This window comes from Tianweitania aestuarii, assembly GCF_018457165.1.
In the GTDB taxonomy this organism is placed as follows: domain Bacteria; phylum Pseudomonadota; class Alphaproteobacteria; order Rhizobiales; family Rhizobiaceae; genus Tianweitania; species Tianweitania aestuarii.
The window spans coordinates 792,498-1,237,335 of sequence record NZ_JAFMNX010000001.1; the positions used below are offsets into that span (position 1 = coordinate 792,498).

A 444,838-nucleotide genomic window follows, 5' to 3' on the forward strand; every position below is an offset into this window, starting at 1 on the left:
AATGTCGTGGCCGTTGGTCTGCCGGCGTCGCCGGGCGCTGCCACTGGCGAAATCGTCTTCACCTCCGATGAAGCCGAAGACCTGAAGAAGCAGGGTCGCAAGGTTGTTCTGGTGCGCGTGGAAACGAGCCCGGAAGATATCCACGGCATGCATGCCTCCGAGGGCATTCTGACCACACGCGGCGGCATGACCAGCCACGCGGCGGTTGTCGCGCGCGGTATGGGCAAGCCCTGCGTTTCCGGCGCTGGCACGCTGCGTGTCGATGCGCGCGCGGGCACGATGATGGTGATGGGCCAGACCTTCAAGAAGGGCGACATCATCACGATCGACGGCTCCAACGGTCAGGTGCTGAAGGGCGCGGTTCCGATGCTGCAGCCGGAGCTGTCGGGTGATTTCGCGGCCATCATGGAGTGGGCCGACAAGATTCGCCGCATGAAGGTGCGCACAAACGCCGAAACGCCGGCCGATGCACGCATGGCGCGCTCGTTCGGTGCCGAAGGCATCGGGCTTTGCCGCACCGAACACATGTTCTTCGACGAGGAGCGGATCATCGCCGTGCGTGAGATGATCCTGTCGGATTCGGAAGACGGCCGCCGCAAGGCACTGGCCAAGCTCCTGCCGATGCAGCGCGCCGACTTCATCGATCTGTTCGAGATCATGGCCGGTTTGCCGGTGACGATCCGTTTGCTTGATCCGCCGCTGCACGAGTTCCTCCCCAAGACGGAGGAAGAAATCGCCGAAGTCGCCGCGGCCATGGGCGTAGAGCCCGACAAGCTGCGTCATCGCACGGAAGAATTGCACGAGTTCAACCCGATGCTCGGCCATCGCGGTTGCCGGCTTGCCGTATCCTATCCGGAAATTGCCGAGATGCAGGCGCGCGCGATCTTCGAGGCTGCCGTCGAGTCCGCCAGGAAGACCGGCAATCCGGTTGTGCCAGAGGTCATGGTGCCGCTGGTAGGATTGGTGACGGAACTCAATTACGTCAAGGCGCGCATCGATCAGGTCGCCAAGGATGTGATCGCCGAAGCGGATATGCCGATCGACTACCTTGTCGGCACCATGATCGAATTGCCGCGTGCAGCCCTCCAGGCCGACAAGATCGCGGAAAAAGCCGAGTTCTTCTCCTTCGGGACCAACGATCTGACGCAAACCACCTTCGGCATCTCACGTGATGATGCGGCAGGCTTCCTTGAGACCTATCGCCGGAAAGGCATCATCGAGCAGGATCCGTTCGTGTCGATCGATGTCGACGGTGTCGGGGAACTCGTGCGGATTGCAGCCGAGAAGGGTCGGCGCACACGCGGCGACATCAAGCTCGGCATCTGCGGCGAACATGGCGGCGACCCTGCGTCCATCCGCTTCTGCGAGGACGTCGGGCTGGATTACGTGTCCTGCTCGCCCTTCCGCGTGCCGATCGCGCGCCTGGCGGCGGCACAAGCTGCGGTGGGCAAGAAATAGCGCCACGCATTTGCCACAGGCTGAGCGCAGCGGGATCGGACTGCATTCCTCGAGTCCGTCCCATGCGCTTCAGCCTGTCTGCTTTCGCTGTTTTGATCTCACTCAGTGCGGCTTCGGCCGAGCCACTGGTTGAACCGTCCCTACACCTTCCACACAGCGGCCATCTGCGGGTCGCCGTGACGCTCGATGCCTGCGGCGGCAAAACCGACGCGCGCATTCTCGATACGCTGGTCGCCAATCACATTCCGGCGACGATCTTTGCGACCGGTCGCTGGTTGAAGCACAATGGTGCCGCTTTGGCGGTGCTGAAGGCGCATCCCGATCTGTTCGAGATCGAGGATCATGGCGCCAATCACATTCCTGCTGTTGATCATGCCTCGACGATCTATGGGCTGAAGGCCGCGGGCTCTCCTGCTGCTGTGGAAGCGGAAGTGCAGGGTGGGGCAGATGCTCTGATCGCTGCCGGCGTTCCGCATCCGCATTGGTTTCGTGGTGCGACTGCGAAATACAGCCGTGGCGCGATCAGCGAAGTTCACGCACTAGGCTTAAAGGTCGCCGGCTACTCGCTGAATGGTGACGGCGGTTCACTGCTTGGTGCGAAACAAGCGCAGAAGGTGATCGCCGCGGCCAAGGACGGCGACGTCATCATCGCGCATATCAACCAGCCCACGCATCAGGCAGGCTCAGGCGTCGCGGCCGGATTGCTCGCCTTGAAGGCGCGCGGCGCCGAGTTCGTCAAACTCGATGGGCTTAAAAGCGACGAGACTGGCCAACCCGCTGCTCAGGCCGCCTTCTGAGCCGCTGCGAGAATTTCGTCGAACAGGCCATGCAACTGCTGCACATAGCCGTTGCGGCCAGACGGCGCGTTGGGGTCTGAAATCATCACCGTGACGAGATCGGCTTGCGGAGCCACGAACAGCATCTGCCCGCCGTAACCCCAGGCATAGCGCACCGGCTGGCCGTTTACTTCGCGCAGGAACCAGCCATAGCCATATTGGTGGCCGGTCCAAGGCGATGCCGTTCGCGGCTGCCAGCTGAGGTCGATCCACTCCTGCGACACGACTTGCGTATCGCCAACCTTGCCGCCGTTGCGGATCATCTCGCCAAAGGCAAGCAGCGCGCGCGGTGACAGAACCATCTGGTTGCCGCCGAAATAGATGCCTTGCGGGTCCTTCGACCAGGAAGGGATCGTGATGTCGAGCGGCTCGGCCAGCCATTCGCGGGCCAATGCCAGTGTCGAGCGGCCGGTGACGCGCGTGAGAATGGCCGAGAGAAGATGCGTGTTGCCGGTGGAATAGAGCATCCTGCCACCGGGTTCGTCCACGAAAGGCTGTTCCAGCGCATAGCGAACCCAATTGCGGCTTTGCACCCAGCGGCCATAGTTCGGGCCGGATGTGCGCTCGAGGCCAGCCTGCATCGACAAAAGATTGCCGACCGTGACTTCACGCAGGCGCGGATCGGGATCGGATGGCACTGCATTGCCGAGCAGGGGAACGATCGTCTGATCTGGGCCTTCGAGCACCTTTTTGTCGATTGCGATGCCGACAAGCACGGACATAATGGTCTTCGATGCAGACTTGATGTTGACGCCCTGGGTAAGCGGACCACCGCGAAGAACCTCTTCGATCAGCGGCTCGCCGGCACGCGTAACGATCAGCGAGCGCATGGCATCAAAGCTGTTCGCCCGTTCCAGAATGGCGCTCTGCCAAGACGGATCCTGAGCGAAGGCGCTGCGCGAAAGCAAAGGCGTCAGCGCGGCTGAGCCGGCTGCGGCCAGGAATGAACGACGGGAAAGCGGCGAAAACGTATGAGCGGAATTCATGATCCAGGAAGTGGGCTCGAATTAATGCCGAAACAGGGCGGCAGGATCACATAGCCGCCCACAGCGATCACGATGAGCGGAGCGCCGTCATCGCGATCGTGGCAAGACATCAGAGAGCGACGGACTGATCGGTCTTGTTGTCGACCGCCTCGATGCGAACCTTCTTCGGGTAGAAGGCGGCATGACCCGCGATGGAAGAGACACCGCCCTTTGGCGTCTCGTAGGCCCACATCACATCATCGACGGCCTCGCCATTGGCGGTCACGCTCCAATGCGATGCGTCGCCCTTGTGCGGGCAATGGCTCACGGTAGGCGACTTTCTGAGGAACTCGAAATAGATGTCCTTCACGGGAAAATAGAACACGGGATCATGGTCTTCTTCACGAAGAAGCAGAGCTTCCTTCGTGGACCCGACGATCACGTCCGAAAAGGTGGCGGTGACCACGCCATCAAACGGCTCAATGGTGATACCGCCCGTTGCCGGCTGCTTGTTTGCGGTTGAAGCGTTGAAGCTGTCCATGATCCGCTCTCCCTGTTCTTTGCTGTGTGAGCGAGGAACGCAGTCAAAGGCGGCGTGTTCCACTGGTTGCGTAAGGCGAATGCTGAGGAAACTCGCCTCTACCCGCAAAGACAGCTTACAGGAGGATCGGCTCTTCTTCGCGCGCGGTGCTGACGTCAAAGGTGTCGAGCAAACCGGCCATCGAGCAAGCGAGATCCGCAACCGGATTGTTGCCGCTTGCGGCGTCCTCCACCTGCATCGTCTCGCCATCTTCGCCGAGCTTTACGAGCAGCAGCTTACGCCCGCCATCTTCGCCGGTCGGCATGGACACGGCCGCAACGGCAACAACGTTCTCTCCTGGTGTTGCTGGAAGACGAAACAGAAGCTGACCGCCGAGGCTGGTCAGCGCGACATCGACGGCGGCGTCGAAACCAAGCTTGGACACATCCTGAACCTGAAGGGCGAGTTCCAGCTCGATCGTTTCCAACGCATCGGAAAAGTCGAAGTCGTCCTGCAAAACCTGCTGCGCCTGCATCTTGGGTCTCCGCGCTTTTTGCCTGCGTGCCGCGGATGATCCTTGGCGGCCGGGATGTCACAAATAAGGCGCGCGCAGATTGGGATTGCGTCATGCGCCGGCAAGCGACTTCCAGAAACGGGACCGGTAAAAGGAAGTTCCGTAACGGAGCCGTGTTGCGGGCGGGGTGCTGGACATCGGCCGGAATCGTGGCTCTATAAGTCGTCTGTCATGGAGGAGATGACTTATGCTTGGTTTAATGCAGCAATGGCCGCTACTCTGCCATAAGATCCTTGATCACGCTGCCATTCAGCACCCGGGTCGCGAGATCGTTTCGCGCTCGTCGGAAGGACCGATCGTCCGAACGACCTATACGGATATCCATCTGCGCGCCCGCAAGATCTCGCAGCTGCTGGAGCGGGAGGGCTTCAAGCCGGGCGACCGCATTGCCACGCTGGCCTGGAACACCGGCAATCATCTGGAAGCCTGGTATGGCATCATGGGCATGGGCGGCGTTTATCACACGCTGAACCCGCGCCTCTTTCCCGATCAGATTGCGTGGATCATGAACCACGCGGAAGACCAGGCGGTCTTTGTCGATACTGCGTTTCTGCCGCTGCTGGAAAAGATTACGCCAGCCGTACCATCCCTGAAGAAGATCGTCGTGCTGACCGACGCGGCCAATCTGCCTGATACCAGGCTGCCGAACGTCGTGGCCTATGAGGCGTGGCTCGGCGGCGCGGATGGCGATTACACCTGGTATGACTGCAACGGCGACGAGAACTCGGCTGCCGGTATGTGCTACACCTCGGGCACGACGGGCGATCCGAAGGGCGTGCTCTACAGCCACCGTTCAAACGTGCTGCACGCCATGATCGCGGCCGCGCCGGATGCGATGGGGATCTCTTCGCGCGACACGATCCTGCCCGTCGTGCCGATGTTCCACGCCAATGCCTGGGGCCTTGGCCAAAGCGCGCCGATGATTGGCGCCAAGCTGGTAATGCCGGGCGGCAAGATGGACGGCCAGTCCATCTACGAACTGCTTGATACCGAAAAGGTGACCTTCTCGGCGGCCGTACCGACGGTCTGGCTGATGCTGCTCCAGCATCTGGAGGAAACCGGCAATACGTTGCCTCACCTCAAAAAGGTGGTGATCGGCGGTTCGGCCTGTCCGCGTGTGATCGTCAAGAAGTTCCAGGACAACTACGATGTTGAGGTCGTGCATGCCTGGGGCATGACGGAAATGTCGCCGCTGGGATCGCTTTGCACTCTGAAAGCCGACTTCGCAGATCTCGATGGAGAGGCCAAACTCGACATTCAGCAAACACAGGGCTACGCGCCGTTCGGCGTCGAGATGAAGGTGACGGACGACGAAGACCAGCCGCGTCCCTGGGATGGCAAGACTTTCGGGCGGCTGAAGGTGCGCGGTCCCGCCGTGGCCAAGGCCTATTACGGCGGCGCCGGTTCCGAGCAGTTCGACGAGGATGGCTGGTTCGATACGGGAGACGTCGCGCATATCAACCCCAACGGCTACCTGCAGATTACCGACCGTGCCAAGGACGTGATCAAGTCCGGCGGCGAATGGATTTCCACTATCGATCTGGAAAACCTCGCCGTCGCGCATCCCGATGTCGCCGAAGCCGCGGTGATCGGCATTGCCCATCCGCGCTGGGACGAGCGGCCGCTTCTGGTGGTCGTGAAGAAGCCCGGCAAGGAGCCGACGCGTGACGATCTGCTGGCTTTCATGGATGGCAAGGTGGCCAAGTGGTGGCTGCCTGACGACGTAACCTTTGTTGATGAAATTCCCCACACTGCGACGGGCAAGATCCAGAAGATCACCTTGCGCGAGCGGTTTAAGGATTATCGTTTGCCGACCATCTGAGGACCTGCATGGTTGCCGTTTATCCTGAGCGACAATCCCGAGCGGCGCGCTGGTCGCGCCGCAGCGCGATCTTTGCCGTCATTCTGTTTGCCGTCGCCGGTGCGACCCACCGCTACGGGCGGATTGATTCCGAAACGTTCCTGATGACGCTCGGCGTCGTGGCGGTTCTGATCGTGCTGTCGCTCTGCGCCTTTTGTCTCGCTTTCCACCGCATGTGGACGCGGGGCGACAAGGTCGGCACCAATCTCGTCGTTGCCGGTTTCTTCCTGACCGGCGCGCTGATCCCGTTCGGCTTTCTTGCCTATCGTGGCCTCACCACGCCTATGCTGCACGACATCACGACGGATACGGAAAGCAGGCCGCTCCTGAGCCCTGTGGCCGACCCGACCCGCGTGATGAACATTCCGCGCGCCATGAGCGAACATGAAGCGGAAGAGCAGCTTGCCGCCTATCCGACGGTGATCGGCCATTCCTATACGCTGCCGCCTGAGCGCATACGCCAGCTGATCACGACGCTGGTGGAAGATCGCGGCTGGCAGATCGTGCGCCCGTTTCCCAAGCTAAGCGGACCCGCCGCGACGCTCAACGCGGTGGCCGGCTCCTTCCTGCTCGGCTTTCCGTGTGACGTCGCCATCCGCGTCGCCGATGAGGAAACGATGGCCTATGTCGATATGCGCTCGGCATCGCGCTATGGCACGCATGACTTCGGCGACAATGCTGCCCGTATCGAGAGTTTCTTCGACGATCTCGATGCGGCGGTTCTGGCCGAGGCGGCGATGCCGCAAGTCAGCCAGTAGGTGGCTCGTTCAAGCCGGACGATAATGCGCGTCGAGCGCCAGATCGGGTTCCGCCTGCAACAAACCGCGTGCAACCAGATCCTCGACATGGGCATAAACCGACAAAGCCGCGGCTCCATGCAGGCGCGGATCGGTGTCGCGGTAGATGGCGGCCACCACCGCCTGGATGGTGCGATCGCCCGCCACGAAGCGCTCCAGAATTGCCCGTTCGCGCATCTTACGATGAGCCTTGAGGCCGCGCACGAAGCGATGCGGGTTTTCTACATTCCCGCCATGTCCCGGCAGATAAAGACGGTCGTCGCGCTGCAGCAGCCGGTCGAGCGAGGCCATGAAGTCTGCCATTGACCCATCCGGTGGTGCGACAACGGTTGTTGCAAAAGCCATGACGTGATCGGCTGAAAACAGGAGGCCGGTGTCTTCCAGCGCAAAGGCTGTGTGATTGGCGCAGTGGCCCGGCGTGTAGATTGCGCGGATCGCAAACCCGTCGCCTTGCACCAGCTCGGCATCAGCTAGGGCGCGGTCTGGTGCAAAGGCGTAATCCGAGCTTTCGCCGAAAGGGTTCACCTCGCCTTCGCGCAAAGGGCGGGCAGCGCGATGTGGCCCCTGCGCCAGCACCTCGGCCCCGGTTGCAGCCTTGAGCGCGGGTGTCAGCGGAGAATGATCGCGATGCGTATGGCTGACGAAGATATGGGACACGGGCCGGCCGTCGATCGCCTGGAGCAGGGCGCTGAGATGCGCCGGATCGTCAGGACCGGGATCGATCACGGCCAGCGTGTTGGTGCCGACGATGTAGCTGTTGGTGCCGTGAAACGTGTAGGGGCTTGGATTGTTGGCGGTGACGCGGACCACGTTGGGCGCCATGGATATGGCTTCACGCGCTTTGCCTTCGAAGGCCATGTTCAGTTCCAGTGACATTCGTCGACCTAACAAGTGTTCAAAGGCGGTTGCCGCTTAGCATGGAAGCCAATATACCGAAAGCCGAGCCGGCCTTGTGCCGGAAACTGTTTCGGGGAGTGGATATGGCCACGGCATCGCTAGCAAAACCCTTCATTTCCGGCATTCTGCCGCAGAACCGCACGGCACGCTTGGCGATGCAGGTCGGCATTGCCATTGTCGGCTCGCTGTTCCTGACGCTGACCGCCAAGACCAAGGTGTTCCTGGGTCCGGTCGACCTCAATCTCGGCACGCTCGGTATCTTCCTGATCGCTGCCCTGTTCGGCAGTCGACTCGGCCTCGCCACCATTCTTCTCTACATGGCCGAAGGTGCCGCCGGCCTGCCGGTGTTCCAGTCGAGCCCGGAAAAGGGCGTTGGCCTTCTTTACATGCTGGGCACCACCGGCGGTTATCTTGCCGGTTATGTCGTTGCAGGCGCGGTTGTTGGTTGGGCTGCCGATCGCGGCTTTGATCGCAATCCCTTCAAGATCGGCGCTGCGATGGCCGTTGGTGAAATTGCCATCATGGGCCTTGGCTTCGCCTGGTTGGCGACCTTGATCGGCTCGCAGGCCGCCTACACCGCTGGCGTCGTGCCGTTCCTGCTCGGTGACGCGATCAAGATCGCACTGGCCGCTTCGGTTGTTGCAGCGGTTCGTTCGCTGCGCGCCTGAGCCGTTCAGGACTGAACTTTGTGAAAGGCGGGACTTCGGTCCCGCCTTTTCGTTTGAAACAGAGTGACGCAACAGGTGATTTGCCGAATCTGAGGCGAGGGCTCTATCAACCCCGCAGTTTTAGACTGACCTTGGGGCACGCGAACGACCATGACCAACCCGACCATTCCCTTTATCGATCTCGCTACCCAGCAAAAGCGCATCCGCGACAAGGTCGATGCTGCCGTCGCCAAGGTACTGGATCATGGCCAGTACATTCTTGGGCCGGAAGTCGCGCAGCTCGAAAAAGACATGGCCGCGTTTTCCGGCGTGAAGCACGCGATCGCCTGCTCCAACGGCACGGATGCGCTCACGCTTTGCCTGATGGCGAAGAATGTCGGCCCGGGCGACGTCGTTGTCTGCCCGAGCTTCACCTTCGCCTCGACGGCTGAAGTGGTTGCTCAGCTGAATGCAACGCCGCTTTTCGTCGATATCGACGAAGACAGCTACAACCTCGATCCGGAGAAGCTGAAGGCAGCGTTGAGCGAAGCCAAGGCTGCGGGCCACAACGTCGTCGGCGTGATTGCGGTCGATCTGTTCGGTCAGCCTGCCGATTATGATGCCATCGAGACGATCGTGCGGGATGCTGGTCTTTGGCTGCTGTGCGATGCCGCGCAAGGCTATGGCGGCGTTTACAAGGGCCGCAAGGTCGGCACGATCGGCGACTTCACGACCACCAGCTTCTTCCCGGCCAAGCCGCTCGGCTGCTATGGCGATGGCGGCGCGATCTACACCAATGACGACGACACGGCCGATCTGCTGCGCTCGCTCCTGTTCCACGGCAAGGGTTCGGACCGTTACGACAATGTCCGCATCGGCATGAACGGTCGCCTCGATACGATGCAGGCGGCGATCCTGATCGAGAAGCTGGCGATCTTCCCCGATGAAATCGTATCGCGCAACGAAGTGGCGGAGCGCTACAGCAATGGCCTGTCGAATGTCGTGAAGGTGCCGCGGATTGCCGATGGCTCGACTTCGGTCTGGGCGCAATATGTGGTGCGCGCACCTGGCAAGGACCGTCAGAAGATCCTTTCCTATCTCAGCTCGAAGGGCGTGCCGACGGCTGTATATTATCCCAAGCCGCTGCATCAACAGACCGCCTATAAGGACTTCCCGCAAGCATCCGCTGGTTTGCCGGTAAGCGAGACGGTGGCGCAGGACGTGTTTGCGCTGCCGATGCATCCTTATCTTGATGAGGAAACACAGCGCTACATCATCGAGCAGGTCACCGAGGCCGTGCGTCTCGCCTGAGTTGTGAGTTGTCGCTGAAACGCGATTGATCGTTGGGATCGCTGCGTGTATAGGCCGGCGATCCTTTTCATGGCTCGTGTTTCATCGGCCATGATGGTGGGGCGTAGCCAAGTGGTAAGGCAACGGTTTTTGGTACCGTCATTCCCTGGTTCGAATCCAGGCGCCCCAGCCACCGCCTCCCAAGCTTGTCTCAGCGCCTAAAGGGACCTCTCTTTTCGGTAGACAAGCGGACCCAAAGGTCCGACGATCGGCTTGAAGATGAAAACGCGGCCGAGAATAGGGACGCCAGGTGGAAGATCCGCTGCGCGAACGGGATTGCGCCGAGACCATGATCCAGCCCGCGCCTACGCCGTGTGATGCGGATATCGTGGCCAGCCTCGAAGCGATGGCTCTGGAAGCCGGTCGTGCCATCATGGCGATCTTCAACTGCGAGTTTGCCGTTCAAACCAAGGCCGATGCTTCGCCTGTTACGGAAGCGGATGCCCGCGCCGAGGCAATCATCCTCAAGAGCCTTCGCACGCTTTATCCGCATATCCCATGTGTCGCGGAAGAAGAAGCGTCGGCTGGCATTTGTCCGCCCGATCTCGGTCAGGCGTTCTTTCTGGTGGATCCGCTCGACGGCACGCGTGAATTCGTCAATCGAAACCCGGACTTCACCGTCAACATCGCTTTGATCCGCAACGGCATTCCCGTGCTGGGCGTGGTCTATGCGCCGGCGCGCGACGTTCTGTACAGCGCCACACCCGACGGCGCTTTTCGCATCGATACGGTGAAGCATGAGCCTCGTGAACGGCGCAGGATCGTCGTGCGAACACCGGCGACCATTTTGACGGTTGTGGCGAGCCGATCACACCGCACGGAACAAACAAACAGCTACATCCAGACCTGCGGCGCCGTTGAGCTTTTGTCGGTCGGTTCCTCGCTGAAGTTCTGCCTACTGGCCGAAGGCGCGGCCGACATCTATCCGCGCTTCGGACCGACCATGGAATGGGACACTGCGGCCGGTGACGCGATTTTGCGAGCGGCGGGCGGCACGACCTGCCGCGTGGATGGCACGCCGCTCACCTATGGCAAGCGCGGCCAGGCTGGCGATTGTGACTTCGCCAACCCGTTCTTTATCGCCGAAACAAAGGCGCGCTGATCCCGACCTTACTGGATGGCAGCCGGCATCGCGGAGGGGAACAGCATCCAGACCGCCATGGCGATCATGATGACGTTTTCGGTCAGGGACACGAAGCCGAGCGGCACCTTGCTGCCGCCGCCCACACAAGCGCATTTGATTTCGCGCTTGTCGATATAAACGGCCTTGAACACCGACCATGCCCCGATGCCGCCAATGAACAAGGCGACGGGGATGGAGATCCATTTGAGCGCGCCTGCCACCATCAGCACGCCGGCAAGCAGTTCGGCAAAAGGATAGACATAGGAATACGGCACGTAGCGGCGCGCCAGAACGTCGTAATTCAGGAACATGGTCGAGAAGCTCTCGAGATCCTGCAGCTTGAGCATGGCGAGCAGGCACATCGTCATCGCAATGAACCACTGCACCACCATCAGCGTCCAGATCGTACCGAACACCGCGTAGGTTGCGGCGAGCGCCATCAACGCGGCGACGGCAAACACGGCGAGAACCGGTTTGTAGCTCACCGCGTTCGGATCGCGCACCGTCAGGCCGAAGAAGCGGCGCAGATCGTCATGGCCGCCGATCCGCTTGCCGTCGATAAAGGTCTGCGGCGTCGTCTTGACGTTGTGCTCGGCCTTGAACGCTTCCTGTTCTTCGCGCGTGCGGATGAAATGATCGTCGACCGTGTAGCCCTGCCGCTTGAGCAGATCGACCGACTTCAACCCGAAAGGGCAGATATGGCTCGGCATCACCATCCGGTAGATGGTGGCGGTCTTGGTGTTTGAAGCGGTGCTCATGAGCGCCTTCCTTCGCTGAGATCATCTGCAGCGCAGATGGGGGTTCCCCCTACTGGAAGGTCAAGAGCTGCAGGCCGCTTTTCAGGCGGTCAGTTCTTTGCGCCAGGGCGGATTGGCGCCCGCACGCGAAACAGTCACCGCGGCTGCACGGTTTGCGAAGGTAAGGGCTTCGCGCACCTGTTCTTCGTCGAGCTTGGCGATAGCCTCTTTGGTCAGGAGCTGGTGGTCGCGCAGATAGGCAAGCACCCCCGCATTCACCGTATCGCCGGCGCCGACCGTATCCTGAACCGTCACCTGCTCGCCTTGGATCTGTACGGCATGATTGCGGGAATAGCCTGCGATACCCTTTGATCCCATGGTGATGATGACGAGGCTCGGACCCTTCTGCAGCCAGCGCTCGGCAATGTCGGCATGCTCACCGGTTTCGCCGAACCAGGCGAGATCTTCGTCGGACAGTTTAACGATGTCCGACATTTCCAGCATCCGCATCATGCGGGCGCGGTGCGCTTCGCGATCCGGAATGAAGTCCTTGCGGATGTTGGGGTCGAACATGATGACTCGTCGATCCTTCTCACGCTGCATCAATGCTTCGTAGGTCGAGCCGCAGGGCTCGGGGATCAGGCTGATGCAGGAGAAGTGCAGGGCTTCCACATCCGACGAGAAGTTCGGCATGTCGTCCAGCGTCAGCATCCGGCCAGCCGTGTTCTCGTCGTAGAACATATAGCTGGCATGGCCATCCTTCAGGCGTACGAAGGCCATCGTGGTCGGACGGTCGGACAGATGGATGTAGCGCGGATCGACATGGCTGGCCGCCAGAGATTCCTGCAGCTGCTGGCCGAAGAAGTCGTTGGAAATGCCGGTGAAGAAGCCGGTCGGAACATCGAGCCGGCCAAGCGCAATGGCGGTGTTGAAGACCGCGCCGCCGACATAAGGCACGTAACCGTCTTCGCCCTCGGTGGACTTGCGCGGCAACATGTCGATCAAGGCTTCGCCGCAGCAAACGATCATCGTCCGGTCTCCCAATCATGCCGCACCGACGCGGCATTCGACGTTTCATGATGATCCGCATTTAGCGGAGCTTGATGCGCTCGGCCAGAGGCGTCGCCCTTGCAATACCGTTGCCAAACAGGTCGAATAGCTGGAATTTCGAACCTTTGGCTTCAGGTTGCGTTCACGCGCCGGGGCTATTTTCACGATTTGGGAGGCATGACGTTTGTCGGAGGAGCGGCAAACGCAAACGGGAAAAGGCGATGAGCGGACAGATACTTCCAAAGAAGCACCACCCGATCGCGCCGCAGGCGGCGCCGGGCACACTCGCAGACGAGATTCTCAAGGCGCTGATGTTTCGCGTCGGCAAGAATGCCAGTGTGGCGACCCGTCATGACTGGCTGGATGCTTCCATCAAGGTCGTGCGGGATCGCATCATCGCGCGCTGGATCGACACCACGGAACAAACCTACCGCGAGGGTGGAAAGCGCGTTTATTATCTGTCCTTGGAGTTTCTGATCGGCCGCCTGATGCGCGATGCCTTCTCCAACATGGGCATGTTGGAAGAAATGCGCGAGGCGCTGGCTTCGCTCAATGTCGATTTGGACGTCATCGCTGAACTGGAACCGGATGCAGCGCTCGGCAATGGCGGTCTCGGCCGATTGGCCGCGTGTTTCATGGAATCCATGGCGACGGTCGATGTGCCGGCGCATGGCTATGGCATTCGCTATGTGCACGGGCTTTTCCGCCAGGAAATCCATGACGGAAATCAGGTCGAGCTGCCGGAAACCTGGCTCGAACATGGCAATCCCTGGAATTTCGAGCGCCGCGAGCGCTCAATCGAAATCGGCTTCGGCGGGGCGGTAGAAGCGCTTACAGATGAGCTTGGCCGCCCGGCTGGTCATGTCTGGCGCCCGCAGGAACGCGTTCTGGCAACGGCCTATGACACTCCTGTGGTGGGTTGGCGCGGCAAGCGCGTCAACACGCTCCGACTGTGGTCGGCGATCCCGATCGATCCGATCCTGCTAGATACCTTCAATGCCGGCGACCACATCGGCGCGCTGAAGGAAAGCAACAAGGCGGAGGCGCTGACGCGCGTGCTGTATCCCGCCGACTCGCATCTTGCCGGCCAGGAACTGCGGCTGCGCCAGGAATACTTCTTTTCCGCCGCATCCCTGCAGGACATCGTCGACCGGCATCTCGGCGAATACGACGATCTGACGTCCTTGCCGGACAAGGCTGCCATCCATCTGAACGACACGCATCCAGCCGTTGCCGTGGCCGAACTGATGCGGCTGCTCCTGGATAATCATGGCTTCGCGTTCGAAGACGCTTGGGACATCACGCGCCGGACCTTCGGCTACACGAACCACACATTGCTGCCGGAAGCGCTGGAAAGCTGGCCGATCCATGTGTTCGAGCAACTGCTGCCGCGTCACATGCAGATCGTTTACGCGATCAATGCCGAGCTGCTGCGTGAAGCGCGCGACAAGGGCTTGGACGACAACCAGATCCGCAACATCTCCCTGATCGGCGAAGATGGCGAACGCCGCGTGCGAATGGGCAATCTGGCCTTCGCGGGATCGCATTCGATCAATGGTGTGTCGGCGCTTCACACCAACCTGATGAAGCAGACGGTGTTTTCCGACTTCCATCAGCTTTACCCCTCGCGCATCAACAACAAGACCAACGGCATCACGCAGCGCCGCTGGCTGTTCCAGTGCAATCCAGGTCTCACCGATCTCATCCGCGAAACGATCGGCGATCGCTTCATGGATGACATCGGGGCTTTGAGTGAACTGGATAAATTTGCGGACGACGCGTCGTTCCGCGAGAAGTTCGCGGCCGTGAAGCAGGCGAACAAGGAGCGGCTTGTGCGCGTCGTCAGCGAGCGCATGGGGCTCAGCCTCGATCCAACCGCGCTGTTCGACATTCAGGTCAAGCGCATCCACGAATACAAGCGCCAGCTCCTCAACATCATCGAGGCAGTGGCGCTTTACGACCAGATCCGTTCGCATCCCGAACGCGACTGGGTGCCCCGCGTCAAGTTCTTCGGCGGCAAGGCGGCGCCGAGCTATTTCAACGCCAAGAAGATCATCAAGCTTGCCAATGATGTGGGACGCGTCATCAACAACGATCCGGCGGTACGCGGGCTGCTCAAGATCGTGTTCATACCGAACTACAATGTCAGCTTGGCCGAGGTCATGATGCCGGCGGCAGATCTGTCGGAACAGATTTCTACGGCCGGCATGGAAGCGTCCGGCACGGGCAACATGAAGTTCGCGCTGAACGGTGCCTTGACCATCGGCACGCTCGATGGCGCCAATGTCGAGATGAAGGAGCATGTCGGCGACGACAACATCATCATCTTCGGCCTGACGGCGGCCGAGGTGAAGGAGGCCAAAGCCAATGGCTACAATCCGCGCGAGATCATCGAGAGCTCGCCGGAACTGTCGCAGGCTTTGTCAGCCATTCTGTCGGGCGTGTTCTCTCATGACGAGCCGGAGCGCTATCGCGGCCTTATCGGCGGGCTCTACGAGCACGACACGTTCATGTGCGCCGCTGACTTCGATTCTTATGCCGATGCTCAAAGGTGCGTGGATGATCTGTGGCGCGACAGCGACGACTGGTATCGCCGCGCCATCCACAACACTGCGCGCATGGGCTGGTTCTCTTCCGATCGCACGATCCGGCAATATGCCGACGAGATCTGGAACGTTGCGGCCTGATCCGAGAACCTGACGCAACGGGAAGGGGCTGGTGCATGCACTGGCCCCTTTTGTCATAGGCGTATTCCACAAAATAAAGCATAAAGGATCGCGACTTTCGCCATTCCCCCTCTAGCTACAATGGTGCAATTTGCACTGAGAATGACAATCGAGACTGGACGTGCAGGCGGGAGGAAAGATGGGCAGGAATCGTGAGCAGCCTTTGGCGCGCGACGCCATGGCTTATGTGCTTGCCGGAGGGCGCGGAAGCCGGCTGAAGGAACTGACGGATCGTCGCGCAAAGCCGGCCGTTTATTTCGGCGGCAAATCGCGCATCATCGATTTTGCGCTTTCGAATGCGCTGAATTCCGGCATCCGCCGCATCGGCGTGGCAACGCAGTACAAGGCGCATTCGCTGATCCGCCACCTGCAGCAGGGCTGGAACTTCCTTCATCCCGAGCGCAACGAAAGCTTCGACATCCTGCCGGCCAGCCAGCGCGTTTCCGAACACCAGTGGTATGAGGGCACGGCCGACGCCGTGTTCCAGAACATCGACATCATCGAGGATTACCATCCCGAATTCATGGTGGTCCTGGCCGGTGATCACGTTTACAAGATGGACTACGAGCTGATGCTGCGTCAGCACGTCGACCAGAACGCCGATGTGACCGTCGGCTGCCTGGAAGTGCCGCGCATGGAAGCCACCGGCTTCGGCGTGATGCATGTGGATGGCGAGGATCGCATCTCGGCCTTCGTGGAAAAGCCTGCCGATCCCCCGGCCATGCCGGACAAGCCCGACATGGCGCTGGCCTCGATGGGCATCTATGTGTTCCGCACCAAGTTCTTGTTCGACCAGCTGCGCCGGGATGCTGCGACCGCCGGTTCCAGTCGAGATTTCGGCAAGGACATCATTCCCTACATCGTCAGCCACGGCAAAGCCGTCGCGCATCGTTTCTCCACCTCCTGCGTGAAGTCGCGCTTTGAGGACAAGGCCTATTGGCGCGATGTCGGCACGATCGACGCTTATTGGGAAGCCAATATCGACCTGACCGATGTTGTGCCGGAGCTCGACCTTTACGATCGCGAATGGCCGATCTGGACCTATGCCGAAGTGCGGCCGCCGGCGAAGTTCGTGCATGACGAGGAGGGCCGACGCGGATCGGCTGTTTCGTCTCTGGTGTCGGGCGATTGCATCGTGTCCGGCGCTTCCTTGCGCCGCAGCCTTTTGTTCACTGGCGTACGGGTGAATTCGTTTTCATCGCTGGAAGAAGCGGTGGTGATGCCGGACTGCATCGTGAGCCGCAATGTGAATCTGCGCAAAGTGGTTCTGGATCGTGGCGTCGAAGTGCCGGAAGGTTTGACGGTCGGCTTCGATCCCGCTTTGGATGCGCGCCGCTTCAGGCGGTCCGAAGGTGGGGTCTGCCTCATCACCCAGGAAATGATCGACAGGCTCCCATACAGCTGATGCAAGTTCTCGCAGTCGCGTCCGAAATCTACCCGCTCGTCAAAACCGGCGGTCTGGCCGACGTGGCCGGTGCCTTGCCGCTGGCGCTCGATCGCCATGGTGTCGGCACCACCACGCTTGTTCCCGGCTACCCGCAAGTCATGGCACGCGTTCATGCATCGGGCACGGCGCGCAGCGTCTTTGCATGGGGCGAGTTCTACGGCGGCTGGGCTGAGATCATCCAGGCGCAAGTGGCCGGTCTCAAGCTGTTCGTGCTGAACGCGCCGCATCTGTTTGAGCGTGACGGCGGCATCTACGGCAATGGCGCAGTGGATTGGAGCGACAACTGGCGTCGTTTCGCAGCCCTGTCACGCGCTGGCGCCGATATCGCAGGCGGCCTTCTGGCCGATTACCGGCCCGACCTCGTTCATGTTCACGACTGGCAGGCGGCGCTGACGCTCGCTTACATGCGCTATGGTGCAGCGGTTGCAACGCCGAGCGTCATCACCATTCATAACCTGGCTTTCCAAGGTCAGTATGACGCCAGCATCTTTGCCGAGCTTGGCCTGCCCGACGAAGCCATGTCGATCCACGGCGTGGAATATTACGGCGGGGTGGGCTTCCTAAAGGCCGGCCTTCAGTCCGCATGGGCGATCACCACCGTAAGCCCCAGCTATGCGCAGGAGATCCGCTTGCCGGAATTTGGCATGGGGCTGGAAGGGCTTCTGAACAGCCGGTCAGCGTCGCTGATCGGCATCGTCAACGGCATCGACGTCGACCAATGGGATCCGCAAACCGATCCGCATCTGCCGGTGCATTACTCGGCGGACGATCTCGATGACCGGCGCTCGAACCGCCACCATGTGGAAGAGCGCTTCGGCCTTGATCGTGACGACAGCCTGCTTCTGTGCCTCGTAAGCCGCCTGACCTGGCAAAAGGGCATCGACGTTCTGGTTGACTGTCTGGACGACATCGTCGCCATGGGCGCCAAGGTTGCCCTTCTGGGTAACGGCGACGCCGGCTTCGAGGGCGAAATCCATGCCGCAGCCGGTCGCCATCCCGGCCGCATCGGTGTGGTGACCGGCTATGACGAAGCACTGTCGCATCAGCTGACGGCCGGCGCCGACGCCATCCTCGTGCCGTCTCGCTTCGAGCCTTGCGGCCTGACGCAGCTGCACGGACTGCGCTATGGCTGCGTGCCGATCGTGACGCGCACGGGCGGCCTGGCCGATACGATCATCGACGCCAACGAGGCTGCGCTCACTGCAAAGGTCGCGACCGGCTTCCAGTTCGAGCCGCTGGCCAAACAGCCTTTCCTGAACGCCATCCGGCGTGCCCTTAACGTGCATCGCGAACCTGACGCTTGGCGGCAGATGCAAACGCAGGCGATGAAGTCGGATGTCTCTTGGGACCACAGCGCCGAGTGCTATATCGACGTTTATCGCTCGCTTCTTCGGGGAACACACCTATGAAAACCGTTTCCACCACGCCGTTCCAGGACCAGAAGCCGGGAACATCCGGCCTGCGCAAGAAGGTGCCGGTTTTCCAGCAGCAGAACTATGTCGAGAACTTCATTCAGTCAGTGTTCGACAGTCTGGAGGGCTTCGAAGGCCAGACGCTGGTGATCGGCGGCGACGGTCGCTTCTTCAATCGCGAGGTCATCCAGATCGCGATCAAGATGGCGTCGGCCAATGGCTTTGGTCGCGTGCTGGTGGGGCAGGGCGGCATCCTGTCGACACCGGCTGCGTCCAACGTCATCCGCAAGAACAAGGCGTTCGGCGGTTTGATCCTGTCGGCCAGCCACAATCCCGGCGGACCGAACGAGGACTTCGGCATCAAGTACAATACCGGCAATGGCGGCCCGGCACCGGAGAAGGTGACGGAAGCGATCTATGCCCGCACCAAGGTGATCGAGACCTACACGATCTGCGAAACGCCGGACGTCGATCTCGATAAGATCGGCCGCGTTGAGGTCGGCAGCATGGATGTCGAGGTCATCGATTCCGTGGCCGATTATGCGGCTCTCATGGAGGAGTTGTTCGACTTCGCGGCCATCAAGGCAATGATCGCCGGCGGCTTTCGCCTGGCGTTCGACGCGATGCATGCGGTCACCGGCCCTTACGCCAAGGAGATCCTGGAGCGTCGGCTGGGTGCTGCGGAAGGCAGCGTGAAGAACTTCGTGCCGCTGGAAGACTTCGGTGGCCACCATCCCGATCCGAATCTGGTGCATGCCAAGGAACTCTACGACCTGATGATGTCGGATGACGCGCCGGACTTCGGTGCGGCATCCGATGGTGACGGTGATCGCAACCTGATCATCGGTAAGGGTATCTTCGTTACGCCGTCCGACTCGCTGGCCATGCTCGCCGCCAACGCACATCTGGCGCCAGCCTATGCCGGTGGCCTGAAGGGCATCGCCCGCTCCATGCCGACCAGCCGCGCTGCCGACCGCGTGGCCGAGAAGCTTGGCATCAAGGCTTACGAGACGCCGACCGGCTGGAAGTTCTTCGGCAATCTGCTCGATGCCGGTCTTGTCACGATCTGCGGCGAGGAAAGCGCTGGCACGGGCTCAGACCATGTGCGCGAAAAGGACGGTCTCTGGGCCGTTCTGCTGTGGCTGAACATTCTGGCTGTGCGCCGCGAAAGTGTGAAGGCAATCGCTGAAGCGCATTGGACGGAATACGGCCGCAACTTCTATGCGCGGCATGATTACGAGGATGTCGACACGCAAGCCGCCAACGGTCTCGTTGCCGAACTGCGCGAAAAGCTCGATCGCCTCGCCGGTACGAGCGTGCAGGGCATGACGATCGCGGCCGCGGACGACTTCTCTTATCTCGATCCGGTCGACGGTTCGACCAGCGCCAATCAGGGCATCCGCATCCTGTTCGAGGGCGGTTCGCGTATCGTGTATCGCCTGTCAGGCACCGGTACATCCGGCGCGACGCTGCGCGTTTATATCGAGCGCTTCGAACCCGATGCCGCGAAGCACGACGTACCAACCCCGGACGCGCTGGCCGACCTTATCACAGCCGCAGATGAGATCGCCGGCATTCGCGCCATGACGGGCCGCAACGAGCCGAGCGTGATCACATGATCCCACTGCGTCCGCGCGCATGAAGCTCGGCGCCGTTCCAGACAAACATGGAACGCGCTTCGCCGTTTGGTCCGGCGCGGCCGAGCGCATTTGGGTGTCATTGTTCGATGAAAGCGGCGAGCGTGAAGTTGCGCGACACGCGTTGTCGCGCGGGGAAGATGGCGTGTTCGCACTGCATCTTCCCGGTGTCGGCAACGGCGCGCGCTACGGCTTCCGCGCAGATGGTCTGTATGATCCTGCCGCCGGCTTGTGGTTCGACCCAGCCAAGCTGCTGACCGATCCTTACGCCCTGACGATCGACCGTACCTACCGCTACGATCCGCGTCTCGGTGCTCGCCGCGAGGAGGCGATCGATACCGCGAGCCTGTTGCCAAAGAGCATCGTCACAGAGCTTCCGTCTCCATGCGAGCCACACCCGCCGGTCTTCAAGCCAGGTGGGTTGATCTATGAGCTGAACGTCCGCGGCTTCACGATGCAGCATCCGGACGTGCCATCGGCCAAACGCGGCACGATTGCCGCTTTGGCCGAGTCCGTCGTCATCGAGCACCTCGTAAAGCTGGGCGTTTCCGCTGTTGAGCTTATGCCTGTTCACGCCTGGATCGACGAACGGCATCTGCCGCCGCTCGGGCTGAGCAATGCCTGGGGTTACAATCCCGTGTCCTATTTCGCGCTCGATCCGCGTCTCGCGCCCGGTGGATTGACCGAGTTGCGGGACACAGTCGCGGCGTTGAGAGAAGCCGGCATCGGCACCATCCTCGATGTCGTCTTCAACCATACGGGCGAAAGCGACGAGCAAGGGCCGACGCTGTCGCTGCGTGGCCTCGACGCGCGAACCTATTTCCGCCACGGGCCAGATGGCCGGCTGGTAAATGATACCGGCACCGGCAATACGCTCGCCTGCGACCAGCCGGTCGTACAACAGCTTGTTCTGGATGCGCTGCGCCACTTCGTTCTGTATGCGGGCGTCGACGGCTATCGCTTCGATCTCGCGCCGATCCTAGGCCGTAACGCGCATGGTTTCTCGCCAAAAGCCGCCCTGCTGGAGACGATGCGACAAGACCCGGTTCTGGCGGATCGGGTGCTGATCGCCGAACCGTGGGACATCGGCCCGGAAGGTTATCAGCTCGGTCGGTTCGCGGCACCATTCCTCGAATGGAACGACCGCTATCGCGACGATGTCAGACGGTTCTGGCGCGGCGACGGGTCTCTGGCCGATCTGGCTACGCGATTATCCGGTTCCTCTGACATCTTCGCCCGTGCCGATCGGCCGAACACGCGCACGATCAACTTCATCGCCGCGCATGACGGTATGACGCTGGCCGATCTCACCGCCTACACGCACAAGCACAATGCCGCCAATGGCGAAGATAATCGTGACGGGCACAACGACAATCTGTCGTGGAACCACGGTGTCGAAGGTCAAAGCGACGATCCCGCAATCCAGAACGTACGGCGCTGCGACCTCAAGGCACTGCTAGGCACACTCTTCGCCTCGATCGGCACGATCATGCTGACCGCTGGCGACGAGTTTGGCCGCACCCAGCGTGGCAACAACAACGCCTATGCTCAGGACAACGAAATCAGCTGGCTCGACTGGTCCCATGCCGATGCCGAACTGCTCGCGCATGCGCGAAATCTAACGCGCTTCCGCCGCTTGTTCATCGAGCCCGATGCCGCTGCGTTTCTGAACGATGCCGATGCCAATTGGCAGCGCCCCGATGGCGAGGCTTTTACCGAAGCCGACTGGCACGACGAGCAGAACCGACAGCTCGCTTTGATCCGTCGAACCGACGCTGGACGCATCGCCATCCTGATCAACGGTGCCGACCAACCCTGCGCCTTTGCTCTTCCGGCTCATGGGGAATTGGTCTGGCGGGCCGTCGATGGCACGAAAACCGAGGACGGCCGCATGACCTGCCCCGCCCGAAGCGTGGTGCTTGCTGCTCAAATTGGAGCATCCGAAACGCCTTACTGAACAAGCACAGGTTGACTGCAGTTCACGCCGTTGATCCACACATCCACCGAACCGAGCTTTACGCCGAGCGAGGCGAGGATCGTATCGAGCAAGGTGTCGAGGGACTTCACGGCATTGGCGAGAGTCGGTCTAACAACCGCGCTAACATCAACCCCGGCCTTAAACGGCTTGAGTTCTACGTTCAGGGCGAGGTTTTTGAGAAGACTTGCCGTCAATGTATCTGCGGCGTTTTGGGTCGACGCGGTCTTTATGGTGTGACCCTCGATGGCCAACGCGTTGAAGGTCAGCGGTGTATCGCGAACATTGCTGATCGCCGCGGTGACCCCCGAACCTTTCCCCGCGGTCACCTTCAAACTGACAAGATCGCCCAGAATGCCGGTGGTGCCGACGGTGACAAGCGTTGCGTCATTCAGCGTTGGCAGGTGCGTGAAGTCTTTGATCTCAGACGGGGTTCGCACATCGGCGATATACATCTGTGCAACTGCCGGACGCGCCGCAATCGATACGGACGCTGTAGTTACATCATTGTTGCGGCAGGACACGGCCGTCAATTCACCACGGGCACTGCCGATATCAAGCAGCAGCGGGACGGTGATCTCGGTCGTTGGAAGCGGCAGCAGGGGTATGTTTGGAAGAAGACCTACAGTGGCAACGATCCGCACACGCGTCTGTGCCGTATAAACGAATGCGCCGACTTTGCTCATGGTCAGATACGCAGAACTCTGCGGCGGCTCGCCGATGGCAATATCTGCAGTGACCTTCGATAAGCCCAGGATATCCAGCCCCGTATTCACCGCTACCTGGTTCTTGCCGTTGCTGAGTGCGGCCGCAGCATTGATGAGACTCAGGAGACGCACCTCCGGTGCTTTGTAAGCGCCAGGATGCACCGGTCGTGTGCCGATCTTGTTCGAAGCTGCCTTGTCCAGACTGATCAGCTTGCTGAGCGGCAGGGCAGGCGTTTTCGCAGGCAGCGCAGTGGCAATCGCAGAAAGCGCGGTCTTTGCATCGGCACTGAGCCCCGGAACCTTCGCAGCCGCCTTGAGGATCGTCCCGACCGACGCCGAACTGTCCAGAACCTGCTGATAGGTGCCTGCCGTCAGCTTCAGGTCACCGGCCAGGGCATCCATGAACGAGAAAGCATCGATCTCGGTGTTCAGCAGCGTACGATAGCCGTTGAAATCGAGCTTGAGGCTGGTTCCCAGCAGAGCGCCCAACACGCTGTTGATGACCGGGCTGGCGGTGCTATCCACATCCGCCAGTCGCGAGCCGATCGAGAAACTCGCTTCCGGCTCGATCAAGGCAACAGCGCTCGTGCCGATCACCGTATCGTTCAGCACCGGTGTCGGGAAATAAATCTCGCCTTCCTTATGCGCGGAAACGCGCACGGCATTGATCGCGACCGTGCCTGGCGAAAACCGTTGCTCCAGGGGCTTGGACGCAAGAAGATCGTAGTGTCCCGGCTCCACCTTCAGCGTGTCGACCGCCCCGACGCTCGAGGTCGCGAGGCTCATGCCGGTGATACCATTGTCGGCAAAGGTCATCATCGCGGCTTCACCAGACTTCGCCAGATGCGCCGCCGCCGTTATGGCCGCAAGATCGGTAACCGCCTGCTGGTTGCGCTTTTGCAGGAACAGGGTGCCCGCATTGAGGGTCAGCCCCACACCTAGGAGAAGAACGGGAAAGACGATCGCCGTCAGTGTGGAAAAATTGCCGTCTTGATTGCGCTTGAAGGCGCCCAGCCGCGACATGGCTCACAGGCCCCCAATCCGCACGACGGATTGCCGCACGATCGCCGTTTGCGGCAAAGGCAGGTCGCTCGCCAGCTGCCAGATCGGCAGGTCGGCGGCATCGTAAGTGAGTGTCACGACAAAATATTCGTCGCCGGCAGTCGCTTGGCTCACGGCGACGGATAACTTGTTCGGCTCCACGAAGGCGTAGCCTTGCGAATGACCCGACACGAAGTCGGTAACGAGCTTCTGGCGCTCCGCATTGTCAATCCCGCCCACGGCGATGCGGGCAGCATCGGCGGCTATCTGCTGAACGGAATGGGCCGCGGCAATATAAATGCCGTAGGCCAGCAAACCCATCAGCAGAAGGATGTAGAGGGGAGAGAGCAAGGCGAATTCAACCGCTGCAGTGCCATTCCTGCATTCGAAGAAATTGCCGAACCAGATCCGCAACTTTCCCTTCATGAAACCACATACACGCAGAGTTACTTTTGGGCTCATACAATCAGAAGATGTTTCCCGGGAATTAAGTATGCGATAATGAAATCGATGGTTGTTTTCTGGTCGAAAGAAATCCCAGAAGTGACCGCCTGGCCTCCACACAAAATGCAATGAAGCCCGCTTGCGAAGAGCGAACGGCAAAGTTATAAGCCCGCCACTGGTCACGGAGTGTAGCGCAGCCTGGTAGCGCACCTCGTTCGGGACGAGGGGGTCGGAGGTTCGAATCCTCTCACTCCGACCAGTTTGCTCAAGGGATCGAGCGGATGAACCAGCATCCGCAAAGACGATCTCAGAGCCTTCCCCCGCGTTTCAGCTGTTGCCTTCCCGCCACGCCGCTCGCCACGTAAGCAAGGGGCAGGGAACCGCTTGAGTTTACCTCCGTTAATCATCCACTCAACCAAGTGAATGATAACACCATGCGCCTATTTCTGATTTGGGGAGGCTTGTTCGCCTCTATCGTCCTGGTTTTCATTGCCGGTGGCAGCACGTCGATGTTCGACGACAAAGGCATCGTAGCCTCTGCCGACGCGGCAACCGAATAAACCGTCGCCGTTCAACGGGAACGAGGTCTTGCCCTTGCCTCGTTTTTCTGGCGGATAAGCGTGACGAGGGCGGGATCGAATCGCTTTGCCCGAACGAAACGCCGGGCCTCTGGTCGGCCGCGACGGAGACAAGGCAATGAGCGATTACGACAGGCACCGGGATGGTCCGCCCAATCTGCTGGGCTGGTTGCTGACCCTTGTACTGTTCGGGCTGATCATCGTCGTTCTGCTGGGCTACTTCCTTTAATCCTGCGCCCATATTTCAAAAGATCCTCCATTAAAAATGGAGCTATTGTCCTGCTTGATCGTTGAAGCTCGAAATCTCTAGAAGATGGTGGGCACGGTGATCTACAAGACAACGCTGAAACTAGCTACGATCCTTGCAATCATGCCAATGGCGGCATCCTTTGCCTATGCGGCGCCCATCGAGCCTGATGCCATTGCCAATGCCACTTTCCAGAGCTGGCAGCAGAGCAAGGAAAGCAAATCCGGTGATGAAACGAAGAAGGACGGCGAGCAACCTGTTCTCGAGATCGATCAGCAGTCCGGCGATGTCGAGGCGGCCGACACTGGAGAAGCAAAGCCGGACGCTGCGAAGATAGCAGTCCCAGGCCAGCCTGATGCCGTTGTGGAAACCCCCGAACAATCCACCGATGTGCCCGACGAGGCTGCTGCCCAGGTGTCTGCCAATCCAGAAGCCGAGGAGCAGTTGGATGAGGCCGAAAGAAAGGCCGCGAACGACGAAGGCGACGACAAGCCCGCCGCAAACGAGGCCGAAGCCGAAGCTGATCCGTTTCTGATCCGCGTTCAGGTGCTGCTTGATCGCGCCTATACGTCGCCCGGGGAGATCGATGGCATGCTGGGCGGGAACACCCGCAAGGCCGTTGCCGCATATCGCGCTGTGAACGGCCTGCCTGCCGGTGACGAGCTGGATGAGCAGCTTTGGGAAAGCCTTTCCCAGGATACCAAAAGCCCGATCCAGACCTATGAGCTGACGGCGGAAGACATCGAGGGACCTTATTTCCCCGACCTGCCGGATGACTATGCCGAATTGGCCGAGCTGGACCAGATCGGCTACCACAATGTCACCGAAATGCTGGCCGAGCGTTTCCATATGGATGAGGATCTCCTCAAGGCGCTCAATCCGGATGCGGATTTTGAAAAGGCTGGCACCGAGATCACCGTTGTAGCCCCGGGTGGCGCTCCGGAAGGGGAAGTCACGCGGATCCTCGTCGACAAGGCCAAAGGCGAATTGCGTGCCTATGCCGGCGATGCCGAAGAGCCGGTGTTCGTGGCGCCAGCCTCGATCGGCTCGGATGACACACCATCGCCGTCGGGCAATGTAGAAGTCGTCGCCGTTGTGAAGGACCCGACCTACACCTACAATCCTGAGGTCAACTTCAAGCAGGGCGACAACAAAGAGAAGATGGAGCTGCCAGCTGGTCCCAATGGTCCTGTCGGCAACGTCTGGATCGATCTGTCGAAGCCGACCTATGGCATTCATGGTACGGCCTTGCCGAACCTCGTCAGCAAAAGCGAAAGCCATGGCTGCGTCCGCTTGACCAACTGGGATGTCGGTCGTTTGGCCGAACTGGTGAAGGCGAAAGACACCAAGGTCGAGTTCGTCGACTAACCCATTGAGGACCTGCTTTCTTGTTGTACTCCTGACGGGCTGAGGCATACTCGGCCCGTCAGTCTTTGGGAGGAACGACAATGACGACGAGCCCAGAACTTCTTTCCGCCATCAACCAATATGTCGATGACGCCGCGGCCCATGGGGAGGTCATGATCCCGGTGAAGCAAGTGGCCACCGAACTTGCAGGCCGCTTCGATGAAAAGCCGGTCGATAAGATCGAGGAGAAAATCCGCGACCGCATCCGGGCGAAGGATCTTTATCCCACCGACTGAGCGACCATGACGCTCAAGCGGAAAAGCATTTCTTCGTTCTGCCTTTTCTTAGGCGGACATTCTATCGGAGGAGAGGAGTGCGCGAGCAGCTTACCTCCTCTCCAGGAGATGGGGAGGCTAGGGTGAAGCACGTTTCAGCTTCAGGACCCGCCTCATGCGTCTTCTCTTTCTCGGCGCCGCTCTTGCCGCGCTTCTCTCCGGACCGGCTTCCGCGCAGTCGCCCGACAAGATCCTCAATGCGTCCTACGACATTTCGCGCGAGCTCTTCGCGAGGATCAACGAGGCCTATGTCGCGAAAAACCCCGGCAAGTCCATTGACCAGTCACATGCCGGCTCATCCAAGCAGGCGCGTGCGATCCTGGAAGGGCTCGAAGCCGATGTCGTGACCTTCAATCAGGTGACGGATATTGATGCGCTGGTGAAGGGTGGCGCGGTATCCGACGATTGGCAGAGTGAGTTCGCCAACAATGCCTCGCCCTACTACTCCTTGCCGGCCTTCCTTGTGCGCGAAGGCAATCCGAAGGGCATCAAGAACTGGGACGATCTTGTTCGTGACGACGTGAAGGTCGTGTTCCCGAACCCGAAGACCTCCGGCAACGCGCGCTACACCTATCTCGCCGCAACCGCTTTCGCGAAAGAGAAGTTTGGCGACGACGAGGAGCAGGTCAAAGCCTTCGTCAAGAAGCTGTTCGACAATGTACCGGTGTTCGACACGGGCGGTCGCGCTGCCACCACGACCTTTGTTGAACGCAATATCGGCGATGTGCTGATCACCTTCGAGACCGAAACCCGCGGCATTGCCAAGGAGTTCGGCGATGACAAATTCGACATCGTCGTGCCGGAAATGAGTGTGCTTGCGGAGTTCCCCGTGGCGATCGTTGACCGCGTCGTCGACAAGCGCGGCTCGCGCGATTTCGCCAAATCCTATCTCGACTTCCTGTATTCGCCGGAAGGCCAGACCATCATCGCCGAAAACGGCAACCGCGTGCATGACGAGGCAACTGCCGCCAAGTTCAAGGACCAGTTCCCGCAGGTGCGCTTGGTCACGGTCGAGGATGTCTTCGGCGGTTGGGCCAAGGTGCAGGAAGAGCACTTCGCTTCCGGCGCTTTGCTGGATGAAATCTACGGAAGCCGCTGATCGAACGTCGCCTGGAGGCCGGCGTGCCACGCATGCCGGCTCTTGCTTTGTTCAAAGGATGATTATTTGAAGCGCCGTGTTCTGCCGGGCCTGCCTTTGACGCTCGGAATAACCCTTCTCTACGTCGGGTTGATCGTGGTCCTGCCGCTTGGCGCCTTGATCTACAAGGCGGGCACGCTGGGTTTTGCGGATTACTGGCGCATCGTCTCGTCCGAAAGAGCGGTGGCCAGCTACCGGGTCACGGCAGGTTCGGCGGCGGTCGCTACGGTCTTCAACCTTGTCTTCGGTCTGGCACTGGCCTGGGTTCTCGTGCGCTATCGCTTTCCCGGCAAGCGGTTGGTGGATGCGATCGTGGATCTGCCTTTCGCCCTGCCGACGGCGGTTGCCGGCATTGCGCTGACCACCTTGTTTGCCGCCAATGGCTGGTTCGGCGCCCCACTGGCCGCTATCGGCATTTCCGTTGCCTACACCCCGCTCGGCATCATGGTTGCCATGGCTTTCACCAGCCTTCCTTTCATTGTGCGAACCGTGCAGCCGGTTCTGGAAGACCTTGATCCGGCGCTGGAAGAAGCCGCGCAATCGCTTGGTGGTTCGGACTGGACCATCTTCCGGAAGGTGATCCTGCCGCTGCTCGCACCAGCGCTGATGGCAGGCGTATCGCTGTCTTTCGCCCGTAGCCTGGGCGAGTTCGGCGCGATCATCTTCATTGCCGGCAATCAGCCGATGCAGACGGAAATCACGGCACTGCTGACCTTCATCCGGTTGGAAGAATACGATTATCAGGCAGCGGCTGCCGTCGCCTCCGTGTTGCTTCTGACAGCCTTCGTCATGCTCGCGGTCACCAACCTCCTGCAAGCACGAGCTTTGCGCTATACGCAAAGGTCGTGAGATGAGCCTCCATCAAGCCAAGCCGCCACGTGTTGGCGACAGTCCAGCCGTTCGCCGCACGCTGATCGCGCTCGTTCTTCTTGTTGGTGCGGTGCTGGTTCTGGCGCCGCTGATCGTCATCTTCGTGCAGGCTTTTTCCCTTGGAATCCAAGCCTTTACTGCCGCCATCGGTGAGCCAGACACGCTGCATGCGATCTTGCTGACGGTGATCACGGCGCTCATCGCGGTGCCGATCAACACCGCCTTCGGCGTTGCCGCCGCATGGGCGGTGACCAAGTTCGATTTTCCCGGCAAGCGGCTCCTGATCGTCGTGATCGAAATCCCGTTCTCGATCTCCCCGATCGTGGCCGGTGTGGCCTATCTCTTCGTTTATGGTCTGCAGGGATTGCTTGGTCCGGCTCTGCAAGCCGCTGATATCAAGATCCTTTTCGCACTTCCGGGCATTGTGCTCGCATCCATGTTCGTGACGGCACCCTTCGTAGCGCGCGAGCTGATCCCGTTGATGCAGGCGCAGGGGCGCGATCTGGAGGAAGCTGCGACATCGCTGGGCGCTTCGGGCTGGCGGACGTTCTGGTCGGTGACCTTGCCGAATGTGCGATGGGCGCTGCTTTACGGGGTGGTTCTGTGCAATGCGCGCGTGATGGGCGAGTTCGGCGCGGTATCGGTGGTGTCCGGCAATATTCGCGGACAAACCAATACGTTACCCCTGCATATTGAACTGCTTTACCACGATTATCAGACCGCCGGCGCCTTTGCGGCGGCTTCGATCCTGACCGTTCTGGCGGTTGTTACCATCATCGCCAAGGTTGCGCTGGAAAGGCGCGGCGCCGGGCGGCGCAGTCGCGTCAGCATTGCCGCGCCGAGCATGATTGCCGAGGAACCAACATCATGAAAATCCGCCTCGATCAGGTCGTGAAGAGCTTCGACACGTTTCGTGCCGTGCATGGCGTTTCCCTGGAAGTGGCGAGCGGGGAACTGGTTGCGCTGCTCGGGCCATCCGGCTCCGGCAAGACCACGATCCTGCGTATGATTGCCGGCCTGGAATATGCCGATGGCGGAACGATTTCCTTTGGGAATCAAGATGCTACCACTATCCCAGTGAGGGAGCGCGGCGTCGGCTTCGTGTTCCAGCATTATGCCTTGTTCCCGCATATGACGGTGAGCGAAAACATCGCTTTCGGCATGAAGGTGTCGAAGGTGAAGCGCTCGAAAAAGGCGATTGCGGACCGCGTGGAGGAGCTGCTTTCTCTGGTGCAGCTCGAAGGGCTGGCGGATCGCTTTCCGAACCAGATTTCCGGTGGTCAGCGGCAGCGCGTCGCTTTGGCCCGGGCGCTGGCCGTGGATCCGAAAGTGCTCCTGCTGGACGAGCCATTTGGCGCTTTGGACGCAGCCGTTCGGCGCGATTTGCGCATTTGGCTGCGCGCAATTCAGGAAAAACTCGGCATCACCACGCTGTTTGTGACGCATGATCAGGAAGAAGCGCTCGATCTGGCCGACCGCGTCGTGATCCTGAACGGCGGCAAGATCGTTCAGGAAGGAACGCCGGAAGACGTCACGCGTCGCCCCAACTCGGCTTTCGTGACGCGATTTCTCGGTGACACGAATCGCCTGCAAGGACATGCGCGGGGTGGACAGATTTTTCTCGGCGGCGCGAATGTTGCGGCTCCTGACATCCGCGACGGGCAAGCCGAGATCTACGTACGGCCGGCCGATCTGGAATGGACCGGCGAGGGGGAGGGGGTCCATGCGACGGTCACGCGCGTGATCGACCGGCCGGATAATCGTCGCGTGCTGGCGAGACTGGACAATGGCGAGCCGGTTGAACTGGACGTTGCGCCCGAAACCCGCCTTGCGCGCGGAGATCAGGGTTATCTCAAGATCAGGCGCGCGAACGTCTTTGCCGGTTGAGAGATAGTTATCATGTTGCTTGGCTGACCAAGTAAACATCAGCATCGTTCTGTGATGGCGTAGAGTAACTCACTGATCGTGCGCGCAAGTCTTTGCCGGCAATTGGTTGTTTGCCGTAGCAAAACGCGGCGGGGTTCGGCATAAGGCGCAGTATCTGCCTGTGTGATCCCTGAGTCCGATATGCGCTTCAAGCCTGCCGACGACCTTCTGCCCAACACCTTCGCCTTTGAAACCACGCCGCTGGTGAAGCCGACCGGCTTTCGCGAATATGATGCGCGCTGGTGGTTCGGGCATCCGGCGAGCGACAAGGCCCCTGAACTGAACCTGATGGGCGTGCAGGCGCTGGGCATGGGGCTGGCGACGCTGATCCGACGGCGCGGTGTGGCGCCGGGCATCGTGGTGGGTCACGACTTCCGCTCCTATTCCATGGCAATCAAGATCGCGCTGACGCAAGGGCTGATGGCGGGTGGCGCCGAGGTGCATGACATCGGCCTGGCTTTGTCGCCGATGGCCTATTTCGCACAGTTTGCGCTCGACCTTCCATCGGTCGCGATGGTCACGGCGTCGCATAACGAGAACGGCTGGACCGGCGTGAAGATGGGCTGCGAACGGCCGCTGACTTTTGGGCCGGATGAAATGAGCGCGCTGAAGCGGATCGTGCTCGACGGCGACTTCGATCTTCAAGGCGGCGGCACCTATCGCTTCGTGGATGATTTCCGCCAGACCTATGTCGATGATCTCGTCCAAACCAAACGCATCAAGCGCAAGCTGAAGGTCGTTGCGGCCTGCGGCAACGGCACGGCGGGCGCGTTTGCCCCGGAGGTGCTGGAGCGGTTGGGCTGCGAAGTCGTACCGCTCGATACCGAACTCGACTTCTCCTTCCCGCGCTACAACCCGAACCCGGAAGACATGGAAATGCTCCATGCCATTCGCGACAAGGTGCTCGAAGTCGGCGCTGATGTGGGCCTCGGCTTCGATGGCGACGGCGACCGCTGCGGCGTGGTGGATAATGAAGGCAACGAGATCTTTGCCGACAAGGTCGGCGTGATGCTCGCGCGCGATATCGCCGGCCAGCATCCCGACGCACAGTTCGTGGTGGACGTGAAATCGACCGGCCTGTTCCTGTCCGACGAGGACTTGAGGGGCAAGGGCGCTAAGACCGATTACTGGAAGACCGGCCATTCCTATATCAAGCGCCGCGTGAAGGAGCTGGATGCGATCGCCGGTTTCGAGAAATCCGGGCACTTCTTCTTCAACCCGCCGATCGGGCGCGGCTATGACGACGGGCTGGTGACGGCGCTGGCCGTTTGCGAGATGCTCGACCGCAACCCCGATCGCTCGATGGCCGATCTTTATCGTGCGCTGCCGGTGACCTATGGCACCCCGACCATGTCGCCGCATTGCGACGACGACAAGAAGTATGGCGTGGTGGACAAGGTGACCGCCGATCTTACCGCCCTGCGCGAGCGCGGCGAGGCGTTGGCCGGACAGCAGATCGTGGACATCGTGACGGTCAACGGCATCCGGGTCACGGCGGAAGATGGCACCTGGGGACTGGTGCGCGCGTCCTCCAACAAGCCGGAGCTGGTCGTGGTGATCGAAAGCCCGGTGTCGTCGGAGCGTCGCCGTGCGATGTTCGAAGCCGTCGATGCGGTTCTGCGGAAGAACGACGCCGTCGGCGCTTACAACCAGACGTTCTAAGGAGATCGCGATCATGGATGCGCGCGCTTCCGATACAAAGAGCACAAACGCTTCGGCCGAGCGGATCGTCGGCTTCGTGATGAGCGGCGGCGTGGGCTCGCGCCTGTGGCCTTTGTCGCGCGAAGACAATCCCAAGCAGTTCCACGACCTGTCCGGCGGCGGCTCGATGCTGTTGAAGACGGTGAAGCGGCTGAAGGCGCGCACATCAGGCGAAACGCCGGTTTATCTCATCGCCTCCGAACGCCATGCCGAGCGCGTGCGCAATGATCTGGCGCCCATCGATCTCGCCGGCGGCGCGGCGATCTTCGAGCCAATGGGCCGCAACACGGCAGCCGCCGTGGCAGTCGCGGCACTGCGCGTGCTCGCCAAGCATGACGACGCGCTAGTGCTGATCCTGCCGTCTGACCACGAGATTTCCACCGAAGCGCAGTTCTGGGCGACGATCGAAAGCGGTGTGCCGGCGGCTAAGGCCGGCAGCCTCGTTGTGTTCGGCGTGAAGCCGACGCAGCCGGAAACCGGCTATGGCTATATCGAAGCGCCGGGTGCCCAGGGGGAAAATCCCGATGAGCCGCGAACGGTCAAACGGTTCGTGGAAAAGCCCGATCTCGCGACCGCCGAGGGCTATCTCGACGATGGCGGCTTCTACTGGAATGCTGGCATCTTCCTGTTCAAGGCGAGCGCCATGCGCGACGCCTTCGCCAAACTGGCTCCGGAAATCTGGAACAAGGCCGAGGCAGCACTTGTGCAGGCTTCGGACGAAGTGGGCGGCGTGTTCCTGCCAGCCGAGCTTTACGCCGACGTTCCTTCCGACTCCATCGATTATGCCGTCATGGAGCGCGCCGACGACATCACCATGGTGCCGGCCGGCTTCAAGTGGAGCGATCTCGGCTCCTGGCAGTCGTTGCTGGAAGTCTCGCAGGCCGACGAGAAGGGCAATGTGAAGCTCGGCGACGTCGTCGCGATCGATTGCGAAAACGCGTATTTCCGCAGTCATGGCCGCTTGCTGACCGCGATCGGCATGAAGGATGTCGCGGTGGTTTCGACGCTGGATGCAACCTTCGTGGCGCCCGTCACGCATTCGCAGCACGTCAAGAAGATCGTGGAGCAGCTGGAAAAAAGCGGCCGTCTCGAAACGCGTTTCACGCCGACCGAAGATCGCATCGTGGAAAGCGGTGCGTGGCGCAAGCGCGTTCGCCATTGGCTGTTCGAGGAAACGCTGCCGCTTTGGAGCGAGAACGGCGTCGATCGCACCCATGGCGGGTTTCATGAAGCGCTGTCCTTCGACGGTCAGCCGGTGATCGGCCGCGACAAGCGCGTACGGACCCAGGCGCGCCAGATCTATGCCTTCGCGATCGCCAAACAACAGGGCTGGAACGGCAATGCCGAGCAGCTGATCGCGCATGGCATCGAGTTTCTGGCGCTGAAGGCGCGCACGGTGCGCGGCGGCTTCGTGCGCACACTGTCGGTGGACGGCCGCGTGATCGATCCAACCGAGGACGCCTACGACCATTCCTGCGTTCTGCTGGCGCTGGCGCATGCCCACGCAGTCGGCAACCGAGATGCGATGCGGCTCGGCGATGCGACCTTCGAGTTCCTCGATGAGCATCTGGAAGACCAGCGCCTGACGGGCTTCCTCGAGACATCCGAAGGCAAGGGCCTGCGGCGCTCCAACCCGCATATGCATCTGCTCGAAGCGTTTCTCGCCTGGCATCAGGTGACCGGCAAACGCGCATATCTCAGACGGGCCGCGCGCATCGTCGACCTCTTCCGTTCCTCGTTCTTCGACGCCGATACCTGGACGCTTGGCGAGTTCTTCGAGGATGACTGGAGCCGCGCCGATGGAGAAAAAGGGCAGTGGACCGAGCCCGGCCACCATTTCGAATGGGCCTCGCTGCTGATCGATTTCGCCCATGCATCCGGCCAGAAGGACCTGATCCCCTTCGGCCGCAAGCTCTATGCCTCAGCCGTCGCCAATGGCCTTAACCGGGCGACGGGGCTGGCTTATGGCGCGGTGTCACGCGCGGGCCTGCCGCTTGATCGTTTGTCGCGCTCCTGGCCGCAGTCGGAAGCCATCAAGGCGGCCATCGCGCTCGACGGCACGGACGGCCCGGATCTCAAGCCCGAAATCGAACAACGCGTCGGCCGCCTGTTCCGCTGGCACATCGACCCCGCGCCAACCGGCATGTGGATCGACCAGATCGACGAAAAGGGCAGGGCGTCCGCCACGGAAGTGCCGGCGAGCATTTTCTACCATCTGGTCAGCGCGCTGACGCAGTATCTGGACCGGGTGGAGTAGGGGCGGCTACTCTGCCGCTATGCGGTGTGAAACCACAACCGGCTCGTTGAGCACGCGCAGCACGGCCTCGGGCTCCTGGTTCATGACGCGCAGCAGCGTGCGCGCCGCACCGCTGGGAACGCGCTGGCCTTGTTCCCACTTGCGGTAGCCGGAAGTGCTGGTGCCGAGCGCCAGCGCCATCTGGGTTTGCGTGAGCTTCAGCTTCTTGCGGACGATCTTGGGTTCGACGTCGTTGGTCTCGATGTGATGAACGACGAGACCGGGAACATGTTCGCCGCGCATGTGGGCGAGTGCTTCCAGCGCGCCTGCGATGATTTCGTCACCTGCTTTCGTCATGATCGCCTCCGTCTGGCTTCGGCTTTGATCGCCGCCGAAATCTTGCTCAATGTATTCACATCGGCGGCACTGATGTTGTCTTTTTCGTTCTTCGCGAAGCATGACACCAGATGAAGCGGCACGTCTTCGTCGAAGAAGAAATAGATCACGCGCGCGCCTCCGCTTTTGCCGCGTCCCGGCAGTGCATAGCGCAGTTTACGGAAGCCGCCCGTTCCCACAATCTCCACACCGGCACGCGGATTGAACGCGAGAAAGTCTACCAACGCGTCAAGGTCGTCCTGACTGAAAAGGCTTTCAGCCTTGCGGAGAAACTGAGTTGTGGTGACGACCGTCTGCACAGCCGAATATAACCCGTTGGGTCAGCGCGTTCAATACGGGCTGTCGACGTCTCCGGTCTCTACATAAACCGACTTCAGCTGGGAATAGTGGCCAAGCACGGCGGTGCCGTTTTCGCGGCCGATGCCGGATGCCTTGTAGCCGCCGAAGGGGAGTTCGACCGGCGTGAGATTGTAGGCGTTGATCCAGCAGGTGCCGGCTTGCAACTCGGCGATCACGCGATGGGCGCGCGGCAGGTCGCGGGTGAAGACGCCGGCGGCCAGGCCAAATTCGGTATCGTTTGCGCGCGCGATCACCTCGTCCTCGCTGTCGAAGGACAGCACGCTCATGACCGGGCCAAAGATTTCTTCGCGCGCGATGCGCATCTGATCGGTGACGCCGGTGAAGACGGTCGGCTCCACGAAGAAGCCGTTGTCGAAGCCCTGCATGGACGGGGCGTTGCCGCCAACAACCAGCGTCGCGCCTTCGGCCTTGCCGGCTTCGATATACTCCATCACCTTGGCGTGCTGCGCGCCGTTGACGAGCGGACCCATCTGCACGTTCTCGTCGAGCGGATCGCCCATGCGGATGGTCTTGGTGCGCTCCACGAGGCGCTCGACGAAGCGGTCGTGCAGAGCGCGCTGCACGAAGACGCGGGTGCCGTTGGAGCAGATCTGGCCGGACGAATAGAAGTTGCCGAGCATGGCGCCGCCGATGGCGTTTTCGAGATCGGCATCGTCGAACACGATGATCGGCGACTTGCCGCCGAGCTCCATCGTGGCGTGCTTCATGTGCGAACCGGCGACGCCCATGACCTTCTTGCCGGTCGGCACAGAGCCGGTGACGGAGACCTTGGCGGTGACGGGATGCGACACGAGGGCCGCACCCACATCGCCGAAGCCCTGCACGACGTTGAAGAGGCCGTCCGGCAAACCGGCTTCGGTATAGATCTCAGCCAGAGCCAAGGCCGTCAGCGGCGTGTTTTCCGACGGCTTGAACACGAAGGCATTGCCCATGGCGAGAGCGGGCGCGGACTTCCAGGCGGCGATCTGGATGGGATAGTTCCAGGCGCCGATGCCGACGCAGACGCCGAGCGCTTCGCGGCGCGTGTAGCCGAAGGAGCCGCCGAGATCCACGAGCTCGCCGTTGAACGACTGAACGGCGCCGGCGAAGAACTCCAGCGCATCGGCGGCGGACGCCGCGTCCGCCACCAGAGTTTCCTGCAGCGGCTTGCCGGTGTCGAGCGTTTCCAGGCGCGACAGTTCGGCATTGCGTTCGCGCAGGAGGTCGGAGGCGCGGCGCAGGATGCGGGCGCGCTCGACCGGCTTCATGCGTGCCCAGCTGCCTTGTGCTGTGCGCGCGGCTTCGAGCGCCAGTTCCACGATGTTGGGCGTGGCGGCGTGCAGCTTGGCGATGACCTCGCCCGTTGCGGGATACAGAACATCCAGCGCGCGGCCCCCTTCATCCTCGACGAAGCGGCCGTTGATGTAATGGGAGGCTTTGGGCTGGACATTCATGAGGTCTTTTTCCTGCGTTTAAACGAGTGGGCTTTCGGGACCCTGCAGCACGACGACGCGTGTGCCGGCGGGTACCCGGCTGTAAAGGTCGATGATGTCGGCGTTAAGGAGACGGATGCAGCCGGAGGAAACCGCGCGGCCGATCGACCAGTCTTCGGTCGTGCCGTGGATGCGGTACAGCGTGTCGACGCCGTCCTTGAAGAGATAAAGCGCGCGCGGGCCGAGCGGATTGGTCGGGCCGGGCTCCATGCCGCCGGACAGATGACCGTAGCGCTCGGGATCGCGCGCCATCATGTCCTGCGTCGGCGTCCAGCGCGGCCATTCGCGCTTGTATTGAACGCGCGCGACGCCCTGGAACTCGAGACCGGCCTTGCCCACGCCGATGCCGTAGCGCATGGCGCGACCGTTTTCGCCCACGAGGAAGAGGTGGCGCGCCTGCGTGTCGACCACGATCGTGCCGGGCATTTCCGTGGTCGGGTAATCGACTTCCTGACGATAGAATTCCGGCTCGACCTTGGTCAGGTCGGCGGCTGCAACGGGATACAGCTCGTCGGTCTTGGCCGCATACATTTCCTGGAAATATTGCGGCACGACACGCGGCGCAGGCTTCACGGAAGCAGTCTGCTGACGCGAAGACATGCAACCGGCCAGGAACACAGGTGCAGACAGCACGAAAAGGCGGCGCGATAGTTCAGGCATAGTGAAAAAGGTCCTTGGTGGCTGGCGGGAAGAGCCTTGGCGAATGGTTCTCCTTGTCGTCGCGCATTAGCGTTAACAATATGCCTCTTTTGCGGGTGCAATTGAGCGTTCTTGTTCAACACCGCGTCAATGAACGACAGACGATCCCCCCTTCCTCCGTCTAGCGGTCGCTTACCTCCCAGCGGGGATTGATCCACGGCTCCTGGTTGGATGCGCTGAGCGGCGCGCGGCCAAGAATATGATCGGCTGCCTTCTCGCCGGTCATCATGGATGGACCGTTGAGATTGCCGTTGGTGACACGCGGAAAGATCGAACTGTCGGCGACCCGAAGACCCTGAACGCCGATCACCCGCGTTTCCGGATCAACCACGGCGTGGGGATCGTCAGCCCGGCCCATGCGGCAGGAGCCGCAGGGATGATAGGCGCTTTCCACATGCTCTCGGATAAAGGCGTCGAGCTGCTCGTCGCTCTGGACATTCGCACCCGGCGAGATTTCGCGGCCGCTGAACTCCTTGAAGGCGTTCTGCCCGAAGATCTCGCGCGTCAGGCGGATGCAATGGCGGAAATCCGCCCAGTCTTCCTCATGCGCCATGTAGTTGAAGATGATGCGCGGCTTGTCCAAGGGATCGCCGGAGCGGAGCGACACCGACCCGCGCGACTTCGAGCGCATCGGTCCGACATGGGCCTGGAAGCCGTGCGCCTTGGCGGCGGCCTTGCCATCATAACGCATCGCGGCGGGCAGGAAGTGGTACTGGATATCGGGATATTCGACGCCCGCTTTCGAGCGCAGGAAGGCGGCGGACTCGAAGTGGTTGGTGGTACCGAGGCCGCTCTTCAGGAACAGCCATTGCGCGCCGATCAGCCCCTTGGAAAACCAGTTCAGCTTGGAATGCAGCGTGACGGGCTTGAGCGATTCCTGCTGGATATAAAGCTCGAGATGATCCTGCAGGTTCTGGCCGACGCCGGGCCGGTCTGCCACGACCTCGATGCCATGCTCGCGCAGATGCGCGGCCGGACCGATGCCCGAAAGCATCAGCAGCTTAGGGGAATTGATGGAGGATGCCGCCAGCACGACTTCGCGCCGGGCTTTCACGACCTGAACCTGATTGCGCGTCGTGATCTCGACGCCGGTAGCGCGACCGTTCTCGATCACCACGCGACGGGCGAGGCCGCGAACGACCTGGACATTTGGCCGCTTCAGGGCAGGGCGCAGATAGGCGTTGGCGGCAGACCAGCGCCGGCCCTTGTAGATCGTCTGCTCCATCGGGCCGAAGCCTTCCTGCTTGGAGCCGTTATAGTCGCTCGTCGTCTCAAACCCGGCTTCGCGCCCCGCTTCAACAAAGGCCTTGTAGAGCGGATTGGTGCGTGGACCGCGCTGGACGTGAACGGGACCATCCGTGCCGCGCCAGCCGTTCTCGCCGCCATGGCTGGTTTCCATGCGCTTGAAGTAGGGGAGAACATCGGCATAGGCCCAGCCGGCCGCGCCGCTTTTCGACCAGTGATCGAAATCCCTGGCGTGACCGCGTACATAAACCATGCCGTTGATCGAGGATGAACCGCCCAGCACCTTGCCGCGTGGCGTGGCGAGCACCCGGCCGCCGAGATGCGGCTCGGGCTCGGATTTGAAGCCCCAGTCATAAAACGGCATGTTCATCGGGATCGACAGGGCGGATGGCATCTGGATCAGCGGCCCGGCATCGGTGCCGCCGAACTCGATCACAACAACCGAATGCTTTCCGTCTTCCGACAAACGATAAGCGAGCGCGGACCCCGCCGAGCCGGAGCCGACGATAACGAAATCGGCTTCCATGATTACTTGGCTCGCAGGCTGTCGTAGTTAACCATGACGTGCTCGGCATAGGCCGGGCGTCCGGTCAGACGGTCATAATACGCACGCAGCTTCGGCGTTTCGGCGCGGTCGAAGTCGAGATCGAAATAGCGGAAGAGGTAGGTGCCGATCACCATGTCCGCCCAGCAGACCGTGTCGCCGCCGAAGAAGCCGTCTTCGGGCATGCCGGTTTCGAGAATGGCTGCGACCTGCTTCAGCTTGGCCGCCGCGGCTGCGAAACTGTCGGGCAGGGGCTGGCCCGGCTTGGTGCTGATGATCGGCCAGAATACGCCGCCGAGAAAGGCGGGAACGAAGGTCGTCTTGATCCACTCGGCCCACTTGTCGACGGGCGCGCGAACAGCCGGATCGGCGGGCCAGAAGGCTTCGTCGCCGTAACGGGCGCCGAGATAGCGCGTGATCGCACCGCTCTCCCACAAGGTGAGGCCATCGATCTCCAGAACAGGCACGAGGCCATTGGGGTTCAGCGCCTTGAACTCGGGCGTGGTGTTGCCGCCGAACGCGCCGCCGACATCCAGCCGCTCATAGGAAAGGCCGAGTTCGGTGAGCGCCCAGGCAACGATCTGGACATTGGAAGACGTGGCGCGGCCGTGCAGGAGGGTGTTCATGATCATTCGCCTCGCGGAAAGCGCTTGTTCTCTTCAAGCACGTTGAGATCCATGTGATTGCGCATGTAGCGTTCGGACGCTTTTTGCAGCGGCTGATATTCCCAGGGGTAGAAGGCGCCGTTGCGCAAAGCGGGATAGATGATCCAGCGCGCGGCCTGGCTGGCGCGCACATCGGCATCGAAGCGCGCCATGTCCCAGCGCGCGCGCACGAAGCGCATGAAGCGCTCGACGTCGCCGGCATGAGCGGGATCAGCGGCAAGGTTGGTCCGCTCAAGCGGATCCGATTCAAGATCAAACAGTTGCGGCGGATCGATCTCGCAATGCACGAACTTGAAGCGGCCTTCGCGGATCGCCACCATCGGTGCGTAGGTGCCTTCGGCGGCATATTCCATCAGCACCGGCTCAGGCCGCGTTTCGCCGCGGGTGAGCGGAAGAACGGACTGGCCATCGGTCCAGGCGGCGATGCCGGACAGGTCGAGGCCCGCCAGATCGGCCATGGTCGGCAGGATGTCGAGGTTCGAGGTCGGTGCCGTGATCAGGCCGGGTTCGATGCCCTTGCCGGCGATCATGAAAGGCACGCGCGCCGAGCCTTCAAAGAAGTTCATCTTGAACCACAGGCCGCGCTCGCCGAGCATGTCGCCATGATCCGAGCAGAACAGGATCAGCGTGTCATCGGCCATGCGGGTGCGCTCGAGCACATCCATGATCTCGCCGACCTTGTCGTCGAGATAGGAGATGTTGGCAAAGTAGGCGCGCCGCGAGCGCCGGATGTTTTCATCCGTCACGTTGAAGGCGGGATAATCGCTGGCGTGATACAAGCGCTGTGAATGCGGGTCCTGTTCCTCCTTGGGAATGAAGCCGACTTCCGGCTCGAGATGAGCGCAGTCCTCGTAGAGATCCCAGTATTTCTTGCGCGCGACATAAGGGTCGTGCGGATGGGTGAAAGACACGGTCAGACACCACGGACGGGCGGAGGTGTCGTCCGACGTGCGGCTGAGATCATACAGCTTCTGGATCGCGTGGAAGCAGACCTCGTCGTCATATTCCATCTGGTTGGTGATCTCGGCCACGCCCGCACCCGTGACGGATCCGAGATTGTGATACCACCAGTCGATGCGCTCGCCGGGCTTGCGGTAATCCGGCGTCCAGCCGAAATCGGCGGGATAGATGTCGGTGGTCAGCCGGTCCTCGAAGCCGTGCATCTGGTCGGGGCCGACGAAATGCATCTTGCCCGAAAGCGCGGTGTAATAGCCAGCCGCGCGCAGATGATGCGCATAGGTCGGCACGGATGACGGGAACTCGGCGGCATTGTCATAAACGCCGGTGCGCGAAGGCAGCTGGCCGCTCATGAAGGCGGCGCGGCCGGGCGCACACAGCGGCGAGGCCGTGTAGTTGTTGCGGAACCGCGCAGAACGAGCCGCAAGCGCCTTCAGGTTCGGCGCATGAAGAAAATCTGCGGGACCATCGGGAAAGAACTTCCCGTTCAGCTGGTCCACCATGATGATGAGGATGTTCGGCCGGCTCATGCCTGTGCTGGACCTTTATGGGAGTTTAAGGGAAAGGTAATCTTCAACCAGCGCGATGGCCGATGCGGCATCCGGCTCGCCCTGCTTGAGGGCGCGGCGGATATAAAGGCCGTCGATCAGGGCCGCAACGCCTTCTGCGGTCATCACCGCCTGGTCACGCGGAAGCAGCGCCGACAGGCCGCTCATCAGATTGGAATGCAGCCGGCTGGCATAAACGCGCAACAAGCGCCGCATGGGTTCGGCGCGCTGGGCTTCCACATAAAAGGCGAGCCAGGCCGCGATGATTTCGGGCCGGAACTGCTTGGCCGAAAAGTTGACCTCGAGCATGGCGGAAACACGGGCGCGCGGTGTCTTGGCGTTCTTCAGGGCCGTGCGCGCATCGCGGCCGAGTTCGGCCAGAATATGCCGCATCGTGGCAAGCAGCAGGTCGTCCTTGCCGCGAAAATAATGAAAGGCGAGCGCCGACGAAACGCCTGCGCGCCCGGCAATGTCGGACATCGTGACATCGAGAGTGCCGGCATCACCGATCGCCGCGATGGTCGCATCGATCAGGGCACGGCGGCGTAGAGGTTCCATTCCGAGCTTGGGCATGGCTCGAAACTAGCTTTTATTGATTGGTCAATCAAGCGGGTTCGCTATCGAAGTGTCGCGACGATCTCGTGACGATCGCCGGACAATCAGCCGAGGATAGACGCGTCGACGCGACCGAAGGCGGGGATCTTCAAGGCGGGTTCGGTGACATCGATGCCGGCAACGACGCCGAGAAAGTGCAGCTCGAAGCCGGATGTCGCGCCGATCGCCAGACCGACGAAGCCGCCAAGCGTGACATGCAAATCGCGGGTCTTGGGCGACCAGGCGATGTCGAAGAGCCCCGGCGCATAATCGCGGCCTGTCGCATTGGGCGGCATGCGCGCGCCGATTTCCGGCACCTGTTTGAGCACCCAGGCCACGAAGGAGTTCGAGTTCGGACCGGGCCACACCACGTAATCGCCGGCACGCGAATAGGGATAGGCATCCACCGCCGCTTCCACGCGCGGGATCAGCGCTTCGGCTGCCGCGCCCGTTACGGCATGCATGATCACCGGTTCGTTGGAATACCAGCGGCCATCGGCGGGATAGCCGTTGCGCCGCACAGGATTGCCCCAGCCGACAACGTCATAGCGGTTATAGCGCGGCGCGCCTTTTTCCTTGGTGACGATCCAAGAGTGAACGGAGATCGCACCCTTCAAGCCGCCGAGCCGTGCGGCCATGACATAAACGGCGGCGTCATCGGTGTCCTTGACCACGGGCAGCACGCCGCTTGCCGACCAATCGGCCGAGCGCCAGGAATTGGGACGATCCTGCAGCATCCACCACGCCACGGTCGCGGCGGTGGGAAGGATGAAGACGAGCAGAATGAAGAGAACAACGGCTTTCAGAACAGCCATGCAGCGGGTAAGCCTCGAAACGGGAACAGTCTCTATGTAGGAAGCGCTTGGCGTTTTTCGCGTTCACATTGGTGAGATCATGACAAATCCGGTTCTGGCAGACGTGCTGCGTGGCGATCAGGTGGAAAGCCGCCATCGCGGCTCCGTGGTGGTATGCGATGCGTCCGGCAAAACGATCATGGCGGTGGGCGACACGAACAAGCCGGTGTTTCCGCGTTCTGCCGTGAAATCGATCCAGGCGCTGCCTTTCGTGGAGTCAGGTGCGGCCGACGCATATGGTTTCGGCAATCGCGAACTGGCGCTGGCCTGCGCCTCGCACAATGGCGAGCCGGAGCATGCAAGCCTGGCGCAAAGCATGCTGGAGCGCGCGGGTTTGAGCGAAGCCGACATGGAATGCGGCGTTCATTGGCCGACGCTCCAGAAAAGCGCGCTCGACCTGGCTTCCAGCGGCCGACAGCCGAACCAGCTGCACAACAACTGCTCGGGCAAACATTCCGGCTTCCTGTGCACCTGCGCCCATGAAGGCATCGACCCGACCGGCTATGTCGGCGCCGACCACCGGCTGCAGGAAATGGTGCGCGATGCGATGGAAAACGTCACCGGCGCAAAACACGATCCTGCCCATCGCGGCACCGACGGCTGTTCCATTCCGACCTACGCTATTCCGCTGAAGAACATGGCGCTCGGCTTCGCTCGCATGGCGACCGGCGAGGGGCTGGCACCCCAGCGTGCCGCCGCCGCCAAACGGCTGTTCGAGGCCTGCATGGCCGAGCCATTCCTCGTCGCCGGCACCGACCGCGCAGACACCAAGCTGATGCAGGCTGCGCCGGGCAAGATCATGGTGAAGATCGGCGCGGAAGGGGTGTTCTGCGCTGCCATTCCCTCTATCGGCGTCGGCATTGCCCTGAAATGCGACGACGGTGCAGCCCGTGCCGCGGAGGCGATCGTGGCGCGCGTACTCGAAATCGTGCTGCGCGACGACAAGGATCTGGGTCCCAAACTGAAAGCGCTGGCCAATCCCGTGTTCAGGAACTGGAATGGGATCGAGGTCGGTGGGATCAGAACACCGGAGGCGTACGCCTAGTTCACCTGAGTGTCGGCGATCGTCAGATTGGCAAAGGGCTGATCCGAAGCGGTTGCGAGATCGTCGGTGGCGCGCTCCGTCCAGCGATGGCCGATGATCGCGCCGTTGCGGGTTTGCGACAGGACATTGTCGGCGATCACGGCACTTCCCGTGCCATCGACCACCGAAACCGAGATGCCAATCCCGGCCTCGCGGATCGTGTTGCCGGTGGCCGTGACATTGCGCATGAACTCGCCCCAGCCGATGTTGATGCCGAAAAGCGGTGCGTTCTCGATGACATTGCCGGTCACAGCCGTATCGGCCTCCACCGCGATGCCGATGCCGAAGCCAGGCGGATCGGCGGGATAAGGGCCGGTGGTGGAGAGATTGCGCACGATGTTGCCGGACACCGTCGCCATGCGGCCGCCGAAGTTGAAGTTGACGACCGAAATGCCGTTGGCCGCGCCATCCACGATATTGTTCCCGATCACCGCGCCTTCGAACGCGAACTCGACATAAAGCCCGGTTTCGCCTGAGCGCAGACAGCTGTTGCCGGTGATGAGCGCGTTGCTCGCTGAATTGGCGCGGATGGCGGAAAAGGCGCAGTCTGCAACCTTGTTGTTCGTGACGCTGACCGTATGGGCGCGATAAAGGTTGATGCCGTTGCCGAACTGCCCGGTGCCGCCGCTCTTGGCACCGATGCGGTCGACGCGATTGTTCGCAACGATCGTTCCGTCCTCGCCCGGCTCCCAGCGATGCACGAGAATGCCGCCATCGCCGCAATCGGCAACGGTGTTGTCGGCGATTGTGAGGCCGCGCGCCTGCACCGAATAAAGCGCGTATTCGGTAGCGTTGTTGATCGCGCTGCGCTCGACGCGCCCTGCCGCGCCTTCCAGTGCGAGGCCGGTTTTGGCGCTGTTCAGGATTTCACATCGATCGATGAAGAGCGTGCCCGGTCGGCGGAAATCGAGCAGCGCCTTGATGTCGTCGCCAAGCCACAGACCGGCACCGTCGAAGGTGATGCCGGAAAGCTCGACATGGTCGAGATCGGACCCAAACAGGAGATGCCCGCCGCCGCCATAGATGAGGCGCGTGGCACGGGGAATGCCGATCAGCCGCAGGCGGCGTGGGAGGGTGAGGTTGGCGGCGATAAAGCGGCCGGGCGGAAGAACAACCGGTTCGTTGCGCTCGGACGCCTGGTCGATGAGCCTTTGCAAAGCTGCGCTTTGATCAGTGGGTGCGTTCGGCTGGAGACCAGCTCGCGTTTGCGCCCGTGCTGTCGATGCGCCGGCCAGCAAGGGCAGGCTGGCCAGTCCGCTGGCGAGAAGGTGGCGTCGGTTCAGCATGGGCTGCGATCCTTGCGCACTGATGTTGCGCGTGAAGCCCAGCCTAGCGGGCTAATCGTAAGCAGAGCGTTCAGACGCGAAGACGATGCCAAACGCCTAAGTCAGTCCGAAGGTGCCTAGGTTCTTGGAGCTGAATGGTCGCGCAAAAATCGGATGATGCCTTCCTCGACAATCTCTCCGGCCGCGACATCCCGCACGAAGGTGATGACTTGCGCATCCGTTGCCTTGATGCGCAGGCCGTGCAGCAAGAGAAACGTGTAAGCCGCGAGGTAGGCGGTGCGTTTGTTTCCATCCGCGAACGGGTGGTTACGCGCGAGACCGAAGAGATAAGCGGCCGCGAGTTCGTAGACGTCGGGCTCGCCATAGGTGGCTTTATGCATGGGGCGAGCCAGCGCCGCTTCAAGCGCGTTCTCGTCCTTCAAGCCTTCCAGGCCGCCGTGCTCGGCAACCTGTTCGTTATGAATGATCTCGATGGCTTGGCGGCTAAGCCACTTCCAAGTCGTCACTTCGCCAATTCGCGAAGGGCGACACGATACTGTGCCATCCCTTCACGCGCCGCTTCCAGCTGTTCGGCGAGGCTGGTGGTGCTGGGCAGCAATTCGAGTGACTGCTCTCGCTGGATTACGGTGAGCGTGTCGCCTGCCTTCAGATTGAGACGCTCAAGCATCTCCTTCGGCAGGATCACGCCTTCCGAATTGCCGATCTTGCGGACGGTGATGTTCATCTGCGTTCCATTTTCCAACCGTTCGATTTCAGCCAGCTTGCTAAACGCTTCAGCATACTTGTCCATGAAGCGTCGAGCAGCCTGCATCTGGCGATCGAAGTGTGTGTGATCTACGACCATGGAGATGATCCAAGTTATAACTTCTGTATAACCTAGATCACTTTACGTTGCAACATCAGTTGCAACTCACGCCAGCAGCGCGTCCATTAGCCGATCCGCAGCCTCTGGGATGACCGTGCCGGGCGGGAAGATTTCGCTTGCGCCGGCTTGTCGGACGGCCTCGAAATCCTGCGGCGGGATCACGCCGCCGGCGACGATGATGATGTCCTTGCGGCCGAGGCGATCGAGGGCTTGGCTGAGTTCGGGGATGAGCGTGAGATGGCCGGCGGCGAGCGAGGAGGCGCCGACGATGTGGACGTCGTGCTCCACGGCGAGCTTGGCGATTTCTTCGGGTGTCTGGAACATCGCGCCGACGGTGACATCGAAGCCGAGATCGCCAAAGGCGGTGGCGATGACCTTCTGGCCGCGATCGTGGCCGTCCTGGCCCATCTTGGCGACGAGGATGCGCGGTTTTCCGCCGTTCTTCTTCGCGAACTGCTCGACCTTCTGTTGAACGCGATCGACGGTCGGGTTCTGACCCATTTCCTTGCGGTAGACGCCCGAAATGGTCTGAACCACAGCGGCGTGGCGGCTGAAGGTCTTTTCCAGTGCGAGCGAGATTTCGCCGACGGTCGCCTTGGCGCGGGCGGCGTTGACGGCGAATTCAAGCAGGTTGCCGTTTCCTTCCGCGGCTCTGGTCAGCGCCGAAAGCGCGTCTTCCACGGCAGCCACGTCGCGCGTGCCCTTGAGCTGCTGCAGCTTGGATAGCTGGCGGGCGCGGACTTCGGCATTGTCGATCTTGAGAACGTCGACCTCGATGTCGGTTTCTGGCTGAAAGGCGTTGACGCCGATCAGCGGCTGTTCGCCGGAATCGATGCGGGCCTGCGTGCGCGCTGCCGCTTCTTCGATGCGCAGCTTCGGGATGCCTTTCTCAACGGCAGCCGCCATGCCGCCGAGTGTTTCGACTTCCTCGATATGGGCGAGCGCCTTGGTGACGAGCTCATGCGTGAGGCGTTCCACATAGGCCGAGCCGCCCCAGGGATCGATCACACGGGTGGTGCCGGATTCCTTTTGCAGAAGAAGCTGCGTGTTGCGGGCGATGCGGGCGGAATGATCGGTCGGCAGGGCCAGTGCTTCGTCGAAGGCGTTGGTATGAAGCGACTGGGTATGGCCCTGGGTCGCCGCCATCGCCTCGATCATGGTGCGCATGATGTTGTTGTGCGGGTCCTGCGCCGTCAACGACCAGCCGGATGTCTGGCAGTGGGTGCGCAAGGACAGCGAGCGCTGGTCCTTTGGCTGGAAGTTCTTCTGCATGAGGGCCGCCCAGATCAGGCGCGCGGCGCGCATCTTGGCGACTTCCATGAAGAAGTTCATGCCGATCGCCCAAAAGAACGACAGGCGCGGGGCGAAACTGTCGATATCGAGACCGGCGGCGACGCCGGCGCGGGCATATTCGATGCCGTCAGCGATTGTGTAGGCGAGCTCGAGGTCGGCCGTCGCTCCCGCTTCCTGCATATGGTAGCCGGAAATCGAGATGGAGTTGAACTTCGGCATATTTTGCGACGTGTAGGCGAAGATGTCGGAGATGATCCGCAGCGAGGGCTTCGGCGGATAGATATAGGTGTTGCGGACCATGAACTCCTTGAGGATGTCGTTCTGGATGGTCCCGGCGAGGTCCTTCTGGGCGACGCCCTGTTCCTCGGCCGCCACGATATAAAGCGCCATGATCGGCAAAACGGCGCCGTTCATGGTCATCGACACCGTCATCTTGTCGAGCGGAATGCCGTCGAACAGCTGGCGCATGTCGAGAATGGAATCGATCGCCACGCCCGCCATGCCGACATCGCCGGCGACGCGGGGATGATCCGAATCATAGCCGCGATGGGTGGCGAGATCGAAGGCGACGGACAGGCCCTTCTGACCGGCTTCGAGGTTGCGGCGATAGAAGGCGTTGGACTCTTCGGCTGTCGAGAAGCCGGCATATTGGCGGATCGTCCAGGGCTGCTGGACATACATCGTGGGGTAGGGGCCGCGAATATAAGGGGCAAGACCAGGCACGGTGTCGAGGTAAGGCAGCTGCGCCAGATCGTCGGCACCATAAGCGCGCTTGAGCGCGATGCCTTCGGGCGTCGTCCAGCTTTCGTCCTTGACGCGCGACGGTGTGGCGGCGGGGGCGGACCAGTCGTGCTTGGAGAAATCGGGGATCATCGGGCTTCTCCCGCTACGCGGTCGAGGAAAAGGGGCGAAAGCTGGTCGCAGAACACGGCACCGTCGGTGGGCGCGGGGCGTGTGTCGGCGCGGATCACCTCAACGGGTCGCTCGACCTTGGCCGGATAAAGCGTGGTGCCGATCACGTCGCGCTTGCCGCCACGAATGTCTTCGCCGCGTTTGACCGCCGTTTCCCTGATGCGGGCCTGCAGCTGGTTGTTCTTCAAACTCTGGAGAATGCCGCCTTCGGCTTCGATCCGCTGGAATTCCGTCCAGGCCGCCTGGCACAATTGGTCCGTCAGGGCCTCGATCACGCCGGAACCGGCGGCGGGATCGACCACGAAGTCGAGCTTGCTTTCGCCGGCGAGGATCAGCTGCGTGTTGCGGGCAATGCGGCGCGCGAAGTTTTCGGGCAGGCCGTGGGTGATCGTGTGCGGCAGAACGGACAGGCTGTCGGCGCCGCCGACCGCTGCGGCGAAGCTGGCAATGGTGGTGCGCAGGATGTTGGTCTCGCAATCCTTGAACGCCATCATGCGATAGGATGTTTCGGCGTGGATCTTGGCCGGGCGCGGGGCGACCTTGGCCAGTTCCTGCACACGCGTCCAGAGCTGGCGCAGGGCGCGGATCTTGGCGATCGACAGAAGCTGGTCCTGATCCACGCTGAGCGCGAAGCCGAGATAAGGCACGGTGTGCTGCAGAGGTTGGCGGTTCGCTTCGATCATCCGCAGATGTGACACGGCGGCGGCCAGCATTGCGCCGAGTTCCTGCGCTTCGCTGGCGCCGGCATTGTGATAAACGCGGCCATCGGCTTCGATCAAAATCGCGGGAATGCCCATGTCGAAGAAATGGGCGAGGGAGGGCGGCATGGAGGCGGCGAGCGCCTCGATCGACATGCGCAGCCGACCCGTTCCGCCGAAGATCGCTGCCGGATCGAGCCCGAGCGCGATGTCGAGCTTGGCGGGATCAACCGAATTGCGGGTGAGATGCTCCACCAGCCAGTCAACCGACATGCGGCTTTGCGGATGCACGTCGATGCGCAGGTGGATCTTGTTGAGGGGAATGCCGGCAAGTGCTGTGGCGAGCGCGTCCGGCGTTGCGGGCAGGCCATAGCCGAAGGCGTTCGGCGCACCTTCGAACACGAGTGCGAGACCGGTCGCGCCCTGAGCGATATCATCCAGCGCCTGCTTGTTGGCGCGTGCGGGATCGACATCGTCGATGCGCTGCACGATCGTCCAGGGCTTGGCTGGGTTGGCGCGAGACAGGAGGTTCGGCTCGGCGCGCGGATAAAGCGGCGCGATCGGCAAGCCGTCGTCGGTATGCGAAAGGAGCGTTGCGTCGAAGTCGGCGCCCTTCAGCGCTTTTTCCGCAAGGGTGCGCCAAGTGTCCATCGAAGGATCGGGAAACGCAGCCTGCTTGATCGAGCCGTAGTTCATTCTCACTCCCGTATGTTCGCACCCTGAAATCTAGGGCACTCGCGCAAAGCTCGCAAACAAAAGCCTGCAAAGGCTCGGTCTCACGATCAACCGAACGCTTGTTAGGTTTTTGGCGCTCCTGCACCATCCTTGCAAGCACAAACACTCCGCGTCGTGCCAGATTGTGGTGGCACACGCGGCTGACTATAGAATGACATATGTCTGACTGGATCGAGGACCCTGGCTTTGGTGTGGGCTGCTGCTGCTGAAACGATCTTTCTTGGCGCAAGCCGCAATCCCGACGACAGCTACGCGAAAGCGGAAGAGTTGTTGCTGCGCTACGGCAACCGCCACGGGCTGGTGACGGGCGCAACCGGCACCGGCAAGACGGTGACGCTTCAGGTGCTGGCGGAAGGGTTTTCGCGCGCTGGCGTGCCGGTGTTCTGTTCCGACATCAAGGGCGATCTGTCCGGCATTGCGGTGAAGGGCACGCCGCAGGATTTCCTGCTCAAGCGGGCGGCCGAGGTGCGGCTCGATCCTTACGACCATGCGGCCTTTCCGGTGATCTTCTGGGACCTGTTCGGCGAACAGGGGCATCCGATCCGTGCGACCGTTTCCGAGATGGGACCGCTGCTTTTGTCGCGGCTGATGAACCTTTCGGAAGCGCAGGAAGGCATCATGAACATCGCCTTCAAGATCGCCGATGACGAGGGGCTTCTGCTGCTCGACATGAAGGACCTGCAGGCGCTGCTGGCCAACATCGCCGAGCGCGCCAAGGAGATCGGCGCGCGCTACGGCAATGTCAGCAAGGCGTCGGTGGGGGCGATCCAGCGCGCGTTGCTGGTGCTGGAACAACAAGGCGGCAACCACTTCTTCGGCGAGCCGGCTTTGCGCATCCAGGACCTGATGCGCACGACGCAGGATGGGCGCGGCGCCGTCAACGTCTTGGCCGCCGACCGGCTGATGATGAACCCGCGGCTTTATGCGACCTTCCTCCTTTGGCTCCTGTCGGAACTGTTCGAGGAACTGCCGGAAGTCGGCGATGTGGACAAGCCCAAGCTCGTTTTCTTCTTCGACGAAGCGCATCTTCTGTTCGACGAAGCGCCCAAGGTGCTCGTGGACCGCGTCGAGCAGGTTGTGCGGCTGATCCGCTCCAAGGGCGTCGGCGTCTTCTTTGTGACGCAGAACCCGCTCGATATTCCCGAAACGGTGCTGGCCCAGCTCGGCAATCGTGTTCAGCATGCCCTGCGCGCTTATACGCCGCGCGAACAAAAGGCGGTGCGGATCGCGGCTGAAACGTTCCGGCCGAACCCGGACTTCGATTGCGCGACCGCCATCACGCAGCTGGGTGTCGGTGAAGCGCTGGTGTCGGTGCTGGAAGCGAAAGCCGTGCCGTCGATCGTGCAGCGCACGCTGATCCGCCCGCCTGCGGGACGGATCGGTCCTGTTTCGCCGGAAGAACGCCGCGATCTCATCGCCCAAAGCCCTGTAGCCGGCCAGTATGATGAAGCGATTGACCGCGAGTCGGCGTTCGAAGTGCTGCAGAAGCGCGCCAATGAGGCGGCCGAGCGCGAGGAACAAGCGCAGGCGGAAGAGGGCGGCACGAAGTGGACGCTGCCCGATTTCAACCGCAAGGATGACGCGCCATCCCAGGCACCGACAGGGCGCACCCGAACGCGCTACGACGATGCGCCGCGCAAGCGGGCGCCGCGCGCATCGAACCGGCAAACGGTAACGGAAGCCGCCATCAAGTCCGTGGTGCGCTCAGCGGGAGCGTCGATCGGCCGTGCGCTGGTGCGCGGTATTCTGGGCGGGCTCAAGCGCGGTCTTTAAACAAAAAAGCCCTGGATCAACCGGGGCTTTTTCGATGGGATAGACCTTACATCACCACGATCGGCGTGCCGCTGGGAACGCGGTCGTAGAGGTCGATGATGTCCTGGTTCATCAGGCGCACGCAGCCCGATGACACGTTGCGGCCGATGGAGGCCCATTCCGGCGAGCCATGGAGACGATAAAGCGTGTCCTGGCCGTTCTGGAAGATGTAGAGCGCGCGGGCGCCGAGCGGATTGCGCAAACCGGGTTCCATGCCGCCGTTTTCGACGCTGTAGGGCTCGAGTTCCGGCTGGCGCGCGATCATTTCTGCCGGCGGCTTCCAGTGCGGCCACTTCTTTTTCCACTGGATCACGCCCTGCCCGGACCAGGCGAACCCTTCGCGGCCCAGACCAACGCCGTAGCGCATCGCCTGACCGTTGGGCATCGTGTAATACAGGAAGTGACCGCGCGTATCGACGACCACCGTACCCGGGCGCTCGCCCGTCGGGTTCGGCACGATCTGGCGATAGAATTGCGGATCGATCTTCTCATACGGAATCGCGGGGATCTCGAATCCCTCGTCGTAAACCGGGCCGTACATGGAAGCGGCATTGGAGGATTGGTAGGTCGGCTCGGCCGGGGCAAGCTCGACGACCTGATCAGCTGGACCGATGCGGGTTGCACAGGATGCCAGGAAAGAGGACGCCGCGAGCACACCGGCACCCATAAGGAAGCGGCGCCGGTCGGGACGGTCGGACGGGTGGTGAACGGACATAGACTTGAGATCTGCCTTTTCAACTCAACGCAAAACCAGGGGCACCGACGGCGCCTGGCTTTCAATGCAAGAACACGTGACTGCCTTAAGAAATCCGGCAGAACCGTGGAAATTCAACCGCTGCGAGCAAACTCCGCCACCACTGTGCCTTAATGGCAACAACATCGAAGGCGGCATCAGGCGCGGATCAGGCGCGGATCAGGCCAGTCAGATCGGGCAAAACGAGGCTCGGCTTCAGGTCGGGATATTCGTCCGGCATGGTGGCGCGGTTGATCCAGACGGTGCGAAAACCGAATTGGGCGGCGCCAGCGATATCCCACCGGTTGGAGGACTGAAACGACACCGCATCCGGGTAAAGACGCCACTGTGTGGTGACGAGATCATAGGTGCCGGGATCGGTCTTGAAGCGGCCGATCGCATCTACGGAAAACACGTCGTCGATGATGTCGTCCAAGGCTGCCGAGCGCACGGCGGCGGCAAGCATGGAAGGCGAGCCGTTCGACAGGATCGCAATGCGCGCGCCCGATGCCTTGAGGCTGCGAAGCACGGTCGGAACTTCGGGATAACAATCGAGCGTCAAATAGGCGTCGAGCAGTTTCTGGCGCAGGGAACGGTCGGCGCTCGGCACGCGGGCGAAGGCATAATCGAGCGCTTGTTCGGTCAGCGTCCAGAAATCCTGATAGGTGTCCATGAGGGTTCGCACCCAGGAATATTCCAGCTGCTTGGCGCGCCAAAGATCCGACAGGAGCTGGCCGTCCGGTCCGATCTCTTCGGCATGGCGGCGCACGGCGGCATGCACGTCGAACAAGGTGCCGTAGGCGTCAAAGACATAATGGGAATGAGGCATGGCTTTGTCCGTGTGGTTCCTGCGAAGGCTTTGGCGTTGCTGCGCCCGACGTCAAGCCAAGCTGGTTCATGGCCCCACCTGTTCAAGCCGGCTGGACCATCATTCCACAGGCTCGAGGGTGTTGACGCACCTGGAAAGAAGGTCCTTTGTGCGCACTCGAAACGACACGTGGGATCGCCCTGATTATGACTGAAAGCAAGCCAGCCAAGACCAAGACCTGGACCTATCTGGACGGCGACTGGATCGAAGGCAACCCGATGATCGTGGGTCCGCAAACCCATGCGATGTGGATGGCCTCGACCGTATTCGACGGCGCGCGCTGGTTCGAGGGCGTTGCGCCCGATCTCGACCTGCATGCGGCGCGCGTCAACGTTTCATCGGTCAATCTCGGCATGAAGGCGACGATGAGCGCCGACGAGATCATCGGCATCACCAAGGACGGTTTGAAGAAGTTCGACGGCAATACGGCTGTTTACATCCGGCCGATGTATTGGGCCGAGAACGGCGGCTATATGGGCGTGACGGCGGATCCGGAATCGACCCGTTTCCTTCTGTCGCTCTACGAATCGCCGATGCTGCCGCCGAGCGGCTTTTCGGTGACGCAGTCGCCGTTCCGCCGGCCATCGCTCGAAACCATGCCGACCAATGCCAAGGCCGGCTGCCTTTATCCCAACAATGCCCGCGCCATTCTGGAAGCCCGTTCGCGCGGCTACGACAATGCGCTGGTGCTCGATATGCTCGGCAATGTCGCGGAAACGGGCACGTCGAACGTGTTCATGGTCAAGGATGGCGTCGTTTATACGCCGATCCCCAACGGCAGCTTCCTGTCGGGCATCACCCGCATGCGCAACATCATGCTCCTGCGCGAAGCCGGCTACGAGGTCGTCGAAAAGTCGCTGAAGGTCGCCGATTTCGTGGATGCGGACGAAGTGTTCTCCACCGGCAACCATTCAAAGGTCGTGCCGATCATCAAGGTCGAGAACAAGGACTTCCAGCCGGGTCCGGTGGCCAAGAAAACGCGCGAACTTTATTGGGACTGGGCGCACTCCACGTCGGTCTGACCCGAGCAGAATTTTCGTCCGACGTTTTTTGACGCGTTGTCATCACGACGTCGGTGCCTATGTTTCATTTGTAATCCACACAGCCATTTAATTAGGGAGATTGACCAATGGCCTTCGAACTTCCCGAACTGCCGTACGACTACGAGGCGCTTCAGCCCTACATGTCGAAGGAAACGCTGGAGTACCATCACGACAAGCACCACAAGGCGTATGTCGACATGGGCAACACGCTGGCGGAAAAGGCCGGCATGGCCGGCAAGTCGGTGGAAGAGATCGTCAAGGCTTCCTATGGCAAGGACCAGCCGCTCTTCAACAACGCCGCACAGCACTACAACCACATCCATTTCTGGAAGTGGATGAAGAAGGACGGCGGCGGCAAGAGCCTTCCGGGCAAGCTGCAGACGGCTTTCGACAGCGATCTCGGCGGCTACGACAAGTTCCGCAACGACTTCATCGACGCCGGCAAGGGCCAGTTCGGTTCAGGCTGGGCCTGGGTTGCCGTCAAGGATGGCAAGCTCGAGATCATGAAGACGCCGAACGGCGAGAACCCGCTGGTGCACGGCGCCACGCCGATCCTCGGCGTCGATGTGTGGGAGCATTCCTATTACATCGACTACCGCAACGCCCGTCCGAAGTATCTCGAAGCCTTCGTCGACAACCTCATCAACTGGGACTACGTCCTGGAGCGCTACGAAGCCGCTTCGGCCTGATCCGTTCAGGTTGGTTAAACAAGCCCCGCTTCGGCGGGGCTTTTCTTTGCTCACGACGTCAATCGTTGAACGCTGTGTTCATGAACTCAGAACCAGCTTCACATTTGTTTGTCCGAGACTTTTCCTTCGTAACGTGCATGCTGCCGCTTAGGGACTGTCGATCTCTTGAGAGGACTGGATGAAGAAGATCGTACTCACCGCTGGTTTGCTGGCCATGTCTTTTGGAATGGCTCATGCTGACCCTATCGCCGACCGCCAGGCGCTCATGAAGGATATGGGCAAGGCTGTTGGCTCTGTTGCCAAGATCGCCAAGGGCGAGCAGCCGTTCGATGCTGCCACCGTCAAGACGGCGCTGGAAACGCTGGCAACCGATGCGCAGAAGCTCGATGCCGACAAGCTGTTCCCCGAAGGAACGGAAACGGGCGGCGATACGGAAGCCTCGCCGAAGATCTGGGAGGATCGCGACGGCTTCAAGGAGCAGATCGCCAAGTATCAGGCCGATACTGCTGCCGCAGTGAAGGCCGATCCGCAGGATCTCGAATCCTTCCAGATGGCGTTCAAGTCGATCACCGCCAATTGCGGCGCCTGCCACCAGACCTATCGCGTCAAGAAGTGATCGTGACGTGAGATGGCCAGCCAAGATCGGCTTGACCGTTGTCGGGCTGGGCATCGTCGCAGTAGGAGCCGCCTGGTTCCTGTCTGCGCCACAACGCGTGTCGGCGCAAACGCTGGCAGCGCTCGACGCGGGTGACGCGCAAGCCGGCCGCCGCATCTTCTTTGCGGCGGGTTGTGCGTCCTGTCATGCCAAGCCCGGATCCGAAGGCGATGCGCTGATGGAATTGCCGGGTGGCGTGAAGCTCGCCACCGACTTCGGCACGTTTGTCGCGCCGAACATTTCCCAGCATCCGACCGATGGCATCGGCAACTGGTCGGTTGAGGATCTGGCTAATGCGATGATGAAGGGCGTGACGCCGGACGGTACGCATCTTTATCCCGCCTTTCCCTACACATCCTATGCCCGCATGGAGCCCGGTGATATCGCCGATCTCTATGCGTTCCTGAAAACCACGCCTGCCGTGGCAGGTGCGGCGTCGCCCAATGAGGTACGCTTCCCTTTCAACATTCGCCGCGGTCTGGGTCTGTGGAAGCAGCTCAATCTCAGCGCGGAGCCGGTGATTGCCTTGGGTGACGATGCGTCCGAGCAGGTGCGTCTCGGGCAATATCTGGTGGAAGGTCCCGGCCATTGCGGGGAATGCCACACGCCGCGAAACATGACCGGCGGTTCGATCAAGACGGAGTGGCTGGCTGGCAGCGTGGCGGCGGAAGGTGAGGGCAGTGTCCCGAACATCACGCCGGACGGTGCTGTCGGTGACTGGTCGCAATCCGATCTCGTGAACTACTTCGAGACCGGCTTTACCCCCGATTACGATTCGGTCGGCGGTTCGATGGTCGAGGTTCAGAAGAACCTCGCGCAGTTGCGCCCGGAAGACCGCGAAGCGATCGCGGCCTATCTCAAGGCGATCCCGGGCAGGCCGAACGGCTATCCGGCGCGCTGATCAGTCCGCCACGGGCGCATGGTGAACTGTGCCATGCGCTTCTTTCTCCTTTGGTGCCTTCAAGAAGAAGGTCACGAGAATGGCGACGCTGCCAAAGGCCAGGAACTCGTAGGAGATGGCCGCGCGAATGGCTTCCGCATAGGCCACTCGATCGCCTGTGCCGCCTTGTCCATCCAGCACCATGAAGAAGATCTGGCCGACGATCGCCACACCGAAGGCAGCGCCCATCTGCTGGAAGGATTGCAGCGCGCCTGAGCCGGACCCCGCATCGCGCGTCGGCACATTGGCGAGAACGCTCTGGAACAAGGATGAGATCGTGCCGCCGAGGCCGACGCCGCCGAGGAACAGGCCGGGCGCGATCGTCCAATGATCGGCAAAGCTGGTGACTTCCGGCAAAACGATGCGCAGCCACAGCATGGCCCCAACCAGAAGCGTCGTGCCGGCCGCCACGCGCTGGCGCAAAAAGCGGCTGCCGAGGCGGTTGTTGACCAGCGAGATGAGCAGCACGCCGACGGGAAAGGGGATGGTGCTCAAGCCGGATTGCAGCGGCGTGAAGCCGAGGCCGCTTTGCAGAAACAGCGCCAGCACCATGAAGAAGCCGGCGACGCCTGAAAAGAACAGCACCACCATCAAACCGCCCAGCATGTAGTTGCTGTTCGACAGAAGATGGGCCGGCAGAAGCTGCGCCTTGTTCGTCTTTTCGCGCTTGTGCTCGAAGGCGTAGAAGCAGCCGAAACCGACCAGCGCCAGCGCAACGAGGCCGAAGATCCAGATCGGCCAGCCGAAACCGCGGCCTTCGATCAAAGCGAAGATGATCAGGAACACCGAAGCGCCGGCAAGCAGCGTGCCGCCGGTGTCGTTCTTGATCGTCCGGTCGCCGGGGATCGAGGGCACCACGATCTGCGCGGCGATCAGCGCGATGATGCCGACGGGAATGTTGACGAGAAAGATCGGCCGCCAGTCGAGGCCGGCAATATCGGCGTTGATCAGAAGGCCGCCGGCGAGCGGTCCGGCAACGGAAGCCAGACCTGCACTCAGGCCGAAGAAGGAAAACGCTGCGCCGCGTTCATGCGGCGGAAAGATCACCTGCACAATGGCCAGCACCTGCGGCATCATCATTGCGCCAGAAAAGCCCTGAAGCGCGCGTGCGGCAACCAGCCAGTTGATCGACGGAGCCATGCCGCACAGGGCGGAAAACAGCGTAAAACCCGACACGCCGAGCAGGAACATGCGCTTTCGCCCGATACGGTCGCCAAGCCGTCCGAAGGGAAGGAGGCCGATCGCAAAGGCCAGGATATAGGCCGCCACCACCCATTCGATCTGGCTTGGCGAGGCTTCCAGATTGCGCTGCAGGCTGGGCAGCGCGACGTTCACGATGTTCACGTCGATGAGGTTCATGAAGCCGGCGAGCAGCAAAATGATCAGCATCAGCCAACGCCGCTCATAGGGTTGCTGCGGCGAAACGGAATGCGGCGGCTGGGACATGGAAAGACTTTCGGAAACGCGACCGGTCAGCCGCGGCAGGGAACCAGACACAGAAGCTTCGAGCGCGCGGATGGTTGCCCCATCCGCGCCGCTTCGATCAAAGCTTCAGCCTTTTCCTGCCACCTTCAGCGCGAAGGCGTAGGAATAGGCGATCTCTTCCAGCCGCGAGAAGCGACCGGACGCGCCTGCATGACCGGCATCCATGTTGATGCGGAACAGCACGGGATTGTCGGAGGTCGAGCGGTCGCGCAGCCGCGCCACCCATTTCGCCGGCTCCCAATAGGTCACGCGCGGATCGGTGAGGCCGGCGACCGCGAGGATCGGCGGGTAGGGATGCGCGCCGACATTGTCATAAGGCGAATACGCGGCGATCGCCTTGTAGTCCGCATCCGAGGTGATCGGATTGCCCCATTCGGGCCATTCCGGCGGGGTGAGCGGCAGTGTGTCATCGAGCATGGTGGACAACACGTCGACGAATGGCACTTCGGCGATGATGCCGCCGAAATCTTCCGGGGCGAGATTGGCGATCGCCCCCATCAGCATGCCGCCAGCCGATCCGCCCTGCGCGACGATACGGTCATGGCCGGTGTATCCTTCGCCGACCAGATGCTTCGCTGCCGCGATAAAGTCGGTGAAGGTGTTCTGCTTGGCGGCGCGCTTGCCGTTTTCGTACCAGGCATAGCCCTTGTCCTTGCCGCCACGAACATGCGCGATGGCGTAAACAAAGCCGCGATCCACCAGGGACAGACAGTTGGTGTTGAAGCTGGCGGGAATGGTCATGCCATAGGAGCCGTAGCCATAAAGCAGGCAGGGCGCGGAGCCGTCGAGCTTCGTGTCGCGACGATACAGCAGGGACACGGGAACGAGCTCGCCATCGGCGGCCGGCGCCATCAAGCGGCGGGTGACGTAATCGTCAGGATTATGGCCGGACGGCACTTCCTGCGTCTTGAGAAGCGTGCGCTCGCGCGTGCGCATGTTGTAGTCGAACAGCTGCGACGGCGTGGTCATGGAAGAATAAGAGAAGCGGATCGTGTCCGTGTCATATTCCAGCGACCCGCCGAGGCCGAGCGAATAGGCTTCCTCGTCAAAGGCGATGCGATGCTCTTCGCCGGTTGAACGCTCGCGCACGACGATGCGCGGCAGGCCATCCTTGCGCTCCAGCCAGACAAGGAAGTCGCGGAAGGATTCGATCGACAGGATCAGGCGACCCGGCTCATGCGGCACGATCTCGCGCCAGTTTTCTCGGACCGGATCGGCAACCGGCGCTTCCATGATCTTGAAATCCTTGGCGCCATCCGCATTGGTCAGAATGAAGAAGACATCGCCGCCTTCTTCCAGATCATACTGCATGCCGGTTTCGCGTGCCGCGACGAGCTTGGGCGTGGCATTCGCATCGTCGGCCGGGAAGATGCGGTATTCGGAGGTCTCGTGATCGTGGATCGAGATCATGATCCACTTGTTGTCGCGCGTGCCGCCGACGCCGACGAAGAAGCCGTGATCGTCTTCTTCGAAGATCAGCCGGTCAGTTTCCGCTGCCGTGCCGATCGCATGATGGAAGACGCGTGAGGGACGATGATTGGCATCGAGCTTCGTATAGAAGAAGCCGTCGCTGCCGGCACTCCAGACGCCTTCGCCACCGGTATCGGGCACGACTTCGTCGAGGTCCTGACCGTTGTCGAGGGTACGCACGCGCAGTGCGTAGAACTCGGACCCCTTGTCGTCATTGCCCCAAAGCAGGCGGGCATGATCGGGTGAATGATCGACGCCGCCGAGGTGGAAATACGCGCGGTCGGCGGCTTCCTTGTCGCCATCGAGCAGGATCACCTGCTCGCCACCGTTGCGCGGGGTGCGGAAATAGCGGGGCTGTTCGCCGCCGAGCACATAGGACGAACCGTAAGCGAACGGCCCATCCTTCATCGGGACGGACTGGTCGTCTTCCTTGATGCGGCCGCGCATTTCCTTGAACAGCGTCTCGCGCAGCGCTGCCGTGTCCGCCATCATCGCCGTTTGATAAACGGTTTCGGCTTCCAGGTGAGTGCGGATTGCGGGGTCGAGCAGGGTCGGGTCGCGGAACACGTCCTGCCAGTTGTCGGCGCGCAACCAGGCATAATCGTCCTCGCGCGTGATTCCGTGACGCGTATCGCGCCAATCGCGGCGCATGGTGGATGGCGGCGTGATGGCGGGGAATTTGGGGTCTGTCATGGAGCTCTCTAACAAGAAAGTGAATGTTTACAAAGGCTTCTGCTCTGCACAAGAAGCGCGATATCGGTTGGCGTGTAAATCACGGGGAACATAGGCATTCCCGGCCGCCAAGTCACCGCGCCAAGGCCTCAGAAACCCGTGGATGAGGTGCTGGAGCTGCATTTCCGCTATTGTTTAGGGCATTTAGCGGGTGGCAGTTGGTCATGACACGCGATAGGCAGGCAAACCGACCGGGGCAGAGCCCGTTTTAACCTCCAGGGACAAGCATGAACCAAGGCACGGAAGCAGCACTGCTGATAGCGCTCGGCTTTCCCTTCGTGGGAGCCTTGCTCGCACCCCTGGTGATGCTGCGCTTCCCCCGAGGCGGCCCCTGGCTGCTCGCGCTTGCTCCGACCTTCGCCTTCATCACCTTTGCCGCGCAGATCGGAACGGTGAGCAGCGGCAACGCGCTTGTCGGCGGCCTTCCTTGGATTCCGAGCCTCGATGTCGGCCTGTCCTGGTATATCGACGGTCTGGCGCTTGCCTTTGCCTTGCTGGTTTCCGGCATCGGCATCCTGATCGTGCTTTACGCCGGCGGATATCTGAAGGGGCATCCGCATCACAGCCGCTTCATGAGCTTCCTTCTCCTGTTCATGGGCGCGATGCAGGGCCTGGTGGTGGCGGACGGGTTCCTGACGCTGTTCGTGTTCTGGGAACTGACCTCGATCACATCCTTCCTTCTGATCGGCTTCGATCATCAGCGCGAAGCCAGCCGCCGCGCGGCGTTGCAGGCGCTGGTTGTCACGGGAATGGGCGGTCTGGCGCTTTTGGCCGGTCTCGTCACCATCGGCATGGCCACTACGACTGATACGCTGTCGGGGCTTCTGGCCAATCCCGATGTCCTACGTTCGAGCGCGCTTTATGTGCCGGCGCTGATCCTGATCCTGCTTGCCGCCTTCACCAAGTCGGCGCAGTTTCCGTTCCACTTCTGGCTGCCCAACGCGATGGAAGCGCCGACGCCCGTTTCGGCCTATCTCCATTCTGCGACCATGGTGAAGGCCGGCGTTTATCTTCTGATGCGTTTGAACCCGGTTATGGGTGACACGGTTCTTTGGGAAACCATCCTGCCGCTGTTCGGTGGCGCGACGCTTCTGGTGGGCAGCGTGCTTGCGCTGCGCCAAAGCGATCTCAAGCTGATGCTGGCTTACACCACGATCGGTTCGCTCGGATTGCTGGTGATGCTGACGGGCTTCGGCACCGAAACGGCCGTGCTGGGCGCCGTGCTTTACCTCATCGCGCATGCTTTGTTCAAAGGCACGCTGTTCATGGTGGTGGGCATTCTCGACCATGAAACCGGAACGCGCCGGATCGAGGACCTGCGAGGCTTGCGCAGCGCCATGCCGCTGACCTTCGTCGCCGCACTCGGGGCAGGGCTGTCGATGGCCGGCATTCCGCTTTTCACGGGCTTCCTTGCCAAGGAAACGATCTACGAAGCGCTCCTTGCCGGCGGTGACGCCTGGTCGCTGCTTGTTCTGATCGTCATCATTCTCGGCAATGCCGCCATGGCGGCCGTTGGCCTGGCGGTGGGACTGACGCCCTTCACCGGTTCTCTGCGCCCGACGCCGCAAGCCCCGCATGAAGGCCCTGTTCTCCTGTGGCTGGGACCGGTGACACTGGCGACGTTCGGTCTTGCTCTGGCGCTTTTGTCGAGCGCGTTCTACGGCGCCTTTGCCGATCCGATGGCGAGCGCGGTGGCGGGCCTTGCCGTCGAAAACCACGCTTCGCCGTTCCCGCATGTCTCGCTCGCCTTTGGCCTGTCCTTGTTGACCTTGGCGATCGGCGTGGCGTTCTATCTCGGCCTTCAGGGCATGCGCCGCAGCATCGGCGGTGTGCTGACGGCGTTCGGCTGGGGACCGGATCGCGGCTTCGATCAGGTCATGCGCGGTCTGGTGACGCTGTCGGTGCGCGTCACGGGCGTGGTGCAGTCGGGACGGCTCGATGTGTATATCACCGTTGCCTTCGTTGTGGTTGCCGCCGCTCTCTGGATGCCGATGCTGCTTACGGGCGAACTGCCGGTTCTGCCCTCCATTCCGCAGCTTCTGCTGCATGAATGGGCCGTTCTTCTCGTGGCGGTGGTCGGGCTTTATGCCGTGGTGCGCACACGCAATCGCCTCACCGCCATTGTGTCGCTGGGGATCCAGGGCTTCGCCGTCGCGCTTCTGTTCCTTCTGATGGGCGCACCGGACCTGTCTTTCACCCAGTTCATGGTTGAAACCCTGTCGGTGGTGATCCTGGCGCTTGTGATGACGCGCATTAGACTGGAGCCGACCGATCACCGGCCTTGGAACGAAAAGCTGCTCGACGGTTCGATCGCGATCCTGTGCGGACTTGGCTTCGGCCTGCTGCTCCTGAAGGTGACGCAAGGCACGTTTGACGCGGCACTGAGCGCATTCTTCAGCGCCAATGCGCGGATCATCGCCCATGGCCGCAACGTGGTGAACGTGATCATTGTCGATTTCCGCGGCTTCGATACGCTGGGCGAGATCGCGGTGGTGACGATCACCGGTCTGGCGATCCTCGCCATCATCCGCATCGGCACGCCGCAGGCAAAGCAGGAGGATCGGACATGAGAACGCTGATCTTCCGGGCAATTGCGCCTTATCTGACCGCGTTGATGCTGCTGTTTTCGATCTTCGTGACCTTGCGCGGCCACAACGAGCCCGGCGGCGGGTTCATCGGCGGGCTTCTCGCGGCATCGGCCTTTGCGCTCTACGGCATCGCCTTCGGCGTCCCCGAAGCGCGACGGGCCATGTGGTTCCACCCGATCTCGGTGGCTGGAACGGGCCTGCTTCTGTCGGCGATCTCGGGCTTGCCGTCCTTCTTTCGCGGCACGCCCTACCTGACCGGTATCTGGACGACGGCGCCGGTGTTCCACTTCGACGTCGCGACGATCATCCTGTTCGATCTTGGCGTTTATCTCGTCGTGGCGGGCGCATTCGCGTCGATCGCGCTCGCGCTTGAAGACAACGGAGAACGTTGATGGAGGCCGTGCTCTCGATTCTGGTCGGCTTGTTCTTCACGGCCGGCATCTACCTGATGCTGTCGAAGGCAATCGTCCGCATTCTGTTGGGCGTCGTGGTGTTCGGCAATGCGGTGAACCTGCTGATCTTCACGGCAGGTCGCATCATGCGCGAAGTGCCGCCGGTGATGTCGCTCGACATGACGCAGCTGACCGGAGACACCGCCAATCCCTTGCCGCAGGCGCTGATCCTGACAGCGATCGTGATTTCCTTTTCCTTTTTCTCCTTCCTTCTGGTGCTGACCTTCCGCACCTATCAGGAGGTTGGCACCGACGACACGGTGAAGCTCAGGGTCGCAGAACCCGAGGGCAAGATCCTTCCGCCGATGGGATATTGACGTGGCCGGACCGATCGACATCACAGGCGCGATGATCACGACGCCGACACCTGCCGGCGACTGGCTGGCGGTTGTGCCCGTTGCGCTGCCCATTATCACGGGCGCCGCACTCCTGATGCTGCGCAAGCGCCTTCATTGGCAGGCGCCGATTGCGGTGGCCACGCTGGCGGTGGTCTTCCTGGCCACGCTCGCGCTTCTGGTGCGGGTCTGGACCTTTGGCACGGTGGTCATGACGATGGGGCGCTGGCTGCCGCCCTTCGGCATTTCCTTTACCGTGGATCTCCTTGGCGCATTGTTTGCCTGCACCGCCTCGCTGGTGGCGCTGGTTTGCAGCGTGGCGGCAGTGCAGTCGGTTGCGCGACCGGCGCGGCGCTACGGCTATTTCCCGTTCCTGCTTTTGACGGCGGTTGGCGTGAACGGCGCGTTTCTGACCGGCGACATCTTCAACCTCTATGTCTGGTTCGAAGTGTTCCTGATCTCCTCGTTCGGCCTGCTGGTGGTGGGCTCGACGCGCGCGCAGCTCGACGGCACGCTGAAATACGGCGTGCTGAACCTGATCGGAACGACCCTGTTCCTGATCGCGACGGGCTATCTCTACGGCATCTTCGGCACGCTCAACATGGCCGATGTCATCAGAAAGGTGCCGGCGGTCGAGGGCGCGCCGCTGATGACGCTGGCGACGCTTTATCTTGCGGCTTTTTCCATGAAGGCGGCGGCGTTTCCGGTGCAGGCCTGGTTGCCGGCTTCTTATCACACGCCCAATGTCGTGACCTCGGCCTTCTTCGGCGGCGTGCTGACGAAGATCGGCGTTTATGCGCTGCTGCGCGTTCTGGTGCTTTTGTTTCCACTCCAGCTTGCCGGCCTGTCGGGCGTAATCGGCTGGGTTGCGGCCGCAACCATGGTGCTCGGTGCGCTCGGTGCGCTGGCGCAAAGCGATATCCGCCGCATGGTGGGCTTTCTCGTGATCTCCGGCGTCGGCGTGATGCTCGCCGGGCTTGCGGTTGGCACGGGGCCGGCGCTGGCCGGCGGCATCTTCTACGCGATGCATTCCATGATCGCACTGACGGCGCTTTACCTGCTGGCCGGACTTGTTGCCGAACGCGCCGGCAGTTCGTCGCTGCATGTGGTTGCCGGCCTGTCTTCGGCACCGGTTCTGATCATCGCCGCCTTTATCCTGATGTTGTCCATCGCCGGCCTGCCGCCAGGTTCGGGGCTTTGGCCGAAGATCATGGTGGTGCAGGCGGCCCTGGAAGCGCAGCATGGCTGGCTTACGGCGGCAGTTCTTCTGTCCAGCCTGTTGACGGTGATCACGCTCGGACGCTTCTTCCTGTTCGTTTTCTGGCGTCCTCCCGTCGCCGATGGGCTGGGCGAACGGCCGAAGCGGCTGATGTCTCCCGGACCCATGCTGGCGCTGACCTTCCTGGCCGTCGTAATGGGGCTTTATCCTGAACCCTTCGTGCGGGCTGCCAGCCACGCTGCGGACGGGCTTCTTCAACCGGATGCCTATGTGCGCGCCGTTTTCGGAGAACAGGGCTGATGCCGATCTTGCTCGCCGGCTTGTTTACGCTGATCTGGCTCGGCATCACCGGAAGCTGGACGCTGCCGAACCTCATCCTCGGCCTTCTGCTGTCGATCGTTGCCCTGATGCTGGTGCGCTTCCAGCTCGGCACGCCGCAGACGGTTCGTCGCCCTGTGAAGATCCTGGCGCTTGTTGCGCTGTTTGTGGTCGAACTCATCAAGTCCGCCTGGCGCGTGCTTGTGCTGGTGACGAAGCCGCGCATGGACGTGAAACCGGGAATCATCGTCTATCCCTTGCGGGTGCAGAGCGATTTCCAGATCGCGCTTCTGGCCAATCTGATCACGCTGACGCCGGGCACGCTGACGGTGGATGTGACGGATGATCGAAGCCGCCTGATCATTCACGCGCTCGATGCGGTTGATCCCGATGCCGTGCGCGCGGATATCGAACAGGGCTTCGAGCGATTGATCCTGGAGGCGTTCGGATGAGCCTTTCCGCCGACTTTCTATGGGTTGCGATCCATATTGCCCTGGGTGTGCTGAGCCTTGCGTTCCTGATGGTGACCTGGCGCGTGTTGCGCGGGCCGACCTTGCCGGACCGGGTGGTCGGCCTCGACGCGCTCGTGGTGATCGCCATCGGCTTCATTGCCACGATCGGGATCAAAACCGGCTTCACCCTCTATGTCGACATCGCGCTGGCATTGGGGCTCGTGGGCTTCCTCGCAACCGTCGCCTTCGCCCGTTTCACGCTCAGCCTGCAGGGCAAGATCCAGCAGCAGAACGACGAGCAGGACGAAAGAGAAGAGAACGAAGGAAAGGGCGCATGATCGAGATCATCAGCAATACGGTTGCCGCGATCCTTTTGCTTGTTGGATCGATCTTTACTTTGACCGCAGCCATCGGATTGCTGCGGCTGCCTGATGTGTATTCACGCATGCATGCCGCCTCGAAAGTCGGCACGCTCGGCTCCTGCGTCATTTTGCTCGCGCTGGCGGTTGTGGAAGCCGATCTCACGGTTGCGACCCGTGTGGTGGCCGCCATTACGTTTTTTATTATTACCGCGCCGATTTCCGCGCATCTGCTCGCGCGCGCTGCGCTGACCGCAGGTTATCCGCTTTGGGAGGGCTCTGTGCGCAACGAAACCGATAAGATGACTGATATTGTCAGGCCTCGACGGGCGGATGCAGACGAATAGTCGCTTATTGGTGCAGCGGCATATTGTCAGATAAGCTGAGGCCCTTTCTTGCCGCTGCTGCAATACGGGCGTGCTTAACGCTCGCTTAGGCTCCTATATTAATGAATATTCATTTGACAGGCGTCTATGTCTTCACCAAATAGGGGGAATGCTTGAATGCGCTATGCCAAGCGTATGGCCATTTGCCCGATCCGCGCAGTTTGCGCTTGAAGTGATTTCACGACCCTTTTGGAACCGCCTGTTATGCAAGTTGAGAATACTCCCACACGTAATGACGATGCTTTGATGGAACTGACTGCCGATGTTGTGGCTGCTTATGTCAGCAACAATTCGGTTCCTGCTTCTGAATTGCCAAATCTAATTTCGGAAATTCACGCGGCCCTGGGTCGCGTTGGAAATGCTGCTGTCGCCGCCGAGCCGGTTGTTCAAGACAAGCAGAAGCCTGCCGTCAATCCGAAGAAGTCGGTGCAGGACGATTACATCGTATGTCTTGAAGACGGCAAGAAGTTCAAGTCGCTCAAGCGCCACCTGATGACCCATTACAGCATGACGCCCGAACAGTATCGCGAGAAGTGGGGTCTCGACTCCAACTATCCGATGGTTGCGCCGAACTATGCGGCAGCACGTTCGCAGCTCGCCAAGTCGATGGGTCTTGGCCGCAAGCCGAAGTCGGCACGCTAAGCTTACCCCTTCTGACCTGATCAAAGCGGCGCTTCGGCGCCGCTTTTTGATTCTGCGCCCTTTGCTTGGTGTTACGCCGCAAGCGGCTCGCTACCCTCAAGCCGAACCAGCCGATCCAGAGCCTGCTTCATCGCGATGTGGCGGTTGAGATCGTAGCTCCAGTGGCGGTTGATGCCGCGCAGCCGCTCGCGCTCGATCATGCGGCGCAGGCGGGCAGCAATCTTCAGGCGCTCCGGCCCGGTTGATCTCAGCGCTGCGGCGAGATCAATCCCGCTCAAGATGAACACGGCGGCGGTCTGCCTTGCGTGATCGCTATACTGCGCCTTGGCACGCAGAAACGCGGCCTTTTCCTGTTTGATGGTCATCGATGAACTCCGCTTCAGATTGGCGGAGATCATCACCTTGCCCGGAAGGGGGTGGGGATCGGATTGATGTGAGAAACACTGCCATTTCTCAAAAGGTCTCGCGAGATCAACTCGTTAGACCTTCGTCGTGTTCTCGGCTGTTCCTTTTTTGTTCACATGCGTCGCTGCGTTCAATATAAGAACGTATTCCTATATCGGGAGAGCGCGTGGTGGGAACGAGTGCTGCAAGACAGGTGGACGAGGCCGAGAAAGAGGTGGAATGCGCAACGGAGGAAGAGCGGCAAAAGAACGAAGAAACGATCGTGGAACTCTGTGACTGCGTGATCGATCTGACGTCGGCCTTTTACAATGTGTGCGGCAAGGAGATGCGGATGCCGGGGCGCTCGCGCGGGCAGGTCGCACGCATCCGGCAGATCGCCATGTATGTCGCCCATACCGTTCTCGACATGAGCATGGCCGAGGTTGGTCGCGGCTTCGGGCGTGATCGCACGACGGTGCTGCATGCCGTGCACCTGATCGAGGACCTGCGCGACGATCCCACCTTCGATGCGATTCTGGCGCGCACGGAACATCTCGCAAAAACGGTGATGCGCGGCCGCAAAGTCTGGAGCCTGCGATGAGCGATCAACTTCCTATGCAACAACAAAGCCGCCGGGTGATCATCTTCCTGGGCAAGCAGGGCGCGGAGCTGGAAACCACGGCAACCGGCAAGGTGATGCTGCGCAGCGAACGCGGGGTTATTGCGGTGGCGGCCAGTGTGGTTGCCGGCCTCATCGAGCAAGGCCTGGTGGCGCGCGATGGCGCTTCAATCGGTCTGACCGAGGCGGGCAAGATGGCGCGTCGCGATCAGGCCGAGGGTTTGGGGACGCAGCCGCGCGAACTCGGCCAGACCAACATGCAAACGGAGGATGGCTGGGAAAGCGTCACGATCAATCTGGCCGAGTCGCCGCTGGCGCAGATCGCGCGCCGACGGGGGAGGGATGGCCGGGCTTATCTGAGCGAGGCGGAACTACGCGCCGGCGAGCGCTTGCGCTCGGATTTCACGCGCGGGCAGCTGATGCCGAAGCTCGGCGCGACCTGGCAGGCGCTGGCGGGTTCGAGCGGACGTGGGAGCGGCGGGGCGGGTGGCGCTGTCGATCTGACGGATGCGGCACTTGCCGCGCGTCAGCGGGTGGAAAAGGCTGTGGATGCGACGGGACCGGAACTCTCCGGCGTGCTCCTTGATATCTGCTGCTTTCTCAAGGGGCTGGAACAGGTGGAAGCGGAACGCGGCTGGCCGGTGCGCTCGGGCAAGGTCATGCTGAAGGCAGCACTGGGCGCGCTGGCACGCCATTACGAGCCGGCACGCCAGTCAGGCACACGGCCGCGCAGCTTCCACTGGGGTGCGGAGGATTACCGGCCGGTGATCGGTTGAGGCTTAGCCTGCAGCGGCCTGCGCGTCCGAGCGGATGCGCTGAACCATGGAGCGCAAACCGTTCGAGCGCTGCGGGCTGAGATGCTCATTCAAGCCGAGCTCGCGCATCGTCTCGTCGAAGTCGACGGTGAGGATTTCGGATGCGTGCCGACCGGAATACAGCGCCAGAACGATCGCCACGAGACCGCGCACGATATGGGCATCGGAATCGCCCTGATAGGTCAGCACGGGATCCTGGTCGCCAGACTTCTCGCCGTGAAGCCAGACCTGGCTGGCGCAACCGCGCACCTTGTGGGCTTCGTCGCGCACAGCTTCCGGGTAGGGCGGAAGGTCCTGCCCGAGCTCGATGACATAACGGTAGCGATCTTCCCAATCGTCGAGAAGGGAAAAGTCGGAGCGGATCGTGTCGATGGAAGCGGTCATGGCGCGGGATATAGGACAGAGCTGGCCGAGCGTCATCAAGCTAGCGCGGCCGAAAGCGAGAAAGGTGCAGGCCGGGGTGGGGGGAGGTTTAGGAATGCGGCGCGTCGAGCGGGCGGGCGGACGGAACCGGGATCACGAAACTGTCGGCAGTCACGGCAGGCGCGGCTTCAGCCGGCGCGGGCAAAAGCGCTGCAGCTGGTTCGACAATGGCAGGGGCACCGCTGACCGGCGGCTTTGCGTGTGTTTCAGGCACTTCGGGATCCACCATTTCGATCGCGAGCCGCGCGCTTTCGCGGGCACGCACGCTGATCGTGTCGAAGGCGGCGCGGCCGGTTTCGCAGACATCCGGCTTGCGCTCGCACAGGCCCGCAACGTCGCTCATCGCTTCCTTGGCGGCGAAGAAGGTCTGGATCGGGCCGACCGAGGGCGCATCGCTATCTTCGCCGCCGAATCCGAAGGGCAGCGCCAGAAGCACCAGCGAGAACCAAAATCCTATCCGCAGCAGAAACGTCATCGCGACATCCCCAAGAAGGCCAGCATCCAGTGCCTCTACCTGATCGTTTCCCGCCGCAGTCACCCAAGGCGACAAGCGGCATTACCTTCTATTCTAGGTAAAGCCGGCTGGTTTGTCATGGGTATAAGATCGGCGAAAAGGCGAAATAAATCAGGTGGTTCGTCTAAACCTTTCATTAACCATGTAAGCTGCTGACTTTGTTTGAGCCGGACGAGAAGTGTCGCCTTCCGGAGGCGCAGCGCGGCGGAACTGCGCCTACAAGAAAAAGGCTACCTGTCGTTAACCATACGGGTAATCGGAACGCCGGGAATGCGCGGTTGCGCCATTTCGGTACGGCACAAAAGGGTCCCTTTAGCGCGAGCTTATCTCTTCCTTAAACGCTGGATGCGACCTTCCCCCTCGATGAAGTTTCGCTCCGGCGAATGAAGTGAGTGCGTTGTATTGAGTCATTCAGCCCGCAGTTCCGGCGATTGGAAAGCTGGCCTCGTTGCCGCTTGCCGACGGCTGGTGAACGCGCGCGCCTCCAAGGAGGACGCGAAGCGCCACTTGCGCCTGACCGGCCTCCTTCTGCTTGGACCACTGGCGTTGGCCGCTCTCGCAACGCCTTATCTTTCCGCGGTTTATTCCGCGCCCATCATGCTGGCGCTGATCTGCGTTGCGATTGCCGCATCGTGGACCACGGTTGCGGCGCTGGCTTCCACCGGGCGCTTCGCGCCGGCAGCTTTTGCTGCGCTGTTGCTGGGTGCGCTTGGGGTGATCACCGTCGTGGCTTGCGCCGGCGGCGCGGGATCACCGGCCGCCCTTCTTCTGGGTGCTTTGCCGATCGAAGCCTGGTGGGCCGGCCGCAGCCGCCGCGCCTTGCAGGCCGGCAGCATCGTAGGTGCGGCAGCGCTTGGCACGATCGTCGGACTGCATGCCTTCAATATGCTGCCTGACGTGCCCGGTGGTTTGTGGCACTGGCTGTTGCCGGTGGGCTATCTGCTGACGCTGGTTCTGCGCCGTGATGATTGGGTCGGCCCGAGCGTTGTTCTGCGCGATGAGGGCATGTCGGAGCTCGACACGCTGTCGGACTGCGCCGTGCTGCGGCTCGATACATCCGGCGAAGTGCTGAGCGCCAATGCGCGCTCGAAGGACATTCTCGGCCTGCCGACCGAGCATCTGCTGGGTTCGGCTTTGTTCGACCGCCTGCATGTGTCGGACCGCGTGATCTACATGACCGCGCTTGCGAACCTACGGTTGACGGGTGCGATGCAGTCGGTGGATCTGCGGATCCGCGTGCCGGATGGCGAAACGGGATCGGCGGTGCACCTCTTCACGGTGTCGATGACGCAGCGCGCAGCCGATCTCAGCGTTTTCCTGCTGATCCGCAACCGCCAGGATTATGCCGACCTTCTGCGCCAGGCGACGATCGCCACCGAGCGGGCGGACAGTCTGGATGTCGCCAAGAGCCGCTTTTTGGCAGCCGTCAGCCACGAACTGCGCACGCCGCTGAACGCGATCATCGGTTTTTCCGACATGATGATCCAGGGCATGGCCGGACCTTTCGCCGATCAGCGGCAGGCCGAATATGTCGGCATCGTGCGCGATAGCGGTCAGCATCTGCTTTCGGTCGTCAATTCCATCCTCGACGTGTCGAAGATCGAATCCGGCACCTATACGATCGCGCCTGAGCCGTTCCGCTTCGAGGAAGCTGTGGAATTCTGCCGCTCGATGATGGCGGGACAGGCGCAGGCCAAGCATGTTGCGCTTCGGGTTCAGATCGAGCGCAATGTGGGTGAGCTGTGCGGGGACCGCCGTGCGATCCAGCAGACCTTGATCAATCTCGTCGGCAACGCCATCAAGTTCACGCCCGAAGGCGGCGCGGTCACGGTTGGCGCGCATCGGCAGGGACGCAAGCTGCAGTTCTGGATCAGCGATACGGGAATCGGCATCGCCGATTGCGATCTGGCCCAGCTCGGTCGTCCATTCGTGCAGGTGCGCAACGATTACACCCGCCATCACGAGGGCGCGGGGCTGGGATTGTCGATCGTAAAGGGGCTGGTGGAACTGCATCACGGCACCTTTGCCGTTGCCAGCAAGCCAGGCGAGGGAACAACGGTAACGGTGACGCTTCCGGTCGATGGACCGGATCAAACCTCGATGAACGAGGGAATGGACTGGATGGTGGATCATGGCACGCAAAACGCAGAAACCTACCGCAAGAGCGCGTAAGCAGCCAGCAGCCCCGGAGCGGGCGCCGGTCGCCGACAGCTTCGTGCGGCGGGCTGCGGCTGCAGGCGGCGCTGCCGTTGCGCGCAACCCGATGATGGTTGGCGGCACGACGGCGTTCATGATCGCCCTGTTTTTCGTGTCGGCGAATGCGATGTGGTATCAGCCGCATTTCCACAAGGGCGCGTTCTTCCCCACGCGCGACCTGCCGCAAAACGCCTTGCCGCTAGAAGGCGAGGCACCGAGGCAAGCTGAGCCGACCACCGGCTCGGTGGAGCCCCAGGGCGATCCGACGGTGCTGCAGGTGCAGACGGTTCTGCAGGACCTCAAGCTTTATCGCGGCGAGATCGATGGGCGGCTCGGCACGGACACGGCCGAAGCGATCCTGACCTATCAGAAGATCGTCGGCCAGCCGATGACGGGTGAGATCGACGACGGACTTTTGTCGCAGCTCGGCGTTTCCACGAGCACGGCTTCGATCCGGCCAACCGCATCTCCCGCAGCACCGGTGTCAGACCCGACGACGCGTGCGCATGAAGCGGGGACGGACGCAGTCGTGGCCTCCGGACTGCCGACGCATGAACGCATCAGCCGGATCCAGGCGGGCTTGCGGGCTTTCGGCAATGAAAGTGTCGAGATCGACGGCATGGTCGGCACCAAGACCCGCAATGCCATTCGTGAGTTCCAGTCGCTGTTCGGTCTGGATGTGACCGGCGAGCCCGACGAGGAGCTCTACGCCAAGATGCGCGAGATCGGCCTGACCAGTTAAGATCAGGCCGACTGCCGAAGGCTGTTAAACCAGTTCGCCGAGGCTCGCGGCGTCGAAGTTCATCATGCCCGCTTCGTCCTGCGCGCGGATCTTCGTGACCCATTGCGGATCGGCGATCAGGGCACGGCCGACCGCGATCAGGTCGAACTCCTCGCGTTCCATCCGGCGCAGCAACTGGCTGATGTCGCTGCGCTGTGAGTTCTCGCCCTTGAAGGCGCCCATGAAGTCGCTGGACAGGCCGACCGAGCCGACGCTGATCGTGGGCGCGCCAGTGAGCTTCTTGGCCCAGCCCGCGAAGTTCAGGCCTTCCGCACCATCCACATCGGCGAATTCCGGTTCCCAGAAGCGGCGCTGCGAGCAATGCAGAATATCGGCGCCGGCTTCCACCATAGGCACGAGCCAGTCGCTCATCTCGTCCGGGGTGTGGGCGAGGCGCGTGGTGTAGTCCTGCTGCTTCCATTGGCTGAGGCGCAGGATCACGGGGAAGTCGGGACCAACGGCGGCACGCACGGCCTTGATGACCTCCACGGCAAAGCGCGACCGCTCCTTGAGCGTCGGGCCGCCCCAGGCGTCGGTGCGCTCATTGGTGCCGTTCCAGAAGAACTCGTCGATCAGGTAGCCGTGGGCGCCATGCACTTCGACCGTGTCGAAGCCGAGCCGCTTGGCTTCGGCTGCCGAGCGTGCGAAGGCGGCGATCGTGTCTGCGATCATTTCCTCCGTCATGGCAACGCCGTGCTTCTTGCCGGGAGCAAGCAGGCCGGATGGGCTTTCGATCGGCTCGGGCTGCGCCCAATCGAGGCCCTTGATGACCGTGGAACCGGTATGCCAGATCTGCGGACCCATCTTGCCGCCGGCAACATGAACCGTGTCGATGACGTTTTTCCAGCCAGCCAGAGCGGCGTCGCCGTGGAAGAAGGGAATGCCCGGATGATTGCGCGAGCCGGGACGGTCGATCACCGTGCCTTCCGACAGGATCAAACCGACATCACCCTCGGCGCGGCGGCGGTAGTAAGCGGCATTGGTCTCGCCAGGAATGCCTTCCGGCGCCATGGTTCGCGTCATGGGGGCCATGACGATGCGGTTCTTGAGATGCAGGGATTTCAGTTGAAACGGCTGAAACAGCACGTCGACATTGGGAAAAGACATAAAGCAAAAGCTCCGTGGATTAAGAGGCTGAGGTATGCACGCGAAATCAGGTGTCAATAATGACAATGTCGGGTTTGACGTCGAAGACGCCGATCACGGCGCATAATGGGGGAACGCAGAATCTCATGAATGGAACGGTCTGACATGCGGCTGACATCGGATTTCTTTGTTTCGGCCCTGACGCGGCGCGTGTTCGGCGATGGCGGCTTTGCGGCCGTTGTGCGCCGGGGCGCTACGGAAGCGGGGGCCGTGTTCGTGACGACGCGCAACCGCATGGGCGAGGTGAGCCTGTTCGGGCCGGCACCGCAAACGAGCTATGACGAGAAACAACCGAGCGATCGGCAGTTCTCGCTCATGCTCGCAGGATCGGATGATGCGGCCGTGGAAGCGCGGCTGGCCAAGGAAATGCGCTTCGATCCCGATATCTGGGTGATCGAGATCGAACCCGGCAGGCTGACGGTGGAAGAGCTTTTGTCCGTGGCTGTTTAAGCGACCTGATGGGCGCGCTGCGACTGCACAGCGTCGGTATTGCCGTTGCCGGCCATGCGGCGGCTGACGCCGGCGAACACGGCATCGGCCTGGTACAGGCGCAGCGTGGCCGCCGCTTCTTCCGGTGAGATCGCTTCATAGCGGGCCACGAAGGTCTGGATCGCCTGGGCATGACCGAAGCCGGCCGGATAGGTTGCGGCAACAAGCAGGAAGGCCTGTTCCGGAACGAGGCGCAGCGCCTTCAACACGCGCGACAGATCGCGCTTGTCGGTCGAGGCCACGATGGAATGGGCCTGACCGCCTTCGATCTCCAGCGCCTCGGCCAGTGCCGTTTCGAAGAAGGGAACCGAGCCGGTCAAAGCGGTTGCGCGAAGTTTCTCATAAGCAGGATGAGCGGAAGGCTTTTGCCCAGAAGCAGCGTCGACCGGCTGCATCATGGCGCGCAGGCTGTTGCGCGCGGCTTCGGCGATGTTGGGATTGGCGAGACGCTGGTGCGACAGCAGAGCTTTCTCGATCAGCACGGCGGTTGGCGGCGTGAGATCCTTGCGCTGGATGATGACGCGGGCATGGCTGGCGCCTTTGCGGCCGACAAGGGCAACGAGATCGACATCGGCCAGAGCCTTGGACTTCAGGAGCAGCGGCGCGGCGATCTCGATGCGTTCGCTGGCAAGGCGACGCACGAGGGCTGGCGGAGCGAAGCTGCTTTCGCTGAGAACGGCGGAAACGTAGCGCAGCGAGTCTTCCGAGACGCTGTCGTAGAGCTGCAGGCACAGCTCTTCCAGCTGGATGATGTCGCGCCGGCTTGGCCGCGTCAGCGCGCAGAATGCCGAGATCGCAGCACGAAACAGGCGATCCGCGCGGCTCGCATCGTGCTTCTCAGCAATATGGCGGAAATCCTGTGACGCGGGCATGTTCATGAGTTGAAAAAGGAGCCTGAAAGGCGACCGGGCGCCCATCGATCAAATTAGCTGCGAGGCGTTAGCAAGCCATTAACTGTCAGCTGGCTCCATAGAAAACGGAGGCGTTGCGTCACTTGCTCCTATCGAGATGAGAGGGCTTGCAGATCATGGCGAATATATTGGACTTCACACCACGTGCCCAGTTGAAGACGGGCATGAAGAAGGCGGATCGGCATCAGCCGGATGCGCCGGCAGAGATCATCATTTTTCCGGGCATCCGCTACGAGCGGATCAAGGGCGAGCAGGCGGGGTCTGCGCGGCGCGATGTGGCGCTGCGGCTGACCGGCACGGTGCCGGCCTTGTTGCAGCGCTGAGGCTTCAGCCCAGCGGCTCGCAGTCGAGGTCGCGGAAGAAGCGGTCGGCGACGCCGGTCCAGCTTTGGTTGGGCACAAGCGCGCGCACGAGCACGATGCCCTGGCTGGTCGTGCTTTCGATGAACACGGCACGCTCGAGCTCGGGCGGCATGGCGCGACGCATTTCGATCATCTGCATGGGCGACAGGATCACCACGTCGAGCGACCCGGTGGCGGAAGCGCGATCGGTGAGGCTGTAGGTGGTCTGGCCGGCGCGGTCGTGGATCGACAGGCTCCAGAACGGCAGCTGATGCGGCGTGGACAGTTTCAGCCCGCCATCATCCAGATCGAAGCGGCAGGCGGCGGCGCGAAACAGCGGATCGCCATCGCGCACCAGCGGCACGACATCGGCACCGGAACCCGTGGCCGGCGTGACCTGATAAAGCTCGCCGGCAGCTTCCAGCTGGCTCCAGGCATCGCGGCTGGTGGTGGTGGGAATGAGAAACAGGATCGCGATGTGGATGATCGCGGCACCCACCAGGCCAACGAGGATCGCGTAAAGCAGCTTACCCATCGCAGGCAATCCGGCGAATGGAAGGAAGCACGCTGTCGGTGAGGTCGGTTCGGTTGGCGATCGGCGTGTCGTAGAGCGTCAGAACGAGCTGCATCGAGCCGGTGCCGGAAACGGGCAGCCAGTTTCCGGCAACAGGCTCGGCGCCGACTTCCAGAACAAAGCGCGTCGTTTCGGCTTCGCGCAGAATGGCCAGCGAACTGGTCGCGGCGGCGCGCTCGCCGATGCCATCGAGCAGCGCGTGTTTTTCATCCGTGGCATAGAGCGTCCAGAAGCGAGCCGGCGGCGTTTCGCCTTCAACTCGATAACGGCACCGGATGCTGAGCGGCTGGTTCTCCGTATCTTCTGACGCGCGGAACTCCACGCCTTCGGCGCGACCAAGCGCCAGCCCGCCTTCGCGGGCATAACGCGCCTGCATGTAGGGATCGGCATCGGGCGTGCCGATATCGGGGAAGGCCACCCACGGGCCGACGTGGATCGCGCCGAAGCTCGCGCTGTGGTTGAGCGCATAAAGCACGCTGCCAGCACCGCCGCCGATGGCGATGGCGAGAGCGAGACAAACGAGAAGAACGGTTTTCAGCATGCAGACGCCGTGGCGAGGTGTCCCGCCTTAGCGTGAGCCGGGTTGCCGCCGCAAGCGGCGTGATGGGTCAAGCCGCAGGCCTCAAAGAGCGGACAGCTTGCCGCTGGCCGAGACCTGAGCCGGCGCCGCGCCCGAGAAGGCGGCTTCGATTTCGGCCAGAACCCGTGTCGTGTCGGGCGACAGAATGCGCGGGGGTTCGCCGATCGTGCTGTCGCCGGCCGATGATGCGATGCTGGCGATCGCCTGGTCGTCGGCGGGCTTGTCGATGAACGGCTTCTCAAGGCCGGGGATCGGTTTCACTTCCACATTGCGATGCGCATAGGCCATCAGGCGCTGCCAGACCATGGCGGGCAGGGAGCCGCCGGTCATCTCGTTGGAGGAGGTGAAGTCGTCATTGCCGAGCCAGACGGCGGCGAGATAGTTGCCGGTGAAGCCGACATACCAGGCGTCGCGATAAGCCTGCGTCGTGCCCGACTTGCCGCCCGAACGAATGCCGGGCAGGGCGGCGCGCCGGCCGGTGCCGATTTCCGGAACCTGCGCGAGCATCGTGTTCATCGACGCGGTCGCCTGTTCGGACAGAACACGGTGCGGCGGCGGCGCGTCACGGTCGTGATCGTAGAACACCTTGCCGGAATGGTTGGACAGCTGCGTGATGCCGTGGCGCATGCCGGCATAACCACCATTGGCAAAGACCTCGTAGCCGGTTGCCTGATCCATCACGGTCATGCCGGATGTACCGAGCACCATCGTCTTGTGGCCTTCGAGCTTCGATTCCACGCCGAAGGATTCCGCCATCGCCTTGATCGGCCCAATGCCGAGATGATCCTTGGCAAGACGCACGGGCACGGTGTTGATCGACTTCACCAGAGCGGTGGTCAGCGACATGCGGCCGTTGAAGGAACGGGCGTAATTCTTCGGCGACCAGCCGTTCCAGTTGATCGGACCGTCGGACACGACGGAGTCGGGCTTGAAGCCGTGTTCCATGGCCGTGGCATAGACATAGGGCTTAAACGACGAGCCCGTCTGCCGCAGCGCCTTGGTGGCGCGGTTGAACTGCGACGTGCCGTAATCGCGACCGCCGACAATGGCGCGCACGGCGCCGTTGGTTTCGAGCATCACCAGCGCGCCCTGGTCGACACGGTACTGCTTGCCGTGCTGGCGCAGCATGAATTCGAGCGACTCTTCGGCCGCATGTTGCAGGTTCAGGTCGATCGTGGTGCGCGCGACCATGGAGCGGATGCCGTAGGGTTCGGCGATCTGCTTGGCCTGTTCGAACGCCCAGTCGAGGAAATAATCGGGGCTCTGGCGTTCGCCGCGATCCACCACGCTTGCCGGATGCAAACGCGCGGACAGGACTTGGCCTTCGGTGAGGAAGCCGCCCTGAACGAGATTGCTCAGCACCTCGTTGGCGCGACCGCGCGCGGCCGGCAAATTGATGTGCGGCGCGTATTTGGCGGGCGCCTTGAACAGGCCGGCCAGCATCGCGGCTTCCGACAGGTTGAGGTCCTTCACCGACTTGCCGAAATAGAAATCCGCCGCAGCCGTGATGCCGAAGGTACCGCCGCCCATGTAGCCGCGGTCGAGATAGAGCTGGAGGATCTCCTTCTTGGAAAGGTTGGTTTCCAGCCAGATCGCGAGAAAGGCTTCCTTGATCTTGCGATCGAAGGTGCGCTCGTTGGTCAGAAACAGGTTCTTGGCGAGCTGTTGCGTCAGCGTCGAGCCGCCCTGCACCACGCCGTTGGCGCGCATGTTTTCGCTCATGGCGCGGGCGAGGCCGAGAAAATCGATGCCCCAATGGCTGAAGAAGCGGCGATCCTCGGTGGCAAGCAGCGCCTGGATCACGTGATCGGGCATCTCGTCCACGGGCACGGAATCGCGCTGGATGATGCCGCGCTGGCCGATTTCGTTGCCGAAGCGATCGAGAAAGGTGACGGCGAAATCGCCCTGATTGCGCCAATCGGTCTTGGTTTCCTCGAAAGCGGGCATGGCGAGCGCCAGCATCACCACGGCGCCGGCCGCGCCAAAGGTGAAGCCTTCGGACGCGATCTCGACCAGACCGCGCCGCCAGCCGCGCACGCGAAAGCGGCGTGAAAAGATGGTGACGTTTTCCCAGCCGCGAGCGAGATGAAACCGCGCCTCGTAAACGGTGGAATCGAGCCACGCATCTGCCGCAAGCATTGCGGCAGACAGGCGACCGCGATTTCCGCGGGGTTTGTTTGGCTCATCCATGGCGACGTCCGGCAAGCTTTTCGACGCGATACAAACAGGTGCATGCAGGTCAGGCGCGTCCCTTCGCCCGGACTTACGATGGCAGGCTTTCATGTCACACTTCAAGGAGAAACGGGACAGAGCAGCAGATCTACCTGAAAGGGATGAATCAACGATGATAGGAAAATAGTCCTTGACACCGTGACGGTGCTCGGGTAGGTTTCCCTTATCGTCACACAGTTGCGACCAAGGCGGGCGGCGCGCTCGATGCCTGGCAGTGTGGCACGACACTCAAGACACGTGGATGGATTTTCATGGGAGCAAAGGCCGAGAAGGTCTGGGCTGCCCTTCGTGCGCTTTACGAAGGGGAGACGGTGGGGTTTGGCCTGTTGGCGCAAGTGGCTGAAATGAATGAAGTCCGGCTCCAATGCCGGGCGGAGCGGGAAGGTTGGATCGAGGGTGGCGCCTTGGCGGTCCAGCGCAAGCAGAAGGGCCGTCTGCTGAAATCGATCGAAAAGCTGGAAGGTCAGGTCGACCTTCTGATCGAAGGCAGTGCCGAGAACGAGGGGAGGATCGACAAAGCCAAGCTCGACCTTCTGAACCTGCTTCTGCGCTCGGTCGAGAAGCTGAAGGAGATGCTGCCGTCCGAACCGGAAAAGGCAAAACTGAGGGTCAGGGATCGAGATGTCCGCGTTTCAAAAATATTGCAGCATCTCGATGGACGAATTTCAGAGCTCGCTCGGCATTTCGCTGCCGCGATGGTCGAAGCGGATCGGAGCAAGTGACGCAAGCCTGATCGCGGCCGAATGGGTGATGACCGCCCGGCCGCAGCAATATCCGCTGTTCGACGACAAGCCCGACACCTGGCTGGTGATCGGCGGGCGGGGGTCGGGCAAGACGCGATTGGGCGCAGAATGGGTGAATGCGATGGTGCGGGGCTTCCCGCCCTTCGCGGAGCTTGGCGACCGGCACGGACAGATCGCGCTGGTGGGGGAAACGCTGGGCGATGTGCGCGAGGTGATGATCGACGGGCCGTCCGGTCTGGTGACGATCGCCCGGCATGACCGGCCGCGCTTCGAAGCCACGCGGCGCAGGCTCGTTTGGGACAACGGCGCGGTGGCGCAGATCTTTTCGTCCGAGGATCCGGAAAGTCTTCGCGGACCGCAGTTCGCGGCGGCCTGGTGCGATGAAGTCGCCAAATGGAAGAACGCCGATGCGGTGTTCGACATGCTGCAGTTCGGGCTTCGATTGGGCAATCGGCCGCGGCAGATTTTGACCACGACGCCGAAGCCGACGCCGCTGATGAAGCGGCTGCTTGCTGATCCCACGATCGCCGTGACGCGGATGAAAACGAGCGACAATGCCGACAATCTCGCGCCGAGCTTCATGGCCACGATGAACAGGCTTTATGGCGGCACGCGGCTGGGACGGCAGGAGCTGGAGGGCGAGCTGATCGAAGATCGCGCCGATGCGCTTTGGACGCGCGCTCTGCTGGAAGGGGCGCGGCGGCCGGTTGGCGAGATCGGGCGCATCGTTGTGGCCGTCGATCCGCCGGCGGGTGGCCAGGGCAAGGGCAACCGCTGCGGCATCGTTGCGGCTGGCCTGGATGCCGAAGGGCATGCCGTGGTGCTGGCGGATGCGACGGTTTCGGGCGTCGGACCGAACCAGTGGGCGGCGGCGGTGGTGCAGCTTTACGCCAAACTCGACGCGGATTGCATCGTGGCGGAAGTAAACCAGGGCGGCGCGATGGTGGAAAGCGTGCTGCGCGCGGTGGATGCTGATGTGCCGGTCAAGCCGGTGCGCGCCAAACGGGGCAAGTGGCTGCGGGCCGAACCGGTCGCGGCGCTTTATGCGCAGGGTCGCGTGATCCATGCGGAGCGCTTTCCCGAACTGGAAGACGAAATGTGCGACTTCGGCGCGGATGGTTTGGCTGATGGCCGCTCGCCGGATCGGGTGGATGCGCTCGTCTGGGCGATCAGCGAACTGACCGCGGCCGAGAGTGCCGCGCCGCGCATCCGGCAGATGCGCTGACCTGAACTCAATAAAACAAGGCTGGGATGATGAAGGCTTGGAACTGGCCGTGGCGGAGCGTGGCCGTAAGCCCCGAGCGCAAGGAGGCCGGCGGGATCGGCTTCGTGGCGCTGCATGGGCAAGCCGCCGCACACTGGACGCGGCGCGATTACGGAGCGCTGGCGCGCGAAGGTTACATGAAGAACCCGATCGTGCATCGCTCGGTGCGCATGATCGCGGAAGCGGCGGCGGCGGTGCCGTGGCTGCTGTATCAGGGCGTCACCGAGCATGACGCGCATCCGCTGCTGTCGCTTCTGGCGCGTCCGAACCGGCGCATGGCGGGTGCGGCCTTCATGGAGGGGCTGTACGGGCACCTGCTCTTGTCGGGCAATGCCTATATCGAGCTGGTGAGCGCGGGCGAGCGGCATGAGTTGCATCTCTTGCGGCCGGATCGAACGCGGGTGGCGACCGACGAACGTGGCTGGCCGGTGGCGCTTAACGTCGGCGAAGGGCGCGACAAGCGCTCCGTGCCGTTGGGGTCGGACGGGGCGCTGCAGCTGCAGCTGTTTCATCCCGTGGATGATCATTACGGCTTCGCGCCCTTGGAGGCGGCATTGACGGCGCTCGATACGCATAATGCGGCGGGGCAGTGGAACAAGGCGCTGCTCGACAATTCGGCGCGGCCATCGGGTGCGCTGGTTTATGCGCCGAAAGAAGGCGGCAATCTCACCGACGAGCAGTTCGAGCGGCTGAAGGCGGAGCTGGAGGATGGCTATTCCGGTGCCAAGCGCGCCGGGCGTCCGCTGCTTCTGGAAGGCGGGCTCGACTGGAAGGCGATGGGCTATTCGCCCAAGGACATGGACTTCATCGAGGCCAAGAATGCCGCAAGCCGCGACATTGCGCTGGCCTTCGGGGTCCCGCCGATGCTGCTCGGGATCCCCGGCGACAACACCTATGCGAATTATCAGGAAGCCAACCGCGCCTTCTACCGCCTGACGGTGCTGCCGATGGTGGCGAAGACGGCGCGGGAGTTGTCGGCCTGGCTCGGGCCGACCTTTAGCGAAGGCTTGAGGCTCTGGTTCGATGCCGACCAGATCGAGGGTCTGGCAGCCGAGCGCGAGGCGCTGTGGTCGCGGCTGAGTGCGGCGACGTTCCTGACCGACGACGAGAAACGCGAGGCGGTCGGTTATCGGCCGCTGGCCTGAAGAGCGGGCCTTAAGGACAATCATCATGAATGATACGGCCATGATCTGGCTGGCGCGTGGGCTTGGTGCCGCGGCCGGCTCGGCGATTTCGCTCGCCTATATCCTGCCGCGCGGACGGCGCGAGGCGGCGGTGCGCTTTGCGGTGGGGCTCGTCAGCGGCGTCGTGTTCGGCGGCGGCGTGGGGCTGAAGATCGCCGGGGAACTTGGGCTCGGCGCCGATCTCGCGCAGTTCGAACTGATGCTGATGGGCTCGGCCGCTGCCAGCCTTTGCGCCTGGTGGGCGCTGGGCTTTTTGATGCGGCTGTTCGAGCGCGGCACCAAACCAACCAATACAAGCGAGGCGCAATGAGCGGGATCGAAACCAAGCGCGTGGCGCTCAGCGTGGAAGAGGTGGACGCCGAAGGCTCGTTCACCGGCTATGCCAGCCTGTTCGGCGCGCCGGACCTCGGCCGCGACATCGTGGAACGCGGGGCGTTCGCGAAGTCGCTGCGGGCGCGTGGGGCTTCTGGCGTGCGGATGCTGTTCCAGCACGATCCGGCGCAGCCGATCGGCGTGTGGACCGAGCTGCGCGAAGACGAGCGCGGGCTCTTTGTGCGCGGCCGGCTGCAGACCGAAGTGGCGCGGGGGCGCGAGATCCTGGCGCTGATGAAAGCGGGTGCGCTGGACGGTTTGTCGATCGGCTTTCGGGCCGTGAAGGCGCGCAAGGAAGCGGCGACCGGGTTCCGGCGCATTCTGGAAGCGGACCTCTGGGAAATTTCGGTGGTGACGTTTCCCATGCTGCCGGGCGCGCGCATCCGCCAGGTGAAGAGCGGAGCGCAAAGCCTTCCCACGGTCAGAGAATTCGAACGCTGGCTCACGCAGGATGCTGGGCTGTCGCGGGCGCAAGCCAAGCTGGTGATCGCCAAGGGCTTCGCCGAACTGAAGCGCGAGCGAGACGCCGCGCATGGAACTCCCATCGGCGTGGCGGACACGATCCGCGCCGCCGCAAACCTGTTTCAGATTTGAGGACAAGACATGCAGACCATGCAGAAGCCAACTATGACGGCTGGGCGTGCGCCGGAGATCAAGAGCGCCGGTTCCTATGACGTGAAGGGCGCGTTCGACGATTTCATGGGCGCCTTCGAGGCGTTCAAGGACGCTAACGACACCCGGCTCGGCGAGCTCGAAACGCGTATGACGGCCGACGTGCTGTCGACCGACAAGGTCGATCGCATTTCGAGGGCGCTCGATGATCAGAAGCGCAAGCTGGACGAGCTGCTTTTGAAGAAGGCCCGCCCGACGCTGGGGCGCAGCATTGAGGTTGGCGCCAGCGAACACAAGGATGCGTTCGAGGCCTATGTGCGTTCGGGTGACGAGCGCGGCATCCGCTCCGTTGAAGCCAAGGCGATGAGCCTGGGCACTGGTTCCGACGGCGGCTATCTCGTGCCGCGCGAAACGGAAACGGAGATCGCCAAGCGGTTGGCGGTTCTGTCGCCGATCCGCTCGATTGCGTCGGTGCGCCAGGTGTCCACGGCGGTTCTGAAGAAGCCGTTCGCCTTGACCGGTCCGGCAACGGGCTGGGTGGGCGAAACGGCGGCGCGCACGCAGACCGCAAGCCCGACGCTGGCCGAACTCGAGTTTCCGGCGGCCGAGCTCTACGCCATGCCTTCCGCCACGCAGGCGCTTCTGGAAGACAGCGCGATGGATCTCGACACCTGGCTGTCGGACGAAATCGAGCTCGCCTTTGCCGAACAGGAAGGCACAGCTTTCGTCCTCGGCAACGGCGTCAACAAGCCGAAGGGCTTTCTCGCCTATGACAAGGTTGCGGATGCCAACTGGTCCTGGGGTTCGCTCGGCACGATCGCGACGGGTACGGCCGGTGCCTTTGCCGCGACCAACCCGGCCGACAAGCTCGTCGATCTCATCTACGCGCTGAAGGCAGGCTATCGCGAAAACGCGTCTTTCGTGATGAACCGCAAGACGCAGGCCGCCGTGCGCAAGATGAAGGACGGCGACGGCAATTACCTCTGGCAGCCGCCGGCGGCTGTCGGTCAGAAGGCCTCGCTGATGGGCTTCCCCGTAGTGGAAGCCGAGGACATGCCGGATATCGCGGCGGATTCGACGGCGATCGCCTTCGGTGACTTTGCCCGCGGCTATCTGATCGTCGACCGCACCGGCGTGCGCGTGCTGCGCGATCCGTATTCCGCCAAGCCCTATGTCCTGTTCTACGTGACCAAGCGCGTCGGCGGCGGCGTGCAGGACTTCAGCGCGATCAAGCTCCTGAAGTTCGCGACGGCCTGATCGGGCCGCGCCTGAAGAAACACATGAGCCCCGGCATCATCTGCCGGGGTTCTTTTCTTTTCCGCCAGTTGCTTGAGGGATTTTCATGACTCTGTTTCGCACCGTCGAGCCGGCGGCCGAACCTGTAACCGTCGCCGATGTGAAGGCGCATCTGCGGCTCGATCACGCGAGCGAAGACGGGCTGATCGTCGACCTGATCCGGGCTGCGCGCGAAGAGGTGGAGCAGGCCACGGGCTGCGCGCTGATCGAGCAAAGCTGGCGGCTGACACTCGATCGCTGGCCCCAATCCAACCGCGTGCTCATCCACAAACATCCGGTGAAGCAGATCCTGTCGGTGACGATCTATGGCCGCGAAGGTGGTGCGGCGATCGTGGATCCGGCGATCATGCTGCTGGATGGTCGGTCGCGGCCGGCGCGGCTGCATTTTGACCAAGCACCGCAGCCGGGGCGGGCGATGAATGGGATCGAGGTGGATTTCACGGCGGGCTTCGGTCCGGCCGGAACGGATGTGCCGGATCTTCTCAAGCGCGCCGTGATCATGCTGGCGAGCCACTGGTTCGAGTTTCGCGCGGTGTTGTCTGCGAGGGATCAGCCGGCGTCTTACCCCAAGGGTTATGAGCGGCTGATCGGGCCGTATCGATCGCGGAGGCTCTAGATGGTGGATTTCATTGGGCCGGGAAGCCTGCGCACGGAACTGGCGCTGGAAGACGTGACGCTGACGCAAGACGGCGCAGGTGGGCATGTGGAGACCTGGGCGGAGGTGGCGACGGTGTTTGCGCGGCTGGAGCCGGTGCGGGCCGACGCTCGCTTTGCCGGCGATCAGACGCTGGAAAGCGTGACGCATCGCGTGACGCTGCGGTTTCGAGACACGGTGAAGAGCGGCATGCGCTTTCGATGGGGCGAGCGGGTGTTCGCGATCCAGACCGTTCATGATCCGGATGAAACCCGTCGCTACCTTCTTTGTCGAACGCGGGAACAGGGCCGATGAAGGTGGATTTTGCCCTGACGCTGGATGGCATGCTGCGCGCCTTGCGCACCAGACTGCATCATGTGCAGGATGAACTTCAATGGAACGGGCGAGAAGATGCAGTGGCGGGTCGCGCAAACACGAGGCGCGATCGTTCGATCGAGATGAGGGAGGAGCGCGATGGCAGCCGCGGCGGTTGAACTGCAAAGGGCTATCTTTGCTGCCCTGAAGGGGGATGCTGACGTGACCGCGCTTGTGGGCGAGCGCATCCACGACCATCCGCCGGCCAAGATCCGCTTTCCTTATCTCACCTTCGGGCGCTCCAACTCCTATGACTGGAGCACGGGCACGGAGATCGGCACCGAGCATCTGTTTTCGATCCATGTCTGGTCGAAGGCCACCGGCAAGACCGAGGTGCTGGAGCTGATGGGCCATATCGAAGCGCTGTTGCGCGAAGGCGCCTTCGACCTGGGCGAGCACCATCTGGTGAACATGACGCCGAGCTTTGCCGAAACGCGCTTCGATGAAGACCAGGCGCTGCATCATGGGCTGTTGCGGTATCGCGCCGTGACCGAGCCGGCGGCCTAGCCCTCAATCTAACGCACAATCTGGAGACTGTTTCATGGGTGCTCAACGGGGCAGGGATCTGCTTGTCAAAATGGATGCGGGAGGCGGCAGCTTCACCACGGTGGCGGGGCTGCGCACCAAGCGGCTCGCCTTCAACAGCGAAACGGTGGATGTGACCGACTCGGACTCGGCCGGACGCTGGCGCGAGCTGCTGGCGGCCGCTGGTGTGCAGCGGGCGTCGGTGAGTGGTGCGGGCATCTTCAAGGATGCGGCTTCGGATGCGGCGATGCGCGCGGCGTTCTTTTCGGGCGCGATCGGGCGCTGGCAGTTCCTGGTGCCGGACTTCGGCACCGTCGAAGGGCCGTTTCAGATCACCGCGCTGGAATATTCCGGCGCGCATGACGGCGAAGTGACCTTCGAGGTTTCGCTGGAATCGGCCGGCGCTGTCGGGTTCTCAGGCCTATGAGCGTGAACCGGCGACGCGGCGAAGTGGCCGCCGTTCTGGACGGGCGCGAGTATCGGCTGTGTCTCACGCTTGGCGCGCTGGCCGAACTCGAACATGCCTTTGCGGCGGATGATCTCGGTGCGCTGGTGCAGCGCTTTTCCGGTGGAACGCTGTCGGCCGGCGACATGATCGCGGTGATCGGCGCGGGTTTGCGCGGTGGCGGCAACGATGTGGCGGATGGTGCCGTCCGCAGCATGACGGCCGACGGCGGCGTGGCCGGCTTCGCGCAGATCGTCAGCGATCTCCTGCAGGCGACGTTCGGAGCGCCTTCGCCAAACCCTTGAAGGCCGCAGCAGGTGGGGGTGCGCAGCAAAGTGCTGCCTTTCCGTGGGACCAGGCGATGGCGCTTGGTTTCGGCCTGCTGCGGCTTGCACCCAGCCAGTTCTGGGCGATGACGCCGATCGAATTGGCAGTGGCGATCAAACCGCTGTTTCCTGCCGGCGGCGAGCCGCTTGGGCGGGCCGACTTTGACCGGCTGATGCAGCAATTCCCCGATGGAGGATCTTATGGCTGATGATGTTTCAATCCGCATCGAGGCGGATGCGGCGCCGTTTCTCCAGACGCTCGACCAGCTGCGCACGCTGTCGCAAGGTTTCGGGCGCGACCTGACCGGAGCGCTGAAAAGTGCGGCGGTGAGCGGCAAGTCGCTGGACGATATTCTGAGGCGGATGGGCTCGAACATGGCGGGCCGGGCCTTGTCGGCAGGCCTGGCCCCGTTGAGCCAGCTGACCGGCTCGTTGATGTCGAACATTCTTGGCGGACTGATGGGCGGCGTGACGCCGTTTGCCAAGGAGGGCGTGGTGTCGACGCCGTCTTACTTCCCGATGGCTGGTGGCACCGGGCTGATGGGCGAGGCGGGGGCGGAAGCGATCCTGCCGTTGGCGCGCGGCTCGGACGGGCGGCTGGGCGTCGCATCCGGCGGCGGGGGATCGGCGCCGGTGAACATCACCTTCAATGTGACAACAAGCGATGCGGCCTCGTTCCGCAAATCGGAAGCGCAGATCACCGGCATGCTGGCGCAGGCCGTGTCGCGCGGCGCACGCGGACGTTAATCAGGAGCGGAAATGGCTGAGTTTCATGACGTGCTGTTTCCCGCAGCCGTGTCTTTCGGTGCGACTGGGGGACCGGAACGGCGGGTCGAAATCGTACAGATGACGTCGGGCAAGGAGCAGCGCAATGCCAGGCTGCGCCATTCGCGCAGGCACTACGATGCGGGTACCGGCGTGCGCTCGCTCGGTGACCTCTACGAAATCATGGACTTCTTCGAAGCGCGGCGAGGATCGCTGCACGGGTTCCGCTTTCGCGATCCCTTCGACATGAAATCGTGCCGGCCGGATGGGGTGATCGGGGCGCGGGATCAGCGGATCGGCACCGGTGATGGTGTCGTGAAGGCGTTCCAACTGGCGAAGACCTATGGGGCTGGCGAGGACGCTTATGTCAGGCCGATCCGCAAGGTGTTGGCGGGCAGTGTGCGCGTGGCAGTGGCGGGTGGTGAGCTCGCTGCGAACCGGTTTGCGGTGGACTGGGCTACGGGCCTGGTGACGCTCGTCCAAGCGCCGGCTGCGGCTGCTGCGGTGACGGCCGGCTTCGAGTTTCATGTGCCGGTGCGCTTCGACACCGAGCGCATCGCCATCAGTCTGACCGCATTCAAGGCCGGGCAGATCCCTTCCATTCCCCTGATCGAGGTGAGCGCATGAATGTGAGCGACGAGTTTCGTGTCCATCTCGGAGGCGCCACGACGACGCTGTGCCATTGCTGGCGCGTCACCCGGCGCGACGGGTGGGTGGCAGGCTATACCGATCATGACGAGCGGCTCGTGGTGGACGGCACGGTGTTTCAGCCGGAAACCGGGTTCTCGGCCAGCGAAGCGCGCGACCGCTTGGGCCTGAGCACGGATACGGTGGACATCGACGGTGCCCTGTCTTCGCTCGACATTTCGGACGAGGAGATCGCGGCGGGCGCGTTTGACAGGGCGGGGGTGGAAACGCTGCTGGTGAACTGGAGCGATCCCGACCAGTGGACGCTGCTGCGCAAGGCGGTGATCGGCAAGATCACGAGGCAGGACGGTCAGTTCACGGCGGAACTGCTCAGCCCGACGGAAAGCCTCGACCGTGTGAACGGGCGATACATTCGCCGGGAATGCGATGCGGTGCTGGGGGATCAGCGCTGCAAGGTCGCGCTGGATCGGCCGGGCTTTCACGCCAGTGGTGTCGTGCTGGAGGTCGAGGGGCGCGATGCCGTGCTGGTTTCCAGGCTGGATGATGCGGAGGCCGGCTGGTTTTCGCACGGGCGGCTGTTCTGGACATCGGGCGCCAATGCGGGGCGAACGGAGCAGGTTCTGGATCATGCGCGCAGGCTGGACGGGGTGCGGCTCGTGCTTTGGCGCGACGGCACGATCGTTTCGGCACCGGGCGATGCGTTCACGGTGGAAGTAGGCTGCGACAAGCTGTTTGCGACCTGCAAGGCGAAGTTCGGCAACAGCGCGAACTTCCGCGGCTTTCCGCATCTGCCGGGCAATGATGCCGCTTACGGCTATGTCACGGACGGCGTCACCTTCGACGGCGCACCGATCGTGCCATGAGTGCTGATCGAATTGTGGCCGAAGCGATGACATGGCTCGGCACGCCCTACCGGCATCAGGGGCGAAGGCGGGGCGTCGGGTGCGATTGCCTGGGGCTCATCATGGGTGTTTGGGACAGGGTTTACGGCAACATTCCCGAACAGCCGGGTGCTTATGCGGCGGACTGGGCGGAAGCTGGCGGGGGTGATCCGCTGCTGGAAGCCGCGCGACGGCAATGCCGGGAGAAGCCGGTCGGTGAGATGGCGGCGGGCGATCTGATCCTGTTTCGATGGCGTCCGGATCTGCCGGCCAAGCATTGCGCGATCGCGGTCGGCGGAACCCGCATGATCCATGCCTATGAAGGCCATGCGGTTCTTCTTTCGCCGCTCGGCTCACACTGGAAGCGCCGCATCGCCGGCGTGTTTGTTTTTCCCGAACTGAAACACTGAGGTTTCGATGGCGACGATCGTTTTGCAGGCGGCCGGGGCGTTTCTCGGCGGCATGCTGGGGCCTGTCGGCGCGGTGGTGGGCCGCGCGGCCGGTGCCTTGGCGGGCTATGCCGTGGATCAGGCCGTCATCAACGGCACGCGGCGTCTGGAAGGTCCGCGCCTCAACGATCCGCGCCCGTTCACGGCGGAAGACGGAGCTGCGCTGCCGCGTATCTATGGCAGCGTGCGGGTGAACGGGACGCTGATCTGGGCGACGCGGTTCGAGGAAGAAACGACGTCCGAACGCGCTGGCGCCAAGGGCGGGCCGAAGGTCACCAGCTACACCTATTTCGCCAATCTGGCTTTCGCCCTGTGTGAAGGGCCGATCGCGGGTGTTCGGCGGATCTGGGCGGATGGACGCGAGCTCGACCAGACACGCTATGAGATCCGCTGGTATCGTGGCGATGAGGCGCAGGAGCCCGATCATCTGATCGAGGCAAGGCAGGGCGCGAACAATGCGCCGTCTTATCGCGGCACGGCCTATGTGGTGTTCGAGCGCTTTCCGCTCGCCGACTACGGCAATCGCGTGCCGCAGTTTTCCTTCGAGGTGATGCGGCCGGTCGGGGGATTGAGCGCCAATATCCGGGCGGTGACGCTGATCCCCGGCTCGACGGAATATGGCCTTTCGCCATCCTTGGTGACGCTGAAGCATCGACCGGGTGAAACGGAAGCGCTCAACCGGCATGTGCTGCATGCCGGAAGCGATCTGGTAGCGGCACTCGATGAGCTGCAGGCACTGTGCCCGAAGCTCGAACATATCGGGCTGGTGGCGACTTGGTTCGGCAATGATCTGCGCGCGGGTGATTGCACCATTCGGCCGATGGTGACGCAGAAAACGGCGGGCGGGCAATCACAGCCGTGGCGCGTGTCGGGCCTGGACCGAGCCGACGCGGCGGTCGTGTCGCGCCATGACGGGCGTGCGGCTTATGGCGGTGCGCCGTCCGATCGGTCGGTCATTGAGGCCATTCGCGAGATCAAGGCGCGCGGGCTGAAGGTGACGCTTTATCCGTTCATCATGATGGATGTGCCCGAAGGCAATGCGCTGCCGAACCCATGGGGTGGGGCGGGTCAGCCGGCCTATCCCTGGCGCGGGCGGATCACTTGTCATCCCGCGCCTGACCAGGCGGGAACGGCGCAGGGCAGTGCGGCGGCAGGCGTGCAGATCGCGACCTTTGTGGGAGAAGCGGCACGCGGGGCATTCCGGACGGAGAAGGACACGATCCGCTTTACCGGGCCGGCGGACGAATGGAGCTATCGCCGCTTTCTGCTGCATTTCGCGCATCTGGCGAAGGCGGCGGGCGGGGTGGAGGCGTTTCTGATCGGCTCGGAACTGCGCGGGCTGAGTTGCGTGCGCGATGGGTCGGGCGCGTTTCCCTTTGTTCATGCCTTGATGCGGCTGGCGGAAGATGTGCGGGCGATCCTCGGGGCGGACACCAAGATCAGCTATGGCGCGGACTGGAGCGAGTATTTCGGGCACCAACCGGCGGGCACCGGTGACATCCTCTTTAACCTCGACCCGCTTTGGGCACATCCGGCGATCGATGCGATCGGCATCGACAATTACATGCCGCTGTCGGACTGGCGCGATGCGGATGCCAGCGGTGGCAATCCGGATGGGTTCGGCAGCGCCTATGATCCCGATGGGTTGCGCAGCCAGATCGCGGGCGGCGAGGGGTATGACTGGTATTATGCCAGCCTGGATGATCGGCATCAGCGCAAGCGCACGCCGATCACCGATGGCGGTTACAACAAGCCGTGGGTGTATCGCTTCAAGGATCTCCGCAACTGGTGGGCGAATCCGCATCGTGATCGCGTGGGCGGTGTCGAGGTGCGGCAGGCAACGGGTTGGGTGCCTTGCTCGAAACCGATCTGGTTCACGGAGCTCGGTTGTTCGGCAGCCGACAAGGGGCCGAACCAGCCGAATGTGTTTCCTGATCCGAAATCGACGGAAAATGGTCTGCCTTATTATTCGACCGGAGGGCGGTCCGATGTGGCGCAGCAGAACTTCCTCCAGGCACATCAGGCGCATTGGGACCCGGATGTCGCGGGCTTCCGCGAGGCCGACAATCCCCTTTCGCCGCTTTATGGCGGGCGGATGGTGGATGCGGAACGCGTTTATCTCTGGGCCTGGGATGCCCGGCCCTTTCCGGCCTTTCCCCAGCGCGGCGATGTTTGGGCCGATGGCAACAACTGGCTGCTCGGGCATTGGCTGAACGGGCGGTTGAATGCCGTGACGGTGGCCGATCTGGTCAGCGCGATCCTGGCCGATCATGGTTTGCCGGCGGCGGATGTGGCGGGCGTGGATGGGTCGGTGCACGGCTTCATCGTGGAAGAGCCGGGCACGGCCCGGGCAGCGCTTGAGCCGATCGTCAACCTGTTCGGTTTGGGCGCGCGCGACGATGGCGAGCGCCTGCGTTTTGGCGGCACAAGCACGGCGGCAGCGGTTGATGTCACCGACTTCGTACTTGAGGACGGCGGCGCAATCCTGGAAACGAGCCGTGTGCCGGATGGCGAATTGCCGACGGAACTGACGCTCGCATTTCGCGATCCGTTCGCCGATTATCAGGCTGCAACGGTGCGCAGCATTGATCCGCGCGAAACGGAAACACGGCAGCAGGCGCTGGCAATGCCGGTCGTGCTGGAACCGGCGAGTGCGGCGGCGCTGGCGGCGGATCGGTTGCGCGATTTCTGGGCCGGGCGGGAAGAGGTGGCGTTTGCCGTTCAAAGCGGCGCGGTGGATCTTCAGCCGGGAACGGTGATCCGGCTGCCGGACACCAAGCCGGGGATCGAGTACCTCGTGACCAGCGCCGAAACGGGCGCGAAGCGCAGCCTGCGCGCCAAGCAGATCCGGCGTGTGCCGGCGTCGCCGTGGCGGGTGCAGAAGCCGGTCGAAACGGTGATCACACAACCGGTGGCGGGTGCGCCGTTCGTGGTGTTTCTCGATGTGCCGATGCTGCCGGGCGAAACGCTGCCCGAAAACCAGCTGCGGATCGCGGCCTATGCCAAGCCCTGGAAGACGCTGTCGGTGATGGCTTCGCCGGAAGGCAGCGGATTCGGCGAGCGCGGTATTGTGGCGGCGCCGGCGGTCATCGGCACGTTGGTGGCGGCGTTGCAGCCGGGCGTCGTGGGACGCCTGGACCGCGCCAATCGTATCGCGGTGGATCTGCTGGCAGGATCGCTTGCCAGCCAATCCATGGGGCAGATGCTGAACGGTGGCGGGACGGCGGCCGTGCAGGCGGATAATGGCGCCTGGGAGATCCTGCAGTTCAGCCAGGCCGAAGAAGTGGCGGCGGGGCGCTGGCAGCTCAGCAACCTTCTGCGGGCGCAGCTTGGAACGGAGGATGCGATGATTGTCGGTGCGTCTGCCGGACAGGCGTTCGTGCTGCTGGATGAACGCGTGAAGCCGGCTGGGTTGCGTTCCGCCGAGCTTGGGCTGGAGCGGCAATGGCGGGTGGGCCCGACGAGCTATCCCATTTCGGACGGGCTGTTCGTGACGCAAAGCCTGATCGGCGGTGAACGGTCGCGCCAGCCCTTGTCGCCGGTTCATCTTCGCTGCTCGCCGCAAATGGATGGCTGGCGCTTTTCGTGGATCCGGCGCGGTCGGCTCGATGCGGATGATTGGGCGGCGAGCGACATCCCGTTGGGCGAGACGACGGAGGCCTACGAGATCGCCATTGCCGACGCTGCGGGCGTGGTGAAGCGGCGTGTGCAGATGCAATCAGCCGCGCTTTTCTACGATCGAAACGATGCGGTTCGCGACTTCGGACGCGTGCCGGCTCAGCTGCGGGTGACGGTCCGCCAGATCAGTGCAGCGGTGGGTCTCGGCATGCCGGCAAGCGCCGCATTCGCACTATTGTGATGAACAAAGCAAAGGAGTTTGTAATGGAAAGCTCGAAACCCTGGTATCTCTCGCGTACGGTTTGGGCGTCGCTGGTCACGGTTGCCGCGGCGGCTGGTGGTTTGATGGGCATGTCGATCGGGTCATCCGATCAGGCTCTGATGACGGAAGCGCTGCTGCAGATCGTGACGGCGGTGGGTGGTGTGATCGCGGTGCTGGGCCGCTTGTCGGCAACCGAGAAAATCGGCTAGGCGCGTTTCTGGATTTGGCACTGACCAATCGGGGTGGTGAGGGTCGAAGGGCAACGGAAACGTTCATGACGCGTTCAGCCCTCCTGCGATAGGTTCAACGAAACTGGAGTGAAAGATGGCGGTGAACCGAGGCGAGAAGGTCCTTTTTCCGGATCGATTGCCGGGCAAAAAGCCTTTGCCAAATCGACTGCCGTCTTTGCTCCAACCATGAACTGCTTTTCCTCGACGGGAACCATGAAGCTCACACGCGCTCTCACTTTCGCATCGCTCGTCGTGCTCGGTTCGTTGGCGGCATCACCTTGGCCATCGACAGCCTATGCCGATGATTGCTATGCGATCGGGGTGAAGCTGGCAGCCGACAAGGATGGCCAGCTCGCCCGCGCCATGCCAGGCATTCAGGACGGGAAGCAGGTCTGCCGGATCGTGATTCTGCTTCCTGGCAAAGATGGCGCTCGTCCGCGGCGCGCGGAGTTTGTGGTGCCCGCCGACAAGAACTGATTTCTTGCGGCGTTAAGTGAAGTCGGGCCTGGGGTGAGGGCATGCGCATATTGGTCGTCGAAGACGACAAGGACTTGAACCGGCAGGTGTCCGACGCTCTCACGGATGCGGGCTATGTGGTCGATCGCGCCTATGACGGCGAGGAAGGACACTTTCTCGGCGACACGGAACCCTACGACGCCGTGGTGCTCGATATCGGCCTGCCGCAGATGGACGGCATCAGCGTGATGGAACGGTGGCGTCGCGCCGGTCGCAAGATGCCGGTGCTGATTCTCACCGCGCGCGATCGTTGGAGCGACAAAGTCCAGGGCATCGACGCCGGAGCTGACGATTACGTCACCAAGCCATTCCACATCGAAGAAGTGCTGGCGCGTGTACGCGCGCTGATCCGGCGTGCTGCCGGACATGCGTCTTCGGAACTGTCTTGCGGACCGCTGCGTCTGGATATCAAGGCGTCGAAGGCCGATGTCGATGGCGTTCCGTTGAAGCTCACCTCGCACGAGTTTCGGCTGCTCGCCTACCTCATGCACCACACCGGCGAGGTGGTGTCGCGTACCGAACTGGTCGAGCATTTGTATGATCAGGACTTCGACCGCGATTCCAATACGATCGAAGTGTTTGTCGGGCGACTGCGCCGCAAGATGGGCGTCGATCTGATCGAAACGGTGCGCGGCATGGGCTACCGAATGCGCGATCCCGGCCACGCGGCCTGATCGCTCGACCATGATCCGGCTTCCGCGCTCGCTGACAATCCGCGTTCTCGCGCTGTCGACGCTGTGGGCGGTGCTTTCGCTCGTGGCGATCGCGACCGTGATCTCCGCGCTTTACCGGCAAGCGAGCGAAAAGAGCTTCGACAGTCTTCTGTCGGCGCATCTGTTCAACCTCATCGGTGCGGTTGGCGTGAGCGACGAAGGTCGTTTGCAGGGCTCGCCCGATCTGGGCGATGTGCGCTACGTCATTCCGCGGTCCGGCTGGTACTGGTCGGTGGAGCCGATCTCCGAGAACCTTCAGGGCCGGCTGCGGTCGCTGTCCTTCAGCGGCAACATCGATTCGCCGACGCTGGTGCAGGTGCCGTTCGATGGCCGCTTCCAGCGCTCCTATGCCGCCAACGGTTTGGCCGGCGAGCGGGTCAAGGTTTTCGAAAACGAGTTCGTGCTCGATGACCAGAACCGCATCGCGCGCTTTCGCGTCATGGGCAACCTGACCGAACTCGAAGACGAGATCAGCGAGTTCGAGCAGCGGCTTTACTTCTACCTTTTCATGTTCGGCCTTGGTACGGTTGCGTTCAACGCAGCCGCCATCATCTTCGGTTTGCGGCCCTTGGCGAAAGTGCGGGCCGCCTTGTCGAAGGTGCGCGAAGGCTCGGCGCAGCGGCTTGAAGGTGCGTTTCCGCCCGAGATCGAGCCGCTTGTGCAGGAAACAAACGCGCTGATCGACAACAATCGCCGCATTGTGGAGCGCGCCCGCACGCAGGTCGGAAACCTCGCGCATTCCTTGAAAACGCCCTTGGCCGTGATCATGAACGAAGGGCGATCGATGGGGACCGAGCAGGGGCAGTTGCTGGGCGACCAGGCGACCGCCATGCGCCAGCAAATCGACAACTATCTTCAGCGTGCCCGGATCGCGGCGCAGCGCGACAGCGTGGTGTTCCGCACGCCGCTGCGGCCGTCCATGGAACGCTTGCTGCGCGTGATGGAGAAGCTCAATCCCGCCATCGCCACGCGTCTCGACATGCCGAACGGCGAGATCATCTTTGCCGGCGAAGAAGGGGACTTCGAGGAAATCTCCGGCAACCTGATCGAGAACGCCGTGAAGTGGGCGCGCTCAAGGGTGCAGGTTACCATGCGCGACGCCGTCAGCGATGAACGGGCGGAGCGTCTGGTGCTGATCATCGAAGACGACGGTCCGGGAATTCCCGACGAAGAACGGCGCGAGGCGTTGAAGCGGGGCAAGCGTCTGGATGAAACCAAGCCGGGTTCAGGACTTGGTTTGTCGATCGTGTCGGACTTGGTGGCGCAGTATGGCGGAGCCCTGACGCTCGATCGTTCGGAACTTGGCGGGCTCAAGGTGATTGTAGAACTGCCCCGCGCGCATTAGCTTATGATAGAAGCATGACGTGCATGGATGCACCTTTGCGATCGGCAGCACCTACGACCATGATGAAAAACGTTCTTTCGGCATTGCTTCTGACTGTTCTTGCTGGTTGCTCGACCAGCGGGCTGCGCGTGCCCGCGAGCAGCTTCGTGCAGCCGGCCGTTGCGGAAAAGCCGGTCGGTGCAGCGCTTCTCGATCAGATGGCGGGCGGCCTTGTCGGCGGAACGATCGGCAAGGAGCTGGACAATCGCGACAAGCGCAGCGCTCTGGAAGCCGAATATCGGGCGCTGGAATACACGCCGAGCGGTCAGCCCGTGACGTGGCGGAACCAGAAGGCCGGACATTACGGCGAAGTCGTTGCGGCTCAGCCTTACCGCGTCGGGTCGCAGGACTGCCGCCAGTATAATCATACCGTCTTTGTCGGTGGTGCTCCGCGCACGGCGCGTGGCTCGGCCTGCCGCAATGCGGATGGCAGCTGGACGCCGCTGACCTGACATCTGTGTGAGTTCCGTCTCCTAGACGGAGTGCCGCACCCGCCTGGTGTTGGCGAAGGCAAAGGCGCGGCGTAAAAGACGCGCATGTTGTTCTGGATCCTCGCTGCCCTGCTGACATTTGGCGCCTGCGTCAGCGTTCTGTTGCCGTTCATGCGGCGCACCGCTGAGGCTGCGCCCGACAGCGCTTTCGATCTGATGATCTACAAGGATCAACTCGATGAATTGGAGCGGGATCAAAGCCGCAACCTAATCGGCCGGGCCGAAGCCGAGCAAGCGCGCAACGAGATTTCACGCCGTATCCTCAAGGCGGATCAGACGCAGGATTCGGGTGCCGGTCGAACCGGATCGGCTGGCCGCTGGCTGGCTATGGCGGCCGTGCTTTCGGTTCCGCTGGTGAGCTGGGGCGTTTATGCCGCGACGGGTTCGCCCGACCAGCCATCGCAGCCGCTGCAGGCACGCATGCAGCAGAACCCGGCTGAAAGTCCCGTCAGCGAACTGGTCGCGCGCGCCGAAGCGCATCTGCAGGCCAATCCGCGCGACGGCAACGGCTGGGAAGTGCTGGCGCCGATCTATGTTCGCGTCGGCCGTGCCAACGATGCGGTGACCGCTTATCGCAACGCGATCGAATATCTCGGACCAACAGCGCCGCGCGAAAGCGGCCTCGGCGAAGCGTATGTAGCCGTTGCAGGTGGCGCGATTTCGCCCGATGCCAAAGCGGCCTTCACGCGGGCACTGGCGATTGCGCCGACCGACGGAAAGGCGCGTTTCTATCTAGCCTTGAGTGCCGCTCAGGACGGCCGGTTCGACGAGGCGAAGGCCACCTGGACTGCCATGCAGGCCGATCTTCCCGATGACTCGTCCTGGAAGAATGCGGCCACGGCTGCCCTTGCGCAAGCCGACAAGATCCAGGCCGAAGCGGCGGCTACGGGACAGCCAGGCCCGAGCACGGCTGATATCGACAATGCCAGCGACATGACGGCGGAAGATCGCACGGCCATGATCGAGGGCATGGTCGCCAGTCTCGATGCCAAGCTGAAGGACAATCCGAACGACCGCGCGGGATGGGAGCGGCTCATTCGATCCTACATGGTGTTGAACAAGCCGGATCAGGCGCGCGATGCCTTGCAGCGCGGCACGGCTGCCTTGGGCAACACGACGCGGGAGGCAGCGGCGCTGCAGACATTCGCAACGTCGCTCAACATTCCCGAAGTGAGCCAGCCATGACCCGCAAGCAAAAGCGTTTGTCCGTTATCCTCGGCGCGCTGGCCTTTCTAGGCATGGCAACCGGCTTGACCTTCTACGCGCTCGGGCAGCGCACATCGTTCTTTTACATGCCGGAAGACCTTCAAACCGCAGCAGTGCCTGCCGGCCAGCGCATCCGCTTGGGCGGTTTGGTCGAGGCCGGAACCGTTTTGCGCGGGCAGGGCACGGATGTTGCCTTCTCGGTCACGGATGGCACCGACTCGGTGAAAGTCGTTTATGCCGGCATTCTTCCCGACCTGTTTCGCGAGGAACAAGGCGTGGTCACAGAAGGCGCGTTTCGCGAGGACGGCACCTTTGTGGCCGACAGCGTTCTGGCCAAGCATGACGAGAACTACATGCCCAAGGAAGTCGCCGAGGGCCTGAAGGCCAAGGGCGTTTGGCAGGAAGAACAATGATGGGCGGACATGCCAATGGTTGAACTCGGCCACTTCGCCCTCGTTCTGGCCTTCGCGCTGACGCTGGTTCAGTCGATCATTCCCATTATCGGCAGTCAGAGGAACGATGCCCGCCTGATGGCGGTGGCAAGCCCTGTGGCCGTCGCCGTTTTCGCCCTGATCGCAATGGCTTTCATCGCGCTCACCTGGGCTTACGTCGTGTCCGATTTCTCGGTGCGCAACGTCTACGAAAACTCCCATTCCATGAAGCCGATGCTCTACAAGATCACGGGAACATGGGGCAACCATGAGGGCTCGATGCTGCTCTGGGTGCTGATCCTGACCTTGTTTTCGGCCCTGGTCGCCGTGTTCGGCCGCAATCTGCCCGCGACGCTTAAGACCAATGTTCTGGCCGTGCAGGGCTGGGTGGGTGCCGCTTTTCTCCTTTTCATCCTTGCGACATCTAACCCGTTCGCGCGTCTGGTGCCGGCGCCGTTCGAGGGGCAGGACCTGAACCCGATCCTTCAGGACATCGGCTTGGCGATCCATCCCCCGATGCTTTACCTCGGCTATGTCGGCTTTTCCGTCAGCTTCTCCTTCGCCGTGGCAGCCCTGATCGAGGGCCGCATCGATGCGGCCTGGGCGCGCTGGGTGCGGCCATGGACGCTTGGGGCCTGGATTTTCCTCACCGGCGGCATCGCGATGGGGTCGTACTGGGCCTATTACGAACTGGGCTGGGGCGGGTTCTGGTTCTGGGATCCGGTTGAGAACGCGTCCTTCATGCCCTGGCTGGCCGGCACGGCGCTGCTGCATTCCGCGCTCGTGATGGAAAAGCGGTCGGCGCTGAAGATCTGGACGGTGCTGCTTGCCATCATAACGTTCTCCTTGTCGCTGCTCGGCACCTTCCTGGTGCGCTCGGGCGTGCTGACATCGGTGCATGCGTTCGCGACCGATCCGACGCGCGGCGTGTTCATTCTGATCATCCTCAGCCTGTTTGTCGGCGGATCATTCGCGCTGTTTGCGTTTCGGGCGCCAAGTCTGACGGCAGGCGGCGTGTTTCAGCCGATCAGCCGCGAAGGCTCACTGGTGCTGAACAACCTGTTTCTCACCACAGCCACGGCAACCGTTCTGATCGGCACGCTCTATCCCCTGCTGATCGAGGCCGTCAGCGGCGATAAGATCTCTGTTGGCGCGCCGTTCTTCAACCTGACCTTTGGTCCTTTGATGATCCCGCTTCTGGCGCTGGTGCCGTTTGGGCCCTTGTTGGCCTGGAAGCGCGGCGACCTTTATGCGGCCGCGCAGCGCCTGTCCTGGGCGCTTGGCGGCGCGATCCTCGCCACGCTGGTGGTCATGATCTTCGTTGACCGCACCATGCTGTTTGCAGCGCTTGGCATCGGTCTTGCCGTTTGGTTGTTTCTTGGCGCACTCACCGATATCGCGCTGCGCTCCGGCTTCGGGAACACGTCCTTCGCCAATATGCGCCGCCGCTTCTTCGGCCTGCCAAGGTCGGCCCATGGTGGAGCTCTGGCGCATCTTGGTCTCGGCGTAGCCCTTCTCGGCATCGTTGCGACCACCGCGTTCCAAAGCGAACATATCGTCGCGTTGAAGCCGGGCGAGAGCGCCGACATTGCCGGCCGCACGCTGCGGTTCGAACGCCTGACGCCTTTCCAGGGACCGAACTACACCGAAGATCAGGCGCGCTTCACCTTGATCTCCGGCAATCGCGAAGTCGGATCGGTGATGTCTGCGAAGCGGCTCTACACCGCCCGCCAGATGCCGACCACCGAGGCCGGCATCATGACGCGCGGCTTCAGTCAGCTTTATGTCGCGTTGGGCGATCCGACGCCCGATGGCGGCATCGTGGTGCGCATCTGGTGGAAGCCGATGGTCACCATGATCTGGCTCGGACCGCTCCTGATGATGATCGGCGGCATCCTTTCGATCTCGGATCGGCGTCTGCGGATCGGCGCGCCAGCGCGTCGCAAGGTACCCACGACACTCCAGCCGGCAGAATAGGTGAGCGTGATGCGAGGCTGGCTGGCGACAATCCTGATCCTGATCGGCATGAGCTTCCCGGCCTTTGCCGTGCAGCCCGACGAAGTTCTGGCGGACAAGGAGCTGGAAGCCCGCGCCCGCACCATTTCCGCCGAGCTGCGCTGTCTGGTCTGCCAGAACCAGTCGATCGACGACTCGGATGCCGATCTCGCCAAGGACCTGCGCATCATCGTGCGTGAACGGCTGACCGCCGGCGACGATGATGAAGAGGTCATGAACTACGTCGTTGCCCGCTACGGCGAATTCGTTTTGCTGAAGCCGCGCTTTACGCTGCGAACGGCGCTGCTTTGGGGCGCGCCTTTGCTGATCCTGCTTGTTGGTGCGACCGTTCTCTTCATGAACCGCCGCCAGCAAACCACTGACGCCTCCGCCGAACTGAGTTCGGATGAACGCAAGCGGTTGGATGCCATCCTGAAGGACGGCTGAGCGGCGGCTGCCTGAAAAACGGTTCGGCTGCCGCAGATTACGAAAGTTTCATGCGCCGGACAGCGTCCTGTAAGGAACGCTACCCTATCTCTCTCCTCAACGAAGTACGGAACAGTATTTCGATGGCAAGGAGATCCGAGATCATGAGCAACTCCAGCAAATCATCCCTCAGCGTACGCAGCCGCTTCCTGGCAGCTGCCGCTTCGCTGGCAATCATCGCAGGCACGGGCTTCGGCGTCGTGACCAGCGGCACAGGTCAGGTGTTGGCGGAAGCGGTCACCGTTGCACCGCAGAACCAGACGACGGGCTTCGGCGACGTCGTGGAAAAGGTCAGCCCGGCCGTTGTCAGCGTGATGGTCAAGGGCAAGACCCAGACCGCCTCGAACAACAGTGGCCCGTCGCAGATCCCCGGCTTCGACGACCTTCCGGACAATCATCCGCTCAAGCGCTTCTTCCGTGAATTCGGCGGACCGGATGGTCGCGATCAGGGCCGCCGCTTCGAGCGTCGTGGCGAACGCCGTCACAACCCGGAACGTCCGATCGCACAGGGCTCCGGCTTCTTCATTTCCGAAGACGGCTATCTCGTCACCAACAACCACGTTGTTGAAGGCGGCGACGCTTACAGCGTCAAGATGGACGATGGCGCCGAGTACGACGCCAAGCTGATCGGCCGCGATCCGCGCACCGACTTGGCCGTTCTCAAGGTCGACAACAAGGATCGCAAGTTCACCTATGTCGGCTTTGCCGATGATTCCAAGGTGCGCGTCGGCGATTGGGTCGTGGCAGTCGGCAACCCGTTCGGTCTGGGCGGCACGGTGACGGCTGGTATCGTGTCGGCCCGCGGCCGTGACATCGGCGCTGGTCCTTACGACGACTTCCTGCAGATCGACGCTGCCGTTAACCGCGGCAACTCCGGTGGTCCGGCCTTCAACACCAATGGTGAAGTGGTTGGCGTGAACACCGCGATCTTCTCGCCATCGGGCGGCAATGTCGGCATCGCCTTCGCCATTCCGGCGACCACCGTGAAGGACGTCGTCACCACCCTGATGGAAGGCAAGTCGATCGAGCGCGGTTGGCTGGGCGTTCAGATCCAGCCGGTTACGCCGGAAATCGCCGAATCCATCGGTCTGGATGACGCGAAGGGCGCGATCGTTGCTTCGGCACAGGATGACAGCCCTGCAGCCAAGGCCGGCGTGAAGGACGGCGACGTCATCACCGCGGTTGATGGTGAAAGCGTTTCGACGCCGCGTGAGCTTGCCCGGGTGATCGGTTCGGCACGTCCTGGCAAGGATGTGAAGATCGACCTGTGGCGCAACGGCAAGGCTGAGACCATCAACGTGAAGCTCGGCGTGCTGCCAGGCGACGACAAGCTTGCTTCGCAGGGCAACGACGACCAGCAGGACGAAGACCAGACGAGCTCGCTCGACGACTTCGGCATGACCGTCGCTCCCGCTGACGACGGCAAGGGCGTGGTGATCACGCAGGTCGATCCCGACAGCGATGCCGCGTCCCGTGGTCTGGCTTCCGGCGACGTGATCGTGTCCGTGAACTCCAAGGAAGTCACGAGCCCGGATGATGTCGAAGCCGCCATCAAGGAAGCCGCCAAGGCCGGCCGCAAGCAGGTGCTGGTTCAGGTGACCCGCGACGACGTCAACCGCTTCGTCGCCCTTCCAACCGATCAGGGCTGATCGCCCTGTACGATCCGGCAGGCTTTCCCTTGACCCTGCCGGATCGTGACCAAGACCGCCTCCTTCGCGAGGCCGATGGCAGCAGCGGGCGTTCTGTTCGCTGCTGCACGCTTTTGGGGAAAGGATACGATCATGCTGAACGATTCTTCTTTCCAGCTTCCCGACCTGTCTTCATATACTGGTGGCATGAAAATCCTTCTCATCGAAGATGATCGCGAAGCCGCGGACTATCTGGAAAAGGCGCTGAACGAGGTCGGGCACACCGTTCATGTCGCGCGTGACGGCGAATCCGGTTTTGTGCTGGCCGACAATGGCGACTACGATGTCATGGTGGTCGACCGCATGTTGCCCAAGCGGGACGGCCTTTCGGTGGTCGCGGGGCTGCGTTCGCGCGGCAACGATACGCCCGCGCTGATTCTTTCGGCGCTCGGCCAGGTGGACGACCGCGTCACGGGCCTGCGGGCCGGCGGCGACGATTATCTGACCAAGCCCTATGCCTTTTCCGAACTGCTTGCTCGCATCGAAGTGCTGAACCGCCGCAGCGGCGCCAAGGAGGTCGAAACGACCTACCGCGTCGGCGATCTCGAGCTCGACCGTTTGTCGCATGTCGTGAAGCGGGCAGGGCAGGAAGTGACCTTGCAGCCGCGCGAGTTCCGCTTGCTGGAATACCTCATGCGCCATGCCGGCCAGGTGGTGACGCGCACGATGCTGCTCGAAAATGTCTGGGATTATCATTTCGACCCGCAGACCAACGTCATCGACGTGCATGTGTCGCGGCTGCGCTCCAAGATCGAAAAGGGCTTCGAAGGCCCCGTTCTGCATACGGTGCGTGGCGCCGGCTATATGCTCAAGGCGAGCTGAGTTTTTCTTATGTTTGCCCGCCTTTCGGCCACGATGAAGACCACTGCGGCCCGGCTGTCGGCGCTATATCTCCTCCTCTTCGCCGGCTGCGCCATTCTTCTCGTTGTTTATATGACGTCCTTGTCCGGCCGAATGCTGGTTGGGCAGATCCAGGACACGATCAACGAAGAAATGGCCGGGCTCGGTCGTGCTTACCAGCGCGGCGGCCTGACGACGCTGGTGCGGGTGATCGAGATGCGCTCGCGGCAACCCGGGGCCAATCTCTACCTCATCACCGATCCACAAGGGCGCATTCTCGCGGGCAACGTGCAGAGCCTGCAGCCTGGCGTTCTGGACGAACAGGGCTGGACGAACCGCCCTTTCAATTATCAGCGCTATGGCGAAGCGGAGGGTGAGGGACGCGCGCCGCGCTATGGCGAGGAAGCGGCCGTCGATGTTGATCCGAAGCTGCCGGTGCATTCCGCGACCGCGCTCGTGTTGCGCCTGCCCAACCAGATGATCGTCATGGTTGGCCGCGATCTCGGCGAACCGGAGCGCTTTCGTCAGGTGGTGCAGCGCGCGCTGATCGTGACGCTCGGCATCATGGGGCTGGGTGCGCTGTTGATCTGGTTCTTCGTCGGACGGACAGCGCTGCGCCGCATCGACCGCATCTCGGAAGCCAGCCGCCGCATCATGGGCGGCGACCTCAGCGGCCGTCTGCCGGTGGAAGGCAGCGGCGACGAATTCGACCGCCTGTCGGAAAACCTCAACGAGATGCTGGCAAAGATCGCCGCCTTGAACGAAGGGCTGCGGCAGGTTTCCGATAACATTGCCCATGATCTGAAAACCCCGCTGACCCGTTTGCGCAACCGCGCCGAGGCCGCATTGGCAACATCGAAGGACAGCGCCGAATATCGTGAAGTCCTTGAAGGCACGATCATCGAATCCGATCAGCTGATCCGCACCTTCAACGCCATCCTGATGATCTCGCGCCTTGAAGCCGGTTATTCCGCTGAAGCGATGGTGGATGTGGATCTGACCGCGATCGCCAGGGACGTGGCCGAGCTCTACGAGCCTGCAGCCGAGGAAGTCGGCGTCGTCATGGAAAGCGCTGTCGATGTTTCGGCGACCGTGCACGGCAATCGCGAACTGATCGGACAGGCGCTGTCCAACATCGTCGATAACGCCATCAAATATTCGGCGAGTGCCGATGGCGGCTCGCGGGTCGTAGTAACCCTGACCGCCGATGATGTCGAAGCAAGGCTGACGGTACGCGACACCGGTCCAGGCATCCCGGAAGACGATCGTGCGCGCGCCACCGAGCGGTTCGTGCGACTGGAAAAGAGCCGCTCGCAGCCGGGCTCGGGTCTGGGGTTGAGCCTGGCCAAGGCGGTGATGGGCTTCCACCAAGGTCGTTTGGAACTGGCTGACGCCGAGCCGGGTTTGCTGGTATCGATGATTTTTCCGATGATCAGGAAACCGGATGAAGCAGCGGACAAACCGGGATAGGCAAGCAGAAGACGGCACGATCTGGTTCAACCAACCCGTGCAGCCCCTGCCGCCGCTCGATGCCGAAGACGCCAGGGAAGCGCTTGGCGAACTGGCCTCTGCCGCGCAGGAGCAGGACGCTCTTCAACTCGCTCAGCTGTGTGCCGGCGAGAGCCCGCTTTCCACGTTCCTTGGCAGCGTCCTGTCGCTCTCGCCTTTTCTGAAGAGCGCCTTCCTGCGCCGGCCGCAGATCCTCGAAGCCTTGTTCACGCAGTCGCTTTTCGATCGCCTGGTTAAGATCGAAGCTGAAATCCTGGAACCGGTCGAGGGCGAGACGGAAAGCCGGTTAATGACGCGCCTGCGCCGGCTGAAGGGCGAAGCGCATGCGCTGATCGGTTTGGCGGATCTGGCGCGCACCCAGGACACGCAGGCCACCATCCACCAGCTGTCGAGCCTCGCCGATGCCTGCCTCCGTGCAGCGGTTCGATATCTGCTGCGGGATGCACACACCAGCGGCAAGCTGAAACTGCCGGACCCGGACAAGCCGGAAGAAAACAGCGGCTGGATCCTGCTCGGCATGGGCAAGCTCGGCGCGCGGGAGCTGAACTTCTCCTCCGACATCGATCTGATCGTGCTGTTCGATCCGGCAGCGCCCGCCATCACCGAGCCCGATGAAGCGGGTGAGCTGTTCATGCGGCTGACGCGCCGGCTGGTGCGCATTCTTCATGACCGAACCGGCGACGGCTACGTTTTCCGAACCGATCTGCGTTTGCGGCCGGACCCCGGCTCGACACCCCTCGCGATCTCCGTTGACGCCGCGCTTTCCTATTACGAAGCACGCGGCCAGAACTGGGAACGTGCCGCCATGATCAAGGCGCGGCCGGTTGCGGGCGACGAACAGGCGGGCACGCGCTTTCTTGGCGAGCTGCGCCCTTATGTCTGGCGCAAATATATGGACTACGCGGCGATCGCCGATGTGCATTCCATCAAGCGCCAGATCCATGCTCATCGCGGCCATGGCGATGTCGCCGTGCGCGGCCACAATGTGAAGCTCGGCCGTGGCGGCATTCGCGAGATCGAGTTCTTCGTTCAAACCCAGCAGCTGATCGCTGGTGGCCGCTTTCCCGAGCTGCGCGGACGCGAGACCGTCGCGATGCTGGACATGCTGGCAGACCAGAACTGGATTACGGCCGATGCAGCCGCGACCCTGCAAAGGCTTTACTGGTATCTGCGCGATGTCGAACATCGCATCCAGATCGTGGCCGATGAGCAAAGCCATGTTCTGCCCGAAGACGATGAGGGCTTTTCACGAATTGCCCGCCTCATGGGCTGCGAGCAGGACGAAGCCTTTGCCGCCGACTTTCGCGCTGCGCTGCACGCGGTCGAGCAGCACTACGCCGCCCTGTTCGAAACCGCGCCGAAGCTGTCGGACAAGGTCGGCAATCTCGTTTTCACAGGCGATGTTGACGATCCCGATACGCTGCACACCCTGACGGGCCTCGGCTTCGAGCGACCGTCCGACATGATCCGGCTGATCCGCGGATGGCACTTCGGCCGCTACCGCGCGACCCGCTCGGCCGAAGCGCGCGAGCGACTGACCGAACTGACGCCGGCCCTTCTGCAGGCTTTCGGCGAAACGCGGCGTGCGGATGATGCGGCGATCCGCTTCGATGCCTTCTTGTCCGGCCTGCCTGCCGGCATCCAGCTGTTTTCTCTCCTGCAGAACAACCCGTCGCTGCTGCGCCTGCTTGTCACGATCATGGGGGCGGCACCACGGCTTGCCGAAACGGTCACCCGCAGCCCGCATGTGTTCGATGGCCTGCTCGATCCCTCGCTTTTGTCCGAACTGCCCAACCGCGACTATCTGTCCGGTCGGCTCACGACCTTTCTTGAAGGCGCGATCAGCTTCGAGGAAGCGCTTGATCGGCTGCGCATCTTTGCCGCCGAACAGCGCTTCCTGATCGGCGTGCGGCTTCTCACCGGCTCGATCGATGCACCGCGTGCAGGTCGCACCTTTTCCGATCTGGCCGATCTCACCATCGGCCATGCCTTTTCCGCCGTGGAAGCCGAGATGGCGCAGAAGCATGGCCGCATCCCGGGCGCGCGTGCGGTGATCCTTGGCATGGGCAAGCTCGGCAGCCGCGAACTGACGGCAGGGTCCGATGTCGACCTGATCCTGATCTACGATCACGACGAAAAGGCCGACTGGTCGGATGGCTACAAGCCGCTGGAGCCGACACGCTATTTCGCTCGTCTGACGCAGCGACTGATCGCGGCGGTGTCGGCGCCGACCTCGAAGGGCATCCTCTACGATCTCGATTTGCGTTTGCGCCCGTCCGGCAACAAGGGGCCGGTGGCGACCCACCTCGATGCCTTCCGCAAATACCAGCAGCACGACGCCTGGACCTGGGAGCATATGGCGCTGACCCGCGCGCGCCCGATCTCCGGCGACACCACCCTGGCATCCGAACTGCAGGAAGACATCGTAGCCATCATTGCAACGTCGCGAAACGCAGCTGAGGTGAAGGCCGCGGCAACCGAGATGCGCGACCTGCTTGAGCAGGAAAAGCCCGCAACCGATCGATGGGACCTCAAGCTCGTTCCCGGCGGCGTGATCGATCTCGAATTCATCGCGCAGGTCGCGAGCCTGATTGGTGCCGTTCAGGATGACACCGAGCGGGAAACAGGCACGGCGGCGGTTCTCGCCCATATCGACCCGGTTTTCGCCGATGCCGGCGACGTCGACACGCTCGTCGCCGCCCATCAGCTCTACACAGCCGTCATGCAGGTCATCAGGCTTTGCGTCGTCGGTACCTTCGACAAGACCGACATGCCGCCGGCCCTGTCCGATATCCTTCTCCGGGCGACCGACACGCCTGAAATGTCGGTGCTCGATGCGCTGCTTGTTGAAACACAAACAAATGTGCGCGCCATCTTTGACCGGCTGCTTCGCTCGTAGCGCGATCAGGCGGCGCGCAGCTGTGCCTGATGCTGGGCAGGCAGGCGGACCGAAACCACCGTTCCCGATCCTTCAACCGACCGGATCTTGAGCGAGCCGCCATTGAGCTCGGCCAGCGAGCGCGAAATGGCAAGGCCGAGACCGGAGCCGGTATGGTTCTTCGACATCTGGTTCTGCACCTGCTCGAACGGCGTTCCGAGCTTGCTCAGCGCATCCTTCGGAATGCCGCAGCCATTGTCTTCGATCGTCAGCAGCAGGGCCCCGGACGCATGGCGTGCGCGCACCGAGATGCGGCCGCCCTGACCGGTGAACTTCACCGCGTTCGACAGAAGGTTGATCGCGATCTGCTTCACCGCGCGCTTGTCTGCGAAAGCCGTCAGCGTGTCGGCGATCTTGGTGTCGATGGTGATCGTCTTGGCCTGTGCCTGCAGCGCGATCACCTTGACGGCTTCGGTGATCAGCGGCGCGAGATCGACTTCCTCGCGGTCCACGGTGAAGTGGCCGGCTTCGATCTTCGACATATCGAGAATGTCGTTGATGACGCCCAGAAGATACGTGCCGCTCGAATTGATGTCGCGGGCATACTCGGCATAGCGCTCCGAACCCAGCGGTCCGAAGAAGCCTGATGCCATCAGTTCGGAAAAGCCGATGATGGCGTTGAGCGGCGTGCGCAGCTCGTGGCTCATATTGGCGAGGAATTCCGACTTGGCGCGGTTGGCGGCCTCGGCGCGTTCCGTTTCATGCATGTATTTTCGGTTGAGATCGGCGAGTTCCGCCACGCGCTCTTCTTCGGCGCGGCGTGCCAAGCTGAGATCGTGAATGGTCGCCATCTGGCGCCGCTCGCTTTCGGTCAGCCGTTCCTGATGCTGCTTCAGCTGCGTGATGTCCGAACCCACCGACACGATGCCGCCATCGCGCGTCCGCAGCTCGTTGACCTGCAGCCAGCGACCATCGGCCACCTGCCGCTCATAGGTCGCGCCGCCGAACGGACCGTTGGAGTTCACGAGCCGGCGCTCTGACACGAACTTCGTCATGCGCTGTTCGATCGCGCGGCGCTCGGTGCCTTCCGCCAGATCGTCCAGCGACAAACCGACATCGCCGGCGAATTTGCTGTTGCACATCACGAGGCGGTTGTCGGCGTCCCACAAAACGAAGGATTCCGAAATGCTCTCGATGGCCGTGCGCAGGCGCTGATCGGCTGCTTCCGATTGCTGCGCCAGCGTGCGCTGCTCGGTGACATCCACGGCAATGCCGATGAGGTGGATTTCGTCCGCGTCCGGATCGACAACCGTCGCACGCGCACGCATCCAGACCCAATGGCCTTCGGCATGGCGCATACGGAAGATGTGGTCGATCTGGTCGGTCTGCTTGGACACGATGCGATTGGCCAGCGCAAACAGGTCGCCATCGTCGGGATGGATGATTTCCGCGACATCGCCGAACGACAGCATCGTGTCGAAGGCCTCATAGCCCAGCATGTCATACATGGAGCGCGACCAGTACATGCGGCCGCGATGCAGATCCCAGTCCCACAAACCGCAGCGGCCGCGCACAAGCGCCAGATCGATGCGCTGATGCGCTTCGAGATAGATGCGATCGGCCGAGCGAGCGCGTGAGGACTGGCCGAAATAGGCGTACAGGATCACGATCATCACACCGGCGGTCAGCACATACAGCGTGACATTGAGCGACACCGTCTTGCGCCAGTCCGCAAAGACCGCGTCATGCGAGATCATGGAAATGGCGGCGGCCGAGCGATCCGGCATCAGGCTCATGGCGGCGAACCATTCTTCGCCGTTCATGGAAACGGTGAGAACGCCGGCGCGTTCACCGAACAGGAACAGCGGCTGGCTGCCGATCAGAACCTGTTCAAGCGAGCGGCCGAGCAAACCGCTCTGGTCGGGCGACGCAGCCGTGACCTTGAAGCGGGCATCGGTCAGAGCGAGCACATGATGGTTGCCGAGCGAGCTGAAGCCGCGCGAATAGTTGAGCGTGCTGTCCGATGCGGCCTTGCGCGCTTCGGGCGTATCGCCGGAATGCTCGTAGCCGCGAATGATGTCGGCAGCCGTCAGCGCGAGGATCGTGCGCGCATTGCGCTCGACCTCTTCTTGCGCGGTCATCAGCGAAAGAACACGCGTCGCGGCGACAACGATCAGAAACACCACGATCAGGCTGGGAATGGAGCGGCGTAGGATCGGTTCGGCCGCAAGCAGTCGCTGATACGCTGGATGCGCAAGCGAGCGGGCTGTTCCCGCCAATGCCGAGCGGTGCTTCGCTGCGCTTGCTCGCGCATGCGACCGCTTACCGTCCGCGCGCCACGCGTCCGCCTTTCCCATCAATGGGCCCCCGAATTGCTCTTGCTACTGAAACGATCCGAGAACGCCGCACTGCCGAATCTAACCTAAAGAATCAGACCTGATTCGCCGTGTCCAGCCCTTTGCGCGCCTTTGAAGACGAGCGTTGCAAAGAAGACTCAAGCCAGCGTTCGTTCCACGATGTCGCGCAGGTCCGACGACAGGTCCTTGTGCTGGCTAATCGCGACCAAAGCTTGGCGGGCTTTGTCCTGTCTTTCCGGCTCGAGCGAGCGCCACGACCGGAAAGCGGTGGCGATGCGGGCGGCCACCTGTGGATTGCGGCGCTCCACCTCGATCACGGCATCGGCAAACAGCGTGTAGCCGGACCCATCAGCCGCATGGAACGCGGTCTGGTTGGCCGCCGCAAACGCGCCCACCAGCGATCGCACGCGGTTGGGGTTGTCGATCGAGAAGCCTTCGTGGCGCATCAGGCGGCGCACGGCGTCCACGGTTGCAGCGCCAGGAACCGTCGCCTGGATCTGGAACCACTTGTCCATGACGAGCGGTTCGGTGCGGAAGCGGTGTTCGAAATCGGCAAGCGCGGCAACGGCTTCCGGTGATCCGCTCTGGCGATGCGCAAGCACAGCCAAAGCTGCTGCGCGATCCGTCATGTTGGTCGCGCGCTCATACTGGCTGGCAGCGCGCTCCACCGCGCCTGCCGGTGTCGAAAGGTAATCGAGCAGCACGTTGCGCAATGCGCGCTTGCCGGCACTGGCGGCGTCGGGGCTGAAGGCTCCGCTTGCCGCCATTTCCTCGTAGATCAGGGCAAAGCGGTCCGCATTGGCCGAAGCAATGGCAAGCACCAGCGCGTTGCGTGCGCCAAGAATGGCATCGGGATCGATGCCTTGTCCGATCTCGCGCGCGATATCGCCTTCACCCGGCAAAGACAGCGCCAGCGCGCGGTACGCAGGCTCGAGCGACGCATCGCTTGCCGTGTCGCCCACCAGGGCCAGCAGCGCTTCATCGAAAACCGGCGTGTCACCGCCGCGGATCGTGCGATAGGCCTGCGTCAAAGCCTGCGTGGCGAGCGTGGTCATGGATTGCCAGCGGGCAAACAGATCGCTGTCGTGGCGCGCAAGAAACATCCGGTCCTCCGCCGTTTGCTCCATCGCCAGCATGATCGGCGCGGAAAATCCGCGATTGATCGAAAGCACCGGCCGCTCGGCCACATCCGTAAAGCGAACGGTCTGCTGGCGCTTGCGCAGGTGGATGACGTCGCCCTCGACGCTGTCATCTGCGGCATGCACGGCCATGTCATGACCGTCCGGTCCCACTAGGCCGAACTGCAGGGGAATGTGCATCAGCCGCTTGCTGCTTTCCGTTGGCGTCGGTGCCAGCGCCTGTTCCAGATGCAGGGTCACTTCGCGCTTGGCGGCGTCATGGCGCAGGGCGACCTGAACGCTCGGCGTGCCGGCCTGATGATACCAGAGTGCGAACTGCTGGAGATCGCGGCCGGACACATCCTCAAAAACCTTCAGGAAATCCTCGATCGTCGCCGCGTCGCCATCATGGCGTTCGAAATAAAGATCCATGCCGCGCCGAAAGTCAGCGGCGCCCAGAATGGTGCGGATCATGCGCACCACTTCCGAACCCTTTTCGTAAACGGTCGACGTGTAGAAGTTGTTGATCTCGCGATAACGGCGCGGCCGCACGGGATGCGCGAGCGGTCCCTGATCTTCGGGGAATTGCTGTGCCCGCAGACCCCGCACTTCGGCAATGCGCTTCACCGCCCGCGAGCGCTGGTCGGCGGAGAACTCATGATCGCGATAAACCGTCAGCCCTTCCTTGAGGCAAAGCTGGAACCAGTCGCGGCAAGTGATTCTGTTGCCTGTCCAATTGTGGAAATACTCATGCGCGATCACCGCTTCGATGCCGGCGTAATCGGCATCCGTTGCGGTGACTTCGTCGGCCAGAACATATTTGTCGTTGAAGATGTTGAGACCCTTGTTCTCCATCGCGCCCATGTTGAAGTCTGACACGGCGACGATGTTGAACACGTCCAGATCATATTCCAGCCCGAACACCTCCTCGTCCCAGCGCATGGAGCGCTTCAGCGCGTCCATCGCATAGGCGGCACGCGCTTCCTTGCCATGTTCGACATAGATGCCGAGCTCGACCTCACGGCCGCTCATGGTCGTGAAGCTGTCGGTGATCACACCGAGATTGCCGCCAACAAGCGCGAAGAGATAGGACGGCTTGGGGAAGGGGTCATGCCACACGGCGTAATGTTGGCCGTCTGCCAGCGATCCGCTTTCCACGGGATTGCCGTTGGATAGCAAAAGCGGCGTTTCGCTGGCGTCGGCTTCCAGCCGCACCGTGTAAACCGACAGAACATCGGGGCGATCAAGGAAATAGGTGATGCGCCGGAAGCCTTCCGCTTCGCATTGCGTCGTGTAGTTGCCGCTTGAACGATAAAGGCCGGACAGTGCCTTGTTGTTTTCTGGCGCGATCTCCGTTTCGATCTGCACGGTGAACGTGTCGGCTTGCGGCAGCGCGTTGATGGTCAGGCGGTCCGGCGTCGCCTGATAGCTTGCCGCGTCTAGAACCGTTCCGTTGATCGAAAGCGAACGCAGTTGCAGTTCGTCGCCATCCAGAACGAGTGCTGCATTGCTCGGCCCGCCGCTGCGCGTGCGGATCGTCAGATCAGCCTGAACGAGCGTCCTGGTGGGGTGCAGCTTGAAGGTAAGCCGGGTTTCCGGGATCAGGAACTCGCTTGGCCTGTAATCCTCAAGCTTGAACACCTGACCTGTGTCGACGCGCATACCTGTTTCCTCGGGAAGGGCCGCGCCAGCTGAAACAAGGGCGGCGGGATCGCTGATCCGGCGTTCTTATTACGGATGCCGTTTTGAAACAAATCGGCAACAGCGTCTTGGCCTACCACTTTCGCCCTCATGAATGCTGGCTTGCTCCGGCGGATTCACTTAAGCGGGGTGCAACGCAAATTCGAGCCTGTTCAGCCTCGTTGTTCGAGCATGGCATTCCACCGACAGCCGCGGACGCGACAGTGAAATCTTCCAGCAAAGCCGCTTCCAGGCGCCACGAACCGAGCGACTCGCGACCCTTGCTGGCGATCGGGCTGAAGGTCGCGTCGATCCTGTTCTTTCTCGGCATGAGCATCTGCTTGAAGGCGGCGGGCGACGTGCCGTTGGGCCAGCTGGTCTTCTATCGCTCGGCTTTCGCCATAGTTCCGATCATGCTGATGCTGGCCTGGCACAGGAAGCTGTTGAGCGGGATCAAGACCAATCATGCCGCAAGCCACGTGCTGCGCGGTCTGGTCGGTGTCGCCTCCATGGGGCTGCAGTTCTTTGCCCTCATGCATCTGCCTTTGCCCGAAGCCGTGACACTGAACTACGCGCAGCCGCTTTTCGTGATCGTCTTCAGCGCGGTGTTCCTGGGCGAGGTCGTGCGCGCCTATCGCTGGGGCGCGGTGATGATCGGCCTGGTGGGCGTCATCATCATCTCCTGGCCGAGCCTGTCGCTTTTCACGTCCGGCCAAGGCTTCACCAACGGGCAGGCCGCAGGCGTGACCGCCGCGTTGACGGCAACGGCCGTTTCCGCCGTGGCGCTGTTGCTCGTGCGACGTCTGGTGAAAACCGAAGAGAGCGGCACCATCGTTCTCTGGTTTTCGCTGACATCCACCGTGGTCGGCCTTCTGACTTTGCCCTTCGGCTGGATTTCGCTCAGCTGGACCCAGTTCACCGTGCTCATAACGGCGGGGCTCTGCGGTGGTGTTGCGCAGATCCTGATGACCGAAGGCTACCGCCACGCCGAAGTTTCGACCGTCGCGCCATTCGAATACACGTCCATGATCTGGGCAATCGCCGCCGGTTACTTCCTGTTCGGAGAAGTGGCTTCGATCAACATGCTGGTCGGCGGTGTGATCGTGATCATCGCGGGACTGTTCATCATCTGGCGCGAGCGTCGTCTTGGACTGGAGCGCGCTGCCGCCAAGCGGGTCACGCCGCCGGGGCCATGAAGCAGGTCACGCCGCCCGGCCCATAATGCCGCAGCAACGGCTGATCGCCTGGTCCAATCTTTACTTCTGGATGAAGATGCTTCGATCTTGATCCCGTGTCGGGCGAGTGCCACGACAGTATCGCTAAGGCAGGGAAGACTTTGATCATGGCGGATTGCATTGTTCTCGGCGCGGGGATGGTGGGCGTCAGCACCGCGCTCGCTTTGCAGGCGAAGGGACGTTCGGTTGTTCTGGTCGATCGTCGCGGCGCTGGCGAAGAAACCAGCTACGGCAATGCCGGCATCATCCAGGGCGAAGCGGTCGAGCCTTACGCCTTTCCGCGTGATCTCGGCTCCATGGTATCGATCGCGCTCAAGCGCGGCAACGAGGTCAACTGGAACCTGTCCGCACTGCCGAACTGGGCCGCACCCGTTCTGCGCTACTTCCGCCATTCCAGCCCGTCGCGCTACAAGACGATCTCGCAGACCTATTCGCAGCTGATCCATCGGGCCACCGCCGATCATGCCCCGCTGATCAAGGCCTCGGGCTCCGACAATCTCATCCAGCGCGACGGCTTCCGTCAGGTGTTCCGCACGCCCAAGCGCATGGAAGAGGGCGCCCGCACGGCCGAGCGTTTGAACGAAGCCTACGGCGTCGGCATCAGCATCGAAACCGCAAGTGAGTTGAAGGCGGCCGAGCCCAATCTGCGCCGCGAGCTTCAGGGTGCCGTGCGCTGGACCGAGCCATGGACCTGCTCCAGCCCCGGCGGTCTGACGGCCAATTATGCGCGGCTGTTCCAGGAGCGCGGCGGGCGTTTCATCAGCGGCGATGCCACGACGCTTCAGCAGGTCGGCTCCGGCTGGCGGGTCAAAACGGATGACGGCGTCATCGAAGCGTCCGATGTCGTGGTGGCTCTCGGCCCATGGTCACCGCAACTGCTGAAGCATTTCGGCTACAAAATCCCCATGCTGTTCAAGCGCGGCTATCATCGCCATTACCAAGGCGGCAAAAGCCCGACCGTCGCCGTCATGGATGCCGAAAACGCTGCCATCATCGCCCCGATGATCGCCGGCTCGCGCGTGCTTACCGGCGCCGAGCTGACCCACTTCGACGCCGCACCCGCTCTGCGCCAGCTCAACCGGGCCGAAAGCAGCATCCGCGAACTGTTCGACCTCGGCGAGCCAGTGGAAAACGAACCCTGGTGGGGCAACCGGCCCTGCATGCCCGACATGCTGCCAGTTGTCGGCGCCGCGCGCCGTCACAAAGGCCTCTGGTTCAACTTCGGCCACGGCCATCAGGGCTTCACGCTCGGCCCCACAACGGCAGCGCTCCTTGCCGACAAGATGGCGGGCGAGGGCGATCCGGCGCTGGTGGATCGCCTGTCGCTGGATCGCTGATCAGGCTTCTTTAAGCCGCGCCTTGATCTCCAGAAGGTCGCGCCAGGCGAGCTTCTTGTGCGCGGGCGTTTGCAGCAAGCGCTCGGGGTTCAGGGTCGGCATGCCCGGAATCTCCACCCCACCGGCTGTCGGATGCACCGTCCACGTGCCGCGAGTGCGCATCAGGTTGGCCTTGGTGTGCAGGATCGTGCGCGCCGAGCAGTTGCCGAGCGTCACCAGGATCTTCGGCGCAACAAGCTCGATCTGGCGTTCGATGAACGGCCGGCAGATCTCGATCTCGAGCTGCGAAGGATCGCGATTGCCCGGCGGCCGCCACGGGATGAACGTCGCGAGATAGGCCTGATCGCGATCAAGCCCGATCGCCGCCAGCATGCGGTCGAGCAGCTGTCCGGCGCGCCCTAGAAACGGCAGCCCTTCCATATCCTCGTCACGCCCCGGCGCTTCGCCGATAAACATGATCGGCGCTTGCGGATTGCCATCCGAAAACACCGTCTGCTTGGCCGTGAATTTCAGATTGCAGCCGTCGAAACCGTCCAGCACGCCGCGCAACTCGTCCAGGGTGGACGCCGCTTGCGCCAGCTCCCGCGCACGTGCCGCCTGTGCTTCGGCCGGAATGGTCGGCTGGCCGGCGGGCGCGAAGATGGCAGGGGGAGCAACAGGTTGCGTTTGAACGACAGGTCGCGCTTGTTGCGTGCTAGGTTCGGCAGCGCTTTGCCGCGGCATCACCCGCTTGGCACTTTCGGCGAACCGATCATGCGGCTCGTCGTCCAGCGCATCGCTGTAGCCGGCATCGGCATAAAAGCGCAGCAGCGCTTCAATATCGGCTTCGATCCTGTCGGGCATGATCTCCTTTTCAACTTCTCTGTGTAAGGATGCAAGCGCCTGATCGTGACGGGCAGGACAGAGCGGCGCATTCGGTTTAGAAAACGGTCAAAGACGCGACGTTTTGCGCCGTGGGAGTTGCGAAAAAGACGTGCTTCCGCACCAAAACATGCGTTATGCACGATGAAACAGGAGCTTGGAGGCGCTTGGGACCTGCGCCCCGGAGGAAAATACATGGACGAGATCGAACGCGAAAGCATGGAATTTGACGTGGTGATCGTCGGCGCCGGTCCCGCCGGTCTCGCCGCCGCCATCCGCTTGAAGCAGGTCAATCCCGATCTTTCGGTCGTGGTGCTGGAAAAGGGCGGCGAAGTCGGTGCCCATATTCTGTCAGGCGCCGTTGTCGATCCAACCGGCATCAATCAGCTGCTTCCGGACTGGCGCGAAGATCCCGAGCATCCGTTCAAGACGCCGGTCACGAAAGACCAGTTCTTCCTGATGGGGCCGGCGGGCTCGCTGCCCCTGCCGAACTTCATGATGCCGCCGCTGATGAACAATCACGGCAACTATGTCGTGTCGCTCGGCAATATGTGCCGCTGGCTGGCCACGAAGGCCGAAGCGCTGGGCGTCGAAATCTATCCCGGCTTCGCGGCCTCTGAAGTCATGTATAATGACGAAGGTGCGGTTATCGGCGTCATCACCGGCGACATGGGCGTGGAGCGCAACGGCGAGCCCGGCCCGAACTTTGCGCCCGGCATGGCACTGCTCGGCAAATACGTGCTGTTGGGTGAGGGCGCCCGCGGTTCGCTGTCCAAGGTCGTGATCAAGAAGTTTGGTCTTGATGAAGGACGTGAGCCCGGCAAATACGGCATCGGCCTCAAGGAGCTCTGGCAGGTCAGCCCGGAAAAGCATCAGCCCGGCCTCGTTCAGCACTCATTCGGCTGGCCGCTCGATCGCGCTACCGGTGGCGGCTCGTTCCTGTATCACCTCGAGAACAACACCGTCGCCGTCGGCTTCGTGGTGCATCTCAACTACAAGAACCCCTACATCTCGCCGTTCGAGGAATTCCAGCGCTTCAAGGCGCATCCGCGCGTCCGCGACACATTCGAAGGCGGCAAGCGCCTGTCCTACGGCGCGCGTGCGATCACCGAAGGCGGCTATCAGTCGGTGCCGAAACTGTCCTTCCCGGGTGGCGCGCTGATCGGGTGTTCGGCCGGCTTCGTCAACGTCCCCCGCATCAAGGGTTCGCATAACGCCGTTCTGTCCGGCATGATGGCTGCCGAGCATGCGGCGGAAGCCATCGCGGCCGGTCGGACCAATGACGAACTGGTTGCTTACGAAAACGCCTGGCGTGGTTCGGCCATCGGCAAGGACCTCTACAAGGTTCGCAACGTCAAGCCGCTCTGGTCGAAGCTGGGCATCGCCGGCATCGCGCTGGGTGGCCTCGATATGTGGATGAACACGCTGTTCGGCTGGTCGCCGTTCGGCACGATGAAGCATGGCAAGCCGGACTACGCTTCCACCGAACCCGCTTCCAAGCACCGCCCGATCGATTACCCCCGCCCGGACGGTGTTTTGACCTTCGACCGCCTGTCGTCGGTCTTCCTGTCCAGCACCAACCACGACGAGAACGAGCCCGTTCATTTGCAGGTGCTCGATCCCGCCTTGCAGAAGCAATCCGAATTGGGCGTCTTTTCCGGACCTTCGACCCGCTACTGCCCAGCCGGGGTTTATGAGTGGGTGGATGAAGACGGCAATTCCGTTGCCGGTGGTCCAGGTTCGCCGAAGGGCGAAAAGGGCAGTGAAAACCGCGCTGACGGCGATGCCAGCCAGGCCCGCTTCGTGATCAACGCGCAGAACTGCGTCCACTGCAAGACCTGCGACATCAAGGACCCCAACCAGAACATCAACTGGGTCCCGCCCCAAGGCGGCGAAGGTCCGGTCTACGCCAACATGTAAATGCGAAAAGCCGGGCCAAACGCCCGGCTTGTTTGTCGATCAGCATTCGCATTGCCTCCTGGTGGACGGAGCATCATGATGTCAGACACTTCAACGGAGGAGAATGCGCATGATCAGCCAACAGGAAGTGAAGCGTGATGCGGCGTTGCGGGAAGGCGGCTGCTTGTGCGGACGCTTGCGCTACCGCGTGACAGGCGAGCCGAAAGCGGTGAACGCCTGTCACTGCCGCGATTGCCAGCGCATCACCGGTTCGGCCTTCGCAATCAATGCCATGTTTGAAACGGCTTCGGTGGAAACACTCGGATCATCCTGGTCTGGTCATGACCAGATCGGAAGCGAGTTCGGGCAGCGCAAGTGGCAATGCGCGGAATGCGGCGTGCTGCTCTTTGCCGATCATCCCTTCTACGGAGATGACATGCGGTTCATCCGGGTCGGGACGCTCGATCATGGAGAGCAAATCCAACCGGACGCACACTACTTCGTACGCAGCAAACATCCGTGGGTGGTGATCCCGTCGGGCCTGCCTCAATACGAGACGCTGCCGGACGGGGTCTGAGACCAAAAGGTTCTACTGAAACGCCGTTTCCGAAAATGAGCGCAGCTTGCGCGAATGGAGCCGTTCCAGCGGCATGTCGGCGAGCTTTTCCAGTGCGCGGATGCCGATTGTCAGGTGCTGTGACACTTGCCGCTTGTAGAAGTCCGTTGCCATGCCGGGAAGCTTCAGCTCGCCATGCAGCGGCTTGTCGGACACGCAAAGCAGCGTTCCATAAGGCACGCGGAAGCGGAAGCCATTGGCCGCGATGGTCGCGCTTTCCATGTCGAGACCGATCGCACGGGATTGCGACAGGCGCTGCACCGGCCCTTTCTGGTCCCGCAGTTCCCAGTTGCGATTGTCGATCGTTGCAACCGTGCCCGTGCGCATGATGCGTTTCAGTTCATAGCCGGACAGTCCGGTGACCTCAGCCACAGCCTCCTGCAGCGCGACCTGAACTTCAGCCAAAGCGGGGATCGGCACCCAGACCGGCAGGTCGTCGTCGAGCACATGGTCTTCTCTGACATAAGCATGCGCCAGAACATAGTCACCCAGCGCCTGCGTGTTGCGAAGCCCGGCGCAATGGCCCAGCATGAGCCAGACATGCGGCCGCAGCACCGCGATATGGTCGGTAATCGTCTTGGCGTTGGAAGGGCCGACGCCGATATTCACCATCGTGATGCCGGCATGGCCGGGCTTGGCCAGGTGATAGGCCGGCATCTGCGGCAAGCGGATCGGCATCGCGCCCTCGCGGGCCTCGCTCTGGCCCGGAAGCGTGACGAGGTTGCCGGGCTCCACGAAGCTCTCATAGCCTCCACCACCCTCGGCCATCAGCTTGCGGGCATAGGCGCAGAACTCGTCGATATAGAACTGGTAGTTCGTGAACAGCACGAAGTTCTGGAAATGCTGCGGCCCGGTTGCGGTGTAATGCGCCAGCCGATGCAGCGAATAATCGATGCGCTGCGCCGTGAAGGGCGCCAGCGGTGCGGGCTCGCCGGGGGCAGGCTCATAGGTCCCGTTGGCGATCAGATCGTCCGTCGCGTTCAGGTCCGGCACGTCGAACATGTCGCGCAGCGGCCGGGTGATCCGCTCCGCCGCAGCACCTTCCACATAGGTCCCTTCGAAGAAGGCGAAATGCAGCGGGATCGGCGTCTCCGATTCCTGAACGATGATCGGCACACCGTGATTGCGGATGATCAGATGCAGCTGCTCGACGAGGTAGTGCCTGAACAGGTCCGGGCGCGTCACCGTTGTCGTATATTGCCCCGGCGCCGGCATGTGACCATAGGCATGCCGCGAGTCGATCAGGGCAAAGGATGAGGTGGTGACCGAGATTTCCGGATAAAAGGCGCGATAGCGATGATCCGTGCTTCCGCCGTCAGCCAGTGCCGAAAAGCTGTCGCGCAGGAACCGGGTGTTGCGCTCGTAAAGCCAGATCAGCGCGTCCACGGCCTCTTCGGCATTGGTGAAGCTCTTGCGCCCGTAGGCTTCGGGACCGGAGATATCCTGGATCGGTGTCGGGTAGATTCGCTTTTCCATGCCTTTATATAAGACGACGCCCCTCTTTGTGGGAGAGGCGTAGCGGCATTAGATGGCGCTGGAATGACGCCTGGTTACGGCTTGTCCCATCGGCAAGCATAGTCGTTGAACCAGGTGCAGGAAATGCTGCCGTCGTTGACGCGCCCGCGCGTTGTTTCGGCCACCACCATGGAAAGCATCATCCCGAAGATCATGGTCATCAGACAAACGATGGCGAAGCGGCGGGCGAGCATGGTTGCGTTCCTCCAAAGGTGTTGGACCAACTATGAGGCTGGCGCGCTGAATTCTCCCTGAGATTGCCGTTCATCCTGCGTTCAACAAAATTGAGCCGCATTTCAGCCTTGGTGGCTCGAAACCTCTAGGGATGGCGCCATATCAGGTCGAACCGAAGGAGAGCTGCCATGCCCGAACAAACAAAGCCGATCGAACTCCATTACTGGCCGACGCCCAATGGCTGGAAGGTCTCCATCATGTTGGAGGAGCTCGGCGTCCCCTATGACCTGAAGCTCGTGAACATCGGCAAGGGCGAGCAGTTCGAGCCGTCTTTCCTGGCGATCTCCCCCAACAACCGCATGCCCGCGATCGTGGATCCGGAAGGTCCGGACGGTCAGCCGATTTCGGTGTTCGAGTCCGGTGCGATCCTGCAATATCTCGGACGCAAGTTCGGCAAGTTCTATCCAAGCGATGAGCGTAGCCGTGTGGAAGTCGACCAGTGGCTGTTCTGGCAGATGGGCGGTCTTGGACCGATGGCCGGACAGGCCCACCACTTCCGCCAATATGCGCCGGAAAAGATCGAATACGGCATCAACCGCTACACCAATGAGGTGAACCGGCTTTATGGCGTCATGAACAAGCGTTTGGCGGATCGCGACTATCTCGCCGGTGAGTATTCCATCGCTGACATGGCCTGCGTCGGCTGGATCAAGCCGTACAAGAACCAGGGTCAGGACCTGAACGACTTCCCGAACCTCAAGCGCTGGTTCGAGGCCGTGACCGCGCGTCCGGCCGTCGAGCGTGGTCTGGCAGTGGCTATTGAAGCGCGCTCCAACCTTGCCGATGACAAGGAAGCGCAGAAAATCATGTTCAACCAAAAGGCGCGCTGACGTCTCAAGAACGGCAGCGCGCGAAGCGTTGCCGTTCTTACAAACGCTTCCAGTTCTGGCCGCGGCAGATCAACCCGCCCAGAACGCAGCCCTTCATGGACAAGCCATTGCCGGACAGGGTCGCCTTGCCCGCATAGGTCTTGTCGTTGGTCGGATCGGTCACTTCACCGGAATAGCGGTTGTCGCCATCGGCATTCATGCGGCCGATCTGCTTGCCCTTATACTTGCCGCTGCGCACCGTGATGCAGAACGCTTTGCCACAGGACGCGATCTCGGCGGTCTCACCATTGTCGGTCTTCCACTTGCCTTCAATGTCATCGGCGAAAGCCAAGCCCGGCGCCGCGATCATTGCCAGCACAGAAACGATTATCAGACGCTTCATTCACTCCTCCCCAGACGCTTCCTCGAGAACGCTGCGGAGTGAGCTTAATGAGAACATCGCGCTTGCGGAAGCAGCGTTTTGTGCTGCGAGATGGGCAAGTCGCGTTCTGACATGTGCAAGTCACGGTTATCAAACCGTCACTCAGCGGCTGCCGGAGTTCCGCACGTTTTTACCGAAATGCCAGCATCCGCGCGGGTTCTCATCCTTAAGAATGAGTCACCTTTACTTCTTGTTTTATGTTTGTTTTCCGGGGGTTAAGCACATGGCTTAACGACAGATTCAAGCCGAAGGTGCATTCTCGAACCATCAGAAAGAGGCCGGAAAACAAGGTCTCAGGGGCTAACAGGGATCGAGACAATGGCACGCTTTGAAATCCTCGACGACCAACCATCTTCGATGGCCACCACCACCCACGCCGACATCCTTTTCGACCTCGGCTTGATGTACACCACCGGCCGCGATTGCCCGGTTGATCTGGTTGCCGCGCACAAATGGTTCAACATCGCGGCCATCAAGGGCTGCGAACGCGCCAGCAGCATGCGGGCTGAAGTGTCGGCCAGCATGAACAAGGCCGATCTCGCCAAGGCGCTTCGTCAGGCGCGCGACTGGATGACGGTGCACTAAAAACAAAAAGGGAGCAGCGCGTTATGCGCCGCTCCCCATCTTGATCTCGGTCCTGGGACCTCAGCGATCCTTACTGATCGTTGCGATCTTCGCTGGACATATCATCGTTGCTCAAGCGATCGAGCATGCCGTTGACGATGTCGGCACAAGCCTGCATCGGCTCATTGGCCGCGCAGCGCACATCAAGCTCGACACTGCCATCGTCCTTGGTGTTCAAGCGGAAGCGAGCGCCTTCGTTGCCGCGGGCATGTCTCGGACCACCGCGCCAGTGATGACGCCCGGGACGATCGCGATCCCAATGGTGTCGACCGGGGCCGCGGCGGGCTTCGTTCTTCATCGCATCGGGCTTGCCGTCATCGGAACCCATGCCATCCATTTCATCGTCCATCCCGTTGGAGGACTGCGAGTTCTGGCTACCGTTCTGCGCGTCGGCACCCGGAGCAAGTTCTTCCGGCGGTGCTGGCGGCATTGGAGCGGGTGCAGCTTGCGTCGGAGCAGGTGGTGGGGTGGGGGCAGCGTTCTGAGCATAAGCCGAGCTGGCGAGCAGGGTGAGCGCTGTTGCGGAGGCAATTAGATATTTCATGGGGCAGATCTCCTTGTTCCGATCTGCCTGACCAACCACCGGGACTCCCGATGGTTCCTGTAAAACTCTTCAACTCATTCCGACATAGCGCCCAGGACGATGATTGATCGCCAGGATCATGTTGAACATGACAGCACCGATCACGGACAGCACCACTTGCGGCAAGGTCAGCACGGTGAGCGCAATCAGCAGGATCACCAGGTCCACTGCGAGCTGGAAGTATCCGGCACGAATGCCGTAGCGATCCTGCAGGTACAGCGCCAAGATGGAAAAGCCGCCAAGGCCCGTTCGGTGCCGCGCCAGGATCAGCAAGCCCATGCCCTGCAACCCGCCGCCAACAAAGGCTGCGAATAATGGGTCGAGATGAGAAAAGCCGATGAACAGCGGAAAGATCCGGCTCATGGCGGAGATCAGCACCACCGCGATGAAGGTGCGCACCGCAAAAGGCCAACCCATGCGTGCGACCGCGAAAGCATAGAAGGGCAGGTTGATGACGAAGAAGATCGTCCCGAACCCGTAGCCGGTCATATATTGCAACAGCAAGGCCAGACCGGCAGCGCTGCCGGTGGTCAGATGCGTTTGCGTGTAGAAGGTCAAACCGAGTGCTGCAAAGCCGGTGCCTATGAGAAGTGCAAGCACATCCTCATACAAGCGGTGGCGGCTGGCACTCTCTTCGGTGATCGTCATGGCTGGACGTTATTCAGCAGAGGCGAAGGCAGCAAGGCTTACGTTCACGCTGCCCCCGCTTCTTCGAAAGTAACGAGCACTGTACGATCCTCGACCTGTTCGCCTTGACCAACGATGGAGGCAACCACAGCATCGCCCGGCGCGGTGATCGTGTGCTCCATCTTCATGGCTTCGAGCACGAGCAGCGGCTGACCCTTGCTGACCTGATCGCCCGGCTTGACGCGCACCAGCTTGACCAGTCCCGGCATTGGGGCGCGAAGACCACCGGAAGCCGCCGCGCTTTCCGCAGCCTGTTCGAGGGGATCTCGCGAGGCGAGGCTGTAACCGACAGCGCCATCGAACACGGTAAGATGTCCCGGCCAGCGCACTACGTCTTGAACCGCGCTTGCGGGCAGGACGACGGTCCCGGCATCCGCAAGGCCGACAGTCCAGCGACCACCGGCAAGCGCCGAAATCGTCGCCGTGATCTCGGCGTCTCCTGCGCCGATCTTCACCTGCCGTTGCACGGGATGGAAATGGGAGTAGCCGCGCAAGCTGGTCCACGGATTGTCCGCAGTCTCTGCCAAGATACCGGCCGCCGAGAGTGCCGCCATGGCTTTGACCGTTTCCGTCGGCTCAGGCAGCGCGGTCAGCGTGTCTGCCTTGCGCTCGATAAGCCCCGTATCCACGCGCCCAGCCGCGAAATCCGCATCATCAGCCAGCTCGCGCAGGAACACCGTGTTCGTCACCGATCCCGCGATCTGCGTCGTGTCGATGGCGTCCACCAGTGCGTCCAACGCCGCACGCCGGGTTGGTCCATGCGTCACCAGCTTGGCGATCATAGGATCATAGAAGGGCGAGATCTGGTCACCGGCGCGCACACCAGTTTCGACACGCAGATCCGGACTTGCGACCGGGAAGGCGAGGTGGTGCAGGGTGCCGGTTGCCGGCAGGAAGCCCTTTGCAGCATCTTCGGCATAAACACGCGCTTCAAAGGCATGGCCATTGAGCGCGATTTCGTTCTGCGCCTTTGGCAGCGCTTCGCCTGCAGCAACCCGCAGCTGCCATTCCACGAGATCGATGCCCGTCACCATCTCGGTCACGGGATGCTCGACCTGAAGCCGCGTATTCATTTCCATGAACCAGAAGCGGTCGGGATGCAGACCATTCGCACCATCGACAATGAACTCGATCGTGCCGGCGCCGGAATAGCTGATCGCCTGCGCGGCCTTTACAGCCGAGTTCGTCATGGCAGCGCGCATCTCCGGCGTCATGCCGGGAGCGGGCGCTTCCTCGATCACCTTCTGGTGGCGGCGCTGCGCCGAGCAGTCGCGCTCGAAGAGATGCACGACATTGCCGTGATTGTCGCCGAACACCTGCACCTCGATGTGGCGCGGCGACAGGATGTATTTTTCCACCAGCACCCGATCGTCGCCGAAAGCCGCCTTGGCTTCGCGCCGGGCAGAGGCCAAGGCTTCAGGGAAGGCGTCGGGATCATCCACACGGCGCATGCCCTTGCCGCCGCCGCCAGCGCGCGCCTTAATGAGCACGGGATAGCCGATCTCGCGCGCCTTGCTGGCCAGCACGACGATCTCCTGCGCTTCGCCGTGATAGCCTGGCACGACTGGCACGCCGGCTTTCTCCATCAAGCGCTTGGCCGCGTCCTTCAGGCCCATGGCACGGATCGAGTCGGCGGATGGTCCGATGAAGGTGAGGCTGGCAGCCGTCACCTGTTCCACGAAGTCCGGATTTTCCGACAGGAAGCCGTAGCCGGGATGGATGGCTTGCGCGCCTGTCTTCTTTGCGGCCTCGATGATCGTGTCGCCGCGAAGATAGCTTTCGCCCACTGGCGATCCGCCGATATGCACGGCTTCATCCGCCATTTCGACATGCAGCGCGCGCGCGTCAGCATCGGAGTAAACGGCAACCGTGCGGATGCCCATGTGGCGAGCGGTGCGGATCACGCGGCAGGCGATTTCGCCGCGATTGGCGATGAGGATCTTGCTGAAAGGCTTTGACATCTCTCTCACCTCACATCCGGAAGAGGCCGAACTTGGTTTCGGGGATCGGCGCGTTGAGCGTCGTCGCCAGGCTCAGCGCCAGCACGTCTCGGGTTTTTGCAGGATCGATGATGCCATCATCCCAAAGGCGCGCCGAAGAATAGAGCGGGTGGCCTTCGCGCTCATACTTGTCGAGGATCGGCTGGCGGAACGCCGCTTCTTCGTCCGCACTCCATTCGCCGCCGCGTCGCTCGATGCCTTCGCGCTTGACGATAGAGAGCACCGTCGCTGCCTGTTCGCCCCCCATGACGGATATGCGGGCGTTCGGCCACATCCAAAGGAAACGCGGGGAATAAGCGCGACCGCACATGCCGTAATTTCCCGCACCGAACGAGCCACCGATGATAACGGTGAGCTTCGGGACCTGCGCGGTGGCGACGGCCGTGACCAGCTTGGCGCCGTCCTTGGCGATGCCGCCTGCCTCGTATTTGCGGCCCACCATGAAGCCTGTGATGTTCTGCAGGAACACCAATGGAATGCGTCTTTGGCAACACAATTCGATGAAGTGAGCGCCCTTTTGGGCCGACTCGGAAAACAGAACACCGTTGTTGGCGATGATTCCGACCGGCATTCCATGGATATGGGCAAAGCCCGTCACCAGCGTCGTGCCGAAGTTCTGCTTGAACTCGTCGAGCTCCGATCCGTCCACAATGCGGGCGATGATCTCGCGCACGTCATAGGGCTGGCGCGTGTCTTCCGGCACGATGCCGTAAATCTCATCAGCTGCACGAAGCGGCTGAATCACCTCTCGAAGTTTGAGTGGCATCTCCCGCTTTCGATTCAGGTTTCTGACGATCCGCCGAAGCTGGGCGAGGGCATGGTCGTCGTTCAGCGCATAATGATCCGCCACGCCTGAAAGCCGCGTATGCGTATCGGCACCGCCGAGATCTTCAGCCGACACCACTTCGCCGGTTGCAGCCTTCACCAAAGGCGGGCCGCCGAGGAAGATCGTCGCCTGGTTCTTGACCATGATGGCTTCGTCGGACATGGCCGGCACATAAGCGCCGCCTGCCGTGCAGGAGCCCATGACGCAGGCGAGCTGCGGAATGCCTCGGGCGCTCATATTCGCCTGGTTGAAGAAGATGCGGCCGAAATGTTCGCGATCCGGGAACACCTCATCCTGATTGGGAAGGTTCGCTCCGCCGGAATCCACGAGGTACAAACAAGGAAGATCATTTTCGGCCGCGATCTCCTGCGCCCGCAGGTGCTTCTTGACCGTGAGCGGGTAGTAGGTGCCACCCTTCACCGTGGCATCGTTGACGACGATCATGCAGGGCGTGCCCTCGACCATGCCGACACCCGCAATCATCCCGGCCGACGCGATGTCGCCGCCATACATGTCCCAAGCCGCGAACTGCCCTATCTCCAGGAACGGCGATCCGGCGTCGAGCAGCTGCGCCAGCCTTTGGCGAGGCAGGAGCTTGCCGCGCGCGGCATGACGCTCGCGCGCTTCGACCGGCCCCCCTTGTTCGACGATGGCTGCCTTGTCCTCCATCTCGGCGACAAGCGCGCGCATGCGCTCTGCATTCGCCTTGAAGCTTTCGGAGGAGGGCGAAATCTGCGTCTGGATCACGGACATGGGATCAGCCTTCTTCCATCATCTCGCGGCCGATCAGCCAGCGGCGGATTTCGCTGGTGCCGGCCCCGATCTCATAAAGCTTGGCATCGCGCAGAAGGCGGCCGGTCGGATAATCGTTGATATAGCCGTTGCCGCCAAGCAGCTGGATCGCATCCAGCGCGCACTGCGTTGCCTTTTCCGCGGCATAAAGAATGCAGCCGGCGGAGTCCTTGCGCGAAGTCTTGCCCTCATCGCAGGCACGCGCGACGGCATAGACATAAGCGCGGCAGGCGTTCAGCGTCGTGTAAAGGTCAGCCATCTTGCCCTGCACCAGCTGAAAGGCGCCGATCGGCTGGCCGAACTGCTTGCGCTCGCGAACATAAGGCACGACAGCGTCAAGGCAGGTCGCCATGATGCCGAGCGGGCCGCCCGACAGAACCACGCGCTCGTAATCCAGGCCTGACATCAGCACCTCGACGCCGCGCCCTTCTTCGCCGAGCATGTTCTCGTAAGGCACTTCGACATCCTCGAAGACGAGCTCGCCGGTGTTGGAGCCGCGCATGCCAAGCTTGTCGAGCTTTTGCGCGACCGAAAAGCCGGCCATGTCCTTTTCGATCAGGAAGGCCGTGATGCCGCGCGATTTCCGCTCCGGATCCGTTTTGGCGTAAACCACCAGCGTTTCGGCATCGGGACCATTGGTGATCCACATCTTGGTGCCGTTGAGCACGAAGCGGTCGTTGCGCTTTTCGGCCCGCAGCTTCATCGACACGACATCGGACCCCGAGCCGCTTTCCGACATGGCGAGCGCGCCGACATGTTCGCCGGAACACAGCTTCGGCAAGTATTTCTGTTTCTGCTCCGCCGTTCCCCAGCGGTTGATCTGGTTGACGCACAGATTGGAATGCGCGCCGTATGACAGGCCGACGGATGCCGAAGCGCGGCTGATTTCCTCGATAGCCACGACATGGGCGACATAGCCCATGCCCGACCCGCCAAAATCGGGGTCGGCGGTCATGCCGAGGAGGCCGAGTTCGCCCATCTCCTTCCAGAGCGGGGCAGGGAACTCGTTGCTCCGATCGATCTCCGCGGCTTGTGGCGCAATGCGATCCTGCGCGAAGCGGCGAACCGTGTCGCGCAGCGCCTCGATGTCTTCGCCAAGGCCGAAATCCATGCTGTTCGTATACATGCTGCCTCCCGGTATTCAGTCTGTATGATCGTGTGCTGCGCCAACAAGGCGCAAGGTCATGATGCTGTAATGGGCAATCAGTTCGTCAACGCTCAGGCGGTCCTGCGGACGGTACCAGACGATAACGCCGGTGATCATCTGAATGATCGCCATGGTCGTAAGCGCAGTATCCTCGATGGCAAAGCGGCCAGCGTCAGCGCCTTCTTGAAGGATCGTGCGCAGTTCGGTTTCATACCGAGCGCGTAAGGCAAGGATCGGCGTCAACTGCTCCGGTGACAGGCTGCGAAGCTCCAGATTGCTGACATGCGTGGTTTCGCGCCGTCCCAGGTGAAAGCGGATATGATGTTCAACGAAGGCGGATAAACGCTCCGTCGGCTGGTCGACGCCTTTGCTGACCGCACCGTTCCAAGACGTCAGAAGCTCTTCCATGTGGCGGGACATCAGCTTGAAAAGCAGATCCTGCTTGGTCGGAAAATAGCGGTAAAGCGCTGCAACCTGAACGCCGACTTCGCTGGCAAGCTGGCGCATGGACACAGCCTCGAAGCCGTGCCGCGCGATAAGACCGGCTGCCGCCAGACGGATCGCCGCTTCCGTTTTTCCCCCGTCTGATCCGATCGTGCGCGCCATCGATCCTCCTATTGCAAAGAATAAAACGATCGTTCACTTAATTCAAGTGGTGCCTTTAAAGGCGAATTCGTTCCATTCCTGCGCAAAGAATGATCAAGCGTTGTATTCTTGCACTTCTTAGAAGGTGAGGAGCTTGTTAGGTTCGAGTCACTCAGTTTGGGAGGGGCTTATGTCGACACGCACCGTGGCAACTTTGGTGTCCGCCGGTATCGCATCCATTTTGCTCGCTGCGCCGTCGCAGGCCGGCGGCTTCAATCGCGGCATCGCGAACCTTGATCCGCTTTATTATACGACCGGCTTCGGCCTCACGAGCTCGATCACTTACGTGTCGCCGGCACGGTCCTTCTCGAGCGTTTCGGGTGGCCGTATCGTTGCGGGTCGTCCAGGTGCTTTCACGCAAGGCGAAACCGACATCGTCGAGGATTTCGCTGTTCCCTCGGTGACAGTCGGCGGTCGCGTTGTCGGCGATCTGAGCTGCGCAGGCTCCTACACCCAGCCCTACGGCGTGGAAGCCAACTATGACGGCCCGATCCGCTTCAACATCGCCCAGCAGAAGCTGGATACGGATGAATACGGCCTGACCTGCGGTTACGGGTTCGACCTTTCAAAGGGTCGCCTGATGCTGATCGGCGGCGTGTTCTATGAAACGGTGGACTTCACCCAGGCGCGCGATTTCTCGCAGGCGTTCGGCACGGTGGGCACGAGCCGCATCAAGGTTGAATCCGAAGACGTTGGTTACCGTCTCGGCGTCGGCTACGAGATCCCGGAAATCGCTCTGAAAGCGCAGCTGCTTTACCGTTCGGAAACGAACCATGATGCGACAGGCGAATATTACAACACGCCTTTCGCGACGCTCGCGACCCTGACTGGACTGACACCACGCCAGGCAGCGGCCATCTATGGCAACGCCATGGCTACGTCCGCGAGCACTTCGGCAACCTTGCCGCAGAACCTCGAATTCAGCCTTCAGTCCGGTATCGCGCCGGGCTGGCTGGCGTTCGGTTCCGTGAAGTGGACCGACTGGAGTGTGTTGAAGCGGATCGAGCTGGTTGAAGGCATCGCCAACCAGACCTTCTCGTCCACCAACTTCTATTTCGAAGATGGCTGGACGGTCACCGGCGGTGTTGGACACAAGTTCAACGACAAGCTGGGTGCGTCCGTTTCCGTGACCTGGGATAAGGGTGTTACCACCGGTTGGGACACGCTAACTGACACTTGGAGCTTTGGCGGCGGCGTCGCCTATGACTTCTCCGACAAGTTCCAGCTGCGTGCAGGTGGCGCGGCGATCTATTTCACCGATGGCGACAAGGACAAGGTCGCCAACGCGCTTGATTACACCGCGACGTCCGACAACGAATGGGGCTACGCCCTTTCGCTGAGCGGCGCGCTGAAGTTCTAGGCATAAGAACTACGCTTTGCCGGCAGCATCGAGTGCAGCCGGCAAAGCCTTCGCAAAGAGATCGATCTCCGCATCCGGACCGCAGCTGACGCGGATATAATGATCGAGCCCTGGTGTCATTGGCTTGCGCACGAAAATTCCGCGCTGGCCGAGTTCCTGCAGAACCCGCATGGCAAACGCGCCATCGGAGCCGCAATTGATAGCCACGAAGTTTGTGGCCGAAGGCAGGGCTGTGAGACGGTTGTCTTCGGCGATACGGTAAAGCCGTTCCCGGCACCGTTCCACCTTCTTCACCGTTTCCGCGAGATGCGCCTGATCCTTTAGTGCCGCCAAGGCTGCGACCTGTGTCATGCGCGATATTCCGAAGTGATTGCGCACACGGTCGAACGCGCGGATCATCTCGACGTCCCCGATCGCATAGCCGCAGCGCATGCCGGCGAGGCCATAAGCCTTGGAGAAGGTGCGCATGCGCAGCATGTTTGGCCGGATCACGTCGATCGGCGGCAAGGTCCCAACCGGCGCGAATTCACCATAGGCTTCATCGAGAATGAGCATGACGTCATCGGGAACCCCGTCGATGAGGCGCATGACATCTTCTGCCGGCCAGCATGTGCTCATCGGATTGTCGGGATTGGCAAAGTAAACCATTGCCGGCTTCATCTTCAGAACGGCCGCCAGAAGAGCATCGGGATCTTCGTAATTGCCCTTATACGGTACCGTATGCAGCTGCGCCCCGAAGCCTGCGACATGGTAGTTGAAGGTTGGATAGCCGCCGAGCGAGGTGACAACGGTGGCGCCGGGCTCAACGAAAAGCCGCACGGCCAGTCCGAGCAGGCCATCAATGCCTTCACCAACGGCAATCTGGCCAGGCTGAATTCCGAGATGGTGCGCCAGTGCTTGCGTCAGCTCGTAGTTTTCCGGATCGCCGTATTTCCACATCTCATCCGAAGCTGCGGCCATTGCAGCAGCCACTTTCGGCGATGCGCCGAAGCCATTTTCGTTGGCTCCAAGACGCGCCTTGAAGGAGCGGCCGTTGTTCCGCTCCTGAGTTTCCGGCCCCACGAACGGGACGGTGGACGGCAGCGACTTGGCGAGATTGGTGAGATGGGGCGGCATCGGAAAACCTTTGGGATCGTAGAGGCGGCTTAGCGAGGATTATCGCCAGCCGCAACGCACCCGTTTGTTGAAGAGCTACGATGGTCAGCCTAGGCGTGAATGCGTCTGGAACCTGTTTGCGCCTCGCGGATTAGCAGCCTGTAGTCGCGATCTTCGTGCCTGCCACCACATGATTGACCAATCGACGGGCGCAGCTGGCGCGTGGTCGAGGAACGCAGCTCTGCTAGACACTGAGCAACGCCTCGTCCCGCCTTTGGAGCTCTCTCCACAGCGTCGTGTCCCTTTCGCAAGAGACCACGAGGATCGCATGGATCACATCACCGGCTCACAGGAACAAGCGGCGGGCACGGAGCTGCCCGGAATTCCCATCACACTGACGATCAACGGCCGAAAGCGCGAACTGAGTGTTGCGCCTTGGGTCACGCTTCTGGATCTGCTGCGTGAACGGCTCGATCTGACGGGTTCCAAGAAGGGCTGCGATCACGGCCAATGCGGCGCGTGCACGGTGCTCGTGGATGGCAAGCGGATCAACAGCTGTCTGAAGCTCGCCGTCGCCTATGATGGTGCGGAGATCACCACGATCGAAGGGCTGGCGCAGGGCGAGACGCTGCATCCCTTGCAGCAGGCCTTCATCGACAGGGACGCTTTCCAGTGCGGCTACTGCACGCCTGGCCAGATTTGCTCCGGCGTTGGTCTCATGAACGAAGGTCGTGCCAGCACACGCGACGAGGTCCGCGAGCTGATGAGCGGCAACATCTGCCGCTGCGGTGCTTATACGAACATCACCGATGCGGTGATGGATGTGCTGGAGAAGGAGGGCGCGAAATGAACCGCTTTTCTTATCATCGTGCCGGCGACATTGCCGAAGCCGCTCAGATGGGCGCGGAACCGGACACACGTTTCCTCGCAGGCGGGACCAATCTGGTTGACCTGATGAAGGCCAATGTCGAGCGCCCGACGCGGCTGGTCGACATTTCGCGCCTTTCGCAAAACACGATCGAGGATCTGCCGGAAGGTGGTTTGCGCCTCGGCGCCTTCGCGACGAATGCCGACACCGCCTATGACGAGCGCGTCGAACAGCGCTACCCGCTTCTCAGCTCGGCCATTCTGGCCGGTGCCAGCCCGCAGCTGCGCAATGCCGCGACGAATGGTGGTAACCTGAACCAGCGCACGCGTTGTTATTATTTCTATGACACGGAAACGCCCTGCAATAAGCGCGAGCCGGGCTCCGGCTGCAGCGCGATTGGGGGCGTGAACCGCATTCATGCGATCCTCGGAACGAGCGAAGCCTGCATCGCCACGCATCCGTCGGATATGTGCGTGGCGCTCGCCGCTCTTGAAGCCGAGGTTCGCGTTCAAGGTCCTGCTGGCGAGCGCGTGATCGCCTTCGCCGACTATCATCGGCTTCCAGGTGATGAACCGTGGAAGGATAACACCCTGCAGCCCGGCGAGATCGTGACCGCGATTGACCTGCCGGCCGACAGCTTCACCGAAAACTACACCTATCTGAAGCTGCGCGACCGGTTGTCTTATGCCTTTGCGCTTGTTTCGGTGGCCGTTGGTTTGAAGATGGAAGGCGGCAAGATCGCCAAGGCGCGTCTTGCGCTTGGTGGTGTCGCGCACAAGCCTTGGCGCGTTCCGGCAGCGGAAGCGCTGCTTGAGGGGCAGGAGCCATCGGCGGACCTTTTCGCCCAGGCTGCTGATGCCATGCTCCAGGGAGCGGTTGGTCAGGGCACAAACGACTTCAAGATCGAACTGGCACGCCGGGCGATCCGCCGGGCGCTTCGTCAGGCAGCTGCGGGAACGCCGCAGTCGCAAACCAACAAGCAAGTGGCTTGAGGAGGTCGGCTATGACAACACATGCCAACGCACCCGCTCGTATCGGTGAACCGCTCAGCCGCGTGGACGGTCGCTTGAAGGTGACAGGCCATGCCCGCTATGCAGCCGAACATCCCGTCGCCGACCTGCTTTATGGCTGGGTAGTTTCCAGCGGCATCGCCCGCGGTCGCATCACAGCCATTCATGAAGACGCTGCCCGCGCCGTTGCCGGCGTGGTCGAGATCATCACCCACAAGAACCGCCCGGACCTCGCTGGGTCTGACAGCGCATACCAGGAACAGGTGTCGCCTCCAGGCAAGCCGTTCCGCGCGCTCTATGATGACGAAGTACAGTTCAGCCTTCAGCCCATCGCCCTTGTGGTGGCTCAGGACCTTGAAACGGCCCGCTACGCCGCATCGCTGATCAAGGTCGAGTATGAAGCTGCCGAGCACAACACGGACTTCCGCGCCGCTCAGGCTGAGCGCTTCATGCCATCCAAGAAGCGCAACAACTATCTCGGCTTCAAGAACCGTGGCGATGTCGATGCCGGAATGGCGCAGGCGACCCACAGGATTGCCGAAACCTACCACATGGGTGTGCATGTCCATAATCCCATGGAAATGCATGCAACGACTGCGGTCTGGGAAAACAAGGACAGCCTCACTCTCTACGACAAGACACAAGGGTCGCAGAACACTCAGACCTACATCTCAAACATCTTCGGCTTGAAGTCGGATAATGTGCGCGTGCTCAATCCGTTTGTCGGCGGCGCTTTCGGTTCGGGGCTGCGGCCGCAATATCAGGTCTTCCTCGCAGCGCTGGCTGCCACGATGCTGGAACGTTCGGTGCGCGTGGTTCTGACGCGTCCGCAGATGTTCAGCCACGTTCACCGTCCCGAAGCGCTCCAGGCGGTTTCCCTGGGTACGGATGCAAGCGGCCAGCTGACCGCAATCCGCAACGAAGCGACGACCTCCACGTCCCGCTTCGAGAACTACATGGAAAACGTCGTGAACTGGGGCTTGATGGCTTACGCCTGTCCCAACGCAGCCGGCGACTACACGATCTCGCCTATGGATACCTACACGCCAGGTGACATGCGTGCGCCTGGTGCGGCCACAGGCATGACCCTGTTCGAAATTGCGATGGACGAGATGGCCTACGAGGCCGGCCTCGACCCACTGGAATTCCGGCTTCGCAACTATTCCGAAAAGGATGCGATGAACGACACGCCTTTCACGTCGAAGGCGTTACGGGAAGCCTATGCTGAAGGCGCGGCATCCTTCGGTTGGGACAAGCGGAGCATGGAGCCGCGCTCGATGCGCGACAATCATGAACTCGTCGGCTGGGGTATGGCGACCGGTATGTGGGACGCCATGTTCCAGAAGACGGCGGCACGCGCCAAGCTCTCGGCCAACGGCAATCTCGTGATCGAAACGGCCTCGTCCGATATCGGCACGGGTACCTACACGATCCTCGCGCAGATCGCGTCCGATACGCTGGGCATCCCAGTTGATCAGATCTCGGTCAAGATCGGCGACAGCAGTCTTCCGATGTCACCGATCGAAGGTGGATCCTGGACCGCTGCTTCAGCAGGCGCTGCAATCGAGGCGACCTGCCAGAGCTTGGGTAAAAAGCTGCTCGATGCGGCGGAGAAGGTGCGTAACTCACCGCTGGAGGGCGCCAAGTTCGACGACGTCGTGTTCGACAATGGGCGTATCGTTTCAAAGGCCGATCCCTCGAAGAACGTTTCCTACGGCGAAGCGATGGCTGCGGCCGAACAAGGAAGCCTGGAAGCCGAAGAAACGGTTTCCGCGGGTATTTCAGGCATGATCAGCCAGATGCGCAAGTCGCGCAACACGCACAGTGCCGTCTTCGCCGAAGTGAAGGTGGACGAGGAGCTTGGCGTCGCGCGTGTGACACGCGTGGTGTGCTCGGTGGCGGCAGGCCGGATCATCAACCCGAAAACGGCACGTAGCCAGATCCTGGGCGGCGTGGTGATGGGGATCGGCATGGGGCTCCATGAAGAAACCTTCGTGGATCACCGCATCGGCCGCATCATGAACCATGACCTCGCTGAATATCATGTGCCCGCCAATGCCGACATTCACGACATCGAGGTGATCTTCGTCGATGAGCCGGATCCGGAGGTGACGCCGATGGGCGTGAAAGGCGTGGGCGAAATCGGCATCGTTGGAACGGCTGCGGCAGTGGCCAACGCCATCTTCCACGCCACGGGCAAGAGATTTCGCGATCTCCCAATTACCATCGACAAGATCCTGGAGTGATCCAGGCAGCTGCAGAACAGGAACAGGGGCGCTTCGGCGTCCTTGTTTGTTTTTAGCACTCGCCGACTCGATTCGACGTCAAAACTGCCGTGCCGCCACGATTCTCGGGCTCGTGAGGCGCCTACAGGTTCGCATTTGACGCTTTAGCGATCCCAAATGTTAACCAGATCTTACCCGACCCCCTCAATTCGTGTCTTTTGTGCAACAAGGTGTTCTCATAGGGGCGACTTCAAGGTCACTCGGTCACAATCCCAGTTGAACGGTTCAACGAAGCGGGGGTACACCTCTGATCAGAAGAAGGGGCGAACAACGCAGCTTTTTCGGCCATAGGGGATGGGGCAGGGAACGCTGTCCTTCAGCAAAATACCCAGACCCACTATCAACTTTGACTGGAGGTCAGAAAATGAACATTAAGAGCCTGCTTCTCGGCTCCGCAGCGGCCATGATCGCTGTCTCCGGCGCACGCGCTGCTGACGCTATCGTGATCGCAGAACCAGAGCCCGTCGAATACGTTCGCGTTTGCGACGTTTACGGCACCGGCTACTTCTACATCCCGGGCACCGAGACCTGCTTGAAGGTTGGTGGCTACGTTCGCTTCGAAGTTCGCAACATCGGTGGCGACGACGAAGACTTCAACAACGACGGTTACGACACCCGCGCTCGTTTCGCTCCGACCTTCACCGTGAAGTCGGAAACCGAACTCGGCACCTTGACCGGTTATGGCCGTATCTTCGCTCAGTACGACTCCAACGGCACGTCGCCGACTGGCTTCGACTCCGGCACCGGTGAGCTCGTCTTCTCCGAGACCGGCAGCAACTCCACTGTAATCGAGCATGCTCAGATTTCGTTGGCGACTGCTACGGGCACCTTCCTCGTCGGCTACGGCGACACGCCTTACTCGCGCTTCCTCGACTACGGTGGTCCGACCATCAACGACGGTTCGTATGGCGACCGCAACGCTTCCGAAATCTCGTACACCTTCACCGGTGGTAACGGCTTCTCCGCAATCATCGCTGCCGTCGACAACGACGAAAACGGCGATTGGGACACGAACTTCGAAGGCGGCGTGCGCTTCACGCAGGCTTGGGGTTGGATCGGCGGTATGGCCGGTTACGACGGCGTTGCTGACGAATGGGGCGGCAAGGTCGGTGTTGGCTTCAAGATCCCGAACACGGCTATCGAGCTGACGGTTCAGGGCTTGTACTCCAGCGATACCGACGTCGAGAACTACTACTCGCTGCTCGACAACGGCAATGCATACGGCACTGCAGAACTGGCTGAATGGGCTGTTCTCGCCGGCGCATCGGTTGCCTTCAACGAGAAGGTTGGCCTGGCTGGTACGTTCCAGTACTTCGACACCGAAGAGTGGTTCGCTGCTGTTTCGCTGCCGATCTCGCCAGTTGCTGGCCTGTCGATCACGCCAGAAGTCAACTACGTGTCGCGCGACGAAGCCTTCAACGGCATCCTGCGCTTCCAGCGTTCGTTCTAATCCACTCGCAAGAGTTGGTTACGGAAAGCCCGGCGGTAACGCCGGGCTTTTTGTTGTTTAGGCAGGCTTGTCGCCCGACAAAGGTCGTCCACCAAGCTTCTCAACGGCATGACGCTTGTGAGTTTATGGTCTGACGGTTCTTGCAATGTGTTTTCGAGCTGCCTGTGTCTCCGGCAATGATCGGCGGGCCAGGGGGCCGTCTAACAACAGCTACGCGGCGCTATAAGCCCGGTACTCGATGGCGCAGAAGACGTAGTCCAATGCGGCAATGTCAGGCCGATAGACTCGGTCTGTGTTCGCCTGCAGCTATGCTGAGCTAAGCTTGACGATCAGTCATGACGCGCCTTGCTCTCTCCTATGAGGAGGGCTCGTCGTCATTGGACGCCGGTCAGGTAAACTGCAGCGCCGTCGCTGTTCGCCTGACTACGCCCCCTCTTTCAGAAGCACAAAGCAAAACGCCCCCAAGAAGGGGGCGCTTTTATACGGGAGCGTCGGGTCTGTTTAGCGGCCGCGCGATAGGTCGCCGGCAATATCCATCGAACCGGCCAGACGCATCTTGTAGATCTGGTAGTTTTCCATGACGCGCTGCACGTAGTTCCGCGTTTCGGTGAAGGGAATGCGCTCCACCCAATCCACGACGGTATCGATGTTCTGGCCGCGCGGATCGCCATAGCGCTTCGCCCATTCGGCTGCACGCGACGGGCCGGCATTATAGCCGGCGAAGGTCATGACATAGGAGCCATCGAATCGGTCGAGCTGTGTCGACAGATAGGCCGCTCCGAGTGTCGCATTGTAGCCGGCGTCGGTGGTGAGCCGGTCAGCGGAATAAGCAAGCCCGCTCTTGCGCGCCATTTCCTTGGCCGTACCTGGCAGAAGCTGCAACAAGCCTCTTGCACCCGCGCCGGAGACCGCGCCGGCGTTGAATTCACTTTCCTGTCGCGCAATCGCATAGGCCAGCGCCTTGCCAGCGGTCGACATCTTTGCCGAGGAGGGAATGGCGCCGGTCGGATGAGCGAGGGCGCCAATGTCGAGGCCGCGCTGTCCGGCGATCTTACCGACACGCAAAGCGAGATAATGGTTGCCGCGCTTTTCCGCCTGAACTGCCAGAAGCGCCAATTCGCCTGGGCTCGTCAGCTGCTCGGCCAGATCCCGGTAAAGACCGTCCGCACGCCAGGCATGGCCGGCAGCTTCAAGACGTTGAATGGCTTGGACGGCTTCGCGGCCGGCAAAGTTCTGCCGATCGGTAAGCGTGGGTGAGGGGTATTCGGCCGTGATCGTATGGCGACCGAGCTTGGCGGAAGCCAGCTGCCCGTAATAGGTCGCGCCATAGCGTGCCGACTGCTGGTAATAAGTTTGCGCGCTGCCCGGTCCGCCGGCTTCCGCTGCTCGTCCCAACCAGTAATACGCACGAGACAAGGAGATCGGCGTGCTGGAAATCTTGGCGATGCGCGCGAAATGCGCAGCGGCAGTCTTGGCGTTTCCGAGGCTACGTAGCGCATACCAGCCGGCGTGAAACTCTGCATCCGCGGCACTCGTCGCGCTTTCGGCGGCGTGAGAGGCCGCAACACGATAGGCGAGGTCCGGCTTTCCGATGTCGAGGAGCTCGCGCGACAACACGCGCCGCTCGATCCACCATGCATCGGGATCCACAAGCGCGCTGCGCTCCTTGGGGGCCCGCAGCATTGCCGCGGCAGCCAGCGTGTATTTTTCTGCCCGGCGCAGACTTTTGGCCTGCGCATAATAGAAGCCGGTTTCGCGCTGGGCTGCCGGAACCTGTTCGAGCAGGCTGGTGGCGTTGCGCTCATCACGAATCACGGCGGCCCACGCCTTGAAAAGCGCCTGCGCGCCGCTCAAGCCCGCAACACGTTCCGCAGAAGAAACGCGCTCATGGTAGAGCATCTGTTCCATGCGGGTACGATGATCCGACGTCGTCAGGATCTTGCCGAACTCGCGAATGATGGCCTGCTCGTCAGAGGCTTCGAGCTTCTCCGAGCGCCAATACGGAGCCAGCACAGCGCGGGCGCCCTTGGCATCGCCAATCGCAACATGGGCGCGGGCCAGCAGCAAGGTGCCGTCCTGTGTCAAAGGCGTGGTGCCGCCAAACGCATTGATGACGATGCGCGGCGCCGGCTTTTCGCGGGCGAGGGCGCGTTCGCTGTTGCGGCGAAGGGCAGCCATTCCCGGCCAGTTGGGCAGCATCGCCGCAGCATTCGCGATTTCATCGCTGCCCACGCCCGGATCAGCCGACAAGGCGATCGCCCAGGCAAGAATGTGCCGGTCCAGCGAGTTGGACGGCAGACTGTCACGCACGGCACGGGCGCGCGGGATGTTTCGCGATGAGATTGCGTCGAGTCCGCTCTTCAGCACCGTTACGCTGCCGCCGCGCTCGAGCTTGCCGGACGTGTCCACGCTGGAGCTCAAAGAGCCGGTCTTGATCTTGGTGTCGACAAACGAGTTGACGGCGGGGCGGCTCGTCGGCTTCGGCGCTTTGAACAGGTCAAATGCATGCGCCGCCGGCATCGTGGCGAGCATAACGCCGGTAAAGGCCAAAGGCAGGAGCGAGCGAGGCTTCATGTCGTTGATTTCCCATAACCAGACGAGATGCGGGGAAAGATGGCGAGGGTTAGCTAGGAGTAAGCAAGCAGGATGAAGAGAGCGTAAAGACGCTGCCTCTTCCTGCGTTGTCGCTTTCCTCGCGTCCATTCGTTGGGCCGACGTGAACGAGCGCCGTGTCAAGACTATGGTGCCGCGGGACGCAATCGTCTAGAAGTCCTCGCCCGCCGATGGTTGGAGGGCATCTATTGCTTGGAGCTGGAATGATGTTGAGAGGCTCGATTACGGCGCTCGTGACCCCGTTTACTCAGGATGGTCGCTTCGACGAGAAAGCCTTTCACGATTTCGTGGCCTGGCAGATCGCCGAGGGCACGCATGGTGTTGTGCCCGTTGGAACTACCGGCGAGACGCCGACCTTGTCGCATGAGGAACATCGCCAGGTCGTCAAGGCCTGCGTTGGCGTTGCCAAGGGCAAGGTGCCGGTGATTGCGGGTGCCGGTTCAAACAACACCCGTGAAGCTGTCGAACTGGCTCAGTTTGCAGAAAGCGTCGGCGCCGATGCTGTGCTGGTTGTTACACCTTATTACAACAAGCCTCCGCAGCGCGGTCTCTATGCGCACTTCAAGGCTGTTGCGGAAGCCACGTCGCTGCCGATCCTGATCTACAACATTCCGGGTCGTTCAGTCGTCGACATGACGCCGGAAACGATGGGGCAGCTGGCGCACGACTTCAAGAACATCGTCGGCGTGAAGGATGCGACCGGCAAGATCGAGCGCGTTTCGGAACAGCGCATCACCTGCGGCAAGGATTTCATCCAGCTGTCGGGCGAGGATGCTTCGGCGCTCGGCTTCAATGCGCATGGCGGCGTGGGCGCCATTTCGGTGACATCCAATGTCGCGCCGCGGCTCTGCTCGGAATTCCAGGAAGCCTGCCGCGCCAACGACATGGAACGCGCCCGCGAATTGCAGGACCTCTTGATGCCGCTGCACAAGGCGATCTTCATCGAACCCGGTGTATCGGGCACGAAATACGCTCTGTCGCGCCTCGGCAAGATCGAGAATGTCGTGCGTTCCCCGCTGGTGCCGATCGAAAACAGCACGGCTGAGAAGATTGACGCTGCTTTGAAGCATGCCGGACTGATGAACTGAGGCTAGTTGAGCCCTATCTAAGCCGCCATGAGCCAGAAGAAGCACGATCCCAACAACAAGATTGCAGCTGAGAACCGCAAGGCGCGTTTTTCCTATGAGGTTCTCGACACGCTGGAGGCCGGCCTCGTTTTGACGGGGACGGAGGTCAAGTCGCTGCGTGAAGGTCACGCCACGATCGGCGAATCCTACGCGTCGGTCGAAGGCGGCGAGATCTGGCTGATCAATTCCTATCTGCCGGAATATTTGCAGGCGAATCGCTTCAACCATGAGCCTCGCCGGCGCCGCAAGCTCTTGTTGAACAAGCGGGAAATGGCGCGCCTGTCGCAAAGCATCGAGCGCGAGGGCATGACGCTCGTGCCGTTGAAGATCTATTTCAACGATCGTGGCCGCGCCAAGCTGCAGCTCGCGGTCGCTCGCGGCCGCAAGCTGCACGACAAGCGCGAAGCATCGAAGCAGCGCGACTGGGGCCGGGAAAAGGCTCGGCTTCTGCGGGATCGTGGCTGATGAAGCGGTTCCTGCTCGGCTTGATGTTCATGGCCGGCACGATGCTGCCGGCGCATGCCGCCGAGCCGGCTGCCCATTTCGCGCAACGCCTGCACCAGCACCTGATGACGGTGCGGGGTGATGCGCGCGTGGTGGCGGTGGCCCGCGAAGCCTCACCGAGCAATGTGACTGTAGAGTTTCAGCTTGATCCCGATGGCAGGGTCGACAATCCGAAGATCGTACACTCCATTTTGTCGCAGGATGCTCAACGAGCAATCCTCGCAGCGCTCGGCGATCTGCCACCGATTCCACTTGACGGCTATGCAGCGGAAGCAACTTACCGCCTGCCGCTAAGGCTGGAATACACCGAACCGGCTATGCCGGCCCAGTAGGTGAACCAGCCGAATCGATCACGCTGCGCGCAAGCCTGAACACATTGTGGAACATGGGTGTGGTCAGCACGCCCGTATTCGTGTTGTAGCGCGAACAATGATAGCTCGAAATGATCGTCGGCCCACCCGGCACATCAGCCGGCAGGGCGTGCTTGAACGGGTAATCCTTGATCTTCAACCCGTAGGCGCGAACCGTCGATTGGTGCGCGATCGAGCCCAGCGTCACGACGACTTGCAAGGCATCCGGCTGATCGAAGAGCGGCGTCAGAAACTGGCGACAGGTTCGGATTTCTTCCGGCGTCGGCTTGTTTTCCGGCGGCACGCAGCGGACCGAATTGACAATCGCGGTGTCCACCAGCTGCAGACTGTCATCCGGTCGGGCTTCAAACTGGCCGGATGCGAAGCCGAATCTCAGGAGCGTGCTGTAAAGCAGATCGCCTGCATAATCGCCAGTGAACGGGCGACCGGTACGATTGGCGCCCCGTACACCGGGCGCCAGTCCGACGATCAGCAGCTTGGCAGATGCAATACCCCCAGCCGGCAAGAATGGCGGCACAGGTGCGTTGAACCAGTCAGGTTCGCGCGCGCGCCAGCCGGCAATGAAGTCGTGCAGGCGAGGGCAGAAATTGCAATCGGGCGAGGGCTCCGGCTGCAGAACAACATCAGACAAGATCGTTTTCCGGTTCAAGCTCAGTGGGCTCGGGACGGCGCACCGGCCGTTCGGAAGGATCGCGGCCGACTTCGGCACGCAAGCTCTGCAGGTCGATGAAAAAATCGGCCTGGCGGCGCAGCTCGTCGGAAATCATAGGTGGCTGCGACGACATGGTGGACACGACGCTGACCTTGCGGCCGCGACGCTGCAACGCTTCCACCAGCGAACGGAAGTCGCCATCGCCGGAAAAGATCACGTAATGATCGACGACGTCGGCGAGCTCCAGCGCATCGATCGCGAGCTCGATATCCATATTGCCTTTGACCTTGCGGCGTCCGGTGGCGTCGGTGAACTCCTTGGCCGGCTTCGTCACGACACGATATCCGTTGTAATCGAGCCAGTCGATCAGCGGGCGGATGGAGGAGTATTCCTGATCCTCAACAAGCGCGGTGTAGTAATAGGCACGCAGGAGGTAGCCGCGCTTCTGAAAGTTCGCGAGCAGCTTGCGATAATCGATGTCGAAGCCAAGCGAGCGCGACGTGGCGTAGAGGTTGGCTCCGTCGATGAACAAGGCAATCTTTTCGCGCGGGTCGAACATCGGGAAATTCCTTCTACGAAAATTCAAAGTCGAAACATTATGAAGAAACTGGTGGGGGCAAAAAGCGTTGCACGTCTTTATAGCTTCAACCACATTTCTGCCAAAATGCGTCGGATTGGAAGAGCGCACTCCGCCTTGTTTTTTCCGCCTTTTCCGGCTAAACACGCCGTCAATTCCGACATCCCAGTGATATGAAAGGGGCATTCATGGCCCGCGTAACCGTTGAAGACTGCATCGACAAGGTGAACAACCGCTTCGAGCTGGTTCTGCTTGCCGGTCACCGCGCCCGCCTCATCTCCCAGGGTGCACCCATCACCGTTGATCGTGACAACGACAAGAACCCAGTCGTTGCCCTTCGTGAAATCGCCGACGAGAAGCTCTCGCCGGGCGATCTCAAGGAAGATCTGATTCATTCGCTGCAGAAGCATGTGGAAGTCGATGAGCCGGAAGCGGATGCCGGTCACGTCGATGCCACTGCCAGCGCGCCGGCTGACGATGTCGAAGAAGAGAACGTCACTTTCGACCGCATGACGGAAGAAGACCTGATCGCCGGCATCGAGGGGCTCGTGGCTCCGGAAAAAAGCGACGACTTCTGATTGCCTGGATCAATCGCCGCATCTGTCATGCAGGCGATTTGATGCTACCTAAGGGGTATCGGCGCGGTTCGGCGGCGGTACCCCTTTTCTTGTTCTGCTTTGGAGCTTCCGCCCATGATGCGTCAGTATGAGCTTGTCGAGCGCGTGCAGCGCTACAAGCCTGACGTCAATGAAGCGCTGCTCAACAAGGCCTATGTCTATGCCATGCAGAAGCATGGCCACCAGAAGCGCGCTTCCGGCGATCCCTACTTCTCGCATCCGCTCGAAGTCGCTGCGATTCTGACCGACATGCATATGGATGAGGCGACGATTGCGGTCGCCTTGCTGCATGACACGATCGAGGACACGACCGCCACGCGCCAGGAGATCGACGCGCTGTTCGGGCAGGATCTCGGCGTCCTTGTGGAAGGGCTGACCAAGCTCAAGAGGCTCGACCTGGTTTCCAAGAAGGCGGAGCAGGCGGAGAACCTTCGCAAGCTCCTTCTGGCGATCGCCCAGGATGTGCGTGTCCTTCTCGTGAAACTTGCCGACCGCATGCACAACATGCGCACGCTGGATCACATGGCGCCGGAAAAGCGCCTGCGGATAGCGGAAGAAACCATGGATATCTACGCGCCGCTGGCTGGTCGCATGGGTATGCAGGGCGTGCGTGAAGAGCTCGAAGAGCTCGCGTTCCGCCACATCAATCCGGAAGCCTTTGACACCGTCACCAAGCGGTTGGCCGATATCTTTGAGCGCAACAAGACGACGCTCACCGATATTGAAACGCTCCTTTCCGAGCTGTTCGCCCGCTTTGGCATCAAGGCGAGCGTTAAGAGCCGGCAGAAACGAGCGTGGTCGGTGTTCCGCAAGATGGAAACAAAGGCGCTGTCGTTCGAGCAGCTGTCCGACATCTTCGGCTTCCGCGTTCTCGTGAATAGCGTGGAAGACTGCTACCGCGTTCTTGGCCTGATCCACACGACCTGGTCGATGGTCCCCGGTCGTTTCAAGGATTACATCTCTACGCCAAAGCAGAACGATTACAGCTCGATCCACACCACCATTGTCGGCCCAGCCAAGCAGCGTATCGAGCTGCAGATCCGCACCGATGAAATGAACAAGATCGCCGAATATGGCGTGGCCGCTCATGCGCTCTATAAGGACGGCATGACCAAGGCGCCTGCTGGCCATGGTGTGTCCAAGGACACCAATGCCTATGCCTGGCTGCGACGCACGATCGAGGCGCTGGCCGAAGGCGACAGTCCGGAAGACTTTCTCGAAAACACCAAGCTGGAGCTTTTCCAGGACCAGGTCTTCTGCTTCACGCCAAAGGGCAAGCTGATCGCGCTGCCACGTGGCGCCACGCCGATCGACTTTGCCTACGCCGTGCATACGGATGTCGGCGACACCTGCGTCGGCGTGAAGGTCAACGGCCACGTCATGCCGCTGATGACCGAGTTGAAGAACGGCGACGAGGTCGAGATCATCCGTTCAAAGGCGCAGGTCCCACCCGCCGCCTGGGAATCGATGGTGGTGACCGGCAAGGCACGCGCCGCTATCCGGCGCGCGACCAAGAACGCGATCCGCAAACAGTATTCCGGTCTGGGCATCCGCATTCTCGAGCGCGCTTTTGAGCGCAGCGGCAAGACCTTCTCCAAGGACACGCTGAAGCCTGTCCTGCATCGTCTTGGGCACAAAGAGATCGATGACGTGTTGGCGGCTGTCGGTCGCGGCGAGTTGCCATCGCAATATGTCATCAAGGCGCTGTTTCCCGATTACAAGGACGAGCGCGTGTCGCCGGTGCCCCGTCAGCGCGAAGAAGGTTGGTTCAATCTGCGTAATGCAGCGGGCATGCTGTTTCAGGTGCCAAGCCGCTCTTCGTCTTCGTCCTCGTCGCGCAAGACGAGAAGCGAAGGTGCCTTGCCCATCCGAGGCGTTCAGGGCGATCTGCCCGTGAAGTTCGCACCGGAAGGCGCGGTGCCTGGTGACCGTATCGTCGGAATTTTCGAGCCGGGGCAGGGCATTACGATCTATCCGATCCAGTCGCCGTCCTTGACCGCCTTCGACGATCATCCCGAACGCTGGATCGATGTGCGCTGGGACATCGACGAGGCGACGTCGGAACGTTTCCCTGCAAGGATTGCGGTGACGCTGATCAATGCGCCGGGTTCACTGGCTGAAATTGCCGGCACGATTGCCGCGAACGATGCCAACATCCACAACCTGTCCATGCTCAGCACTGCACCCGATTTCACGGAAATGCTGATCGATCTGGAAGTGTGGGACTTAAAGCATTTGAGCCGGTTGCTGTCGCAACTGAAGGATACGTCCAGCGTTAGTGACGCACGCCGCGTCAATGGCTGATCATGCGGATTGGAAAGACTCCATGGACACGGATGAAGTTATAGAAGTTTTCCGCGAGGCCGGTGCCATCCTGGAAGGTCATTTCATTCTGACCTCCGGCTTGCGCAGCCCGATTTTCCTGCAGAAGGCGCGTGTCTTCATGCATGCGGACAAAACGGAAAAGCTCTGCCGCGCCTTGGCCGAAAAGATCCGGGAGCAGTTCCCAGACGGGATCGATTATGTCGTCGGCCCTGCCATCGGCGGTCTTATTCCCTCCTATGAGACGTCACGCCATCTTGGCGTACCGTCCATCTGGGTCGAGCGCGAGAATGGTGAGTTCCGGTTGAAGCGCTTCGACATTCCGGAAGGCGCGCGTATCGTGATTGTGGAAGACATCGTCACCACCGGTCTGTCGATTCGCGAAACGGTGGTGGCGATGACGAATGTCGGCGCTAACGTCTTGGGCGCCGCCTGCATCATCGATCGTTCAGCAGGCAAGTCGGATGTCGGCGTTCCGCTCATTTCGCTGGCGCAGTATGAGGTGCCGGCCTATCCGCCTGACCTGATGCCTGAAGATCTCGCCAAGATCCCGCCGGTTAAACCTGGCAGCCGATACACCAAAGCGCCCGCCTGATCGCTGACATGATTATCGGCATCGGCAGCGACCTCATCGACATCAGGCGGATCGAGAAAACGCTCGATCGGCACGGAGAGCGTTTTCGTGCGCGGGTGTTTACCGAGGTCGAGCAGGCGAAGTCGGACCGGCGCAAGGAGCGCGCAGCGTCTTACGCCAAGCGCTTCGCCGCCAAGGAGGCCTGTTCCAAGGCGCTTGGAACCGGCCTTTCGCAGGGCGTTTTCTGGCGCGACATGGGGGTCGTGAACCTGCCGGGCGGTAAGCCGACCATGCATCTGACGGGCGGCGCGGCGGATCGTTTGACGCAGATGATGCCGGCAAGGCATCGCGCGGTCGTGCATCTCACCATCACCGACGATTATCCATTGGCACAAGCCTTCGTGATCATAGAAGCTTTGCCGGAATAGGCGTCGTTAACGCCGCTTTGCCGCCTGCATTGCCCGCGAACACTCTAGCGGATAAGAGATGGCAGAATGACCTGCGGCGCTCCTCCTCGAGCGCCGGACCGGAGACGGATTGAGCGTGGCAGACAAGACTGACAAGAAAAGCGGCGGCTTTGGCGAAACGATCAACGTAATCGCCCAGGCACTGATCCTCGCTCTCATTATCCGGACGTTGTTTTTCCAGCCCTTTTCGATCCCCTCGGGCTCCATGCGGCCGACGCTTCTGGAGGGCGATTATCTCTTCGTGACGAAGTGGGCTTACGGCTATTCCAAGCACTCGCTACCCTTCAGCCCCGATCTGTTCGAGGGCCGAATCTGGGGCTCGCAGCCGGAACGCGGCGATGTCGTCGTCTTCAAATATCCACCCAATCCGTCGCTGGATTACATCAAGCGTGTGATTGGCCTGCCAGGCGATCGCATCCAGGTTCGTCGCGGCGTGCTGTATATCAATGACGAGGCCGTGCCGCGCGAGCTGGTGGGCCAGATCGACAATCCCGACATCACCGAAGAAAATCGACCAGTCGACGTTTACCGCGAGACACTGCCGAACGGTGTGTCCTACAACACGCTCGATCTGTCGCCGAACGCCGTTGGCGATGACACGCGCGAGTTCGTGGTGCCGTCGGCCCACTACTTCATGATGGGCGACAATCGCGACAACTCCACCGATAGCCGCTTCACGGTCGGCTATGTGCCGGAAGAAAATCTTGTTGGCCGCGCCAACATCATCTTCTTCTCGATAGCCGATGGCGCCAGCCCGCTGGAAATCTGGAAGTGGCCGAGCGATCTGCGCGCTTCACGCCTCCTCAACTTTGTTCGCTAAACATGGCGCGTCGAAAGCAAGCGGAGCCATCGAGCAGGGAACTGGAAGAACGGATCGGCTACACGTTCAACGATCCGGCGAGGCTGGACGGAGCCTTGACGCATGCCAGCGCCCGACCAGCCGGTGGTACGGATTACCAGCGGCTCGAGTTCCTCGGCGACCGTGTGCTTGGCCTCGTGGTGGCCGACTGGCTTTATCAGGATTATCCGACATCAAATGAAGGCGAGATGTCGGTGCGCCTCAACGCACTGGTCAACGCCGAAACCCTTGCTGCGATCGCCGAGGACATCGGTTTGTCCGACTGGATCAAGGCCGGCCGAGAGATCAGGGGGGTGGGCGGTCGCAAGCGCGTCAACATGCGCTCCGACGTCATGGAAGCGCTGATCGCGGCGATCTACCTGGATGGTGGCTTCGAGCCGGCGCGGACCTTTATCCGTACCTTCTGGAAAGAGCATGCAACGAAGGCGCAATCAGCGCGCCGCGATGCGAAAACGGAATTGCAGGAATGGGCGCATCAGACATGCGCCGTGACACCGAGCTATAGCGTTGCGAACCGGACAGGACCGGATCATGATCCCACTTTCGTGGTGAAGGTGCTCATTCAAGGTGTCGCAGAAGAACAAGGAACCGGCCGCTCCAAGCGTGAAGCGGAACAGGCGGCCGCCCGCGCTGTTCTGATCCGTGAAGGTGTCTGGTCGGACGACAAGGAAACACCAGATGAACGAAACTGAAGATATGGCCGGCGGCTCCGCTGAGACCGCGACGACGCCCGATACGCGCTCCGGTTTCGTGGCGCTGATCGGTGCGCCGAATGCCGGCAAGTCGACGCTGCTCAACCAGCTCGTCGGCTCCAAGGTGTCGATCGTCACCCACAAGGTGCAAACGACGCGTGCCATGGTGCGCGGTGTGGTCACGCAGGACAAGGCACAAATCGTGTTCGTGGACACGCCGGGCATCTTCCGCCCGCGCCGTCGTCTCGATACGGCGATGGTCACCACTGCCTGGCGGGGCGCCAAGGACGCCGATCTGATCGTGCTGCTGATCGATGCCGAACGCGGCATCCGCGGCGATGCACAGGCCATCTTGGAAAGCCTTGCCGACGTTCAGCAGCCAAAGATCCTGCTTCTGAACAAGGTCGACCGCGTTAATCCGGAAGCGCTTCTGAAGCTGACGTCGGAAGCCAACGAGAAGGTCGCCTTCACCCGCACCTTCATGATCTCGGCGCTGACGGGATCCGGCTGCAAGGATTTTCTGAACTATCTCGCCGAAACGCTGCCGGCGGGTCCATGGTATTATCCGGAAGACCAGATCTCGGACCTTCCGATGCGCCAGCTCGCCGCCGAAGTGACGCGCGAGAAGCTTTACCTGCGCCTGCATCAGGAACTGCCTTATTCCTCCACGATCGAAACGGAGAAGTGGGAGGAAAAGAAGGACGGCTCGGTGCGCATCGAGCAGGTCATCTATGTCGAGCGCGACAGCCAGAAGAAGATCGTCCTCGGCCACAAGGGCGAAACGATCCGCTCGATCGGCCAGGCTGCACGGCGCGAGATCGGCGAGATGCTGGAACAGCCCGTGCACCTCTTCCTGTTCGTGAAGGTTCGCGAGAACTGGGGCGACGATCCAGAGCGTTACCGCGAGATGGGGCTCGAGTTCCCCTCATAGGGAACTCACGTATTCGCCATGGAGTGGCGCGACGAAGGCATCATCCTCGCAACCCGCAAGCACGGCGAAACAAGCGTCATTCTTGAAGTCATGACGCGCGGCCGAGGTCGCCACCTCGGCATGGTCCGAGGCGGGCGCTCGCGAAAGATGCGGCCGTTCCTCCAGCCCGGCAATCGTGTCGATCTTTCATGGCGCGCACGGCTGGACGAGCAGCTTGGCACCTTCCAGGCGGAGCCGATCGAACAGAATGCAGCGCGCCTGCTGGAAAGTGCCACCGCCGTTCATGGTCTGCAAACGCTGGCTGCGCATCTGCGGCTCCTGCCGGAGCGCGACCCTCACATCCGTTTGTACGAGACGCTCGGGCTGATCATCGCGCATCTCGATGATGCGACGGTCGCCGGGGCGCTGGTTGCGCGCTTCGAGATCATGGTTCTGGACGAACTCGGCTTCGGTCTTGATCTCCTGCAATGTGCGGCGACCGGAACACGTGACAACCTGATCTATGTGTCGCCCAAGACCGGTCGCGCGGTTTCGGCAGAAGCCGGCGCGCCATGGGCCGACAAGCTTCTGCCGCTGCCGTCGTTTCTCAAGAGCGGGGCCGAGATCGGCGGCGACGGTGAGGCAATCAGCGCCGCCTTTCGCTTGAGCGGCTATTTCCTGGCACGTCACGTTTATGAGCCGCGTGGAATCAGTGCGCCGCAATCACGCGCGAGCTTTCTGGCTGCCTTGTTGAAGGCGCTGACCAGCCAATCGCCGGCTGCGCCTGCCGGCTGACTACTCGGCTGCGGACAGCGCTGCCGGCCGCTCCACGGGTTTCTCCTGTATCGGCAGATGCACCAGGGCTGCACACAGTCCGAGCACGACACCAAGCCACCAAACTGGATCATAGCTGCCGAAATGGTCGTAGAGGTAGCCGCCGAGCCATACGCCGAGAAACGAGCCGATCTGATGCGAGAAGAAGGCAATGCCGCCGAGCAGGCCGAGATGGCGCGTGCCGAACATGATCGCCACCAACCCATTCGTGGGCGGGACGGTCGATAGCCAGAGCAATCCCATCAGAACGGCAAAGACTATCACCGATGCAGGCGTTTGCGGCAGAAGCAGGAAAGCCGTCACCAGAACCGAACGGCCAAGATAGATCCAGGCCAGAAAGTGTGGCTTGGAATAGCGCTGTGCCAGGACGCCGGCGCTCAGCGAGCCGATAATGTTGAAGAAGCCGATCAGCGCCAGAGCCAGAACGGCGTAGCGCGAATCAATGCCGAGATCGGCGATATAGGCAGGAAAATGCGCGGTGATGAAAGCCACCTGGAAGCCGCACACGAAGAAGCCGGCAACCAGCAGGTTATAGGAGCGGTAGCCCAGCGCTTCTTTCAGCGCAGCACCCATCGTCTGCTCGTAAACCGCTTGCTGGGCCAATCCGCTCTTGGAGTTGCCGCGCAGGGGAATGGCGATAAGAGGCAGCACGAGCATCATGCCGGCCATGATCAACAGTGACTGATACCAGCCATAAGCATCGATCAAACCCTGGCTGAGTGGCGCAAACAGGAACATGCCGGCGGATCCCGCAGCCGTTCCGAGACCGAAGGCAAAGCTTCGGCGTTCCGGCGCCACGTTGCGTGCAAAGGCTGCCAGAACGATGCCGAAGGAACCGGATGCAACGCCCAGTCCAACGAGAACACCGCCACCCATATACAGCATGCCCGGGGATGTGGCGGTCGCCATCATGACGAGGCCGGCGCAATAGATGACGCCTGACAGGGCAAGAACGCGCCATGTACCGTAGCGATCGGCCAAAGCGCCGAAGATCGGCGTGCCAAAACCCCAGGCAAGGTTCTGCAGAGCCATAGCGAGGCTGAAAGTGGTGCGGTCCCAGCCTTTTTCTGCCAGCAGAGGCAATTGATAGAAGCCCATCGCCGACCGCGGGCCGAAGGTCACGGCTGCAACCAGACAGCCGCAAAGGATGATCAGCCAAGGCAGAGCGTCAGGACGCGACGAAGCAGGTGAAGGTGCCGTGGTCATCGAAGAAGGTGCTCCGCAGATATCGCGCGGACAGTACTTCGTGTCAGACCAGGATCAAATGAATTGCTGTTCGCCAGCCTTCAATTTGCTTCATCTATCACCAGACGTTTCAGCCGGGCACCAGCGTCAGTTGATGTCTGAGCCAGCTGCCGCCTCGCGCGGCGGGAGCCCGGCTTCGTAGAAGTGATGCACATCGCGCTGCGGGAAGGGGATCGACAGGCCGTGCGCTTCTAGCTCGGACTTGGCGCGGTTGGTCATGTCGGACTTGAGAACCTCATAATCTGAGCTCTGGGACCAGTAACGAAGCCCAAGGTTCACCGAATTGTCGGCGAGCTCGGTGACAAACACCATTGGAGCCGGATCATCGAAAACACGGGGTTCCTGCTTCATCATGTCCAGAAGCAAGGACCGGCCAAGCTCGACATTGTCGTTGTAACCGATGCCCACGGCGATGTCGGCACGGCGTGTGGTGTTGCGCGAAAAGTTCTTGATTGGTTTGCCCCAAAGCGAGCTGTTCGGCGCCATGACGTAGAGGCCGTCAAAGGTTCTGAGCTCGGTAGCGAACAAGCCGATCTCCTTGATCGTACCCGCGACATCGCCGGCATCGACATATTCGCCGACGCGGAACGGGCGCAGGAAGAGAAGCATGAGACCGGCGGCGATGTTTTGCAGGGTTCCTTGCAAAGCCAAGCCGATCGCCAGGCCAGCGGCGCCGAGCGCGGCAATGATGCTCGTCGTCTGGACGCCGAATTGGGAGAGAACCGTGATGCCGACCAGCACCAGGATCATGTAGCGCAGGGTCTTCGAGATGAAGCGCTTGATCGTCTCGTCGATATGCTTGAAGGCGCCGAGGCCAGAATAGGACCAACGCTCCGCAAGTCCTGCGATGATCCAGCCGATGATCAGGATCAGGATCGCACCCAGCGCGGAAAAGGCATAGGCGACGATTAGCGCGGTGAGCGTCTGCCAGACATCTCCGGCGGCAGCGATCAGATTTTCAGAGGAAGCTTCCATGACGTCTGGTCTCGTTCGTCTCAGGCGGCCACTTAGGGCTGCCGCACCGATCATCAACTGATCGCGGGTGCGGATTGGGTGGGGGTGCTGATCTCCGAGAAGCGTTGGAGAAAGGCTTGTTGAACGGCCAGCGCGGGCAAAGGCGTCAGGTCGAAGTGGTCAACGGATAGACCGCGCGGGCGGCCGAAGAACTCGGCGGCTTCCTTTTCACTGAAGCCGGCCAGCTGCGTTGCTTCGAAATATGCGGCGATCTGGTCGGCGCGTTTCAGAAGGGTTTTGATCGGCGCGGGAAGAAGGGGAGACAAGCCGAAACGCAGGTGAATGGCGGTTTGCAGGCGATGTTCAACGGCCTTGTAGTCCCCGCCGACCGCAGCCTTGAAGGGCGAAATCATGTCGCCGATGACATATTCTGGCGCGTCATGGAGAAGGGCAGCTAGGCGGATCGCGTCATGCGTTTCAGGCTGGAGTGCGGACACGATGCCTTCGACCAGCAGCGAATGCTGCGCGACGGAGAAGGCATGATCGCCTACGGTTTGGCCATTCCAGCGTGCAACACGGGCGAGTCCGTGCGCAATATCGCTGATCTCTATGTCGAGAGGTGACGGATCCAGCAGATCCAGGCGGCGCCCCGACAACATGCGCTGCCAAGCGCGCGGCTGCGACGCGACTCCCCTCGGCATCAGTCTTCCGACGAAGGCGATTGGGGAAAGTCGAACCTCGCCCAAGCCGGAATGGACAGCGTGATGCTGGTTTCGCCTGCGAGCACCGGAACATCGCGGTCGACGGCGTTTTTCACCTTGTCGATCCGTACCAACGCCAGACCACGGCCACCGGAGGAGGAACCCATTGTACCGATGGGGCGGCCATCTGCCGTGATGGGGGTGCCGGATGCGGGTAGGGACGCTTCGGAGTCCGCGATCAATACACGGCGGCGGGCGGTGCCGCGGTGCTGCATGCGGGAGACGACCTCCTGTCCGACGTAACAGCCCTTCTTGAAGCCGACGCCGCCGTTCTGGTCGAGCAGCACATCATGCGGGAAAGCGTCCGACAGCTCGTAGTCCGATCCGCTCTCGGCGACGCCATGGGCGACGCGATAGGCAGTCCAGTCCTCACGAGTGGCGGACGTCGTGCGGTCGGCATCATAGACGCGATGCACGGTGCCTTCGGGGAAGCGCCGATCGAGAACGGCTGAATCTTCGGGTGAAGAGGCGGACTCTTCATTCCATGAAACCTGCACAACACATTCATCTTGCAGGGCAATCTCGGCCCTGGCTCGCAGCCGATACATCATCAAGCGCCGCGCAAAATCAGCGGCGATGTCGCTCCTGCATTCGAGACAGAAGCCGCCATCCACACGCGAAATGAGGAAGTCGAACAGGATCTTGCCCTGCGGCGTCAGCAAGGCGCCGGGTCGCGCGTCGTCAGTTCCGACCGTTTGAAGGTCGAGCGTGAGGATATTCTGCAGGAAGTCCTCAGCCTCGGGGCCGGTGACGAGGATGCAGGTGCGGTCGGGAAGGGTGATGAGGGGCATGGTCTTTACTTGTCACAAGGCTGCCCATTACGTAAGCCCGGCCGACAACAGGGACAAGTTGCGATGACCGCGAGCTACGATCTGATCTTGGCAGGCGCCACGGTGGTGAACCATGATGGCGAGGCCGTCAGAGACATTGGCGTCAATGGCGGGCGCATTGCTTTCATCGGCGATCTCTCGCGTGCTGACGCCGGCGAACGGCTGGATTGCAAGGGTTTGCACATCCTGCCGGGCGTGGTCGACAGCCAGGTTCACTTTCGCGAGCCCGGTATGGAGTACAAGGAAGATCTCGAAACGGGATCGCGGGCAGCGGTTCTGGGCGGCGTTACGGCGGTTTTCGAGATGCCGAACACCAATCCGCTGACCACCAGCGAGGCCGCTCTTGCCGACAAGATCAAGCGCGCGACCAATCGCATGCACTGTGATTTCGCCTTCTGGGTTGGCGGGACGCGGGACGATGCGGGGGATGTGGCCGAGCTGGAAAGGCTGCCGGGAGCCGCGGGAATCAAGGTGTTCATGGGGTCTTCCACCGGCGATCTGCTGGTTGAAGACGACCAGGGCGTCTATGAAATCCTGAAGAATACGCGCCGCAGGTCAGCCTTCCATTCGGAGGACGAGTTCCGGTTGCGGGAGCGGTTGGGCGAGCGGGTGGAGGGCGATCCGGCCTCTCATCCGGTGTGGCGCGACGCGGTTGCAGCGCTTCAATGCACCGAACGGCTGGTGTCAATTGCCCGAAAGGCACGGGCAAAAATCCACGTTTTGCATATTTCAACGCGCGAAGAGATCCCATTCCTGGCACAAAACAAGGACGTTGCGACATGTGAAGCGACGCCGCATCACCTGACGCTGACGTCGGACGATTACGCCCGTCTCGGCACGCTGATCCAGATGAACCCTCCGGTCCGTGATGCCGAACATCGTGACGGGATCTGGCACGGGATCAGCCAGGGCATCGTCGATGTGCTCGGTTCCGATCACGCTCCGCACACGCTGGAAGAAAAGGCCAAGCCGTATCCGGCATCGCCTTCGGGTATGACGGGGGTGCAGACGCTGGTGCCGATCATGCTCGACCACGTCAATGCCGGTCGCCTGACGCTGCAGCGGTTCGTGGATCTTTCGAGCCACGGTCCGAATCGCATCTTCGGCATGTCGCGCAAGGGACGCATTGCGGTGGGCTATGACGCCGACTTCACGGTGGTCGACATGAAGCGCACGGAGACGATCACCCATGCGCAGGCCGGATCGAAGGCGGGTTGGACGCCCTATGACGGCAAGCAGGTCACGGGCTGGCCGGTCGGCACCTTCGTGCGCGGAACGCGTGTGATGTGGGAAGGCGAGATCGTTACGCCATCAACCGGACAGCCGGTTCTGTTCCAGGACGCGCTCCCCGCCTGAGGGAGCGCTTTCGGGCGAGGGTCCTTATTCGCCGGCGACGAAGAAGGACCAGCGGCCCTCTGGCGTGATAGCGACGCGGTAGAAGATGTAGGCGCCAATGCTCTTCATCTCCTCGAAGTCGCCGGCCGTCACGATCCGGAAAAGTTCGACGCGCTGCGGCGGCGTCAGCTTGTCCAGCGGCAGAGCGAAGAAGTAGGGCCAGACATAGAGCTCTTCGGGCGTTCCGGCATCCAGATGGACATATCCGGCTTCCAGGATCTCTTCGAGGATCGCGAGGATCTCCTGACCCTGATCGTCACCGGCAAGCTGGCGGATGAAGTCGATCGGATCCCCATCGATTTCGCCGAGCGTCAGCTGCGTTTGCGAATCACCGGTGCCGATCAACGGTCGCAGCTTTTCCAGATCGCCGCTCTTGCAGGCTTCAACGATCAGCTGATGCATGCGCTTCACCGGCTCGGGCAGGCGCTGCAGATCATAAAGGATTTCCGGCGGCGGGCTGTCGGGATCGGCGCGGGGGTGAGCGGCGGATGGCGAGATCTGCGGCTCGTCGTCACCAAGCTCGGGTGTGCCTTGTTCCGGCTGCGTATCCGGCGCGATGGTGTCGCCCTCGTCGGCATTCGGCAGAGGCAGGGGTGCGCGCTGGATGGAGGGCGATTCGGCTGCGGGCTCCTCCAAAGGAGCGGCGTTAGGCAATTCGCTCAGCGCAAAGGCCGGAACGCTGACGCAAACCAGGGCAGTCGATGACAGAAGGGCACCGCCGAAGACGAGCCCCAGCGTTGGGAGCAAGCGTTGTGCACGCATCATCAGGTTCCTTCCATGCGAATCGATTCCAGCCTTATGGGCAGGCGGATAGAACGCTGTCGGGACTTAATTGAGGACTAATGGCGGGACTGGTTGGCGTTGAACTCGCCGGCTTCGACACGCTCGCGCATGCGCTCCAGAAGGGCGAGCGCGGCACCATCGCCGGATACGCGCAGCAGTTCCTCGAGCGCGGTCGCCAAGGCGGTTTCGGCCATGATTTCCGGCTCGATGCCAGCAGAAATGCCGTCTGCCCAAGCCTCGCTATGGCTTTCAACAGCAGTGAGCCGCTTTTCCTCACGGATCATGGCGTCGATATCGCTACGGCCTGGTTCCATGGCTGCCAATCTTCCCGTCTGCATGTGTGTCTCCCGGGTGCAACACCGGGCGAACTTGATGCTTTCTTTTAATGTCCCATTAAAGTTTAGCACAGTCCGCCGAGTCGTCATCTGGCGAGATGGTTAAAAAGTAAACTGTGTCTTAATTGCCGAAACGTGCGGCAGTCTGACTTGCGAGTTCCTGCCCTTCATTGCGATAGCGCTGGAGAGCGGTCTTCGCGGAAGCGGTGCAGGTCGTGTAAACGCTGGCGAACGAGCGGTAGCCGCGATTGAAGCTGGCGATAAACCGCGCCTTGCGGGCTTCGTCCTGGGCTTCGGCGGCAACCAGCTTTTCCATCAAGCCGCGCCATTGCGGACCGTCTTGCTTGCACAGCGTGTCGAGGTAATGCAGCGAGCCCAGAACTTCCGACAAGCGCAACAAGGACGGCTCGAACGGTGCTTCGGCCGCGCGGACCGGTGAGGCGGCGCCAAGCGTTGCGGCAAGCAGAAGAACGGGAAGGGTGCTGCGGATCATCGCGGCGACCGTGACGTCTCAACGTGGTCGCTTGAAGGCGAGGCACGCAAAATCTCTTCGGCGATCTCGATGGTGGACGGCGTGACCTGCATGGTCGCCATGTCGTTCACGTCGAACCAGCCGGCATCGGCAGCATCATCGGCGGCGACCGCATTCGTGTTTCCGCAAACAACCGCGCTGAAGATGTGAAGGTCGAAGGAGCCCCATTCGCCCGATAGCGGGATCATGCGCAGGATGCGGTAATCTTGCGCCACCAGTCCTGTTTCTTCGGCAAGCTCGCGTCGCACGGCTTCGTCGAGCGTTTCGCCCGGTTCGACGCGCCCGCCGGGAAAGGCCCAGTAGTCCTTGCTCGGCGCACGCCCACGCTTCACGAGCAGGAAGTGGTTCTTGTCGCGCAAAGCGACGGACACTGCGGGAATCGGTGCATTCGCCATGGGAAGCGACTATCTAGGGATGGGAAATCAAGTCAAACGCGGCCGGCACTTCAAGCCAGATATACACGAGGAAAACCCGAGCGCATGTGCGGACGCTTTACACTGATCACGACGCCCGGCGCGGTCGAGGACGTCTTTTCCGTGATCGATCTCGATCCGTTTCCGGAGCGCTACAACATCGCGCCGACGCAACCCGTGCTTGTCGTCGTGTCAGCGCCGTCGCGTGAGCCCGGTTCCAATCTGCCCGACCGGCAGGCGGTTCTGGTGCGTTGGGGGCTGATTCCATCCTGGGCGAAGAACCCGGCCGACATGCCGCTGATGATCAACGCGCGGGCGGAAACGGTTGGCGAGAAGGCGGCGTTCAAGACGGCTCTGCGCCATCGCCGCGTGCTTGTGCCGACAACCGGCTTTTATGAATGGCGGCGCGAGGGCAAGACGAGGCAGCCCTTCTTTATCCGTCCCAAAGGCGGTGGGCTGATCGCGTTTGCCGGTTTGATGGAAAGCTTCAGCGAGCCGGGTGGCTCGGAGATCGATACGGCCGCGATCCTGACGACCTCAGCCAATACGGCGCTGGCCGATATTCATGACCGGATGCCGGTGGTGATCAGGCGAGAGGATTTCGCGCGCTGGCTCGATTGCCTCACGCAGGAGCCGCGCGATGTGGTGGACCTCCTGAGACCGGTTCAGCCGGACTTCTTTGAAGCGATCCCGGTATCGGATCGCGTCAACAAGGTCGCCAATCTCGGTCCGGACCTGATCGAGCGGGTCGAGGATCCAGTCGTGGCGCCGCAGCCAAAACCGAAAAAGAAGAACGAAGACCAGGATCAGCTTCGCCTGTTCTGAACCTCAGGCTGCCTGACGAGCGCGCTTTTGGGTGATGTCGCTCTCAGCCTGCGTCTGCTTCATCTTGGCTGCGAGGGCGCCGAGGATCGCGGCGGATCCGATCTGGCGATATTGGTCGCTGAGTTCGACGTCATGACGGATATGCGCTTGCGCGGCGGGAGCAGACTTGATTTGCGGCATCTTGATACCTCCAACGGATGATGGTCGTGGCACCGACCGATGCTGGCCGATTAGGACCAAAGCGTGTCGGGCGATTGGGTTCCGTCACTTCCTCCCGGTAACTCTTTGCTTCTATGTTTAATAAAGTCCTATGCGTTGCCGCCGGCTGATCTACTGAAATCGCTATGCATGATTGCTGTTGCGAAGGAGACACGCAGAGGGCGCGCATCATCTTGCTTTTCGCCGGGGCAGGCGGCATAAACCCGATCATGAAAACGGCTTTCGCATCCATCGGGATTTGCATTATCGGCTAGCGCTTCGCTGGTCCGGTCGTTTTCGCCTTCTTCCATCAAGACGAGACAAACGCCCCGGCCAGCAGGCAGGTCGGCGCTCGGCCGATTGCGAGGGGAAGGAACACGATATGGCTGACACGCAGCTCAGGCTCACCAACACGCTCACCCGCTCGAAGGACGTGTTCACGCCCATCGATGCGAACAATGTGCGCATGTATGTCTGCGGGCCGACCGTTTATGACTTTGCCCATATCGGCAATGCCCGGCCGGTGATCGTGTTCGACGTGTTGTATCGCCTGCTGCGCCACATCTACGGCGCGGAGCATGTCACTTATGTCAGAAACATCACGGATGTGGACGACAAGATCAACGCGCGTGCCCTGCGCGATTATCCCGACCTGCCGTTGAACGAGGCGATCCGCAAGGTCACCGAGAAAACCGCCGACCAGTTCGGCCAGGACGTTGCCGCACTCGGCTGCCTCGAGCCGAGCCATCAACCGCGGGCCACCGAGTTCGTGCTGCCGCGCGAGGACGGCAAGACAGACATGGTCACGCTGATTCAGTCTCTCATCGATCGCGGCCATGCCTATGCGATCAATGGCGAAATCCTTTTCGACACGGCGTCGATGCAGGACTACGGCAAGCTGTCGCGCCGTCCGCTCGACGAACAACAGGCCGGCGCGCGCATCGCGGTTGATGCACACAAAAAGAACCCCGGCGACTTCGTGTTGTGGAAGGCGTCATCGGCCGAAGAGCCCGGCTGGGATGCACATTTCACCGTGGATCAAACGCCGCTGGTGATCCGCGGTCGGCCGGGCTGGCACATCGAGTGCTCGGCCATGTCGTCAGCCTATCTCGGCGAGGTGTTCGATATTCATGGCGGCGGCCTCGACCTGATCTTCCCGCATCATGAAAACGAGATCGCCCAATCCTGCTGCGCCCATGGCCGCGATGTCATGGCCAATGTCTGGATGCATAACGGCTTCGTGCAGGTCGAAGGCCGCAAGATGTCGAAGTCCGAAGGCAACTTCGTGACGATCCACGATCTGCTGCATACGGAGAAGTTCGGGGGGCGGAAGTGGCCGGGCGAGGTGCTGCGGTTGGCGATGCTCAAGACCAACTATCGCGAGCCGATCGACTTCACGGTCGCGAAGCTGGAAGAAGCGTTGCGCGAAATCGAACGCTGGGAACGGCTGGCCAAGGATGCAGAGCCGGCGGATGCGCCGGACAGCGTCGTGCTTGAAGCCCTGGCTGACGACCTCAATCTCAACGAAGCCTTCGTGCGAGTCCATGCTCTGATCAATGACGGGCAGGCCGCAGCCGCACTCGCTTCGTTGCATCTGCTCGGCATCGATCCCGTGCGCAAGGATGAAGGCGATAGTGGAGATATTGCGGAGTTCGTCCAGCGCCGTCTCGCTCTTATCGCCGCCAAGAACTGGGCTGAAGCCGACACGATCCGCGACGAACTGCTCGCCAAGGGCATTCAGCTCAAGGACGGCAAGGATCCCGAAACGGGCGAGCGCATCACGACCTGGGAGGTCAAGCGATGAGCTCGGACGACAAGCCGGTTCATACCGGCGGCTGCCAGTGCGGCGCGATCCGCTTTCGTGTGGAAGGCGCGCTCGGTGATGCGTCCATCTGCCATTGCCGCATGTGCCAGAAGGCGTTCGGCGGCTTCTACGGGCCCTTAGTGAGCGTGAAGGATGGCACATTACGTTGGATGCGTGGCGCGCCGAAGCACTTCCAGTCGTCCAACCATGTTCAACGCGGCTTTTGCGGCGATTGCGGCACGCCGCTCACCTATGAAGCGGCTGACGGCTTGGCGCTTGCCATTGGTGCTTTCGACCATCCCGGAACGATTAAGCCGTCGGTCCAGTGGGGTATCGAAAACAAGCTGCCTTATGTCGACGCGCTGCATGAGCTGCCGGGATGCAGCACGGAAGATGATCTGGCAAGCGCTCCGTTCCTGACCGACATCCGCTCGTATCAGCATCCCGATCACGACACCAAACACTGGCCTGTGGAGCCGAAACAATGACCCAGCCCTTGAGCCAGTTGTATCCGGCCATCGAACCATATGCCTCCGGGCACCTCGAAGTCGGCGACGGGCACCGCATCTATTGGGAACGCTCCGGCACGCCGGGCGCGAAGCCTGCCGTGTTTCTGCATGGCGGTCCCGGCTCGACGCTGTCGCCGAGCCACCGCCGCTTGTTTGATCCCACGCTTTACGACGTGCTTCTGTTCGAACAGCGCGGTGCCGGGCGTTCGGAGCCGCATGCGTCGCTCGACAACAACACGACCTGGGATCTGGTGGCCGACATCGAAAAGCTGCGCGAGATGGTCGGCGTGGAGCAATGGCTGGTGTTCGGGGGCTCCTGGGGTTCGACCCTGGCGCTGTCTTATGCGCAAACGCATCCCGACCGCGTGAGCGCGCTGGTGCTGCGCGGCATCTATACGCTGACGAAGGCGGAGCTCAGCTGGTATTATCAGTTTGGCGTGTCCGAGATGTTCCCGGACAAGTGGGAACGCTTCATCGCGCCCATTCCCGAAGCCGAGCGCGGCGACCTGATGGCCGCCTATCGCAAGCGACTGGTGGGTGATGACCGCGCCGAGCAGATCGCGGCCGCCAAAGCCTGGAGCCTGTGGGAAGGCGAAACGATCACGCTACTGCCGGACGCAGCGCTCAGCGCACAGCACGACGGCGACGAGTTCGCGCTGGCTTTTGCGCGCATCGAGAACCACTACTTCACCCATGCCGGCTGGCTGGAAGAAGGCCAGCTGATCCGTGACGCGGGCAAGCTCGCGGGCATTCCGGGCGTCATCATCCATGGCCGCTACGACATGCCGTGCCCGCTGCGCTACGCCTGGGAACTGCACAAGGCGTGGCCGGGCTCGGAGCTCCATATCATCGAAGGTGCGGGGCACGCTTATTCGGAGCCGGGCATTCTCGATCAGCTGATCCGCGCAACTGATCGCTTCGCCGGCAAGTCCGGATCATGAGCCGGGAGCGCCTTTACATGTTTGACACGACGCTGTGCGGCCCGTTCGCCCGCAGGAGCGAAGCGTGCGAGGACGAACAAACAAGAGACTCCGTCGCGCGCAACGAGATGGGACGATGACCGGAAAAGAGCGCCTTTACCTGTTCGACACGACGCTGCGCGACGGCCAGCAAACGCCGGGCGTCGACTTTTCCGTGGACGACAAGATCGCGATCGCGGGCATGCTGGACGGGTTCGGTCTGGATTATGTCGAGGGTGGCTATCCCGGCGCCAATCCGACCGACACGGCGTTTTTCGAGAAGAAGCGCACCAAGCAAGCCAAGTTCGTCGCCTTCGGCATGACCAAGCGCGCAGGCGTTTCGGCCTCGAACGATCCGGGCCTCGCGGCGCTGACGCAGGCCGATGCCGATGCAATCTGCTTTGTGGCGAAGAGCTGGGACTATCATGTGCGCGTCGCGCTTGGCTGCACCAATGACGAGAACCTTGATGCCATCAAGGCCTCGGTCGAGGCAGCGATCGCGGCCGGCAAGGAAGCGCTGGTGGATTGCGAGCACTTCTTCGACGGCTTCAAGGCCAATCCCGATTACGCGCTGGCCTGCGCGAAAACCGCTCATGAGGCCGGAGCGCGCTGGATCGTTCTTTGCGACACCAATGGCGGCACGCTGCCTTCGGAAGTGCTGGATATCGTCGGCAAGGTGATCGAAGCGGGCGTGCCGGGCAATCATCTCGGCATCCACGCGCATGACGATACGGGGCAGGCGGTCGCAAACTCTCTGGCGGCCGTGGAAGCCGGTGCGCGGCAGATACAGGGCACGCTGAACGGCATCGGCGAGCGCTGCGGCAATGCCGATCTGATAAGCCTGATCCCGACTTTGATGCTGAAGCCGGCCTTTGCCGAGCGTTTCGAACTCGGCATCACTGAAGATGCGCTGGCCGGCATTTCGCGCCTGTCGCATTCCTTCGACGCGCTGCTCAACCGCGCACCCGACGAGCAGGCGCCTTATGTCGGCTCGTCAGCCTTTGCCACCAAGGCCGGTATTCACGCTTCCGCGCTCCTGAAAGAGCCGGAAACCTACGAGCATGTTCCGCCGGAAACGGTGGGCAACCGTCGCCGGGTCATGGTTTCGGATCAGGGTGGCAAGGCAAATTTCATTGCCGAGTTGAAGCGGCGCGGCATTGCTGTCGGGCGCGAGGATGCGCGCCTCGATACGCTGGTGGCGCTGGTAAAGGACCGCGAAGCGCAAGGCTATGCCTATGAGGGCGCGGATGCGAGCTTCGAGCTTCTGGCGCGCCAGAAACTCGGGCATGTCCCGGATTTCTTCGCCGTCACCAGCTTTCGCTGCATGGTTGAGCGGCGGTTCGACGCCAACGGCCAGTTGAAGAGCGTGTCGGAAGCCGTCGTGAAGGTGATGATCGACGGCGAAGAGAAGATGTCGGTCGCCGAAGGCAATGGTCCGGTGAATGCACTCGATATCGCCTTGCGCAAGGATCTCGGCAAGTTTCAGGACGAGATCGAGGGTCTGCAGCTGGTGGACTACAAGGTGCGCATCCTCAACGGCGGCACGGAAGCTGTGACGCGCGTTCTGATCGAATCGCAGGACAAGGATGGCGCTCGATGGCGCACGGTCGGCGTTTCCGACAACGTCATCGACGCATCCTTCCAGGCCTTGATGGATTCGATCACCTTCAAGCTGATGAAGAACCGGGATCTGGCGGGACTGGTCTCAGTTGAATGAGCCATAAACGGCAAGCGGCTGGGCCAGAGCTGCGCATCTGTGGCGTCGCTGCACGCTCCGGCGCATAGCGAAGCCATGACCAACGTCCCATCATCCCCGACGCCCGCACCAGCTGCTGAAACGCGCGGCTTCATCTATGCCGGTACGGCCTACCTCATCTGGGGTTGCCTGTTCCCGCTGTTGATGAAGCTCGTGGCGCATATTCCCGCGGCTGAAGTGATCGCGCATCGGGTGATCTGGTCCGTTCCCATTGCTGCTGGCGTGGTACTCTGGCTGGGGCGAACGGCCGATATCCGGGCTGCCCTTCGTTCGCCCAGAACCCTGCTGATGGCGACCGTTACGGCAGCGGCCGTGACCGTTAACTGGGGCGTTTATGTCTGGGCGATCTCCGTGAACCGCACCGTTGAAGCGGCGCTCGGCTATTACATCAACCCGTTGGTGACGATTGCCATCGGCGCGCTGATCATGGGCGAAAAGCTCGATAGGCTGCAACTCGGCGCCATTGCGCTGGCCGCGATCGGCGTGGCGTTGGTGACGATCGAGACCGGCGGCCTTCCCTGGATTTCGCTGCTTCTGGCCTTGTCCTTCGCGATCTATGGCTTCCTGCGCAAGACGCTGCCGATCGGCCCGAGCCAGGGCTTCTTTCTGGAAACGATGATCCTGCTGATTGCGGCGCTGCCTTACGTCATCTGGCTGGCTGTGACCGGCCAAGGGCACTTCGTGGCAGGCGGCGCGTCCGACACGCTGTGGCTGCTGGTCTGCGGCCCGGCAACGGCGATCCCGCTTCTGCTTTATGGCTTCGGGGCCAAGCTGCTGCGCATCACCACCATCGGCATCATGCAATATATCGTGCCGACCGGCTTGTTCCTGCTCGCCATCTTCGTGTTCGGCGAACCTTTTGGCTGGCACCGCGCGATCGCCTTTGCCTTCATTTGGGTTGCCCTGATCATCTACACGGCTTCGCTGTTGATGCGGCGCCGACCAACAACGGAGCTGCCTTTGACCCGGGCGGCAGGTTCGTAGACCGCGTGATGTCCGACCAGCCTGCTCCCGTTGCTGCGCGCGAAGCCTCCAGCCGAGGTTTTGCCCTGGCGATCGTCGCCTACCTCCTTTGGGGCTTCCTGCCGCTTTACATGAAGGCTGTCGGCCATATTCCGGCGGTCGAGGTCGTGGCGCATCGCGCGCTGTGGTCGCTGCCGATCGCGGCCTTGGCGCTGTTGTGGATCGGCCGAAGCAGTGACCTCCTTCTCGCACTGCGCACGCCGAGGATGCTTGGCATGGCCGTGGTGACGGCCGCCATCATCTCGGTCAACTGGGGCATCTATGTCTGGGCCATCGCTGCGGGGCGTACGGTGGAGGCCGCGCTCGGCTATTACATCAACCCGCTATTCTCGGTGTTTCTGGCGGCGATGTTCCTGGGCGAGCGGCTGACCCGGGCGCAGATCGTGGCGATCGCGTTGGCCGTGATCGCAGTTTCGATCCTGGCCTGGGAGCGGGGTGGTCTGCCCTGGGTATCGGTGGCGCTAGCGGTGAGTTGGGGCTTCTACGCGATGTTCAAGAGGGCACTGCCGATCGGACCCAACCAAGGCTTCTTCCTGGAAGTTCTGCTGATCAGCGTACCAGCAATGGCTTACCTGATCTGGCTCGGCTTGAGCGGGCAGTCGCATTTCTTCGGCGGGTCCGGCAACATCAATGCGTGGCTGCTGGCCGCATCCGGCCTCGTAACAGCGGTGCCGCTTTTGTTTTACGCCAACGGCGCAAAGCTGCTGAAGCTCTCGACGATCGGCATGATGCAGTACATCGCGCCGAGCCTCGTCTTCCTCATTGCAGTGTTCTGGTTCCGCGAGCCCTTTACCGTCACCACGCTGATCGCCTTCCTGTTTATTTGGGCGGCGCTGGTGGTATTTACGGCATCCGTCTTCCTGTCACGCCGGACCTGATGCCGGCACGAAGCCCGAGACTTACATCTTCTCGATAACGGCCTCGTCGCCTTCTTTCGCCCTGTCGCCGGCTGAAAGGATGGCTGGGATGATGTCTTCGATCGTATCCACGAAGATCGGGCGCACCTGATGCGCGCTGTGGATGAAGCCTTCGGCTGCCATATGGTCGATCAGCGTACGCATCGGCTCCCAGAAGCCGTCGATATTGGCAAAGATCATCGGCTTGCGGTGTTGCCCGAGCTGGCCCCAAGTCATGATCTCGATAATTTCCTCGACCGTGCCGATGCCGCCCGGCAGGGCAACGAAGGCGTCCGACTTCTCAAACATCATATGCTTGCGCACATGCATGGTATCGACGACGTGAAGCTCGTCGAGCCCGTTTGGCGCGCCATCCTTGGCTTCCTTCGACAGAAGAAAACTCGGAATGATGCCGGTGACCTTGCCGCCGGCTGCCACGGCCGCAGCCGAAACCGCGCCCATGATGCCGCGTGTGCCGCCGCCATAAACCAGCCGCAGCCCGGCTTTCGCCAGAGCGGTGCCAAGCGCCTGGCCGCTTTCAATGTAGATGGGAGAGCGGCCGGTCGAGGAGCCGCAATAAACGCAGACAGAATGAATCGAGGACATGCAATCGAAGTGCACCCGGCGCGTAGTTCACGTCAAGCCGGCGTCAAGGTTCAACGCTGCCTTTTTCTTGTGACGCCTGTGAAAACAGGCTAATGCCTTGAACATCATGGGGTTGTGAGATGGCTGTGACACCGGCACGCGTCGTTTTGTTCTTGATCGGGCTGTTCCTCGTGGGCGGCCTCATCGCCTATGGCACCGGTGCCTTCGACACCCAGCCGGATCAGCCGCAGACCGCGTCAGCGCCGATAGCGGCAGCACCTGCCTCGACGCCTGCTACCCCAGAGCCCGAGCGGGTTGCTCAGCCGCAAACGGAGGCTGCCATCCCATCCTCTGTCACTGGTGAGCCGGATGCTGCCACCGCGCAGCAGGAAGCGACAGCAAGTGTCGGCGAGCCTGCTGCGGACGCGGCGACGTCGACGCGCAGTGGTCGCGTGACCCCGAGCTTCGATATTCTGCGCGTGGAGTCCGATGGATCGACCGTGATCGCCGGTCGTGCCAAGCCGGGCGCCGATGTCGAGATCGTGTCGGACGACATGGTTCTCGGCCAAACCAAGGTCAGCCCGAACGGTGACTTCGCCATTGCGCTCGACACACCTTTGACAGCCGGCGACCACACGCTGGGATTGCGCGCCAAGGACGGCGGTGGATCGGCTTCGTCCACCGAAATGGCGATCGTGTCCGTGCCGAGCGACAAGAAGGGTCAGGTTCTGGCGATGGTTCAGGAACCCGGCCAGCCCAGCCGCTTGATCAGCCTGCCGCACGCCGATGACGCGAACAAGGCGGCTGCGTCGGCGAGCGAGACGGCTGCTGCGCCTTCGCAAGACGAGGAGGCTCCCGCTGCGACAACCGAGCCTGCTCCAAACAAGCAAACGGCTGCCGTGAACACCGATAAGCAGGCACCCGCCGCCGCGCCGCAAGCTGCTGAGACGAGCGCTGCGCCCACTGTGGAAGCCGTCGAGATTGAAGGCAGCATGATCTATGTCGCCGGCCGCAGTGCACCGGGCACCCGGTTGCGCGCTTATGCCAATGACGACTTCCTCGGTGAAGCCAAGGCGTCGCCCGACGGGCAGTTCCTGGTGGAAGCCAAGCGGGATCTGGCGGTCGGCAAATACACGATCCGCATCGATGCGATCGGCGCCGATGGCGCGACCGTGACACAGCGTGCCGCCGTTCCGTTCGAGCGCGAAGCCGGTGAAGCCGTGGCTGCGGTTGCGCCGAAGCAGGACGATGCGGGGGCGGATGCGAGCGCAACAGCGTCGGCTTCCACACAACCCCCAGCGGCATCGGCTGCGCCAACCGCGCCAGCGAATGAAAGTGCGGCCGCTTCCGTTGCAGCGACCGCGCCGGCTTTGCAGGCTGCGAAGGGAGCCGTCATCATCCGTCGTGGCGACTCGCTGTGGCGCATTTCGAAGCGCGCCTATGGGCGCGGCGTTCGGTATTCCACGATCTACCTCGCCAATCAGGATCAGATCCAGAACCCGGATCGCATCTGGCCGGGGCAGGTCTTTCATATGCCCGACAGCACCAAAGAAGGTGAAAAGGCGGATATGACGCAGCTCGGCGATCAGGCCACGACGCGGGACTAATCTGGCTTATCCAAGCCCAAGCCCAAGCCCAAGCCTTGTGTGTCGTGCATTCATCGTTTATCGACGATAAACGATGAACAGCAGTGTCTCGGATCAACATTGGGAACACGACGAGCGGATTGCAGCGGGGCTGTCGGCCCTTTCGCATCCCGCGCGTTTGCGCATCCTGCGTGAGCTTTCGCGAAAAGAGGCCTGTTGCTGCAAGGATGTTGTTGGTCGGCTGGACCTTGCCCAATCGACTGTGTCGCAACATCTAAAGGTTCTGGTGGATGCCGGTCTCGTGATGTCCTCACCCGATGGCCAGCGTTCGCGCTATAAACTGGATACTGCCGCGCTCAAGGGGCTGGCCGATAGCCTGTCCTGCCTTTCCGGCGCTTGCGCGGCGTCTTTGAACGAACTCTGCGGATAATTCTTTTGGCTGACAAAACTGTTTCGGCCGACTCCGGATCACTGTTCCGGACGCTCGGCAATCTTTGGCCCTATATGTGGCCTTCCAACCGACCGGACCTGCGCCAGCGCGTCATCTGGGCGAGCTTCTTTCTCGTTCTCGCCAAGCTGATCCTGATCCTGGTCCCATACTTCTTCAAGTGGGCCACCGACGCGCTGAACGGTCAGCTGTCCGTGTCGCAGATGGTGCCGGCCGTGCTGGTCGCGCCGGTCATGCTGGTAATCGCCTATAATGCAGTGCGTCTGGTGCAGCTTGGCTTCAACCAGCTGCGCGACGCTTTGTTTGCGCGTGTCGGCCAGCATGCGGTGCGCCAGCTTGCCTACCGCACCTTCGTGCACATGCACGAACTGTCCTTGCGCTTCCATCTGGAGCGCCGCACGGGCGGTTTGTCGCGCGTCATCGAACGCGGCACGAAGGGCATCGAAACGATCGTGCGCTTCACGATCCTCAATTCGATGCCGACCGTTCTCGAATTCATTCTGACGGCAGCCGTGTTCGCCTGGTCTTATGGCTGGAGCTACGTCGCAGTTATCAGCGCGACGGTGGTGCTGTATGTCTGGTTCACGGTGAAGGCGAGTGACTGGCGCATCGCCATTCGCCGCGAGATGAACGACTCGGATACGGATGCCAATTCCAAGGCGATCGATTCGCTGCTGAACTTCGAGACCGTGAAGTATTTCGGCAACGAGCGCATGGAAGCGCAGCGCTTCGATCGGTCCATGGCGCGCTATGAAGATGCCGCCACCAAGACCTGGACATCGCTTGGCTGGCTGAACTTCGGCCAGGGCCTGATCTTCGGCCTGGGCACGGCGATCGTGATGGCGATGTCGGCGCGTGAAGTGATGAACGGCACGCAAACCATCGGCGACTTCGTTTTCGTCAACGCCCTCCTCATGCAGTTGGCAGTGCCGCTGAACTTCATCGGCTTCGTGTATCGCGAAATCCGCCAAGCGGTGACCGATATCGAGCAGATGTTCGGTCTCCTCGACATGAAACAGGAAGTGACGGATGCACCGGGCGCCGCACCGCTCGCCATCAGCGACGGCACGGTGCGCTTCGAGGATGTGCATTTCGCCTATGACGCCAATCGCCAGATCCTGAAAGGCGTCAGCTTCGAAGTGCCGGCCGGCAAGACGGTTGCAATCGTCGGCCCTTCGGGTGCGGGCAAGTCGACGATCTCGCGCCTTCTGTTCCGTTTCTATGACGTGCAACAGGGCCGCGTGACCGTGGATGGTCAGGATGTTCGCGAGGTCACGCAGGAAAGCTTGCGTGCAGCGATCGGCATGGTGCCGCAGGACACGGTGCTGTTCAACGACACCATCGCCTACAACATCCGCTATGGCCGCAACGACGCGACCAAGGAAGAGGTCGTCTACGCGGCCGAGCAGGCGCAGATCGCGGACTTCATCGAGCGTTTGCCGGAAGGCTTCGACAGCATGGTCGGCGAACGCGGCTTGAAGCTCTCGGGCGGTGAAAAGCAGCGCGTGGCGATTGCCCGCACCATCCTGAAAGCGCCGCCCTTGCTGATCCTCGACGAAGCGACCTCGGCGCTGGACACGCAAACGGAGCAGTCGATCCAGGCGGCTCTGGATGTCGTCAGCCGCGGGCGCACCACGATCGTGATCGCGCACCGGCTGTCCACCGTCATCAATGCAGACCAGATCATCGTTTTGCGTGACGGCACGATCGCGGAAAGAGGCACGCATGCCGAGCTGATCGCCGAAAACGGTCTTTATGCTTCGATGTGGATGCGCCAGCGCGAAGCCACCGAAGCCGAGGAGCGGCTGCGGCTTGCGCGTGAAGCGGAAGAGCGGGAAGAAGAAGCGGCGCGCCGCCAGCCGCAGCTCACTGAAAGCTGAGCGCTTACACACAGTGATGACAATGGGTTGCGTTGCGAGGCGCAACCCTTTCCGCTAATCACAAAGGCGATTAACGGAACCTGGCGCATGACCCTGGCGGACACTATCCGCAATACGCTGACCCCGATCCACAAGGAAGGCTATCCCTTCATTGCCGGCTTCGCGGTTGTCACCATCATCATCGGCTTTCTTTGGGCGCCGCTGTTCTTCGTCGGCCTCGTGCTGACAGCGTGGTGCACCTACTTCTTCCGCGATCCGCAGCGCGTGACGCCGGTGGATGACGGGCTGGTCGTCAGCCCCGCCGACGGCCGCATTTCGGCCGTTGGACCAGCCGTTCCGCCGCGCGAGCTCGGACTGGGCAATGCGGAGATGACCCGCATCTCCGTATTCATGGACGTGTTTTCCTGTCACGTGAACCGCGCGCCGGTACGCGGGCTCGTCACCAAGATCGAATATCGTCCGGGCAAGTTCCTGAATGCCGATCTCGACAAGGCCAGTGCCGAGAACGAGCGCAACGGTCTATTGATCGACAGCCCGCATGGCACGATCGCTTGCGTGCAGGTCGCTGGGCTGGTCGCACGCCGCATCTTGTGCTGGGTCGACGAGGGCAGCCAGATTTCGACCGGCGAGCGCTTCGGCCTGATCCGCTTCGGCTCGCGCCTCGATGTTTATCTTCCAGGCAACGCCACGCCGCGCGTGGCTGTTGGGCAGACGGCGATTGCCGGCGAAACGGTGCTGGCGGATTTCGACAGCGGTTTGACAACGCCCCTCGTGCGGATTGCCTGATCAATCATGCTGGATCCCGTTCATAACCAAGACGACAACGATGCGGAGCAAGAAACGGGCATGCGCCGCATCTCCATCCGTCTGCTGATCCCAAACCTGCTGACTCTGCTGGCGATCTGCGCCGGCATGACCGGTGTTCGACTGGCCTTCGAGGGCCGTTTCGAGGTGGCTGTGGTGATGGTGCTGGGCGCTGCCTTTCTCGATGGCATCGACGGACGCGCAGCGCGTATGCTGAAGGCCACATCGAACTTCGGCGCGCAGATGGATTCGCTGGCCGACATCGTAAACTTCGGCGTGGCACCGGCCTTGGTGCTTTATGCCTATCTTCTCGATCAGGCGGGTTCCTTCGGCTGGATCGCGGCGATGCTTTACGCCATCGCGTGTGGTCTGCGGCTCGCGCGCTTCAACGTCATGCTGGACGATCCCAAACGTCCGAATTGGCAGACCGCCTATTTCATCGGCGTGCCTGCGCCGGCCGGGGCAGGGCTTGTGATGCTGCCGATCTATCTCGGTTTTCTCGGCATGGAGCCGAGCCGCGGTTTCGCTCTTGCCGCCGTCGTGTTCACGCTGATCGTGGCTTGGCTTCTCGTCAGCCGCTTGCCGGTCTATTCTGGCAAGACGGTGGGCCAGCGGATCGGCCGCGACGCCGTGATCCCGCTCACGCTGGGTGCGGTGGCCTATGTGCTGTTTCTCACCAGCTACACCTGGGAAACGCTGGTTGTTTCGGCTGTCGCCTATGCGGTGTTCCTGCCGCTCAGCGTTCATGCCTATCGCAAGCGCGCCGCCAAGGAAGCGCTGCGCTAAGATCAGCGCGCCGCCGCTTCAAAGAGCGTGCGGCGGCTTGATCGATTGTAGCAGATCCGGCAACTGCTGCATGTCCGTAAACACGGCGTCCGGCTGAAGCTGTTCAAAGGCTTTCAGCAATCCACCGAGTTCAGCATGCGCGCCACCGGCAAAGCCAAGCACCGTCATGCCGGCGCTTTTCGCCGCTTGGATGCCGGCGGGGCTGTCTTCCACCACGATGCAGTCGCGCGGCTCGGCGCCCATCTGGCTTGCCGCATGCAGAAAGAGGTCGGGGAAGGGCTTGCCGCGCTTCACCATGGTCGAGCTGAAGATGTTCGGTTCGAATTGATCGATCAGGCCGGTGACGGTGAGCGACAGGCGAATGCGGTCGGGCTGGCTCGAGGAGGCCACGCAGAAGGGCTGCTTCAACGAAAGCAGCGTCTCGCGAATGCCCGGTATCGGCTGCAGCTCGCTTCTGAAGCGAGCCCGCATATCCTGCCGGATCGCTTCCATATGATCTTCGGTGAAATCCACCGCATGGCTCTCGCGCAGAAGCTGGCGGATCGTCGCCATGCTGCGGCCAAGAAAGATGTCATAGGCCAGCGCTGTCGACACATCGCCGCCAGCGCGCGCGATGTGATCAACGAGAACGCCGATCGAGATCGGCTCGCTATCCACCAGAACCCCGTCACAATCAAAGATGACGAGGCCGGGATGAGCCGGGAGAGAAGCCTGCGTCACGCTTAGTGCTGGCCGGCCAGATAGCGCTCGACCGTTGCGCGCGTTCCATCGGCCCACAGCGCCTTCAGGCTCTTGGCGAAAGCGGCTGCGAACACATCCGACTTGGCGACGTCGCCATAGATGTCGCTCATGGCAAGCCATGCCGACGGATCGTTTCTGGCAGCCTTTGCCGTTTCCTGCAAGCGATCCCAGGAGGGATCGTTCGGCTCGGTTACGGCGCCTGAGTCGGTCGTGCCCTCGCAGTAACGGCACCACAAAGCTGATTCGAGCGCGAGGCCGTCCACCGAAGCACCGGCCTTGAGGCGGTCTGCAATGGTCGGCACGATGAACTTCGGCTGGCGGTTGGATCCGTCGAGGCACAGGCGGCGGATCGTGTCGCCGATCTTCGGGTTGGAAAAGCGGCGCACGATCAGTTGGTAATACTCGTCGAGCACCACGCCGGGCACGGGCGGCACGGTCGGGATGATCTCGTCGCGTTCAACCTTGTCGAGGAAGCGCTTCACCAGCGGCTCGGCCATGCCTTCATCCACGAAATGGATGTCGAGCAGGCCGGCGGGATATGCGATCGTGGCATGGCCGCCATTGAGAATGCGGATCTTCATCAGCTCGAAGGGCGCAACGTCTTCGACGAACTGAACGCCGACGGTCTCGAGCGCCGGGCGGCCGGCCGTGAACGTGTCTTCGAGAACCCACTGCCTGAAGGGCTCGCAGAACACCGGCCAATTGTCTTCAACGCCGAAGTCGTCGCGCAGGAGCTTGCGCTCGCGGTCCGAGGTTGCCGGCGTGATGCGATCGACCATGCTGTTCGGGAAGGCCACGGTTTCGCGCACCCAGGCTGCGAGATCGGTGTCGAACAGTTCAGCGAGACCGGCAACGGCGTCGCAGGTGACGTGGCCGTTATGTGGAATGTTGTCGCAGGACATCACGGTGAACGGAACGGCGCCTGCGTCGCGGCGCTGCTTCAGGCCGGCGAGAATCAGGCCGAACACGGTCTTCGGCGCATCCGGCGAAGCGGCATCGGCGGCGATCGCCGGGTGCTTCGGGTTGAACTTGCCCGACGACGCATCGATGAAATAGCCGCCTTCGGTGATCGTCAGCGACACGATGCGGATAGCGGGATCGGCCAGCGTGGCAAGGATGCGCGCGGTGTCGCCCGGAGCGATGAAATCGACCATGGCGCCGGTGACGCGGGCTTCCATATGGCCCTCGTCCTGCTCCACAACCGTGGTCAGCCAATCCTGTGCGCCGAGCTTTTCATGCATGGCGGCTTCGGACGGCAGTACGCCGGCGCCGATGATCGCCCAATGGTGATCGGCACCGGTGGCAAACAGATCGTCGAGGTAAACAGCCTGATGCGCGCGGTGAAAGTTGCCGACGCCGAAATGCAGGATGCCCGCCTTCAGGTCCGAACGGTCATATTGCGGGGCAGGGACCTTGGCCGGCAGATCAGACAGCGCGGCGGCAGACAGTTTCACAGACATAACAGCTCATCCAGGTTTCGCTGAAGGCCAAGGTGGCCCTCAGGCGATGGTCGTATGATGGCAAACGGCGCGGGAAGCGCCGCCGCATTATGACAGCGCGAGGCCATCCTTGCCGAAGCGGTGCATGCGCTGGGGATCCGGCGTCAGGTAGATCGTGTCGCCCGGGTTCAGTCCGGCTTCGCCCTCGGCACGAACGGTGATGTGGTCGATGCCGTGGTTCATGCCTTCTGCGTGAACATGCAGGAACGTGTCGGAGCCGAGATGCTCGGCTACGCCGACCTTGCCCTTCCACTCACCTTCCGTGCGCGAAACGAGCATATGTTCGGGACGCACACCGATGGTCTCGGCGTTGTATTTCGCCGCTGCCGAACCACCCATCAGGTTCATGCGCGGGCTTCCGATGAAGCCGGCCACGAACAGATTGCGCGGGCTGCGGTAAAGATCGAGCGGCGAACCGACCTGCTCGATATTGCCGGCGTTCAGCACCACGATCTTGTCGGCCATGGTCATGGCTTCGACCTGGTCGTGGGTGACGTAGATCATCGTGGTCTTGAGCTGCTGATGCAGTTCGCTGATTTCCAGCCGCATCGTGCCGCGCAGGGCCGCATCGAGATTGGACAGCGGCTCGTCGAACAAGAAGGCAGAGGGCTGGCGCACAATGGCGCGGCCGATGGCGACGCGCTGGCGCTGACCGCCGGACAGCTGGCCTGGACGACGATCGAGATAGTTGGTGAGGTTGAGGACCTTGGCCGCGTCCTTCACCTTGCGGTCGATCAGCGTCTTGTCTTCGCCCGCCATCTTCAGCGGAAAGGCGATGTTGTTGTAGACCGACATATGCGGATAAAGCGCATAGGACTGGAACACCATGGCCAGGCCGCGCTTGGCCGGCGCTTCCTGCGTCATGTCGCGCCCGTCGATGCGGATCATGCCGCTGGTCACGTCTTCCAGACCGGCGATCAGGCGCAGAAGCGTGGACTTGCCGCAGCCCGACGGACCCACGAACACGACGAACTCACCGTCTTCGATCTCGAGATTGATGTCCGGGATGATGCTCGTGACCCCAAAGGACTTCGAGACGTGTTCGAGGTTGATCTTACCCATTAACTTCCCCTTCAAGCCTGCGCCTTTTGATCGGCGCGCTGGCTCTTGTCTATGTTTACTTTACCGCACCGAAGGTGAGACCGCGAACCAGCTGGCGCTGGGAGAACCAGCCCATGATCAGGATCGGCGCGATCGCCATGGTGGATGCTGCCGACAACTTCGCCCAGAACAGACCTTGCGGGCTGGAGAAGGATGCGATGAAGGCCGTCAGCGGTGCGGCGTTGGTGGTGGTCAGGCGGATCGTCCAGAACGATTCGTTCCAGGCGAGAATGATGTTAAGGAGCAGCGTCGAGGCGATACCCGGTACTGCCATCGGCGTCAGCACATAAACGATCTCGTTCCACAACGAGGCGCCATCCATGCGCGACGCTTCCAGGATCTCGCCCGGGATCTCGCGGAAATAAGTGTAGAGCATCCACACCACGATCGGCAGGTTGATCAGCGTCAGCATGAGCGTCAGGCCGATGCGGCTGTCGAGCAGGCCCCAGTCGCGGAACAGAAGATAGATCGGCACAAGAACGGCTACCGCTGGCATCATCTTGGTGGACAGCATCCACATCAGGATGTCCTTGGTGCGGCGCGTCGGCGAGAACGCCATCGACCAGGCGGCCGGGATGGCGACGATCAGCGCCAGAACCGTCGAGCCCAGCGAAATGATCACCGAGTTCATGAAGGGCCGGAAATAATCGCGTTGCGTTTCCACGTCGATATAGTTTTGGAACGTGCCCGACGGGATCAGGCTGATGCCGGCAATGGCTTCCGGCTCCGTCTTGAAGCTGGTGATGATCGTGTAAAGGATCGGGAAGAAGATCACGAGGGCGATCACCCAGGCGACCACGGTCCAGGCGATCTTCTGTCCGGTTGAGGCAGTGCGAGCCATGATCGTTTCCTCAGCGGTCCAGGTTCTTGCCGACGGCGCGCATGATGAACAGCGCGACGATATTGGCGAGCACGATTGCGATAACGCCACCAGCCGAAGCACCGCCGACATCATAGCCGAGAAGCGCCGTGCGGTAGATCAGGAAGGGTAGGTTGGTAGAAGCATAGCCAGGGCCGCCATTGGTGGTGACCAGGATTTCGGCATAAACGCCAAGCAGGAAGATGGTCTGGATCAAAACCACAACGGTGATCGCGCGCGCCATATGCGGCAGCGTCAGATACCAGAAACGTGCAACGAGCCCGGCGCCGTCCATTTCGGCGGCTTCCTTCTGTTCGCCATCCAGCGACTGCAACGAGGTCAGCAGAATCAGCGTGGCGAAAGGCAACCACTGCCAGGCGACGATGATGATGATCGAAAGGAGCGGATATTGCGCGAACCAGTCGATCGGCCGCGCGCCGAAGAACTGAAAGATATCGGCGAGAACGCCATAGCCGGGATGCATGATCATGTTCTTCCAGATCAGCGCCGCAACCGGCGGCATCACGAAGAACGGCGAGATCACGAGAATACGGACAAGGCCTTGCCCGAACATCGGCTGGTCAAGCAGCAGCGCCAGCGCAATGCCGCCGAAGATGGTGATCATCAACACGCCGCCCACAAGCAGAAGCGTGTTCCAGATCGATTCGAAGAAGGCGGGATCGCTATAGAAATATTGGTAGTTGAACAGGCCGGCCCAGGAGACATTGGCCGGGTTGAGGAGATTGTAGTTCTGGAACGAGAACCACAGGGTCATCCCCAGCGGCACGATCATCCAGACCAGCAGCAAAAGCACCGAGGGCATCATCATGATGCGGGCGAGGGTCCGGGTCTGTCTCGTAGCCATTGTGTTTCCCCAGTCTGTGCTTCAACGGCGGCACAGTTGATCTATCAGACACAAGAAAATCGCCCGACACAAGCCGGGCGATGAAGGTTGCCGAAACCAGGCGGTTCCGGCAACGCAAGCCTTGAACAGGCGCTTACTTGATGTAGCCGCCGCGCGTCATCTCACGGGTGCTGACCTGCTGAGCCTGAGCCAGCGCATCATCAACGCTGGTCTGGCCGGCAAGGGCTGCCGAGAACAGCTGGCCAACGGTCGTGCCGAGGCTCTGGAACTCGGGGATCGAAACCCACTGACCGCCGATATACGGAACCGGCTTCACAGTCGGCTTCGTGATGTTGGCAGCCTGGATCGCCTTGAAGGTCGGCTCAGCGAACGGCTCCTTCTTGTATTCCGCGTTCTCGTAGAGCGAGGTGCGCGTGCCGGGAGGAACGGCAGCCCAGCTTTCCTTGGATGCAACGAGCTCGGTGTAACCCTTGCTGGTCGCCCAGGAGATAAACTTCTGCGCAGCGTCAGCCTTGGTCGAACCGGCCGGAATGGCGAGGTTCCAGGACCACAGCCAGTTGCCATGGTTGTCTACGCCTTCCTTGGACGGGAACATTGCGTAGCCAACCTTGTCGGCAACCGTCGAGTTCTTCGGATCGGCGACGAAGGAAGCGGCAACCGTCGCGTCCATCCACATGCCGCACTGGCCCTGCTGGAACAGCGTCAGGTTCTCGTTAAAGCCGTTGGAAGAGGCACCGGACGGACCGGCATCCTTCATCAGGTTAACGTAGAACTGCAGCGATTCCTTCCACTCTGGCTGATCGAACTGAGGCTTCCAGTTCTCGTCGAACCAGCGGCCGCCGAACGAATTGTTGAGCGCGGTGAGGAACGCCATGTTCTCGCCCCAGCCAGCCTTGCCGCGAAGGCAGATGCCGCTGAGATTGGCGTCGCGATCGGTGATCTTGCGCGCAGCGTCGGCGATGAACTCCCAGGTCGGGTCTTCCGGCATGGTGATGCCGGCCTTCTCGAACAGGTCGGTGCGATACATAAGCATCGCAGACTCGCCGTAGAAGGGCGCAGCATAAAGCTTACCGTCCATTTCCAAGCCGCTGCGGATCGAAGGCAGCAGATCGTCGACGTCGTAATCGGCACCGAGATTGTCGAGCGGCAGGAGCCAGCCCTGCTTGGCCCAGATCGGTACTTCGTAGTTGCCGATGGTCATGACGTCATACTGGCCGCCCTTGGTGGCGACGTCAGTCGTGACGCGCTCGCGCAGGACGTTTTCTTCCAGCGTCACCCAGTTCAACTGGATGTCCGGGTTCTTGGTGGTGAAGTCTTCCGTCAGCGACTGCATGCGGATCATGTCGCCATTGTTGACGGTCGCAATGGTCAGCGTGGTCGACTGAGCCTGTGCGGTGCCGGCGATCGCCAGCATCGAACACGCGCCGAGCATCAATGTTTTCAGCTTCATCCTGTACCTCCCCTTTGGGCTTTTGAGCAAATGCCTCGCCTTGGCGAATGTCCAAAGCTTGACGGCTGAGTCAATAAAATTCTCTTGCTGCAATGCAACGAAAGCGCGGCTTTCGCGCCTTTTTGCGAGCAAGCACTAGTTAGGTCTGACACTAAACTGGTCCAGTAGCCAATCACGAAAAGCGCGAATTTTCGGGACGTTGCGCCGTGTGTCGGCGTGGATGAGCCAGTAGCTTTGACCATCGAGACCCAGATGCTCGAACGGTTGAACCAAGGCTCCGCTGCGTAAAGCGTCTGTGAAAAACATCGGCGTCAGCATGGCGACCCCATTGCCGGCAAGGGCGGCATTGGCAACGATCGCCTGTGATCCCAAGTCGTGATGCGGCCGCTCGGCCAGGCTGTCTGGCGGCAGGCCGACACTGCGGAGCCACAGCGGCCACCACGGGTCTGATGCGTCGATGATCGGAAGCTGCAGCAGGTCGCGCGGTTCTGTCAGTGGCCCGGTGCGCTCGAGAAGCTTCGGGCTGAGCATGGGGGTGAAGGTGATCGGCATTAATTGATGGGCGGTGAGGCCCGGCCACTTTCCGTGGCCGCCGCGAATGCCGACATCGACCTGTTCGCGCGAAAAATCACGGTTCCGTGGCTCCGTGTCCAGCCTGACTGCGATATGGGGATGCTCCAGCTGAAACAGGCCGAGGCGTGGGGCGAGCCAGTTCGAGGCAAAGGTGACGGCGCTCGACACGGCGAGCACGGAGCGGCTTTCTCCGCGTGCATCCTTGTAGGCGTCCCGCAAACGCTCGAATGCATCGCTTACCGTTGGACTGAAGCGCGCGCCGACCTCCGTCAGCGCGACCTGGCGCGGCTGGCGCAGGAAGAGGGGCGCTCCGACGCGCTCTTCGAGGATCTTGATCTGGTAGCTGACGGCCGCTTGCGTCATGCCGAGCTCCTGCGCCGCCTTCGTGAACGACAACAGCCGCGCGGCCGCTTCGAACACCCGGAGCGCGGCAAGCGGAGGAAGGTCCGACGCTTCAGCCATTAATGCTCCTTATGCATCCTGATCGAGGTTCGATTGGATCAATAGACGCTGAAGGCGCACCTGTCTGCAAGAAGCAGATCAGGAGAAAGATCATGGAAAGCGGTCATGCGATTCCGGAAAGAACCAGAATCTATCGGCTATCGCGGTTGTTTTCAGCCCTTATGGCGGTGATGAAGCGGCCGCAGAGCCATGCGAGGCCGATCCGCCTTTATCGCGACGAGCTGACGCCGCACCTGGCGCGAGATCTCGGGTTGAGCGATGTCATGAACAAGCCCAGCCTATCGCCAGGGATCGTCGAGCAGGCGCCGCGTTTCTGAGGCGCCTGCCATCGAAACGGTCTATTCCGGCAGCCGGAAGGTCTTGAAGCGGTTGTCGCGGACATGGAACAGTTGGCCAGTCTCGGTGCGGTCCGTACCTGAGATGGCCACGATACGCTCGGCAACCTCGCTCGCGGTCGGCAGGGTTGCGGGATCTTCGCCGGGAACAGCCTGCGCGCGCATCGCCGTGCGCGTGGCGCCAGGATCCACCGCGTTGACACGCAAGGTCATGTTCTTCGTTTCATCCGCCCAGCTGCGGGCAAGCGCTTCGACGGCTGCCTTGGACGCGGCATAGGGGCCCCAGTAGGCACGCGGATTGGCGGCAGCGCCCGAAGACAGAAGCAGCGCGCGGCCGGCTTCGCTTTGGCGCAGCAGCGGATCCACCGAACGGATCAAGCGCCAGGTCGCGTTGACATTGAGCGTCATGACCTTTTCGAACACCTTGGCCTCGACATGCCCGATCGGTGCGATCACGCCGAGAACGCCGGCATTGGCAACGAGGATGTCGAGCTTCTTCCAGCGCTCGAAGATCGCGCCGCCGAGCCGATCGATGCCGGCCATGTCGCCGAGATCGAGCGGCACAAGCGTGGCTTCGCCCTTGCCGGTGCGCTGGTGTTCCTGCTTGATGTCGTCGTCGAGGTCTTCGAGGCCACCCACCGTGCGCGCCACGGCAATGACATGCGCGCCGGCTGCCGCCATCTGCTTGGCGATGTGATAGCCGATGCCGCGCGATGCGCCGGTCACCAGCGCGATTTGTCCGGTCAGATCAGGGGCAGTGCTCATGGGGCTCAGTCCAGCTTCGGATCGTTGAAAACTGAGAGGCTGATAGCGGGATTTCGGGTCGCGAGGAACCCCGAGGTGAAGCGACCTTGTCGCGCGGATCATCGTCGCCTAGGTAGGACCGTGTCGGGACGACCCGGTTTTTAAAGGATATGGATGGGGACGACCTCATCGCCTCTCATAGGAGATCGGGCGATGGCCTGGATCATTCTCATCATTGCCGGCCTGTTTGAAGTGGGCTGGGCCGTGGGCCTCAAGTTCACCGAAGGCTTCACCCGCCTGGTTCCCACCGGCCTCACACTCCTGTCGATGATCGTCAGCCTTGGCCTGCTTGGCATCGCCCTGCGCACCCTGCCGCTCGGCACGGCTTATGCGATATGGACCGGTGTCGGCACGGTCGGCACGGCGATCCTCGGCGTGGTTCTGTTCGGGGAACCGGCTCAGGCGATGCGCATCGTTTGCATCGGGTTGATCGTCGCCGGCATCGTTGGCCTGAAGCTCGTCACGCCCTGAGCAAAGAAAAAGGCCGGCTTCGAGCCGGCCTTTCCGATGCGATTACATAAACGAGAAGGGATCAGCCGTTGCTGGCAAGCAGCGACAGCTTGTTGCCCATGGTCTCGCCATCCTTGTCGAGGAGGCGGGTCGGGTAATCGCCGGTGAAGTAGTGATCGGTGAACTGCGGGCGCGCATTGTTGCGCGGCTCGCCACCCACGGCGCGATACAGACCGTCGATCGACAGGAACTCGAGCGAGTCGGCGCCGATATAGCGGCACATGGCTTCGAGGCTGTCATACTGATTGGCGAGCAGCTTCTCGCGGTCGGGCGTGTCGATGCCGTAATAATCCGGATAATAGATCATCGGGCTCGCAACACGCAGATGCACTTCACGTGCACCGGCATCTCTAATCATTTGCACGATCTTCAGCGACGTGGTGCCGCGAACGATCGAATCATCCACCAGCACGACACGCTTGTCTTCGATCATCGCGCGATTGGCCGAGTGCTTCAGCTTGACGCCGAAGGCGCGGATCTGCTGCGTCGGCTCGATGAAGGTGCGGCCGACATAATGATTGCGGATGATGCCGTATTCGAACGGGATGCCGCTTTCCTGCGCAAAGCCAAGCGCTGCCGGCGTGCCGCCATCGGGCACCGGCACCACGACATCGGCCTCGACCGGCGCTTCCTTGGCGAGGTTGATGCCCATGTTCTTGCGCGCAACGTAAACGCTGCGCCCGCCGACAACTGAGTCGGGACGGGCGAAATACACATATTCGAACAGGCAAAGACGCTCCGGCTGGCCGTTGCCGGCCTTGCGCGAGTCGATCGAGATCGAACCATCCGGCTGGATCTCGCAGATGATGACTTCGCCATTTTCCACATCGCGCACGAACTTGGCGCCGATGATGTCGAGAGCGCAGGTCTCGGACGCAAAGATCGGCTTGCCGTCGAGCTCGCCCATCACGAGCGGGCGAATGCCGGTGGGGTCGCGTGCGGCGATCAGCTTGGTGCGCGTGATCGCCAACATGGAATAACCGCCTTCCATCTGCCGGATGGCATCGATGAAGCGGTCGCCGGTGGACTTGTAGCGCGAGCGCGCGATGAGATGCAGCACGACTTCCGTGTCGGAGGTCGACTGGCAGATCGCGCCGCCGGCAATGAGTTGACGGCGCAAGGTCAGGCCGTTGGTAAAATTGCCGTTATGGGCGATCGCGATGCCGCCGACTTCCAGTTCGGCAAACAAAGGCTGCACGTTGCGCAGCGCTACTTCGCCGGTGGTGGAATAGCGCACATGGCCCATGGCGATCGTGCCGGGCAGCTTCGCCAGTGTGACGGGATCGGTGTAGTGATCGCCAACGAGGCCCATGCGGCGCTCGGAATGAAAGCGAAGGCCGTCGAACGAAACGATGCCTGCCGCTTCCTGGCCGCGATGCTGGAGGGCATGCAGGCCAAGGGCCGTGAGCGTCGAAGCGTCGGGATGACCGAGAATGCCGAAGACGCCGCATTCTTCATGCAACTCGTCCGCGAAAACATCATCGTTCTCGGAACGGTGATCGTCCAAGGAGAGGTCCGCACCATGCATCATGAAGGCCCTTCAGCTCGCTCTGGCTGGCTTAAAGCGCGCATATAATGAAAGTCGGCGCGCTTGGCCACTCAGTTGTTCGTTACGAAGTCAATTCTGAGCCGGTTCACCTTCGGGCGCGGTATCGCTTTCCGGCGAGGCGTCGAACGGAGGAACGGCATCATTGGCAGATGGCTCGGCAGGCACTTCAGGCGCCGGCGTCGCTTCGTCTTCGTGGCCACGAATGCGGTCGATGATGGACGTATCCGGATCGGACGGCAGCATCGCTTCGATCTTGGCACCGATATTTTCCAGCATCGGGCGCGACTTTGCGTAGGTCACCCAAGCCGGAGGATTGGCGCCCACCAGCCAGTTGAAGAACAACAGAGCGACGGCAACAACGAGGATGCCGCGGGCTGCGCCGTAAAGAAAGCCGAGGGTACGATCCAGCGCGCCGACGCGGCTGTCGATGATGAAATCGGCAATCTTCATCGTGATGATCGTGACCAGGATCAAAGCAATCACGAAGACCAGCGCGGCAGATGCCGCGAGCGCCAGCTTCTCATTGTCGATGTAAGGCGTGAGATAGGGCAGGGCGACCGGATAAAGGAAGTAGGCTGCCGCAGCGGCTGCGATCCAGGACGCGATCGACAGGATTTCGCGCGAAAAGCCGCGAACCATGGCGAGCAGAGCGGATACGAGGGTGAACCCGATGAGGATTCCGTCGAGCAATGTGATCGGCATGGTTCCCCTTAATCGCCGTCGAAACAGTTTGCGCCCGTGAAGGGCGTTTAGTCACCGTCAGAACTGCCGCGCTTTGTTGCGGCAATGCGTGCGACGAGATCGGCAAGAACGGAAGGCTGAAAAGATCGGGCGGAGAACGCGCCAGCGGCATCGTCACCCACGACTGGCATCGCTGCTTGTCTGAAACCGAGTTTTTCTGCTTCTTTCATCCGCTGCGACGCATGCGCCACGGGCCTGACCGCGCCCGAAAGGCTGATTTCGCCGAAATAAACGCAATCGGCAGGCAGAGCAAGGCCGGTCAGAGATGAGACGAGGGCAGCCGCGACGGCAAGATCGGCCGCGGGCTCGGTGATGCGGTAGCCGCCAGCGACGTTGAGATACACGTCATGCTGTGCAAAGCGCACGCCGCAATGGGTCTCCAGCACCGCCAGAACCATGGACAGGCGCGACGAATCCCAGCCGACAACGGCGCGGCGCGGCGTGCCGAGCGGTGAGGGGGCGACCAGCGCCTGGATTTCCACCAGCACCGGCCGCGTGCCTTCCATGCCGGCGAAGACGGCAGCACCCGGCGATTTGATGCTGCGCTCGCCAAGGAAAAGCTCGGATGGGTTGGCGACCTCACGCAGACCCTTGTCAGACATTTCGAACACGCCGATCTCGTCAGTCGGGCCAAAGCGGTTCTTCACCGTGCGCAGGATGCGGTAATGATGGCCGCCTTCGCCTTCGAAATAGAGAACGCCATCCACCATGTGCTCAACCACGCGCGGACCCGCGATCTGACCTTCCTTGGTGACATGGCCGACCAGTACGATCGCCGCACCCGTCGACTTGGCGTAGCGGATCATCGCCTGCGCGGAGGAGCGAACCTGCGTCACCGTGCCGGGCGCGGAATCGGCCAGGTCGGTCCAGAGCGTCTGGATCGAATCGAGGATCACCAGATCGGGACGCTTGCCGTCCGTGATCGTCGCCAGAATGTCCTCGACATTGGTTTCGGCAGCCAGTTCAACCGGCGTGGAAGCAACACCGAGGCGCTGCGCGCGCAAGCGAATCTGCGCAACCGCTTCTTCGCCAGAAACATAAACAATGCGGTGGCCTTTGGAGGCGAGGGCCGCCGCGGCCTGGGTCAGGAGGGTCGACTTGCCGATGCCAGGATCGCCGCCGACGAGCAACGCCGAGCCGCGCACGAAACCGCCGCCGGTTGCACGATCAAGCTCGCCGATGCCGGAAATGATGCGCGGTGCATCTTCGATCTCGCCGTCGAGCGTGGTCAGGGTGACAGCACGCCCCTTGCGCGCCGAGCGCATGGAAGACGGGCCGCTGCCGATGCCGCCGGCCGTGCCTTCCTCGACCAGGGTGTTCCATTCGCCGCAGCCGTCACACTTGCCGGCCCAGCGCGTGTGAACCGTGCCGCAGTTCTGGCAGACGAATTGCGAGCGCGCCTTGGCCATCAGGCGCCTCCTACGATGCGGCGGTGATAGCGCGCGCCGAGCGACGTGAGGATCTCGTAAGGGATCGTGCCGGCAGCGCGGGCAACGCTTTCGATCGGCATGTTCGGCCCGATGAGTTCGATCTGATCCTTCACCTGCACGCGGTCTGCGCCGAGATCCGTCACATCGAAGATGGTGAGGTCCATGGTGATGCGGCCAACCACGGGAACGTGCCGGCCGTGCAGAAAACCGCCGCCACCGGCAGCTTCGACCTCGCGCAAGGGGACGCCGGTGCCGGAACCCGCCCGCAGATAGCCGTCGGCATAACCAACGGACGCGACGGCCAGAATGCTGTCGCGCACAAGCACGGCCGATCCATAGCTGACGCCTTCACCGGAAGATGCCGCGCGAACCTGCACGACACGCGCCTTCAAGGTCACCACGGGCTTTTGCGGTGCAGCGTCGTCCGGCAGTCCGGTGTAAAGGCCGATGCCCGGACGCGTCAGCGATTGATGGAAGTCGCTGCCCAGAAAGACACCGGCCGAATTGGCCAGACTTGAATCAATATGGGGAAAAGCCTGCCGAACCCTTTGAAAGGATTCAAGCTGGCGCTGGTTCATCGGATGATCGAGCTCGTCCGCACAAGCCAGATGGCTCATCACGAGCGTGATGTTCAATGCATCACGACGATTAGCGTCTTCGGCAAAGGCGAGCGCCTCGGCAACGGTCAGACCGAGACGTGTCATGCCGGTGTCGACATGCAGCGCACAGGGCCGCTTTTCGCCAGCCGTCGCGCAGAAGGCAGACCAGACCGCAATGTCCTCCAGCGAGTTGAGCACTGGCGTGAGATCTGATTCGGCATAAAGGCGGGCGACGTCGTCGCTGAACAGCCCTGCCAGCACGAAGATCCGGGCGTCTGGCGCAAGGCGTCTCACGGCAAGACCTTCTTCCGGCATGGCCACGAAGAAGTCTGTGCAGCCTTCCGACACCAAGGCCGGAACCACCACGTCGCTGCCAAGCCCATAAGCATTGGCCTTGACCACGCCTGCGGCCTTTGCTGGGCGTGATGCCTCAGCCAGAGCGCGGTAGTTGGCTTTCAGAGCATCTAGATCAATGATCAGCTCGCCGCCGGCGATCTGCGGATCGACGCCGTTTACGGCGTCCGGCTTGGTGCTCGTCACTATTCGTATTGCTCCGGCAGATGGCTTTCCTCGGCCAGATCCGAGAAGCGCGTGAACTCGCCCTGGAACGCAACCTGGACGGTGCCCGTGGGGCCGTGGCGCTGCTTGCCGATGATGATCTCGGCCTTGCCGCGGGCGTCGTTCATGTCGCCTTCCCACTTGATGTATTCATCGGTGCCGGGCTTCGGCTCCTTGTTCTTGAGGTAATATTCCTCGCGATACACGAAGATCACCACGTCGGCGTCCTGCTCGATCGAGCCCGATTCACGCAGATCCGAAAGCTGCGGACGCTTGTCGTCGCGGCTTTCAACCTGACGCGACAGCTGAGACAGTGCCATGATCGGTACGTTCAGCTCCTTGGCCAGAGCCTTGAGGCCGGTGGTGATTTCGGTGATTTCCTGCACGCGGTTCGATGATGATTTGCCCGAACCCTGCATGAGCTGGATATAGTCGATCACCATCATGTCGAGCCCACGCTGGCGCTTCAAACGCCGCGCGCGCGCCGCAAGCTGGGCGATCGAAATACCACCCGTCGAATCGATGTAGAGCGGAAGCTTCTGGTTCATCTGCGAGTAGGCGACGAGCTTGTCGAAGTCCGATTCGGTCAGATCACCACGGCGGATCTTCGACGACGGCACCTCGGTCTGCTCCGAGATGATACGCGTTGCCAGCTGTTCCGCCGACATTTCGAGCGAGAAGAAGGCGACGACGCCGCCGTTCTTGGCTTCAAGCGTACCATCCGCCTGCTGCGCGGCTTCGTAAACCGAGGCGATGTTGAAGGCGATGTTGGTAGCGAGCGAGGTCTTGCCCATACCCGGACGGCCTGCAACCACGATCAAGTCGGAGCGCTGCAAACCACCCATGCGGGTGTCGAGATCGCGTATGCCACAGGCGATGCCGGACAAGCCGCCGTCGCGCTGGTAAGCAGCGCTGGCCATGTCCACGGCCGTCTTCATCGCATCCGAGAAGGACTCGAAGCCGCCATCGTAGCGGCCGGTTTCTGCCAGTTCGAACAAACGGCGCTCGGCGTCTTCGATCTGCTCCTGCGGCGCCATGTCGACGGGCGCATCGTAAGCGATGTTCACCATGTCTTCGCCGATGGTGATCAGCGCGCGACGTGTGGCGAGATCATAGATCGCGCGGCCGTAATCGGACGCGTTGATGACGGTTACGGCTTCGGATGCGAGCTTGGCGAGGTAGAGCGACACCGTCATGTCGCCGACCTTGGCGTCGCCCGGCAGGAAGGTCTTGATGGTGACCGGTGTCGCCATCTTGCCCATGCGGATCATTTCCGCGCAGATCTCCCAGATCTTGCGATGCAGCGGCTCGTTGAAATGCGCGGCCTTGAGGAAGTCGGACACCCGGTAAAAGGCGTCGTTGTTGATCAGGATCGCGCCAAGCAGGGCCTGCTCGGCTTCGATATTGTGCGGTGCTTCGCGATAAAGCGGCGCCGCATCGTTGACCGCAACTTTCCTAAGCGCTTCCGCCATTTGCTTCGTGCCCCTGCTTCATTCGCCTAGGTAACAGACCCGGCAGGCGAAGTGTGCATGGTATGGTGCTTGCGCCCATGATCCACAGGCGGTGCACAAGCATCACGAACGCCATTGACCTGCCGGATCTTTATCAGAGTCGGCTGGAACGAAACAAGAATATTCTGGCGCTTCTATGCGAGAGTTCGGCGTTCAGTCCTGATCCGCACGTTTGCGCGTTCGCTGCCTGCGGGGGCTGATGCTTTCGGGCAGAAGGGGTAGCGGTGTCGCGTGGTCACGCTCGTAGATGTAATCGCGCGTCACCGGCAGCACATCGTTGCGCTTGGTGATCTGGATCTGAAACACCATCATGTCCTGCCAGCGAAACGCCGCTTCCGAGCCCGAAAGATAGAACTCCCACATCCGGCAGAAGCGCTCATCGTAGATCGCCTTGGCCCGCTCGCGATTAAGGAGGAAGCGTTCGCGCCAGGCCTTCAACGTATCGGCATAGTGATGACGCAGGATCTCGATATCCGTCACCATCAGCCCGGCACGTTCGATGAAGGGCAGCACTTCCGACAGCGACGGGATGTAACCGCCGGGGAAGATGTACTTTCGGATGAACGGGTTGGTTGCGTAAGGCGGACCGTTGCGCCCGATCGAGTGCAGCACCATAACGCCATCGGGCTTCAGCAACGTGGCGGCGGTGTCGAAGAAGGTCTTGAAGTGGTTGACGCCGACATGCTCGAACATGCCGACGGACACGATGCGGTCGAAGCGCTCCGACAAGCTGCGATAATCACGCAGCTCGAAGTGCACATGGTTCTCCAGAGCTTCGTCGTGCACCCGCTCGGTGGAAACCGCATGCTGTTCGGTCGATAGCGTCACGCCCAGCACATCGACGCCGAAGTCGCGCGCGAGATAAAGGCCCATCCCGCCCCAGCCTGAGCCGATATCCAGCACGTTCTGGCCGGGCTTCAGGTCGAGCTTGGCTGCGATGTGTCGCTTCTTGGCCGCCTGCGCTTCTTCGAGCGTCATGTCGGGCCGCTCGAAATACGCGCAGGAATACTGCATGTCCTCGTCCAGGAAGAGCTTATAGAGCTCGCCGGACAGATCGTAATGGCGATGGACGTTTTCGCGCGAGCGCTTCTGGCTGTTCAACTGCTGAAAGCGCTTGAACAGGTTGCGCACGAGGTCGAGCGATCGGCCGAACTGCGAATTGCTCCAGGCCGAGTTGTTGTAAAGCAGCTTGAGCAACGCAAGAACGTCGCCTTGGAGGAAATCGACCTCTTCATCCATGAAGGCTTCCGCCAGATGAAGAGTGGGATCAAAGGCAATGGCCCGCTCGGCCTGCTTGGTCTTGATCAAGACATGAACCGGGCTGCCGGTTCTGTCGCCGAAGTGATGAAGAACACCTTCGGGGTCGGTGATCGTGAGATCACCCGTCTTCACCACGCTTTCAATAACACTGCGCAGAAGTCTGTTCATCCTGGAACTCAAGTGTCGTTGCTTGAAGTCGCGAACTCTGAGAATAACCAGAATGATCCCTGTGACATTGCACCACAAGACATAAAAAAGCCCGGGACGATGATCCCGGGCTTTGGTCCAAATAGTAAGAAGGCTTAAGCTTCTTCGCCGTCTTCGTCCTGGTCTTCTTCTTCGCCTTCTTCGTTCGGATCGAAGAAGTTGTCAGGGCGGGCGTTCTCGTTGATGTCGGCGCCGTAGATCGCTTCAGCGGTCGTCAGCGTTTCGCCGCGTGCTTGGCGCTCGGCTTCTTCCGTGGAGCGAGCGATGTTCAGCGTCACGGTGACTTCAACTTCAGGATGAAGCATCAGAGCGACGTTCGACAGGCCGATCATCTTGATCGGGTGGTTGAGTTCAACCTGGTTGCGCGAAACAGAGAAGCCTTCGGCGGTCAGGATCTCGCTGATGTCGCGGGTTGAAACCGAACCGTAGAGCTGACCGGTTTCACCAGCCGAACGCACCACGATGAAGGTCTTGCCGTCGAGCTGGTCAGCGACCTGCTGAGCTTCCGACTTGCGCTCGAGGTTGCGGGCTTCGAGCTGAGCGCGCTGGCCTTCGAACTTCTTCTTGTTGGCTTCGTTGGCGCGCAGAGCCTTGTTCTGCGGCAGGAGGAAGTTACGGGCAAAGCCGTCCTTGACCTTGACGGTGTCGCCCATCTGGCCGAGGCGCGCGATGCGCTCGAGAAGAATAACTTGCATGGATCTGGTCCTTCGATGTCGCCGGTATCCGGCGAAGATGGCATGGTGCCGCGAAAAAAGGACAGAAGCGGTTCGACCCGCTGATCTCGCTGTCCTGCCTTGCGGCAGTTAGGGCCGAAGATGGCCCAACTCGGATTTGTCTGAGCTCTCCAATCCGCCGACCGGAAGGAGAAACGGGCGGCACGAATGCCGCCCGAAAAGCTTACTTCACGACGTAGGGCAGGAGGCCCAGGAAGCGGGCGCGCTTGATTGCCTTGGCGAGTTCGCGCTGCTTCTTCTGGCTGACAGCCGTGATGCGCGACGGAACGATCTTGCCACGCTCGGAAATGTAACGCTGCAGCAGGCGCACGTCCTTGTAGTCGATGCGCGGTGCGTTGGCGCCCGAGAACGGGCAGGTCTTGCGACGGCGATGGAACGGCCGGCGCGTCGGGATCTGATTGATGTCGACCATTATTCAGCCCCTTCCGTCTGAGCTTCACGAGGACGACGCGGAGCGCCGTCACGGTCGCCGCCGCGCGAACCACGATCACCACGATCGCGATCGCCGAAGCCGCCACGGCCGCCGCGGTCACCACGATCGCCGAAGCGGTCGCCGCGCTCGCGGTCGTCGCGCTTCTGCATCATCGCCGATGCGCCTTCTTCGTGCTTCTCGACCTTGATGGTCATGAAGCGCAGGATGTCTTCCGACAGGCCCTGCTGACGCTCGAGTTCGGCAATCGCCGCGGCAGGCGCGGTGATGTCCATGAGCGTGAAATAGGCCTTCCGGTTCTTGTTCATCCGGTAGGTAAGGGACTTCAGTCCCCAGTTCTCAATCCGGCCAATCGAGCCGCCCAAGCCTTCGACGATACCCTTGTACTGTTCGACAAGCGCATCGACCTGCTGCTGGGACAGGTCCTGACGGGAAAGGAACACATGTTCGTAAAGAGCCATTGTTCGCCTTTCTTCGTTTGATCTTCCGGTCCCAACGGCAAAGCCTCTGCGACATTTCGAGCCACGTGAGGTGGCAGGGAAAGGCGCAACGTCGAGACGGTCGAGAGAGGAGACACGGGAGGCAGGAGACCCTTCGGCTCCACGACAGGCTTTGGCTTGCGCCAAAACACGGCCCTCCGTTCAGCCCCCAGCTGGAACCGGCAGAATGGCGCGCTTATACAGTGTGGCGGGGTAAAAGCAAGGTGCTGGACACGGTCACATGCGCATCTTTTCAGGTCCGCTCCGCCTTCATGGCGCTCGCCAAAGCCTTGACATGGCGGTTGTGCTTGCGTCACACGCGCCGCCAACCAAAGGATGGCGTCATGAGCATCGCATTCACATTTCCCGGTCAGGGCAGTCAAGCCGTCGGCATGGGCAAGGATCTCGCGGAAGCCTTTCCCGAAGCGCGCGCCGTGTTTCAGGAAGTCGACGATGCGCTTGGCGAAAAGCTGTCGCAGATCATGTGGGAAGGTCCCGAAGATCAGCTGACGCTGACCGCAAACGCGCAGCCCGCACTGATGGCCGTTTCGCTTGCCGCGATTCGCGCCATGGAAGCTCAGGGTTTCGATCTGGCCTCGAAGGTCTCTTATGTCGCCGGCCACTCGCTGGGCGAATATTCTGCGCTTGCTGCTGCCGGCACGTTCTCGGTCGCCGACACCGCACGCCTTCTTCGCATCCGCGGCAATGCCATGCAGGCAGCCGTGCCGGTGGGCGAAGGCGCTATGGCTGCCATCATCGGTCTGGAGCAGGATGTCGTTGAAGCGGCCTGCGCGGAAGCCGGTCAGGGTTCGGCCTGTCAGATCGCCAACGACAATGGCGGTGGTCAGCTGGTGATTTCCGGCGCAAAGCCTGCGGTGGAACAAGCAGCACGCATCTGCACCGAAAAGGGCGCAAAGCGCGCCTTGATGCTGCAGGTTTCCGCGCCGTTCCACTCTTCTCTTATGGGACCTGCAGCGGATGCGATGCGCGAAGCGCTGGCGAAGGTTCAAAAGAACGCGCCGAAGGTGCCCGTTGTCGCCAATGTCGTCGTGTCGCCGTTGAGCGATCCCGAAGAGATCGCGGCTCGGCTCGTCGAACAGGTGACCGGCCGCGTGCGGTGGCGCGAAACGATCGAGTGGTTTGCCGCCAACGGCGTGACCACGCTTTACGAGATCGGTTCCGGCAAGGTTCTATCGGGTCTGGCTCGGCGCATCGACAAGTCGCTTGCAACTAACAATGTCGGCACATCGGCCGAGGTCGAGGCCGCGCTCGCTGCTTTGAAGTAAGGCGCAGGCCTGTTAAAGGCGGCGTATCCGAAGGAGATACTCATGTTCGACTTGACCGGCCGTAAGGCTCTGGTGACCGGCGCGACCGGTGGCATCGGCGAAGAAATCGCCCGCGCGCTGCATGCGCAGGGTGCAATCGTCGGCCTTCATGGCACGCGCCAGGAAAAGCTTGAAACGCTCGGCAACGAACTCGGCGAGCGCGTCAAACTGTTTCCTGCCGATTTGAGCGACCGCGACGCCGTCAAGGCGCTGGGCCAGAAGGCGGAAGCCGAGCTCGAAGGCGTAGACATCCTCGTCAACAATGCCGGCATCACCAAGGACGGCCTGTTCGTGCGCATGTCCGATGCGGACTGGGACAGCGTTCTGGAAGTGAACCTGACCTCCGTGTTCCGCCTCACCCGCGAACTTACCCACCCGATGATGCGCCGCCGCTTCGGCCGCATCATCAACATCACGTCCGTCGTGGGCGTGACGGGCAATCCCGGCCAGGCCAATTACTGCGCTTCCAAGGCTGGCATGATCGGCTTCACCAAGTCGCTGGCGCAGGAAGTCGCGACGCGCAACATCACGGTGAACTGCGTGGCGCCGGGCTTCATCGAATCGGCCATGACGGGCAAGCTGAACGACAAGCAGAAGGACGCGATCCTTTCGGCGATCCCGTCCAAGCGCATGGGCACGGGCGCGGAAATCGCCGCTGCCGTTCTTTACCTTGCCGCCAACGAGGCCGGTTATGTGACGGGCCAGACTTTGCACGTCAACGGCGGCATGGCTATGATCTGACTGGGAGGAACGGCAGCATCGTCGCTGTTGTTCGCCCAAACCGGTCACACAAGAGGGCGCTGCGGTCAAAACACTGCAAATCCTGTTGCAAACCCGGTGAAGACCATGTTTTTTCAGCTTGATTAGCGGCAAACGTGCCGCTAACCAGAGCACTCAACGAAGGAAACCCAAGGGCCCTGTCATGAGCGATACCGCAGAGCGCGTTAAGAAGATCGTCGTCGAGCATCTCGGTGTCGAAGCCGATAAGGTTACGGAGCAGGCAAGCTTCATCGACGACCTGGGCGCTGATTCGCTCGACACCGTCGAGCTCGTGATGGCGTTCGAAGAAGAATTCGGCGTCGAGATCCCGGACGATGCCGCCGAGACGATTCTCACGGTCGGCGACGCCGTGAAGTTCATCGAGAAGGCTCAGGCCTGATTGGTTCTACGGACGGCGCTTCGGCGCCGTCCGGTTCAACTAAGGTCGCAAGCTCCATGAGGCTTCGACTTCTCCAGGAGGACGGTCATGAGGCGCGTCGTCGTCACAGGCATGGGCCTCGTGACTCCCTTTGGCTCGGGTGTCGAGCATAGCTGGAAGTCCATTCTCGCGTCCAAGAGCGCGATCAGGAAGATCGATCACTTCCAGACCGACGATCTGCCTTGCAAGATCGCGGCGACCATCCCGCGTGGTGATGGTACGAACGGTACCTTCAATCCCGAAGCGTATCTGGAGCCCAAAGAGCTTCGCAAGATCGCAGATTTCATTCTTTACGGTATCGCGGCTGCTGATGAAGCGCTGAACGATGCCGGCTGGCATCCGCAAAACGAAGCGGATCGTTGCGCCACCGGCGTGATGATCGGCTCGGGCATCGGTGGCCTCGGCGGGATCGCCGAAAACGCTCTGATCCTGCAGGAAAAGGGCCCGCGTCGCGTCAGCCCGTTCTTTATCCCGGGCAACATCATCAATCTCGTATCCGGCCAGGTTTCGATCCGCCATGGATTGAAGGGGCCGAACCACGCTGTTGTTACCGCCTGTTCCACGGGTGCCCATGCCATTGGCGACGCATCGCGCCTGATCCAGTTCGGCGATGCCGACGTAATGGTTGCTGGCGGTGCCGAATCGCCTGTGATCCGGCTTTCGATCGCCGGCTTCTCGGCAACGCGCGCCCTGTCCACCAGCTTCAACGACACGCCTGAAAAAGCGTCGCGTCCCTATGATCGCGACCGCGATGGCTTCGTGATGGGCGAGGGCGCAGGCGTCGTTGTTCTGGAAGAGCTGGAACATGCCAAAGCACGCGGCGCAAAGATTTATGCCGAGGTGGTCGGTTACGGCCTGACAGGCGATGCCTACCACATCACCGCACCGTCGGAAGACGGCGATGGCGCCTTCCGCTGCATGAGCGCGGCTCTCAAGCGCGCCAATCTGGCGCCGAGCGATATCGACTACATCAACGCCCATGGCACCTCGACCATGGCGGACACGATCGAACTCGGCGCTGTAGAGCGTCTGGTCGGCGATGCGGCATCGAAGATCTCGATGTCGTCAACCAAGTCGGCGATCGGCCATCTTCTGGGTGCGGCCGGTTCGGTTGAAGCGATCTTCTCGATGCTCGCCATGCGCGACAACATTGCCCCGCCCACGCTGAACCTCGACAATCCATCGGTCGAGACCGCCGTGGATCTCGTGCCGCACAAGCCGCGCGAGCGGCAGATCGATGTGGCGCTGTCGAACTCGTTCGGCTTCGGTGGCACCAACGCATCCCTGGTGATGCAACGCTACGTCTAAACGGGGGACACGCCCCGTTTCTTACAGGCTCGACCGCATGAGTTGCGATTTCCGCCATATTCGGCGGTAGATTGAGCCTATTCTGCCAAGGAGCACGTCGCGACACGATGAGCATGGATCCCCACGATCAGCCACCTGCCGCCGAGCCGCAGCCAAGCCGGCCAATCGTGCCGAAATCGGCCAAAGGTGCGCTTCGGCCTGAACGCGGTGTGGCGCCTCCGCGCCGCTCCCGCCGCTCACGCAGCCAGTTCGTGGTGTTCCTGAATTTCATCGTCGCCTGCCTGGTTCTCGTTGCCGTGGGCGGTCTGGTTGTGGCCTGGCTCGGCAAATCGATGTTTGAGGGTCCGGGTCCGGCCCAGCACACCGAGCTGGTGATGATCCGTCCGAATTCGAGCAGCGCAACGATCGCCGACACGCTGGAACGTGCCGGCGTCATCAACGATGCGCGTGTGTTTCGCATCGGCCTGCGGGTCAATGGAGCGGATAACCGGCTGAAGGCTGGCGAATACGAGATCAAAGCCGGCGCTTCGATGCGCGACATCATGGAACTGTTGGAAAGCGGCAAGTCGGTGCTCGCTTCGCTCACCATCCCCGAGGGGCTGACCGTGCAGCAGGCCTTCCAGCGCATTGCCGAAAACGATGCGCTGAGCGGTGACATGCCAAGTGAGATGCCGCCCGAAGGTGGGCTGCTTGCCGAGACCGAGCGTTTCACGCGCGGCATGCAACGCCAGGCGCTGATCGACAAGCTGGTTGCTCGCCAGAAGGAACTGGTAGACACGATCTGGGAACGCCGCCAGCCCGATCTTCCGATCAACACGAAGGAGGAGTTCGTGACGCTAGCCTCCATCGTGGAGAAGGAAACGGCAGTCGCTGACGAGCGCCCGCGCATTGCAGGCGTGTTCATGAACCGCCTTCGCAAGAGCATGCGGCTGCAGTCCGATCCGACCATAGTGTATGGACTTTTCGGCGGCGCGGGTAAGCCTGCGGATCGCGCGATCTACCGTTCCGATATCGAGAAAACCACGCCATACAACACGTATCGGATCGATGGACTTCCTCCAACGCCGATCGCCATTCCCGGCCAGGCAGCACTCGAAGCGGTGGCGAACCCGTCGCAAACCAACGAGTTGTACTTCGTGGCCGATGGCACCGGCGGACACGTTTTCTCCAAAACGCTGGCCGAGCATAACGACAACGTGGCTCGTTGGCGCAAATTCCGCCGGGAACAGGCACAGAATGCCGGTCAGTCCGCTACCGAAGCGGAAGAAACGCTCCCCGTCGAATGACGGTCTCGGATAGCCGTTCCAGCACACGATCGCCCGGCGGACTGCAAAGCATGACCGGCTTTGCGCGGGCATCAGCCACGCATGATGGCACGGCCATCGCCTGGGAGTTGAAGTCCGTCAACGGCAAGACGCTGGAAGCACGGCTGCGCTTGGCGCCTGGCTTCGAGCGTCTGGAGCAAGCGGCCCGCCAAGCGCTGCAGCGTCGCTTTGCACGCGGAAACATCCAAGGCCAGCTGACGATCTCGCGCCAGACGCTGCAAACGCCGCCACGGATCAACGAAGCTTTCCTGCGCGAGCTGGCTGCTCATGCCAAGCGCATCGAAGATCAGTTCGGCGCGGCACCGGCGACTTCGGCACAGCTTCTCGCGTTGCGCGGTGTTCTGGAAGTTTCCGATGCTGTGGAAAGCGAAGACGGGCGCACCGCACTCGATGCTGCGATTCTCCTCGCGCTCGATGAAGCGGTCGATGCGATGGAACAGGCGAGGCGCAGCGAAGGCGAGGCGCTTTTTGGCATTCTCGCTGAGCATATCGACCACATCCAAACGTTGACGCAGCGCGTCCAAACAGACCCGTCGCGCGACCCTTCGGTGATCCGAGCCCGGTTGGCTGAACAGGTCCGGTTGCTGATGGACAGCAATGTCGGGCTGGACGAGGCGCGCCTCAACATGGAAGCGGCGCTGCTGGCAACCAAGGCGGACATCCGCGAGGAGATCGACCGCCTCACCACACACGTTGCCGCCGCCCGCCAGCTTTTGGCCGCCGGCGGACCGATCGGCCGCAAGCTCGATTTTCTTGCGCAGGAATTCAATCGCGAATCGAACACGCTTTGCTCAAAGTCGAACGCCGCATCTGTGACGGCGATCGGATTGGAACTGAAGGTCGTGATAGACCAGTTCCGCGAGCAGGTTCAGAATCTGGAGTAGATCATGCGGACGGATACGCCGTCGAACACCATCCGTCGTCGTGGCGTGATGCTGGTACTCTCGTCGCCATCAGGCGCGGGTAAATCGACCATCGCGCGCATTCTGCTGGAGCAGCACGAGTTCGAGCTGTCCGTGAGCGTAACCACGCGTGCGCGTCGCGCGAGCGAAGTGGAAGGCGTGCATTACCGCTTTATCTCGCGCCGTGAGTTCGAGAGCCTGCGCGATGACGACGAGCTTCTCGAATGGGCTGAAGTCCATGGCAATTACTACGGTACGCCGCGCGATGCCGTGGAAAAGGCGATGTCGGAAGGTCGCGACATGCTGTTCGACATCGACTGGCAGGGAGCGCAACAGCTGCGCGAAAAGATGGATGCCGACCTCGTGTCCATCTTCATTCTTCCGCCTTCCATGGCGGAACTTCGCACAAGGCTGAAGCGGCGCGCCGAGGATTCGGACGACATCATCGAGACACGGCTCGAGAATGCCAAGGTCGAGATCGAACGCTGGCGCGACTATGATTACGTCGTCGTCAACGAGGATCTGAACAAGGCCTTCGATGAGGTGAAGTCGATCGTGACCGCCGAGCGCCTACGGCGGCATCGCCGCTGGTCAGGTATGCATGGTTTCGTCAGCGATCTTCTGGCCGAGAATATCGCCTGAGGCACGCCTAAGCGACCGCGTTCGCCAGCCGAACGAACTCTTCGATCTCCAGCGTTTCGGCGCGGCGCGTCGGGTCGATCTCGGCGCGCTGCAACAGAGCTTCGCCACCCAGGGCCTTCAGGCTTTGCCGCAGCATCTTGCGGCGCTGGCCGAAGGCAGCCTGTGTCACGCGCTCAAGCATGCGCAGGTTCACAGCTAAGGGTGCTGGGCGCGGCACGAGGTGAACCACGGAAGAGGTGACCTTCGGCGGCGGCGTGAAGGCCTGCGCGGGCACGTCGAAGGCGATCCGCGCTTCCGTTCGCCAGCCAGCCAGCACGGCCAGTCGGCCAAAAGCGTCGTCACCAGGATGGGCTACGATCCGCTCCGCCACTTCGCGCTGAAACATCAGCGCCATGCTCTCGTAGAATGGCGGCCAAGGCTCCACCGTGAGCCAGCGGATCAGAAGTTCTGTGCCGATATTGTAGGGGAGGTTGGCGATGATGCGCACACGCGAGCGGCCTTCCGCCAACGCGGCGAAGTCGGTTGCCATCGCATCGCCTGGGATCACGGTCAGGCGCCCGGGATAGTGTGCGGAGATTTCGGCAAGAATAGCGAGACAACGCTCGTCACGCTCGATTGCAATGACTTCTGCGCCTTGCGCAAGCAGCGCGCGCGTCAGGCCGCCCGGACCTGGGCCGACCTCGATGACCGTGACGCCTTCAAGCGGCCCGGCAACCCGCGCGATCTTGGCGGTGAGATTGAGATCGAACAGAAAGTTCTGGCCGAGCGCCTTCTTGGCGAAAAGTCCGTGGCGTTCGACAACCGCGCGGAGCGGGGGAAGGTCTTCCATCAGCGTGCGATCAAGCGTCAGACCACAGGCCTAACGCTTGACGATCTGCCCGCGCTTGTGAAGCTCTTCGGTATACTTCTTGCTGAGTTCCGCGGCACCTTCGCTCTTGTCGGCGTCTTCTGCGCCAAAGACCATGCGTGCGACGCGATCGTTCGACACTTCGCGCTGAGAGCAAACGCCGATGAATTCGATGCCGCGAGCGGTTTCCTTGACGCCCGTCGCCCCGCCGGCTTTCGTGGTCTTGATCTGATCGGCCCATTCGGTCGGCAGTTCTGGCTCAAGAACACGGCCGAGATCGCGAACGGTGACGTCGATCAAGCCCTTGGCGAATGTACGTGTGCTGTCGCAGCCGTTGAAGCGCGCGCGCATGGCCTCGGCTTCGCGCTTGCGCTTGCCGAGAATTGAGCTGCGATCCGCAGCCGGCACCACGAAGATCACCTGCTGCAGGAGATATTCGGTGGCCGAAGGCTTGCGGCCTTCCTTCATCATGCGCTGAACGACATCCTGTTCGCTCAAGCGGTTTTCCGACCGCGCACGCATGCCAAGAGCCTGGCCCCAGCCCATCTGGACCCGCATATATTCGCGGAAATGCGCTTTTGTGACGCCAGCCTTGTTTAGGATCTCATCCATCTGCGCAGGGCTTAGCTTGTTGGATTCAGCAAAGCGCTTGTAGGAGTCGTCGAGCTGCGTATCGGTGACATTGACCTTGATGCGCGCCAATTCCTGGCTGCGCAGAACCTGATCCACCATGTCGGTGCCAGCTTCGCTCGGATTGCGCTTCTGCAGCCGCAAGAAGGCGGCGCGCCGGTCTATGTCGTAGCTGGTGATCGCCTGCTTGTTGACGATGTACCTGACTTCGCTTGCCTGTGCCGGCACGGTAAAGGCGAGGGGTGCTGCTGCCGAAAGCAGGGCAACCGCAAAAAGAGGAGCGGCTAGCTTCTTGATGAAAGGCGTCATGAAGTGGGCCTCTTGGGTCTGGATCGCGCTTGTTAACCGCGCTCGTGCCGGTTCAAAGCGGCAAAACGATGACTGCGTTCGGCCCTCTCTTAACCTTGATCAAGCGGTTCCTGCAACCGCTTGGACAAAGGCGCTCGGCGGCTAGTTGAGACCGCCGCGATTGACCTTGCCGAAATCGCCGATGGTGCGGAAGGTCAGATTGAAGCCGACGCCACGTTCCACATCATCAGGATTGTCGATTTCACGGGTCTCGTTCAAAGCGAGTGCAAAGGTGAAGCACTCATCGTCGTAAGCGAAGCCGATGGAATCACGCACCACCACTTCCGACTGGAAATCGTAGATCGCCGATCCGAATACGGACCAGTTCTCGGCCACCTTGGCGCGAGCGCCGACTGTGACTTCGTGACGGTCTTCGGCAAAGCCGTAAAGCGGCTGCTTCTGGATGAAGGCGTATTGCGCCGTCACCGTCAACGGCGCGGTCGTATAGCCGAGCTTGACCTCGCCACGACGCATCTCGAACGAGTCTTCGTCAAACCGTCCACCGATCGCACCCGAGAAGCCGAGCGGGCTGCCGATGCCGAACTGTGCGACGTAATCCGATCGATCGGTTTCGAGACCGGAATAGGCGCCGGCGCTGACGAGATCGGCAGTCGAATAGGAGTTCAAGCCAGCCAGGTGGTAGGATTGGCCGATGATTGCATTGGTTGTCCAGCCATTGCTGAACGTTCCGGAATAGCGGACGCCGAGATTGGCGCGTGTACCGCCTTCAACACGGTCATAGCCGGAGAACTTGTCGGTTTCGAACAAGGAGGTCGCGTCGAATACAAGGCTTTGGGCGTCTTCGTTGGGGATACCCAGCGTTCCGGCGTAGCGCTCATCCGGACGAACCAACAACTGCGCCATCGGCTCGATCACGTGCGAAGAACTGGCCATCGTGAAAAGCACGGGATAGCGAGCTTCGAGGCCAGCCGTTGCCATTCCGCGCCAATACTGGTCACGGATATCGGACGCCGCCGACTGCGCCTCGATGGCGGCAATCGTGTTGTCTTCGAAGCTTGTATAGATGCCGTCGCCGCGCACTTGCAACAGTGGCGTCAACGCCAATCCGCCAGGCGTGATCAGCGTGCGGCGCCACTCGGCCTGCGCTGTGGCGCGACCCGTGTTGCCGTCGATGCCGCGGATGTTCTGGCCGTCGATGATGTTTGGTACGATACCCGGGAAATGCGGGTAGTCGTCGATCGCCAGCCGATCACGCGAGATGTTCTGCACGTTGATGTCGATCGACAATTCGCCGCCAGCCACAGGCGTATCGGGGGTAACCGAATAATCGAAGCTCGGCAGAACCCACGGCTGCTTTTGCGAGACCGAGTCCGGATCGGAGTTCAAAACATCTTCCTGAACCTGGAACTTCATGGCCCGAAGGTCGAAGTAGTTCCGATCGTTCAAGCCGGTCAGGTAGACTTCCGAACGGTGCACGTAGCTCGCATAGCGATCAAGGCCGTAGGTGTAGGCAAAGTTCTTGTCGGTCTGCGCAAGAACGTCCCAACCGAAGGTCCAGCGCGGATTGATGCGGAACGCACCCGAGGTTGTCACTGCGCCGCGGAACTTCTCGTCACGGTCGACTGTGTTTTCGTCGAACGCATCGGGATTGGCCTGGTTGATGCCGGCCACCCGAAGGTTGAACGCGCCATTTTCAAAACGCTGGCGCCATTCGGCCTCGCCCATGAAGCCCTGACGCGTGTAGCCGCGCGGCGTAATGGTCAGATCGTAGCTCGGATTGAGGGCAACATAGTACGGAACGGCCGCACTGAAGCCGAGTTCGTCCTTGTAGCCGAAGGTAGGGAACAGAAAACCGCTCTTCTGTTTAACCGTCGGATCAGCGACCTCGAAGGCGGGCAGATAGGCGATCGGGAAGCCGAACATTTCGAAGCGGGCGCGCTCGAAACGAACAACCTTGGTCTGGCCGTTCCAGATGATCTTCTGCGCCTTGACGCGCCAGATCGGCGGCTTCTCGGGCTTTTCTTCGCAGGGCTCGCAAGCGGTGTAAACGCCCTGGTTGAAGGTCGTCACCACGCCGTCGCGCCGCTCGGCGCTTTCGGCAGCGAAGTAGGTCTTGTCTGGCGTTTCGATGCGCAACGCATTCACGAAGCCGTCGCGGAAGTCGTCCGTGACGTCGATGCGATCGGAATAAATGATGTTGCCGCTTTGATCGATCGCCTGAACGTTGCCGCTAGCAACCAAGCGACCGGTGGCGCGATTGTAAGCAACACGCTGCGCCACAACACGATTGTTGTTGTAGTCGATCTGAACGCCGCCGACGGCTGTTACCGTCTGCGCATCGTTGTCGTAAACCAGCGTATCGGCTTCGAGCAGCATCTGCCCGCCTTCCGGAATCCGGTCGCGGACAGCGGTCTCTTCCACCGTCTGAGCGGACGCCAGCGCAAGCGACGTTGCGGCCATGATACAGCCAAGCGCACTGGCGCTGAGAAGGCGCTTAAGGCGCGCCGAAGACACGGACGCGTCCCGCACTAGCCGTCCTCTCGATGCAGCAAGAAAGTCACCCCGAAAAACATCGCAACTACAACGGGTACCCAAGCCGCGATGACGGGGGGAACGATCCCCGCGCTCCCGAACGCCTTGACCAGGACCGACACGACATAAAGCAGAAAGCCGGCAAGGATGCCACCCAGAATCATGATCTCGGATTGTCCCATCCGTGCAAAGCGCATCGACACTGTTGCAGCGATGAGCGTCATCGCCACCAGCAGCAGCGGCAGCGCTACCAAGGAATGGAACTGCATGGCGAAAGCGTCCGCCCGCAAACCAAAGGTTCGCGCCACGCTGATCTTGCCAGGCAATTCGAAGAAGGGAACGGTTTCGGGTCGCGCAACGCGCTGCGCTACCAACTCCGGCGTCAGACCGGTCGGAATATGAACCGAGTCGGTGGACACGATGCGCTGGCCGTCGGCGAAGCTTTCGATGCCCTGCAGTTCCCAATAGCCATCACGCAGATAAGCGCGCTCTGCATCCAGACGGTCACTGAAATCACCATCCGCGTCGAAACGGAAGAAGCTCGCGCCATTCAGTTCAAGCCCGTTGTTCAGCACGGAGCGGGCGCCGATGATCGTGTCCACGCCCTCATAGCTTTGCCGTAGCCAAGGCTCTTCGAACGCCGTGCTGCGCTGCGTGTCGCCGGCGCGCAGGCTGGTCTCGATGCCCTGTGATTGCGCGAAGCCATAGGCGGCCAATGGGTTGAGCAGGATGATTGTGAACAGGCCGAACACGAATGCGCCGATCGCCACCGGCGTGAGGAACTGCCAGGCGGAAATGCCAGCTGACCGTGCGATCACCAGCTCATACTTCCGGTTCAACGACACAAGCGTGAACATCGCCGAAAACAAGCCGATGAAGGGAACGGTCTGCTGCATCACCATCGGCACGCGCAGGGCAGAAACCGCGAGCGCGCCGGTGAAGGAGTAGCTGGACGATCCGGACACGACATCCTGGAACTGCGTGAAGTCGACGAGAAAAACCAGCGCAAACACGCCAACGAAGAACCAGGCGGTGATCGTCACATAGCGCATGAAGAAGTAACGGCCGAGCGTAAAGCCGATCATGGGCGGCCTCCTGGCTGGGCATTGTTCAAGCGTGCGCCAGTGATCATGGTGCGCAGGCGGTCAAAGCGGTGGGAAAGCGACTCGACCCAGGACACCGGCAGTTCAAGCGTCTTGTTGGCGCGAATGAAGCCGATGGCGACAGCCGCAGCGCCCAGCGGCACAAGGTAGATCAACACGGAGAACAGCAGGCTGCCTTCCGCGCTGTTTGCGACCGTGAAGCCCGCCCAGCGAACAAACAGCGCCAGAAAGATCGCCGTTGCCATAGGATGCAGGCGCGCCTCACGATGCGAGCGAGCGTCTCCCGCGGCGGCAATCGCGATCAAAGCGAAAACAAGCGGATAAAGCCATTCGGTGAATCGAGTGTTGAGCTCGGTAGAATAATAATCCGGCCGCTCGATCAGCACCGCGTCGTTAGGGTCTGGATTGAGCAGATAGGAAAGCGGGCGATCCTTCGGGAACATCACGGGCGCCCTGTCCGATGGCGCGAAGGCGGACAGGTCGAAGCCGTAGGAATCGAAACGGATCAACGAAGCTGGGCGTTCGGGCGCCTTGCGGCTGATGATCCCGTCCTGCATCAGAAGCAGGTTGTCCTGGCCTTGTCCTTCAACGACGACGCCCGTCTTTGCGTAGTAGTTCAACTCGGTCTTCGGATCGCGCGAATCGGCAACGAAGATGCCGCCCAGGCGTCCGTCCGGAAGACGTTCGGAAATCTGGACATAGAGTCCATCCTCGACGCGCTTGAACGAGCCTTCCTGAATGACGCTCGAAATTAGATCCGCATTGGCGCTGGCAAGCAGCAGACGGAAGCGCTCGCGGGCCAATGGGTTGAGGCCGTTGTCGACGATGAAAACGAACACGCTAGCCAGAAGCGCCATCAGGATAATCGGACGGATGATGGTTCGGCGTGAGGATCCGGCGGCGCTGAGAACCACGAGCTCCGAATCCTGGTTCATGGCGCTGAGCGTTTGGGTGATCCCGATGATCAGCGCGAAAGGCACCACGATCGGCACTACCGAAGGCAGCAGCATGGTTGCCACCTGGAAGAAGGTGAAGGCGGATTGGCCGCTATCCGTGACGAGGTTGATGCGCGCCAGAATCTGGCTGACCCAGACCATGGCAAGCGTCCAGAACAGCGCTGAAGCGAACACGCCAAACGCACGCCGCAAGATGTAGCGCTCTACGACTTTCATTCCGTCGTGTTCGTCCTAAACAAGACAGCTGACTGCGCGCCCCACGCATCTGCTGTACCAAACCACTGTGACCTCGCCCTGAGCCGGAGTGTTTAACCACCCCGAACAGGTTGTCCAGCGCTCATAGAAGCAGCGCTAATGGCTAAGGAATGGCGAAGAAGGGTGGTTAACAAAGTGTTGACCGCGGAAACGCTGGGGAAAGATGTCGTGTTTGGTGAGACATGACGCTTCGGAGATGGACGACTGAAGGGCAGTTCGCTCGAAGGCGATGCTGAAAGGCCACGGTCTTGAAACTGCCGCGTCAGGGTGTCACTGACTGGACATGCTCTTTCCGCTCATGCGGACCAACTAGCAGGATACTTTCATGGCGCTTCGTCCCACCATCCGCTTCGCTTCCCTCGATGATCAACCGCAGTCGGGCACCGTTCTCGTTCTGGCAGGCGAGGGCGCGACCCTTTCCGACGCCGCAAAGGCATCTGATCCATCGGGCGTTTTGACGCGCGCGGCCGAGATCGCTGAATTCGAAGGCAAGCTGGCCAGCACCGTTGACGTGATCGCACCCGAAGGCGCTTCGGTGGATCGATTGGTGGCGATTGGCACCGGCAAGGCCGACAAGCTCGATGAGATCGCCTGGTCGCGCATCGGCGGCGTAGCGATGGCCGTAGCGCGCCGTTCCACCGAGATTGCCGTGATTGCGGACGTGCCCGAACACGCGGTGTCGGCAGTGGACGTCGCGAACCTGGCGCAAGGCGTGCTGCTGCGCTCTTATACATTCGACAAGTACAAGACGAAGAAGTCGGACGACGCTGAAAACAAGCCGGCCGACAAGGCAGCGACAATCACCGTACATTGCGCCGATCCGGCTGCGGCGGAGGAAGCCTTCAAGGCTGCTCAGGCTGTTGCCGATGGCGTGATGCTCGCCCGCGATCTCGTTAACGAGCCCGCCAATATGCTCGGGCCAATCGAATTTGCCGATAAGATCAAGGCGCTCGGCGAACTGGGCGTGGATGTCGAGATCCTCACGGAAACCGAGATGACCAAGCTCGGCATGGGCGCGTTGCTCGGCGTGGCGCAGGGATCCTCGCGTCCGCCGCGCCTTGCCATCATGCGCTGGAACGGCGGTGCTGAGGGCGAACAGCCGGTAGCCTTCATCGGCAAGGGCGTCGTGTTCGATTCGGGCGGTATTTCCATCAAGCCGGCCGGCGGCATGGAAGACATGAAGGGTGACATGGGCGGTGCCGCCGCCGTTACCGGTCTCATGCATGCGCTGGCTGCCCGCAAGGCCAAGGCGAATGTCATCGGCATCGTAGGTCTGGTCGAGAACATGCTGGACGGCAACGCGCAGCGCCCCGGCGATATCGTCACCTCCATGTCGGGTCAGACGATCGAAGTCCTGAACACCGATGCCGAAGGCCGCCTCGTGCTCTGTGATGCGCTCTGGTACGCCAAGGAAACCTACAAGCCGCGCTTCATGGTCAATCTTGCAACACTGACCGGCGCGATCATGGTGGCGCTCGGCCAGCATCACGCCGGTCTGTTTTCCAACAATGATGAACTGTCGGAGCGGCTGACCGCTGCTGGTCTCGTGACGGCCGAAAAGCTGTGGCGCATGCCGCTTGGACCGGAATACGACAAGCTGATCGATTCCAAGAATGCCGACATGAAGAATATCGGCGGTCGCTTCGGCGGCGCGATCACCGCGGCGCAGTTCCTGCAGCGCTTCGTCGGCGACACGCCCTGGGCGCATCTGGATATCGCCGGCACGGCGATGGGGTCGCCGGCAACCGACATCAGCCAGTCCTGGGCATCCGGCTTCGGCGTGCGTCTGCTCGACCGTCTGGTGCGCGACAACTACGAGGCTTGAAGCCGGGCGTGACGGGATGACCGAGGTCCTGTTCTACCACCTGACCGAATCGACGCTCGAGGAGGCGCTGCCAGCGCTCCTCGAGCGCTCGATCGCGCGCGGCTGGCGGGTGGTGGTGCAATCGGGCAGTGAAGAACGCCGCGATACGCTCGACGCGCATCTATGGACCTTCCGCGATGACTCGTTCCTGGGACATGGCAGCGACCGCGATCCGCATGCGGCCGAGCAGCCGATTCTGCTGACAACCACGCAGGACAACGGCAACGAAGCCAAGATTCGCTTTATGGTCGACGCCGCAGAGCCGCCAGCGATCGATTCATATGAACGTGCCGTGTTCCTGTTCGACGGCCACGACGCCCACCAGCTCGAAACCGCCCGCCGCCACTGGCGTGAGGTCAAGACGGCGGGGCATCAGGCAACTTACTGGCAGCAAACACCGGAACGGCGCTGGGAGCGGAAGGCGTAGCCTTTTCTGACGCTATTTTGCCGCGGCGGATGAAGTCCCGCAGCCCCCATCCCGATGCCGGAGCGAAGAGAGCTTTAGGACGAGACTACTCGGCCAGACCTTCTTCATACTGGCTCGACAGGTTCAGCCACTTTTCCTCGTTGGCTGCCAGCGTATTTTCCAGCTGGGAGCGCTCTTTTGACAGCTGCGTCACCGCGCCGGGATCCTTGTCGTACAAAGCAGGATTGGCGAGCTGTTCTTCGATACCGTTGATGCGCTTGCGGGTGCGCTCCATCAGAGCTTCCGTCGCCTTGATTTCTTTGGCGAGTGGCTCAAGCGCTGCACGACGCGCGGCTGCCTCGCGCCGCTTGTCGGCTTTGTTCGCCTTGTCGGCCTCGCGCTTTTCCTTGCGATCGCCCGAGCTTCCCGTCACCAGTTGACGATAATCGGCCAAGTCGCCGTCATAAGGCGCGACGGTGCCATCCTTGACCAGCCACAAGCGGTCGGCGGTGGCTTCCAGCAGGTGGCGGTCGTGGCTGATGATGATCACGGCGCCGGAGAAATCGTTCAAAGCCTCGATCAAGGCGGCGCGGCTGTCGATGTCCAGATGGTTGGTCGGCTCGTCGAGGATGAAGAGGTTCGGCCCGTCGAACACGGCCAGTCCCATCAACAAACGTGCCTTTTCGCCACCAGACAGGTCCTTGGCGGGCGTGTTCATCTTTTCCGTCGGCAAACCGAACTGGGCGACGCGACCGCGCACCTTCGATTCCGGCGCGTCGGGCATCAGACGACGCACATGCTCGATGGCGTTTTCTTCCGGCCTGAGATCATCCAACTGGTGCTGGGCGAAGATGGACACTTTCAGCTGCGGCGCGATCGTGATCGTACCGGACTGCAGCGGCAGGCGACCTGATATGAGCTTGGCGAAGGTCGACTTGCCGTTGCCGTTGGCGCCGAGCAGCGCGATGCGATCGTCGGCATCGATGCGCAGCGTCAGGTTCTTCAGGATCGGCTTGTTTTCAGCATATCCGACAGTGCCCTGACCCATGGTGATGATCGGCGAGGCGACGGTTTTGACAGGCTCGGGGAAGTTGAACGGCGCGACCTGATCCTCGATCACCGCCGAGATAGGCTTCATGCGCTCCAAGGCTTTTAGGCGTGACTGCGCCTGGCGCGCCTTGGAAGCCTTGGCGCGGAAGCGCGCCACGAAGTCTTCCATATGCTTGCGCGCTGCTTCCTGCTTCACGCGGCCCTTTTCCTGAAGGGCGGCTTGTTCGCCGCGCTGGCGCTCGAACTGGTCGTAGCCGCCGCGCCACAGGGTCAGCTTCTTCTGGTCGAGATGGACGATCGAGTTGACAGCACGGTTGAGCAGATCGCGATCGTGGCTGATCAGGAGCACGGTGTGCGGGTATTTGGAGACATAGTTCTCCAGCCACAGCGTGCCTTCGAGATCGAGATAGTTGGTCGGTTCGTCGAGCAGCAGAAGGTCGGGCTGCGAGAACAAAACGGCGGCGAGTGCCACACGCATGCGCCAGCCACCGGAAAAGGACGAGGCCGGGCGCTGCTGCGCTTCGAGGTCGAAGCCGAGGCCCGCAAGGATCGTTGACGCGCGCGCTTCCGCCGAATGGGCGTCGATATCGGCCAGCCGGATCTGAATATCGGCAATGCGCCCGGGGTCGGTAGCGGTTTCTGCTTCTTCAAGCAGTGCCAGCCGTTCCTTGTCGGCCTTGAGCACGATCTCGATCAGCGGCTCTTCCGTGCCCGGTGCTTCCTGCGCGACCTGGCCGATCTTCAGGCCTTTGGGCAGGCTGACCGAGCCTGTCTCGCTCGCCAGATCGCCGGTGATCGCCTTGAACAGCGTGGTCTTGCCGGTGCCGTTGCGCCCGACCAGACCGGCCTTCGTACCTGCCGGCAGTGTCAGAGAGGCGTGATCCAGCAGGAGCCGGCCGGCGATACGCAGCGAAAGATCGTTGATGATAAGCATTGCGGGCTTTTGCCTGCTCGCACGCCTCTGCGCAAGCACAGGCTCGGGTTGAAAACGCAAAACGGCCCGCCGAAGCGGGCCATTGCATCTGGGAGGATGCTTTCGTTCAGCGTGAGCAAGCTGCCACGGTTTCACTGGAATACTGAGCGGTATGCGTCATCACGTCGAGACAGAGGGTCTTCTTCCGGTTCAACGTACGACCTTGACGGTTCGCTCTGCTGACGGACGGTGCGCCAAGATTGCGCGTGCGCGTCGTGGACGTTGCAGTTCGCGTGGGGGTGCTATGGGCATTGCCGGTGCCTTGACGGTTCACGTCGACCGGGTTGGTGGCGATGCCGCCATTGTTGCCGCCGCTGCCGATTCCACCCCCGGTGCCCCCGGTGCCACCCGTGCTTCCACCTCCGGAACGTCTTTCGCCGATGCCGAGGCCGAGGCGTGCATCGACGCCACTGCGGCCGCCGATCGAAGCTCCAAGGCCTGCACCAACACCGCGGCCCCCTCCAATCGATGCGCCAGCACCCGCACCGACGCCGTCACGGCCGCCAATGGAAGCGCCTGCGCCGGCTCCGATGCCGCCGCCACTACCGCCGCCGACCGAAGCGCCGGCGCCTGCACCAACGCCGCCTGAGCCGCCGACGGACGCTCCAGCCCCGGCGCCAATGCCACCACCGCCGCCAACAGAAGCACCCGCACCGGCGCCGACACCACCGGAGCCGCCAACCGAAGCGCCGGCACCTGCGCCCACGCCGCCGCTGCCAGTGCCGCCGATACCGGCACCTGCACCGATGCCGCCTGCGCCGCCGATGGACGCACCCGCACCGATACCGCCACCACCAATGGAAGCGCCGACACCGATGCCGCCGACATCAACACCGACATCCAGAGCGGCTGCCGGATAATTCATGGATACCAAAAGAAGTCCTCCGAAAACGGAGGTAGCGAAGATCTTCGCACGCATAGCCATTTTCCTTCCCTTCGAGCTTGTTGGCTTGAACTATAAGCCATAATGAAATGACGAGCGGGTACAGGAAAAGTTTCACTCATTCTGTGATATAGTTTATGTATACTTTTAAGAGGGGACTGTTGGCTCGTGCAGTATCAAGCGAAAGCGCGGCCTTCGCTGCGTTGAAAGCTAATCAGATCAAGGTTTGGCGCCGGTTGGCCAAGCATCGTCAGAACTGCACTCGCTTGGCCACGGTGATGTGTCTGGTGATTGAAGAAGTGGTACAGTGCTGGTGACAGTCGCTGGCTGATCGTTCGCATGTCACTCACCGTCGTGTAAGAGAATCGCCCGGCGAAATCCGCTTCATCCAGACCATTGATCCAGTCCGCGATGCGTTTGTCTTCGTGCTCGCGCGCGAGGCGCAGCGGCGCGAAGTTTGGATGGATGATGGTGTTGAGCGCAGTTGGCGCTTCGCCGCGACCTGTGAAGCGCTTCAGCCAAATGCGGTCGGCCACGAGGATGTGGTTCAGTGTGCCGCATAACGAGCCGAAGAATACGCCGGTCTGGCGGGTGAATGCATCATCGGACAAGGCAGCACCTGAATCATAGACCGCACGGTTCGCCCAGCTGTTGTAAGCGGCAAACATCTGGAATTCCTGTTTCATCGCGCGCCTTTCTGATGCAGCGTTGCGGTTCGTTGAGTCTCGGGAGGTGCTGCGGTGTCCATTAAGCTTTATGATCTCGTCGGCAAGGATCATTCCCGCCCTTTCAGCCCGCATTGCTGGAAAGTGCGTATGGCGCTGGCGCACAAGAACCTGTCATACGAAACGGTGCCGACTTCCTTCACCGAGGTCCGGGCCGTTGAAGGCGGCGCATCGAAGATCATCCCGGTGATCCGCGACGGCGAAACGGTCGTATCCGATTCCTTTGCGATAGCCCTTTACCTCGAACACACCTATCCGGATCGCCCGACCTTGTTCGGCGGACAAGGCGGGGAATCGATGGCACGCTTCATCGAGCGCTGGTCGCTGGCAACGATCCATCCTTTCATCGGCTCTGCCGTTCTGATGGATATCCACGAGTGCCTGGAGCCTGTGGATCAGGCGCATTTCCGCAAGACCCGCGAAGCCCGCTTCAACAAGCCGCTGGAAGAGGTTCCGGTTGGACGCGACGAGAAGCTGGAAGCCTTTCGCGCCAGCCTTGCGCCGCTGCGCAGTACATTGGCCGAGCAGCCCTTCATCGGCGGTGTGACGCCCTTATTTTGCGACTACATCGTGTTCGGCGCGCTGCAATGGGCGCGCGTCGTTTCGACTTACGGCTTTCTTGCCAGTGACGATCCTGTTGCCGTCTGGTTCGAGCGCTGCCTGGCCCTGCATGAAGGGATCGGCGCAAGCGTTCCTGCCGCAGCCTAGCCATCAGGCTTGGCAACCGGGAGGGCGCTCTGTATAGGACGCCCACTTCCCGAACCCCAAGCACAGGACAACAGGACCATGGCGGTAGAGCGTACTTTTTCGATGATCAAGCCGGATGCGACCAAGCGTAACCTCACCGGCGCGATCACCAAGATGCTGGAAGATGCCGGCCTGCGCGTCGTCGCATCGCGTCGCGTCTGGATGAGCCGTCGCGAAGCCGAAGGCTTCTACGCCGTGCACAAGGATCGTCCGTTCTTCGGCGAGCTGGTTGAATCCATGTCGGCAGGTCCGACGATCGTTCAGGTTCTGGAAGGCGAAAACGCCATCCTGAAGAACCGCGAAGTCATGGGCGCGACCAACCCGGCCAATGCCGACGAAGGCACGATCCGCAAGGTGCATGCTTTGTCGATCGGCGAAAACTCGGTTCACGGTTCGGATGCTCCCGAAACCGCTGCCCAGGAAATCGCCTACTGGTTCTCCCAGACCGAGATCGTCGGCTGATTATCGGCTGATGGTAACGAAAAAGCCCGGCTTCGAGCCGGGCTTTTTTATGAGCGTTCGAACCCTTCCGCAGCCGACCAGCGCTGCAGCGCCTCATCGTCGCTTTCCTTGGCATCCACCCAGCCGCCATCGCTGCCGTCGCGCGCAATCAGCTTTTTCCAGAACGGCGCCTTGGATTTCAGGAAGTCCATCAGGAAGGCTGCGCCATCGAAGGCCGCTTGCCGATGAGCGGACGCAGCCAGCACCAGCACGATGTTCTCGCCGGGCGTAACGCGTCCATAGCGATGAATGGCGGTGATGGCCTGCAACGGCCAGCGCTCGGCTGCCTGGAGCGCGATCTCGTTGATCGCCCGCTCTGCCATGCCGGGATAATGCTCGAGTTCGAGGGCAGCCAGGGAGCCGCCATCATCGCGGCAGATGCCGGAAAACGTCACCACGGCGCCGATTTCGGGATGGCCTGCGGTCGCAAGCTCGATCTCCCGGGCAATGTCGAAATCGTTGGCCTGAACACGAATAACGGGCTTGATCGTCATAACCGATCAGCCTCCGGTCATTGGTGGAAACAAGCCTATCTCGCGGGCGTCGCCAAGCGGCTCGTCATGCTCGGCATGCTCATGGTCAAGCGCAACGCGGATGACTTCGGGGAACTGAAGGGCATGCTCGTAGCCTTCGCCACGCTCTTTCAGCCAATGGAGCAGATCGCGCACGGTGACCACGGAGGAGGGGAGAGCGATCTCCTCCTGCGGCACGCCGATGCGCTCGCGAACCCAGGCGAAATAAACCAGCTTGACCGGTCTATTCGTCGACGATGTGTTTGGCGCCTGCTCGAAAATAGTCATAGCCCGTATAAAGGGTGAGAATTGCGGATATCCAGAGCAGGACGATGCCCATCTGCGTCGTATAGGGAAGCAGCTTGTCTCCGGCCGGGCCTGCCAGCAGAAAGGCAATGGCAAACATCTGCAGCGTCGTTTTCCATTTGGCGAGCTGCGTTACCGGCACGCTGACCTTCAGCGCAGCCAGATATTCGCGCAAACCCGACACCAAAATCTCTCGACACAGGATGATGATGGCAGCCCACAGCGTCCATCCCGCGATGATTCCTTCGGCCGCCAGAAGCAGAAGGCAGGCCGATACAAGGAGCTTGTCGGCAATCGGATCCAGCATCTTGCCGATGTTGGAGGTCTGCTGCCAAATCCGGGCGAGATAGCCGTCGAGGTAATCGGTGACGCTGGCCATGATGAACAGGAACAGCGCCGACCAGCGCGCAAGGTCGCTCGATTGCAGGCGACCCTCGAAAAAGAAGCAGAGCACAATCAGAGGCACAGTCAGGATGCGACTGTAGGTCAGAAGGTTTGGAATATTGAAAGCCCGGCGGCTTGCCATGGTGCGAGTCGAAACCTTCTTTGGCGCAAGCTTCATTCGTGGCCGCTCAAATGCGGCAATTTGCGAGCCGGGGCAAGCGCTGGGACGACATCTTTGGTGAACGCTGCATCTTTCAGCCCTTCTCGTGGAAGTGATTGTACACGGTACGCGCGATTGATTCGGAGATGCCATCGACGGCCATCAGGTCTTCCATAGCCGCCCGGCTGACAGCCTTGGCCGTGCCGAAATGGTGCAGAAGCGCACGTTTGCGCCCCGGACCGATGCCCGCGACCTCGTCGAGCGGATTGCGCACGAAGTCCTTCTTGCGCCGCGTGCGATGCGCCCCGATCGCGAAGCGATGCGCTTCGTCTCGCAGCCGCTGTAAAAAATAAAGAACGGGATCACGCACGGGAAGGGTGAATGACGGCCGCCCTTCCATGATGAACCGCTCGCGTCCCGCTTCGCGATCCACGCCCTTGGCAACGCCGATCGCGTGCACCGCATCTGAGATACCGAGGTCGGCGAGGATCTTGCGCACGGCCGTCATCTGGCCCTCGCCACCATCGATCAGAATCACGTCCGGCCAGGCTGGCACGGCCTCGTCTTCTTCCGACGGATCGGGCGCGGCTTTACGGTCCGGGATGCCGTTTTCCTTGATGAGGCGACCGAAGCGGCGCTCCATCACTTCGCGCATCATGCCGAAGTCGTCTCCGGGCGTGATCTCGGTCGAGCGGATGTTGAACTTGCGATACTGATTCTTGATGAAGCCTTCTGGCCCCGCCACGATCATCGCACCAACGGCGCTCGTGCCCATGATGTGCGAATTGTCATAGACCTCGATGCGGCGCGGCTTGCGCTCAAGTCCGAACACCGACTGGACGCCCTCCAGCAGGCGGGCCTGCGAGGATGTTTCGGCGAGCCGCCGTCCCAGCGCTTCGCGCGCGTTCTGAAGGGCGTGTTGAACCAGCTCCTTCTTTTCTCCGCGCTGCGGTACGGAGATGGACACTTTGCGGCCTGCCATCGTGGACAGCGCCTCTTCGAGCAGCGGCTGCTCTTCCACTTCCTGCGAAAGGAGAAGCATGCGCGGGCAGGGTTTGTCTTCATAGAACTGCGCCAGGAACGCACCCAGCACTTCGCCGAGCTCGATCGTTGGATCGGCCTTGGGGAAATAGGCGCGGTTGCCCCAGTTCTGACCGGTGCGGAAGAAGAACACCTCGATACAGGTTTGTCCGCCCTCGCCATGAATGGCGAACACGTCGGCTTCTTCCACCGAGGCCGGGTTGATTCCCTGATGGCTTTGCACGTGGCTGAGCGCGCTCAAACGGTCGCGATAGATCGCGGCCCGCTCGAAATCGAGATCATCCGACGCGTCCTGCATGGCCGAAGCGATCTGCGCCTTCACGGTCTGGCTCTTACCCGACAGGAAGTCGCGCGCTTCACCGACTAGCGCCTTGTAACCGGCTTCGTCGATTTCGCCGGTGCAAGGGCCGGAACAGCGCTTGATCTGGTAAAGCAGGCAAGGCCGCGTGCGGCTCTCGTAAGACGAGTCGGTGCAGGTGCGCAGCAGAAATGCGCGTTGCAGGGCGTTGATGGTGCGCCCGACCGCGCCGGCCGACGCGAACGGTCCGAAATAATCGCCTTTGCGCGAGCGCGCGCCACGGTGCTTGAAGATGCCGGGCGCGGGATGGTCGCCGGTGACGATGATATAAGGAAACGACTTGTCGTCGCGAAGCAGAACATTGAAGCGCGGCCGCAAGCGCTTGATCAGATTCGCTTCAAGCAGAAGCGCCTCGATCTCGGTGCGCGTAATCACGAACTCCATGCTCGCGGTTTCGCGAACCATTCGCCCGATGCGATTGGTGTGGTAGCGGCCCTGCGCATAGGCCGTAACGCGCTTCTTCAGATTGCGTGCCTTGCCGACATAAAGCACGTCGCCCGCCGCATTCATCATGCGGTAAACGCCAGGCGCGTTGGGCAGGCGCTTCACCAGCATCTGGATCGCGGCTTCGCCAACCAGACCGGCGGCGTCACCGCCGGTGCCGATCCAATCCATATTGGCGAGCGGCTTGGCGGCTTCGACCGGCTCGCTGCCGCCGTCATCCACCAATGTTTCATCATCTTCGTCACGGCCGGGCATGAAGCCTGCGACATCGCTGCCTGCCTGGTGCGAAACGCTTTTCGGATGACCCGCGCTCATTCGGGGATTCCCGCAACATCAGGCGTTTGCCAGGCAAGATGCTGGCCGCCGTCCAGAGCGATCATCTGCCCGGTCACCGATTTGGCTTCCAGAAGATAGCGAATCGTTGCGCCGAATTCTGCGAGATCCGGGCCGCGCTCCAGAATCAGCGCTGAAACCTGTGCGTCGAAATCGGCCTGATCCTGTCGGCTGTTGGGCAGGGTGGGGCCGGGGCCGATGGCGTTGACGCGAATCCGCGGCGCATAGGCCTGCGCCAGCGTCTGGGTGGCCGTCCAAAGAACGGATTTGGACAGCGTATAGGAAAAGAAGCGTGGTGTCGGTCGCCACACCCGCTGGTCGATGATGTTGACGATCAATCCATCACCATCCGAACCGAGCTGCTGCGCAAAGGCGCGGGCAAGCTGCACGGGTGCCTTGGCGTGAACAGCGAAATGCTTGTCCCAAGTCTCCCAGTCGAAGTCCTGTGCGCTGTCTTCCTCGAAGATCGAGGCATTGTTTATCAATAGGCCGAGGGGGCCGAAACAGCCGGCCGCCTCCGCAATCAACCCATCAAGCGCATCGGTGTCGCTGAGGTCGACACGAACAAGAGCAGCCTTGCCGCCATTTTTAATGATTTCCGCAACGAGGCCGTCAGCCTCCTCATGCGAATGGTGGCAATGGATGACCACAGGCAATCCGTGGCTGGCGAGGTCGAGAGCGATTGCTCGGCCGATCCGACGTGCGCCGCCGGTGATCAAGGCAACGGGCAATGCGGTCATGAGTCTAGAACCTTGATGATCTGGGTTGGAAAAGAAGCGCGTGACTCACCGCTTCTAGCGTGAATATAGGCGTTTGAAGCGGTTCAACCAAACCTTAACCATGACGAGCTGCGAAATCGTAACCATAAGATTTTATTAAACTTTTGACCCGTCTGTGGCGATCCGGCAACATCACGTTTCTGCCACAATGCTGACAGGGAAACTTCGCTTTTGAGGTCTTGTTCAGCCGTATTTCGAGACCATTTTCATCCTCGTAGGGCACAGACGGCGTTCACACGTCGCTCTTGATTACCCGCAGTGGTTGGATTTGTCCCAAGCAGATCCCTGTGTACAAGGAGTACGAGAATGAACCTGACGAACAAGTACGGCCGCTCTGTTGCGGTTCTCGCCGGTGCTGCAGCCCTCTTCGCTGCCGCCTCCGCCCAGGCAGCTGACGTGATCATGGAAGAGCCACCGGCACCGATCGCCATGGAAACCCTTCCGGTTGCTTCGTGGGCTGGTGCCTACGCTGGTGCCGTGGCTTCCTACGGCTTCGAAGGCCGCAGCAACGGTCTCGTTGGACCGGACGCTGACACCGACGGTTTCGCTGGTTCGGGCTTCGCTGGCTACAACTGGCAGACCAACAACCTCGTTTACGGTGTTGAAGGCGACGTTGGTTACAGCGGCGTTGACGGTTCGGCTGGCGGCCAGACGGTTGAAGGCGGCCTGAACGGCTCGATCCGCGCTCGCGTTGGTGTTGCAGCAACCGACCGCGTCCTGATCTATGGTACGGCTGGTGGCGCTGCTGAGCGCGTTGAAGTGTCGAACGAACTCGGCAACGACAAGCAGACCCTGCTCGGCTACACCGTCGGCGCCGGCGTTGATGCCAAGCTCACCGACCAGGTCTTCGGTCGCGTCGAGTATCGCTACACCGACCTGTCGGACGACACGTTCAACACGGGCGGCTTCGCTCAGGACGTTGGCACCACCGACCACAAGGTTTCGGTTGGTCTCGGTGTGAAGTTCTAAGCTTCTCATCCAACGAACGAAAAAGCCGGGCTCAATGCCCGGCTTTTTTGTGCCTGTAATCAGGAAACTGGTTCAGCCTTTCGGCAGGTATTTCGCCAGTTCCGGAAACTTGCGGTCGAAACGATCCGCCCAGCGCGTCAGCTTTCCGCGCTTCTTCTCCCACTTGCCCTCGAAGCGGAGCGCCAGGTAGGCGAGGGTCGCACGCAGTGCGAGATGGCCGGCATGCACTTTCGTCGGCAGGCTGATCTTCTGATCGTTCACCAGATCAAGCGCCCGCTCGACCTTGTCCCACTGCCGCTCGAGCCAGGTTTGGCTCACATGCTCTTCGGGACGCATGCGTCGCTCATAGACATGCGCCAGTGCTGCATCGCAGATCCCGTCGCACAATGCTTCCATCTGCTCGGCTTCCAGGCGCTTCGCGCCGTTGCGCGGAAACAGCGAGCCTTTGCTTTCGCGGTTCAGATATTGGATGATGACCCGGCTGTCATAGATCGCACCGCCATCATCGGGAATGAACACCGGGATCTTGCCGAGTGGATTGGCTTCGATCAACGAAGCGGGCGGATTGACGGTCTCCGTGGTAACGGGCTCGAATGCGATGCCCGCCTGATGCGCCGCCATTCGGACCTTGGCGCTGTAAGGCGAAGCGTTGGAAAAGAGGATCTTGGGCATTCGGTCTCCGACAGTTTGGTGAAGAAACTCAGCGCGCCTCGGGCATGGAAGCCGGTCGCGAACAGCCTTGCCGATCGATCTCGGGGCAGGCGCGAAAATCCAGATTGTTCTTGGACAGGCAGATGCGAACTTCGCGGATGAGGCCGGCCTTGCAGCTGACCGCCATATCACGTGCTTCGAGACCGGGATTGGCGGCAGTCAGCGCATCCTCGATCGCCTTGGGAGACACCGGCTGGGAATCGCCGTTCAACGCGGCAGGTATGGTGATCCTGTCGCGTGCAGCGCGCGTGGTTGCGAAATAGTCCACCTGCGACAAGCCGCTGCACGAACCATGCTTACGCCACTGGTGGCCGATCAGGCCGGCTGACGGGATGAGATCGCGGTAGTCGGCAACCAGCGAGTCGGGAACGCGGTCCGGTTCGCTGTTCTTGCAGAATTCGGGATAGCCGCGCTCGAATTGCGGCCAGAGGCCATGAACCACAAAGCCGTGTGGATCTCGACGGCCGCATTGCTGCCGATTCGCCTGCTCGCCTTCTGCCTGGCAGTAGCTCGGTGACCAGGAAAGGCTGAGAACATAGAAGTCGAAGCCGGTGCCTTGCGGGATGGCATCGGCACTCAGCGAAGGCGGGGCATCGGCCTCGCCGGATGAGGACTCAGGCGGCTGGCAGGCGGCAAGAAGAAGCGTGGCAGCCAGGCATAGCCCGGCGCGCAGGCTTGTCACCGCAGGATACGGCACGCACCGCTATAAACATTCCAGCGATCAAAGCCGTCCACGCAGAATTCGACATTGTAGCCGGTGCCGGCAAAGCCCATGCCTTCTTCCACCAGATACCAGATCTTGCGCTGCATGCCGTCCGACAGGCTGACGGTCGCGCCGCAATAAAGGCGTGCGATCGGGCGTTCTTCCGGAATGGCCGGCAGCCAGCGGCGAAGCGTGATGTTGTGGAACTCGGCAATTGCCACTTTCGGCAGGGCAGGCACGTGCGTGACCTGATGCTCGAACTTGGACTGAATACGACCCAGCACGCTGGTGTTCATGCAGAAACCGGCATCGGCTTCCGGCATGACCTGAATGTAATCGGCGGCCTGTGCGGTCGGCGCGCTGAAGCTCGCCAGGCTGACAGCCAAGACAGCCGCTGCCTTGAGGAGAAACGAACCACGCGCCATTGGAAGCCCCGCGATGTTGAAACGATAGGTTGCGATGAATGTCGTGCACCGCACTTGCCCGGTCAACCCGATCAGGTCAAGCCGCCACGAAGAACAAGCTTACCGATGTTCGCGAGCGATCCACCGTGTCCCGGAAGACGCACCTTGATCCTCGGCAAGGCACTCGCACAAGGCTGGAAGCAGGGTGGCCAGCTCCTGTTCGAGCGTAAAGGGCGGATTGATGATCGCCATGCCGCTGCCGATCAAGCCAGCTTCCTCGGCTGAACCGCGAATCGTCAGCCAGGTGTCCAGGATCTTTGGGATGCCCAGCGCGGCAAGGCTTTCGCGGTAGCGCTGCACAGCGGCCAGATCCTTGATCGGGTACCAGAAGGCGTAGATGCCACCCGGCCAGCGACGATGCGCGGTCAGCAAACCTTCGGCCATGCGGTCGAACTCGCCGGGTTGTTCAAACGGCGGATCAACAAGCACGAGCCCGCGCTTTTCCTTCGGCGGCAAATGGGCGCCCATGGAAAGCCAGCCGTCGAGTTCGATGACCCGGACCTGATGATCGCCGGTGAAGACAGAACGCAAGGTATCTGCATCCTGAGGATGCAATTCCAGCGCCGACAAGCGATCCTGCTTGCGCAGAAGATAACGGGAAACAAGCGGCGAGCCGGGGTAATAACGAAGATTGCCATCTGGATTGAGCGCATCGACGGCTGATCGATAGGGCTGAAGCAGGGCTTCGACATCCGGATCGAAGCGCTCGTTCATCAGCCGAGCGATCCCGCCCTGCCATTCGCCGGTGCGGGTGGCTTCGCTCGCCTGCAGATCATAGCGGCCGATGCCCGCATGAGTGTCGACGACGCGGAAAGCGCCTTCCTTGCGCTTCAAATAGTCGATCAGCCGCGCAAGCACCGCGTGCTTGAAGACATCGGCGAAATTGCCGGCATGAAAAGCGTGTCGATAGTTCATCAGATATGTTCGTCCTCGTCAGCGCACGCTCTACACGGCGGAAAGGAAACCGGCTAGTTTGGCTCGCATGAACACCCATGTCCGCACCACCATCGGCCACTCGGCCTGCCCGCATGATTGCCCGTCCACCTGCGCCCTGAACATCGAGATCGTCGACGGGCAGGTCGGCCGCTTTTATGGCGCAAAAGACAACAGCTACACGGCCGGTGTGATCTGCGCGAAGGTCGCTCGCTATGCCGAGCGCGTCCATCATCCCGATCGCCTGTTGAAGCCGTTGATTCGCGCCGGTGCGAAGGGTGAGGGCGCTTGGAAGGAAGCGAGCTGGGAAGCCGCGCTCGATCTCGTCGCCGAGAAATTTCAGGCGGCGGAAGCGAGATATGGCAGCGAAACCGTCTGGCCTTATTATTACGCCGGCACGATGGGCTTGGTGCAGCGCGACAGCATGAACCGGCTGCGCCACGCCAAGAAATATTCCAACACCTTTGATTCCTTCTGCACCAATCTTGCCTGGACAGGCTGGATGATGGGTGCAGGTGCTTTGCGTGGTGCCGACCCGCGCGAAATGGCGAAATCGGATTGCGTGGTGATCTGGGGCACCAATGCCGTGGTCACGCAGGTCAATGTAATGACCCACGCCATTCGCGCCCGCAAGGAACGCGGCGCCAAGATCGTCGTGATCGACATCTACGACAACGCAACGATGAAACAGGCCGATCTCGGCCTCGTGCTTCGGCCGGGAACGGATGGCGCGCTGGCTTGTGCGGTGATGCATGTGCTGTTCCGCGATGGGCTGGCGGATCGTGCATTTCTGGAGCGCTACACGGATGATCCAGCAGGTCTGGAAGCGCATCTGCGGGAGCGCACGCCGGAATGGGCTGCAGCGATCACCGGCCTCGGTGTCGAGGAGATCGAGTTGTTTGCAAAGCTGGTGGGCACCACAAAGCGCACCTTCTTCCGGCTGGGCTATGGCTTCTCGCGTCAGCGCAACGGCGCAGTCAACATGCATGCCGCGCTGTCGATCCCGGCGGTAACGGGCGCTTGGGCTTATGAGGGCGGCGGTGCCTTCCACTCCAATTCCGGCATGTTTAAGCTGGACACGCGCCTGATCGAAGGACGCGAGATGCTCGATCCGAAGATCCGGCATCTCGACCAGTCCAAGATCGGACGCATCCTGACCGGCGATCGTGAAGCACTTTATGGTGGCCCGCCGGTGACGGCGATGCTGATCCAGAACACCAATCCGGCAAATGTCACGCCTGAACAGCGACTGGTCCGGCAAGGTTTCCTGCGCGAAGACCTGTTCACCTGCGTGCATGAGCAGTTTATGACCGATACGGCTAAGCTCGCCGATGTCGTTCTGCCGGCCACGATGTTCGTGGAACACGACGACATCTACAAGGGCGGCGGGCAGCAGCATGTGACGCTCGGTCCCAAACTGGTCGAGCCGCCGCTGGGGCCCCGTCCCAACCTTTATGTGATCGAGGAACTGGCAAGGCGACTGGGGGTGGCCGATAAGCCCGGCTTCGGCCTGACCGCGCGGCAGCATATCGACATCATCCTCGAAAAGCGCGGGCTCGGCTCCTTTGCCGAACTACAGGAAAAGCGCTTCGTCGACATGCAGCCACCCTTCGAGGACGCGCATTTCGTCAACGGCTTCGGCCATCCTGACGGTAAGTACCGGTTCCGGCCGGACTGGATCAACACGCCGGCGCCCAACAAGCCGCCGAAATCGATGGGCGCCCAGGGCGACTATTCACGGCTGCCGACCTATCCGGATCATGTCGACCTGATCGAAGGGGCAGATGAAAGCCATCCGTTCCGCCTCGTGACGTCGCCGGCAAGGTCCTTCCTCAATTCGAGCTTCACGGAAACACCGGGATCGTTGAAGCGGGAAGGGCGTCCGGAACTGCTCTTGAACCCGGAAGATGCAACGAAGCTGGAGCTTGGCGACGGTGATGTTGCCAAGATCGGCAATCATCGCGGCGAGGTTGCGCTGCACGTCAAGCTGTTTGAGGGCGTGCTTCCGGGCGTCGTGATCGCCGAGGGTATCTGGCCGAATTCGGCGCACATCAATGGCGAAGGCATCAATACGCTGACCAGCGCCGATTCCGGTCCGCCTTATGGTGGACTGGTCGTGCACGACACGCATGTCTGGCTGCGCAAGGTGGACAGCGCAACCAGTGACGCGTCAGGGCGTGGAGCGGGCGAGCGCCTCGAGATCGGGACCCTGCTCAACTAGATCGGGTGAGATCAGCATCGCGGCAGTGTTGCTTTCGGCTGTTCTGAAAACAGCCTTGTCGCCGTCCATACGCACCTTGCCTTCAGCCAGAAGCTGGAGGGCGAGGGGGTAAAGCTTGTGTTCTGCCGCAAGCGTGCGGGCAGACAGGCTGTCTTCGGTGTCGCCGCTTAAAACCGGTACGGCGGCCTGTGCGATGATTGGACCGGAATCCATCTCGAAGGTCACGAAATGAACGCTGCAGCCATGCAGACGCACACCGGCGTCCAGCGCCTGTTGATGCGGATGCAAGCCCTTGAAGAGCGGAAGGAGCGACGGATGAATGTTGATCATCCGCCCGCTCCAATGCGACACGAAGCTTTGCGTCAGAAGGCGCATGTAGCCGGCAAGGCAGATCAGCTCCGCGCCAAACTCCGTGAGCGCGCGTTCCAGCGCGGCATCTTGCGAGGCGGAATCCGGATGATCGGACTTGGTGATGACCCGCGTCGGGATCCCTGCGCGCGCCGCAAAGTCGAGCCCGGCAGCATTGGATCGGTTGGAAATGACGCCGACGATCTGCGCGGGATAGGCGGGATTCCGGGCCGCTTCTATAAGCGCCTTCATGTTGGAGCCGCGTCCAGAAATCAGAACAACGACACGCTTGCGTGGTCCATTCATAGGGCGAGCATGCCGTTATAAACAACGCGCTCTTCGCGCGCCGGAACGATCCGGCCGATCGGCGTGACGGTCTCGCCTTCCTGCTGGAGAACGGCAGCGACCTGCGCGGCCTGTCCTGCAGCCACAACCGCGATCATGCCAATGCCGCAGTTGAAGGTGCGCAGCATTTCGTTCGGCTCTACGCCGCCCACTTCAGCCAGCCACGAGAAAACGGGTGGGACGGTGATCGTATCGAGATCAAGCTCGGCCGAATAATCCTTCGGCAGAACGCGCGGAATGTTGTCGGGAAAGCCGCCGCCGGTGATATGGGCGAGTGCCTTGATCCCATGCGTGCCGCGGATCGCGTTCAGCAAGGGTCGAACATAGATGCGGGTCGGCGTCAGCAGGGCTTCGCCAAGCGAGGAGCCTTCCGCGAAAGGTGCCGGATCGGCATAGGACAGGCCGCTGCGTTCCACGATCTTGCGCACGAGCGAGAAGCCGTTGGAATGCACGCCGGATGAGGACAGGCCGAGGATCACGTCGCCATCGACGATGTCGTCCGTCGGCAACAGCGCACCGCGTTCGGCTGCACCGACGGCGAAGCCTGCGAGGTCGTATTCGCCTTCGCGATAAAGGCCCGGCATCTCGGCCGTTTCGCCGCCGATCAGCGCACAGCCTGCCTGGCGGCAGCCGTCGGCGATGCCGGCGACGATCGCCGCACCTTCATCCGGGAGGAGTTTGCCGGTGGCGTAATAATCCAGGAAGAACAGCGGCTCGGCTGCCTGCACAACCAAGTCGTTAACGCACATGGCGACGAGGTCGATGCCGACAGTGTCGTGCTTGTTGGCCTCGATCGCCACCATCAGCTTGGTGCCCACGCCGTCATTGGCCGCAACCAGAACAGGATCGGTGAAGCCCGCGGCCTTCAAATCGAACAAGCCGCCGAAGCCGCCGATCTCGCCATCTGCACCCGGTCGGCGCGTCGATTTCACGATCGGCTTGATCTTGTCGACGAGGGCATTGCCGGCATCGATGTCAACGCCTGCTTGCGCGTAAGTGAGCTTGTCCTGCTCGCCCGTCATGGTCTTTCGCTCCGTTTTGCCGCCGCTTTTGCGCTCTTCGCATGCGCCAGCTTCGCTCGCAAGTTGGACACGCTCTTCGACCACAAGCTTCAACGTGCTAGAGGCCCTTTGATCCGAGAATCATGGACGCAAGAAGGCCTAAAGTGACCATTCCCAACATCATAACGCTGATCAGGTTCTTCCTGGTTCCCTGCGTGGTGCTGGCGCTTCTTGGCGGCAATATGGGGTGGGCCTTTGTCGGCTTTCTGGTCGCCGGCGTTTCAGACGGCGTCGATGGCTTCATCGCGCGCACCTTCAATCAGCGAAGCGAACTCGGCGCTTATCTCGATCCGATCGCAGACAAGCTGCTTCTCGTCTGCGTTTTCGTGGTGCTTGGATTGCTTGGCGAGCTGCCGCTCTGGATCGTTGTCGCAGCGGTATCGCGCGACGCCTTGATCATCGGCGGCGTGATGCTGGCCACCGTGATGGGCAATCCCGTCGCCATGAAGCCGCTCTTCGTGTCCAAGGCCAATACGACCTTTCAAATTTTGCTCGCGCTTGTTGTTCTGGGGGAACTCGCATCGGGCTGGAATCGTGGTGCCTTGCGCAGCGCACTTATATATATCTCCGCCTCCTTGACCGTCGCTTCCGCGGCGGCCTATCTCGTGCGCTGGCTGAGGCATATGAGCGGTTATGGCAGATCCAATCTTTCCGACGGCTGACCGCCTGGCCTCCCAAGTGCCCACAGATACCCAGCCTGCTCTTGTCGAGACAAACAGTCTTGTGTTGGCAAACGACGCGACACCATCCCTGATGAACGCGCGCTTTGCGCGCACCGCACTGTTCTGGGGCGCAGCCCTGCTTGGCTTCATCGCTTTTCTCGTGGTTTTCAGTTCGATCCTGCTGCCCTTCGTGGCCGGCATGGCGCTGGCCTACTTCCTCGACCCCGTCGCGGATCGCCTGGAACGACTGGGTCTTTCACGCCTCATGGCGACGATCATGATCCTGATCGGCTTCCTGTTGGCCGTGGTGCTAGTGGTGATCATCATCGTGCCGCTTCTGAGTTCGCAGTTGTCTGATTTCATCTCCAATGTTCCAGGATACATCACCAACCTGCAGGCGCTGATTACCGATTTCGATCCCGAATGGCTGCGGGAGAACTTCGGCGTTGAGCCGGCAGCTTTGCGCGAGGCATTGAGCGGGCTTGTCACGCAAGGCGTCGGCTTCATCACGACGCTGCTGCAGTCGCTGTGGAACTCCGGCAAGGCGATCGTGGATGTGGTGGCCTTGTTTGTCGTGACGCCGGTCGTCGCCTTCTACATGCTGCTTGATTGGGACCGGATGATCGCGACGATCGACCGCTGCGTTCCGCGCGATCACATTCACACCGTGCGCCAGCTCGCCCGCGATGTGAACAGGGCAACGGCCGGCTTCGTGCGCGGGCAGGGCACCCTCTGCCTGATCCTGGGCGCGATGTATGCGGTCGGTCTGACCATGGTCGGTCTGAACTTCGGCCTGCTGATCGGCTTGTTCGCCGGCCTCATCAGCTTCATTCCTTATGTCGGTTCGCTCGTCGGACTTGTGTTGTCGATCGGCGTGGCCTTCGTGCAGTTCTGGCCGGACTGGCCGATGGTGGTTCTGGTTGCGGCGATCTTCTTCGGTGGCCAGTTCATCGAGGGCAATATCCTTCAGCCGAAGCTGGTTGGCTCGAGCGTCGGCCTGCATCCGGTCTGGCTGATGTTTGCCTTGTTCGCTTTCGGCTCCTTGTTCGGCTTTGTCGGCCTGCTCCTCGCCGTGCCAGCTGCAGCCGCTGTCGGCGTCCTCGTCCGCTTCATGATTGCGCGCTACCTTGCTTCCCCGCTTTACAAGGGGAAGGCTGGTCAGGTGATCGTCTGATTTATGTCTTCTGGAGCACGCCAAATCCCGCTCGACCTCGGTCATCGCCCGGGCCAAAGCCGCGACCATTTTGTCGGATCGCAGGAAAACGCCGCAGCGCTGAACCTCATTGACCGGTGGCCACACTGGTCAGCGCCTCTGGCGCTTCTTGTGGGACCGTCGGGTTCGGGAAAGTCGCACCTCCTGTCGATCTTTTGCGAGGAATCCGGCGCGATCGACGCGGTAGCCGATTATGATGCCGCGATTGATGCTGCCGAAGAGGGGCGGCCGATCATACTTGATGATGCCGACGCTCTGCGCATTGATCAGGTTGCTATGTTCCACCTGATCAATGCCGTTCGCTCAGGCGGCGCCACTTTGTTGATGAGCGCGCAACATGCACCCGCTGCATGGTCTGTCACGCTGCCTGATCTCGCTTCGCGGCTGAAGACGGCAGCGGTCGTGGATATCGGCGAGCCCGGCGACATGCTGCTGAGCGCGGTCGTGACAAAGCTCTTCGCCGACCGGCAGATCGAGATCGAACCGCATGTCGTGCAGTTCATCACGCGGCGAATCGAGCGCTCGCTTGCTGCAGCGATTACCGCCGTTGAAGACATAGACCGCGCAGCCCTCGAGCAAAGACGTCCGATCACGCGCGCTTTGGCTGCCGAGGTTCTGGTATCGGACGGTCGAGCAACCTAGGGCTGGCGATCACTAGGTTTGCGATCGTTGCCACAAACATGATGAACCTGCGTAAATATCGGCAAAACTCCACTTTTCCGCTGGCGTCTCGCCTCTTCTTCGATCAAGGAAGCGGTATCCGAGGGTCAACGCTTCATGTCTACTTCCCGCGCCAGATTCATGCGCAGTGCCGCATTGTTCCTGTTGATCGGTCTTGCCGCGCTTTTGGCGATTGTCGGCGCGACGTTCTGGCTTGCGCAGCGCTCGGAGGCCATTTCGGATACGCTGACACAATGGCGCATCACGCGCGCGGCAACCGTTAATCTGCGCAACTCCATTCAGATCGTTGAAAGCAGCCAGCGCGGCTTTCTGCTGACCGATGATCCGCAATATCTCGAACCCTACGAGCAGGAAGTTGGCCGCATCGCACCGCTTTACGGGCGGCTTGCGGCAACCGTTCAGCCACTGCTTGGTGACCGTGTCGATGTCGGTCGCTTCGATGCGGCGATCACGGCCAAGCTCGCGGAAATAGCGGATACGATTCAGCTGGCGCAGAGCGGTCGCCGCGAAGAAGCGATTGCGCGTGTCCGCACGAATGTCGGCAAGGAGTTGATGGAGGAGGCGGACGCTTTCTTCGCTGAAACGATCGAAGCGGCTGATGAGCAATCCTTGCAGGGACTGACCAGCCAGGCCCGGAACTTCTCGGCGTTGCGATTGGTCACGCTGATCGGCGGCGGTATCATTCTTCTCGTGGTTGGTGGCTCGGTCTGGACTGCGATCATCTATACACGCGAAATCATGCAAGCGCGCGCCGAAGTCGAAGCCATGAATGTCGGCCTCGAGTCACGCATTCAGGAGCGTACGCAGGACCTGTTGCGGGCCAACGAGGAAGTGCAGCGCTTCGCCTATATCGTAACGCATGATCTGCGCGCTCCGCTTGTCAACATCATGGGCTTCACCGCCGAACTCGATACAACGATGAAGACGATCCAGAACTATGTTCTGGCCGAGCCGGGCAAGGCCACGGAGAGCGACGCGAAAGAGGCCAAGCTCGCGGCTGAAGAGGATCTGCCCGAAGCGATCGGCTTTATTCGCTCGTCCACCAAGAAGATGGACGGGCTCATCAACGCCATTCTGAAGATCTCCCGCGAAGGCCGGCGCCCGCTCAAGCCTGAGCCAATCGATCTGAAGACGATGCTTGAGAATACGCTTGCCAGCGTCCAGCATCAGATCGTCGAAGACAATGGTGAAGCGACGATCGACGTCGCTGTGCCGCGCATTGTATCCGATCGCATGTCGCTGGAGCAGATCGTCGGCAACCTCCTGGACAATGCGGTGAAGTACAGCGCCAAGGATCGCGCGCTGCGGTTGCGCCTGAAGGCAGAGCGCAAGCCTGGCAATCGCTTCACCCTCAGCGTGGAAGACAACGGGCGCGGCATTGCCGAACAAGATCATGAACGCGTGTTTGACCTGTTTCGTCGGGCGGGCACACAGGATAAAGCAGGCGAGGGCATTGGCCTTGCGCATGTGCGAACGCTGACACGCAGCCTCGGAGGCGATATCAGTGTGGAATCTGAATTTGGCCGCGGTTCGACCTTCACGATCGAACTGCCTTTGGACCTGAGAACCGTGGTAAGGAGTGAAGTGTAGTGAGTGACAATCCTAAACCGGTCACGATCGTCATGGTCGAAGACGATGAGGGCCATGCGCGCCTGATCGAGAAGAATATTCGTCGCGCCGGCGTGAACAATCCTATCGTTCCCTTCGCCAATGGCACTCAGGCGCTGGAATTCCTGCTGGGTCCTGATGGATCCGGCTCTGCCAATGCCGGTCGCCAGCTACTCATTTTACTGGACTTGAACCTGCCTGATATGACGGGCGTCGATATTCTGCAGCGCGTCAAGGCAAACGAGCACACCCGCCGCTCGCCAGTGGTTATCCTGACCACGACCGATGACGAGCGCGAAATCCAGCGCTGCTACGATCTTGGGGCAAATGTTTATATCACCAAGCCGGTCGACTATGAGGGCTTTGCCAACGCCATCCGCCAGCTCGGCCTGTTCTTCTCGGTGATGCAGGTTCCGGAGACCGCCTAACTTGCATACCCGGCCTGTCCGCATTCTTCATATCGACGACGACCCGGCCCTTGTAAGGCTGGTCGCGAAGTCATTGGCGCGCCGCGGATTCGAGGTCGAGAACGCAAGCGACATAGAAAGCGGTCTGGCAGGCATTCGCGAAGGCGACTTTGATGCCGTCGTGCTGGACCACTATCTCGCGTCCGGTACCGGCTTGAGCGTCTTGAACGCGCTGCGCGATCAAGCCGACGCGCCGCCGGTGGTTTACGTTACCGGGTCGATGGAAGCTTCCATTGCCGTCGATGCGCTCAAGGCGGGTGCGGACGATTATGTGCTGAAATCGGTGGGCGAAGACTTCATCGCCCTGCTTGCCAAGGCGCTTGAACAGGCGATTACCGCCGCGCGCATGCGCCACGCCCAGATCGAAGCGGAAAATGAGATTCGGCGCGCGAAGGATCGCGCAGAGCTTCTGCTGGCTGAGGTCAATCACCGCGTGGCCAATTCGCTTGCGCTTGTTGCAGCCCTCGTGCGCATGCAGGCGTCCGCTATCCAGGATCCCGGCGCCAAGGAAGCTCTCGCAGAAACCCAGGCGCGGATCTCCGCCATCGCCAATCTTCATCGCAGCCTTTACACCTCCGAAGACGTGAAAAGCGTCGCGCTCGATGGGTATCTTTCCACGCTCGTGTCCGAGCTGGACGCCTCCATGGCAGCCACCGGCTACCGGTCGCGGGTCAAGCTTGAGCTGGAATCATTTACGATCCCGACCGACCGCGCCGTGTCTGTCGGCATGATCGTTACAGAGCTCCTGACCAACGCCTTCAAATATGCCTATCCAGACGATCAGGATGGCGAAGTGCGTTTGATCGTGCGCCGTTCAGACGAACAAACGGCGGTTCTCATCGTTGAAGATGACGGTATTGGCTGGAATGGACTGGGCGTCGCAAAAGGCACCGGCCTCGGCTCCCGCATCGTGAAAGCCATGGCCTCCACGCTCGGCAGCACCATCAGCTATGGTGACGGCGTCGGCGGAACGCGCACCACTCTGGTTCTGCAGGCCGGCTGAGCCCGGCCAAGCCTTTCAAGAAGAGTGGCGATCCCGACAGGATTCGAACCTGTGACCATCGGCTTAGAAGGCCGGTGCTCTATCCAGCTGAGCTACGGGACCGGAGCGCGTTGAAGCGCTGATAGCACTGGATCAGTGCGTCCAGGGCGTCTTGCGTTCGTAGCGGAAGTTGTCGGAGTAGGATATCTGCCGGCGGCGGCTCTCCTTGGGCTCCTGCACACGATAATCGATGCCGTGCTTTTCCGCATAAGCGACGGCTTCTTCCTGCGTGTGGAACGTCAAGCGGATCTGGCTCTTCATGTCGCCGGAAGACGTGTAGCCCATCAGCGGATCGATCTTGCGCGGCATTTCTGGATCATATTCCAGCACCCAATACCCGGTCTTCGCCTTGCCCGACTGCATGGCGGTCTTGGCGGGGCTGAAGATTCTGGCGGACATGACGAGCTCCTGGGCTAGGCGATTGTGCAGCTCCAGCCGCACGCATTTTGATGCTTCAATAGAGCAGCCACGATTTGGATGCAAAGCCTGCGATTATAAATTGTCACAGGCTGAAAAGAGATATGCAGAGACCATGCGCCGGGCCTTTGCCGCCTCGCTAGCTATCCTGCAGGAAGTCCTTGGGAAATAATGGTCGGAGTGGAGAGATTCGAACTCCCGACCCTCTGGTCCCAAATCAATGCAGGGTCAAAGCAATTCAGAGGCTTACAGGAAGTGCCTGTCTTTTTCCGTAAGAAGCTACCGGAATGAACCGGTTTGCGATCCAGCTTGTGCCCGCTTATCCGCCAGAGTGTCAATCTTCCCAGAGAGAACTTCGACGCGGGTGGACAGCCCGTTCACGTCCTTGCGGATATTGTCGAGCGAATTGAGGATCGTTTCGGACAGGCGGTCGATGCGCTTGCCGGTTTCATCGAGCCGGGTTTCCGTCTGCTGGACGCGATAGGGGATATTCGACAGCAGGTTCAGCTGTGCGTTGATCGCAGCGAAATTCGCGTCAGTGCTGCGGCTGCGATCGGCGCGATAGCTTTCCATCGTGCCGATGCGCGAGTCGAGCTGGACCCAGCCAGTCACAACGGCAACTATAACGCCGCCAACGGATAGCAGCGTTGGGATATTGAAGTTCATCGCCAAGGTGGCCTTCTGCACTTGCATTGACTTGTCCTCGCTCACGGGATGAACCCCTCGTTTAAAGCAACGAACATCGTGACTCGCGGTTGCACGCTTACGCTTTCCATTTCTCGATGCCGGCCTTGATCGTGTGCCCGCCCATGTAGAGGCCGAGATAAAGGCCGGTCAGCGTCATCAGGGTTGCCGCATCAACCGGCAGCTCGACGGCCGTGCCCGTGCCAAGGCGCACGATCGGCAACACGACGATGACCCAGATCCAGAAGAAGGCGAGCAGGTACATCCAGGCCGGCCGCCACATCCACGTCCAACCGGCTTCGCCTTTGTCCATTTCAGCAAGCATCAGCTTATTGGCCTCACGTTGCTGCTCAACCTGGGCGAGGATAAGCGCCGGCGTGATCTCTTCCACGCGCCGCACTGCGTCTTCGAGCTCGGGCGCTGGCAAATTCGGAAGCTTGTCGATCGGCACGCCAGCCTGTTCGGCGATCGTGTCGATGATCGTGCCGGCGAGATCTCCGGTTACGCCGCCAAGATGCTTTTCTAGAACGCCCTTGATGAGGGGAGCGCCGACCTTGCCGGCGGCTGCAATCAGGATGCCAGCCAGAGCGCTCATGCTGCACCGCTTTCGACAATGGCGGCTTCGGCTCGGTAGGCTTCGGCCCGCTTCTTGTTGATGTGACTGCGCCAGAGAAGATAAACGGCCAGCGCGATCGCACCAACCACGATGCCGGCGAGCAGCCAGGTTGCAAGCTGGTCAAGGTTGTCGGCGTGCGTGGGCGTTGCGACACCGCCGCCAGCGCCGCCGGCGGAAGCATAGCCGCCGTTGCCTTGGATCTTCGCCGTCGATGCCGCCTTGATGCCCTCAGCCTTCAAAGCCTCTGCCGGTGACGGGGTAGGGGCGTCAACAGGCGCATCGGCAACAAGCGACCATGCCACGCCCTTGGCTTCGACCGCCGTAACACGAACCGTCCAGCCCTTGCCAAATGTGATCCATGTCTTGAAGCTCTGGTAGCTCGATAAACGGGCCTTGCAGAGGCGCTTGACGGTTTCCGCGTCTGTGCCACCCAGAACCTTAAGAAGCTGCTTGCGGGCCGTCGCAGGGCCGGAATTGACGCCATAGTCGAAGGTTGCAAGATCAACGCCACGTGCCAGCGTGTCGCCCTTCACCGGCTCCCAATAATCGGCACGATAGATCTTCTGCAGCGTTTCCGTCGAAATGTTGCGAAGATCCGTCTTTGTCGCACCCGGCTTCCAGCGGCGGAACGTGGCGAGCGTCACGCCCTTCATGGTGGCGCCACCCGGATCTTTTGGGTGCTCAGCCCACCCGCCTTCATAGGCGAGTGTCACGTTCAAACAGTTCGCAAAATTGCCGACAGCCACAGGCAGACCTCCGATGAGGTCTGCGAGATTAAGGGGCGTGCGAGGCCGTCAAATGCCGGTAGGGCATACTGTCTTAACTGAGCGGGGCACGCGGCACGTTGCCGGCTACGAGCGTGGCTTCGGCCAATGCGATCGTTCCGCCATCTGCTCCGGCGGCTTCGGCCGCCAGAAGGTCAACAGTGATGGCGGTGGCGTTTGCCGGAACCGTGAGGCTGGCAACCATCATGCGGAAGCCTTGGCCGCCTTTCTCGCCATTGAAGTTGATGGCGAAAGGCGCTCCCGCTCCATCCGAGCTTAGCCTTAGGCGGCCCGCCGTCAGGCCTGGCGCTATGATATCAATCACCACGCGCAACGTGACAGTCAGTCCGCGCAACGGCACAGCGTTGATAATCTGTCGCAGGCCGGTCGCTGCGCCGGCACCGTTCGCGATCCGAACGGAATAAGGCGCATCATTGAACCGATGCGAGGCATCGGCGCGGATAGCGCCGTCGCCGATCTTCGTCCACCCGGCCGGCACTCCGCCTGACAGGTCGGCGAACTTGCCGTTGCTAAGAAGGTTAGTCCCCTTGATGGCGCTGAATGCTGGCGCTGCGCCCAATTGTGGAAAGTTGGCTGTCCACATCGCTTGGATCTTTGGCAACCATTGCGGCGCCCCAGTCTCAGAGGGATGTAGCCCATCCGGATTGTACCATGCTGCCGGCTTGCCAGCATTGATGAAGTCGGTGTGCACGTCGGCCAACAACATGTCGCCATACTGACCGGCGACGAAATCAAGCGCCGCGACCACTGGCGCCATGTTGTTGTTGTCCCGCAGAGGGGGCTGACGGATGGCCATGTGCGGCACACCCGGCCATTGCAGGCGAACCTGATCCATGGGCCCCATGAATTGACCTGCATAGCTCGTTTGCGCCGCTGTCTTGGCTTGGATGTTGTAGCCGTGGTTCCAGATGATGACGTTCGGCCTCGGTATGCCGGCGATAATGGGCTGAAAATTGTCGCCCATGAACTGGCTCGGCTGACTGCCGGCAATTGCCGCATTGTAGATCCGGATCGCGCCAAGCTGTTTCGCGGGGTTGGACACCGTAATTTCCGGCGAATACTGCTTCTTCTTCTCGAAGTAGTTGTTGAACAGGCGATAGCCTACGAAATGCGACGGGTATTGTGTCGCCAGCCACTGCGCGAACAGGAACACCCATTCGTATTGCGCATCGCCGGTGCTGTCGCTGATTACCAGTATGTTGATATCGGTGGTTGCCGCCGGGCGCTCGCACTGCCGCCGCCAGAAGTCCACGAGCAAATCACGATCGTTGCCGGGGTTTCCCTCGACGATCATGCCGCCGCCGAACAGGATCTTGTTGCCAGCCGCACCGGTCAGGGAATTGATGTTGAGCACGTAGCGTTCTGCTCCGGCGCTCGCCGATGCTGCCGTCCAGCTTGTTGCAAGGGTTTCACGCGGCTGCGCATTGTTTACGCCAATGTCGATCAAGCCTTCGGTGGCGAGGGTATCGATCACCATGACAGCATCGAGTGGGCCTTCTTCGAACTCGCTCGAAACTGCGACCTGGCCGTGCGCGGCGTTGCGAAGGATGGCCTGAGCGCGGTTCTGCGCATTTCGCCCGACGATCTGGAAGCGGTTGTTGCTGTCACCAGCGAAACCCAAGAAGCCACCATTGCCGGTTTCCTCGTCGCGGAGCACTGCGGCGTTGATGTAGCAGGGCATCCGAACAGTTCGCGAAGCGGCTGACCGATAGCGTGTGACGCCGGACGTGGTGAGGATCCAGAACGTGCCGTTCAGCTCTACAAGCGTTCCCCTCGAAGCATCATCCACGGCGATCAGGTGCATGCCATGTCCGGATAGATCGAGGATGACGCCGACTGGCTGACCCGGCCCGGTAACTGGCACTGTGCCTGCTAAATCCTGGAACAGGTACTGCAGCTTGCGAATGTTGTAATAGGCCCCGAACAGCCCGGTTTTCTGGAAGAAGGCTAGCGGCAGGTCGAAGACTTGCCCGACATAGCCGCCGATCCTGGCGGCCGTCAGAATGTCGTTCAGGTTTGCAGCCACAGCGCCGACGCCCTGGACATCCTTTGCCGCTTCCAGCGCCTGCAACGCACTGAAGGCGGCGTTCTCGTCGGCCGCTTCCGCACGCTCGCGGTTTTGTTGCGTCTCGATCACATCGGTCTGAAAGCCTTCCACAGTGAAGTTTTCTTCCTGATCAATGTTGCCGTCCGCGTCGAACACGGCCACGTGGTTCCGCAAACCTGAGCGGATATAACCGCCCGGCTTTCCGGGTTCCGATTGCCAGGAATATTCAGCATCGCGGACCTGTTCTTGCTGAGTCGCTGCGATCCGCGACAACTCGGCTTCCAGCTGCTGGGAGGATACAGATCCACCTCGCAGCACAGAAACGTCGCGCTTGGGTGTCCGGTGGCCGCGCACTACGAACTTTGTCGTTGGGGGCACTGGAGCCGGGAACGTGACGGTGAAGGTGCTGTAAACCGTCGCAGCCGCCTTCGTGACGACAACGCCGCCAACGGGCAGGAACGACACGGCCCCCGCCGGTTTCGCCCAAACCTTGACGTCTTCTGGGTCGAAAATCCCGAACTCGGCGAAAGGTCCATAGACCGTGCCGCCATTACCGTTCAGCACGGCGGTTTCGCGCCGGCCGCGCGGGAGAGGGAAGGGAGTGTCAGCCATGCTACCGATCCGATTTAACGGTGGCAGAATGACGCGCGTATGCCTGTGTTAAGCGCGGTCTTGAGACCTATCTAGGCCGGATGAAGCTTACTCAAAGTCACTTCGCTCTCCAGATTGGAGCAAATGCAGCTGTGGCCTCGAACCTGCGCGGGTGCCAGTAGAAACATGACGCATCAGCAGGACCGCTCCAATCATCCCGAGGGAAATCAGCTCCAATCACGCTTCTAACAAAATCGAGCCCCATCTTCTGGTCAGAGAGAGCACGCCTGAAAGCAAAAGCACACGCATCAGCAAGTTGGAGTAGAGGACTATCTTCTTTACTGGCGAAGTGGACAGTGTCTCGAACTCTCGTCACTGCCTGCTCGGTCTCTTGGTAGATAATACCCCGTTTACGTTCTTCTGCAGTCGGTCTAACATTTTTGGTGGATATGGTAACTGGACTATTTCGAAGACCATTCAACGCTCCACGTAGAAACCGACGCATTTCAGGAACGTCCTCTGACACAATAGTCGCTACTTCATTAGGAGGACAGTGATCACGTATGTATTTGTCAGCTCGGCCAATACAGTATGCGAATGCCATTGTATGATGGAATTGCACAACGGTTGTTTTATTATCGGCAATACCGGCAGGAACTATACAGCTGCGCCTAACGGCACCAACAGCAACAGGCATCTTTAGGAGGCGTGGGATCGACATAACTTCTTTAAGAAATGAAATACGATCCGACAGCTGCCATACTGTGCGGTACTTGGAGTCAGCCCAAACCGATTTCGCATGAAAGTGATAGCCTTCACGGAACTCCTCTGGAACCTGCTCAAACGCTATCTTAAGTGCTTCTTCCGCAGCCACAAACTGTGCGTCTGCATCTACTATCACACAAGCGACGACTGATACCGGCTCAGGATAGGATGTTCCTGCTTCGTCAACGTACAAGTAACGCATAGGTCTTTGGCCCTCTGAGAGACCTCCGAAGATAGCTGATCTCTTCATCCCATAATCTTTCTAGAAGCTAGGTGGGCGCTTAGCAATCTGAGGCGCAGGACGAGAGATGACAAAGCCACCTATCTAGCCATCACCGCGCGGGCGTGAAGCGGCCGGGCTCGACAAAGAAAGCCTGCCCGTCTATCGCCGCTTTCTTGGCTAGCCGTTTGAACGCCTTGTCGGCTTCCGGATCGGTCAGCCATTGCAGATTGTCGAGCACGAGTCGGTTGTAAGCGCCGCGTGTGGCCCAATGCGAAGCTATGATAGGCGTATAGCGGCCGGCGAAGCGCCGCACATCGCGGCCGAGCTTCAATTCCTCGCCGCCGAGCAGCTTCTGCGCATTGCCCATGGTCAGCCCTGCCACGTCGCCGATGAATGCCACGCCGGGTCCGGCAAGCGCCTCGATCGGCGTTTGCCCGAACCGACTTTCGCTGGCCTTCACAAAGTCGCCGAACAGACCAAAACCGCCGCCCTGAAACATCGCCTTGATCCAGAAATCTGGTGCTGTGGCCGGGTTCATGTCGGCAGGTTCTTTGCCGTCGAGCAAAGCTTTGAGCTGCATGTAAACGGCTGCTCCCATAGTAAGCGGAACGGCCATGGCGGCAAAGTAGGCGGCTCCAGTACGCCAGCCTTTGCCGCCGCCACGCGCTAGGGACATTTTCCCAACTGCCTCCCACTGCAATGCGGTGAAGGAGAGGCCGAAGCTTTTATACTGCAGCATGTAATCCAGCAGCTCGCCGCCGATCGTGCCGCGTGGCGCGAATCCGGTCACCACGGAACGGGCGTTGGGCGTGCCGCCGGGAACGGATCGCTCTGACCACGATGTTACCAGCTCGGAAAGCTTTTCGGCCGCCTCTCGGTGCGCCAGCGCCTTGGCCTCGGCCTGGTACGCGGGCGACGACAACCCGCCGGCGCTCATGTCGAGATAGGTCACCGCGCCGCCGTTCTCTTCGATCTGGCGCGGTGTGACGAAGCCCATGGGGTCGATGCTGTTTCGCCAGATCTCCCAATCGGCCGGCGTGACGTTGAAGCCTTCCAACGTGGTGCGGAAGCGTGGATCCAGCTTGTCGAAGCTGTTGCCGGCCATGTCGGCGATGTGACCTTGCCAGGCGCGCGCTTCCACCAGCTTGCGGCCGGTCGTGAGCGGGGCTAGGCCGGACCATGCGACGGTGCGGTCAGCCAGCCAGCGCGACCATTCCGCGCCAACGGCCGGGCCGGCAAAGCGGAGCTCGTCGTGCATCACGTGCATGTATTCGTCCCAGATCACGCCGGCGCGCACGATCTCGTCGCGCTTGGCTGTCCGGAATGTGTCGACCACTTTCCCGATCGTTGATGTGACCGGCAGGCCGGCGAGGCGGCGCGCGCTTGCGGCAACAAATGGATCCGTCGAGGCCGCGAGGATGGCGGTGGATCCGAGCTGCGCGGAGGTCATGAGGTTCTTGATGTTGGCCGTGACGCCGGCGGCACCATCCACCACCTGCGGGCGACCCCGGATTGTCTGCCAAAGCGAGTCGATCCGGTAGGAAGCAAGCTTCGCCTGACTGCCGGAGAACAGCTTGCTTTCCGGAACGAGCGAGGCCAGCCCGGCTTCGCCCTTGCCGATTTCGTGTTCCGTTACCTGCTTGAGATATTCCACCATGGAAGCAGGGTTTGGCCCGAGCATTTCCATAGACGCTATATCGCGCGCCATGCCGTTGACATGGTTGAACACCGCCTGGATGAGGTCGCCACGGCCGAACTGCTGGTTGTACGCTTCCCAGCTGGAAGCATCGCGGAAAGCGAGGAACCGTTCGTCCTGCCGCTGGCTGGCGATGGCGCCAGCGCCGCGCTTTCCCATCGAGGGCGTCATGTGGGCGCGATTGTTGGACACGATTGACGCAAACACGTGATCGAGCGCGGTAATGATGCCGGCAGAGCCGACTGGCTGACCGGTGAGCGGGTTGGTCATGCGGTCCGGATCGAGCAGCGGCCGGATCGCAGCCTTCCAGCCCTCGCGGCCGATCTGCTTGACCTTCACGCGATCATGGCTGTGAGGCAGGCCGAAGTTCTCCAGCTTGCCGATCGCACCACCGGCGGCATTGAAACGCTGGCGGAGATCTTCGAACACGGCCGAGATCGAGCGCGCCAGTCCCTTGGCCGTGGCATCGCCTGATGCTTCACCATGCAGCTCGCGCACCACGTCGCTGATCATGGCGCGGTTCTGCCGCTGGCCGAAGACGCCCTTGCGCTGAAAGGCGAACATCACCTCATCGAGGTTCTTGTGCGCGCCCGCGATGATGGCTTCCGTCTTGCCGCGCACGGAGGACGTGCCGCGATAGCCGTAATGCGAAAGCAGCGCCATCGCGCCTTCATAGACGTTCGCGCGGCCCTGCCGGTCGCGATAGCCCTGGAGATAGGACTTGATGCCGAGCCGGCGCGCTTCGGTCAGATCCGCGCGCCGCTTCTTCTCGATCGCCTCGGCGCGCAAGGACGCTTCGAGATCCTTGCGCGCCTTCGCCTTGGCGACATCGTCGCCCATCGACAAGCGGTTTTGTGCGAAGCGCTCTTCGAACTCGTCAGCGAGGAAGGTGGCTTCCTCGCGCGAGATCGCCTTTTGCTCGACGGCGGAGATCAGGCAGTCTTTCAGGCCCATAAAGAAGCTCTCTGGACTCGTTACTAGGACTCGCGTCTTCTGGTCAGAAGAACAGGAGATTCGACATGAAGCGGATTAGACTAGGTGGACCATTAGGAACGGTAAGGCCCTTTGTTCCAACCCCGGAACTTGGAGCTAACCTTGAGACGGGCGAAAAGATCGCAGAAGCCCTTGAGCATATCGCGAGATCATTGTCTGCCATCGACCATAACCTTGAGGTGCTGGTGAAAAATCAAACGAAGAAATAGATATTTCGGAGGCGATCTCACACGCTGGCGGCTGTCCTCCGGCTTCGGACGCCGTAACACCGGCTGCGTTGATCTGTAGCTTTCGACTTTCTTCCATGCGCTTAATCCTTACAGCTGGCGATAAGATCTCCGAAGAAATCGGAGCGCTCTGCATCATCCAGCATGCTCGCATGCGTTATGTGCGCGACCTCACCATCGGCCGTCCGCGCGGCCGGGATGGCGTCCCATATGTCGAGCTGGTTGCGGGCCGTGTCATCGAACAGCCCGCCATCGGGCAGAGCGCTTTCACCGCCGCGCATAGGTTTCGCGCCCTCGGCTTCCAGCCGCTCGCGGGTGGAAACGGGTGCAACGCCATCGATCAGGGTTTGCTCGCCGGCTGGGGTGGATTCGCTGTTCGGCCGCCGTGCCTCAACCAAGGCGAGGTCGGCCAGGTCGCCGGCCTGCGGCGTGCCCGGCTCCGGCGTTGCGCCGCTGGCTCTTAGCCCTGCGCTTCCCGCTTGCGCTTCAACGCTGCGAGGATCTTGAAGTTGTTCGCCTGTTCCAGCGTCCGTTCCTTCATGTCGCCGTCCATCGTCTGCGCCCAGCGCTCCAGCATCGCCACGCGCTTGTCGTCTTGTTCCGGTTTCCTCCGGAAAGAAGGGGATTTCGAAGTCTGGGTCATCGGCCGGGGCTCTTTCGGCAAGATCGGGCGCGTCGATGAAGGCACGATAGTCTTCCTCGAATGCGCGCTCAAGGGCGTCGTATGCATCAACCTCGTCGTCAACAAGGCGGGCGGCACGGGACATGATGCGGTCGTGGACCGCGCCAAGCTCCATTTCTACACGGGCCGCGTCGATGTCCTCCAGCACGCGGCGATAGCGCAGCTGGTTTTCCTCGCGTGACTGGAAGGCTTCGACCTCGGCCATGCGCTCGCCATCCTCCTGGATGGAGTAGCGCGGAGTGCCGGCGACTTCCTCGTCGATCGCCCTCAACAGATCGTCGGGCGTTGATCGTGCTACCGCTTCCTCGGCTGAACCATAGAGGTCGTTGAAATAGCCCGCCTCGGCAGCACGCTCGCGCGCATAATCGAGCGATAAACCGCTTTCGCGTACAAGCCGGCCGCGACCGGGAATGAAGCGCTTGCGCAGGCCCATGGCGGACATCGCGCCCGCTTCATCCTTGATGCCGTCGCGGGCAAGAAAGCGGATCAGGCTTTCGGGCTGGCGCGGCCGCTTTCCAAGCGGCGCTTCGTTGCGCAGGATGCGGTCGATCTGCTCGAAGCGTTCCTGCATTTCGGCGGACATGGGCGCTTCACGCGGGTTTTCTGCGTCGCGCAATGCATCGGCCGCCAGGCGCTCGGCTCGCGCGGGCTCAATGTCATCTGGCGCAGGGCCGAAGGCAACGCGGTCGAGCTCGTCTTGCTCGATGGCGAGCTGCGCCACCCGACTTGTTTCCGGGTCCAGCGGACGCCCGAGAGCGGCGGCGATGGTGTCGAGGTCGCTTGGTTGCGCCTGACCACTCGCAAAGCGCTGTAGGGCCTCTTCCGGGGCCGCCTTGCCAAGTGCGCGGAACACTTCCGCTCCGCCTTGCATGAGCCCGCCGAAACCAGCCCCGAAAAGCCCGGCAATGCCGACTTGCTTCAACGCCGGCGTCAGCCCGTGCTCAACGCCAGCCTCCTTGCGCCAGGACTGGCTTGCTGCCTGCACCGCACCTTCGACACCGGCGTTGATCGCGGCTTCGGTGAGCATTGTGCCGAACACGCGCGCGGCAACGGTTCGGCCGGCATTCCAGCCGCCGCCGGCGATCAGGGTTGCAACTTGGAGCGGATCGCGCACCATTCCCGTGACGCCGCCGCCGAGCGACGTTGCAAGCCTCTGGCCGAAGCCCAGATCGTCCGTGCGCAGCTGCTCGGCGTTCCGCTCGGCACTTCGGGTGACGTCGAGTGCATCTTGTCGTATCGGCCGATCAGCGCCGATCCTGTCAGCCAGCTCCGGCCGTTCGCGCTGGAGATCTGCGACGCGCTTCTCCCAATCTGCAACGGCTTCGCCGCGATAATCGCGCGTCTTCGGCCCCCAACCGCCGCCGATCTCACCTAGCCCGCCGGGCAACAGGGATTGCGCGGCAGGAGCTAGGAAAGGGTTGGTGAGCTGCACGCCGGTCGCGTCGAAGATCTGCTTGTTGCGGCGCTCGTAAGCTTCCGTGGTCGCCAGCTCTTCCGCATTGGAGTTGTCGCGATAAAGCTGGAGATCTCGCGTGGCGCGATACAGATCGCCTACTTGCGTGCTGACCCGCTCTTCTTGTTCCTGCTCGCTGCGCAAGTTCGGAGCAAAGGTCGGGTTTTCAGGCAGCTTCGAGCCATAAAGGAACATCAGCGGAAAGCTCCCGGCACACGCGGCTCCAGCCGATCGCGCAACGCCATGAGGTCGAGCACGAAAACGCCGCCGTTTTCGTCCTGGATGAACTGCGGATCCTCGCTGCCCGGCTCGCCAACGGCGAAGGCAAAGCCGCCATTTACGGCCACCGGCTTCGCATCGGCGAGCGTGCGCAGCGGCGTCTTTTCATAGCGGCCGTTGAAGCCCATCCCGAAACCGACGCGCGGCCTGGCACTGACCGATGCCAGATCCTCATCGGTGAGCGCCCAGAACAGATCCTCGAAACGATCGGCACGGATTGCGGGCGGAATGGCGACCGTTGTTCCCTCGTAGGGAACGAAGCCGCCATACTGAACGCCGCGATCGAACACAGCGCCGGCCGCCTCGTTGATGGCCTGTTCGTGGATCGCAAGCGCCTCGTCGCTGTCGCGCTCAACGCCTTCTTCCGAGATCCGCTTGCGCGCGATCGACGCGGCAGCACGGTCGATCCGCTGCGCGTCACGCGGAACAAGGCTGAGCGCCGAACCGGTCACGCGCTTGAAGTTGGTGGTTTGCTCTGTCGGCTTGAGGCGCGTCAGCTCTTTGCCGTTCGCATCCTTGCCATAGCCGAGAACGACATCCTGGGCCGCCCGTGCGCTGCCGCCGGCGGCAATGATCGCACCGCTTTCCGCCACCATCGGCGCATCATCGCCGAACTCGGCAAGAACCTCGCCGGCACGATCGCCAGCGCCGGCGATGATCGAAGCGGCCGCCGAAATACCCTGTGCCGGATCTTTCCGCATGGCGTCGGCGATCGCCTTGGCTTCGCCGGCCTTGAGGAAGCGGGGGCGCGTTCCGAGCTGCTCGGCCGCATCATTGGCTGTTTTCACGCGTGAGCGCATGATTGACGCCATGTCCTCGGCCGTTCCAGCGTCGGTGAGCATCGGCGTCTCGGGAATAAGCTCCTGTGTTTCGGCGTAGGAAACGGCGTCGGTCGCAATCGCCTTCTTCTTGTCGGCAAGCACCGCTTCCGCAAAAGCGAGCCGGCGCAACTGGCTTTCCGTTGCATCCTTCCCGTATTGCTTGCGAAGGCCGGTTACATAGGCATCACCTTCCGTGACCGAGAAATCGCGGATCGCGCGGGCGGTCGAGATCTTCGCGTTCGTTTCCTCGAGCGCGGCTTTGCCCTGCGCCGTCTTGTCGGCATCGAGTGCATAGCGCGCCATGTCATCCGGATTGACGTTCAGACCGTTTGCCACGCGCACGGCAAAGCCGTCGCCTCGCTCGCGAAAGTCGCGCTCGGCACCGGCAGCCTCGCGGCGCTTGTTCGTCTCCAGCCTGGTCAAGGCTTCGTCCAGCGTGGCAAAGCCGTCGCCATCGAGCCCGTCCACGCCGCCAGCCGCAAAGTCCGCCTTCATCTTCTCGCGCATTGCCTTGACGCCATTGGCATCCAGCGCGTCGGCCTGTTTGCCGTAGAAGGTCAGGGCAGCTTCGCGCTTCGCCGACGCCTTTGCTGTGGCCGCCGCGTCGGGCGTGATGATGCCGCGCGCCACCGCATCATCGTAATGCGCATCAAGGGCGCTTTGCGCGGAGGCGATGCCATCGGCAGCGACATCGTCGGCCGGGTCGAAATCGGCAACACGACGCTGCAGATCCGTTTGCATCTTGCCGGTGTTATCGATGAACTCGGCGCGCTCGCTGGCCTCCATGTTGCGGCGTTGGTTTTCGCGCGCTTGTCCAAGATAGCTTTCTGCGATCCGGTCATAGCCGGTCTCGAAGTCTGCCTGGATCTCCGGAAAGACGTGTTCGCGGCTGATGTCGCCGCGAAGGTCGCCGAGCGCCTTGGTCAAGCCGGCTGGATCGTCGCGGTATCGATCGAACAATTGCGATGTGGTTGAACGGATTTCGTTTTCCAGCGTCTGGGTATAGGTGCGCGCGCCCGCCTCGTTATAGGCGCGGGCGTAGATCGTATCTTCGCCGCTGGGCCGCCAGGTGCCGCCGCTTAAGGTCGGTGGACCGGGCTGATTGGGAATGGAATAGCCGCCTTCCATCTTGCCGGTCCAGCGCCGCGCGAAGTCACCGGCCGTCATCCCCGGCTGGCCGCCATTCAGCCGCACGGCTTCGGCGCCGACGAGAGAACTGGCTTTGGCGTTCGGATTGCGCAGCAACTTGGCAGCGCCGCCGGCTCCCTGCTGGTGGGCAAGATACAACTCCCCATCCGTGGGCTCGCGGCCGAGCTGTCGGCGGAGATAGTTGGCGTTGTCCTTCCAGAGCCGGGCAGCTGCATCGGCGGAAGCATCCGGATCGAACTTCTGGCTCTTGGAAAGCCCGTACTGCTTGGCAGTGTCATCGATAAACTGGAAAAGACCTTCGGCGCTGGAGCGCGGGTTCCTCGCATTTGGATTGCCGCCGCTTTCGATGTGCGCGGTTCTTCGCAGGCCCGCTGCACTCACGCCGTGCTTCTTGGCGGCGCGCTCGATCGCTGCATCAACGACGCCGCTGAACCGGGAACCGCGCGTCTTGCCGGTGTACCCGCCCTTCGCCGGCTTGGCTGTTACCGGGTCGGGATCTGTCGCGCCTTGAAACTCGGCACTCGGCTTGCCTTGGAGCGCGTCGCGCTCGCCGGCGCGCTGGCCTGCCGTGACGGCCTGACGATCGGCAACAACGCCGGCCTCGTCCGCCATGCGGAAAAGGGCCGACGAAACGCGCTCGTAGAATTCGCCGCCTGGGCGCGAGACGGCAAGAAGCCCCTCGCCAAGAACGGGCTCGGCGCGGAAGGGGCGATAGGAAACGGGGTCTCGACGTGTGTTAGGCATTAGTCGACCCGCGTCCTTTGATCGATGCAAGTTGTGATGCGCCTGCGCCGAGACCGCTGATCCACCCCATGACACGAGACTTCTTCGCTGCGGATCGATAGCCTGCCGCCCGTTCAGCCAATCGCGAAGTGCGCGTCATTTCCGTTCCGGTGGCGGTAGTCAGTGAAAGGTCGGCTTCGCGGTAGGCATCTTTCCGAGCATTGGCTGCGGTCCCGAAGGAGAGGTCGACGCCGGACGCCGCATAGGCGGTGTCCTGTGCGCCGATGGCGTCGGCCATGGCGCGCTTGATCGATGTCCGTCGCTCAATCCCCTGCAACGTTTCCAATGGTTGTTCGCGGTCGGCGTCGGCGGCTTCGAGCTCCAGCTTTTGCGCTTCCGCGTTCCCGGCACCAACGGCGGACACGACACCAAGGACGGTGGCCGTGCCTTGCAGGATCGAAGCCAGCGACAATCCGGTTGCAGCTGTGCCACCAGCTACCGTCCCGGCGGCCGCTGCTGTACCCGCCGCCGCCCCGCCGCCGAACAGGCTACCGGCCGCACCAAGAAGGACCTGCACCATTAGAGTTTTGTTCCCACTGAAAACTGGCTGACCCTGAAACGGCCCGGCTTGTTCTGCGTAATGACGAGCGTGGTGCCGTCGACATAGCCTAGCAGGCCGGTGACGGTGATCGTCTTCGACTTTCCGGGCATCGGTCGGTCGGCCGGATCATCAACCGTAAGCAAGGGCTGCTCTTCCGGCGGCTGACCGTTCGCACCGATCGCGATCGAGGTTGTGTCAACGAGCGAGACATTCGCCGTGTGGATGCGGCCCGGACGTTCGATGACTTCATCGCCGGGTGTGACCGCCCGATAGGGCATGCTCTCGAAATAAGGTCGCTGCCACCGGCCGACGATCGCGGAGGCATAAGCGTCCCGCAGGTCAATCGTGCCGTTCTGGCAGGTGAAGGGTCCAATCTCGAAGCCATCGGCTACGGCATACAGCACCGCGCCGTTCTCATAGGGCAGGCCGCTGATGACACCGGCGAGGTTCGGCGTGGCGACCATCGCGTCATGCAGGTAGATCGACGGGTCGTAAAGCTCGATGCCGATGACGCCGTTGCGCTGCACGGCCACCCAGAGGCGGTTTCGGCCATCGATCCCGATTTCCCGCACCACTCCGCCGGATGCCGCGATCCATTCGCAGAAGCCGAGAATGTCTTGGTTCTTGATCATCTGCGCCGCGACAAGTCGGCCATCAGCCCGAAGCAGCCAGCCTTTCGATGCGTCGAAGTCGGTCAGCGGCTTTTGCCGTGCGGTGCGGATGATGCCCTGTGTGAGGTGCGAAGCGAGCAGGCTCACCGTGTCGGCGTTGTAGGAGGTCGAGACATCGTCATAAACCAGCGAAAGCAGCTGATTTCCGCCGGCATAGGCTTCGCTCGTGCCGCGTTGGTTAATTGCGACGTAATAGATCACGCCTTCAAGGTCGAACGCTTGGCAGTGCGGCTGACCACCCACTTCGGAAGCCAGCACAAAATTTAGTGGAGTGTTGCGCTCGATCGTGCGGTTCGTCACGAAGTAAACCCCGCGATCGGTGAACAGCAGAATGTAGCGCGATTCCTTGACCTGGTTGATGCGCTCTGACGTCTGCGAGCGGATGCGGTCGAGGCGTGCCGCACTGTCCGATTTGCCGGCGGTATCGAGGTCGAAATATTCGGCCACGGCGCTTAAAGCTAGCGCGCCACCCTCGGCCGCGATGTCGGCATAGGCCATGCGATCCTGAACGAGCACGGCCAGGCCGGGCCAATGCCGCGCGTCGGAAAACAGGTATTCCAGCTCGGTGCGGCCGATGCTGGTATGCACTGGCAAGGCCGAGACTTCCGACGTGTTTGTGACCACGGCCGCGAGGTCGTATTCCTCGCCGAGCAGATCCCCGCCAAAGGTGATGATCAAGCGGCGGGAGTCTCCGAGCTCTGTCGACTGGAAGCCGGTGACGGTGGGTCCGATGTTCGGGAGCGCCTGGATGGCGGCAGCGACATCCGCAGCGAACTTGTTCCAGTCGGCATTGTCGGCTGCAACGGATACAAGGTTTCCCGCGCTATCGGTCAACCGAACGGATGGCGTGGTTTCGCCGTTGACGGTGACCGACAAAGCGACGGTGTTGTCGCGATCGGCCCAGCGGATGAAGATCTCCCACATATCCGCGCTTCTGGGATAGTTACCGCCTAGATCCACCTTGGGCGGAGGCGCAAAGGTCCAGTCCGAAACCAACCAGCTGTTGCTGGCCGGGTCGAGAAACAGGCGAAGCGGGCGCATGTAAGCGTGGAAGATGCCGATGGTCCGGCCTTCCGCATAGAATTCGAGGTTGGGAATGAGGTCGGGCGTCAGCCGAGCGATAGGAACGACATAGGCGAGGCCGCTCTCGGTGTAGATCGCCACCTGACCCTCCATGACGAAACAGGCGAGGGTAGTGCCGTTGTCGAGGTTGAGCGACACGAAGCGGGGCGCGACTGTCGCGGCGATCTGACCTTTTCGCCAGCTGCCACCCATCTGCCGAAAACCGCTTTGCGGCACGGGTTCGATGTTCTTGTAGGCAAGCCCGCCGGAATAATACTGCTTGATGTCGACGCGGTTTTTCGCGTCCGACGAAATCTCGCCGGCATTGCCCGATCGGAAGGGTGTGGTGGGTTTTGCAACCATTACCAGCGGCTCGCGGACAGAGGGTCGAAACGGTCGATCGGGGAGGCCACGGGATGCGCCGCCTTGTTCTGGGCGAGCAGCCGGCCGAACATGCCGCCGGTGCCGCCCTCGGACGGCGTGCCGAAGGCTTCGCGCAGCATGGCGGTGCGGCTGTCGGCGTCGGCGGTCAGCGGGATCGCGAGGTAAGCGGCAAGCACGATCGCGAATGCATCGGCAAAGGCTGGATCCCAGATGGCAGGATCGGTCTCAACCTTGCACACGGCCCACACGGCCGGTTCGTCCGCAAACAGCGTGTTGCCCTCGATGCGGCTTTCACGGATCGGGCTTTCATCGCGCGGATCGGAAAGCAGCTTCATCGGCTCGCCGATGCGGTTGGGCAGGGTAAAGCCATAGCTGTAACCGGTGACCGGCTGTTCCGCGAGGCGAGCTAAGGGAAAGGTTTGGCGCGCGAAGGTCCAGTCATGCAGGGCAAAGCAGCGCGCCACCGCGCGCGGCCAGAAGATGTTTACGTTTCGGCCGAGCTGGGTCTGATCGTCGGTCGAAAAGGACGGTGGCAAGCCAAGCTCTGCCAGCGCCCAATTCACGATGACCGGTTTGTCGATCAGACCTTCGCTCATGCCGCCAGCCCGCCTTACGAGCCGGACGCCGGGGCGTCGACTGCGACCGTCACGTCGCCGGCACCCACCGGGACGAGAACGACGCGAAGGTGCAGGCGATCGCCCGTTCCATCGGCGTTTGTCATCGCGTCGATGACATCGTTCGGTTTGAGCTTTTCGCGCGCGCCGTTGAAGTAGCCGGCGGCCAGCACCGTGGCCGGCGCATCAGGCGTCGCATAGGTGTGGAAATTGATGTTCTTGCCAGCCGTGCCGTAAGGCGAAGAGCCGTAGAGGTTGAGAGAAGTCTTTCCGAAAGCCATGGTCGCAGATCCTTGTTGCGTGAAGATGCGAGGGCGGACTAGGCCGCCCTCAAAGCTGGCTTAAGCTGCCTGCTGGGTCAGGATTGCCGGGCGGACCGGACGAGCGATCTTCTTGAAGTGCAGGCGCTTCACACCGGCGGCCTGGATGCCGATCGCGCCGCCCGACATCATCGACTTGATCAGGTAGGGAGAACCCTGCATGTCATGATGCTGGGTGATCGATGGCGCTTCCTTGTTGATCGGCATGGTCGCGCCCATAGCTTCTTTCGCCCACATGTAGGCAAAGAGGCTGTTTCCATCGGGGCCGGCGAAATACTCGTCGGGACCTTCGATGTAATGGACGCCACCAACTGTGCGGGTCAGAGCGCGCTGCACATTCGACCAAGGCAGATTATCGTTGCCGATCCACTCGGCGCTCGCAAACTCCTTGTAGAACTTAAGCTGGCTCATCCACAAAGCTGGGAGCATGCAGAACATTTCGAAGTTCTCTGCACCGGTGGCCGCGACTTCCGCACGGGCCTGTTCGGTGTCGAGAATGTCGATGATGCCGGTGCCGTCGCCGATCGTCTTGACGCCAAAGTTGCCAGCCGCGAAGACGGTGAGCGCATCAATCTTGAGTTTGTCGCGCTTGCGGCGGATGGCCTTAACGATAATCATCGCCAAAGCTTGCTGTTCGTTCGGGCCTGCCTTGTAGGCATCCTGAATGCGCCACCAGTCGGACGCCTCAAAATCCTCAGCCGTCAACGTGACGGTTGAGAGGCCGGGGCCACCAACAGGCACACGCTCGATCGCGCCAGAAAGCTTGTAAACTTCGGTGCGGCCGATGATCGGGAACTTGATGGTATTGGCGACGATGTCACCTTCGACCATCGTACCGTCGAGCAAGCCACCATGCGCCTGAAAGAGAACAACGACTTTGTCGCTGACCTTCTCGATGTACCAGGCGGCGATATTCTGAGACATGGGAAACCCCTTTGGATGCGGTTGCGGTGAAGCATCCGTGGGGCCGATAGAGCCGGCAGGTGGCGAGGTCCGGTGAAGGATAGCCCGCTCTGCCGGGTCGCTCCCTTGGCTGCGTAGGCTGCAGTTTGCCTACGCAGCGAGCGCGTTAAGTGCTGGAACTAGTTGCCGATCAGCTTCTTGTACTTTTCATCAAGCGCGTCATAGGCCGCCCGGTCGAACTTCGGATGGTTTGGCTGCATTTCCGGCTTTGCCATTTCAGCTCGCAAAGCCTCGCGGCTTTCGCCACCTCCGCCGCTGCCAAGCCCGCCACCGAGCGGCTGTGGCTTTTCCGCGCCGGTCATCTGCGAGCGGAAGAATTCGAGGAACTTGTTGCCGTTCGCCGAATCCATGAGCATCAGCATGACGTGCTCGCCGGTGGCTTGATCGATCTGCGATTTGCCATCTTCGCCGGGCTTCATCAGCAGTTTCACGAAATCTTCGTTCGCCTGCATGCGGGCATCAATGGCGCGATCCTGCTCGGCTTTCGGCAGGTTCTGCGCCTCGGTTGGGATAAGCGCCTGGCGCTCGGCCGTGACGTCAAGGAAGGGCTCGAAAATGCCCGCCTTTGCCGCTTCGGAATAGAGCGTCGTAACGATCTTCTGCATGGCGCCAACCGGCACCTTTTCTTCAAGCGCGACATCAGCCACCGCCTTGAACAGCAGATCGCTGGAAAGCGCTTCCAGCTGCGGCCGCACAGCCTCGTCGACCTTGTCGAGATCGAAGGTCTGGTAAGCGTCGGCGGTCTCGGGAACGCCACGTTCCGAATCGCGCGTGCGGTAGCCGTTCAAGGCCGTCGCCATCTTGTCCATCGTGTCGCGATCGTTCTCGCCGAACATCGTGTCGGGCAAGCCTTGTGGTCGGTAGGGACCAGCCGGCGGATCAGACGCGGGAGGAGATCCGTCTGCCGCCGGCCGGCCGCCTTCTCCGCCGGGAGCGCCAGCCGGCGGCGGAGTTCCACCGCCCCCGCCGCCGCCTTCATTCTCGGCATTGCGCAAGGGCAGGTATCGTTCAAGCAGGTGTTTCATGTCGCTGGCTCCTTTGGTTAAGCAGAGCATCGCCCTCGGCGATGGCGCGCAAAAGCACATGCCCGACAGCGGCGCGGGCTTCGTGCTTGGCGGCTGCAAGCGCCGCCTGTTCGAAGCTGGAGCCGGTGGACGGGTAGGGCGCGCGGAAGGTCAGGTCGGCAAGCCACTCGATGATGCGGCGGCCGTCGACAGTGTTCTTGAGGCCAGCGAGCAGCATCTTGATATCGTCGCCTGGATCAAAGCGGTCAGGCATTTGGGATGGTTTGAACGCATGTTCCAAACCATCCCATGTCGATGGGGCGGCAAGCATGGCCTCGATGCTTTGCAGCTGGCGGCCGAAATCGGTTGGACCGTTCATCAAGCCGCCTCGGCTTCAGGTGCCATAAGCGCACCAGCGATCTGGGGCGCGGCCTTCACCGCGCCTTCAGCCGCAAGCGCCGCCATCTGGCGCTCGTTGTTCTGCTGAACGGCCGCCTGTTCTTCTTCCGGCGTAGTGACGATGTCGGCCGGCACAAGCATGGCGGAGCGCGTGCGATCAAGATAGCGATCCATCGAGATCTTCTCATTGACCCGATCAGGGCCAACCGTGTTTGCAACCAGCTGATAATAGTTCACGCTGGCTTGCAGCTCGTCGGCCTTCAACGCTGCCGCCATGGGCGAATTGATCGACATGGTGACGAGCAGTTCGTTGAACGTCATGAGAGTTGGCAGGATGCGCCATTCCGCCAGGATCTCCATGGCACGTGGAACGACAACTGCGATGGTTTCCCGGTTCAAACGGCCATAAGCACCGATATGCACGCTGGCATTCTGGCGCATGGTGGCGGCGATCTCCGATGCCGAGCGCGGCGTGCCTCCATCGTCGAAGATACGGGTGTCCAGAAGCGCTTCGCGGATCTGCTGTTGCTGGTTGGAAATCACCATTCGGGCGATATCCAAACGTCCGGACGCTGGATCGAGCCGCTGAATGTCCGGCCCGAGCACGCCGCCGGTGGACTGCATCGGCCAGAACTCGCCCGGACCAACGCGGACAGTGTCGGGATTGAACGTGCCGCCGGCACGATAGCCCCAGATGCCGAGCAGCTGGATTGCGGCCGCTTTCAGAGCTAGTTCCTGCGCTTTGTTCGCCGTCTTGATCGTCGGCAATGCAAACAGCACAGGGCCGCGTCCATACGCTTCGCCAGGCCAGCGGTAGAAGCGAGCCACGGCGATCGGCTGGGTGCGGTACGTCTCTTCGACGATGAAGTCGCCATCTTTTTCAAAATAGGCGACGAACTTCCAACGGCCGTCAGGCAGGCGGAAGAAGTCCTGATACACGGTGACTTCCTCGTAAGGCTTGGACTTGGCAGCGTCCGTGAACTCCTTGGAGAAGCGGCCTTTTGGCCATGCCTCGATGATGGCTTCGCGGCCTAGGTTAGTTCGCTTCCACGACACGAAATAAATTCTGCTGTAGGCGTCCTGCAGAACGGCAAGCTCATCCTGCGGCACACAGATGAAGCGAATAGGATCCTCTATCGACGGACCCTTGAGCGGCAGAAGCGCGCCGGTTCCGATGGTCAGATCCGTGCACATTTCATGCGCGGCCGTGTCGAAATCCCCGGTTTTGAAATACGGATAGACCTGCGAGGCCATCAAGCCGAGCTGCTTGTCCCAAGCCTTCTTCTGGTCTGGCGGCAAGCGTTGCGCGATCAGCGGGCCACACTCGATCTGGAAGGGTGTGGCGGCTGGGAAAATCTGGCGCTGGATCTCGCCGGCGCAGTGCATGGCGGAATTCGGACCCGTCATGTCGAAGATCATCTGTGCCGGGCTCTTGGTTTTGCCGCGTCCACCTGGTCGCCTGTTCGGCAAAACGTAGTTGTAGGCGTCCGCGTAGATGCCATCCCAGCCGGAACGCTCTTCCCACGCTTTCGCCGATCGCTGCCGCTGTTTGGCAACGCCCGTGACTTCATCCGCCATCAGGAAAGATCCGTCTTCTGGCCCGGGTCGGACACGAACAGGCGACGGCCGCGAGGTGTCTTGCGGGTCGCACCGGCGTCTTCGTTGCTGGATTGAAGCGCGGCAAGCTGCCGATCATTCGCGACCTGCTGGACGCGGCGGCTTTTCTCCGCCGCTGCCTTCGCCGCACCGCTGCCGCCACCCATGATCGATGCCATCTGGCCTCCGGAACACCCAAACGCCCCGACGCCGTAACTTGGCGGGCCGGAAGCCGACGAGCCGCGCCATGCGAATGCCGGCTTTGTTTGCCGGGTCGACATGAGCGACGATGATGCGAGTTTCCGCCATGGCCCAAAGCGTCAAGTGCGCGAACCGGACAAGCCGGTGCATGTGCTGGCGAGCATCGGGCGCGATCGACAGCGCCATCTCAACGCGTCGCCAGCCATGCCGGCCGAACATTGCGAGGGCTATGGCCTGATCGTCGACCAGGATCGCGGCTGTTTCGCAGTTTCGAACCTGACCCAACACAAGCCGCCTCTCACGTGCACGTGCGCCCGCGAGGGACAGCGCCGTTGATTGCGGCGCTGGCGTCACGATCCGCCAGGCCATCAGGTTTTGAACACGTCGAAGTCAGCGCGGGCGGTGACGGAGCGCATCGGCACCACGTTGGCAGGCCGGCCCATCTGGGCGGCATCGCGCTTCACGGCCGCGCGGCCCCGATAGCCGTAAAGCAGATACTGCCAAGCGTCCTGAATGTGGGAATACTGGTTTTTCTCGATTTCGGCCGAGTCTGTCTTGCCCGTGCTGGCGTGCTTGGTGAGGTGATACTGCGACACGAAACCCCGGATCGTGTGTTTCATGCGCGGATCCCAGAGCGAACGCGGCGTTACCGCGTCGATGTCGCTGCCGAAATACCAGTCCACCGCCTCGATACGGCTTTTCAGGTCGTTGCTTTCGGTCGGAATGATGGGGATTTGCAGAGCGAGCGAGACAGTTTCCATGAAAGCCAGTTCGCCGCGGATCTTGTCTGCGCCGTACCAAGCCGATGGATCGCCCCACGCGCCGCCGCACCGCATGCCCGCGAAGTCGGCAAGCAGAACTTCCATGATCTGTTCCGAAAAGCGCGAAGGGCCGGTCACCGTGTCTGGCGTGGTGACGATCTCGCGCAAGCCACGGAACTGACCGTTCGGCATGAATTGACCGATGCCGCATGCAGGCGTGCCGCCGGCGTCTAGGCCGAGATAGAACGGCAGCTCGCGCACGGGCTCGATGAAGCTGTCGGAGCGGTGCTTGTGCAGCGAGAAGCGGTCATAAACGACCGTGCCCTGTTTCTTCGCGGCATACTCGCCATGCACGTTGCGACGGGCTTCCGAGTTGGTCGGGCCACCGAAAGCCTTTTCCTCGGCCTCGTAGTCGGCGCGCGTCTTGCCTCGCCGGTTCTCCGCTTGGGGTGAAAGCCCGCTAGGCTGCTGGAAGAACGAATATCCGGTCCAGTTTTCCGGCTCTTCGATGTGGCGCTTATACGTCCAATTCGACTCGTCGGGCGGATTGTAATCGCCCATGATCAGGCGCGGCAGCTTGATCACGCTTGTGCCCGCCTCTTCGTCCGTTTCCCAGCCGAGCCGATCGCCTTCCCATTCCATGATTTCCGAGCGTGGCGGAAAGCGCCCAGTTCGGCCGTAGAAGCGGCCCGGCACGTCTTCGTGCAGGAGGTCGCATTCGTTCATCCAGCCCATGGAAATCTCGTAGCCCTTGAAGAAGCTATCGAGGTTTTGTTCGCCGATCGCGCCGAACTCCATCTCCAAGATGATCGGCGTGAGCCTTGGGCCGTCCGGCCACTTTCGGATCGTCTTCCATTCGAGGATGTGTTTCACCGGCCGATCCTGGCCGCCGGAATAGTTCTGCGCCACCGGCTGGCGCGTGTAGGGGCCATTCTTCGGGAAGAAGCCGTGCCAGGACGACAAAGCGGTTTTCGCCATTTCGCGGTAGGTGTCGCGGATCGCCGCGCAGCGAACATGCACCGCGCCATCCCGGCAGACCGGGAAGAGGCTGGCCGCATGGTAGGCGATCTTGAAAACGGTCGCGACCGTTTTGCCCGAGCCCCATGGACCCATGATCAGGTTGATCGGCGCGGTCGATTGGATGTATCGAGCGCCGACAGGTCCCGGTGGCGAGAAGTTGAAAATATCGAACTTCCCGCTTTCAAGCTCAGTTTTTCCCATGACCCTCGGCACCCTGTGTTCGCCACCCGGGCGCCCGCGCCCCGATTCATCGTCGAGAATTTATTTCAGCCCCGGCGAGGTTCAGGGCGAGCCCCTTCAAACAGGCGGTGTGTGTGAGGCACCACCCCCGTGGGTGGGTGGGGGGTCGCGGCGTTTCTGAAATTCCGGGTCGGCCCTTCGGCTGGGGCATCGACCGGGGGGCGGGGTCGACGGATAGGCCAGGCGCTTTGCCGCCTCGCGCACGTGCACGTGAGGAACGAGGTTGCCCTACTGATTTTCAATCAGAGGATCGCAGCATCTAACGCATTGATCCTGCTGGATTATTCCTCTTCATACGGAACGTCGCTCGGTTGCCGCATGAAGTCACCGTTGATTTCATTGGGTTTTTCGCCCGCGCTCATGGTGCCGTCGCTGCGCTCCATCATGACGTTCATTTCGCCGATCACCATCACCGGCAAGCGCCGATCAGTTGGCGCATCCACGTGCACCTTCTTCGCCAGGTCGAACGGCAGCAGCGCGGCCGCCGCCGACGCTTGCAGCTTAGCGACCTCAAGGGGCTTTGCGCCAAGCGCCGCAGCCAGTGCCAGCGTGTCGGCCGTCTGGATCTGCGACAGCGTCACGGCCGGGTGCCGGTGGCCGATCTTGCCGAGATAATCGAACATGGCGGCGTTGCGCCGGTTGGGTGAAGCTGTTGGCCTTCCCCGCGCCCTTCTTTCGGAAGCAACTTGTTCCGCTGCCAGCGAAAACAGGTCACGACCACCGGTATCAAGCTGGCCGTCATCATCGGGGCTGGGAACGGAAGCGCCACCGGCTTGCAGCTCGCGCGCCAGGGCGTCGACGCTGCCAAGCGCCGCGTCCAGATCCAGTGTGTGTGCCTCTTCCTGCCCCTGTTTCGGCTTCTTCGCCATGGATCGTCCTCAAAACCGAATTGTTTATTCCGCCCGCCGCCGGTCACCAGCTGGGGAGGTCTGGTAACCGGCGAGTAACCGGCTTTTCGATAGGAAATTCATATCGCTACACCCGTCAGGTTACCGGTTACATGGTTACTTCCTAACGCGTATGCGCGCGCGCGTGTGATGCGAAGCTGCATTGCCGGGGTAACCGGTAACCGAAAAGTGTATCACGTTGTTTTCCTTGGTTTATTCTGGTTACCCAGCTGGTAACCGTCAGGTGACCGGGTAACTCGCCCCGAACCCGCTTCGAACTCGATCAACCTCGCCGGTTTTCGCTGCCGTTAAGTGCTGGCCGAGCGAAGCCGCAAGGAACTTCTTTTCAGCCTCAAAGGGCATGGGCTGGGGCAGGGTAAATGAGGCGGCAAAGAAGCGTGGAATTGCAGGAAAGTGGGCGAGGGATCGAGCGCGAAGCGGGATGATTTCGGCGCGGATCGGGCGCGGGGAAACAGCGCGAATCAATCATCATCGGGGCTGGGAGAGATGAAAGCAGCGCGGCCCTGCCGGGCCGCAACTCATTGTGGCGTGACACGCTGCCGAGGCACGCGCAGCAGGTCTAGGCTGTGGAGATCTCGACGCTGGCTGCGCTCACAGTCCAGCAGGCCGAGGCTGAGCAGCAAGGCGCGCCTGGTGGGCGCGCTGGCGCATGCGGCATCAGGATTGACAGAACGAGGAGTGCGAACAAATAGAGAACGCATGGACAAGCCGTGGCGAACCGAGAAGGACCTTGCAGCGCTGTTGCTGGCGCGATCGCGCCGCCGTCGCACGTCGATCATCACGCCTGACACGGCCGTGCTGATCGCGAACGCGCTCATGCACATGGGAGACAAGCCAACGCGTGATGAGATCGCTCTAATGCTCTGTTCATCACACTGTTCGACGCCTTGCTATGCCTGCATGGCACGGGCGAACATTGTAGCGGCCGCATATGGCGTCAGGCGGGATTGATGGGGCCGCTAAGTTGGTCCGCGGATAGCAGTCGTCTAAACTGCACATCCTATAGTAAGGGCATGTTCTACCACTTTGTTCGCCTGGAGCTCAGGCAAGTGGAACCGTTTCGAAATCCGGGCAGTAAGGTCATCTTTGTTTCCAGACCATCTGTCACAGAAGTCAGTGAACGTAGCTCCCACCAAATTACCGGCGTCGTCATAGCGCCAAATAATGCCGTGCCGCCCGTCGTAACGCGCGTCAGAACCGCCACTAGCTAGGGTGCTGATGTATAGAACGTCGGTACGGCGATCGTACGAAACGCTGAACGAAACGGTCTCTGGCAACTCGCTTACCGATTTAATCATCTTTGTCATCTTCTGTGCTAGCAAAGAAGAAAGTCTTAATGAGACCAGACGATGTCCCCTCGATTATTTTGACCGGGACACGCAGCGGATGACCTCGTCGATTGGTCGAATTCTCATCTACGTACACAACGGAGTTTTTGTAGCTTGGTTCAATGCGACTTGGCTCACGTATCGCATTGCCAACAGCCTCGACAATCGAGGGGAAATCAGCAGGAAACTGAGGTGGAAAGTTGGCAGCGTGTTGCTCCTTCACATGAGCAACAGTCTCTTCATACAAGCGCACTTTTGTAATGCGCGGATCCGCGCTTGTTGTAATTTCACAATATCCCTCAGTTTCGTTAACCACATTCGAAGCGAACGAAACCACAAGAGGCTTAAAGTTCGAAGTCACTTCTTAGCTGTCCGGGCCTGTGTGTATTCGGTCTGAATGACACCAAACTCATCCTCATATTTCCCCACCAAATCGCCGAGCAGGATGGACAGATCCTTGATGTTTTGAATGCTCATTGCAACGATGGCTACTGCCTCACTCGTCGCACCATGTATCTCCTCATGAGCGTTACGCATAACGACTGGATGAGGTCGAGCGAAAATCATGCTCACATCATTACTTGCAACAGCGACTTGGATCGTGCTCGCATAAAAAAACGGAGCATTAACCCTTTCTATCATCGCACCAGCAGGCATGTCCTGTTCTGGGTTTCGATCGTTTTCGGCCATCTTGCTACCCCACGTTTTGTGGTCACCTAAGCATCATAACAGCCGTAAATGAAAGTGGTGCTTCAAAGAACGCTGATAAAAGAAGTGCATCTTGTGGTTCCTCGCCTACTCCACCTTCGCCGCATACTCGTCGAACTTCTGCAGATCGATCAGCAGGCAGTGCTTTGCAGATCCGTTAATCTTCACCTTTTGAGCGTTTCCGAGACCGCGCAAAACGATGTCGGTAGGTGCCTGCTTGAGCGCCGAGTACCACACGCTTTTGTGCCAGATCGTGTTGCCGAAGATGTTCTGCAGCGTCGGCCCGTCTGCCGGAACGGCAAGGCAGGGGCCGGTGTTCGGCCCGGCCTTGCCACGGCCCAGAATGCTGAGATTCGCCAGCGCCAGGCGCTCGCGGGCATGAGATAGTTCGAATTGGTGATCAGTCCGCACGCGCTCGCAAACACTCCCCACGGTCGGCTTCACGCCTTCGCGCCAGCCGTCGATGGCCGATTGCATCAGATGGTCGATGCAGGCGTGCCAGTTGTCGAGATTTTCCGTGCGCTCGATCGCGGTTGCGGCCGCGATGACCTCGCCGAGGTGGCGCGGGTGGCTGACAGGCAAGCCCATGTCTTCCAGCTCGGCCGGACCCACCAGCAGCTCGGCCGCCGCTAGCAACGTGCCGAACGTGTCGATCGCACGCGCTGAAAGCCCGTGTTCGTTGAGGATGCCGGCATAGGAGGGGAGCAATCCCTTAGAAAACTCCGACCAACCATCCATGACCTGCCGCAGCAACATGCGGCCATCGACCTCCGGCTTGATCACCATTTCGCGCTTCACCTGACCGGCCGTTAGCTGGAGCCGGCCGAGGTTCAGCACGGCCATGCGGCTTTTGTCCTGCGCGCCCATGGGCGGCGGGTTGATGGCGCTGAACATGAAGCTTTGCCGCGCCGTGAAGGTGGTTGCCTCATGGTCCTGGCCGCCGCGTGAAATGTCGCCGCCGGAATAGGCTACGCGTGCCAGCTCGATCACGCTTTCCGCGCGGCTGGAGCCTGGCTTGCTTTCGAGCTCGTCGACAAGAAACGGCAGCGCGTCATGTTTGGCGCGCTGGTAGATGCCGGCGGCCGTGGTGTTGACGGTGGTGGAGACAACGCCTTCCAGCATACCGCCGATCAGCTCTTGCAAGCGGCTCTTGCCGACGCCGGCGCCACCCGTGGTGAAGATGATGGGACGATAGCGCAGGGCACCGCCCATGATCGAGGTCGCCAGCCAGCCCAGGAGCAGGATCGGGTCCAGCCACGGCCGCTCCCAATTCCATGTGCGCAGATCCTGCAGCGCGCGAAGGGCGGGGCTTTCCTCCTGCGCAACATGCTCGCTCCACGGCTCGATCGTGGCCGCCTGGCGCGTGTAAAGGAAGCCGTCATGTTGCGCCGGCCGGGAGCGGGACAGGCTTGATTTGCTGCCCTTCCAGAGCCAGCCGCCGGAATGCCACACAAAGTTGTTCTGGCTGTCCACCCAGCCGCCACGGCCGCGATGCTGGGTGTTCGGGTCGAAATCGGGTTTGCGCGCCGCCTCGTTGATGAAGCACTCGGCGACTAGGTCGCGCTCCACACGCTTCACCACCTGGATCTTCTTGGGCGTCTCGGGGTTGTCGGGATCAGGCACCTTCTTCTCGCCAAAGGCGGGGAACGCCCATTTCAGCGCGTTCGAATGAGGCGCGTGCAGATCATAGAGGGTCGGCATGTCCCACTTCTCGATGACGCGCATGTGCCCGGTCGCCGTCAGCGCATAGATCTTTCCATCGGTGTCACGGCCGATGATCTGAACGGGATGGTTCGGCGGCATGTTGCTGGACGGGAAGCCCGGCCACTGGCCGGCCTTGATGCCATCGCGCGGTTCGTTCGGATCCGGATCGGGCAACGTGTTGGCGGCCTCGTCTGCCACGGAACGTGTCGCGTCGGCAAAGATCGCGCGAATGGCGCGTGAGCCGGTCTGTGTCTGTGCTTTCTTCGTCGTCGCCATGGCTTCCGGTCACAAAAAAGCTCGCGGCGACATACCGCCGCGAGCATCGGGCAGGGAACAGGGTGGGCTTAAAGGCTGCCGTAGCCGCCGGCCGTGAGGCCGCCGCTTTCCGGCAACATGCCGCCGGCATCCGCATAGATCGGCGCGGGTGCACCATCGCCTTTCGGCTCGGCCGCGCGCGCGGCATCGGCGTCGATCTTGTCGAGCGCGTGCAACGTAGTGGCAAACACCTGGTAGGCGACAAGCCCGCGAGGGTCGGCGTCCGGCACTTCCGGAAAGCCGTTGCGCTGAAGGTGGATGACGCAGGCATGGTGCGGCGCGTCCGGATTGTCGCGGATGAACTTGGCAAGCACGTTGGCGCGGCGGATCAGCGACGGCCGGTTGCCGCCGATCGGGCGGAGCCAGCTGACATCAACACGGAGAACCCGAATGTCGGTGCCGTAGGCCATCGAGGCCGCGCCGGCGGCCGCCAGCACGTTCGGCGTCACTTCCGCTTCGTCCTGCTCTTCTTCAAATGCCTCGCCGTCGACAGAGCCGTCGCTGTCGTTCACCACATGCCCGTGCGACGCAGCTCGATCGCCAGCGCCATCGTGAGCCGATGCACCAGAATTGTTCGCCCCGGGCTGCCGAAGAACATCAGCGGCTGCACCATCCTCTGGCCCTCGTACGGCAGGTTGATCGGATCCGATGTCGCCTTTATCGCCGGCAGACGATTCCACGGGTTGACTATTTTCTTGCGGCTTCTCGCCGGCGCTGATCGGCTCGACCGTTTTGCCATCCGCGCTCCTTGCCTCCTGATCTTCGAGCCGCTGTTCATCTGCGCCATCAGGCGCGACCTCGCCGCTGTTAATGGGTTCCGCCGGCGGGCTTGAGCTTTCGACAGTGCCGATCGCCTCGCTGGCTTCCTTCTGCTTGTCCTCTTGGCTCTGCTCGTCGGCCGGTGCACCTTCGAGCGCCACGGCCGCCGCTTCCTGTCTGGTGTCCTGGCTTGCGCCGGGTTCCTGTGCCGCCTTTTCTGCCGCACGGCGTTGATGCCTGTTTACCACCATCACTCTTCTCCTTGCGCCAGATCGTTGAAGTCATCCCCCACGTGGCTGGCTTCCACGCGGATCGTCTTGCCGCTTTCCTCCAGCTTGGAGAGGGCGGTTTCGAACTGCTTTTGCGCCTGGGAATTGCCGTGGTTGTTATCGCGGGCAAACAGCACCCACGACACGCAAGGCAGGCCGATTGGCGCGTTGCCGACGCCGGCGAGCGAACCGCAGGCCCACACTCGGGCTTCCGGCGCGGCGAGCGCGAACGACAAGGCCGTCTCGATGCCTTCCGCCACCACAAGCGGTGCAGGCTTTTCCGTCATCCAGAACGGTTCGCCGCTTGGGCCGGCGGAGATCTCGATGACGGCACCCAGCGCCTCGCCAAACATCAGTTTGGGCGGCGAAACCGGCGCTTTCACCGGCTTCACAGGATCCAAAAACGTGACATGGCAGGCGGAAATGACGCCGTTCCATTGCCGCATGGCAGAATGAACGGCCGGGAAGATCGGGCCGGCGGCCGTCTTGAAGCGACGGCCGTTCTCGCTCGACCAGGTCGCGCCTTTCCACCACTCGGTGGCGGATGAAAACCGGAAGCTCGATCGGGCAAGATCGGGAATCGCACGCAACGGTACATCGCGCCCGGTGAAATAAGCGAGCGCGTGCAGTTCAGCTGGGCGGCCTTCTGCATAGGCGCTCGTCGTCGCCAGGTTGAACAGCTTTTCCGCACCGGCCAGCTTGGCGGCGCGCCGCCGTGCGTCATCCTTCTCGGCGCGCACCTTGCGTTCTTGGCTCACGCGCCGCATGCCCTCGCGTTCTTCGCGCGACATGCTTTTGAGCCCGAGAAAGTCGCGGCTCCAGGCGAGCGCGCCGGAGGTATCGGTGCCTTGGAGATACGCGACGAGCTTGATCACGTCGCCGGCGGCATCCGATCGCCAATCCTTCCAAGCGCCGATAACGCCGCCGCGCAGTCGAACCTTGAACGCCGGCAGACGGCCAGCCTTGTAATCGCCCTCGATCGGGTTGAACGCCACCCACTGGCCGCTTTCCTCGCGGCCGTCAGGCAACAGGCGCTGGCAAAGATCACGAATGCGATCCTGCAACTGACCCTTGATGAGGTCGAGGTCGCCTTTGCTGTTCATAGAGGCAAGACCTCTTCTTGCCGGCGACGCAATCGCAAAGCATTACTGACAGCATCTTGGAGAAAGACATGGCTGTGCAGTCTGAGAAGTACGAACCAAAACCTCACAACAGAGAGGTTGTCGCACTTTGCTTGGCCATAAGCTTCGCAGTGATCCTTGGATTGGCAGCGTTGTGGGCCGGCGTGCGTGCTTCTGCGCTGGCAGATTTCCAACAGCGGGCGCTCTATGTGCAGTCGGTAGCTCCATTCGGCGCGTTGGCTATAGCGGCCGTGACTTTCTGCACAGTGATCTGGCGCGGTTTCATCTCTGTTCGTCAGGCCGACACAGGACTTGATCAATTGGATCAGCTTCGCCATCAGATAGCTGTGACCCAGGAAAACAACCTGGCAAGCCTGCTGCAGAATGGAGCTGAGCTGCTTTCCGATGATAACGAGCCAAAGATCCGCGCAGGCTACTTGACGTTGCAAACACTCGCAGAGAGCGGCAGTGATAAGTACCACCTTCCCGTGCGCAATTTGCTTGTCTCCTACGTTCAGCGAAACGCCAGCGTCCGTGATCCGGAACTGATCCGTGACATCGTCAAAACTCAAAATGAGATCTTTGCGAACGCACCGGATCGCGTTCTTGCTTTTGCTCACATCAATTATGGACTGAAACGGTTCTCCGGCTTCCTTGACGGAATCGTCAATCTTTCGATCAAAGAAGCCGTAATCTCCCTCGAGGAAATTAGGCAAAAGAGCGGCCTTAACAGAACATTCGTCGAATGCAGATTTGAGTTCTGCACTATAGATGCTAGGCTGATGTCGTTTGTTAACTGCGAGTTCAACCATTGTAACTTCTTGTCGCTTACCAACTACGCGGTTCTCTCTAGTAAATTCTCCAACTGTGAATTCTCGGGTACCGCAATATTGGGTGCGCCAAAGCGGGGTTTCAGAGATATTCGTGCGGACCTTAACTTCTATGATCCGAGCAACCCGCCCGTAGGAGAGGGGTGGGATTTGGATTGGTCGCAATACATTCAGGCCACCCCACATCCGGTGGTGATTAAGCCGGCGCCTATCACTTGAGGTGATTATCAAGCCGCCAGCCTCCAGCTTTGCCGTTCCACGATGTCCGCCCGCGTGACGTTCTCATTCTCCGCGCGCCACGCCGGATGCGACTTCTTGAGATCCACGCAGCCGCCGAACCGCAGCCAGTCGTCATGACGGCTGAGCGTCTTTCGCGATTTGGGGATCCACATGAAGCGCGTGCCCGGCGCTTGATCGCGCCGCCACACCAGCCAGCAATAGGCTGTGGCTGATTTGCCATCGACAACCCAGCGGGCGCGGTGCATCGGCAGGCGTTCGGCGAACTGCGCGATCAGCGCCGGCGGTCGGTGGCTGTAGAGGGTGGCGAGTCGATCTTCCCCTTCAAGAAAGGCCGTGCGCACCAGTACCGCAACGCCGCGCGTGGCGAGCCGCAGCGCCTTGGCGATGAAGTCCGGGCCGCTGATGAAGGGCGGATTGGTGACGATCCAATCGGCCTGCCCTTCCGTGTTGGGGTGCAGGAAGTCGGAAACGCTGCCGAACCCGTAAGGAAAGATATCGGAAGCCCCGACGCTGCGAAAATATTCGCCAAGCGCAAGCGCCATATGCCCTTCACCACAGGCTGGATCCCAGGCCGTGCAGGCGAAGCGATCGTCTGCGGTCCAGATGGCGGGCAAGACATGGTGGCACAGCGCGCGTGTGCCCCATGGCGGCGTCGGGAAATAGTCGAGGCTGTCAGCCGGCTCATGCCGACGCGCCATCACAGCGGTTGAGGCGAGGCGGCTCATGCGATCCCCAGCGCGATCTTGTAGAGATCGACGAGGCTTTCCCATTCCTGCCGCTCGGCATCGTCCATGGCGCGCAGCTTCACGACCGTGCGAACGGCCTTTTTGTCGTAGCCCCGGCCGCCGAGCTCGGCGTAAACGTCCTTCAAATCGTCGGCGAGATCCTTGCGTTCCTGTGTCAGACGCTCGATGCGCTCGATGAAGGCGCGCAGCTCGCCGGCCGCGACCGTCTGGCTGCTGTCGGTCACGTCAGCGGTATCGTTCGCCGGATGCTCGCGCGGTTCCACGGTCCACGGATCGAAGCTCACGAGAACACCTCTTCGATCCGGGTCAGGACGCGGTCTAGGTCGCGGTCGGTGTCGCGCTGCATTTCCAGCTCGCCGAGCGCGATGCACACGGCCTGCTTGGTCACATCGGCCGCGCGCGCGGTGTCGGTTTGGCTGAACCCGAACATCTGGTTCATGATCCAATAGGCGACACGCCGGATGCGCGAGCCTTCAAGCCCAGCGTCGGCCGCGATGCCCTTGCGGCGCGGGTCGATGTTGAGAGCGCCATGCGGGTTGCCGTCGAGATAGAAGGCGGCCACAACCACGCTCATCTTGAAGGTCGACACAGGCCCGAGATCGCCGGTTTCCTTGCCGACGCTCGCCTTGAACTGGCGCAGGGCATTGTTCAGCCGCGCGATCGTTGAGGGGCGCGGCGTGATCTGGCCTTGCCGGAAGCGACGGTAGCTGCGCTCGCTCAAGCCGGCGGCCTGTGTGAGGTCACTGACCGGGATCTTCATCGCTGTCCGCTTCGCCTCGATCCGGGAAAAGTCCGTCGCCGTCATCAATGCTGCCTTGTTTCTAGATGGCACCGGATTGGACGCAGACGCGGAACAGGATCGCCAAGGTAGCCGAGAGTTTGCGGGCCAAGCCCGGGGAGGTCAGGGCGCGTCGATCGCCGGATAGGCAGGCTTCCGCCAGTCGCATACCGTCATCGAGCCCAAAGGAGAATTCGTGATCCGCAATCGTGTCGCCGGCTTTCAGCGAGGCAACGACGATGATGCGGCTGTCAGGGGTCAGGCCGGCAATGCGGATGCGCCCGGTGTCCTTCGACACCGCGTCCGGAACCTGCACACAGACATCGAGCGACACCATCAGGGCTTGCTCCGTCGCGTGGAATCGCTGGAGCGTGCAGGCCGGCTTGAAAGGAAGCGACCGATGGACGAACTCGAACGGAATATCTTTGTCGCAGTGCTGACGATGCAAGCCTTTGCGGTTCTAGCAATGGCTGGCATGCCCCACACTGCGGACAATGTCGTCCAAGCGGTCGACTTCAAGATGAAGGGGTCCGATGAGGATCGCCGCTTGTGGCTCTCTTTGGTGCGCGAGGAGGCCGAGTCCATGTTAGCCACCGCAGCGCTTTTCTCGAAAGGTGGCCAAGACCACTCCCGACATTGAGCTGTAAGTTGCTCCTGGCGCAAAGCTGGCAGCTGCCATTTGCGGACGCTCATGCCGCCACCTGCGCCTTGCGCGCTGCTTCCAGCGCGAGCGGTGAGACGCTGAGATACAGCGCGAAGTAATCGCGGCGCAGCTTCTCGAAAATTGCCGCCTGTCGCGCCAGTTCGCGCGTCGTCTGGATCTCAGCCACGATCTTTCTCCTTGATGATCTGGTCGAGAGCCCGGCTAAGCTTGTCCATCGTCTTGACCATCGCACCGCGACGGCCGCGCTTTAGCTGGCTGTACGTGGTGGCATCGACGCCAGCTCTTGCGCAGAGGTCTTTTTGACTGACCGCTGCTTGCGTTCTCCGCTGCTCAATTTCTGAAATCACGCGAATCACCTTGTCGTTTGTATTTGCATGGTGATATGCGTCTACGCAAATTTTGCAAGTAGCGTATCAGTGTCCAGTTGTGTGAGTTCACAAATTAGCTTTCGGCGTATGAACACGCCCAGAGCTACCAAAGATTGGATCAAGGCCGTCGCGGCCTACCTTAACCTGTCGCTTTCAGAGCTGGCGGTGAAGAGCGGTTTGTCGCCTTCCACCGTGACGCGCTACATGAACGACAACAGCGGCAAGCTGACCATCACCGACCGAACGCTTGATGCGATCGCCGTCTTTTCCGGCGTGGCGAAAAACGTCATGCCGGGTCAGCAGGCAGTACCAGGCTTGGGTGAGGGCGAGGCGATGCCCTACGATGCGCAGGGTCCGGAGAAGCTGCCGGACTGGGTTGAAGCTGCAGTGAAAGCCGCCGTGGGAACACGCAACGGTGTTGCTGCCTGGATCGCCAAGAATTGGGCCCTCGATATGCTCGGCGTTATCCCCGGCGACGTGGTGTTGATCGACCAGAACAAGAGGCCGAAGCCCGGCGACATTGTTTGTGTGCAGCTTCGGGATCTCGCCACGGGCTCAACCGAAACCGTTTTGCGGCGGTATGATCCCCCTTACGTGACAACGCATTCGGCCAAGAGCGGTCCAAGCCGGCCGGAAGTCATCGACGACATGCGTGTGAGCGTTGTCGGTGTCGAGACCGGTTTGATCCGCCCGCGCCACTAAGCATCTTCCTATCAGCCCTGCTGCGCCCTGCGCCGGAACAAACGTCCGGACGCGGGGTGCTTTCGTTTGACCTAACAAACGTCCGGACGTTTACGCATGACCGCTGCGGAACAAACGTCCGGACGTAGCGCCGGCGCGCATCTCTAACAAACGTCCGGACGCAGATCGTGCAAACACTTTCGTCTTTCGTTTGCGCGTTAACGAGTTCACGCAAATCTCTATTTACAAATTTGCGAGGACGCATATTCTAGCCTCGAATCAACAAACGGAGACGAGGCATGCTTTCGGAAGAAGTCGCCGACCTCGACGAGGTCGCCAAAGCTATCGGCCGCTCGCCCAACTGGCTGCGGCGTAACTGGTCCAAGCTCGCACAGGAAAAGGGCTTCCCCCGGAAGCTGCCATGCGGCCCGGTTTGGCCGCGGCGTCCGGTTGTCGCCTGGCTGCGCGCCGGCGGCGTCGTCACGGCCTTGGCCGAACCCACCAACGACAACACCGCCGGCGGCGATATGATCGCAACCTACAAGGAACAGCTCGCGCTGCACTACGGCGGGGGGATGGCATGAGCGAGGTAACAGAAGGCGGAGGGCCGGTCATAATGGCAAGGCTCACAACTCCGCTCCTTGACGCCATGTCTGCGGCCTTAGACGTAGCGCTTGCCGGCGAAGGATTTGAAGACACTGGCGACTTCTCTGGCATGAACCGTGCGCACTTCGAGCGCGCAGCTGAGTGGGTCCTGCAAGAAAAGCGTCGTCGTGCCGCCAAGGCGGAGGGCCGGGCATGACTCAGCTGCCAGACCCTCGCACGTTGTCGGCGCAACAGCGCCGCGCTCTTAACCTGATCTGTTCGCCGCTTCGCCTGATGCGTGCCCGCAATGGCTATGGCGCTGTGCCGAACAAGATCTCGCTCAATGTCGCCAGCTCGCTCAAGGGGCTCGGCCTCGCGCGAATGGAAAAGAACACGCAGCTCGTTCCCACCGGCGCCGGCCGCCAGGTGCAAGCCGTGATCGAGGTTCGCCGCGATCGGAGGCAGAGCGCATGACCATGCTCGAGCAAGCCATGCGCGCCTTTCTGGAATGGGCAGACTTCGGCAACTTCGTCATGCTGGTCGGCATCACCTTCCTTCTCAGCCTCGCCGTCTCCTTCATGCTGCTCGCCCAGCCGAAGCCGCGCCGCAGCGGTTTCGAACTCACCTACAAGCCCGAAACGGCTGTGCGCCTCGATCCGCTGGAGCCAGCCAATGACCACTAATGACGATGCCTTGCTTGCCGCCATGTTCGGCGAGCCGCAGGAACAGGGGCCGGTTCTCACCGAAGCCGACTTAGAAGGCGAGGTTTGGGAGCGGGCTTACGAATGGGCCGATGGCTTTTCCGACATCTATGGCTGCGACCACGTCTCCCGAGAGCGGCTTACCGTCGCCTTCGCCAGTGCGATCAAGGAAGCGAGTGCCCCGCCGCATGAAAGCTTCGACGAAACCGTGAAGCGCTTCACCACCTTCGTCTTCGCCGAAGGCGACGTGTCGATCCAGATGGTGAAAGCCCACATCAAGCAGTTCGCCGAAGCCATCCGGCCGCGCGTCGAGTTCGACGAGGCCATGATGGTGAAGATGATGGAGCGGCACAACGAAATGTCGGCCAAGATCTGTGAGCTGAAAACGCAGCTCCTATCGACTGAGATCGTCGAAGTGGTCACCGCCAATCGGCAGACCTTTACTGTTCCCGATGGGTTCGAAGCGGTCCGCGACTTGGAAGGCCGTGCGACCGGCGAGATCCGCAGACTGACCTGATCAAAGTTCCCTCTCTCCATCCTCCCAGGAGAGCGGCACGGCCGGGCAGGGGTATGTATCGAGCACCCGCCCGGCCGCTTCTCATTTGCCATGCCGTGTTGCATGTTGCTCGATCGCACCCGGCCGCCAGCCCCGGAGATCGCAATGCCTAGGAAGTCACCCCACCCACACGTCAACTGGCGCGACGGCCGCCCGCGCTTCGATCCGGCCAAGGATCTGCGCGATGCCGGCCACAAGGGCAAGGATCTGCGCCATGAGGACGGCCGCTGGTTTACGCGCGGAGAGGCCGTCGACTGGTCTGATCGCTTCGTGAAGGAGCTGGCGGCCGCCAAGACGAAAACGCGCAAAGCTACAGGCAAGCGGCCGGTCGCGATCTACACCGTGGCCCAACTGTTCGAGGACTGGCAGCGCAGCCCGCGCTTCCAGCGGCCGCCGCCCGAGGGCTTCAAGCCAAACACGATCATCGATCTCAAATACAAGCTGAGCCTGATCGAGCGCGATCATCCGATGATCTGGAATGCACCCGTGCGCTCGCTGGAACAGCCGACGATTCGCAGCATGTTTGAAAAGCTCTGGACCGAACGCGGCCTTGCATCCGCGCGTGGTGCGGTGCTGACGCTGTCGGCCGCCATCAGCTGGGGTCAGCTCAACGGCCGAGTGCGCGGTCTGCCGGTCAACCCGTGCTTCCGCATCCGCATGTCGAAGCCCGCACCACGCGTGCGCTTTGCCACCCGCAAGATGGTCGAAGCCTTCATCGCCGCCGCCGATCATATCGGCCGGCCGGAAGGTGGCGACATGATCGTGCTGGCGCTCTGGACCGGTCAACGGCAGAACGATCGCATTTCACTTCAAGAGAAAGGCCTGCACAGGAACCGGCGTCTGTTCCGCCAGGCGAAGACCGGAGCGATGGTCGCAATCCTGCAAGCCCCGGAACTGGAAGCACGCCGCGCCAAGGCTCAGGAGCGCCGCAAGGCGGTTTACGCAGAAGCGATGTTGAGAGCGACGGACAAGGAACGCCGCGCCGTCGAAGCGCTGTTCTCGCACTTCGTGCTGGATGAACAACGTTGGGTGCCGTTCTCGGGAGACCACTGGTCGCGCACCTTCGCCGAGATCCGCAAGGTGGCGGTCTCGGGTGCGAAGGACAAGGCGGGCAGGGTTGTGCTTGAGCCTTGCCCGGAATGCGAAGGCTTCTGGGATCTCGACTGGCGCGACACCTCAGTCACATGGATGGCGCTCGCCGGCGCAACCATCCCCGAGATCATCAGCGTCACCGGCCACTCGATCGAGAGCGCCACGGAAGTGCTGAAACACTATCTCGCGCGCCATCCGGAAATGGCCGACGAGGCCATGCGCAAGATGATCACATGGTACGACGCCGGCGGCGAAACGGAGATCGGGCTTTAGCCAGACGTGGATAAAGCAGCTGGCAGATCATCTTCGCCGGCGCATCAAGAACCCTGCATTCGCAACGCTTCTGACCTTCACCGGGCCGTGATGGGAAACTTTTCAACAGCCCGTTGATCCACACTCCCGCCTGAGACAGTGTATAGGAATATATTCTAGCCTACGAACTGCCGGACTTGGGAAGAGAGATGATTCAGTTTCGTTCGAACAACGCACTCCAGACGATCGACCATGAAATTGCAGAAGCCCGCAGCCTGACCGACGCTGCACTTTTCTTGCAGGAAGAACACGAACCTTCACAGGCACAGCGCGTGCGGCGCTGCACCGTGACGATCCTCTATGTGATCATGGATAAACTGGCCCGGGTCGATCGCGCCTTGCCGGCGCTGCGGAAGTAGCCCTATCCGTCGGAAGCAGCGGCGGCTAAACGTCGAACAACATACCCAACTGACGCTGCCATCAGAAAGATCGTGCCGATGGCAAGCAAGATATAGCTGAACAACGGGCTGCCGGTCGGGAATGCAACGGCAATCCTGATTGCGGCGGCACCAGCAGCTATCAGAAGCACTACCCATGACTTGCGAGCTGCAAAGCCAGCACAAAGCGACGCCAGCAGGATGATGAGAAATGACGGGTCTTGCAGCGAACCCACAAAGGTTCCGGAAAGGACAGTCGTAAAGATTTGGAGCGCGTTCAGCTCATTCATTGACGATCACTCCCCCTGTGCCGCCACCCTCGTACGGAAAGCTTTTCCGTACAACTTCCCGTATGGCTCCCGGTGTTCCGGACCCGTTCACACGGGAAGCTAGCTAAGTCCTTGGGAAATAATGGTCGGAGTGGAGAGATTCGAACTCCCGACCCTCTGGTCCCAAACCAGATGCGCTACCAGACTGCGCTACACTCCGCCAATGCGCGTCTCCTAGAGGGCGGATCGCGCGATGGCAAGACCACGAACAGGAAAAGTGCGCATTCTTAAGCGCTTTTTGCGGCGGCCAACGCTTTGGTGAGATCCGCCTTCAGATCTTCCACATCTTCGAGGCCGATCTGCAGGCGGATAACGGGGCCTGCATAGTCGCGGCTCGCAACCGTGCGGTCGGCAAGGGAGACCGGCACCGCGAGGCTTTCGAATCCGCCCCAGGAGTAACCGAGCCCGAAAATCTGCAAGGCATCGAGGAACGCATCGGTCTGCGCTGTGTTGGCGCTATCAAGAACGATCGAGAAGACGCCGCTCGATCCGGTGAAGTCGCGCTTCCAAAGGTCGTGGGACGGAAACGATTCCAGGGCAGGGTGCAGCACCTCGGCCACGCCTTCCTCCTGTTCCAGCCATTGCGCGAGTTCCAGCGCGGATTTGCGGTGGTGCTCGAGCCTGACGCCCATCGTTCGCAAGCCGCGGAATGTCTGATACGCGTCGTCAGGACCTGCGCACATGCCAAGCGCGCTGTAGGTCTCTTCCAGCTTGGCGAAATAAGGCTCGATCGCGGACATCGTGCCCAGAAGCACGTCCGAATGGCCCGCCGGATATTTGGTGGCCGCTTGAATGATGACGTCCACGTCATGATCCACAGAGCGGAAGTAAAGCGGCGTTGCCCAGGTGTTGTCCATCATCACAACGGCACCAGCCTCGTGCGCGGCGGCTGCGATCGCAGGAATGTCCTGAATTTCGAACGTGTTCGAGCCCGGTGATTCCGTGAATACGACCTTGGTGTTCGGCTGCAACAGCGCTTTGATGCCGCCGCCGATCAGCGGATCATAGTAGGTGACGGCGACGCCGAGGCGTTTCAGAACCGTGTCGGCGAAACGACGGGTCGGGAAATAAACCGAATCGGTGATCAACACGTGATCGCCCGATGACAGAAAGGCCAGCAGCGGCACGGTGACGGCTGCAAGCCCCGATGGAACGAGTAGCGTGCCGGCAGTGCCCTCGAGCGCGTCTATGGCGGCGGCAAGCGCGTCTGTGGTTGGCGTACCATGCGTGCCATACGTGTATTTCTGGTCACGTCGACGCATGGTGTCGGCATTGGGAAACAGAACCGTGGAGGCATGAACCACCGGCGGGTTGACGAAGCCGTGAAAGCTCTTCGGATCGTGGCCACCATGTGCCAGCCGCGTGTTCATGCCCTGCTTGCCGCTTGTTGACGTCGTCATCGTGACCTCGTGAAACTTGTTTGCCGACGGTTACGCATGCACTAGCTCAAGCGCAACCTGCCAGTTCTGCTGGACCAATCATCTCGCCATGCAAAGGCCTTCGCTTGACCAACTCGCTTCCACCGCAACCTGAAAATTCTCCGAGCGAACCTGAGCGCGGCACGCAACGCTTCATCTACCGTATGCGCCAAGGTTGGACGCAGCTCCGGTCTGGTCCCGTTGATGGAGCGGAGCCCATCTGGACGCAGACGATGACGATCATTGCCTGGACTGCGGCCTTCCTGATCATCGCGCTGAGTTTTGTAGACGGTCGAATCAATGCGGCCGTGCGTGCCTCACAGGCGCCGCTGCGCGTCTTTATGGCCGATTGGACGGATCTGGTGCGTATTCAATGGTACCTTGTTCCAGCTGCGCTTCTTGTTCTGATTGCAGGCGTCGCAGACTGGGGAAAACCCGATAGCGGGGCGCGACGTGTTTGGTCGAACCTTTATGAACAGGCCATCTTTGTGGTTGTCGCGGTTGGCGGAGCGTTGATGGTCACCAACGTCTTCAAGATAATTTTTGGGCGCGCGCGACCGGTTCTGTTCGACGATTTCGGGCAGTTGCACCTGCAGCCATTTACCGTTGCGCATGATTTTGCGAGCTTTCCATCCGGCCATTCCACCACTGCTGCGGCACTGACAGTGATCCTGATGGCCTGGCTTCCGCGCTTCCGGTGGTTCTTTCTGGCCGCAGGTCTGTTCATGGCGGCAAGCCGCGTTGCAGCGGATGCGCATTATCCAAGCGACATCGTTGCAGGCTTCACGCTTGGCTTCCTGGTCGTGCTGTCGCTTGCGCGCTGGCTGGCGCAACGTGAGATCGCCTTTCGTGCGCAACACGACCATTTGCTGCCGGTGCCGTGCTTTCGTCGTGCCGCTTGAACGACGTAGCGGCAACGGCTCAGCCTCTTATCCTTTGGTATGATGAAGAGGCGAGCAGGCCGTTATTATTGCACAACAAAAAAGCTTCCTGGCCCTTTCGCCCTTGACCACTGGCTCAATATCGCTTTCGATGCCGGTGTGAGGGACTGATGAAGGGTGCCAGTATGGCTGCGACACCCGGCAGCATCGTTCACTCTCCAAATAAGATCAGGACGCTTCGGCGCGACAAGAGGGTTGTGGTAATGAAAACAGTCATCAAGATGCTGGTTGGTGCAGGCGTGCTTGCCGCTTCCGCTGCCACGGCTTCGGCAGCAACGCTGGACGACGTGAAGGCAAAAGGCTTCCTGCAATGCGGCGTCAACACCGGTCTGGCTGGCTTCTCTGCGCCGGACAACAAGGGTGAATGGACCGGCCTCGATGCTGATTTCTGCCGTGCCGTTGCCGCTGCCGTGTTCGGCGATGGGACCAAGGTGAAGTTCACCGGACTTTCGGCGAAGGATCGCTTCACCGCGCTTCAGTCAGGCGAAATCGACATGCTTTCGCGCAACACGACCTGGACGATCAACCGCGACACCGCGCTTGGTTTCAACTTTGCTGGCGTCACCTACTATGACGGCCAGGGCTTCATGATCAATTCGAAGAAGCTCGAAGGCATCACCTCGGTCATGCAGCTGTCCGGCGCTTCCATCTGCGTGCAGGCGGGCACCACGACCGAGCTGAACCTCGCCGATTATTTCCGCGCCAACAACATGGAATACAATCCGGTTGTTTTCGAAAAGTTTGAAGAAGCCAATGCGGCTTATGACTCGGGTCGTTGCGACGCCTACACCACGGATCAGTCCGGTCTCTACGGCGTACGCCTGCAGATGGCATCCCCGGACGATCACGTCGTTCTGCCGGAAATCATCTCCAAGGAGCCGCTCGGACCAGCCGTTCGCCAGGGTGACGATCAGTGGCTGGACGTCGTGAAGTGGACCTACTTCGCTCTTCTGAACGCAGAAGAAGCCGGCGTCACGCAGGCAAATGTCGAGGAGATGAAGAACTCGGCCAATCCGGACATTAAGCGCATGCTTGGAACCGAAGCTGAAACCAAGATCGGCACCGATCTCGGCCTCACCAATGACTGGGTCGTCAACATCATCAAGGCGACCGGCAACTATGGCGAGATCTTCGAGCGCAATGTCGGTTCGGGTAGCCCGCTGAAGATCGCACGCGGCGTAAACGCGCTGTGGACGAAGGGCGGCCTGCAGTACGGCATGCCAATCCGCTAAGGGCGAGCTGAACAATCGTCGGGGTGCTTCGGCACCTCGACGACGCAGCCACGGCAGGACCGGTCTCAAGAACACGGCCGCCTCATATCAAGACCGTGGGAAGGGAACCCCGTGGCAACACAAGACGTGACAGAGGACGTCAGCCCAGGCAGGGCGTCGTTCCTTTATGATCCGCGCATCCGAAGCCTTTTCGTACAGATCGTTGTCGTCCTGCTGCTCATTCTGGGCGTGTGGTGGATTGTCGACAACACGCTGGAAAATCTTCGCCGCTCCAACATCTCGACCGGCTTTGACTTTCTCAAAGGGCGCTCGGGTTTCGATATTTCCGATCAGCTGATCGCGTATAGCTCAAATTCCACTTACGGACGCGCACTCGTTGTCGGCATTGCCAACACGCTGATGGTGGCCGTCACCGGTATTATCGCTGCGACGATCATCGGCTTTCTGGTTGGCATCGGGCGCCTTTCCAACAACTGGCTGATCCGCAAGATTGCTACCGTTTACGTCGAAATCTTCCGCAACATCCCGCCGTTGCTGGTGATCCTGTTCTGGTATCAGGGTGTTCTGGCGCTCTTGCCGAACGTGCGTGGAAGCTATGTGCTGCCTTTCGGCTCGTACCTGAACAGCCGTGGTTTTTATCTCCCGAGCCCGGTTTGGGGTGAGGGCGCATGGCTTGTTCTCGCCGGACTGGCGATAGGTGTGGCGCTCAGCTACTTCGTGGCGAGACGGGCAAAGGCACGTCAGGCTGCCACGGGCCAGCAGTTTCCCGTTTTCCTGACAAGCGTCGCCTTGATCCTCGGCATGCCGCTCCTGGGCTTCTTTCTTGCCGGAATGCCTCTGACATTCGACCTGCCGCAGAAAGGTGCGTTCAACCTCAACGGCGGCCTCAACATCAAGCCGGAATTCCTGTCTCTCTTCCTGGCTCTGTCTTTCTATACGGCATCCTTCATTGCCGAGATCGTGCGCGCCGGCATTCTGGGCGTGAGCCGGGGGCAGACCGAAGCGGCTGCGGCTCTCGGATTGAGCTCAAGCCAGAGCTTGCGGATGGTGGTGATTCCGCAAGCCATGCGCATCGTCATTCCGCCTTTGACCAGCCAATATCTCAACCTCACCAAGAACTCGTCTCTGGCCGTCGCCATCGGCTATCCCGACCTCTATGCGGTTGGCGGAACGATCCTCAACCAGACGGGTCAGGCGATCGAAGTGGTGGTCGTGTTCATGGTGGTTTACCTCACCATCAGCTTGCTGACGTCGCTTCTGATGAACTGGTTCAACGCCAAAATGGCCCTTAACGAGAGATAGACCATGCAAGAGCACGATCTCTCCTGGGTACGGACCGAAATGACACTGGCGCAGCGCGCGCCAAGTCGCGAGGCTGGAGCGTTCGCCTGGGGTCGCAAGAACCTCTTTGCAACGCCGTTGAACTCGCTCATGACCGCCATTGCGATTGTCGCGGTGGCTTGGTTCCTGCCCAAGATACTGAGCTGGGTGCTGTTCGACGCTGTTTGGACGGGTGCGGACCGCACCGCCTGCTTGACCACGGCACAAGGTGGAGAACTGCCGGTTGGGTGGTCAGGGGCGTGCTGGCCCTTCGTCAGCAGCCGCTTCGGCTACTTTATGTTCGGCCGCTATCCGCTGGACGAGCGCTGGCGCGTCATCCTCACTGGCGTGATTTTCATTGCGCTGCTCGTGCCCCTGCTGATCCCGCGAGTGCCGTACAAGGGATTGAATGCGGTCCTTATTTTCGGCGTATTCCCTGTTGTCGCCTTCATCCTTCTATTGGGCGGCGTGTTTGGCTTGCAGCATGTAGAGACGTCGCTCTGGGGTGGCCTGATGGTCACGCTGGTTCTGTCTTATGTGGGCATCGCGGTGTCGCTGCCGCTCGGCATTCTTCTGGCGCTCGGACGACGGTCACGCATGCCGGTGGTCAAGCTGCTGTCGGTGATCTTCATCGAAACGGTGCGCGGTGTGCCGCTGGTGACGGTGCTGTTTATGGCGGCATTCATGTTGCCGCTGTTCGTTCCGCCCGGCGTGACGTTCGACAAGCTGCTGCGTGCCTTGATCGGCGTGGCGCTGTTTGCCTCGGCTTACATGGCAGAAGTCATTCGCGGTGGTCTCCAGGCCATCCCTCGCGGCCAATACGAAGGCGCTGATTCACTCGGCCTCGGTTACTGGCAGAAGATGGGGCTGATCGTGATGCCGCAGGCGTTGAAACTGGTTATTCCCGGCATCGTCAACTCCTTCATCAGCCTCTTCAAGGACACGACGCTGGTTTTGATCATTTCGATGTTCGACCTGCTGGGCACCGTAAAGCAGAGCATTTCAGGCGATCCGACCTGGGCCACACCGCAGACGGCCAAGACCGGCTATGTGTTTGCGGCGCTGATCTTCTGGATCTTCTGTTTCGGCATGTCGCGCTATTCCATGTTCATGGAGCGGCGGCTGGACACAGGGCATCGGCGCTAGGCGCAATCGCGAACTCGTCAGGACACACAGGCGCAAACGCCAAAGGAAAGAAGACTATGGCAATCGAGAATGCCGTCAGCGATCAGGATCGTGATGTCGACCGTTCGAAGATGCACATCTCCGACACGGAAGTGGCTGTCGATATCAAGGGCATGCACAAGTGGTATGGCGACTTCCACGTTCTGCGTGATATCAACCTCAAGGTCATGCGCGGCGAGCGCATCGTTATCTGCGGTCCGTCAGGCTCCGGCAAATCGACGCTGATCCGCTGCATCAACCGTCTGGAAGAGCACCAGAAGGGCCAGATCATTGTCGATGGCACAGAACTGACGGATGATCTGAAGAAGATCGACGTAGTGCGCCGCGATGTCGGCATGGTGTTCCAGCACTTCAACCTGTTCCCGCATTTGACGATCCTCGAGAACTGCACCTTGGCGCCGATCTGGGTTCGCAAGACGCCAAGGAAGCAGGCCGAGGAAACGGCGATGCATTTCCTGCGTCGTGTGAAGATCCCGGAGCAAGCCAACAAATATCCAGGCCAGCTTTCCGGCGGTCAGCAGCAGCGCGTGGCAATCGCCCGCTCGCTTTGCATGAACCCGCGCATCATGTTGTTCGATGAGCCGACCTCTGCGCTCGATCCGGAAATGATCAAGGAAGTGCTGGATACGATGGTTGGTCTCGCCGAAGAAGGCATGACCATGCTGTGCGTGACCCACGAAATGGGTTTCGCGCGCAAAGTCGCCAATCGTGTGATCTTCATGGATCAGGGACAGATCGTCGAGCAGAACACGCCAGCCGAGTTCTTCAACGATCCGAAGCACGAGCGCACCAAGCTCTTCCTCAGCCAGATCCTGCACTAGGCTGGAGACGAAGTCTGGAAGGGGTCAGCGCTGCTCGCGCGGCTCCTTCCAGCCGTAAAGCCAGTCGAGATCGCGCGCGAGACTTTGCGGCCCCTTCAAGCGCAGCACCATGTCGCGACCAAAGGCGATCGGGCCGGCCGCGTGCCACGCCATGCGGTTCAGCTTACCACGAGCCAGAAGGCGATCGATACGCGGTCGGCGTTCGGCTTCATAGAGCGGCAAGGCGCGTTCAAGATCAGTGCGATGCTGGCCAAGCAGGCTCGCCAGAACGGCAGCGTCTTCGATCGCCATGGCTGCGCCTTGTGCAGCGAATGGAAGCATCGCGTGCGCCGCATCGCCGGTCAGCACAAGCCTCCGAGCGGTCCACTTCAAACCCGCCGGTGCGCTGTAAAGCGGCCAACGCGTCCATGTTGTTAGCGTACTCAAATGTTGAAGCGGCGCTCCCAGGCGCGACAGAAACGCAGTCAACGCGGCTTGGCCATCGGTCTGAGACCAGTCTTTTGTGCCCGCCGTTCCGCGCGTGATGGCCACCAGATTCAGCGCTTTGCCTGCCGAGATCGGGTAAGCCACCAAATGCGCTTTCGGGTCGAGGAAGGTCGACACCTTGTCGAAGCGGATCAGCGAGGAAAGGCCGAGTGCCTCGGCTGTGCCGCGGTCGATCGTTGTGCGCCACGCCGTCATGCCGGAAAACACGCTATCCACCGGCTGGTCTTGCTGAACGAAGCGGCGAAGGCTCGACCAAACGCCGTCTGCGCCCACCAGAAATGCGCCCTTGATCGTCGTCGTGCTGCCATCGCGGGAAAGCGTAAGCGTCACGTCGTCGGTACCGAACTCCGCGCTGAGAACCTGAGCATCTTTCTCGATTATGATAGCAGGCTGGGCTTTCACCGCTGCAAGCAATGCCTGCTGGATCGCAGCTCGGTGTGCCACAAGATACGGCGCGCCGTAGCGGGCGGCACTTTCTGTCAGCGGAATTTCGGTGAGTTGCCGCAGCGTGGTTGCATCGCGTAGCACGACGCCTGTTGGCGCCACCGCATGCGGCAGAAGGTGCTCGAGCACGCCGAGCCGGCGGAGGATATGTGTCGCATTGGGGGAAAGCTGAAGCCCTGCGCCCACTTCGCCGAATTCCTGTGCGGCCTCGAACAGGCGCACGGGAAATCCTTCAGCCGCCAGGGTGAGTGCTGCGGTCAATCCGGCAACACCGCCGCCTGCGATCAGGATCGGTCTATCGGGAGAGACCATGCCGGCACATGCAGCCGATCAGGCCGCGTGCACTTCGTAAAGGCTGCCTGCCGGAACGCTTTCGCCCGCGCCGAGCGCCGCATTGTAGCGGTACAGCGTCGAGCAATAAGGGCAGACTTTCTCGTTGTCTGCGCCCATGTCGAGGTAGACATGCGGATGGTCGAAAGGTGGGTTTGCCCCCACGCACATGAATTCCTTGACCCCGACTTCAATCATCGGATGTCCGGCATCGTTCTGGAAATGCGGAATAGTGCCGCCAGCCATGACATGCTCCTGTGCTTGCGTGATCGGCATCTGGAACAGAAATCGGGTGTTTGCAAGCGGCCGTGACGAAACTGTCGCAAATCAATTGCATGACGCTACATTGTGCCGCGCTATGTGCAGCGGTGGAATGGGAGATTGTTGATGAGCGAGAGCAAGCCGCGGCGTGGCGAGTTGAAGGTGGATGCGTCGGAGGTGGTGGAAACGTCGGGCGGAAACCCGGATCGCTTTGTCAATCGGGAGTTCTCGTGGCTTCAGTTCAACCGACGTGTGTTGGAAGAATCGCAGAACGCGCGGCATCCGCTGCTAGAGCGCGTTCGATTCCTGTCGATCTCGGCCGCCAACCTCGACGAGTTCTTCATGGTTCGCGTCGCGGGCCTTGCAGGTCAGGTGCGCCAAGGGATCGCCGCGAAATCCGCTGATGGTCGCACGCCGGAGGAGCAGCTGGAGAACATCCTGCTGGAAGTCGGTCGTCTTCAGGAAGACCAGGAAGCAAGTCTGAGCCAACTCAACACGTTGTTGAAGGTGGAAGGCATCGAAACCGTTAAGCCCAGCGCGCTCGCCAAGGATGAGAAAGCCTGGCTCGAAGCGCACTTCATGGACGCAATCTTTCCGGTTCTCACGCCGATGTCGATCGACCCGGCCCATCCGTTCCCGTTCATCCCGAACCTCGGCTTCACCATGGCTTTGGCGCTCAAGCACAAGCGCCTGAACGAGACCATGACCGCTCTGGTCCGCATGCCGCCCGCTCTGCGCCGCCTGATCCGCCTGCCGGAGAAGGACAAGGAAGTGCGGCTTGTTCTCCTGGAAGATGCTGTCGAACTGTTCATTGGCAAGCTTTTCCCCGGCTACCAGATGACCGCATCCGGCACGTTCCGGATTATCCGCGATAGCGATATCGAGGTGGAGGAAGAAGCCGAGGATCTCGTGCGCTTCTTTGAAACCGCTTTGAAGCGCCGCAGGCGCGGGCAGGTGATCCGCATCGAGTTCGACAGCGGAACGCCGGCTGAACTGCGCGCCTTCGTGGCGCGGGAACTCGCCGTGCCGGAAAGCCGCGTCAGCGTGCTGCGCGGGCCGCTGGCGCTCAACCAGATTTCGGAACTGACCTCGATCCCGCGCGATGACATGAAGTTCATCCCCTACAACCCGCGTTTTCCCGAACGCGTGCGCGATCGCAACGGCGACTGCTTTGCGGCGATCCGGGAAAAGGACATCATCGTCCACCATCCCTATGAAAGCTTCGACGTGGTGGTGCAGTATCTGCGCCAGGCTGCAGCCGATCCCGATGTGCTCGCGATCAAGCAGACGCTCTACCGCACCTCCAACGATAGCCCCATCGTGCGCGCACTGGCTGATGCGGCAGAGGCCGGTAAGTCGGTCACCGCTCTGGTCGAGCTGAAGGCGCGGTTCGACGAGGAGGCCAATATCCGCTGGGCGCGCGATCTGGAACGCGCCGGCGTGCAGGTCGTATTCGGCTTCGTGGAGCTGAAGACCCATGCCAAGATGTCGCTGGTTGTTCGGCGCGAAGAAGGCAAGCTGCGCAACTACGTGCATCTGGGCACCGGCAATTATCACCCGATCACCGCGCGCATTTACACCGATCTGTCCTACTTCACCTGTGATCCGCAGCTCGCCCGTGACGTGTCGCAGATCTTCAACTTCATCACGGGCTACGCCGAACCGACCGAGGAGATGCGGCTGGCGATCTCGCCATTCACGCTGCGCTCCAGCATCCTGAAGAACATCGCAGGCGAGATCGAGCATGCGAAGGCAGGGCGTCCGGCGCAGATCTGGATGAAGATGAACTCGCTGGTCGATCCCGAGATCATCGACGCACTTTACGATGCGAGCAGCGCCGGCGTGGACATCGATCTGGTGGTGCGCGGCATCTGCTGTTTGCGTCCGCAGGTGCCGGGCCTGTCCGAGAACATCCGGGTCAAGTCGATCATCGGCCGCTTCCTGGAACACAGCCGCATCTTCTGCTTCGGCAATGGCGGCGGACTGCCGTCTGATGGCGCGTTGGTCTATATCGGCTCGGCCGATCTCATGCCGCGCAATCTCGATCGCCGCGTCGAGACCCTGGTGCCCATCACCAATCCGACTGTGCATGAACAGGTTCTCGGGCAGATCATGCTCGGCAACATCATGGACAATCAACAGAGCTTTGAAGTACTGGCCGACGGCACGTCCCGCCGTATGGAATGGGACGGCAGCGAGGAAGCGTTTAATGCGCAGGAATACTTCATGACGAACCCAAGCCTGTCGGGCCGAGGTGATGCACTGAAACAATCCGCACCCAAGCGCATTACCCGCCAGAAGCGCAAGAAAGGGAGCGTTGAAGGCACCGCATGATCGCGAACTCGCAAGGGCGTCTTCAAGACCGTCGTCCGATCTCAATCATCGACATCGGATCAAACTCGATCCGTCTGGTCATCTATGAAGGCATAGCGCGGTCACCGACTGTGTTGTTCAACGAAAAGATGCTGGCCGGTCTTGGCCGTGGCATCGTTTCAACGGGCCGACTGGATCCGGAAGCCGTTCAGCGCTCGGTGGAAGAGTTCCGCCGTTTCAGGGCGCTGGCGGAACAGGCCGGGTCGGAAAGCCTGCATGTCATCGCCACCGCCGCTGCGCGTGAAGCAGAAAACGGACCGGACTTCATCCGGCGCGCCGAGGACATTCTAGGCGTCGACATCAAGGTTCTGAGCGGGCGCGAAGAAGCCTATTACTCGGCGCTCGGCGTGATCTCCGGCTTCCATGATCCAGACGGCATCGCCGGCGATCTGGGCGGCGGCAGTCTGGAACTGGTGGATGTCGCGGGCGACGTCATCGGTGACGGCATTACGCTGCCGCTGGGTGGCCTACGTCTGCAGGATGTGACGAAGGGCTCGCCGCAGGCGGCAGTTGATGTCATCCGCAAGCAGCTGGCGCGTGCCGATCTGCTCGATGGTGGCAAGGATCGCACCTTCTATGCGGTTGGCGGGACATGGCGCAATCTGGCGCGTTTGCACATGATCTCGACCGGCTATCCGCTCAACGTCATGCACCATTACGAAATGGATCTGGAAAGCATTGCGCCTTTCCTGCGGCAGGTAGCGCGCGGCGAGTTGGACAAGATGAAGGGGATCAACCTGATCTCCAAAAACCGTCGCAGCCTGCTGCCTTACGGCGCCGCAGCCTTGCAGGAAATCGCGGCTGTCATGAAGCCGTCGCGTATCGTCGTGTCAGCGCTCGGTGTTCGCGAAGGCTATCTGTATTCCCTGCTCACAGAAGAAGAGCGCAAGTCCGATGCACTCATTTCGGCGGCTGAAGAACTGGCGGTTTTACGCGCTCGGTCCGTGACCCACGCGCATGAGCTCGTGGCTTGGACAGGCGAGACGCTGCAGGCGCTGGGGATCAAGGAGAATGCAGCAGAAGCGCGATTGCGCCATACCGCCTGCCTCGTGGCCGATATAGGCTGGCGGGCGCATCCCGAATATCGCGGTGTGCAGTCGCTGAACATCATCGCGCATGCCTCCTTTATCGGCGTCGACCATCCCGGTCGTGCCTTTATCGCTCTAGCCAACTTGTTCCGTCATGAAGGTGTGTTCCAGGATGGTTTCGCGCCGGAACTCGCGTCGCTTGCCGGCAAGCATTATCTGGAGCGCGCGCGTCTGCTCGGCGCAATGATGCGGGTCGTCTACCTGCTGTCGGCTTCCATGCCGGGCGTGCTGCCGCAGCTGAAATGGGCGCAGCAGGCGAACGGCAACCTGGCGCTCGTTCTTCCGAAGGCGTTGGCCCATCTCGCCGGAGAGCGGCCGGCCGGGCGCATTGCCCAGCTTGCCAAGGTCAGTGGTAAGGCTCTGGAGCTGGTTGTCGCGGATCAGTAAGCGGGCAAAAGGCTGAAGCTTTGCTTCAGCCTTTTGCCTCTACCACCGCGATCCGGCGCTTCTCGAACTTCAGCGCGACTTCGCCCTGGATGAGCTTCAACGCCTGTTCGCCGAACACTTCGCGGCGCCAGCCTTGCAATGCCGGCACATCTGCGTTTTCGCCCTTGGAAGCGATCTGCTCGATGTCATCGCTCGACGCCAGCATCTTGGGTGCGACGGACTGTTGTTCGGCAACAATGCGCAGCAGAACCTTCAACAATTCGGCCCCCGCACTCGTGCCCTCTGCCGGCTGCGAATAGCGCGGCAGCTTCGGCATCTCGTCTTTCGGCACGGCAAGGGCCGTGTTGATGACGGCAAGCAACTCAGAGGCTGTCGACGATCGCTCCCAGCCTTTCGGCGTCGTACGCAGCCGTCCGAGTGCATGCGCATCTTTCGGCTGCTGCTGCGCGATCTCGTAAATGGCGTCGTCCTTGAGCACGCGGCCACGCGGGACGTTGCGGCTGCGCGCTTCGCGCTCGCGCCAGGCTGCGACATGCTGCACCACGGTGAGTTCGACCGGCTTGCGCAGCCGCATCTTGAGCCGCTTCCAGGCGTCTTCCGGCTTCAGGTCGTAGGTTTCAGTGGCCGTAAGGATACCCGTTTCTTCTGCCAGCCAGTGCGCGCGGTCTTCCGTTTCCAGCTGCGTTTTCAGATGCAGGTAAACCGGGATGAGGTAGGTCACGTCGGCCAGCGCATATTCCAGCTGTTTCGTCGACAGCGGCCGGTGCCGCCAGTCCGTGAAGCGCGAGGATTTGTCGAGGTGCGAGCCGGTGATCTTCTGGACGAGCTGGTCATAGGACACACTCTCGCCGAAGCCGCAGACCATGGCCGCGATCTGCGTATCGAAAACGGGCGAGGGCACGAGACCGCCAAGATGGAAGATGATCTCAATGTCCTGGCGTGCGGCATGAAAGACCTTGGTGACACCCGTATTGGCCATCAAGCGGAAGAAGGGCGTGAGGTTGATGCCTTCGGCCAGTGGGTCGATCAGCGCGTTGCGCTCAGGTGTCGCCATCTGGATGAGACAGAGCTCAGGCCAGAAGGTGGTTTCGCGGATGAACTCCGTATCAACCGTCACGAAGTCTGCCTGCTCGAAGTCTGCAATGGCGTCTTCGAGTTCTGCCTGGGTCTGGATAACGTTCATAAAGACTGCTTTCGATTCCGTTGGCGCAGTTTTCAGCGCAAGCGCGGCACGTCAAGGCCGCAGAACGGCAATTGCGTCATTCGCTTGCCAGCGGCGCCGATGAAGTGCGCGTGCGGCGCGTCAGCCGCGAAAACAAAGGCGAGGTCCGCAACAGCGCGGTAAAGCGGCTGCGCCGCGACGCAGGGACCGGCCCACGAACACGCATGCGGTAGAGCGTGATGACGATCAGTACGGCATAAACCATGCCCGTGAAAACGAACAGGGCCGCCGGTCCAAACACCTGCATCACATAGGCCGCTGCCACCGGGCCCACGATTGCGCCGATGGAATAGAACAGCATCAGGGCTGCGGTCACCAGCACATACTCGCCCTTTTCGGCATGGTCGTTGGCATGGGCGGCGCAAAGCGAGAACAGCGTCATGGCAAAGGCGCCGAAGGTGAAAACGAGCGCGAAGTTTGCAAGCACATTGCTGCCTGCCAGAAAGGCCAGCGCAAAGGCTGCGATCATCGAAACGGCCGTGACGATCAACAGCACCTTGCGCCGATCCCAACGATCGGACAGGGCGCCTAAGGGATATTGCAGCAGAACGCTGCCGATAATGCCGGCGCTGACGAAGATGACGATGTTGGCTTCCGACATTCCAAGCTGTTGCGCGTAAACAGGCGCGAGGGTTCGGAACGAGCCGTTCGTGACACCAACGGCAACGCAGCCGATGGCTGCCAGAGGCGAGATCGCCCAGGCGCGTCGGAGGTTGAGCTTCACCTCTTCGGGGGCGACGGGATTGGACCGGTCACCGAGCGAAACCGGCACCAGGGACAGCGTGATCATCATCGTCATGATGCAGAAGATTGCATAACCCTCTGTTCCCACGAGCGGAATAAGGAACTGGCAGCCGGTGACGGAGCTGACATCGACGATGCGATACAGCGCCAGAACGCGGGCGCGGTCCTTGTTCGTGGCGCCCTGGTTGAGCCAGCTTTCGATCACCGTGAAGAGGCCGGAGAAGCAGAAACCGGTCACAAAACGCACGCCGGCCCACACAAACGGGTCGATCCACAGGATCAGCATCAAGGTCGCGGCGGAGGCGATGGCGGCCAAGGTGGCAAAGGCGCGGACGTGGCCGACGGCTTGCATGATGCGGGTGATCCACAGGCAGCCGATGAAGAAGCCGGCGAAATAGGCCGTGCCCATCCAGCCGATCATGGAGGGCTGGAAGCCTTCGGATGCGCCGCGGATGGCGATCAGGGTGGCTTGCAAGCCGTTGCCGCCGAGCAGGATGCCGGCGGCAATCAGGAGGGGTATCAGGGGGCGCAGCGTCGACATGGGCATCCGGAATGCGGCCTAAGCCACGCAATATGGAGCGCAGAACAGCGATGTGGCGATCCAAAACGCTTGAATTAAGTGGACCAGTAGCAGCAATTTGCGCATTTGGCAGACAGGAATGCGCCCTCGGAGAGCGTGTTCTTGACAAACCGCACCCTGCATGCGCTTTTCGCGCCGATTTCGGTCCCTGCAACTTGCGGGCGACCTCCAGCGCATCCGTACCACCCGGGAACTCTCATGCATCGCTATCGCAGCCACACCTGCGCTCAACTTCGTAAAACCGATGTCGGCCAGACCGTTCGTTTGTCAGGCTGGGTTCATCGTGTCCGCGATCATGGCGGTCTGCTCTTTATCGATCTGCGCGATCATTATGGCCTGACCCAGATCGTCGCCGATCCGGACTCGCCCTGCTTCAAGACGGCCGAGAAGGTTCGCGGCGAATGGGTGATCCGAGTCGACGGTGAGGTGAAGGCGCGTACGGCCGAGACCACCAACTCGAACCTGCCGACCGGTGAGATCGAGATCTTCGCCAAGGAAATGGAAGTGCTGTCGGCTTCCAAGGAACTGCCGCTGCCGGTGTTCGGCGAGCAGGAGTATCCGGAAGACATTCGCTTGAAGTATCGCTTCCTCGATCTGCGCCGCGATACGCTGCACAAGAACATCATGCAGCGCACCCGCATCATCGCGGAAATGCGCAAGCGCATGACCGAGTCGGCCTTCACCGAGTTCTCGACGCCGATCCTGACGGCATCGAGCCCGGAAGGCGCGCGCGACTTCCTCGTACCGTCGCGCATTCATCCCGGCACGTTCTACGCCCTGCCGCAGGCGCCGCAGCAGTACAAGCAGCTGATCATGGTGTCGGGCTTCGACCGTTATTTCCAGATCGCGCCCTGCTTCCGCGACGAAGACCCGCGCGCCGATCGACTGCCGGGCGAATTCTACCAGCTCGACCTGGAAATGAGCTTCGTGGAACAGGAAGACATCCTGTCCACCATGGAGCCGGTGATGCGCGGCGTGTTCGAGACCTTTGCCGAAGGCAAGCCGGTCACGGACGTCTTCCCGCGCATCAAGTATGACGACGCGATCCGCAAATACGGTTCCGACAAGCCGGACCTGCGCAACCCCATCGAGATGCAGGCCGTCTCCGAGCATTTCGCGGGTTCGGGCTTCAAGGTCTTTGCAGGGATTCTCGCCAACGATCCCAAGGCGGAAGTCTGGGCGATCCCGGCCAAGACCGGCGGCAGCCGCGCTTTCTGCGATCGCATGAATTCCTGGGCGCAAGGCGAAGGACAGCCGGGCCTCGGCTACATCTTCTGGCGCAAGGAAGGCGACAAGATCGAAGGCGCCGGCCCGATCGCCAAGAACATTGGCGAAGAGCGCACGGAAGCCATTCGCCAGCAGCTCGGCCTGGAAGACGGCGATGCGGCCTTCTTCGTCGCCGGCAACCCCGCGAAATTCTACAAGTTCGCAGGCGATGCACGCACGCGCGCCGGCGAAGAACTGAACCTCGTCGATCGCGATCGCTTCGCGCTATGCTGGATCATCGACTTCCCGTTCTTCGAATGGAACGAGGACGAGAAGAAGATCGACTTCGCGCACAACCCGTTCTCCATGCCGCAGGGGGGCATCGAGGCGCTGGAAAACCAGGATCCGCTGTCGATCAAGGCTTACCAGTATGACATGGTCTGCAACGGCTTCGAGATCGCGTCCGGTGGTATCCGCAACCACCTGCCGGAAACGATGGTCAAGGCGTTCGAGATGGTCGGCCTGTCGCGCGACACGGTGGAAGAGCGCTTCGGCGGTTTGTACCGCGCCTTCCAGTACGGCGCGCCGCCGCATGGTGGCATGGCGGCCGGTATCGACCGTGTGGTGATGCTGTTGTGCGGTGCCAAGAACCTGCGCGAGATCACGATGTTCCCGATGAACCAGCAGGCCTACGATCTGCTGATGGGTGCGCCGTCGGAAGCCACGCCGCAGCAGCTGCGCGAGCTCGAACTGCGCACCACGCCCAAGAAGGACTGAGGCGAGCGGCTGCTTGCAGCCGCTTCCAATCTCTTTCCAGAAGATACAAAAAAGCCCGGCTCGCGCCGGGCTTTTTCTTTGAACGGTTCAACCCAACTTAGTCGTTGGCGGAAACGCTGATGCCGAGCTGGTTGATGATCGCCTTCGGCGCATCCGGGCCGCGTGCCATCATGCCGGTTGCGGCCAGCTGGGCGAAGGGCAGGGGCTGAGCGGGCTTGGCCATGATCTGGATGCTCTTCGGATCATCCAGGAAGCTGTTGACGGCATTGCTGACCGACTGCGCGAAGTCCGGCATGTTGAGCTGCGCCAGACCGAAGGGCACGATCGCCTTGGCCTGGTTGATCATCGCTTCCGGCGTCGTCTTGTGGTTCTTGGCGATGATGCCGATGATCTTGTTGGTCAGGGAGTCATCCTCGAAGCGGATGGTCGCCTGGTTGAAGATCACCTGCTGCATGAGACCGAGCATGGCCATGCCCTGCGCCGACTGATCGGCTTCGGGCGCTGCCGCCATCTTTTCCGTGGTTTCCCGGATCGTGCGGATCAGGGCCGGCGTGTAGCCGTCGATATCGAAGGTGACGCTGAGCGTGCCGGCATCGTCGACCACGAAGTCGTTCTTCTTGATGACGAGATCGCCGTTCTTGGTGTTCCAGGACGCCTGCATGTCGATCTTGCCGGTGACGGTCTCATAGCCGAGATCCGACAGCATCGGCTTCAGGTCCGGGGTCGCCAGCTGAAACAGATCGCTGCTAAAGCGATTGGCCGCGACCGTGATGTCGAAGGAGCCGCTGCCGGTGGATGTTTCCTTGGCCGAGCTGTTGATGTCTTCGATCGTGAGAACGCGCTTGCCGCCGAGATCCACGGTGGCCGTGTCGGCCTTGGCGCTGTCGTAGGGCGTCATGCCGGAAGAAGCCACTGCATCGAACGGCAACTGCGCGCCGGTGACCTCGATGCCCTTGGCAGCGATCGTCGCGCCTTCCTGCATGATCGAATAATCGGACATGGTGATGGAGCCGACCCGGTAGTGGTCGCTTTCTTCCGCGATGTCGGAGAAGGTGACGTCGCCGAGCTGCACCGGCTCGGTCATGCCGGGCACGGTGCCCTTCACGCCCTTGGCGACGACCTGCGATTCGTCACCGGTCAGCTCGTTCCATTCCAGGATGGTTCCTTGTTCCGCCGAAAGCGCCTTCAAGCGCGTACCGAACTGCTCGAGCTCGAAGGCCTGTGCACCCGTGATGGGCAGAACAAGGGCGAGCGCGGTGAAACACAGGGTTGAAGCCAGAGGCAAACGCTTGGTCATGTTGATGATCCTGTCCAAAGCAATGGTTCGGTCAATGTTGGGTGCTTCTTTCCGAGATCAACCCGGCGAGAGCAAGGCGAATGGTGGCGCAAGCAGAGGATGCTGACGGATTTCATCTCCTCCCGCCGCTTGCGGCTACTTTGCTGAATGCCTGCACGAAAAGCAAACCAGCTTCTATCCACAGAACTCACAGGCTGAACGGCTGGTTTACGCGCATGTTCTGATCTTGTTCTTGCCGCGAATCACTGCGTTCGTTAGGCCAAGGCCATGGGAAAGAGCCTTGTTCCGCCGCCGGATAATGGCGGCAACGCCATTGAACCGGTCGACCTCAAGCGGGCGCTCGAAGAGCGCTACCTCGCTTATGCGCTGTCGACCATCATGCATCGCGCGCTGCCGGATGTGCGCGACGGCTTGAAGCCGGTGCACCGCCGCATCATGCATTCCATGCGGCTGTTGCGGCTCAACCCCGATCAGGGCTTCGCCAAATGCGCCCGTATTGTCGGTGAGGTGATGGGCAAGTTCCATCCCCATGGCGACGCGTCGATCTATGACGCGCTGGTCCGCCTGGCGCAGGATTTCTCCGTTCGCTATCCGCTAGTCGACGGCCAGGGCAACTTCGGCAATATCGATGGCGATAGCGCCGCCGCCATGCGCTACACCGAAGCGCGCATGACCGACGTGGCGACGGCGCTGCTCGAAGGCATCACCGAAGACGCCGTTGATTACCGCCTGACCTATAACGAGGAAGACGAAGAACCGGTGGTCCTGCCGGGCGCGTTTCCGAACCTTCTGGCCAACGGCTCTTCCGGTATTGCGGTCGGCATGGCGACGTCGATCCCGCCGCATAATGCGGCCGAGCTGTGCGACGCGGCGCTGCATCTGATCGACAATCCCGACGCGTCCACCGAAACGCTGCTGCAATGGGTGCAGGGACCGGATTTCCCCACCGGCGGCATCGTGGTCGACAACCGCGCATCGATCCATGAAGCCTATGAAACGGGCCGTGGCGGTTTTCGCCTGCGCGCGCGCTGGGAAAAGGAAGATCTGGGACGCGGCACCTGGACGGTGGTGGTGACCGAGATCCCTTACGGCGTGCAGAAGTCGCGGCTGATCGAGAAGATCGCCGACCTCCTGATCGCGCGCCGTTTGCCGCTGCTGGAAGACATTCGCGACGAAAGCGCGGAAGACATCCGCGTGGTTCTCGTGCCGAAAAGCCGCGCGGTGGACCCGGGCCTCTTGATGGAATCGCTGTTCAAGCTGACCGAGCTCGAAACGCGCTTTCCGCTCAACATGAACGTGTTGTCGCGCGGCAAGGTGCCGAACGTGCTCTCGCTCAAGGGCGTGCTGAAGGAATGGCTGGAACACCGCAAGGATGTTCTGATCCGCCGTTCGCGCCATCGTCTGGCCGAGATCGAGCGCCGGCTGGAGATCCTCGCCGGTTATCTCATCGCCTTCCTCAACATCGATGAGGTGATCCGCATCATCCGCGAGGAAGATGAGCCCAAGAAGGTGATGATCGCGCGTTGGGACCTGACCGATGTGCAGGCCGAAGCGATCCTGAACCTACGCTTGCGCCAGTTGCGCAAGCTGGAAGAGTTCGAGATCCGCAAGGAATTCGATGCGCTGTCGGCCGAAAAGGCTTCGATCGAGGCGCTGCTCGCTTCGCCGGAAAAGCAGTGGCAGACGATCAAGTGGGAAGTGTCGGTGATCCGGCGCAACTACGGACCGGACACGGATATCGGCAAGCGCCGCACGACCTTTGCGGACGCGCCGGAGGTCGATCTCGGCGACATCCATCAGGCGATGATCGAGAAAGAACCGGTCACGGTGGTGATTTCCGAAAAGGGCTGGCTGCGGGCGCTGAAGGGGCATCTGGCGGATTTCGGCGCGCTGACCTTCAAGGAAGGCGACAGTTTGAAGCTCGCTTTCCATGCGCAGACCACGGACAAGATCCTCGTCTTCACCACCGGCGGCAAGTTCTACACGATCGGAGCCGATCGTTTGCCGGGCGGACGTGGCCATGGCGAGCCGATCCGCATCATCGTGGACATGGACAACGATCAGGCAATCGTCACCGCCTTTGCGCATCAGCCGGGCCGGCGTTTGCTGCTGACCTCGCATGGCGGCTACGGCTTCCTCGTGCCGGAAGACGAGGTGATCGCCAACACCCGCAAGGGCAAGCAGGTCATGAACGTCAAGATGCCGGACGAGGCCAAGCGCTGCGTGCCCGCCAACGGCGATCAGGTCGCGATCGTCGGCGAAAACCGCAAGATGCTGGTGTTCCCGCTGGCCGAGGTGCCGGAAATGGCCAGGGGCAAGGGTGTGCGGCTGCAGCGCTACAAGGATGGCGGTGTGTCCGACATCAAGGTCTTCACGGCCGAACAGGGCCTGAGCTGGCAGGATTCCGCCGACCGCACCTTCAACCGCAGTGCCGCCGAGCTGGCGGAGTGGACGGCCGAACGGGCAACGGCTGGCCGGATCGCGCCGAAGGGTTTCCCGCGCACGGGGCAGTTCAACTAGGCGCGAGCCAGTCTGGGGCCAGCCAGTCTCGGGCGTAGTCGGTGCGGCTGACGCCGGTGAAACGGCGCAGGCGCTCGATCTCGGCTTCGAGCGCAACCGTCAGCGCCTTCGAGATGCGGACGCCTTTTTCGGGCCAGAAGCGGCGCACGCTCATCAGGTCGTTGGGGCGATCGGCCTTCATGTCGATGCGCCCGACGATCGTGTCGCCGCGCAGAACCGGAAAAACGTAGTAGCCATATTTGCGCTGCGCTTCCGGTACGAAGACTTCGATGCGGTAATGAAAGTCGAAGATGCGCTCGGCGCGCCCGCGATCGCGCAGGAGCGGATCGAACGGGCTCAAGATCCGCACCCGAGTCGGCGGTTCGGGCACGGTGTCGAGTTCGGCCAGTGTGGCGGGAAAGGCGTAGGCGGTGCGCGGCTTGGAGCCGTCGGCGCTTTCGATACGAACCTCTTCCAGCCGCGCGCGATTGGCGGCCACCCATTCTTCCACCTCGGCGGGCTTCAACAGCTGGAAGAAGGCTGCGATCTGCCCGCGCGTGCCAAAGCCCAGCCGGGCGAGGGCGGCGGTGCAGGCCCAGTCCACGAAGGCGTCGTGATCGACAGTCTGCGCGCGATAGGCGGCGGGGATGACGCGTTCGGTGAGGTCGTAGACTTTCTGGAAACCTTCGCGGCGCGTGATCTGAAGCGCGCCGGTGCGCCAAAGATATTCAAGCGCGGCTTTCGACGGATGCCAGTCCCACCAGCCGGTGGAGGGCTTGTCGCGCGCTTCGAAATCACGCGCCATGACCGGGCCGTGATCGCGGATGCGCTTGAGAACGGCATTGACGGTTTCGTTGAAGGCCGAGCCGAACTGCGCCGCGCGGCGCTGGTCGAGCCGCTCCTGTTCGCGAATGAAACGGTGCTTCCAGTAGGGGAAGAAGGACACCGGGATCACCGACGCGTCATGCGTCCAATGCTCGAACAGTGTTCTTTCGCGCTCGATCAGCTGATGCAGCTGCTTCTGCTTGTAGGTCTTGTTGCGGGCAAACAGGATCTGGTGATGCGCGCGCTCGACGATGGCGATGCTATCGACCTGGACATAGCCGAGCCGCTCGATCACGGCCTGCAGTTCAGGCAGGGTTTGGGCGCGGTGCGGCGGATCGGACAGCGCCTGGTGGTGGATCAGGAGGCGGCGCGCCAGGCGGTTCGGGATGAGGGGCTGCATGGTTGGGAAGGTAGGTTCCTGCCCGCGTGCCTCAAGTCAGATGGCTCAAGTCGGATGGCGGATCGTCAGGGCTGCACGGCGTCGGCGGCCTTGCGCGATCTGCCAAGCGGAATGGGCGATCAGCGTGACGATGAGGATCGCGCCGCCGATCAGGCTGGCGGTGGTCGGCACCTCGGTGAAGATCAGCCACACCCAGATCGGCGCGAGCACTGTCTCCAACAGATAGAACATCGCGACCTCCGGGCCGGACAGGTATTTCGGCGCGTTGGCGAGGCAGAAGAAGGCGATGGGCATGACGAGCAAGCCGTCGAGCATGATCCACTGCGGCGCCTGCGCTTCGAAGCCGACGCGCGACACCATGACGATCGCCACGCACAAAGCGGGGATCACGGCCATCAGCGACGCGAAGCCCATATCGCGCCCGCTCCAGCGGCTGATCGTGATGGCGGTGGCGATCAGAAAGGCCGAGCACATCGCCAGCGCATTGCCCAGAAGATTGCCGGTGCCGATGCCGGCGTGAACGATGATCAGCACGCCGACGATCATGAGCGTGATCGCGCCGAGCGTTGCCGGCTTCGGCCGTTCTCTCAGGAAGATCCATGAGAGAACGGCGGCGAAGGCGGTGTTGAAGGCGAGAATGAAAACGAGGTCGGCCGTGGTCGTGTGGAACACGGCGAGCAGGAAGGTCATCGACGACAGCGAATAAAGGCCGGCAACCAGAAGGCCGATGCGGCCGGGGATCAGCGGCGGGAGTTTTACGCGCAGGCCACGCAGGATCGACCAGATCACCAAAGTGGCAACCAGCGTCGTGCTGGTGCGGATCAGAAGCGCGCTCCAGCTGTTGGCTTGGCCGAGCTTGACCAGGGGAATGTCGACCGTGAGCACGAGGCCGCCAAGGGCAGCCAGAAGCAAACCGCGCGCATGCGGCGAAAGCGATTGGAACAAGCGAATCTCCCCGGATCTGGAAGGGAGTTAGATCCAGTTCACGCGCCTTGTCGAACCTCATCTGGGTTGAAGCGCGCCCAACCTCTTGGTCCAAGATGTTCCTGCGGCTGGAAGCGCACCTTGTAGGCCATCTTGGGCGAGCCGTTGACCCAATAGCCCAGATACACATGCGGCAGGCCCATCGAGCGGGCGCGCGCGATGTGGTCGAGAATCATGAAGGTGCCGAGCGAGCGCTCGTCGAGGTCGGGATCGAAAAAGGAATAAACCATCGACAGGCCGTCGCCCATGCGATCGCTGAGCGCCACGGCCACGAGATCGCCCACACCCTTGCCGGTGATGAAGGTGTCGGGACCGCGCCGGCGATATTCGATGACCTTGGTTTCGACATGGCTGTCTTCCACCATCATGGCGTAATCGAGCACGCTCATGTCCAGCATGCCGCCGCGCTTGTGGCGGGCTTCGAGATAGCGGCGGAAAAGGGAATATTGCTCCGTGCTGGGCGCAGCGTTTCGCATGTCGCCGACCAGATCATCGTTGCGCCCCAACACCCGCTTCATGTTGCGGGTGGGCTCGAATGCGTTGACGAGAACACGGGTGGAAACGCAGGCGCGGCAGGTCTCGCAGGCCGGACGGTAGGCGATGTTCTGCGAGCGGCGAAAGCCACCCTGCGTCAGGAGATCGTTGAGATCCGTCGCCCGATTGCCGATCAAATGCGTGAAAACCTTCCGCTCATATTGCCCTTCCAGATAAGGGCAGGCGGTGGGTGCCGTCAGAAAGAACTGCGGCGAAGGTGGCTGGTGATGCGTCATGAATGCCTGAAAGCGGCTCACTCTTTTACGCGTAGGTTGAACCCCTCACGCGAAAGGTCAACTCACAAAGATTGATCCGCTGTTCAAGCGGGACCGCCGCTCAGCGATCCGAACGAACCACGGCTGTGCCGAGCAGCAGATCGTGGGCGGTGCGCTTGCGGTCGAGAAACAGCGAAGCAAGCAGGATCAACGGCGTAAGAATGACATTGCCAGCCCAAAATAGCACGGAGTGAACCACCGCGAGAACGCCGTCCACGCGGCCACCATCGAGCCGCTCGAGCCGGATCGACATGGCGCGCATGCCAAGCGTGGCCTGACGCGACGAGCCCATGGTCGCGAACACATAGATGAGGGCGATCATCGGGGTCAGCATGCCAAACAGCATCCAGCCAAGGCCAAGGGTGATGATGCCGAGGAAGCCGACAATCACGCTGACTGGAATGAGCAGCAGAAGAACGATGGCGTAGTCGATGCAGAACGCGAGAATGCGACGCCGGCGAACACCATCATACAGCCTGACATCATCAAGGCTGCGATCAAGCGCGCCGGTCTGATTCATCGTGGCAGTGTGCTGAGTCGACATCGCGGTCCTTCCAGTGGTTTCTTGCCCTTGAGATGGCGATTTTTGCGCCGGATTCAAGAAAGAACCCTCGGGACGTAGAAGCGTCGATGTCAGCCGCGCCGGGGAAGCAGGCTGGCGACGCCGATCGCGATCCAGCCGAGGATCATCATCACGCCGCCGGCGGGCGCCGCCATGGGGAACAGGCGCTCGGCCCCGTAATGTCTGATGATGAGGTCGGCCGCGAACAAGGCGACGCCGACAAACAAGAGCCAGGCTGCCAGACGCAGCGCCTTCGAAGCACCGAGCAGCCCAACGGCCAGAAGCGCGGGTGCATGCATCAGAAGAAAGGACGCGCCGGTGGCGATGGTTCCACCGCCGCTATGGGTTGCGACCGCCGAAAAGGCGACGCCCGCTGCACCGCACAGCGCGGCGGCAACGCAAAGGGCGCGACCCGGCTGGGCTGCGATCATGATGCGAGGAGTTCCGCCACATCAGGGGCGAAGTAGGTAAGGATGCCGTCGCAACCCGCGCGCTTGAAAGCCAGAAGGCTTTCCAGCATGGCGCGTTCGCCGTCGATCCAGCCATTGGCGGCAGCAGCCTTGATCATCGTGAATTCGCCCGACACCTGATAGGCGAAGGTCGGCACGGCGAAGGTTTCCTTCAGCCGGTGAATGATGTCGAGATAGGGCATGCCAGGCTTGACCATCAGCATATCAGCGCCTTCGGCGAGATCCTGCTCGGCTTCGCGCATGGCTTCATTCGAATTGGCGGGATCGAGATAATAGGTCTTCTTGTCGCCCTTCAGGAGCCCGCTTGTGCCGATGGCTTCGCGGTAAGGACCATAAAAGGCCGACGAGAACTTGGTGGCGTACGACATGATCGCGACATCCTGGAAGCCATCGGCGTCCAGTGCATCACGGATCGCGCCGATGCGGCCGTCCATCATGTCGGAGGGCGCGATGATGTCCGAACCCGCGCGAGCCTGCTCGAGTGCTGCTGCAACGACCTGATCCACGGTTTCATCATTGACGATGATGCCATCGCGCAGAATGCCGTCATGGCCGTGATCGGTGAAGGGATCGAGCGCGGCGTCGGTGATGATGCCGATGTCGGGTGCGGCGTCCTTGATCGCGCGGGTGGCGCGATTGATCAGGTTGTCGGCATGGCAGGCATGCGACCCGGTTTGATCCTTCAAGGCATGGTCGATGTAAGGGAAGGTCGCAATCGCGGGAATGCCGAGCGAGGCGGCGCGCTTGGCTTCCTGTGCCGCCATATCCACCGACAAACGAAACACGCCGGGCATTGCGGGCAGGGGCTCGCGCTTGTTCTCGCCATCAACAAGGAAGATCGGCCAGATCAGGTCATCGACCGTCAGCCGGTTTTCCTGAACCAGCCGGCGCGACCAGTCTGTCTTGCGCGTTCGGCGCAGGCGGCGGCTTCCGGTGATTTCGTCAACGCTTCGGCCGATCCGTGTCGGCGTGCGGGTTATCCTGTCCATGGCAGAGGCCCTTTCTTGCGCCAGCCCATAGCACAAGGGCTTTGCACGCACCACGCAGCAAACCTGCGGCATTGACGCCAAGCAGGACGAACCGTAAGCCCGAAGCCTGCCTGCACGGCATGGCTTTTTTGGCGGTTGGCTTGGGAGAGGTGGTCATGAAGGTAGATTTTGGCGGCGGTGACGAGATCGCCTTCGAGCGCGTCGGACGGGCCGGCGTGGTCACGCTCACGCGGCCGAAGGCGCTGAACGCGCTGACCCACACGATGGTCAAGGCGCTGGCGGCGGCCCTCACCGCATGGGCCGATGAAAGCGACGTGGCCGTTGTCGTGGTGAAGGCGGAGGGCAGGGCCTTTTGCGCCGGCGGCGACATTCTCGACGTGTATCGGCGCGGAAAGGCGGGGGAGCATCCCGTTGCCTTCTTTGCCGACGAGTATCGCCTGAACATCCAGATCGAATCCTATCCCAAGCCGTATATCTCGCTGATCGACGGCATCGTCATGGGCGGCGGTGTCGGCATCTCCTTCCATGGCTCGCATCGCGTGATCAGCGAAAACGCGCTGTTTGCCATGCCCGAAGTCGGCATCGGCTTCTTTCCCGATGTCGGCGGCAGCCATCTTCTGCCGAAGCTGCCGGGCTCGTTCGGCCGGTATCTCGCTCTGACCGGTGATCGCATTCGCGCCGGCGACATCATGACGTCCGGCATGGGCACGCATTTCGTGCCATCGGCGAGTTTCCCGCTGCTCGTCGAGGAACTGGCATCTTCCGGCAATCCGCGCGCAGCACTCGCCAAGTTCACCACGGAAGCGCCGGCACCCGAGATCGACGATGGCGCGCTGCATACGATCGCCAAGCTCTTCTCGGTCGACGGCTTCAAGGAACTGATCGCCGGTCTGGAACGCGCTGCGGCGCGCGACCAGTTCGCGCAAAAGGCGCTCGATACGATCGCCAAGCGCTCGCCCACGAGCCTGCATGTCACCTTCCGCCAGATCCGCGACGGGGACATGCTGTCGATGCCCGAATGCATGCAGATGGAATATCGCATTCTCAACCGCATGCTCCAAGGCCATGACTTCTATGAAGGCATTCGCGCGGCGCTGATCGACAAGGGATCGACGCCGGAATGGAAGCCGTCCGAGATCGACGCGGTGTCGGATGCCGATGTCGACGCCTATTTCAAACCATTGGATGACGGAGAACTGCGCCTGTGATGTCCAGCCAAGCCAGGATCGCGGTTGCCGCGCCGACCATGGCCGAAGGCGCGCTTGCCTGGCTGCACCGGCTGGTGGCGGTGTACTGCCTTCTGTTCGGCATCCTCTACTGGATCCGTTTGATCGGCTTGAACGACGGCCTGACCTGGCGCTTCGACACGATGCCGATCACCTGGCAGGCGGCCAGCGTGCTGCTCGCCGTATTCTTTCCGTTTGCCGCCATCGGCCTTTGGATGCTGGCATCCTGGGGGCCGGTTCTGTGGCTGATCTGCGCGATCACGGAAATCGTGATGTATGTCGGCTTCCCGCAGATCTACGGCTTTCGCATCGGCGCGGTGGCCACGCATTGCATCGTTGCCGCGCTTTATCTGACCCTGCGCTTGGTTATTTATCTCCAAAGGAAAAGGATCACGTAAGTCGTTGTTAAGCCTCTTTGAAATGGAGGCTTGGATACCGCTGGTTAAGCTTGGCGTTTAAGTCGAATTTTAGGTGCGACGGTTATGGTCATGCCCAAGGTGAGATCAAAAAAACAATCACCGGGCGTCAACACGAGAGGCACAACCGATGAACACGCGACAGGCCACCAAGCCCGCACCGGCACAAGACGACAGCCGCGAAGCAATCCGCACGCTTTACATGGAAGCCCTTCAGCTCGTGGAGCGCCTTCATCGCCGGTTGCTCGATGTGATCAAGGACGAGTTCGACCGCAACAACCGCAGCGACATCAACGCGATCCAGGCCCTGCTCCTGTTCAACATCGGCAATGCCGAACTGACCGCCGGCGAGCTGCGCTCGCGCGGTTATTATCTCGGCTCCAACGTGTCCTATAATCTGAAGAAGCTCGTCGATCTCGGCTTCATCAACCACCAGCGTTCGCGCATCGACCGCCGCTCGGTGCGGGTGAGCCTGACGCCGAAGGGCCAGGAAATCGAGAAGATCGTGGCCGGCCTCTACGAGCGCCACATCGGTTCGATCGAAGCCGTCGGCGGCATCAACCACGACGAATTCCACCAGATGAACAAGTCGCTGCAGCGCCTCGACCGCTTCTGGAACGACACGATCGCCTACCGGATGTAATCAACAGACGCTTCCGAGGGTGATCCTCATGAAACGGCGCCTCGGCTGTATGGCCAGGCGCCGTTCCTGCGTTTGAAACTGCGCTCAAACTGCAACAGCGACGATCACGCTTTGCATGATCGCGACCCTTGATGCGCCAAGCGGCGCGGCAGGCCACGCTGCCGCCATATTCGGGTGACACGGCCATTGTTATGGAACGGGCGCGGGTGCCTGGAACGACCCGATCGACACTGCGTTGAAGTCGTTGATCGCGGATCCTAGGGCACGCAAGGCCAGTCCGCCGATAAAAGAACTTGTTAAGCCTGTTTTTCTATCGTGGCGGATCGATGCCGAGTTCGGACGTGTCCCAAGTGACCGCAGACCCAAGACCGTAGACCCAAGTGACTGCAGATAACGTGGATAGATGATGAACACAAATCGCCGCCATTTTCTGACCGCAGCCGGTGCCTTGGCCGGAACGGCTCTCGCCGCACCTGCATTCGCGCAGAACATCTTGGACGACGTGTTTCAGTCCAACCGCCGCGGCGGCTGGGACGACCAGTTCGATTCGCGTGCGGCTGGCGGCGAGGCGGTTCAATCTGATGTGCCGATCTATAGCCACGAAACGCTGATGTACACGCAGCAGGCGATCAACACCTACCAGAACATCGTGGCGCAGGGCGGCTGGAACCAGGTTCCGTCCGGCAACAAGCTGCAGCTCGGCGTCGTTCATCCGGACGTCGAGGCCATGCGCCGCCGTTTGATGATCTCGGGCGATCTTTCGCAGCGCGCCGGCCTGTCGCAGTCCTTCGACACCTACACCGACGCAGCGCTCAAGCGCTTCCAGCGTCGCCACGGTCTGCCGGCCGATGGCGTAACGGGCAAATACACCTATGCCGCGATGAACGTGTCGCCGCAGATCCGCCTCGGCCAGTTGCAGACGAACCTGAACCGCCTGAACCAGAACCTGGGCAACTATCAGGATCAGCGCTATGTGATGGTCAACATTCCGGCGGCGCAGATCGAAGCTGTGGAGAATGGCCGCGTCGTGTCGCGTCACACGGCCGTTGTCGGCAAGATCGACCGCCAAACGCCGTTGATCGATTCCGCGATCAACGAAGTCATCGTCAATCCTTACTGGAATGCGCCGGAATCGATCATCCGCAAGGATATCATTCCGCTGATGCGCAAGAACCCGAACTATCTGCGCGACAACAACATCCGCATCTTCACCTGGGGTGGTGAGCCGGTGGATCCGATGTCGATCGACTGGTCGACGGAAGATGCCGCCAAGCTGCATTTCCGCCAAGATCCGGGCAAGATCAACGCAATGGCTTCGGTGAAGATCAACTTCCCGAACGATCACCAGACCTACATGCACGACACACCGCAGCAGAGCCTGTTCAACAATCTGATGCGCTTCGATTCATCGGGCTGCGTGCGCGTCCAGAACGTGCGCGATCTCGTTACGTGGCTGCTGCGCGACACGCCCGGCTGGAGCCGCCAGCGTTTCGAGGACACGATCCGCAGCGGCGAAAACACGCCGGTTCAGCTGACCAACCCTGTGCCGGTGCACTTCACCTATGTGTCGGCCTGGTCGACGGGCGATGGCGTCGTGCATTTCCGCGACGACGTTTACGCGCTGGACGGCAATCAGGAACTGCAGATGTCGCAGGCGATCTGATCGCTTCAGGCATGATCAACACGAAGGCCGCCCTCGAGGCGGCCTTTTTCGTTTCATCAGCCGTGTCGGAAACACAGCAGAAAAATGCGGTTCCGGCTCGTGGCGAGGGCGCTTCAAGTGTGATAGTGCGCCCGTGACCTTCCCTTTCGCTTCGTAAAGGATCCTGCGATGGCTTCTTCGACCAATGGCTTCTTCACCACGCCGCTTGAAGAGCGGGATCCGGAAATCTTCGGTTCGATCCGCGACGAGCTCGGCCGTCAGCGCCATGAGATCGAACTGATCGCGTCGGAAAACATCGTGTCGCGCGCCGTGCTGGAAGCGCAGGGCTCGATCATGACCAACAAGTATGCCGAAGGCTATCCGGGCAAGCGCTACTACGGCGGCTGCCAGTTCGTGGATGTCGCCGAAACGCTGGCGATCGAGCGCGCCAAGAAGCTGTTCGACTGCAACTTCGCCAACGTTCAGCCGAACTCCGGCAGCCAGATGAACCAGGCCGTGTTTCTGGCGCTCCTGCAGCCCGGCGACACCTTCATGGGTCTCGACCTGAATTCAGGCGGCCACCTGACCCACGGTTCGCCGGTCAACATGTCCGGCAAGTGGTTCAATGTCGTGTCTTACGGCGTGCGCGAAGACGATCACCTCATCGACATGGATGTGGTCGAGCAGAAGGCGCATGAAACCAAGCCGAAGCTGATCCTGGCCGGCGGCACGGCTTATTCCCGCATCTGGGACTGGAAGCGCTTCCGCGAGATCGCCGATGCGGTTGGCGCCTATCTGATGGTCGATATGGCCCATATCGCCGGTCTCGTTGCCGGTGGCGTGCATCCGTCGCCGATCCCGCATGCCCATGTCGTCACGACCACGACCCACAAGTCGCTGCGTGGCCCGCGCGGCGGCATGATCCTCACCAATGACGAGGAAATGGCCAAGAAGATGAACTCGGCCGTGTTCCCCGGCCTGCAGGGTGGACCGCTGATGCATGTGATCGCTGCAAAGGCCGTCGCCTTCGGCGAAGCGCTGCAGCCCGAGTTCAAGACCTATGCCGCCAACATCGTTGCCAACGCCAAGGCCTTGGCCGGCAGCCTGAAGGATACCGGCCTGGACATCGTGTCGGGCGGCACCGACAACCACTCCATGCTGGTGGATCTGCGTCCGAAGAACGCCACCGGCAAGCGCGCGGAGGCCGCTTTGGGCCGCGCCAACATCACCTGCAACAAGAACGGCATCCCGTTCGATCCTGAAAAGCCGTTTGTCACGTCGGGCGTGCGTCTCGGCACGCCAGCCGGCACCACGCGCGGTTTCGGCGAAGCGGAGTTCCGCGAGATCGGCCAGCTCATCACCGAGGTTCTGGACGGTCTGAAGGCTGCCAATTCCGACGAAGGCAACCAGTCGGTGGAAGAGGCTGTGAAGCGCAAGGTGGTTTCGTTGACGGATCGCTTCCCGCTTTATCCCTATCTGGGGTAAGAGGGGGCATCCCTTCTAGACCGGAATACCGATGCGCTGCCCTTACTGCCAGTCCGAAGACACCCAGGTTAAGGATTCGCGGCCTGCCGAAGATGGCGCCGCGATCCGACGCCGCCGGATCTGCCCGGTTTGCGGCGGCCGCTTCACGACCTTCGAGCGCGTGCAGCTGCGCGATCTCGTTGTGGTCAAGAAGTCCGGCCGCAAGGTGCCGTTCGATCGCGACAAGCTGATGCGGTCCTTCGACATCGCGCTGCGCAAGCGCAATGTCGATCCCGACCGCATCGAGCGCGCCGTGACCGGCATCGTCAGGCAGCTGGAAAGCTCGGGCGAAACGGAAATCGTGGCCGGCGAAATCGGCCGCCTGGTGATGGAAGCGCTGAAGGCGCTGGATGATGTCGCCTATGTCCGGTTCGCTTCCGTGTATCGCAACTTCCGCGAAGCTCGCGACTTCCACGGCGTTCTGGACGAGCTGACGGTGGAAGACGAGGCCGATCATGCGGTCGACCCACACGATGGCTGACACCGAGCCCAGCCTCGACGATCGCCGCTTCATGGCGACGGCCATTCGGCTGTCACGCCGCCATTTCGGCTTGACCGGCACCAACCCTTCCGTTGCGACCCTGATCGTTGCCGATGGCGTGATCGTCGGCCGTGGCGTCACCGCAATCGGCGGTCGCCCTCATGCCGAAACGCAGGCGCTGGCTGAAGCCGGCGAGCGGGCCAGGGGCGCAACCGCCTATGTCACGCTCGAACCCTGTGCCCATCATGGCCGCACGCCGCCTTGCGCCGAAGCTCTGGTAACCGCCGGTGTTTCGCGCGTGGTCGGTGCGGCATCCGACCCAGACCCGCGCGTTGCGGGGCGTGGCTATGCAATCTTGCGAGCCGCCGGTATCGCCGTTCTGGAAGGTGTTCTGGCTGAAAACGCCGGCGATCAGCTGAACGGCTATTTGATTCGATCCGTGAAGCGCCGCCCGGAAGTGACTCTGAAACTTGCGGTTTCCGCCGATGGCATGATCGGACTGACCGACGAGGGCAGGGTGGCCGTGACGGGCGAGGCCGTGCGGCGGCAGGTTCATCTGATGCGTGCGGAATCCGATGCCATCCTGATCGGCATCAGAACCGCGCTGGCCGATGATCCCGAACTGACCTGCCGTTTGCCCGGTCTCGACAGTCGTTCGCCCATCCGCATCGTGCTCGACCGCAATGCCCGGTTGCCGGCAAGTGCCAAGCTTGCGGTCACCGCCCGTCTTGTGCCCACGATGGTGGCGGCCCTTCCCGAGACTGTCGGAGCGGAGAGGCGTGCAGAACTCGAATCCCGTGGCGTGACGTTTCTGGCGACCGAAGCGCATGAAGGCCGCGTCGCTTTGCCCGAACTGATGGAAGATCTCGGCGCGCGTGGCATCGGCACGCTGATGGTGGAAGGCGGCGCTGATGCCGCCGCGCAATTTCTAGCGGAAGATCTCGTTGATCGTCTCGTGCTGTTTTCCAGCACGAAGGAGATCGGCACTGGCGGCGTGCGTGCGCCGATCACGCCGGCAACCGTACCGGCGCGCTTTCGCCTTTTGCGCGAAAGCCGCTTCGGTGCGGATATCGGCCAGGAATGGGTGAGGGCTCACTGATGTTTACCGGCATTGTCACCGATATCGGCCGCGTCGGCAAAATTTCGGCGCGCGAAGGCGGCAAGCGCCTGCGCATCGAAACGGCCTATGATCCCGCGACGATCGAGATCGGCGCGTCGATCAGCTGCTCGGGCGTGTGTTTGACCGTGGTGGAACTGCCGGAAAGCCAATCCAATGCGCGCTGGTTCGACGTCGAAGCCTGGGAAGAAGCCCTGCGTCTGACCTCGGCCGGCGAGTGGAGCGAAGGCACGGCACTCAACCTCGAACGCGCGCTCAAGATGGGCGACGAACTCGGCGGCCACATCGTGTCCGGTCATGTGGATGGCATGGCGACGATCGTCGAGCGCACGGATGAAGGCGAAGCCGTGCGCTTCACGCTCGAAGCGCCGGCCGACTTCGCCAGGTTCATCGCGCCCAAGGGATCGATCGCGCTCGACGGCACCTCGCTCACTGTCAACAAGGTTGATGGACAGCGCTTCGATGTTCTTCTGATCCACCATTCGCTCACCGTCACCACCTGGGGCGAACGCAAGGTGGGCGACCGGGTCAACCTCGAAGTGGACACGATGGCCCGCTACGCGGCCCGTCTGGTTGAAGCGCGCGAGCAGGGGCTGTAGGGGCCTCCAGCTCTCGCTTCGGGTGCTTCGCTGACACTTCGTCGCCTCTGGCACACCAATCCTTTCTTGCGCTCTTCGCGCGTTCGGCCTAAGTCAGCGCCTCTTCCGGAGACTGAATATGGCCGACAGCAACAAGCCCCATCTGCTGATTGTAGAAGCGCGTTTCTACGACGATCTCGCCGACGCCCTGCTCGATGGCGCGAAAGCTGCCCTTGCAGCGGAGGGTGCGACTTTCGACGTGGTGACGGTGCCGGGCGCGCTGGAAATTCCTGCCGCAATCACCTTCGCCCTCGATGGCGCCGAGCATGGCGGCACGGATTACGACGGTTATGTCGCGCTGGGCACTGTGATCCGCGGCGAGACCTATCACTTTGACATCGTTGCCAACGAATCCTGCCGCGCCCTGATGGAACTGTCGGTTGATGAGTCGCTGGCGATCGGCAACGGCATTCTGACCACCGAAAACGACGAGCAGGCCTGGACGCGCGCCAAGCGCAGCGAGCTCGACAAGGGCGGTGCTGCCGCGCGCGCCGCGCTGACCATGATCGCGCTTCGCGAAAAGCTGGGAGGTTGAGGATTGGCTGACAGTCCCTCCAATCAGGATGCGCCGGTCACCGAAGGCGCACCGATCCGCCAGGTGAACAAACGCGGCGCTGCCCGTCTGGCCGCCGTACAGGCGCTGTATCAGATGGATGTCGCCGGCACGGGCGTGCTGGAGATCGCCGCGGAATACGAGGCCTTCCGCCTCGGCAAGGAAGTCGACGGCGCGACCTATCGCGATGCCGACGCGCAGTGGTTTCGCGCCATCCTGTCCGGCGTCGTGGAAGATCAGAAGACGATCGATCCGGTGATCCGCCAGGCGCTGACCGAAGACTGGCCGCTGTCGCGGCTTGATTCGACCCTTCGCGCCATCATGCGCGCCGGCGTTTACGAGCTGATGCGCCGCCAGGACGTGCCGGTTGCCGTGATCGTTTCGGAATATGTCGACATCGCCAAGGCCTTCTATGTTGAAGACGAGCCGAAGCTGGTGAACGCCGTGCTCGATCGCGTCGCGCGTCGCATTCGCGGCGAAGGCAGGGGTCGGGATCCCGGTTCCAAGGACGCGTAATGAGCGCGACGCCGGCGGAAGCACGCAAGGTAGCTTTGATCCTTGCTTCCGCTCAGGCTGTTCTCGGTGCCGCGGCACCGATCTGTATTTCGATCGGCGCGCTGGCGGGGCATTACCTGCTCGACCAGGACAAGGCGCTGGCCACCGCGCCGGTAACGGGCTTCAACATCGGTGTCGCGCTTGGCGCACTGCCAGCCGCCGCGCTCATCCGCGCGCTTGGGCAGCGGTTGGGTTTTCAGGTCGGCACGCTGTTTACGGCCTTTGGCGGTGCCGTCGCCACCACAGCGCTTTTTCTTGGCGGCTTCTGGCTCTTCGTCCTCGGCCTGCTCGTGGTCGGCTTGGGTGGCGCTTTTGTGCAGCAGTTTCGCTTTGCGGCAGCAGACAACGCCCCGCCCGAGTTCAAGGCGCGCGCGATCTCCTTTGTGCTGACGGGCGGCATCGTCACCGCCATCATTGGACCGCAGATCGTAATCTTCACGCGCGAACTGCTGGCGCCGGTAATGTTTGCCGGCTCGTTCCTGTCGATCCTGGGTCTGGCCGCAGTGGGCGCCGTTCTCCTGTCGCGCCTCCCGCGCAGGGTTCCGGCGGCATCGCAGGCGACGAACACGCAAGACGCGCCAGCGCGGCCCTTGCGCGAGATCATCAGCCAGCCCCGCTTCATCTGCGCGCTGACTTGCGCCGTGGGCACCTACGCCCTGATGAGCTTCGTGATGACGGGGGCGCCGCTCGCCATGGTCGGGTGCGGCTTCACGACGGATCAGGCGGCACTGGGCATCTCGTGGCATGTCATGGCGATGTTCGGGCCGAGCTTTTTCACCGGCAGGCTGATCAGCCGTTTCGGCGCACCAGTGATCGTCGCTGGGGGTCTGGTCCTGCTGGTTGTCTGCGCCCTTGTGGCTTTGTCGGGCATCGAGCTGTGGCAGTTCTGGACGTCGCTTGTTCTTCTCGGCCTCGGCTGGAACTTCGGCTTCATCGGGTCAACGGCGATGACGGCGCAGACCTACCGCCCGAATGAGCGCGGGCGTGTGCTTGGCTTCCACGATGCCGTTCTGTTCGGCAGTGTGGCTTTCGGATCGCTGATGTCGGGCCAGATCTACAATGCCTATGGCTGGGCCATGTTGAACTGGATCGTGTTTCCCGTCGTGGCGCTCTGCTTCGTGGTGCTGATTCCCCTGGTGAAACAACGCCGCCATCTGCCTGCCTGATCTCGCCTGCGGCAGCGTTCGAAGCCGGCACGAATCTCCTTGCGCTTGACGATCTCGGTCTGGAGGGCCTACCCCTAAGGAAGGGGCCGGGATTGGAGTGTCCTGTTCAGGGTCTCGTTCTGCGTCCGGGGAGGGGTTCGCCGGACGAAACCGGAGGAAATCCCAGGCAATGACCATGCTTATACCAGTCATTCTCTGCGGTCTGCTTTCCCTTGGCTATGCGATATGGGCAACCCGGTCGGTTCTTGCAGCCGACCAGGGCAGCGCGCGCATGCAGGAGATTTCGGCCGCGATCCGCGAAGGGGCTCAGGCCTATCTCGCTCGCCAATACACCACGATCGCCATCGTCGGCGTGGTGGTCTTTCTTCTTGTCTGGTGGCTTCTGTCCGCCACCGCCGCGATCGGCTTCCTGATCGGAGCCGTTTTGTCGGGGGTGGCAGGCTTCATCGGCATGCATGTGTCGGTGCGCGCCAATGTGCGCACGGCACAGGCCGCATCGAACAGCCTTGCGGCAGGCCTGAACATTGCCTTCAAGTCCGGCGCGATCACCGGCATGCTCGTGGCTGGCCTCGCACTGCTTGGCGTGTCGGTTTACTTCTGGGTGCTGATTGGCCCCATGGGCTACGCCATCACGAACAATCAGCTGCCGCGCGAAGTGATCGATGCGCTGGTGGCGCTGGGCTTCGGCGCTTCGCTGATCTCGATCTTCGCGCGTTTGGGTGGCGGCATCTTCACCAAGGGCGCGGATGTCGGCGGCGATCTCGTCGGCAAGGTCGAGGCAGGCATTCCGGAAGACGATCCGCGTAATCCCGCAACCATCGCGGACAATGTCGGCGACAATGTCGGCGATTGCGCGGGCATGGCGGCCGACCTGTTCGAAACCTATGCGGTGACGGTTGTCGCAACGATGGTGCTCGGCGCGATCTTCTTTGCCGGTAACGACGTACTGTCGAGCGTGCTGCTTTACCCGCTCGCCATCTGCGGCACCTGCATCATCACCTCGATCATCGGCACCTTCTTCGTGAAGCTGTCGGCCAACGGCTCCATCATGGGCGCGCTTTACAAGGGTCTGATCGTGACGGGCCTCCTGTCGATCGTCGGCCTGGCGATCGCAACGCAGCTGACGGTTGGCTGGGGCGACATCGGATCGGCCAACGGCATGATCATCACCGGCCTCAGCCTTTTCACCTGCGGGTTGTTAGGCCTCGTCGTGACCGGGCTAATCGTGGTGATCACTGAATACTACACCGGCACCAACAAGCGGCCGGTGAACTCGATCGCGCAGGCGTCGGTCACCGGCCACGGCACCAATGTCATTCAGGGGCTCGCCGTTTCGCTCGAATCAACCGCGCTGCCGGCGATCGTGATCGTTGGCGGCATCATCTCGACCTACCAGCTTGCCGGCCTGTTTGGCACAGCGATTGCGGTGACGACGATGCTTGGGCTCGCCGGCATGATCGTGGCGCTGGATGCGTTCGGGCCGGTGACCGACAATGCCGGTGGCATCGCGGAAATGTCGGGTCTGCCGAAGGAAGTCCGGCAATCAACCGATGCGCTCGACGCAGTTGGCAATACAACGAAGGCCGTGACCAAAGGCTATGCGATCGGTTCGGCCGGTCTCGGCGCACTGGTGCTGTTTGCGGCCTATAGCTACGACCTGCAATATTTCGCCTCCAACCCGACCTTGTTCCCGTATTTACAGGATATCGGCACCGTCTCTTTCGACCTGTCGAACCCGTATGTGGTGGCTGGGCTGATCTTCGGGGGACTGATTCCCTACCTGTTCGGCGGCATTGCGATGACGGCTGTGGGTCGTGCGGCAGGGTCGATCGTAGAAGAGGTGCGCCAGCAATTCCGCGCTGATCCCGGGATCATGCAGGGCACGAGCAAGCCGAACTATGCCCGTGCGGTGGATATCCTCACCAAGGCGGCGATCAAGGAAATGATCGTGCCGTCGCTTCTGCCGGTGCTGGCGCCGATCGTCGTTTACTTCGGCGTGCTGATCATCTCCGGCTCGAAGGCATCGGCCTTTGCAGCACTCGGGGCGTCGCTCTTGGGCGTGATCGTCAACGGCCTGTTCGTGGCGATCTCCATGACCTCGGGCGGCGGTGCCTGGGATAATGCCAAGAAGAGCTTCGAGGATGGCTTCGTCGACAAGGACGGCACGCGCCATCTGAAAGGCTCGGATGCGCACAAGGCGTCGGTCACCGGCGATACGGTGGGCGATCCCTACAAGGATACGGCAGGACCGGCGGTCAATCCGGCGATCAAGATCACCAATATCGTGGCCTTGCTTCTGTTGGTCGTGCTCGCCCATAGCGGCTGATCAGGACACGAAAAAGCCCGCCGAGATGATCTCGGCGGGCTTTTTCAAGCGTATTCTGAAAGACTTAGATGCCGGCTTTGGGGCCGCGATTGCCTTCAAGCGAACTCGGATTGAAGCGACCAGCGCCTGTCAACACCTGACCGATAAAGGTCTGATCCTTGCCGGCGGTCGGCGTCGTGCGCGAAATGAAGTCGAACACCTTGCCGTCCTGCAAACCGTAATGGGCGATCTGCGTCACGCGTCCATCTTCGCCGAAGTAAACGGCCAGGATGCGGCGATCCACGATGCGCGGGTTCATGAACGCGACGTCGCGGCGGCGCGTCTGCGAGATGTAGTAATAGGCCTCGTTGTCGAAGGTCGCCGTCGTGGAAGGCGTGCCGAGAGCCAGCTGCACCTGTTCGCGCGATGAGCCGACCGGAACCAGCTCGATGGCCTGCTCGTCAATCACATAGCCCTGGGTGAGCGTTTCACCCGGTGCAAGGCTTGCTGCCGTGCACGCGGACAGCGCAACGCTCGATGCTCCGAGCATCGCAATGCTGCAAGAAACCTTCCACATCCGGGAAACTGCCGTCAAATCCATATCGTCCAATCCCCACCAGCTTTGCAGGAAAGCGTGAAAACCGGTAGACCAGCTTCGAAGCGGATGCAACCGGACTGGTTTCGCCGCAGAAACGGGAGTTCACGCACCATGTTACGCAAACTGTTCGGCCGCAGCGAGAATGCGGGCAGAACGGCAGCGGTCAGCCTTTATGAGCAGATCGTGGCAGCGGCGCGGCAGCCTGCCTTTTATGCACAATGGAATGTACCGGATACGCCGCTCGGCCGATTCGAGATGCTTTCGATGCATATGGTGCTGTTTCTGCATCGTATTCGTGGCGAGGCAGGGGACCTGCAGCGGATCGGCCAGAACCTCACCGACGAATTCTTTCTCGATGTGGATCACTCCCTGCGCGAGCTCGGCATTTCGGATGTGGGTGTGCCCAAGCGGATCAAGAAGCTGGCCCGCATGTTCTATGGACGCGCGAAATCCTATTCGGAAGCGCTCGACAGCAGGGATGAGGTTGCGCTAGCTGCCGCGATTGCGCGCAATGTCCGGCCCGATGTCATCAATTGGTCTGAAACGAGGGACATTGCTCACTATATGCAACGTGCCAGCAGCTATCTGGCGAGCCAGCCTTTGACGGCCTTTGCCGAAGGACAGGTTCGCTTCGGCAGCGTTCTTGAGGAAAGTCGAACTTGAACACCACCAAAAGCCCGGTCTCCTTTCCGGTCAGCATCAATCGCCTGCCATCCAAGGGCATGCCGGTGCGAATCGAGGCTGACGCGGATATGCGCGCGGCCCTTGCGCAGGCGCATGATCTTCTTTCCGTGGAGCGCTTCGTGGCCGATGTCATGGTCACCGACTGGAAGGCCAGCGGCGTTGCGGTGAACGGCACCGTCGAAGCCAAGATCACGCAGGCCTGCATCGTGACGCTCGAGCCGCTGACGGCGCGAATCGATGAACCTGTTGAAGCGACCTTTCTGCCGCGCAATTCAAAGCTGCACCGGCTGCCGGACCCGAGCGACGAGATGATGATCGACCCTGAAGGTCCCGACGCGCCGGAAATTCTGGAAGGCGACATGGTGGATGTCGGCGCTCTCGCAGAAGAGATCTTTGCGCTCGCCATAGACCCTTATCCGCGCAAGGACGGCGTCGAGCCACTCGAATTCATCGAAGACAATGAAGCGCCCATGAACCCGCTTGCCGAGAAACTGGCGGCTTTGAAGGACAAGCTCTGATTTCGGAGACCGGCGCACCCTTTGCGGTTGTGCCGCCCGCCAAAACAGCTATTTTCGCGCCTCCTTTCGCCCGCCCCTTCAGCAACTCAAGAAAAAGCTCAGCGTGATACGAATTTCCATCGACGCCATGGGCGGCGATCACGGCCCTGGGGTCGTCATTCCCGCCCTCGCCATGTTTCTTGAACGTCGTCCCGATTCGCGGTTCATCGTGTTCGGACGCGAAGAGGCCGTGAAGCCGGAACTCGCCAAGTTCCCCAAACTCTCCAATGTCGTCGAATTCGTTCACTGCGAAGTTGCCGTGCGCATGGACGACAAGCCGAGCCAGGCTTTGCGCCATGGCCGCGGCAAGTCGTCGATGTGGCGCGCCATCGAGGCGGTGAAGCTCGGCCAGGCGGATGTCTGTATTTCGGCCGGCAACACCGGCGCGCTGATGGCGATGGCCCGCTTTTGCCTGCGCACGATGGCCAAGATCGATCGTCCGGCCATTGCCGCGATCTGGCCGACGACGCGGGGCGAAAGCATCGTGCTGGATGTCGGCGCTTCGATCGGTGCCGACGCCCATCAGCTCGTCGACTTCGCCATTCTCGGCGGCGCCATGTCGCGCGCGCTCTTCCAGAACGAGCGCCCGACGATCGGCCTGCTCAATGTCGGCGTCGAAGAGATCAAGGGCCAGGAAGAGGTCAAGGAAGCCGGGCACATCCTGCGCTATACCGAGCTCAATTCGCTGATTTACCAAGGCTTCGTTGAAGGCGACGACATCGGCAAGGGTACCGTCGATGTGGTGGTGACGGAAGGTTTTTCCGGCAACATCGCGCTGAAAACGGCCGAAGGCACGGCCAAGCAGATCGGCGGCTATCTGCGCGCGGCCATGAGCCAGAGCCTGATGTCGAAGATCGGCTATTTCTTTGCACGCGGCGCGTTTAATGCGTTGCGCGAGAAGATGGATGTCCGCAAATCCAACGGCGGCGTGTTTCTCGGCCTGAACGGCATCGTCGTGAAAAGCCATGGCGGCACGGACGACGAAGGCTTCGCCGCCGCGATCGACCTTGGCTACGATATGGTTCGCAACCGGCTGATCGACCGCATCGAAGCGGATCTGCAGCTGTTTCATGCGCATCGGCACCAATTGACCCCGCTGAGCCGCGCGCGGGCAGATGAAGAAGGCGAGGGGGAAGCGTGATCCGTTCCGTGATTAAAGGCGTAGGCACCTCGCTGCCGCGCCGCATCATGAAGAATTCCGAGTTCGAAACGCTCGTCGACACCACCGACGAGTGGATCGTTCAGCGCACGGGCATCACGCAGCGCCATATTGCCGGCGAGGACGAAACAACCGCATCGCTCGGCGAAGCGGCTGCACGCGCCGCACTCGATGCAGCCGGTTTGACGCCAGCTGACATCGACCTGATCGTTCTGGCGACCTCCACGCCCAACAACACGTTTCCGGCAACCGCCGTCGAGATCCAGAACCGTCTGGGCATCACCCACGGCTTCGCCTTCGATCTCCAGGCCGTTTGCTCGGGATTCGTTTACGCCATCAACACCGCCGATCTTTATCTGCGTGGTGGGCGGGCTAAGCGCGCGCTGGTGATCGGCTCCGAAACCTTTTCGCGCATTCTCGACTGGACTGATCGCACCACCTGCGTTCTGTTCGGCGACGGCGCCGGCGCGGTTGTGCTGGAAGCGCAGGAAGGCACCGGCGCCCTGACCGATCAGGGCATCATCGCCGCCAGCCTGCGCTCCGACGGCAGCCACAAGCAGAAGCTTTATGTCGATGGGGGCCCGTCGACCACCGGCAAGGTCGGCATGCTGCGCATGGAAGGCAAGGAAGTCTTCAAGCATGCAGTGGGCATGATCACGGATGTGATCGAGGAAACCTTCCGCCAGGGCGAGATCACGGCCGATCAGCTCGACTGGTTCGTCCCGCATCAGGCCAATCGCCGTATCATCGAAGCGTCGGCCAAGAAGCTCGGCATTCCGATGGAGAAGGTGGTCGTCACCGTGGATCTCCACGGCAACACATCAGCCGCTTCCGTTCCGCTCGCACTGGCGAGTGCCGTTGCCGACGGGCGCATCAAGAAGGGCGATCTCGTGCTTCTGGAGGCCATGGGCGGCGGATTTACATGGGGTGCGGTGCTTCTGCGCTGGTAGCGTTTTCATCAGCTAAGTCCTTGACCTCGCGAAATGAATTTTCTAGGTTCGCGTCTCATTTGTTAGTTAGATGAAGCGACGAGCTGGGACGGCGGCGGATGGAAGGCAAGACACTCACACGGGCTGATCTTGCCGAGGCCGTGTATCGCAAGGTCGGCTTGTCGCGCAGCGAATCCGCCCAGCTGGTGGAATCGGTTCTCGACGAGATCTGCTCGGCGATCGTGCGCGGCGAGGACGTGAAGCTGTCATCCTTCGCGACCTTCCATGTGCGCGAAAAGAACGAGCGCATCGGCCGCAATCCGAAAACCGGCGAAGAAGTGCCGATTTCGCCGCGCCGGGTGATGACCTTCAAAGCATCGAACGTCCTGAAAAGCCGCATCATCGACGGTCACACCAGTGCCGCCAAGGGTTCGAAGGCGAAGAAAGCTGGTTGAGGGTCTTGCCTCGGCTTCTCGCCGTGCATGAAAGTGCCAGCGCAACGCGCTGGAATACCCCATGATTCGCGGAACGCTTGCGCGAGCGGGAGTGTGTGACAATGCTGGATAAAAGCCCTGACGCCTTCCGCACGATCTCCGAGGTCGCGGAAGATCTCGATCTGCCGCAGCATGTGCTGCGCTTTTGGGAAACCCGTTTCACCCAGATCAAGCCGATGAAGCGTGGCGGCGGCCGTCGCTACTACCGGCCGCATGACGTCGATCTGATCAAGGGCATCCGGCACATGCTTTATGATCAGGGCTACACGATCAAGGGCGTGCAGAAGCTGCTGCGCGACAACGGCAACCAGTTCCTGATGGCCGTCGGCAACGGCGACATGGCGGCTGCCGAAGCGCTGGCGCAACGCAAGCAGGCGGAAGCACCCGAGCCGGTTCCGGCCGCGCCGCAGTCGCTGCAACGCGGTGCTGACGAGGAAATGCTGGTTGGCGAGCCGAAGGTGAAGCCCAGCCGACGCTTCTTCGGCATGGGTAAGCATGAGGAAGAGGGTCCGGTGTCAGCCGACCAGGGACGCCTTTCGCGCGACAACCGCGCGCTGCTTCAGGAAGCTTTGTTCGATCTCTTGGAATGCAAGCGCCTGCTCGATCAGGTGCGCTGACGGGAACGCTCAGTCGTCGTTCGCGGCGTTCAGCTGATCGGGCCGCAGGCCTTCATCCGATCCATCAAGATAGCCTTTTGACATTGCCCATTCACGCACAACCTGCGTGACGGCCAGCGCGTGGCTCTGCTCTGCGTTCGATTCCGCCATATAGCGATCAAGCGCAGTCGCAAGCTCCGGCGTCAGCGTGATGGTCAGCGTCTTGGCTTCGGAAGGTGCTGTCATGATCTCGGCCATTCATCGAAAGGTACTCGATGAAGACGCGCAGACAGCTTGTTTGTTCCCGGAAGGAAATTGGTCGGAGCGGCGGGATTCGAACCCACGACCCCTTGACCCCCAGTCAAGTGCGCTACCGGGCTGCGCTACGCTCCGAACCGCCGCAACCCTTATAGAGCATGGGGTTGCAGCGCAAGCGGGAAAAGACATCTCAGGATGAGTTTGCACCACCAGATGTTCCGTCGGCCGGTTCGGCGCCGAGTTCCGCGATCTTCAGCATCAATGCCACCGCAACTTCCATGTCTTGGACTGACACCCACTCGAGCGGCCCGTGGATTTCCTGCATGCCGGCAAAGAGGTTGGGGCAAAGCAGTCCCATTTCGGTGAAGCGTGAGCCATCCGTGCCGCCTCTGAAGGCCGTGAACTTCGGCGTTTGGCCGATCTCGCTCATAGCACGCTCGGCGAGGTCGACCGGGCGTTTGTCCTTTTCCAGCCAGTAGCGCATGTTGCGATATTGGCTGCGGATGCTGCACGAGATCTTGGCGCGCGGTTCGGATGCCTGCAGCTTGGCCGCAATGTCCTCGATCAGCTGACCTTTGGAAGCGAGACCATCCAGCTCGTAGTCGCGGATGATCACGCGAATGGTGACCACCGACGAACCACCGGCGATTTCGGTCGCATGAACATAGCCCTCGCGGCCTTGCGTTGTTTCCGGGCTCATGTCGCGGGGAAGGGCGGCAACAAAGCTGGATGCAAGCACGACGGCGTTGACGAGCTGGTCTTTGGCGAGACCCGGATGGATCGAAACGCCTTCGATGCGAATCGTCGCTTCATCGGCCGAAAAGGTCTCGAACTCGATTTCGCCGACTTTCTGGCCATCGAAAGTGTATCCGAAATCCGCGCCGACGTCTTCCACCAAGGCTGGGTAAACGCCCTTGCCGATCTCTTCATCCGTGGTGAAGCAAATCCTGACCGGACCATGAGGCAGATCAGGATTGTCGATCAGGTGCTTGGCAGCCGTCATGACGATCGCGACGCCTGCCTTGTCGTCGGCACCCAGCAAGGTGGTTCCCGATGCGGTAACGATCGTGTCGCCGATCTTCTCACGGAGATAAGGAACGTGGTCGGGTGAAAGAACCAGCGACGCATTGTCCGGATAGCGGATGTCGCTGCCATCATAGTTCCGGATCACCCTCGGCTTCACACCCGTGGCATTGAACTGCGGCGTGGTGTCCATATGCGCCATGAAGGCGATGGTCGGACCGCTGGTGTTGCCGGGGATCGTGGCCAGAACGGCGCCGTGATCGTTGCGCGTGACGTCGACGGCGCCGATGTCCCGCAGTTCCTGCTCCAGAACCTTGCCCATCTCGATCTGGACATCGCTGGATGGATGCGTGGTGCTCTTGTCGTCGGCCTGGCTGTCGATGGCGCAATAGCGCACGAAGCGGCTTTCGAGATCCTTGGCGAAGTCAGACATGGTTCACTCGCTTGGCATGGTCAGGGGCAGCTTCAGATAGGGCGACCCGAAGCCTTGAGGTGCTTGGAAAAGAGCCGGGGGAAAGCCCGCCCCGGCTCACAGATTGCCGGAACGGCTGGGCGCTACTCCGCCAGATCGACCGTTTCGAACGTGTAGCTTCCAAGCGGATCTACCACGAAGCCTTCGACTTCCTTGCGCATGGGCACATACTGCGTGGAATGGGCGATCGTGAACCAGGGTGCATCGTCCTTGAACACCTTCTGCGCCTTTTCGTAAGCGCGCGTGCGGGCGTCCATGTCGGAGTTGACCTTGGCTTCGGCAATCAGCGAGGAAAACTCTTCGTTGCACCAGAAGGCGCGGTTTGCGCCGCCGGCACCGGCGCCAGCGCAGGACAACAGCACGGACAGGAAGTTGTCCGGATCGCCGCTGGCACCCGTCCAGCCTAGGATCACCGCGCCGTCACGTCCAGGCTCCATCGACTTGGAAAGATACTCGCCCCACTCATAGCTGACGATCTCAGCCGTGACGCCGACCTTGGCGAGGTCTGCCTGCATGATCTCGGCCGTTCGGCGTCCGTTCGGCATATAAGGGCGCTGTGCGGACATTGCCCAGAGCTTCATGTGCAGGTCGTTGACGCCTTCTTCCTTCAGGATGTTGCGGGCCGCTTCGGGATCATACGGATCGTCGACGACATCCTCGTTATAGGACCACATCGTCGGCGGAATCGGGTTCTTTGCCGGCTGGGCCCCGCCCAGGAACACGGAATCGATGATGGCCTGCTTGTTCATGGCCATGTTGAGCGCCTTGCGCACGCGCACATTGTCGAACGGTGCCATCTGCGTGTTGTAGGCGAGATAGCCGACATTCAGGCCGGCCTTTTCCTCGAGCTTGAGCTGAGGATCGGCCTTGATGCCCTCGAGATCGGCGGGCGCAGGATAGGGCATCAGGTGGCATTCGCCGGATCGCAGCTTTTGAAGGCGCACGGCGGCATCGGTGGTGATCGCGAAAAGCAGGTCGTCGACCTTTGCCTTCTCGCCCCAATAATCCGGGTTCTTCTTATAGCGGATGGCGGCGTCCGGCTGGTAGGCGACGAAGGTGAACGGACCGGTGCCGATCGGCAGGTTGTTGAAGTCTTCCTGCCTGCCGAGCTCCAGAAGCTTGTCGGCATATTCCTTCGACATGATAGAGGTGAAGTGTAGCCCGACCGTCGACAGGAACGGCGCTTCGGGCCGGCTCAGCTTGAAGCGAACAGTGTGCTCGTCGACCTTTTCGATGGCCTCGATCAGCGTGTCGAACTCCATCGAGTGGTAATATTCGTAGCTCGTTCCCGGCAGATATTCGTGCCAGGGATTGTCGGCATTGCCTTGCCGATCGAACGTGAAGATCACGTCATCCGCGTTGAACTCGCGGGTCGGCGTGAAGGCGTCGTTGGAGTGCCACTTCACACCCTTGCGCAGATGGAACGTGTATTCCTTGCCATCGGGCGAAACGTCCCAGCTTTCAGCGAGGCTCGGGATGATCTCCGTTGTTCCCGGTTTGAAATCGAGCAGGCGGTTGTAGATGGGGTGAGCCGAGGCGTCGAAGGTCGTGCCCGACGTGTAATGCGATGGATCGAACCCTTCAGGAGATGCTTCCGAGCAATAAACGAAGGTCTTGGAGAAGGCTGCTGTGGGAGCCGTGATTGCTGCCGAAGCAAGCAGGATGCCAGCGAGGGTTCTGTTCATCGTTATCTCTCCTGTGCCGACGCGCAAGCGCCGTGTGTTGACGTGCAACCTATCGTCGGACTTGCGCCTTCCGCAACCAAGGCTATCCACAGGACCGGCATATTTGGCGCCGGAGCAGCGTTTCCAAAACTCGCCGCCACGAGATCAAACGGCGAATTGATTTCACAATATCAGAGTATTCTCATATAGGGGACCCGACCCAAGACCGAGGATATCTGGCTCATGCTGCCCCTACGCATCCGGCTTCCCGGTGGGACCCTTAAGGTAAAGCGCTATTGGCATCTTCGCAGCGATGAGCGTGCGAGGCTGGTGCCCGTCTGGAAATGCGGCTCGACCTATTTCGTGTGGCAGTCACGACGCAAGAAGCACTGAATAGGCTTTATGTCGCTGTTACCCCAACAAAAAAGCGGGCTGCAAGGCAGCCCGCTTTCGTTTGTGCAAGTTCAAAGGGATCAGGCTTCCGGCGTGACCTTGAGGATGGTCGAAGTGCCGGCATTCGGGTTCTCAGTCACGGCGTAGATCGCGCCGTCTTCACCCACCTTCACGTCCCGCACGCGGGCGTCGAGCGGAATGCGTTCTTCGGAAGCGACTCGGTCGTTGTCGAGGTGCAGAACCACGATGCCGGTGGAAACGAGGCCGCCGATCAGGACGGTGTTGTCCCAGTCCGCAAACTGGTCACCTTCGTAGAACACCATGCCGGACGGGCCGATCACCGGATCCCAGTAATAAACCGGCTGCTCCATGCCGTCTTTGGCGGTAATGCCTTCGCCGATCGGCTGGCCGCTGTAATCGAGACCATAGGTGATGACCGGCCAGCCATAATTCTTGCCGCCTTCGGGCAGGTTGAGCTCATCGCCACCCTTCGGGCCGTGTTCAACCGTCCACAAGCGGCCCTGACCATCCAGAGCGGCGGACTGCATGTTGCGGTGGCCGTAGGACCAGATTTCCGGCTGGGCATCCTGCTGGTCGGCGAACGGGTTGTTGTCCGCTGCCGTGCCATCCGCCTTGATGCGGAACACCTTGCCGAGCCCGCTGCTGAGATCCTGAGCCTGGACACGCGGCTCGGAGTCAGAGCGCTCGCCGACCGTGACGTAGAGCTGGCCGTCTTCGGTCGGCACGATGCGCGAGCCGAAGTGCTTGTTGTTCTGCCATGATGGCGTCTGCTGGAAGATCACCTTCACGTCTTCAAGCTTGCCGCCGCCATTGTCGTCCAATGCGAGGGTGGCGGAAGCAACGGACGTGCCGTTGCCATCGTCGCGCGGCTCGCTGAAGCTGAAGAAGATCCGGTTCGAGCTTTCGAAATCGGGTGCAAGCGCCACATCGAGCAGGCCGCCCTGACCGCGTGCATCGACGTCCGGCACGCCTTCAAGCGCGGCACCCGGCTTGCCGTCGGCCGACACAACATGCATCGCGCCTTCCTTGGTGGTGACCAGCATGCGGCCGTCCGGCAGGAACTCCATGGCCCAAAGCTGCGGCAGGCCCTCGGCAATGGTGGTCACCGACACCTTTGCCAGATTGGATGGCTGGGGTGCGCGCGTCTGGTTCTCGAAGGCGGGCTTCTGATTGGGCGCGTTGGGGCTCTTCGTTTCAACCGGCTGGTTGGGCGGCGTGCCTTCATCGCCGCTCGCAGGAACCTGGCCTTCCACCTGTTCCACCGGCGAGGTGTCGCCCGTGGACTGGGCATGCGCGGAAACGCCGGCAAGGCTGAGGGATAGAGCGGTGCTGGCGAAAAGGGTCAGGAAGCGGCTCATGGATTGTCCTTGTGTCGCGAAATCTTGGGTTGGCCCGTGCTGGGTTTCAGCGCACGCCGCTGTGGCGCACTCCGAGTGCATTCGTAATGCGAGCGGGACGAGCGGGTTGCGACACGCCTTTTCAACAACACGTCATCGCGCAGGTGCGCAGCGATCTGAGCCGGCGGCAGGTCAGTCTTGTTGGCGGCGCTGCAAACGGGCTTGATGACCGTAGCGGGCTTCCAAGGCGATGCAGCCCCAGACCATTCCGAGCAGCAGATAGAAATGCCGCCAGTGATCGGTGTCGATCACGCTGCCGAGCGCAATGTGTCCAAGAAGGGTCGCATAAGCGCAAAGCAGATAGGGCTGCCACGGACGATCGCGGAACAGGATGCGAAAGCCGGCCGCGATGGTCCACAGGATCAGCGTGAGATAAGACACGAAGCCGAGCCAGCCGTAATCCATCAGCGCCTTCAGCCAGATATTGTGCGTGTCTTCACCGAAGATCGTACCGAACACGAGCGGGCCGATGCCCAGCGGGTGCTCCAACGCCATCGCAAAGCCATAGCCGTAGCGCGCGAAGCGGCCTAGGCGCGCGCCGTCATAGCTCTGCACCAGCTGCGCACGCGTTGAAAAAAGGTCGGCGACCCCCGGCAGTTGCAGGGCGATCAGAATGGCGAGGCTGACGAACACGATTGCGCCCAGGCTCATGACGGCGACGCGCAAACGGAACCGGCCGCTGGAACTTTGCAGAAAAAGCGCTGCAACCAGCACGATGGCGGCAGCACCGAACAGGCCCCATGCGCCACGGGAAAAGGACAGGAAGATACCGGTCACCAGGATCAGCAGCGGTGCGCTCCAGATCACGGCGTTCCTCAGGCTGCCGGTTAATATGCGATGCAGCATGTAGATGCCGGGAAAAACGAGAAACGGACCGAACACGTTCGGGTCCTGAAAGGCACCCGCTGCGCGATCGTATTTCGTGAACATCTCGGCGCCGGGCAGAAGGTGGAAGTAACCGACAATGCCCAGGAACGAAGTCACGACGGCCGCCAACACCCAGGCCAGAGCCATGGAGCGGAAGAGTTCAGGCTTGGATTCCGTGACGGAGGCATAGAAGATCGCGGTGAAGGCGAGGAACATGGAGACGGCGAGGTAAAGCGGCGTTTGCTTGAGATCCGCCATTTGCGTCATCGAGATCATGCCGCCGATGTTGAAGGTGATCAGCAGGATCACGAGCGGCAGGATGGCGCGCGAGATGCGCAGGCCGAACAAGGCCCAGACGCCGATCAGCCCCGCCATGTAGAGCTCGTAGGGTGCCGGTTCCTCGATCACGAAGCCGGACAAAAGCACGCCGAGGCTGACCGCCGCCGTGGTGATCAGGGCGATTAGCTTGGCGTTGACGGCGGCGCGCGGCAGCGCCGGATGAACGAGGGCGCTAATATGCGTTCTCCGAGCGCAAAAGGCGGATCGGGGTCAGGAACAGGATCTTGAGGTCGAACCAGATCGACCAGTTTTCGATGTAATCGAGGTCGTATTCCGTGCGCATGCGGATCTTGTCGGAGGAATCGATCTCGCCACGCCAGCCGCTGATCTGCGCCCAGCCGGTGACGCCGGGTTTCACACGGTGGCGCGCGAAGTAGCCGTCGACGACTTCATAAAAGAGCGTGTCATGCGACTGCGCCGACACGGCATGGGGGCGGGGGCCGACCAGCGACAGGCTGCCGAACAAGGCATTGAAGAACTGCGGCAGCTCGTCGATCGAGGTCTTGCGGATGAAGCGGCCGACGCGAGTGACGCGCGGATCGTTCTTGGTGACGGCCTGCTTGGCGGTCGGATCGCATTGCTCGCTGAACATCGAGCGGAACTTGAGGACCTCGATCTCCTCGTTGTTGAAGCCGTGCCGCTTCTGCCGGAACAGGATCGGACCCTTGCTGTCCAGCTTGATCGCAATGGCTGTGGCGATCATCACCGGCGAGAACAGGATGATCCCGAACAGGCTGAACACGATGTCGAAGATGCGCTTGGCGACCGAGTCCCAATCGTTGATCGGCTTGTCGAAGATGTCGAGCATCGGCACCTGGCCGATGAAGGAATAAGAGCGCGGCCGGAAATGCAGGTTGTGCGTGTGCGCCGACAGGCGAATGTCGACCGGCAAGATCCAGAGCTTCTTGAGAAGCGTCAGCACGCGCGATTCCGCCGTCAACGGCAGCGACACGATCAGCATGTCGATATGGGCGATGCGCGCGAATTCCAGCAGCTCGTTGATGTTGCCGAGCTTCGGGTAACCCGCAACGATCGCGGGCGAGCGGCGGTCATCACGATCGTCGAAGATGCCGCAGATTCGGATGTCGTTATAGGGCTGTGCTTCGATGGAGCGGATCAGCATTTCGGCCGCCTGACCACCGCCGACGATCACCGCACGACGCTCGATGACGCCGTTGCGCACCCAGCGCTTCACGAAGATCGACACGATGACGCGCACGAGAAGGATCGCGGTGAAGCCGCCCAGGAACCATGAGCCGAACCAGACGCGCGAAAAGTCTTCAGACCATTTCAGCAGAAAGCCCATCGTCGCCAGCGCGCCGAGCGCCGCCATCCAGGCAAGGCCCAGACGGGCGAGGTTCTGCAGCGGTCGGCTGAGGATACGAAACTGGTAGGCTTCCGCGACGTTCAGGAACGCCACCGCAAGCAGCGAGCCGCTGGCGATCACGGCGGGATATTCCCAGGCCAGCCACGGTCCCTGGCCGACATAAACGACGCGGATCAGAAGGCCGACCGCGCATAGGAGCACGAATTCGGCGATGCGCAGCAGGCCGCTCACCATGTTCGATGACATGCCGTCGCCGCGATATTGCTGCGCGATCTGGCGCGCCATATCGTTCAATTCTCGACGCGGCGCGGTCGCGAGTTCGCCGTCGCGGAAGCTGCGAACAGCTTCCAACGTATAGCGAAGCGCCGGATCGTTTTCAGTCATGCAGAACTGGCCCCGCGGACGCCCTGTCTTAGAGCTCCGTTCTTCCGGGCATATATGATGACGAAGCGGCTAATAAAGACTTGCAGCTGCCTGCGACTTTGTCGCGGCCTTAGCGCGCGAGTGCGTCGAAATAAGCTTTTTCGATCTCACGGGCCATCACATCGGCACCGAACCGCGTTTGCAGCGCCTCAGGCGAGGGCATCGCATTGTGCAGACCCTGGGGATCATCAATCGCTTCCACCATGCGCTCGGCCAGCGCATCAGCCGAACCGGGCCTGATCAGGGCAGGCGAGGACGGGCCAAGGATTTCGGGAATCCCGCCGACCTTGGTGGCGATCATCGGCATGCCGGCGGCGAGCGCTTCGAGCACGATGTAAGGCATGGCTTCGGCGCGCGAGGGCACGACGATCACGCGACCAAGCGCAAAAGCCTGCCGCGCCGGCATCGCTGGATGAAAGGTGATCCGGTCAGCCAATCCTAAGCCGGCTGCCTGAGCCTTGTAGTGGGGCAGGTCGTCGCCATCCCCGACCATCACCGCTTTCAGCGGTCGGGACAGGGCGTTTTCCGCTTTCGCCAGAGCGTCGATGAAGATGTCGGGACCTTTCAGGTCGCGCATCATGCCGATGTAAAGGAAGTCGGCGGCGTCCGTGTTGGGCGATACCGGCTCGAATTCTTCCGCGCGCAGACCATTGTAAACGAGGCGGTACGGCGCTTTGGGCTGGCCGACCTTGCTCACGAAGGCCCGCATTTCATGTTCAGACACGAACAACAGCTGGTCGGTTGTAAACCGCTCCATCAGCCGTTCGATCGCAAACACGGTGCGGCCGAACATCGTCTGCTCGTCATAATGCAGGCTTCCGCCATGCGGTGAATAAAGGCGGGCTACGCGAGACCTTGAAACCCGCAGAAGTGAGCCGAACATGCGGGCATAAACGCCACCCTTGGCGCCATGCCCGTGCAGAACGTCCGGCTGCAATTGCTTGATGATCTTGTAGGTGCGCCAGGCCGCGGCGATGTCGCCAAGGCCGATGTTGCGCTGGATCGGCGTGCGGTGGATGCCAAGCGCCAGCTGTGGTTCGATTTCAGCGAACAAGCGCGCTTCATGCGCTCCGCCCGTGGTGGAGTCGCAGACGATGCCGACCTGATGCCCCGCCGCAACCTGTGCCTGCGTGAGATCGCGCACATGCCGGAAGATGCCGCCCACCGGCGACCGGAAGCAATGCAGGATGCGCAGCTGTTGAGCCAAGATCTTCGCAGCCGCCGCGATCAGAACAGGCGTTCGCGCACGTAAACCGTATCGCCGGGCAACAGCGGGTCGGAGGTGATGACGCGACCGGTCATGATCTCGCCGTTGATGCTGCGCGTCACGTCGACATTGATCTGGTTGGCGCGCGGCGAGAAGCCGCCGGCCAGCGCGATCGCCTTTTGCACCGTCAGGCCCGGCACATAGGAATACTGCCCGGCAGCGCCCACTTCACCCATCACGAAGATCGGGCGATAGCGCTCGACCTGGACGGAAATGTCGGGATCGCGCAGATAACCATTGCGCAGCTTGATCGCGAGATCACGCTCGATCTGCTGCACGGTCTTTCCGCGCGCCGCCACGGCACCCACCAGCGGGAAGGAGATGTAGCCGGATTGATCCACGGCATAGGTGTTGGTCAGCCCGTCCTGCTCGAACACCGTGACGCGCAGACTGTCGCCGGCGTCGAGGATATAAGGCTTGTCGAGCGCCGCGTGGAAGGCAGCCGGGGTCGGGCGGTATCCGGAACAGCCGGCCGTCAGCAGCGAAAGCGCAAGAACGGAAGCAATGGCTTTGGTGATCATGTCCGGCCGCGCCTGAGGATAGGTGTCTAAGATGCTGCGTTATCGCCGTGTTAGGGTTAATGGCGGGTAAAGGTGCAACTGCAGCGCGCGAACCGAGGTCCTACTCCTACCCCGCAGCGCACCATTAACCCCACGGTTACCATGCTTGTTTAGATTCTCCCCATTGTGGTGGAGTGTAGGCGCATGCCGGTTGTCTCGAACCAAGCAAATGACATCGATGTCGACCTGGGCCGGCTATTTGCCAGCCTGGCCGCGCATTGGCTGCGCATTTTGCTTGTCGCCGTGTGCATCACCGGTTTGGCCTTTCTGCTGGCATGGTCGGCGACGCCACTTTATCGGGCGGAAACCCGCATCCTGATCGAGACGCGCGAATCGCCTGTCACGCGTGCCGACGCATCGGGCGGTTCCGACGGGCCGATCCTTGATGCCGAAGGCGTGGCAAGCCAGGTTCAGGTGATTTCCTCCACCGACATCCTCAAGAAAGTTGCAGCCGATCTCGATCTCGCAAGCCGTTCCGAGTTCGACCCGTCCGCTGACATGTCGCTGCCCAAGCGCATCCTGGTTTCCACAGGCCTGATGCGCGATCCGAAGGAAGTGCCTTCGGAGGAGCGGGTGGTTTCTGCCATGCGCGACAAGCTCAAGGTCTATGCCGTCGAAGGCTCGCGCGTCATCGCGGTGGAATTCTCCTCGTCCGATCCGCAGCTGGCCGCGACCGTTCCCAACAGAATTGCCGAGGCCTATCTCAGCGTCCAGCAGATTGCCAAGCAGCAGTCCAACACGAATGCGACGCAGTGGCTGCAGCCCGAGATCGCCAATCTGTCAGAGCGGGTGAAGGAAGCCGAAAGCAAGGTTGCCGCCTTCAGGGCGCAGTCGGACCTGCCAATCGGCCAGAACAATTCGGTGCTGGCGACCCAGCAGTTGTCCGAACTGTCCAGCGAACTATCGCGTGTGCGCGCCAACCGCTCGGCAGCAGAAGCGAATGCGGAAAGCCTGCGCGCTACCATCCAGGCAGGGGCTTCGCTCGATTCCGCGCCGGAAGTGTTGTCCTCGCCGCTGATCCAGCGTTTGCGCGAGCGCGAGGTCGAGCTGAAGGCGCAGATTGCGGATCTCTCGGTTACGCTGCTTGGCAACCATCCGCGCCTGCGCGCCTTGAACTCGCAGCTCAATGATCTGGAAGGCCAGATCCGTACCGAAGCCCGCAAGGTTCTTGCCGGTCTCGAAACGGAAGCGCGGACCGCCGCGGCGCGTGAAGCCAGCCTGCAGCGCGATCTCGATGCGTTGAAGGAAGTCTCTGCGCGCGCCGACGACCAGCAGATCGAGCTTCGCTCCTTGGAGCGCGAGGCGGCAGCGCAGCGCGATCTCCTTGAATCCTACATGGCCCGCTATCGCGAAGCCCTGTCGCGCGGCGAGGGTAACTATCTGCCGGCTGATGCCCGCATCTTCCAGCGCGCCATGCCGCCGGTCGAGCCTTATTTCCCGAAGATCCTGCCGATCACGATCGCGGCCTTCGTCGCATCCCTGCTGATCATGGCCGTCATCACCCTTCTGCAGGAGCTGTTCAGCGGCCGCGCCATGCGTCGCGCCGGACAAGGCTTCTATGACGTGGATGAACTCGCGATGCCGGCAGCAGCAGCGGTCGAGGCGCCGGTCGTTGTGGAAGAGCGCAACGGTGCGCTGACGGTTCAGCGGGCGGCGGCAGCGCTGATTGCGGATCATGCCAAGCGCGCGATCTTCGTTTCGCCCGAAGGCGACGAAGCCGCTGCGGCTTCCGTCATGGTTGCCCGCGAGATCGCCGACGCCGGCCAGCGTGTTCTTCTGCTCGACCTGACGGCATCAGGCGTCGCGTCCCAGCCCATGCTGGATAATCAGCAGCGCCCCGGCATCACCAACCTCCTGGCTGCGGAAGCGCAATTTACGGATGTGATTCACGCCGACTTCTATTCGGATTGCCATGTGATTCCGGTTGGAACGGCCGATCCGGAAACGGCCATGCGCGCAGCCGATCGCCTGCCGATCATCATGCGCTCGCTCGCCAGCGCCTATGATCTGGTTGTCGTGGAATGTGGTCCGACCGATCCGGAAGGCATCGAGCGCTTGATGGGCGACGATACCAAGCTGGCGCTTGCGATGATCGATCCGGCCGATGACGCCGTGACCGTCAGTGCCGAAGCGTTCGCAGGCGCCGGCTACGACGACATGATGCTGGTGTCGCCGGTTGGAGCAGCGGCCGGTCGCAACGGAATGCAGCGTTCGGCGGCTTAATCGTCGGCGCTGTCGGCGGGTGAGGGGCTTTTCGCTTGCGCATTGGCGGCACCACGCCGGAGCCGCTTCAGCACTGTCATCAGGCGGGCATTGGCTTTGATGCGCCGCTTCGCACTCACCACAGCTTGCAAGGCGAGTGCATAGGCGCGGCCCCTAAGGGTCAGCGGTGCGATCGTGTCGAACTGCTCCGTTTCGATATCGCACCAGCCGCGCTTATAGGCTTCATCCCCGACGCTGAAATCGTAGGTCTTGAAGCCCTGACGCGCCGCATCCTCTATGTTGAGATAAAACAGGAAATCACCCGGGCTGGCATGGGACAGGTCGTCTTCCGCGATGCTGCCGAACTCGCAGATGATGCGCTCGCCCACAACCGAAGCGCCGGTCACCGCGCGGATCGTACCAGCCACTTCAAGGCCATGCAGCAGGAAGGCCGGCTTTTCGGCTGATTGGGCGCGGCTGAATAGGGCGCTCAGAAACGGCTGCATGTCGGCAAAGACATTGTGGATGCCGAGTTTTTCGAAGCGCTCGGCTTTCTGCTGTAGGAAGGCCGCGACGAGTCGCTCGACCTCGGCATCCGACTGCGCTTCAATGCGACGGAAGCCGCCGGCCGCTTCGAGTTTGCGCGTTTGCGATCGGTGCTTCTTCAGGCGGCGCTTGCGGCCGATCCGGTCGAGGATGGCGTCGAAGCCGCAACCGAGATGCAGCGCCAGGCCGATATTGGCGCTGAGAACGCTGGCGAGCTGTGCGAACGGGTTGGAAACACCGTCGATCGATGCGGTCTGCCGTTCGATCAGGACGAGGTCGAGGTCAGGCCGCAGCCGGTGCACATCTGCCAGCACGCGCTTCATGACCTGCGGCGTGAGATTGTGGCCACGTTCAGGCGCTATTGCTGGAAAGTTGCCGTTGGCGTGATTGCCGCCGATCGCCCGTGCGATGCGACAGCCACGCTGCCGCACGACTTCCAGCGGCATCATCAGCACGGTCTGGCCGGATAGGTTGAGGCTCAGAAACAGGATCTCGGTGGAGCGGGTGAACGCCCAGCTTTCCACCCAATCGGGATGCTGTGCGGCGCCACAGGTCACCTCACTTGCAAAATCCCGGTATTGCTGCAGCATCGCGTCTGAAGCTGCATCCACGTTTACGACTGCGGTCGCCTGCCTGGCGTCTGCTGCAGGGTTGTTCGGGATAGCTCGTTTCGAAACGGTTGCGTCAACCATGCTTAAATTCTTGGTCTCTAAAGAACGGGCAAGAAGTTGCCGATCAAGGTGGCACGCAAAGGTAAAGGGATGATCGACGGCGTAGAAACGCTGCGAAAACTGACGCTGGCCACGATGCGGATGACCGGCCTCGCGGCCTTGGCACGTCCGTTCCTCGGTGGCATCGGCGTGATCCTGATGCTGCATCGCGTGACCGCAGCGCCCGCCAAGCCGCTCGATCTCAACGGGCATCTCGCGGTGCGGCCCGACTTCCTTGATGCGGTTCTGACCGACATGCGCCGCCAGGGCTACCGCTTCGTTTCGATGGACGAGGCCGTTCGGCTGGTGAAGGAACCGGACGGCGGTGCTCCTTTCGCAACCATCACCCTCGATGACGGCTACCGCGACAATCTCCTTGAAGCGCTGCCGATCTTCGAAAAGCACCAGACGCCGTTCACCATCTACATCGCGCCCGGACTGATCGGCGGCGACGTCAATCTCTGGTGGGAGGTGATCGAGGACGTGGTCACGGTCAAGGACAAGGTGCTGCTCGCCACCGAAGGCGGTGCGGTGACCTGGGGTGCTCGCACAAGGCCGGAAAAGGCGAAGACCTTCCACCGTTTGATGGGACACCTGTCCGGCGGCATCAGCGAAAGCGAGCAGCATGATGTCGTTACGACGTTGGGACGCTTACCCTACTTCGACCTGCTCGAGCGCTCGCGCTCACTGCTGATGTGCTGGGACGAGATCCGCAGCATCGAGGCGCATCCGCTGGGCACGATCGGTGCCCATACCGTCAATCACTACGCGCTGCGCCGTCTCGACGAAGCCACCGCGCGCACCGAGATCGCCGAAGCCGCCTGCATGCTGGAGCGCGAACTCGGCGTGCGCCCGCGCCACATGGCCTATCCCTACGGCTTTGCGCGCGCAGTGGGGGAGCGTGAGGCGCGGTTGGCGGATGAAACCGGCTTCGTGTCGGCCGTGACCACGCGCCATGGTTTGATCCATGCCGAACATGCGCGCCATCTGCATGCTTTGCCGCGTCTTTCGCTCAACGGCCGCTATCAGTCGATCAGCCATGTGCGCACGATGCTGTCGGGCCTCACCGTCGCCATGGCCAATCGCGGCCGCCGCGTCGTGACGATGTGAGCGAGAGCAAGTACGGTAAGACTGCGAAGTGGTTTTGCGTCTTAACAACGCGCTCTAGCGCCGCTTGGGCTCCGTCACCATCCACTTGATGATCGCCATGGCCGGCAGGATCCACAGAAGGCCCGTGAAGAAGAAGTAGGCGAGGTGAACCCAGGGGCTGGATTCGCCGAGATGCCCGACGGCAAACAAAGTCGCGGCCATCGCATAAACGCAGACCAGGATGATCAGCAGCACGGTGCCGATCAGTTTCTTCAGACGAACGGGCATCCGGTGATCTCCTCGCCAGCCCGTCTAGAACCGGCTCTCGCCGAACGCAACCGATGGTGTTCAGCGCGACGGCTTGTCGCTGGATGCGGAGGCTTGCCTGCCACGCCGGAATGGCGCACGACATCCGCCATGAGCACCGCCGCCACGCCCTTCAGCCTCGACCTCACGTCAGCCAGCGAACACGCTCGCCTTCATCGTAATCGACAGCTCGTTCGCACCTGGCTTTATGTCGTCGTCCTCTTCCTCGTTGCCATCTTCGTTGTCGGCGGGGGAACGAGACTGACCGGTTCTGGGCTTTCGATCACCGAATGGAAGCCGATCCACGGCGTGATTCCCCCAATCGGCGTCGCGGAATGGGGGGAAGAGTTCGCTAAATATCGCGAAATCCCGCAATATCAGGAAATCAATCGGGGCATGAGCCTCGACGAGTTCAAGGGCATCTTCTGGTGGGAATGGGCTCATCGCCTTCTGGCGCGCAGCGTCGGGCTGGTGATGGCTGTGCCGCTGATTTTCTTCTGGGCCACCGGTCGGCTTGAACCGCGCTTGAAGCCGAGGCTCCTAGGCATTCTTGCTTTGGGCGGCGTGCAGGGCGCTGTCGGCTGGTGGATGGTGGCGTCCGGCCTGTCGGAACTGACCAGCGTCAGCCAATATCGTTTGGCGACCCACCTGACGCTCGCCTGCATCATCTTCGTGGCGACGATTGTGACGGCCCGAAGCCTCGCGCCGCACAGCGCACCTGCGGCCAATCGTGATGTGCAGCGCTTTGCCGGCTGGATGGTGGTTGCCGTTCTGGCGCAGGTCTATCTCGGCGCCCTGGTGGCGGGTCTGCATGCCGGGCTGAGCTATAATACCTGGCCGTTGATGGATGGCAGCATCGTCCCGCAGGGGCTCTTCGTGATGGAGCCGGGTATCGTCAATCTGTTCGAGAACCCGAAGACGGTGCAGTTCGTGCATCGCCTCGGCGCTTACACGGTGCTGGTGCTGGCGATTATTCATGCCTTCCAGACCGCGCGGCTCGCGCCTGGCTCAACGCATGCCCGCCGCGCCATTCTGCTGGTGATTCTGCTGCTCGGCCAGGCAGCGCTTGGCATCACGGCGCTGCTGCTGGTGGTGCCATTCTCTTGGGCGATCCTGCATCATGCCGGAGCGATCCTGGTGCTGGGCTTTACGGCCGCGCATTGGCGCGGCACGAAGGGCGCAATGCCGTTGCCGACCGCGAGCGCGGTCCGGCACTGAAGCTCAGGCTGATTTGCCGAGCATGAGGTCCATGTTCTGCACGGCCGCACCGGAAGCGCCTTTGCCGAGATTGTCGAGCACCGCCACGAGATTGGCCTGACCGCCACCTTCCGAACCGAACACGAACAGCTTCATGCGGTTGGTGTCGTTCAGCTCGGTCGGATCGATGCGGGGCAGGGCGATGCCGGTCTCGTAAGGTACCACCTCCACCACGCCAGCGCCGGCATAATGCTTTTCCAGAGCTGCATGCAGATCGGCGAGGCTCGGATTGCCGTTCAGGTCGCCGAGGAACAGCGGCACCTGCACGAGCATCCCTTGCGCGAAGCGTCCGACGCTTGGCGAGAAGATAGGCTTGCGCGTCAGCAGCCCATGCGTTTGCATCTCCGGCACATGCTTATGCGCCAGCGTCAGCCCGTAAAGGAAGTAAGGTGCGGTGATGGCATCCGGCGCGTCCGGGTTTTCCATCTGCGCAATCATCTGCTTGCCCCCGCCGGTATAGCCGGACACGGCGTTGACCGAGACCGGATAATCCGCAGGCAGAATGCCGGCTTCCACGAGCGGCCGGATCAGGCCGATGGCGCCGGTCGGATAGCAGCCGGGATTGGCGACCAGTCGTGCCTGCGCGATCGTCTCTGCCTGACCTTTTGTCAGCTCGGCAAAGCCATAGGCCCAGTCGGGTGCCGTGCGGAAGGCGGTCGAGGTGTCGATCACGCGGGTGGTGCTGTCGTCGCCGAGCAGGGCAACCGCTTCCTTTGAAGCGGCATCCGGCAGGCAGAGGATGGCGACGTCCGACGCCTTCAGGAACTCGGCGCGCGCTTCCGGGTCCTTGCGACGTTCAACCGGGATGGACAGGATTTCGAGATCGTCACGGCCGGCAAGACGCGTGCGGATCTGCAGACCGGTCGTGCCGTGTTCGCCATCGATGAAGATCTTCGGTTTCATGCGGTTATTCCCGTGCCGTCAGGCTAATCAATGCGTTAGGTGAGCTTGGTGAATCAGAATGCGAGCGCGTTGAATCAGATTGCGAGGTTCAGCCGCGCGCCTTTCGTTCAGCTGCGAGGCCGACATAATGCTGCGCGACTGTGGATGCGGCAATCGCTGTGAGATCCGCGTGGTCATATGGCGGCGAGACTTCCACCACATCGGCACCAACGATGTCGAGCGAGCCCAAGCGGCGCAGAACCGACAGGATCTTGGCTGAGGACGGCCCGCCGGCCACCGGCGTGCCCGTGCCCGGAGCGAAGGCCGGATCGAGGCAGTCGATGTCGAAGGTGATGTAGGTTTTCTTGCCTGCCGTGCGTTTAGCGATGGCATCCACGATTTCGCTGGCGCGCATCTCCTCCAGCTGCTCTCCGTAGAGGATCTGAATACCGAAATCATCCGGCGCATGGGTGCGGATACCGACCTGGATGGAGGTCGCGGGATCGATCACGCCATCGCGCACGGCGCGGCACACGAACGAGCCGTGGTCGATGCGCTTGCCGTCATCCGGCCAGGTGTCCTGATGCGCGTCGAACTGAACAAGCGACAGCGGTCCGTATTTGGCGGCATGCGCCTTCAGGATCGGCCAGGTCACGAAATGATCGCCGCCGAGCGACAGAAGAAACGCGCCGTTCTTGATCAGCTTGGTTGCTTCGCGCTCGATGATCGCCGGCGTTTTGGCATGATAGCCGTTGTCGAACAGGCAATCGCCGTAGTCGATGACGTTGAGGTCGTCGAAGAACTGGCGGTGAAACGGGTATTGCGGATCGTTGTCGAAGATCGCCGATGCGCGGCGGATCGCCTGCGGGCCGAAGCGTGCGCCGGGACGATTGGTGACCGCGGCGTCGAAGGGAATGCCCCAGACCACGACGTCGGCGCCGTTGATGTTCTTGGTATAGCGGCGGCGCATGAAGGACAGCGCGCCGGCATAGGTCGGATCGCCCGACGGGCCGAGATTGCTGCGGGCGGTGAATGCGTTGTCGATCGACTTGGGCGGCATCCCAGATCCTTCTGGTGTCTTGGCAGGCAACGTTTTCTAGTTGGCACCTTTCGGTGTCGAGGCAACAAAAAAGCGGACCCGAAGGCCCGCTTTTCCGAAGATCCAATGTGGAAGCGGTTTTAGCGCTTCGAGAACTGGAACGAACGACGGGCCTTGGCCTTGCCGTACTTCTTGCGCTCGACGACGCGGCTGTCGCGGGTCAGGAAGCCGCCCTTCTTGAGGACGCCACGCAGTTCCGGCTCGTAATAGGTCAGGGCCTTGGAGATGCCGTGACGAACGGCACCAGCCTGGCCCGACAGACCACCACCGGCAACGGTTGCGATCACGTCGTACTGACCGGCGCGAGCAGCGGCAACGATTGGCTGCTGCAGGATCATCTGCAGAACCGGACGCGCGAAGTAACCCGCGAATTCCTTGTCGTTGACGATGATCTTGCCCGAACCCGGCTTGACCCAAACGCGAGCGATCGCGTTCTTGCGCTTGCCGGTTGCATAGGCGCGGCCGTGCTTGTCCAGCTTCTGGACGTGAACCGGCGCAGCTGCCTGCTCGCTCGTCTGCGCGCCAGTGGCAGCGCCGAGTTCTGCGAGGGAGTTGAGTTCAGCCATTATGCGACCCTCTTGTTCTTGGAGTTCAGAGCGCCGACGTCCAGCGTCTCCGGCTGCTGTGCCTCATGGCCGTGCTCGGTGCCGGCATAAACGCGCAGGTTCTTCATCTGGCGACGGCCGAGCGGGCCGCGCGGGATCATGCGTTCAATAGCCTTCTCGACAACGCGCTCCGGAAAGCGGCCTTCGAGCAGCTGGCGCGCGGTGCGCTCCTTGATGCCGCCTGGGTGACCGGTGTGCCAGTAGTACATCTTGTCGGTGTACTTCTTGCCGGTGAACACGACCTTGTCGGCATTGATGATGATGACGTTGTCGCCATCGTCCACATGCGGGGTGAACGTGGCTTTGTGCTTGCCGCGCAGGCGGTTCGCGACGAGGGTGGCGAGGCGGCCGACGACGAGCCCTTCGGCGTCGATCAGGACCCACTTCTTCACCACCTCCGCAGGCTTCTGCGAAAAGGTTGCCATAGTGTTTTTCCTTAGAACCTTCCTTGTGGAAGGCGTTTCTTGTTGCTTGCGTTCATCGAAGACGGATCTGCGATGAACATAAAAACAACGGCCCCAAACGAGGACCGCTGATGGCACTTCTCTAAACGACGCCTGGCGCAGCGTCAAGGTTACCGAGATGGTGCGAAAAAGGGCTTTTCTCGCGCAAAAACAATGGCATAGGTATTGCGGTATTATTTTACCGCACGCTTTGGCGGGAGCGCGTAGGTGCCTGTCGCATGGGCGATCACGGCTTCGTTCTCGCCGGCCACCAGTTCGATGTCAAACATCGCCAGGCTCTTGCCTAGCTTGAGCAGGCGGGTGCGCCCTTCAACGATGCCGGGGCCTGCCTTTCGCATGAAGGTGATGTTCAGGTTGGTCGTGACCGCCAGCGCCTCGCGGCCGACATGCGCGAGAACGCAGGCATAGCCGCCGATATCGGCAAGCGTGAACAGGCATGGACCCGAAACCGTGTTGCCTGGGCGCAAGTGCCGCTCAGTGGCATTCAGGCGCACGGCACAGGTGCCGGGCGCCACGGAAACGACCTCGTAGTCGCGGTTGGTGCCGTTCAGGTGCGGATAAACGTCGGCGATAAAGGCGTTGATTTCATCGGGTGTCATCACCGGTTGCAACGGGGTAGCTGGCAAGATCGTCCTCCTCAATCTTTGCACCGGCCAGATGAACCATGACTGGCACATCGCCTTCAAGCCGGCTTATGCTAGGCCTTGAGAATAGGAGGACACGATGGCTGACGTTCACGCGTTGCATCCGCTAACCCAATCCGGCCCGGTTCATGAAGTGCTGGAAAAAGGCGTGCTGCGCCTGACCCTCGATTCGCCACCGGCCAACGCCTTGTCGATCGCCGTCATGGAGCGGCTGCACGAGTTGCTGGACAAGGCGCGAAACGACAAGGCCGTGCGGGTGATCGTCATCGGTGCCGTGGGCCGCATCTTTTCCGGAGGCCACGATCTCAAGGAGATCACGCTGCATCGCGCAGATCCCGATCGCGGCCGCGCCTTCTTCGAGAAGACGATGCAGCTTTGCGCTGCCTTGATGCAGGCGATCGTCCATCATCCGAAGCCGATCATCGCCGAAGTTGCGGGACTGGCGACCGCGGCGGGTTGCCAGCTGGTGGCCAGCTGCGATCTGGCGATCGCCTCCACCGAAGCGACCTTCTGCACGCCCGGCGTCAATATCGGCCTGTTCTGTTCCACGCCCATGGTTGCGCTGACCCGTAACGTGTCACGCAAGCAGGCGATGGAAATGCTGCTGACCGGTGAAACGATCGAAGCCACGGAAGCGCGCGAGTTCGGCCTCCTGAACCGCGTCGTGCCGCCAGAATACCTGAATCAGGTCGTGAACAAATATGCCGAAGCTATTGCTTCCAAATCGCCTTTGACGGTGAAGATCGGCAAGGAAGCGTTCTACAAACAGGCCGAGATGAGCCTGGCTGACGCCTATGACTACACGGCGCGCGTGATGGTCGAGAACATGATGGCGCGCGACGCGGAAGAAGGCATCGGTGCCTTCATCGGCAAGCGCAAGCCGGAATGGACGGGGGAGTAGGCAAGTGGCGCGTGTAAGTCATTTTGAGCGGGCAGACTTGAAGCGGATTACTCTGCATGACGCTGTTGATGCGGCAGCTATTCACTTATGAACTTGATGGTCACAAACTGATGCAAATCAACACAGTTGGTCGGACCTCGCGGAACATGCCAGGCAAGGTGAGTCAGAGCATACAGCTGGACGAAGAGGGAGCCGCAGAGCTTTTCGCGGAACTGAAAAGCCACTTCGGGTTTCGATGATGGAGCCTCGCATCTCGATTATCACCATCGCCGTGGAGGATCTCGCACGATGCGTGGCCTTCTATGAAGGCATGGGCTTGAAGCGTCATGCCGCGATTACCGATGGGGTTGCCTTCTTTCAGATGGGTGGCGCGATCCTCGGCCTGTTTCCGCGCAAAGATGCGGAAGAGGATGCGGGCATCCGCTTTGGCGAAGGTACGCCGCGTGTTTATCTCGCTTACAACACGCGATCCGAGCCCGAGGTCGACACGGTCTTGTCGCAAGCCAGATCAGCAGGCGGCACGATCGTCAAAGCAGCCGGGAAGGCCTTCTGGGGCGGGTGGTACGGCTATTTCGCCGATCCCGAAGGCAATCTATGGGAAGTCGCGCACAATCCGCAGTTCCCCATCGATGCGGATGGAAACATCAGGCTGCCCCAATGAATCACGACGCATACGACAACAGCTACATCTCCGGCATTCTGAACGGCGTGAAGTCAGTCGCTGTGGTGGGTGCCTCTGCCAACTCGGTGCGGCCATCCTTCTTCGTCATGAAGTACATGATGGACAAAGGCTACGACATCTATCCCGTTAATCCCGGACATGCCGGCAAGGAGATCCTGGGACGGATGACCTATGCGCGGCTGGCGGACATTCCCGATCCAATCGACATGGTGGATGTCTTCCGCGCATCCGATGCTGTTCCGGCCATCATGGACGAGGTGCTGGCCCTGAAACCGCTGCCGAAGGTTGTCTGGATGCAGCTGACTGTCCGCAACGATGAGGCTGCAGAGCGCGCCGAAGAAGCCGGCATCAAGGTCGTGATGAACCGCTGCCCCAAGATCGAATATGCGCGGCTGGCTGGTGAGATCGGCTGGAACGGCGTCAATTCCGGCGTGATCTCGTCGAAGCGGCCGGTGATGCGCGGCGGCTTTCAGAGTTTCGGCATCCGCCGCAGCTGAGAACCATTTTGCTTTGAAACGAAGGTGCGCGACGTCGCCTGCGCACCATTGGCTGCGGCATTCGAACATTGTTCTTTGCCTTGTCGCAGCCGTGCAGGCACAGTTCGCACGAGACGATGGAATGAGGGAGGACTATCGATGACCCAACAAGCCCCCGGATTCAACACGCTGGCCGTTCACGCCGGCGCCCAGCCTGATCCGGCAACCGGCGCGCGCGCCACGCCGATCTACCAGACGACGTCCTACGTCTTCAACGATGCAGACCACGCCGCATCCCTGTTCGGGCTGCAGGCTTTCGGCAACATCTACACACGCATCATGAACCCGACTCAGGCCGTGCTCGAAGAGCGCGTGGCTGCCCTTGAGGGCGGCACGGCGGCGCTCGCAACGGCATCGGGCCATGCGGCACAGATGCTGTGTTTCCACAACATCATGCAGCCCGGCGACAACTTCGTTGCGGCGCGCCGGCTGTATGGCGGCTCGATCAACCAGTTCGGCCATGCCTTCAAGAACTTCGGGTGGGAAGTGCGCTGGGGCGACATGGATGACATCGCGACATTTGAAGCGCTGATCGATGAACGGACGCGCGGCGTGTTCATCGAGAGCCTGGCTAATCCCGGCGGCACGTTCGTGGATATCGCGGCCATTGCGGAGATCGCGCACAAGCACGGCCTGCCGCTGATCGTCGATAACACGCTGGCCACGCCGTATCTGATCCGCCCGTTCGAGCATGGTGCGGACGTGGTGGTCCACTCACTCACCAAGTTCATCGGCGGGCACGGCAATTCGATCGGCGGCATCATCGTGGATGGCGGGACGTTCGACTGGTCGAAGTCCGGCAACTATCCGATGCTGTCGGAGCCACGGCCGGAATATGCCGGCATCAAGCTGCATGAGACTTTCGGCAACTTCGCCTTCGCGATCGCCGCGCGTGTTCTCGGTCTGCGCGATTTCGGCCCGGCGATCTCGCCCTTCAACGCTTTCATGATCCTGACCGGCTTGGAAACGCTGCCGCTGCGCATGGAGCGGCATTGCAGCAATGCGCTGGCTGTCGCGCAATGGTTGAAGAACAACGACAAGGTCGCCTGGGTGAACTATCCGGGCCTGCCGGATGATCCGAACCACGTTCTTCAGCAGCGCTACTCCCCGAAGGGCAGCGGTGCGGTCTTCACCTTCGGCTTGAAGGGCGGCTACGAGGCCGGCGTGCGCTTCGTGGAAGGGCTGGAACTGTTTTCGCATCTGGCGAATATCGGCGACACCAAGTCACTGGTGATCCACCCGGCCTCCACCACCCATCGCCAATTGTCCGACGAGCAGAAGGTTGCCGCCGGTGCTGGCCCGGACGTGGTTCGGCTATCGGTGGGGATCGAGGATGTTAAGGATATCATCGCAGATCTGTCACAGTCCTTTGACAAACTTTGATGATGCTGCCTGAAATCGGCGGCAGGAGACATGCCGCCGATGACGCTCTTCGTTGCTATAGACACAAATGGTATCGACCCTGAAGAGGGCGCGCCTGCGCCCGAGCGGGTCATTTCCGGACAGCCGACTTTCCGCACTTGGAACGCCGATGGGACCGGCGAGGGCGTCTATGCCGGTCTATGGGAGGCGACGCCCGGCAAGTGGCGCATCACCTATGACGAGTGGGAGTTCTGTCACATCCTGACCGGCCTTTCCGTCATCACCGAAGATGACGGCGAGGCCCGTATGGTGAAGCCAGGCGACAGCTTTGTCCTCAAGCCCGGCTTCAAAGGCACCTGGGAAGTGCTTGAAACGACTCGCAAGGAGTATGTGATCCATCTTCCACAGCAGGCGGGCTGAGGCTTGCATGCTGATCTTCCTGATCAATCTCGATCGCTCTCCGGATCGTCTCGCTTTCATGACGGCGCAGCTGGACGCCTTGGGGTTGCAGGCGGAGCGATTGGCGGCGGTTGAAGGCAATGCGATCGATCTGGCTCCTTTCGCCGCCTCGGGGCTGCGGCCCGGGGAAGTCGGCTGCTTTCTTAGCCATCGCGAGGCGTGGCGCAGCCTCGTTTCGTCGGGAGATGCGGTTGCGCTGGTTCTGGAAGACGACGTTCGATTGAGCGAGCACCTGCCCGGTTTTCTGAAGGAGGCGGCGTCGCATTGCCGGGGTGATGACATCCTCAAACTGGATACTTCCGGCCGTTCAATTGAAGTGGAAGCCGCCTCTGGTGTCGTTGCAGAGACAGTGCGCCTCGCGAGGCTTTGCAGCGAGCATACCGGCACGGCCGGCTACATCATCTCCGCCGAAGCCGCAGCGACACTGCTCGCGCGCTCGGTAACCTTCTCCGAGCCGGTCGATCTCTTCATGTTCGGCAAGGATGCCGTGGCTTCGTCGAGCCCGCGCATCTTCCAGGCCATTCCCGCCGTTGTCGCGCAGGAGAAGCGGTTCCAGGCCGTGCAGGGCACAGCAATGGGCAGCGTCATCCGCCGGCATGAAACCGGCAAGACATCGGTTCTGATCAAGATCCCGAAGGAACTGCGCCGCTGGGTGCGCAAGCTCGGGCGTTTCGCGGCATCGGTGCCCCGTCGTGTTCGGGGAACGCATCACTATCTGCGTGTCCCATTCGCCTGACGCACGGCAGCTGCGTTGCGAGCCGACCTTTGCTTGATGACCCGAGGGAATCCGGCCGCAACTTAACCCTGGCTCGAACCTTCCAGCGAAACCCTTGCGAAGTCAGGCACCGGCACCTTATTTGTGTCTGGTAATTCCAGTCTTCGATTCCCGTGATTCGGCCCGCCCGGCAACGGAATCCCAGCTTCACAAAGGGACACCCAATGAGAGACCCGGTCGAACGCGCAATGAGCCTCGTTCCCATGGTTGTCGAGCAGACGAACCGTGGCGAACGCGCTTACGACATCTTTTCGCGCCTTTTGAAGGAGCGCATCATCTTCATCACCGGCCCGGTGGAAGACACGATGGCGACGCTCGTTTGCGCGCAGCTTCTGTTCCTCGAAGCCGAGAACCCCAAGAAGGAAATCTCGCTCTACATCAATTCGCCCGGCGGCGTGGTGACGTCCGGCATGGCGATCTATGATACGATGCAGTTCATCAAGCCTGCCGTGTCGACGCTGTGCATCGGTCAGGCGGCTTCGATGGGCTCCCTGCTGTTGTGCGCCGGTCATCCGGACATGCGCTTTGCGACGCCGAACGCCCGCATCATGGTGCACCAGCCTTCCGGCGGCTTCTCCGGCCAGGCTTCCGACATCGAGCGCCACGCCCAGGACATCATCAAGCTGAAGCGCCGCTTGAACGAGGTTTACGTCAAGCACACCGGCAAGGATTACGAGACCATCGAGCGCACGCTCGATCGCGATCACTTCCTGACGGCGGACGAGGCGAAGGACTTCGGTTTGATCGACAAGGTCATTTCGAGCCGCGACGCGATCGAAGACGCGGTGGCGAAGGCCTGACGCGCTTTTTGAAGGTCCTGCCGCAGTCCTGCGAATTTGCGAGGGGCTGCGGCATTTCCGTCACAATTTCTTGTTCCCTCAGCGAGTGCATGGGCCTACGTTAAGCCTATGTTGAGCTTATGGCGTGGAGACTCCATCTATTGGATTCGGCACGCGGGAAATCAGGTGGGCGAGAAGACGTTTGAACCTTTGCTGTCGATCTGCCGGAATCGAAGCAAAGCCGAGTGCGCGGGAACAGCGACCATCACGATGGTCGTTCCAGAGTGAGCCCGCTGCGCAGGACTTCTTCTCACCAGGAATGAGCAGCCGCCTTCGGGCGGGTTGAGCGAAAGGACGAAACGATGAGCAAAGTGGGCACCGGCGGCGGCGACTCGAAGAACACGCTGTACTGCTCCTTCTGCGGCAAGAGCCAGCATGAGGTGCGCAAGCTGATTGCAGGCCCGACCGTGTTCATCTGTGATGAATGCGTCGAGCTGTGCATGGACATCATTCGCGAGGAGAACAAGACCTCGATGGTGAAGTCCCGCGAGGGCGTTCCGACCCCGCAGGAGATCCTCAAGGTTCTCGACGATTACGTGATTGGCCAGCCCTACGCCAAGCGCGTTCTGTCGGTTGCCGTTCACAACCATTACAAGCGCCTGGCGCATGCGACGAAGAACAACGACGTCGAGCTGGCCAAGTCGAACATCCTGCTGATCGGCCCGACCGGTTGCGGCAAGACGCTGCTTGCGCAGACGCTGGCCCGCATCATTGACGTGCCGTTCACCATGGCTGATGCCACGACGCTGACCGAAGCCGGTTATGTCGGTGAAGATGTTGAAAACATCATCCTGAAGCTGCTTCAGTCGGCCGACTACAATGTCGAACGCGCCCAGCGCGGGATCGTTTACATCGACGAGATCGACAAGATCAGCCGCAAGTCGGACAATCCTTCGATAACCCGCGACGTGTCGGGCGAGGGCGTTCAGCAGGCGCTCTTGAAGATCATGGAAGGCACCGTTGCTTCCGTTCCGCCGCAGGGCGGCCGCAAGCATCCGCAGCAGGAATTCCTGCAGGTGGACACGGCCAACATCCTGTTCATCTGCGGTGGCGCTTTTGCTGGTCTCGATCGCATCATTTCGGATCGTGGCCGCAAGACCTCGATCGGCTTCGGTGCAACGGTTGCTTCGCCGGAAGATCGCAAGTCGGGCGACCTGTTCCGTCAGGTCGAGCCGGAAGATCTGCTGAAGTTCGGTCTGATCCCCGAGTTCGTCGGACGTCTGCCGGTTCTGGCGACGCTCGAAGACCTCGATGAAGCCGCGCTGATCCAGATCCTGACGGAGCCGAAGAACGCGCTGGTGAAGCAGTATCAGCGCCTGTTCGACATGGAGAATGTCGAGCTGACCTTCCATGAAGGCGCCCTGTCGGCGATCGCCAAGCGGGCCATCGAGCGCAAGACGGGTGCCCGCGGTCTTCGCTCCATCATGGAAGCGATCCTGCTCGACACGATGTTCGAACTGCCGGCGCTGGAAGGCGTGCAGGAAGTCGCGATCTCGGATGAGGTGGTTCAGGGCAATGCCCGCCCGCTCTACATCTATGCCGAGAAGGAAAAGGGCAGCGTCAGCGCCTGAGCCGCTGTTTTGAACCAGAATCAGCCCGCCGACGCCGTATCATCCGCGGCGCCGGCGGGCTTTTTCGTTTTAGATGCCGGCAGGTCGAGCCATCTTCCGCAACGGTGCGCTGGCACTGGGTTGGAAGGCTTGAAACACCTGCCCGATATAGCCACCTAACACCCTGTCAGGCTGTTTCCCGCAAGATCCGTGCTGATAGGTGGTTGATGAAAATCAGCCATAGGCGGACCGCGGCATGGCCGTTAATATGAGACTCGCTTTCGGCCATCAGGCGTTGGCGAGGTGAAAGGCAAGACAATGACCAAGACCCCCAGTCCTTCCGCATCAGGAACGTTTGCTGTCCTGCCGCTCCGCGACATCGTGGTTTTCCCGCATATGATCGTGCCGCTTTTCGTTGGTCGCGAGAAGTCGATCAAGGCTTTGGAAGAGGTCATGGGCGCTGACAAGCAGATCCTGCTTGCGACCCAGATGAATGCGGCCGACGATGATCCGGCCTCCGATGCGATCTTCGATGTCGGCACTTTGGCCAACGTGCTGCAGCTTTTGAAGCTGCCGGACGGCACCGTGAAGGTGCTGGTCGAAGGCACGACGCGCGCAAAGATCACCGAGTTCACCGACCGTGGCGACTTTCACGAGGCGCAGGCTGTGACGCTCGAGGAGCCCGAGGAAGAGGAAGTCGAGATCGAGGCGCTCGCCCGCTCGGTGATCTCCGACTTCGAAAACTATGTGAAGCTGAACAAGAAGATTTCGCCGGAAGTGGTTGGTGCCGCCAGCCAGATCGACGTTTATTCCAAGCTCGCCGACACCGTCGCCTCGCATCTCGCGATCAAGATCCCCGAGAAGCAGGAAATGCTAGGCACGCTTTCCGTGCGCGAGCGCCTGGAAAAGGCGATGGGCTTCATGGAAGCCGAGATCTCGGTTCTGCAGGTGGAAAAGCGCATCCGTAGCCGCGTGAAGCGGCAGATGGAGAAGACGCAGCGCGAATACTACCTCAACGAGCAGATGAAGGCGATCCAGAAGGAGCTCGGCGAAGGCGAGGACGGCCGCGACGAGGCAGCCGAACTCGAAGCGCGCATCAAGAAGACCAAGCTCTCCAAGGAAGCACGCGAAAAGGCCGATGCAGAGCTCAAGAAGCTCAAGACGATGTCGCCGATGTCGGCGGAAGCCACCGTCGTGCGCAACTATCTCGACTGGATGCTGTCGATCCCCTGGAACAAGAATTCCAAGGTGCGTCAGGATCTGGCCTTCTCCGAAGAGGTGCTCGACAACGATCACTTCGGTCTGGACAAGGTGAAGGAGCGCATCGTCGAATATCTGGCTGTTCAGAGCCGTCAGAAGAAGCTGAAGGGTCCGATCCTGTGCCTCGTCGGTCCTCCCGGCGTCGGCAAGACCTCGCTCGCCCGTTCGATCGCCAAGGCGACCGGCCGCGAATATGTTCGCGTCGCCCTCGGTGGCGTGCGTGACGAAGCCGAGATCCGCGGTCACCGCCGCACCTATATCGGTTCGATGCCCGGCAAGGTCATCCAATCGATGAAGAAGGCAAAGAAGTCCAACCCGCTCTTCCTGCTCGACGAGATCGACAAGATGGGTCAGGATTTCCGCGGCGATCCGTCGTCGGCTCTGCTCGAGGTGCTCGATCCCGAACAGAACTCGACCTTCATGGATCACTATCTCGAGGTCGAATACGACCTGTCGAGCGTGATGTTCGTGACGACGGCCAACACGATGAATATTCCGGGTCCGTTGCTGGATCGTATGGAAGTCATCCGAATCGCCGGCTACACGGAAGACGAGAAGGTCGAGATCGCCAAGCGGCACCTTCTGCCCAAGGCGATCCGCGATCACGCGCTGCAGCCGACCGAGTTTTCGGTAACCGACGACGCGCTGCGTCTGATCATTCAGACCTATACGCGCGAAGCCGGTGTTCGCAGCCTTGAGCGTGAGCTGATGAAGCTTGGGCGCAAGGCCGTGACGGAGATCATCCGCTCCAAGAAGCCGTCGGTCGATGTGACCGCCGAGAACCTTGGCGATTATCTCGGCGTCCAGCGCTTCCGCTTCGGTCAGGCCGAAATGGATGATCAGGTCGGCGTGGTCACGGGTCTTGCCTGGACGGAAGTCGGTGGCGAGTTGTTGACGGTGGAAGCAGTCATGATGCCTGGCAAGGGCAAGATGACGGTAACCGGCAACCTCAAGGACGTGATGAAGGAATCGATCTCGGCAGCGGCCTCTTATGTCCGTTCCCGCGCAATCGACTTCGGCATCGAACCGCCGATTTTCGACAAGCGTGACATCCACGTGCACGTGCCGGAAGGTGCGACGCCGAAGGATGGTCCGTCGGCTGGTGTGGGCATGACGACGGCGATCGTGTCGGTGATGACCGGCATTCCGATCCGCGCCGATGTCGCCATGACCGGCGAGATCACGCTGCGGGGCAGGGTGCTGCCGATCGGTGGCCTCAAGGAGAAGCTGCTCGCAGCACTTCGCGGTGGCATCAAGAAGGTCATCATTCCGGAAGAAAACGCCAAGGATCTGGCGGATATCCCGGATAACGTGAAGAGCGGCATGGAGATCGTCCCTGTCAGCCGCATCGGCGAAGTGCTCCAGCACGCGCTGGTCCGCATGCCGACTCCGATCGAATGGGTCGAGCCGGTGGAAACGCCGAAGCCGATCAGCGAAGAAGCGGGCAAGTCGCTCGCTCACTAAGCACGCAAAATCGAAAGCCGGGCTTCCATGCCCGGCTTTTTTCGTGTGAAAAGCCTTGGAAAAGCGGGAAAAGCTTTACCCCGGCGAAAATTCCGGCTTGGGTAAATCGCTTGGGATTTATAAAGTCCCGCCGGATTGAACTAGTATCGAGACAACACCTGAGAGAGGGAGAGATCGATGAACAAGAATGAACTCGTAGCCGCAGTGTCCGAGTCCGCCAGCCTGGGCAAGAACGAAGCTGCCGCTGCTGTCGACGCTGTCTTCGCTGCAATCACCGCAGAGCTGAAGAATGGCGGCGACGTCCGTCTCGTCGGCTTCGGCAACTTCAGCGTTTCGAAGCGCGAAGCAACCACCGGCCGCAATCCGCAGACCGGCGCCGAAGTGAAGATCCCTGCTCGCAACGTACCGAAGTTCTCGGCCGGCAAGGGCCTTAAGGATTCCGTGAACGGCTAAGCCGGCGCAAAATCAGTTTCTTTTAAGGGCGGGTCATTCCCGCCCTTTTTTATTGCCGCCAGGTAGGGGAACAGCGGCAATCAGCCCGCTTCGCTAATATTGTCGAACATGCGCTGCAGCACGCGTTGCACCACAGCGAGCTCGGCGTCATCGATGCCGGCCAGAACCATCTCGTTGAATTCCTCGGTAAGGCGCATGAGCCTGGTGGTGGCTTCGCGAGCACGGTCCGTCATGAAGATACCCTTCGAACGCCGATCGCTAGAAAGTGCCACGCGGCGGATAAAGCCACTTTTCTCCATCGCGTCGATCAAGGTCACCATCGAAGGCTGCTCAACGGCCAGAAGGCTCGCGAGCTCTTTCTGGGTCGCGCCTTCCCGCGCAGAAAGATGGAAGAGCAGACGCGCGCGCGAAAGGCTCAGTTCCTGCGTCTTCAGCTGTGCATCATAAAGCGTCCGCATCTTGCGGGTGACCACCCCAAGCTGCGGAAGAAAGGAAGACCGGACGGAAGCCTCACTCATGCAAAGCGCTTTCGATAAACTAAATAGGTTGCTATGTAATGCGTAACGTACCCTCAGGTTGCAGAACGAGAGACCTGCGATCAACCGCTACATTCAAGCGTCTTGCGATCACCTGCCTTGGCCGGCAAGGCTAGGCGTACTGCTTTTCAGCCATGGGAGCGACATCCAGCCGTTCAGGCTTGCCGATCAGGTAGCCTTGCACGTCGTCGCATCCAAGGCGGCGCACGAGATCAAGCTGGTCCTGTGTTTCCACACCCTCTGCGAGTGTCGGCACGTGCATATCCCGTCCGAGCTGCGTAATGGCCCTGAGAACGGCCATGGCGTGACTGTCGGTCAGCGCGGCGGCAACGAAGCTCCGGTCGATCTTGATGCGATCAATGGGGAAGTCTCGCAGATGGGCAAACGACGAATAACCCGTGCCGAAATCATCCATGGCGACCTTGATGCCGAGGGCTCTCAGTTCAACAAGAATGTGGGCCAGAGCTTTGCCGTCGGTCACCAAAGCCGTCTCCGTCAGCTCCACTTCCAACCGGTGTGGCGATAGTCCGCTTTCTGCGAGTGCGGTCGCGATACAGCCGGTCAGGGAGGGCGACTTGAACTGCACGGGAGAAATGTTGACGGCAACGCTCTGATCGTCAGCCCAGGACGCGGCTTCGCGGCACGCTTCCTCTAGTACCCACTGGCCGATCGCCAGAATCTGTCCGGTCTCTTCCGCCAGCGGAATGAAGTCGACCGGCGAAACAGAACCGCGGATCGGATGATTCCAGCGGATCAAGGCTTCGTAGCCTACGATGCGATCGTCGTTGAGCGAGAGGATGGGCTGATAGGCGAGGTGGAACTGCCGCTGCTCGATGGCAACGTCGATGTCCTGCTCGAGCTGGCGACGGGCTGCAATCTGCTCGATCATGCCCGGTTGATAACAAACAGCCTGACCGCGCCCGGCATGTTTGGCCTGGTAGAGCGCGAGATCGGCACGCTGCATCAACTCGTTGACGTCTTGTGCGTCGTCGGTGCAGCACATGCCGATGCTGCAGCCGATCGATATGGTGAAGTCCTGAATGAAGAAGGGCTGGCTCATGGCATCGACGATGTTGTTCGCCACGGCCATGGAAAGATCGAAGTCGCCATAAACCAGAACGGCCAGTTCATCGCCGCCGTAGCGCGCGACGAAATCGTTGTCCCCCGTCACGTTGCGAATCCGGTCGGCGACAGCCACCAGAAGCTGGTCGCCGACGGAATGTCCGAACGTGTCGTTGACGGCCTTGAAGCGATCCAGGTCAACCAGCAGCAGCTTGTAAAGGCGCTTGGGCGCGAAACCTTCTTCCATCCGTTGCTGCAGCGCATGGCGGTTTGCCAGTGCGGTGAGGGGATCATGATAGGCCATGTGCTCGATGCGCAGCTGTGCCTTTCGCTCCACGGTCTTGTCGTCGAAGGTCAGGACGATACCACCTTGGACGGGGCCGCTGACGACCTCCAGAAGCCGCTCATCTGAAAAGCGGTACTCGAACGTCTCGGAATGCGAGAGCCTCATGATGCTCTTCATGCGCTGCGTGATGCGTTGGTTTTCTTCCTTGCTCCAGCGGTTGCTTTCCGAAACGCGCATAATCAGCTCTGGCACACTCATGCCGCGATAGATCACGCCCTTGCCGATGCCGAACAGCTGAAGAAAGCGATCGTTGAACAAGCGCAGGCGATGATCTTCGCCGATGAACAACAGGCCGTTCGACATGTTGTCGAGGGCGGTCGCCAGGATCGACGTGTGTGCCTGTTCCTGAAGGCGAAGACGCTTGGATGCCGTCAGGGACGCCATGGCTCCAGCAAACAGGACGAGCGATGCGCCGCCTGTGAGGAAGCCCAGGATCTGATCGATCTGCCTGATCGTCTGGAAGCCCGGCAACTGTGTCAGCGTCACGCCGGATGTGGAGATGAAATGGGTGGCGCAAACGCCACTCGTAAACAGAAGCGTCTTGATCAGGCGCGTTTGATACCGGCCGGTAATGGCCATGGCAGCTGCATAACAGGCCGCCCCTAAAACGCAGCCGACTACGGCAGCGGGCAGAGACTGTGTTTGCAGGCAGCCAACGATGGCTGCCATGCCCGTGAAGTGCATGGCGCCGACGCCGAGGCCAGCGCCCGCGCCGAGCGCGATCCGAACCGGTTGTTGTGTAAAGAAGACAGTTGCGGTCAGGGGCACGCCGACGGCGAGAACGCTGATGCCCATGGAAAGCAGCGTCCAGTGCAGGTCGTAGAACATCGCAAGATCGGCGCGGTAGCCGAGCATGGCGAGAAAGTGGGTTGTCCAAACCGTGACGCCCGCGACAATGGCCGTGGCAGCCAGCCACCAGAACCGGTCATTGCTGCGTGTACGCCGGGACTGACGCAGAAGGCCGACGAGGAGCCACGAACCGATAAGGCAGATGAGAATGGCGCCGGCCACAAGTCCGGGCGCGTAATCGGCTGCTAGTCGCGAAATAAAACCGTACACAGAACAGGCCTTCAGCGCCCATCGTTTACACGGAGTCGGTCGAACCTCTTCCTTCGGCTGCGTGCCTCACCCGGTGCGAGCGCATGCGCCAGGCCTGCCTTATTTTAAGGCATGAAATGCTGAACAAAAGGAAACAGCCGAGCACGGAGCGTCAATGAAAGCAGTGAAACTTCTGCGAGTATTTTTCGTCTAATGGCGATAGGGGCGCTTTGCCGAACACGAAGCAGCTGACTTTAAGTTTATATCGCCGCACTGATCCGAACTGCATGGGGAAAGCAGCGCTGCACACGACCCAAGCACCACGTGCGGTGATCTGGAGCAGATTATCAGTCGAGCGCTCGTGGTAGGGGAGAAGATGGTGGGCGATGAGAGACTCGAACTCCCGACATCCTCGGTGTAAACGAGGCGCTCTACCAACTGAGCTAATCGCCCTCAACATGGCCGAAAGCGGCTTGATGCCAGAGGTTCAGTCCAAGCTATAATTCAGAAGAAAGGAAATCTTCTGCTTTAAGGGTTCTGTCTAACCCTTTGACGAGAATGGCGCGAGTGACGGGGCTCGAACCCGCGACCTCCGGCGTGACAGGCCAGGGAAAGTTCCTGACTTTTCAAACCATGTTTCGCGTTTATCTGCGTCTGATCGGGGCGTTTAAAGCAGAAAGTTGAAACTCGCAAGAGGGACATTGACCCTTTCTGTGGACCCATGGGAAATGCCACTATGAGAGTGCTTCGACATGCCCACCTGTTCGCCAGCTTGCTTGCGGTTTTTCCATCCGCAGTCATGGCTGAGAGGATGCCGATCCCATCGATTACGGATGGTGACACGATCCGCATCGGTCGCGAACGCATCCGGATCGCCAACATCGATGCACCCGAACTGCGGAAGCCGCAATGTGATGCCGAGCGCCGCCTGGCTGCAGTAGCAAAGGCTCGTCTCGCCAAGCTGCTAGCATCGGGCAAGATCACCCTACATCGCGGCGACCCTCAAGACGGCCGATTGAAAGATCGGCATGGCAGAACCCTTGCCACCATTACAGTCGATGGTCGTGACGTCGGTGACATCCTCGTGGAAGAAGGTCTAGCGCGTCCATGGTCTGGCCGGCGGGAGCCATGGTGCCGTTGACGCTGACGGCCGGCAGAAAGCCATGGGCGCCAACCCCACGAGAGATCGATGACGACGTGTTAAAGCGTCAGCACACTGCCGTATGGGCAGCAATCGACGAAGTGGCCGCTCGACGCGGTGTCTCGGTTTCGCGCCTGTCGATCCTTGCAGGGAACGACTCTACGGCGTTCAACAAGTCCAAACGAACGCTCAAGAGTGCGCTGCGCTTCCCGGGCACAGAGACGATCGCGAGGATCCTGCACGTTGCCGGCATGACTTACTCCGACTTCGGCGCCTTGGTCGACAAGCACCTTGCTGCGGATGGTATCGATTCTACACCCGAAGCACCGGCAGATCGCTGATCCGGGTTGTGTAGCGCGGCGTTCGCATATCCGCCTTCATGTGCCAGCGGCGATCGAACCCTTCACTAGCCAACACCAAGGTCTTTTTTCCAAAGCGATCGTTCACTTGGTCGAGCGCGTTCATCAGCTGCGCCTTGCGCGGCTTCAGCGGTTCGAACAGCATGCGGGGCGCTTCATCAGGCTTGAGCAGATCATCGAGGATGACGCCGGCCTTGGTGAAGCCGTAAGGTTTGTCTGATCGCCAGGACGAACGAACCCCGCGCAAAGCCGCTTCAACGAGGTCGAAGGTGTTCGACGACATTGGCTTGAGCGCGAGACTTCGGCTGGCATGGCGCTGTGGTCTGTCAGGACGATGCGGATTGGTGTGATAGAAGACCGTCAGCGTGCCGGCGACAAGATCGTGGTTGCGCAGCTTCTCGGCCGCGCGTGTCGCATGCGCCGTGATGGCGCGGCACATCGTGTCGAGATCGGTGATCGGCACGCCAGGCGAGCGCGTCACAGCCATACCCTTTCGCTGCGGTTCGACATCCTCGATGTCCAGGCAGCGCACGCCCTGCAGTTCCGCAACGGTTCGCTCGAGAACCACCGTTCCCACCTTCCTCGCCAATGCCATCGGCATGTCGCGCAGATCGGAAACGGTGCGTACGCCCTGCGACGCAAGCTTGGCTTCCGTGCGCGAGCCGACGCCCCACACTTCACCCACTTCGATCCGCCGCATGACGAAATCGGCGACACCTTTCTCCATCATGTCGCAAACGCCACCAAAGACCGGGTTTTTCTTGGCCGCATGATTGGCCAGCTTCGCCATCGTCTTGGTTGGACCAATGCCAACACAAGTCGGGATGCCGGTGAGTGTTCGCACGGCATCGCGCATTGCCGCGGCGTGCGGCACCATGCGGCTGCCGAAGCCGGTCATGTCAACGAAGGTTTCGTCGATTGAGTAGACTTCGAGCGAAGGCGAGAAGGCGTGCAGCGCGGCCACGACCCTTCGGCTCATGTCGCCATACAGCGTGTAGTTGGACGACAGGATCTTGATGCCGTGACGCTCAACCTTGTCGCGGAACAGGTGCACCGGCTCGCCCATCTTGATGCCGAGGACCTTCGCTTCCTCCGAACGCGCGATTGCGCAGCCATCATTGTTAGACAGCACAACAACTGGAATGCCCAGCAGGCGCTGATCGAAGACCCGCTCACAGGACACGTAGAAATTGTTGCAATCGATCAGCGCGATCGGCTCGGGCATGGCTTTAGTCGATCGGATAACGGCGCACGACGCCGGCGACGACACCCCAAAGCTGCGTATCCTCGGTCACCTTGATCGGCTTGAAGTCACCACCCCTCGAGCGCGGCATCAGCCAGAGCTCTCCATCCCGGCGCGTCAGCTGCTTGATCGTCACGCCACCATCCACAACGGCCACAACGATTCGTCCCGGCCGCGCCTTGCCGGCACGGTCGACGGCAACCAGGTCGCCGTCGCAGATACCTTCATCGACTAGGCTGTCGCCCGACACCCGCCACCAGAAGGTTGCAGCCTCATGGCGAACAACCCAGGCGAAAGGATCAACCGTGTCTTCCTGGTCATCGGAAGCAGGCGAGGGGAAGCCGGCAGGTACCATGATTCGCACTAAGCGATACTGGTTCCGCAACGGGTTCGAGGGGATGGTAACGGGCGACAACATAGGCGAGAACATAGCGCGAACAAGAAGGCGCGACTAGCTGCCTTCAGGTTGCCCTTGCGGCTATGTGGACAACTGCTGCCGATGGGCCAGCGCTTAGCGAACGGCCAGCTTCATGATTTACGGTAGCCCTTGTGACGCTCGTTCATCTGCATCATCATGCGGCCATGGCAGAGCAGACAAAACTTCCGAAGCTGATCGTTGTAATGGCTTTCGACCGAGACGAAGAGGGCGAGTTGCAGACGGTCTTCGGCCCGGCTGATCAGCAGAGCGAAGAGAGGGCGATCCGCATTGCCAAGGGGCTCGTTGAGAAACACGCCGGCGTTATTGCTTGGTCTCGTGTGGCTGACGTGGCGCTCGGTGAATACGGTGAGCCGACTGTTCTTTATACCGCTGGTGCAGTGCCGGACATGGAGTGATGGTAAGCAGTACGGTCACCTTCATTTCCGAGCTGGTTCAAGCCGCGAACGAATCGATAAGCTGACGAAGTATGAGCGGGCGAGCCTATTGCGACGCGCGGCAAACACCATCCGCGATCAATGTGAGGCTATCCTTGGCATTGATCTGGCAGCTAACGACAACAGCAAAGACCCCTGCGATGTCGTGGGCGAACTGCATGACATGGCACGCTTGATCTACTGCTTCACACCGCGAGAGGTCGCGATGAAGCTAGCAGAAGCAGCAGGTGTTATTCAAATCGGGATGACTGTTCTGCATCGAGGAGAAGTTTTGCACTAGCAGCGATCTTCAGAGGCTGCAAAAAGCAAAACGGGCAGAACTCACATCCTGCCCGTTTCGAAGTTCATGCCTTAAGCTTTATAGCTTCCGGTGTGCTGTATCCGAGAGCTTGTCAGCGCCATCCTTTACCGCAGACTTGGCGTCGCCGACAGCCTGCTGCGTCTCGCCCTTCAACTCCTGAGCCGCACCCTCGGCCTGAAGCTTTTCATTTCCAACTGCCTTGCCGACGCCCTGCTTAACGTTGCCGATCGCTTCGTTGGTCAGGCCCGAAATTTTATCGCTGGTGCTGCCCATGTTGGATCTCCTGTAAGCTGCACTTGTTCATTCGATGCGGCAACATGCCCGCCGCGCTGCTATCAACACGCTAGAAGCGAAATGGTTCACTATCCGCGCCTCATCCCAGATCCAGATGTGCATAAACGTCGCTTCGGATCGCCGCCGCGACAGCTTTTCAACTAACGAGCCACAGCTGCCTTCAACGGCTCTGGCTTCGCACCATCAGGAAGGATCTGGCTCACACGATGCTGAACGATCTCGGCTGAGAAGGGCTTGTCGACAAACTCGGCGCCGGCCGGCAGGTCTCCTGGCTTTGGTCGCACGTGACCAGATGAAAGCAGGATGCCGATATGCGGCCAGCGCGAGCTGCACTCGCGCGCGAGCCAGAAGCCGTCACGCCCGCCAGGCATCACAACATCGCTAAAAAGCAGCTGAATGCTTTCACCGGCATGATGTAGGATTTCGATCGCTTCAGCGGCTGTGCCTGCCTGGTAGGTGCGGAAGCCGGCATCCTCTAAAATCGAAGCTGCATCCATGCGTATGAAAACGTCGTCGTCTACAACCAGGGCAAACGGCGAATAATCGTCGGACATAAACCTTCATTCCTCTGATGCTGCGATGTAGCTGGCGAGGAAAAGCTGGCAACTTTGTGATGGTTCCCTGGTGCAGCCGCAAAGTAGCTATGCCGCCGACACATGCAACTTCAACCGATTAGATACGTAACTAGCGCTCCGCAGGTCGAATTGACGACCATCCCTTGATTATCCTGCGAGGTTGATTGTGACACCTATTGAAGCTGCATATGAGCGCTATCGCGCTGGAGAAATGACCTACGAAGAGTATCGCCGGATCTACGCCGACCCAGAGAACAAGAAGCGTCTTGGTCAGGTAAATGTTGCTGGACGGAGCATGTCACGCGCGGTGACCGATCGCTCGATTCTGATGCGCCGATCGGCTGCAAACACGAACTGAACGGGAAATTTCAAAAAGGCCGGCACCACTTCAGAAGAAGCGGCGTTGGCCATCACAATATGCTTCAGATTGATGCTGAAGTCAGTGGTTGCTGAACTGTGCTAGCCTGCGCATCATCCATTCATCAAGCCGCATCCGACATGCCGGTCTCAGCTTGGGCTGACTAGATCAGAAGCCAAGAACCGGTCGCATGACTAGGACAAACACACCTAGCACACCGACGGAAACTATGATCGCGATAACACTGCCGATCTTTTCTGGCAGACCATCGTCAGGCTGGAAAATCCTCATGGCGGTGTCTCTTTCAGTCGCTGTTCAGGTACTCGGCCAAACGCCGGTTAGCCCAATCTATGCGGTCCGGTGACTAAAACAAACTAGAAGATTCGCTCAATAAAATTCGCATGCACCCAGCTTCGCTGACGGTTAGCATTGGCAAAAGGAAGCCCGCGCTTTAAGCACGGAGTTTGTTATCTCTCCAAGGCTTTAGCCTCAATGACGAGGGCTGAAGCATGAGACGATCCTCACCTGCACTCAGATTATGCGCTTTAGCGCTGCTCGCGTCGTTTTTCTGGATCGTCAATGTAGCACCGACGTTCCAGCCAGTTATTGGCTCAGCGACAGCAGATGGTGCAACGATCACCGTTGCAGCGAAAGCTGGTGGAATCTGGCTGGCTGCGGATACCCGTGGCGTAGCGAAACAAGCGCTGAAGCCGCCACTAGCAGGTCTTCCACCTCAGCAGGAAGACGTCTTCCATCCGTCGCTACAGAAGAGCCGTTCTGACTTCTCCGGTGATAACCTCTGCGGACGTTACGCTTCCGCGTATCAGGCCCGTGCTCCGCCTTCACTGCTGATCTAGTCACTTCAACCCAAGTTATGGATGGTCGCCGAAGGTGCGGCCTTTCTCCTCATGCTCGAAGGGGATGATCCCTTATGGCTACCGAAGACAAAGATCCCAAAGATCAGCAGGATCTAAAAGAATCTATGTGGAGTGTCGATTTCATCGTGCCGGTCGCCTCGACCGTAGCGATCTTCGGCGCATTGCTCGCGATCGGCTGGAGGTTCTTACTGGGTCCGAGCTAAGCGATCCTCGACCGACTGGTGCCGTTGATCGAAGCGGCACCAGTTTGCCAAAGATGGAAGCACTCACTGCAGGAGTGATGATGCGCTACTATTTCGACCTACGCGATGGTGACAGCTCGCTGGTGGACCATGTGGGCCTGGAACTTGCAAACCTTGATGCAGCAAAGATGGAGGCATCAGACAGGCTGACCAGCTTCGTAAAGCCTTATGTGAAAGGTGGTGAAAGACGGGCAACGGCCATCGAGATCAGAGCCGGTAACCGTCTGGTCTTCACGTTCAAGATCATACTTGAGAAGGGTAGCAGTGGAAGGCGGTAAGCGGGTGCACTCGAGCGGGCAATACCCGGCACTGAGAACGTCGCAACCCGTCGCGTGACATTAGGCTCAAAGGCCGGTTGCCTTGGGCTTGCGGGTGCGGACGGGCTTTTCAACTGCCGTTCCGTTCATGGTCTTGGCTTCGGCTGTAGGCTTATTCGAAGCCGTCTTGGTCTTCTGCGCTTCCGGGCCTTCAGCAACCGTAGATTTCGGCCCGCGCGGAGCACGAGCCTTCTTCGCGGGCGCTGCCGTTTCGACGAAGGGTGCCTCCGTCGGCTCCGTAACCACTGCACTTGTTGGTGCTAAAGGGGCTGCGGGTGCGATTGGTGCAACAGGCGAAAGCGGTTCAACCGGCTGAGCCAGAGCGCCTGCCCCCAGACCGGACGCTTCCTTGGGCGCTTCGTCTGTCAGAGCGGATGGCGCAGCGGTCGCACCGGTCTTGAGCGGTTCGGCAGCGGTTGCTTCCGTTGAAGCCGGCGTTGAAGGCGCCGGCGTGGACGGCCGCATGACCTGATCCATCCCGGTGCGAACATCGTCCGCAGCCTTTTCAAACGGGTTCAAAGCCTTGCGGATCTCGTTCTTGGGATTGAGCGAGCGCAGGTCATTGACCGATTTGCGGACGTCGTCGAGTTCGGCTTCTTTCAAAGCGTCATCGAACTGCTTGCGGAAGTCGCCAGCCAATGACGACATCTTCGCAGTAAATTTGCCGAAAGTGCGCAACATCTTCGGCATATCCTTAGGGCCTACAACCACGACCATGACAACCGCGATTACAAGCATCTCGGTTCCTGCGATGTTGAACATGGCTGGCTTCCTTATTCGGGTTCGCAGCAAATTTTGAAGCGCTGCGAGAGCGGTTCCGCGTCGCTGGCCGCTAGAACACTTATGCGCACGAACCAAGCGCTTACCCGCATTTTACGCGGGGAAGATGAAAAGCATACAACTAAGGCCTCATCCAGGCAAAGCGCCTCATGATCGGCGGTCCCTCGAATACATCTCGTCGATTTCGCCATGTTAGCTCTGGGTTGGCGACGATCTGGAACTGCCGCTCGCGCAGGTTCTGTTCCAGTGGAAAAAAGCGTTGCCACGGATTGCAGGCGAAGCGAAGCGTGCCGCGATAAAGGGCGTTGCCCGGCGCGGCCGCCATAGGCACCGGAATGCGGATCGTGAACTTGGACGGACCAGCCTCGACAATGCGTTGCTGCGCAGAGATCGGCCATTCCACCTGCATCTCGTCGATGATGTAGCGGAAGGCGATGATCTCGCATGTAGAAGCCCAGATCACGTCATAGTCGATCTGAAGGAAGTCGCCCTGCATGACGGTCGGGGTGATAACCTCAGACACACTGGACGCCGCCGGCTTCCGGTCCATAATCGCCCAATACATCCACGGGACGGCAAGGACGCAGACGATCGCCGCGATGATGTTCGGGAACGTCAGACGCTTCCTCATTTCGCAAGACCTTTCACGATTTCGCTCGCGACGTAGAGGCCGCCAGCCATTGCCGACAGCCAAAGCGCGATCTTCTTCAGTGTTTCAGTGACGATGCGCCAGGCGCGCTTGCGCTCATGATCAGCAGTGACCTCTGGTTCCAACTTCACGATCCGGCGCAAAGAATCGCTGTCGAGCTCATCAAGGCGGGCTTCTATGTCGGAGACACGCTGAACGAGACCGGTAATGCTCTTCGCCTGATCAGTTTGGTTGCGCTCGATGCCGTCAAGGCGACGTAGGATTTTCTCATGTTCTTCGACCATTCCGTCGCACCTCTAGACCGTCTGTTCAGCTGGGCTCTGCCCGCTTCGGCATGAACCGCAGATCGCGCGCCTTGTAGGCCGCTACGAAGCTGCCGATCTGCCCGGGCAGCCACCCGCCGATTATGCCGATCGCCAGCATGACCTCGGGATCGTCGAGCCCGTCCGGCAGCCAGCCGAGCCGCGACAGGATCAGCAGGATCGCGCCACTAATGCCGCCGGTTGCCAGCCCGGCCTTTGCGCCCGCAACTGGCTTGTTCATCTGTTCGACAGGCGTGAGGGGCTTGGTGGTTGGCACGGGTGCTGTCTCCGGGAGGATGATGGGCTCTTCGTTTTCAGGGCGCGGCGCAGGAGTGGCGGGAAGCGCAGGCAACGCGTCGCCGAGCTCCTTCATGTCATCAATGACAGCCTCGAACTCCTCCGGCGTCACCAGCGCCTTGTTCAGCCCGTCGCCAGCGTAATAGCTCTGCCCACGCTCAACGACGCGGTGCGCGCCCTTCACGGAAGCCAGCACCGGGAACGATGCCCATTCTTGAGAAAGCCGCTTGCCGAACTCTGTGCGGCTGATCCGGCCTGCCATGAAGTCCTCATAGCCGCGGCGCTTGAGCAGGTGATAGCCGAGACGGTCTTGCAGATCCTCGTCGAAGATTTGAGTGCCGCGCAGGCGAAGCTCGCGCTTCAGGTCCGTCAGCGTCGAGCGCATGAACTGATAGCCGGCGGTTGCCGACGAGCCAAAGCGCTTCGACCATGAGGCCATAGCGCCAAGGATCTCGTCGACCGTCATCCGAGTGACTGGCTTTGGCAGCTTGTCCTGGTTGTGGCCGTAGATGACGTTGTATCCAGACGGGCCATCGGTGCCGACTTCTGTGGCGCGCACGAAGTCGAGCATCCGGGCCGCTGCAAGCGGAACGGTGCGGTCCATTTCCAATTCTCCGTTGAAGTTCAATTCAGCGCGCTATGTCTGCGGCTGGAAGATTGATTTGATGAGCTTGCTTGCCGTGTCTCGGCTAGATTTGGTGCTGCTTTTAGCTGCGTGCGCGCTGCTCACAGTGGCTACGGTGCACATATTGTATGAGGCGGCGATCGCCTTCGGCTTCTTCTAAGGGGCTGCGCCTTCAGCAAATTCCTAGAGAGGCGGCTGGATGCTCCGGAACAACCGAGCCGTTGAAGTGTTCAAGCCCACAGTCGACATGGTTCTCTCCTGTTCGGCCCTTCAACCCGGCCGGAGCGCTATGCCGCTGCGGTCGGGTCTTTCGTTTTAAATCCTGACAGTGATGGTAAACCTACCTTCATCAAAGATGCAGGCGTGGATCGCTGGGCTTAACAAATGATGCTACCCTAGCGTCATGAACGACAATGATTATGACGATCACAAGCCAAGCACGCTGGATCGTGTGCTATTCGCTCTAGCCTGCTTTATGCTCATAGCTGCCTTCAGTGGTCTGGCGGTCGTCGCCTTCCTGACCTTCCTCGGCCATCATCCAGCATGAAGATCGGCTTCGCTTTTACCATTGATTAACGATCAGCAAGCAAGCTGTTTATGTCGGGCGCGGTACCTGAAGCTGACCGACAAGGGCCCGGCTACTCCTCCGGTGACCTCCCGGCCGGGCCCGCGTCGGCATCTCGATGCAAAACAGATCAATCAACCTTGCTTTTTACAGAGTGGACGATAGCTGCAATTCCTGTCGGCGAGCCATGCGCCGGGCACAGGAATAAGCTTGCAACGTTTCATCCGTCTTCTTCGCGTCTTGGTGTTTGGGTTCTCAGACGACACCCACTGGGTTTCCACCTATTCCGTTGATAGAGTCCGGCTAATCGATGGAGAATATGGGCAAGGCAATCTCATGATGAGAGTGCGCCATGGTCGAGTCGAGTACCGCCATGAGGCATGCCATGAGCGATGCAGGGTCCGCAAGAAAGATGGAGGTATGCTTTGATCCAGCGTGCCATGCCCGACGGGCAGCATTTACGCGTTCTTTACGCCACTAAGAGCACGATGCTCTTAGCCGGGCGGCGTAGCGTATTTGGCCGGCAACAAGCCCGGCCGTTTCCCAGTTCAATCAGCGGCCGGGCTTACGCTTCAAGCCCAGACCCGCGCCGGCGTTTTCACCACGGCCGGGTCGAAGATCCTCATGCCCGACGTGCCTTCCCAACCGGCCGGAATGCCCGGCTCCGCGATCGGCACGAAGTGCATTGATGCGTCGAGCAGGTCGAGGATCCTCGTGCTCTGGAAGATGTCGCCTTCGTCGGGCAGGCCGTAGGTCAGCGCGAGAACCAGGTCGCCATAGCCGAACATGTTGACGTGGTGGCCGGGGATGACCGTCGGCTCCTCAACGACATTGCCATCCTCATCCCAAGCGCCGCCCTTCACAATCGGGCCGATCTCATCGATGGCAATGCCGAAGTCGGGCACGAGCGCACCCGTGTCCGGATCAACTGTCACCAGCGGGTTGCCGGTGAGCGGGTTCAGGATCTCGCTCATTGACTGGATGAAGGCGGCGCGGTCGAGACACCACGCCATATAGTGAATGCGGTCGATCATGCGCGGACCCTTTGCAAGAGTTCGTTGGCAGCCAGCTTGCGGGGGATGTAGATCGCCGATCGGTACCACATGATGCCGTCCGCAGGCCGAAATTCCAGTCGTGACAGATTGAAGGGCGTCCAGAGGCTCGGGAAGTCCTGAGCGTATCCAGTGACGCCGGTTGCCACCGAGTGACCATCCGGCCCCCACGACACGGCCGTTTTCTTCGGTGAAGGCGCAACCGGAAATGTGAAATCCGTCAGGATTTCCATGAAATTTTGAGGATTAACGTTTCCGCTGTAGCCACGAGTACCGCCGTAAAGGCGGGCGTTCCGCCCGGTGAGGTCCTGTTTCAGCAAGGCAGCGTAGTCGAGAGACGAATTAGGCCCGTATAGGCCCAAGGAGAAATTGCGAGTGTCCGTGTCGAAATTATAAGCCATCCCGTCAAGGATCAGCGTTCCTGCCGCCGAATTGTAAGGCAGGAAGCCGGTCGGGATCTGGGGCTGATCGGCGGCGCGAGTTACGGCAAAAGCATCAGTCTTGGTGTAGCTCGAGGCGAAGGATGCCTTCTCGATCTGATAACCCGAGATTTTGAAAGTTCTAGCGTTGTTCCCCGGGTATTTTAAAACCCCGATGTGGGAGTTTGTTGCTACAGCCGTATGCGTCACCGCAACTCGGTACAGCTTGTTTCCGCAGTCGGTTACAACCCAATTGCTCATTGGTTGCAGGGCGTTGTGTATGAAGGGGGCAAACGGATGATCGCTTCCATTAGCTGCCCCCGCTCCGCCAATGTTCGGCGCTAAACCATCATCCATTTCGATGAAGAACGAGAACGTCCAAGTGTCGCCAACTGCGGGGGCAGGGTGTGCTTTATATACATACGTTGTTTCAGTGGCGACACTGAACGCAATGCCCTTATTCTCACTTAGATGCGGAAACGATGTTTCCAAAATTTGACCGCCACGCGCTGATGTACCAGCATTAAGACCGGTCTGAAATTCGGAACGAGTGGAGGCATTCACGCGCTGTTCCTCGACGCGCATCCCCATAGGCTTCCCTGCGGCGTCGAATTCTTTCTCCCACCACGGCGCACTTTCCAATTTGCCTGATGTCCGGCGCAGAGGTTTTGTCGCCGACGCGCCTGGGTTGGTCAGCACATCGCCGATATCGCGCAGCATCGTGTTGGCCGGGTTCTTCTTATCGACGATCCAAGCCTTGCCGCCGATGAAGTCGAACACGGCACCTTCAGGCTCACCGAGCAGGGCAATGGTCGGATCGAGCGGAGCGGAAGGCGGGCGCTCGATATAAGGAACGATGCTCATGTCTTGTACTTCCCGTAGGCGCTCGCCCAGATTTCATGGACCTCGCCGGCCACTGCCGAAGTGTGAAACGACACCTTCGCGGCCTTGTTGATCGCGATCGACAAACCCTCGATCACTGTCTGGCGTGCATTGTCCGACACGGACCAAGGGCCAGCCACGATCGTGCCGTTGATGGTCATATGAACATCGGCCCGTCCAGCGCCTTGCAGCAGTTCGATGTAGATCGTCGAGATGACGGAGCCGAACGGCTCGAAGCGCTCGGCCGCATACTCGCCATTTTCGACCTGATCGCTGCGATAGATCTGGACGCCATAAAGCGGCCGAACAGCCGCCGCCGCCATGGCCGCATCGGCAGCAACAGCGTCGCGATCCTGCTTCGTCTTCGTGGCATCCTTGCCGGTGTTTTCCGCATCTTTTCGGGTCAGTTCCCGCAGATCCGCAACGGCGGTGCGATCTTCAGAAACCGCCTCGGCAGCCTCGGTGATCGACGCCGTTGCCGCGCTCGCGGTCTGATCGATCGCTTGCCCTGCCGCCCCTGCAGTGTCGTTCAGCGCCTGGTTGGCCGTTGTCGCCGTCTGCGTGATGGACTGCTCCGCTTCATCAACCGCGGTGCCGATCGTCTGGAGGGCTCCGCTTGCAGTCGCTTCGAACGCCTCGACGGCATCCGAGACGGCTGCCCGATCGGCGCTGATCGACACTGCAGCATCGCCGGCATTGCTTGCAGCAAGTTCGATGGCTGCTTGCAGGTCCCGAAAATCCTGCGTCAACTCGGCTCGTGCCGCGATCAATTCCCAGGCTTCCCGCCAGTGCGAACCGATACCGGGCTCAGTCTCGGCTGAGGCCTCATGCTCGAGGAGGGATCGATAAGATGAGCCGGCATGCAGCAAGGCGGCATGAACCCGGTAGGTCCGGCCAATCGCCCATCCGGCGTTGTCCCAGAACAAGCCAGCCGGACCTGGCCGGCCGGTCGCATACACGTCGACCGTTGCCGTTCGTTCTCTCAACCGCAAACCACTCATCGAACGGTAATCCCAAATCTTTCGGTTGATTCCTGGCAGCCATCGGCAAAGGTGCGCAGGATGCGCAGCCGGTTCACGTCGACAGGCAGCAGCTGGCTGGCCGCTTCCGCCGGCAGATGAAAGTGCAGGATGCCGGCTGTAGGATCGGCCTTCACCAGCACGGCATCGGCGAGGATCCCCGGATAGAAGTCGAACACGGCGAAGCGGTCGCCGCTGATATCCTCGGCCTGTCCTTCAGGGTCTTTGAAGACGAGATCGAAATCGATGCAGCTGCCGAACGTGACTTGCACGCTTTGTGCCATCGCACGGCCTCCTAGATTGACGGCGCCAGCAAGGCCGCCGCACGCTCTTCACCGAAAAGGTCCGTTGCCGCTGCCTGCAGAACCGGCCAGAGCGGATCGTCCGATTGATAGGTCTGGGCAGTGCGAAACAGATTGCGCAGTCGGGCGGACTGCGCGTTCATAGCCGCTTCGATCTGTTCGGCCTCGTCATCCGAGGTGCGCCGCCAAAGGTCAGCCGGAAACAAGATGAGGGGAGGCTCGGGAGCTGCAGGCGGCTCGTAGGGCACGACATGCCCGTCATCCCAGCGGCGCGCGCCGCTGTTGCTGACAAAGGCTTGCCACTGCTGCCGGGTGATCCTGACCGCATCGGCCGGAACGGCGGGATGCGGCGCGCCATCTTCGGCATCGGGATAGATCTCGTCGGGCCAGAACCCGAGCGGCAGCCCGATGGCATCGAACTTTGCATAAACCGGCATCTTATCGTCCTACTGCAATCCAGTTGATCGGCGTCGCTAGGATGCCGGACTCCCCGCCGACGCCCTGGTAGCGGGATCGGACATCAAACTTCGCGGCGGTCACGCCATCGATCGAACAGCCGACGATCATCGTCGCGGCATTGGCGCTGTAAACGAGCACCGGAACAACCGCGTAGCAGGCGTTCGGAAACACGGCTGGAAAAGTCACCGAAGCGTCACCGATCGCCGCCGTCTTGCCCCATTGGATCATCAGGCCGCCGGGCAGCTTCAGGTAGCCATTGGCGTTCAGCGATTGCGTGAAGCCCAGCAGCGCCACGGCTTGCGCAACCGACAGAACCTCCTGCACACCATTGCCCGCCGCGGCTCGACCGAGAAACGACGCCGTCGCGACACTGGCCTGCTTGGCCAGCGTCACCGCGCCATCATCCAGGTTCGCGGTCTTGACCGAACCGGGAGACGCGGACAGCTTGCCTTGTACGGCAGTTGCCAGTGCCGCGAGATCGTCCTTAACGTCGCCGAGGCCAAGCGCATCGGCTGTAATCAGCCCAAGCAGATCCTCGAGGCTGATCATGCCGGTCACGCCGCCGAGAAACCCGAACAGGAGGGCTGCCGGCGAGGCATCGATCGGCGGCAAATCGAGCGCCGTCTTGAGAGGAATATCTGCCATGGGTCAGGCCGCCAGCTGGAAGATGAGGCGGCCCTGAACGCCGGACATGTTGTCGTTGCGACCCCAGTCCGTGAAGATGCCGCCCGACGTGCCGTAACGCGTCACGGTGCGATCGCGGATGACGTTCGCGCCACCGTCGATGCCGCTGACATCAACAGGCAGCGCTGCACTGATCGAGCCTTCGATCGCCGCGATTTGCGGTGTTCGTGCCCACGCAGTGGTGCATGTCCTGCTGAATTCCCAACTTTGCGTGTTGGGCAAGTTGAGGTTCACGCACGCGCCGCTGACCTCTTCTCGGCGGAACAACCGATCCTTGTTGATCAGCGGCGTGATGCCAGCGACGTTCTGGGCATTCGTGACGACGCGCGCGATCAGCATGTCGTCATAGCCGCTGTCGAAGCGCGCGTCGGTTTCCGGCACCGCCGTCGGATTGTAAGCGGCGTCGGCAACATCCTTCAGGGTGTAGCCAGCCGGCGTCCAGCGCAGATGATAGGTCTTGGCGGCAGCCGTCGCGAACGTCCGGTTCGCTTCAACAACATCGCTCGTCGAAACAGGTGCGATGCCACGGTGAAGAAACGAGACGCCGGCGGGCACCACGACAGTTCCCGCGCCTGGTGACAGGACGTTGATCTTGCCGTCTGCGGTCGAAACCTCGGGGAAGATCGGCAAGCGTGTGCGAGCCTGCCCCAGAAGCAGGTAGTCCATCGGGTCGCCCGACCCGATGGCTTGGTCGATCATAAAGGCGATCGCTTTGCGAACCTGCTCGAGATCCGCAGGATCCGGTGTCTGGCCGGAATACAGGATCAGGTGGATCAGCTCGCGCATCGGATTTTCGATGGCCTTGGCTGGCACGACCGAACCCACAACGCCTGCGCTGCGATTGCCGTCGACATAGGATGCGTCCGGAAGCGCTCCGGCCGGCTGCTCGTATTTCATGCGTTTGATCCTGTTGAGGTCAGTTGGCAACAGCCGGAGCGATCAGCCTCGCGCCGGTTTCGGTGATGAGCACAGCGCCGCTTTCGGTGGCCAGAAGGTAAGGCGTCGGCCAGGGCGCGACCGAGAAGATCGGATAAGTCCAGGCCGGCGCTGCCCGCCGAAAGAGGCATTGAAGATCGCCCATGTCGAAATCGAGCAGGCGGGTGACGCCGGCTTCACCGATGCCCGTCTGAAACTGCTCGAAGGGCACGTCGAGAACGTGCACCACCCATTGCTGTTCAAGCGCGACGTTGGCAACTTCAGCCAGTTCGCCGCAGCGGCTTGTCCCCGAGCGGAACGCTTCCGGCTCTTCGATCGCGACCACGAACCCGAATTGCGCGGCAAGCCGCACGAAGTCTTCCGGCGAAATCGCGCCTTGTGCAGCCACCTTGTGCTCGAGGTGCCGCCGCCGTTCGGCTTCCGTCTGCGGCTCCGTAATGCAGGGCTCCGGCAGCGCGAAGTCTGCTTCCCAGTCCGGGAGACTGTTCACCAGCGTTCGCGAGCGGCTTTCGTTGGTCAGCTGCCAGAGGCTGGCATAAAGATCGGCGAACGCGCCAAGCAGCGCGCGGGTGAAGCCTGCCAACACGCTGTCGGTCGACGGCGCGACCCCGTCCGGAGTGCCCCAGGCCGCACCGCGCGGCCATAAGGACAAGCCAGCCGGCAGAAGATCGTCCACCGCGGGCTTCGACAAAGCATCGGTCGTGTCGATCTCGAACCGGTTTTCTGGTTCTCGGCAATCGACATAAACGACCGGGCTGCCGTCATAGCTGAGAAACAGCGGGTATTCCGAGTTGACACAGTAAGCCGACATCAGACCCACCCGATCGTGCCGAGCACCGGCAGTTCACCGCTTTGAAAGGCGAGCGTTTCCGCAGGTTCGACGAGAACGTGATTGTCTTCACCACGCGACCCCGAAATGGCCTCGGAGATCCATGCCTCTGAAAGCAAAAACGGTTCACCAGGCAGGCCGGGCCGGATGCGGCTGCCGGGCATGCGGGCGTCGAAGAAGGCAACGAGTGCGGCCGTGACCGTCGCACGCGTCGAGGCAGTGTCCGGCGACAAGGCGATGATCAGATCCACGGATACCGGCTGGGGAGCCACGGCATAGAAGCGTCCACGGATCAGGCGCTGCGCGTTCACGGCATCATCAACCGCGGCGACATCCTCGGCCGTGGCGATGCCGTTCGGCCGATCCGCGAAAAGGGTCCACACGCCGATGCTGCCGACATCGTTGGACATCTGCCGCGCCCAGGCGGCCACAACGCCGGGAACGCCAAGGGCGAACCGTTCATAATCCGACAGTGCGCCACCTTGCGGGGGCGCAGCCTTGCGCGACAGCGCGCGGCGGCGCAGGCTTTCGATATCCTCCGCATCAGCCCCGCCGCCAAGGCCATCGGCACCGATCGTCGCCGTGGCGGACAGGCCGGGATAAAGCGCCGGGTCGGCAAGCGAAAGAACGCCACCTGCATCGCGGTTGGTGGCCACACCTGAGCTTTCCGCAGCCACATCGGCTGAGAAGATGCCGAGCGCATTGGCCGTGAATGCCTTGCGGGTCACATAGGTCGTGCCGGCTGACAGGTACCGAATGCCGGCAGGATAGGTCAGGCTCGGACTGCCCGTGCCAGCGACCGAGCCGGATGCAGGCGCAGCCGCCTTCTGGAAGATCCGGTACTCGGCGGCATGCATGCGCACGATGTCGAGATCGGTTGCCGTGGTCAGAAACAGCTGCTTGTAGATCCATGCCTGGCGCAGCTCGTATTCGCGCGACAGGAGGGCCAGAACCTTGGCGCAAACGCTGGTGAAGTTTTGGCGCAGGCTGGCATCGGTGCCGGGCAGATACTGCCGAAACATGCCACGGATCGTTGCGCCGAGCTCATTCAGGCTTCGGGTCTCAAGAGGCATTCAACTGATCCCAGAACACGGCAAATTGGTCTTGATAGATGCGGTTGCCGTCGCGCCCGTAGAGCGCGACGGACACGATTAACCGGTTCTGCAAAGGTAACCGTTCCACGCTGACCTCCTGCCGAACAGCAAGCCCTTGGTCGATCAGCGGCTGGATCGCCTCGCGAGCATAATCTTCCGCCTCGATGTCGATATCTTCGCTCAAGGCGCGGCGGCGCAGCAGCCAGAGCTTGGAACCGAGCGGCGTATCGCCCGGCTGCAGGTCGAAGGCGTCACCCGGCCAGCCACGGTTCGTTTCCCCGGCAGGCAACTCGCTGATGTCGACGCGGCGGTCGGTTTGCAGGCAGATCAGAACGGCCGTTGCGATCGCATTGGCCGAGCGCAGGTCGCCACTGGCCACATCGATGGCGAGATCGCCGGTCAGGCCATTCCATGCGAGATCGGGCGCAAGGATCGGCTCTGCCGCCTTGTCGAGCGGAATGACACGCATGTTGCCTCAGTGGCTGTGATGATTGGTGTTGCCCGTCGTGTCGATGATCGACCCGGACGCATGAATGTCGCCATTGACCTGAAGGTCGCCGTTGATGGTCACGCCGTTCGGCGCATTGATCGTCCAGCCACCCATGGTGAAGGTCGCCGTCCGGCTGCCGATGTCGAACACAGCGCCGGCGGTGATGAACTTCAGGATGCCGCCGAACTGGTCGTAAAGCGCCGAACAACCCGGATCGAGTTGCGGCACCATCGATGGGTTTGCGCCGCCCATGGCATAAACGCTGTCGCGCTGCCCTCCGGCCTGCATCACGGTTGCGATGCCACCCGCAACGGGGTTGGACGTGAACCCATGCGGCTCGACGCGATGAACACGCGGGAAGTGCTCCCCGGCCATGCCCTTGCCGGCCAAGAACTGCTGTCCGCCCTCGTGGATGACCTTGCCGTCGAGCAGAAGGCGGGTCAGTCCGGCGTCGCGCTTCGTCATAGGTCCTCACGAAAGGTCGGGATCGGCACCGCCGGAGCGGCCCAGCCCTTGGCGCTCTTGCCGCGCGGGTTCTCCCCGCCTAGCGCACGAGGATCCTTCAACTCGAGGCTTGTAACCGTCCCACCCTCGCCATCCTGCTCGAAGGTGACGCTGGCAATGATCATGTCCTGATCAAGCCCGCCCCACTCGTCCTGCACCGGGATCAGGAAGTTCGGCTTGTAAAGCGAGCCGCCCTGGTCGCGGCAGCCAGGCGTGCGGATGCGCGCCTTCTTGCCTTCACCGGCCGCGCGCTTCGCTTCCCAGCCCGCCCGCTTCTTCATTCGCCCCGAGGTGACTTCGCCTTCGTGGTAGATGATCAGCGACCGCTTCCGGCTCGCAGTGCCTTTTGCCTCGGCTTCCGGCGACAGCACGGTGGCCTTTGTGCCGAAGGACGCCTGTCCGCGGACCTTCACTTCCGAATAGTTGAACCGCCCCGACAGCGTGCCTGAAGCGTTGATGATGTTGACGCCACGAACCAGCGCGCCGCTTTGCCGGCCTTCCGGCTTGTTCGTGATCTTCAGCTTGCCCTTGGGCGTGTCGTAGATCAAAGCGCCTTGCGCGCGCGCATCGGTTTCCAGCGTCTCGAATAGCGTTTCACCGGTGCGGACTTGGTGAACCGCCTTCTTCTCGGTCTCGATATCGCACTCGATGCCGATGCCGTTGGTGTCGAAAGCGTCAGCGACCTGCTTCAGGTCGCAATCTTCAAGCGAGCCGGTTGGATGGTCGATCGAGGCTTCGGTCGCATCCACGGTGCGCGACACGACGGACACCGAATAGATTCGGCCCGCCTGATCATGCGACCAGTTGATGTCTCCAACGTACCCGGTTAGCCACAAATCACCGTTGATGGTGACCGTGCATGCTGCATCCTCTTCGCTTGGCAACCCTTGTCCGTTCCAAGCGACTTCGAAGCTCGCTTCGCGGACAGCTTGCTGGGCAGATGCAGTTAAACGACAAGACGTATGCGGCAGGGGTTTCCCAGCCACACTCAAGACGATGACATCCAGCATGATCAGCTCGACACGGCTTCCAGAACAACGGGCATGATCAAAGGCGTCCGGCTCCGGTTGCGCTCAACCAGATCGGCACCCCGCTGCGGATCGCCATAAAGGTCATAGGCGATCAGCGAGGAAGGCAGAGACAGGTTGGTTTCCACCCGGACAAGCGGCGCCCGCGTCGCGGCGATCGCCGAGATCTGCACCACGGCTTCACCAACAAGGCGGATCAACCAGCTATGCACGACCGGCCCGAAAAGCGTTCCAGCAGCGTCGAGAACATTGTCCGCTTGCGCCGCAAGCTTCTCCCGCGCCGCCTGCGCGTCAGGGCGGGAAGAATACTCCGCCCGCACAGCCGCAAAGCAGGCGATCACCAGCAGGCCAAGCAGCGTCAGTGTTGAAACGTCAGGGACAGCTTCAAGGGCAGTCAAGAGTTCGGCGTTATCAGCCGCGCTTTCGCCGACCAACCTGCAAAGCTGCAAAAACGAAGATGCCGGTGAACTCCGCCCCTGATTGACGTCGACCAACAGGATCTCGGCGGCAGCTAGGTCGTCTGGATCTGTGACGAAGCGGGACACGAGATCGGCGAGCCAGATCATCGAAATGCTCCTGCCAAGGCGCTCACGACGCCGGACAATCCACTGGAGAAAACATCCCGCAACGCAGGAAGACCAGTCACCACGGCAAGGCCGCCACCACCAGCCTCCACGAAGCGCAGGTCATAGCCGATAAACCCGTTCCGATCCTTTGCCCGGTTACGTCGGCAACCGATGCAAAGAGCCATCTGCGCAGGATCCATAGGCAGGGTCAGCAGCCCCGGACCGTAAGCGTTGCATGCCGCCTCAAGCGAAAGGCCTTCTACATCAGCCAGATCGCTCGCCAGATAGGCAGACACTGCAAACTCGATAGCGCTGCGCCCCATATCTTCGACGACAGGAGTGTCGCCGCCCGAAATCTCGTGAACGGCAACGCGTCTGCCTTTTTGGGGGCCGTCATCGTCGACCCAGAACCGGACGCCGCGAAACGAAGCGCGGCGAAAGGCTCGGTTCCAGTTCCTCACGGGCTTCCTCCAGGTGTTCCGACGTCCGGCATGGAGACACCAAGATTTCTACTTGGTGGGCTCACAGATCCCTGTCGGCTCGTGGTTGTCCCGCCGTTTGGCAGCGGGATCTTCACATTGGCACTGAAGCTCGACGCAGCCGCCGCGCCAAAGCTGGCGCCTGCATCCTGTCCAAACTGGGCGCCAAGGCCTGCAAGCATATTGGCAAACGTAGAGCCTGCAGTTTCTGCCTGCTCGTTGATCGACCGCGCGGCGGTTTCAATGCTCTGCTGCGCGCTGGAGCCGCCCCCCTCCATAGCTTGGCGAAGAGCGTCTGGATCGACGCTGGCCGGGTCTTTTTCCGGACCGATACGGAAATGCTCCTTCGCATTGAAGTTTGGCTCAGCTGCCGAACCATACAGGAAATGATCCACGCTTCGGGGAGCCAATGGCTGGCGGCCTGCATTCTCCATCGCGCGAACCAAGGCAGCGTTCACATCAGCCGGCGACGGACCGATGTCGGGGTTCACGCGCGAATAGCGGGCGATCGCTGACGGTACCGATTGGCGACCACGCGCATATTCTGCATACTGCGCAGCCATGTCTTGCAAAGCAGATGGCCGCACGAATGGCTTGGGAGCCTCAGATCCTGGCAGCATTTGAGACGGTCCGCCGGTTGAAAGCGACACCGGGTCCTGCCGACGCGAAGGCAGTTCCGGACTGGTCGCCATAGCTGAATTGTTCGGCTTCTGCAGGGCGCTTAACCGAGCATAGGGGTTGGCAAGGTCGCCACGACCGAAGGCGCCCATGTCCTTGCGAAAATCAGCCTGGAGTTCGCGGGCATACTTACCGAGCAAACGGTCGCCGTGGATCTTCTGCCACTTGTCGGCATAGGCGCTGAGAGCCGCGTCTTCCGTTCCTCCGCGCTTCTTTTCGCGATCGATGCCCGCGCTGAAAGCGGTTTCATCATCGATCGACGCCGAGATTGCATCCATTGCAGGAACTGCGACGGTCGCAACACCACCGCCGACAGCCTTGATCAGCTTATCCCAGGATGTGCCCATTCGATCGATGCGGGCTTGAGTGCCATCGAGAATGCGATCCAGATCGCCCTTCACGGAGCCGGTGGCATGGCCAAGCTTCTCCATGTAGACGGCAAGATCGCCAGTGCCATTCAACAGCGCGCGCATACCGGTGATCATCTGAGCGTCGCCGAACAGTTGCGGCAGCTTGGAGAGATCGCCCTTGATGGCTTTGTCGCTGAGATCGACGAACACGTCGACGAGGTCTTTGCCCTCTTTGCGCGCTTTGGCCATTTCCTTGCGCAGGTCGATGCCGAACTTGGAAAAGCGTTTTGCTGTTTCCTCCGTCTCCATCTTCTGCAGCACGTTCGAGTATGCCGTTGCAGCCTCTTCGGCTGATCCGGTACCAGCGCGAACGACCTGCAGCGAAGCGGCGATTTTACGGACGGCAGCTTCACCCCTGTAGCCGAGAGCTGCAAAGGCGGGGGTCAGCGTTGGCAGATAGTTCGCCATATCCCGCAGCTCGAACTTGCCGAGCTTGCCCGCCTCCACGAGAATGTCGAAGGCATTCTGCATCTTGTCGCCAGCGATGTCGAAGTTGGCGCCAACCGCATCGGCAGTGGTCGCGATCGACACGATGTCAGCGCCGGCCGCTTGAGCCGTCGCCGCAACGGACGGCAGAAAAGACAGAGCACTTTCTAGGTCCCGTCCTGAAGCGACCAGGCTGTCCAGACCCGACGTGATTTCATCCTGGCCCATGGCATAGTCGCTGGCTGCCTTGTCGATAACGCCGAAGGCCTGTTTGGTCTTGTCGGCGGTTGCGCCAGCCGTGATGCCGATCCTGTCGATCTGTCGCTCCACACTGGCGAAACGGCGCAAGGAACCGGCCGCGCCCGCTGCGAGTGCTGCGGGGCCAAGGAACCGCGCCGAAGCCAGCATCATGCCGTCTGCCGAACGGGCAAAGGCAGCCTGTGCCTTGTTCACGCGCCCAACATGACGCTCGACAGAGGACAGGCGCTTTTCAACAGAGCCGAATGCCTTGGCAGTCCGATCAACGGCGGAAAGCCTGAGCCGAGCCTCGACTTCACGCGCCATGGTCTCTCCTTACTGTCGCTTCGGTTTGTCGCGATGCCATTGCACCGCCTGATCAAACCACCAGGTGATTTCAGAAAACGTCAGGCTGTCGACATCGCTTGGTCGCCAGCAGAGTCGGAAGACGAGCTCGCGCGCTTGTTGAGCCGCGCCCTCGCTTCCGAAAAAAAATCAAGGATGGCATCCTCGACAGCCATCGCGTCATCGAGGTCGAGTTCAGAAAGAGCGCCAGGTGGCAAATCTTGAAGAAGCCGTTCGGAATAGGCCCAAATCGCTTCAGGAAAGATGACGATGACACCGCGCTGCAACTCAGCCACGCGGCCGATCTGACGGTAATCCGAAAGCTTCGGCTCGCGGATCGTCAGTGTGTCAAACACCGCCGAGCCCACCGTATAGCAACGGCTGAGAGGAACGATCTTGCTCATCCACCGCGCCTCTCATAGCCGTCACCTTCGATCATCAGACCCGTGGTTTCGCCATTGGCGCGATTGACGCGAGGATCGCCGCTGATAAAGGCGTTGATGAAGATGTGACTGACGCCAGTGAGATCCTCTGTCAGATAGATGTCCTGACGGTCTGCCCGCAGCAAAGCGTTGTGATCGGTGCCATCGTCCTCGAGGGTGATCTCGGCCGTGCGCGGCCGCGGCGTCGAAATACGTGAGACACTGCCATTCTGGTTGGTCACGCTTTCCGAAGAAACCCCCGACGTGCCGAGCGTAAACGCGCCGCGCATAGTCATGTTGCGGCCGTCCTGCAGGCGGAGACGCATCTCTCCGCCGAAATCCCGTCCTGCCATGATCCTGTCTCCTTAGACCGCCGTGCGGTACTGGCTGTAGAGCGTCGCATTGGCTGCGATCACGTCGAGCGGGTTGATGCGATCGAGCGGCGCGTACACGTCGACCCGGTTCGGATTGCCGACCGAGCGGCGAACATCCAGTTGCTGGACGAACTCGGACGCATTCTCCAGCACACCGGCCATTTGGCGATATGCGGCGACGAACGTGTTCGCGATGTCCTTCACCGTCGAGATCGCGGCCAGGTTGCCGGGATTGTCATTGGCAATGGCCTTCTGGCCATGTTCGCTTTGCAGGCGAGCGCGGAAGAAGCGAAGCGCATAAACCAGCTGCCCGATCGCCTGCAGGTCACGGAACGTCGTGTCGACGTTGCCGGCGCCATCGGTTCGCTGCGTGGTGACGAGCTTGTCGATCGTCACACGGCCATCGGCGCGCACAGTCCAGGTGGACAGGCCAGAACCGAGGAAGGCATCGCGTGTGGCATAATCGTTCAGCCACTTCGTGCGATCGCGCGGCGCTGAAACCCCTTCGACAACAAGGCCGGTCTGGTTGCGCGAGACGTTGCCCGTCTCGCCATCCGACAGCCACGAAACGACGCGGCCAACGAGCGCTGCGGCGAAAACCCAAGGCAGGGTGCCGTGTCCGGCGTTGGCAAGGCGAGGCAGCAGCGTCACATGGCGGCTGTCATAGCCGAGCGCAAAGGTTGTCAGCGCTGCCGTGGTGCCGTCCAGCGTCGTGAACACATGACCATAGGACTGCCGGTTCCATGCCCAGCGTCCAGACACATCAGAGGTGACAGCCAGATAGCGGTTCATGTTGCCAGCATCCGCGAAGGGCGACACGATCCAGTCGAACGGATCGTCACCAAGCGCGGCAAGCCCGGCCGAGAGGTCCGGCGAACCGGAACCGGCCGTCGTCGTGGCAAAGGTCAGCACACCAGTGAAGGCGTTGCCGCCTGAAACAACAGGGATCGACAGGTCGACCGTGTTGAAGATCACGCCGGCATGCCGCGCCGTGAGCGTCACTACCGCCGCAGCGGCCACGGCCGTGAAGGGCAGGGCGGACTTGGTCAGCGCATTCTGGTACGCGTTGATGGCCGCAGCGATCGCGGTCGCAACAGCCGTGGCGGTGTCGCCGGCATTGATCGTGAGAGGGATCTGCTCGTCGCCGATTGCGAGAAGGCCTGAGCCGCCGGCTGCTGGCACATTCGCCACGGTGATCGTGCGGACTTCGGCAACACCTGTTGCAGGAACCGGAAGAAGCCAGATGTCCTGCGCCGGCGAGTTGCGGCGCGCGACGATCATCATTTCGGCGAGCATCGAGCCCTTGCCGACCTGCGTGATCGCCTCGTTCTCGTTGTTGCATCGCACCGGCACGTTGTCGGTCGCGGGCGATCCGGTATTCTTGTGACCGATCAGCAGCAGCCGCGATCCATTCTCGAACTGGCCACCGGAATTGACTTCAAAGGCGAAGATAGGCGCCTTGATGTTACCCGGAATGGAGTTGAAGCCGATAGCCATTTACTTGTTCCTTTCCGGCTTGGGTTCTTCGGTCTTGGTGGCGGGCACCTCGACAAGGTCGCCATCCGCGATCAGGCGCGCCCAATAGGGCAGCGTTTCACTGACAGGGATGCCGTCGCCCTCGTCGGGCACATACTGGTTGGGCTGGCCAGGAATGGGGACAAGCTGTCCCCGCTTCGCGCGATAGCGCTTGCTCATGGGATATCTCCGCGGGGACAAAAAGACCCTCCGGAAAGGAGGGTCCAGGCTCGTGGGAAGGGCTTAAGCAGTCGAGCGGTGTGGCTCGATGCGGACATACGCATCAGCAGCGAAGCGCCAGGCCGAACCGGGCTGGTTGGCGATCGTATAATCGACGGCATGAGCATCGGCATGACTGCGTGTCAGCGCTTCAACATCAGCCAAGGCCAACGGTGCCGCTTCCGCCACGATGAACACACCATCAAAGGGCGGATGCATGGACTGGTAAGCCGTCGCGATTTCGTAAGACGGGGCTGCCGGCGCGGCGAACGTCATTGCCATGACCGCTAAGCAACAAGCGAGCGGCAGGCCAAACAGCATGCGGGTATAGCGCATGGTCATCTCCTTCATGGTTACAGATGCCGCGTTAACCCGCACGGCTCGGGATCATCAGGATCGGGCGCTAAACAGCGCCGATAGGTCCATCGGCGGGACCAGAGGGCAGATCACCGGATGTGGAAAAGCGGATCCCCTCGAGCGGTGTCCGCGTCGTCGCCGCGAACGCGGATTGAAGCTGGATCAGCTTGCCCTTGGCATAGGAGCCTTCGGGCAGTCTGTTGAACAACGACAGCATCGGTTCCGGCATGCCGTCTTCATCGGTGAACTTGTCGTCTTTGATCCGGCACGTCAGCCGCATCGTGTTGCGCATCCAGCGTATGTCGAACTGCGGCAGCGTGAAGGTCTCGATGCGCAGATCTTCGACCGAGCCGGCAATCTCGCGAAATATCGACCCGGCCGGCGCATAAACCAGCTGCTTGCGCACCTGCGCACAAAGCGCTCCAAGCACCAGCCGAGCCTGTGGATCATCCTCCACGAGAGGCAGCACCTGCAGGATGCCGTCCTCGTCGGTCGACGAAGTGGCAAGCTCGACGTTTATAACCAGAACGGCTGTCGGAAAACCGATGCTTGATGTTGCCCCATCGCCCCGCCGTTCGATCCGGACATCCTCGGTGTAGAGCGACAGACAGGCGGTATAGGGCTCCCCGTCTGCCAGCTCCTCCGCAAGGATTGCAGCGCTGTCGTAAACGCGATGCTCGGCCAGCGTCGGCCAGTTCGCCCCGCTCACCTTGCAGGCGGTTGGGCAAAGAGCTTCGATGGCCGCAAGGCGCATGGCTTCGGCAGCAAGCATCAGGAACGCGCCTTGTTGAGCCAGAGAACGAGGCGATCCGTGCCATCCCGATCGGGAGAGGCAGCGATCACGTAGCGTTGGCCGGGTTGCTCGATATGGTCACCCTGTCGCGGCTGCCACGGCCAGACCGGCAGGATGGTTCCATCCTCCAGACTGACCGGCGCAGCCGTTAAGGCTGTCAAACAAAGCCGGGCGACGTTGCGGGCGCCCCCAGACCGCGACGATGCGTTCCGATTGTTGCCGATCTCGTTCAGCTCGGGATCGGCTTCGATCGAGCCTTTAAACTCGAAGGCCTTCCGACCCGGATCCTCGCTGGCAACCGCATTGACTTCTCGATCAGGCTTCGCCATCGGAATAAGGACGAAGTCATGCGTGTCGAAGTACCTCGCCACGGCCAGATCCGCCGCGGCGAGGGCGCTGTCCCAGGACATGATCAGCCTTCGAGCGCAGCATGCGCCTCTTCGGCGTCCCGCAGCTTAGCTTCCGCGTCGGCCTTTGCATCATCCGTTGAAGCTATCTTCAGCGCCTTCTCAGCGGCTGTCACGGCCTTGCGGGCAGCTGCAACCTCGTCGGAGACCTTCGGGCTGCCCTTGGCCTTTTCGATTAAGGTGACACCGTCCTTGTCCGCCGCCTTGGCAACAGCATCGGGAAGGTCGCCCTGCCAGCCGGCCGGGATGATCCGGTCGGAACCCAGCTCCTTGTCATGGTAGCGCCAGCTACGCTTGAAAGTGCGGTTCATCGATCCCTCCTTAGGACATCGTGAGTTTGACGATGGTCTTCGGGCGCGTGTTCACGGGCAAGACGTTCGACTCGGAGTGAATGTCCTTGCCCTTGCCGTGCGGAAGCTCTTCCGTCGAGATGTGGATCTTGTCCGTCGGTCGCTTGTTGGCGCCGTCGAGCGTGTCCGGCGGAGCGTTGTACCGCTTGCCGTAGGGCGTACCGAGAGGAACGGCGATCGCCTCATTATCTTCCACCGCCTTGCGTACCAGAAAGGTGCCGTCGGGCTGACGATAGTTGAACTCCTCGTCGACGCGCTCGATGATCCAGTTGCCGTCCCGGAACACGTCCTCGATCTCGTCGCGGGCAGGATTAGGGTTAGGGCCGGGATAGAACTTCAGGTTGTCCCGCCAGTACTGGTGGCCGACATAGTTTTCGAACCACGTCTTGCCAGCGAAAACACGGACGCCGGTCGTGCCTGCACCGCGGAGTTCCTTGCGAATTTCCGCTTTGGCGACGCGAGCTCGTGCGGCGAGATCGGTATCGGCAGTGCCAAGCGCGAAATCGACTTCGATCTGTTCGAGGTCGAACTGACCATAGATATCGAAAAGCAACTTGCCTTCAGCATCGAGCACCAAGCCGTTTAGCGCGCCCCAGTCCAGGTGATGATGCGTTGCATCATGCTTGCTGCGCATAACCGACAGCTTGTCGTTGTAAACGCTGCCCACCGTGACAAGCGCGTTTTCTTCGCCCCATGCCATCACGTTCTGGATGTCGGATGGTCCGATCGCATCATCGAGTGGGAAATGCGGAATTTCGAAGATGGTCGACTGAACCTTCCCGCCCATGTTCTTGTTGGCGGGACCGCCGCGTTCGCGCGCCGGAATGATGGTCACTTCGTCATCACGAATGCCGATCTTGACGTAGGTCGTAGCGATGGGCGTATCGGTGAAGATGCCGAGCTGCGCCGGACGGCCGGTGCGGTACGGCGCCACGTTGATCGTCTCGGTGAGACGATCGTCGGCAAACTCCGGCGCATTGAGGAGATTGAGAAGGGTCGACATTGAGGATCAAACTCCGTTGCGGGCGGTGATGAGCTTGGTTTCAAGCTGGGCGAGGGCGGCGGCCTTCTGGGTGGCAGAAATACCGGCAGGCCAGACAAGCGCTTGAAGGACGACTTCTGCGACGCCGCGAGCCAGGGTGACGATGCGAACATCCTTGGACGTTGCGTCGGCATGCTGCAGGCTGATGTCGGTCGCGATCTGGGAACCGTCACTGGCCCCAGGCGCGAGCGGCTTCTTCTTGCCGCCGACGGTGACGGTGCCGAGCACGGTGCCGGCGATCACGATGCCCGACCCTGACGCAAGAGTGGCTTCGTCCCGCGAAGCGCGGTTGCGAGCCTCGGTTTTCACCACATCGGTATCAGTCTTGTAGGAGTGGGTTTTCACAGCCATTGATGCGATCTCCTCACTTTACGCCGTGACGGCGCTTCATGTCGGCGACGATGTCGACGCGCATGGTCGCCCCAGGCTTTGTGCCGCGGCCACCCAGACCTTCGCCGTTCAAACGACGCTCCTGATGCATCTCTGCATCGGTCTTGGGGGCTGCATCGGCCGTCGGTGCATCGGCCAAAGTGGCCTTCACGTCTTCGATCGACATGGTCAAGGTGGCGAGTCGCTCGGCAAGCTTTTCGCGACCTTTGGTTTCTTCAAGGGCCATGATCTCGGCGCGGCGTTCACGATCAGCTTTTACCGCATCGTCTGCCGTCTTCATCTGAGCCTTGAGTGTTGCATTCTCGGCGGCCAGTTGGTCCGCACGTTCCTTGTCCGTCATAGCGATCTCCTGCTTTGGACGCTTGGCAGCGGATTTAGCCGCCTCTTCATCAGCGTCTGGCAGACGCCAATTCTTCTTCGCAGCCAGCTTCTGCAGCTGCTGCGGTGCATGCTGGTAAAGACGGTAATCGAAGGCAGAGACGGGCTTCGCCTTGGCTCCTTCGGCCTCGTCGGCAAAGCCTTGCTCGACCGCTTCATCGGCGGTGAGCCAGAGCTCTTCCTTCATCTTCTCGCGGATCTCACCCGGGTCGCCGCCGGAGCGTTCCGCATAGATGCTGGCGCCCTGATCAGCGAGTTTGTTGAGCGCAACGCGCTGCTTCTCGTGATCCTCGGCCGTCCCGATGGTAATCCCGCTGGGATCGTGGATCATCATGAGTGAGCCAGGACGCATGACGATATGGTCACCGCCCATCGCCAGGACCGATGCAGCAGATGCAGCGATCGCATCGATCTCGACGCGCACTTTGCCTTTATGGGCAGATAGCGCATTGTAGATGGCGATGCCGTCATAGGCATTGCCGCCGCCCGAATTGACGTGAACGGTGATGTCCTGTTCCCGGCCGTGTAAGGCCAGGGCCGCCAGAACCTCGGAGGCCGTGAAGCCTTCATCCCAATAAGCATCACCAACGTAGCCGTAGAGCCAGAGCTCTCCGTCTCGATAAATTTCAGCCATGTTGTGGACCTCAGTAGGGGCGCATGCGCCCGGAAATGGCGAAGCGCTTCCGCCGAGGTGGCGGAGCGCCGATTGCGACCTGGCAGGCCGCCTGTGCTTCCTCGATCATCTTGTCGAGGTCAGCGACGCTGCTGCCGGAAGAAAACTTCATCCGGCGGCGGGTCAGCGGAGACTGGATCTCGATTTCCGAAACCCCGCCGCCGGTCGCAAGCTTGATGCGGTAACCCTGAAGCGCTTGTGCAAGGGCACAAGGATCGTTGATGTTGACCGGTTTGCCGTCGATCATCTGGATGTGAGGATCAGCGCTCATGCATCGTTCCTCGCAGGATCACGTCGTCCATCCGCCGCAGCACCATTCGGCCCGGCTCCGTCGCCTCCAGTGGAACGGCCATGAGGAGCGGCCATGCCGATTCCATCAAGCTTCTCGATCTCGCGACCAGCCTGCTCCAACTCTTCTTCCCAATCCTGACCCTTGGCGGCGTAGATCCGCTGCAGGTTGGTGGCGCCCGTTTCGAGCTTCACCTTGTCCGCCAACGCGTCCTTGTACGGGTCGGCCGTCGGTTGTTCCGGTCCACGCCACTCCGCCCAGAAGATGCGCTGTTTGTTTGCGAGAAAAGCCTGATATCCACCCCGCAGAGGGATCCGCCCTTCAGCAATGCTTTCCTCGAGCCATGGCTCGTAGACGGATTGACAGAATGGAGCAGCGACCCTTTCGCGTCGCCGAAGAGCGATCGGCCAGATCGACGAAACACCCATGCGACTACTGGTGTAGGTCGCGTCAGACCAATCCAACGTGAAGCTCTCAGCTGTAATGCCGAGGCACCGCGCCTGTTCTCGGTACAGGTTCTGCGAAAAGGGCAGATACTGACTGCCTGCCGTTTCAGTCGTCGTGAACTCAAGTTTCTCCCCAGGACCAAGGTGAGCGACCCGAGCCGCATCCGCCAGGTTCACGCCACCTGCCTTCAAAGCGTCGAAACGCTGGCTCCAGACTTCCACAAGGTCGGCCTGTACGTTGGCGACAAGCTCGACCCACTCGTTTCGCTCAATTCCCGTAGGCGGCTCGGTATCCTCCAGCATCTGGATCGCCTTGAACGCGTCCTCACTCGCCTCCGGGCTGGTGATGGTCGCCGCGAAAATCGCCTGCATCAAAGCCGTGGTCAGGGTGGCATCTGCCAACTGGTCGGCTTGAGCCGCAACCTTCAGCGCTGGCGTCATTGGGCTGATCCCACGAGGACTACCAGGGTTCAGGCCTCGATCCATGACATGGATCACATCACGCGCCATGATGTCGACATCGACATCCAAACCACCGCCACCTTCACGCCGCTTGAAGCGGTAATGCGTGGGCCGTTCGAGGTTGTCGAGGAAGATGCCTTGCTCCAGACCCTCGAACTCGCGCGTCACACGCGGCAGCCGGTGTGGTGCAACCAGCTTTACCTTTGTCCCGCTAACGATCCCATGCGCACTTCGCTGACGTGGATCGAGATAATCGAGCACGCCGAAAGCCTCGCCAAACCCGAGGTAGTGGCGCATGACGCCGTCGGTCATTTCAGCAATGGTCGAGACGCCGGCCAAGTCGCATTCACGCGGGTTCCAAGCCCAGCGTCTCCATTCGCTCTCGATGATGCGCGCTAAGGCAGTTTGCTCAGCCGCGGTGTAACCGAGGGCGGAAAGGTCCGGGCGCGCGTTGAGCTTCAGCTCGGTGCCGACCGTATCAGTGATGATTTGGTCGGCTGCACCAGCCATCCATCCGCTATTGTGCATGAAGTCGACCGCAAGAGCCGAGGCCCTTTCGGCGGCCTCCCAGACATCGAGTTTCGCATCGCGTGTGACAGCGCGTCGTGCAGCAAGAACGCCTGCACGATCGCCACGCAGGTAGCGCCACTGCGGCACAGACCTCGCAACCGCGTTCGATCCGCTCTGGACAGGAGATAAGCTTCTCCCAGCCGGAACACGGACACGGGGCTTCGAGGCCTGCATGCAACGATCCTTCTCAGTAAGCGGTCCAACGCTTACGTTTGCGTTCTATTTTCGGTGCATCGGCCGGACGGGCAGGCTTCTCGAACGGGCTTGCTTCAGCAGCGCTGAAGAGGTCGGTTTCCTCCTCCTTGCCATGGACTTCGACCAGAAGGTCGGCCCACTTCTCGGCAGAAAGCCGCCATTTGTGCTGCAGATGCCAAGCCAGTGCGAAAGCATAGACCGTGGCGTCGAACCAGTCGTTCGCCCGCCCCAGGATGCGCTTCCATTCACGCCCTGCCTTCGGGTTGATCAGGTTGCGAGCCCGCCGGCTGATGGTCGCCCGCGCTTCCTCATCCGGATCGACCAGCCGCTCGGCTGTGATCTCCTTGGCGAAATCCTCGTCACAGAGATTAGCCGGAAGATGCAACGTGTTGCGCGGGTAGAAACCCGAAGCATCCGCGCCCTGCACGAGGTTGGCCAAACCTGCGACGACTTCCGTCTTCACGTCATACAGGCCAACCGGATACAGCAGGACCTTCGCGACCCGTCGCTTATTGCGGTCGCGGATCTCTTTCCGGACAGGCGATCCCAGCCAAGGCAATCCCACTGGATGCCGACCATCGAGGGCAAAACAGTTCGGGCGCGTCGCGCAAAACTGATAAACCCGGTCCGTTGCGAAGCCGGAATCAACCCCGGAAAGGTCGATGCCTTTTTCTTTGCCGCCGCCCGTCCGGTACGTCTTGCCGAGCGCGTCGGCCAGTTCGATCCATGGATCGTCCACCTGGTCGGGCGCACCGGCGAAGACCTGTTTGTCGATCAGCCATCGCTGCCCGCGAGGCCCAATGGCGTAGACCAGCCACTTGATGCCATAGCTCTGAACGTCGGCTGCCGACACCACGATTGCGGCGCCCGACGGTACGATGCCGCTTGGATAAGGTTGCTTGCGTGCCGCCTCCACGAGCTTTTCCCATTCGACCGCAACGCCACCGGGATCATAGGGCAGCGCCAGATCCTGCTGGAAGAACACCCGCAGCTTGGTCGTATCGCCCTGCGCCTCGTCCCAGCGCTTCCAGATGTCTGCGAAGCGTTCTCGCGGAGCATAGGCCGCCCATAGATGGTAGCTCGGCTGCCAGTCTTTGCAGCGCCCCTCGCAAGGTGCGCAGCGCCAGATCGGCAAGTCCGCCGCATCGATGATGTCGGGTACCGGCGACGATCCTGCAACAACGCGCGTCGCGATCCAGACGCCGCGACCCAGCATCTCCTGCTTGTGGCCATCTAGGATCTTCCCGTCGCACGATCGGCAGCGATAATGCGTCCCCTCTGTCTCGGACGGGCCGCGCATCTGGTCGAAGTCGAGCGCTTGGAACCGGTTGCAATGCGGGCAGGGCACATAGAAGAGCCGCTGATCACCGGCCTCATAGTCCGCTGTAATGGCGCATTCGCCGGAAATGCCGGGCGTGGAGCCCTGCCATTCCTTGGCGAAGTCACCATACATCTTCTGTCGGGCGCGCGCCTGATCGCGAGGACTGCCGCGTCCGTCGACATCCTTCGGGTAGCCGGTCACCTCATCCATGGCGAGATACTTGATCGACACCATCTGCAGGCCCTTGGAAGAGCCTGCATTGACGATCTGACAAAAGCCGCCGGCATAACGCTTGAACGCCGTCGTCGAGCCCTGCTCGTCACGGCTGTTTACCGGCAGCACCTTGTGAGCGATGCGCGGGCTTGCCTCAATGGTTGGGTGCAACTTCACCCGGTTGAACTTGGTTGCTTCCTCCAGGGTCGGCAGCACGATCATCATCGACCCAGGCGCCTGGTCGACAATGAAGCCGAACCAGTTCTCGATTGCCGTCGACTTGCCCAACTGAGCCGCCCACCGAGCGGAAACACGGCGAGCCGCATGATCGGGATGCAAGCAGTCCTGCGGTTCCCGGAGATAGGGAACCCGGTCTGTGCGGAAGTCGCCAGGCCAGGGTGAGCCGGACTCTGCCGAGACTTTTCGGTGACGATCGGACCATTCCGAGATCGTCAGGACATCGATAGGCCGCGTCGCCGCTTCCAGCGCCGTGAACAGAACCTCATCACCGTAAGCCAGCTCCGGAAAGTTGTCCCGGCAGGCATCTAGGCTCATTGCAAGGCTTCCGCTGCAGCCGGATCATCGCCGGCAGCGCGCGCACGATTGCGGCGATCCAGCATGTCCCGCATCTCCCGATTAAACGCCTCGATGCCGGCGCGAGCAAAACCCTTCAAGGCGAGCCGAGCGATCCGCTCGTCCCATCCGTATTTCACGGACAGCCCAGCCGCCTCACTCTCAACTGCACGATCGAATGCGCTCTGCATCAATGCGATCGCGTCACGACCGCCCTGGTCGACTTCACTGGTCGGCGTCAGCTCACCGCGCCGCTTCGCGAGATCCATCTCGCGCATTTCGGCGTCGGCCAGCATCTTGCGCGCTGCGCCATCGGACTGCGTGCCAACGAAGCGTCGGGTTGGTGCCGCGATCGTGCCACGCTGCACCGCGCTAGGCGTCGAGCGGATACGAATGTTCTCGCCGCGATGCGCAGCGAGCGCGCCGTACTCCACCAGGTTCGATTTGCCTTCGCGGCGCGTTTCGAGCGCCTCTCCATGCTGCGCAATGTAGCGGGAGAGGGTGGACCGATCGACTGAATCTCCCGCACCGGACAGCCGGGCAGCCGCTTCCGTGATCGAAATCCATTCCTCGTTCATGTTTCCTGATCCGTGCATCGACACGTGCGCGAACGCGTGTTGCGTGTACCGCTTGCAAGCCGACCTACTGGCGAAATCCCGCGGTCGGCCCGACCCGTGGGAGACGGATTTGGGCCGAAACGGTCCCTGAATGGGGGGGGGGGTGGGGTGAGGGATGGTTCTGGGGTGCCGCACCGCGCATGGCGGGAAACTCGCTGCCTCGAAAAATCGAGCAGGACAGCAGGTTAGACCCGATAACTTTTCTACTCGTGAGACCTCAACCAGCGCGCCCGAGCAGGTATTCGGCCTGTTGAAGGATGGTCTTGGCGAACTCGCCTGCCGCGATTTCGGCGAGGATGTCCTCGTAGTCCGCTGGCTTGCGGTTGATGGCATTGGCCGGGTTCGGTCCAAACAGCATCATGGTCGGTGTTCGATCCTTGCCCTTGCGGAGGAGAACCAGACCGGCTGCTCGTTTTGAACTTTGTTTCGCTATGAACGCATGTTCGTATCGCGAGCGGCCTCGCACATAGACGCCATAGCCACGCTGCTGCGCGCCCATCTCATGCAAAGGGATCTGCGTCGACTTAACGTCGAGAATGTTATCCGTGCCGGTGAGTTGCGACTTCATCCGCTCCTTCACCAGCTTCTGCGCGATCTTGAGCGTTCGGCTGGCGAAGCGGGCATAATCCCGTTCAACAACGGAGCGGGCACGGCCCGCAGCACGGCGGAAGGCGATCTTCTGAAGATCGGCCGGCATGCGCTGGTAGATCTTGGCGACACGGTCGAAATCCGATGCGTCGAACAGGACATCCATCGGTGAAGCCTCAGTCAGCAACGAAAAACCCCGGTCGTTTCCGCCGGGGTCTCGATCACGCAATTCAACGTCCGCAACATTGTCAAGTTTCTGCCGCAGGTCAAGCAGGGCTTCACAGCGCCGATCAAAGATTTTTCGGTTCGAACGTCATGATGATCGGCCCTGACCCTTCTACGTCCTGCCACGGCGTCATGCGTTCATCGAAGTCGGCCAAGCGATGTTCCACCAACTTCGCGCGCATTACCGTGCCGAGGTGACGCAAGGCGGCGATCCAAAGCTGCCAGTCCAAGCGCGCGAGGATGTCACCAGCCGCGTTTCCGGTCAGTTCGAACTTGCGATAAGCACCGCGCACCGGGCGCCCGCTCTTAGGATTGTAACCATCGACCTCGATCTCGAACGGCTGGTGGAAGTTGTCCAGCATCGTGCGCTTGACGAACCATGCCGGCTTTCCGCCGCGCTCTACAACTCGGGCTTCGAGCGGCACGCTGCTCCAGTCCGGGCGCTTGCCGAGGATCGACGTTCCCATCACCAGCGCCACGAGGCTGCGACCTGTTTCGGTTTCCGACCGGGCCTGAAAGCGAGCGGCCTGGTTGTCGACTTCCGCTTCTGCCAGACCGAGCGTGTTCGGCCAGTCCGAAAGCGGCTGCCAATCGGTCGGCAGGCGAACGGAGCAACGCCCCAAATCCGACACCGCGCCGCCCAGCGTCAACGCATCCGGGTGAGCATCGCCCTGATCGAACCACATGCCGCGCGGCTCATAGCTGCTGCCGACGCTCGTCTGGGGCTTCATGCCCAGAACAGCAAAACTGGCCATCATGTCCGAACCGGATGACATCGCTCCCCAAGCGCTTTCCCGGCTTTCCAGACCATCAACCCCGCCGCCTTTCGGCAGTTCGTTGACGAAAGCCCAGACCAGCATCTCTTCAATCGTCATCGTTTTCATCATAATCGACCAACCGTCCCTGATTTCGGGTCTATCGACCCAGACTAGATTTTTCCGACCCAAAAGAGAGTTTGCTATCTCGTTGGAAACTAAGAACAAGATGAAGAACAAGGGACGCTAGGGACGCTAGGGACGGAAAGCCGGACGTACACATAGAAAACGAGTTGGCTTTGCTTGTCATGACCCCAGACCCATTTCTGATGCGCGCGCATGCGGAACTGGAAAATAGCGTCCCTAGCGTCCCTACCGTCCTAAGCCATTGAAGCCCCACACCCTTTCAAAGGGTCGCAAGCGAACGGATGGGCTGGTAGCGTCCCTAGCGCCCCAAAAAGTGACACCCGCCACGAGTCGCAGGGGTTCAAATTCAGGAAAGCGCGCACGGCCTGCAAAAAGGGGAGAGGGTTCATTCGGGATATCCGTATTGCTCAGGCGAGGCCTGTGGCGGTCCGCCGGCCTGGAACTCGGGCTTGACCATGATGCCGCGGTAGAAGGTCGTGCCTGACTTGGCCTTCCAGAACTGCTTGCTGTCACCCTCGGGCGATTGCCAAGTCATGCGGCAGTAGTCCGGCAAGCGTCTCGTGAAGGTGTTTTGCTTGAACTCTGCAGCGCCTTCGCGTGAGGCGAAATGCGAATACCCATTGAACAGCTGACCCGGCGTTGATTGGTCTTCTTCCCGGCCGGTGACGATGCACGCAGCGCGGATGAAGGCGCCGATCGGGTCGCTTTCCTCGCGATAATCGCGGGTTGCCGCGACCACCTTTTCAGGCGGATTGAGCCCGTAGTTGAGGTAATCGAGCGCACCCTCGACCATCCATGCCAGAACGCCAGAAGCTTCCTCGCGCAACTTCGTCGGCAGCGCTCGATCGACCTCGCTGAGCGGGATCTGAATGTCCCAGGGCACAAGATAAACACGCCGCCAGATGCCATCTGACGTGTCGTCGATGCGCGGCTTGTGGTTGCCGGACAGCATGATCTTGAACTGCGGCATCACCTCGATGAAGTCCTGGTGAAGCCGCCGCACAGGGATCTTCTCGCCACCGGTCAGCGTCTTGATCAAAGCATCCTTCAGCTTCACGCCCATTTCAGGTTCGGAAGCAGCGACGAGCCGCGCGCCAGGCAATCGGGCCAGATCGGGCGTGGCTTCATTGCCGCCGCGCTTGGTTTCGCCCGCAAAGCTGTCGATCGAGAGAGTGACCGCATAATCGCCGACGATCTCACAAAGCAGATCCACGAAGGTCGATTTGCCGTTGCGGCCTGCGCCGTAGAAGAACACGAGGCATTGCTCGACAGTTGTCCCGAGCAGGCAATAGCCAGCGAAGCGCTGCAGAAAGAGCCGGATGTCCGGATCCGGTTGAACGCGCTTTAGGAAGGCGTCGAACGTCGTGCGCGATGGCGATGCGCCAGGCGCCCACATCGTCGGTGCCAGCTTGGAAATCAGATCGGATGGGCGGTGCCCGTGAAGCACCGGCACCCAAGTGAAGGACAGATCCTCAGGATCGTCCTCGGTGCTTTCCCGACGCTCGAAGCGCAAGGTGCCGCTGCCGATGTTGACGGCATAGAGATCCTTGTTCAGATCGCCCACCATCAAAGCGACATGGGGCGCGGCTTCGATCATCATGTTGTTGATCTTCGACGTGCCGGCGCTGGACTTGGCGTGACGGTGACGCAGCGATCGGCGTCCATCGGCAGCCTTTACGGCATCGCTGCCGGCATCGATGATGTCGTCGAGTTCCAGATACCGAGCCGAGCGGTCGCTGTCCCAATCCTTCTGCGGACGGCCCATCTTGCGTTTCTCGGCGAGCGCGTTGCGGCCAGCCTCGATCGCCGCCTGTTCCTGATCGGATGCGTTCAGCAGATTGCTTTCACTGCCGATCATCTCGGCCGTTTTCTGCGCCAGCGGACGAACAACCGAACCGTCCTCGTCTTCCTTCCAGCGCCGACCGTCATAGCCATGCCAGCCGATGCGCGCGACATGGCGCACGCGGTTGCCGAAGCGATGAAGAAACCGGCGGCCATTGCCGATGTCGGTTTCAGGCTCAAACATGCAGGCTTCCAGCACATCCGCAGGCGGGCGCTCCTCATCAAGGGACGCGGGCGGTGCCGGGTCTCCCAAAGGGGAAGAGGGTGCGTGACCGTCTGCAGCTTCGGCTTGGCGGCGCGCTTCTTCCAGCACCGCGGCGACCTCGTTGGGAACGCCGCTCTTGTCTTTCTTCTTGCTCACGAAAGGGCAGGCTCCGTCTGGGCGTGGGCGGTCGCCATCATCTCGGCGAAGTCGCGGCCGGGTTTCGGCCAAGCGATCGCCGTCAGCAGGCCGGGGCGGCGCAGGCGCGCTTTGGCGCGCGCCATGGCAGAAGCGGTCATCACCGGCTCCGAGTCTCCATCCGCCAGCAGCATCAGCTCGGTGACATGAGCGGGCAGGAGAAAGGCGTCGTCATCTGCCTGGTCGGGCTTGGGCGCGGGTCCCGCCACCATCACCGGCTTGACCCGGCCGAGCTTGTCCGTGCGCGTCAGCGTGGGGTGGCAGAACTGGGAAGCGGGATCGGCCGAGCCGGCAAGGTTGCCGAGATCGCCGGCCGCGAAATAGAATGTGTCGGTGCGGATGCCTTCGGCCAGCGCGGCCGCGAGCGTGTTCTCGATGCCTTCGCCGCCAAGCCAGCGCTCGGCCGAACGTGAGCCGGACAACGGGATGAAGCCGCCCTTCTTGGTGCCGCGCATCTTCTTGGTCGGCAGCACTTCACCCGTCTCGGGGTCATGCAGGATGGGCCGCAGCTTCGTGCCGGCATCGACATCGATCCATGTAATGTGACAGCCAAGCACGGTGTTGTCGGCCGCGAGGAAGGCGGCGACCATGGCAGGCCCCGTCCAGATCGCGCGCGGATGGCCAAGCTCATCCTCGCCATGGAAGTAGGGCAGATTGGGATGGATGCGCAGCCAGTCAGCCTGGGGCACGCCAGCACCGCGGCCGCGCAGGTAGGTGCCGACCATCCCACCGGCCGGCAGAGATCGAAGCGACATGCCAGCCTTCAGGATCGACAGCGCCGTTGCGCGCTCGCGCTCGCGAAAGGCGTTCTGCGCGGTCGCGCGCCTGGCTGCCTCGGCTTCATTGCGCCGCTTCTGGTCTGACAGGCGGGCTTCACGGGCAGAGCGCTCTTCCGCCGTTTCGCTTCGACCTTCGTCGGGAATTGGCAGGCCGCTCACGGCTGAGCAGGCATCCAGGAAGGCGCTGCGCTGATCAAGGCCAAGCACATGCGCAGCCATGCCGATCGCATCCTGGCCGCCGATCCCGCCGGCGCGGCAGTTCCACTTGTTCTTTGCCGTGTTGAAGGCGAACGTGTCCGTGCCGCCACAATGCGGGCAGGGACCAGGATGCTCCTGCCGCTTGCCGGAAAACTTCAGCCCCAGCCGCGGCGCCGCTTCAGCGATAGTTACCGCGCGGGCTTCTTCCACGAAGAGATCAAGCGCCGAGGTCATTGTAGAACCAGACGCGCTGCGGCTACTGTTCTACCATGAACAGGACAGGCGCAATTATCGTGGCGGTCTGGGGAGGCTTCCTTGCCACCCTGTGTTTCTGGCTGTTTACCGACTTCGCGTTGGCGAACGCCGATTGGTGCGCCGAAGCTGGTAAGCACTGTGTTCGCGAGTGGGTTGGAGCTCTCAGTGGTTGGGCTGCAGCCATCGGTGCGCTGATTGCAGCGGCCGTCACACTGCCAGCCCTCCAAATTCAGGCTCGGGAGGCGCAGCGCCAAACAAGCTTTCTGCTTGGTGATGCCGAACCCACCTTCGATGTCATGGAAGATGAAAGTGAGGAGTGGGCCTTTGCAGCGCGGGTGATCAACTGGAATAGACGCGCGATGCTGATCCATTCGATAACCATCATTGCCGGACCAGACCTTTACATGACCGTCAGTTCGATCAAGGCCGGCGAAGACAGAGACATCATCTTCGGCGGGATGATGATCGGTCAAATGCCCTTCTTCGATACCCCGGTTCGCGTTTCTGGTTGGACGGACCGCAACCAGCCACCGCACGAACGCAAGATCGTCGTGTGTGCTACAAGCGACCTCACGGAGCCACTCGGACGAACTCAGATCACTCTGCAACTTGATTATACGGTTGTTGGCGAGGTCCACAGTCGCCGCACTGCAACGGCGGATCTTGAGTTTTTCACAGTGTGAGGTCCTTTTGTCTCCACCGGGAAACATGACGACGCCCCTCATTTCGCTTCCCACCCGACACGCTTCAAGGCGCAGACGATTGCATTGCGGCCCATTCCAAACAGGCGTGCGATTTCGCTGATCGTCATCTCATCGCGCAGCATCAGCAGCAGGCGATACGCGTCGACGCGCGCGCTCATGGTCGTGGAGCGGAAGGCCCGATCGGTGAGTTCGCAGCCGTGATAACCGTGCCTGACGGCGGCGCGGTCGAGGATCACGGCGACTGAGGGAATGACGCCCTCAATAGGACAGATGTCGCGCGCCATCAGCTTCAGCTGCTCTTCCGGTGCAGGCGACAGCGCAAGGCGTTCGCGCACAGGAAGCTGATCGAGCTCTTCAACTTCATCGTAGTCGGCAAAGCCTGCGATCGGTTCGGCCTCCCGGCGCTCGAATGGCTTAGGCGGGAAGCGCAGAAGCTGAGAAACTTCCAGCGGCCGCAGACCCGATGCTTGCACCATCAGCGCAGGCGCGGTGGCGCGTTCGGCCATCAGAAGCAGCCCTTCACGCTGCATGGCAGGCGGGAGCGCTGCGAAGCCTTTGGCGACTGAAGCAGGCGCGCCGAAGGTCAGGGAAGCAGAAGGGCGGATGCGGGTCATGCTTTCACCAAGCGCTTGGGCGCGGCCGGCATGACGCCGTCTTCGCGGTAGTTGACGAGAACGGGCGGGATGTAGATCGCCTTGCGGTCGGCGTGGTTCGGGCCGCAGGCCTGCATGCGGCTGTGACCGGCGCGCAGATGAACCGGCAGGTGACGCGACATGCCACCCGAGACAGCATGTCCCGACCGATCATAGATCGTGCCGATCCGCACCAGCGTATGGCTGGGAATAGGGATGCGGCCGTGCTTGACGCGCGCCCGGTTGAGCTTGGTGCTTTCCACCAGTTCCTTGTCGATGCCCTTGACGTTGAGCATCAGCAGCGCAATGGCAGCGGCAAAGGCGACGGCGTGCGCTTCGTTGAGATCGGAATGCCGACCGACACTCAGGCCATGTTCACCGGTCAAGGCCACCTTCACCTTGGACGGCGAAACATCGGCCATGCGGTCACGAAAGAGCGTGGCGCATTCTGCGCTGAAGCCGGCCTCGGCCTCATCGAGCAGAACGAAGCGACGAGCGCTGCTGCCGGCGGCAGAATACTCGATCAGGATTGGCGCATAAGGCAGGCGAGCGATCCCCGCCTCAATCACTGCCTTGATCGACCGGCCGACATCTTCGCGGGCAAGCATCTCCACGACATCCGCGCCGATCGCGTAATGCGCGGCCGAGACCATGCGGACCGAAACGAGAGGCTCAGCGCCGGCAAGTTCCTGCAAAACGTGGAAGCGTGTGGAGACGTTGCTCATTCGGCTGCCTCCAGGTTGGCTTCCGCTTCGAGCAGATCGAACAGGCTAGGCGCGTGGCCCTTGCCGGCCGCCATCTCGCAATAGGTGACGCCGTCGCGGAAATAATCGGGATTAAGCTCGACGGCGCGAGCCTGACGGCCGAGCTGCAGGGCGCAGTAAGGCACGGTCATGATGCCGCCGAATGGGTCGAACACCGTTTCGCCCGGCATGGAATGCTGCAGGATGGCGCGGTCGACGATGTCGAACTGCAACGGGCAGAGATGCTGTTCCTGCCCCTTCCGCTGTTGCAGCATGTTCAGCGTGCGCATCCGCGCCACATCGGTCCAGATCTCAGGATGCGATGAATGCGGCGGCGCGATCATGAAGGTCGGCGGCAGCCGGCCGGCTTCGTCCAGCGCTTCGGTGAAGGCGACATGCGCCTCGTGCTGATAGACGTTCCCCTCGCACCAGGCCTTCCAGCCGCGGTAAACGAACTTCGGCTCGATCCTGATCAGCCGTGCCAATTCTTCCGGCAGCAGCGGCCGGTCGCCCGACGAACGCCACACGCCATGCGCATCCAGCTGCCAGCGGCCGCGCGAATAGCCTGTGCCGGCAACCGGGCGCACGCGGCGCCCGTCGAAGCCGTCATCGCCGGGGCTGACGGGCTGGCCATCGATTACGCTGACGAAGTCCGGCTTGGCCTTTGTCACCGGCAGGTCGGCATAGCCGTTCGAGCGATCCGTCGGCGGCTTGCGGAACTTCAGCACATATTCGGGCATCCCGTTGCCCATGCGCGTCCCATCCTTGCACTGCTCCGTCCAGCCCAGGCGATAGGTCTGGTTGTTTTCGCGCACCACGTCCGTGCCGACCGTGATGCGCGACAGGAACGCGAAGCCATGGGCGCGGAAGCGCGCAACGCAATCGTCCGAGAACGGCGACACGGTCTGGAAGCCCATGCCGTTGATGCCGCCCGGCACGATCCGGTCCTTGACGTGGATGCAAGCGACACGTCCGGGCTTCAGGATGCGGTAAAGCTCCGGGATCAGGTAATCCATCTGCGCCCAGAAATGCGCATCGTCGTCGGTGTGGCCGAAGTCGTTGAAGCTCGGCGTGTATTCGTACTGGGTCGAGAATGGGATCGAGGTGACGATCAGGTCGACGCTGTCGGCTTCCATGCCCCGCGTTTCCTCGACGCAATCATTGTGCGCGACAAGATAGCCGTCACCCGATGCCTCGATCCGCTCGACGCCCATGGAGCGTCTCAGCGCGCCCTCGATCGCCTGCTCGGCCAAGCCGAAGCGGCGGATCAGCGCCGACATCTTGGCGGCCTGCGTCTCGAACTGCCGCCAGCGACGCTCCAGCGTGCGCCGTGTTTCGCGCTCGGCCTCGGTATAGATCAGGTCGACGCGCACCTGATGCTGTTGGCCGAACCGTTGGGTGCGAAACAGCGACTGGAAGAAGTCGTGAAACTTGAAGCCGATGCCAAGATAGATGTTCCAGGCGCAGTGGTGCTGGAAGTTGCAGCCCGAACCGTTGATCACCGGCTTGGTGGCAAGCTCGGCGAACTCACCGCGTGCGAAACCGACGACGCGCTTTTCCTTCGTGTCTTCGTCGAGCGTGCCCCAAACCGAACGGACATCAGGAATGCTCGCCTCGATGGCGCGGCGCTCATCTTCCAGATCGTGCCAGAGGATGCGATGCGCGGCAGGATCCTCGGCGCGCAGCTCGAGCATCTTGTCGATGCGTGCTTGCAGCGAACGCTTCTTCTCGCGGCTGGCTTCCGTCACACCGAAAGCGGCGTTCGCAAACATACGGGCTTGCCCGTCACGCTCGGAACCGGCCGCGGCGTGATCGGACGGGATCTCGTGCCAGCGAATGTCGAGCGGCGGCAATTCATAGCCGGTGTCGTCGAAGCCGAGATCGGACGGCATCTGCACGAACAGCGCCCAGGACGCCACCCACAGCCAGAATTCCTCTTCCTTGTGCGGGTGGATGGTAAGCTTGTCCGCCTTCTCGCTGTCGCGCTTGAAGAAGCGGGTCTTGGCCTCGCCAACCTCCATGACGCCGAGAAAGGCGGCATAGGCCAGCAGCTCGATATACTCGTTCGGATCGGGAATGGCTGTCGCCACGAAGCGATAGCGCACACCGTCGCGCTTCACGCCTGCAGCGCGATCGTCACCGGCAAACGTCGCCATGAACTCGCGAAACGTCTTGGTGCCGCCAAAGCCACGCAAGCAGGCGGCCTCATCGAGCGATGCGGCGGTGAAAAGGGACGGGTCGATCTTGCCGTCACGAACCGTCTCATAGTTCGTGAGGTGGATAACGACCTGCTCGGCGCCGATTACGTTCGGCGCTTCCATCTCGTCAGGTCTGCGGATGAACTTGAGCCGGATGTTCGGGTGACGGGCTTCGACCTCAAGGAAGAACTCGTGACGCACGCCGAGCGGCACCACGATCAGCCCATGGCCGCCAGCATGCATCAGACACTGCCGGATGACTTCCAGCTGCGTCGAGGTCTTGTGCAGGCCAAAGCGCAGAAACAGCGCGCGACGACCGCCGCGGCAGGCCCAAGGCACGATCGCCTGCGTCATCGGCTTCAACAGCGGGTTGATCGTGGCCGGATCGACGACGAAACCCTGCTGCTCGGCAAGCCGGATTTTGGCATGCAGGAACTCGGAGTAGGATGGCTGAGCGTTCATGCCGCCACCTGCTCGGGCTGGCGCAGAACTTCGACGATCCAGTTGCCGGCCTTGCCGGGCTTGGGGACGCGGTGAACGCGGATGTCGCCATAGCGCTCAAGGTTGCGAATGACGGTCGAGCAGCTCGTGTTGAACACGGACAGCGCGGTGACCATCTCGCTCATCGTGAAGGTGGCGCGGCCCTTCTTTGCGCGCTCACAGAACCAGGCGATCGCTGCATCGCGCAGGGTGACGTAAGGCGTTGCCTTGTCGCCAACCATGCGCCGGCGCGGCAACATGGCTGGGCAACCGGTTTTTGGCTTCGCGCCGGCGATGATCCGGGCGAGCTCTTCCACGCCGTCGAGGCGGTAACCGGCACCCCAGGCTGTGACGATGCCGATGCCCGAACCATCCAGCTTCTTGCGCAGCTTGCAGACATACACGTCGATGATCTTCGGCTCGGGCCAGTGATCGACCGACTGGTCCCAGTAAACGCCGTTCAGGATCGCGTTCTTGGTGCGCTGCTTGCCGTCGGCAAGAACCGCCAGCGTGCGCGCCTGGAACGGCGAAAGGTCAAAGGCGCGCTGCAAACGGTCGAACGTCCGTTCATCGGCATTGGCGATGCGCAGAGCCTCGATCTGGCCCTCAAGCTCACCGACATAGTCGATCAGCTGCGCGCGGTTCAGCCGCTCGACATCCTTGATCACAAGACGAGTTTGAAGGCCGCTCATCAGCTTGCCTTCACCAGCGAAATACCGCCTTCGGCCTTCACCGCAGCCAAGCCCTGTTCGATCGAGGCGATAAGCTCTTTGAGCTCGGGCAGATGCTTGCGCATGCGCGTTGCTTCGGCAGGCGTGGCCTTGCCGTCGGCGGCCGTGATCGCCCATTCCGACATCAATCCGCCGAACGCACCGATCAGCGAAGCCATGTCGGTTGTGAGGCAGGCGAGGCGCGCTTCGGCTTCGTCGGGCTCTGCGAGCTTCATGCCGCGCGTTTCGAGCCATGCCTGCGTCCAGTAGCGCTTGCCGGTCAGGGCCTCGAGCTTGTCGACAGCATCAGCCGGCATCCACTCGGGCGACTCTTCGTCATTCCAGCGACCAACGGTGCTCTTGCCGTAGTTGCAGATCTCGGCCGTTTTCACGATGCCGCCGCATGCGGAGATCAGCTCCTGTTGAGCGGCCTTGATGCGGATGTGGCGTGCGGAAGGAAGCATGATCGGGTTCCTTTGGGCAAAGCTTTCCCGCGCCGGGAATTTCCAGCGTTTTTTCCCGTGGCGGGAAGGGTTTGTTCAGGCGAATGTGCGGGCGTTCGAAGCGCTCAAGGGAGCATCACGGTGGACCGCAGGATTGAAGGCAAAGCATCATTCGGCAGCCTCGCGCACGGCAGGCTGGGCCAGTTCACCGGTCGGGCGGTACACATGGTCGGGCCACGAGGCCTCGGCGGGCCAATGATCGGAAAACCACCGCACCATGTCCTCGGCAGTGCCGGTGACAAGATCTCGGCGGCCGGCGGCAAGATCGTCGATCTGACTGCCGCGGCCGAGCGTAGTTTTGGAAACCCAGGCACGCGAACGACCGGTCGCAGCACAAAAGCGATCGGCTAAGGTAATGAGACCTTCGATGACAGCGCTGCGGACTTCCGTCTTCGCTTCCGACACGGCATTCCCAATCCAGATGGGTGACAAGCGGGAGCAGGATAGGGGACAAATATCCCCTATGTCAATGGACAAATGTCCCCTTAAACAGAGGGACAAAGGGGACGATAATCCCCCTATGGAAAAAGCCGAGCCAAATCAGCGCGTAAACTTCGTTCTCAGCAACATCGAGCGCCGCGCGGCCGAACTCGGTTTATCGCTTGAGGCAGTCAGCCGTGGGGCGGGCTTGCACAAGAGTTATCTGCGCAAAACCATGGAGCGGAATGGCACGCCCAAGGTGGAAACCCTGACAAAGATCGCCGAGGTCCTGCAAACCACGGTCTTGGCTCTTCGCGACGATCTTGCTCCTCTTCGTGCAAGACGCCTGGCAGCGACGCCACCGACGGTTGCGGAGCCATCCGCGGATGATCTGCCGGGCCGATCGGGTCTGCCACCTGCAACGGGTCCTGTGCCTGGCCCGGTGCTGCGTGGCGATGCGCGCCTTGCCGAAGTCGATCATCTCGCTACTTCAATGCCTAAGGACCTTCCGGTTTACGGCACCGCAGCAGGCTCGCATTTGCGTGGAGCGTTCCAGTTCGCTGGGGGGATTGTCGAGTATGTAAGGCGTCCGCCCGCGTTGATTGGGACATCCACGGCCTATGCCTTCTATGTCGAAGGCACATCAATGGCTCCGGAGCACAACCCCGGAGATCTGCGCTTTGCGACGGCAGTCCGGCCGCCGCGCTATGGCGACTCGGTTGTTGTCCAGCTGCGCACCGAGAAGGACGGCGACATCGAGGCCGTGATAGGTCACCTGGTCAAGCGCACAGGAACGGCGCTGCACATAGGGAAGCTCAACCCGAGCGCAACAGTCGAGTTCAAGCTCGATTATGTCGTGGCCGTCCATAAGGTTCTGACCACGAACGAGTTGTTCGGCGTCTAGTCGCGGCGGGACGAAAGCTTCAATTCCGACAGATGCGTTCTTCCGCCTGAGGAGGCGGTCGAGGCGGTGTCTGTCTGCGCAACCACGGCGCGTGCATCGACATCCTCTTTGCGCCAGCGCTCCAAGCGCGATGCCAAGCCTGCGACTTGCAAGATCAGCACGCCGCCCACGAAGGCGATCGTGCTTGTTCCGCCTTGGATGAAAGCTGCGATCTGCTGGTAAACGGTTTCTGCCCCTTGAGCGGCGACGAAGCTTCCGAAGCCGACAAATGCGCTTCCGAGTATCAGTAGAATTCCTACCAGCGTTGCCATGTGCCCCCACCATGTGATTCGCGCAGGCACAGGAATTTTGTCCCCCACCCACGTTGACAGGGGATAAATGTCCCCATATTGTCCCCTTATCCAACCTTGGAGGGGACAGATGTCCGCAGCATCCAAAGCGTTCGCATCCACTATTCGCGATTACGATCCCAGCGGCAAGACCGCCCATGGTCGTATGAACAAGACGACGGCTTTCTCCCCATCAACATTAAGGGCAGAGCGTCGGACCACAACCATCGTAAACATCGGCACCTTTGAGGGGCACCGCAAGCGCCTCGAGGCTAACCGCGCAGATCCCGTCGCCTCGACCCTGCAGAACATGCTCGCCTGCTGCGTCGCCATCGGCATCATCGCCTTTGCGTTGTTCTCATGAGAGCCGAAGGTGAACTGCCGGATATCGGTGAACTGGTCGATGTGATGGATCGCGCGAGCAGAATCCTCCGACATCTGGCGAAGATGCCAGGTCTAGGTGAGGGCGACCGCCTCAGCGCTTTTGGTGTCGAGAAGGAGATCTATGATCTTCTTGTGCGCGCCAACGCCGCTTTCAACACAGACACGCCGAAAGCGGCGAACGAGAAGGTGGGCGGGGTTGCCAGTGCCTGCAGCGCCTTAGTCACGCGGAGAGAACTGGACGCGAACGCTAGCGCGAGTGGCGTGACGGGCGGAGAGAGTGCCGCAAAGCATCGACCAGTAGTGACGGATCAGCTTGCCGACGCGAATACCGATGCAGACGACGGACGGCATGCAGAAGCCTCTGGTGGAGCAGCGTCCGTCGTCACCCTTTCCAAAGCGCTCTTAGACATCGCAGCCGAGCGTCAGCGCCAGCAGGCCGTGGAAGGCTGGACGCCTGAACACGATGACACGCACGAGGGCGGTCAATTGTCCGCTGCGGCCGCCACATACGCTTATGGGGCGAGCCTTTCTGATGAACGTCGCGCGAGCATCACGGGCATTTTCAGCATCCGCAACAACATGCTCGCCAATGATCTCTGGCCTTGGGAGCACTCGTTCTGGAAGCCCACCGATCGTCGCCGCGATCTGGTCAAAGCCGGCGCCCTGATCGCCGCAGACATCGAGCGCCTTGACCGAGCGCAGGAAGGCGGCAGCCGTGTCTGACCCGCTTCCTCATTCGCTCGACTTCGCTTTCAGCCAGGGCTTCGACCGCGACCTGATCAAGGCGCGCGAGCGGCTTGTCCAGCGGCTCGCCGGCTTCGAAGCTTGTGAGAAGTGGCCGGGCTGTCAGTGCAGCCGCGCCTGCAACGCCGAGCCTTATCGGCCCGATCGAGGCCCGAGCTTCTGGCTGACCATCATGGTCATGGCCGCGCTCACCCTCTTTATCCTCACCATCATCATTCGAGGTGTCTCATGAGCCTGCGCACACCCCACGCCTGCACGATCGCCGTCGAAGGCGAAGATGCGCCGCATCCAGATGCCATTCGCATGGCCGAAGTCATGCGCGAGATGAAGGAAGCGCATGGCGCTTGCCTTTACAAGGACATGACGCGCGCCGGCTTCACCCCGGCGCAGATCACCGAACATTTCCCGCAGGCCCAGCGCCTTGCCGATGCGGCCTCGACGGTCCAGGTCACCACCGACCGCGTCGATCGCTGCGCCGACGTTCTGTTCAAGGCGCGCTCCCCCATGCCGAACCGCCCGCCGATGATGGCAGGCGTTGATGAACAAGCGCTGCGAAGCGCATGGGGCGATTACTGCCAGTCCCGCTCAGCCTTGCGGCTCGATCCCTGGAGCGGGCAGCGCGAGCGCGCCCTCGCCAAGCTGGAACGCTGTCTTTGGATGCTGCCCATCCACCAGGCCGAACGTGCGCGCATCATGCACGAAACCGGGCGCATCCTCGCCAACACACCGCAAGGCTCACTCTTCGCCACCCGCAAGGCCGCCGACAAGCAGGTGCATGCATGATGGTTCCGTCATTCCGGCCGAACGGCTCGGTCATGGATCTCGCCAATCCGCAGGTCGAAGACATCGACTTCGCCGACATTGCCGCGCGGCTGTCGAAGCTCGCCCGTTTTAACGGTGTGCCGCGTGGGCCGGCCTATTCGGTCGCTCAGCATTGCGTGCTCGGCGCGGACGCGCTGTTCCACACCACCGGCCGCGCCGAGCTGGCGGGATACTTCCTGCTGCACGATGCACATGAAGCCTATATCGGCGACATCGTGCGCCCAACCATCCATGCGATCGAATTGGCTGCGGCTGAAGAGATCGAGCTCGCCGTCGGCAGCAAGCGCAAGTCGATCATCAAGGCCGCAGTCGAGCGCGTGAAGCGCAAGCTCGACAACGCGATCTTCGCCGCAGCCAAGGTGCCAGCCCTTTGGGCGCTGCCGACCCTTGAGCAACAGGTCAAGGAGATGGACGAGGCGATGCTGCACTGGGAAGCCGTGCAGCTGTTTGGCCCACTTGCTGCCAACCAGGTGCCGAAGCCGGCGACCGGTTCGCGCGTGGGCGTAAAGGCATGGGGTGCCTGCAAGGCTGAAGAAGCATGGCTTGAGCGCGCTGAAAGCTACCTCGGCATTTCGGCGAGGATGGCATGAGCACGATCGATCAAGCGCTGGCACGCCTGTCGGCCGGCCAGCCTGTCCGCGTCTTTGTCGGCAACGGCCTCGACATGCTCGAACTGAAACTCACCCCGTCCGCTGAAACCAAGCTGCGCCGCGTATTCCGCGACGATCTCGAAATTCAGCAATGGAACCGCGGCCGCGGTGGCCAGAAGGAAGGAAGCTGACATGGCAGGCAGCGTCAACAAGGTCATTCTTGTCGGCAACCTCGGCGCCGATCCGGAGATCCGTCGCCTGAACTCCGGCGACACGATGGCAAACCTCCGGATCGCCACATCGGAAACATGGCGCGACAAGAACTCCGGCGAGCGCAAGGAGAAGACGGAATGGCACACCGTCGTCATCTTCAACGAGAACATCGCCAAGGTCGCCGAGCAATACCTGAAGAAGGGCGCCAAGGTTTACCTCGAAGGGCAGCTTTCGACGCGCAAGTGGCAGGATAACGCCGGCAACGATCGCTACACGACTGAGGTCGTGCTGCAGAAGTTCCGCGGCGAACTTCAGATGCTTGACAAGCAGCCGTCGAACCGACCGCCGGGAGCGGAAAGCTCCGACGACTACGGCAGCGGCGACAAGCGCTCAGGCGCGTCCAGCGGCTCCTACGGTCAGCAGTCCGGCGGTAACTTCAGCCGCGACCTCGACGACGAAATCCCATTCTGAGGAAGGCAACCATGAAACGCATCCGTGACGCGCAAACCATCGTCGGAATTCTGGAGGGCGGCAAGCTCCAGCAGGATATGTCGACCGAACTCGTCGATACCCTGAAGTGGCTGAAGGAGCTTTCGGACGAGCGGCCAAAAACCAAGATCAAGGGCTCTGTCAGCCTTAAGATCAACTTCGAGGTCGAGGGCGGACAGGTGATCGTCGCCGCAGAGATCGACTCGAAACGCCCGAAGGCGCCGCGCTCCTCGAACTTCTACTGGCTCACCGACGACGGCGAGTTGTCGACCGAGCATCCCCAGCAACAAGACATGTTCGCCGGCCCGCGCGAAGCGCGCGCCTGACACCCGTTCAACCCTAGGAGCCTGAAGAATGGAAACGTCTGCCAAACCCTCGACCGTGCTTACCTTCGAGGATGAAGCACTTTCTACCGCCGCAGCACTCGGCGCGGCCGCCAATGGTGCCGAGATCGTCTGGATCGACGTACCCGGCGAAGTTGGCAGCGAGTTTCCTGCCAAGGTGCCGGTCGGCCTCCTGCGGGGCGAGAACCCGCAGTTCAAGGATATCTCGAACCTTCTCGAGCCCTACCGTCTCCAGCCGCGCCTCCGCACTGGCACGGCTAATGTCCAGACGCTGCAAAGCTTCATCGATCTGGTGAACCGCCACAAGGATGAGAACAGCGTCCTCTTTGCCAACTCGGACTGGCACACGCCGACGATGACGGCCGTGATCGACTATCACACGCTCAACCATACCCCAGCCTTCGGCAAGCACCGCATCCATTATGCCTTCCCGCTGTCGGAAGAGTGGAAGCTTTGGGTTGCGAAGAACAGCAAGCCGATGTCGCAGATCGAGTTCGCGGCTTTCCTGGAAGATCAGATCGCCGACCTGTCGTCGCCCATGGAAAGCGAGATCGTCGAATACGAACGCTTGTTCAACGGCAAGCTGGCCACACCATCCGAGGTCATGAACCTGTCGCGCGGGTTGGAAGTCCATGCCGCAACCCGCGTCAAACAGGCGACGACTCTGCAGACCGGTGAAGGCCAGATCATCTGGGAAGAAGAGCACCGCGACACGGCCGGCAACAAGCTCGTGGTGCCGAGCCTGTTCATGCTCAACATTTCGCCGTTCTTCATGGGCGAGAAGGTCCGCATCCCGGTGCGCCTCCGCTATCGCGCAAAGGATGGTTCCGTCACCTGGTTCTACCAGATCTACCGGCCGGACATCCATGTCACCGAGCACGTCCAGCAGGCGGTGAAGGATGCCGCCGATGACACCAACCTGCCTTCCTTCGAAGGCGAACCCGAGATGAGGGCTTAACTTCATGTCCGGCCGCTTCACCACCCCTCGCGAAACGCTTTTGCCAGTGCTCGCCGCCGTCAAGGACGTGATTGAACGGCGCAACACGATCCCCGTTCTGTCGAACCTCATGCTGTCCGTCACAAGCGACAGCATGCGCCTGACCGGCACCAACCTCGACATCGAGGCGAGCGCATCGGTTGAAGGGCAGGGGAGTGAAGCGGCCACGACCACCCTGCCGGGTGCGATGCTGCACGATGTCGTGCGCAAGCTGCCGGAGGCGGCAGATGTCGAGATCACCTTCGATGAGCAGACTGCGACGATCAAAGCTGGCCGCTCGCGCTTCAGCCTCCCGGTTCTGCCGGCAAGCGACTTCCCAATCATGTCCGGCCACGAGTTTGGTCACCGTTTCGCCTTGCCTGCCAAAGAGCTTGCAACCGCCCTTGCCACGGTCGCTTTCGCCATCTCGACCGAAGAAACCCGGTACTATCTCAACGGGATCTTCTGGCACCTGGACGGCGAAGGCCTTGCCATGGTCGCGACTGACGGTCACCGCCTCGCCAAGGCCCGCCTTGCTACGCCTGAGGGCGCCGAAGGCATGCCTGCCGTCATACTCCCGCGTCGAGTGGTCGACCTGCTTTCCAAGCGGCTTCCAGACGCGAAGGACGGCACGATCGCGATCGAGCTTTCCGAAACCAAGATCGCCTTCGACATCGCCGGCCTGTCTGTGATCGCCAAGCTGATCGACGGCAACTATCCCGACTACATGCGCGTCGTGCCAACCGGCAACGCCAACCTGTTCCGCTTCAGTAAGCCGTCGCTGAAGGAAGCTCTCGACCGGGTATCGACCGTTCTGGCGGGCAGCAGCGGCCAAGGCAACGGCGTGAAGCTTGGCTGGAACACAGGTCCCACCAACCAGCTCACGCTGGACGCTTTGAACCGCGAGCATCTCGGCAGCGCCAACGAAGCGATCGACATCGACCCGCTGGACAGCGCTCAGGTCGAGATCGGCTTCAACGGCCGCTACTGCCAAGACATGCTGAACGCCGCCCCCGGCGACATGATGCTGGCCGAACTCGGCGACGCCGGTTCCCCGGCGCTGTTCCGTCCTGAAGGGCAGGCCATGCCGCTCTTCGTCCTCATGCCGATGCGGGTGTAGCCATGGCAAGCCAAACACTGTTTCGCGTGCACTTCGAAGACGGTGAACGCGTCGATGTCACCGCCGCTAATCCGGATGCGGCACGAGCTGCCGCTAAGAAACGGCATGAGGGCGTCATCACCAAAGTCAAACGGGTGCGGGACACGAGCAATGGCTGACAAGCCCTTCCGAGAAATGACCGACGAAGAACTCGCGGCCGAGCGTGATCGCTGGGATCAGAAGATCAAGAACGCGAGCGGCTGGGGCGCCGCGCTTGCGGTAGCCGACAGCTTCCGCAGGAACTGCGACCGCCAGATCGAACGTCGCAAGCGCGCGCACCCAGCGCCCGGTGTCTATTCGCCGGAGCAGAGCGTCACGCCGCCCATGACCTGCCCGACATGCAGCGGCGGACCAGCCAGCGACTACGCCTGCACATGCGATCACGCGACGAGCGCCGAAGATCGCGCCGAACACTTCATCCAAGCCGCAATTGACGCCGCACCCGAACCGATGCGTCGTCTCGGCGAGCGGCTGGCAAATAAGCTTGATGAGGAGGATTGGAAAACTGCCGATCGCCTGCTGACAGGTGCATGCGTGTCACTGACCCAGTTGAAGCGCTCGCACTTAACGATACGCCGCCTACAAGCCGCCCATGTCGAGCGGCAACAAGAATGGTGTCCTGATCAGAAGCCAGACCTCTCTTTCCGAGGGAACGAGATGGCTGGCGAGGTCGGCGAGGCCTGCAACATCATCAAGAAGCTAGAAAGGGAGCGGCATGGCTGGCGCGGCTCCCGCGCTACAAAGGAACAGTTGGCCGAGGAACTAGCCGATGTCGTGCACACCGCCATCCTCTGCGCGATCACTACCGGTATCGACCTAGAGCCTGCAGTTGTGGCCAAGTTCAATTCAACATCCGAGAAAAACGGTTTGTCTACGCTCATCGGCCTTCTGTTCGAAACGCCCTGTGTCACGCCATGACCGCCCCCGCGCACCATCCGAAGGCCAACAGCGTTCGTTTCACGGTACAGCCGCGCCTTGTGCCGGCCTTGAAGGCTGCGCGTTTCCTGCACCTGTCTCTGCTCGAATTCCGCGACAAGCTGCCGGCGCTGCGCAAGGAAGGCTTTCCGGCGCCATGTCCGGTCACCGGTCACTTCGACCTGGTCGCCATGCAGACATGGCAGGATCGCCGGTCAGGCTTGACCGGCAGCGAGCCTCAGTTGGAAGATCATGCGGCCGTCATGCGCCAGAGGATCGCGGACCTTGGCTAGGATCAAGCTTAAGCACTACGTCGTGCGCAAGGGAAAGTACGGCTATTGGCTGCCGACGCCGAAGATGCAGGAGTTCGGCTTCCGCCCGATCACCTGCGGCCCCGACGGTCCGGATGCCTGGAAGATCGCCCAGGAATGGGAAGACAAGTGGCAGGCTGCGCGCAAGGGCATCGAGACCTCGCCGGCTTTGCGCCACTACCCCAAAGATTCGGTCGGAGACGCCTTCGAGCGCTATCGCAAGACTGAGAGCTGGAAGACACGGCTTCCGCGCACTCGCGAAGATTGGGAGCGCGGCTGGAGCTTCATCGACAAGGTGTTTGGTGATCAGCCGCCCGCAGCCGTGACCTTCGAACTGCTCGACACATGGTATCACGCACTGGTGCGCAAGAATGGCATCGATGTCGCTTATCGCGCCGTCAAGACCTGGCGATCCCTGTACCGCATCATGGCCGGCATGAAGCTCTGCCCGGCCGGGCAGGATCCCTCACTCGCCATCCGCCGCAAGAACCCGAAGCCGCGCACCGAGACCTGGAGCGAAGGCGAGGTCGTGCGGCTGGTGAAAGGATGCTGGCGCCGCGGCTTCAAGGGCCTCGCCTGCATCATCGCAATTGCGTGGGATACCAGCTTTTCGCCGGTCGACGTGCGCACGCTGACGCCCGGCCAAATCTACTCGACCGGCAATGACAAGGAATGGGGCTTCCTGATCGCCCGCACCAAGACGGGCGAGGCGGCCTATGGGACGCTGAGCGCCCGCACGCGGCGCATGGTCACCGCTTATCTCGACGGCCTCGGCGCGACGGTGATGGATGATGCGCCGCTATTCCGCAGCCGCGGCTTCACGCCGACAGGCATGGGCGGACGGCCGAGGCCCCCGACGCCTTACACCAAGAACAGCCTCGTCGATGATTTTGCCGATCTTCGCCGGATCGTCTTCGGTCCAGAAGAGAAACGCCGCTTCATGGACATGCGTCGTTCGGGTGCAGTGGAAGCGAATGCAGGAGGCGCAAACGTAGAATCGATTGCGGCCAAGATGGGCAACTCGATCGATGAGAACAAAGCCCTGCAGAAGACGTACATGCCCGTGAACTTGGTCGCGGTTCGCACCGCCGACGAGCATCGCCGCATCGGCCGCCGGCAGCTGTCGGAACAGACCGGGCTCAAAAAGTTGAAACTGCCACAGAAGAAAAGTTGAAACTCCTAGGAGCTTCGGGACCTAAGTCCTTGACGAGAATGGCGCGAGTGACGGGGCTCGAACCCGCGACCTCCGGCGTGACAGGCCGGCACTCTAACCAACTGAGCTACACCCGCGCATCTCGTGTCGCAACCGTTGGCCGCGACGTGGCGCTCAATTACGAAGTTCATTGGGGGGTGTCAAGCGACCCCGGCAAAGAGATTTCATGTTCCTGTGATTTCCTCTGCGCGCAACAGCATGACGGCCCCCAAATTCCGCAGAAACGCTGCATTTCAGCCTTCCGCATCGTAAGCTTCAAAGAAGCTGGGCAGTGGCGGCGGTTCGTGAAGCGACTGGATGACTGAAGGGTGAGGGGCCTGGGAAAGCTTGCTGTTCATATGTTGCGTATCATGTTAACGGGCGCCCGCGCGTCCAAGCGAGGAACAGCATCGCTTGGACGAAGGCCGATTCATCAGTGTGCTTGGGTCCGGCGCAGAAGATTTTCGAGTGTGCGAGTAGGCGGGTGACAAACAAGGTGCTGCAGACGTCCGGATCGCCCGCAAAGATCGCCTTCATCGTTACGGAAGATTGGTTTTTCGCCTCCCATTTCCTGCCGATGCTGCGCGCGGCAAGGCAGGCGGGGCTTGAACCGCTGGTGATCACCCGAGTGCGCGATCATGCCGGGGTCATCCAGGCTGCCGGCGCACGTGTCATTGCTTTGGAAGCTGATCGCCGCAGCCTCAATCCGCTTGGGCTTGTTTCTACCGTCACGAGGCTGGCGCGCATCCTGCGGACCGAAAAGGTCGATGCAGTTCATTGCATCGCGCTCCGATCCATTCTCGTCGGCGCTCCGGCCGCGCAGCTGGCAGGGATCAAGCGGCGGGTTTTTGCCGTAACCGGTGGCGGGCTGTTGAGTGCCAAGCAGGATCTCGCCGGACGTTTTGCCGATGCCGCCGTTCGTTTGCCCATCCGCAAGCTGTTTCAGAGCCAGGATACCCACTTCCTGTTCGAGAACGCCGACGATCCCGTGCAGTTCGGTCTCAATCCTGCGGATGAGCAGGTGACGATCGTTGGTGGCGCGGGGGTGGACCCAAATCACCTGCGAGCTTTGCCGATGCCGGGTATGCCGCCGCTTCGTGTTGCACTGGTTGCGCGCCTGCTCTGGTCGAAGGGCGTCGACCTGGCGGTGGAAGCTGTCCGCGCCGCGCGCGCTCGAGGATACGATATCAGGCTGACGCTCTGCGGGGAGCCGGACCCGGCAAACCCTCGCGCCATTTCGCCTGCGCTTTTGCAGGAATGGGCCGCGGAAGAGGGGATCGAATGGCGCGGCTTTGTTCGCGACGTGCGGACCGTTTGGAAAGACCATCACGTGGCCTGCCTTCCATCACGCGGCGGCGAAGGGCTGCCCCGTACGCTCCTCGAAGCGGCGTGCTGTGCACGTGCGATCGTGACCACCGACGTTCCAGGATGTCGATACCTGGTTCGCGACGGCATCGAAGGACGGATCGTGCCACCCAACGATGCACAAGCGCTTGCCGAGGCTCTGATCCAGCTCGCGCAGGATCAGGATGCCGTTGCACGGATGGGAGCCGCAGCGCGCGAGCGCATCCATGAAGGCTTCAGCGAAGCTGATATCATCGATGCGGTTGCGCGCATGTATGCGAGGCTGTTTTCGACCCATTCGGTCGCAGAGGCCAGCTCAAAGCCGCTAAAGGGTTCAGCCAGATCCTAGTTCAGCCACGGCTTTCTGTGCCGTGGCGGGAAGGCGAGTTGATAGTCGCCAGCCCGATTGTCGAAGTTGGGGTTGTAGAACGGATCGTTGACAAGGTCGGAGCCCCACCGATCGATCATGTACTGGCATTCCGAGTGGAAGCGCTTGACCTTTTCAGGCGCAAGATCGGACCCGCGCGACACGGATTCGAAGTGGTAGAGTTCAGCAAACGGCGTCCACAGGATGCGGTATCCTGCTTCGCGAATGCGAAGGCAAAGATCGACATCGTTGAAGGCGACCTTCAGGTCTGTTTCATTCAACCCATCGACTTGAAGATACACGTCTCTCCGAACCGCCAAGCAAGCGGCTGTCACCGCGCTGACATCGCGAACAAGCATCAGTTGCCCGAAATAACCAGTGTCGGTACGGCCTTCCAGGTGGCCGAGATGTCCGGCAATACCCGGTCCGTTGTTGAAGTATCCGGCGCCCAAGCGTACGCCTGCATGCTGGATGCGGTTATCCGCATAATAAAGCTTCGCCCCAACAGCCCCAACGTCGCTGCGCATAGCCAGGCTGACCATCTCGCGAAGCCAGTCTTCATGCATGACATCGATGTCATTGTTGAGGAGCAGCAGAACCTCTCCCGACGCCAACCGTGCGGCTTCGTTGTTCAATGCGGAATAGTTGAACGCGCCCTCGACCCTGATTATGCGGACGCGTGGATCCTGCTTCAGCTCGGAAAAGAGGCCGAACGTCTCGTCTTCGATGCTCTCATTGTCGACGATGACGATCTCGAGGTTATCGTAGGCCGTACGATGAAGTAGCCCTTCGACGCATTGTTGAACGAGTTGCGCCCGATCGCGCGTGGGTATGATGACGCTGACCAATGGCTGCGGAGAAGGCAGAGGCCAGACAATGCGGTGCCATGCGCTAACATGCGGGTTAGCGATGGCCTTCGGCCCATCGGTCGTCGCAGCCAACTGGTTGTTGATGGCGTCGCGCGCCAACCCGACGCAACGCTCAAGCTGCGATTGCGAAAAGGACGTGCCGCCGTTCTCCTGGCGCCAATGGTAAAGAACTGCAGGGATGTGGTGGATCTTGTCTGGTGAACAGTGTTGCGAGTGAACAAGCCGCAGCACAAGATCGTAGTCCTGACTTCCTTCCATGCCCACAGTGAAGCCGCCAATATCCTTCACCGTGCTGAGGCGGTAGACCCCAAGATGGTTGATGACGTTTTGGCCGAGTAACTGGTCGTAGCTGTAGTCCGGCTTGAAGTAGGGCTCATAGCGGCGACCGTCTTCGTCGATCTTATCTTCATCCGAATAGATCAATTCGGCATCTGGATGCGCATTGAGCGTCAACGCAACATGGTAAAGCGCATGTTCGGGAAGGATATCATCATGGTCCAGCAGCGCGACGAACTCGCCCGTTGCAAGCTCAAGCGCGCTGTTGCTTGCCGCGGATATGTGGCCATTGCTTTGCCTGCGAACCCACTTGATACGGGGATCGTCTTTGGCGAAGGCTTTCAGTATCTCGACGACATGCGCAGCCGGTGACGCATCATCGGCGATGCACAGTTCCCAATTCGTATAGAGCTGCGCCTGTACCGATCGGATCATCTGCCGGAAGGTATCAGCCGGCGTGTTGTAGGCTGGAACGACGATGGAAATCAGCGGTTTGTAGGACAAGCGCTCGATATGCCGCTGGATCTCGCTCCGATCTTCGCTAGACAGCGTGTCGTACAGCGCAATCCATCTGAGATAGCTCGCTTCTGGATGGCTTGATTGTGGATCACCGAGAGCATGACGGACACTTTCCGCAATCCCGCTCCATCCGCCGGTGTTGTAGCGTTCCTGCAGGTACCACCAGCGTTGCTTCATCAAACCAGGCGTCGTCAGGACCCTGGCCGCTTTCGATCCCACTTTGAGAATAAGGTTGGCAGAGCGGGCGGCCTTCTTAGGAAATGACATAGCTGGCTAGAACTTTCGGCTGCTGGACTTCCTGGAAAGAACGATGCTGCATGGCTGCATCTGATCACTGAGGCGCCAAGTGCGGATTGAATTGTACGGAACGCTTCTAAGCGTCGTGATCAGGCGGCAGGCGCGCTCAATGAAGCGTTGTAGGCTGCAAGGACCTCATCAAGCGGACCAATCGCGCGCTGGCGTCCATGCTCCATCCAAAGGCCGGTCGTGCACCATTGCCGCAGAAGCTCTTCCGAGTGCGAGGCCATCACGAGCAGGCCGGCTTCTCCGATAAAGCTGCGAAGCCGCTCTTTCGCGTGCTGAAGAAAAGCGGCGTCGCCGGCACCAATGCCTTCGTCGATCAGAAGAATATCGGGCGTGATCGAGGTGGACACGGCGAAAGCCAGACGAGTGCCCATGCCTGCACTATATGTGCGCAGCGGCATGTTCAGAAAGTCGCCGAGACCTGTGCTCAGGCCGATTTCCTGTGAGCGCCGTTCAATCCCTTTGCGGCTATATCCAAGAAGCATCCCGCGCAGGATGATGTTTTCCCAGCCGGATGCGTCAGGGTCCATGCCGAAGCCGATGTCGAACATCGCGGCAACGTCACCCTCGACCTTCACCGACCCGCCGGTCGGCTCATAGATACCCGCCATCACCCGCAGGATGGTGGATTTGCCAGCGCCGTTATGACCGATGAGCCCGATCCGCATGCCATGATCGAGATCGAGCGACAGATCGTCGATCGCCCGGATGGTTACCTTCTTGCTGCCGGCTGTCGGCTTGATCTGTCCGCCAGTCACAGCGGCAAGCACGTTGTTCTTCAGGGAGCGGCTGCCGACGTCCAGAATGGGAATGTCGACAGAGACGTTCTGCAAAGTGATCGAGGCCATAGGATTCAAGCCCAGTATGCGATGCGCGAACGGAAACGCGAAAAGAAGGTGAGCGCCAGAATGCCCATGACAATGGTGATGCCGATGCAAACAAGCCAGTTGGTCAGCGAGCCGGTTTGGCCGAGCAGGGGGTCGCGCGCAATTTCGATGAAGTGGTAAAACGGATTGATGTTCACGAAAACAGCCCGTTCAGGGATCTGCGACGCGCTCCAGATGATCGGCGTCATGAAGAAGGCAACCTGAATGATGCTGGCAATGATCATCGGAATGTCGCGGAAGCGAGCGCAGAGCGGACCGAGGATCATCGCGCAAAACATTCCGTTCAGCGCCATCAACACAAGCGCCGGCAGAAGAAGCAGGACCTGAAAGCCGGGATTGATGCCGAACAGCACGGCAATGATGATGTAGATAATGAAATTATGCCCGAACGCGATCAGCTGCGACCAGACGAACTGGTAGACATAAACGCTGAGCGGCAACCTGATCTGCCTGATAGAGCCTGCTGCACCCGAAAATACGCTGCAGGACGCTGTGATCGTCCCGCCGATAAAGCCCCACATGATGAAGCCGATCGCCAGAAATGGCAGATATTCGGCAATGTCCATCTTGAAGATCTGGGAATACAGGACACCGAGGCCGGCTACCATGATGCCCATCGAGAGCGTCAGCCAAAGTGGTCCGAGAACCGAACGCTGGTAATGCCGGCGCACATCGCGCCAGCCCAGAAACAGCCACAGCTCACGGTGGCGAAGCCCTTCGAGAAGATCGTTCCAAACGGTGGTCAGGCGACCTTTTGCGGCATCTGCCGCATTGATCATCAACACGCGCTGCGAGGAAGAAGCAGGCAAAGGTCGTCCTTTTTGTGGATGGAGCCGCGACGCAGCTGCAGATGCTTGGAGTTGCCAGTTCGCTCTGCCGTTATACGGGCTGCTGGGCAAGTCGCTGCAGATACTTCCCATAATTGCTCTTGCCTAGAGCATTACCGAGTTCAGTCAGCTGGGCTGCGTCGATAAAGCCGAGATTGAACGCGATCTCCTCGGGGCAGGCGATCTTGAAGCCCTGGCGATGTTCGAGCGTGCGCACGAACTCGGCCGCTTCGAGCAGCGAGTCGGGCGTGCCGGTGTCCAGCCACGCAAAGCCGCGTCCCATAGTCTGAACGTTGAGGCTACCTTCTTCCAGATAGACGCGGTTCAGATCGGTGATCTCGAGCTCGCCACGAGGGGAGGGCTTCAAGGCACGGGCGAACTGCGAAGCCCGGCCATCATAGAAATAAAGGCCCGTGACCGCCCAGTTTGATTTCGGCTGAAGCGGCTTCTCTTCGATCGACATGGCGCGTCCGGTTTTGTCGAACGCGACCACGCCGTAGCGTTCCGGATCCTGCACATGGTAAGCGAAGACCGACGCACCTTGCTCCTGGCCAGCCGCGCCCTTGAGCAACTCGGGAAGACCGTGCCCGTAAAAGAGATTGTCTCCCAAGATAAGGGCAGACGCTTCACCGTTCACGAACTCCTCGCCGATCAGATATGCCTGTGCCAGGCCGTCCGGGCTCGGCTGTTCGGCATAGGAGAAGCTCACGCCCCACTGCGAGCCGGACCCCAGGAGAGCTTTGAAGCGCGGAAGATCGTGTGGCGTGGAAATGATCAGGATATCGCGAATGCCGGCCAACATCAGGGTCGACAAGGGATAATAGATCATCGGCTTGTCGTAGACGGGCAGCAATTGCTTGGACGCAACCAAGGTCATCGGGTGCAACCGCGTTCCGCTGCCGCCAGCAAGGATAATGCCCTTCATGATACCTGCTCGTCCTAATGTCACTCTACTGTGGGCGCTCATATCGGCGGCATGTGCATAAAACCAGAGGAAATCGCAGAACAGCGACGTTCCGACCAATGGAAGGTGCTTCACTTTGTGTTAAGAAGCCGCCGCTTTGTTCATAACCTTTGCTATGCCGCCGCCAGCTGCGGGCGGATCGAACCGAGCCGCTTTACCTCCATCGAGGCCGACCGTTCATTGACGTTTCCATCGAACAAGCAAGCCCTTGATGAAGGCGTATCATTGACGCCGCAGAGGATCGTCAGCGTTCTCGTGACCTTCAATCCGAACGTGGATGAGCTTGCCGGCGTGTTCGATGCGTTGATGCCGCAGGTCAGGCAGCTGATCGTCGTGGATAACGGGTCTGTAAACGCACAAGCGATTGGCGCGCTGGTGAAAAGTTTTGGCGCCTCTTGGATCGCGCTTGGCGACAACAAGGGATTGGCCGAAGCGCAGAATATCGGCCTGCAAGAAGCCCTGGACTCTGGAGCGGCGGGGATTCTGCTGATGGATCAGGACACGGTGCTTCATCCTGATGTTGTCTCTTCCCTGGTTAATCTGCACAACCGTCTTCAAGCGGAAGGCATTCCGGTCGGCTCGGTTGGCAATGCGTTCCGCGATACGCATGACGGAAAGATTGCCGCTGTGTGGCGCGCGAAGGGATGGCGTGTCGTTCGAACAGCCGTTGACGCCAACGATCCCAACGAGATTGAGGCAGACTTCGTGATCGCATCCGGCTCGCTTCTTCCTGCCCCGGTGTTGCACGATGTCGGTTTAATGGATGCGCCGCTGTTTATCGATCTTGTGGACCTCGAATGGGGCTTTCGCGCATCGGCGCGTGGCTACCGGCACTTCCAGAGTGCGCAGGTCGTCATGGACCACACGATCGGTGCGGGGCGGGTAAAGGTTGCAGGACGCACGATCTCCCTTCATGCGCCGATCCGCAATTACTACTGGGTGCGCAACGCGCTGCTGTTGGCCAAGCGCTCCTACATCAAACCGGGCTGGCGCCTGTTCTTTAGCTATCGTGCCGTGGTGTACCTTGCAGCCTACACCCTGAAGGGCGACGCCAAATCGAAGCGGCTGAAGCTGATGCTGACTGGCTTGTGGGATGGTCTGCGGGGACGAGCCGGTGCTCATCGATAGCGGATCGATATCAACTATCCGAGCGATCCAGGATCCATGCCATTGAATGCACATGAGACGAACAGCGCAGGCAGGGCCTTGCTGTCCCCCATACGCGCTTTCGCGTGGCTCCTGCCTCTTATCGTGATCGCTTCTTTTGGCGCGCTTGTCCCGTTGGGAACTTGGCACATGGACGAGTATCTGACGCTCAGGGAGCTGGATTCCGGCGGTGTCAGCTTCCTGCTCACGCGCATCACCGAATGGAGCTACCGGCCGTTTTCGGAAGGCTTGGTGTTCCTTTACAGTCTCGCGGTGGCATCTTCGGGCAGCCAGTTGATCACCCACTTTCTCGGAGGATTATGGCTGATCCTCCTCTTGCTCCTTTGCCTGCCTGTGCTGCTGTTTCGTTCCGAAACGGGTTTGGGCAACAAGGGCGCGGCCCTGATGCTGGTTCTGACGGTGATGGTGCTGTTTCTCGGCAGCAGGGCAGTCGCGGAGGTCTTCTACTGGCCGCAGGGTTCCGCAGCCTATCTTCCAGCTCTGGCTTGTCTCGGCTTCGTAACCTTCAGCCTCGCTCTCAGCGGTCGATCCGGCTTCGGAGAAGTTCTGGCGCTCACTTTGATGCTCGCAGTTTTGGCTTTGTCGACCGAAGTCGGGGCCATGATTTCCGCGTGCTTCGTTGGCGCGTTTTTGGTTCTGGCTGTTCTTGACCGGTGGAAAACGAAAGAGCGCGGGGTTCTCGCATCATCGGATTTCCTCCTGATCATCGTGCTCCTCGCAGCACTTCCTGTCTTCTACTTCGTTTTAAATGGACGAATGTCCGGAAGCGGCGAAGTGTTCGGTAATCCCGAGATCGCCAAGAATATCGGCCGCAGTCTCTGGGAGGCTTTGAAGAAGTTTCCGACGGATGGTCTCGGTCTGCGCTATACGCCTGATCGACCTGTCTGGTTCTTCGCCACCCTCCTTGCCAAGGTCTTGCTGTTCGCCGGCGCACTCGGCCTTTTCCGGCAGCTGAATGTCTCCGGTGCCGCGCGGTCACAAAGACAGGTCGTAAGCCTGTTCGCATGGCTGGCTGCGCTGATGGCAGGGAGCTTGTTCTCTCTTGTCGCTGCCTTCTACCAGTTTGGCGTGGTGTGCTGTGAGCGCCATCAGACGACTCGAGACTGCCTTGCAGTTCTGGCGATCGTGGTTGTCGCTCGCATCGTGGCGATGATCTTGCCCGGCAACGGGGGACATCGAAGTCGTATCTCGCCTGTTGCTCTGCTTGCGGGCGCCACTCTTCTGGTTGCTTTCGCAAACGCACCTGCCTTGCTGCATGATTACAAAAGCTACAGCCGGGCCTGGAATGCGCGCAACGAGACCTGGATGGACGGCAGATCGGATGAAGCTTTCATGATCTTCAGGCAGCCGCCGATCTTGCGGATTGCCGGTGGTCAGAACTGGGAGGTCGGCCAGTACGAACGCCAGGAAGAGCCTACGCTCACGATCCGCGTCATCATGGATTATTTTGGCAAGACCCGGATGGACATGCGTCCGGTCGGCGAGCCTTCGCGCTGATCTCAGGAAGCCACCATCGGCTGTTTCGATGGGGCGGAGCAGGCGGCTCACCGCGTCATAGCGAACACTGTGAGTTGATCGTTTTTCATTAGAAACACGATTCGACTCAGCGTTTCGCTAGTGGTAGCACGTGACACCATGTCGGATGCCCGCCCCATCTCCATGCAGAACATCGCTGACGCCGTCGGCGTGTCGCGCGCGACCGTCGCCAATGCGTTGAGCGGGCGAGGGCGGGTGTCTGCGGATGTGGCAGAGCGCGTGCGGGCGGCCGCCAGGGCGATGAACTACGTTCCGTCGCATGCCGGACGCGCACTCCGAACGGGCCGCAGTACGCTTCTCGGGCTCGTGGTCCCCGACTTCTCCATGCCGCTTTTCCCCGACTTCGTGCGCGCCTTCGAGCGGGCAGCGCAGGCTCAAGGGATGGCGCTGCTGGTTGGCGATTCCATGAGCGATCCAGCCATGCAGACGAAGCGCGTTCAGGATTTCCTCGGGCGCGGCATCGAGGCGGCGATCGTCATTCCGCTGCGCGGCGAACCTTTCGATCCCGATGCGTTTCCGCTTCCCGTGGTGATTGTCGACAGCGACGCCAATCCGGCCAATGTCAGTTCCTCCGATCATCGGCAAGGCGGCCGGCTGGCTGCCCGGCATCTGGTGGAGCTCGGCCATCGCAAGGTGCAGATCCTGCGTTCGGCGGCACAATCTTACGTCTCGCAGGACCGTGTCGCCGGTATGCGCGAGGTGTTTGACGATGCCGGCACTCAGTATGACGAAGCCGGCCTGCGGCCGGATTTCGACAGCGGGCGCGACTTCGCGCTTCAATGGGAAATGAACGACACCACCGCTGTTTGCGCCGCCTATGATGCCATCGCGGTGGGCGTGATGTCCGGCCTGACAGAGCGCGGTGTCCGCGTGCCTGATGACCTGTCCGTGACCGGTTTCGACGATCTGATCTGGGGTCGGATCGTCAATCCGCCGCTGACCACGATCCATCAGGACCTTTCGTCCATTGCCGATCACGCGCTGGCTGTCGCCACAGGCCGTGCGGAAGGTTCCCTTCTTTCACCCATGACGCTCGTGACCCGTTCGTCCACCGCCGTTCCCCGCTTCTCTTCCTTCTTCCAGACAAGGAAAATTGCATGACCGCCCGCATCCTTCTGGCCTTCAGCGCCCTCAGCCTCGTGCTTGGTGCCAACACCGCCTCGGCGCAGGACAAGACGCTCACCATCTCCGTTTATGGCATTGCGCAGGACGCTTATAAGGCAGCGCTCTATGATCCGTTCGAGGCCAAGTGCGGCTGCAAGATCGTGGTGGAATCCGGCACGGCGTCGGAGCGTCTGGCGAAGCTCGAAGTCAATGCCGCAGCACCCACCGTCGATGTGATCGCCTTCTCCGACGCCAACGCGCTGGAAGCCGCAAATAAGGACCTGCTCGCGCCTATCGATACCGCGAAGGTGCCGAACCTCGGCGAGATCTACGACTTCGCCAAGGATCCGCTCGGAAACGGCATGGGCGTTGGCTACACCTTCTACGGCACGTCGATCGTGTATCGCTCCGACCTCGTGAAGATCGACAGCTGGCTCGACCTGTTCAAGCCGGAACTGGCCGGCCAGATCGCTCTGCCGAACATCACCGGCACGCAAGGGCCGATCACGCTGTTCATGTTGCAGAAGGCGATTGGCAAGGAGGATCCGACCTTCAGCGATGCCATCGACCTCGTTGCCGAGCATAAGGATGACGTCGTCACCTTCTACAACAGCGGTTCGCAGCTGATCCAGCTTCTGCAGCAGGAAGAGGTGGTCGCCTCCGTCACCGGCCGCTTCACCTGGCCGAGCCTCATGAAGCTTGGAATGCCGGTTGCCTGGGCAACGCCGAAGGAAGGCCAGACCGGCGGCATGAACGTGCTGTCGATCGTGAAGGGTGCCAAAGACCCGGAACTGGCGCAGCAGTTCATCGACTACTGGTTGTCGGCCGAAGTGCAGCAGAAGCTCGCCGATGGTCTCGTGGACAGCCCGGTCAACACAAAGGTCACGCTGCCGGACGACAAGGCCGAGATGCTGACCTATGGCGCGGACTCGGCTGAGAGCATCAACTTCCTGCCGCCCGCGCAGCAGCTCGAGAACCGCGATGCCTGGCTCCAGAACTGGAACAGCAAGGTCGCCAACTAACCACTCGTACTTGGCTTGAAGGGCGGCCGCTCGCCGGCCGTCCGGAGATCATCCCATGTTTGCAAATCGCCGCCTCGGCATTCTGCTGCTCGCGCCTGCGACCCTGTTCGTGCTGGTCGGGTTCATCATTCCCGTCCTGATCCTGCTCGCCGGTGCGTTCAGGAGCGGCGATACGTGGACGCTCACCAACTACATCGATTTCTTCGGACAGCCGCTCAACCGCGAAGTCTTCGTTCGAACCTTCCGGCTGGGACTGATCGTCACCGCGGTGTCGGCTGTCATCGGCTATGGCGTCGCCATGGCGGTGGTGGAGGCCGGGCCGAAGTCGAAGGGCCGGCTCGTCGCCATGCTGGTGCTGCCGCTGATGATTTCGCCGGTGGCGCGCACCTACGCCTGGCTGGTGATTCTGGGCCGCACCGGCTTCGTTAATGTGGCGCTGACCTCCATCGGTCTCACCGACGCGCCGTTGCGCATCCTGTTCACTGAAACCGCGGTGTTTATCGGCCTCATTCAGCTGTTCTTCCCCTTGATGGTACTGCCGTTGATCTCGTCGCTGGAAAACATGCCGCGCGATGTCGTGCCGGCCGCGCGCGTGCTGGGTGCCAGCTGGTTCTCCGTGTTCTTCAAGGTCATCCTGCCGCTTACCCGCGAAGGTTTGGTTGTGGGCGGCACGCTGGTGTTCGTCGGCTCGCTGACCGCTTACGTCACGCCGGCCATCCTGGGCGGCTCAAAGGTCCTGATGCTGGAAACGCTGTTGTACCAGCGCGTTTCTGTCGCCAACGACTTCGCTTCGGCAGCCGTGATCGCGGTGATCCTGATCGCCATGTCCATTCTCACCAACATGTTGCTGAAGCGGCTCGCTTCGGTTCGCCGGGGGCGCTGATGCGGATCGCGGGAAACCTGCTTCTCACACTGGTGCTGATCTTCCTGATCGGCCCCTTCGTCATCATCTGCATTGCCGGCCTGTCGGGCGGCGAAACCCTGGCCTTTCCGCCGGACGGGCTTTCGCTGCGCTGGGTGCAGCGCGTGTTCGAGGTGGAAAGCTTCCGCTCCGCCTTCTGGCTGTCGATCGCGCTGGCGATCGGCTCGACGCTGCTGGCGCTCATCCTCGGCATTCCGGCAGCTTACGCGCTCGACCGCTACAATCCGCCGATGGCAGAAACGATCCGCAACATCGTGACCGCACCGATCATCGTGCCGGGCATCATCGTCGGCCTCGCTCTGCTGCGCCATCTCGTTGTGCCGCTGGGTATTCCCATCACGCTCGCCCTCATCATCGGCCACACCGCGCTTCTGGTGCCTTATGCCGTGCGCGTAGTGTCGGCGAGCCTGGTGAACCTGCGCACCGATGTCGAGGAAGCGGCGGTCATGCTGGGTGCCAGCCGACTGCAAAGCTTCTTCAAGGTCGTGCTGCCCAATATCCGCTCCGGCATTTTGGCCGCCTTCATCATCGGCTTCATCACATCGTTCAATCAGGTGCCTATATCGCTGTTTTTGACCGGTCCGGGCGTCACCACATTGCCGATTGGCATGATGTTTTACATGGAATTCAACTACGACCCGTCTGTCGCGGCCTTGTCCGGCCTGCTGGCGATCATGTCGCTCGCCATCGTGATGCTGGCCGAGAAGCTGCTGGGACTTTCGCGCTATGTCTGACTTCCTCAAGCTCGACAAGCTCACGCTGAGCTATGGCGGACCGACGCCTGCCGTGGAAAATCTGGATTTTTCCATGGGCAAATCCGAACTCGTGGCGCTGCTCGGGCCTTCCGGCTGCGGCAAAACCACGACGATGCGCGCCGTTGCGGGTTTGATGAAGCCGGTCTCCGGCACGATCACGCTGGATGAGCGCGACATCACCCGCGTTTCCGCCAACAAGCGCGGCGTCGGCCTTGTTTTTCAGTCCTATGCGCTGTTCCCGCATCTGAGCGTGTTCGAGAACGTCGCCTTCGGTTTGCGGCTCGCCCGCGTGCCCGGCGCGGAGATCAAGCGCCGCGTCGATGCGGTGTTGGCGTCCGTCGGCCTGTCGCATCTCGCTGCCCGGCAGCCGCGCGAACTCTCCGGCGGCCAGCAGCAGCGCGTGGCGCTGGCACGCTCCATCGTCGTGGAGCCGAAGTTGCTCCTGCTGGACGAACCGTTGTCCAACCTCGACGCCCGTTTGCGCCTCGAAATGCGCTCAGAACTCGCCCGCCTTCAGGACGAGCTTGGCATCACCATGGTTTATGTCACGCATGACCAAGCCGAAGCCCTAGCGCTGGCCGACCGCATCATCGTGATGCGCGAAGGCCGCATCGAGCAGGCTGGCACGCCGGAAGACATCTATGAGCGTCCAGTTTCGATCTTCGTCGCCAACTTCATGGGTTTCGAGAACTGCTTTGAACTGACCGACGGCAAGCTGAAGGGCATTGCCGCCCCAAGCTTCGAGACGGGATCGGCAGCCGGCGTTGCCTGGCGGCCGCATGCTGTGGTGCTAGGGCAGGGGCCGCATACCGGAACCGTGATCGGAGCGAGCTATCTCGGTCCGGTGGTGGAGTACCTCCTGTCCACGCCGCTTGGCGACATCAAGGCCGAAGCGCCGGCATCGGCACCGCGCCACGCAATGGGGCAGGCAATCGCTTTCGACCTGCCGCAAGCCGGAGCGGTTCTTCTGGCTCGGCCGTAAGGCGATGGAAGACGCGAGCAACAGTCGCCTGGTTGCCGGATGCCCGGTCTGGATCGACACCGACATGGGCTTCGACGACCTGGCCGCGATCCTCATCGTGGCAGCGTCGCGACCGGTCGCCGGCCTGTCGCTGGTCGCCGGCAACGTTGCCCTGCACCAAGTGGAGCGCAACGCGCTGGCGGTTGCCTCGATGTTCAAGTGGGACTTCCCGATCCATGCCGGTGCTGCGGCTCCGCTGAAAGGCCACCTCGAAACCGCCCACTACGTCCTCGGCGCCGATGGCATGCCGGGAACGGGCCGCAAGCTGCCGGCTGTCGAGGGCCACGCGCAGCCCGACGCCCTCGGCGCGATGATCGGCTTCATCGAGAAAGGCGGGCGCGACATTCTCGCGATCGGCCCACTCACCGATCTGGCGCATCTTGCCGAAGCGCGACCCGACCTGCTCACGCTGCCCGATCTGCGCCTTGTCTGGATGGGCGGCTCGGCCGGTCCGGGTAATCACACAGCCGCTGCGGAATTCAATGCCGCCGTTGATCCGGAAGCGCTTGCAGTCCTCATTGCGGCTGGTGTCCAGATTGCGATGGTCGGCCTCGATTGCTGTCGGCAGGTCACGCTGACGCTCGATGATGTTGCGCCGCTGCGCGCACATCCATCTGAACGCGCGCAACTGTTGGCCGATCTGCTCGAAGGCTATGTCCGCATCGCCGACAACGGCCACCGCCCCATGGCGCTGTATGATCCGGTTGCTGCCGCTGCCGTGATCGAGCCGGATAGCGTGACCTTCACCCCCGCGCGCCTCGACATCGAACTCGACGGCACGTTGACGCGCGGCATGACCGTGATTGAATGGCGCGCCCGCAAGGCCGCACCCAACGCGCTGATCGCCACCACCGCCGATGCTCCTCGCATTCGCGCGATGATGCAGGCGGCCCTTTTGCGTGCCGCTGGAGACCAAGACCAATGACCAAGGCTGCCATCGAACCGCAGGACCTCAACGCCCCCGACCTGCGCGACCGCGCCGTCCACGCCGCCATCGGCCGCGCTCCTTTCGACATCCTGCTCGTGAACGGCAGGCTGGTGGATGTTGCGACCTCCGAGATCCGCGACGCCGATATCGGCCTTGTCGGACCGCTGATCGCCTCCGTTCATCCACGCGGTACGCGTTCGGAGGCGGCTGAAATCATCGACCTGAAAGGCGCTTTCATCGCGCCGGGCTTAATCGACATGCACATGCATATTGAAAGCTCGATGTGCACGCCACGCCGTTATGCCGAAGTCGTTGTGCCGCAGGGCACGACAACCGTGGTTTGGGATCCACACGAAGTCGGCAATGTAGCGGGGCTCGACGGCGTGCGCTGGGCGACCGAAGCCGCAAGCGATCTGCCTTTGCGTGTGCTCCCGCTCGCACCCTCCTGCGTGCCCTCCGCCCCCGGCATCGAAACCGCCGGCGCCGAGTTCAACGCGCCCGAAATGGCCGAGATGCTGTCCTGGCCGACGATCCACGGCGTCGCCGAAGTCATGGATATGCGCGGCGTGCTCGACCGTTCGCCCAAGATGCGCGGCATCGTGGATGCAGGCTTGGCTTCGAACAAGCTCGTTTGTGGCCACGCGCGCGGGTTGGAAGGCGCTGATCTGCAGGGTTTTGCCGCAGCCGGCATCGCCTCCGACCACGAGATCACCTCCGGCGAGGATCTGCTGGCGAAACTGCGCGCCGGCTTCACGGTCGAACTGCGCGGCTCACATGACTACGTGCTGCCCGGCGTTGTTGAAGCGCTAAAGACCCTGCCGCACATGCCGCAAACGCTGACGCTTTGCACCGACGACATCTTCCCCGACGATCTCGTGCGAGTCGGCGGCATGATCGACCACATCCGCCGCCTCGTTGGCTATGGCATGCCCGCCATCGATGCCCTGCGCGCCGCAACGCTCAACGGCGCCATGCGGCTCGGCCGCGAGGATCTCGGCCGCGTCGCGCCCGGCCGCTGCGCCGACATCATCGTGCTGGACGATCTCGAGCGTTTCGCCGTCAGCCGCGTCTTCGTGTCCGGCGTGGAAACCGCAAGGGAGGGCAAGCTCCTGGCGGGAACGCCGGGTGAAGTCACGGATGCCTTTACCGACACGATCAAGCTCCAGCCACTCCGTGCTGAGGACTTCACGCTGCGCGCACCGGAAGGTGCCGGCGACACTGTCGAGATCAACACGGTCTATCGCCCGCGTTTCACCGAATGGCAGCGCCTGACCGTACCGGTCGTAGATGGCGTGCTTGATCTGCCCGCCGAAAAGCTCGTGATGGCGGTGGTGCATCGGCATGGAAAGCGCAGCACTGTTCCGAGCCTCGGTGTTCTGGACGAGTGGGGGTCCTGGACCGGCGCCATCGCCACCACGATCGCTCATGACAGTCATAATCTCAACGTTTTCGGCCGCGATCCCGCCGATATGGCAGCAGCCGCCAACGCTCTGATCGCCTCTGGCGGCGGCATGGCGGTTGCGAAAGAGGGCAGGGTTATCGCCCTCCTGCCGCTCCCCGTCTGCGGTCTCCTGTCCGACGCGCCCGTCACCGAAACCGCCGATGCGCTCGTCAGGCTCCGCGACGCCGCCTCACAAGTTGCCGATTGGCTGCCGCCGGTTCGCACCTTCAAGGCCCTCGTCGGCGCCAGCCTCGCCTGTAATCCAGGCCCCCGCGTCACCGATATGGGCATCGGCGATGGCTCGACCGGCGAGTTGCGCAGCTTGTTCGACCTGCACGAGCCGGCACTTGCGCAAGGCCGATAGCTAACCTTTTTCGGTTCCGAATGTGGGGTGCCGCAGCCGTGATCGGTCCAGTGGATTGGCCGCCTTGCCGAATGCTTCATTTCGGCTGATTGACGTGACACGGACCGTCGGCAACTGGTCTGCAGTTTTTGTTTCCACGAGGACTTTCTATGAAGACGCTGATCGAGTCGCCCCGTTTCGAGCGCTTCATCACCATTCTCATCATCATCAACGCCATCACGCTCGGGCTTGAGACATCTCAGTGGGTGATGAGCCGTTTCGCCTCGCTCCTCCTCCTCGTTGATCGTGCGGTGCTGGCTGTCTTTGTGCTGGAGTTGGTGGCCAGAGTCTTCGTTTACCGAACCCGCTTCTTCAACGATCCATGGCGCATCTTCGATTTCTTCGTGGTGGCGATCGCGCTTGTTCCCACGACAAGCAACCTGTCTGTGTTGCGCGCACTGCGCATCCTGCGCGTGCTGAGAATCATCAGTGTGATCCCATCTCTGCGTCGCGTCGTCGGCGGGCTGGTCGCCGCCTTGCCTGGCATGGCTTCGATCGTGCTTCTGCTGTCGCTGGTCTTCTATGTCTCGTCGGTGATCGCCACAAACCTCTTCGGCAACACCTTTCCCGAATGGTTCGGAACGATCGGTGAGAGCGCCTACACGCTCTTCCAGGTCATGACGCTCGAAAGCTGGTCGATGGGCATCGTAAGGCCCGTGATGGAAGTCCATCCTTTGTCGTGGCTGTTCTTCATCCCCTTCATCGTCACGACGTCCTTTGCGGTGCTGAACCTGTTCATCGGTATCATCGTCTCCGCCATGCAGGAGGAGCATGAGTCCACAGCATCCGACGAGCGCTTGCAGATGAAGGATGAGCAGGACCTAATCCTGCAAGAGGTGCGGGCGCTCCGTGCGGAAGTTCGGGCTTTGAATCGCTGATGGACTGATCTTCTCGTCCGCATATGAGCGGCGAACGCGAGACCATCGGCTCCTTCTACGTTGAAGCGACGTGAGCCTTGAAACCTGATCCATCCTGGAGTGCAGTCCGCCTGTGATCATTAACGCCGGTCCATTACGCCCCGGTGCTGCGCGCCCTGATTGACCGGCACAATGGAGAGGTCTCAGCACCAGAATGACCCGCTGCTCGATCATCGGCTTCGACTCGGCTTGGACCGACAAGGCAAGCGCGCCGGGCGCGGTGTGCATCCTCCGCCAAGACGAGGCGGGTTCAACGTCATTCCGGGAGCCTGTGCTCGCATCCTTCGCCGAGGCGCTCGCCCTCATTCGCGCAGAGCAGGCAGAAAGCGATGTCTGCATCGTCGCATTGGATCAGCCCACGATCGTTCCCAACGAAACAGGCATGCGTCCAGTCGATCGTGTTGCGGCTTCAACAATTCTCTGGGCCGGCGGCGGCGTTCAACCAGCCAACCGCTCGAAAATCGGCATGTTCGACGACGCCGCGCCGATCTGGCGTTTCAAGCGGGAGTTGAACGCCTCGGATGATCCCGAGCAGGCTCGAAGCGCGTCGACGGGCACTCACCTGACCGAGGTTTTCCCGGCGTTGGCGCTGCTAGCGATACGGGAAAGTTTCCACGCTCGCCTTTGCGCGCCCAGATACAATCCAGCGCGACGCAAGACATTCAAGCTTTTAGACTGGCACAGTGTTCTTGACGCCGTCTCCAGCTTCGCCGCTGCGCAAGGTGTCGATGGCGTGGCGGACTGGTGCAGCGGACATCGCCAATCAGCACCGCGAAAAGCAGATCAGGATAAGATGGACGGCGTGATCTGCGCCTTGATCGGCCTGCACTGGCGTCGAGCCGAAAGAGCGTCGTCGATCATGATCGGTGATCTGACCAACGGCTACATGATCGCACCAGCCACTGCTGCAATGCGCGCGCGGATCGAAGATAGCGGCCGGCGTTACTCTGTGCCGATCGATGGTGCCCTGATGCTTTGAGAGACGCGGGAGCCAGATCCCACCGCCTGACCGAGCGCCACACCCCCCGCCACTCAGCGCATCCGAGAGAATTCGAACCACTGACCTCTGCTTTCGGAAATCACGTAGCTCCATGCGTCTTTGCCGTTGAAGCCCAAGCCACCTTCCGCTATGCACGACCTGCGCAACACGCGCCCGGCATGCACCCGTAGCTCAGCTGGATAGAGCGCTGCCCTCCGAAGGCAGAGGTCAGAGGTTCGAATCCTCTCGGGTGCGCCAACAAAAACAATCACTTAGTTAAGCTTGAGGCAGGGGCGACAGGTTCGCTACTCACCATCTACTCACAAAAGATGAGATGTTACCGCTGGTGCGCGGCAGTTCGATGCGACATGATCGCGACATGAAGCCAAGGGCCATCTGGAAGCCGTGACTTCCGGACAATCACGTTTCTCACATAAGCTGTGAATGATCTATCGAGCCTGATTGCAGTCGTGACTCAGATCCGGCAATGTCATAAATGCAGGGTGCGATACCTGCCCGAGAGGCCCTAACGGGGCCTTTTTTTATGCCGCTGTCAAAGGTGGATCCCGCATGCTTTCCAGCATCTGGGACTTGCTTCCCTGGGACACGGTGCTTGATCTCTTCCGCATTGCAATCGAGCTTTACAAGCTGTTCCGACCGCAACCTGCCACGAAAAAGGCGGGTAATGGCGGCGCGCGCAGAGCTCGCACGCGGAAGCGCAAGCATCGATCCAAGAAGCGCTAGTTCCGCAAACTCAACTGCAACTTCGTGGCACTGCTTGAGAGAGCGATGACTCACGCCCATATCCTGCCGCGGCTTCCCGCTCTGCCCGCTTCCTCGCCGCCTCGGCTGCCATCCTTCGAGCCGCTTCCATCTTCGTCAGATCTACCGGGCGCACATACCCGGCCGGCGGCTTCTTGATCGTGGTCCAGTGCTCGAACACGCGCCAGCGCACATGCGCAACGTGCTCATCTCCCACATAGAAGTCGCTCGTGTTCGCCTTTAGATGGTGCAGGCAGCGCGTTGGGCCCCAGACACGCCATATCTCCGCTTCCGGGGTGATGCGCGTCTTGTAGGCGCCCCAGCCCTTGCGTGATGATGGCTTTTTGCGATCTTGTTGGGAAAAGGGGCTGATCAGCTGATCGGCGTCGCGGAATGCCATCGCGGTCCATCCTGGTGATGTGCATGGATGGCTATATAGCTCGGCAAGGCTGTGCGCGAAATGAGGAACGGGGGAGAACATACTTGCACAAGATCGTCACAGGCGTTGGAACGCTGATCGCTGTGGTCGGCCTGATCATCATGGTCTATGGAGCATCGCAGCTGGTGGACAAGAACCCGGTCGGGACTCCTGCTGCGCTGATCGGAATGGGCGTGCTGCTATCCGGATCGATGCTCTACTGCTTCGGCGCGATCGTGGAGCACTTGATTGCGCTCAGGCGCATCTCGGAGAAGCAGCTTGCCATCTTCGAGCAGAGGGCGGCCGCGCGGCCTGTAGCAGCCAAGCGCGAGCCAACCTTCGGCTGACCCCAGCCTAGCTGTAGCGGCGCGCCCTATCGGCCTGCATGGCAGGGAAAGTCCGTTGCGCCTGTTTCTGGCCCTGTGCAACGGCGCTGCCGGCGCGCTCGTCGGCAACTTGGGTGATAAGCGGGATGAGATTGCCCGATCGATCAACGTCTGCAGCGACCTCGACCTTGACCCTCTGTTGCTCGCCCTGGCGTCCAATGTTGGACAGGTTCGGTATCGTCAGAGACACCGGCACCTTTCCGCCGTTTGGCAACGGGATGACAGCTTCGTTGCCATGAACAAGACCGCGGACCTGGCCGGTGCGTCCACCCGTGTTGGCCGTCCCCGAGGCGAAGCCAGGAAGCCCCAGCGTCTTTGCAAAGCCGTTCGGCGTTGGCTTGAAACCGCCGCCAAGGCCGCCAAGCAGGCTGGAGAAGATCGAGCCGAACAATCCGCCGCTCTGGCCCGATTTGCTGGAGAACAGCGCTTCAAGGCCAGAGTTGAGGAAAGCGTCACCAATCCGGCCGATTGCATTGCTCAGGGCTTCCGCCCCTTTGACACCACCGCGCAAGTCCTGGATGAAGCCGCCGAGGGTGTCCTTGGCCACGCTATTGAATTCCTGAACCCGATCGCGCGCATCCTCGTGCTGCTGTTGCAACTTTTCCGCCTCAACAGTCGCCTTGGCGTAAGTGTCGGCAAGGGTGTCGATCTCCTTGCTCAGTTCGGGCGTGATGGCCTTTCCGGCCTTCTGAGCCGCTGTCAGGAGGTCTTGCCTGGCGCGCGCCTTTTCCAGCGCATACCCATAATCATCAACCAGCGGGTTCAGCCCAGCCATGGCGGCGGTTTCCGCAAGCGTGGCCGCTGTTCTTTCCTTGATCTGCTCGATCTCGCGAGCGTAATCGTCTGTCCTGGTAGATCCGCCGCCTTTGCGACCTCGACCGCCGCCCTTGCCCGAGCCGCCGGTTGAGGGGACTGCATAATCGGCCAGCGTGATCGGCTGCACCTTCGGCTTTGCCGGCTTGACGTCGATCGTCAGCGGCTGGCTGGCTTCCTTGCCGCCGTAGGTGCGCGCCACGTAATCTTGCAGTTCCTTCGGAACGTCAGGTGCAGATCCGCTCATGCGGCGTTCCACAGCAGTCACGGAGTAGAGGCCTAGGCTGTTCGCAACGCTGTTGTTCGTCAGCATCTCGCCGACCTTGTCCAGCTTGAGACCCTTACCGACCGCGTTCGCAAAATTGTAGATGGCACGCTCGCCGTTCGCCAGTGCCTCGATGACCGTGTCGATCTGGCTGACGATCTGACCCATGTCGAGTGCCTGGATATAGCCTGCGAGCGCGTCGATGCTCTTTCCGAAGGTGTCGCTTGTGCCGGCCACCTTGTTGAACCGGCCGGCCGCATCTTCCAGCACGTTCTGCAGGCGCACCAGCCGCGAGGAAAGCGTTTGCTCGGCACCGGCAACCTTCTCCTGCATGGTCACGGCGCCTGCGTTCACGCCGTCGAAATAGGCCTTGGATGAAAGCTTGCCGTCGAGCATCAGCCGCCGGAGCTTGGCAACCGATCCGCCGGCTTCCTGAATGCCTGCGGCCGCCGCCTGCATGACCGTGGGAATGGCCTCGTTGATCGAACTGAACTCTTCCGCGCGCACCACGCCGGAACCCAGCGCCTGGCTAAGCTGGAGCAATGCGCCGGAGGCGGAAGCCGCATCAGTGCCGGCAACGCGCAGCGACAATGCGATGTTGTCGGTGAACCCGACGATCTGCTCTGAGGTGACGCCGAGCTCGCCCTGGACCTGCGAGACACGGCTGTAGAGGGTCACGAGGCTTTCGAGCGGGGCCGCGTTCTTCTGTGCCGAGGCATATAGCTGATCATAGACCTTGGCGAGCCCTTCGCCTTCCAGCCCCGCGACCTTCAAAGCGTTCTGAATCCGCGTGGCAGTGTCGATCAGCGACTTTGCGCCCTGGAGGGACGCCGCACCCAGGAGTGGAGCCGCAAGGCCACGTGCTGCGCCGGCAAGGCTCTGATTGAGCCGGGATGACAACTGCGCCGCGCGCCTCTCGATCGATCCGAAGCTTGATGTCGCGCTGCGGTTCGCCTTGGCAAGATTGCGCTCGAAGTCACGGATGCGCGCCTCAAGGCGCACGGCAAGCACTGTGTCGTCACTAGCCATTGCTGGAGTCCTTTACGGCCTTCGATACGGCTCTTTTCAGCCGTCCACGAACGCGCTTTTTGATGAGACGATAGGCGGGATAGAAGAATGGATGCGCCGGTTGCTTGACCGTCCCGAACTCTTGCCCGACGGCGTAATCGAACGGCCCGCCTGCGCTGGGTCGCGTGGTAGCCGGGCCACCAGCCCTGACAACCCGCTCAAGCTCATGGTCGCCGGCTTCCTTGCGGATGCTCTGGTAAAGCGCACCATCGTCGCGAGGCGCCAAGCGCTGCGCCATTGAGACCATTTCGTCGGCAGAGGCATCCAAGGCGGGTTGCACCGCGTCCTTCATTGCCTTGGGGAGGCGATTCAGCCGCCGCTGAAATGCCTTGATGCCGCTTGCCATGTCAGCCAGCCGTTTGCTGGCGCTGCTGATACTCAGGCGACCCGAAGAAGAGGGCGGCAAGGATCTGCATTGCGAGGGCGCAGTTTTCATCAGCTGGCCGCTGATCAACGTACAACTTAACCTTTTTTTCTGCCTCGACAGGCGTCAGCCCCCCACCAATCAGGGCCCAGCGAATGACACCGCGCAGATCCTTCTGCCGCCATTCGCCGTTCTTGATCTCGTTGAGGATCTTAAACACGCCTTTGTCCAACTCGGTCTCAGCGCTGGAAGCTTCGTGGAAGCCTAGCTTGAATGGATAGCGGCCATCGCCGAAGTCGAGGTCAACCAAGGCGTAGTGCGGGATTGCAGCGGGTTCTTCCTGTTTCATTGCCATGTCTCCTTCATGAGAGGTCATCGAGTTTTTCGGTCGTTGCAGTGATTTCCGGCAGAAAATTCTGCAAAGCAGGAAAAAAATGCGCGGATGCGGGGGACGCGGGTCTGGGGAGGCAGCACCTCTGGAGGTTTGGACACGCCCCCCTCTCGTCGCTTGCGCCCGTTGCAAGGAGCGCGGCCACATACCCTTGCGAGCGGGCCGCGCCATTGTTCTTAAGCCTCGTTTCCGAAGTCGCCGTAAGTCAGTGCCTTGGCTCGCTTGATGGCGAGGCCAATGCGCTCTTCACAGAGGATTGCCACCATGTTGCGAACGAAGAAGTCAGCGTGTTCGGTGGAGACTTCGATGCGTGCCTGCCAGCGGTCATAGATCGTGCCTGCCGCCTGGAACGCGCCGACGAGGAACTTGTCCACCGACATTGCGGGGGTATGCACAACCGGCAGACCGAAGAGCACTTGTGCCACGTTCTGGCCTGGAGCCCCGAGCAGATAATGCCCATCTGCATCCTTGAGCAGCCGCATACGCATCCAGTCCGCCGATGACACCACCACGCCGTCAGGCTCAAGATCGGTGAGCGCGGTCTGCAGAATGCCCAGGCCGATCACGTCGAGCATGTTGGGGCTCGCGATGGTGATCGGCGCCACATAGGCAGTTGCCTGCGTAACCATACCGTTGAGGTTCTGACCGGTGCCGCTGCCGTTGAGAAGCTGCTCCTCTTCCTTGAGCTTCAGGCCATAGAGCAGTTCCGTGTCGATCACGCCGCGAAGCTGCGGAGCATCATCGAGGATCTGGCGCGAAGCCGGAATCCAGTGGGCGATGACCTTCATCGAGGTTTGGATAAGCTCAAGGGTCAGTTCACTCTCGGGCTTCAGCGCGGCTTCTGCCACCATGCCGGCCGCCGTTGGTCGGTTGACCACTCGGGGATATTCCACGACGCCGGTGCTGACATTCACAACCGGCATCAGATCGCGGATCGTCAATCGGCGCTGTGGCTGGGTGACAAGCTCGTCCCGGTACGGCGTGGTAAGTGCGCCGGCCGAACCGGTGGCCGTGGTGATCGTGGCTTTCACCTGCATGTCAAAGCGTCCGCGCACGCCCTGGCGATCTGCGAAGGCCTTAAGGTCGGGGTTCTCCACGAACTGCTTGCCGATCGTGTCGGGCTCGCTGGTGCCGCCAGCGCTGCCACGCGCCATCTTTTGGCCAAGCTCAAGCAGATGGGCGTCGTGCTCTTCCTGCTTAAGGCGCAGCGCCTTGATTTCGTCGTTTGTCGCGCCGAGCTTCTCCAGCGTCTTCGCGGCATGGTCGCCAAACTTCCGCGACAGGGTTTCGAGCGGGTTTCCGCCGTCATCCTTGGTTCGGATGGCGGAGCCCACAAGGTGAAGCGCCGCTGCCTGCACGGCAATCGACTTCCGGTGAAGGGTCATTTCATATCCTCGATGTTTCGGGTTGCACGGTCGATCAGCGCCGCAAGCCGTGCTGCTGCGTCATCATCGAATGCCGTTTCCTTGGAGAGAGCTTTCCAGCCGCCGGAGGCGACTAGCTGCGCTGCCTGCTTCGACAGCCCGCCTTCGCGAAGCATGTCCACAAGCTCTGTTTTCGATTGCAGCGACTTGATGGTTTCGGTGAGGGCTTCCCGGTTGGCGGGGAAGGTCACAACGCTGACTTCCTGAAGGTCGAGTTCAAGCAAGTCCCGGACCGTTCCCGGCTTCACCTGCTTTTCCCGATACCCGATGGAGAAGGCGTCCACATCGCCCGAAACAAGATGCTCGTAGGCATCCCGGCCGGATGACGTTTTGAGGTTCAAACGGCCTTCGACATAGAGGCCGCGTCCATCCTCTTTCATGGCTTCCCAGCGACCGATCGGTCGGTCGGTCTGATGCTGCCAGAGCATCTTGGGCATCGAACCGCGCGCCTGGTGTTCTGCCAGGCTTTTAGCGAAAGCGCCTTTGATGACGCGCTCGTTGTAGCCATCGACTACATCCCACACGCTACCATAGCCGGTGATCTTGCCATCGGCTTCGGCCTTCACCTCGATCTTAGGCGCATCAGCGTATTGGAATCTTGAAGTGGATTTGATGAACATGGGCGCACCTTCGGACACGTCAAAGCATCGGGCATTTGCCCGGTTTAGCTTCGCGCCCGGTATGGTCGCCGGTACTGCCGAAGGTGGTTTGTCGCCTTGCGTCCCAGGCCAGCCGGTGGCGCGAACGATCAATCCGAGCGGTAACATAGCACCACAGCGCCGCCGGATCAATGCTTATCCTTAGACGGCAGGTCTTCGCCTGTGAGTGGATGGAACAATCCCGCCTCGATGCGGTCGGCCATCGTTCGGAAGGCCTCGGCCGTGTTCTTGGAGCCGTCGATCGTGCACGCTTGAGCGCCGCAGTAGGTTAGCATCCGGTCAAGCATGGTCGGGACAGTCACTCCCACCTCGCCGACCATCATATGTGCGGCGCGCTCGATGATCGTGTCGCACATTGCTTTTTGACGTTCCGCGAACTCGGTCTCCCTGGTCACCTTCTGAGGCTTCATGGCAGATCGTCTCCTGTCCTTGCTCTGGGATGGGGATGCACTTCAAGCTCTTCGCTTCCGTCCTGACGCGCGACCCTTTTTGGCAGCTCGCTCGGATACAGCCGGAACGCCATCAGCTTCATGAGTTTCGCGTCCATGTCTTCCGGCTGCACGCCTTTGCGCTCTAGGAAGCTTCTGCCCTGCTCAACACTTTCAGGCGGATCGAAGGGATATTCGTTCACGTCTCGCGTGCGCGTAGACGATAACCTTTCCTCGTAGCGTTCTTCATCTGATGCTGATGCTGATGGGCATTGCTCAAGCATTGCTTGTGGCATCCCAGAACGCATGCTTGTTGCATTGCTTGTAGGAATGCTTTTTGCATTGCTTGTTGCATTGCTTCGAGCATTGCCGCGCCCGCTCTTCCATCGAGCTTCAGCTGCCTTCTGGCTTCGGATCACAGCCCTCTCTCGCTTCTCGGCAGCCGCTCCGCGCTCGGCATCAAGGTCCGGCAAACGCCAGCCCTCGGCGAACAGCCAGCAGATTGCAGACCGGACAGCCTCCCACCGATCGGCATCGACGCCTGTGATGCGCATGAGCCTGCGGTCGTCATCCGGTAAGCCCTGGTGCTCCCAGTAATAGCGGCGCAGGCGCTCGTAGGCGCCGAACTCCTCGGCCGTGAGATCGATCGTCTTTGACGTCTCCGTGCCGATGTAGGTTTTCATCCAGGCGAGATCTGTCACATCGCCCTCGCTTGGATCAGACGGGCCTCTTTGATCGCTGCGCACGCCTCCTGCGCGGTCAGTCCGAAGCGCGAGCGCAGCGCCGGCACGATCGGGTGCGGAACGCGGTCGCGAGGCTCTGTGGCAAGCCAGCGCGCGGCCTCCTCGACCGCTGCGCTGTGCTCGTGGGAAAGGCCGGTGGAGCCGCCGACGGGGATGGTTGGATCGGTCATGGTCGCACCGCCTTGCGCTCGGCGATGTCGGCTTCCCATCGGTCGAGCAGGGCGCTCAGCCGCTGATCCAGTGCATCGATGTCTTCACGGATGAACCGAGCGCCATGTCGGTCGCCGTCAAGGATGGCAAGCTTGTAGGCGAAGTGCAGCCGCTCCATGCGGCGGATGAGCCGGCCGGCGCGGTGCTTCCTCCAAAAGGTGTGAAGGAGCCTCATGCGCGCGTCTCCCAAGACTTCAGAAGCTCGGTTCTGCGCGCGGCCTGGAAGTCGGCAATGAGGCCGGGATAATCGAGGTTGTCGAGAAAGCTGGCGATAAGGTCCAAGCTGTTCTTGGCATCGCTGTAAACGGAGTAAAGCGAAGCCACCGCTTCCTTGCTGATGCCATGGCGCAGCCCGTTGTCGAGGGTCCAAGACATCACCTCGAGCAGGTTGATGGCATGAACGAGCTCGTCCAGCGGCTCCTGGTTCGGGAACGGGATCGGGAAATCGGCGGCGCTCATGCTGCGACCTCCAAATGATCAACTTCCAGATTGATCAGGTCGGTAATCTGCTGGCGCAGCTTCTTCGTCCGTGACCAGACCTCGCCCACAAGCCAGAGATTGGCATCGACGCCATCTTGCTGGAACATCAAGGTGATGGTTTCCCCGCTGACTTTCTGGATGCGGTCGTCAGAGAAACCGTATTCGAGCGAGTTCAGCAGGTAGTTCGCCATATGCTGGATCTCGGTGATCTCGCTGTAGAAATCTTCCAGTTTCCGGAAGCTCTCCCGGCTCATTGCAATGCGCGGCTTTGCCGTGGTATTGGTGCCCATCGTCTGGTTTCCTTGGGTAGGGTTGCTGGATACAGGGCTCGAAGCGTTGGCGCGCTGCGGGCCCTTTTCTTTTGCGGTGCAAGCCATCACGCTGCCGCCCTTTCTGCCGTGGAGCGGACAGGCGCTGAGAGCCGTTCTGCTGCCCAAGCATCCAAATCATCGACATGGTAGAGCGGAACTCTGCCCGCGTGCTGGAAAGCCGGCCCGCCGCCGACAGTAGCCATCTTGGCAAGCGTTGCCTTGGCAATTGGGATGCCGTGCTTCTCGATCATATATTCCGGCACCTCGGAGCGGCGAAGGCGCGGCTTCTGATTGTTCATGGTTTCTTAAATCCTTCTCGGGTAAACGTAGTGTCACGCATGACATCACTGGAATATCCCCGAGAAGGGTGATGTAGTCAAGCGCGTTATGTCACGCGTGACATCATATTTATGGAATAACCTCGATGGCGAAGAAAACGCTCGCTCGCGACCAGGATAAATTCATGCTGCGGCTGCCCGAGGGCATGCGCGAGCGTATCAAAGCCAAGGCCGATCGCGCCGGCATGTCCATGAACGAGGCGATCGTGTTCTGCCTCGACGCCTGGTTTCCCGCGCCTAAAACTCTCCAAGAGAAGATCAATGAGCTTGCTTCGCTGGTAGCTCTCTTGAAGAGGGGCAACGATCTGGAAGAGCAGGTCGATTCGCTGATCAGTGAAATAGACACCACCCTTCGCGAGGTGGCGGACAATGTCCTACCAGCGTCGGAAGGCTTCCAATCCAGGGTAGTGCGCCAGATTGAGGAGTGGGACGAAGATGAGGCTCATCGACTAAACGACGAGGCGTACAATCCTTTCGATGATGAGAACTATCCGACGGTCGGCGGCGTCCCGATCGAAGAACTCGACTACGAAGCTGGACCAAGCGACCCGGATGATCCGTTCTCGCTACCTCCGCGGAAGAAGAAGCCCTAAGCCCGCCTCGGCATCTCCAACACCTTCGCCTCTATGCCTGTCATCTGCCGGTAGACCTCGCCAGCCACCTTGTTCGCAGCCGCCACAAGCACGCTATCCAGCCGATGGACATACTTGCTGGTGATCGTGCCGCCGGCATGGCCGAGCATAGCGCCGATGGTGCTGTCGGAATAATCGAGATCAGCCGCGACTGATGCGAAGCTGTGGCGCAGCGTGTGCGCCGTGACACCTTCCAGATGCGCTCGCTTCATGATCCGCTCTATGCCCTTCTGAATCGCGCCGAACGGTTTGCTTGGATCTCTGGAGCCCGGCAGTACGTAAACGGCGTCCTGGGCACGCGTGAGGCCGTCCAGCACGTTCACGGCGTCTGTCGGCAGCGGGCGGGTTGATGCGCCGGTCTTCGTGTCTCCTAGGCGCAGGACGTTGCCGTCGCGATCTACTTCCGACCATTTCAGCGAGGCTATTTCGCCCCTGCGGCAGCCCGTGAACGCAAGGAGCCATATCGCGGCTCTCACCTGCCACGGCTCATCATCGGAGGCTTCCAGCGCCTTCCCAAGCGCCTTGTATTCGTCAGCTGTCAAACGGCGGTCGCGTGAGCCGTCGGCGGGACGGGCGACGCCATGAACCGGGTTGGTAGGGATCACGCCTTCGGATACCGCATAGGTCAGGATGCCGCCGAGCAAGCCGGCTGTGCGCGTGGCTGTGCCGGCGCCGCCCTCGACCACGGACTTGCCGCGGAGCCGGCCGGTCTTCTCGACCTTTGCTGTCTTGCCGCTGGCAACGTCCCGGATTAGCCGGGTGATGTCAGCACGCGTCAGATCAATCACAAGCTTCTTACCCAAGAGCGGCTTGATGTGGCGCTCGGCGCGGCCGCGATCGATATAGAGGGTGGACGCCTTCTTCGGCTTCCGGCCCTTGCCAAGGATCAGGCCAGCGTCGGCCGCCTTGAAGTAGTCGTCGATCAAGTCTGCCACCGTGAGCGAGGATCGGCGCGTGCGGCGCTCGAGGAGCGGATCCTGCTTCTGCAGCACGATGCCGCCGAGCGTCTGGATCGCCAGCTTGCGCGCCTCATCGGTCGTGATCGCGCCATGCTTGCCGATCGTCATGCGCCGCCGTGCTCCGTCGGCAGTGCGGTAGTCGACCATGTAGGTCTTCGAGCCGCCTGGATTGATGGAGACACCGAAGCCTTTTTGCTCGGAACACCAGACGGTGTATTGCCGGTCTTGTGGCTGGCTCTTGTCAACGATGGTCTTGGTGAGTTTTGGCATGCGGTGGGTTCCTACTCACCAAATACTCACCACGAAATCGGAAACGTGAGAAGATGCCGGAAACCGCCAGGAATGAAGATAAACGGCTAACCCTATGATGTGGCTGACTTTAGAAAAGCGTGGAAAGTTTGCGCCCTTCTGCGAAAGCCGCTTGGGTTCGCCCTCCGAAGGCAGAGGTCAGAGGTTCGAATCCTCTCGGGTGCGCCATCTCGCTGCAAGCGAAGTTGGCTTTCTCAGGGTCACACAAATCTTCGAACAATGAGAGCCATTCATCGGCGCTCTTGCTTGTCTGTGCATTTTTCGACGGATCTCGAATCGTGGATGGCCGGCGCTCGGCGGCGCAGCCGCGTCAGCCCACAAGTCGCGAGCTTCGTGTTCCTGATCCAAAGCGACTGCATGCAAAACATTGGCCCTTCACTGTCGTGTTGAAGGGCCAACGTTGCCTTTACGCGCAGGAGCCTGGAAGCAAACGTCCTCCATTATCCTGGATCAGTGCTCTACGCCGGGAGAATGCCCGGCAGGAACTTGTCCAGTGTGATCGGATACTCGCGAACCCGAACGCCTGTTGCATTGTAGAGGGCATTCGCGACGGCGGCGCCGACGCCGCAGAGGCCGAGCTCGCCGACGCCCTTTGCCTTCATCGGCGACGAGTTCGGGTCGGTCTCGTCGAGGAAGATCACTTCCTGATGCGGAATGTCGGCATGTACCGGAACTTCATAGCCGGCAAGGTCGTGGTTGACGAAGAAGCCGTGGCGCTTGTCGACGGCGAGTTCTTCCATCAACGCTCCGCCGACACCCATCGTCATGGCGCCGATCACCTGAGAGCGTGCCGTAATCGGATTGAGGATGCGGCCGGCAGCGCATATCGCCAACATACGACGGATGCGTGTTTCACCCGTGAAGCGATCGACACCCACCTCAACAAAATGCGCGCCAAAGGTGGATTGCTGCTTCTCCTTGCCGAGATCGCCAAACTCGATCTTGTCTTCAACAACGATCTCACCGTCCTTCGCAGCGTCCTTGAGAGCCAGGCTGCGATTGCCGCTGCTCACCTGCTGATCGGCGAATTTGGCATCGCTCGCATTGAAGCCGAGCTTCTGGGCGACGGCCTCGCGCAGCTTGACGCAAGCTGCGTAAACGCCGGCCGTTGACGAGTTGGCGCCGAACTGACCGCCTGAACCCGACGAAACCGGATAGGTGGAGTCGGCAAGGCGCACCGAGACCATCTCCAACGGCACGCCCATCATTTCAGCGGCGGTCTGGGCAATGATCGTGTAGGAACCCGTGCCGATATCGGTCATGTCGGTTTCAATGGTCACCAGGCCGTCAGCGCCCAGAATGGCACGGGCACCGGAGTCCATCACCAGATTGTTGCGGAAGGCTGCTGCCACACCGAAGCCGACGAGCCAGCGTCCGTCGCGGACCAGACCGGGCTTGGCATTCCGCTTGTTCCAGCCGAACCGTTCGGCGCCTTGGTGCAGGCATTCCACCAGCTGTCGCTGCGAGAAGGGCAGCGCCTTGCTGCCACCTTCATCACGCTTCGCCTGTGAATCGTCGTCCGACGTCTGCTGCTCTGGCGTGTCCGGCACCACCTGCGTGTCGTTCATCACGCGGAACTCCACAGGGTCGAGCTTCAGCTGCTCGGCCATCTCGTCCATCGCGATTTCAAGCGCCATCAGTCCCGGCGCTTCACCGGGTGCACGCATGGCGTTGCCTTCGGGCAGATTGAGCACGGCAAGGCGTGTGCGCGTCATGCGATCGGCACCGGCATACAGAAAGCGCGTCTGCTGTACGGCGGTCTCGGGCTGACCATCCTCGAGATCGCCGGACCAGCCTTCGTGGCCAATCGCGGTGATCTTGCCGTCTTCGCCTGCTCCGATGCGAATGCGCTGGATGGTCGCTGGCCGGTGTGTCGTGTTGTTGGGAATAAGAGGGCGCTGAAGCGCGACCTTCACAGGGCGGTTCACAGCTCTGGAACCCAGTGCTGCAAGAAGCGCATCTGTGCGCAAGAACAGCTTGCCACCAAATCCGCCGCCAACGAACGGCGACATCAACTGGATCTTGTCGCGCTCGATTTTGAGCGTCTTGGCGAGATCGTTCGTGCCCCAGTTGATCATCTGGTTAGAATGCCAGATCTTGAGCTTGTCTCCCTCCCATGTGGCAACCGAAGCATGCGGTTCCATCATCGAATGGGACTGGTCGGGCGTATGGTAGGTCTGATCGAACTTGACCGCCGCGCTGTCGAAGCCGGCTTCAAAGTCGCCAACGTCAGAATCCGGTTCACCGCTTTCGGGCTTAGTTGCCTCGCTCTTGGCGACTTCCAGGTCAAAGGAGCCCTTTTCCTCGGCATAATCGACGCGCACGAGGTTGGCCGCTGCGCGAGCCTGTTCGAAGCTTTCGGCGATCACCAGAGCGATCGCCTGATGGTAATGCTGGATTTCCGGTCCGCCGAGGAGCTTGGCGGTGTTCATGTCGCCTTTGCCCAGGTCGCCTGCATTTTCGGCGGTGACGATGTCGATCACACCGGGTGCTTTGCGTGCCTCGTCCAGATCCATCGAGTTGATCCGGCCCTTCGCAATCGCAGCGCCCACGACATAGCCATAGGTCTGGTTTGGAAGGTTGTTTTCATACGCGTAGTGCGCCTGGCCGGTGACCTTGAGAGGTCCCTCGATGCGGTGATGTGGCTGGCCAACGACCTTGAGCTGATCGATCGGATTGGTGGTGGCTGGTGTATCGAACTTCATGGCTCAGGCCCTCGCTTCATCCAGCACGGCGGCTATCGTGCGCTCGGTGAGCAAAATCTTGAATTCGTTGTCATCTGTCGGGCGCGCATCGGCAAACAAACGGTTTGCAACGGCTTGAGCGCCCTGCGGCAGTTCGGCTTCGGCTTCTTCCATGCGCCATGGCTTGTGCGCGACACCGCCAACCGCGATGCGGCCGGTGCCATCCGGCTGAATGACGCCGGCAACGGAAACAAGCGCGAAGGCGTAAGACGCACGGTCGCGAACTTTGCGGTAGATATGCTTGCCGCCGACCGGGGCAGGGAGCGTCACGGCCGTGATCAGTTCGCCATGCTCCAGCGCGGTTTCCACCTGGGGCGTGTCGCCGGGAAGGCGGTGGAAGTCGGCGATGGCAATCGAGCGGGTTTCACCATCAGGCTTCACGGTCTCGACGGTTGCATCCAGCGCCCGCAAGGCGACGTTCATGTCGCTTGGGTTTGTCGCAATGCAGGCATCGCTGACACCCACTACGCCGAGCTGACGGGTAAAGCCGCCAATGGCGGAGCAACCTGAACCAGGCTGGCGCTTGTTGCAGGCCATGTTGGTGTCATAGAAATACGGGCAGCGCGTGCGCTGAAGCAGGTTGCCGGCGGTGGTTGCCTTGTTGCGCAGCTGGCCGGACGCGCCAGCCAAGAGCGCACGGGACAAGACACCAAAATCGCGCCGAACCGTCTGATGAGACGCCAGATCGGTATTGCGCACCAGTGCACCGATCCGAAGGCCGCCGTCATCAGTTTCCTCGATGCGGTCGAGCTTTAACTTGTTGACGTCGATCAGATGCGTCGGCACCTCGATCTCGAGCTTCATCAGATCGAGAAGGTTGGTGCCGCCAGCGATGAACTTGGCGTTTTCGTTATTTGCAGCAGCGGCTGCAGCCTTAGCCGGCGTTTCGGCGCGCTCGAATGTGAAGCTCTTCATGCCGGCCTCCCAGCCACATCGGTCATGGCTTCCACAATGTTTGAGTAAGCACCGCAGCGGCAGATATTGCCGCTCATCCGCTCGCGAATCTCAAGTTCCGAGGCCTGAGGATCGGCCGTGATGTCACCCGTCACATGGCTTGGAACGCCAGCCTTGATCTCATCGAGAACAGCCACTGCCGAACAAATCTGACCCGGCGTGCAATAGCCGCACTGATAGCCGTCATGCTCAAGAAACGCCGACTGCATCGGGTGAAGGTTCTCCGGTGTTCCGAGCCCTTCGATCGTGGTGATCTCATCGCCTTCGTGCATCCATGCAAGCGAAAGGCAGGAGTTGATGCGCTTGCCATCCACCAGAACCGTGCACGCGCCGCATTGACCGTGGTCGCAGCCCTTCTTGGTCCCGGTCAGTTGCAGTTGCTCGCGCAAGGCATCGAGCAGTGTGGTGCGGTTATCCAGTTCAAGCGAAACCGGCTTTCCGTTGACGGTAAACGACACATCATTGCGCATAGGAGCGTCGACTTTCTGCGTTTGGGCGTGGGCGGAGTTCGTGACAGCGGCCAGGCTGACGGAAGCCGCCGTTCCCACCATCAGGTCGCGTCTGTTCAATTCCAGCTTTCCGGGAGATTGCATCGGTATCGGCATCCTCGTTTGGCTAAGCTAAAAGCTTTGGCTAATTCGAAAGCTCAGCTGACACGCATGCGCTGGCTTGTTCGGTAGAAGCAACAATAGGGCAGGGCGAGCCGATGATTACCCTTCCAGAGCGATAATTTCTGTGATCGCAGGTGATAAGTCCGTGACCTACCGGAATGTGCACCCGGCCGGCTGGGAAAGCTGTTGCCGGATAGGGCAGACCTGGCCGAAGTTCACGCGCTTGCACGATGCGGCTTGGCTGAGACCAGACAGATGATCGATTGCGGGCAGCTGAAAGCCTTCTTCAGCGCAACAGACAGATTGCGCTGAAGAATGTCACGGTCGAAGCCCGCTGAATGTCGACAGCAGGCTTCGTGGTTGCCCGATGCGCCGAGTTATTCGGCAGGCGACAGCGGGGCTGATGCCGGCACCTCTTCCTCCTTGGCGGCCGTCTTGCCCGGCATCAGTTTCATGATGAAGACGAAGAACACCGGCACGAAGAAGATGGCGAGAACGGTGGCCGAGATCATGCCACCCAGTACGCCGGTGCCGATCGCGTTCTGGCTTGCGGCACTGGCGCCCGTCGCGATGGCCAGGGGCACAACGCCGAGCGTGAAGGCCAGCGAGGTCATCAGGATCGGACGGAAACGCAGTTTGCACGCCTCGATCGTCGCCTCCAGCAGAGGCTTACCTTCTGCCCGCAAATCCTTCGCAAATTCGATGATGAGAATGGCGTTTTTGGCAGACAAACCGATGATGGTGATGAGGCCGACCTTGAAATACACGTCGTTCGACATGCCGGCAAACATCACCGCAAGCACCGATCCGATGACGCCGAGCGGAACAACCATCATCACCGAAAGCGGGATCGACCAGCTTTCATACAGGGCAGCCAGAAGCAGGAATACGAAGATCACCGTCAATCCGACCAGGAACGGCGCCTGCGACCCGGACTGGATCTCCTGCAACGACTGGCCGGTCCATTCATAGCCGAAGCCGTTCGGCAGTTCGCCGGCAAGCCGCTCCATCTCGGCGATGGCTGCGCCAGACGAATAGCCCGGTGCTGCGCTGCCGGCCAGGCGGATGGAAGGATAGCCGTTGTAGCCGACGACCTGCGCCGGACCCTTCGACCAGTCGGTTTTCGCGAATGCCGACAAGGGCACCATGCCGCCGTTGGAGTTGCGCACGTTCAGGTTCAGCAGGTCGTCCGTCTTCATGCGACGATCCTGCTGCGCCTGCACCGTCACGCGCTGCATGCGACCGGCATTCGGGAAGTCGTTGATGTAAACGGAACCGAGATTGGCGGAGATGGTCGCATTGATGTCTGCAAACGACACGCCGAACGTGTTCGCCTTTTCGCGATCCACGATCAGGTTGACCTGTGACGTGTCCGGCAGGCCTTCGATACGCAGACCAGCAAGCACCGGGCTTTCGCTGGCCGCTGCCATCAACTGCGCACCTGCGGCCGAAAGCGCATCCTGACCCGCGCTTCCCCGGTCCTGCAATCGGAAGGTGAAGCCGTTGGAGGTTCCGAGGCCCTGGATTGCAGGCGGCGAAAGCGCGAAGGAAATCGCATCCTTGAGCCCGGACAAAGATCCGTTGGCACGGGCTGCGATGGCGCTGGCGGAATCGTTCTCGCCGCGCTCCGACCAATCCTTCAGCGTAATGAAGGCAAGACCGGCATTGTCGCCTGTGCCCGAGAACGAGAAGCCGCGGATCAATGCGCTTTGATCAAGCGCCGGTTCCTTCTCGAAGATGTTGTAGATCTGACCCAGAACGGCATCGGTTCGATTGGCGCTCGCTTCCGGCGGCGCTTGAACGTCAACCAGAAGGAAGCCCTGGTCTTCGTTCGGAAGGAAGGCGGACGGAAGCTGCATGAAGGCCCAGCCGAGGCCGGCGAGCAGGGCTAGATAGATGATCATCAAGCGGCCGGCCCGGTTGACGAGCCAACCCACCGATGACGAGTAGCCATTCGTCATCTTGTCGAAGCCGCGATTGAACCAGCCGAACGGGCCTTTCCTGCCATGCGCATGCCCTTGCGGGATGGGCTTCAGGAAGGTCGCGCACAAGGCTGGTGTCAGGGAAAGCGCAAGGAAGCCCGAGAACAGGATGGACACCACCATCGTCAGGCTGAACTGCTGGTAGATGATGCCGACTGCGCCGGGAAAAAAGGCCATCGGAATGAACACGGCCGTGAGAACCATGGTGATGCCGATAATGGCGCCGGAGATCTGCGACATCGCCTTGCGGGTCGCTTCCTTCGGCGGCAAGCCTTCCTCGGCCATGATGCGCTCGACATTCTCAACCACGACGATGGCGTCATCGACAAGGATGCCGATCGCCAGCACCATGGCAAACATCGTCAGCACGTTGATGGAAAAGCCGGTGGCATACATCACGGCACAGGTGCCCAGCAGCGCGACCGGAACCACCAGCGTCGGAATGACGGTGTAGCGGAACTTCTGCAGGAAAATGAACATCACGACGAAAACGAGCGCCATCGCTTCCAGAAGCGTGTGGAACACCTTTTCGATCGAGACGGCTACGAATGGCGACGTATCGTAGGGGATGGCGTATTCCACGCCGGCCGGGAAGTACTCCTGGAGTTCCTCCATCTTCGCCTTTACCGCTTCCGATGTCGACATAGCGTTGGCGGTCGGCGCCAGCTGAATGCCGACACCGGCGCCGGGCTGTCCGTTGATCCGGGTGCCGAAATTGTAGGTCTCCGCGCCCACTTCGATGCGCGCCACATCCTTCAAGCGGACCGTCGATCCATCGGGATTGGCGCGCAGGATGATTTCCCCGAACTCTTCCGGGTTCTTTAACTGGCCCGTCACGAGCACGGATGCGGAGATCTGCTGCTCGTCCGTGTTCGGCAGGGAGCCGATGCGACCGGCGGCAACCTGCGCGTTCTGAGCGCGCACGGCATTGTTGATGTCATCGGCCGTCAGGCTCAAACCGAGCATCTTGTCGGGATCGATCCAGATCCGCATGGCGCGCTGCGAAGCAAAGACCTGCGCGCGGCCAACGCCTTCGATACGGCGAATCTCGCCCACCACATTGCGGTTGAGGTAATCACCCAGGCCGATGACGTCAGTCTTTCCGTCGCCGGAAATCAGCGCGACCATCATCAAGAAGCCATTGCCGGCTTCCTGAACCTGGACGCCTTGATCCACGACGGACTGCGGCAGACGTGCCTCGACGCGACGCACCGCGTTTTGAACATCCACCGAAGCCTGCGAAGACTCAGTGCCTGGCTGGAAGGTCGCGGTGATCGAAACGCGACCGGACGTATCGGATGTGGATTCGAAGTAGAGCAGGCCTTCGACGCCGTTCAGCTCTTCTTCGATCGGGCGCGTGACGCTCTGATACACGTCCTCGGGTGCTGCGCCGGTATAAGACGCGTTGATAGAAATCTGCGGTGGAGCAACGTTGGGATACTGCGCGACCGGCAGCATCGGGATCGCCAACGCCCCGAGCAACATGATGAAGATAGCCACGACCCAAGCGAAAATGGGCCGGCCGATGAAGAACTGGGCCATCGATTTTCCTTAGCTGGCGGTCTTCTGCGCCGCAGCGTCCGCTGCAGCCTTGCCATCTTCAGGCTTCCAGGGTTCTGCAGTGACCGGCGCACCCGGCCTGACCTTCTGGAAGCCTTCCACGATGACCCGCTCGCCGGCGTCGAGCCCTTCGGCTATGACGACGCGCTCGCCAATCGTGCGACCTGACTGAACGATACGAAGCTCGGCTTCATCCTTATCGTTCAGCACGTAGAGCTGCGACTGTCCGCCGGTATTGCGTTGAACCGCCTGTTGCGGAACCGCGATCGCGGCCGGCTGAATGCCCTGTTCGATCATCACGCGGACATACATGCCCGGCAGAAGATCACCATTGGGATTGGGGATTTCGGCGCGCAGCGTCACCTGTCCGGTCGATTGGTCGACCGTTGCTTCCGAGAACAGCAGGCGACCTTCCTGCGGATACTGCCGTCCATCGTCGAACTGCATGCGGATCAAGGCTTGATCAGGACCGGGGCTTTCCAAAGTCCCCGACGCGACGGCTTTGCGAAGATCGAGAAGATCGCTCGAAGACTGTGTGAAATCGACATAAACCGGATCGAGCTGCTGGATCGTTGCAAGGATCTCGGTGCTGTTGACCAGTGCGCCTTCCGTGATCAGAGCGCGTCCGATGCGACCGCTGATCGGAGCTTTGACCTCGGAATAAGCCAGATTGAGCTTGGCTGCATCGACGCCTGCTTGCGCCACGGCCACATCGGCGTCCGCCTGGGCCAACAGGGCTACGGCGTCGTCGCGCTGCTGGGTCGAGGTTATGCGCCGGCTGTTCAACTCGGTTTGTCGATCCGAGGTTTGTCTGGCCTGCAGCTGCACGGATTTCGCCCGCTGCAAGGTCGCTTCCGCGCTGGCAAGCTGAACCTCGAAGGAGGCAGGGTCGATGCGGTAAAGCACGTCGCCTTCCTTCACGGTGCTACCCTGCTCGAAGACCCGTTCCACCACAATGCCGGAAACGCGAGGCCGCACTTCGGCAATGCGCGTCGGCGAGATGCGGCCAGGCAGGTCGTTGGTAATCGGCAGCGCTTCGGGCTTTGTTTCGATAAAGCTGACGGCCGGCGGCGGCGCGGCTGGAGCTGCCGCTGCCTGTTCTTCCGAGTCGCTGCACGCAGCGAGAGTGCCGAAAAGCGCAAACAGGATGGCCAGTCGAAAAGGACTGTTGGAAATCGTCATTGGAATGAACCAGCTTGGTAATGGGTAAAAAATGGAATGCGAAAAGTCGAAGACATGAAGGGGAAAGCGAGGCCTAGCCCCCATTTTCCTCCGCGGATTGGCTGTGCGGATTGCCTGCCACGAGCTCTTCGATCTCTTTCAAGATGCGGCTGCGTGTTGGTTCCGGCCACGAATAGATCCCAAGAAACTCGAGACTTCGCAGGCCTTCCAGCGCCAGGAAGGCGAGGCGGCCCATCCTGGCGTTCGGCGACTGCGCCTCGATCATCTTGATCTCCCGATCATAGGATTGTTGCAGCATGCAACGAAGCTCGGCATCCTGAGCCAGTGCCGAACAAAGGTGAAGCGCAACTGCTTGGGCATCATCGGCGGGTGAGTCCGACGTAGCTGCAATGCGCCCGAGAATGCGGGCATCCGCAACTGCACCGAGCTTTTCTGTCGCCGCGTCAAACTTGGCTTCTTCTTCAGAAAAACGACGCTCGATAACCGCCTTGATCAAGGCCTGCTTGGTTTTGAAGTCATAGATGACGCTGGCTTTGCTGATCCCGGCTTCCGAAGCGACGGCATCAAGCGTCAACCGGGCAGCACCCTCCCGCACGACAACTGCTTCCGCAGCATCGAGGATCTTGCTCTGGTCGATGACACGCGGGCGCGACACTGAAAACTCCATAACCAACCGGATGGTTATTAATAATTTCTCGGCGTCAGGTCAAGCGGGAGCTCCGGAGGCGTAGCTCTCGAGTGATTATCGCTGATGGTGGGCAGAACTCACGTTATGCTGCGGCGAAGCCGTGTACAGGCTCGCATTCTAAGATGAAGCCGAGTGGGGCAAGAGAGTGGATCACGACATTATGATCATGCGGCGAGCGTCTCCAGACATCTAAGACGATGACCGGAGACAGCCGTGACTCGGAGACGGCAAAAGCAGTTGCTGTGTCTCTTCAACAAAGCACCACTTCCCAAGAACTGCTGGGTAATGGCTTACTTCTTCGGCTTCAGTGGTGTGATGCCGCCGATCTCGTCATCCGGCATGGTACCAGCCTCGTTGTCCGCCACGGCATTTGCAAGAGCCTCAGGGTGGTAGTCGGCGTCGGGGGCACCCGTTACGTTGACGAGCGTATCTGACACTTTGGGCGTGTCTCCATTCGCCGGTACCCGATCGCTCTCAGGAGTAGACTTACGCGACAGAACGCGCGGCTGTTCTTTATCGTTGGTCATGTGGAGATCCTTCAACTGGCCGTTTGAAGCATAACCATCAGCGTGGCGTTTAGATGCGTGCCAGATCAATGATCTCCCACGACGGTCTTCTCCAGCGGTCGCGCAAGTCTCGTGAAATCTGAACGCGTAGTCGGTTGATGTCGCCTGATGCAGCAGCTTAAGCGGTTTGGAGGAACCAGATCCTAGCCTTGGAGCTTGGAAGATGACGACAGGATCAAAGACCCGAAGGCGTCGTGGAATGGCTGGAGAGATGGCACGTCTGATTTCCTGCGCTAGTTCCAAGCTGACCAGGATCAAGGACAAGCAACATGCACATCAACGGCGAAGTTGAGCGACTGAAAAGCGAAAAGCCTAGTCTCGTTCTGCTGCCAGATGAGAGCCTGAACGCCGAAACGCCGCTTCCGCTTCTGAAAAATGCTTTGACCCCTGTGGACGCCTTCTTCGTGCGCAACAATGGGCGCATGCCTTTTGACGAGCCGCCCGCCACCTGGTCACTGACGGTCGACGGTCACGTGGATCATCCCCGGGAGTTCACGCTGTCCGCTCTGCGCGACACGTTCGAAACCGTCACGGTCACCGCTGTGCTGGAATGCGCCGGCAATGGCAGGGCAGGCTTTGATCCGGCGACCGATGGTCTTGCATGGGGGCGAGGGGCCGTCGGCTGCGCTCGATGGACCGGGGTTCGGATGCGTGATGTCCTGAACGCGTGCGGGATATGCGCAGAAGCCGTCTATACCGGTCACCATTCTCCGGATCTTGCGCAGGACGGGTCAGGTCCGGCGATCTCCCGAGGCTTGCCGATTAATCGAGCCCTCGCGCCGGAAACGCTGATTGCATGGGCGATGAACGATGTCGACCTCGCACTCCATCATGGCGCGCCTTTGCGCGTGGTTGCGCCAGGCGCTCCGGGTTCGGCGTGGCAGAAGTGGCTGTCGCGGATCGAGGTGCGCCATCGTGTTCACGACGGCGAAAAGATGAACGGCACGGATTACCGCCTTCCGAACAAACCGGTGCAGCCAGGTGAGCCGCTAGACCCGGCAATTTTCGAGGTCATCGAGCGCATGCCGGTCAACACGTTGATCACCAGTCCGAATGAAGACGCTCGTTTGCGCGTCGGTGATCCCATCCATGTCACAGGTTTCGCATGGAGTGGCGAGGGATCGATCACGAAGGTTCATGTTTCCAAAGATGAAGGCCGGACGTGGGTCGAGGCCGAACTGGAACCGGAAGGCCATCGCTACGCCTGGCGTGGCTTCGAAACGACCCTGCGGTGCGACGGAGGTGAAACGGCCATCATTGCGCGAGCCGAAGATGCGTCGGGAGCCGTCCAGCCTCTCGGCCAGGCCATCTGGAACCCGCGAGGATATTGCAACAACGCAGCACACCGCATCAACGTGCAGCCAATCAGGTAGTGCCTGCATGTGATGGCGGGTGGATTGCCTCCCACCCTGTCGTCCGACTAGTCAGAAGGGAAGCGGCCGATCATTGACGGTCGTCCTTGCGACGAACTCCACAGGCTTGGCATGACAACGCGTTTGATCCGTCACGCTCTCGATCGCGAGCAAATCGTGAAGAAAAGCCGCTTTGTCGCCACGGCAGGGCCGGTCGGCGATGAAACGGAAGCGCGCGCCTTCATCGAAGCGCATTCCGATCCGTCTGCCAACCACAACTGCTGGGCCTGGCGTGTTGGACAAACCTACCGCTTCAACGATGCTGGCGAGCCGAGCGGCACCGCGGGCAAGCCGATCCTGCAAGCCATTGACGGTCAGGCCATCGACCGTGTGGCAGTAGTGGTCACGCGCTGGTTTGGCGGCATTTTGCTTGGCAGCGGCGGTTTGATGCGCGCCTATGGCGGCACGGCTGCCATGTGCCTGCGCGATGCGGAAACAATCCCGTTTGTCGAGACCGTGTCTGGTACGGTGGTCTGCAACTTCAGCGATGCGGCGCTTGTTCACGCAAGACTAAGTGCGCTTGCGCAGGTGCAGACCCTCGACCAGACCTTTTTGGCAGAGGGTGTTCAGATGGTCTTGTCCGTGGAAAAGGACGCAGCGGCCACCATAACGCGTCTCGTCTCCGACCTGACGAGTGGCCGCGCCCACATCGCTTGGCCGGATGCAGGTGCGGACCCGGCAATGCCCTAAGCTTCTTCAGGTGAGCCGCTCAAGCCTCGCCCGTGATGGTCGCCACCCCGCCTTCGGTCGCCGGCTTGAACTCGCCGGTATCCGGATCACGGATCAGAAGCCGTCCGGTTGCGACGGCGAAATAGGCGCCATGGATCTGCAGCTTGCCGCGCTCGACGAGGATGCGCACGCAAGGAAAGGTCATCAGGTTGCGCAGGCTGAGTTCGACGGCTGCGAGCTCCAAACGACGCAGATAATCGGGATCTTCATGATCGCGCGGCGCGAGGCTTTCGGCAGCCGGCTGAATCTGCGACATCCAGCGACCGATGAAATCACCAGGCGAAAGCGGCTCCTGCTCGTCGGCAAAGGCGCGAATACCGCCGCAGCTCGCATGGCCCATCACCACGATATGCTTCACCCGCAACGCCTGGACGCCGAACTCTAACGCAGCACTGGTGCCATGCTGGAACTCGCGATCTGGCTCATAAGGCGGAACGATGTTAGCGACGTTGCGCACAACCAGCATCTCACCGGGCGCAGCGTCGAAAATGACCTCCGGCGACACGCGCGAGTCGATGCAGCCGAACATCAGGATTTCCGGCTTCTGGCCGGCTTCGGCAAGGGACTGGTAGCGGGATTGCTCACCCACGAAGCGCCCTTGCAGGAAGGAATCATAACCGGCGCGTAGGCGGTCTGGAAAAGTCATCGCGCTGCTTCTTTCACCAAACACATGGAACAGGAGCCGTGATCTAGCATGTTTCACCAAGGCGGCAAGCCAGTGACATCAGGCATCAGGCTGGCAATTTCCTTCGACACGGTGGGAACCGCACCAAGATCCGCGCATTTTGAGCTCGCAGGTGCAGCGCATGTCAATCGGACGCGACGGTACTGGGGAACAGGGCGATTTTTCCGATTTCCCGTTCTGACATCAACGTATTGGTAGACGAGCCTCTATCCCGTCTGTGCTGCACCTGTTCTTTTTCCCTTCTCTGGCATTTATCCACGCGGCAGGCGCGGCGCCGCTGCGACCAGCGCCTTTCCAATTGCCGACTGGGGATTGCTGACGACCTCGGTCGCAATGCCGCTTTCCACGATTTTGCCACCATCGAGAATGGCGACTCGGTCCGCCGCCGCGCGAACCACGCCGAGATCATGCGTGATGAAGAGATAGGCGACGCGCGTTTCGCGCTGGATGCGCTTGAGCAGTTGCAGGATTTCGGCGCGCACGGACACGTCGAGCGCGGACACAGCTTCATCCAGAACGATCAGAGTCGGAGAGCTGGCCAACGCCCGCGCGATCGCAACTCTTTGCCGTTGCCCACCGGAGATTTCGTGGATCGGTCTGGAGGCGAGGGCGGGGTCGAGCCGCACCCGTTCCAGCAGGCTTGCAACGCGCGAGCGTCGTTCACCGCGGCTGAAGCCTGTATGGATCTTCAGCGGATCGTCGATCACGCGCCCAACGGTTGCGCGCGGGTTAAGCGCGGCAAGCGGATTCTGAAAGACGATCTGCAGACGGCCACGCATGGCACGCAGTGCGGATGGTTTCAGTCCACGCAGATCCGTGCCTTCAAACAGGATCGTGCCAGCGTCGGGCTCGATGAGGCGCGTCACCAAACGCGCGATCGTCGACTTACCGCTGCCGGATGGTCCCACCAGTGCGAGCGTTTCGGCGGCCGCAATGGTGAAGCTGACATCGTCGACAGCTGAAACAAGGGTGTCGCCGCGGCGATAGCGTTTCGACAAGCCGGAGACTTCAAGCAGCGGCATCACGCTTCCACCGCCAGATGGGCTCGAAGCAGCTGCTTCGTATAGGCGTCTTTCGGCTCCTGAATGATCGTTCGCGTGTCGCCGCATTCCACGAGCCGGCCTGATCGGAGAACAGCGATCCGGTCAGCCAGCGAAGCAGCCAGAGCGATGTCATGGCTGATGAAAAGGAGCGTCATCCCGTCGGCCTCCACAAGCGAGCGGATCAACGCCACGATTTCCGCCTGAACGATCGTATCGAGCGCACTGGTCGCCTCGTCGGCGATCAGCAGCAATGGTCGCCCGGCAATGGCGGCTGCGATCGCCACACGTTGGCGCTGACCGCCGGACAGCTGATGCGGATAAGAACGCGCGATCAGTTCGGGATCGGGAAGGCGCACGCGATCGATCAGTTCATGGGCGGCTTGAAGGGCAGCGTGCCAGTCGACGCTGCGATTGACCTGAACCACCTCGGCAATCGTGTTGCCGATGGTGAAAACGGGATTGAGACTGCCGCCGGGATCCTGAAAAACGAAGCCGATGTCACGGCCGGCGCGCGGCGGCCGATCGGGATAACCCGGCCACACGAGGCTGCCCGTCAGCTTCGCCTCGGAAGGCAGAAGACCAGCCAAGGCCAGCGCGATCGTGCTTTTTCCCGAGCCACTTTCGCCGATAATGGCAAGCTTCTCGCCAGCTTTCAGGTCCAGATCGACGTCGGCCAGCGCCGGCGCCACAGCGCGATCGCGAGAGTAGCTGACGCCGAATCGCTGCAGCTGAGCAAGCACGGTCATGCCCGCACCTTCCGCGCTGCGCTTGCTTCGACCACGCCTTCGCCGGCCAGATAAACGCCGAGAACAGTCACCACGAGGGCGATGCCAGGGATGATCGACAGGTAAGGAGCGGATCTTAGAACGGCGCGGCCTTCCGCGATCATGCCACCCCAGGTGATGCGGTTGGGATCGCCGAGGCCCAGGAACGACAAGGCGGCTTCGGTGAGAACCGCAGCGGCAACGATCACCGAAGACAGCGCGAGCACAGGTGGCAGTGCGTTTGGCAAAACCTCGCGGAACGCGATCTTGAGCGGGTGCATGCCTATGGCACGCGCACCGGCGACATAATCGCGCTCACGGATCGAAAGCACTTCTGCCCGCGCCACGCGCGCCGGTCCTGTCCAGGCACTGAGCGCAATGGCGAGGACGACCACCGGCAGGGAAGGTCCGACAACACTGACAAAGGCAAGCGCCAGCAGAAAGCCCGGCACGGTCTGGAAAGCATCGGTGATGCGCATCAGCACTTCATCAACGATGCCGCCAATGAAGCCGGCTAGCGTGCCGACAACGGATCCGACGATGATCGAGGTCGCGGCAGCGGCCAGTCCAACCAGAAGCGATGTGCGGGCCCCGTGTACGAGTTCGGCCAGAACATCGCGGCCAAGCCGATCTGTTCCAAGCGGAAGGCTCGCGTCCTGGAAGGGCCGCAGCAAGGCAGGGCCCGCGATGGCCAGCGGATCTGCAGGAAAGAGCAGCGGCGCCAACAGGGCGATAAGCGCCAAAACGACCAAGATGGTGAAGCCGAGCAGGGCGGTGGGTGTGCGAAGCAGCGTCATGATTGCACTTCGCTTGCGCCGACGCGTGGATCAAGCAGGGCGTAGGCGAGGTCCACGATCAGATTGATGAGGATCACGACCACCGCGCTGATCAGGATAATGCCAAGAAGAAGCGACGTATCGCGGCCGGCCACTGACTCCTGCGCCAACCGGCCGAGACCGGGAATCGAAAACACGCTTTCGATGACGACGCTGCCACCGAGCATTGCTGCCGATTGCACGCCGAGCATGGTCACCAGCGGCGTCAAAGCATTTCGCGCAACATGGCGCAGGACGATGCGTCGGCGCGGAAGGCCACGTGCGCGTGCGGCAAGCACATAGTCGGTCCGCCAGACTTCCGTCATGCCGGCCCGCATCATACGCAGATAGAGCGCCAGATAGATCAGGCCGAGCGCACCCACTGGCAAGATCAGGTGGAGGGCGATATCGCCAGCACGGGCGAACCCTTCCTTGCTGGAGGCGATCGTCTCGATGCCGCTCAGCG

The 444,838-nt window shown here is 61.3% G+C and carries 460 protein-coding genes, 8 tRNA genes and 1 pseudogene (2 of these 469 only partly in view); 225 read left to right on the forward strand and 244 right to left on the reverse strand.

Annotation, left to right across the window (positions count from 1 at the left end):
• Positions 1-1,458: the 3' portion of a pyruvate, phosphate dikinase gene (gene ppdK / locus JYU29_RS03780; protein WP_213983407.1), read on the forward strand. 1,206 nt of this gene lie to the left of the window's left edge; 1,458 of the gene's 2,664 nt are visible here — the last part of the coding sequence; the start codon falls outside the window, past its left edge; the stop codon is at positions 1,456-1,458.
• A 62-nt stretch (positions 1,459-1,520) separates the two neighbouring features.
• Positions 1,521-2,255 (forward strand): polysaccharide deacetylase family protein, encoded by a 735-nt coding sequence (locus tag JYU29_RS03785; RefSeq protein WP_213983408.1) that lies wholly within the window; start codon positions 1,521-1,523, stop codon positions 2,253-2,255.
• On the opposite strand, the gene JYU29_RS03790 is transcribed toward JYU29_RS03785, so the two are convergent.
• From JYU29_RS03790 to JYU29_RS03800, 3 genes are all read right to left on the reverse strand, one after another.
• The gene (locus JYU29_RS03790; RefSeq protein ID WP_213983409.1) at positions 2,240-3,280 is read right to left on the reverse strand and encodes a serine hydrolase domain-containing protein; all 1,041 of its coding nucleotides are present in this window, start codon (positions 3,278-3,280) and stop codon (positions 2,240-2,242) included. The two genes, JYU29_RS03785 and JYU29_RS03790, sit on opposite strands and share 16 nt — an antisense overlap.
• Before the next feature lie 109 nt (positions 3,281-3,389).
• Positions 3,390-3,800 (reverse strand): DUF427 domain-containing protein, encoded by a 411-nt coding sequence (locus tag JYU29_RS03795; RefSeq protein WP_213983410.1) that lies wholly within the window; start codon positions 3,798-3,800, stop codon positions 3,390-3,392.
• A 115-nt stretch (positions 3,801-3,915) separates the two neighbouring features.
• A complete protein-coding gene (locus JYU29_RS03800; RefSeq protein WP_213983411.1) occupies positions 3,916-4,314 on the reverse strand; it encodes a hypothetical protein in 399 nt (132 codons plus the stop codon).
• A 226-nt stretch (positions 4,315-4,540) separates the two neighbouring features.
• Here JYU29_RS03800 and JYU29_RS03805 point away from each other — a divergent pair, with 226 nt between their 5' ends.
• Both JYU29_RS03805 and JYU29_RS03810 read left to right on the forward strand, forming a co-directional pair.
• Positions 4,541-6,175, forward strand: coding sequence for a long-chain-fatty-acid--CoA ligase (locus JYU29_RS03805; RefSeq protein WP_213983412.1), 1,635 nt, complete (start codon positions 4,541-4,543; stop codon positions 6,173-6,175).
• An 8-nt stretch (positions 6,176-6,183) separates the two neighbouring features.
• On the forward strand, positions 6,184-6,972 hold the full coding sequence (locus JYU29_RS03810) for a DUF1499 domain-containing protein (RefSeq protein WP_213983413.1): 789 nt from the start codon (positions 6,184-6,186) through the stop codon (positions 6,970-6,972).
• A 9-nt stretch (positions 6,973-6,981) separates the two neighbouring features.
• Here JYU29_RS03810 and JYU29_RS03815 read toward each other — a convergent pair whose 3' ends face one another.
• On the reverse strand, positions 6,982-7,887 hold the full coding sequence (locus JYU29_RS03815; RefSeq protein WP_213983414.1) for an MBL fold metallo-hydrolase: 906 nt from the start codon (positions 7,885-7,887) through the stop codon (positions 6,982-6,984).
• Positions 7,888-7,991: 104 nt separating this feature from the next.
• Here JYU29_RS03815 and JYU29_RS03820 point away from each other — a divergent pair, with 104 nt between their 5' ends.
• The 4 genes from JYU29_RS03820 to cysQ all read left to right on the forward strand — a co-directional run bounded on the left by JYU29_RS03820 (position 7,992) and on the right by cysQ (position 11,007).
• Positions 7,992-8,576 (forward strand): biotin transporter BioY, encoded by a 585-nt coding sequence (locus tag JYU29_RS03820; RefSeq protein WP_213983415.1) that lies wholly within the window; start codon positions 7,992-7,994, stop codon positions 8,574-8,576.
• Between the two features lie 150 nt (positions 8,577-8,726).
• The gene (locus JYU29_RS03825) at positions 8,727-9,866 is read left to right on the forward strand and encodes a DegT/DnrJ/EryC1/StrS family aminotransferase (protein WP_213983416.1); all 1,140 of its coding nucleotides are present in this window, start codon (positions 8,727-8,729) and stop codon (positions 9,864-9,866) included.
• A gap of 97 nt (positions 9,867-9,963) precedes the next feature.
• Positions 9,964-10,038: transfer RNA gene (locus tag JYU29_RS03830), tRNA-Gln, on the forward strand.
• A 192-nt stretch (positions 10,039-10,230) separates the two neighbouring features.
• Positions 10,231-11,007 carry a 3'(2'),5'-bisphosphate nucleotidase CysQ gene (gene cysQ, locus JYU29_RS03835; protein ID WP_431192836.1) on the forward strand — a complete coding sequence of 259 codons (777 nt, stop codon included), beginning with the start codon at positions 10,231-10,233 and terminating at the stop codon, positions 11,005-11,007.
• 8 nt (positions 11,008-11,015) lie between these two features.
• Here the strand turns inward: cysQ and JYU29_RS03840 are convergent, their stop codons facing one another.
• On the reverse strand, positions 11,016-11,786 hold the full coding sequence (locus JYU29_RS03840; RefSeq protein WP_213983417.1) for a glutaredoxin family protein: 771 nt from the start codon (positions 11,784-11,786) through the stop codon (positions 11,016-11,018).
• Between the two features lie 81 nt (positions 11,787-11,867).
• Complete coding sequence (locus JYU29_RS03845) at positions 11,868-12,794, reverse strand: carbohydrate kinase family protein (protein WP_213983418.1); 927 nt, start codon at positions 12,792-12,794, stop codon at positions 11,868-11,870.
• A gap of 242 nt (positions 12,795-13,036) precedes the next feature.
• On the opposite strand from JYU29_RS03845, the gene JYU29_RS03850 reads away from it, so the two are divergent.
• From JYU29_RS03850 to glgX, 5 genes are all read left to right on the forward strand, one after another.
• Complete coding sequence (locus tag JYU29_RS03850; protein WP_213983419.1) at positions 13,037-15,502, forward strand: glycogen/starch/alpha-glucan phosphorylase; 2,466 nt, start codon at positions 13,037-13,039, stop codon at positions 15,500-15,502.
• Between the two features lie 178 nt (positions 15,503-15,680).
• Complete coding sequence (gene glgC, locus JYU29_RS03855; RefSeq protein ID WP_213983420.1) at positions 15,681-16,946, forward strand: glucose-1-phosphate adenylyltransferase; 1,266 nt, start codon at positions 15,681-15,683, stop codon at positions 16,944-16,946.
• The gene (gene glgA / locus JYU29_RS03860) at positions 16,946-18,397 is read left to right on the forward strand and encodes a glycogen synthase GlgA (RefSeq protein ID WP_213983421.1); all 1,452 of its coding nucleotides are present in this window, start codon (positions 16,946-16,948) and stop codon (positions 18,395-18,397) included. Before glgC ends, glgA begins: the two co-directional genes overlap by 1 nt.
• Positions 18,394-20,019 carry an alpha-D-glucose phosphate-specific phosphoglucomutase gene (locus JYU29_RS03865; RefSeq protein WP_213983422.1) on the forward strand — a complete coding sequence of 542 codons (1,626 nt, stop codon included), beginning with the start codon at positions 18,394-18,396 and terminating at the stop codon, positions 20,017-20,019. Before glgA ends, JYU29_RS03865 begins: the two co-directional genes overlap by 4 nt.
• Before the next feature lie 19 nt (positions 20,020-20,038).
• Positions 20,039-21,994 carry a glycogen debranching protein GlgX gene (glgX, locus tag JYU29_RS03870; RefSeq protein ID WP_213983423.1) on the forward strand — a complete coding sequence of 652 codons (1,956 nt, stop codon included), beginning with the start codon at positions 20,039-20,041 and terminating at the stop codon, positions 21,992-21,994.
• Here the strand turns inward: glgX and JYU29_RS03875 are convergent.
• Both JYU29_RS03875 and JYU29_RS03880 read right to left on the reverse strand, forming a co-directional pair.
• Positions 21,988-23,742: a pilus assembly protein TadG-related protein gene (locus JYU29_RS03875; RefSeq protein ID WP_213983424.1), complete on the reverse strand. Its 1,755-nt coding sequence runs from the start codon at positions 23,740-23,742 to the stop codon at positions 21,988-21,990. The two genes, glgX and JYU29_RS03875, sit on opposite strands and share 7 nt — an antisense overlap.
• Before the next feature lie 3 nt (positions 23,743-23,745).
• Complete coding sequence (locus tag JYU29_RS03880; protein ID WP_213983425.1) at positions 23,746-24,186, reverse strand: TadE/TadG family type IV pilus assembly protein; 441 nt, start codon at positions 24,184-24,186, stop codon at positions 23,746-23,748.
• 200 nt (positions 24,187-24,386) lie between these two features.
• On the opposite strand from JYU29_RS03880, the gene JYU29_RS03885 reads away from it, so the two are divergent.
• The 10 genes from JYU29_RS03885 to JYU29_RS03925 all read left to right on the forward strand — a co-directional run bounded on the left by JYU29_RS03885 (position 24,387) and on the right by JYU29_RS03925 (position 34,603).
• A tRNA-Pro gene (locus JYU29_RS03885) sits at positions 24,387-24,463 on the forward strand.
• 175 nt (positions 24,464-24,638) lie between these two features.
• The gene (locus JYU29_RS18405; protein WP_284144891.1) at positions 24,639-24,764 is read left to right on the forward strand and encodes a hypothetical protein; all 126 of its coding nucleotides are present in this window, start codon (positions 24,639-24,641) and stop codon (positions 24,762-24,764) included.
• 343 nt (positions 24,765-25,107) lie between these two features.
• Positions 25,108-26,397: a L,D-transpeptidase family protein gene (locus JYU29_RS18445; RefSeq protein ID WP_347879845.1), complete on the forward strand. Its 1,290-nt coding sequence runs from the start codon at positions 25,108-25,110 to the stop codon at positions 26,395-26,397.
• Positions 26,398-26,477: 80 nt separating this feature from the next.
• The gene (locus tag JYU29_RS03895; RefSeq protein WP_213983426.1) at positions 26,478-26,672 is read left to right on the forward strand and encodes a hypothetical protein; all 195 of its coding nucleotides are present in this window, start codon (positions 26,478-26,480) and stop codon (positions 26,670-26,672) included.
• A gap of 154 nt (positions 26,673-26,826) precedes the next feature.
• Positions 26,827-27,810: a thiosulfate ABC transporter substrate-binding protein CysP gene (cysP, locus tag JYU29_RS03900; protein ID WP_213983427.1), complete on the forward strand. Its 984-nt coding sequence runs from the start codon at positions 26,827-26,829 to the stop codon at positions 27,808-27,810.
• A 66-nt stretch (positions 27,811-27,876) separates the two neighbouring features.
• Positions 27,877-28,698 carry a sulfate ABC transporter permease subunit CysT gene (gene cysT / locus JYU29_RS03905; protein ID WP_213983428.1) on the forward strand — a complete coding sequence of 274 codons (822 nt, stop codon included), beginning with the start codon at positions 27,877-27,879 and terminating at the stop codon, positions 28,696-28,698.
• Between the two features lies 1 nt (position 28,699).
• The gene (cysW, locus tag JYU29_RS03910) at positions 28,700-29,590 is read left to right on the forward strand and encodes a sulfate ABC transporter permease subunit CysW (protein WP_213983429.1); all 891 of its coding nucleotides are present in this window, start codon (positions 28,700-28,702) and stop codon (positions 29,588-29,590) included.
• Complete coding sequence (locus tag JYU29_RS03915) at positions 29,587-30,606, forward strand: sulfate/molybdate ABC transporter ATP-binding protein (protein WP_213983430.1); 1,020 nt, start codon at positions 29,587-29,589, stop codon at positions 30,604-30,606. The genes cysW and JYU29_RS03915 overlap by 4 nt, the downstream gene beginning before the upstream one ends.
• 180 nt (positions 30,607-30,786) lie before the next feature.
• The gene (locus tag JYU29_RS03920; protein WP_213983431.1) at positions 30,787-32,307 is read left to right on the forward strand and encodes a phosphomannomutase/phosphoglucomutase; all 1,521 of its coding nucleotides are present in this window, start codon (positions 30,787-30,789) and stop codon (positions 32,305-32,307) included.
• 13 nt (positions 32,308-32,320) lie between these two features.
• Positions 32,321-34,603: a mannose-1-phosphate guanylyltransferase/mannose-6-phosphate isomerase gene (locus JYU29_RS03925; protein WP_250157174.1), complete on the forward strand. Its 2,283-nt coding sequence runs from the start codon at positions 32,321-32,323 to the stop codon at positions 34,601-34,603.
• A gap of 6 nt (positions 34,604-34,609) precedes the next feature.
• Here the strand turns inward: JYU29_RS03925 and JYU29_RS03930 are convergent, their stop codons facing one another.
• The 9 genes from JYU29_RS03930 to JYU29_RS03970 all read right to left on the reverse strand — a co-directional run bounded on the left by JYU29_RS03930 (position 34,610) and on the right by JYU29_RS03970 (position 42,877).
• Entirely contained in the window at positions 34,610-34,939 is a 330-nt protein-coding gene (locus JYU29_RS03930) for a helix-turn-helix domain-containing protein (RefSeq protein WP_213983432.1), read from the reverse strand.
• Positions 34,936-35,277 carry a type II toxin-antitoxin system RelE/ParE family toxin gene (locus JYU29_RS03935; RefSeq protein WP_213983433.1) on the reverse strand — a complete coding sequence of 114 codons (342 nt, stop codon included), beginning with the start codon at positions 35,275-35,277 and terminating at the stop codon, positions 34,936-34,938. The genes JYU29_RS03930 and JYU29_RS03935 overlap by 4 nt, the downstream gene beginning before the upstream one ends.
• Positions 35,278-35,307: 30 nt before the next feature.
• Positions 35,308-36,771 (reverse strand): betaine-aldehyde dehydrogenase, encoded by a 1,464-nt coding sequence (gene betB / locus JYU29_RS03940; RefSeq protein WP_213983434.1) that lies wholly within the window; start codon positions 36,769-36,771, stop codon positions 35,308-35,310.
• A gap of 18 nt (positions 36,772-36,789) precedes the next feature.
• Complete coding sequence (locus tag JYU29_RS03945) at positions 36,790-37,470, reverse strand: L,D-transpeptidase (protein ID WP_213983435.1); 681 nt, start codon at positions 37,468-37,470, stop codon at positions 36,790-36,792.
• 160 nt (positions 37,471-37,630) lie between these two features.
• Positions 37,631-39,280, reverse strand: coding sequence for a choline dehydrogenase (gene betA / locus JYU29_RS03950; protein WP_213983436.1), 1,650 nt, complete (start codon positions 39,278-39,280; stop codon positions 37,631-37,633).
• A 2-nt stretch (positions 39,281-39,282) separates the two neighbouring features.
• Positions 39,283-39,924, reverse strand: a complete 642-nt coding sequence (locus JYU29_RS03955; RefSeq protein WP_213983437.1) for a glutathione S-transferase family protein — start codon at positions 39,922-39,924, stop codon at positions 39,283-39,285.
• 2 nt (positions 39,925-39,926) lie between these two features.
• A complete protein-coding gene (gene betC / locus JYU29_RS03960; RefSeq protein ID WP_213983438.1) occupies positions 39,927-41,450 on the reverse strand; it encodes a choline-sulfatase in 1,524 nt (507 codons plus the stop codon).
• A 15-nt stretch (positions 41,451-41,465) separates the two neighbouring features.
• Complete coding sequence (gene betI, locus JYU29_RS03965) at positions 41,466-42,041, reverse strand: choline-binding transcriptional repressor BetI (RefSeq protein ID WP_213983439.1); 576 nt, start codon at positions 42,039-42,041, stop codon at positions 41,466-41,468.
• A gap of 86 nt (positions 42,042-42,127) precedes the next feature.
• The gene (locus JYU29_RS03970; protein WP_213983440.1) at positions 42,128-42,877 is read right to left on the reverse strand and encodes a DUF3750 domain-containing protein; all 750 of its coding nucleotides are present in this window, start codon (positions 42,875-42,877) and stop codon (positions 42,128-42,130) included.
• Between the two features lie 79 nt (positions 42,878-42,956).
• Here JYU29_RS03970 and JYU29_RS03975 point away from each other — a divergent pair, with 79 nt between their 5' ends.
• Positions 42,957-43,961: an asparaginase gene (locus tag JYU29_RS03975; RefSeq protein ID WP_213983441.1), complete on the forward strand. Its 1,005-nt coding sequence runs from the start codon at positions 42,957-42,959 to the stop codon at positions 43,959-43,961.
• Here JYU29_RS03975 and JYU29_RS03980 read toward each other — a convergent pair.
• From JYU29_RS03980 to JYU29_RS04000, 5 genes are all read right to left on the reverse strand, one after another.
• Positions 43,958-45,286 carry a TIGR03808 family TAT-translocated repetitive protein gene (locus JYU29_RS03980; protein WP_213983442.1) on the reverse strand — a complete coding sequence of 443 codons (1,329 nt, stop codon included), beginning with the start codon at positions 45,284-45,286 and terminating at the stop codon, positions 43,958-43,960. The genes JYU29_RS03975 and JYU29_RS03980 overlap by 4 nt on opposite strands.
• A gap of 116 nt (positions 45,287-45,402) precedes the next feature.
• Positions 45,403-45,792 carry a type II toxin-antitoxin system death-on-curing family toxin gene (locus JYU29_RS03985; protein ID WP_213983443.1) on the reverse strand — a complete coding sequence of 130 codons (390 nt, stop codon included), beginning with the start codon at positions 45,790-45,792 and terminating at the stop codon, positions 45,403-45,405.
• Entirely contained in the window at positions 45,789-46,010 is a 222-nt protein-coding gene (locus JYU29_RS03990) for an AbrB/MazE/SpoVT family DNA-binding domain-containing protein (RefSeq protein WP_213984250.1), read from the reverse strand. Before JYU29_RS03990 ends, JYU29_RS03985 begins: the two co-directional genes overlap by 4 nt.
• A gap of 186 nt (positions 46,011-46,196) precedes the next feature.
• Positions 46,197-48,317 carry a methylmalonyl-CoA mutase gene (gene scpA / locus JYU29_RS03995; RefSeq protein ID WP_213983444.1) on the reverse strand — a complete coding sequence of 707 codons (2,121 nt, stop codon included), beginning with the start codon at positions 48,315-48,317 and terminating at the stop codon, positions 46,197-46,199.
• Positions 48,314-49,750: a methylmalonyl-CoA mutase subunit beta gene (locus JYU29_RS04000; protein ID WP_213983445.1), complete on the reverse strand. Its 1,437-nt coding sequence runs from the start codon at positions 49,748-49,750 to the stop codon at positions 48,314-48,316. The genes scpA and JYU29_RS04000 overlap by 4 nt, the downstream gene beginning before the upstream one ends.
• A gap of 228 nt (positions 49,751-49,978) precedes the next feature.
• Between JYU29_RS04000 and JYU29_RS04005 the strand changes: the two genes are divergently transcribed.
• Positions 49,979-51,562, forward strand: a complete 1,584-nt coding sequence (locus JYU29_RS04005; RefSeq protein WP_213984251.1) for a helicase HerA-like C-terminal domain-containing protein — start codon at positions 49,979-49,981, stop codon at positions 51,560-51,562.
• A 46-nt stretch (positions 51,563-51,608) separates the two neighbouring features.
• Here the strand turns inward: JYU29_RS04005 and JYU29_RS04010 are convergent, their stop codons facing one another.
• Positions 51,609-52,316 (reverse strand): L,D-transpeptidase, encoded by a 708-nt coding sequence (locus tag JYU29_RS04010; protein ID WP_213983446.1) that lies wholly within the window; start codon positions 52,314-52,316, stop codon positions 51,609-51,611.
• A gap of 187 nt (positions 52,317-52,503) precedes the next feature.
• The gene (locus JYU29_RS04015; protein WP_213983447.1) at positions 52,504-53,163 is read right to left on the reverse strand and encodes a haloacid dehalogenase type II; all 660 of its coding nucleotides are present in this window, start codon (positions 53,161-53,163) and stop codon (positions 52,504-52,506) included.
• 185 nt (positions 53,164-53,348) lie between these two features.
• Between JYU29_RS04015 and JYU29_RS04020 the strand changes: the two genes are divergently transcribed.
• From JYU29_RS04020 to JYU29_RS04035, 4 genes are all read left to right on the forward strand, one after another.
• The gene (locus tag JYU29_RS04020) at positions 53,349-54,224 is read left to right on the forward strand and encodes a branched-chain amino acid aminotransferase (protein WP_213983448.1); all 876 of its coding nucleotides are present in this window, start codon (positions 53,349-53,351) and stop codon (positions 54,222-54,224) included.
• A gap of 107 nt (positions 54,225-54,331) precedes the next feature.
• Positions 54,332-54,934 (forward strand): superoxide dismutase, encoded by a 603-nt coding sequence (locus JYU29_RS04025; protein WP_213983449.1) that lies wholly within the window; start codon positions 54,332-54,334, stop codon positions 54,932-54,934.
• A 178-nt stretch (positions 54,935-55,112) separates the two neighbouring features.
• Positions 55,113-55,550, forward strand: coding sequence for a c-type cytochrome (locus JYU29_RS04030; RefSeq protein WP_213983450.1), 438 nt, complete (start codon positions 55,113-55,115; stop codon positions 55,548-55,550).
• A gap of 7 nt (positions 55,551-55,557) precedes the next feature.
• A complete protein-coding gene (locus tag JYU29_RS04035) occupies positions 55,558-56,490 on the forward strand; it encodes a cytochrome c (RefSeq protein WP_213983451.1) in 933 nt (310 codons plus the stop codon).
• Here JYU29_RS04035 and JYU29_RS04040 read toward each other — a convergent pair whose 3' ends face one another.
• A complete protein-coding gene (locus tag JYU29_RS04040) occupies positions 56,491-57,975 on the reverse strand; it encodes an MFS transporter (protein WP_250157176.1) in 1,485 nt (494 codons plus the stop codon).
• 105 nt (positions 57,976-58,080) lie between these two features.
• Positions 58,081-60,177, reverse strand: coding sequence for a S9 family peptidase (locus JYU29_RS04045; RefSeq protein WP_213983452.1), 2,097 nt, complete (start codon positions 60,175-60,177; stop codon positions 58,081-58,083).
• A 266-nt stretch (positions 60,178-60,443) separates the two neighbouring features.
• Here JYU29_RS04045 and JYU29_RS04050 point away from each other — a divergent pair, with 266 nt between their 5' ends.
• From JYU29_RS04050 to JYU29_RS04085, 8 genes are all read left to right on the forward strand, one after another.
• Positions 60,444-62,786, forward strand: a complete 2,343-nt coding sequence (locus tag JYU29_RS04050; protein WP_213983453.1) for a putative monovalent cation/H+ antiporter subunit A — start codon at positions 60,444-60,446, stop codon at positions 62,784-62,786.
• Positions 62,783-63,196: a Na+/H+ antiporter subunit B gene (locus tag JYU29_RS04055; RefSeq protein ID WP_213983454.1), complete on the forward strand. Its 414-nt coding sequence runs from the start codon at positions 62,783-62,785 to the stop codon at positions 63,194-63,196. Before JYU29_RS04050 ends, JYU29_RS04055 begins: the two co-directional genes overlap by 4 nt.
• Positions 63,196-63,573, forward strand: a complete 378-nt coding sequence (locus tag JYU29_RS04060) for a Na+/H+ antiporter subunit C (RefSeq protein WP_213983455.1) — start codon at positions 63,196-63,198, stop codon at positions 63,571-63,573. Before JYU29_RS04055 ends, JYU29_RS04060 begins: the two co-directional genes overlap by 1 nt.
• Positions 63,574-63,604: 31 nt before the next feature.
• Entirely contained in the window at positions 63,605-65,110 is a 1,506-nt protein-coding gene (locus JYU29_RS04065) for a Na+/H+ antiporter subunit D (protein ID WP_213984253.1), read from the forward strand.
• Positions 65,110-65,580, forward strand: coding sequence for a Na+/H+ antiporter subunit E (locus JYU29_RS04070; RefSeq protein WP_213983456.1), 471 nt, complete (start codon positions 65,110-65,112; stop codon positions 65,578-65,580). The genes JYU29_RS04065 and JYU29_RS04070 overlap by 1 nt, the downstream gene beginning before the upstream one ends.
• Positions 65,577-65,918, forward strand: coding sequence for a cation:proton antiporter (locus JYU29_RS04075; protein ID WP_213983457.1), 342 nt, complete (start codon positions 65,577-65,579; stop codon positions 65,916-65,918). Before JYU29_RS04070 ends, JYU29_RS04075 begins: the two co-directional genes overlap by 4 nt.
• Positions 65,915-66,286, forward strand: a complete 372-nt coding sequence (mnhG, locus tag JYU29_RS04080; RefSeq protein ID WP_213983458.1) for a monovalent cation/H(+) antiporter subunit G — start codon at positions 65,915-65,917, stop codon at positions 66,284-66,286. Before JYU29_RS04075 ends, mnhG begins: the two co-directional genes overlap by 4 nt.
• A 243-nt stretch (positions 66,287-66,529) precedes the next feature.
• Entirely contained in the window at positions 66,530-66,967 is a 438-nt protein-coding gene (locus JYU29_RS04085; RefSeq protein ID WP_213983459.1) for a Ros/MucR family transcriptional regulator, read from the forward strand.
• Positions 66,968-67,038: 71 nt separating this feature from the next.
• Here the strand turns inward: JYU29_RS04085 and JYU29_RS04090 are convergent, their stop codons facing one another.
• Positions 67,039-67,332 (reverse strand): cytoplasmic protein, encoded by a 294-nt coding sequence (locus tag JYU29_RS04090; protein ID WP_213983460.1) that lies wholly within the window; start codon positions 67,330-67,332, stop codon positions 67,039-67,041.
• Positions 67,333-67,538: 206 nt separating this feature from the next.
• On the opposite strand from JYU29_RS04090, the gene JYU29_RS04095 reads away from it, so the two are divergent.
• Both JYU29_RS04095 and JYU29_RS04100 read left to right on the forward strand, forming a co-directional pair.
• The gene (locus JYU29_RS04095; protein ID WP_347879846.1) at positions 67,539-67,952 is read left to right on the forward strand and encodes a helix-turn-helix domain-containing protein; all 414 of its coding nucleotides are present in this window, start codon (positions 67,539-67,541) and stop codon (positions 67,950-67,952) included.
• Entirely contained in the window at positions 67,949-68,746 is a 798-nt protein-coding gene (locus JYU29_RS04100) for a DUF6456 domain-containing protein (protein WP_213983461.1), read from the forward strand. The genes JYU29_RS04095 and JYU29_RS04100 overlap by 4 nt, the downstream gene beginning before the upstream one ends.
• Before the next feature lie 3 nt (positions 68,747-68,749).
• Here the strand turns inward: JYU29_RS04100 and JYU29_RS04105 are convergent, their stop codons facing one another.
• Both JYU29_RS04105 and JYU29_RS04110 read right to left on the reverse strand, forming a co-directional pair.
• Positions 68,750-69,169 carry a SufE family protein gene (locus JYU29_RS04105; RefSeq protein WP_213983462.1) on the reverse strand — a complete coding sequence of 140 codons (420 nt, stop codon included), beginning with the start codon at positions 69,167-69,169 and terminating at the stop codon, positions 68,750-68,752.
• A gap of 88 nt (positions 69,170-69,257) precedes the next feature.
• On the reverse strand, positions 69,258-69,683 hold the full coding sequence (locus JYU29_RS04110; RefSeq protein WP_213983463.1) for a DUF5330 domain-containing protein: 426 nt from the start codon (positions 69,681-69,683) through the stop codon (positions 69,258-69,260).
• A 441-nt stretch (positions 69,684-70,124) separates the two neighbouring features.
• Here JYU29_RS04110 and JYU29_RS04115 point away from each other — a divergent pair, with 441 nt between their 5' ends.
• Both JYU29_RS04115 and JYU29_RS04120 read left to right on the forward strand, forming a co-directional pair.
• Positions 70,125-71,894 (forward strand): PAS domain-containing sensor histidine kinase, encoded by a 1,770-nt coding sequence (locus JYU29_RS04115; protein ID WP_213983464.1) that lies wholly within the window; start codon positions 70,125-70,127, stop codon positions 71,892-71,894.
• Complete coding sequence (locus tag JYU29_RS04120) at positions 71,854-72,660, forward strand: peptidoglycan-binding domain-containing protein (RefSeq protein ID WP_213983465.1); 807 nt, start codon at positions 71,854-71,856, stop codon at positions 72,658-72,660. The genes JYU29_RS04115 and JYU29_RS04120 overlap by 41 nt, the downstream gene beginning before the upstream one ends.
• Positions 72,661-72,684: 24 nt before the next feature.
• Here the strand turns inward: JYU29_RS04120 and JYU29_RS04125 are convergent, their stop codons facing one another.
• Positions 72,685-73,806, reverse strand: coding sequence for an NADH:flavin oxidoreductase (locus tag JYU29_RS04125; protein ID WP_213983466.1), 1,122 nt, complete (start codon positions 73,804-73,806; stop codon positions 72,685-72,687).
• A gap of 144 nt (positions 73,807-73,950) precedes the next feature.
• Here JYU29_RS04125 and JYU29_RS04130 point away from each other — a divergent pair, with 144 nt between their 5' ends.
• Positions 73,951-74,295 carry a DUF1491 family protein gene (locus JYU29_RS04130; RefSeq protein ID WP_213983467.1) on the forward strand — a complete coding sequence of 115 codons (345 nt, stop codon included), beginning with the start codon at positions 73,951-73,953 and terminating at the stop codon, positions 74,293-74,295.
• Here the strand turns inward: JYU29_RS04130 and JYU29_RS04135 are convergent.
• The gene (locus JYU29_RS04135) at positions 74,292-75,212 is read right to left on the reverse strand and encodes a hypothetical protein (protein WP_213983468.1); all 921 of its coding nucleotides are present in this window, start codon (positions 75,210-75,212) and stop codon (positions 74,292-74,294) included. The genes JYU29_RS04130 and JYU29_RS04135 overlap by 4 nt on opposite strands.
• Before the next feature lie 149 nt (positions 75,213-75,361).
• On the opposite strand from JYU29_RS04135, the gene JYU29_RS04140 reads away from it, so the two are divergent.
• A complete protein-coding gene (locus tag JYU29_RS04140; protein WP_213983469.1) occupies positions 75,362-75,568 on the forward strand; it encodes a hypothetical protein in 207 nt (68 codons plus the stop codon).
• 4 nt (positions 75,569-75,572) lie between these two features.
• Here the strand turns inward: JYU29_RS04140 and JYU29_RS04145 are convergent, their stop codons facing one another.
• From JYU29_RS04145 to JYU29_RS04155, 3 genes are all read right to left on the reverse strand, one after another.
• Positions 75,573-76,121: a DUF1254 domain-containing protein gene (locus tag JYU29_RS04145; RefSeq protein WP_213983470.1), complete on the reverse strand. Its 549-nt coding sequence runs from the start codon at positions 76,119-76,121 to the stop codon at positions 75,573-75,575.
• Positions 76,114-76,701 (reverse strand): DUF1214 domain-containing protein, encoded by a 588-nt coding sequence (locus tag JYU29_RS04150; protein ID WP_213983471.1) that lies wholly within the window; start codon positions 76,699-76,701, stop codon positions 76,114-76,116. Before JYU29_RS04150 ends, JYU29_RS04145 begins: the two co-directional genes overlap by 8 nt.
• Positions 76,702-76,782: 81 nt before the next feature.
• Positions 76,783-78,930: a transglycosylase domain-containing protein gene (locus tag JYU29_RS04155; protein WP_213983472.1), complete on the reverse strand. Its 2,148-nt coding sequence runs from the start codon at positions 78,928-78,930 to the stop codon at positions 76,783-76,785.
• A gap of 293 nt (positions 78,931-79,223) precedes the next feature.
• Here JYU29_RS04155 and JYU29_RS04160 point away from each other — a divergent pair, with 293 nt between their 5' ends.
• The 31 genes from JYU29_RS04160 (at position 79,224) to JYU29_RS04310 (ending at position 107,759) form a co-directional block, all read left to right on the forward strand.
• Complete coding sequence (locus JYU29_RS04160; RefSeq protein WP_213983473.1) at positions 79,224-79,694, forward strand: hypothetical protein; 471 nt, start codon at positions 79,224-79,226, stop codon at positions 79,692-79,694.
• Positions 79,681-80,940 (forward strand): DNA-packaging protein, encoded by a 1,260-nt coding sequence (locus JYU29_RS04165; RefSeq protein ID WP_431192837.1) that lies wholly within the window; start codon positions 79,681-79,683, stop codon positions 80,938-80,940. The genes JYU29_RS04160 and JYU29_RS04165 overlap by 14 nt, the downstream gene beginning before the upstream one ends.
• Positions 80,941-80,966: 26 nt before the next feature.
• On the forward strand, positions 80,967-82,124 hold the full coding sequence (locus JYU29_RS04170; protein WP_213983475.1) for a phage portal protein: 1,158 nt from the start codon (positions 80,967-80,969) through the stop codon (positions 82,122-82,124).
• Positions 82,125-82,149: 25 nt separating this feature from the next.
• Positions 82,150-82,473 carry a DUF6107 family protein gene (locus JYU29_RS04175; RefSeq protein WP_213983476.1) on the forward strand — a complete coding sequence of 108 codons (324 nt, stop codon included), beginning with the start codon at positions 82,150-82,152 and terminating at the stop codon, positions 82,471-82,473.
• Complete coding sequence (locus tag JYU29_RS04180; protein WP_213983477.1) at positions 82,470-83,129, forward strand: HK97 family phage prohead protease; 660 nt, start codon at positions 82,470-82,472, stop codon at positions 83,127-83,129. The genes JYU29_RS04175 and JYU29_RS04180 overlap by 4 nt, the downstream gene beginning before the upstream one ends.
• A gap of 9 nt (positions 83,130-83,138) precedes the next feature.
• Positions 83,139-84,404 carry a phage major capsid protein gene (locus tag JYU29_RS04185; protein ID WP_213983478.1) on the forward strand — a complete coding sequence of 422 codons (1,266 nt, stop codon included), beginning with the start codon at positions 83,139-83,141 and terminating at the stop codon, positions 84,402-84,404.
• 85 nt (positions 84,405-84,489) lie between these two features.
• Positions 84,490-85,059 carry a head-tail connector protein gene (locus JYU29_RS04190; RefSeq protein WP_213983479.1) on the forward strand — a complete coding sequence of 190 codons (570 nt, stop codon included), beginning with the start codon at positions 84,490-84,492 and terminating at the stop codon, positions 85,057-85,059.
• Entirely contained in the window at positions 85,060-85,392 is a 333-nt protein-coding gene (locus tag JYU29_RS04195; protein WP_213983480.1) for a phage head closure protein, read from the forward strand. It begins immediately after the preceding gene.
• A complete protein-coding gene (locus JYU29_RS04200; RefSeq protein WP_213983481.1) occupies positions 85,389-85,571 on the forward strand; it encodes a hypothetical protein in 183 nt (60 codons plus the stop codon). The genes JYU29_RS04195 and JYU29_RS04200 overlap by 4 nt, the downstream gene beginning before the upstream one ends.
• Positions 85,552-85,959, forward strand: a complete 408-nt coding sequence (locus JYU29_RS04205) for a DUF3168 domain-containing protein (protein WP_213983482.1) — start codon at positions 85,552-85,554, stop codon at positions 85,957-85,959. The genes JYU29_RS04200 and JYU29_RS04205 overlap by 20 nt, the downstream gene beginning before the upstream one ends.
• Before the next feature lie 34 nt (positions 85,960-85,993).
• The gene (locus JYU29_RS04210; protein ID WP_213983483.1) at positions 85,994-86,404 is read left to right on the forward strand and encodes a phage major tail protein, TP901-1 family; all 411 of its coding nucleotides are present in this window, start codon (positions 85,994-85,996) and stop codon (positions 86,402-86,404) included.
• A complete protein-coding gene (locus JYU29_RS04215; protein ID WP_213983484.1) occupies positions 86,401-86,727 on the forward strand; it encodes a gene transfer agent family protein in 327 nt (108 codons plus the stop codon). The genes JYU29_RS04210 and JYU29_RS04215 overlap by 4 nt, the downstream gene beginning before the upstream one ends.
• Positions 86,724-86,957 carry a rcc01693 family protein gene (locus tag JYU29_RS04220; RefSeq protein ID WP_284144892.1) on the forward strand — a complete coding sequence of 78 codons (234 nt, stop codon included), beginning with the start codon at positions 86,724-86,726 and terminating at the stop codon, positions 86,955-86,957. The genes JYU29_RS04215 and JYU29_RS04220 overlap by 4 nt, the downstream gene beginning before the upstream one ends.
• On the forward strand, positions 86,950-87,495 hold the full coding sequence (locus JYU29_RS04225; protein WP_213983486.1) for a phage tail tape measure protein: 546 nt from the start codon (positions 86,950-86,952) through the stop codon (positions 87,493-87,495). Before JYU29_RS04220 ends, JYU29_RS04225 begins: the two co-directional genes overlap by 8 nt.
• A 12-nt stretch (positions 87,496-87,507) precedes the next feature.
• Entirely contained in the window at positions 87,508-88,140 is a 633-nt protein-coding gene (locus JYU29_RS04230) for a DUF2460 domain-containing protein (protein ID WP_213983487.1), read from the forward strand.
• Positions 88,137-89,024, forward strand: a complete 888-nt coding sequence (locus JYU29_RS04235) for a DUF2163 domain-containing protein (RefSeq protein ID WP_213983488.1) — start codon at positions 88,137-88,139, stop codon at positions 89,022-89,024. Before JYU29_RS04230 ends, JYU29_RS04235 begins: the two co-directional genes overlap by 4 nt.
• Positions 89,021-89,452 (forward strand): NlpC/P60 family protein, encoded by a 432-nt coding sequence (locus JYU29_RS04240; protein WP_213983489.1) that lies wholly within the window; start codon positions 89,021-89,023, stop codon positions 89,450-89,452. Before JYU29_RS04235 ends, JYU29_RS04240 begins: the two co-directional genes overlap by 4 nt.
• Positions 89,453-89,459: 7 nt before the next feature.
• A complete protein-coding gene (locus JYU29_RS04245; RefSeq protein ID WP_213983490.1) occupies positions 89,460-93,350 on the forward strand; it encodes a baseplate multidomain protein megatron in 3,891 nt (1,296 codons plus the stop codon).
• A 23-nt stretch (positions 93,351-93,373) separates the two neighbouring features.
• Entirely contained in the window at positions 93,374-93,580 is a 207-nt protein-coding gene (locus JYU29_RS04250; RefSeq protein ID WP_213983491.1) for a hypothetical protein, read from the forward strand.
• A 234-nt stretch (positions 93,581-93,814) separates the two neighbouring features.
• On the forward strand, positions 93,815-94,078 hold the full coding sequence (locus tag JYU29_RS04255; RefSeq protein ID WP_250157177.1) for a hypothetical protein: 264 nt from the start codon (positions 93,815-93,817) through the stop codon (positions 94,076-94,078).
• A 41-nt stretch (positions 94,079-94,119) separates the two neighbouring features.
• On the forward strand, positions 94,120-94,791 hold the full coding sequence (locus tag JYU29_RS04260; protein WP_213983492.1) for a response regulator transcription factor: 672 nt from the start codon (positions 94,120-94,122) through the stop codon (positions 94,789-94,791).
• Between the two features lie 10 nt (positions 94,792-94,801).
• On the forward strand, positions 94,802-96,175 hold the full coding sequence (locus JYU29_RS04265) for an ATP-binding protein (RefSeq protein ID WP_213983493.1): 1,374 nt from the start codon (positions 94,802-94,804) through the stop codon (positions 96,173-96,175).
• A gap of 59 nt (positions 96,176-96,234) precedes the next feature.
• Positions 96,235-96,666, forward strand: a complete 432-nt coding sequence (locus JYU29_RS04270) for an RT0821/Lpp0805 family surface protein (RefSeq protein WP_347879847.1) — start codon at positions 96,235-96,237, stop codon at positions 96,664-96,666.
• Positions 96,667-96,750: 84 nt separating this feature from the next.
• On the forward strand, positions 96,751-97,890 hold the full coding sequence (ccmI, locus tag JYU29_RS04275) for a c-type cytochrome biogenesis protein CcmI (RefSeq protein ID WP_213983494.1): 1,140 nt from the start codon (positions 96,751-96,753) through the stop codon (positions 97,888-97,890).
• Positions 97,887-98,324, forward strand: a complete 438-nt coding sequence (gene ccmE, locus JYU29_RS04280; protein ID WP_213983495.1) for a cytochrome c maturation protein CcmE — start codon at positions 97,887-97,889, stop codon at positions 98,322-98,324. The genes ccmI and ccmE overlap by 4 nt, the downstream gene beginning before the upstream one ends.
• A 15-nt stretch (positions 98,325-98,339) precedes the next feature.
• Positions 98,340-100,319 (forward strand): heme lyase CcmF/NrfE family subunit, encoded by a 1,980-nt coding sequence (locus JYU29_RS04285; protein WP_213984257.1) that lies wholly within the window; start codon positions 98,340-98,342, stop codon positions 100,317-100,319.
• Positions 100,320-100,328: 9 nt separating this feature from the next.
• A complete protein-coding gene (locus JYU29_RS04290; protein WP_213984258.1) occupies positions 100,329-100,784 on the forward strand; it encodes a cytochrome c-type biogenesis protein in 456 nt (151 codons plus the stop codon).
• A 143-nt stretch (positions 100,785-100,927) separates the two neighbouring features.
• Positions 100,928-102,472: a Do family serine endopeptidase gene (locus tag JYU29_RS04295; RefSeq protein WP_213983496.1), complete on the forward strand. Its 1,545-nt coding sequence runs from the start codon at positions 100,928-100,930 to the stop codon at positions 102,470-102,472.
• Positions 102,473-102,658: 186 nt separating this feature from the next.
• Complete coding sequence (locus tag JYU29_RS04300; protein WP_213984259.1) at positions 102,659-103,333, forward strand: response regulator transcription factor; 675 nt, start codon at positions 102,659-102,661, stop codon at positions 103,331-103,333.
• Between the two features lie 9 nt (positions 103,334-103,342).
• Positions 103,343-104,821, forward strand: a complete 1,479-nt coding sequence (locus JYU29_RS04305) for a sensor histidine kinase (RefSeq protein WP_213983497.1) — start codon at positions 103,343-103,345, stop codon at positions 104,819-104,821.
• Positions 104,796-107,759, forward strand: a complete 2,964-nt coding sequence (locus tag JYU29_RS04310) for a bifunctional [glutamine synthetase] adenylyltransferase/[glutamine synthetase]-adenylyl-L-tyrosine phosphorylase (protein ID WP_213983498.1) — start codon at positions 104,796-104,798, stop codon at positions 107,757-107,759. Before JYU29_RS04305 ends, JYU29_RS04310 begins: the two co-directional genes overlap by 26 nt.
• A gap of 5 nt (positions 107,760-107,764) precedes the next feature.
• Here the strand turns inward: JYU29_RS04310 and JYU29_RS04315 are convergent, their stop codons facing one another.
• Both JYU29_RS04315 and pepN read right to left on the reverse strand, forming a co-directional pair.
• Positions 107,765-110,095, reverse strand: a complete 2,331-nt coding sequence (locus JYU29_RS04315; RefSeq protein WP_213983499.1) for a PAS domain-containing sensor histidine kinase — start codon at positions 110,093-110,095, stop codon at positions 107,765-107,767.
• A 137-nt stretch (positions 110,096-110,232) separates the two neighbouring features.
• Positions 110,233-112,875, reverse strand: coding sequence for an aminopeptidase N (gene pepN, locus JYU29_RS04320; RefSeq protein ID WP_213983500.1), 2,643 nt, complete (start codon positions 112,873-112,875; stop codon positions 110,233-110,235).
• A gap of 242 nt (positions 112,876-113,117) precedes the next feature.
• Here pepN and JYU29_RS04325 point away from each other — a divergent pair, with 242 nt between their 5' ends.
• On the forward strand, positions 113,118-114,089 hold the full coding sequence (locus tag JYU29_RS04325; RefSeq protein WP_347879848.1) for a DMT family transporter: 972 nt from the start codon (positions 113,118-113,120) through the stop codon (positions 114,087-114,089).
• A gap of 146 nt (positions 114,090-114,235) precedes the next feature.
• Positions 114,236-115,465: an NAD(P)/FAD-dependent oxidoreductase gene (locus tag JYU29_RS04330; protein WP_213983501.1), complete on the forward strand. Its 1,230-nt coding sequence runs from the start codon at positions 114,236-114,238 to the stop codon at positions 115,463-115,465.
• Here the strand turns inward: JYU29_RS04330 and JYU29_RS04335 are convergent, their stop codons facing one another.
• Positions 115,466-116,308: a uracil-DNA glycosylase gene (locus JYU29_RS04335; protein WP_213983502.1), complete on the reverse strand. Its 843-nt coding sequence runs from the start codon at positions 116,306-116,308 to the stop codon at positions 115,466-115,468.
• Between the two features lie 213 nt (positions 116,309-116,521).
• Between JYU29_RS04335 and JYU29_RS04340 the strand changes: the two genes are divergently transcribed.
• Together JYU29_RS04340 and JYU29_RS04345 are read left to right on the forward strand one after the other, a co-directional pair.
• Positions 116,522-118,246, forward strand: coding sequence for an electron transfer flavoprotein-ubiquinone oxidoreductase (locus tag JYU29_RS04340; protein ID WP_213983503.1), 1,725 nt, complete (start codon positions 116,522-116,524; stop codon positions 118,244-118,246).
• Positions 118,247-118,355: 109 nt separating this feature from the next.
• The gene (locus JYU29_RS04345; protein ID WP_213983504.1) at positions 118,356-118,802 is read left to right on the forward strand and encodes a GFA family protein; all 447 of its coding nucleotides are present in this window, start codon (positions 118,356-118,358) and stop codon (positions 118,800-118,802) included.
• Positions 118,803-118,814: 12 nt separating this feature from the next.
• Here the strand turns inward: JYU29_RS04345 and JYU29_RS04350 are convergent, their stop codons facing one another.
• Both JYU29_RS04350 and JYU29_RS04355 read right to left on the reverse strand, forming a co-directional pair.
• A complete protein-coding gene (locus tag JYU29_RS04350; protein ID WP_213983505.1) occupies positions 118,815-120,317 on the reverse strand; it encodes an AMP nucleosidase in 1,503 nt (500 codons plus the stop codon).
• Positions 120,318-120,391: 74 nt separating this feature from the next.
• The gene (locus JYU29_RS04355; RefSeq protein ID WP_213983506.1) at positions 120,392-120,550 is read right to left on the reverse strand and encodes a hypothetical protein; all 159 of its coding nucleotides are present in this window, start codon (positions 120,548-120,550) and stop codon (positions 120,392-120,394) included.
• A 168-nt stretch (positions 120,551-120,718) separates the two neighbouring features.
• Here JYU29_RS04355 and JYU29_RS04360 point away from each other — a divergent pair, with 168 nt between their 5' ends.
• Positions 120,719-121,420, forward strand: a complete 702-nt coding sequence (locus JYU29_RS04360; RefSeq protein ID WP_213983507.1) for a glutathione S-transferase N-terminal domain-containing protein — start codon at positions 120,719-120,721, stop codon at positions 121,418-121,420.
• A 37-nt stretch (positions 121,421-121,457) separates the two neighbouring features.
• Here the strand turns inward: JYU29_RS04360 and JYU29_RS04365 are convergent, their stop codons facing one another.
• Complete coding sequence (locus JYU29_RS04365; RefSeq protein WP_213983508.1) at positions 121,458-121,802, reverse strand: DUF2147 domain-containing protein; 345 nt, start codon at positions 121,800-121,802, stop codon at positions 121,458-121,460.
• Positions 121,803-122,159: 357 nt separating this feature from the next.
• Between JYU29_RS04365 and JYU29_RS04370 the strand changes: the two genes are divergently transcribed.
• Positions 122,160-122,426, forward strand: coding sequence for an SEL1-like repeat protein (locus JYU29_RS04370; protein WP_213983509.1), 267 nt, complete (start codon positions 122,160-122,162; stop codon positions 122,424-122,426).
• A 70-nt stretch (positions 122,427-122,496) separates the two neighbouring features.
• On the opposite strand, the gene JYU29_RS04375 is transcribed toward JYU29_RS04370, so the two are convergent.
• The 6 genes from JYU29_RS04375 to JYU29_RS04400 all read right to left on the reverse strand — a co-directional run bounded on the left by JYU29_RS04375 (position 122,497) and on the right by JYU29_RS04400 (position 129,106).
• Positions 122,497-123,009 carry a hypothetical protein gene (locus JYU29_RS04375; RefSeq protein ID WP_213983510.1) on the reverse strand — a complete coding sequence of 171 codons (513 nt, stop codon included), beginning with the start codon at positions 123,007-123,009 and terminating at the stop codon, positions 122,497-122,499.
• A 69-nt stretch (positions 123,010-123,078) separates the two neighbouring features.
• Positions 123,079-123,696 carry a YitT family protein gene (locus tag JYU29_RS04380; protein WP_213983511.1) on the reverse strand — a complete coding sequence of 206 codons (618 nt, stop codon included), beginning with the start codon at positions 123,694-123,696 and terminating at the stop codon, positions 123,079-123,081.
• Between the two features lie 44 nt (positions 123,697-123,740).
• Positions 123,741-125,696, reverse strand: coding sequence for an acetyl/propionyl/methylcrotonyl-CoA carboxylase subunit alpha (locus tag JYU29_RS04385; RefSeq protein ID WP_213983512.1), 1,956 nt, complete (start codon positions 125,694-125,696; stop codon positions 123,741-123,743).
• Between the two features lie 10 nt (positions 125,697-125,706).
• Positions 125,707-127,314, reverse strand: coding sequence for a carboxyl transferase domain-containing protein (locus tag JYU29_RS04390; protein WP_213983513.1), 1,608 nt, complete (start codon positions 127,312-127,314; stop codon positions 125,707-125,709).
• Between the two features lie 4 nt (positions 127,315-127,318).
• The gene (locus tag JYU29_RS04395; protein WP_213983514.1) at positions 127,319-128,479 is read right to left on the reverse strand and encodes an isovaleryl-CoA dehydrogenase; all 1,161 of its coding nucleotides are present in this window, start codon (positions 128,477-128,479) and stop codon (positions 127,319-127,321) included.
• Positions 128,480-128,494: 15 nt separating this feature from the next.
• On the reverse strand, positions 128,495-129,106 hold the full coding sequence (locus JYU29_RS04400) for a TetR/AcrR family transcriptional regulator (RefSeq protein WP_213983515.1): 612 nt from the start codon (positions 129,104-129,106) through the stop codon (positions 128,495-128,497).
• A gap of 169 nt (positions 129,107-129,275) precedes the next feature.
• Here JYU29_RS04400 and JYU29_RS04405 point away from each other — a divergent pair, with 169 nt between their 5' ends.
• Positions 129,276-130,505: an OmpP1/FadL family transporter gene (locus tag JYU29_RS04405; protein WP_213983516.1), complete on the forward strand. Its 1,230-nt coding sequence runs from the start codon at positions 129,276-129,278 to the stop codon at positions 130,503-130,505.
• 9 nt (positions 130,506-130,514) lie between these two features.
• Here the strand turns inward: JYU29_RS04405 and JYU29_RS04410 are convergent, their stop codons facing one another.
• A complete protein-coding gene (locus tag JYU29_RS04410) occupies positions 130,515-131,621 on the reverse strand; it encodes a pyridoxal phosphate-dependent aminotransferase (protein ID WP_213983517.1) in 1,107 nt (368 codons plus the stop codon).
• 307 nt (positions 131,622-131,928) lie between these two features.
• Between JYU29_RS04410 and JYU29_RS04415 the strand changes: the two genes are divergently transcribed.
• The 4 genes from JYU29_RS04415 to JYU29_RS04430 all read left to right on the forward strand — a co-directional run bounded on the left by JYU29_RS04415 (position 131,929) and on the right by JYU29_RS04430 (position 137,213).
• Positions 131,929-132,450, forward strand: coding sequence for a (2Fe-2S)-binding protein (locus JYU29_RS04415; RefSeq protein WP_213983518.1), 522 nt, complete (start codon positions 131,929-131,931; stop codon positions 132,448-132,450).
• Positions 132,447-133,460 carry an FAD binding domain-containing protein gene (locus tag JYU29_RS04420; RefSeq protein WP_213983519.1) on the forward strand — a complete coding sequence of 338 codons (1,014 nt, stop codon included), beginning with the start codon at positions 132,447-132,449 and terminating at the stop codon, positions 133,458-133,460. The genes JYU29_RS04415 and JYU29_RS04420 overlap by 4 nt, the downstream gene beginning before the upstream one ends.
• Before the next feature lie 11 nt (positions 133,461-133,471).
• Entirely contained in the window at positions 133,472-135,724 is a 2,253-nt protein-coding gene (locus JYU29_RS04425) for a xanthine dehydrogenase family protein molybdopterin-binding subunit (RefSeq protein WP_213983520.1), read from the forward strand.
• 403 nt (positions 135,725-136,127) lie between these two features.
• Positions 136,128-137,213 (forward strand): porin, encoded by a 1,086-nt coding sequence (locus JYU29_RS04430; RefSeq protein WP_250157178.1) that lies wholly within the window; start codon positions 136,128-136,130, stop codon positions 137,211-137,213.
• A 501-nt stretch (positions 137,214-137,714) separates the two neighbouring features.
• Here the strand turns inward: JYU29_RS04430 and JYU29_RS04435 are convergent.
• Positions 137,715-139,787, reverse strand: coding sequence for a lytic transglycosylase domain-containing protein (locus tag JYU29_RS04435; RefSeq protein WP_213983521.1), 2,073 nt, complete (start codon positions 139,785-139,787; stop codon positions 137,715-137,717).
• Positions 139,788-140,032: 245 nt separating this feature from the next.
• On the opposite strand from JYU29_RS04435, the gene dapA reads away from it, so the two are divergent.
• Genes dapA through JYU29_RS04450 form a run of 3 tightly spaced genes read left to right on the forward strand, consistent with a single transcriptional unit; the run spans position 140,033 to position 141,789 of the window.
• The gene (gene dapA / locus JYU29_RS04440; protein WP_213984261.1) at positions 140,033-140,914 is read left to right on the forward strand and encodes a 4-hydroxy-tetrahydrodipicolinate synthase; all 882 of its coding nucleotides are present in this window, start codon (positions 140,033-140,035) and stop codon (positions 140,912-140,914) included.
• A 27-nt stretch (positions 140,915-140,941) separates the two neighbouring features.
• Positions 140,942-141,418, forward strand: coding sequence for an SsrA-binding protein SmpB (smpB, locus tag JYU29_RS04445; protein ID WP_213983522.1), 477 nt, complete (start codon positions 140,942-140,944; stop codon positions 141,416-141,418).
• Positions 141,418-141,789, forward strand: a complete 372-nt coding sequence (locus tag JYU29_RS04450; protein ID WP_213983523.1) for an energy transducer TonB — start codon at positions 141,418-141,420, stop codon at positions 141,787-141,789. The genes smpB and JYU29_RS04450 overlap by 1 nt, the downstream gene beginning before the upstream one ends.
• Here JYU29_RS04450 and JYU29_RS04455 read toward each other — a convergent pair.
• Together JYU29_RS04455 and JYU29_RS04460 are read right to left on the reverse strand one after the other, a co-directional pair.
• On the reverse strand, positions 141,773-142,444 hold the full coding sequence (locus tag JYU29_RS04455) for a uracil-DNA glycosylase (protein WP_213984262.1): 672 nt from the start codon (positions 142,442-142,444) through the stop codon (positions 141,773-141,775). The genes JYU29_RS04450 and JYU29_RS04455 overlap by 17 nt on opposite strands.
• Before the next feature lie 7 nt (positions 142,445-142,451).
• The gene (locus JYU29_RS04460) at positions 142,452-143,039 is read right to left on the reverse strand and encodes a LabA-like NYN domain-containing protein (protein ID WP_213983524.1); all 588 of its coding nucleotides are present in this window, start codon (positions 143,037-143,039) and stop codon (positions 142,452-142,454) included.
• A 206-nt stretch (positions 143,040-143,245) separates the two neighbouring features.
• Here JYU29_RS04460 and rpoZ point away from each other — a divergent pair, with 206 nt between their 5' ends.
• The 8 genes from rpoZ to recO all read left to right on the forward strand — a co-directional run bounded on the left by rpoZ (position 143,246) and on the right by recO (position 150,293).
• Positions 143,246-143,635 (forward strand): DNA-directed RNA polymerase subunit omega, encoded by a 390-nt coding sequence (gene rpoZ / locus JYU29_RS04465; RefSeq protein ID WP_213983525.1) that lies wholly within the window; start codon positions 143,246-143,248, stop codon positions 143,633-143,635.
• A 114-nt stretch (positions 143,636-143,749) separates the two neighbouring features.
• Positions 143,750-145,978, forward strand: coding sequence for a RelA/SpoT family protein (locus JYU29_RS04470; protein WP_213983526.1), 2,229 nt, complete (start codon positions 143,750-143,752; stop codon positions 145,976-145,978).
• A 22-nt stretch (positions 145,979-146,000) separates the two neighbouring features.
• The gene (gene pyrE / locus JYU29_RS04475) at positions 146,001-146,591 is read left to right on the forward strand and encodes an orotate phosphoribosyltransferase (RefSeq protein ID WP_213983527.1); all 591 of its coding nucleotides are present in this window, start codon (positions 146,001-146,003) and stop codon (positions 146,589-146,591) included.
• Between the two features lie 8 nt (positions 146,592-146,599).
• Positions 146,600-146,998: a holo-ACP synthase gene (acpS, locus tag JYU29_RS04480; protein WP_213983528.1), complete on the forward strand. Its 399-nt coding sequence runs from the start codon at positions 146,600-146,602 to the stop codon at positions 146,996-146,998.
• 109 nt (positions 146,999-147,107) lie between these two features.
• On the forward strand, positions 147,108-147,857 hold the full coding sequence (gene lepB / locus JYU29_RS04485; protein WP_213983529.1) for a signal peptidase I: 750 nt from the start codon (positions 147,108-147,110) through the stop codon (positions 147,855-147,857).
• 2 nt (positions 147,858-147,859) lie between these two features.
• Positions 147,860-148,588 (forward strand): ribonuclease III, encoded by a 729-nt coding sequence (rnc, locus tag JYU29_RS04490; protein WP_213983530.1) that lies wholly within the window; start codon positions 147,860-147,862, stop codon positions 148,586-148,588.
• Positions 148,575-149,519, forward strand: a complete 945-nt coding sequence (gene era, locus JYU29_RS04495) for a GTPase Era (protein WP_213983531.1) — start codon at positions 148,575-148,577, stop codon at positions 149,517-149,519. The genes rnc and era overlap by 14 nt, the downstream gene beginning before the upstream one ends.
• Before the next feature lie 18 nt (positions 149,520-149,537).
• On the forward strand, positions 149,538-150,293 hold the full coding sequence (recO, locus tag JYU29_RS04500) for a DNA repair protein RecO (protein WP_213983532.1): 756 nt from the start codon (positions 149,538-149,540) through the stop codon (positions 150,291-150,293).
• Here the strand turns inward: recO and JYU29_RS04505 are convergent, their stop codons facing one another.
• From JYU29_RS04505 to ygfZ, 4 genes are all read right to left on the reverse strand, one after another.
• Positions 150,294-151,538, reverse strand: coding sequence for an MFS transporter (locus tag JYU29_RS04505; protein WP_213983533.1), 1,245 nt, complete (start codon positions 151,536-151,538; stop codon positions 150,294-150,296).
• Positions 151,539-151,664: 126 nt separating this feature from the next.
• Positions 151,665-152,552, reverse strand: a complete 888-nt coding sequence (locus JYU29_RS04510; RefSeq protein ID WP_213983534.1) for a mechanosensitive ion channel family protein — start codon at positions 152,550-152,552, stop codon at positions 151,665-151,667.
• Between the two features lie 53 nt (positions 152,553-152,605).
• The gene (locus JYU29_RS04515; RefSeq protein WP_213983535.1) at positions 152,606-153,232 is read right to left on the reverse strand and encodes a YfbR-like 5'-deoxynucleotidase; all 627 of its coding nucleotides are present in this window, start codon (positions 153,230-153,232) and stop codon (positions 152,606-152,608) included.
• Entirely contained in the window at positions 153,232-154,083 is an 852-nt protein-coding gene (ygfZ, locus tag JYU29_RS04520; protein WP_213983536.1) for a CAF17-like 4Fe-4S cluster assembly/insertion protein YgfZ, read from the reverse strand. Before ygfZ ends, JYU29_RS04515 begins: the two co-directional genes overlap by 1 nt.
• Before the next feature lie 63 nt (positions 154,084-154,146).
• Between ygfZ and JYU29_RS04525 the strand changes: the two genes are divergently transcribed.
• Positions 154,147-155,478: a dihydroorotase gene (locus tag JYU29_RS04525; protein ID WP_213983537.1), complete on the forward strand. Its 1,332-nt coding sequence runs from the start codon at positions 154,147-154,149 to the stop codon at positions 155,476-155,478.
• A gap of 24 nt (positions 155,479-155,502) precedes the next feature.
• Here the strand turns inward: JYU29_RS04525 and JYU29_RS04530 are convergent, their stop codons facing one another.
• From JYU29_RS04530 to JYU29_RS04545, 4 genes are all read right to left on the reverse strand, one after another.
• Complete coding sequence (locus JYU29_RS04530) at positions 155,503-156,282, reverse strand: alanine and proline-rich secreted protein Apa (protein WP_250157179.1); 780 nt, start codon at positions 156,280-156,282, stop codon at positions 155,503-155,505.
• 74 nt (positions 156,283-156,356) lie between these two features.
• A complete protein-coding gene (locus JYU29_RS04535; RefSeq protein ID WP_213984264.1) occupies positions 156,357-156,614 on the reverse strand; it encodes a hypothetical protein in 258 nt (85 codons plus the stop codon).
• 142 nt (positions 156,615-156,756) lie between these two features.
• Entirely contained in the window at positions 156,757-157,128 is a 372-nt protein-coding gene (locus tag JYU29_RS04540) for a TIGR02301 family protein (protein WP_213983538.1), read from the reverse strand.
• Complete coding sequence (locus tag JYU29_RS04545; protein WP_213983539.1) at positions 157,125-157,562, reverse strand: NUDIX domain-containing protein; 438 nt, start codon at positions 157,560-157,562, stop codon at positions 157,125-157,127. Before JYU29_RS04545 ends, JYU29_RS04540 begins: the two co-directional genes overlap by 4 nt.
• Before the next feature lie 84 nt (positions 157,563-157,646).
• Here JYU29_RS04545 and JYU29_RS04550 point away from each other — a divergent pair, with 84 nt between their 5' ends.
• Entirely contained in the window at positions 157,647-158,405 is a 759-nt protein-coding gene (locus JYU29_RS04550; RefSeq protein WP_213983540.1) for an SOS response-associated peptidase, read from the forward strand.
• A 3-nt stretch (positions 158,406-158,408) separates the two neighbouring features.
• Here the strand turns inward: JYU29_RS04550 and JYU29_RS04555 are convergent, their stop codons facing one another.
• The gene (locus tag JYU29_RS04555; protein ID WP_213983541.1) at positions 158,409-158,585 is read right to left on the reverse strand and encodes a transcriptional regulator; all 177 of its coding nucleotides are present in this window, start codon (positions 158,583-158,585) and stop codon (positions 158,409-158,411) included.
• 400 nt (positions 158,586-158,985) lie between these two features.
• Between JYU29_RS04555 and cysS the strand changes: the two genes are divergently transcribed.
• The 6 genes from cysS to rarD (JYU29_RS04585) all read left to right on the forward strand — a co-directional run bounded on the left by cysS (position 158,986) and on the right by rarD (JYU29_RS04585) (position 165,532).
• The gene (gene cysS, locus JYU29_RS04560) at positions 158,986-160,407 is read left to right on the forward strand and encodes a cysteine--tRNA ligase (RefSeq protein ID WP_213983542.1); all 1,422 of its coding nucleotides are present in this window, start codon (positions 158,986-158,988) and stop codon (positions 160,405-160,407) included.
• Positions 160,404-160,895 (forward strand): GFA family protein, encoded by a 492-nt coding sequence (locus tag JYU29_RS04565; RefSeq protein WP_213983543.1) that lies wholly within the window; start codon positions 160,404-160,406, stop codon positions 160,893-160,895. Before cysS ends, JYU29_RS04565 begins: the two co-directional genes overlap by 4 nt.
• Positions 160,892-161,857 carry a prolyl aminopeptidase gene (pip, locus tag JYU29_RS04570; protein WP_213983544.1) on the forward strand — a complete coding sequence of 322 codons (966 nt, stop codon included), beginning with the start codon at positions 160,892-160,894 and terminating at the stop codon, positions 161,855-161,857. Before JYU29_RS04565 ends, pip begins: the two co-directional genes overlap by 4 nt.
• 115 nt (positions 161,858-161,972) lie before the next feature.
• Positions 161,973-163,592 carry a citramalate synthase gene (gene cimA, locus JYU29_RS04575; RefSeq protein WP_213983545.1) on the forward strand — a complete coding sequence of 540 codons (1,620 nt, stop codon included), beginning with the start codon at positions 161,973-161,975 and terminating at the stop codon, positions 163,590-163,592.
• A 75-nt stretch (positions 163,593-163,667) separates the two neighbouring features.
• Positions 163,668-164,615, forward strand: coding sequence for an EamA family transporter RarD (rarD, locus tag JYU29_RS04580; RefSeq protein WP_213983546.1), 948 nt, complete (start codon positions 163,668-163,670; stop codon positions 164,613-164,615).
• Between the two features lie 8 nt (positions 164,616-164,623).
• A complete protein-coding gene (rarD, locus tag JYU29_RS04585; protein WP_213983547.1) occupies positions 164,624-165,532 on the forward strand; it encodes an EamA family transporter RarD in 909 nt (302 codons plus the stop codon).
• Between the two features lie 21 nt (positions 165,533-165,553).
• Here the strand turns inward: rarD (JYU29_RS04585) and JYU29_RS04590 are convergent, their stop codons facing one another.
• Entirely contained in the window at positions 165,554-166,156 is a 603-nt protein-coding gene (locus tag JYU29_RS04590; RefSeq protein ID WP_213983548.1) for an LOG family protein, read from the reverse strand.
• 119 nt (positions 166,157-166,275) lie between these two features.
• On the opposite strand from JYU29_RS04590, the gene JYU29_RS04595 reads away from it, so the two are divergent.
• The 5 genes from JYU29_RS04595 (at position 166,276) to JYU29_RS04615 (ending at position 171,639) form a co-directional block, all read left to right on the forward strand.
• On the forward strand, positions 166,276-167,742 hold the full coding sequence (locus tag JYU29_RS04595; RefSeq protein WP_213983549.1) for an Ig-like domain-containing protein: 1,467 nt from the start codon (positions 166,276-166,278) through the stop codon (positions 167,740-167,742).
• A gap of 73 nt (positions 167,743-167,815) precedes the next feature.
• Positions 167,816-168,151 (forward strand): ArsR/SmtB family transcription factor, encoded by a 336-nt coding sequence (locus JYU29_RS04600; RefSeq protein WP_213983550.1) that lies wholly within the window; start codon positions 167,816-167,818, stop codon positions 168,149-168,151.
• A 5-nt stretch (positions 168,152-168,156) separates the two neighbouring features.
• On the forward strand, positions 168,157-170,049 hold the full coding sequence (locus JYU29_RS04605) for an ABCB family ABC transporter ATP-binding protein/permease (RefSeq protein WP_213983551.1): 1,893 nt from the start codon (positions 168,157-168,159) through the stop codon (positions 170,047-170,049).
• An 87-nt stretch (positions 170,050-170,136) separates the two neighbouring features.
• The gene (locus tag JYU29_RS04610) at positions 170,137-170,835 is read left to right on the forward strand and encodes a phosphatidylserine decarboxylase (RefSeq protein ID WP_213983552.1); all 699 of its coding nucleotides are present in this window, start codon (positions 170,137-170,139) and stop codon (positions 170,833-170,835) included.
• A gap of 6 nt (positions 170,836-170,841) precedes the next feature.
• Complete coding sequence (locus JYU29_RS04615; protein ID WP_213983553.1) at positions 170,842-171,639, forward strand: CDP-alcohol phosphatidyltransferase family protein; 798 nt, start codon at positions 170,842-170,844, stop codon at positions 171,637-171,639.
• 18 nt (positions 171,640-171,657) lie between these two features.
• Here the strand turns inward: JYU29_RS04615 and JYU29_RS04620 are convergent, their stop codons facing one another.
• From JYU29_RS04620 to JYU29_RS04650, 7 genes are all read right to left on the reverse strand, one after another.
• A complete protein-coding gene (locus tag JYU29_RS04620) occupies positions 171,658-172,359 on the reverse strand; it encodes an HAD family hydrolase (protein WP_213983554.1) in 702 nt (233 codons plus the stop codon).
• Between the two features lie 2 nt (positions 172,360-172,361).
• Complete coding sequence (locus JYU29_RS04625; protein ID WP_213983555.1) at positions 172,362-173,840, reverse strand: mannitol dehydrogenase family protein; 1,479 nt, start codon at positions 173,838-173,840, stop codon at positions 172,362-172,364.
• 87 nt (positions 173,841-173,927) lie between these two features.
• Positions 173,928-174,941 carry an ABC transporter ATP-binding protein gene (locus JYU29_RS04630; RefSeq protein WP_213983556.1) on the reverse strand — a complete coding sequence of 338 codons (1,014 nt, stop codon included), beginning with the start codon at positions 174,939-174,941 and terminating at the stop codon, positions 173,928-173,930.
• 55 nt (positions 174,942-174,996) lie between these two features.
• On the reverse strand, positions 174,997-175,821 hold the full coding sequence (locus tag JYU29_RS04635; RefSeq protein WP_213983557.1) for a carbohydrate ABC transporter permease: 825 nt from the start codon (positions 175,819-175,821) through the stop codon (positions 174,997-174,999).
• Positions 175,822-175,831: 10 nt separating this feature from the next.
• Entirely contained in the window at positions 175,832-176,704 is an 873-nt protein-coding gene (locus JYU29_RS04640) for a carbohydrate ABC transporter permease (RefSeq protein ID WP_213983558.1), read from the reverse strand.
• 133 nt (positions 176,705-176,837) lie between these two features.
• Positions 176,838-178,154 carry an ABC transporter substrate-binding protein gene (locus JYU29_RS04645; protein ID WP_213983559.1) on the reverse strand — a complete coding sequence of 439 codons (1,317 nt, stop codon included), beginning with the start codon at positions 178,152-178,154 and terminating at the stop codon, positions 176,838-176,840.
• Between the two features lie 135 nt (positions 178,155-178,289).
• Entirely contained in the window at positions 178,290-179,189 is a 900-nt protein-coding gene (locus JYU29_RS04650) for a LysR substrate-binding domain-containing protein (protein WP_213983560.1), read from the reverse strand.
• A 92-nt stretch (positions 179,190-179,281) separates the two neighbouring features.
• On the opposite strand from JYU29_RS04650, the gene JYU29_RS04655 reads away from it, so the two are divergent.
• A complete protein-coding gene (locus JYU29_RS04655) occupies positions 179,282-179,506 on the forward strand; it encodes a hypothetical protein (RefSeq protein ID WP_213983561.1) in 225 nt (74 codons plus the stop codon).
• A 21-nt stretch (positions 179,507-179,527) separates the two neighbouring features.
• Here the strand turns inward: JYU29_RS04655 and JYU29_RS04660 are convergent, their stop codons facing one another.
• Positions 179,528-180,289, reverse strand: coding sequence for an SDR family NAD(P)-dependent oxidoreductase (locus JYU29_RS04660; RefSeq protein WP_213983562.1), 762 nt, complete (start codon positions 180,287-180,289; stop codon positions 179,528-179,530).
• Positions 180,290-180,481: 192 nt separating this feature from the next.
• On the opposite strand from JYU29_RS04660, the gene sugE reads away from it, so the two are divergent.
• The gene (sugE, locus tag JYU29_RS04665; RefSeq protein WP_213983563.1) at positions 180,482-180,799 is read left to right on the forward strand and encodes a quaternary ammonium compound efflux SMR transporter SugE; all 318 of its coding nucleotides are present in this window, start codon (positions 180,482-180,484) and stop codon (positions 180,797-180,799) included.
• Positions 180,800-180,860: 61 nt separating this feature from the next.
• Here sugE and purF read toward each other — a convergent pair whose 3' ends face one another.
• From purF to rpsF, 9 genes are all read right to left on the reverse strand, one after another.
• Positions 180,861-182,366 carry an amidophosphoribosyltransferase gene (gene purF / locus JYU29_RS04670; RefSeq protein WP_431192838.1) on the reverse strand — a complete coding sequence of 502 codons (1,506 nt, stop codon included), beginning with the start codon at positions 182,364-182,366 and terminating at the stop codon, positions 180,861-180,863.
• A gap of 90 nt (positions 182,367-182,456) precedes the next feature.
• Entirely contained in the window at positions 182,457-183,089 is a 633-nt protein-coding gene (locus JYU29_RS04675; protein WP_213983564.1) for a CvpA family protein, read from the reverse strand.
• 47 nt (positions 183,090-183,136) lie between these two features.
• Positions 183,137-184,537 carry a DNA repair protein RadA gene (gene radA, locus JYU29_RS04680; RefSeq protein WP_213983565.1) on the reverse strand — a complete coding sequence of 467 codons (1,401 nt, stop codon included), beginning with the start codon at positions 184,535-184,537 and terminating at the stop codon, positions 183,137-183,139.
• Entirely contained in the window at positions 184,537-185,697 is a 1,161-nt protein-coding gene (gene alr, locus JYU29_RS04685; RefSeq protein WP_347879849.1) for an alanine racemase, read from the reverse strand. The genes radA and alr overlap by 1 nt, the downstream gene beginning before the upstream one ends.
• A complete protein-coding gene (locus JYU29_RS04690) occupies positions 185,697-187,187 on the reverse strand; it encodes a replicative DNA helicase (RefSeq protein WP_213983566.1) in 1,491 nt (496 codons plus the stop codon). The genes alr and JYU29_RS04690 overlap by 1 nt, the downstream gene beginning before the upstream one ends.
• 192 nt (positions 187,188-187,379) lie before the next feature.
• Positions 187,380-188,654, reverse strand: a complete 1,275-nt coding sequence (locus JYU29_RS04695) for a cyclopropane fatty acid synthase (protein WP_213983567.1) — start codon at positions 188,652-188,654, stop codon at positions 187,380-187,382.
• A 134-nt stretch (positions 188,655-188,788) separates the two neighbouring features.
• Entirely contained in the window at positions 188,789-189,388 is a 600-nt protein-coding gene (rplI, locus tag JYU29_RS04700) for a 50S ribosomal protein L9 (RefSeq protein WP_213983568.1), read from the reverse strand.
• A 202-nt stretch (positions 189,389-189,590) separates the two neighbouring features.
• Positions 189,591-189,839, reverse strand: a complete 249-nt coding sequence (rpsR, locus tag JYU29_RS04705; RefSeq protein ID WP_173190471.1) for a 30S ribosomal protein S18 — start codon at positions 189,837-189,839, stop codon at positions 189,591-189,593.
• Entirely contained in the window at positions 189,839-190,318 is a 480-nt protein-coding gene (rpsF, locus tag JYU29_RS04710; protein WP_213983569.1) for a 30S ribosomal protein S6, read from the reverse strand. Before rpsF ends, rpsR begins: the two co-directional genes overlap by 1 nt.
• A gap of 362 nt (positions 190,319-190,680) precedes the next feature.
• On the opposite strand from rpsF, the gene fabD reads away from it, so the two are divergent.
• From fabD to gmk, 7 genes are all read left to right on the forward strand, one after another.
• On the forward strand, positions 190,681-191,622 hold the full coding sequence (fabD, locus tag JYU29_RS04715) for an ACP S-malonyltransferase (RefSeq protein WP_213983570.1): 942 nt from the start codon (positions 190,681-190,683) through the stop codon (positions 191,620-191,622).
• Between the two features lie 42 nt (positions 191,623-191,664).
• Entirely contained in the window at positions 191,665-192,402 is a 738-nt protein-coding gene (fabG, locus tag JYU29_RS04720; RefSeq protein WP_213983571.1) for a 3-oxoacyl-[acyl-carrier-protein] reductase, read from the forward strand.
• A 181-nt stretch (positions 192,403-192,583) separates the two neighbouring features.
• Positions 192,584-192,820: an acyl carrier protein gene (locus JYU29_RS04725; protein ID WP_189501441.1), complete on the forward strand. Its 237-nt coding sequence runs from the start codon at positions 192,584-192,586 to the stop codon at positions 192,818-192,820.
• Positions 192,821-192,907: 87 nt separating this feature from the next.
• Positions 192,908-194,167, forward strand: a complete 1,260-nt coding sequence (gene fabF / locus JYU29_RS04730) for a beta-ketoacyl-ACP synthase II (RefSeq protein WP_213983572.1) — start codon at positions 192,908-192,910, stop codon at positions 194,165-194,167.
• A 107-nt stretch (positions 194,168-194,274) separates the two neighbouring features.
• Positions 194,275-195,453, forward strand: a complete 1,179-nt coding sequence (mltG, locus tag JYU29_RS04735) for an endolytic transglycosylase MltG (protein WP_213983573.1) — start codon at positions 194,275-194,277, stop codon at positions 195,451-195,453.
• 50 nt (positions 195,454-195,503) lie between these two features.
• Complete coding sequence (locus JYU29_RS04740; protein WP_213983574.1) at positions 195,504-196,376, forward strand: YicC/YloC family endoribonuclease; 873 nt, start codon at positions 195,504-195,506, stop codon at positions 196,374-196,376.
• A gap of 3 nt (positions 196,377-196,379) precedes the next feature.
• Positions 196,380-197,036 carry a guanylate kinase gene (gmk, locus tag JYU29_RS04745; RefSeq protein WP_213983575.1) on the forward strand — a complete coding sequence of 219 codons (657 nt, stop codon included), beginning with the start codon at positions 196,380-196,382 and terminating at the stop codon, positions 197,034-197,036.
• A gap of 7 nt (positions 197,037-197,043) precedes the next feature.
• Here the strand turns inward: gmk and rsmA are convergent, their stop codons facing one another.
• The 5 genes from rsmA to lptF form a co-directional block, all read right to left on the reverse strand.
• Entirely contained in the window at positions 197,044-197,865 is an 822-nt protein-coding gene (gene rsmA, locus JYU29_RS04750) for a 16S rRNA (adenine(1518)-N(6)/adenine(1519)-N(6))-dimethyltransferase RsmA (protein WP_213983576.1), read from the reverse strand.
• Between the two features lie 30 nt (positions 197,866-197,895).
• Positions 197,896-198,822, reverse strand: a complete 927-nt coding sequence (locus JYU29_RS04755; protein ID WP_213983577.1) for a SurA N-terminal domain-containing protein — start codon at positions 198,820-198,822, stop codon at positions 197,896-197,898.
• 141 nt (positions 198,823-198,963) lie between these two features.
• Positions 198,964-201,282 carry an LPS-assembly protein LptD gene (locus tag JYU29_RS04760; protein ID WP_213984267.1) on the reverse strand — a complete coding sequence of 773 codons (2,319 nt, stop codon included), beginning with the start codon at positions 201,280-201,282 and terminating at the stop codon, positions 198,964-198,966.
• A 68-nt stretch (positions 201,283-201,350) separates the two neighbouring features.
• On the reverse strand, positions 201,351-202,439 hold the full coding sequence (lptG, locus tag JYU29_RS04765; RefSeq protein WP_213983578.1) for an LPS export ABC transporter permease LptG: 1,089 nt from the start codon (positions 202,437-202,439) through the stop codon (positions 201,351-201,353).
• A complete protein-coding gene (gene lptF, locus JYU29_RS04770) occupies positions 202,436-203,629 on the reverse strand; it encodes an LPS export ABC transporter permease LptF (protein WP_213983579.1) in 1,194 nt (397 codons plus the stop codon). The genes lptG and lptF overlap by 4 nt, the downstream gene beginning before the upstream one ends.
• 364 nt (positions 203,630-203,993) lie before the next feature.
• On the opposite strand from lptF, the gene JYU29_RS04775 reads away from it, so the two are divergent.
• Together JYU29_RS04775 and JYU29_RS04780 are read left to right on the forward strand one after the other, a co-directional pair.
• Complete coding sequence (locus tag JYU29_RS04775; protein ID WP_213983580.1) at positions 203,994-205,493, forward strand: leucyl aminopeptidase; 1,500 nt, start codon at positions 203,994-203,996, stop codon at positions 205,491-205,493.
• A 16-nt stretch (positions 205,494-205,509) separates the two neighbouring features.
• A complete protein-coding gene (locus tag JYU29_RS04780; RefSeq protein ID WP_213983581.1) occupies positions 205,510-205,959 on the forward strand; it encodes a DNA polymerase III subunit chi in 450 nt (149 codons plus the stop codon).
• 85 nt (positions 205,960-206,044) lie between these two features.
• Here the strand turns inward: JYU29_RS04780 and JYU29_RS04785 are convergent, their stop codons facing one another.
• The 3 genes from JYU29_RS04785 to JYU29_RS04795 all read right to left on the reverse strand — a co-directional run bounded on the left by JYU29_RS04785 (position 206,045) and on the right by JYU29_RS04795 (position 209,530).
• Positions 206,045-207,922: an ABC-F family ATP-binding cassette domain-containing protein gene (locus JYU29_RS04785; RefSeq protein ID WP_213983582.1), complete on the reverse strand. Its 1,878-nt coding sequence runs from the start codon at positions 207,920-207,922 to the stop codon at positions 206,045-206,047.
• A gap of 106 nt (positions 207,923-208,028) precedes the next feature.
• A complete protein-coding gene (locus tag JYU29_RS04790; protein ID WP_213983583.1) occupies positions 208,029-208,880 on the reverse strand; it encodes a hypothetical protein in 852 nt (283 codons plus the stop codon).
• Between the two features lie 140 nt (positions 208,881-209,020).
• Positions 209,021-209,530 (reverse strand): DinB family protein, encoded by a 510-nt coding sequence (locus tag JYU29_RS04795; RefSeq protein WP_213984268.1) that lies wholly within the window; start codon positions 209,528-209,530, stop codon positions 209,021-209,023.
• Positions 209,531-209,584: 54 nt separating this feature from the next.
• On the opposite strand from JYU29_RS04795, the gene JYU29_RS04800 reads away from it, so the two are divergent.
• Both JYU29_RS04800 and ndk read left to right on the forward strand, forming a co-directional pair.
• Complete coding sequence (locus JYU29_RS04800; protein WP_213983584.1) at positions 209,585-210,277, forward strand: glutathione S-transferase family protein; 693 nt, start codon at positions 209,585-209,587, stop codon at positions 210,275-210,277.
• A gap of 78 nt (positions 210,278-210,355) precedes the next feature.
• A complete protein-coding gene (ndk, locus tag JYU29_RS04805) occupies positions 210,356-210,778 on the forward strand; it encodes a nucleoside-diphosphate kinase (RefSeq protein ID WP_213983585.1) in 423 nt (140 codons plus the stop codon).
• A 47-nt stretch (positions 210,779-210,825) separates the two neighbouring features.
• Here the strand turns inward: ndk and JYU29_RS04810 are convergent, their stop codons facing one another.
• The 5 genes from JYU29_RS04810 to JYU29_RS04830 all read right to left on the reverse strand — a co-directional run bounded on the left by JYU29_RS04810 (position 210,826) and on the right by JYU29_RS04830 (position 215,095).
• Positions 210,826-211,311: a molybdenum cofactor biosynthesis protein MoaE gene (locus tag JYU29_RS04810; RefSeq protein ID WP_213983586.1), complete on the reverse strand. Its 486-nt coding sequence runs from the start codon at positions 211,309-211,311 to the stop codon at positions 210,826-210,828.
• A gap of 6 nt (positions 211,312-211,317) precedes the next feature.
• A complete protein-coding gene (gene moaD, locus JYU29_RS04815) occupies positions 211,318-211,617 on the reverse strand; it encodes a molybdopterin converting factor subunit 1 (protein WP_213983587.1) in 300 nt (99 codons plus the stop codon).
• Positions 211,574-212,161 (reverse strand): CDP-diacylglycerol--glycerol-3-phosphate 3-phosphatidyltransferase, encoded by a 588-nt coding sequence (pgsA, locus tag JYU29_RS04820; protein WP_213983588.1) that lies wholly within the window; start codon positions 212,159-212,161, stop codon positions 211,574-211,576. Before pgsA ends, moaD begins: the two co-directional genes overlap by 44 nt.
• A 112-nt stretch (positions 212,162-212,273) precedes the next feature.
• A complete protein-coding gene (uvrC, locus tag JYU29_RS04825; RefSeq protein WP_213984269.1) occupies positions 212,274-214,277 on the reverse strand; it encodes an excinuclease ABC subunit UvrC in 2,004 nt (667 codons plus the stop codon).
• 56 nt (positions 214,278-214,333) lie between these two features.
• The gene (locus JYU29_RS04830) at positions 214,334-215,095 is read right to left on the reverse strand and encodes an SDR family oxidoreductase (RefSeq protein WP_213983589.1); all 762 of its coding nucleotides are present in this window, start codon (positions 215,093-215,095) and stop codon (positions 214,334-214,336) included.
• A gap of 345 nt (positions 215,096-215,440) precedes the next feature.
• On the opposite strand from JYU29_RS04830, the gene JYU29_RS04835 reads away from it, so the two are divergent.
• Positions 215,441-216,103 carry an outer membrane protein gene (locus tag JYU29_RS04835; protein ID WP_213983590.1) on the forward strand — a complete coding sequence of 221 codons (663 nt, stop codon included), beginning with the start codon at positions 215,441-215,443 and terminating at the stop codon, positions 216,101-216,103.
• Between the two features lie 72 nt (positions 216,104-216,175).
• Here the strand turns inward: JYU29_RS04835 and JYU29_RS04840 are convergent, their stop codons facing one another.
• The 4 genes from JYU29_RS04840 to JYU29_RS04855 form a co-directional block, all read right to left on the reverse strand.
• On the reverse strand, positions 216,176-216,775 hold the full coding sequence (locus tag JYU29_RS04840; RefSeq protein WP_213983591.1) for a glutathione S-transferase: 600 nt from the start codon (positions 216,773-216,775) through the stop codon (positions 216,176-216,178).
• 28 nt (positions 216,776-216,803) lie between these two features.
• Positions 216,804-217,496: a ribonuclease T2 family protein gene (locus JYU29_RS04845; protein ID WP_347879850.1), complete on the reverse strand. Its 693-nt coding sequence runs from the start codon at positions 217,494-217,496 to the stop codon at positions 216,804-216,806.
• Positions 217,493-217,942, reverse strand: a complete 450-nt coding sequence (locus JYU29_RS04850) for a hypothetical protein (RefSeq protein ID WP_213983592.1) — start codon at positions 217,940-217,942, stop codon at positions 217,493-217,495. The genes JYU29_RS04845 and JYU29_RS04850 overlap by 4 nt, the downstream gene beginning before the upstream one ends.
• A gap of 99 nt (positions 217,943-218,041) precedes the next feature.
• Entirely contained in the window at positions 218,042-218,896 is an 855-nt protein-coding gene (locus JYU29_RS04855; protein ID WP_213983593.1) for a 23S rRNA (adenine(2030)-N(6))-methyltransferase RlmJ, read from the reverse strand.
• 67 nt (positions 218,897-218,963) lie between these two features.
• Between JYU29_RS04855 and JYU29_RS04860 the strand changes: the two genes are divergently transcribed.
• Complete coding sequence (locus JYU29_RS04860) at positions 218,964-221,135, forward strand: molybdopterin oxidoreductase family protein (protein ID WP_213984271.1); 2,172 nt, start codon at positions 218,964-218,966, stop codon at positions 221,133-221,135.
• Here JYU29_RS04860 and purN read toward each other — a convergent pair.
• Positions 221,085-221,789: a phosphoribosylglycinamide formyltransferase gene (gene purN, locus JYU29_RS04865; protein ID WP_213983594.1), complete on the reverse strand. Its 705-nt coding sequence runs from the start codon at positions 221,787-221,789 to the stop codon at positions 221,085-221,087. The two genes, JYU29_RS04860 and purN, sit on opposite strands and share 51 nt — an antisense overlap.
• Complete coding sequence (purM, locus tag JYU29_RS04870; protein WP_213983595.1) at positions 221,786-222,850, reverse strand: phosphoribosylformylglycinamidine cyclo-ligase; 1,065 nt, start codon at positions 222,848-222,850, stop codon at positions 221,786-221,788. Before purM ends, purN begins: the two co-directional genes overlap by 4 nt.
• A gap of 143 nt (positions 222,851-222,993) precedes the next feature.
• On the opposite strand from purM, the gene JYU29_RS04875 reads away from it, so the two are divergent.
• From JYU29_RS04875 to JYU29_RS04900, 6 genes are all read left to right on the forward strand, one after another.
• The gene (locus tag JYU29_RS04875) at positions 222,994-223,551 is read left to right on the forward strand and encodes a CDP-alcohol phosphatidyltransferase family protein (protein WP_213983596.1); all 558 of its coding nucleotides are present in this window, start codon (positions 222,994-222,996) and stop codon (positions 223,549-223,551) included.
• The gene (locus JYU29_RS04880) at positions 223,523-224,725 is read left to right on the forward strand and encodes an AI-2E family transporter (protein ID WP_431192822.1); all 1,203 of its coding nucleotides are present in this window, start codon (positions 223,523-223,525) and stop codon (positions 224,723-224,725) included. The genes JYU29_RS04875 and JYU29_RS04880 overlap by 29 nt, the downstream gene beginning before the upstream one ends.
• Positions 224,726-224,728: 3 nt before the next feature.
• Positions 224,729-225,406 carry an HdaA/DnaA family protein gene (locus JYU29_RS04885; RefSeq protein WP_213983597.1) on the forward strand — a complete coding sequence of 226 codons (678 nt, stop codon included), beginning with the start codon at positions 224,729-224,731 and terminating at the stop codon, positions 225,404-225,406.
• A 135-nt stretch (positions 225,407-225,541) separates the two neighbouring features.
• Complete coding sequence (locus JYU29_RS04890) at positions 225,542-227,035, forward strand: sensor histidine kinase (protein WP_213983598.1); 1,494 nt, start codon at positions 225,542-225,544, stop codon at positions 227,033-227,035.
• A gap of 32 nt (positions 227,036-227,067) precedes the next feature.
• On the forward strand, positions 227,068-227,481 hold the full coding sequence (locus JYU29_RS04895) for a response regulator (RefSeq protein ID WP_213984273.1): 414 nt from the start codon (positions 227,068-227,070) through the stop codon (positions 227,479-227,481).
• A 1-nt stretch (position 227,482) separates the two neighbouring features.
• Positions 227,483-228,523, forward strand: coding sequence for a sensor histidine kinase (locus tag JYU29_RS04900; protein WP_213983599.1), 1,041 nt, complete (start codon positions 227,483-227,485; stop codon positions 228,521-228,523).
• Positions 228,524-228,548: 25 nt separating this feature from the next.
• On the opposite strand, the gene JYU29_RS04905 is transcribed toward JYU29_RS04900, so the two are convergent.
• The 8 genes from JYU29_RS04905 to JYU29_RS04940 form a co-directional block, all read right to left on the reverse strand.
• Positions 228,549-228,625 (reverse strand) — tRNA-Arg (locus JYU29_RS04905).
• Positions 228,626-228,655: 30 nt separating this feature from the next.
• Entirely contained in the window at positions 228,656-228,961 is a 306-nt protein-coding gene (locus JYU29_RS04910; RefSeq protein ID WP_213983600.1) for an ETC complex I subunit, read from the reverse strand.
• A gap of 297 nt (positions 228,962-229,258) precedes the next feature.
• Positions 229,259-229,672, reverse strand: a complete 414-nt coding sequence (locus JYU29_RS04915; RefSeq protein WP_213983601.1) for a hypothetical protein — start codon at positions 229,670-229,672, stop codon at positions 229,259-229,261.
• Positions 229,673-229,742: 70 nt separating this feature from the next.
• The gene (locus JYU29_RS04920; protein ID WP_213983602.1) at positions 229,743-230,258 is read right to left on the reverse strand and encodes a 3TM-type holin; all 516 of its coding nucleotides are present in this window, start codon (positions 230,256-230,258) and stop codon (positions 229,743-229,745) included.
• Positions 230,255-231,025, reverse strand: coding sequence for a glycoside hydrolase family 108 protein (locus JYU29_RS04925; RefSeq protein WP_213983603.1), 771 nt, complete (start codon positions 231,023-231,025; stop codon positions 230,255-230,257). The genes JYU29_RS04920 and JYU29_RS04925 overlap by 4 nt, the downstream gene beginning before the upstream one ends.
• A gap of 73 nt (positions 231,026-231,098) precedes the next feature.
• Positions 231,099-233,723, reverse strand: a complete 2,625-nt coding sequence (locus tag JYU29_RS04930) for an SGNH/GDSL hydrolase family protein (RefSeq protein WP_213983604.1) — start codon at positions 233,721-233,723, stop codon at positions 231,099-231,101.
• Between the two features lie 97 nt (positions 233,724-233,820).
• Positions 233,821-234,669 (reverse strand): DUF3800 domain-containing protein, encoded by an 849-nt coding sequence (locus JYU29_RS04935; RefSeq protein ID WP_213983605.1) that lies wholly within the window; start codon positions 234,667-234,669, stop codon positions 233,821-233,823.
• A 130-nt stretch (positions 234,670-234,799) separates the two neighbouring features.
• The gene (locus tag JYU29_RS04940) at positions 234,800-237,340 is read right to left on the reverse strand and encodes a hypothetical protein (protein ID WP_213983606.1); all 2,541 of its coding nucleotides are present in this window, start codon (positions 237,338-237,340) and stop codon (positions 234,800-234,802) included.
• Positions 237,341-237,405: 65 nt separating this feature from the next.
• On the opposite strand from JYU29_RS04940, the gene JYU29_RS04945 reads away from it, so the two are divergent.
• Positions 237,406-237,588, forward strand: coding sequence for a hypothetical protein (locus JYU29_RS04945; protein ID WP_213983607.1), 183 nt, complete (start codon positions 237,406-237,408; stop codon positions 237,586-237,588).
• Positions 237,589-237,689: 101 nt separating this feature from the next.
• Here the strand turns inward: JYU29_RS04945 and JYU29_RS04950 are convergent, their stop codons facing one another.
• The 11 genes from JYU29_RS04950 to JYU29_RS05000 all read right to left on the reverse strand — a co-directional run bounded on the left by JYU29_RS04950 (position 237,690) and on the right by JYU29_RS05000 (position 250,506).
• Positions 237,690-239,936, reverse strand: a complete 2,247-nt coding sequence (locus tag JYU29_RS04950) for a hypothetical protein (RefSeq protein ID WP_213983608.1) — start codon at positions 239,934-239,936, stop codon at positions 237,690-237,692.
• A complete protein-coding gene (locus JYU29_RS18450; RefSeq protein WP_347879851.1) occupies positions 239,936-242,734 on the reverse strand; it encodes a transglycosylase SLT domain-containing protein in 2,799 nt (932 codons plus the stop codon). Before JYU29_RS18450 ends, JYU29_RS04950 begins: the two co-directional genes overlap by 1 nt.
• Positions 242,727-243,293, reverse strand: a complete 567-nt coding sequence (locus tag JYU29_RS04960; RefSeq protein WP_213983609.1) for a hypothetical protein — start codon at positions 243,291-243,293, stop codon at positions 242,727-242,729. Before JYU29_RS04960 ends, JYU29_RS18450 begins: the two co-directional genes overlap by 8 nt.
• Positions 243,293-245,410: a phage tail protein gene (locus tag JYU29_RS04965; RefSeq protein WP_213983610.1), complete on the reverse strand. Its 2,118-nt coding sequence runs from the start codon at positions 245,408-245,410 to the stop codon at positions 243,293-243,295. Before JYU29_RS04965 ends, JYU29_RS04960 begins: the two co-directional genes overlap by 1 nt.
• On the reverse strand, positions 245,410-246,027 hold the full coding sequence (locus tag JYU29_RS04970) for a phage connector family protein (RefSeq protein ID WP_213983611.1): 618 nt from the start codon (positions 246,025-246,027) through the stop codon (positions 245,410-245,412). The genes JYU29_RS04965 and JYU29_RS04970 overlap by 1 nt, the downstream gene beginning before the upstream one ends.
• Positions 246,028-246,041: 14 nt before the next feature.
• Positions 246,042-246,326 carry a hypothetical protein gene (locus JYU29_RS04975; RefSeq protein ID WP_213983612.1) on the reverse strand — a complete coding sequence of 95 codons (285 nt, stop codon included), beginning with the start codon at positions 246,324-246,326 and terminating at the stop codon, positions 246,042-246,044.
• 60 nt (positions 246,327-246,386) lie between these two features.
• Complete coding sequence (locus JYU29_RS04980) at positions 246,387-247,289, reverse strand: phage capsid protein (protein WP_213983613.1); 903 nt, start codon at positions 247,287-247,289, stop codon at positions 246,387-246,389.
• A 158-nt stretch (positions 247,290-247,447) separates the two neighbouring features.
• Positions 247,448-248,353, reverse strand: coding sequence for a hypothetical protein (locus tag JYU29_RS04985; RefSeq protein WP_213983614.1), 906 nt, complete (start codon positions 248,351-248,353; stop codon positions 247,448-247,450).
• Positions 248,337-248,711 (reverse strand): hypothetical protein, encoded by a 375-nt coding sequence (locus JYU29_RS04990; RefSeq protein WP_213983615.1) that lies wholly within the window; start codon positions 248,709-248,711, stop codon positions 248,337-248,339. Before JYU29_RS04990 ends, JYU29_RS04985 begins: the two co-directional genes overlap by 17 nt.
• Positions 248,711-250,309, reverse strand: coding sequence for a portal protein (locus JYU29_RS04995; RefSeq protein WP_213983616.1), 1,599 nt, complete (start codon positions 250,307-250,309; stop codon positions 248,711-248,713). Before JYU29_RS04995 ends, JYU29_RS04990 begins: the two co-directional genes overlap by 1 nt.
• Complete coding sequence (locus JYU29_RS05000) at positions 250,309-250,506, reverse strand: hypothetical protein (RefSeq protein WP_213983617.1); 198 nt, start codon at positions 250,504-250,506, stop codon at positions 250,309-250,311. Before JYU29_RS05000 ends, JYU29_RS04995 begins: the two co-directional genes overlap by 1 nt.
• Positions 250,507-250,606: 100 nt before the next feature.
• On the opposite strand from JYU29_RS05000, the gene JYU29_RS05005 reads away from it, so the two are divergent.
• Positions 250,607-250,864: a hypothetical protein gene (locus JYU29_RS05005; protein ID WP_213983618.1), complete on the forward strand. Its 258-nt coding sequence runs from the start codon at positions 250,607-250,609 to the stop codon at positions 250,862-250,864.
• Between the two features lie 32 nt (positions 250,865-250,896).
• Here JYU29_RS05005 and JYU29_RS05010 read toward each other — a convergent pair whose 3' ends face one another.
• The 8 genes from JYU29_RS05010 to JYU29_RS05045 all read right to left on the reverse strand — a co-directional run bounded on the left by JYU29_RS05010 (position 250,897) and on the right by JYU29_RS05045 (position 259,643).
• A complete protein-coding gene (locus tag JYU29_RS05010) occupies positions 250,897-252,510 on the reverse strand; it encodes a hypothetical protein (protein WP_213983619.1) in 1,614 nt (537 codons plus the stop codon).
• 320 nt (positions 252,511-252,830) lie between these two features.
• Positions 252,831-253,418, reverse strand: a complete 588-nt coding sequence (locus JYU29_RS05015; protein WP_213983620.1) for a hypothetical protein — start codon at positions 253,416-253,418, stop codon at positions 252,831-252,833.
• Positions 253,419-254,443: 1,025 nt separating this feature from the next.
• A complete protein-coding gene (locus JYU29_RS18495; protein ID WP_213983621.1) occupies positions 254,444-254,764 on the reverse strand; it encodes a DUF2283 domain-containing protein in 321 nt (106 codons plus the stop codon).
• Positions 254,748-255,146 (reverse strand): hypothetical protein, encoded by a 399-nt coding sequence (locus tag JYU29_RS05025; protein ID WP_213983622.1) that lies wholly within the window; start codon positions 255,144-255,146, stop codon positions 254,748-254,750. The genes JYU29_RS18495 and JYU29_RS05025 overlap by 17 nt, the downstream gene beginning before the upstream one ends.
• Entirely contained in the window at positions 255,143-255,475 is a 333-nt protein-coding gene (locus JYU29_RS05030) for a hypothetical protein (RefSeq protein WP_213983623.1), read from the reverse strand. Before JYU29_RS05030 ends, JYU29_RS05025 begins: the two co-directional genes overlap by 4 nt.
• Positions 255,476-255,580: 105 nt before the next feature.
• Positions 255,581-257,473, reverse strand: coding sequence for a hypothetical protein (locus JYU29_RS05035; protein ID WP_213983624.1), 1,893 nt, complete (start codon positions 257,471-257,473; stop codon positions 255,581-255,583).
• Positions 257,474-257,541: 68 nt separating this feature from the next.
• Entirely contained in the window at positions 257,542-258,522 is a 981-nt protein-coding gene (locus tag JYU29_RS05040; RefSeq protein WP_213983625.1) for an ICP22 family protein, read from the reverse strand.
• Positions 258,522-259,643, reverse strand: a complete 1,122-nt coding sequence (locus JYU29_RS05045) for a toprim domain-containing protein (RefSeq protein ID WP_213983626.1) — start codon at positions 259,641-259,643, stop codon at positions 258,522-258,524. The genes JYU29_RS05040 and JYU29_RS05045 overlap by 1 nt, the downstream gene beginning before the upstream one ends.
• Positions 259,644-259,711: 68 nt before the next feature.
• Here JYU29_RS05045 and JYU29_RS05050 point away from each other — a divergent pair, with 68 nt between their 5' ends.
• Entirely contained in the window at positions 259,712-260,710 is a 999-nt protein-coding gene (locus JYU29_RS05050) for a hypothetical protein (protein ID WP_213983627.1), read from the forward strand.
• Between the two features lie 8 nt (positions 260,711-260,718).
• Here the strand turns inward: JYU29_RS05050 and JYU29_RS05055 are convergent, their stop codons facing one another.
• The 4 genes from JYU29_RS05055 to JYU29_RS05070 are packed head-to-tail and all read right to left on the reverse strand — an operon-like array spanning position 260,719 to position 262,592.
• Positions 260,719-261,456 (reverse strand): class I SAM-dependent methyltransferase, encoded by a 738-nt coding sequence (locus JYU29_RS05055; protein ID WP_250157181.1) that lies wholly within the window; start codon positions 261,454-261,456, stop codon positions 260,719-260,721.
• Positions 261,453-261,740 (reverse strand): DUF2312 domain-containing protein, encoded by a 288-nt coding sequence (locus JYU29_RS05060; RefSeq protein WP_213984275.1) that lies wholly within the window; start codon positions 261,738-261,740, stop codon positions 261,453-261,455. Before JYU29_RS05060 ends, JYU29_RS05055 begins: the two co-directional genes overlap by 4 nt.
• Before the next feature lie 17 nt (positions 261,741-261,757).
• The gene (locus JYU29_RS05065; protein ID WP_213983628.1) at positions 261,758-262,282 is read right to left on the reverse strand and encodes a hypothetical protein; all 525 of its coding nucleotides are present in this window, start codon (positions 262,280-262,282) and stop codon (positions 261,758-261,760) included.
• 16 nt (positions 262,283-262,298) lie between these two features.
• On the reverse strand, positions 262,299-262,592 hold the full coding sequence (locus JYU29_RS05070; protein WP_213983629.1) for a hypothetical protein: 294 nt from the start codon (positions 262,590-262,592) through the stop codon (positions 262,299-262,301).
• Between the two features lie 63 nt (positions 262,593-262,655).
• On the opposite strand from JYU29_RS05070, the gene JYU29_RS05075 reads away from it, so the two are divergent.
• Positions 262,656-262,895 carry a hypothetical protein gene (locus JYU29_RS05075; RefSeq protein WP_213983630.1) on the forward strand — a complete coding sequence of 80 codons (240 nt, stop codon included), beginning with the start codon at positions 262,656-262,658 and terminating at the stop codon, positions 262,893-262,895.
• 49 nt (positions 262,896-262,944) lie between these two features.
• Here JYU29_RS05075 and JYU29_RS05080 read toward each other — a convergent pair whose 3' ends face one another.
• Both JYU29_RS05080 and JYU29_RS18285 read right to left on the reverse strand, forming a co-directional pair.
• Positions 262,945-263,085, reverse strand: coding sequence for a hypothetical protein (locus JYU29_RS05080; RefSeq protein WP_213983631.1), 141 nt, complete (start codon positions 263,083-263,085; stop codon positions 262,945-262,947).
• Positions 263,078-263,266 carry a helix-turn-helix domain-containing protein gene (locus tag JYU29_RS18285; RefSeq protein ID WP_213983632.1) on the reverse strand — a complete coding sequence of 63 codons (189 nt, stop codon included), beginning with the start codon at positions 263,264-263,266 and terminating at the stop codon, positions 263,078-263,080. The genes JYU29_RS05080 and JYU29_RS18285 overlap by 8 nt, the downstream gene beginning before the upstream one ends.
• 108 nt (positions 263,267-263,374) lie before the next feature.
• On the opposite strand from JYU29_RS18285, the gene JYU29_RS05090 reads away from it, so the two are divergent.
• From JYU29_RS05090 to JYU29_RS05120, 7 genes are all read left to right on the forward strand, one after another.
• The gene (locus JYU29_RS05090) at positions 263,375-263,989 is read left to right on the forward strand and encodes a LexA family transcriptional regulator (RefSeq protein WP_213983633.1); all 615 of its coding nucleotides are present in this window, start codon (positions 263,375-263,377) and stop codon (positions 263,987-263,989) included.
• Between the two features lie 278 nt (positions 263,990-264,267).
• A complete protein-coding gene (locus tag JYU29_RS05095; RefSeq protein ID WP_213983634.1) occupies positions 264,268-264,552 on the forward strand; it encodes a hypothetical protein in 285 nt (94 codons plus the stop codon).
• Between the two features lie 214 nt (positions 264,553-264,766).
• A complete protein-coding gene (locus JYU29_RS05100; protein WP_213983635.1) occupies positions 264,767-265,027 on the forward strand; it encodes a hypothetical protein in 261 nt (86 codons plus the stop codon).
• Positions 265,024-265,236, forward strand: a complete 213-nt coding sequence (locus tag JYU29_RS05105) for a hypothetical protein (protein ID WP_213983636.1) — start codon at positions 265,024-265,026, stop codon at positions 265,234-265,236. The genes JYU29_RS05100 and JYU29_RS05105 overlap by 4 nt, the downstream gene beginning before the upstream one ends.
• Positions 265,226-265,771 (forward strand): hypothetical protein, encoded by a 546-nt coding sequence (locus tag JYU29_RS05110; RefSeq protein ID WP_213983637.1) that lies wholly within the window; start codon positions 265,226-265,228, stop codon positions 265,769-265,771. Before JYU29_RS05105 ends, JYU29_RS05110 begins: the two co-directional genes overlap by 11 nt.
• A 144-nt stretch (positions 265,772-265,915) precedes the next feature.
• Positions 265,916-267,175, forward strand: coding sequence for a site-specific integrase (locus JYU29_RS05115; protein ID WP_213983638.1), 1,260 nt, complete (start codon positions 265,916-265,918; stop codon positions 267,173-267,175).
• A 188-nt stretch (positions 267,176-267,363) separates the two neighbouring features.
• A complete protein-coding gene (locus tag JYU29_RS05120; RefSeq protein ID WP_213983639.1) occupies positions 267,364-267,573 on the forward strand; it encodes a hypothetical protein in 210 nt (69 codons plus the stop codon).
• A 2-nt stretch (positions 267,574-267,575) separates the two neighbouring features.
• Here the strand turns inward: JYU29_RS05120 and JYU29_RS05125 are convergent, their stop codons facing one another.
• The 3 genes from JYU29_RS05125 to JYU29_RS05135 form a co-directional block, all read right to left on the reverse strand.
• A complete protein-coding gene (locus JYU29_RS05125; protein ID WP_213983640.1) occupies positions 267,576-267,881 on the reverse strand; it encodes a hypothetical protein in 306 nt (101 codons plus the stop codon).
• 122 nt (positions 267,882-268,003) lie between these two features.
• A tRNA-Pro gene (locus JYU29_RS05130) sits at positions 268,004-268,080 on the reverse strand.
• A gap of 67 nt (positions 268,081-268,147) precedes the next feature.
• Positions 268,148-269,320: a cystathionine beta-lyase gene (locus JYU29_RS05135; protein WP_213983641.1), complete on the reverse strand. Its 1,173-nt coding sequence runs from the start codon at positions 269,318-269,320 to the stop codon at positions 268,148-268,150.
• A 251-nt stretch (positions 269,321-269,571) separates the two neighbouring features.
• Between JYU29_RS05135 and JYU29_RS05140 the strand changes: the two genes are divergently transcribed.
• The 5 genes from JYU29_RS05140 (at position 269,572) to JYU29_RS05160 (ending at position 274,837) form a co-directional block, all read left to right on the forward strand.
• Positions 269,572-270,240, forward strand: a complete 669-nt coding sequence (locus JYU29_RS05140; protein WP_213983642.1) for a phosphatase PAP2 family protein — start codon at positions 269,572-269,574, stop codon at positions 270,238-270,240.
• A gap of 242 nt (positions 270,241-270,482) precedes the next feature.
• Positions 270,483-271,511, forward strand: coding sequence for an amino acid ABC transporter substrate-binding protein (locus tag JYU29_RS05145; protein WP_213983643.1), 1,029 nt, complete (start codon positions 270,483-270,485; stop codon positions 271,509-271,511).
• A gap of 111 nt (positions 271,512-271,622) precedes the next feature.
• A complete protein-coding gene (locus JYU29_RS05150; protein ID WP_213983644.1) occupies positions 271,623-272,813 on the forward strand; it encodes an amino acid ABC transporter permease in 1,191 nt (396 codons plus the stop codon).
• Between the two features lie 3 nt (positions 272,814-272,816).
• Complete coding sequence (locus tag JYU29_RS05155; protein ID WP_213983645.1) at positions 272,817-273,977, forward strand: amino acid ABC transporter permease; 1,161 nt, start codon at positions 272,817-272,819, stop codon at positions 273,975-273,977.
• A 56-nt stretch (positions 273,978-274,033) separates the two neighbouring features.
• Positions 274,034-274,837 (forward strand): amino acid ABC transporter ATP-binding protein, encoded by an 804-nt coding sequence (locus tag JYU29_RS05160; protein ID WP_284144893.1) that lies wholly within the window; start codon positions 274,034-274,036, stop codon positions 274,835-274,837.
• Between the two features lie 24 nt (positions 274,838-274,861).
• On the opposite strand, the gene JYU29_RS05165 is transcribed toward JYU29_RS05160, so the two are convergent.
• Both JYU29_RS05165 and JYU29_RS05170 read right to left on the reverse strand, forming a co-directional pair.
• On the reverse strand, positions 274,862-276,079 hold the full coding sequence (locus JYU29_RS05165) for an FAD-dependent monooxygenase (RefSeq protein WP_213983646.1): 1,218 nt from the start codon (positions 276,077-276,079) through the stop codon (positions 274,862-274,864).
• Positions 276,080-276,097: 18 nt separating this feature from the next.
• Positions 276,098-276,343, reverse strand: a complete 246-nt coding sequence (locus tag JYU29_RS05170; RefSeq protein ID WP_213983647.1) for a zinc-finger domain-containing protein — start codon at positions 276,341-276,343, stop codon at positions 276,098-276,100.
• Positions 276,344-276,484: 141 nt separating this feature from the next.
• On the opposite strand from JYU29_RS05170, the gene JYU29_RS05175 reads away from it, so the two are divergent.
• Positions 276,485-278,692: an RNA degradosome polyphosphate kinase gene (locus JYU29_RS05175; RefSeq protein ID WP_213983648.1), complete on the forward strand. Its 2,208-nt coding sequence runs from the start codon at positions 276,485-276,487 to the stop codon at positions 278,690-278,692.
• The gene (gene ppx / locus JYU29_RS05180; RefSeq protein ID WP_213983649.1) at positions 278,689-280,206 is read left to right on the forward strand and encodes an exopolyphosphatase; all 1,518 of its coding nucleotides are present in this window, start codon (positions 278,689-278,691) and stop codon (positions 280,204-280,206) included. The genes JYU29_RS05175 and ppx overlap by 4 nt, the downstream gene beginning before the upstream one ends.
• A gap of 25 nt (positions 280,207-280,231) precedes the next feature.
• Here ppx and rnd read toward each other — a convergent pair whose 3' ends face one another.
• Positions 280,232-281,389, reverse strand: coding sequence for a ribonuclease D (rnd, locus tag JYU29_RS05185; RefSeq protein ID WP_213983650.1), 1,158 nt, complete (start codon positions 281,387-281,389; stop codon positions 280,232-280,234).
• A gap of 76 nt (positions 281,390-281,465) precedes the next feature.
• The gene (locus JYU29_RS05190; protein ID WP_213983651.1) at positions 281,466-282,713 is read right to left on the reverse strand and encodes an MFS transporter; all 1,248 of its coding nucleotides are present in this window, start codon (positions 282,711-282,713) and stop codon (positions 281,466-281,468) included.
• A gap of 237 nt (positions 282,714-282,950) precedes the next feature.
• Between JYU29_RS05190 and aspS the strand changes: the two genes are divergently transcribed.
• Positions 282,951-284,735, forward strand: a complete 1,785-nt coding sequence (aspS, locus tag JYU29_RS05195) for an aspartate--tRNA ligase (protein ID WP_213983652.1) — start codon at positions 282,951-282,953, stop codon at positions 284,733-284,735.
• A gap of 97 nt (positions 284,736-284,832) precedes the next feature.
• On the opposite strand, the gene JYU29_RS05200 is transcribed toward aspS, so the two are convergent.
• On the reverse strand, positions 284,833-286,032 hold the full coding sequence (locus JYU29_RS05200; protein ID WP_213983653.1) for a hypothetical protein: 1,200 nt from the start codon (positions 286,030-286,032) through the stop codon (positions 284,833-284,835).
• Positions 286,033-286,299: 267 nt separating this feature from the next.
• On the opposite strand from JYU29_RS05200, the gene parC reads away from it, so the two are divergent.
• On the forward strand, positions 286,300-288,552 hold the full coding sequence (parC, locus tag JYU29_RS05205; RefSeq protein ID WP_213983654.1) for a DNA topoisomerase IV subunit A: 2,253 nt from the start codon (positions 286,300-286,302) through the stop codon (positions 288,550-288,552).
• Here parC and JYU29_RS05210 read toward each other — a convergent pair.
• The 6 genes from JYU29_RS05210 to hemB all read right to left on the reverse strand — a co-directional run bounded on the left by JYU29_RS05210 (position 288,545) and on the right by hemB (position 293,570).
• Positions 288,545-289,756 carry a winged helix-turn-helix domain-containing protein gene (locus JYU29_RS05210; protein WP_213983655.1) on the reverse strand — a complete coding sequence of 404 codons (1,212 nt, stop codon included), beginning with the start codon at positions 289,754-289,756 and terminating at the stop codon, positions 288,545-288,547. The genes parC and JYU29_RS05210 overlap by 8 nt on opposite strands.
• A gap of 45 nt (positions 289,757-289,801) precedes the next feature.
• A complete protein-coding gene (locus JYU29_RS05215) occupies positions 289,802-290,701 on the reverse strand; it encodes a DMT family transporter (protein WP_213983656.1) in 900 nt (299 codons plus the stop codon).
• A gap of 38 nt (positions 290,702-290,739) precedes the next feature.
• A complete protein-coding gene (locus JYU29_RS05220; protein WP_213984277.1) occupies positions 290,740-291,510 on the reverse strand; it encodes an arginyltransferase in 771 nt (256 codons plus the stop codon).
• A gap of 100 nt (positions 291,511-291,610) precedes the next feature.
• Positions 291,611-292,093 carry an RDD family protein gene (locus JYU29_RS05225; RefSeq protein WP_250157182.1) on the reverse strand — a complete coding sequence of 161 codons (483 nt, stop codon included), beginning with the start codon at positions 292,091-292,093 and terminating at the stop codon, positions 291,611-291,613.
• An 89-nt stretch (positions 292,094-292,182) separates the two neighbouring features.
• Positions 292,183-292,542, reverse strand: a complete 360-nt coding sequence (locus JYU29_RS05230) for a DUF423 domain-containing protein (protein WP_213983657.1) — start codon at positions 292,540-292,542, stop codon at positions 292,183-292,185.
• Positions 292,539-293,570, reverse strand: coding sequence for a porphobilinogen synthase (hemB, locus tag JYU29_RS05235; protein ID WP_213983658.1), 1,032 nt, complete (start codon positions 293,568-293,570; stop codon positions 292,539-292,541). Before hemB ends, JYU29_RS05230 begins: the two co-directional genes overlap by 4 nt.
• Positions 293,571-293,725: 155 nt before the next feature.
• Between hemB and JYU29_RS05240 the strand changes: the two genes are divergently transcribed.
• The 12 genes from JYU29_RS05240 (at position 293,726) to JYU29_RS05295 (ending at position 305,857) form a co-directional block, all read left to right on the forward strand.
• Positions 293,726-294,778 carry an enoyl-CoA hydratase/isomerase family protein gene (locus JYU29_RS05240; RefSeq protein WP_213983659.1) on the forward strand — a complete coding sequence of 351 codons (1,053 nt, stop codon included), beginning with the start codon at positions 293,726-293,728 and terminating at the stop codon, positions 294,776-294,778.
• Positions 294,775-295,194 carry a DUF6163 family protein gene (locus tag JYU29_RS05245; RefSeq protein ID WP_431192823.1) on the forward strand — a complete coding sequence of 140 codons (420 nt, stop codon included), beginning with the start codon at positions 294,775-294,777 and terminating at the stop codon, positions 295,192-295,194. Before JYU29_RS05240 ends, JYU29_RS05245 begins: the two co-directional genes overlap by 4 nt.
• A 148-nt stretch (positions 295,195-295,342) precedes the next feature.
• On the forward strand, positions 295,343-295,855 hold the full coding sequence (ldtR, locus tag JYU29_RS05250; protein ID WP_213983661.1) for a transcriptional regulator LdtR: 513 nt from the start codon (positions 295,343-295,345) through the stop codon (positions 295,853-295,855).
• A 406-nt stretch (positions 295,856-296,261) separates the two neighbouring features.
• Positions 296,262-297,518, forward strand: coding sequence for a L,D-transpeptidase family protein (locus JYU29_RS05255; protein WP_213984279.1), 1,257 nt, complete (start codon positions 296,262-296,264; stop codon positions 297,516-297,518).
• Between the two features lie 168 nt (positions 297,519-297,686).
• Positions 297,687-298,982: a serine hydroxymethyltransferase gene (gene glyA / locus JYU29_RS05260; protein WP_213983662.1), complete on the forward strand. Its 1,296-nt coding sequence runs from the start codon at positions 297,687-297,689 to the stop codon at positions 298,980-298,982.
• 31 nt (positions 298,983-299,013) lie between these two features.
• Positions 299,014-299,502 (forward strand): transcriptional regulator NrdR, encoded by a 489-nt coding sequence (nrdR, locus tag JYU29_RS05265; RefSeq protein WP_213983663.1) that lies wholly within the window; start codon positions 299,014-299,016, stop codon positions 299,500-299,502.
• On the forward strand, positions 299,477-300,601 hold the full coding sequence (ribD, locus tag JYU29_RS05270; RefSeq protein WP_250157183.1) for a bifunctional diaminohydroxyphosphoribosylaminopyrimidine deaminase/5-amino-6-(5-phosphoribosylamino)uracil reductase RibD: 1,125 nt from the start codon (positions 299,477-299,479) through the stop codon (positions 300,599-300,601). The genes nrdR and ribD overlap by 26 nt, the downstream gene beginning before the upstream one ends.
• Entirely contained in the window at positions 300,601-301,218 is a 618-nt protein-coding gene (locus JYU29_RS05275; RefSeq protein WP_213984280.1) for a riboflavin synthase, read from the forward strand. The genes ribD and JYU29_RS05275 overlap by 1 nt, the downstream gene beginning before the upstream one ends.
• 118 nt (positions 301,219-301,336) lie before the next feature.
• Positions 301,337-301,792, forward strand: coding sequence for a 6,7-dimethyl-8-ribityllumazine synthase (gene ribH / locus JYU29_RS05280; protein WP_431192824.1), 456 nt, complete (start codon positions 301,337-301,339; stop codon positions 301,790-301,792).
• A 54-nt stretch (positions 301,793-301,846) separates the two neighbouring features.
• Positions 301,847-302,326 (forward strand): transcription antitermination factor NusB, encoded by a 480-nt coding sequence (gene nusB / locus JYU29_RS05285; protein WP_213984283.1) that lies wholly within the window; start codon positions 301,847-301,849, stop codon positions 302,324-302,326.
• Complete coding sequence (locus JYU29_RS05290) at positions 302,326-303,531, forward strand: MFS transporter (RefSeq protein WP_213983664.1); 1,206 nt, start codon at positions 302,326-302,328, stop codon at positions 303,529-303,531. The genes nusB and JYU29_RS05290 overlap by 1 nt, the downstream gene beginning before the upstream one ends.
• A 169-nt stretch (positions 303,532-303,700) precedes the next feature.
• Positions 303,701-305,857, forward strand: coding sequence for a sodium-translocating pyrophosphatase (locus JYU29_RS05295; RefSeq protein WP_213983665.1), 2,157 nt, complete (start codon positions 303,701-303,703; stop codon positions 305,855-305,857).
• 64 nt (positions 305,858-305,921) lie between these two features.
• Here the strand turns inward: JYU29_RS05295 and JYU29_RS05300 are convergent, their stop codons facing one another.
• Complete coding sequence (locus JYU29_RS05300; protein ID WP_431192839.1) at positions 305,922-306,413, reverse strand: outer membrane protein assembly factor BamE; 492 nt, start codon at positions 306,411-306,413, stop codon at positions 305,922-305,924.
• A 132-nt stretch (positions 306,414-306,545) separates the two neighbouring features.
• On the opposite strand from JYU29_RS05300, the gene JYU29_RS05305 reads away from it, so the two are divergent.
• From JYU29_RS05305 to JYU29_RS05330, 6 genes are all read left to right on the forward strand, one after another.
• Positions 306,546-307,097 carry a ubiquinol-cytochrome C chaperone family protein gene (locus tag JYU29_RS05305; RefSeq protein WP_213983667.1) on the forward strand — a complete coding sequence of 184 codons (552 nt, stop codon included), beginning with the start codon at positions 306,546-306,548 and terminating at the stop codon, positions 307,095-307,097.
• Positions 307,094-307,636 (forward strand): YceD family protein, encoded by a 543-nt coding sequence (locus tag JYU29_RS05310; RefSeq protein WP_250157185.1) that lies wholly within the window; start codon positions 307,094-307,096, stop codon positions 307,634-307,636. Before JYU29_RS05305 ends, JYU29_RS05310 begins: the two co-directional genes overlap by 4 nt.
• A gap of 103 nt (positions 307,637-307,739) precedes the next feature.
• The gene (plsX, locus tag JYU29_RS05315; protein ID WP_213983668.1) at positions 307,740-308,816 is read left to right on the forward strand and encodes a phosphate acyltransferase PlsX; all 1,077 of its coding nucleotides are present in this window, start codon (positions 307,740-307,742) and stop codon (positions 308,814-308,816) included.
• Positions 308,813-309,784: a beta-ketoacyl-ACP synthase III gene (locus JYU29_RS05320; protein ID WP_213983669.1), complete on the forward strand. Its 972-nt coding sequence runs from the start codon at positions 308,813-308,815 to the stop codon at positions 309,782-309,784. The genes plsX and JYU29_RS05320 overlap by 4 nt, the downstream gene beginning before the upstream one ends.
• 98 nt (positions 309,785-309,882) lie before the next feature.
• Positions 309,883-310,218, forward strand: a complete 336-nt coding sequence (locus JYU29_RS05325; RefSeq protein WP_213983670.1) for an integration host factor subunit alpha — start codon at positions 309,883-309,885, stop codon at positions 310,216-310,218.
• A gap of 104 nt (positions 310,219-310,322) precedes the next feature.
• A complete protein-coding gene (locus JYU29_RS05330; RefSeq protein WP_213984285.1) occupies positions 310,323-310,874 on the forward strand; it encodes a MerR family transcriptional regulator in 552 nt (183 codons plus the stop codon).
• A 9-nt stretch (positions 310,875-310,883) separates the two neighbouring features.
• On the opposite strand, the gene JYU29_RS05335 is transcribed toward JYU29_RS05330, so the two are convergent.
• From JYU29_RS05335 to JYU29_RS05350, 4 genes are all read right to left on the reverse strand, one after another.
• Positions 310,884-311,099: a hypothetical protein gene (locus JYU29_RS05335; protein ID WP_213983671.1), complete on the reverse strand. Its 216-nt coding sequence runs from the start codon at positions 311,097-311,099 to the stop codon at positions 310,884-310,886.
• Between the two features lie 70 nt (positions 311,100-311,169).
• Positions 311,170-311,246, reverse strand: a tRNA-Pro gene (locus JYU29_RS05340).
• A gap of 55 nt (positions 311,247-311,301) precedes the next feature.
• Positions 311,302-312,567, reverse strand: coding sequence for a peptidase T (gene pepT / locus JYU29_RS05345; RefSeq protein ID WP_213983672.1), 1,266 nt, complete (start codon positions 312,565-312,567; stop codon positions 311,302-311,304).
• 122 nt (positions 312,568-312,689) lie between these two features.
• Entirely contained in the window at positions 312,690-314,291 is a 1,602-nt protein-coding gene (locus tag JYU29_RS05350) for an ABC transporter substrate-binding protein (protein ID WP_213983673.1), read from the reverse strand.
• Between the two features lie 222 nt (positions 314,292-314,513).
• Between JYU29_RS05350 and JYU29_RS05355 the strand changes: the two genes are divergently transcribed.
• Entirely contained in the window at positions 314,514-314,663 is a 150-nt protein-coding gene (locus JYU29_RS05355) for a hypothetical protein (protein WP_213984332.1), read from the forward strand.
• A gap of 80 nt (positions 314,664-314,743) precedes the next feature.
• Here the strand turns inward: JYU29_RS05355 and JYU29_RS05360 are convergent, their stop codons facing one another.
• The 5 genes from JYU29_RS05360 to JYU29_RS05380 form a co-directional block, all read right to left on the reverse strand.
• Entirely contained in the window at positions 314,744-316,042 is a 1,299-nt protein-coding gene (locus tag JYU29_RS05360; RefSeq protein WP_213983674.1) for a PQQ-dependent sugar dehydrogenase, read from the reverse strand.
• Positions 316,043-316,213: 171 nt separating this feature from the next.
• On the reverse strand, positions 316,214-317,464 hold the full coding sequence (locus JYU29_RS05365) for an O-antigen ligase family protein (RefSeq protein ID WP_213984286.1): 1,251 nt from the start codon (positions 317,462-317,464) through the stop codon (positions 316,214-316,216).
• Positions 317,460-318,998 (reverse strand): undecaprenyl-phosphate glucose phosphotransferase, encoded by a 1,539-nt coding sequence (locus JYU29_RS05370; RefSeq protein WP_213983675.1) that lies wholly within the window; start codon positions 318,996-318,998, stop codon positions 317,460-317,462. The genes JYU29_RS05365 and JYU29_RS05370 overlap by 5 nt, the downstream gene beginning before the upstream one ends.
• A gap of 109 nt (positions 318,999-319,107) precedes the next feature.
• Complete coding sequence (locus JYU29_RS05375) at positions 319,108-320,244, reverse strand: glycosyltransferase family 4 protein (RefSeq protein WP_213983676.1); 1,137 nt, start codon at positions 320,242-320,244, stop codon at positions 319,108-319,110.
• A gap of 20 nt (positions 320,245-320,264) precedes the next feature.
• Positions 320,265-320,825: a polysaccharide biosynthesis/export family protein gene (locus JYU29_RS05380; protein WP_213983677.1), complete on the reverse strand. Its 561-nt coding sequence runs from the start codon at positions 320,823-320,825 to the stop codon at positions 320,265-320,267.
• Between the two features lie 183 nt (positions 320,826-321,008).
• Here JYU29_RS05380 and JYU29_RS05385 point away from each other — a divergent pair, with 183 nt between their 5' ends.
• Positions 321,009-323,087, forward strand: a complete 2,079-nt coding sequence (locus JYU29_RS05385; protein WP_213983678.1) for a GumC family protein — start codon at positions 321,009-321,011, stop codon at positions 323,085-323,087.
• On the opposite strand, the gene JYU29_RS05390 is transcribed toward JYU29_RS05385, so the two are convergent.
• A complete protein-coding gene (locus JYU29_RS05390; RefSeq protein WP_213983679.1) occupies positions 323,084-324,304 on the reverse strand; it encodes a GNAT family N-acetyltransferase in 1,221 nt (406 codons plus the stop codon). The two genes, JYU29_RS05385 and JYU29_RS05390, sit on opposite strands and share 4 nt — an antisense overlap.
• A 69-nt stretch (positions 324,305-324,373) precedes the next feature.
• Between JYU29_RS05390 and JYU29_RS05395 the strand changes: the two genes are divergently transcribed.
• A complete protein-coding gene (locus JYU29_RS05395; RefSeq protein WP_213983680.1) occupies positions 324,374-325,432 on the forward strand; it encodes a polysaccharide deacetylase family protein in 1,059 nt (352 codons plus the stop codon).
• A gap of 54 nt (positions 325,433-325,486) precedes the next feature.
• Here JYU29_RS05395 and JYU29_RS05400 read toward each other — a convergent pair whose 3' ends face one another.
• Positions 325,487-325,699: a DUF2842 domain-containing protein gene (locus JYU29_RS05400; RefSeq protein WP_213983681.1), complete on the reverse strand. Its 213-nt coding sequence runs from the start codon at positions 325,697-325,699 to the stop codon at positions 325,487-325,489.
• Between the two features lie 129 nt (positions 325,700-325,828).
• Here JYU29_RS05400 and JYU29_RS05405 point away from each other — a divergent pair, with 129 nt between their 5' ends.
• Positions 325,829-326,935 (forward strand): COX15/CtaA family protein, encoded by a 1,107-nt coding sequence (locus tag JYU29_RS05405; protein ID WP_213983682.1) that lies wholly within the window; start codon positions 325,829-325,831, stop codon positions 326,933-326,935.
• Positions 326,936-326,938: 3 nt separating this feature from the next.
• Here the strand turns inward: JYU29_RS05405 and argC are convergent, their stop codons facing one another.
• The 5 genes from argC to JYU29_RS05430 form a co-directional block, all read right to left on the reverse strand.
• Positions 326,939-327,877, reverse strand: coding sequence for an N-acetyl-gamma-glutamyl-phosphate reductase (gene argC, locus JYU29_RS05410; RefSeq protein WP_213983683.1), 939 nt, complete (start codon positions 327,875-327,877; stop codon positions 326,939-326,941).
• 88 nt (positions 327,878-327,965) lie between these two features.
• On the reverse strand, positions 327,966-328,916 hold the full coding sequence (gene speB, locus JYU29_RS05415; protein ID WP_213983684.1) for an agmatinase: 951 nt from the start codon (positions 328,914-328,916) through the stop codon (positions 327,966-327,968).
• 119 nt (positions 328,917-329,035) lie between these two features.
• Positions 329,036-329,521, reverse strand: coding sequence for a 30S ribosomal protein S9 (rpsI, locus tag JYU29_RS05420; RefSeq protein ID WP_213983685.1), 486 nt, complete (start codon positions 329,519-329,521; stop codon positions 329,036-329,038).
• Positions 329,521-329,985 (reverse strand): 50S ribosomal protein L13, encoded by a 465-nt coding sequence (gene rplM, locus JYU29_RS05425; RefSeq protein ID WP_213983686.1) that lies wholly within the window; start codon positions 329,983-329,985, stop codon positions 329,521-329,523. The genes rpsI and rplM overlap by 1 nt, the downstream gene beginning before the upstream one ends.
• Positions 329,986-330,197: 212 nt before the next feature.
• A complete protein-coding gene (locus JYU29_RS05430; protein ID WP_431192825.1) occupies positions 330,198-330,623 on the reverse strand; it encodes a PaaI family thioesterase in 426 nt (141 codons plus the stop codon).
• Positions 330,624-330,747: 124 nt separating this feature from the next.
• On the opposite strand from JYU29_RS05430, the gene JYU29_RS05435 reads away from it, so the two are divergent.
• From JYU29_RS05435 to JYU29_RS05490, 12 genes and pseudogenes are all read left to right on the forward strand, one after another.
• A complete protein-coding gene (locus JYU29_RS05435; protein ID WP_213983688.1) occupies positions 330,748-331,569 on the forward strand; it encodes an enoyl-CoA hydratase in 822 nt (273 codons plus the stop codon).
• A gap of 56 nt (positions 331,570-331,625) precedes the next feature.
• Entirely contained in the window at positions 331,626-331,808 is a 183-nt protein-coding gene (locus tag JYU29_RS05440; protein WP_213983689.1) for a methionyl-tRNA formyltransferase, read from the forward strand.
• Positions 331,808-332,230 carry a VOC family protein gene (locus JYU29_RS05445; RefSeq protein ID WP_213984287.1) on the forward strand — a complete coding sequence of 141 codons (423 nt, stop codon included), beginning with the start codon at positions 331,808-331,810 and terminating at the stop codon, positions 332,228-332,230. Before JYU29_RS05440 ends, JYU29_RS05445 begins: the two co-directional genes overlap by 1 nt.
• Positions 332,227-332,748, forward strand: coding sequence for a CoA-binding protein (locus JYU29_RS05450; RefSeq protein WP_213983690.1), 522 nt, complete (start codon positions 332,227-332,229; stop codon positions 332,746-332,748). The genes JYU29_RS05445 and JYU29_RS05450 overlap by 4 nt, the downstream gene beginning before the upstream one ends.
• A 138-nt stretch (positions 332,749-332,886) precedes the next feature.
• A complete protein-coding gene (locus tag JYU29_RS05455; protein ID WP_213983691.1) occupies positions 332,887-334,170 on the forward strand; it encodes an O-acetylhomoserine aminocarboxypropyltransferase in 1,284 nt (427 codons plus the stop codon).
• 39 nt (positions 334,171-334,209) lie between these two features.
• Positions 334,210-334,569: a cupin domain-containing protein gene (locus tag JYU29_RS05460; RefSeq protein ID WP_213984288.1), complete on the forward strand. Its 360-nt coding sequence runs from the start codon at positions 334,210-334,212 to the stop codon at positions 334,567-334,569.
• A gap of 7 nt (positions 334,570-334,576) precedes the next feature.
• On the forward strand, positions 334,577-335,344 hold the full coding sequence (locus JYU29_RS05465; RefSeq protein WP_213983692.1) for a glycosyltransferase family 25 protein: 768 nt from the start codon (positions 334,577-334,579) through the stop codon (positions 335,342-335,344).
• 90 nt (positions 335,345-335,434) lie between these two features.
• A pseudogene (locus JYU29_RS18500) lies at positions 335,435-335,500 on the forward strand (hypothetical protein); the annotation flags it as partial.
• A gap of 47 nt (positions 335,501-335,547) precedes the next feature.
• A complete protein-coding gene (locus tag JYU29_RS05475; protein ID WP_213983693.1) occupies positions 335,548-336,183 on the forward strand; it encodes an ATP-dependent Clp protease proteolytic subunit in 636 nt (211 codons plus the stop codon).
• A gap of 341 nt (positions 336,184-336,524) precedes the next feature.
• A complete protein-coding gene (gene clpX / locus JYU29_RS05480) occupies positions 336,525-337,793 on the forward strand; it encodes an ATP-dependent Clp protease ATP-binding subunit ClpX (RefSeq protein ID WP_213983694.1) in 1,269 nt (422 codons plus the stop codon).
• 297 nt (positions 337,794-338,090) lie between these two features.
• On the forward strand, positions 338,091-340,496 hold the full coding sequence (gene lon / locus JYU29_RS05485; protein WP_213983695.1) for an endopeptidase La: 2,406 nt from the start codon (positions 338,091-338,093) through the stop codon (positions 340,494-340,496).
• A 177-nt stretch (positions 340,497-340,673) separates the two neighbouring features.
• Positions 340,674-340,949: an HU family DNA-binding protein gene (locus JYU29_RS05490; protein ID WP_189501534.1), complete on the forward strand. Its 276-nt coding sequence runs from the start codon at positions 340,674-340,676 to the stop codon at positions 340,947-340,949.
• 80 nt (positions 340,950-341,029) lie between these two features.
• Here JYU29_RS05490 and JYU29_RS05495 read toward each other — a convergent pair whose 3' ends face one another.
• The 3 genes from JYU29_RS05495 to JYU29_RS05505 all read right to left on the reverse strand — a co-directional run bounded on the left by JYU29_RS05495 (position 341,030) and on the right by JYU29_RS05505 (position 344,384).
• Complete coding sequence (locus JYU29_RS05495) at positions 341,030-341,551, reverse strand: MarR family winged helix-turn-helix transcriptional regulator (protein WP_213983696.1); 522 nt, start codon at positions 341,549-341,551, stop codon at positions 341,030-341,032.
• Between the two features lie 46 nt (positions 341,552-341,597).
• Positions 341,598-343,952 carry a bifunctional diguanylate cyclase/phosphodiesterase gene (locus tag JYU29_RS05500; protein WP_213983697.1) on the reverse strand — a complete coding sequence of 785 codons (2,355 nt, stop codon included), beginning with the start codon at positions 343,950-343,952 and terminating at the stop codon, positions 341,598-341,600.
• Between the two features lie 356 nt (positions 343,953-344,308).
• Positions 344,309-344,384: transfer RNA gene (locus JYU29_RS05505), tRNA-Val, on the reverse strand.
• A gap of 358 nt (positions 344,385-344,742) precedes the next feature.
• Here JYU29_RS05505 and JYU29_RS05510 point away from each other — a divergent pair.
• Positions 344,743-345,072, forward strand: a complete 330-nt coding sequence (locus JYU29_RS05510) for a thermonuclease family protein (protein WP_213983698.1) — start codon at positions 344,743-344,745, stop codon at positions 345,070-345,072.
• A complete protein-coding gene (locus JYU29_RS05515) occupies positions 345,060-345,413 on the forward strand; it encodes a hypothetical protein (RefSeq protein WP_213983699.1) in 354 nt (117 codons plus the stop codon). Before JYU29_RS05510 ends, JYU29_RS05515 begins: the two co-directional genes overlap by 13 nt.
• Here the strand turns inward: JYU29_RS05515 and JYU29_RS05520 are convergent.
• Both JYU29_RS05520 and JYU29_RS05525 read right to left on the reverse strand, forming a co-directional pair.
• Positions 345,385-346,656, reverse strand: coding sequence for a Y-family DNA polymerase (locus tag JYU29_RS05520; RefSeq protein WP_213983700.1), 1,272 nt, complete (start codon positions 346,654-346,656; stop codon positions 345,385-345,387). The two genes, JYU29_RS05515 and JYU29_RS05520, sit on opposite strands and share 29 nt — an antisense overlap.
• Positions 346,657-346,660: 4 nt before the next feature.
• Complete coding sequence (locus JYU29_RS05525; protein WP_250157186.1) at positions 346,661-347,029, reverse strand: LexA family protein; 369 nt, start codon at positions 347,027-347,029, stop codon at positions 346,661-346,663.
• Between the two features lie 227 nt (positions 347,030-347,256).
• Here JYU29_RS05525 and JYU29_RS05530 point away from each other — a divergent pair, with 227 nt between their 5' ends.
• The gene (locus JYU29_RS05530; RefSeq protein WP_213984289.1) at positions 347,257-347,508 is read left to right on the forward strand and encodes a hypothetical protein; all 252 of its coding nucleotides are present in this window, start codon (positions 347,257-347,259) and stop codon (positions 347,506-347,508) included.
• Positions 347,459-347,827 (forward strand): hypothetical protein, encoded by a 369-nt coding sequence (locus tag JYU29_RS05535; RefSeq protein ID WP_213983702.1) that lies wholly within the window; start codon positions 347,459-347,461, stop codon positions 347,825-347,827. The genes JYU29_RS05530 and JYU29_RS05535 overlap by 50 nt, the downstream gene beginning before the upstream one ends.
• A gap of 78 nt (positions 347,828-347,905) precedes the next feature.
• Here JYU29_RS05535 and JYU29_RS05540 read toward each other — a convergent pair whose 3' ends face one another.
• The 3 genes from JYU29_RS05540 to JYU29_RS05550 form a co-directional block, all read right to left on the reverse strand.
• A complete protein-coding gene (locus tag JYU29_RS05540; RefSeq protein ID WP_213983703.1) occupies positions 347,906-348,121 on the reverse strand; it encodes a CsbD family protein in 216 nt (71 codons plus the stop codon).
• 161 nt (positions 348,122-348,282) lie between these two features.
• Positions 348,283-348,696, reverse strand: coding sequence for a response regulator (locus tag JYU29_RS05545; RefSeq protein ID WP_213983704.1), 414 nt, complete (start codon positions 348,694-348,696; stop codon positions 348,283-348,285).
• A gap of 291 nt (positions 348,697-348,987) precedes the next feature.
• Positions 348,988-349,128, reverse strand: a complete 141-nt coding sequence (locus tag JYU29_RS05550) for a hypothetical protein (RefSeq protein ID WP_213983705.1) — start codon at positions 349,126-349,128, stop codon at positions 348,988-348,990.
• Positions 349,129-349,584: 456 nt separating this feature from the next.
• Between JYU29_RS05550 and JYU29_RS05555 the strand changes: the two genes are divergently transcribed.
• The 3 genes from JYU29_RS05555 (at position 349,585) to JYU29_RS05565 (ending at position 350,473) form a co-directional block, all read left to right on the forward strand.
• Positions 349,585-349,932: a hypothetical protein gene (locus tag JYU29_RS05555; protein WP_213983706.1), complete on the forward strand. Its 348-nt coding sequence runs from the start codon at positions 349,585-349,587 to the stop codon at positions 349,930-349,932.
• A gap of 74 nt (positions 349,933-350,006) precedes the next feature.
• Entirely contained in the window at positions 350,007-350,156 is a 150-nt protein-coding gene (locus JYU29_RS05560) for a hypothetical protein (RefSeq protein WP_213983707.1), read from the forward strand.
• Positions 350,157-350,233: 77 nt separating this feature from the next.
• On the forward strand, positions 350,234-350,473 hold the full coding sequence (locus JYU29_RS05565) for a DUF6894 family protein (protein WP_213983708.1): 240 nt from the start codon (positions 350,234-350,236) through the stop codon (positions 350,471-350,473).
• Positions 350,474-350,539: 66 nt separating this feature from the next.
• On the opposite strand, the gene tatB is transcribed toward JYU29_RS05565, so the two are convergent.
• The 4 genes from tatB to JYU29_RS05585 form a co-directional block, all read right to left on the reverse strand.
• Positions 350,540-351,274 carry a Sec-independent protein translocase protein TatB gene (gene tatB / locus JYU29_RS05570; protein ID WP_213983709.1) on the reverse strand — a complete coding sequence of 245 codons (735 nt, stop codon included), beginning with the start codon at positions 351,272-351,274 and terminating at the stop codon, positions 350,540-350,542.
• A 139-nt stretch (positions 351,275-351,413) separates the two neighbouring features.
• On the reverse strand, positions 351,414-351,923 hold the full coding sequence (locus tag JYU29_RS05575; RefSeq protein ID WP_213983710.1) for a hypothetical protein: 510 nt from the start codon (positions 351,921-351,923) through the stop codon (positions 351,414-351,416).
• Entirely contained in the window at positions 351,920-352,225 is a 306-nt protein-coding gene (locus JYU29_RS05580) for a hypothetical protein (RefSeq protein ID WP_213983711.1), read from the reverse strand. The genes JYU29_RS05575 and JYU29_RS05580 overlap by 4 nt, the downstream gene beginning before the upstream one ends.
• A 25-nt stretch (positions 352,226-352,250) precedes the next feature.
• Positions 352,251-353,144: a lysozyme family protein gene (locus JYU29_RS05585; RefSeq protein WP_213983712.1), complete on the reverse strand. Its 894-nt coding sequence runs from the start codon at positions 353,142-353,144 to the stop codon at positions 352,251-352,253.
• A 424-nt stretch (positions 353,145-353,568) separates the two neighbouring features.
• Here JYU29_RS05585 and JYU29_RS05590 point away from each other — a divergent pair, with 424 nt between their 5' ends.
• Positions 353,569-353,712: a hypothetical protein gene (locus JYU29_RS05590; RefSeq protein WP_213983713.1), complete on the forward strand. Its 144-nt coding sequence runs from the start codon at positions 353,569-353,571 to the stop codon at positions 353,710-353,712.
• A 590-nt stretch (positions 353,713-354,302) separates the two neighbouring features.
• On the opposite strand, the gene JYU29_RS05595 is transcribed toward JYU29_RS05590, so the two are convergent.
• The 34 genes from JYU29_RS05595 to JYU29_RS05760 form a co-directional block, all read right to left on the reverse strand.
• Positions 354,303-354,764, reverse strand: coding sequence for a hypothetical protein (locus JYU29_RS05595; protein ID WP_213983714.1), 462 nt, complete (start codon positions 354,762-354,764; stop codon positions 354,303-354,305).
• On the reverse strand, positions 354,761-356,065 hold the full coding sequence (locus JYU29_RS05600) for a phage head spike fiber domain-containing protein (RefSeq protein ID WP_213983715.1): 1,305 nt from the start codon (positions 356,063-356,065) through the stop codon (positions 354,761-354,763). The genes JYU29_RS05595 and JYU29_RS05600 overlap by 4 nt, the downstream gene beginning before the upstream one ends.
• Positions 356,062-357,084: a hypothetical protein gene (locus tag JYU29_RS05605; RefSeq protein ID WP_213983716.1), complete on the reverse strand. Its 1,023-nt coding sequence runs from the start codon at positions 357,082-357,084 to the stop codon at positions 356,062-356,064. Before JYU29_RS05605 ends, JYU29_RS05600 begins: the two co-directional genes overlap by 4 nt.
• Positions 357,081-357,386: a hypothetical protein gene (locus JYU29_RS05610; protein WP_213983717.1), complete on the reverse strand. Its 306-nt coding sequence runs from the start codon at positions 357,384-357,386 to the stop codon at positions 357,081-357,083. The genes JYU29_RS05605 and JYU29_RS05610 overlap by 4 nt, the downstream gene beginning before the upstream one ends.
• Before the next feature lie 11 nt (positions 357,387-357,397).
• Positions 357,398-357,841, reverse strand: a complete 444-nt coding sequence (locus tag JYU29_RS05615) for a hypothetical protein (protein ID WP_213983718.1) — start codon at positions 357,839-357,841, stop codon at positions 357,398-357,400.
• A 1-nt stretch (position 357,842) separates the two neighbouring features.
• Complete coding sequence (locus JYU29_RS05620) at positions 357,843-358,508, reverse strand: gp53-like domain-containing protein (protein ID WP_213983719.1); 666 nt, start codon at positions 358,506-358,508, stop codon at positions 357,843-357,845.
• Positions 358,509-358,511: 3 nt separating this feature from the next.
• Positions 358,512-359,444, reverse strand: a complete 933-nt coding sequence (locus tag JYU29_RS05625) for a hypothetical protein (RefSeq protein ID WP_213983720.1) — start codon at positions 359,442-359,444, stop codon at positions 358,512-358,514.
• 19 nt (positions 359,445-359,463) lie between these two features.
• Positions 359,464-360,294: a putative phage tail protein gene (locus tag JYU29_RS05630; RefSeq protein ID WP_213983721.1), complete on the reverse strand. Its 831-nt coding sequence runs from the start codon at positions 360,292-360,294 to the stop codon at positions 359,464-359,466.
• Positions 360,294-361,385 (reverse strand): baseplate J/gp47 family protein, encoded by a 1,092-nt coding sequence (locus JYU29_RS05635; RefSeq protein WP_213983722.1) that lies wholly within the window; start codon positions 361,383-361,385, stop codon positions 360,294-360,296. The genes JYU29_RS05630 and JYU29_RS05635 overlap by 1 nt, the downstream gene beginning before the upstream one ends.
• Positions 361,375-361,875, reverse strand: coding sequence for a phage GP46 family protein (locus JYU29_RS05640; protein WP_213983723.1), 501 nt, complete (start codon positions 361,873-361,875; stop codon positions 361,375-361,377). The genes JYU29_RS05635 and JYU29_RS05640 overlap by 11 nt, the downstream gene beginning before the upstream one ends.
• 6 nt (positions 361,876-361,881) lie before the next feature.
• A complete protein-coding gene (locus tag JYU29_RS05645) occupies positions 361,882-362,361 on the reverse strand; it encodes a phage baseplate assembly protein domain-containing protein (protein ID WP_213983724.1) in 480 nt (159 codons plus the stop codon).
• The gene (locus tag JYU29_RS05650; RefSeq protein WP_213983725.1) at positions 362,358-363,161 is read right to left on the reverse strand and encodes a phage baseplate assembly protein; all 804 of its coding nucleotides are present in this window, start codon (positions 363,159-363,161) and stop codon (positions 362,358-362,360) included. The genes JYU29_RS05645 and JYU29_RS05650 overlap by 4 nt, the downstream gene beginning before the upstream one ends.
• A gap of 251 nt (positions 363,162-363,412) precedes the next feature.
• Positions 363,413-363,994 (reverse strand): hypothetical protein, encoded by a 582-nt coding sequence (locus tag JYU29_RS05655; RefSeq protein WP_213983726.1) that lies wholly within the window; start codon positions 363,992-363,994, stop codon positions 363,413-363,415.
• Positions 363,991-364,455: a DNA circularization N-terminal domain-containing protein gene (locus JYU29_RS05660; RefSeq protein ID WP_213983727.1), complete on the reverse strand. Its 465-nt coding sequence runs from the start codon at positions 364,453-364,455 to the stop codon at positions 363,991-363,993. The genes JYU29_RS05655 and JYU29_RS05660 overlap by 4 nt, the downstream gene beginning before the upstream one ends.
• Positions 364,452-366,551, reverse strand: coding sequence for a phage tail tape measure protein (locus JYU29_RS05665; RefSeq protein ID WP_213983728.1), 2,100 nt, complete (start codon positions 366,549-366,551; stop codon positions 364,452-364,454). The genes JYU29_RS05660 and JYU29_RS05665 overlap by 4 nt, the downstream gene beginning before the upstream one ends.
• 80 nt (positions 366,552-366,631) lie before the next feature.
• Complete coding sequence (locus JYU29_RS05670; protein WP_213983729.1) at positions 366,632-366,973, reverse strand: phage tail assembly protein; 342 nt, start codon at positions 366,971-366,973, stop codon at positions 366,632-366,634.
• Positions 366,970-367,344 (reverse strand): phage tail tube protein, encoded by a 375-nt coding sequence (locus tag JYU29_RS05675; protein ID WP_213983730.1) that lies wholly within the window; start codon positions 367,342-367,344, stop codon positions 366,970-366,972. The genes JYU29_RS05670 and JYU29_RS05675 overlap by 4 nt, the downstream gene beginning before the upstream one ends.
• A 12-nt stretch (positions 367,345-367,356) precedes the next feature.
• On the reverse strand, positions 367,357-368,862 hold the full coding sequence (locus JYU29_RS05680) for a hypothetical protein (protein ID WP_213983731.1): 1,506 nt from the start codon (positions 368,860-368,862) through the stop codon (positions 367,357-367,359).
• Positions 368,863-369,060 (reverse strand): DUF2635 domain-containing protein, encoded by a 198-nt coding sequence (locus JYU29_RS05685; protein WP_213983732.1) that lies wholly within the window; start codon positions 369,058-369,060, stop codon positions 368,863-368,865.
• A gap of 63 nt (positions 369,061-369,123) precedes the next feature.
• Positions 369,124-369,435 (reverse strand): hypothetical protein, encoded by a 312-nt coding sequence (locus JYU29_RS05690; protein ID WP_213983733.1) that lies wholly within the window; start codon positions 369,433-369,435, stop codon positions 369,124-369,126.
• A 67-nt stretch (positions 369,436-369,502) separates the two neighbouring features.
• Positions 369,503-370,228 carry a hypothetical protein gene (locus tag JYU29_RS05695; protein WP_213983734.1) on the reverse strand — a complete coding sequence of 242 codons (726 nt, stop codon included), beginning with the start codon at positions 370,226-370,228 and terminating at the stop codon, positions 369,503-369,505.
• Positions 370,228-370,659 carry a hypothetical protein gene (locus JYU29_RS05700; protein ID WP_213983735.1) on the reverse strand — a complete coding sequence of 144 codons (432 nt, stop codon included), beginning with the start codon at positions 370,657-370,659 and terminating at the stop codon, positions 370,228-370,230. Before JYU29_RS05700 ends, JYU29_RS05695 begins: the two co-directional genes overlap by 1 nt.
• A gap of 2 nt (positions 370,660-370,661) precedes the next feature.
• Complete coding sequence (locus JYU29_RS05705; protein WP_213983736.1) at positions 370,662-370,967, reverse strand: hypothetical protein; 306 nt, start codon at positions 370,965-370,967, stop codon at positions 370,662-370,664.
• A gap of 10 nt (positions 370,968-370,977) precedes the next feature.
• Positions 370,978-372,009 (reverse strand): major capsid protein, encoded by a 1,032-nt coding sequence (locus tag JYU29_RS05710; protein WP_213983737.1) that lies wholly within the window; start codon positions 372,007-372,009, stop codon positions 370,978-370,980.
• 6 nt (positions 372,010-372,015) lie between these two features.
• A complete protein-coding gene (locus JYU29_RS05715) occupies positions 372,016-372,399 on the reverse strand; it encodes a head decoration protein (RefSeq protein WP_213983738.1) in 384 nt (127 codons plus the stop codon).
• Positions 372,400-372,412: 13 nt separating this feature from the next.
• Positions 372,413-373,450 carry a head maturation protease, ClpP-related gene (locus JYU29_RS05720; protein ID WP_213983739.1) on the reverse strand — a complete coding sequence of 346 codons (1,038 nt, stop codon included), beginning with the start codon at positions 373,448-373,450 and terminating at the stop codon, positions 372,413-372,415.
• 10 nt (positions 373,451-373,460) lie between these two features.
• On the reverse strand, positions 373,461-373,760 hold the full coding sequence (locus tag JYU29_RS05725; RefSeq protein WP_213983740.1) for a hypothetical protein: 300 nt from the start codon (positions 373,758-373,760) through the stop codon (positions 373,461-373,463).
• A complete protein-coding gene (locus JYU29_RS05730; protein ID WP_347879854.1) occupies positions 373,757-375,343 on the reverse strand; it encodes a phage portal protein in 1,587 nt (528 codons plus the stop codon). The genes JYU29_RS05725 and JYU29_RS05730 overlap by 4 nt, the downstream gene beginning before the upstream one ends.
• A gap of 100 nt (positions 375,344-375,443) precedes the next feature.
• Positions 375,444-377,540 carry a phage terminase large subunit family protein gene (locus tag JYU29_RS05735; protein WP_213983742.1) on the reverse strand — a complete coding sequence of 699 codons (2,097 nt, stop codon included), beginning with the start codon at positions 377,538-377,540 and terminating at the stop codon, positions 375,444-375,446.
• On the reverse strand, positions 377,537-378,136 hold the full coding sequence (locus tag JYU29_RS05740; protein WP_213983743.1) for a hypothetical protein: 600 nt from the start codon (positions 378,134-378,136) through the stop codon (positions 377,537-377,539). Before JYU29_RS05740 ends, JYU29_RS05735 begins: the two co-directional genes overlap by 4 nt.
• Positions 378,137-378,392: 256 nt before the next feature.
• Positions 378,393-378,929: a hypothetical protein gene (locus JYU29_RS05745; RefSeq protein ID WP_213983744.1), complete on the reverse strand. Its 537-nt coding sequence runs from the start codon at positions 378,927-378,929 to the stop codon at positions 378,393-378,395.
• Between the two features lie 124 nt (positions 378,930-379,053).
• Positions 379,054-379,983: a hypothetical protein gene (locus JYU29_RS05750; RefSeq protein ID WP_213983745.1), complete on the reverse strand. Its 930-nt coding sequence runs from the start codon at positions 379,981-379,983 to the stop codon at positions 379,054-379,056.
• 292 nt (positions 379,984-380,275) lie between these two features.
• Positions 380,276-382,093 carry a DNA primase family protein gene (locus JYU29_RS05755; RefSeq protein ID WP_347879855.1) on the reverse strand — a complete coding sequence of 606 codons (1,818 nt, stop codon included), beginning with the start codon at positions 382,091-382,093 and terminating at the stop codon, positions 380,276-380,278.
• The gene (locus tag JYU29_RS05760) at positions 382,090-383,343 is read right to left on the reverse strand and encodes a DUF7146 domain-containing protein (RefSeq protein WP_213983746.1); all 1,254 of its coding nucleotides are present in this window, start codon (positions 383,341-383,343) and stop codon (positions 382,090-382,092) included. The genes JYU29_RS05755 and JYU29_RS05760 overlap by 4 nt, the downstream gene beginning before the upstream one ends.
• A 35-nt stretch (positions 383,344-383,378) precedes the next feature.
• Between JYU29_RS05760 and JYU29_RS05765 the strand changes: the two genes are divergently transcribed.
• A complete protein-coding gene (locus JYU29_RS05765) occupies positions 383,379-384,047 on the forward strand; it encodes a hypothetical protein (protein WP_213983747.1) in 669 nt (222 codons plus the stop codon).
• A gap of 38 nt (positions 384,048-384,085) precedes the next feature.
• Here the strand turns inward: JYU29_RS05765 and JYU29_RS05770 are convergent, their stop codons facing one another.
• The 6 genes from JYU29_RS05770 to JYU29_RS05790 form a co-directional block, all read right to left on the reverse strand.
• Positions 384,086-384,682 (reverse strand): hypothetical protein, encoded by a 597-nt coding sequence (locus tag JYU29_RS05770; protein ID WP_213983748.1) that lies wholly within the window; start codon positions 384,680-384,682, stop codon positions 384,086-384,088.
• The gene (locus tag JYU29_RS05775; RefSeq protein WP_213983749.1) at positions 384,679-385,425 is read right to left on the reverse strand and encodes an AcrVA2 family anti-CRISPR protein; all 747 of its coding nucleotides are present in this window, start codon (positions 385,423-385,425) and stop codon (positions 384,679-384,681) included. The genes JYU29_RS05770 and JYU29_RS05775 overlap by 4 nt, the downstream gene beginning before the upstream one ends.
• Entirely contained in the window at positions 385,422-388,103 is a 2,682-nt protein-coding gene (locus JYU29_RS05780) for a DNA methyltransferase (RefSeq protein WP_213983750.1), read from the reverse strand. The genes JYU29_RS05775 and JYU29_RS05780 overlap by 4 nt, the downstream gene beginning before the upstream one ends.
• Positions 388,100-388,813: a winged helix-turn-helix domain-containing protein gene (locus JYU29_RS05785; protein WP_250157187.1), complete on the reverse strand. Its 714-nt coding sequence runs from the start codon at positions 388,811-388,813 to the stop codon at positions 388,100-388,102. Before JYU29_RS05785 ends, JYU29_RS05780 begins: the two co-directional genes overlap by 4 nt.
• Complete coding sequence (locus JYU29_RS18290; protein ID WP_250157188.1) at positions 388,813-389,295, reverse strand: hypothetical protein; 483 nt, start codon at positions 389,293-389,295, stop codon at positions 388,813-388,815. Before JYU29_RS18290 ends, JYU29_RS05785 begins: the two co-directional genes overlap by 1 nt.
• A 147-nt stretch (positions 389,296-389,442) precedes the next feature.
• On the reverse strand, positions 389,443-389,739 hold the full coding sequence (locus JYU29_RS05790) for a hypothetical protein (RefSeq protein ID WP_213983752.1): 297 nt from the start codon (positions 389,737-389,739) through the stop codon (positions 389,443-389,445).
• A 58-nt stretch (positions 389,740-389,797) separates the two neighbouring features.
• Between JYU29_RS05790 and JYU29_RS05795 the strand changes: the two genes are divergently transcribed.
• Entirely contained in the window at positions 389,798-390,658 is an 861-nt protein-coding gene (locus tag JYU29_RS05795; protein WP_213983753.1) for a LexA family transcriptional regulator, read from the forward strand.
• On the opposite strand, the gene JYU29_RS05800 is transcribed toward JYU29_RS05795, so the two are convergent.
• Complete coding sequence (locus JYU29_RS05800; RefSeq protein WP_213983754.1) at positions 390,655-390,969, reverse strand: hypothetical protein; 315 nt, start codon at positions 390,967-390,969, stop codon at positions 390,655-390,657. The genes JYU29_RS05795 and JYU29_RS05800 overlap by 4 nt on opposite strands.
• Positions 390,970-391,078: 109 nt before the next feature.
• Between JYU29_RS05800 and JYU29_RS05805 the strand changes: the two genes are divergently transcribed.
• Genes JYU29_RS05805 through JYU29_RS05870 form a run of 14 tightly spaced genes read left to right on the forward strand, consistent with a single transcriptional unit; the run spans position 391,079 to position 399,108 of the window.
• Positions 391,079-391,351, forward strand: a complete 273-nt coding sequence (locus JYU29_RS05805; protein WP_213983755.1) for a hypothetical protein — start codon at positions 391,079-391,081, stop codon at positions 391,349-391,351.
• Positions 391,348-392,094 carry a hypothetical protein gene (locus JYU29_RS18295; RefSeq protein ID WP_250157189.1) on the forward strand — a complete coding sequence of 249 codons (747 nt, stop codon included), beginning with the start codon at positions 391,348-391,350 and terminating at the stop codon, positions 392,092-392,094. The genes JYU29_RS05805 and JYU29_RS18295 overlap by 4 nt, the downstream gene beginning before the upstream one ends.
• Entirely contained in the window at positions 392,087-392,347 is a 261-nt protein-coding gene (locus JYU29_RS05815; protein ID WP_213983756.1) for a hypothetical protein, read from the forward strand. Before JYU29_RS18295 ends, JYU29_RS05815 begins: the two co-directional genes overlap by 8 nt.
• Positions 392,344-392,898 carry a hypothetical protein gene (locus JYU29_RS05820; protein WP_213983757.1) on the forward strand — a complete coding sequence of 185 codons (555 nt, stop codon included), beginning with the start codon at positions 392,344-392,346 and terminating at the stop codon, positions 392,896-392,898. Before JYU29_RS05815 ends, JYU29_RS05820 begins: the two co-directional genes overlap by 4 nt.
• Positions 392,895-393,527, forward strand: coding sequence for a hypothetical protein (locus JYU29_RS05825; RefSeq protein WP_213983758.1), 633 nt, complete (start codon positions 392,895-392,897; stop codon positions 393,525-393,527). Before JYU29_RS05820 ends, JYU29_RS05825 begins: the two co-directional genes overlap by 4 nt.
• A complete protein-coding gene (locus tag JYU29_RS05830; protein ID WP_213983759.1) occupies positions 393,524-393,718 on the forward strand; it encodes a hypothetical protein in 195 nt (64 codons plus the stop codon). Before JYU29_RS05825 ends, JYU29_RS05830 begins: the two co-directional genes overlap by 4 nt.
• Position 393,719: 1 nt before the next feature.
• The gene (gene ssb, locus JYU29_RS05835; protein WP_213983760.1) at positions 393,720-394,211 is read left to right on the forward strand and encodes a single-stranded DNA-binding protein; all 492 of its coding nucleotides are present in this window, start codon (positions 393,720-393,722) and stop codon (positions 394,209-394,211) included.
• Between the two features lie 11 nt (positions 394,212-394,222).
• Positions 394,223-394,555 (forward strand): hypothetical protein, encoded by a 333-nt coding sequence (locus JYU29_RS05840; RefSeq protein WP_213983761.1) that lies wholly within the window; start codon positions 394,223-394,225, stop codon positions 394,553-394,555.
• A 28-nt stretch (positions 394,556-394,583) separates the two neighbouring features.
• Positions 394,584-395,531 carry a DUF2303 family protein gene (locus JYU29_RS05845; RefSeq protein WP_213983762.1) on the forward strand — a complete coding sequence of 316 codons (948 nt, stop codon included), beginning with the start codon at positions 394,584-394,586 and terminating at the stop codon, positions 395,529-395,531.
• A gap of 4 nt (positions 395,532-395,535) precedes the next feature.
• Positions 395,536-396,669, forward strand: coding sequence for a DNA polymerase III subunit beta (gene dnaN, locus JYU29_RS05850; RefSeq protein WP_213983763.1), 1,134 nt, complete (start codon positions 395,536-395,538; stop codon positions 396,667-396,669).
• A gap of 2 nt (positions 396,670-396,671) precedes the next feature.
• A complete protein-coding gene (locus tag JYU29_RS05855; protein WP_213983764.1) occupies positions 396,672-396,827 on the forward strand; it encodes a hypothetical protein in 156 nt (51 codons plus the stop codon).
• Positions 396,820-397,626: a MazG-like family protein gene (locus JYU29_RS05860; protein WP_213983765.1), complete on the forward strand. Its 807-nt coding sequence runs from the start codon at positions 396,820-396,822 to the stop codon at positions 397,624-397,626. The genes JYU29_RS05855 and JYU29_RS05860 overlap by 8 nt, the downstream gene beginning before the upstream one ends.
• Complete coding sequence (locus tag JYU29_RS05865; RefSeq protein WP_213983766.1) at positions 397,623-397,916, forward strand: hypothetical protein; 294 nt, start codon at positions 397,623-397,625, stop codon at positions 397,914-397,916. Before JYU29_RS05860 ends, JYU29_RS05865 begins: the two co-directional genes overlap by 4 nt.
• A complete protein-coding gene (locus tag JYU29_RS05870; RefSeq protein WP_213983767.1) occupies positions 397,909-399,108 on the forward strand; it encodes a hypothetical protein in 1,200 nt (399 codons plus the stop codon). The genes JYU29_RS05865 and JYU29_RS05870 overlap by 8 nt, the downstream gene beginning before the upstream one ends.
• 39 nt (positions 399,109-399,147) lie before the next feature.
• Here JYU29_RS05870 and JYU29_RS05875 read toward each other — a convergent pair.
• A tRNA-Asp gene (locus JYU29_RS05875) sits at positions 399,148-399,224 on the reverse strand.
• Positions 399,225-399,610: 386 nt separating this feature from the next.
• Between JYU29_RS05875 and JYU29_RS05880 the strand changes: the two genes are divergently transcribed.
• Entirely contained in the window at positions 399,611-400,819 is a 1,209-nt protein-coding gene (locus JYU29_RS05880; protein ID WP_347879856.1) for a glycosyltransferase family 4 protein, read from the forward strand.
• On the opposite strand, the gene JYU29_RS05885 is transcribed toward JYU29_RS05880, so the two are convergent.
• The 4 genes from JYU29_RS05885 to rfbA all read right to left on the reverse strand — a co-directional run bounded on the left by JYU29_RS05885 (position 400,816) and on the right by rfbA (position 405,443).
• Positions 400,816-402,678 carry a glycosyltransferase family 2 protein gene (locus JYU29_RS05885; RefSeq protein WP_213983768.1) on the reverse strand — a complete coding sequence of 621 codons (1,863 nt, stop codon included), beginning with the start codon at positions 402,676-402,678 and terminating at the stop codon, positions 400,816-400,818. The genes JYU29_RS05880 and JYU29_RS05885 overlap by 4 nt on opposite strands.
• Before the next feature lie 209 nt (positions 402,679-402,887).
• Entirely contained in the window at positions 402,888-403,652 is a 765-nt protein-coding gene (locus tag JYU29_RS05890) for an ABC transporter ATP-binding protein (protein WP_213983769.1), read from the reverse strand.
• A 5-nt stretch (positions 403,653-403,657) separates the two neighbouring features.
• Positions 403,658-404,500 (reverse strand): ABC transporter permease, encoded by an 843-nt coding sequence (locus JYU29_RS05895; RefSeq protein ID WP_250157190.1) that lies wholly within the window; start codon positions 404,498-404,500, stop codon positions 403,658-403,660.
• A gap of 70 nt (positions 404,501-404,570) precedes the next feature.
• Positions 404,571-405,443 (reverse strand): glucose-1-phosphate thymidylyltransferase RfbA, encoded by an 873-nt coding sequence (rfbA, locus tag JYU29_RS05900; protein ID WP_213983770.1) that lies wholly within the window; start codon positions 405,441-405,443, stop codon positions 404,571-404,573.
• Positions 405,444-405,707: 264 nt separating this feature from the next.
• On the opposite strand from rfbA, the gene JYU29_RS05905 reads away from it, so the two are divergent.
• The 12 genes from JYU29_RS05905 (at position 405,708) to JYU29_RS05960 (ending at position 417,935) form a co-directional block, all read left to right on the forward strand.
• A complete protein-coding gene (locus JYU29_RS05905; RefSeq protein ID WP_213983771.1) occupies positions 405,708-406,610 on the forward strand; it encodes a glycosyltransferase family 2 protein in 903 nt (300 codons plus the stop codon).
• Positions 406,611-406,778: 168 nt separating this feature from the next.
• Positions 406,779-408,146: a hypothetical protein gene (locus JYU29_RS05910; protein WP_213983772.1), complete on the forward strand. Its 1,368-nt coding sequence runs from the start codon at positions 406,779-406,781 to the stop codon at positions 408,144-408,146.
• A gap of 138 nt (positions 408,147-408,284) precedes the next feature.
• The gene (locus JYU29_RS05915; protein WP_213983773.1) at positions 408,285-409,286 is read left to right on the forward strand and encodes a LacI family DNA-binding transcriptional regulator; all 1,002 of its coding nucleotides are present in this window, start codon (positions 408,285-408,287) and stop codon (positions 409,284-409,286) included.
• A complete protein-coding gene (locus JYU29_RS05920) occupies positions 409,283-410,311 on the forward strand; it encodes an ABC transporter substrate-binding protein (protein ID WP_213983774.1) in 1,029 nt (342 codons plus the stop codon). The genes JYU29_RS05915 and JYU29_RS05920 overlap by 4 nt, the downstream gene beginning before the upstream one ends.
• Positions 410,312-410,366: 55 nt before the next feature.
• Complete coding sequence (locus JYU29_RS05925) at positions 410,367-411,194, forward strand: ABC transporter permease (RefSeq protein ID WP_213983775.1); 828 nt, start codon at positions 410,367-410,369, stop codon at positions 411,192-411,194.
• Complete coding sequence (locus JYU29_RS05930; protein WP_213983776.1) at positions 411,194-411,967, forward strand: ABC transporter permease; 774 nt, start codon at positions 411,194-411,196, stop codon at positions 411,965-411,967. Before JYU29_RS05925 ends, JYU29_RS05930 begins: the two co-directional genes overlap by 1 nt.
• The gene (locus JYU29_RS05935) at positions 411,960-412,970 is read left to right on the forward strand and encodes an ABC transporter ATP-binding protein (RefSeq protein ID WP_213983777.1); all 1,011 of its coding nucleotides are present in this window, start codon (positions 411,960-411,962) and stop codon (positions 412,968-412,970) included. The genes JYU29_RS05930 and JYU29_RS05935 overlap by 8 nt, the downstream gene beginning before the upstream one ends.
• Positions 412,971-412,974: 4 nt before the next feature.
• Complete coding sequence (locus JYU29_RS05940) at positions 412,975-413,934, forward strand: nucleoside hydrolase (protein WP_213983778.1); 960 nt, start codon at positions 412,975-412,977, stop codon at positions 413,932-413,934.
• On the forward strand, positions 413,931-415,742 hold the full coding sequence (locus tag JYU29_RS05945) for an adenine deaminase (RefSeq protein ID WP_213983779.1): 1,812 nt from the start codon (positions 413,931-413,933) through the stop codon (positions 415,740-415,742). Before JYU29_RS05940 ends, JYU29_RS05945 begins: the two co-directional genes overlap by 4 nt.
• 149 nt (positions 415,743-415,891) lie before the next feature.
• On the forward strand, positions 415,892-416,659 hold the full coding sequence (locus JYU29_RS05950) for an ion transporter (RefSeq protein ID WP_213983780.1): 768 nt from the start codon (positions 415,892-415,894) through the stop codon (positions 416,657-416,659).
• 193 nt (positions 416,660-416,852) lie between these two features.
• A complete protein-coding gene (locus tag JYU29_RS05955; RefSeq protein ID WP_213983781.1) occupies positions 416,853-417,677 on the forward strand; it encodes a DUF429 domain-containing protein in 825 nt (274 codons plus the stop codon).
• A 181-nt stretch (positions 417,678-417,858) separates the two neighbouring features.
• Positions 417,859-417,935: transfer RNA gene (locus JYU29_RS05960), tRNA-Arg, on the forward strand.
• Positions 417,936-418,431: 496 nt separating this feature from the next.
• On the opposite strand, the gene JYU29_RS05965 is transcribed toward JYU29_RS05960, so the two are convergent.
• Positions 418,432-418,839, reverse strand: coding sequence for a hypothetical protein (locus JYU29_RS05965; protein WP_213983782.1), 408 nt, complete (start codon positions 418,837-418,839; stop codon positions 418,432-418,434).
• Positions 418,840-418,922: 83 nt separating this feature from the next.
• Here JYU29_RS05965 and JYU29_RS05970 point away from each other — a divergent pair, with 83 nt between their 5' ends.
• A complete protein-coding gene (locus JYU29_RS05970; RefSeq protein WP_213983783.1) occupies positions 418,923-419,204 on the forward strand; it encodes a hypothetical protein in 282 nt (93 codons plus the stop codon).
• A gap of 7 nt (positions 419,205-419,211) precedes the next feature.
• On the opposite strand, the gene JYU29_RS05975 is transcribed toward JYU29_RS05970, so the two are convergent.
• From JYU29_RS05975 to JYU29_RS06030, 12 genes are all read right to left on the reverse strand, one after another.
• Positions 419,212-421,350 carry a tape measure protein gene (locus JYU29_RS05975; RefSeq protein ID WP_213983784.1) on the reverse strand — a complete coding sequence of 713 codons (2,139 nt, stop codon included), beginning with the start codon at positions 421,348-421,350 and terminating at the stop codon, positions 419,212-419,214.
• Complete coding sequence (locus tag JYU29_RS05980; RefSeq protein ID WP_213983785.1) at positions 421,343-421,735, reverse strand: HK97-gp10 family putative phage morphogenesis protein; 393 nt, start codon at positions 421,733-421,735, stop codon at positions 421,343-421,345. Before JYU29_RS05980 ends, JYU29_RS05975 begins: the two co-directional genes overlap by 8 nt.
• A 1-nt stretch (position 421,736) precedes the next feature.
• Positions 421,737-422,102, reverse strand: a complete 366-nt coding sequence (locus JYU29_RS05985) for a gene transfer agent family protein (protein WP_213983786.1) — start codon at positions 422,100-422,102, stop codon at positions 421,737-421,739.
• A gap of 218 nt (positions 422,103-422,320) precedes the next feature.
• The gene (locus JYU29_RS05990; protein ID WP_213983787.1) at positions 422,321-423,529 is read right to left on the reverse strand and encodes a phage major capsid protein; all 1,209 of its coding nucleotides are present in this window, start codon (positions 423,527-423,529) and stop codon (positions 422,321-422,323) included.
• Positions 423,526-424,359, reverse strand: coding sequence for an HK97 family phage prohead protease (locus tag JYU29_RS05995; RefSeq protein WP_250157191.1), 834 nt, complete (start codon positions 424,357-424,359; stop codon positions 423,526-423,528). The genes JYU29_RS05990 and JYU29_RS05995 overlap by 4 nt, the downstream gene beginning before the upstream one ends.
• Complete coding sequence (locus JYU29_RS06000) at positions 424,356-424,637, reverse strand: hypothetical protein (protein WP_213983788.1); 282 nt, start codon at positions 424,635-424,637, stop codon at positions 424,356-424,358. The genes JYU29_RS05995 and JYU29_RS06000 overlap by 4 nt, the downstream gene beginning before the upstream one ends.
• A complete protein-coding gene (locus JYU29_RS06005) occupies positions 424,634-425,356 on the reverse strand; it encodes a DUF1376 domain-containing protein (protein ID WP_213983789.1) in 723 nt (240 codons plus the stop codon). The genes JYU29_RS06000 and JYU29_RS06005 overlap by 4 nt, the downstream gene beginning before the upstream one ends.
• Positions 425,353-425,568, reverse strand: coding sequence for a hypothetical protein (locus tag JYU29_RS06010; RefSeq protein WP_213983790.1), 216 nt, complete (start codon positions 425,566-425,568; stop codon positions 425,353-425,355). The genes JYU29_RS06005 and JYU29_RS06010 overlap by 4 nt, the downstream gene beginning before the upstream one ends.
• Positions 425,565-425,783 carry a hypothetical protein gene (locus JYU29_RS06015; protein ID WP_213983791.1) on the reverse strand — a complete coding sequence of 73 codons (219 nt, stop codon included), beginning with the start codon at positions 425,781-425,783 and terminating at the stop codon, positions 425,565-425,567. Before JYU29_RS06015 ends, JYU29_RS06010 begins: the two co-directional genes overlap by 4 nt.
• Entirely contained in the window at positions 425,780-426,067 is a 288-nt protein-coding gene (locus tag JYU29_RS06020; RefSeq protein WP_213983792.1) for a hypothetical protein, read from the reverse strand. The genes JYU29_RS06015 and JYU29_RS06020 overlap by 4 nt, the downstream gene beginning before the upstream one ends.
• A complete protein-coding gene (locus JYU29_RS06025) occupies positions 426,064-426,378 on the reverse strand; it encodes a hypothetical protein (RefSeq protein WP_213983793.1) in 315 nt (104 codons plus the stop codon). Before JYU29_RS06025 ends, JYU29_RS06020 begins: the two co-directional genes overlap by 4 nt.
• A gap of 86 nt (positions 426,379-426,464) precedes the next feature.
• The gene (locus tag JYU29_RS06030) at positions 426,465-426,698 is read right to left on the reverse strand and encodes a hypothetical protein (protein WP_213983794.1); all 234 of its coding nucleotides are present in this window, start codon (positions 426,696-426,698) and stop codon (positions 426,465-426,467) included.
• A 125-nt stretch (positions 426,699-426,823) separates the two neighbouring features.
• Between JYU29_RS06030 and JYU29_RS06035 the strand changes: the two genes are divergently transcribed.
• Complete coding sequence (locus tag JYU29_RS06035; protein WP_213983795.1) at positions 426,824-427,330, forward strand: Arc family DNA-binding protein; 507 nt, start codon at positions 426,824-426,826, stop codon at positions 427,328-427,330.
• Here the strand turns inward: JYU29_RS06035 and JYU29_RS06040 are convergent.
• From JYU29_RS06040 to JYU29_RS06075, 8 genes are all read right to left on the reverse strand, one after another.
• Positions 427,327-428,598: a tyrosine-type recombinase/integrase gene (locus JYU29_RS06040; protein WP_213983796.1), complete on the reverse strand. Its 1,272-nt coding sequence runs from the start codon at positions 428,596-428,598 to the stop codon at positions 427,327-427,329. The two genes, JYU29_RS06035 and JYU29_RS06040, sit on opposite strands and share 4 nt — an antisense overlap.
• Before the next feature lie 497 nt (positions 428,599-429,095).
• On the reverse strand, positions 429,096-431,342 hold the full coding sequence (gene paoC / locus JYU29_RS06045; protein ID WP_213983797.1) for an aldehyde oxidoreductase molybdenum-binding subunit PaoC: 2,247 nt from the start codon (positions 431,340-431,342) through the stop codon (positions 429,096-429,098).
• Between the two features lie 3 nt (positions 431,343-431,345).
• Entirely contained in the window at positions 431,346-432,296 is a 951-nt protein-coding gene (locus tag JYU29_RS06050) for an FAD binding domain-containing protein (RefSeq protein ID WP_213983798.1), read from the reverse strand.
• Positions 432,293-432,928, reverse strand: a complete 636-nt coding sequence (paoA, locus tag JYU29_RS06055) for an aldehyde dehydrogenase iron-sulfur subunit PaoA (RefSeq protein ID WP_213983799.1) — start codon at positions 432,926-432,928, stop codon at positions 432,293-432,295. The genes JYU29_RS06050 and paoA overlap by 4 nt, the downstream gene beginning before the upstream one ends.
• Positions 432,929-433,323: 395 nt before the next feature.
• Positions 433,324-436,470: an efflux RND transporter permease subunit gene (locus tag JYU29_RS06060; RefSeq protein ID WP_213983800.1), complete on the reverse strand. Its 3,147-nt coding sequence runs from the start codon at positions 436,468-436,470 to the stop codon at positions 433,324-433,326.
• A 9-nt stretch (positions 436,471-436,479) separates the two neighbouring features.
• Positions 436,480-437,670 carry an efflux RND transporter periplasmic adaptor subunit gene (locus tag JYU29_RS06065; protein WP_213983801.1) on the reverse strand — a complete coding sequence of 397 codons (1,191 nt, stop codon included), beginning with the start codon at positions 437,668-437,670 and terminating at the stop codon, positions 436,480-436,482.
• 73 nt (positions 437,671-437,743) lie between these two features.
• A complete protein-coding gene (locus JYU29_RS06070) occupies positions 437,744-438,325 on the reverse strand; it encodes a TetR/AcrR family transcriptional regulator (RefSeq protein ID WP_347879857.1) in 582 nt (193 codons plus the stop codon).
• Positions 438,326-438,648: 323 nt separating this feature from the next.
• Complete coding sequence (locus JYU29_RS06075) at positions 438,649-438,885, reverse strand: hypothetical protein (protein ID WP_213983803.1); 237 nt, start codon at positions 438,883-438,885, stop codon at positions 438,649-438,651.
• Positions 438,886-439,193: 308 nt separating this feature from the next.
• On the opposite strand from JYU29_RS06075, the gene JYU29_RS06080 reads away from it, so the two are divergent.
• The gene (locus tag JYU29_RS06080) at positions 439,194-440,297 is read left to right on the forward strand and encodes a sulfite oxidase (RefSeq protein ID WP_213983804.1); all 1,104 of its coding nucleotides are present in this window, start codon (positions 439,194-439,196) and stop codon (positions 440,295-440,297) included.
• Positions 440,298-440,408: 111 nt separating this feature from the next.
• Complete coding sequence (locus JYU29_RS06085) at positions 440,409-441,026, forward strand: IMPACT family protein (protein WP_213983805.1); 618 nt, start codon at positions 440,409-440,411, stop codon at positions 441,024-441,026.
• 19 nt (positions 441,027-441,045) lie between these two features.
• Here the strand turns inward: JYU29_RS06085 and JYU29_RS06090 are convergent, their stop codons facing one another.
• The 5 genes from JYU29_RS06090 to JYU29_RS06110 all read right to left on the reverse strand — a co-directional run.
• Positions 441,046-441,711, reverse strand: a complete 666-nt coding sequence (locus JYU29_RS06090) for a carbonic anhydrase (RefSeq protein WP_213983806.1) — start codon at positions 441,709-441,711, stop codon at positions 441,046-441,048.
• A 290-nt stretch (positions 441,712-442,001) separates the two neighbouring features.
• Positions 442,002-442,772 (reverse strand): ATP-binding cassette domain-containing protein, encoded by a 771-nt coding sequence (locus tag JYU29_RS06095; protein WP_213983807.1) that lies wholly within the window; start codon positions 442,770-442,772, stop codon positions 442,002-442,004.
• Positions 442,772-443,539: an ABC transporter ATP-binding protein gene (locus JYU29_RS06100; RefSeq protein WP_213983808.1), complete on the reverse strand. Its 768-nt coding sequence runs from the start codon at positions 443,537-443,539 to the stop codon at positions 442,772-442,774. Before JYU29_RS06100 ends, JYU29_RS06095 begins: the two co-directional genes overlap by 1 nt.
• The gene (locus tag JYU29_RS06105) at positions 443,536-444,354 is read right to left on the reverse strand and encodes an ABC transporter permease (protein WP_213983809.1); all 819 of its coding nucleotides are present in this window, start codon (positions 444,352-444,354) and stop codon (positions 443,536-443,538) included. Before JYU29_RS06105 ends, JYU29_RS06100 begins: the two co-directional genes overlap by 4 nt.
• Positions 444,351-444,838 carry the end of an ABC transporter permease gene (locus JYU29_RS06110; RefSeq protein WP_213983810.1) on the reverse strand. The gene runs 499 nt beyond the window's last position, so only the last 488 of its 987 coding nucleotides appear in the window; its start codon lies off the right edge, out of view; the stop codon is at positions 444,351-444,353. The genes JYU29_RS06105 and JYU29_RS06110 overlap by 4 nt, the downstream gene beginning before the upstream one ends.

What these genes read in the sequence shown, in the direction of transcription:
- JYU29_RS03785 (WP_213983408.1), top strand. Translation starts at nt 1,521, where the DNA reads ATGCGCTTCAGCCTGTCTGCTTTCGCTGTTTTGATCTCACTCAGTGCG.
- JYU29_RS03790 (WP_213983409.1), bottom strand. Translation starts at nt 3,280, where the DNA reads ATGAATTCCGCTCATACGTTTTCGCCGCTTTCCCGTCGTTCATTCCTG.
- JYU29_RS03795 (WP_213983410.1), bottom strand. Translation starts at nt 3,800, where the DNA reads ATGGACAGCTTCAACGCTTCAACCGCAAACAAGCAGCCGGCAACGGGC.
- JYU29_RS03800 (WP_213983411.1), bottom strand. Translation starts at nt 4,314, where the DNA reads ATGCAGGCGCAGCAGGTTTTGCAGGACGACTTCGACTTTTCCGATGCG.
- JYU29_RS03805 (WP_213983412.1), top strand. Translation starts at nt 4,541, where the DNA reads ATGCTTGGTTTAATGCAGCAATGGCCGCTACTCTGCCATAAGATCCTT.
- JYU29_RS03810 (WP_213983413.1), top strand. Translation starts at nt 6,184, where the DNA reads ATGGTTGCCGTTTATCCTGAGCGACAATCCCGAGCGGCGCGCTGGTCG.
- JYU29_RS03815 (WP_213983414.1), bottom strand. Translation starts at nt 7,887, where the DNA reads ATGTCACTGGAACTGAACATGGCCTTCGAAGGCAAAGCGCGTGAAGCC.
- JYU29_RS03820 (WP_213983415.1), top strand. Translation starts at nt 7,992, where the DNA reads ATGGCCACGGCATCGCTAGCAAAACCCTTCATTTCCGGCATTCTGCCG.
- JYU29_RS03825 (WP_213983416.1), top strand. Translation starts at nt 8,727, where the DNA reads ATGACCAACCCGACCATTCCCTTTATCGATCTCGCTACCCAGCAAAAG.
- JYU29_RS03840 (WP_213983417.1), bottom strand. Translation starts at nt 11,786, where the DNA reads ATGAGCACCGCTTCAAACACCAAGACCGCCACCATCTACCGGATGGTG.
- JYU29_RS03845 (WP_213983418.1), bottom strand. Translation starts at nt 12,794, where the DNA reads ATGATCGTTTGCTGCGGCGAAGCCTTGATCGACATGTTGCCGCGCAAG.
- JYU29_RS03850 (WP_213983419.1), top strand. Translation starts at nt 13,037, where the DNA reads ATGAGCGGACAGATACTTCCAAAGAAGCACCACCCGATCGCGCCGCAG.
- glgC (WP_213983420.1), top strand. Translation starts at nt 15,681, where the DNA reads ATGGGCAGGAATCGTGAGCAGCCTTTGGCGCGCGACGCCATGGCTTAT.
- glgA (WP_213983421.1), top strand. Translation starts at nt 16,946, where the DNA reads ATGCAAGTTCTCGCAGTCGCGTCCGAAATCTACCCGCTCGTCAAAACC.
- JYU29_RS03865 (WP_213983422.1), top strand. Translation starts at nt 18,394, where the DNA reads ATGAAAACCGTTTCCACCACGCCGTTCCAGGACCAGAAGCCGGGAACA.
- glgX (WP_213983423.1), top strand. Translation starts at nt 20,039, where the DNA reads ATGAAGCTCGGCGCCGTTCCAGACAAACATGGAACGCGCTTCGCCGTT.
- JYU29_RS03875 (WP_213983424.1), bottom strand. Translation starts at nt 23,742, where the DNA reads ATGTCGCGGCTGGGCGCCTTCAAGCGCAATCAAGACGGCAATTTTTCC.
- JYU29_RS03880 (WP_213983425.1), bottom strand. Translation starts at nt 24,186, where the DNA reads ATGAAGGGAAAGTTGCGGATCTGGTTCGGCAATTTCTTCGAATGCAGG.
- JYU29_RS18405 (WP_284144891.1), top strand. Translation starts at nt 24,639, where the DNA reads ATGCGCCTATTTCTGATTTGGGGAGGCTTGTTCGCCTCTATCGTCCTG.
- JYU29_RS03895 (WP_213983426.1), top strand. Translation starts at nt 26,478, where the DNA reads ATGACGACGAGCCCAGAACTTCTTTCCGCCATCAACCAATATGTCGAT.
- cysP (WP_213983427.1), top strand. Translation starts at nt 26,827, where the DNA reads ATGCGTCTTCTCTTTCTCGGCGCCGCTCTTGCCGCGCTTCTCTCCGGA.
- cysW (WP_213983429.1), top strand. Translation starts at nt 28,700, where the DNA reads ATGAGCCTCCATCAAGCCAAGCCGCCACGTGTTGGCGACAGTCCAGCC.
- JYU29_RS03915 (WP_213983430.1), top strand. Translation starts at nt 29,587, where the DNA reads ATGAAAATCCGCCTCGATCAGGTCGTGAAGAGCTTCGACACGTTTCGT.
- JYU29_RS03920 (WP_213983431.1), top strand. Translation starts at nt 30,787, where the DNA reads ATGCGCTTCAAGCCTGCCGACGACCTTCTGCCCAACACCTTCGCCTTT.
- JYU29_RS03925 (WP_250157174.1), top strand. Translation starts at nt 32,321, where the DNA reads ATGGATGCGCGCGCTTCCGATACAAAGAGCACAAACGCTTCGGCCGAG.
- JYU29_RS03930 (WP_213983432.1), bottom strand. Translation starts at nt 34,939, where the DNA reads ATGACGAAAGCAGGTGACGAAATCATCGCAGGCGCGCTGGAAGCACTC.
- betB (WP_213983434.1), bottom strand. Translation starts at nt 36,771, where the DNA reads ATGAATGTCCAGCCCAAAGCCTCCCATTACATCAACGGCCGCTTCGTC.
- JYU29_RS03945 (WP_213983435.1), bottom strand. Translation starts at nt 37,470, where the DNA reads ATGCCTGAACTATCGCGCCGCCTTTTCGTGCTGTCTGCACCTGTGTTC.
- betA (WP_213983436.1), bottom strand. Translation starts at nt 39,280, where the DNA reads ATGGAAGCCGATTTCGTTATCGTCGGCTCCGGCTCGGCGGGGTCCGCG.
- JYU29_RS03955 (WP_213983437.1), bottom strand. Translation starts at nt 39,924, where the DNA reads ATGAACACCCTCCTGCACGGCCGCGCCACGTCTTCCAATGTCCAGATC.
- betC (WP_213983438.1), bottom strand. Translation starts at nt 41,450, where the DNA reads ATGAGCCGGCCGAACATCCTCATCATCATGGTGGACCAGCTGAACGGG.
- betI (WP_213983439.1), bottom strand. Translation starts at nt 42,041, where the DNA reads ATGCCCAAGCTCGGAATGGAACCTCTACGCCGCCGTGCCCTGATCGAT.
- JYU29_RS03970 (WP_213983440.1), bottom strand. Translation starts at nt 42,877, where the DNA reads ATGGCTGTTCTGAAAGCCGTTGTTCTCTTCATTCTGCTCGTCTTCATC.
- JYU29_RS03975 (WP_213983441.1), top strand. Translation starts at nt 42,957, where the DNA reads ATGACAAATCCGGTTCTGGCAGACGTGCTGCGTGGCGATCAGGTGGAA.
- JYU29_RS03980 (WP_213983442.1), bottom strand. Translation starts at nt 45,286, where the DNA reads ATGCTGAACCGACGCCACCTTCTCGCCAGCGGACTGGCCAGCCTGCCC.
- JYU29_RS03990 (WP_213984250.1), bottom strand. Translation starts at nt 46,010, where the DNA reads ATGAACATCACCGTCCGCAAGATCGGCAATTCGGAAGGCGTGATCCTG.
- scpA (WP_213983444.1), bottom strand. Translation starts at nt 48,317, where the DNA reads ATGATCCCCGATTTCTCCAAGCACGACTGGTCCGCCCCCGCCGCCACA.
- JYU29_RS04000 (WP_213983445.1), bottom strand. Translation starts at nt 49,750, where the DNA reads ATGAACTACGGCTCGATCAAGCAGGCTGCGTTTCCCGATCCTTCGATG.
- JYU29_RS04010 (WP_213983446.1), bottom strand. Translation starts at nt 52,316, where the DNA reads ATGTCCGTTCACCACCCGTCCGACCGTCCCGACCGGCGCCGCTTCCTT.
- JYU29_RS04015 (WP_213983447.1), bottom strand. Translation starts at nt 53,163, where the DNA reads ATGCCTCATTCCCATTATGTCTTTGACGCCTACGGCACCTTGTTCGAC.
- JYU29_RS04020 (WP_213983448.1), top strand. Translation starts at nt 53,349, where the DNA reads ATGACTGAAAGCAAGCCAGCCAAGACCAAGACCTGGACCTATCTGGAC.
- JYU29_RS04025 (WP_213983449.1), top strand. Translation starts at nt 54,332, where the DNA reads ATGGCCTTCGAACTTCCCGAACTGCCGTACGACTACGAGGCGCTTCAG.
- JYU29_RS04030 (WP_213983450.1), top strand. Translation starts at nt 55,113, where the DNA reads ATGAAGAAGATCGTACTCACCGCTGGTTTGCTGGCCATGTCTTTTGGA.
- JYU29_RS04040 (WP_250157176.1), bottom strand. Translation starts at nt 57,975, where the DNA reads ATGTCCCAGCCGCCGCATTCCGTTTCGCCGCAGCAACCCTATGAGCGG.
- JYU29_RS04045 (WP_213983452.1), bottom strand. Translation starts at nt 60,177, where the DNA reads ATGACAGACCCCAAATTCCCCGCCATCACGCCGCCATCCACCATGCGC.
- JYU29_RS04050 (WP_213983453.1), top strand. Translation starts at nt 60,444, where the DNA reads ATGAACCAAGGCACGGAAGCAGCACTGCTGATAGCGCTCGGCTTTCCC.
- JYU29_RS04055 (WP_213983454.1), top strand. Translation starts at nt 62,783, where the DNA reads ATGAGAACGCTGATCTTCCGGGCAATTGCGCCTTATCTGACCGCGTTG.
- JYU29_RS04060 (WP_213983455.1), top strand. Translation starts at nt 63,196, where the DNA reads ATGGAGGCCGTGCTCTCGATTCTGGTCGGCTTGTTCTTCACGGCCGGC.
- JYU29_RS04065 (WP_213984253.1), top strand. Translation starts at nt 63,605, where the DNA reads ATGATCACGACGCCGACACCTGCCGGCGACTGGCTGGCGGTTGTGCCC.
- JYU29_RS04070 (WP_213983456.1), top strand. Translation starts at nt 65,110, where the DNA reads ATGCCGATCTTGCTCGCCGGCTTGTTTACGCTGATCTGGCTCGGCATC.
- JYU29_RS04075 (WP_213983457.1), top strand. Translation starts at nt 65,577, where the DNA reads ATGAGCCTTTCCGCCGACTTTCTATGGGTTGCGATCCATATTGCCCTG.
- mnhG (WP_213983458.1), top strand. Translation starts at nt 65,915, where the DNA reads ATGATCGAGATCATCAGCAATACGGTTGCCGCGATCCTTTTGCTTGTT.
- JYU29_RS04085 (WP_213983459.1), top strand. Translation starts at nt 66,530, where the DNA reads ATGCAAGTTGAGAATACTCCCACACGTAATGACGATGCTTTGATGGAA.
- JYU29_RS04090 (WP_213983460.1), bottom strand. Translation starts at nt 67,332, where the DNA reads ATGACCATCAAACAGGAAAAGGCCGCGTTTCTGCGTGCCAAGGCGCAG.
- JYU29_RS04100 (WP_213983461.1), top strand. Translation starts at nt 67,949, where the DNA reads ATGAGCGATCAACTTCCTATGCAACAACAAAGCCGCCGGGTGATCATC.
- JYU29_RS04105 (WP_213983462.1), bottom strand. Translation starts at nt 69,169, where the DNA reads ATGACCGCTTCCATCGACACGATCCGCTCCGACTTTTCCCTTCTCGAC.
- JYU29_RS04110 (WP_213983463.1), bottom strand. Translation starts at nt 69,683, where the DNA reads ATGACGTTTCTGCTGCGGATAGGATTTTGGTTCTCGCTGGTGCTTCTG.
- JYU29_RS04120 (WP_213983465.1), top strand. Translation starts at nt 71,854, where the DNA reads ATGGCACGCAAAACGCAGAAACCTACCGCAAGAGCGCGTAAGCAGCCA.
- JYU29_RS04125 (WP_213983466.1), bottom strand. Translation starts at nt 73,806, where the DNA reads ATGTCTTTTCCCAATGTCGACGTGCTGTTTCAGCCGTTTCAACTGAAA.
- JYU29_RS04130 (WP_213983467.1), top strand. Translation starts at nt 73,951, where the DNA reads ATGCGGCTGACATCGGATTTCTTTGTTTCGGCCCTGACGCGGCGCGTG.
- JYU29_RS04135 (WP_213983468.1), bottom strand. Translation starts at nt 75,212, where the DNA reads ATGAACATGCCCGCGTCACAGGATTTCCGCCATATTGCTGAGAAGCAC.
- JYU29_RS04140 (WP_213983469.1), top strand. Translation starts at nt 75,362, where the DNA reads ATGGCGAATATATTGGACTTCACACCACGTGCCCAGTTGAAGACGGGC.
- JYU29_RS04145 (WP_213983470.1), bottom strand. Translation starts at nt 76,121, where the DNA reads ATGGGTAAGCTGCTTTACGCGATCCTCGTTGGCCTGGTGGGTGCCGCG.
- JYU29_RS04150 (WP_213983471.1), bottom strand. Translation starts at nt 76,701, where the DNA reads ATGCTGAAAACCGTTCTTCTCGTTTGTCTCGCTCTCGCCATCGCCATC.
- JYU29_RS04155 (WP_213983472.1), bottom strand. Translation starts at nt 78,930, where the DNA reads ATGGATGAGCCAAACAAACCCCGCGGAAATCGCGGTCGCCTGTCTGCC.
- JYU29_RS04160 (WP_213983473.1), top strand. Translation starts at nt 79,224, where the DNA reads ATGGGAGCAAAGGCCGAGAAGGTCTGGGCTGCCCTTCGTGCGCTTTAC.
- JYU29_RS04170 (WP_213983475.1), top strand. Translation starts at nt 80,967, where the DNA reads ATGATGAAGGCTTGGAACTGGCCGTGGCGGAGCGTGGCCGTAAGCCCC.
- JYU29_RS04175 (WP_213983476.1), top strand. Translation starts at nt 82,150, where the DNA reads ATGAATGATACGGCCATGATCTGGCTGGCGCGTGGGCTTGGTGCCGCG.
- JYU29_RS04180 (WP_213983477.1), top strand. Translation starts at nt 82,470, where the DNA reads ATGAGCGGGATCGAAACCAAGCGCGTGGCGCTCAGCGTGGAAGAGGTG.
- JYU29_RS04185 (WP_213983478.1), top strand. Translation starts at nt 83,139, where the DNA reads ATGCAGACCATGCAGAAGCCAACTATGACGGCTGGGCGTGCGCCGGAG.
- JYU29_RS04190 (WP_213983479.1), top strand. Translation starts at nt 84,490, where the DNA reads ATGACTCTGTTTCGCACCGTCGAGCCGGCGGCCGAACCTGTAACCGTC.
- JYU29_RS04195 (WP_213983480.1), top strand. Translation starts at nt 85,060, where the DNA reads ATGGTGGATTTCATTGGGCCGGGAAGCCTGCGCACGGAACTGGCGCTG.
- JYU29_RS04200 (WP_213983481.1), top strand. Translation starts at nt 85,389, where the DNA reads ATGAAGGTGGATTTTGCCCTGACGCTGGATGGCATGCTGCGCGCCTTG.
- JYU29_RS04205 (WP_213983482.1), top strand. Translation starts at nt 85,552, where the DNA reads ATGGCAGCCGCGGCGGTTGAACTGCAAAGGGCTATCTTTGCTGCCCTG.
- JYU29_RS04210 (WP_213983483.1), top strand. Translation starts at nt 85,994, where the DNA reads ATGGGTGCTCAACGGGGCAGGGATCTGCTTGTCAAAATGGATGCGGGA.
- JYU29_RS04215 (WP_213983484.1), top strand. Translation starts at nt 86,401, where the DNA reads ATGAGCGTGAACCGGCGACGCGGCGAAGTGGCCGCCGTTCTGGACGGG.
- JYU29_RS04225 (WP_213983486.1), top strand. Translation starts at nt 86,950, where the DNA reads ATGGCTGATGATGTTTCAATCCGCATCGAGGCGGATGCGGCGCCGTTT.
- JYU29_RS04230 (WP_213983487.1), top strand. Translation starts at nt 87,508, where the DNA reads ATGGCTGAGTTTCATGACGTGCTGTTTCCCGCAGCCGTGTCTTTCGGT.
- JYU29_RS04235 (WP_213983488.1), top strand. Translation starts at nt 88,137, where the DNA reads ATGAATGTGAGCGACGAGTTTCGTGTCCATCTCGGAGGCGCCACGACG.
- JYU29_RS04240 (WP_213983489.1), top strand. Translation starts at nt 89,021, where the DNA reads ATGAGTGCTGATCGAATTGTGGCCGAAGCGATGACATGGCTCGGCACG.
- JYU29_RS04245 (WP_213983490.1), top strand. Translation starts at nt 89,460, where the DNA reads ATGGCGACGATCGTTTTGCAGGCGGCCGGGGCGTTTCTCGGCGGCATG.
- JYU29_RS04250 (WP_213983491.1), top strand. Translation starts at nt 93,374, where the DNA reads ATGGAAAGCTCGAAACCCTGGTATCTCTCGCGTACGGTTTGGGCGTCG.
- JYU29_RS04255 (WP_250157177.1), top strand. Translation starts at nt 93,815, where the DNA reads ATGAAGCTCACACGCGCTCTCACTTTCGCATCGCTCGTCGTGCTCGGT.
- JYU29_RS04260 (WP_213983492.1), top strand. Translation starts at nt 94,120, where the DNA reads ATGCGCATATTGGTCGTCGAAGACGACAAGGACTTGAACCGGCAGGTG.
- JYU29_RS04265 (WP_213983493.1), top strand. Translation starts at nt 94,802, where the DNA reads ATGATCCGGCTTCCGCGCTCGCTGACAATCCGCGTTCTCGCGCTGTCG.
- JYU29_RS04270 (WP_347879847.1), top strand. Translation starts at nt 96,235, where the DNA reads ATGATGAAAAACGTTCTTTCGGCATTGCTTCTGACTGTTCTTGCTGGT.
- ccmI (WP_213983494.1), top strand. Translation starts at nt 96,751, where the DNA reads ATGTTGTTCTGGATCCTCGCTGCCCTGCTGACATTTGGCGCCTGCGTC.
- ccmE (WP_213983495.1), top strand. Translation starts at nt 97,887, where the DNA reads ATGACCCGCAAGCAAAAGCGTTTGTCCGTTATCCTCGGCGCGCTGGCC.
- JYU29_RS04285 (WP_213984257.1), top strand. Translation starts at nt 98,340, where the DNA reads ATGGTTGAACTCGGCCACTTCGCCCTCGTTCTGGCCTTCGCGCTGACG.
- JYU29_RS04290 (WP_213984258.1), top strand. Translation starts at nt 100,329, where the DNA reads ATGCGAGGCTGGCTGGCGACAATCCTGATCCTGATCGGCATGAGCTTC.
- JYU29_RS04295 (WP_213983496.1), top strand. Translation starts at nt 100,928, where the DNA reads ATGAGCAACTCCAGCAAATCATCCCTCAGCGTACGCAGCCGCTTCCTG.
- JYU29_RS04300 (WP_213984259.1), top strand. Translation starts at nt 102,659, where the DNA reads ATGAAAATCCTTCTCATCGAAGATGATCGCGAAGCCGCGGACTATCTG.
- JYU29_RS04305 (WP_213983497.1), top strand. Translation starts at nt 103,343, where the DNA reads ATGTTTGCCCGCCTTTCGGCCACGATGAAGACCACTGCGGCCCGGCTG.
- JYU29_RS04310 (WP_213983498.1), top strand. Translation starts at nt 104,796, where the DNA reads ATGAAGCAGCGGACAAACCGGGATAGGCAAGCAGAAGACGGCACGATC.
- JYU29_RS04315 (WP_213983499.1), bottom strand. Translation starts at nt 110,095, where the DNA reads ATGGGAAAGGCGGACGCGTGGCGCGCGGACGGTAAGCGGTCGCATGCG.
- pepN (WP_213983500.1), bottom strand. Translation starts at nt 112,875, where the DNA reads ATGCGCGTCGACACAGGTCAGGTGTTCAAGCTTGAGGATTACAGGCCA.
- JYU29_RS04330 (WP_213983501.1), top strand. Translation starts at nt 114,236, where the DNA reads ATGGCGGATTGCATTGTTCTCGGCGCGGGGATGGTGGGCGTCAGCACC.
- JYU29_RS04335 (WP_213983502.1), bottom strand. Translation starts at nt 116,308, where the DNA reads ATGCCCGACAGGATCGAAGCCGATATTGAAGCGCTGCTGCGCTTTTAT.
- JYU29_RS04340 (WP_213983503.1), top strand. Translation starts at nt 116,522, where the DNA reads ATGGACGAGATCGAACGCGAAAGCATGGAATTTGACGTGGTGATCGTC.
- JYU29_RS04345 (WP_213983504.1), top strand. Translation starts at nt 118,356, where the DNA reads ATGATCAGCCAACAGGAAGTGAAGCGTGATGCGGCGTTGCGGGAAGGC.
- JYU29_RS04350 (WP_213983505.1), bottom strand. Translation starts at nt 120,317, where the DNA reads ATGGAAAAGCGAATCTACCCGACACCGATCCAGGATATCTCCGGTCCC.
- JYU29_RS04355 (WP_213983506.1), bottom strand. Translation starts at nt 120,550, where the DNA reads ATGCTCGCCCGCCGCTTCGCCATCGTTTGTCTGATGACCATGATCTTC.
- JYU29_RS04360 (WP_213983507.1), top strand. Translation starts at nt 120,719, where the DNA reads ATGCCCGAACAAACAAAGCCGATCGAACTCCATTACTGGCCGACGCCC.
- JYU29_RS04365 (WP_213983508.1), bottom strand. Translation starts at nt 121,802, where the DNA reads ATGAAGCGTCTGATAATCGTTTCTGTGCTGGCAATGATCGCGGCGCCG.
- JYU29_RS04370 (WP_213983509.1), top strand. Translation starts at nt 122,160, where the DNA reads ATGGCACGCTTTGAAATCCTCGACGACCAACCATCTTCGATGGCCACC.
- JYU29_RS04375 (WP_213983510.1), bottom strand. Translation starts at nt 123,009, where the DNA reads ATGAAATATCTAATTGCCTCCGCAACAGCGCTCACCCTGCTCGCCAGC.
- JYU29_RS04380 (WP_213983511.1), bottom strand. Translation starts at nt 123,696, where the DNA reads ATGACGATCACCGAAGAGAGTGCCAGCCGCCACCGCTTGTATGAGGAT.
- JYU29_RS04385 (WP_213983512.1), bottom strand. Translation starts at nt 125,696, where the DNA reads ATGTCAAAGCCTTTCAGCAAGATCCTCATCGCCAATCGCGGCGAAATC.
- JYU29_RS04390 (WP_213983513.1), bottom strand. Translation starts at nt 127,314, where the DNA reads ATGTCCGTGATCCAGACGCAGATTTCGCCCTCCTCCGAAAGCTTCAAG.
- JYU29_RS04395 (WP_213983514.1), bottom strand. Translation starts at nt 128,479, where the DNA reads ATGTATACGAACAGCATGGATTTCGGCCTTGGCGAAGACATCGAGGCG.
- JYU29_RS04400 (WP_213983515.1), bottom strand. Translation starts at nt 129,106, where the DNA reads ATGGCGCGCACGATCGGATCAGACGGGGGAAAAACGGAAGCGGCGATC.
- JYU29_RS04405 (WP_213983516.1), top strand. Translation starts at nt 129,276, where the DNA reads ATGTCGACACGCACCGTGGCAACTTTGGTGTCCGCCGGTATCGCATCC.
- JYU29_RS04410 (WP_213983517.1), bottom strand. Translation starts at nt 131,621, where the DNA reads ATGCCGCCCCATCTCACCAATCTCGCCAAGTCGCTGCCGTCCACCGTC.
- JYU29_RS04415 (WP_213983518.1), top strand. Translation starts at nt 131,929, where the DNA reads ATGGATCACATCACCGGCTCACAGGAACAAGCGGCGGGCACGGAGCTG.
- JYU29_RS04420 (WP_213983519.1), top strand. Translation starts at nt 132,447, where the DNA reads ATGAACCGCTTTTCTTATCATCGTGCCGGCGACATTGCCGAAGCCGCT.
- JYU29_RS04425 (WP_213983520.1), top strand. Translation starts at nt 133,472, where the DNA reads ATGACAACACATGCCAACGCACCCGCTCGTATCGGTGAACCGCTCAGC.
- JYU29_RS04430 (WP_250157178.1), top strand. Translation starts at nt 136,128, where the DNA reads ATGAACATTAAGAGCCTGCTTCTCGGCTCCGCAGCGGCCATGATCGCT.
- JYU29_RS04435 (WP_213983521.1), bottom strand. Translation starts at nt 139,787, where the DNA reads ATGAAGCCTCGCTCGCTCCTGCCTTTGGCCTTTACCGGCGTTATGCTC.
- dapA (WP_213984261.1), top strand. Translation starts at nt 140,033, where the DNA reads ATGTTGAGAGGCTCGATTACGGCGCTCGTGACCCCGTTTACTCAGGAT.
- smpB (WP_213983522.1), top strand. Translation starts at nt 140,942, where the DNA reads ATGAGCCAGAAGAAGCACGATCCCAACAACAAGATTGCAGCTGAGAAC.
- JYU29_RS04450 (WP_213983523.1), top strand. Translation starts at nt 141,418, where the DNA reads ATGAAGCGGTTCCTGCTCGGCTTGATGTTCATGGCCGGCACGATGCTG.
- JYU29_RS04460 (WP_213983524.1), bottom strand. Translation starts at nt 143,039, where the DNA reads ATGTTCGACCCGCGCGAAAAGATTGCCTTGTTCATCGACGGAGCCAAC.
- rpoZ (WP_213983525.1), top strand. Translation starts at nt 143,246, where the DNA reads ATGGCCCGCGTAACCGTTGAAGACTGCATCGACAAGGTGAACAACCGC.
- JYU29_RS04470 (WP_213983526.1), top strand. Translation starts at nt 143,750, where the DNA reads ATGATGCGTCAGTATGAGCTTGTCGAGCGCGTGCAGCGCTACAAGCCT.
- pyrE (WP_213983527.1), top strand. Translation starts at nt 146,001, where the DNA reads ATGGACACGGATGAAGTTATAGAAGTTTTCCGCGAGGCCGGTGCCATC.
- acpS (WP_213983528.1), top strand. Translation starts at nt 146,600, where the DNA reads ATGATTATCGGCATCGGCAGCGACCTCATCGACATCAGGCGGATCGAG.
- rnc (WP_213983530.1), top strand. Translation starts at nt 147,860, where the DNA reads ATGGCGCGTCGAAAGCAAGCGGAGCCATCGAGCAGGGAACTGGAAGAA.
- era (WP_213983531.1), top strand. Translation starts at nt 148,575, where the DNA reads ATGAACGAAACTGAAGATATGGCCGGCGGCTCCGCTGAGACCGCGACG.
- recO (WP_213983532.1), top strand. Translation starts at nt 149,538, where the DNA reads ATGGAGTGGCGCGACGAAGGCATCATCCTCGCAACCCGCAAGCACGGC.
- JYU29_RS04505 (WP_213983533.1), bottom strand. Translation starts at nt 151,538, where the DNA reads ATGACCACGGCACCTTCACCTGCTTCGTCGCGTCCTGACGCTCTGCCT.
- JYU29_RS04510 (WP_213983534.1), bottom strand. Translation starts at nt 152,552, where the DNA reads ATGGAAGCTTCCTCTGAAAATCTGATCGCTGCCGCCGGAGATGTCTGG.
- JYU29_RS04515 (WP_213983535.1), bottom strand. Translation starts at nt 153,232, where the DNA reads ATGCCGAGGGGAGTCGCGTCGCAGCCGCGCGCTTGGCAGCGCATGTTG.
- ygfZ (WP_213983536.1), bottom strand. Translation starts at nt 154,083, where the DNA reads ATGCCCCTCATCACCCTTCCCGACCGCACCTGCATCCTCGTCACCGGC.
- JYU29_RS04525 (WP_213983537.1), top strand. Translation starts at nt 154,147, where the DNA reads ATGACCGCGAGCTACGATCTGATCTTGGCAGGCGCCACGGTGGTGAAC.
- JYU29_RS04530 (WP_250157179.1), bottom strand. Translation starts at nt 156,282, where the DNA reads ATGATGCGTGCACAACGCTTGCTCCCAACGCTGGGGCTCGTCTTCGGC.
- JYU29_RS04535 (WP_213984264.1), bottom strand. Translation starts at nt 156,614, where the DNA reads ATGGAACCAGGCCGTAGCGATATCGACGCCATGATCCGTGAGGAAAAG.
- JYU29_RS04540 (WP_213983538.1), bottom strand. Translation starts at nt 157,128, where the DNA reads ATGATCCGCAGCACCCTTCCCGTTCTTCTGCTTGCCGCAACGCTTGGC.
- JYU29_RS04545 (WP_213983539.1), bottom strand. Translation starts at nt 157,562, where the DNA reads ATGGCGAATGCACCGATTCCCGCAGTGTCCGTCGCTTTGCGCGACAAG.
- JYU29_RS04550 (WP_213983540.1), top strand. Translation starts at nt 157,647, where the DNA reads ATGTGCGGACGCTTTACACTGATCACGACGCCCGGCGCGGTCGAGGAC.
- JYU29_RS04555 (WP_213983541.1), bottom strand. Translation starts at nt 158,585, where the DNA reads ATGCCGCAAATCAAGTCTGCTCCCGCCGCGCAAGCGCATATCCGTCAT.
- cysS (WP_213983542.1), top strand. Translation starts at nt 158,986, where the DNA reads ATGGCTGACACGCAGCTCAGGCTCACCAACACGCTCACCCGCTCGAAG.
- JYU29_RS04565 (WP_213983543.1), top strand. Translation starts at nt 160,404, where the DNA reads ATGAGCTCGGACGACAAGCCGGTTCATACCGGCGGCTGCCAGTGCGGC.
- pip (WP_213983544.1), top strand. Translation starts at nt 160,892, where the DNA reads ATGACCCAGCCCTTGAGCCAGTTGTATCCGGCCATCGAACCATATGCC.
- cimA (WP_213983545.1), top strand. Translation starts at nt 161,973, where the DNA reads ATGACCGGAAAAGAGCGCCTTTACCTGTTCGACACGACGCTGCGCGAC.
- rarD (WP_213983546.1), top strand. Translation starts at nt 163,668, where the DNA reads ATGACCAACGTCCCATCATCCCCGACGCCCGCACCAGCTGCTGAAACG.
- rarD (WP_213983547.1), top strand. Translation starts at nt 164,624, where the DNA reads ATGTCCGACCAGCCTGCTCCCGTTGCTGCGCGCGAAGCCTCCAGCCGA.
- JYU29_RS04590 (WP_213983548.1), bottom strand. Translation starts at nt 166,156, where the DNA reads ATGTCCTCGATTCATTCTGTCTGCGTTTATTGCGGCTCCTCGACCGGC.
- JYU29_RS04595 (WP_213983549.1), top strand. Translation starts at nt 166,276, where the DNA reads ATGGCTGTGACACCGGCACGCGTCGTTTTGTTCTTGATCGGGCTGTTC.
- JYU29_RS04600 (WP_213983550.1), top strand. Translation starts at nt 167,816, where the DNA reads ATGAACAGCAGTGTCTCGGATCAACATTGGGAACACGACGAGCGGATT.
- JYU29_RS04610 (WP_213983552.1), top strand. Translation starts at nt 170,137, where the DNA reads ATGACCCTGGCGGACACTATCCGCAATACGCTGACCCCGATCCACAAG.
- JYU29_RS04615 (WP_213983553.1), top strand. Translation starts at nt 170,842, where the DNA reads ATGCTGGATCCCGTTCATAACCAAGACGACAACGATGCGGAGCAAGAA.
- JYU29_RS04625 (WP_213983555.1), bottom strand. Translation starts at nt 173,840, where the DNA reads ATGTCTGTGAAACTGTCTGCCGCCGCGCTGTCTGATCTGCCGGCCAAG.
- JYU29_RS04630 (WP_213983556.1), bottom strand. Translation starts at nt 174,941, where the DNA reads ATGGGTAAGATCAACCTCGAACACGTCTCGAAGTCCTTTGGGGTCACG.
- JYU29_RS04635 (WP_213983557.1), bottom strand. Translation starts at nt 175,821, where the DNA reads ATGGCTCGCACTGCCTCAACCGGACAGAAGATCGCCTGGACCGTGGTC.
- JYU29_RS04640 (WP_213983558.1), bottom strand. Translation starts at nt 176,704, where the DNA reads ATGGCTACGAGACAGACCCGGACCCTCGCCCGCATCATGATGATGCCC.
- JYU29_RS04645 (WP_213983559.1), bottom strand. Translation starts at nt 178,154, where the DNA reads ATGAAGCTGAAAACATTGATGCTCGGCGCGTGTTCGATGCTGGCGATC.
- JYU29_RS04650 (WP_213983560.1), bottom strand. Translation starts at nt 179,189, where the DNA reads ATGGCTGAAGCGTCGGACCTTCCTCCGCTTGCCGCGCTCCGGGTGTTC.
- JYU29_RS04655 (WP_213983561.1), top strand. Translation starts at nt 179,282, where the DNA reads ATGGAAAGCGGTCATGCGATTCCGGAAAGAACCAGAATCTATCGGCTA.
- JYU29_RS04660 (WP_213983562.1), bottom strand. Translation starts at nt 180,289, where the DNA reads ATGAGCACTGCCCCTGATCTGACCGGACAAATCGCGCTGGTGACCGGC.
- sugE (WP_213983563.1), top strand. Translation starts at nt 180,482, where the DNA reads ATGGCCTGGATCATTCTCATCATTGCCGGCCTGTTTGAAGTGGGCTGG.
- purF (WP_431192838.1), bottom strand. Translation starts at nt 182,366, where the DNA reads ATGCATGGTGCGGACCTCTCCTTGGACGATCACCGTTCCGAGAACGAT.
- JYU29_RS04675 (WP_213983564.1), bottom strand. Translation starts at nt 183,089, where the DNA reads ATGCCGATCACATTGCTCGACGGAATCCTCATCGGGTTCACCCTCGTA.
- radA (WP_213983565.1), bottom strand. Translation starts at nt 184,537, where the DNA reads ATGGCCAAGGCGCGCTCGCAATTCGTCTGCCAGAACTGCGGCACGGTT.
- JYU29_RS04690 (WP_213983566.1), bottom strand. Translation starts at nt 187,187, where the DNA reads ATGGCGGAAGCGCTTAGGAAAGTTGCGGTCAACGATGCGGCGCCGCTT.
- JYU29_RS04695 (WP_213983567.1), bottom strand. Translation starts at nt 188,654, where the DNA reads ATGAACAGACTTCTGCGCAGTGTTATTGAAAGCGTGGTGAAGACGGGT.
- rplI (WP_213983568.1), bottom strand. Translation starts at nt 189,388, where the DNA reads ATGCAAGTTATTCTTCTCGAGCGCATCGCGCGCCTCGGCCAGATGGGC.
- rpsR (WP_173190471.1), bottom strand. Translation starts at nt 189,839, where the DNA reads ATGGTCGACATCAATCAGATCCCGACGCGCCGGCCGTTCCATCGCCGT.
- rpsF (WP_213983569.1), bottom strand. Translation starts at nt 190,318, where the DNA reads ATGGCTCTTTACGAACATGTGTTCCTTTCCCGTCAGGACCTGTCCCAG.
- fabD (WP_213983570.1), top strand. Translation starts at nt 190,681, where the DNA reads ATGAGCATCGCATTCACATTTCCCGGTCAGGGCAGTCAAGCCGTCGGC.
- fabG (WP_213983571.1), top strand. Translation starts at nt 191,665, where the DNA reads ATGTTCGACTTGACCGGCCGTAAGGCTCTGGTGACCGGCGCGACCGGT.
- JYU29_RS04725 (WP_189501441.1), top strand. Translation starts at nt 192,584, where the DNA reads ATGAGCGATACCGCAGAGCGCGTTAAGAAGATCGTCGTCGAGCATCTC.
- fabF (WP_213983572.1), top strand. Translation starts at nt 192,908, where the DNA reads ATGAGGCGCGTCGTCGTCACAGGCATGGGCCTCGTGACTCCCTTTGGC.
- mltG (WP_213983573.1), top strand. Translation starts at nt 194,275, where the DNA reads ATGAGCATGGATCCCCACGATCAGCCACCTGCCGCCGAGCCGCAGCCA.
- JYU29_RS04740 (WP_213983574.1), top strand. Translation starts at nt 195,504, where the DNA reads ATGACCGGCTTTGCGCGGGCATCAGCCACGCATGATGGCACGGCCATC.
- gmk (WP_213983575.1), top strand. Translation starts at nt 196,380, where the DNA reads ATGCGGACGGATACGCCGTCGAACACCATCCGTCGTCGTGGCGTGATG.
- rsmA (WP_213983576.1), bottom strand. Translation starts at nt 197,865, where the DNA reads ATGGAAGACCTTCCCCCGCTCCGCGCGGTTGTCGAACGCCACGGACTT.
- JYU29_RS04755 (WP_213983577.1), bottom strand. Translation starts at nt 198,822, where the DNA reads ATGACGCCTTTCATCAAGAAGCTAGCCGCTCCTCTTTTTGCGGTTGCC.
- JYU29_RS04760 (WP_213984267.1), bottom strand. Translation starts at nt 201,282, where the DNA reads ATGGCCGCAACGTCGCTTGCGCTGGCGTCCGCTCAGACGGTGGAAGAG.
- lptG (WP_213983578.1), bottom strand. Translation starts at nt 202,439, where the DNA reads ATGATCGGCTTTACGCTCGGCCGTTACTTCTTCATGCGCTATGTGACG.
- lptF (WP_213983579.1), bottom strand. Translation starts at nt 203,629, where the DNA reads ATGAAAGTCGTAGAGCGCTACATCTTGCGGCGTGCGTTTGGCGTGTTC.
- JYU29_RS04775 (WP_213983580.1), top strand. Translation starts at nt 203,994, where the DNA reads ATGGCGCTTCGTCCCACCATCCGCTTCGCTTCCCTCGATGATCAACCG.
- JYU29_RS04780 (WP_213983581.1), top strand. Translation starts at nt 205,510, where the DNA reads ATGACCGAGGTCCTGTTCTACCACCTGACCGAATCGACGCTCGAGGAG.
- JYU29_RS04785 (WP_213983582.1), bottom strand. Translation starts at nt 207,922, where the DNA reads ATGCTTATCATCAACGATCTTTCGCTGCGTATCGCCGGCCGGCTCCTG.
- JYU29_RS04790 (WP_213983583.1), bottom strand. Translation starts at nt 208,880, where the DNA reads ATGCGTGCGAAGATCTTCGCTACCTCCGTTTTCGGAGGACTTCTTTTG.
- JYU29_RS04795 (WP_213984268.1), bottom strand. Translation starts at nt 209,530, where the DNA reads ATGAAACAGGAATTCCAGATGTTTGCCGCTTACAACAGCTGGGCGAAC.
- ndk (WP_213983585.1), top strand. Translation starts at nt 210,356, where the DNA reads ATGGCGGTAGAGCGTACTTTTTCGATGATCAAGCCGGATGCGACCAAG.
- JYU29_RS04810 (WP_213983586.1), bottom strand. Translation starts at nt 211,311, where the DNA reads ATGACGATCAAGCCCGTTATTCGTGTTCAGGCCAACGATTTCGACATT.
- moaD (WP_213983587.1), bottom strand. Translation starts at nt 211,617, where the DNA reads ATGACTATTTTCGAGCAGGCGCCAAACACATCGTCGACGAATAGACCG.
- pgsA (WP_213983588.1), bottom strand. Translation starts at nt 212,161, where the DNA reads ATGGCAAGCCGCCGGGCTTTCAATATTCCAAACCTTCTGACCTACAGT.
- uvrC (WP_213984269.1), bottom strand. Translation starts at nt 214,277, where the DNA reads ATGCCCGGCCGTGACGAAGATGATGAAACATTGGTGGATGACGGCGGC.
- JYU29_RS04830 (WP_213983589.1), bottom strand. Translation starts at nt 215,095, where the DNA reads ATGACCGCATTGCCCGTTGCCTTGATCACCGGCGGCGCACGTCGGATC.
- JYU29_RS04835 (WP_213983590.1), top strand. Translation starts at nt 215,441, where the DNA reads ATGAACCTGACGAACAAGTACGGCCGCTCTGTTGCGGTTCTCGCCGGT.
- JYU29_RS04840 (WP_213983591.1), bottom strand. Translation starts at nt 216,775, where the DNA reads ATGCCCAAGATCCTCTTTTCCAACGCTTCGCCTTACAGCGCCAAGGTC.
- JYU29_RS04850 (WP_213983592.1), bottom strand. Translation starts at nt 217,942, where the DNA reads ATGGCGCGTGGTTCGTTTCTCCTCAAGGCAGCGGCTGTCTTGGCTGTC.
- JYU29_RS04855 (WP_213983593.1), bottom strand. Translation starts at nt 218,896, where the DNA reads ATGAACTATCGACACGCTTTTCATGCCGGCAATTTCGCCGATGTCTTC.
- JYU29_RS04860 (WP_213984271.1), top strand. Translation starts at nt 218,964, where the DNA reads ATGAACACCCATGTCCGCACCACCATCGGCCACTCGGCCTGCCCGCAT.
- purN (WP_213983594.1), bottom strand. Translation starts at nt 221,789, where the DNA reads ATGAATGGACCACGCAAGCGTGTCGTTGTTCTGATTTCTGGACGCGGC.
- purM (WP_213983595.1), bottom strand. Translation starts at nt 222,850, where the DNA reads ATGACGGGCGAGCAGGACAAGCTCACTTACGCGCAAGCAGGCGTTGAC.
- JYU29_RS04880 (WP_431192822.1), top strand. Translation starts at nt 223,523, where the DNA reads ATGGCAGATCCAATCTTTCCGACGGCTGACCGCCTGGCCTCCCAAGTG.
- JYU29_RS04885 (WP_213983597.1), top strand. Translation starts at nt 224,729, where the DNA reads ATGTCTTCTGGAGCACGCCAAATCCCGCTCGACCTCGGTCATCGCCCG.
- JYU29_RS04890 (WP_213983598.1), top strand. Translation starts at nt 225,542, where the DNA reads ATGTCTACTTCCCGCGCCAGATTCATGCGCAGTGCCGCATTGTTCCTG.
- JYU29_RS04895 (WP_213984273.1), top strand. Translation starts at nt 227,068, where the DNA reads ATGGTCGAAGACGATGAGGGCCATGCGCGCCTGATCGAGAAGAATATT.
- JYU29_RS04910 (WP_213983600.1), bottom strand. Translation starts at nt 228,961, where the DNA reads ATGTCCGCCAGAATCTTCAGCCCCGCCAAGACCGCCATGCAGTCGGGC.
- JYU29_RS04915 (WP_213983601.1), bottom strand. Translation starts at nt 229,672, where the DNA reads ATGCAAGTGCAGAAGGCCACCTTGGCGATGAACTTCAATATCCCAACG.
- JYU29_RS04920 (WP_213983602.1), bottom strand. Translation starts at nt 230,258, where the DNA reads ATGAGCGCTCTGGCTGGCATCCTGATTGCAGCCGCCGGCAAGGTCGGC.
- JYU29_RS04930 (WP_213983604.1), bottom strand. Translation starts at nt 233,723, where the DNA reads ATGGCTGACACTCCCTTCCCTCTCCCGCGCGGCCGGCGCGAAACCGCC.
- JYU29_RS04935 (WP_213983605.1), bottom strand. Translation starts at nt 234,669, where the DNA reads ATGCGTTACTTGTACGTTGACGAAGCAGGAACATCCTATCCTGAGCCG.
- JYU29_RS04940 (WP_213983606.1), bottom strand. Translation starts at nt 237,340, where the DNA reads ATGGGCCTGAAAGACTGCCTGATCTCCGCCGTCGAGCAAAAGGCGATC.
- JYU29_RS04945 (WP_213983607.1), top strand. Translation starts at nt 237,406, where the DNA reads ATGAAGCGGATTAGACTAGGTGGACCATTAGGAACGGTAAGGCCCTTT.
- JYU29_RS04950 (WP_213983608.1), bottom strand. Translation starts at nt 239,936, where the DNA reads ATGTTCCTTTATGGCTCGAAGCTGCCTGAAAACCCGACCTTTGCTCCG.
- JYU29_RS18450 (WP_347879851.1), bottom strand. Translation starts at nt 242,734, where the DNA reads ATGCCTAACACACGTCGAGACCCCGTTTCCTATCGCCCCTTCCGCGCC.
- JYU29_RS04960 (WP_213983609.1), bottom strand. Translation starts at nt 243,293, where the DNA reads ATGGTGCAGGTCCTTCTTGGTGCGGCCGGTAGCCTGTTCGGCGGCGGG.
- JYU29_RS04965 (WP_213983610.1), bottom strand. Translation starts at nt 245,410, where the DNA reads ATGGTTGCAAAACCCACCACACCCTTCCGATCGGGCAATGCCGGCGAG.
- JYU29_RS04970 (WP_213983611.1), bottom strand. Translation starts at nt 246,027, where the DNA reads ATGAGCGAAGGTCTGATCGACAAACCGGTCATCGTGAATTGGGCGCTG.
- JYU29_RS04975 (WP_213983612.1), bottom strand. Translation starts at nt 246,326, where the DNA reads ATGGCTTTCGGAAAGACTTCTCTCAACCTCTACGGCTCTTCGCCTTAC.
- JYU29_RS04980 (WP_213983613.1), bottom strand. Translation starts at nt 247,289, where the DNA reads ATGTCTCAGAATATCGCCGCCTGGTACATCGAGAAGGTCAGCGACAAA.
- JYU29_RS04985 (WP_213983614.1), bottom strand. Translation starts at nt 248,353, where the DNA reads ATGAAACACCTGCTTGAACGATACCTGCCCTTGCGCAATGCCGAGAAT.
- JYU29_RS04990 (WP_213983615.1), bottom strand. Translation starts at nt 248,711, where the DNA reads ATGAACGGTCCAACCGATTTCGGCCGCCAGCTGCAAAGCATCGAGGCC.
- JYU29_RS04995 (WP_213983616.1), bottom strand. Translation starts at nt 250,309, where the DNA reads ATGGCGGATGAAGTCACGGGCGTTGCCAAACAGCGGCAGCGATCGGCG.
- JYU29_RS05000 (WP_213983617.1), bottom strand. Translation starts at nt 250,506, where the DNA reads ATGGCATCGATCATGGGTGGCGGCAGCGGTGCGGCGAAGGCAGCGGCG.
- JYU29_RS05005 (WP_213983618.1), top strand. Translation starts at nt 250,607, where the DNA reads ATGAGCGACGATGATGCGAGTTTCCGCCATGGCCCAAAGCGTCAAGTG.
- JYU29_RS05010 (WP_213983619.1), bottom strand. Translation starts at nt 252,510, where the DNA reads ATGGGAAAAACTGAGCTTGAAAGCGGGAAGTTCGATATTTTCAACTTC.
- JYU29_RS05015 (WP_213983620.1), bottom strand. Translation starts at nt 253,418, where the DNA reads ATGGCGAAGAAGCCGAAACAGGGGCAGGAAGAGGCACACACACTGGAT.
- JYU29_RS18495 (WP_213983621.1), bottom strand. Translation starts at nt 254,764, where the DNA reads ATGACAAAGATGATTAAATCGGTAAGCGAGTTGCCAGAGACCGTTTCG.
- JYU29_RS05030 (WP_213983623.1), bottom strand. Translation starts at nt 255,475, where the DNA reads ATGGCCGAAAACGATCGAAACCCAGAACAGGACATGCCTGCTGGTGCG.
- JYU29_RS05035 (WP_213983624.1), bottom strand. Translation starts at nt 257,473, where the DNA reads ATGGCGACGACGAAGAAAGCACAGACACAGACCGGCTCACGCGCCATT.
- JYU29_RS05040 (WP_213983625.1), bottom strand. Translation starts at nt 258,522, where the DNA reads ATGGTGGTAAACAGGCATCAACGCCGTGCGGCAGAAAAGGCGGCACAG.
- JYU29_RS05045 (WP_213983626.1), bottom strand. Translation starts at nt 259,643, where the DNA reads ATGAACAGCAAAGGCGACCTCGACCTCATCAAGGGTCAGTTGCAGGAT.
- JYU29_RS05050 (WP_213983627.1), top strand. Translation starts at nt 259,712, where the DNA reads ATGGCTGTGCAGTCTGAGAAGTACGAACCAAAACCTCACAACAGAGAG.
- JYU29_RS05055 (WP_250157181.1), bottom strand. Translation starts at nt 261,456, where the DNA reads ATGAGCCGCCTCGCCTCAACCGCTGTGATGGCGCGTCGGCATGAGCCG.
- JYU29_RS05065 (WP_213983628.1), bottom strand. Translation starts at nt 262,282, where the DNA reads ATGACGGCGACGGACTTTTCCCGGATCGAGGCGAAGCGGACAGCGATG.
- JYU29_RS05070 (WP_213983629.1), bottom strand. Translation starts at nt 262,592, where the DNA reads ATGGTGTCGCTCGATGTCTGTGTGCAGGTTCCGGACGCGGTGTCGAAG.
- JYU29_RS05075 (WP_213983630.1), top strand. Translation starts at nt 262,656, where the DNA reads ATGGACGAACTCGAACGGAATATCTTTGTCGCAGTGCTGACGATGCAA.
- JYU29_RS05090 (WP_213983633.1), top strand. Translation starts at nt 263,375, where the DNA reads ATGAACACGCCCAGAGCTACCAAAGATTGGATCAAGGCCGTCGCGGCC.
- JYU29_RS05095 (WP_213983634.1), top strand. Translation starts at nt 264,268, where the DNA reads ATGCTTTCGGAAGAAGTCGCCGACCTCGACGAGGTCGCCAAAGCTATC.
- JYU29_RS05100 (WP_213983635.1), top strand. Translation starts at nt 264,767, where the DNA reads ATGACTCAGCTGCCAGACCCTCGCACGTTGTCGGCGCAACAGCGCCGC.
- JYU29_RS05105 (WP_213983636.1), top strand. Translation starts at nt 265,024, where the DNA reads ATGACCATGCTCGAGCAAGCCATGCGCGCCTTTCTGGAATGGGCAGAC.
- JYU29_RS05110 (WP_213983637.1), top strand. Translation starts at nt 265,226, where the DNA reads ATGACCACTAATGACGATGCCTTGCTTGCCGCCATGTTCGGCGAGCCG.
- JYU29_RS05115 (WP_213983638.1), top strand. Translation starts at nt 265,916, where the DNA reads ATGCCTAGGAAGTCACCCCACCCACACGTCAACTGGCGCGACGGCCGC.
- JYU29_RS05120 (WP_213983639.1), top strand. Translation starts at nt 267,364, where the DNA reads ATGATTCAGTTTCGTTCGAACAACGCACTCCAGACGATCGACCATGAA.
- JYU29_RS05125 (WP_213983640.1), bottom strand. Translation starts at nt 267,881, where the DNA reads ATGAATGAGCTGAACGCGCTCCAAATCTTTACGACTGTCCTTTCCGGA.
- JYU29_RS05135 (WP_213983641.1), bottom strand. Translation starts at nt 269,320, where the DNA reads ATGACGACGTCAACAAGCGGCAAGCAGGGCATGAACACGCGGCTGGCA.
- JYU29_RS05140 (WP_213983642.1), top strand. Translation starts at nt 269,572, where the DNA reads ATGACGATCATTGCCTGGACTGCGGCCTTCCTGATCATCGCGCTGAGT.
- JYU29_RS05145 (WP_213983643.1), top strand. Translation starts at nt 270,483, where the DNA reads ATGAAAACAGTCATCAAGATGCTGGTTGGTGCAGGCGTGCTTGCCGCT.
- JYU29_RS05155 (WP_213983645.1), top strand. Translation starts at nt 272,817, where the DNA reads ATGCAAGAGCACGATCTCTCCTGGGTACGGACCGAAATGACACTGGCG.
- JYU29_RS05160 (WP_284144893.1), top strand. Translation starts at nt 274,034, where the DNA reads ATGGCAATCGAGAATGCCGTCAGCGATCAGGATCGTGATGTCGACCGT.
- JYU29_RS05165 (WP_213983646.1), bottom strand. Translation starts at nt 276,079, where the DNA reads ATGGTCTCTCCCGATAGACCGATCCTGATCGCAGGCGGCGGTGTTGCC.
- JYU29_RS05170 (WP_213983647.1), bottom strand. Translation starts at nt 276,343, where the DNA reads ATGGCTGGCGGCACTATTCCGCATTTCCAGAACGATGCCGGACATCCG.
- JYU29_RS05175 (WP_213983648.1), top strand. Translation starts at nt 276,485, where the DNA reads ATGAGCGAGAGCAAGCCGCGGCGTGGCGAGTTGAAGGTGGATGCGTCG.
- ppx (WP_213983649.1), top strand. Translation starts at nt 278,689, where the DNA reads ATGATCGCGAACTCGCAAGGGCGTCTTCAAGACCGTCGTCCGATCTCA.
- rnd (WP_213983650.1), bottom strand. Translation starts at nt 281,389, where the DNA reads ATGAACGTTATCCAGACCCAGGCAGAACTCGAAGACGCCATTGCAGAC.
- JYU29_RS05190 (WP_213983651.1), bottom strand. Translation starts at nt 282,713, where the DNA reads ATGTCGACGCTGCGCCCCCTGATACCCCTCCTGATTGCCGCCGGCATC.
- aspS (WP_213983652.1), top strand. Translation starts at nt 282,951, where the DNA reads ATGCATCGCTATCGCAGCCACACCTGCGCTCAACTTCGTAAAACCGAT.
- JYU29_RS05200 (WP_213983653.1), bottom strand. Translation starts at nt 286,032, where the DNA reads ATGACCAAGCGTTTGCCTCTGGCTTCAACCCTGTGTTTCACCGCGCTC.
- parC (WP_213983654.1), top strand. Translation starts at nt 286,300, where the DNA reads ATGGGAAAGAGCCTTGTTCCGCCGCCGGATAATGGCGGCAACGCCATT.
- JYU29_RS05210 (WP_213983655.1), bottom strand. Translation starts at nt 289,756, where the DNA reads ATGCAGCCCCTCATCCCGAACCGCCTGGCGCGCCGCCTCCTGATCCAC.
- JYU29_RS05220 (WP_213984277.1), bottom strand. Translation starts at nt 291,510, where the DNA reads ATGACGCATCACCAGCCACCTTCGCCGCAGTTCTTTCTGACGGCACCC.
- JYU29_RS05225 (WP_250157182.1), bottom strand. Translation starts at nt 292,093, where the DNA reads ATGTCGACTCAGCACACTGCCACGATGAATCAGACCGGCGCGCTTGAT.
- JYU29_RS05230 (WP_213983657.1), bottom strand. Translation starts at nt 292,542, where the DNA reads ATGATCGCAGCCCAGCCGGGTCGCGCCCTTTGCGTTGCCGCCGCGCTG.
- hemB (WP_213983658.1), bottom strand. Translation starts at nt 293,570, where the DNA reads ATGGACAGGATAACCCGCACGCCGACACGGATCGGCCGAAGCGTTGAC.
- JYU29_RS05240 (WP_213983659.1), top strand. Translation starts at nt 293,726, where the DNA reads ATGAAGGTAGATTTTGGCGGCGGTGACGAGATCGCCTTCGAGCGCGTC.
- ldtR (WP_213983661.1), top strand. Translation starts at nt 295,343, where the DNA reads ATGAACACGCGACAGGCCACCAAGCCCGCACCGGCACAAGACGACAGC.
- JYU29_RS05255 (WP_213984279.1), top strand. Translation starts at nt 296,262, where the DNA reads ATGAACACAAATCGCCGCCATTTTCTGACCGCAGCCGGTGCCTTGGCC.
- glyA (WP_213983662.1), top strand. Translation starts at nt 297,687, where the DNA reads ATGGCTTCTTCGACCAATGGCTTCTTCACCACGCCGCTTGAAGAGCGG.
- nrdR (WP_213983663.1), top strand. Translation starts at nt 299,014, where the DNA reads ATGCGCTGCCCTTACTGCCAGTCCGAAGACACCCAGGTTAAGGATTCG.
- ribD (WP_250157183.1), top strand. Translation starts at nt 299,477, where the DNA reads ATGCGGTCGACCCACACGATGGCTGACACCGAGCCCAGCCTCGACGAT.
- JYU29_RS05275 (WP_213984280.1), top strand. Translation starts at nt 300,601, where the DNA reads ATGTTTACCGGCATTGTCACCGATATCGGCCGCGTCGGCAAAATTTCG.
- ribH (WP_431192824.1), top strand. Translation starts at nt 301,337, where the DNA reads ATGGCCGACAGCAACAAGCCCCATCTGCTGATTGTAGAAGCGCGTTTC.
- JYU29_RS05290 (WP_213983664.1), top strand. Translation starts at nt 302,326, where the DNA reads ATGAGCGCGACGCCGGCGGAAGCACGCAAGGTAGCTTTGATCCTTGCT.
- JYU29_RS05295 (WP_213983665.1), top strand. Translation starts at nt 303,701, where the DNA reads ATGACCATGCTTATACCAGTCATTCTCTGCGGTCTGCTTTCCCTTGGC.
- JYU29_RS05300 (WP_431192839.1), bottom strand. Translation starts at nt 306,413, where the DNA reads ATGTGGAAGGTTTCTTGCAGCATTGCGATGCTCGGAGCATCGAGCGTT.
- JYU29_RS05305 (WP_213983667.1), top strand. Translation starts at nt 306,546, where the DNA reads ATGTTACGCAAACTGTTCGGCCGCAGCGAGAATGCGGGCAGAACGGCA.
- JYU29_RS05325 (WP_213983670.1), top strand. Translation starts at nt 309,883, where the DNA reads ATGGAAGGCAAGACACTCACACGGGCTGATCTTGCCGAGGCCGTGTAT.
- JYU29_RS05335 (WP_213983671.1), bottom strand. Translation starts at nt 311,099, where the DNA reads ATGACAGCACCTTCCGAAGCCAAGACGCTGACCATCACGCTGACGCCG.
- pepT (WP_213983672.1), bottom strand. Translation starts at nt 312,567, where the DNA reads ATGTCTGACTTCGCCAAGGATCTCGAAAGCCGCTTCGTGCGCTATTGC.
- JYU29_RS05350 (WP_213983673.1), bottom strand. Translation starts at nt 314,291, where the DNA reads ATGAACAGAACCCTCGCTGGCATCCTGCTTGCTTCGGCAGCAATCACG.
- JYU29_RS05355 (WP_213984332.1), top strand. Translation starts at nt 314,514, where the DNA reads ATGCTGCCCCTACGCATCCGGCTTCCCGGTGGGACCCTTAAGGTAAAG.
- JYU29_RS05360 (WP_213983674.1), bottom strand. Translation starts at nt 316,042, where the DNA reads ATGAGCCGCTTCCTGACCCTTTTCGCCAGCACCGCTCTATCCCTCAGC.
- JYU29_RS05370 (WP_213983675.1), bottom strand. Translation starts at nt 318,998, where the DNA reads ATGACTGAAAACGATCCGGCGCTTCGCTATACGTTGGAAGCTGTTCGC.
- JYU29_RS05380 (WP_213983677.1), bottom strand. Translation starts at nt 320,825, where the DNA reads ATGATCACCAAAGCCATTGCTTCCGTTCTTGCGCTTTCGCTGCTGACG.
- JYU29_RS05385 (WP_213983678.1), top strand. Translation starts at nt 321,009, where the DNA reads ATGCCGGTTGTCTCGAACCAAGCAAATGACATCGATGTCGACCTGGGC.
- JYU29_RS05390 (WP_213983679.1), bottom strand. Translation starts at nt 324,304, where the DNA reads ATGGTTGACGCAACCGTTTCGAAACGAGCTATCCCGAACAACCCTGCA.
- JYU29_RS05395 (WP_213983680.1), top strand. Translation starts at nt 324,374, where the DNA reads ATGATCGACGGCGTAGAAACGCTGCGAAAACTGACGCTGGCCACGATG.
- JYU29_RS05400 (WP_213983681.1), bottom strand. Translation starts at nt 325,699, where the DNA reads ATGCCCGTTCGTCTGAAGAAACTGATCGGCACCGTGCTGCTGATCATC.
- JYU29_RS05405 (WP_213983682.1), top strand. Translation starts at nt 325,829, where the DNA reads ATGAGCACCGCCGCCACGCCCTTCAGCCTCGACCTCACGTCAGCCAGC.
- argC (WP_213983683.1), bottom strand. Translation starts at nt 327,877, where the DNA reads ATGAAACCGAAGATCTTCATCGATGGCGAACACGGCACGACCGGTCTG.
- speB (WP_213983684.1), bottom strand. Translation starts at nt 328,916, where the DNA reads ATGCCGCCCAAGTCGATCGACAACGCATTCACCGCCCGCAGCAATCTC.
- rpsI (WP_213983685.1), bottom strand. Translation starts at nt 329,521, where the DNA reads ATGGCTGAACTCAACTCCCTCGCAGAACTCGGCGCTGCCACTGGCGCG.
- rplM (WP_213983686.1), bottom strand. Translation starts at nt 329,985, where the DNA reads ATGGCAACCTTTTCGCAGAAGCCTGCGGAGGTGGTGAAGAAGTGGGTC.
- JYU29_RS05430 (WP_431192825.1), bottom strand. Translation starts at nt 330,623, where the DNA reads ATGACACCCGATGAAATCAACGCCTTTATCGCCGACGTTTATCCGCAC.
- JYU29_RS05435 (WP_213983688.1), top strand. Translation starts at nt 330,748, where the DNA reads ATGGCTGACGTTCACGCGTTGCATCCGCTAACCCAATCCGGCCCGGTT.
- JYU29_RS05440 (WP_213983689.1), top strand. Translation starts at nt 331,626, where the DNA reads ATGACGCTGTTGATGCGGCAGCTATTCACTTATGAACTTGATGGTCAC.
- JYU29_RS05445 (WP_213984287.1), top strand. Translation starts at nt 331,808, where the DNA reads ATGGAGCCTCGCATCTCGATTATCACCATCGCCGTGGAGGATCTCGCA.
- JYU29_RS05450 (WP_213983690.1), top strand. Translation starts at nt 332,227, where the DNA reads ATGAATCACGACGCATACGACAACAGCTACATCTCCGGCATTCTGAAC.
- JYU29_RS05455 (WP_213983691.1), top strand. Translation starts at nt 332,887, where the DNA reads ATGACCCAACAAGCCCCCGGATTCAACACGCTGGCCGTTCACGCCGGC.
- JYU29_RS05460 (WP_213984288.1), top strand. Translation starts at nt 334,210, where the DNA reads ATGACGCTCTTCGTTGCTATAGACACAAATGGTATCGACCCTGAAGAG.
- JYU29_RS05465 (WP_213983692.1), top strand. Translation starts at nt 334,577, where the DNA reads ATGCTGATCTTCCTGATCAATCTCGATCGCTCTCCGGATCGTCTCGCT.
- JYU29_RS05475 (WP_213983693.1), top strand. Translation starts at nt 335,548, where the DNA reads ATGAGAGACCCGGTCGAACGCGCAATGAGCCTCGTTCCCATGGTTGTC.
- clpX (WP_213983694.1), top strand. Translation starts at nt 336,525, where the DNA reads ATGAGCAAAGTGGGCACCGGCGGCGGCGACTCGAAGAACACGCTGTAC.
- lon (WP_213983695.1), top strand. Translation starts at nt 338,091, where the DNA reads ATGACCAAGACCCCCAGTCCTTCCGCATCAGGAACGTTTGCTGTCCTG.
- JYU29_RS05490 (WP_189501534.1), top strand. Translation starts at nt 340,674, where the DNA reads ATGAACAAGAATGAACTCGTAGCCGCAGTGTCCGAGTCCGCCAGCCTG.
- JYU29_RS05510 (WP_213983698.1), top strand. Translation starts at nt 344,743, where the DNA reads ATGCCGATCCCATCGATTACGGATGGTGACACGATCCGCATCGGTCGC.
- JYU29_RS05515 (WP_213983699.1), top strand. Translation starts at nt 345,060, where the DNA reads ATGGTGCCGTTGACGCTGACGGCCGGCAGAAAGCCATGGGCGCCAACC.
- JYU29_RS05520 (WP_213983700.1), bottom strand. Translation starts at nt 346,656, where the DNA reads ATGCCCGAGCCGATCGCGCTGATCGATTGCAACAATTTCTACGTGTCC.
- JYU29_RS05525 (WP_250157186.1), bottom strand. Translation starts at nt 347,029, where the DNA reads ATGGTACCTGCCGGCTTCCCCTCGCCTGCTTCCGATGACCAGGAAGAC.
- JYU29_RS05530 (WP_213984289.1), top strand. Translation starts at nt 347,257, where the DNA reads ATGGCAGAGCAGACAAAACTTCCGAAGCTGATCGTTGTAATGGCTTTC.
- JYU29_RS05540 (WP_213983703.1), bottom strand. Translation starts at nt 348,121, where the DNA reads ATGGGCAGCACCAGCGATAAAATTTCGGGCCTGACCAACGAAGCGATC.
- JYU29_RS05545 (WP_213983704.1), bottom strand. Translation starts at nt 348,696, where the DNA reads ATGTCCGACGATTATTCGCCGTTTGCCCTGGTTGTAGACGACGACGTT.
- JYU29_RS05550 (WP_213983705.1), bottom strand. Translation starts at nt 349,128, where the DNA reads ATGGCCAACGCCGCTTCTTCTGAAGTGGTGCCGGCCTTTTTGAAATTT.
- JYU29_RS05555 (WP_213983706.1), top strand. Translation starts at nt 349,585, where the DNA reads ATGAGACGATCCTCACCTGCACTCAGATTATGCGCTTTAGCGCTGCTC.
- JYU29_RS05560 (WP_213983707.1), top strand. Translation starts at nt 350,007, where the DNA reads ATGGCTACCGAAGACAAAGATCCCAAAGATCAGCAGGATCTAAAAGAA.
- JYU29_RS05565 (WP_213983708.1), top strand. Translation starts at nt 350,234, where the DNA reads ATGATGCGCTACTATTTCGACCTACGCGATGGTGACAGCTCGCTGGTG.
- tatB (WP_213983709.1), bottom strand. Translation starts at nt 351,274, where the DNA reads ATGTTCAACATCGCAGGAACCGAGATGCTTGTAATCGCGGTTGTCATG.
- JYU29_RS05575 (WP_213983710.1), bottom strand. Translation starts at nt 351,923, where the DNA reads ATGAGGAAGCGTCTGACGTTCCCGAACATCATCGCGGCGATCGTCTGC.
- JYU29_RS05580 (WP_213983711.1), bottom strand. Translation starts at nt 352,225, where the DNA reads ATGGTCGAAGAACATGAGAAAATCCTACGTCGCCTTGACGGCATCGAG.
- JYU29_RS05585 (WP_213983712.1), bottom strand. Translation starts at nt 353,144, where the DNA reads ATGGACCGCACCGTTCCGCTTGCAGCGGCCCGGATGCTCGACTTCGTG.
- JYU29_RS05590 (WP_213983713.1), top strand. Translation starts at nt 353,569, where the DNA reads ATGAACGACAATGATTATGACGATCACAAGCCAAGCACGCTGGATCGT.
- JYU29_RS05595 (WP_213983714.1), bottom strand. Translation starts at nt 354,764, where the DNA reads ATGATCGACCGCATTCACTATATGGCGTGGTGTCTCGACCGCGCCGCC.
- JYU29_RS05600 (WP_213983715.1), bottom strand. Translation starts at nt 356,065, where the DNA reads ATGAGCATCGTTCCTTATATCGAGCGCCCGCCTTCCGCTCCGCTCGAT.
- JYU29_RS05605 (WP_213983716.1), bottom strand. Translation starts at nt 357,084, where the DNA reads ATGAGTGGTTTGCGGTTGAGAGAACGAACGGCAACGGTCGACGTGTAT.
- JYU29_RS05610 (WP_213983717.1), bottom strand. Translation starts at nt 357,386, where the DNA reads ATGGCACAAAGCGTGCAAGTCACGTTCGGCAGCTGCATCGATTTCGAT.
- JYU29_RS05615 (WP_213983718.1), bottom strand. Translation starts at nt 357,841, where the DNA reads ATGCCGGTTTATGCAAAGTTCGATGCCATCGGGCTGCCGCTCGGGTTC.
- JYU29_RS05620 (WP_213983719.1), bottom strand. Translation starts at nt 358,508, where the DNA reads ATGGCAGATATTCCTCTCAAGACGGCGCTCGATTTGCCGCCGATCGAT.
- JYU29_RS05625 (WP_213983720.1), bottom strand. Translation starts at nt 359,444, where the DNA reads ATGAAATACGAGCAGCCGGCCGGAGCGCTTCCGGACGCATCCTATGTC.
- JYU29_RS05630 (WP_213983721.1), bottom strand. Translation starts at nt 360,294, where the DNA reads ATGTCGGCTTACTGTGTCAACTCGGAATACCCGCTGTTTCTCAGCTAT.
- JYU29_RS05635 (WP_213983722.1), bottom strand. Translation starts at nt 361,385, where the DNA reads ATGCCTCTTGAGACCCGAAGCCTGAATGAGCTCGGCGCAACGATCCGT.
- JYU29_RS05640 (WP_213983723.1), bottom strand. Translation starts at nt 361,875, where the DNA reads ATGCGTGTCATTCCGCTCGACAAGGCGGCAGAGCCGATCCTTGCGCCC.
- JYU29_RS05645 (WP_213983724.1), bottom strand. Translation starts at nt 362,361, where the DNA reads ATGACGAAGCGCGACGCCGGACTGACCCGCCTTCTGCTCGACGGCAAG.
- JYU29_RS05655 (WP_213983726.1), bottom strand. Translation starts at nt 363,994, where the DNA reads ATGATCTGGCTCGCCGATCTCGTGTCCCGCTTCGTCACAGATCCAGAC.
- JYU29_RS05665 (WP_213983728.1), bottom strand. Translation starts at nt 366,551, where the DNA reads ATGGCGCGTGAAGTCGAGGCTCGGCTCAGGCTTTCCGCCGTTGATCGG.
- JYU29_RS05670 (WP_213983729.1), bottom strand. Translation starts at nt 366,973, where the DNA reads ATGAGCAAGATCGTTCCTCTCAGCCGTTGCTATACGGTGGGCTCGGCG.
- JYU29_RS05675 (WP_213983730.1), bottom strand. Translation starts at nt 367,344, where the DNA reads ATGGCAGGACGGGATTTCGGCGGAGAGATGCGTCTCCGCCTGCAGGAC.
- JYU29_RS05680 (WP_213983731.1), bottom strand. Translation starts at nt 368,862, where the DNA reads ATGGCTATCGGCTTCAACTCCATTCCGGGTAACATCAAGGCGCCTATC.
- JYU29_RS05685 (WP_213983732.1), bottom strand. Translation starts at nt 369,060, where the DNA reads ATGAGCAAGCGCTATCGCGCGAAGCGGGGACAGCTTGTCCCCATTCCT.
- JYU29_RS05690 (WP_213983733.1), bottom strand. Translation starts at nt 369,435, where the DNA reads ATGCGCTATACCCGCATGCTGTTTGGCCTGCCGCTCGCTTGTTGCTTA.
- JYU29_RS05695 (WP_213983734.1), bottom strand. Translation starts at nt 370,228, where the DNA reads ATGCTTGCTGCCGAAGCCATGCGCCTTGCGGCCATCGAAGCTCTTTGC.
- JYU29_RS05700 (WP_213983735.1), bottom strand. Translation starts at nt 370,659, where the DNA reads ATGTCCTGGGACAGCGCCCTCGCCGCGGCGGATCTGGCCGTGGCGAGG.
- JYU29_RS05705 (WP_213983736.1), bottom strand. Translation starts at nt 370,967, where the DNA reads ATGAACCGCACTTTCAAGCGTAGCTGGCGCTACCATGACAAGGAGCTG.
- JYU29_RS05710 (WP_213983737.1), bottom strand. Translation starts at nt 372,009, where the DNA reads ATGTCGACCCTTCTCAATCTCCTCAATGCGCCGGAGTTTGCCGACGAT.
- JYU29_RS05715 (WP_213983738.1), bottom strand. Translation starts at nt 372,399, where the DNA reads ATGGCTGTGAAAACCCACTCCTACAAGACTGATACCGATGTGGTGAAA.
- JYU29_RS05720 (WP_213983739.1), bottom strand. Translation starts at nt 373,450, where the DNA reads ATGGCTGAAATTTATCGAGACGGAGAGCTCTGGCTCTACGGCTACGTT.
- JYU29_RS05725 (WP_213983740.1), bottom strand. Translation starts at nt 373,760, where the DNA reads ATGAGCGCTGATCCTCACATCCAGATGATCGACGGCAAACCGGTCAAC.
- JYU29_RS05735 (WP_213983742.1), bottom strand. Translation starts at nt 377,540, where the DNA reads ATGAGCCTAGATGCCTGCCGGGACAACTTTCCGGAGCTGGCTTACGGT.
- JYU29_RS05740 (WP_213983743.1), bottom strand. Translation starts at nt 378,136, where the DNA reads ATGAACGAGGAATGGATTTCGATCACGGAAGCGGCTGCCCGGCTGTCC.
- JYU29_RS05745 (WP_213983744.1), bottom strand. Translation starts at nt 378,929, where the DNA reads ATGGATGTCCTGTTCGACGCATCGGATTTCGACCGTGTCGCCAAGATC.
- JYU29_RS05760 (WP_213983746.1), bottom strand. Translation starts at nt 383,343, where the DNA reads ATGACCTCGGCGCTTGATCTCTTCGTGGAAGAAGCCCGCGCGGTAACT.
- JYU29_RS05765 (WP_213983747.1), top strand. Translation starts at nt 383,379, where the DNA reads ATGAACAGGACAGGCGCAATTATCGTGGCGGTCTGGGGAGGCTTCCTT.
- JYU29_RS05770 (WP_213983748.1), bottom strand. Translation starts at nt 384,682, where the DNA reads ATGACCCGCATCCGCCCTTCTGCTTCCCTGACCTTCGGCGCGCCTGCT.
- JYU29_RS05775 (WP_213983749.1), bottom strand. Translation starts at nt 385,425, where the DNA reads ATGAGCAACGTCTCCACACGCTTCCACGTTTTGCAGGAACTTGCCGGC.
- JYU29_RS05780 (WP_213983750.1), bottom strand. Translation starts at nt 388,103, where the DNA reads ATGAACGCTCAGCCATCCTACTCCGAGTTCCTGCATGCCAAAATCCGG.
- JYU29_RS05785 (WP_250157187.1), bottom strand. Translation starts at nt 388,813, where the DNA reads ATGAGCGGCCTTCAAACTCGTCTTGTGATCAAGGATGTCGAGCGGCTG.
- JYU29_RS18290 (WP_250157188.1), bottom strand. Translation starts at nt 389,295, where the DNA reads ATGCTTCCTTCCGCACGCCACATCCGCATCAAGGCCGCTCAACAGGAG.
- JYU29_RS05795 (WP_213983753.1), top strand. Translation starts at nt 389,798, where the DNA reads ATGTCAATGGACAAATGTCCCCTTAAACAGAGGGACAAAGGGGACGAT.
- JYU29_RS05800 (WP_213983754.1), bottom strand. Translation starts at nt 390,969, where the DNA reads ATGGCAACGCTGGTAGGAATTCTACTGATACTCGGAAGCGCATTTGTC.
- JYU29_RS05805 (WP_213983755.1), top strand. Translation starts at nt 391,079, where the DNA reads ATGTCCGCAGCATCCAAAGCGTTCGCATCCACTATTCGCGATTACGAT.
- JYU29_RS18295 (WP_250157189.1), top strand. Translation starts at nt 391,348, where the DNA reads ATGAGAGCCGAAGGTGAACTGCCGGATATCGGTGAACTGGTCGATGTG.
- JYU29_RS05820 (WP_213983757.1), top strand. Translation starts at nt 392,344, where the DNA reads ATGAGCCTGCGCACACCCCACGCCTGCACGATCGCCGTCGAAGGCGAA.
- JYU29_RS05825 (WP_213983758.1), top strand. Translation starts at nt 392,895, where the DNA reads ATGATGGTTCCGTCATTCCGGCCGAACGGCTCGGTCATGGATCTCGCC.
- JYU29_RS05830 (WP_213983759.1), top strand. Translation starts at nt 393,524, where the DNA reads ATGAGCACGATCGATCAAGCGCTGGCACGCCTGTCGGCCGGCCAGCCT.
- ssb (WP_213983760.1), top strand. Translation starts at nt 393,720, where the DNA reads ATGGCAGGCAGCGTCAACAAGGTCATTCTTGTCGGCAACCTCGGCGCC.
- JYU29_RS05840 (WP_213983761.1), top strand. Translation starts at nt 394,223, where the DNA reads ATGAAACGCATCCGTGACGCGCAAACCATCGTCGGAATTCTGGAGGGC.
- JYU29_RS05845 (WP_213983762.1), top strand. Translation starts at nt 394,584, where the DNA reads ATGGAAACGTCTGCCAAACCCTCGACCGTGCTTACCTTCGAGGATGAA.
- dnaN (WP_213983763.1), top strand. Translation starts at nt 395,536, where the DNA reads ATGTCCGGCCGCTTCACCACCCCTCGCGAAACGCTTTTGCCAGTGCTC.
- JYU29_RS05855 (WP_213983764.1), top strand. Translation starts at nt 396,672, where the DNA reads ATGGCAAGCCAAACACTGTTTCGCGTGCACTTCGAAGACGGTGAACGC.
- JYU29_RS05860 (WP_213983765.1), top strand. Translation starts at nt 396,820, where the DNA reads ATGGCTGACAAGCCCTTCCGAGAAATGACCGACGAAGAACTCGCGGCC.
- JYU29_RS05865 (WP_213983766.1), top strand. Translation starts at nt 397,623, where the DNA reads ATGACCGCCCCCGCGCACCATCCGAAGGCCAACAGCGTTCGTTTCACG.
- JYU29_RS05885 (WP_213983768.1), bottom strand. Translation starts at nt 402,678, where the DNA reads ATGAAGCAACGCTGGTGGTACCTGCAGGAACGCTACAACACCGGCGGA.
- JYU29_RS05890 (WP_213983769.1), bottom strand. Translation starts at nt 403,652, where the DNA reads ATGGCCTCGATCACTTTGCAGAACGTCTCTGTCGACATTCCCATTCTG.
- rfbA (WP_213983770.1), bottom strand. Translation starts at nt 405,443, where the DNA reads ATGAAGGGCATTATCCTTGCTGGCGGCAGCGGAACGCGGTTGCACCCG.
- JYU29_RS05910 (WP_213983772.1), top strand. Translation starts at nt 406,779, where the DNA reads ATGGACGAGTATCTGACGCTCAGGGAGCTGGATTCCGGCGGTGTCAGC.
- JYU29_RS05915 (WP_213983773.1), top strand. Translation starts at nt 408,285, where the DNA reads ATGTCGGATGCCCGCCCCATCTCCATGCAGAACATCGCTGACGCCGTC.
- JYU29_RS05920 (WP_213983774.1), top strand. Translation starts at nt 409,283, where the DNA reads ATGACCGCCCGCATCCTTCTGGCCTTCAGCGCCCTCAGCCTCGTGCTT.
- JYU29_RS05925 (WP_213983775.1), top strand. Translation starts at nt 410,367, where the DNA reads ATGTTTGCAAATCGCCGCCTCGGCATTCTGCTGCTCGCGCCTGCGACC.
- JYU29_RS05930 (WP_213983776.1), top strand. Translation starts at nt 411,194, where the DNA reads ATGCGGATCGCGGGAAACCTGCTTCTCACACTGGTGCTGATCTTCCTG.
- JYU29_RS05935 (WP_213983777.1), top strand. Translation starts at nt 411,960, where the DNA reads ATGTCTGACTTCCTCAAGCTCGACAAGCTCACGCTGAGCTATGGCGGA.
- JYU29_RS05940 (WP_213983778.1), top strand. Translation starts at nt 412,975, where the DNA reads ATGGAAGACGCGAGCAACAGTCGCCTGGTTGCCGGATGCCCGGTCTGG.
- JYU29_RS05945 (WP_213983779.1), top strand. Translation starts at nt 413,931, where the DNA reads ATGACCAAGGCTGCCATCGAACCGCAGGACCTCAACGCCCCCGACCTG.
- JYU29_RS05950 (WP_213983780.1), top strand. Translation starts at nt 415,892, where the DNA reads ATGAAGACGCTGATCGAGTCGCCCCGTTTCGAGCGCTTCATCACCATT.
- JYU29_RS05955 (WP_213983781.1), top strand. Translation starts at nt 416,853, where the DNA reads ATGACCCGCTGCTCGATCATCGGCTTCGACTCGGCTTGGACCGACAAG.
- JYU29_RS05965 (WP_213983782.1), bottom strand. Translation starts at nt 418,839, where the DNA reads ATGGCATTCCGCGACGCCGATCAGCTGATCAGCCCCTTTTCCCAACAA.
- JYU29_RS05975 (WP_213983784.1), bottom strand. Translation starts at nt 421,350, where the DNA reads ATGGCTAGTGACGACACAGTGCTTGCCGTGCGCCTTGAGGCGCGCATC.
- JYU29_RS05980 (WP_213983785.1), bottom strand. Translation starts at nt 421,735, where the DNA reads ATGGCAAGCGGCATCAAGGCATTTCAGCGGCGGCTGAATCGCCTCCCC.
- JYU29_RS05985 (WP_213983786.1), bottom strand. Translation starts at nt 422,102, where the DNA reads ATGAAACAGGAAGAACCCGCTGCAATCCCGCACTACGCCTTGGTTGAC.
- JYU29_RS05990 (WP_213983787.1), bottom strand. Translation starts at nt 423,529, where the DNA reads ATGACCCTTCACCGGAAGTCGATTGCCGTGCAGGCAGCGGCGCTTCAC.
- JYU29_RS06000 (WP_213983788.1), bottom strand. Translation starts at nt 424,637, where the DNA reads ATGAAGCCTCAGAAGGTGACCAGGGAGACCGAGTTCGCGGAACGTCAA.
- JYU29_RS06010 (WP_213983790.1), bottom strand. Translation starts at nt 425,568, where the DNA reads ATGACCGATCCAACCATCCCCGTCGGCGGCTCCACCGGCCTTTCCCAC.
- JYU29_RS06015 (WP_213983791.1), bottom strand. Translation starts at nt 425,783, where the DNA reads ATGAGGCTCCTTCACACCTTTTGGAGGAAGCACCGCGCCGGCCGGCTC.
- JYU29_RS06020 (WP_213983792.1), bottom strand. Translation starts at nt 426,067, where the DNA reads ATGAGCGCCGCCGATTTCCCGATCCCGTTCCCGAACCAGGAGCCGCTG.
- JYU29_RS06025 (WP_213983793.1), bottom strand. Translation starts at nt 426,378, where the DNA reads ATGGGCACCAATACCACGGCAAAGCCGCGCATTGCAATGAGCCGGGAG.
- JYU29_RS06030 (WP_213983794.1), bottom strand. Translation starts at nt 426,698, where the DNA reads ATGAACAATCAGAAGCCGCGCCTTCGCCGCTCCGAGGTGCCGGAATAT.
- JYU29_RS06035 (WP_213983795.1), top strand. Translation starts at nt 426,824, where the DNA reads ATGGCGAAGAAAACGCTCGCTCGCGACCAGGATAAATTCATGCTGCGG.
- JYU29_RS06040 (WP_213983796.1), bottom strand. Translation starts at nt 428,598, where the DNA reads ATGCCAAAACTCACCAAGACCATCGTTGACAAGAGCCAGCCACAAGAC.
- paoC (WP_213983797.1), bottom strand. Translation starts at nt 431,342, where the DNA reads ATGAAGTTCGATACACCAGCCACCACCAATCCGATCGATCAGCTCAAG.
- JYU29_RS06050 (WP_213983798.1), bottom strand. Translation starts at nt 432,296, where the DNA reads ATGAAGAGCTTCACATTCGAGCGCGCCGAAACGCCGGCTAAGGCTGCA.
- paoA (WP_213983799.1), bottom strand. Translation starts at nt 432,928, where the DNA reads ATGCAATCTCCCGGAAAGCTGGAATTGAACAGACGCGACCTGATGGTG.
- JYU29_RS06060 (WP_213983800.1), bottom strand. Translation starts at nt 436,470, where the DNA reads ATGGCCCAGTTCTTCATCGGCCGGCCCATTTTCGCTTGGGTCGTGGCT.
- JYU29_RS06065 (WP_213983801.1), bottom strand. Translation starts at nt 437,670, where the DNA reads ATGACGATTTCCAACAGTCCTTTTCGACTGGCCATCCTGTTTGCGCTT.
- JYU29_RS06075 (WP_213983803.1), bottom strand. Translation starts at nt 438,885, where the DNA reads ATGACCAACGATAAAGAACAGCCGCGCGTTCTGTCGCGTAAGTCTACT.
- JYU29_RS06080 (WP_213983804.1), top strand. Translation starts at nt 439,194, where the DNA reads ATGCACATCAACGGCGAAGTTGAGCGACTGAAAAGCGAAAAGCCTAGT.
- JYU29_RS06085 (WP_213983805.1), top strand. Translation starts at nt 440,409, where the DNA reads ATGACAACGCGTTTGATCCGTCACGCTCTCGATCGCGAGCAAATCGTG.
- JYU29_RS06090 (WP_213983806.1), bottom strand. Translation starts at nt 441,711, where the DNA reads ATGACTTTTCCAGACCGCCTACGCGCCGGTTATGATTCCTTCCTGCAA.
- JYU29_RS06095 (WP_213983807.1), bottom strand. Translation starts at nt 442,772, where the DNA reads ATGCCGCTGCTTGAAGTCTCCGGCTTGTCGAAACGCTATCGCCGCGGC.
- JYU29_RS06100 (WP_213983808.1), bottom strand. Translation starts at nt 443,539, where the DNA reads ATGACCGTGCTTGCTCAGCTGCAGCGATTCGGCGTCAGCTACTCTCGC.
- JYU29_RS06105 (WP_213983809.1), bottom strand. Translation starts at nt 444,354, where the DNA reads ATGACGCTGCTTCGCACACCCACCGCCCTGCTCGGCTTCACCATCTTG.